Source organism: Sorangium sp. So ce131 (assembly GCF_051519095.1).
Taxonomy (GTDB): Bacteria; Myxococcota_A; Polyangia; order Polyangiales; family Polyangiaceae; genus Sorangium.
Map to the genome: position 1 here is coordinate 11,492,501 of NZ_CP150455.1, position 461,373 is coordinate 11,953,873.

Below are 461,373 nucleotides of genomic sequence, written 5' to 3' on the forward strand. Positions count from 1 at the left end.
CTCGCACGGATCGCCGCGGCCGCCCGCGCCGACGGCTCCGGCCGAGCCAACCGGGCGCGCGGCCCCCGGGGCCCCGCACGCCACCACTGACGAGAGCGGTCCGGGCGAGGCGCGCGCCACCACTGACGAGAGCGGTCCGGGCGAGGCGCACACCGCCGCTGGCGAGAGCGGTCCGGGCGAGGCGCACACCGCCGCTGGCGAGAGCGGTCCGGGCGAGGCGCGCGCCGGCGCGGACGCCGCGGCGGCGCCGGCGCCCGAGCGCTCGCAGGCGGCCGCCTGCGCCGGCGACGCGGACTGCGGCTACGATCCAGCGAACGAGCGCTGCGGGTCCGATCCCCGGCTCAACCGCCAGCCGCCGCTCACCGACCAGGGGATCGTCTGCTACTGCGAGGCCGGCGCGTGCGCGCTGCTCCGCGTCGTGCCCGTGCCCTGCGAGGGGGACCATTCCTGCGCGGTCGCGCACGAGCCGCGCCCGCACCCCGTGCGCGCCACCCGGGAGCGCCCCCACGAGAAGGGGCGCCCGTGCCGCGACTTCACGCTGTCGACCACGTGCGAGAGGACCAACATCTGCACCCTGCGCCGCCACGTGTGCCCGGCGCGGTGAGCTCGGACGCGCGGCGGGCTCAGCTGAGCGCCAGCATGCGATCGATCGGCACACGCGCGCGCTCGCGCAGCTCGGTCGGCATCTCGAGGCGCGGGGCGAGATCGCGCAGCGCGAGATAGACCTTCTCCAGCGTGTTCAGCCGCATGAAGGGGCACTCATTGCAGGCGCAGTTGCCCTCGGGCGGACCCTCGATGAACTCCTTCTCGGGCGACGCCTTGCGCATCTGGTGCACGATGCCGCTCTCCGTCGCGACGATGTACTTCTTGGCGTCGTCCGCGATCGTGTACTTGAGCAGCGCGGTCGTCGACCCGATGAACGCGGCCATCCTCAGGATCGGCTCCTCGCACTCCGGGTGCGCGATGAGCTTCGCGTCGGGGTGGCGCTCGCGCAGGGCCACGATCTTGCGCAGGCTGAAGGTCTCGTGCACGACGCAGCTGCCCTGCCACAGGCGCATGGGGCGACCCGTCCTCTCCACGAGCCAGCGGCCGAGGTTCCGGTCGGGCGCGAAGAGGATCTCCTGCCCTTCGGGGATCGCGCGGACGATCTTCTCCGCGTTCGACGACGTGCAGATGTAGTCGCTCTCCGCCTTCACCTCGGCGGAGCAGTTGATGTAGGAGATCGCGACCGCGCCGGGGTGCCGGGCGCGCCAGGCGCGGAAGCGATCGACAGGGCAGCCGTCGGCGAGCGAGCAGCCGGCCTCCAGGTCAGGCACGACGACGATGCGGTCGGGGTTCAGGATCTTCGCGGTCTCGGCCATGAAGTGCACGCCGGCGAACAGGATGACGTCCGCGGTCGTCTTCTTGGCCTGCTGCGCGAGCTGGAGCGAATCGCCAAGGAAATCCGCGAGGTCCTGGATCTCGCCGTCCTGGTAGTAGTGGGCCAGGAGGACAGCGTTCCTCTCGCGCTTCAGGCGGTGGATCTCGTCGTGGAGATCCAGGCGCGGATCGATGGCGGCAGGCTGGGGCGCGGCGCTCGTCATGGGCCCTAAGGTAGGCACCGCGACCCGGGCTGGCCAGGGCCAAGGCCCGCGCCGCGCTCGGCAGCGCTCCCCGCGCCCCGCCGCGTCCAGCGTTGACAACGGCCGGCGCGGGTCCACGATCGTCGCTCGCGGCGGGCCTGGGGAGGCGCCCTCGTCATGGACGGCCACGCATGTCTCTCCTGATCCCCCTCGCCCTGGTCGCCGTCGCGGTCCCGCTGCTCCTGGCCCTCCTCAGGGCGAACGAGCTGTTTTTCCTCCGCGTCGAGGGGCGCCACGTCCGGGTGCTCCGGGGTCGGCTGCCCCAGCGGCTGCTCGACGACATCGTCGATGTGCTCCGCGCCGCGCCCGTCGGCCGCGGGGCGGTGCGGGTGGTGGTCGAGGACCGGCGGCCCCGCGTCTACATGGAGGGGGACATCACCCCGGAGCAGGCCCAGCAGCTCAGGAACACCGTCTCGATGTGGCCGGTTGCGAAGATCCGCGCGGCGCCGAGGCGCCGCCGCGGCGCATGACCTCGCCGCGCCCATAACGCTATCCTAACGAGTCATCCCGCATGGCCGACGAAAAGCCCAGAGACAAACCGCCGACCTCGAAGCTCGGGCGCCTCGCGCGCCTCGCCGGCCTCGCCCCGCGCACGATCCCGTTCGCGATCGAGGGCGCAAAGCGCGCCTTCGGCGGCGCGCGGTCCGAGGAGGACGAGGCCGAGGCGCGGCGGAGGATGGCCCAGGAAGTGAAGAAGACCGCCGAGGCGATGCTGAAGACGCTCGGCGAGATGAAGGGCCTGCCGCTCAAATTCGGGCAGATGGCGAGCTACATCGACGGGCTCGCGCCGCCCGGGTACGAGGAGAAGTTCCAGTCCGCGCTGAAGAGGCTGCTCGACAAGGCGCCGCCCCTGTCGCCGGAGGCCGCGGAGCAGATGGTGACGCAGGAGCTCGGCGCCCCGCCCTACGAGGTGTTCACGGCCTGGGAGCGCGAGCCGTTCGCCGCGGCGAGCATCGGGCAGGTGCACCGGGCCGCGACCAAGGCGGGCGAGCGCGTCGCCGTCAAGGTCCAGTACCCCGGCATGGACAAGGCCATCGAGAACGACCTGAAGAGCATCTCGATGCTCGAGACGATGATGGCGCCCATCGCCAAGAAGCTGAACGCGCGGCAGACGGTCGACGAGCTCCGCAACGTGTTCCTGTCCGAGCTCGACTACGCGCGCGAGGCGGAGATGGCCGACCTGTTCCGCCGCATGAACGCCGGGGACGAGGGCGTGTACGTCCCCCGCGTCCACCACAGCCTGACGACGAGGCGGGTCATCACGCTCGAGTTCGTCGACGGCATGAGCTACGCCGAGTTCTGCGAGCGCGGCAGCCAGGAGGCCAAGAACCGCGCGGGCCTCGCCATCTGGCGCTTCACGTTCCGCTCGATGCTCCGGTACGGCTGGCTCTACGCCGATCCGCACCCGGGCAACTACCGCTTCCACGAGGACGGGCGGGTCGCGATCCTCGACTTCGGCTGCGTGAAGCAGCTCCCGCCCGACCTCGTGGACGGCATGAAACGGTACATGCGCGCGGCCATGGACGCAGACTGGAAGGAGTTCGACCGGGCGTGCGTGGAGGTGCTCGGCTACGACCCGCGCGACGAGAGCTGGGATCTCTATCGGAGCTACACGATGGAGCTCATGGTCCCTCTGTGTGCGCACGGGACATGGAAGTGCTCCCCGGAGAAGGCCCGAGAGACTGTGGCATACCTGACGCGCGGCATCCGCGGGCTCGCCTTCAAGGAAGGCGAGAAGATGCCCACCATCCCCCACGTGCCGAAGATGCCGCAGGACTTCACGTTCGTGAATCGGCTGCAGTGGGGGCTCGCGTCCGTGCTGGCGGGGCTCCGGACCGAGGCGGCGTTCCGGCAGACCATCGAGCCCTGGGTGCGCGACGGGGTGCACCCGATCCCGGAGTGAGTCCGCGGCCGGCAGGCTCGGCGGCGCCAGCGGCGGCGATGTCGCCGCCGCGGCGGCTCTCACCTTGACCTCGATCCCGCTCGCGGTGACATTCGATCAGGGCATGGACGACGAGAGGGCGGCCTGCGAAAGGCGCGTAGGGACGACCCTGCGGGGCAAGTGGACGATCGATCGCCTCCTCGGGATCGGCGGGATGGCCGCCGTCTATGCCGCGACCCACAAGATCGGGCGGCGCGAGGCGATCAAGATCCTCCACCCCGAGGTGGCGCGCTCGAAGGATCTGCGCGCCCGGTTCGAGCGGGAGGCGCAGGCCGTCAATCGCTTCCGGCACCCCGGCGTGGTCGAGATCCGCGACATCGACACGACCGACGACGGCGCGCCCTTCCTCGTGATGGAGCTCCTCGAGGGCGAGTCGCTCGCCGACCGCCTCCAGCGGCTCGGCAACGTCGAGACGGGCGAGGTGCTGCGGCTCATGGACGAGCTGCTCGACGTGCTCGGGGCGGCGCACGACCAGGGGATCATCCACCGCGACATCAAGCTCGACAACCTCTTCGTCGAGAACGGCGGGCGCCTCAAGGTGCTCGACTTCGGCATCGCCCGCATGCGCGACGGCGTGAAGACCGCGATGCGGACCCGGACGGGCGCGACGCTCGGGACCGTGTCGTACATGGCGCCGGAGCAGGTGCGGGGCATCTCGGTCGACCACAGGGCCGACCTCTTCGCCGTCGGAGCGACGATGTTCCGGCTCATCGCGAAGCGGCGCATCCACGAGGCGCGCACCGAGTCCGAGCTGCTCGTCAAGATGGCGACCATGGCCGCGCCGCCGCTCGCGAGCGTCGCGCCGGAGACGCCGCAGGGGCTGTGCCTGCTCGTGGACCGGGCGCTCGCGTTCGATCGCGAGCGGCGCTACCCGGACGCCCGCACGATGCAGGCCGACATGCGCGCCCTCCAGCGCGGGGAGGCGCCGCCGTTCGCCTCGGCGCGCTTCGCCGCGGGCGATCTGCCGTGGGCGGGCGCGCCGCAGGTGCCGCCGATGCTCGCGGCGGCATCCGCCGCGGCCGCGCCGGCGGAGCCTCCGCCGCGGCCGCCGGCGCCCTCGGGCTCGAGGCCGAACGAGCTGGGCCCGCCGCCCGGGGCCGGGTCGGAGCCCAACCTGGGCAGCAGCGGAACGCAGGCATGGGATGCCCCCACGATGGCGGCGCCAGGGCCCACGAACGCGAGCGTCATGGACCCAGCCCAGGCGCCGGGGAGCCCCCCGGGCATGGCGCACGCGGGCTCCGGAGCGCCGAACGGCCCGCCGTCGGCCTTGTACAACACGGGAGCGAGCCACGCCGGACCAGCGCGCGGCGCGCCCGCCGCGCTGCACAACACGGGGGCGCCCTACGGCGCGCCCGCTTCGCTGCACAACACCGGGGCGCCCTACGGCGCGCCCGCTTCGCTGCACAACACCGGCGCCTCTCACGGCGCGCCTGCCGCCCTGCACAACACCGGCGCCTCCCCGCAGAATGCCGCGGCGCCCTACGGCGCGCCCGCCTCGCTGCACAACACCGGGGCGCCCTACGGCGCGCCCGCCTCGCTGCACAACACCGGCGCCTCCTTGCACAACACCGGCGCGTCCTACGGCGCGCCCGCCTCGCTGCACAACACCGGCGCCTCCTTGCACAACACCGGCGCGTCCTACGGCGCGCCCGCCTCGCTGCACAACACCGGCGCGTCCTACGGCGCGCCCGCTGCTCTGCACAACACCGGCGCCTCGCTGCACAACACCGGCGCCTCTCACGGCGCGCCCGTCTCGAGGCACAGCGCGAGCATGCCCCAGAGCGCGCCCGCCTCGCTGCACAACACGGGCGCCTCTCACGGCGCTCCCGCCTCGATGCACAGCGCGAGCATGCCCTACGGCGAGCAGCCCGCGGCCAGCTGGGCTCCGCGCCGCGCCCAGGACAAGCGGCCGCAGAAGCTCGTGATCCTCCTCGCGATCGGCAGCGTGGCGCTCGTGATCGCGAGCGCGATCGCGGCGTGGATGGCGCTCCGCGACGAGCCCCAGAGCGACGCGCTCCGCGGCGATCTGCTGCCCGCGCAGAGCGCAAGCGCGAAGCCCGTCCAGATCGCCCCGTCGGACAGCAACAAGGAGCCGCCGCGAGAGGAGGCGCAAGAGAAGCCCGAGGCGATCGACCCGAACGCGCGGGACGAGCTGGCGCCCAAGGCGGGCAGCCCACCGCCCGCCAAGACCTACATCATCGAGTGGTCCCCGAGCCCACCCAAGAAAAAACCACGACGCGACGACTGAAGCCCCAATCGCCGAACATGGAACTTCGCCCTCTCCTGGTCACGAGGACAAGCCTGCGCGCTGGATCCAGGCTCGTCGGGCCTGCGCTCGCGCTCGCGCTCTCGGGAGCGTGCTCGGACCCGGCGCCGCCCGGCCCTGGACCTGGTACCGGCGGCACCGGAAGCGGCAGCGGAGGCGCGCCGTACTGCAGCGCCGGGGACGAGAAACCCTGTTATCCGGGGCCGGAAGGCACCGAGGGCGTCGGCGAGTGCGCGGCGGGCGTGCAGCGGTGCCAGCCTGACGGACAGAGCTTCGGCGAGTGCGAAGGCGCCGTCGTCCCCCGGGCCGAGGACTGCAGCACCACCGTGGACGACGACTGCGACGGCGAGACGAACGAGGCCGACGCAGGGTGCGTCTGCACCCCGGGGCAGCTCGAGGCCTGCTACAGCGGCCCCGACGACACGAGGGGCGTCGGGCTCTGCGCGGCAGGGCTGCGCGCGTGCGACATCTCGGGGAAGTCCTGGGAGGCGTGCGACGGCCAGGTGACCCCGGCGGCGGAGACGTGCGGCGACGACACCGACGAGGACTGCGACGGCTTCGCGTGCAGCGCGACGCTCTGGGCCGAGCTCTTCGGGGACGCGAACACCCAGAGCGCGACGAGCGCCGGCGTGGACGCGCAGGGGAACCTGTACATCGGCGGCACCTTCTCGGGGACGATCGAGCTCGGCGGCGAGACCCTGGTGAGCATCGGCACCGCGGACGTGTACGTCGCGAGCTTCGACCCGTCCGGCGCCCACCGCTGGAGCGCGAGGTTCGGCGGCAGCGGCGCCGAGACGCTCAACAGCCTCGCCGTGACGCCGGAGGGCGGCGTCGTGCTCGGCGGGACGTTCTACGGCTCCTTCATGTTCGGCGACAAGGCGCTGAGCAGCGTCAACGCGCTCGACAGCTTCGTGGCCACGCTGGACCAGGACGGGACCCCCGGCTGGGCGCACGCCATCGGAGACACCGCGGACCAGACGCTGCGATCCATCGCGGTGGACGCGGCGGGGAACATCGTGATCGCGGGCTACTTCAGCGGGGCGCTGTTCTGCTCGGCGCCGCCGGCCCCGGTCTGCCCGACGAGCGCCGGGGGCACGGACATCTTCGTGCGCAAATACGATCCGCGCGGCGCCGTCCTGTGGACCAGGATCTACGGGGACAACACGAACCAGTTCGCCACCGGCGTCGCCGTGGACGCCGAGGGCAACGTGCTCCTCACCGGCAGGTACAACGGCACCCTGAGCCTCGGATCCCGGCAGGTGAGGAACAGCGGGCTCGGACCGAACCTGTTCATCGCGAAGCTCGACAGCGGCGGGAACAGCGTCTGGCTCTCGGATTACGGGGACACGTCGTCGCAGCAAGGCACCGGGATCGCCGCCGCCCCCTCAGGGGCGGTGGTCGTGACCGGGACGTACACGGGCTCGCTCAACTTCGGCCCCGCAGGCACGCTCCCGGCCAACGACGTGCAGACGGCGTTCGTGGTGTCGCTCGCCTCCGACGGCACGCCCGTGTGGGCGCGGTGGTTCGCCGGCGACGGGGCGCAGGAGAGCGCGTCGATCGCCGTGGACGCGGAGGACAACGTGGTGGTGACCGGCTCGGCCCAGGGCGTGGTCGATCTCGGCAGCGGGCCGATGCCGAGCGGCGGCGGCTTCGACGCGTTCATCACGAAGCTCGACCCGGAGGGCGAGCCGCTCTGGGCGAAGGTGCTCGGCGCCGCCGGCAACCAGAAATCGAACGCGGCGGCGATCTCGCCCGAGACCGGGATCATCCTGCTCTGCGGTACGGCCGAGGGGACGATCGATTTCGGCCTCGGCGAGCGCCAGGCGAGCGGCACCGACGCGTTCGCCGCGATCCTGGCGCCGTAACCGGCGCCGGGCGCGGTCGAGCCTCCTTCAGGAGGCGCCGCGAGCGCCCGCCGGAACGAGCTCGACGCGGCCGAGCTCCTCGTTGGTCGCCGCGATGGCGACGCGGATCGACTCGCCGACGCCATAGCGGCGATTCGCGCCGATCAGCGCCTGGACGGCGGCGTCGGGCCGGTAAGGGCCGTCCGGCAGCGCCTCCAGCGCGATCGTGCCGGTCGCGCCGGACTCGACCATCTGGACCACGAGGCCGAACGGCTTGATCGCCACGATGTTGCCGTCGATCTCCTCGCCGATGCGGGAGGCGAACAGGCGCGCCACGAGCATGCGGTGGCGCTCCGTCTCGGCCTTGGCGGCGCTGCGCGCGCGGGCGTTCAGGTGGTGGGCGAGCGACGCGAGCGCCTCGACGTCGGCGTGCTGCTCGCGCCGGCCCTGAAGGTAACGCTTCACGACGCGGTGCACGGCGAGATCGGCGTAGCGGCGGATCGGGGAGGTGAAATGCAGGTAGAGCGGGGCGCCGAGGCCGAAGTGCAGGTCCGGCTCGGCCGTGTAGCGGGCCGGGCCGAGCGCCTTGCCGAGCACGGTGCGGATGGCCGGCGCGATCCCCGAGCCGCGAAACTGCGCCTCGAACGCGGCGAGGCCGCGGGGGCTCAGGCGCGGGCCGAAGCCGGCCTCGACGCCGAAGTTGTGCGCGAAGCGCTCGAGCGCCCGGACGCGCTCCTCGGTCGGCTCGTCGTGGACGCGGAAGACGCAGGGGAGCCCGCGCGCCACGAGCCAGCTGGCCACGGCCTCGTTCGCGGCCACCATCAGCCGCTCGATGAGGCGGTGCGCGCCCGTGTCCGCGCGCGGCGAGACGGCGGTCGGCTCGCGCGTCTCGGCGTCCAGCGTGACGTAGGCCTCATCGCGGTCGAGCTCGACGCCGCCGCGCGCCGCGCGGACCGTCGACAGCCGCGCGGCCGCGGTGCGGAGCCAGCGCACGACCGGCGCCGCCGCCTCGGGGACGCCGGCGGAGCGGCCCGTGGTCAGGTACTCCTCGACGGCGTCGTACGAGAGGCGGGCGTGCGAGCGGATCACGCTCTCGTGGAGGTCGATCGAGGTGACGCCGCCCTCGGCGTCGATGCGCAGCTCGACCGTGACCGCGAGCCGATCGACCCCGGGGAGGAGGCTCGCCGCCTCGCTGGAGATGGCGTCGGGGAGCATCGGGATGACGCGGCCCGCCAGGTAGACGCTCGTGCCGCGGGCGCGGGCCTCGAGGTCGAGCGGCGAGCCCTCGGGGACGAACGCGTCGACGTCGGCGATCGAGACGAGCACGCGGAGCGCGCCGTCAGGGCCGGCGGGGATCACGGAGACGGCGTCGTCGATGTCCGTGGTGACGGGCGCGTCGATGGTGACCGTGGTGAGCTCGCGCAGGTCGCGGCGGCCGCGCGAGAGCTCGCGCTCGATCGGCGCCGCCGCGGCGGCGCGGGCCGCCTCGACGACCTCGGCCGGGAAGACCGCGTGCACGCCGTTGCGGGCGAGGCAGCGCTCGATGCCGAGGTCGGCGCCCGGCGCGACGACGCGCGCCGGGACGACCGCCGCGCCGTCGATGAAGGCGACGACCGCCGTGCCCTCGGCGAGGTCGTCGGCGCTGCCCGGCTTGAACGGCCAGTCCGTGTTCGAGACGAGGCGATCGACCCGGAGGTGCGGCCGCTTCGCGTGCGACACGACGGTGCCGAAGAGCTCGGTGCGATCGCGGTGGACCAGGGCGAGCTGCGACGCGCTGTAGCGGCCCGGCTCCGCCTCCGCGACCACGGCGTCCACGACGTCGCCGTCGAGGAACGGGTTCAGGTCGGGCGGCGTGATGAAGGCGGTCGCCGGGCCGATCGGCGCCCCGCCCGGCTTGCCGGGCGCGCCGCCCCGCTCCGGCGAGGCCTCGATGTTCAGGAAGCCGAACCCCCGCGGGTTGACCGAGATACGTCCACGAACCAGTGCGTGCATGGCCGCGGACGGTACGCCAGGTCCGGGCAGTGTCGACCCCCGTGTTGCCTGAAAGATGCCGGCAACGCTGGACGCAAAATTCCGTGACACGGTAAATATCGGAAGTCGCTCGACATCACACCTCGCGCCCGCGCCGCGCCCACTCGCCGGGACGCTCAAGGCTCATCGCGACGTGATGAGGAAAGGCAAGGCGATGTCACCAAAGGTCGCCGCGACGGGCGCAATGCCCTCGTCTGCCAGGGCAGCAAAGGTATGCGCGCCGACGGATCGACCGCTCCGGATCGGCTTATACTCGGCGCATCGTGGAAGAATCAGAGGACATCATCGAGCTCGCGCGTGTGATGCCTCGGGACCGCTTCGTACGCAGGGTGACGAACCTGCTCCTCGTCGTGTCCGAGGCCGGACCGGACAGCCAGCCTTTCGCCTTCCGGACGGTCGCCGCCTCGCCGGCGGCGCACCGGAAGCCGCCGCCCCCGCCCGGGCCGGCGAGCGACGTGTTCGAGATCGTCAAGGCGAAGGGCAATCCGTATCCCGATCAGATCTCGGTCGGCCGCACGCGCAACTGCGATGTGGTGCTGCGCCATCCGTCGGTGTCGAAGCTGCACGCGCATTTCCGGCAGGACGCGCAGCAGCGGCTCGTGCTCATCGACAACGGCTCACAGAACGGCACCCGCGTGAATGGCAAGCTGCTCTCCGAGAACGAGCCGCAGGAGGTCGCGGTGGGCGACGTGCTCCAGTTCGGCCGCCTGACGACCTCGCTGCTCGACGCGTCCCGCCTCTTCGACCTCGTGCGCGAGCAGGCGCGGCTCGCCCGCGATATGGCGAGCCGCTGAGCTCCGCGCACGCGGCGGCGGTCAGCGCCCGCGGCCGCGGTCAGCGCCCGCGGCGGCGGTCAGAACCGGTATCCCACGGCGACGTTCGGAAAGAACATCGTGAACGTGCCGTGGGCCATCTCCTCGAACACCACCTTCTTGCCCGGCGCGCAGTGGACCGTGGGGCTCGACGCGTCGCACTCGGCGCCCACCACGTAGGTGTCGCCCGTCTCGTGCGGCGGGCCGTCGACGAGGAAGAAGCCGACGCCGAGGCCCGCGCTGACGCTGATCCGATCGAGGTGGAGCCGCAGCCTGAGCTCCGGCATCGCGAACGGGGCCGCGGAGCGGACAGGGACGCCGCCGCGTTGCACGGCGACGGCGACCGTGGCGCGCTCGTCCGCGGCGGTGCCGGACACCGCGTCGCTGGTCTCGGCGAGCACCACGCCGAGCCCGAGCGCGGCGCCGACGTCGAGCCACGGGGCGAGCCCATAACGATAGCTGCCGCCGACCATGACGGTCACGCCGGCCATGTGGATGTCGTCGTGGATCGCGTACCGGATCGGCAGCTTGGCCTCGCTCCCGCGCGGGTACACGAAGGTCGTCTCCACGGCGCGGTCCAGCGCGGTCCGGAGGAACACGTACCCCGCGGTGAGCTCGATGGCGGCGCCGACCGGGAACTCGTAGCTGCCGCGCAGGCCCGCGAGCAGGCCCGCGGGGCGCGAGGCGCCGGAGCAGCGGAAACGGTCGCAGCTCTGCTCGGCGCCGCTGTGGAGCGACGTGGCGAAGGCGTAGCCGAACGCCCCCTCCAGCCGGAAGACACCGACCTTGCGCCCCCAGCGCGGGTGGCTCTCGTCGAGGGCGAGCGGCACGACGATATCGCCGGTCGTCGCCCTGTCGACGGTCGAGCGGATCGTGCGCGCGAAATAGCCCGGCTCGTGCGCCTCGAAGGTGTGGCGGCCGAGCGGCAGCGCGCCCCGCCATTGCCCCTTGCCGACCGGGACGCCGTTGATCGTCAGATCCGCGCTCAGCGGCTGCGCGACGACGCGGAGCTCCTGCCCGAGCGGGCCGGCCTCGACCGTGGCGACGGCGATCTGCCCCGCGATGACGTTCGCCTCGCGCGGCGCGGAGCCGAGATCGCCCCTGCGCACCGAGTAGAAATGCGGGCCGGGCGCGAGTGATCCCTCCCACGGCAGCTGCCCGATCAGCGCGCCGTCGACGTAGAGATCGGCCCCGACGAGGCGGTCGTCCTCGATCTTCAGCCTGCCCGTGTTGGCGAGCGGCTCGAGCTTCGCGTCGACCGGGGTGGTCTCGGCGATCCTGACGGCGAAGATCCGCTCGAACGTGCGCCAGCCGTCCTTGACCACGCGGAGCGTGTGATCCCCGGGCAAGAGCCGGATCGGGCCGGCGAGGGGGAGCCGGCCGCGCGGCCTGCCGTCGACGAGGACCAGGCCGTCGACGTTCGAGGAGACGAGCACGTTGCCGATCCGCGACCGCAGCCCGGCGATCGCGGACGCGACGCCCCGGCGCTCCACGTCGCCGAGCTCCGCGCGGAACTCGGTGAGCAGCGCCTCGTAGAGCTCGAGCGCCTCGTCGTAACGCCCGAGCTGATCGAGGCAGAACGCGGCGTTGAGGGTGTTGGGGACCGACGCGACGAGCTGGCGCGATCTCACGTAGAGCTCGAGCGCGCGCTGGCAGTCGCCGATCTTGCGGAGCTCGTTCCCCTTCTGGAAGAGCTCCTTGGCCCGAGCGAGCGCCTCGTCGGCCGAGGCGGGCGGCGCGGTCGGATCGGACGGCGCGGGCGGCGCCGCGGGCGCCGGCGGCTCGGAGGGCGCCGGCGCCACGGCAGGCGGCGCGGCCGGGGCGCCGGCGGCAGGCGGCGCGGTCGGGGCGCCGGCGGCAGGCGGGGCGCGCACCGGGGCCTGCGCGCGGGCCGTCGACGCGCGCGACGCGAGCGCCGCGATGACGAGCCACGCCGCGGACGAGAGGCGCGGGGCGCGCGGACGGAGGATCACCACCGATCGACCGGCATCACCGCGGGCGGGGCCGGCGTCGCCGCCCCGGCGGCAGAGGGTGTGGACGCGCCGTCCGCGGGCGACGCGGCGGACGGCGCGCGGCGCGGCTTTGCGCGGCGAGGGCCCGGCTCCGGGGCCGAGCTCGCGGCGGGGGCCGACCCCGCGGCGAGGGCCGAGCTCGCGGCGGGGGCCGTCGCGCTCGGCGGGAGCTCCAGGCGGTCGGGGTGGACCTTGCCGTCGCTCAGCATGTACACCGTCGCCTTCGCGGTCGCGCCGCCGCGGCTCACCTCGATCTCGAACATGTCGCCGGCCCTGCCCGTCAGCTCGATCCGACCGTCGCTCACGTCGCGCGCCGCGCCGTCGACGCGCGCCGTCGCGTCCTTCGGGAGCGACAAGGTCGCCGTGAACGGCGCGGGCGTCGCGGCCGGCGCGGGCGCGACGGGCGCGGCCGCCGCGACGGCCGAGGCCGGCGCGCCGACGCCGTCGTCGGTCGTGGCGCGCAGGGCGAGGCCGCCGCCGATCGCGGCGAGCACGACGGCCGCGGCACCGACGAAGCGCCGCCGCGCAGCGCCCGCGTGCGGCTGCGCCGCCGTGAACGAGCTGCCGCCGATCGAGCGCTCCTCCCCCTCGACGGAGCGGGCGAGCTTCACCTCGCGGCGCAGCGCCGCGACCGGCCTGGCGCCGGCGCGGCGCTCGGGGTCGACGCCGCGGAGCTGAGCCAGCGTGACGATCTCGGCGCCGTCGGCGTGCGGCTCGAGCGCGGCGCTCAGCTCCTCCATGCTCTGCCACCGCTCGGCCGGGTCCTTGTGGAGGCCGCGGTGCACGACGGCGGCGAGGGCCGGGTCGATCCAGGGCGCCGCCTCGGCGAGCGGCGGCACGCGCTCGGTGCAGATCGAGAGCAGGAGCTCGGCGAGGGAGGCGTCAGGATCCCAGGGGCAGCTCCCGCAGAGCGCCTGGTAGAGCGAGATGCAGAGGCTCCACACGTCCGAGCGGCGATCGACGTCCTTCGCCATCTTCGCCTGCTCGGGGGACATGTAGATCGGCGATCCGAGCACGCCGCCGGCGCGCGTGAGCTCGTGCGAGACGCCCTCCCCCGTGCGCTTCGCGATGCCGAAATCGCAGACCTTGAGCACGATCCTGCGATCGCTGGAGGCGGGCGGGCGGATCGAGCCGGACGCGCGCTGCGCCGACGGCGGCGGCACGATCGAGCCCGAGATGCGCTGCCCGGACGGCGGCGGCACGATCGAACCCGAGGCGCGCTGCCCGGACGACGGCGGCGCCACCGAGCCCGACGCGCGCTGCCCGGACGGCGGCGGCGCCGCCGAGGCCGACGCGCGCGGGATCACGGCCTCGGAGGGCGCGTGGAGGAAGAGGTTCGCCGGCTTGATGTCCCGGTGCACGATGCCCTCGGCGTGGGCCGCCGCGAGCCCGCGCGCGGCCTGGAGGAACACGCGCACGACGGGCGCCGGCTCCAGCGGGCCGCGCATCCGGAGGAGCTTCGCGAGATCGAGGCCGTGGAGGAGCTCCATGATGATGAACGGCGTCGCGAGCGTGAGATCCGTCCCGAGCTCGAACGTCTTCACGACGTGCGGGCTCTGGATCGCGGTCACGGCGCGCGCCTCGCGGATGAAGCGGCGCACGGCGTGGTCGTCCTGCCCGACGGCGCTCCGGAAGATGACCTTGGCCGCCACGCGCCGGCCGTCGGGCGACTCCGCCTCGTAGACGGCGCCCATGCCGCCGCGCCCGATCAGGCGGCGCACCGCGTACCGGCCGCCGAGCTCGCGGCCGACGAGCGGATCGGTCTCGGCGTCGGCGCGCTCGGCGATCGCCTCGCGCAGCTCGGGATCGAGCGGCCTCAGCATGTCGTCCGCGATCGGCTCCTCGCCGCCGCCGACGGCGCGCAGCGCCTCGGCGAACGCCTCGATCGACGGGTAGCGCCGGTCCACGTCGCTGTGCAGCGCGAGCGAGAGCGCGGTCGCGAGCCGCGCCTCGATCCACGGGGCGCGGTCCTGGATCGACGGGAGCTGCGCCAGCGACGCGAGCTGCGCGTCCGCGGCCGTGTCGGCGGGGCCGAGCTCGGCGGTGTCCGGCGTGACGTCGAGCTCGGCCCAGGGCGAGGCGCCGCACAGCATCTCGTAGAGCGTCGCGGCAAGGCCGAACACGTCGCCGCGGACGTCCGCCGGGCGGTCGCGCGGCCCCGACGCCTCGCGGTGATGGCCGCTGCTCCTCGCCTTGCCCGGGCTGGAGGCCGCCGTGTCATACCCCTTCGAGAGCCCGAATCCGAAGACGCGGACCCGGATCTCGCCGTGGGGCAAGCGCTCCAGGAAGAGGCGCGGGGGCCGGACGTCGCGGTAAACGAGGCCCGCCGCGTGCACCGCCGAGAGCCCCGCGGCCGCCTGGAGCGCGATGCGCACGGCGACGTCGGGCGAGAGCGGCCCCGTCTCGGCCAGCAGGGCGGCGACGTCGGTGCCCTCGAGCAGCGGCATCACGAGGTAGGCGAGATCGCGCTCGAGATCGTGACCGGCGTCGATGATCGGGACGACATGATCGTTGTCGATCTTCGACGTGACGCTCGCCTCGCGGCTGAGCCGCGACAGCGTGTCCTCGGTGACGACCTCGGGCCTGAGCACCTTCAGCGCGACGCGGCGGCCGGACGGGCTCCGGGCCTCGAACACGACGCCGTGCCCCTGCGCGGAGAGGACACGGACGATCCGATATCCACCGGTCAGCGCGCCCCCCACGAGCGCCGTCGGATCCGCCAGAGGTGCTGTCCGCCCCATGACCACAAGCATACGACGGCCCAGCGCGCCCCACAAAGCATGAGGTATCACGGGACATCGGAGGCGCGCCGCGTCGCCGCGCCGCGCCGCCGTTGATGACGACGACGACGACGACGACGACGGCGACGCACCGCCGCCGCCGACGCCACGCGCGGCGAGCGCGCGCCCCGGCCTTGATGGCCCGGAGAGGAGCCGCTCGCCGGGGAGGCGGCCGGCGTGGCGGATGTGCGAGGAAGCGCACGATCGCGCGCCGGGTCGGTCGAGCGGGACGCGCGGCGGTCGCGAGGCGGCTCGCCGACTGCAATGTGGGCGCCACAACCGCAGATAGCGCGGTATTCAGACCCTCGGATACGCGGTAAGCGCGCCGAATCATGGAAGAATCGTCTTGCCGGCAGGCGCATTACGACATTAGATTGCCGTCATTCAATTCGCCGCCGCTCGGCAAGCGCCTGAGCAGGACTGGTTGATCTCACAGCGTACAGCGATGTGCGCCTCCCCCGCCGGGGGAGCCTGGAGGCACCATGAGCCTGCGATCCATCGGGCGTTCGCTCGCCGCGCTGGCGGCGTTCTTCGTTCTCATGCTCCTGCTCGCGCGCCCGGCGCGCGCCAGGGTCACCCCCCTTGATCGCGCGCTCGCGGCGACGCTCGACCGACACGGCTTCACCGGAGAGATCGAGTCGACCCTGGAGTCGCGTCTCGGGCGGAACATCGACCGCAAGCTCGCGAAGCTCGGGCGAGACCTGTTCTTCGACAGCATCCTCGGCCTGAACGACGACAACTCGTGCGCGGGCTGCCACGCGCCGGCCGCGGGCTTCGCCGACACGCAATCTATCGCGATCGGGATCGAGAACAACGGCGTCGTCGGGCCGGGCCGCAGCGGCCCGCGCAACCAGCGGCGCGCGCCCACGGTCATCAACACGGCCTTCTATCCGACGCTGATGTGGAACTCGCGGTTCTTCGCCGTGTCCGGCGACCCGTTCGACAACAGCCTGGGATTCTCGTTCACCTCGCCGGAGGGGATGTCGCTGTCGTCCCTGCCGCACCTGCTCGACGCGCAGGCGTTCATCCCGCCGACCGAGATCACGGAGATGACCGGATACGAGGGGCCGCCGTCGCACGATCTGGTGCGCGAGGAGGTGGCGGAGCGCGTGAATGGCGCGGAGGAGTACCGCCGCCGCTTCGGCAAGAGCTTCAGGCAGGTGAAGCGGGGGGGCGACGTCACCTACGAGATGATCGCGGCCGCGATCGCCGAGTTCGAGATGTCGCTCACGTTGGCCGACGCGCCCATCGACAGGTTCGCCCGCGGCAAGCGTAACGCGATGACGGAGGAGCAGAAGCGCGGCGCGCTGCTCTTCTTCGGCGAGGCCCGCTGCGTCCGCTGCCACGCGGTGTCGGGGGAGTCGAACGAGATGTTCAGCGATTTCAAGCAGCACGCCATCGGCGTCCCGCAGATCGCCCCGACCGACGATCCGGCGCTCTCGAACGTCGTGTTCGACGGGCCGGGGGCCAACGAGGACTTCGGGCTGGAGCAGGTCACGGGCAACCCGGCGGATCGTTACAAGTTCAGGACGTCGCCGCTGCGCAATGTCGCCCTTCAGCCCACGTTCTTCCACAATGGCTCGTTCACGTCGCTGGAGGGCGCCATCCGCCACCACCTCGACGTCGTCGCGTCGGCCACGGAGTACACGACGGACCATCTCGCGCCGGACCTGCAGGGCGAGACGGGCCCGCTCGCCCCGGTCCTCGCCGCGGTCGACCCGATCCTCGCGGCGCCGATCGAGCTCACGGAGTGCGAGATCGGGTGGCTGGTCGCCTTCGTCGGCGAGGCGCTGCTCGATCCACGCGCGAACGCGAAGGACCTCGCGCGGCTCATTCCCGACGAGCTGCCGAGCGGGCGCGAGATCCACGACTTCGAGTAATCCGACGTTACCGACGTCGCCGACGTCGCCGACGTCGCCGACGTGCCGACGTCGCCGACGTCGAACACGACGGCTGCACGGCGCGCGCGGGGCCGTGCAGCCGCGGGATCCTCCCCTCAGCGGGCGCCCAGGCAGCTCTCCAGCGTCTCCAGCTGGATGCTGCACTCTTCCTCGTACTGCGCGGGGTCGCAGGTGTCCTCGGCGTGGTTGCGGCACTCGAGGTACGACTCCCGCGCGTCGTGGCAGCCAGCCTCCTCGGCGGTCTCTGTGTCCTCGTCACACGCCGCCAGGCAGCTGTCCTCGTCCAGGGTGCTGCCCGGGCACTCCGCGGTCCGCTCGCAGAGCTCGGGACACCCCTCCTCGCCGTGGCCGCTGCTGCAGCCCGCAGCGACGAGGGCGATCGCGGCGAGCGCGAGGCGCGCCGCCATCGTGAATGCTCTTGGGAATGCTCTCATTGCGCCAGGGTATCATGAGCGCAACGCGGACCGATCGAGCGCGCGTCGCGCGGCCGCCGGGCGCGGGCGGTCAGCCCGGGCGACGGGCGCGCCGCCCGGAAGGCGCGTGGATCAGGGCAGGAGCCGGGAGACGAAGCTCCATTTCGTCGAGCGGCCGGACTTCATGGCGAGGATCGTGGTCACGCCGATCACGCCCGCCGTGAGGGCGATGTTGAGCGGCCCCATGACGTTGAGGATCCGCTGCATCGCCACGGCCTTCTCGGGCGTACGCGGCGACGGCATATCGCCGTCCTGGACGGGCACGGCGCGGCCGGGCGCCTGCGCGCTCATCTCCCTTCCGCTCAGCATGTTGACGAGGCTCGTCGCGAGCGTCGCGCCGAGCAGGACGTCCTTCACCCGCACGAGCGAGCGGGTCTCCGCGTCGATCGACCGGCCCGAGATCACCGCCCGGCCGAGGAACCAGGTGAACGCGGCGGTGCCGAGCGAGATCGCGTTGACGACATTGTACCGCTGCCAGGCGTCGGCGAGCACCTTGCCCCGCTCGGCCTCGGAATGGATATCCCTGACCGCCCGGTGCAATGCCAGCCTCCCGAAGAGAGGGCCGCCGAACCCCGCGGCCAAACCGAGCTCATGCAGTACCCATGCAGATGTCGAGAGTGTAGCCATATCGTTCCACCTCGTCGCGACGCCCCAAGCAAGATCGTGCCCAGGGGCGGGCCGCGCCCCGTGATCCAGGCCGTCGCAGGCGCGCCGGCTCAGCGGGGGGCAGCGGGATCCCGGGTGAGAAGCGGCGGCGTGGATCGACGCCCGGCACGACGCCTGCTCGCCGCCGGCCGAGGACGGCGCGCCCCGGAGCAGCGAGGGAACAGCGCGAGGCCGCGGTGTGCTCCTGGGATCATTGGCCACCGTGCGGGGCAACTTGCCTCATCCGCCGGCGCGCCGGCCGCGCGGATGGCGCGGTCTGCCCGGGCTTCTCCGTGCGCCGCGACGGCCCGCGCCGTGCTTGCGGCGCCGGCGAGGGGGCGTATCCCCGAGGACGCAAGGGAGAGAGCACCATGGACGAACAGAACGGCGCGGTGAGCACCTTCGATCCCACGAGTCCGCCGGGGGCCTCCGCCGAGGGGAGCTCGTCCCAGTCCCAGGGCGGCGCGGCGCGCGGCGAGGGGCGTGGCCCACACACGTTCGTGTCGGCGTCGGCGACCGAGGACGTGTACGGGAGCAGGCCGGCGGCGCTGGGGGAGATGACGGCGCTCGAGAAGCACTCGGCCTTCTTCGACAGGAACCACGACGGGATCATCACGCTGCGCGAGACCTACGAGGGGCTCCGCGCAATCGGGATCGGTCGGGCGCTCTCGGCGTGGTTCGCGCTCTTCATCAATGGGGTCCTCGGGACCACCACGTCGAGGTCGTTCATCCCCACCCTCTCGATCACCCTCAAGAACGTCCACAGGGGGAAACACGCGAGCGACACGGGGGTCTACGACAAGGACGGCAGGTTCAACCCCGAGAGGTTCGAGGAGCTGTTCTCGCGCTGGGACAAGGACCGCGACGGCGCCCTGAACGCGCGCGAGCTCGCGGCGCGCACCCTGGGGGATCGCGACATGCTCGACGTGTTCGGGTTCCTGGCGTCGGCAGGCGAGTGGACGGTCCTCTATGCGCTGGCCGGGCGCGGCGGGAAGCTGACGCGAGAGCAGCTACGCCGCATGTACGACGGCACGCTCTTCTACGAGCTCGAGCGAGAGGAGCAGGCGGCCAGAGGAGAGGCGCGCGCCGGGAAGGCCAGCGCTCCGGCCTGAAAGGTGGACACCCCACCTCACCCGGGCTTGACTTCCGGGCGTGTCACGCCAGAACGTGCGCTCCGTGACAGCGATCCTAGCCACGCTGAAAGCGCGCCTGTCGAGCGATCCCTGGTGCTACGCCGCGGCCTTCGTGTTCTGCGCAGGGGCGGCCTGGCTCTGCGTCCTGGATATCGTCCTCAAGCAGCCGGTCGCGGTCGATTTCAAGTCGTTCTACACCGCCGCGGTCGCGGCCAGTCGCGGACTGGACGTGTACGACGTCAAGGTCCTCGAGGGGATCGCCGCGGAGAAGCACCTTCCCCACAAGGTGACGTTCCCCTATCTCTATCCGCCGTTCTTCGCCTATGGCTTCTCGTGGTTCTCCCGGTTGCGCCCCGCGACCGCGCAGGGGATCTGGTCGAGCCTGGCCGTGGTCAGCTGCGGGGTTGCCGCGGTGTGCTCCATGGTGGCCGTCCGCAGCGCGTCGCGGGGCAGGGACGGCGCCGCCCGCGCGCCCGCGGTCACCTCGTCGCTGCTCGCCTACGTCGTCCTGCTCGCGTGGACGCTCAACCTGCGCAACAGCCTGGCGATGGGGCAGGTCAACCCCCTGGTCCTGATGTTCCTCTGCGCGGCGCTCGCGCTCTCCTTCTCGGGCAAGGACACGCTCGCGGGGCTCGCCCTCTCGGTCGCCGCGGGGATCAAGGTCACGCCCATCCTCCTCGCGGTGCCCTGGCTGCTCCAGCGGCGGCTCCGCGCGCTCGTGGGGCTCGCGGCCGGGTTCGCCGCCCTCTTTCTGGTCTCGCTGCCGCTCGGCGCCGCGCCGGCGTGGCTCGAGTTCCTGCGGCGGCTGCCGCGGATGTCGCACGGCGCGACGATCCCGGGCCTCTTCAACCCGGGCACGGTGCCGAACTTCTCGCTCGCGGGCTTCTACACGCGGCTCCTGGCGCCGGACACCGCCGCCGTGAAGGTCGCGTCGGTGGTCACCATCCTGCTGCTCCTCGGCGCCGCGCTCGCGCTGGGGCTGGGCGGCGGCGCCCCCTCCCCGTCGCGGTGGCCGCGGATGCTGCTGCCGCTGCTCGTCACGATGGTCGTGGCGAGCCCGTTCACCTACGTGCACCACGTGCTCTACCTCTTCCCGGCCGCGCTCTTCGCCTTGGATCGCGCGGCGAAGCAGGAGCGCCCGCTCGAGATGGGCGCGCTCCTGCTCCTGATCTCGCTGGCCGCCATCGATTTTCCGTATGTCTACGAGCGGTTCAAGGGGCATTTGTCGCCGCTCCTGGTCTCGGTGAACCTGTATGTGCTGCTCGCGATCTACGCGCTCGGCATGTACATGCTCTGGCGGGAGCGGCGGGCCGAGGCGGCCGCGCCCGCGGCGATCGCGTCGCCGGCGCCCGAGAGGGAGAGCGCCGTCGTCCCGGCGAGCGGGGCGACCGAGCCGTCGCATCAGGCCAGCGCGTGAGCCCCGCGGCGCAGGCGCGGTGAGGCCGGCGTGCGGCTCGTCCTCGACAGCTCCGTGCTCATCGCCTCGATGAAGCCCGCCGAGCCCGGGCACGCCGACGCACGCGCCTTCCTGGGCCGCGCGCGCGAGGCGACGGCCGCGGGCGCGGCGAGCCTGTTCGCGCCGCCCGAGCTGTGGCTGGAGGTGCACGTCGCCGAGCAGCGCCTCGCCGCCGCGCGCCCGGGCGCGCAGGGCGGGCGCGCGGCGGCGAGCGCGAGCCCGCTCCCGACCCTCGCCGTCGCGCTGGTCGCGCCCGCGGACGAGGGCGCGATCACGGAGTTCCTCGCCCTGCTGACGCGCCGGATGCGCGGGCGCAGGCCCTTCGCCAACGCCACCGATCTCGTCTACCTGTGGGCCGCCAGCTCCGCCGGCGCGACGGTGGTGACGCTCGATGAGGGCCTCCTCAAGTACCACGGCGTGGTCTGCGACGTGACGCGGCCGCAGCACGTCCGGTTCGTGTAGCGCGGCGCGCCGCGTCGAACCCCACGTCGAACCCCACGAGAAGACGTGTCGTCCCGGCGACGTGGAACCAGCGCTTCTTGACCGTCGTGGCGCACCGTCGTGGCGCAATGTTGCGCTCCACGTGGACGCGCTTGTCGCGCCCCGCGAGCGCGGCTATCCCTCAGCGTCGCAGCGGAGCGCGCGGAGCTCGCGAGCCCGGTCTGCGTGGCGAGGCGCATGCGCACGAGTTCGCTGTTCCACCCGGTGCCGGCGGTGAGCCTGGCCCTGCTCACCCTGCTGGCCGCGCCGCAGGCCCACGCGCGCCGCAGCGGCGTGGCGGCGGCGTGCATCGGCTGCCACACCGGCGGCGCGGCGCCCGGGATCACCATCGACGTGACCCCCAGAAACCCCGCGGCCGGGGAGACGGCGACTCTGCAGGTGACCATCGACGCCGTGAACGGCAGTGTCGGCGGGATCTACCTCACCGCCGATGGAGGTCAGCTCGCGGCGATCGACGGGCAGGGGACACACCTCGTCGACGGACGCCAGCTCCTGCACAGCGCGCCGAAGCGGGCGTCCGGCGGCGTCGTCCGCTTCGAGGCGCGGTGGACCGCGCCGGCGACGCCGGGCGGCGTCCTCATCGACGTGTGGGGCCTCTCGGGCAACGGCGACAACGGCTCACGCGGGGACGGCGCGGCGTCTGCCCAGCTCGCGTTCGCGTACGGGTGCGCCGGATCGACCTATTACTGGGACCGCGACGCCGACGGATACGGCGACCCCACCGCGACCAAGGTCGCTTGCGCTCCCCCGCCCGACTACACCAGCCAGGCCGGGGACTGCGACGACTACAGCGCCAGCGTCCACCCCGATCACGATGAGCTCTGCAATGGGCGCGACGACGACTGCGATGGCCAAGCCGACGAGGATCTCGAGGTCTCCACGCAGTTCGAGGACGCCGACGGCGACGGGCACGGGGACCTCTTCGGCGCGACGGTCACGGCGAAATGCCCGCCCGAAGGGTTCGCGCCGACCGCGGACGATTGCGATGATCGGTCGCCCGACATCAACCCGAGCGCGACCGAGACATGCAATCTCCTCGACGACGACTGCGACGGGTGGGTGGACGAGCGCGTGCGCGAGGTGTGCGGCGTCGGGATGTGCGCGCGGGAGGCCGACACGTGCGCCCCGGGCTCGTGCACGCCCGGCGAGCCCGCGCCGGAGGAGTGCAACGGCCTCGACGACGACTGCGACGGCGAGGTCGACGAGGGCACCGGCCCCTGCGACGCACCCGTCGTCGGCTGCGACGGGGTCGGCTGCGGCGGCGGGAGCGCGGCGGGCTCGGGGAGCTCGGGCGCCGGCGCGGGCCCGGGCGGCCCGGGGACGCCGGACGACGGCGGCGCGCCGGGCGGCGGGTGTGCGCTGAGCCCCGCGGGCGCGTCGCCCTGGCGGCTGCTCGCGCTGCTCTCGCCGCTCGCGCTCGTCGCCCTGCGGCGCCTCCGGCGGGCCGACCAGGTGCGGAGGCGCCGCCGCTGAGGCTAAAGTGCGGCGCATGATCTATCGCCGCTTCGGCCGAACCGAGCTCAAGATGCCCGTCCTCTCGTGCGGGGGCATGCGTTACCAGCAGTCCTGGAGCGACACGGACCGCGTCTCCGCCGAGAGCCAGCGCAACGTCGAGGCGTGCATCGCGCGCGCGATCGAGCTCGGGATCAACCACATCGAGACCGCGCGGGGGTACGGCACGAGCGAGGCGCAGCTCGGGCAGATCCTGCCGAAGCTGCCGCGCGATCGGATCATCGTCCAGACGAAGGTCAGCCCGGAGGCGGATCCGCGGCGGTTCGTCGAGACGTTCGAGCGGTCGATGGAGCGCCTCCGCCTCGATCACGTCGACCTGTTCGCGCTCCACGGCGTGAACAACGAGGAGATCCTCGAGTGGTCCCTGCGGCCGGGGGGCTGCCTCGAGGCCGCGCTCGAGCTCAAGAAGCAGGGGCGGGTGCGCTGGGTCGGGTTCTCGACGCACGCGCCGCTGCGCGTGATCCTGGCGATGGTGCAGGACGGCCGCTGCGACTACATGAACCTGCACTGGTACTACGTGAACCAGCTCGCCTGGCCGGCCATCCAGGCGGCCGCGGCGCAGGACATGGGGGTGTTCATCATCAGCCCCACCGACAAGGGCGGCAAGCTCTACGAGCCGAGCGACAAGCTGGTGCGCCTCTGCGCGCCGCTCTCGCCGATCGTGTTCAATGACCTGTTCTGCCTCGCGCGCCCGGAGGTCCACACGATCAGCGTCGGCGCGGCGCGCCCGTCGGATTTCGACGAGCACATGAAGGTCCTGCCGTACCTCGCCGACGCCGCCGAGGCCCAGGCGGCGCTCGAGCCCGTGGTGCGCCGGCTCGACGCGGAGCTCGAGCGCGCGCTCGGCCGCGAGTGGCTCGACACCTGGGAGGCCGGCCTGCCCGAGTGGGACGAGGTCCCCGGGGAGGTCAACATCCACGAGATCCTGCGGCTGTACAACTACGCGGTGGCGTTCGACATGAAGGCTTACGGCAAGATGCGGTACAACCTGCTCGGGGGCGGCGGCGGGCACTGGCACCCTGGCAACCGGGCCGAGCGCGTGGGAGAGCTCGACCTCTCCGGCGTCCTCGCGCGATCGCCGCACCGCGACCGCATCCCCGGGCTGCTCCGGGAAGCGCACGCGCTGCTCGCGGGCCAGGACGTGAGGCGCCTCGGCAAGCACTGAGCCCCGGCGAACACCGCGCCTCGACGTCGCGCCGCGGCGCAGGGCCGCGGCGGCGCGATCGCACCCGAGGAGCGCGGGGGCGGGCGCTCGCCGTGCGCCGTCTTCACCTTCCAGGGCCCCCGGCGAGGCGCTATGGACGGCCCTTCCCATGCCGAGCCCCTCACGCCTCGCCTCCGCGCACGTCGCCGCCTCGTACCCGCTCGCCCCGCTGACCTGGGAGGTCGGGTTCACGAGCGATCCCTCCGTGCCGCCCGCGGAGCTCGTCCCCGCCGTGGTCCCGGGGGCGGTGCAGCTCGACTGGGCCAGGGCCAAGGGGCTCCCCGACTACACGGTCGGCGACAACTTCCGGCAATTTCGCTTCGCCGAGGACGTCTACTGGGTCTACCGCGCGCGCCTCGATCTGCCGAAGGCCGGCCCGGGCGAGCGCGTGATCTTCTTTTGCGGCGGCGTCGACTACCGCTTCCGCGTCTACCTGAACGGCGAGCTCTGCCACGACCAGGAGGGCATGTTCACGCCGTTCGAGATCGATCTCACGGACCTCGCGAGGCCGGGCGACGAGCTCTCCATCGTGATCTTCCCCGCGCCCAAGGCCGCGAGGGCGCCGGAGGATCGGACGCAGGCGCGCCTCTCGAACAAGCCGCCCGTGAGCTACGGCTGGGACTGGCACCCTCGCCTGATCCCGTGCGGCATCTGGCAGGAGACCGGCATTCAGCTGCGCCCGGCGCGCCACTTCCGCGCGGTGGACTTCCGTTACCGCCTGTCCGACGACCTCACCACCGCCGATCTCGACGTGCGCATCGAGACCAGCGAGCCCGGCGCCGGAGGCGCCTCGTACCGGCTCCTCGACCCGGACGGGGACGAGGTCGTGTCGAGCGCGACGCCGGAGGCGCGGCTCGCCGGGGTCCGGCTCTGGTGGCCGAGCGGCGAGGGCGAGCCGGAGCTCTATACGCTCGAGGTCCTGCTGGACGGCGCGGTCGTGCACACACGGAAGGTGGGCTTTCGCCGGGTGCGGCTCGTGATGCACGAGGGCGCCTGGGACGAGCCGGCGCGGTTCCCGAAGAGCCGGAGCCGGCCGCCGGTGACGCTGGAGGTGAACGGCCGGACGATCTTCGCGCGCGGGTCCAACTGGGTCTGCCCGGAGATCTTCCCCGGGATCATCGACGAGGGCGTGTACCGGCCGCTGCTCGAGCTGGCGAAGGACGCCCATTTCAACCTGCTCCGCACCTGGGGCGGAGCGATCATCAACAAGGAAGTGTTCTACGAGATCTGCGACGAGCTCGGGCTGATGGTCTGGACCGAGTTCCACCTCGCGTGCAACCTGTACGAGGGCGAGCCGAGCTACCTGCGTGTCCTGGAGCAGGAGGCGGAGAGCACCATCCGGCGCGTCCGGCAGCACCCGTCGCTCGCGTTCTGGTGCGGGGGCAACGAGCTCTTCAACGTCTGGTCGGGCATGACCGATCAGTCGCTGCCGCTGCGCCTGCTCAACAAGCTGACGTACGAGCTCGATCGCGACACGCCGTTCCTCCCGACCGCGCCGGTCGACGGGATGGGGCACGGCGACTACCGCTTCCGCGACGAGCACGGCCGGGAGCCTCACCAGATCTTCGCGTCGGCGAGCAACACGGCCTACTCCGAGTTCGGCTGTCCCGGGCCCTCGGACGTCGCGTACCTGAAGACGTTCATCCCCGAGGCCGAGCTCTTCCCGCCGCGGCAGGGCACGGCCTGGCAAACGCACCACGGGTTCGGGGCCTGGAACATGGACCCCGGGAGCTGGCTCTGCGAGGCCACCATCACGTTTTACTTCGGCCCGGCGAGGTCGCTGGAGGAGCTCGTGGAGCGAGGGCAGCTCCTCCAGTGCGAAGGGTACAAGTTCATCTTCGAGGAGGCGCGCCGGCAGAAGCCGGTGTGCTCGATGGCGCTCAACTGGTGCTTCAACGAGCCCTGGCCGTCGGCCGCGAACAACAACCTCGTCAGCTGGCCGCACCGGCCGAAGCCCGCCTACCACGCGGTGAAGGCGGCGTGCCGGCCGGCGCTCGCCAGCGCGCGGGCGCCGAAGTTCGGCTGGAAGAGCGGGGAGGAGTTCCGCGCCGACCTCTTCGTCCTGAACGACTCGCCCGAGCGCGTCGCCGCGGGCACGGTCGAGGCCCGGCTCGAGCTCGCGGGCCGCTCCGTCGCGCTCGTGCGCTGGAGCTTCCCGGACATCGAGCCGCGGCGCAACGCGAAGGGGCCCACGCTCTCGTTCGTGCTCCCGCGGTTCGAGGGCAACACCTTCCGGCTCGAGCTCGGCGTGGCGGGCCGCGCCGAGCTCGACTCGAGCTACACGTTCGCCTACACGAGCGTCGCGGAGCGGCGCAAGCCGGCCCCGGGCGAGCGGTTCCTGAACGGGTGAGCCCGGCGCGCCGCGCCGGTCACGACGGCGTCTTGAGGCGCTTCGGCCAGAAGACGTGGAACGTGGCGCCGGCGCCGACCTCCGAGTCGAGCGAGACGCGGCCGCCGCGCGTCTCGACGATCTTCTTCACGACCGACAGGCCGATGCCGGTCCCCTCGACCTTGTCGCGCGCCTCCAGCGTCTGGAAGATGCCCCAGATGCGCTCCTGGAATTGCGGCGGGATCCCGGGGCCGTTGTCCTTCACGGTGAAATCGTAGAAATCGCCGGCGTCGGCGCACGCGACCTCGACGACGGCGTCCGCGCGCCGGGCGTGCTTCAGCGCGTTGCCCATGAGGTGCATGAACACCTGCTGCACCGGGACGCGCTCGGCGTGGAGCGTCGGCATGCCCTCGCCGATGACGATGCGCGCCTCGGCGGGGGGCCCGAGGAGCTCGGCGCACTCCGCGACGATCGCGCCGACGTCCACGAGCCCTACCTTGTCGCGGATGCGCCCGGCGCGCGAGTAGCTGAGGATGCCCTCGATGAGCGCCTCGAGGCGGTGCACGCGCCCGCGGAGCATGCGCATCTGCTGGCGCGCCTCGTCGCTCATCTTGTCGGCGAGCCCCTCCTCGATCCACTCCGACAGGCTCGCGATGCCCCGGAGCGGGGCCTTGAGATCGTGGGACGCGACGTAGGCGAACTGGTCGAGATCCTGGTTGGTGACCGCGAGCGCGTGGGCGAGCTGCTCGGCGCGCCGGCGCGCGCGCACCTGGTCGGTCACCTCGAACGCGAGCACGGCGACGCCCTCGACCTCGCCGGCGGCGTCGTAGATGGGCTGGTAGATGAAGTTGAAGAAGCACTCCTCGAGCGCGCCGCCGCGCTCGAGCGAGACGGCGAACTCGTTGCCGAAGAACGGCTCGCCGGTGGCGCAGACGCGATCGAGCAGCGGGACGACCGCGTCCGCCGCCTCGGGCAGGGCGAGGCGGAGGGGCTTGCCCACGACGTCGCGGCCGCCGATGAGCTCGACGTACCTGGGGTTCGCGAGCTCGTAGACGTGCTCGGGCCCGCGCAGGACGCAGATGCCCGCCGGAGCCTGCATGAACAACGTCGAGAGGCGCGAGCGCTGCCGCTCGGCCTCGGCGAGCGCCGCCTGCTCGCGGGCGAGGAGCTCGGCGCGCTCGTCCGCCCGGAGGCGCTCTTCCTGGTAGGCCTGGGCGTCGGAGATCGTCGTGGCGATCTGGCCGGCCGCGAGCTCGAAGAAGCTGCCGTAGTCGACGTCCAGCGCGCGCCGCGGGCTGACGCCGGCCACCAGGAAGCCCTGCACGGCGCTCTTCCCGGAGCGCGCGAGCGGGAGCACGAGCGCCTCGCGGCACGGCTCGGGCCAGAGGCCGCCGGGCAGCTCGCCGAACCGCTCGGCGGGGACGCCCACGCGCACGGTCCTCCGGGTCCGCGCGACCTCCGCGAGCGGCCACACGCGGCTTTCCTCTGTCATTTCCAAAGGTTCCGTGAGCGAGACGCGCTCGGGGCTCGCCCGGCCGCCGGGGGGCACGCCCTCGGCGGCGATGAGGCGCGCGGCCGCCCCGCCCGGCTCCACCAGGTACAGCAGCGCGAACGCCACGTCCGCGGCGCTCTCGGCGAGCGTGCGCAGCGAGCGCGCGCACGTCTCCTCCACGGGGACGGTCTCCGCCGCGGCCGGCTGCGCGCCGAGCGCGCGCAGCGCCCGGAGGCGGCGCTCGCTGAGGACACGCGCCGTGGTCTCGGCGCAGGCGCAGAAGATGCCGCCGATGGTGCCGTCCTCGATCAGGACGGGGGCATAGGAGAACGTGAAATAGGTCTCTTCCGGGTAGTCATTACGCGACAGGATCAACTGGAAGTCTTCCGACCACGTCGCCTGGCCGGTCGCGCGCACGCCGTCGAGCATCGGGCCGATCACGTGCCAGATCTCGGACCAGCACTCCCGGCCGGGCCGGCCCAGGAACTGCGGGTGTTTGTTCGCGCCGAGGATGGGGCGGTACGCGTCGTTATAGAAGCGCGCGTACTCGGGTCCCCACCAGATCTCGATGGGGTGCCGCGAAGCGAGGCAGATGCTGACCGCGGTGCGCAGGCTCTGTGGCCACCGCTCCACCGGTCCGACGGGCGTGGTCGACCAGTCGAGCTCGCGCATGAGGAGCGCCATCTCGCTGTCGCCGGCGAGGAACGGCGAGGCGGTGCGGCGGGCCGTGGGTTCCGGGGGGTCGCTCTCCTGCATGGCCCCTCGGTATACCTCGCCGCGCGACGACGTCACACTTCCTCACCTGCCGCCGCGGCCCGGGAGCGCCCGGGCAAACGCAGGGCCCGCCCGCGCGAGCGTCCGCGGCGCCGGGCCCGAAGGGGCGGAGATCAGCCGTGGTTCCCGAGCGAGGTTCGGCCGCTGCCCCACAGGGCCGCCAGGACGCCGAGGTGCGCCGCCGGGTAGAGGACGGGCATGACCCGCAGGAGCAGCGGCGCATCGACGAGGAGCGGGAGCTCCACGCAGCCCCAGGCGGTCACGAGCAACCCCGAGATCGTCAGCACGCCGCGCGTCCACGGCTCGCCGCGCCGCAGCCCGCGACCGGCGAGCACATCGAGCGCGCCGGCGGTCCAGTGGATGAGGCTGATGAAGGCGAGGTAGGCGGCCCGGTCGCCGCCCGGGATGCCCTTCGCCGCAAAGGCGCGCAGGACGCCGGCGGAGTGCGCGGTGCCGCCCAGGAGGAGCACGACGCCGAGCGCGACGGTCAAGGACGCCAGCGCGGGACGCGAAGCCATGCCGCCGAGCATACCCGAGGTTCGGCGGCGGTGGAGGGGCGAAGCACCGGGGCGCACGTGCGCGCAGGTGCGACGCATGGGACAAGACAGCCATTCTTCGAATCAGAACGAGCTTCCGCGAATTCGCAGCATCCATGAACGCGCCGTTCCTCCGCCGAGCGGCGGGGAGAGGTTCATCGGCGGCGAACGCGGAGCGTCACCTGGACGGCGTGCCGCCCTGCACCTCTGCCCGGAGCTCTGCCCGCCGCTTCGCCAGCCACACCCGCGCCTCCGCCTTGCCGTCGACGAAGTGGAGCGGGATGTCCGCCCTGGTGACCAACGCATACGCGCGGATCACGAGCGTGCTGAGGAGCCTCGCCGCGAAGCTCGAGCGGTAATACACGACGCCCCGGATCGGCACCCGGCGCGCGTTGCGGGACACCAGCGTCCTGGCTTCCGCGGCCATCGCGCCCAGCTGGGACACGTCACCGGTCACGAACACATAACGCCGCCCTGAGCACCATGGCTCGATGAACTCGAAGATCCGCAGGACCTGCTCCGGCGCGACGTCGCCTCGCAGGATCAGCTCCAGCGTATCGTCGTCCTCACCGACGCGCACCGTGTGCTCCCCGATCTTCGTCTCGTGCTCGGCCATGCGACACTTCACCTCGGGTCCGCCCGTGCGCCGGAGCGTAGCCAGGCACTTTGAACCCAAATCAGCGTGGCTTCAAGAGGAGGAGCGGGCAGCGTCCGGGGAGCGCGGCGGCGACGCCGGCAGCGTCACCCTCGTCACCCCTCGTCGAACGCGTGCCGCCCGAGCGCCGCGTCGAGCCGCACGACCGACCGGGCGTGGGCGCGGCGCTCGCCCGCGAACAGCCCGGGATGCACGCAGGCCGCGAGGATCTCGAGCGACTCGACGATGCGCGGGCCGGGGCGGTTGAAGAACGCGTTGCCGTCGGCGAGGAACACGCGGCCCTGCGCCGCGGCGCGGTAGCTCGACCACGGCAGGACGCGGGGCAGGAGATCGATCTCGGCGAGGGTGCGCTCGAGGGGGAAGCCGCACGGCTTGATCAGCACCACGTCGGGATCGAGCGCGGCGAGGTCGTCCGGCGAGAGCGTGGGCGCGTGATCGCCGGGGCGCGTCACGAGCGGCTCGCCGCCCGCGAGGGCGATGAGCTCCGGCATCCACACGCCGCCGATCATCACGGGATCGAGCCACTCGACCGCGAGCACCCGCGGCCTGTCCGGCGCGGCGGCCGCGCGCGCCGCGACGGCGGCGGCGCGCGCGCGCAGCCGCTCGGCCAGCGCGTCGCCCTCGGCCGGGCGGCCGATCCCCTCGGCGACGCGGCGAACATCCGCCCAGATATCGTCGAGCCGTACCGGCCGCAGGTTGACGAGGCGCACGTCGCGCCGCGCGAGCCGGGCGACCGCCGCGCGGACGTCATCGAGCGAGACGGCGCAGACGTCGCAGAGGTCCTGCGTCACGATGACGTCCGGCCGCGCCTCCCGGAGCGCGTCCAGATCGATGTCATAGACCGCGAGCGCGTCCCGGAGGACGTCGCGCACCGCGGCGTCGATCTCCCGGCTGGAGCGCGCCGGCCGGAGCCGCGGGCGGGTGAGCACAGGGACGCCCGAGAGGCCTTCGGGGAAGTCGCATTCATGGGAGATGCCGACGAGGTCGCCGCGAGCGCCCAGCGCGCAGACGATCTCGGTCGCGGACGGCAGCAGGGAGGCGATGCGCATGAGGGGATTCTATGCCTCGGCGCCGCGCCCGGTGCCGGCTCCGGCGCCGGGCTCGTCGGCGCCGGCCGCCCGGCGGACGACGTCGTCCACACGGCGCCAGGACCCGTGGCCCTCAAACGGATGTGCTAGAGAACCTTCGGTCGGCGAGACGCCACGCCCCGGAGGAGCAGCGTGCCGGAAGGCGCGAGTGGATCGCGGGAAGCGGGAAAGGCCCCGCCGGAGCAACGACGGCAGGGCGAGAGGGCACAATCGCCCTCGAATCGACGAGAGGCCGCCATGAGATTGCAAGGCAAGATCGCGCTGGTCACAGGAAGCAGCCGGGGTATCGGCCGCAGCATCGCCGTTCGTTTCGCCCGCGAGGGCGCCGACGTGGCGATCACCTACCACAAGAGCAAAGAAGGCGCCGAGGAGGCCCTCGCCGAGGTCGAGGCGACCGGACGGCGAGGTCATCTGTTCGCCGTCGACGTCGCCTCCGTCCAGAGCGTGCAGCGCTTGGTCCAGGATGTGGTCGCACACTTCGGCCGGCTCGACGTGCTGGTCAACAACGCCGGGATGGAGAAGCGGGCGCCGTTCTGGGAGGTGACCGAGGAGGACTATGATCACGTCCTGAACACCAACCTGAAAGCGGTCTTCTTCGGGAGCCAGGCCATGGTCCGGCACCTGCGGGAGACCAAGCGCCCAGGCAAGATCATCAACATCAGCTCCGTGCACGAGGACCTGCCGTTCCCCAACTTCGCCGCGTACTGCGCCAGCAAGGGCGGCCTGCGCATGCTCACGCGCACGCTCGCGGTGGAGCTGCGCGGCACCGGGATCACCGTCAACGCGGTCGCGCCGGGCGCGATCGAGACGGAGATCAACGCCGATCTGCTCAAGGACCGCGACAAGCTGAGCGCGCTGCTCCGCCAGATCCCGCTCGGCCGCCTCGGCCAGCCGGACGACGTCGCCGGGCTCGCCGTGTTCCTCGCCTCGGCCGAGGCCGACTACGTGACTGGCTCGACCTACTTCGTCGACGGCGGGCTGACCTGGGACTACGACGAGCAGTAGGCGCCGGCCGCACCGCGCCTGACACCGCGGCGCAGCGGCCGCCGGCGCGCGCCGCCGCCGCTTGGAGCGCTGCGGGGCCAGGGGCGGCGCTGTGCGCGGCGGCGAGACCGCCTGTCACGCCCAGGCGCGGTGAGCTAGGATCGCGCCATGTCGCAGTACAGGGACGAGCTCGAGGCCGCCCGACGCCGGCTCGACACGCTGGAAGCCAAGGTCCGGGAGCGCGACGCCGCGCTGGAGGTGCGCGAGCTCGAGCTCGCCGAGCGCGAGGCGGAGATCGCGATGCTCCGCCGGTCCGCGGGAGAGGGGTCGCCACCCCTGCTCGCGCCGCTCTCGCGCGGCCGCCTGCTCGGCATCTTCGGTCTGGGCGCGATCGCCTCGTGCCTGTCGATCGGCGTCGCGGTCCTGCTCGTGAACGGGCCGTGCCGCTACGAGGGCGAGCTCCTCGTGGAGCCAGCCGCGCTGCCCGAGCCGCCCGCGCAGGTACAGGCCGACGAGCCCGAGGCCCTGGCGCCGGCGCTGCTCGGGGCGGCCGAGGAGAACGCGCGGAGCACGGATGTCCAGATCATCAAGCAGGGGATAACGCAGGCCAAGCGCAAGGTGCGCGCCTGCTACCAGCAAGAGCTCGCGAGTCGGCCCGACTCGGCAGGGAGCATCCAGGTCACGCTGGAGATCGACCAGGCAGGCGCGGTGAGCGACATCACCCTGTCCGAGTCGACGGTCCGGAGCCCGGCGTTCGATGCGTGCCTCACCAGGGTGTACCGAGAGCTGAAGTTCGCTGGCCTGGAGCAGGGCGCGACGACCGTGAGCACCTCGTTCACGTTCGTTCCCGCCGCGCCGGCTCGGGGCGACACGGGTTTCTGATCCGCGCCGTCATTTTTGCGCTGCGCGGCCGGGTGATGGTGGCACGATGCGCCCATGGCTGAACTCAAGACCTACACGGGTGGCTGTCACTGCGGGAAGGTTCGCTACGAGGTCAAGGCGGACCTGAGCGCCCCGGTCGGGGCGTGCAACTGCTCGATCTGCTCGAAGACGGGCTCGCTCCTGGCCTTCGCGCCGGCCGACCAGTTCACGCTCCTGTCGGGCGGAGATGTCCTCACCGACTACCAGTTCAACAAGAAGGTCATCCACCACAACTTCTGCTCGGTCTGCGGCATCCGCTCGTTCGCCCGCGGTACGGGGCCCGACGGGCGCGAGATGTGCGCGATCAACGTCCGCTGCCTGGACGACGTCGACGTGGGCGCGCTGAAGATCACGCAGTTCGACGGCAAGAGCCTGTGACCACGCGGGAGGGGAGAGACGCCGTCGCGCCGCGCTCCGGAGGAGCGGCGGCGCCGGGCGGCGTCGCTCCGGGCCCCGGCGCCGCCGCCGCGCCGGGCGGCGCCGATTCGCCCGGCATGGTGCCGAACCCGACCCTGAGCCGCTCGGCGCGCGCCGGGCGCAGGACCGAGGACGAGCAGCTCCTGAGCCGGCCGGAGCTCGTGCAGCCCGCCGCCGCCGACTTCACGCAGACCGATCCGTGGCGGGTACTCCGGATCACGGGCGAGTTCGTGGCCGGCTTCGACGCGCTCGCCCATGTGGGCGCCGCGGTGGCCATCTTCGGCTCGGCACGGACGCGGCGAGAGGACCCGGATTACGCCGCGTGCGTCGAGCTCGCGCGGCGGCTCGGAGAACACGGCTTCGCCGTCATCAGCGGCGGGGGCCCCGGCATCATGGAGGCGGCGAATCGCGGGGCGGTCGAGGCGCAGGCCGTCTCGGTGGGCTGCAATATCGAGCTGCCGCACGAGCAGCAGGTGAACCCCTACGTGCAGATCCCGGTCAACTTCCGTTACTTCTTCGTGCGGAAGACGATGTTCATGAAGTACGCCGAGGGGTTCGTCATCTTCCCGGGCGGCTTCGGCACCCTCGACGAGATGTTCGAGGCGCTGACGCTCGTCCAGACCGGCAAGGTGCAGAACTTCCCCATTGTCCTGTTCAATCGGAGGTTCTGGTCGGGCCTGATCGAGTGGTTCAAGCAGACGATGCTGGCGGAGGGCAAGATAGCGCCGAAGGACATGGAGCTCATGCTCGTCACCGACTCCATCGAAGAGGCCTGCGAGGCGATCGTCCGCTGTTATGAGCGCCGGTGCTGGGAGGCCAAGCAGCGCGCGGCGGCGGATCCGATGACGGGCGGCCCGCCCGGGAGGGTCGCGCGGCCGGAGCACGCCGGGGAGCATACCGACGCGGCGCCGGAGCAGTGAGCGGAGCGAGGGGAGCGCGCGGCCGCGATGCCGCCCTCGCTGCACCGCGGCGGTCGGGCGCGAGTCGCTCCGCTCGATGCCCGACTTACTGGGCAGCGCGCGCCTGGGCTGCCGTCGCCGCTCCGGCGCCCTCGGAGGGCGCGAGCGGCACCTTGAGGTAGACGCGATCGACGTCGATGACCACGCCGATCGACTCGATCGCGAGCTTCGCGCCCGGGCCCAGGATCGAGAGCAGCCACTTGCCGTCCGGCTGCCGCTGGAAATGCTCGATGCGCACCGCCTTCTGGGAGACGAGCACATAGTCGGTGATAGAGCGGACGCTCTGGTACTGTGCGAACTTGTCGCCGCGATCGTAGGCCTCCGACGTATCCGAGAGCACCTCGACGATCACGTTCGGATTGAGGAGCGTGTCGACCTCGGCGTCCTCGAACACGGGTTCACCACAGACGACAGAAGCGTCGGGATACACGTAGCGCCCCGTGGACGTGATTTTGACGCGCATGTCGGACGTGTGGACCTCGCAGGGCCGCTCGAGCACCGCATTGCCGAGCTCGCGCTGCAAGTTCGCGGCGAGCAGGCTATGCGCCCGGGAGCAGCCCGACATCGCGAAGATCTCGCCATTTGCGTACTCGTGCTTCTGCTCGGAGGCCCGCTCGAACGCGAGGTACTCCTCGGGCGAGAGTCCGGTACGCGCCGCAGGCTGTCCCATCGCGGACAGCTTAGGGCATCCGCCCGCCGGGCGCGAGGCGTCCGCCCCGAGACGACGCGGCGCTCCACCGCCGCGGCTCCTCACCACGCCGGCCTTATTCCGCCGGCTCCTCTTCCCCCAGCCGGTCGAGCTCGCCCCAGAGCTCGTCCAGATCGAGCGTCAGCCCTTCACACCCCGGCACCACCTCGAGGCGCCCGCCTGCGGTGCCCTGCGCCCAGACGTAGCGCCCGTCCGGGCCGAGCTCGTAGATCTCCAGCATCCTCGTCGCCGGATCGAGCAGCCAGTACCAGCGCACGCCGAACGCCGCGTACTCGCGCAGCTTCTCGATGCGATCGCGGTGCACGTCGCGCGGCCGCGGCGAGACGACCTCGATCATCCCATCCGGCGGGCGCCGCATGGGCCCGCGTCGCGGCGGGGGCTTCTGTCCCGGCAGGAGCATGGAGAGGTCCGGCTTGCGCCCGTTGCCCTTGCGGACGAGGTACTTCAGCTCCGAGCCAGCCACGAAGGCGCCGCGAGCCGCCGCCCACGCGCCGAGCAGCCGGATCAGCCAGATCACGGCGGTCTCGTGGATCCAGTCCGCCACCTCTTCCTCCACGAGCACGCCGTCGACGAGCTCGCCCGGCTCGTCCTCGGGCAGGTCGAGCCACGCCTCGTCGCTGAGGCGGCCTGGGCTGTACTGAACGGCGGTGGCGGCAGCCATCACGGATTCCCATCGTAGCACGATCGCCTCCGGCACAGCGGCAACGGCGCTCGCCTCCCCCGCCCTCGCCTCCCCCGCCTCGCTCCCGTGCCTCCCCCTCCCCCGGCTCACCCCTGCGCCGGCGCGGCCCCCTCCGGCGGCGCCGCGGCCTCCGCCTTCTTCTTCTTACGCCGGCTCTCCATCCACGCCTTGCGCGCCTCGAGCCACTTCGCGAGGTCCTTCGCCAGCCACCCGCCCTTCTGCCGCCCCACGATCTCGCGCAGCAAGAGCGCGGCCTGCCCGTGGCCGATCCGCATGGCGAACAGGTCGTCCATCACGATCTTCGCCCACCGCGTCCGGCGCACCGAGTCCATGTGGTCCACGAACTGCTCGACCCGCAGCAGCACCTTCGTCCCGAGCCCCGTCTTGCCGGTCACCACGAGCGCCGCCGTCTTCTCCTTGTCCAGCGCCTCGAGCCTGCGGATCGCCCCCTCCATCAGGTTCGCGTGCTCGGCCCACTCCGCGCCGCCCTGCTCCTTGGCCGCGCGCACCGCCGCGAGCGCCTCGCGCAGATCGATCAGGCCGAAGTCCGAGTACGACAGGAAGAACGTCAGCACCTCGCGCCGCGCCGACGCGTTGCTCTGCATCCGCTGGATCGCCGTCCTCACCCGGTCCATCGAGAGCCACCGGTACACGAAGTCGAGGCCCGTCCCCTTGATGTTCTGCGAGCCCATCAGCCGCGCGTCGAAGCCCGGCGGCACCTCGCGCGTGATGAAGTCGATCACCTTGTCGCCCTTCGCGTCGGCGTTCCACAGGACCGCGATGCGCTCCAGGAACAGCTCGCGGAACGCCGCCCGGAACGCCTGGTTCGCGTCGGCGTCCGCGCCCCGCGACAGCGCCGCCTCCACCTCGGCCCGCGCCTTGTCGCGCCGCGCGAGCCGCCGCGCGAGCCGCGCCGCGTGGTGCACGATGTCCGGGCGGATGTCGTCCTCCCCCGCCGGCGGCGCGTGCGGCTCCAGCGCCTTCTTCACCGCCGCCTCGATCGCCTCGTGCTCGCCCTTCTTCCCCGCCACGTCGGGGCTCGCCACGATCGCCGCCGCCGCCGCCTCGTCGATCGCCGGCAGCGCCCGCAGCATCCGCGTGAGATCATCCTCGAACGCGCCCGGCCGCGCCGGGACGCCCACCTTCTTCATCTGCTCGTCGAAGCGCTCGAGCGCGCGCTCCTTGCCGCCCTCGCCCGTGATCGTCATGTCGCGCAGCCGCGCGTCGAGCCCCTCGGTGATGAACTGCATCATCCCGCCGAGGTTCGAGTTGATCAGCACCACGTGATCGACCCCGATGTCCTCGACAACGATCTGCGCGAACACGCGCGACCGCGCGACCCGGTCCGCCCGGTTGTTCACCACCATCACCGACGCCTTGCCCGGCGTCGCGTCGATGTCGTGTTTGTCGAACGCGAGCCGCGTCCAGTTCGACATGAACCCGGCGCGCTCGTTCGCGCTCATCCCGTTCGAGAACGTCAGCTTCCTGCCCCGGTAGCTCACCGTCGGGTACGTCTTCAGCACCCCGAGGTCGAGGATCACGTGGTCGGCGATCTCGACCAGCGCGAACTCGCGATCCACCCCGAAGTGCTCCGCCAGCGCCAGCACCAGCGCCACGTTGCGCGGGTGCTCCTGGTACGGCAGCCGGTCGAGCAGGTCGACCGGGAGCAGATCCGCGTCGATCGGCGGGATCGCGACGAGGTTCGTCCCCCGCCGCTGCGCCGCGTCCTTGAGCAGCGGGAGCATCTGCTCCTCCGTCGTGAACGACAGGCCGTCCGTCGGCATGAAGCGCGCGATGACGCGCGCGACGTCCTCGCCCCCGGGGCCCTGGATGTCCTCGTGATCCGGGTAGGCGTTCGTCAGCGTCGTGATCTCGTCGCGCATCCACTCCGAGCAGAGCGTGTCGACGAAGAGCGGCTGGAGCGCCATGCACTCCCACAGGAACACCTGCGCGCGGAGGTTCCTCCCGGCGGTCAGGATGTTCCGCTGCTCCCAGATCGTCGCCTTGTCGTACGGGCGGTAGATGAAGATCTCCTGCGCCGGCAGGTCGCGCATCGCGTGGATGAACATCGCCTCGCAGCCGGTCGTCTTCACGACGACGTCGTACCGGAGCGCGTGGAAGAGCGCGGCCTTGAGCCGCTCGGAGCCGCTCTTGCCCCGCGTGCCCCAGCCGCCGATCGTGAGCGGGATGCCCCGCCGCGCGCGCTCGATCTGCGTCATGATCCACGCGGCCCGCAGGATCATGTACGCGAGCACGATCCACGCGACCCACGCGAGCTGCGTCGGGACGTTGCCCGCCGGCGACACGAGGTACGAGAAGAAGCCGTCGATCCAGACCGGCAACGACGGGGACGTGAGCCACGAGTCCCGGCCCATCTGCCAGATCGACGGCAGCGCGACCGCGAGGTACTTGCTCGGCAGGTGCGGCTCGATGGCGTAGGGGCGGCCGTCGACCTCGCCGCCCGTGTCGCCGAGCGCGACCGAGAAGCCGAGCTCGCCGACGAGCTGCGAGAAGCGCTTCTGCTCGGCGGGCTCCTGCGCGACGAGCGCGCGCATGCGGGCCTGCGCGTACCGGTCGTAGCGCAGCGTGATCAGGGCGCGGGCGCGCAGGCGGCGCGACAGCTTGGCCGGCGCGCGCACCGTGATCGCGCCGCGCGCCGTGATCAGGCGGAGCTCGCGCTGGACGAGGCCGGCCGCGGCGAGCAGGTCGTCGATGCGCGGGACGAACGACCCCCAGCCGCCGACCGGCGGGTAGACGTGGCGCTCGCCGGGGACGCGCGTCGGCGTGACCTCGGCCATGCCGACGGGCGGCGCCACGATCTCGCCCGCGAACTGGCGGCCGGCCGTGTGGATCCAGCCCTTGCGCTTGTCGGGCATCGGCGTGCGCATCTCGTGCACGAGGCGCCAGAGGCGGAAGCCGCGCGGCTCGCCCCGCGTGAGCAGGTACCGGCCCGGCCCCCGGCGCCGGAGCGAGTAGGTCATGTCGCCGCGCGCCGCGACCGCGAGCGCGCGCTCGATGTCGCGGGGCTCGGCGTCGCGCGGGAGCTCGACCGGCGCGCTCTCGCCCTCGAGCAGCTCCGAGGCCGCGGCGACGATCGTCTGGCGGATGGACTCGGCCACGGGGCGGCTCTCGACCTCGAGCAGCCGGAGCGCCGCGGCCGCCTCCTCGCACAGGTCCGGCGCGATCGCCGGGCGGCTCGCGAACTCGGTGAGCAGGTCGACGAACGTCGCGGCCGGCAGCGGGGCGTACGGCCCGGCGCAGAGGGTGCGGACCGCCTCGAGGGCCGCGCGGGACGCGAGCGGCGGGCCAGGGTTCGAGAGGGCCGCGCGCACGGCGCGCTCGGCGAACGGCGCGGCCTCCGCGTGGTCCGTCGCGTGGCGGGCGAGCTCCCGCATGGCGTAGCCGCGGACGCGCGGCGACCCGTCGCCCTCGGCGATCTCGCGCAGCGCCGTGAGGGCGCCCTCGCCGCCGAGCGCGACGAGCTGGCGCACGAGCTCCTGCCGGACGTGCTCGCTCGGGTCGTCGCGGGCGAGCAGCGCGATCGAGAGCGGGTCGGCGCCCGCGGGCGCGGCCGCGGGCTGGGCGCGCGCCGCGCCGCCGGCGGGCTCGGCGCTGAGCCGCGGGGCCGAGTCGGGCGCGTGCTCCTCCGCCGGCGGCGGCTCGGCGTGCCCGGGCCGCTCGGCGCGCGCGGCGCCCGCGCCCGCGATCGGGACCACCGGCGCGGCGGGGCGGGCCGCGGCGCCGAGGAGGCGCAGGGCGTTGCGCCGGAGGATAGGGCCGTCCTTGTCGTCGGGGTTGCGCGTGCGGATGCGGTCGGCGAGCAGCGAGAACGCCTCGTCCGGGAAGAGCAGGACGCCGATCTCGAGGGCGGCGATCTGCACCCAGCGGGACGCGCCCACGCCGCGCGACCACGCGAGCGCGGCGCGCGCCGCGTCGAGGCCGAGGTGGCCGAGCCGCTCGCGCGCCGGGATGCGGTGCAGGAGGGCGACGGCGGCGAGCAGGGCGGCGCGGCGGACGGGCGCGGGGCGGCTCGGCTCGGCGTGCGCCATGGCGAGCCGGAGGACGCCGCCGTCGCGGGCGACGTGCAGGGCGTCGATCGGGTCGTCGAGGCGCCGGGCGAGGTCGGTGAGCGCGTGGTAGGCGATCTCGATCTCGTCGAGGCGGTCGGCGATCGCGGTGGCGAAGCGCTCCTGGGCCGCCTCGAGGTCGAGGTTGCGCCCGAGCGCGGACATGTCGCCGGCCTGCTCGAGGCGCGCCGCGAGCCAGCCGAAGAGGGGCGGGCCGCCGGCCTTCTTGCCGCGCTCCCGCGCCCAGATGCGGAGCTGCCGGGCGAGGAGCTCGCGCCGCTCGGCCGGGGTGGCGGCCGACTGGTAGGCGATCACGAGCGCGGACTCGGCGCCGCGCAGCCGATCGACCTCGGCGACCGCGCCGTCGGCGCACCGCGCGAGCGCGGCGAGCAGCGCGGGCCTCGGGTGCTCCTCGTCGCCCAGGTCGGCCATGACGCGCGCGATGACCGCGTCGAGCGCGCGCGGCCTGAGGCGCGCCTCGATCGGCGGGAGGCTGTCCTCGATCTCCTCGGCGAGGGGCCGCGGCGCGGCGGTCCAGCCGTCGGCCAGCGACGGCAGCGACGGGCGCGCGCTCACGGCGCCCCCCCGCGCGCGGGATCGTCGGGTGAGGAACGGCGTTGCGGCGGGAAGCGAAGGGCACCGTACGGCGAGACCATCGGCGGACGAGCAGCGTACACCGGGACACCGGCGCGCGCGTGGATCGCGCCGGCGGCGCGCGCCGGCTCCGGGCGCCCGCTCGGCTTGCCCGCTCGGTCTGGCCGCTCGGTGCGCCGTCCAAGACCGCGGCGCGAGACGCCTCGCCCGGACCATCGAGAGCACATTTGTACCCCGGGCAACAATGTAGGGGACCTGTTACCCTTGCGGCCTATGTCCTCAGTCACACGACGAAGACGGTTGGCCGGGGTGGCTGCCGGCGGCGCCGTCGCGCTCTGCTGTATTGCGTGCCCGGGAACCCCCGAGCCGGCCGACGAAGCCGCCGGCGGCGGTGGCGCGGCCTCGTCGACCCAGGCCGCGAGTTCGTCGACCCAGGCCGCGAGCTCGTCGACCCAGGCCGCGAGCTCGTCCGGCGCGGGCAGCGGCGGCGCCGGCCCGGGCAGCAGCTGCGCCGATCCCCTCCCGCTGGAGCTCGGCCAGGTGACCGAAGGCCGCCTCGCCGTCGAGGGGCAGCAGGACCATTACCGCTTTCACGGGCGCAAGGGTCAGGTCCTCCAGGTCGACATCGACGCCATGAGCTTCGCGGCGGTTCCGTTCAACCCTCGGTACATCGACTCGGTCGTGACGCTGTTCCACGGAGACGGCTCCCAGCTGGCGCAGAACAACAACGACATTACCGATGAGCTCGCCTCCGACAGTCGCCTTCACACCATCCTCCCCGCAGACGGCGAGTATTGCCTCCGCGTCGCCGACTGCTCCACGCTCATCGAGCGCCCGAACGACAACTGCGCGACCGGAGAGAAGCTCTTCACCCGGTACGAGGTCCGGGTCGACGAGCTTCACGACGAGCCGGGCGACAGCAACACGATCGATCTGGGGGACAACGATGGATCCAGCTCGGCCACGCCGGTGACCTACGTCCTCGAGGATGGATTTTACCGGATGTCGAACCTGTGGGGCACGTTCCAGGATCCGGAGGACGTCGACGTCTTCAGCGTCACCGTCCCCCTCGAGTTCGTCCCGCGGCGCGCGGACGCGCGTGCCGCGGCCTTTTTCTACGTCACGCCGAGCGGCCCGGAAGGCAATGGCTCGACGGCGCCGACGGGCAGGATCTCCCTCGTGGATCCGGGCGCGCCGGAGGTGAGCTTCGCCGAGATCGAGGGTGCGAACAGCACGCTGCTCTTCGTCCCGATCGAGCCCGGCAAGGAGTACTGGCTCGTGGTGAGGCGCGCGGGCGACACGGCTGGCGCGAACGACTTCTACTTTCTTCACCACGCTCTCGGCTGGGGCAACTCGCTCGAGGCGGAGCGAGGCTCCGGCGAGAACGATACCCTGGATATCGCCGCGCCGATCACGGTGGAGCCGTACAGCGAGCAATCGTCGGCCGCGCCGGGGGGCGTGGCCGGGATCGAGGGCGACCTCGTCTCGGCCCCCGAGGACGTCGACCATTTCGTCATGGATGTGCCCGCCGGCCTGCCGTGGGTGAGCGTCCGTTGTGATGCCCAGCATTACGGGTCCGGCCTCCGGGGCTTCCAGGTGTCGCTCCTGAACGAGGGGGGCGCCCCCCTCACGCCGCTCTCCGTCGGCCAGGAGGAGGCGCATGAGCCGACACGTATCCGAAGGTCCCACACCGTCGGCGCCCGCCGGATCGTCCTCAAGGTGGAGGCCGCGTCGCAGGATGTCGGCGTGGCAAGCTCCTTTTATCGCTGCAACGTTTATTTTTATCCCCGCGCTGCGTCCTGAATTCGTCCGTCCTGAAGATACCTGGGCCTGCCCTGACGTCCCCTGGCGTGCGCCCTGACAACTCTCTCGGGGCTGCTATTCTGCGGCGCATGAAGGTGGCCATGGAGGGAAAACTCTTGTCGGGGATCGGCGCAGGAGGAGCCATCGCGCTCCTCCTCGCTGCGTGCGCGAGCGGCGGCCCGTCGCTCCCCGGCCTTGGCGGCGACGGTTATGGTGGGGGCGCGGACGCCGCCACGTCGAGCCAGGCCACGAGCTCGTCGGCCGAGACGAGCTCGTCGAGCACGAGCGGCGGCTCCACGCCGGAACGCAGCTGCGCCAACGCGCTACGTCTCCCGCTCGATGCGCTCGGTGCTCGAACGAAGGGAGCGACTCTCGAGCTGAATGGGGAGGAGGACTACTACCTTTTCCGCGGCCGCAAGGGCCAGGCAGTCTACCTCGACATCAACACCGTGGGCTCCGGCGGCCGCCGGGACGAGCACATCGACACCGTCATGACGCTGTTCTCCGCGGACGGCACCCAGATCGCGGAGAACAACGACAGCATCGAGTTCTTCGATCTCGAGAGCACCCTGTTCACGATCCTGCCCGAGACCGGCGAATATTGCATCCGCATCGCCGATTGCTTCGCCTTCTACGAGCGTCCCGAGAATCACTGCAGCGGGCTGCCAGGCAGGAGCGTCACCGGGTATGACCTCACGCTCGTCGCGCTCGTCGACGGACCCGGCGACCACGAGACCCGCGACCACGAGAGCAGCGACGAGTCCAGCTCGGCCACGCCGATCGGGTACCTCAAGGCCGACGAAAAATACTCGCTCTCCGCCATCTGGGGCACGTTCCGCGACCCGGAGGACGTCGACGTCTTCAGCTTCACGGTCCCCGAAGATTTCGAGAAAGACATCCCGGGGACCCGGATGAGCGCGGATTTCTACATCATGCCGAGCGGTCCGCAGGGCAGCGGCTCGACGGCGCCGACGGGCAAGGTCTCCATCGTCGATCCGGACGCGCCGGACGTGCCGCTCGCCGAGGTCGACGCCGCGAGCAGCACGCACCTCGCGGCCCCGATCGAGCTCGGGAAGAAATACTGGCTCTTCGTCAGGCGCGAGAGCGGGGCTGTCGGCGAGAACGATTTCTACATGATCACCCATTACGCCAGCGCGGGCCCGCTGCTCGAGCTGGAGCAAGGCGCCGGGGAGAACAACACCGTCGGCACCGCGCAGCCGCTCGCGCTGGGCTCGGTCTCGCCGGAGTCGCCCATCCGCAACATCGCTCGCGTCGAGGGGGACCTCGTCGGCCCCCCCGAGGAGGTCGACATCTTCCGCGTGGACGTGCCCCCCGGCATGGGGTGGGTGAGCGCGATGTGCGAGGTCCGGCACCTGGGCTCCGGCCTCCGCGGCTTCGAGATGTCGCTCCTCACGGAGGGCGGCGGCCTGCTCGCGCCCCTGGCCACCAGCATGGAGGAGCCGCACGAGCCGACGCGGATCCGGGAGACGCAGCTCCAGGGCGCCCGCAGCGTCCTCCTCAAGGTGCAGGCCGAATCGCAGGACCCCGCCGTGAAGAGCTCCTATTACCACTGCTCGGTCAATTTCTATCAGTAACCCGCCGGGCGCCGTCAGGGCGTGCCTTCCGCGAACGTGTCGCAGTTCTCGACGCGCCCGCCCTGCATCCCGCGCTTGAACCACGCGACCCGCTGCGCGGACGAGCCGTGCGTCCACGTCTCCGGGTTCACCCTGCCGGTGGCGCTCTTCTGGAGCCGGTCGTCGCCGATGGCGGACGCGGCCTGGAGGGCCTCCTCGGCGTCGCCCGTCTCGAGCAGGTCGCGCTTCGCCGTCGAGTGGGCCCACACGCCCGCGAGGCAGTCCGCCTGGAGCTCCATGCGCACGGAGAGCGCGTTCCGGTCGCCGGGGCTCGCCTGCTGCTGCTGGCGCACGCGCCGCTCGATCCCGAGCACGTTCTGCACGTGGTGGCCGATCTCGTGGGCGAGCACGTACGCCTGGGCGAAGTCGCCCGGCGCGCCGAAGCGGGCCTTGAGCTCGCGGTAGAAGCCGAGGTCGATGTACGCCTTCTGGTCTGCCGGGCAGTAGAAGGGGCCCATGGCCGACTCGCCGAAGCCGCAGCCCGAGCGCACGGAGTCGGTGAACAGCACGAGCTTCGCGTCCGGGTACGTCTGCCCCATGCGGCGGAACTCCTGCGTCCACACCCCCTGGATGTCCTCGATGAGGAAGTGCATGAAGTCGACGAGCCGCTCCTCCTCGGGCGAGCTCGCGCGCTCCGCCTGGGCTCCCGGCAGCGAGACGCCTTGACCGGCGCCCACCTGGCTGAGGAAGTCCTTCCCGAACACGAGCGAGAGCGCGAGGAGGAGCAACGTCCCGCCGACGCCCATCTTGGCGCCGCCGGAGATGCCGCGGCGATCTTCGACGTTCGAGCTGCGTGTGCCTGATGTCCAGCGCATAGCAGAGGGACGTATAGCGTAGAATGTGTATCAGGTGCTACCTGAGCTTTTGGTCGGGGCGCGGTGCATGGGGCCCGCGTCGGGCCTCGCGATCTCGGTCCTTTTGGGGTGGAGGGGGGTCGAGGAGCCGCGGGGAATGGCGCGGCTCCAGCGCGGGCGGCTCGGCGGTGGTGGCCGGGAAGACGGCGCGGACCGGGCTGTCGATCCTGGGATGAGGGTCGCGGCAGGGAGTCGGAGGTGGTGGTGTTGCGATCGCTCCGGCGCGCGGCGCGCGCCGCGCGGGCGCTGGGATAGCGGGCGAGGCCGAGCGCTGCGGCCGCCCTCGCTCCCTTGCGTCTTCCGGGGGCCCGGTGGGATCATGCGCGCCATGACAACCAGAGCTCATCTTGTCCCCATGATCGCGCTCGCGGCGCTGGCCCTCGCCGCGGGTTGCCAGGAGGCTCCGAGCGCGTCCGGCGGGTCCGCCGAAAAGCCGGCCGCGACGGGCTCGCCGGGGGCCGAGCAGGCCGCGGCGCTCAAGCCCGGCGACGCCGCGCCCGACATCACCTTCACGCTGCACGACGGCAAGGAGGTGAAGCTATCGAGCCTGAAGGGCAAGCAGGTGCTCGTCTACTTCTATCCCAAGGACGATACGCCGGGCTGTACGATCCAGGCGAAGGGGCTGCGCGACGGGTGGGCGGATCTCCAGGCTGCCGGGGTCGAGGCCTACGGGGTGTCGAGGCAGGACGCGCAGAGTCATCAGGCATTCATCGAGAAATACGAGCTTCCGTTTCCGCTGGTCGTGGACCAGGACGGGGCGGTCGCGAGGGCGTTCCGCGTGCCGCTGCGCAGCGATCTCGCAGCGCGGCAGTCGTTCCTCATCGGGAAGGATGGGACGATCAAGCAGGTGTGGCTGGAGGTGGATCCCAAGGAGCATGCGGCGGCGATCCTGGCGGCCGCGAAGAGCTGAGGAGAACGCGGGTGGATGGGTGATGGATCGCCGCATCGAGCGGCGACCGGGCGCCGTCTCCACGGATCCATCTTTTCGTCTCACGTCTTTCGTCTCACGTCTTTCGTCTCACGTCTTTCGTCTCACGTCTTTCGTCTCACGTCTTTCGTCTCTCGTGCTCGTCTCTCGTGATCGTGATCGTGATCGTGATCGTGATCGTGATCGTGCACGAGTATCATCAGCAATCCGGAGGGTCTGCCAGCGCATCTCGCGGGCATTATCTACTCGGATGCTGGCGCACGTAGACGCGCAAGAAAAATATCGATCACGATCACGATCACGATCACGAGAGACGAGCACGAGAGACGAAAGACGAAAGACGGGAGACGGGAGACGAAAGACGGGAGACGAAAGACGGAAGCCGCGGAACGGGAGGCGAGAGGCGGAAGCCGCGGAACGGGAGGCGGAAGCCGCGGAACGGGAGGCGGAAGCCGCGGAACGGGAGGCGGGAGGCGGAAGCCGCGGAACGGGAGGCGGAAGCCGCGGAACGGGAGGCCGGGAGGGCGAAGAGGAGCCCTCCCCTCGCCTCACGGAGAGACGTTCGTCGTGTACGACGCGTTGCGCAGGAGCTTCCGCTGACCGAGCGGAGTCGCAAACCCGTTCTGCGGATAGAACGTCGACGAGACGCCCCCGCAGCTCGGATCACTCCCCGCCCACCGCTCCGGACAATGCGCCATGATGTAATCGTAATCCGGGTTGCTGCCGCCGGGCCCCCGCCAGCGCGTGTGCTTGACGCACGCCGCCCCGTCCACCGTCCACTCCGCCTCGAGGCTCATGCCCGTCCCCTCGGTCTTGCTCTGGATGTCAAGCGCATCCCAGAGGTCGATCGCCGTCCCGGTCTTCGTGTGCGCCACGCCGTCGCCGCAGTAATCCGCGCGCACCAGGCGAACGCACGCCCTGTGGAAGTAGGACAGATCCCTGCTCTCGCACCGGTTCCCCTTGCACTCCTCCCCGGGCTGCCAATCCCGGTACCCCCACTCCGCGCACTTCCCGATCGCCGCGCCCTGGCAGCCGAACGTGAAGCTGTCGCCGTCGTCCGAGTAGTCCCCGGTCGCCGGGTCCCAAACCCCCTTCACCGGGATCGCGTCGAGGCCCTCGCCGCAGATGTTCGCCCAGAGGCCTCCACCCCTGTCGTACTTCACCGTGTAATACGTGATCCCATTGCGCTCCGCGACGTTCGTGATGCGAAGGGCCACCGTCGTCAGGTCCTCCAACACCGCGTCGAGCTCCGCGCCGATGAAATCACCGCCGCTCACCAGGTGGCCGTCGCTCGCGCGCGTGCCCTGCAGGAGCGTCGCGCTCAGCGTGACGCCGTTGTAGCGGATCCCGTTGTAGCGGATGCCGTTCAGCTGGATGCCGTTCAGCTGGGTGCCGTTCAGCTGGGTGCCGTTCAGGTTGATGCTGTTCAGCCCCCTCAGGGCAGCCAGGCTCTCGCTGATCTCCACCTCGCCCTCGACGCCCTCGACACCCTCGAGCTCCGCGACGCACCCGACGGACAGCGAGACGAGCCCGATCGAAAGCCCCGACAGAACACCTCGTCCGAACATACATCGCCTCCCGGCGCTCAACGCCCAACGCACGACACACTACGCCCTGCGTCGACAGTCCTTCTCTGGCCATCAGGCTCCGAGTCGCGCGAGAGGAACACCGCCCGGCGACGACGTCCGGAGACGCCGCGCCGCCGCGGGAATCGTCACAGGTCACGGCGGCGGAAAGGAGGCACAGATTCGAAGCCCGATCACCGGATCAAGAGAGGTGCCGTCGATAACGGTCCGATTGTCGCTGCGGACCGTGGTTTGATCATAAATGTAAGCGCCTCCTCGCAAAAGAACTTTGTCGACCTCGATCGACGAAATCGCCCACTCGAGGACGTTCCCCGCCATGTCGTCGACCCCGAAGGGACTACGTGAGGCAGGGTGCGAGCCCACCTCATCCGGACCCATGGTGGAGCTCTCTTTCCCATACGTCTCATCGAAGTTGGCGTCGTCGGGGGACAGCCGGTTCCCGTGCGGGAAGATGCGGCCATCGGCGCCGCGCGCGGCGCGCTCCCACTCCAGATCCGTGCAGAGCCGTGCCCCGCGGACACGACCCGTCGCGTCAAGCCAGGCAGCGTACTCGGCGGCCTGCGCGAAAGAGACGCCGGAGACCGGGAAACGAAGCCAGTCCTGGCGCGCCCGCGACGGACGCGCGGCGTAGACGATCGGCTCGCCAGCCCGCGCGGTGTAGGACTGCACCCTGGGCTGGAGCGTCAACTGCCAGACTCCGCCGGGGAGCATACGAAGGAGGAGCGCGCCCTCCATCGCGCCTTTGCCCACCTGGATCGAAGGGCGGGCGCGCGACGTCTCCGGGAGCGCCGCGAGGTAGTCGAGCCACTCCGCGAACGTCGTCTCGTGCCGCGCGATGAGGTAGGCGCCGGTGCTGGTCTCGTGCATCGGGACCGTCGAGAGGAAGGCCCGCCGGATCATGTCGTCGTCGGCGGCGCCGAACAGGAAGCGACCCGGCGGGACGTAGATGAACCCGGGGGGGACGTCGTGGGCGCGCGGGAGCGGGATGGAGAGGCGCTGGGGGACGCCGCGGCGGACCAGGAACGGATAACGGACGATGGCGTGATTCCGCGCCTCGCAGGTGAGGAGGTAGGAGCCCTGCTCGAGCGCGAGGCGCGCGAGCGGCGTCGAGCGGAGGACCCGCTTGTCCCCGAGCTCCCGGCGCCCCTCCGCGTCCTCCGTGTACCGCTCCAGGGTGAGCTCCGCGCCGGGAGGGTCGGTCTCGATGAGCACCTCGGCGGGCGCGCTCCACCGCCGCCGGCGCTCCCCGCCGGGATCGTACGTCGTCATGCGCTGGAGCAGCTCGTCGCGCAGCGAGGCGTAGCCGTCCCGGTCCGCGGCGAGCGCGCGCTCGTAAAGGACGTCGCCGAGCCGCTCGCGCACGTCGTGCCGCGCGCCGTCGAGCGTGAGCGCCGCCTCGAGCCGCTGGCTCGCCCGGAGCGCGTGCCGCTCCGCCTCCGCGGCGCGGGCGCGCGCGCGCTGCCAGAGCGCCTCGCCCTCGTCGCGCTGCCGCCGCGCGAACGCCGCGAACGCCTGCTCCCGGAGCGCGTCGGCCAGGGCGCCCGCGCGCCTCGCCTCGGCGTAGGCCGCGGCCGCCTCCCCCGCCTGCGCGTCCGCCCGCGCGGCGAGCTCGCGCGCGGCGCGGAGCTCCAGCGCGGCGAGCTCGCGCGCGGCGCGGAGCTCCAGCGCGCCGTAGAGCAGCGCGCCGGCCAGCGGGACGCCCACCGCGAGCGCCCAGCGCGTCGCGCGCAGCCGGAGCACCGCCCGCCGCGACGCCCGCAGGAACGCCGCCTCGCGCGGCGGCAGGTCGTGCGGCTCGAGGCCCTTCGCCTCGCGCACCTGGCGCGCGCTCCAGAGCGCGTCGCGGCTCCGGCCGAGCCGCTCCCACTCGGCGGCGGAGGCCTCGAGGCGCTGGCGCGCCGCGCGCTCGTGGCGCTGCTCCTCGATCCAGCGGCGCAGCGTGCCCCAGCCGTGGATCAGCGCCTCGTGGGCGATCTCGTAGACCGTGCCCTGCTCGCCCTCGCGCGCGAACAGGAGGCGGCCCTGCACGAGCGCCTCGAGCGCCGCGCGCGCGGCGTCGTCGCCGGCGAGCTCGGCCTCGGCGCGCCGCGCCCGGGTGTTCTGCGGGGTGATGAGCGCGCTGAGCAGCCGCCGGGCCGCCGCGTGCACGGCGGGCGGCATGCGGGCGAGCACGCGGTCGGCGTGGCGGGCGAGCGCGCCCTCCACGCCGCCGATCTGCGCGAGATCGGCGCTGCTGAGCGGCGCGTCGGGCGCGGCGCGGGCGTCCCACAGCTCGGCGAGCGCGAACTGGAGCAGCGGCAGGCCGCCCTCGGCGCGCGCGGTCGACGCGACCAGCGCGTCGACCACCGCGTCGGACTCGAACGCGACGCCCTTCGCGCGCGCCGGGCCGACGATGGCCTCGCGGAGCTTCTCGGCCGACATCGGGCGGAGCAGGTAGAGCGCGCGCTCGATCTCGTCGCCGAGGCCGGAGGCGCCGGCGACGCGGGCGAGGAAGTCGCCGCGCACCGTGGCGAGCAGGCGCAGCGAGGGCGAGCGCGCCGCGAAGGCGCCGAGGACCTCGCCGACGAGCGCCGCCTCGGCCGGGCTGCTCAGGGTCGCGAGCTCCTCCATCTGGTCGATGAACAGCACGAGGCCCCCGTGATCGCCGAGGCGCGCGCGCAGGTCGCGCGCGATCGAGCCGGGCGAGGACCGCATCACCTCGAGGAGGCGCTCGGCGGGGGCGCCGAGCGCGGGCTCGAGCGCGGCGGCGAGCGCGGCGAGAGGGTGCCGGCCGGGCACCATCATCGCCGCCTGGAAGGCGCGGCCGTCGCCGAGCGCGCCCTCCAGCACGAGCGACAGCACGCCGGCCCGGCAGAGCGAGGACTTGCCCGAGCCCGAGTCGCCGGCCACGACGATCATCGGCTCGGAGCGGAGCCGGTCGAGGATCGTCCCCGTCTCGGAGCTGCGCCCGTAGAACACCGCGCGGTGCTCGAGGTCGAAGGCGAGCAGCCCGCGGTACGGGTTGCCCTCGGGGGCGGCCTCGTCGCGCCGGCCGCGCGCGAGCAGCTGCTCCAGCGCGTCGCGGAGCTCGTCGCCCGAGGCGAAGCGGGCTCCAGGGTCGACCGCGAGGCACCGGTCGATGACCTCCGCGAGCTGGGGGTCGACGCCCGAGGCGACGACGGCGAGGGGCAGGGGCGTGGCGCTCGCGGCGACGCGCGCGAGCTCCTGCAGCGGCACGCCGTCGTGCGGCGGGGCGCCCGCGCAGAGCTCGAAGAGCAGCGCGCCGAGCGAGTACACGTCGGAGCGGCGCGTGGCCAGCTCGCCGCGCCACAGCTCGGGCGCGAGGTAGTGGGGCGTGCCGCCGCCGACGCTCGTCCGCGCGTCGAGCAGCGCCGCCGCCATCTCGGCCGCGGCGTCGATCTCGGCGCCGAGCGGCTCGGGCCGCGCCGCCGGATCGAGCAGCTTGGCGAGCCCGAAATCGAGCAGCTTCGCCTCGCCCTCGTCCGTGAGCACCGCGTTGGCCGGCTTGATGTCGAGGTGCAGCACGCCCCGCCGGTGGGCCGCGGCGAGGCCGCGCGCGAGCCCCGCGCCGAGCTCGAGCACCCGCTGCCAGGGCATCGGCACGTCGACGCGGTCGAGGCTCTCGCCGCGCAGGAACTCCGAGACGATGAACAGCTGACCGCGGAGCTCGCCCACGCGGTAGATGCTGACGACGTTCGGGTGCTGGATGCGCGCGGCCGCGCGCGCCTCGGCGAGCAGCCGCGCGCGCAAGGCCGCGTCCACCTCCTGCGCCCGGATGAACTTCACCGCGACCATGCGGTCGAGCAGCGTGTCGTGCGCGAGGTAGACGTCGCCCATGCCGCCGCTGCCGAGCGGCTTGATGAGCCGGTACTCGTCGATGCGGCCCGGCGGGGTGAGGCTCGACGGCGGCGCGAGGCTCGACGGCGGGGCGAGGCTCAACGGCGGGGTGAGGCTCACCGGCGGGGTGAGGCTCGACGGCGGGGTGAGGCTCGACGGCGGGGTGAGGCTCACCGGCGGGGTGAGGCTCACCGGCGGGGTGAGGCTCGACGGCGGCGCGAGGCTCGATGGCGCTGTGCCGTCGGCCGACCGCGGCTGCGTCTCCGCGTCGCCGCGGCGCGGGGCGGGCTGCGAGAAGGTCGGGGTTGTCTTCTCTTTCACGGGAGCGCGCCTCCCCCGGCACCCTCAGCGACGACCGGGTGATCCTCTGTCCATCCGCTCCTCAGCGGGGTCGGTCCTGGGCCCTGCTCCCCGGATCGCGCCGGTGGAAGAACGCGATCACCTCCGCGAGCTCGTCGCGCGCGGCCACGAGCAGCACCGTCGCGCCGCCCGCGACGATCGACGAGCCGCGCGGCCCCTCGATGCGGCCGTCGGCCCGGTACAGCCCGGCGAAGACGCACGACGCGGGGAAGCCGGCGCTGCCGGCGATGACGCTCACGGAGCGGCCCGCGACCGCCGAGTCGGCCGGGATGTCGATCTCGAACGCGACCGACTCGCCGGCGCCGAGCACCATCGCGTGCCGGACCCCCGGGTGCTCGATGGCGGTCGCCATCGCGCCGATGAAGACGTCGATCTCCGAGAGGATCCGGTGGACGCCCGCGCGGACGTAGACGCCGCGGTAGTCGGGGTCGCGCATGCGCACCATGACGCGCTTGGCGCCCGCGGCCTGGGCGAGCAGCGCGACGGCGAGGTTGTCGGCGTCGCGCCGGAGCATGGCCACGACGACGTCGGCGCGCGCGACCTCCGCCTCCTTGAGGAGCCCGGCGTCGGTCGCGTCCCCCACGAGCGAGACGAGGCCGTGGCGCTCGAAGGCGCTGTTCGCGATCGACTCGTCGCGATCGACGATGGTCACGTCGTGGCCCATCTTCGCGAGGTGGACGGCGACGCTCAGCCCTGCGCGCCCGGCGCCCGCGATCAGCACGCGCATGTCAGCTGCCTCCTCCGTGATCGTGCGTGGTCGGGAGCTCCACCATGGCCCGGTCGAGCTCGTTCGCGTGGGCGTTCGCGGTGTCGGCGGCGATGAGCCCCCGCCTGGCCGCGTCGAGCACCGCCGCCTTCTGCGCCGTGAGCAGGGCGAGGTCGGTGAGGTGGTCCCGGACGGCCTCGCCCTGGGGCGTCTGGAGCGCGGCCTCCGCCCCGATCACCCGGCGCTGGAACGCGGCGCGGCGCTCGGCGTGCTCCTTGCGGGACACGAGGCCCGCCGCGAGCAGCTCGTCGAGCTCGGCCTGGCCGCGCCGCGCGGCGATGAGCGTGGCCTTGGCCGCGTCGAGCACGCTGTCGGACGTCGTCATCGCGACCCGCAGGAACCTGAGGATCCGCGCGAAGGGCAGCGCCTGCGCCGCGAGCGTGACGAACGTCACGCCGAAGACGATCGTGACCAGGCGGTCCCGGTAGGGCATGTCGCTCGGCAGGCTGAGGACGGCCGCCATCGAGAGCGCGCCCTTGATGTTGCCGAGCAGCATCACGTGCTGCCAGCGGAGCGGCACGACCTCGCCCGTGAGGGCCCGCAGCACGCCGAAGCAGCCGTAGACGGCGACCGCCCTGCCCGCGTGCAGCGCGATGAGGGCGAGGCCGATGGAGGCCGCCTCGCGGAGGAGCATCTCCGCCTGGATCTGCATGCCGACGAGCAGGAAGAGGAGCACGTTGAGGGCGAAGCCGCTCGTCTCCCAGAAGCCCTGGAGGGCGAGCACGCGCGAGGGCTCGAGGAGGCGGCGCGCGGCCTTGCCGACGATCACGCCGAGGACCACGACCGCGATGACGGGCGAGGCGTGGAGCCGCTCGGCGAGCAGGGCCGTGGCGAAGACGAGCACGATGGAGGCGAGGATGGCGGTCAGGTGATCCGGCGTGCGGCGGAGCAGGGCCGTCCCGACGGCGCCGAACGCCCCGCCGACGGCGGCGCCGCCGATCATGGCGACCACGAGCTCGCGGAGCGTCTCGTCGGCGTGGAAGGCGCCGCTCGAGACGACGCGCGAGGCGAGCACCACGAGGACGAGCGCCGTGCCGTCGTTGAAGAGGCTCTCGCCTTCCATGATCGCCGCGAGCCGGTGCGGGACGCGGACGCTCCGGAAGGCGAGCAGCACGCTCACGGTGTCGGTGATGGAGAGCAGCGCGCCGAGGAGGAGCGCCACCGCGAACGGCAGGGCGAGCACGAGGGTCGCCACCGCGGCGGTGCCGAGCAGCGAGATCATCACGCCCGGCACGGCGAGCGCGAGGATGGGCCGGCTCGCGCTGCGGAGGCTGTCGGCGTCGGCGAACAGGGCGCCCTCGAAGACGAGCACCGGGAGGAACGCGATGAGGATGACCTCCGGATCCATCGGGGTGTTCGGGAGCACGTCGACGACGACGAGCAAGAGCCCCACGATCACGAGCGCGACGTTGTACGGGATCCCCACGCGCTTCGCGCCGATCGCGACGGCGGAGCCGACGGCGAGGACGAGGAGCAGGCTCTCGAGCCGCTCTCTCATGGGGCGCCTCGCGGCGGCGTGCATGGCGCGCCTCGCGGCGGCGCGAGGACGACAGCAAGGGGCCCGCGCGGCGGGCGCGTCGCGATGAGCACGGGGTCCTCGAGAGAGCGCACCGTAGATCTGCGCTACATGATCGCCTCCGGAATCGCAAGACGCGTGAGGCGCGCGAGGCGCCGGCAGACGGCCGACCGGCGCGCGCGCGGGGCGCGCCTCTGCCCGCTCTGCCCTGGTGGAAGAGGGGAGTGGGGCCGCGCGAGCCCCATCGAGGCGAGTCAGGGAGGGAATCCCGACGATCTGCCCGTCTCCCCGCCCTCACGGAGAGCCTGGTTGAGCAAGAGCAGCGCTCCTGGGAGACGCCATGTCGCGAGGTGACATGGCGAGACCCGGGCGACTCAATGGTTGTCCTCGACGCCTGTTATTGCGCGAGCGGGCCGCCTGTCGCCGCGCGGCGCCTCGCCCCGGGGCGCTCCGGCGCGCCCGGCCGGCGCCTCAGCTCCACGTCTCCGAGCGCCGCGGGTTGCGGGTCTCGATGGCCTCCGCGTGCCCCCGGAGCCCGCGCGCGGCGGGAAGGTTGCCGTGCGACTCGAACACGTCGGCGAGGGCGAGCCCGAGGATGACGATCTGCTGCGGCTTCTCGAGCGCGCCCACGGCCGGGGCCATGGCCCCGAGCAGCTCGAACGCGCGCCGCCACGACTGCGCGGCGGCGTCCGGCATGTCGGCGTTGAGCGCCGCGTGCCCGGCGCAGCGGTGCATGTCCGCCGCGAACTCGCGGCTCCCGCGGCGGTCGGCGAGCTCCCCGGCGCGGGAGTACGCCTCCGCGGCGTCCTGGAACCGGCGGTGCTTGCTGTGGAGGCTGCCGAGCGAGGCGTAGGCCTCGGGGATGATCGCGAGCAGCCCGCGCCGCTCGGCCTCCTTCAGCGCGGCGACGAACACCCGGTGCCCCTCCTCGACCGTGCCCGCGGCGATCAGCGAGCGCGCGCGCTGCATGGCGACGTGGACGGCCTCCTCGCCGAGCCCGCGGCCCGAGAGCAGCCCCTCGGCCTGCTGCTGGAGCTGCGCCGCCTCGGCGTGCCTTCCGGCCTGGAAGCACCTGTCGGCCTCGTGGAGGAGGCGCCGCGCGGGCAGCAGGTCGGGGGCGCGCAGGGGCGAGCCGGGCGCGATGCGCGCCTCCAGGTCGGCGGGGAGCCGCCGCCCGCGGGCCGAGAGATCGGTGAGCAGCCGCTCGATGTCGGCGATGGCGGCGCTGTCGGCCTCCGGCCAGACGACGCGCGACGTGCCCTCGCCGACGCGCGCGAGGAGATCGCCGACGCTCGAGTGCACCGGGTCCACGACGACCCAGCGCACGGGCGAGAGCTCGGGGCGCTGCGCGAGGGAGAGCAGGTCGCGGGCGTAGGCGGGAGGGTCGTCGATGTGCTGCGGCGAGAGCACGAGGACGGCGCTCGCGTCCGGGCCGCAGGCGGCGAGGTGGTCGGAGAGCACGGCCGCGAACGCGCTCAGCGGCTCGCCCGGAGGGCCGGCCAGGGGGGTCTGCCCGGGGGGGTCCGCGGCCCCCGGCGGCGCGCCGAGCTCGCGCGCGAGCGAGCGCGCGCGGGCGGCCCAGCCCCGGCTGGGCCCGTAGGTCGGGTCGGCCAGCACCCACACCGGCCGGGGCGACGGGCCTGCTTCGCCGAGGGCCCGCAGCAGCGCGAGGGTGTGCCCGTGGACGTGCGCCGGGATGATGACGTGCAGCAGGCGGGCCCGCTCACCGGTGAAGATGGCGCTGAGCGCGCTGGCGATGTCGTTGATCATGGGCGCTTTCCGGGTCGATTCTTGCTCCGATCGGCACGGGGGCCAAGCGAATGCGCCGCGCCGCTGCGCGGGGCGCCGCGCGGCCGCCCAGGCGGTGGGCGCCGCGCGTGCGCCGGCGGGCGAGCGGCCGTTGCGCGTCGCAGGACGCCACGGTCGAGGCGTTCTGTCTCACCAGCGCTCTGGGCCGGTGTGGGGCCCGGCCGCGGCGGGGGGCGCGCGGGCTCAGGGCCTCGATTGGCCCGCGGGTTGCTCTTCAGGATCCGCTCAAGCGAAGCGTTGTAAAGACCCTTGAAGAGCCGCCGGAAGCGCCCTGGAAGCGGACGAGCGCTGGGCGCAGGCGACGGTGGAGGAGATCGGACCGTGAAAACAGTGTATCTGTCGCTGCTCCTGACCACGATGGCGTTCGGCTGTGGGGGCAGCAAGCCCGAGCCGCAAGGCCCGGCCGAGAAGGCGGGCGAGGCCGTCGACGACGCGGCGAGCGACGTCAAGGACGAAACGAAGGACGCAGCGGAGTCGACGGGCGACGCCGCCGAGAAGGCCGGAGACAAGATCGAGGAGAAGACCGACTAGCAAGTCGTCTCCTGGTCGGACGGACGCGCCGGGGGCTCGTGGTGCCTGCTCGCGGACAGAGCGGCAGGCGAGCTCCCGGCGAGCCCCTGAAGGAAGAGAGCGAAGCCCGGCGGGAGCTCGGGCGGTTCGGGCCGAGAGGGAAAGCGGGCACGGGCAATCCCGGCGAGAGTCCGCTTTCCCCCTCGGCCCGAGCCGCCAAGGAGTCCCGCGACGCGCTTGCGCTCAGGTCTCCGCGGGCGGCGCGGTGATGCGAAGGACCCCGGGCCGTGCTGCGGAGGCGCGGCGAGCATGTCGAGGAGGATGGATCATGAAAGCTACGTCATTGCTTGAGAAGCAGCATCGGAAGGTGGAGTCGATCTTCAAGCAGCTGGAGAGCGGCCGATCGGAGCCGGGGCCCCTCCTGGCCGAGCTCGCCAACGAGCTCGTCGCGCACATGGCGATCGAGCAGGAGAGCTTCTATCCCGCGGTGCGGCAGATCAAGGAGGACCTGATCCTCGAGAGCTACGAGGAGCACGCGATCGCCGAGCTCGCGCTGAAGCGGCTGCTCTCGACCGATCCGGAGGACGTCTCGTTCAAGGCGCGCGTGACGACGCTGAAGGAGCTGATCAAGCACCACGTCGAGGAGGAGGAAGAGGAGCTCTTCCCGAAGGTGGAGGAGGCCGTCGAGGCGAAGCAGCTCGAGGAGCTGGGCAAGGCGCTGAAGGCGGAGTTCGAGCAGCGTCTGGCCGAGGGCTATGAGGCGCTCCTCCCGGCGGGCTACAAGAAGACGTCGGCGGACAAGGCGAGCCACGCGAAGCACGCGAACGGGGCCAACCCGGGCTGAGCTGCGCTGACCCGGGCTGGACCGCCGGCGGCGGAGGGGTCAGGGAGCGGGAATTCGAGCCACAGGGGCGCAGGGAGCACGGCGGAAGAGGACAAACGCGCTGTGCTCCCTGTGCCCCTGTGGCTTTCTTTTTCTCGGACGTGAGGGTATCCGGCGCGCGCCCGGGGAGCGTCGGCCGGGGTCGCGAGCGCGGGAGTTCATCGGTCGATCATGGAAGAAGTCATTGGCTGGGCCAGCTCCATCATCCTCGTCCTGACGGTCGCCAAGCAGGTCTACAAGCAGTGGAAGAGCAAGAGCAGCCAGGGCGTCTCCAAGTGGCTCTTCCTCGGCCAGATGGCCGCGTCGTCCGGGTTCGTCGTCTACAGCTGGATGGTCGAGAACTGGGTCTTCGTGGTCACGAACTCGCTCATGCTCGCGAACGGCCTCGCCGGCTACGCGCTGGTGCAGCTCCAGCGGCGGCGCGGGGCGGCGCAGCCGGAGGAGGAGCGGGAGAAGCCGCGGCGGAGCTTCAGGCTCCACGGCACGCTCGGGCGCAAGGGCGCGGCGCTGGGTCGAGCCCGCGCGGCGCGTCCCGTCGCCGCCGCGCGCAGGGCGCGGATGGGCGCGGGGCTGGGCGGGAAGCGGCGGGATCCGCGGGCGCTGGCCACGTAAGAGCGGGGGATCACTCGAGTTCCGCCTGTCAGGAGTCTTGGCAGGGTTCACGGCGAGAGAAGAGAGAATTAAACGCAAAGGCGCAAAGGCGCAAAATACAGAGATATAAAGATACAAATATAATTCTGGTTTGCGCCTTTGCGCCTTTGCGCCTTTGCGTTTAATTCTCTCGGGCTCCCTGGTCAGACTTGTGACGCTCGGAACTCGGCTCCTCCCACGTCACGGCTCCTGCCACGACGGCTCGACCGCCGGCCGCTCCCGCTCGATGCGGCCGCTCCCCTCCTCCAGCCGGTCGCGGAACGGCGTCGCCGCTGGCGGGAAGTCGCGGAGCCCGCGGCCTGCGGCGAGGTCCCAGCGGGCGAAGAGCAGCGCCGAGAGGCGCGGCGATGTCTGCGCCGGGCTCGGCACGTCGAACAGGAACGTCCCCTCCGCGCCGATCGAGGCGCGGTGTCCGCGCGAGAGCCAGCTCCAGAACGTGAGCCCCGCGGTGAACGCGTCGCGCAGGAACGCGGCGTCGCGGGTCTCGTTGACGGGCCGGTAGCTCGCGAGCCAGCCGAGCTGGATCCACGGCGACAGCCCGCGGCCCGGCAAGAGGTCGAGGTCGAGCGTCGCGTCGATGCGGTCGAGCGTCGAGGGCACCGGGCTCAGCCGCAGCGACGCGCCCGCCGAGACGAGCGCGTCGACGAACGGACGGTGCCGGAGCCGCGCGCCGAGCGAGGCCTGCGTCCGGTGCTCGGCCGCGTACGGCGTGAAGACGTCCTTGTCCGCGCCGGAGACGCCCCGCAGCGAGTCGTCCACCGCGAGCAGCGTGAAGGCCGCCCAGGGCGAGAGCGTGAGCTCGCCGAGCGGGATGGACCAGAACGCGCTCGCGCTCGCGCGGCCGCCCGCGGCGGTGCCCCCGTCCGTCGGCTGGACGACGAGGCGACCGCTCAGCGCGGCGCCGGGGAGCCAGCCGCTGGAGCTCAGGTCGAAGCGCGCCTCGGCGCCGAAGCTCTCCGGCCCGTCGCGCAGCCGCCCGAAGCCCGCGGCCGCGATCCAGGCGCGCTGCGGGGCGAGCTCGCGGTGCACGTCGACCCCGAGCTCGAGGAAGCGGAGCGGCAGGCGGAGATCCTCCTCGGTCAGCTCGCTGTCGACGAAGCGCAGGTACGCGCCGAGCGAGAGCGGGCCGGGGTCCGGGTCCTCGCCCACCGGGGGCGCGGGCTTCCGCACCTCGTCGGCCGGCGCGGACGGCGGCAGGGGCGGCGGCGCCGGCGCCGGCTCGCGCGGGCGAGGCGCGCCGCGCGCGACGGCGAGCTCCACGCGCAGCAGCGCCCTGCCCGCCGGCGAGGCGATGCGCAGCACGTGCGGCCCCTCGGGGAGGACGGCCACGCGGGCCTCGACCTCGTCGCCGAGCCAGAAGAACGGCTCGCGCGTGACGCCGAGGCGGCGCGCGGCGCGGTCCTCGGTGGCGTCGAGCGCGATCATCCCCTCCTGCACCACCGCGGCGCCGGCCGACCCGGGCGCGGCGCCGGCCGACCCGGGCGCGGCGTCGGCCGACCCGGGCGCGGCGCCGAGCGGCGCCACCGAGAAGCGCAGCACGCCGGAGCTCGCCGCGGAGACGACCTCCGGACGGCACGCCGGATCGCCGTCGTTCGCGGCGTCGGCGCGCCCGCGCGGCGAGGCCGCGCACTCGTAGGCGGCGCGGGCGCGGATGCGCACCACCGTCGGGCCGGCGAAGGCGAGCTCCAGGGGGCGGGCGGGGTCGATGTCCTGCCAGGTCGAGAGGACGCGGCCGGAGAAGGGCTGCGCGGCGCCGGCCGCGGTCGCGCGGATCCAGCCGAGGGCGCTCCGGTCCGCCGGGGGCCGCGCCTCGATGCGGTGGCTGCCCTTCGGCACCTGCACGACGCACCGGCCGGTCATGGGCGCGGCCGCGGCGGAGCACGCGACCGGCGCGCCGTCGAGCGCGACGTTGAACGCGCAGGGGGTCTCCTCGCGGTCGAGCGCGCGGCAGACGCCGTCGAGCACGATCGCGCCCGGCTCGGCGCGGTCGAGCCGGAACTCGGCGCGCGCGCCGTCGGTGATCAGCAGCGCCGGCTCCGGCGCGTCGACGAGCGCGCGGCGCACGCGCACGCGGAGCGGCAGGTCGCGCTCGGCCCGGGCGCGGATCTCGAGCGAGGCGGTGCCGGCCGTCGCGTCGGCGCGCGGCGGCGCGTCCCAGCCGGTCACCGGGGCGAGCCGCGCCAGCGCGGCCGGCGGACGCTGCGCCGGGCCCGCGAGCCCCGCCTCGCGGGCGGCCTCCTGCTCGGCGAGCTCGGCGAGCGCGAGGGCGCGCAAGGTGAGCCGCCGGTCGGGCGTCGCGGCCCCGGCGGCGACGTCGGTGGAGAGGTTCGCGGCGCGGGCGAGCGCCGCGGCGGAGCGGTGGGTGAGGCCGATCCGGGTGAAGGCGTCGGCGGCGATCCGCGCCTCTCCGGCCTGCTCGGCGAGCAGGCCGAGCAGCAGCGCGTCCGCGCCCGCGCTGCCGCCCGCGGGGCCGGCGAGCAGGGCGACGCCGCGCGCTGTGCCCGCGGGGCCGGCGAGCCGCACGGCGCCGCGGGCGGCGGCGAGCGGCGCGACGTCCGCGGGCAGCGGCAGCGGCGGCACGCGCGCGGGCAGGCCGAGCGGCACGGCGGGCGGGCTGCCCGGCGGCAGGGAGAACACGGTCACGGGCGGCGCGCCGGCGCTCGCGGCGCCGGGGAGCTGCCCGGCGCCCAGGGCGTCGTCGTCGGCGGCGCGGTCGAGCGCGGCGAGCGCCGGGAAGCCGAGGGCGTCGAGCGCGGCGGCCCGCTCGGCGTGGAGCGCCGCGCGGGCCGTGGGAGGAGCGGCGCGGAGGGCGCGCGTGGCGCTCCGGATCTGCTCGAGCGTGCCGTCGACGGGCGCGCTCGCGGGCGGGCGCGCCGGCGTGACGACGCGCGGCGGGGCGGGCGCGGTCGGGTGCAGGCGCACGGCGGCGCGGAGCAGCGTGGGGCCGGCGGTCTCGACCTGCAGCGCACCTGCGCCGGCGGGCACGGGGATCTCGATCGTCCCCGTCGCGCCCGCGCGCACCCACGCCTCGTGGACGAAGGCGCCGGCGCGCACGCGGAGGACGCGCCCGCCGCCGCCTGCGCTCGCCGCGTCGCGCGGCGCGCTGCCCGGCCCGCGGGGAGCGCCGGCAGCGCTCGCCGCGCCCGCCGGCGTGCCGGTGGTCTCGGGCGCGCCCGCCGGCGTGCCGGTGGCTTCTGGCGTCTTCGCCGCCGTGCCGGTGGCCTCCGGCGCGCCCGCCGCCGCGCTCGGGTCGGCGGGCGGCGCGACCACGACGCGCGCCACCGTGGCGCGCTCCGGGTCGGGCAACACGAAGGTCGCGGCGCCGTCGATCCAGGCCCATTGCGTGATCTCGCGCAGCGACGCGCAGGGCGCGCGGCCGCTGCGCGGGATGCGCGCGAGCACCGGCGGCGCGCCGGCGGGCCGCTCGAACATGCGCGCGCCGGGCGCCACGGCGACCACCGAGGTGAGCCCAGCGCCGCCGTGCACCGCGGCCGGCGTGCCGTCGATGAGCACCGACGACTCGGGGACCACCTCGCTCGAGGCGCTCCGGAGGAGCACCCGCGCGTGCGCGCCGGGCGGCGCCTCGACGGTGAGCGCTGCGCGCGGGGCGTCGAGGAGCGTCCAGCGCAGCCCGGACTCGGCGTCGATCTCGCAGAGCGCGCCCGCGGCCGCGCGCTCCGGTGCGGCGCCGGCTGCGGGCGGCGGGGGCGGCGGCGCGTCGCGGGGCGGCGCGATCGAGCTCCATACGGTTGCGCCTTCGGGAGGCTCGAGCGCGTCCCAGGGCGCCTCGCGCGCCCAGGCCATCCGCGCGAGGGGCGCCGCGCTCTCGACGTCGCCGTGGCCGAGCGCGTACCGCTCCGCGAGCGGCGCCCCCGCCGGCCGGCGGCCGTCGCGCGGCGGCGAGAGGGCCGCGCCGAGCGCCGAAACCGCCGCGGCGTCGTCCGGATGTGCGCCAGGGCCGCCCGGGGCTGCGGCTGCGCCGTGCGGGCCTGCGGCTGCGCCGCGGGCGGCTGCGCCGTGCGGGCCTGCGGCTGCGCCGTGCGGGCCTGCGGCTGCGCCGCCCGGGGCTGCGGCTGCGCCGTGCGGGCCTGCGGCTGCGCCGTGCGGGCCTGCGGCTGCGCCGCCCGGGGCTGCGGTCTCCGCCGGCGTCGACCAGGGCGCGCCCGCGGCGCCCGGATCGGCGTGCGCCGCCGCGAGCCGCGACAGGGCGGCGCGCTGGAGCGGCGCGGCGCTCGCTCCTGCGCCGCCCTGCGCCGCCGTGTAGGCCTGCGCGGCGCGCGCGAACGCCGCGCCGGGAGACGGCGCCCACCGCACCGCTTCCGAGAGGACGAGCGCCCGGATCGGGGGCGGCACGCCCGGCCGCGCCGCGAGGTCGAGCGCCGCCTTCGCCGCGTCGGGGGCGGCGGCCCGATCGGCGGCGGCGAGGAGGCGCGGCGCCTCGGCGAGCGCCTCCGCGCGACCGCCGGCGGGGGCGCGCTGCGCCGCGCGGTCGAGCAGCGCGGCGCGGTCGCGCTGCGGCGCCAGGAGCTCGGCCACGCCGGCGCGCTGCCGGAAGCCGCCGGCGGCGACGGCGAGCTCCCCCTCGACGACCTCGACGGTGGCCGCGCGCGCGTCGACGGGCAGCGGCACCCGGATCCACCGCGGCTCTCTCCAGCGCGCGGCGTCCGCGAGCCGCGGCCCGGTGCGGAAGGCGAGCTCCCGGACCACGGCGCCTCCGGCGCGGACCACGACGCGCGTCGCCCCGTACGCCCTCGGCCGGAGCGCGACGCGCAGCACGTCGGCGCCCGGCGCGCGGAGCTCGATCCGCGCGCCGGCCGCGAGCGAGCGCCAGGGCGTGGCGCGCTCGAGGGCCGGGAGGTCGGTGCGATCGTGGCCTCCGTGCACCTCGACGTGCCGCGCGACGAAGTACGGCTCGACGAGGGGCCGGAGGAGCAGCGACTCCTCGAGGTAACGCGCGGTGAGCCACGCGGCCGCGGCGGAGCCGAGGCTCGCGGCGGCCGGTGTGGACGATGTGGACGGCGCGGAGGGTACCGCCGCGGCCGCCGCGCCCGCCGCGCCCGCGGCGCCCGGCGGCGACAGCGCCGCCCGCGCGGCGTCGACCCAGCGGAGCAGCGCGCCGGCCTCGCCCGGCGCCGTGGCGGGCGCGGGCGCGCGGCCGGCGAGCCAGGCGGCGACGTCCTCGTCGAGGCGGTACCACGCGAGCGGCCAGCTCTCCCGCGCGGCGACCCGCACGGCGACCTCCGTGGTCGGCGCGCCCCGCGGCACGGCCGCGCGCACGGCGGCGAAGCGCGCGCTCGACCAGGCCGGCACGGCGAAGTCGCGGGCGCCCGCTTGGAGGGGCGGCAGCGGCATCCAGGTGATCACGTCGGGCGTGTCCCCGACGCCCGACCCGAGGCCGATGCCCGCGATCGCGCCGCGCACTTCCAGCCGGTCGCCCGGCTCCACCGGCACGAGCAGCAGCTCCTCCGGGCCGAGCGCGACGGCCTCCGTCGGGTCGACCGCGGCGGGCGGGCGCGGCGCCGCGGGCGCAGCGGAGGCGCCCGGCGCGGGTCCGCTGCGCCACGCGACGACCCGCGCGCTGTCGGGCGCGACCCAGGCGAGCGGCTCCGCGGCGGCGGCCTCCCGCCCTCCCGGGGCGACCCCGAGCGCGATCGCCAGCGCCGCGCCGAGCAGCGCGCGGCGGGCAGCGGGCGCGAAGGCGTCGAGATCCACCGCGATTATCCTTGCCCCATGCCGACCGTGCGCCCCGCGCGCCGTGGGTTCTCCGGCTATCCGATTTCCGGTCGCGAGCGCAAGCGGCGCGGTCGGCGCGGGAGGTGCGACGGCCCGCCCCCCGGGGGTGGCCGGGGCCGGGCCGCAGGGGGGCACACGCTCCGAGAAAACCGAACGACTACATCAACTTACAGCCATGACCTGGAGCGCCCCGCGCCGCCGTATTCCCCTGCTGCTTCCCGGGGGAAGGCTCCCCGGCGGCGCGGTCGAGCTCGCAGCGTGTTCATCGAGCTCGCAGCGCGTTCAGCAGCGCTACAGGAGCGTCCAGCGCCGCTCGCGCTTCAGCCGGTCGAGCAGCGCCGCGAGCTCGGGCTCGTCCAGCTCGGCGAGCGCCGCGTCGTCCTCGCGCGGAACGGCGATCCCGAGCACCTCGCACACGTCCCGCACCGCCCGCCGCAGGCCCTCGCTGCGGCCGGCGCGGAGGCCTGCGTTGCGGAGGGACTCGAGGCTCGCGTGGCCCTCGCGCTGGAGCAGGTTGGCGAGGAGCGCCCGCTGCGCCGCGGTCCGGTCGTAGAGCGCCTCGACCTGCACCGGGTTCAGCAGCACGCCGGGCGCGCGCAGCAGCTCTCCCGGGAACAGCCGCCGCGGCACCTCGCCGGGCGTGTGCACCTCGACGTGCCGGGGCGGTTCGAGGCGCACCACCCAGATCCAGCGTGTGCCTGCGCCCAAGAGGTCCGCGATCTTCTGTGCAAGGCGCGCCTCGTCCCTGCCGAGGTCGGCGTACTCGACGGCGAGCGCCGGCGCGCCCGGCGCCCAGCCCAGGGTGTCGGGCACGTTGCCCACCGCGACGTCGGGCGCGCAGAGCAGCTCGGGCGCGGGGCTGTATCCGGCGTGCACGCCGGCCTCCGAGACGGCGGGATCCCAGGCGACGACGGTGCCGCCGAGCAGCGTCGGGCCGGAGCAACGCCCGCTGCTGGGCAGGCAGAAGTTCGGATGCCCGTGCGAGAGCTCGTACGGGTCGCCGGGCCGGATCCCGTCCGCGCGGAAGGGTCCGCGCTGGTCGGGGGGCCTGGCGACGGCGATGGCCGGCGCCGCGGCGGCCGGGGGCGGCGAGGGCGCCGGGAACGGCGCGGGGGTGGGATCGGGATGGGAGGGCGGCTCCGCGGGGTCGGCGGGCGAAGAGAGGAGCTCGGGGGGATGAATGGGATACTTGGGTCGCATGCCGTGGATTCCGGGCGTGCGGGAGGACTGGTCACGGTCTGTGCGGCGTACGGCCGCAGAGGGCCGCCGCGCAGCAGAAAGGGCGCCCTCGACGGTCCGACCGCCCTGCTGGACCTGGAACGATCTCGGCAGACCGGTCCGACCGCCCCTCGGACCTCGAAACAACGGCCCAGGAACCGGTCCGACCGCCCCTCGGACCTCGAAACAACGGCCCAGGAACCGGTCCGACCGCCCTCGGGCGGTCGAAACAGGCGCCGATGACCGGTCCGACCGCCCTCGGGCGGTCGAAACAGGCGCCGATGACCGGTCCGACCGCCCTCGGGCGGTCGAAACAGGCGCCGATGACCGGTCCGAGCGGCCCTCCGGCATCGAAACCAGGCGCCGCAGACCGGTCCGACCGCCTCAGGACACTGAAAACAAGCTCCAGGGACCGGTCCGACCGCCCTCAGGGCACCGGAAGTGTTCCCGAGCTACCGGTCCGACGTCCACCCGCTGCGGATGAGGCAGCAGCTCAAGCCTTGTCCGTGCACATGCCGCTGCCCCAGGCTGCTGCTGCTGTTGCCGTTCGGTGAGCCAGCTCGGAAAGCTGTCGAGCAGCCGCCGTGAACTCAGCGCTGCGTCGTCGGCCGGCGAGGTCGGCCGCCGGAGCTGTCCGATGCGCGGGCAGGAGTGCTAGGTGCAGCCAGGGACGCACGGGTTCAGCGATGTTCGCAAAGACATCTCCATGCTTCCCTTGAAAGTGGAGCAAGGGAAGGGTTGCCCGAACTGGGTAGTGGATTTCTGGCGCTCCGCATTACCCACGGACGCATACACGATCAACCAGCTCACACGGCAAGAGCCGAAGCTCTTTCTGAAAGACGCCCTGAAAGGCATCCAGCGCAACGCCGCGGTGACCGAGCTCATCTGCACCTTCGATTACCTGCGCGGCAGCGAGGATCCTCGCGATCGCCGTGACGGCGAGGTCCTCTACGAGACCATACGCCGCATCGTCGAGCTGAGCGTGCTCGACGGGGAGCTGAGCCATGTGGACCGGCGCGCTTTCATGCCGATGGTGCGGCAGAGCGGGCAGCTCGTCCCGCTCTCCAACCTGAGCAGCGGAAACGCGTACCTCATCCAGCACATGATCGGCCTGCTCGGCAAGATGTACGCCGTGCACGTCCTGCGCGAGACGGACGCATCCGATCTGTGCAAGACGCCCGGGCTGCTCCTCATCGACGAGGCCGAGAACCACCTGCATCCTCGCTGGCAGAAGCGCTTCTTGCGCGACGTGCTCAGCCTGTTCCCGAACCTCCAGATCATCGCCACGACGCACTCGCCTTTCATCGTCGGTTCGGTCCCCCGCGCGCGTGTGTTCGTCTGCCGGTACGATCGAGGGCGGAAGACCTGCGTGGTCGACGACGCCACGGATCTGTACGCGAACAACCCGGTGGAGGAGATCTTGCTCTCCCCCGCGTTCGACGGCACGCAGCCGTTCGGCGAGGAGATCACGCGCCTGCTCGAGGAACGCAAGGCTGCCTTCGAATCCGGGGACACGGCGCGGCGCAAGGAGATCGAGAAGCAGCTCAAGGAGAAGAACCCCGAGTACTTCTCGTACATCGACGTCGAAGAGCGGCTTCAGGCGCTCCAGGGAGCGGGTGCGTGATCCCGATCAAACGACTGCCGGAACCCGATGTGCTTGCGAGGAACAAAGACCGCTGGCGCGCCGCGTTCCTGGAGCAGCGCGCGAAGGACCCAAAGAAGCGGCCGGGCTCCAGGCAGTACGCGCACCCGGAGGTCGTCTCCGCCCTGGAGGCCATCCTCGACCCGCTACCGCGCCCCGCAGCCTCTTGGCCGAAGCTGCCCGGCCCTCGGGCAGCGCGGGCTGCGGGCTATCGCTCCCGATATCGTGCCGGGCTGCGTCCACACACATCGAGGAGCCGCGCGCCTCCAGCGCCGCCTCCCGCTCGCTACCGGATCCCCAGCGCCTGCTTCAACGAGGGCAGGAACCGGCGGCTCACCGAGACGCTCTGTCCATCGGACAGCTGCAGGACGGCGCCGCCGGGCTCCGGCTCGAGCGCCCGGATCGCGTCCACGCGGACGAGCTCGGAGCGATGCACGCGGAGGAAGCCGAGCCCCGACAGGCGCTCCTCCAGCGCGTTCAGGCTCTCGCGCACGAGGTGCTCCTCGCCGTCGAGCGCGAACGTCGTGTACTTGTCCTCGGCGTGGAAGCGGGTGATCCGGCGTGGATCGAAGAAGCGGATCCTCCCGGCGTCGTGGACGCAGAGCAGCGGCGGCGCGCCGCCGGCCTCTCGACCGGCGACGACGTGCGGTCGCGCGCGCGGAGCGCCGCCGTCGTCTTCGGTCGGGCCCGCGCCCGCGCGCTCGCGCGCGAGCAGGCGGTGCGCGACCTTGTCGAGGGCCCGCGCGAGGCGCTCTTGCGCCACGGGCTTCAGCAGGTAGTCGACCGCGTCCGCGTCGAAGGCCAGCGCGGCGTGCTGCGCGTGCGCCGTCGTGAAGACCACGAGCGGCGCGTCGGCGACGTCGACCGCATCCGCCACGCCGAAGCCATCCATGCCCGGCATCTCCACGTCGAGCAGCAGCAGATCGGGGCGCAGCGCCCGCATCCGCTCGAGCGCCTCGATCCCCGTGGCCGCCTCCGCCACGACCTCGACGTTCCCGACGCGGCCGAGCATGCGGATGAGCCGCGCCCGCGCGAGCGCCTCGTCGTCGACCACGATGACGCGCAGGGGGCGCAGCGCGGTCATGACGGCCGCACCACGGGCAGCCGGAGCTGCGCGACGAACCCGCCTCCGGGGGCAGCCTCCGCGACGAGCCTGCCGTCCCCTCCGTAGAGCAGGCGCAGCCGCTCGCGCAGATCGGCGAGGCTCGTGCCGGTACCAGGCCGGATCGCGGGCGTCGGGCCGGGGCCGTCGTCGAGGACGGACAGCAGCAGATCGCCGCCGGCGAGCTCGGCGCGCACGGTCACCGATCCGCCGCGCACCCGGCCGCCGATCCCGTGCTTGACGGCGTTCTCCACGAGCGGTTGAAGCAGCATCGGCGGCACCTCGATGGCCCGCAGCGATGGATCGAGGTCGACGCAGAACCGCAATCGCTCGCGAAACCGGATCGTCTCGATGCCGAGGTAATCCTTCGCGCACGCGATCTCGTCGCCGAGGGGGACCGCGTGCCGCGTCGAGGACTCGAGCGCGTAGCGGAACAGCGCGGCCAGCCGCCCGAGCATCTCCTCCGCGAGCTCGGGATCGGTGGGGATGAGGCTCATGACGCTGTTCAGGCTGTTGTAAAGAAAATGAGGGTTGGTCCGCGCCTGCAGGAGGCGCAGGCGGGCGTCCTGCGCCGCGAGGCGCTCCTCGTGGGCGAGGTCCCGCTCCTTCCGGATGCGCGCCAGGAGGCGATCGTAGGTGGCGAAGCCGCCGAGCCACAGATAACTGAGCAGGATGCCCTGGATGGCGAGGCGGAAAGGCACGCCGCCCACGTCGCAGTGAATGGCGTTCAAGAGAGGCACGCTCAGGAGCGTGCAGGGGATGACCACCGCGGGGACCGTCGCCACGTAGAGGAAGCGTCGGAGGGGCCGGGCGAGCCGGTCGAGCGGGAGCCGCGCGAGGCCGAGGTTGTAGGTCGCGGCCAGCGCCACCGTGATCACGTTGGTGTAGAGCGCGGTCCCGGCCAGCTTGCGCAGCACGGTCGCGACATCGAAGGTCGGATCGTCCCAGCGCGCGAGGTCGGGGCGCAAGAGCAGGAGGATCCCGGCCGGCGCCGCCGCTCCGAACCACAAGGCCGACCATGGGATGAGCACGGGGCACGGCCGGGAGGGTTCGCTGCTGGGGGAGAGCACGGCGCGAACAGGCTAGCACGCCGCCGCGCGCGGACGCGGCGCGCGGCGCGCGGCGCGATGAGCGGTCGCAGGCGCGGCGCGGGCGGCGGCGCGGCGCGACGAGCGGTCGCCCGCGCCGCATGAACGGCGGCGCGGCGCGATGAACGGTCGCAGGCGCGGCGCGGGCGGCTTTTGCCCGCCGCCGGGGGAGCCAGGAGGCCGGCGGCTCGCCTGCCGTCTCCGTTCATCGCCCATCGCCGCGCGGCCGTCGGCGGGCGCGGGCTGCGCCGCGGCGGCGAACGCACGATGGGTCGCACGTGCCGCGCCGCCTGGTGCGAGAGAGAGAGAGGAGACGTGGTCATGAGACATCGACGACACCGATGGTTCCTCGCCGCGCTGATCGCGGCGGCCTTCGGGCTGCTCTTCGGCATCGGCGCGCGCTTCCCCGACGCCTCGGAGGCCCTCGCGTCACGGGCCATGGGGCCCCTTTCGCGCTTCGCGCTGCCGAGCGAGGCGCAAACGAGCTTCGAGGGCCGCGTGGTCGAGCGGCTGAACGCGGGGGCCTACACGTACCTCCAGATCGAGAGGCCCGGCGGGGCGCGCTCCTGGGCCGTCACCCTGGCGTCCTCGAAGGGCGCGCGCGCCTCCGCGGACAGGGTGCGCGTCACCGCGATGGGGTTCGCGGATCACTTCGACTCGAAGAGGCTCGGCCGATCGTTCGACGACCTGTATTTCGCGGTCGTGCGACCGCTGTGATGTCACCTGAGGTTCCAGGAACAGAGGAGCTTTACGATGAAAAATGCGCTGTTGTTTCGGGGTGTCGCGTCGGTGTTCATCTGCGTCGCCGGAGCGGCCTCTCTCGGCTGCTCGAGCGGCGGAGCGGAGGATCCGCCGGCCGACGGATCGAGCTCGCCGCTCAGCGGTTGCGAGAAAGGCAAGATCGAGTCGGATTTCTTCGAGGCCCTCGAGCCGTCGGGGCCCGGCGTCGACCCCCAGACGAAGCAGGTCCGCGCCGGCAGCTACGTCATCGCGTCGACCTACCTCGCGCTGAAGCCCGAGCTGGATCACGGAGCGGCGATGGAGGTCTCGGGGCCCGTGATCGAGGCGGTCATGACGGCCAAGGGCACGGTGGCGATGATGGCCGGCCGGTCCACGGCCTGCTCGACGCTGCGCACGCTCAGCGTGTGGGAGAGCGAAGAAGACATGCTCGCCTTCGTCATGGGCCCCGCTCACGTGGAGGCCATGAGCCACACATCCGAGCTCAGCCGCGGCACGAGCAACACGATCTCGTGGGAGGGGAACGAGGAGGACGTGGCCTGGGAGGAGGCCGCGCGGCAGCTGGCGAGCGAGAACGCAAGCGACTACTGACGAGGGGAGCCGCCTCGGGCCATGTCAAGGCGCCAAGGACGCCAAGGACGCCAAGGACGCCAAGAAGAAGACAGTATCTTGGCGTCCTTGGCGCCTCGGCGGTTCTGAATTCTGCTCGCTTCAGGCGGATTCAAGCCGGCGCCGCTCGAACCCGCCCGGCGCCGGTCCGCTACTCGTCGCGCGCGCAGCGGATGCCATAGAAGGAGTTGGCGTTCTCCGGCGGCTCGCCGAGACGGTACGCCGGGCTGAGCGGCACCTCATCGTGGGAAAAGGCGCCGCCGCGGGCCTCCCTGCCGAAGCCTCCGTCGCTCAGCTGCGCGCAGTTGATGCAGCGCGCGTTCGGATCCAGCTCCGCGTGGTAGTCGAGGACCCACTCGAACAAGCTGCCCGCCAGATCGGCCTGCCCCCATTCCCCGTCGCCCGCCGGGGACTTCGACCCGACGTGCGGGACCGGGCACACCGTCTGTTCGGTCGGGCAACCGTACACGGCCAGCGCGTCGCTCGGGGCGTCCCCTCCCCACGGGTACGCGAGGTGCTGGTTGCCGCCGACGGCGGCGTAGGTCCACTCCGCCTCCGTGGGCAGCCGGCCCTCGTCCCAGGCGCAGAAGGCGAACGCGACATACCAGCTCACGCAGTTGATCGGCGCCTCCTCGTTGCCCGTGGGCTCGTCGGTCCACGTGCGAAAGTTGGCGTCGCATTGCAGCACGGCCCGCAGCTCGTCCTGTCCCGCGGGCAAGCGCGAATCCCACGCCGGGTCCCAGCCGCTGCCCTCGATGAGCGGGTGCGCGCCGGCGCCTGCGGCCGGCCGCGTCGCCGGATATCCCTCGACGAACCGCCGGAACCGGCCCACCGTCACCTCGAAACGATCGAGGTGGAAGTCGGCCACCGTGGCCGGATACACGGCGTCGGGGATGCGGTCGTCCGTGCGGTTGAACTGGCCGCCCTTCACCTCGCCCGCGGCGCAGCAGCTCTCGTCGGCCTCCGGGCCGCAGGCGGGCGCGACCTGCTCGCAGCGCGGCAGCACGAAGACGTTCGGCTCCACGTCGGGGATACACGCGCCCCCGGCGGCCTGCGAGAGCGCGACCGCGGCGAGGGAACCGAGGAGACAGCTCCGCGTTCGATGACCTGTGCGCATCAGAAGCTCCCGACGAGGGTGGCGCCGGCGCCCGAGGGCGCGATCCAGGGGAGCGCGACGGCCGACGGCGCGGGCGCAGGATCCTGCTCCCTGCCCGACCGCGCGATCCCGACCACCGCCGCCCCGATCGCGACGAGGCCGGCGCCGCCGAGGCCGACGAAGAGGGCGAAATCGCGGTTCTTCCGCGCGTTGTCGGCCGCGACGTCATAGCCGGGTTCGCAGTAGGTCCCGCCCCGGACCTCGCGGCAGTTCTCCCGCAGCGCGCCGATCGCGGACAGGTCGTCGATCAGGAACCCGATCGACGCGCCGCTGAGGGCGATGCCCGCCGCGCCCGAGATCCAGGCCCAGGTCGGGACGCCCCCGCCCGTCGCGCCCTGCACCTTCGCCTCGGCCTTGTCGGGGCTGCCCGCGGCGACGGGGCGCAGCGTGAGCTCGACCGTGACCGTCTCGCCCTCCGCGAGCGCAACCGAGCGGGTCTCCGCCTGGTGTCCGGGGGCGCTCGCGCGGATCTCGTGCGCGCCCGGGTCCGCCGGCAGCGGCTCGCCCAGCGCGGCCGCCGGGAGCATCGCGCCGTCGCGCTGCACCTCGAGGCCGGCGGGGGCGCCGCTCACCACGACGCGGAGCTTCGGCAGGCGCGGCTCGAGCGCGGCGATCCCCTTCTGCGCGAGCTCCTCGAGGCCCCGCCGCCGCTGCTCCCCCGCCGTCTCGCGGTTCAGCGTGAGGGCCCGGTGGTAGTCCTGCCAGGCCGTCGCGAGCTTGCCTGCGCGCTCGTGGCACCGGGCAATGTTGAGCATGGTGCTCGCAGAGGGGTTCAGCGCGAGGCTCGCCTCGAACTTCGGGCACCCCGCCGCGTCATCGCCCTTCTCGACCAGCACGCGCGCGGCCTTGAAGAGCGCCTCTGCGGCCACGGGATCACGCGCGGGCTGAGCGCCGGCGGGCTGCTGCGCGTGCGCCGCCGAGCCGACGAGCCCGAGCGCCGCGGCGCACGTGAACCTGATGAGAAAACGTACGCCCGGCGCGAGGCCGCGACTGCGGCGGGTGTCACATGTGGTTGAGCAGATCATCGCTGTTGTTTGCAGGGGGGCGCCCTTCGGGCTTCCCTGGAGATCGCGGCTTGGTCGGCGCCGCCGGGCCGCCCGACGCGCTCGGCGCCGCCGGGGACGCGGACGCGCTCCCGGGCACAGCGCCCGCCGACGCGCTCGCGGCAGGCGCCTCAGGGGGCGCTGGAGCGGCGTTGCGGTCCGCCGCTGGGTCCGCGGGGACCGCTCGTGCGGACGCGACGCCCGGCGCCTCTCCAGCGACGCTCGCCGCCGGCGCTGCGGGTGCGGCCTCGTCCGGGGCGCTCGCGGGCGCGAAGCGCCAGAGCAGGAGCCCACCGATGGCCAGCGCCGCGGCGCCAATCGCCGCCCCGGCCGCGAGCCCCGCGCGCCCTCGCCCCCTCGGCGGCCGCAGGTCGGGCTGCGTCTGCGACGAGGGCGAGAGCGTGCCTGAGCCGGGCGGGTGCAGCGGGCCCAGGGCGAGCACCGTCGCCTGCGCGGCGGGCATCGTCGGCTGTACGGCCGGCGCCTGCGCCTGCGCGACCGGCGCCTGCGCCTGCGCGACCGGCGCCTGCGCCTGCGCGACCGGAGACGGCACGTGTGCACTCGGCGCCTGTACGGCCGGCGCCTGCGCCTGCGCGACCGGCGCCTGCGCCTGCGCGGCCGGAGCCGACGCCTGTACAGCCGGCGCCTGCACGCCCGGAGACGGCGCCTGCACGCCCGGCGCCACCCCCTGCCCGCCTCCCGAAGGCGCCCGCGCGTTGGCCGTCGATGCCAGCGCCGCGGCCATCCCCAGCGCCGCGGCGGCCGCCTCCTGCGCGTCGGGCGCCGACAGGGAGCGGGCAGGCCCGCGCGCACCGGGCAGCCCCGCGAAGGCCTCGACGAGCTCGGTCGCGCTCTGGAACCGCTGCGCTGGGTCGCGCATGAGCGCCCGCTGGAAGAAGGCGTCGACCTCGGGGCCGAGGCCGGGCAAGAGCTGCGAGGCGAGCGGGATCGGCGCCGTGCAGATCTCGACGAGCACGTCGCCGAGCTCCCCGCTCGGGAACGGGAGCTGGCCGGTGACACACTGGTAAGCAATCACGCCGAGCGACCAGAGATCCGAGCGGTGATCGACCCGGCTGCTGCTCCGCACCTGCTCCGGGCTCATGTAGCTCGGCGACCCGAGCAGCGCGCCCGGACGTGTCGCCTGGACGCTCATGACCGGACCCACGGCCTTCGCGATCCCGAAATCGACGACCTTGGCGATCTGCTCGCCGTCCTGGAGGGCGAGGAAGATGTTGCCGGGCTTGAGATCGCGGTGGACGAGGCCGAGCTCGTGCGCCCGGCGCAGCGCCCTGCCGACCTGCTCGACGATGTTCAGCGTGGCCAGCAGCGTGAGGCGCCCTTCGCGCGCGAGGCGCGCCGAGAGGTCCTCGCCCTCGAGGAGCTCCATCACGATGTAGGGCGCGTCGCCCTCGATCCCGTAATCGTAGATGTGCACCGCGTGCGCGCTCTTGAGCATCGCCGCGGCCCGCGCCTCGCGCTCGAAGCGCGCGCGCAGCTCGGCGGAGGCGGCGTACTCCGGCGCCATGAGCTTGATCGCGATATCCACATCGAGCTGCAGGTGCCGTCCGACCCACACGGTCCCCATGGCGCCCCGCGCCAGCTCGCGCTCGACGCGGTAACGGCCTGCAATGACGATGCCTGGCGCGATCCCGGACACCCGGCGATCATAGTGGAGGCGCCGCGCGCGGTCCACCCGCGTGCGGCCGCTCGATCAGGGGACACGCGGGCGGCGCGGCGAGGCGCTCTCCGTGGCAACACGATGGCAGCGCACGACGCCCAGCGCGCGCGCCGCGTGCGTGTTCCTCGCGCCGCGCGTGTTCCTCGCGCCGCGTGCGTGTTCCTCGCGCCGCGCGTGCTCCTCGCGCCGCGCGACGCCCTTCGCCCCTCAGCGATACGGCGCGCCCCCCGCGGCGACGTGCACCTTGAGCACGCTCTCCTCCGCGGGCACGCCGAGGCGGAGCGGAAAACCGTAGTGGCCTGTTCCGCGGTGAACGTACAGCCGATCGCGGCCGCGGGCCCACAGGCCGTGATCAGGCATCTTCACGAAGAGCCGGAGGATCGTCCACGGGAGGCCGAGGCTGACGAGCCCGATCTGCCCGCCGTGGGTGTGGCCCGAGAGCACGAGATCGCCCTCTCCTTCGCCGAGATCGCGGAACGCGCCCGGGTTGTGCAGCAGGACGAGCCGCAGCGCGCCCGGGACGCGCGGGTGCCGCGCGCAGACGGCGTCCATCCGCGCCTTCCGGTCGCGATAATGGTAGTCCATGCCGACGATCTGGACCGGGCCCGCGCCGGTCTCGACGAGCGCCGCGTCGTCGACCAGCAGGCGCGCGCCGACCCGGGCGAGCGCGGTCGCGACGTGGGCCGGCGACTCGTGATCATGGTTGCCGGGACAGGCGAACACGCGGCCCTCCAGGGCGCGGAGCGGGGACAACGCCTCGGCCAGGTGATCCGCCGTGTCCTGCGACTCCATGGTGAGGAAGTCGCCGGTGAGCACGACGAGATCGGGATCGCGCTCGACCGCGCGCGCGCAGATGCCGCGCAGCCGCGCGACGGGCATGAACGGGCCGATGTGCGGATCGGTGATCTGGACAATGCGGAGCGGGCGAGGGCCTGCCCCCTCCCCCGGGCCGCGCCGGCGCGCGCCGTGGCGGACGAGCCCCTCCACCGGGGCGCGGTCGACGAGGATATCGACCTCCTCGCGGCGCAAGGTCAGCGACTGGAAGATCCCGACGGCCGCGAGCGCGAAGGGGACCCAGAGGCCGTACGGCGTCGCCCCGAGCCCGGCCGCGATGGCCCAGGGAAGCGAGAGGAACGTCGCCGCCACGAAGTAGGACGCCGGGAGGCTCACCAGCGCCCGGTAGGCCAGGGGGCGCATGCGCGGCCGCGACAGCATGAAAAAGTGCAAGGCCGCCGCGCCCTGGAGGTACACGAAGGCCGGCGCGAACGGCGCGACGTGGCCGACGAGCGCGCACGCGATCAGCGTGTGCAGGCCGAGGAGCACGCCGATGAACTTCGCGTACAGCGGGCCGCGACGGGCCCGCGCCGCGGCGACGACGGCGATCCAGCCGAGCGCGGAGGCCGCCCGGAACACGAAGGTGAAGGTGAACCAATGAGACTCCAAGGTGCTCCTAGATAGAACGTCGAGCCCGAGCTGCGCGCTGCGCTCGAGCGGCCGCGATGCCCTCTGCTTCCTGCCATGGGCCACGGGAGCCTGCCAGCCGGTGCGATCGCCGCGCCCCGCCCCGCATCGCGCCCCGGGGGGCTCGGCCGACGGACCGAGCGCCGCGCGCGGAGCCGCCCCGCGGCGGTCGCGCCGTACCCGAGGGCTGGGCGGGTCCCACGGCCGCCGCGCCCCGACCTCGTCGCCGAGGCGCGGACGTTCGCCGCGTGGCTCGAGCGCGAGAGCCCGTGGGTCGCGCCAGGCTCGGAGTCGGAGTCGCTGGATCCGCGAAGGACGTCTTCAGCTCGCGCCGAGCCGGCGCCCTCTGCGCTGACCAGGTGCCCCCTTCACCACGCCTCCGGCGGTTTTGCGTAGGTCGCATCACCAGCGACGTGGTAGGGAGCGTCTCACCATCGTAACGATGGCAATCTGGAGGAGGGAACATCATGGCGACAGGCCGGATGAGATCGTGGTTCGGTTTCACGGTGGCGGCGTGGCTCGCGGGAGCCTGCGGCGGCGCGAGGGCGGTCGACGCACCTCCTGCGGCAGAGCCGCCGGCAGCGACGGCGGGAGCTCCCGCGACGGACACGCAGCCCGCGGCCTCGGCCGCCAAACCCGAGCCCACAGGTGGTGAAGCGATGAACACAAAGCCCGCTCCCGTCTCCAAGGCGCCGTTCGGCAACGCCGATGGCAAAGAGGTCGTCCTCTACACGCTCACGAACGCGAACGGCCTGGTCGCGAAGGTGATGACCTACGGCGCGACGGTGACCGAGCTCCACGTCCCCGACAAGGCCGGAAAGACCGCCGACGTCGTCCTCGGCTACGACAACCTCGACGGGTACCTGAAGAACAGCCCGTACTTCGGGTCGACGGTCGGCCGCGTGGCCAACCGCATCAAGAACGCGCAGTTCCAGCTCGAGGGCAAGACCTACAAGCTCACCGCGAACAACGGCGCCCACGCCTTGCACGGCGGCAAGAAGGGCTGGGACAAGGTCGTCTGGGACGCGGAGGCGAGCGAGACGCCGGACGGCCCGTCCATCAAGCTCACGTACGTCTCGAAGGACGGGGAAGAGGGATACCCCGGCACGGTCACCGCGACCACGACCTACACGCTCACCAACAAGAACGAGCTCAAGGTCGAGATGTCGGCCACGACCGACAAGACCACGATCGTCAACATGGCCCACCACAGCTACTGGAACCTGGCGGGACAGGGCTCGGGCTCCGTCGCCGAGCAGGAGCTGACGTTGCACGCCGACAGCTACACCCCGTCGGACGCCACCCTCGTCCCCTCGGGCCAGGTCAAGCCGGTGAAGGGGACACCGCTCGACTTCACCGCGGCCAAGCCGATCGGCAAGGACCTGAAGGCCGTGGGCGGCAAGCCGGTCGGATACGATCACAACTTGGTCGTCAACGGCGACCCGCACAAGCTGCGTGAGGTGGCTCGCGCGAAGGATCCGAAGACCGGCCGGGTGCTGACGGTCGAGGCCGATCAGCCCGGGGTCCAGTTCTATACCGGGAATTTCCTCGACGGGTCGATCAAGGGCAAGGGCGGCGCCGTCTACGACCAGTATGGCGGCTTCTGCCTCGAGCCGCAGAAGTTCCCGAACTCGATCAACGTCCCGGCCTGGAAGGATGAGGTCATCCTGAAGCCCGGCCAGCGCTACACGCAGACGGTCGTCTACCGGTTCACGACCGAGTAGGCTGGCCGGTCCGGTCGAGGACGGCCGCGCGGTCAGCCCTCGGGGCGGGGAGGCACGAGCTCGGGCGCCGGGATCCCGAGGGCAGGCTTGTTGATCCTCAGGCTCAGATCGGGCCGGCGCTCCCGCTCGAAAGGCGGCAGCGCCTCGGCCTTGCCGCTCGCGGCAGAGCGCAGGATGGCCTCCATCACCCGGACGTCCGCGAGCCCCTCGACGCCGGACGGCACTGGCTCGGTGTCCTCCAGGATGCAGCGCGAGAAGTAGACGAGCGCGGCCGCGAACTGGTCGCGCTTCTCGAAGGTCTGCTCCGTCGTCTTGCCGCCGATCGTGAGCCGGTGCTTGAGCGGACCCGGGAAAAAGTAGGCGTCTTCGACGCGGAGATCGCCCTTGGTGCCCGTGACGTGGTACCAGCCCCCGGGCGCCAGCCCCTGGCTCGCGGTGAACTGGGCGACGGCGCCGCTCGGAAAACGCAGGGTGGCCGAGGTGGACTCGTCGACGCCCTGGGCGCGCTTGTCATCGGACTGCTGGCAGGTGCCGAACACCTCGATCGGCTCCTCCCGGAAGAGGTAGCGGGCGGCGTTGACGCAGTAGATGCCGAGATCGAAGAGCGCCCCTCCGCCGAGCTCCCTCTTCGTGCGGATGTCGCCGGGGCGCACCGTGTGCGAGAAAGACGAGGTGAAGGCCCGGGCCTGGCCGAGCGCGCCAGAGCGGACGATCTCGACGGCGCTGAGGTTCGCCTCCTCCAGGTGGAGCCGATAGGCGGTCATCAGCTTCACGCCGGCGCGCCGGGTGGCCTGGATCATCGCCGCGCAGTCCTCCTCCGTCATGGCGAGCGGCTTCTCGCAGAGCACGTGCACGCCCGCGCGCGCGGCGCGCTCGGTGAACTCGCGGTGCATGGTGTTGGGCAGGGCGATGTACACGGCGTCGACCCGCGCGCGCTCCAGGATGGCCTCGAGATCGCCGTAGCCGCCTCGCTCCGCGACGCCGTAGCGCTCGCCGAGCACCTGGAGCTTCTCGCGGCTGCCGGAGACGAGGGCGACGAGCTCCGAGTTCTCGGCGGCGTTCGCGAACGCCGGCAGGACCGCGACCTGCGCGATGTTGCCGAGGCCGATGACGGCGTAGCGGATCTTCTTGCTCTCGTTTTCTGTTGCCCTGTCCATACACCTCCGCGCGCAGGTCCCCCGCGCGCGAGGAATGTCTCAAGAGGCGGAGCCGCGCGTCAACCGGCAGCTCGCCGCCGCGCCGGGTGAGGCGGCGCCATCGTACATCCCACGACGAGGCGGCCGTCTCCGGTCCGCCTCCTCGCGTCGCGCTCACCGCCGCCATTCCAGAGTCTCCGGATCCGCGTGGCCAGGATGGACTTGCGCGCGAAGTTCGGCACGGCCGGGGGAATGAGCGCGACACCGGACCGGGAGCCGGGCACCGGGAAGAGCTCCGGCCCGCCGAGGGCGTAACTCGGTGACGCAGGGGAGTGTTGTCGCTAGACTGACAGAGCCCGCGAGCGAGCAGGAGGACGTATCATGCAGGCCGCGAAGATCGCCATCGTCATCCCCGCAGATCACCGCGTCGAGCTACAGCTCCCTGCCGATCTTCCAGAAGGTCCGGCAGAGGTGATCGTCCTCATCACCTCCCAGCCGAAGGCCGCGCCGCCCGACAGACGCGCGGCGCTTGGCATGGACCGCGGCAAGGTCCAGATCGCCGATGACTTCGACGCGCCGCTACCGGAGGACCTGCAGCGGGCGTTCGACGGTGAGACATGAAGCTGCTCCTCGATACTCACTGCTGGCTCTGGCTCGTCGCCGAGCCCGAGAGGATCCGGAGCGACGTGGTGGAGACGCTCGTCGCGGAGGACAACGACGTCTACGTCTCCGCAGCGACGGCGTGGGAGATTGTTATCAAACATGCGCTCGGAAAGCTCTCGCTCCCCACGCCGCCGGCCGAGTACATCCCTCCACGCATGGCTGCCCTCGGCCACCTCTCTCTGCCCATCGAGCAACGACACGCCCTCCAGGTCGCCGTGCTTCCCCTGCATCACAGGGATCCCTTTGACAGAATCCTGATCGCGCAGGCGCAGGTCGAGGACATCCACCTGGTCACCGCCGATCGGCTCATGGCGGCATACGATTGCCGCGTGATCTGGGCAGACACATAAGGGGCGATCGCCGACGTAGGTCGGCATCGCGCGGGTCGGGTGGAAGGACCAACCGCGGCGTCGGGAGCCAAGACCGCCGCCCAGCCGGCGCCGAAGCTCGTGCGTCCCGCCGGGTTGCGCCCCGCCTCGCAGCTGCTACCATCGGCCTCGGGTGCGCAGGGGCGCCCATCCCGCCGAGAAGAAGCTTTCACCCTGCACGCACGACGAACGCTGGTGTCTCATTGCGATTTCCTCCGGCCGAGGGGAGCGGGTACGGCCACGACGAGGGGAGCGCCATGAACGGACCCTGTTCGTGAACTGAAGATCCGCGCCGACATCCTCCACGCACGGCGTGCAGGCCGCCGACGTGGCCGCCCTCGGGCGGCTGCGGGCGCTCTCCCTGCCACGCAGGGCCGGGGCTCGCCGTCAGGGAGGTTCGCCGTGCGCGCGCTGCAATCGCGCCGCACGTCACGCCGCTGGACATCGCGTTGTGTCCCGCGGTGAAGGAGCCATTGCGCGCGGCCTCCGGCTCGCCCGCCAGCCCGGGCGATCGCGTTCTCCTCGCCTGCGCAGTCGATGGCTCCGGACTCAACGTCAACGCTTGAACCCAGAGGTTGCCTCCATGACCACCACGACATCCGCGGCATCGCCCGAGCCGCTCCCGTTCCATCTGACCGGCAACTTCGCCCCGGTGCTCGACGAGCTCATCGTGCACGACCTCGACGTGACGGGGACGCTGCCGCCGGAGCTGACAGGCACTTACGTGCGCAATGGGCCCAATCCAAGGAACGGCCCGACGCCCACCTGGTTCCTCGGCCACGGTATGTTGCACGGCGTCCGCCTCGAGCGCGGTCGGGCCCGCTGGTACAGAAACCGCTGGGTCGACGCGCCGACGTCGTCGAACACCAACATCGTTCGCCACGCCGGCAAGATGCTGGCCCTGGTCGAGACGGCCCTCCCCGTCGCCGTCAGCGACGAGCTGGAGACCCTCGGCGCGTTCGATTTCGCGGGCGGCTTGACCCGCGGCATGACCGCGCATCCGAAGATCTGCCCTTCGACCGGAGAGCTGCTCTTCTTCGCCTACAGCCTGCAGCCGCCGTTCGTCACGTACTACCGCGCCGACGCGTCCGGCGCGCTGGTCCAGTCGGAGCCGATCCAGGTGGGGAGCCCCACCTACATGCACGACTTCGCGATCACGAAGCGTTACGCCCTCTTGCTCGACCTCCCCGTGTTGTTCAACGGCTGGCGTACTCCCGTGCCGATCCAGTGGAGCGACGACTACGGCGCGCGCATCGGCGTCTTGCCGCGCGACGGCCGGGGCGACGAGGTGCGCTGGTTCCCCATCGCGCCCTGCTCCATCGTCCACACCGCCAACGCGTACGAAGAAGGCGGGACGATCGTGCTCGACGTCGTGCGCGCTCCCCATCTGGACGGGCCCTCCCAGCTGTTCCGCTACACGCTGGATCTCGAGCGGGGCGTCGTCCATGAAGCCCCGCTCGACGCGCGGCACGTCGAGTTCCCCCGCATCGACGCCCGCCGCACGGGCTCGGCGCACCGGTACGTGTACGCCCTCGAGTTCTGCGACATCGTGAACGGCATCCCGACCGACTGCGTGCTCCGCAAGTACGACGTCACGACCGGCCGTTGTACGGTCCACGATTTCGGTCCAGGCCGCGTCAGCGGGGAGTGCATCTTCGTCCCCAGGACGCCGAGCTCCGACGAGGACGATGGCTATGCCATCTGTTATGTCTACGACCGCAACCGGAACACGAGCGACCTCGTCGTGCTCGACGCCGCCGATTTCGCGGCCCCTGCGCTCGCCACCGTCGCGCTGCCCAGGCGCATTCCGTACGGGATCCACGGAAACTGGTTCCCGGATCCCGGCTGAGCCAGCCCTGAAGCAGGCCCTCGTTCGGGCGCGCTCCCGCCCCGGATCGCGCTTCAGGCCAGCGCCGCCCCCGCGTCGGGGAGCCATTCGCCGTGGAGCCCCAGCGGGACGTGGCACGGGAGGCGCACGCGCGCGACGGGCGGCGACGCGAACCTCGACGCGTCCAGGATGACGAGCTCGGCCGCGGAGCCGTCGCGGCGGTGGACGAACAGGATCACCCACGCGTCGTCCTCGGCGGCGCTCCCCGGCCGCGCGGCGACGACACACTCCCCGGGCATCACCCCGTCGCCGAACTCGTGGACGACCGCGGCGCCGGTCTCGAGATCGTGCTGGCGCGCGACCGTGCGCGTGAAGCCGCCGTCGGGGCCGAAGTCGCAGAGCTCGATCGTGTACGCGCGGCGATGGCGGGCGCCGACGACCGCCGGGTGCACCCGCGGGAAGTCGAGGAACCTCGGATCCAGCTCCGCCTCCGAGGCGCGGCCGGCGCGGAGGTCGAACGTGAACCGGTGGAGCGCGTGCGGCATCATGATCCGCGGCGCGCGCACCGCGTCGAGCACGATCGCGTCGCCCTCCTCGAAGGCGTTGACCGTGTGGCTGATCGTGCACGGCGCGACGTCGAACCACCGCAGGTCCTCGTTGCCGCCGTCGCGGGGCAACACGCCGATGCGCGCAGGGAAATCGTCGACCCACCGGATCGGCACCGGAGATCCCACGTCGCCGAGGAGCACCGGCAGCACGCAGAAGACGACGTACCGCTCCGTGATCGCGAAATCGTGCATGAACGTCACCGCCGGGACGTCGAGCGCGGCGCGGTGGACCACGCGGCCGGAGGCGTCTGCGCGGTAGTACGTGAGGTGCGGGCGCGAGGGCCGCTGGGAAAAGAAGAGGAGCTCGCCGGTGCGCGGGCAGATCTTCGGGTGAGCCGTCATCGAGCTGCCGAGCGCCCCGCCGAACGTGTACGGCCCGACGGTCTCGAGCTCCGCGGTCACCTCGACCGGCAGCCACGTCTCCACGAGCGCCAGGATCCGCCCGGCGTGCCGGACCACGTGCGTGTTCGGCGCGAAATCGCCGGCGATCCAGCGGTTCCGGTACCAGCGCGCCCGGCCCCCCTCCAGGCGCACGCCGTGCAGCATCCCCTCCCCGGCGAACCACGCCGGCGACCGGCCGGTCCGGGGGTTCGGCCCGTTGCGCACGTACGTGCCGCAAAGATCGGCCGGAATCTCGCCGATCACGTCGAGCTCGTGGTCGGTCCGCTCCTCGCGCACGGGAGCGAAGGCGCCGGCCAGGTGGAACGGTAACGTGTCCCTGACTGAGTCCGCGTTCGGCATGTATGCACTGTATACTCGAGGAATGAGATGTCCAGCCCGAAGAAGAAACGCCGCGGCACCTACCATCATGGCGACCTCCGGCAGGCGCTCGTCGACGCAGCGCTGCGCGCGCTGGAGGACCAGCGGGTGGAGGACCTGTCCCTGCGCGCGCTCGGCCGCGAGCTCGGCGTCAGCCCCCGCGCGCCGTACCGCCACTTCGAGACGAAGGAGGAGCTGCTCGCGGCCGTCGCGGTCGAAGGCTTCCGCGCCTTCGGGGCGCTCATGACGCAGCGGGTGGCCGCCGCCGGCGCGGACCCGATCGCGCGGCTCCGCGCGGTCGCGGAGGCGTACGTCCTCTTCGCGGTCGAGCGCCCCGCCGCGTTCCGCGTGATGTATGCGCCCTACGCCACGGTGAACGAGAGCGCGCCGGACCTCCTGCGGGCGCGCGCCGAGGGGCATCAGGTGACGATGGACGCCCTCGCAGAGGGGCAAGCCGCGGGGCTGCTCCGCGAGGGCGATCCGATGCAGCTCGCCCTCGTGCTCTGGTCGAGCATGCATGGCCTCGCCGTGCTCCTGACGCAGGGGCAGCTCGGGCGGTTCGACCGGCCAGTCGAGGCGGCGAAGCTCGCGTGGCTCGTCAGCGGGCTGGTCATGGAGGGGCTGCTGCCGCGTCCGGATCGTCGGCCGTGCGCGGAGACGAGAAGCAGCTGATCGCTGGACCTCCCGAACCGGAGCATGGTGCATTGAAGACGTCAGGCAGCACGCCCCCTCACCCACGGATGCCCCATGTACTCGTCTGCCGCCGATCTCTACGACCTCCTGCACACCGGCAACAAGGACTATAAAGACTATGCGGCCGAGGCCGCGTCGCTCTCGGCCGTGATCCGGCGTGTCCACCCGGGGGCGCAGGCGCTGCTCGACGTCGCCTGCGGCACGGCCGAACATGCCCGGCTGCTCGCGCAGGAGCACGGCTTCCGGGTGGACGGCGTGGACATCAACCCCACCTTCGTGCGGATCGCCCGCGCGAAGCTGCCCCACGGCTCCGTCGTCGAGGCCGACATGACCTCCTTCGAGCTGCCGGGTCGTTACGACGTGATCCTCTGCCTCTTCAGCTCCATCGGCTACGCGCGCACGCTGGAGAACGTCCAGCGCACGCTCGCGCGCTTCCGCGCCCACCTCGCCGAGGGCGGGCTCGTGCTGGTCGAGCCGTGGTTCACCCCAGGCGCCCTCGAGCCCGGGCGCGTCTTCGTGAAGACCGTGGAGGCTCCGGGGGTGACCGTCTGCCGGATGAGCTGCTCCGAGATCGAGGGGCGCCTCTCGCGCCTGCATTTCGAGTACCTGATCGGCCGCGCGGGGCGCATCGAGCGCGCGAGCGAGATCCACGAGCTCGGCCTGTTCACCACCGAGGAGATGCTCGACTGCTTCCGTCAGGCGCGGCTCGAGGCCACGTACGAGCCCAAGGGACCTTACGGCCGCGGGCTCTTCCTCGCGCGCGCCGCGGCCTGACGGACGGCCGCTGTCGGCGACAGGGGCTTTACCGCGCGCAGGCCTTGTGGTGCAGTGCCGTCGTGACCGCACCGAGCAAACCCAAGGCGCCCGAGGGCGATCTCGCCACCTTCGAGCGCGAGCGCTTCACGCACGACGGGGACACGCGCGATGTGTACCGCAAGGGAAAAGGCCCCGCGGTGCTCGTGCTGACCGAGATGCCGGGCATCTCACCCCAGGTGCTCGGGTTCGCCGACCGGGTCGCCGCGCTCGGCTGCACGGCCGTGCTTCCGAACCTCTTCGGGACCGCCGGCCGCGACCCCTTCGAATCGAAGGTCTCGGGCGCGCTCTACGGCCTCTCGTCGATGGTGCAGGCCTGCATCAGCAAGGAGTTCACCGTGTTCGCGACGGGGCGCTCCTCGCCGGTCGTCGACTGGCTCCGGGCCCTCGCGGCGTCGGAGCACCAGCGCTGCGGCGGGCCGGGCGTGGGCGTCGTGGGGATGTGCTTCACCGGCGGGTTCGCGCTCGCGATGGCGGCGGACGCCCGGGTGCTGGCGCCCGTCATGTCGCAGCCGTCGCTCCCGATCCCGCTCACGGCGAGCCGGCGGCGCACCATCGACTGCGATCCTGCGACCCTCGACGCGGTGGCGCAGCGCTGCGACCGAGAGGGCCTCCGGGTGATCGGGCTTCGTTTCAACGGCGATCCCCTCGTGCCGGCGGAGCGGTTCCAGTTCCTTCGCGAGCGCCTCGGGGAGGGGTTCGTCGCCGTGGAGCTGGAGCAGGCCGACGGGCACCCCGAGGGGCCTCTCAAGAAGCACCACTCGGTGCTGACCGGCGCGTTGATCGACGCGCCGGGCGAGCCGACGCGCGCCGCGCTCGACCGGGTCCTCGAGCTCTTTCACGACAAGCTGCTCGCCGCATAACACGACGTCTGGCAGCCCGCGCCCTGCCCCATTCCCGTCGCCGCACCGCCACGGGCGTCTTCGGGCGCCGCCGCGGGCGCGTTCGGGCGTCGCGATGGCCGCGAGCGCCCGGACGGTCCGTGCGCGCTGACGCCACGTGAGAGCGGCGTATCAGCCCGGGCTCGGGATCTCGGGCACCTCGCCGCCGCCGCCCTCGCCCTCGTCGCCGCCGTCGTCGCCGTCTTCGTCGCCGCCGTCGCCGCCGTCTTCGTCGCCGCCGTCTTCGTCCCCATCTTCGCACTCATGGCCGTCGCCCTGGTCCGGCCTGCCGCCGCCATGGCTGCCCGAGCCACCGTGGTGGTTGTCCTCGTCGTCCTCATCGGCGGTGCCGTCGTCGTCGTCGTCCGCGTCCTCGTAATCGGAGCTTCCATCGTGGTCCCAATCGACCTGCTCGAGCGGGTTGTGCTCGCACTCCCCCTCGGACGCGTCGACGTCACCGAGATCGACGTCGTCCTCTTCCTCCGATTCCTCCGATTCCTCCGACTCGTGTCCCGTGTTGCGGCCGCGCGTGCGCTCGGGGCGACCGGCGAGCGGAAACAGCGAGGTGACCTCACCGCCGGCAGAGGAGGCGAATCGCAGGGTCGCCCCCTCCTGGTCCCCATCCACGAACCCAAGGACATACCGCGCCTTCTTGGGAAGTGTGAGCCGGAAGTTGCCCTCCGCGTCGACCGGCGCGGAGTAGGTCTTCGCCCCCTCCACGCCGGCCTGGTCCACCACCGCGACGACCGAGGTCGCCGCGCCGGACTTCAGGTGACCGCGGACGCTGCGAACCGCCAGCTGGCCCTCACCGGTGCCCTCCGTGGGAGCGCTGACGGTGCAGGCGATTCCGCTGAGCGCCGTCATGCCGATGAACAGGACTCCGAACAGAGTCGAATGCCTCATGATATACCTTCTCTCTTTAAGGATGCGTGGTGCTGCATTTCCGCTGTTCAAGACAGCTCGTGAGATAGAGAGCCGGGAGCGTCCGCCGTCGGCTCAAGAAAATGAACGGCCCCGCAGAGGCCCTGTAAGGTCCGCCCGACCGGCCTGGCACACCGCCGCGCGGGCGCCGCGCCTGGTCGCCGGCCTAGAGCCGCCGCCGCGCCCTGCCCGGAAAAAACCTGAGCCGACGAGCTCGCGTCGGGGCTCTCATGCCTCAGGTGCCCTCGCTCCCGATCGCCACGCCGGTGAAACCGCCGTCCCCGCAGCCCGCGCCGGGGCGCAACGTCGTCTCGTTGCAGCCGCAGTCCGAGCGATCCGATGACGAGCTCGTCCAGGCGATCGCGGCCGGCGAGCCCTGGGCGGCCGCGATGCTCCTCGACCGGTACGGACCGCTCGTGGAGCGGCTCATCCGGCGCGTCCTGGGCCACGACCCCGAGCTCGAGGACCTGGTCCACGACGCGTTCGCGACCATCCTCACGTCCATCCACCAGGTCCGCGACGGCCAGGCGGTGAAAGGGTGGCTCTCGTCCGTGGCCGTCCACACGGCGCACCGCGCCATCCGCCGCCGCCGCCTCTCGCGATGGCTCTTCTTCTGGCAACGCGACGAGGAGCTGCCGGAGCCCTCGTCCGTGCCGGCGCACGGGCCCCGGGAGGCGCTCCGGCGCGTCTATGCCACGCTCGACGAGCTCTCGGCGGAGGACCAGATCGCCTTCACGCTCCGTTTCATCGAGGAGATGCCGCTCGAGGACGTGGCGAGCGCCTGCGGCGTGTCGCTCGCGACCATCAAGCGGCGCCTCGCCCGCGCCGAGCAGCGGTTCACCGCCCTGGCGAAGCGCGATCCGGTGTTGCGCGGGTGGATGGAGGAAGGGGACCGATGGACCACAAACCAATGAGATCGCGCGCAGATCTCCTGAGCGAGGTCCGCGCCGCTTCCGACGCCGGGGCCTTGCCCGCCGAGCGCCTCCACGCAACGCGCCGGCGCGCGCTCGTGACGTGGAAGTCCGCGCGGGGGCGCCGCCCCGCGCGCCGCCTCGTGGCGGTGTTCGCGACGGCGGCGGCCCTGCTCGCGGGCGGGCTCTTGCTGCTGCCGCAGCGGCCGGCGCTCACGTATGTCGTCGGGCCCGGCGCGGAGGCTGGCCAGCTCGGCGCGTGGATCGCCGTGGACCGCGAGGCGACCCCGCTCACGTTCTCGGAGGGCACCGTCGTGACGCTGGCATCGGGATCCCGCGCGCGGGTGACGCAGGCCGACGCGGAGGGCGCCTCGCTGCTGCTGGAGCGCGGCGCCTTGCGCGCCCGCGTCGTCCACGCGAGCCCATCCACGCGGTGGAGCGTCCAGGCCGGCCCGTTCAAGGTCGCCGTGGTCGGGACCGAGTTCGACCTCGCCTGGGACCCGGACCGGGATCGGCTGGACGTCGCGCTGCATGAGGGCCGGGTCGTGGTGAGCGGCCCCCTGCTCGACGACGGGCGCACGCTGGTTCCGGGAGAGCGGCTGCACGTGAGCGTCTCCGAGAACCGGAGCGAGCTCTCCAAGGGCGTGCCCGCGGAAACCTCGCCTTCGGCCGCCGCGACCGCGACCCCCGCGGCCTCGCCGGCCGCGCAGGGGCCGTCCCCGGCGGCAGGCACGGCCGGCCAGGACACCGCGGCCGGACCGGGCGTCGCGGCGCAGCAGCCTGCGCCGCTTGCAGCCCCGCCTGCGCCCGAGCGCCAGCGCGGGGCCGCGGCGGAGCCCGGATGGCGCGCGCTCGCGGCGCAGGGCCGGTACCGCGAGGCGATGGCCGCCGTGGAACGCGAGGGGTTCGAGCGCGTCCTCGCCAGCGCGCGCGCGTCCGATCTGCTCGAGCTCGCGGACGCCGCGCGCCACTCGGGCGAGTTCCAGCGCGCCCGCGAGGCGCTGCTGCGGGCGCGGCGCCTCGGGGCGCGCGGGCGGTCCGCCTTCGTGCTCGGCAAGCTGGCCGCGGATCACCTGGGCGCGCCGGGGGACGCGATCACCTGGCTCCAGACCTACCTCGACGAGGAGCCGGGCGGCGGCCTCGCAGAGCAGGCGCTCGGCCGGCTCATCGAGCTGCGCCAGCGCCGCGGGGACGCCGCGGGCGCCCGCGCCGCCGCGGCGCTCTACCTGCAGCGTCACCCGGGCGGCGCGTACACGTCGCTCGCGCAGGCCGCGGCTGCCCCTTGACGGCCCGGGCGCTCGCGGCCGCGGCGGCGCTCGCGCTCGCGCTCGGCGCAGGCCCGAGCCAGGCCGAGCCGGTGCGCGTGCTGCTGATCCTGCCGGGCGCGGCCGATCCGGTCGCCGCGAGCCTGCTCGACGAGCTCGTCGCGCTCGGGATCATCGTGGAGGTCGAGGTCAGCACGCAGGGAGATCTCCCCGCGCTCGCGCGCGCGCGCTCGGCCCGCGCTGCGCTCCGCGTCGATCGCGCGCGGCGCGCGGTCGAGATCTGGGACGCCGGGTCCGCGAGCGTGATCCGGGTCGCGGCGCGACCGGAGGAGCGGGGCGGAGAGGCGGCGGGGCTCGCGCTCCGCGCGGTCGAGCTCCTGCGTGGACGTCTGATCGATGTGCCGTCGCCTTCCGGGGCGGCGCCCGCGGCGGCCGCGCCTTCCGGGGCGGCGCCCGCGGCGGCCGCGCCTTCCGGGGCCGCGCCCGCGGCGGCCGCACCTTCCGGGGCCGCGCCTGCGTCAGCCGCGCCTTCCGGGGCCGCGCCTGCTCCGGCGCCGCCGACCCCGCCGAAAGCGCTCGCGCCCGAGGCCTCCCGAGCGGCCGGCGCTTCCCGGACGGGAGGCGCCGACGCCGCGCCTGGGCGGCGCGCGTCGATCGGGCTGCATGCGGGTCCGAGCATCATGCTCCATCCGGGCAGCGCGATCTCCCCCGAAGGGGCCGCCGCAGCCGGCGCCCGCTGGAGGTTCACCGACCGGCTCGACGCCGAGGTCATCGCGGTCATCCCCATCGTGCCTGCGACCATCGACGCCCAGATCGGGCGCGCGCGGATCTCGACCGCCATGGTCGGCGTCGGCGCGTCGATAGGCCTGATCGATCCGCAGCTGCCGATCGCCATGCGGGCAGGCGCCGGCGCCGGCGCCGGATTCCTGAATTATTACGGACAGTCGTGGACCGGCGACGCCCGAGGGCGCGATGGCACCGCCGCGTACGTGCTGCCGTTCGCCCGCTGGGACATCGGGTGGCAGGTCCATCCCATCCTGACCCTGCGCGCCGAAGCGCTTTCGGGGATCGCCGCCCCCCGCCCGGTGATCCGGCTGCTGGGCCGCTCGGACGTGCCCTTCGGCCGACCGCTGCTCGCCTTCAACCTGGTGCTGGAGGCCGGGCTCCGGTGACGGGACACGCGAGCGGCACCCTTCCCGGGCGGACGGCAGCGCGTGCCCGCAAGGCGTCCTGTCGCAAGAACCTGAGCCTTTTTCCCGCGCTCCGGTCTCTTCTGGGATCAGCCGTCATGACGTCCCGCACCGCGCCACGACACCTCGCCGCGCTCGCCTGGCTGCCCGTAGTCACCCAGCTGGCCGGCCTCGGGTGCGGCGACACCCTCATCGACGTGCTCGTGCCTGCCGATGCCGGCCCCGACCGCGGATCAGGCCGCCCGGGCGGCTGCGACGACGAGTGTGACGACGGCGACGAGTGCCACGACAGCGCGTGCGGCTGCGTCCCGCCGGAGGTCTCGTGCGGCGAGTCGTGCGTCGACCTGCGCTCCGACGACGAGCACTGCGGCGACTGCGACGTGCGTTGTCGCGACCACACGTGGTGCGTCGACGGCACGTGCCAATAAGGGGCCTGCTCGCCACCTCCTTGCCTGCCGGTGCGGGCGCGGGGGGTCTTCGGCGAGCTGCGCCCCCTCGGGTCACTCCTCGGGCTTCTGCCCGCGGCCGGTCTTCGCCTGCAGCTCGTCGATGCGCTTCGACGCCTCGGCCTTGGTCAGGTTCTCCTCGAACGGCACGCCCGCCTCCTGGGAGAGCGTCTGGAGATACGAGGCCTGCGCGCCGGTCATCGGCTCGTCCCCCGTCTTCCACTGCTCGGGGTCCTTGCGCGTGTTCTCGACGCCGGAAGCGTCCTTCGCGCCGCCGGAGACGCCCGTGGCGCGCCGCAGCTCGTCGATCTTCTCGGACGCCTCCGCCTTGGTCAGGTCGTCGGGGACCTCTTCGCCCTGCTGCTCCGCGAGCGTGTGCAGGTACGAGGCCTGCGCGCCGGTCATCGGCTCGTCGCCCGTCTTCCAGTCCCGCGGATCCTTCTGGGCGTTCGACGGCCGCTGCTCGCCCGTTCGACCCGCGCCGCTGGGCCCGGCAGCCTGCTGGTCTTGCTTCGCGCTCCCTTGCTTCGCGCTCATATACCGCTTCCTAATTCCGGGAGACCCCATGGCAAGCCCGCGGGGACGCCGCCATCGGGGCCCACAGGCTGTTCCTCACGCGTGGCGAGCAGCACGAGGCCAGGAAGCCAAGGGAAGCGTACATTGTGGCATGACGTGAGCACAAGAAAGGTTCGACGAGGTCAGCGGCGAGCTGCCGCGCTCGCCTCGGAGGCTGAAGCGTCATTGAGGCGCAGCGCGAGGAGCCCTTCGGTCGCGATGCCTCCGGCTCGGACGGCGCTCTCGACGGTCTTGCTCTGAATCTCCCTCGCAGATCGCGCTGGAGGCCGGAAGGAGCCCCCGGCCCACGGAGCCTTTCCGCTGCTCGAAACCGGAACGTAACAGTTCGGAGCGCGCGCGATCGTGAACGGACAGGGACAGCCAAGCGACACCGGAGCAGGACGAGGCCGCGGCGGTCGCTCCCATCGGGTGGCGGGACGCGGGTCCCTCTGTTATGCCACTCCGGCCACAACCAAAGGAGCGTCGCCCGTGAGCATCCACAAGCGTCACAACATCCACGTCCTCGGTCGAGGCGACGTCGATATGATCTTCGCGCACGGCTTCGGGTGCGATCAGAACATGTGGCGGGAGCTCACCGGCGCGTTCGAGGATCGTTACCGCATCATCCTCTACGACCTCGCCGGCCTCGGCGGTTCGGAACTGTCCGCGTACGACCGCGAGAAATACGGCACGCTCGAGGGGCACGCGCGCGACCTGCTCGAGATCCTGGAGGAGGTCGCGACCGGGCCGGCGGTGTTCGTCGGACACTCGGTCGGCACGATGATCGGGCTGCTCGCCGGGATCGCGGCGCCGGAGCGCTTCCGTGAGCATGTCATGATCGGACCATCGCCCTGCTACATCAACGACGGCGATTACGTCGGCGGGTTCACGCGCGCCGACGTCGAGTCGCTCCTCGAGGCGCTCGACAGCAACTATCTCGGATGGGCGAGCGCGATGGCGCCCACCATCATGGGCGCGCCGGATCGACCCGAGCTCGGCGAGGAGCTGACCAGCAGGTTCTGCAGGAACGATCCGGATGTCGCCAAGCACTTCGCGCGCGTGACCTTCCTCACGGACTCCCGGGCCGAGCTTCCCAAGCACACCGCGCGCTCGCTCATCTTGCAGTGCTCGGACGACGTGATCGCTCCGCGCCCGGTGGGGGTTTACCTGCACAGGTCACTGCCGAACAGCACGCTACGCGTCATCGACAACCTCGGACACTGCCCTCACCTCAGCGCGCCCGAGGCGGTCGTGGACGCGATGCGAGATTTCCTACAGGCGTGAGCCGGACCGGGAGCGCAGCGCATCGACAGGTGCGCGGCATTGAAAACGAGCAGATCTCGAACTGTTAAGGCGCCAAGGACGCCAAGGACGCCAAGGACGCCAAGGACGCCAAGGACGCCAAGGACGCCAAGGACGCCAAGGACGCCAAGGACGCCAAGGACGCCAAGGACGCCAAGGACGCCAAGATATCAGATTTTATTTCTTGGCGCTCTTGGCGCCCTTGGCGTTCCATCTCTCTCTCGCTCAACGTGCCCGGCGTTCTAGCCGGCGCTGGCCCGCCGCACACCACGTATCGGCACTTCTCGATTCGTGACGGCCCACGATCGTCCTGACGACCATTCCTATTGATGCCGTCGACCTCAATTTGTCACGCCGCGCCTCACGGGTCGTCCTCCACCCACAGCCTCGGCCCGTCGTCGCGCCGCGGCCCCTCCTGCCCGACCAGCACCGCGCCCACCCAGACATCCCTCGCCGTCTCCCCCACGTCGCCCGCCTGCGGCCCGAGCAGCGACAGCCTCACCACGCGCTCGCCCGGCGCGAGATCGTCGCCCAGCCGGATCACCCCGCGGCCCACGCCGTCCGCGCCCCGCCTGTCCGTCGCCGCCTCCCACAACGTCGCGCGCGTGAGATCCCCGCCCCGGCCCGCGAGCACGCCCTCCGGGATCGTCACCCGCCGGAAGAACGCCGCCTCCCGCGACGCGGGCCGCGCGCCCTCGATGCGGTACCGGATCCGGTAGTCCGCGTTCTCCCCGGGCGTCACCACGAACAGCACGAGGTGCAACGTCTCGCCCGGCGCCTGCTTGAACCGGTACGTCATCGGCCGGCCGCGCGTCAGCTCGAACACGTCGCGCCGTCGCACGATCGCCCCGCCGTTCGCCGGCGGCGCGTCCGTGTACGCGACCCCGCCCTCGCCGAGCCCCTCCACCTCCACCTCGCGCGCGCCCGGCGGCGCCTCCACGCGCAGCGTGCCCGACAGCGCCACGATCGGCTCGCTCGCAGCCACCTCGCCGTCCACGCGCACCGCCACCTCCTTGCCGAGCTCGCCGCGCGCCGCCCGGTAGATCACCGACAGCTGCCCCGCCCGCGCCCCCTGGCCGTCGACACGCACGTCCTTCGCGACCAGGAGCGGCGTCCACGCGTCGCCCGGCGACGGCTCCCCGGCCGACTGCCACGCCGGCATGAGCAGCCGACGGCGCACCGGCGCGTGCTCCGGCATCAGGATCCGCTCGGGCCGATCCGCGTCGGACTTCGCCCCCTCCCCCGAGCGCTCGATCCGCACCTGCTCACGCAGGTCCGAGAAGCGCTCGTTCCGCTCGAGCTCGTCCAGGTTGGCCGCGCGCACGTCGGTCCACGTGCTCACGTCGAACGGCGCGTAACGCCACGTCTCGTCCTCGCGCAGCGGCACCCGGTACGGCAGCCGGTAGAGCGTCTCGTTCACGCCCGGCTCGATCGTGCGCAGCCGCATGCGCGTCCGCACGTCCCCGGTGATCTCGACGCGCTCCACGCCCGCGGGCGGGCGCAGGAGCGCGAGCCGCGGCTCGGACGCGTCGAACCCGTCGTTCCACCACTCGAAGCGCGAGCGCGGGAGCGTCACCTTGAGCTCGGCCCGCTCCGCCGGCCCCGGGCCCCACCGCGCCACCACCGTCGCCTCGCCCTGCTCCGCGCCGCCGCTCGTCTCGATCTCCGTCCGGATCAGGAGCCCGAGGATCTCCTGCCCGGGCGCCATCCGCGCAATGACCGGCTCGGTCGGGTTCAGCGCGAGGTAACGCACGATGCGCACGTCCGGCGGCGTCTGGAGCCGCGCCGGCGCGGCCGGCTCCAGCGCCGCTCCGGCGGCGGCCGGCTCCTCCGCGCCCGCCGCCGCCGGCTCCTCCGCGCCGGCGGCCGCCGGCCCCGCGCCGGGCGCGCCCGCGCCGCCGGGCGGGGGCATCGCCGGGTGCACGATCTCGCCGATCTGCTGCGTCACCTGCGCCTCCGGGGCCGCGAACCGCACGCCGAAATCCGGCCCGACCCCGTCGATCACCGCCGTCCGGATGTCCTCGCGCGAGAGCTGCACGGTCGCCCGGCCGTGCGCGTCGAGCGTCACGCTCGCCGGCGCGCTCGCGCCGTCCGCGACCCGCACCGTGCGGCCCGGCGGGCCCTCGATGTCGAGCGACACCGGGCCGCGGAAGTTCAGCGCGGCCGCGTGGCGCTCGCCGATCGTGAACTCGGACGCGCCGCGGCCCTCGGCGCGCGGGAACGGCATCCGGAACCGCCGCAGGAGGAGCCGCGACATCTCGTAGTCGATGCCCTCGCGGCCCGAGGCCTCGAGCCGCCGCGCCCAGCCCCGGAGCAGCGTCTTCCTCGCCGGCTCCGGCAGATCCGCGAAGCCGAGCGCCGACACCCGGCGGCCCATGTTCCGCCGCTCCTCGGCGTCGAGGCTCTGCTCGAACAGCGCGCGCGACGCCTCGCCGCGCTGGTACCGCCCCTCCAGCCGCGACAGGATCGTGAGGTCCGCCGACGCGCGCGCGCCGTCGCTCCCCACCGCGGGCTTCGCCCGCAGCCGCACCTGCCCGCCGTGCGGGAGCACGTCGTGCGTGATGAGCAACGTCGAGCGCGGATCCGTCACCGCGCCCCCGCCGCGGTCGAGCCGCGCCGCGTACTCGCCCTCGCCGAGCGGCCGATCCGGATCGCAGCTGACCCGGCTCTCCAGGTCGATCTCGTGCCGCGCGACCTCCTTGCCCCGCTCGTCCACGAACGCCGCGATGAAGCCGTACGGGTAACGCCTCGACGAGTCGCAGGCGTCGGCCTTCACGCCCGCCCAGGTCGTCACCTCCACGGCGTCGATCTCGGCCGGCACCTTGATCACGAGGTCGCGATCCAGGTCGATGTGGTAGGCGAGGATCTCGTCCTCGGCCGGCAGCGCGCTGCCGAGCGGCGGCGCGCCCGGCAGCGTCGCGAGCGCGAGCGCCGTCACCCCGAGCACCGCCATCACGATCAGCCACCGAGGGTTGACCGCCCGTCGCGGCGCGCCCCCGCGCGCCGGCGCCGGCCGCGCCGGCCGCGCCGGCGACCCCGGCCGCGCCGGCGATCCCGGCCGCACGGGTCGCGGCGGCGCGGGCGCCTCGCGGTCGGTCGGCGCGCGTCGCTTCACCGGCGCCGTCACGAGGCCGCCCCCAGCCGGCCCGCGCCGGCAGCCGCGCTCGCGATCGCCGGCGCCCTCACGGGGCCGCCTCCTGCGGGGCCGCGCCGGGCTCCGCGCTTCCCGACGCTGGCGCGCTCGACGCTGGCGCGCTCGACGACGGCGTGCCCCACGACGGCGTGCCCCACGACGGCGCGCCCCACGACGGCGCGCCCCACGACGGCGCACCCCACGACGGCGCGCCCGACGCTGACGCGCCCGATGACGGCGTCGCGGACGCCGGCGTCGCGGCGTCGGCCGGGGTCGCCGGGACCGCCGGGACCGCCGGGGCCGCCGGGGCCGCCGGGGCCGCCCCGCCCGCCTCGACCCGCAGCGCGCTCGTGCCGACCGTGACCGCGCGCCGGAGCCGCGCCCGTCCAGGCACCGCGTCGCCGGGCACCGCGACCAGCGCGCCGTCGATCGGCAGGATCTGCGCCTCCCCCGGCCGCGCCGCGATCACCCACGGCCGCCCCGTCACCACGTCGCGCCCGAGCTCGATATGGCACCGCGCCCCGCCGAGCACCGCATCCGGCGCCACCCCCGGTCCCGCCTTCGCCCCCGGCCCTGCCGCCTTCGCCCCCGGCCCTGCCGCCTTCGCCCCCGCCGCCGTCGTCCCCGGCCCCGCCGCCGCCTCAGGTCCCCCCGCCGCCGCCACGAAATGCGCTCTCAGGTAGTACGGATTCCGCTCGGTGGCATAACGTCGGAAATTTTCCATCGCAGCAGACAGGTTGCAGCCCTCCGGCACGCCCCGCGTCGGGCAGTCGTCGCCGACGCCGCTCGCGCCCGCCGCGCCGACCGCGCACGACGCGAGCTCCAGCGCGCGCTCGGCCACGTCGCGCGGCGCGGGCGTCACGCCGAGCCGCGTGAGGCGCGCCTCGAGGCGCGTCTCCCCTTGCCCGGGCACCGCGAAGCGCCGGAGCTCGAAGAAGCGACGGACCGCGCTGCCCAGGTACACGATCGCGAACCGCCCCTCGGCGAACCGCTTCGCGTAGCCCATGGCCACGTCGGTCGCGCCGCTGAACGGCACCTGCTCGCGCGTGCCGTCGAAGATCCCGACGCGCAGCTCGAGGTCGTCGAGCGTCTCGAGCAGCGGCCCCGCGAACGTCGGCACGTGCTCCGGCCGGACGACCTCGTACCCGAACGAGATCACCGCGTCCCGCTCGAAGGTCCGGTCCGCCTCGATCGCCTGGACCGACAGCGCGTTGCCGCCCCCGCCCACCCAGACCTCGTGCGCGCGCTGGAAGAAGCTGCGCGCCCCCTCGGCGCGCCGCACGTCGGCCGCGCCCGTCGGCTCCGCGGTCGGCACCGCGCCCGCGAGCAGCAGCGACTGCGCCGAGAGCGCGTCGGCGAGCGCGAGCCCCGCGCCGAACGCCCCGATCTGCCAGCGCGGCGCCGGCACCTCCACGAGCATCGCGCCGGTGAGCGGCGACCGCACGTCCTCCGGCGAGGGCGCCATCGGCAGGATCCCGCCGATCGTCGCCGCCGGGCCCGCGCGGCGCTCGGGCCTCGGCGGCGGCGCGGGCGCGGGCGGGTGCGAAAGCACGAACCAACCCGGGTTGCCGCGCCGCTCCGGGCCGCCCTCCTCGGGCCCCGGCTCCGCGATGCCCCACGCCGCCGGCGCGCCCTCGCCGCCGCCGACGTGCACCTCGCGGAAGCCGAGGCGCCCGAGCACCGCCCGCTCCCACGCGCTCGGCCGCGCCGCGCCGGCGCCGCCGTCCGGCCGCGTCCCGGCCGCGATCATCCGGGGCACCACGACGCCGTCGAACAGCCGCAGCTCCTCGATCGACGGCGGCCGGAAGCGGCCGGGCTGCACCTCGGTCAGCGACACCATCCGCTTCGAGAGCTCCTCCTCGAGCGTCCCGCCCCAGCGCACGATCTCCGGCGCGCCGAGCAGGCGCGCGCCGACCGCCTCCGCCACGGCGGCCGGCACCCGCAGGCGCGGCGCGTCCGCGAGGCGCGCGGCCTGCTCGGCCGCGGGGCGGAACGAGAGCTGCGCCTCGGCGCCGAGCCCCTCGCCGATCGGCACCACCGGCAGCCCCGCCGGCGAGCCGACCACGCTGAGCTCAGGGCGATCGCCGCTCCCCGGCTCGACGATCAGCACCGCGGGGTTCGAGAGCGCCTCGACCATCGCGCCCGCGAACGCCTCGTCGTGGCGGCGGATCGCGCCGTGGCGCGACAGCAGCACCACCCCCGCCGCGTCGAGGATCTCCGCCACGCGCAGCGCCACCGCGGGCAGCGCGGAGCCGACCTCGGGGGGCGCCGCCAGGACCACCCACTCGAGCGCGGGCGACGGCGCCCCGCCGGCCCCCGCGCGCCGCCGGATCGCCGCGCGCGGCGCGCTCGGCGCGTCGTCGGGGGAGTCGAGCTGCGCGCTCACCACGTACCAGGGCCGGTCCCCGTCGCCCTCCCGCGCCACCGCGAGCCGCGCGCGCGCCGCCACGCGGAGCGACTCGTCCGCCGGCCGGCCGTCCTGCAGCACGTCGTGCGCGATCCGGTAGGCGACCCGCCGCGCCTCGATGTCGGCGGCGACCGCGGCCGCCCGCGGGCGCGGGCCGGGGCGCGGCACCGTGTCCGCGAGCACGAGCGAGAGCGCCGCGCTCTCGATCCGCGGCGGCGGCTTCACCTCGGCCGCGGGCAGGGGCGGCGCCCCGCCCCAGCCGAGCGCGACGAGCGCGTAGCCGACCGCGTTGCCGGCCAGGAACGCCGTGAACGACACCTGGATCGTCGGCATGATCACGATGCCGACGTGCTCCTTGTTCCACATCTTCACGGCGAGCAGGCTCGGGAGCAGGTAGCCGAAGCCGAAGTAGTCGACCATCTGCAGGCCCGGCGCGTACCGGGCCATGGTGAAGCCGATCGCCATCTTCAGGAGGAAGCCGAGGACGTAGACGAAGATCATGCGCCTCGGCCCCACGAGCAGCATCCGGGAGAAGGGGCGGACCGAGGTGATCCAGCGCGACAGGTAGAAGACGACGAGCGCCTCGATCGTGGTCGTGAGCAGCTTCGTCGGCTCGTACCAGGCCACGGCGAGCAGGCCGGGCACGAGGATGCCGTTGTAGTCCCAGCCGTACCGGACGTTGTTGCGCGCGCCGAGCAGCGCGCCGATGACCAGGATGATGTGGGCCTTGGGCAGCTCGAGGAACTCGAGCGACAGGGCCTCGTTGAGGACCTGGAAGCGCGAGACCGAGAGGTTCGTCGTGCGGAGCAGGAGGCCGAGCACGAGCGCCGTCAGCGTGGTGACGACCGCGAGCCGCGGCGCCGCGCGCACGAGGCCGCTGTTCCAGAAGGCGTTCGCGATGAGCGGCACGAGGACGAGCCCGATGCTGTAGAGCTCGCGCGAGTGCGCGAAGTCGTAGCGCGCCGAGAGCTCGGGCACGATGAAGCCCTCGACGAAGAGCCGCATGATCACCGCGCCGACGATGAACAGGTAGAACCGCTCGCGCCCGAACGCCGTGGACCAGGCGCCCGTCCAGGTGATCCAGCGGCCGATCAGCGCGACGAACAGGTACGTCGCGATCGACTCCGCGATGATGAACACCGCGGTGACCGGCGCCGCGTAGAACACCGTCGCGAGGTAGCCGGGCACGACGAGGCCCGCGTACGTCCAGCCGAGCGTCTCGGTGAAGAACGTGCCGAAGACGAGCCCGAGCAGGACGGCGGTGTGGAGGCTCCGATCGAGCCCGTTCGGCGGGAAGAGCGGCAGGTGGGCGAGCATGCGGCGGGGCGGCGGGGCGGCGGCGGCCGGCGGGTCAGGCGGGCGCGCGCGCGGCGCGCCGCGCGGACCGCTGCGGCCAGCGGGCCGCGACGCTACGGCAGCGTGGTGGCCAGGCCGAGCGCGCTCGGCGCGCCCCAGCCCGTCGGGTAGTCCCAGCCCGGGCCCGCGGCAAAGAACTCCGTCGAGCCGTCCACGATGTCGCGGAACGTCGCCTGCACCTCGGGCTCCGTGTAGAGGGTCGCGTTGAGGAACCCGACGCTGGGCAGGCCCTGCTCGGCGCGGTAGCTGTTCACGACCGCGACGACCGCGGCGAACGTGGGCGAGGAGAACGACGTCCCGCCGTACCGCCGCCACTCGCCGAGGTAGTAGACCCAGTAGGGCCTCGACTCCGACGCGGCGTGCATCGCGACGTCCGCGACCGCGCGCTTGCCGTCGGATCCCTCCACGACCCCGACCTGCCAGGACGGGATCGGGAACGAGAGCGTCGGGCCGGAGCCGGAGCGGGACCACGCGCGCTCGTCCTCGACCTCGCCGCCGCGCGTGAGCCAGAGCTCCGTGCCGCCGACGCCGGTCACGTAGGGGCTCGACGACGGCGTGTCGGTCTGCGCCGAGTCGCCGGTCGCCGCGACCACCGTGATCCCGAGCGCCGCGGCCATGCGCGCGGCGTCGTGGAACTGGTGCCGCACGGCCGGCGGCTCGGAGTCCTCGCGGTGGGCGAACGAGTCGGTGATGACCGAGACCTCGCCGAGGGCGATCGCCTCGTTGAACGCGTAGACCATCGACGTGTTGCGCGCGTCCGGCCCCTCGTAGACCACGAGCTCCGCGGCCGGCGCGAGCCCCCCGGACCACGCGATGTCGAGGGTCGACTCCAGGTAGCGCGTCGCGACGGGCTCCATGGTCTCGACGACCCGCGGGTCCGCCCGGTTCACGCCGAGCGCCTGCCAGAACGACTGCAGATCCTTGTACTTGAAGGTGGCGCCGACCACGACCCCGAGCTTGACGTTCTGCCCCCTGAACCCGAGCTCGTAGAGGTCGTCGAGATCGTAGGCGCCCGCGATCTGCGACAGGCTCATGCCCTGCTCGATGTTGTCCGGCGGGTCCGGCTCGATCTGCCCGGCCTCGGCCAGGAGCGGGTCGGTGCTCGCCGGCAGGTCCGCGGTGATGATGCCGGTGATGCGATCGGAGACCCACTTGGGCACGGTGAACCGGGCGAGGGTGCCGTACACGTCGAACGGCGGATTCCCCGCCTGCGGGTTCTTCCGCTCCAGGACCCTGAGCTCGGTGTCGAAGGTCTCGTTGAACTGGGCCACGGTGCCGGTGAACTGGATCAGGAGCCGGTTCGTGGCCGTGAAGTTCACCTTCATCCCCTGCTCCTCGAGCCAGAGCTTCACGAGGTGCACGTCGAGCTCCCGCGGCGCGAACTCTTCGATCCACGCCTCGCTCGTGAGGTACTGGCGGAACCGCGGGCTCGACGGCGTGTAGAGGTCCGCGATCAGCTGCTCGAGGCGGTCGCCGTTCCGGATGGGGAAGCCGATGAGCGCGCGGAACTCCGCGTCGGCCGCGGCGGCGCCCTTGTCGGTGTAGACGTTCGGCAGCGGGCTCGGGATGCCGTCGGTCGCCCGGGTGGGCTCGCGCTCCTCCTCGGTGAAGTCGGGCAGCTCGTCGGGCAGCACCTCGCCGCCTTCGCCGCCCGCGCCGCCGATGCCGCCTTCGCCGCCCGCGCCGCCTTCACCTCCGCGCCCGCCTTCGCCCGCGCCGCCGCCGCCGTCGCCGCCTCCGCCGCCGGCGCCCCCGCCGCCGCCGGACGGATCGGCGATCTGCACGCCCGACCCGCAGCTGCAGCTCGACGACGAGAGGGCCACGCTGTTCGCCAGGACCAGCAGACCGAGGATGCGACCGAAGCGGAGATCTCGTGGAGTGCGCGGCATACGCTCTCGCGATTGAATCCGCTTCCTCCAGGCCGATCCAGCGCAATCGACAGGGTTTGCCGACGTCGCATGACACACACGCCGCCCGCAACACACGGCGCCTCGGAGGCGAGTGCGGTGCACCACATCGCACCTCGCCTCGAACAAAATTTAGAGCTGCGCCCCTGTTCCGCCGGCGCGGATCGCGCGCGCGGCGAGGCGCGTCCGTCGCGTGACGCGGCGAGGCGCATCCGTCGGGTCACGCGGCGAGGCGCAGGTGCGGGGGCGCCCGGCGAACGGCCGAGGCGAGGGGGCGCGCGGGCGGCGGCGGGAGGCCTCGGGGGATCGATGTATTTGGCGTCGCGGGCGCGCGTAGACAATTGTATCGGCACCACCTCCGGTGCGACGCTCGCGCTGACTGGGCGTCCCGTCCCCCAGGTGCGCTGCGTTCTTCAGCGATTATGGCGAAGCCTCACCGTCCGCGGATCCCCAAGCCCTTCCGCACGCCACGACCGATGTCGTCCCAGGGCGACGCGGCGCGGCTCGTCTGGCTCCGGCCCGACGTGCTCTCGATCGCGGCGGGGGCGCTGATCGCCGCCGTCGCGCCGCTCGAGCGGTTCGACTGGGTGGCGCGGGGCCTCACCGCCTCCTCGCTCGCGGACGAGGCGCCCTCCGCGCAGGTGCTGCTCGTGACCGCCGCGCCCGAGGACCTGCGCGACGGCCTGTGCGAGCGCTCGCTGCGCGGCCTGCTCGATGGCGGCCGCGCGCGCGGCGCGCTGCTGGTCCCTCCGGCGGACGGGTTCTGCGGCGACGTCGGGCGGTCCGCCGGCGCCCCCGCCGCGAGCGCCGCGGCGCCGGTCGTGCGGCTGCCGACCGGGCTGCTCCGGCTCAGCGCGGGCGAGGTGGTCGGCTTCGCGTCGCCCGCCGCCGAGGAGCGCGCAGCGGAGCTCGGCGCGCTCGGCGTGACGGCGGCGCCGTGGGTCATCAAGAAGGCGCCGCAGAGCGTCCCCGCGGTCAGCCTGCGCGCGCTCGCCGAGCACCAGGTGCCGGCGAGCGCGCTCGAGGGCCGCGTCGCCGTCGTCGCGGTGGGCGCGGGCGGCGTCCCGCCCCAGGCGATCGCGACGTCGGCGCTGCCGCCGGCCAAGGGCGTGGCTGCGGTGCTCGGCGGGCTGCTCGAGGGCGGCCGGCGCGCCGAGGCGCCGATCTGGGCGGCGGCCGCGTGTGTGCTGGCCGCGGGCGGGTTCGTGTGGCTCGCGCGCCGCCGCTACGGGAGCCTGGTCGCGACGAGCGCGCTGCTGCTCGCCGCGTTCGCCCTCGCGGCGGTCCAGAGCCTTCTCGCCGCGCGCGTCGAGGCGAGCCTCTTGCCGCTGCCGAGCGCGCTGGCGGGCCTCGCGGTCGCGTTCGCGGGCATCATGATCGCGCGCGGGCTGGGCACGAAGCGCGCGGTGGATCGCGCGGCGGAGCTCATCCAGCGCGCCGCGCTGTTCCGGATGCAGGGGGTCCACACGCTGCCGGACGAGGAGTTCTGGCCGCGCGTCGCGCGCCTCGCGGAGCAGGCGCACCCGGCCGATCTCGTGCTCGTCGCGGAGCTGCCGCCGGGCAGCTGGCACCTCAAGTTCTGGAACGACGTGCAGGACGGCGAGAGCCTGGTGGCCGAGCGGCGCCACGACGTGCGGCGCCCGCCGTACAGCAGCGAGCAGGGCGTGCCGGCGATCCGCCTGGCGCGCCGCTTCCTGACCAAGCAGGAGATGCCGGCGGTGGTGGTCCCGCTGATCGCGTTCGGCGAGATCGAGGGCTACGTGTTCTTCTGCGGCCCGGTCGCGGAGTCGACGTTCTCGCGGGAGCCGGAGCGGGCCGAGCACGTGGGCCGCGAGCTCGCGCTGCTCCTGCGCCGCAAGCGCCTCGCGCGCACCGCGGAGGCGGGCGCGGGCGGGCCGTGGGAGGAGGGGGATCCGGGCGGCGGCCACGAGCCGACGGATCACCTCGTCGAGGGGGCGCGCGTCGCGCTCGACGACCTGCAGGTGTTCGGGTCGATGCTGCGCAACGCGCCGGTCGGCCTGCTCTACGCGGACGCGTTCGGCGACGTGCGCTTCCTCGCGCCGGCGTTCGCGAAGTGGCTGAAGGCGCGCGAGGTCGCGGTCCCGGCCGAGAGCGCGAGCGCGGCGCTGCCGCCGGGGTCGCTCACGCTCGGCGACGTCATCGGCGCCACGGCCGCGGGCAGCGCCGCGGTGACGCTGTCGAGCGTGATGGCGAGCGACGAGGGCATCGAGCTGAGCGTCACCTCGCCCGAGCCGGCGGTGCTCTCGGTGCGCCCGCTGCGGCGCGAGTCGGACGGCTCGTCGTGGATCGCGGGGTATGTTGCGGCGCTGATCCCGGTGAAGCAGGCGTCGCCCGTGTCGGGCAACGTGCGGCCGCTCGCGGCGCGCGACGCGACCGATCCGCTGTGCGCGTTCCAGCTGGGCGATCTGGTGGCCGACGCGGTCGCGAGCGCGGCGCGTGCGACGGGGCGCGCGGTGCGGCTCGAGCCGATCCGCGGTGCGACGCACGCGCTCGGCCACCGCGGCGAGCTCACGCAGGTGCTCGAGGCGTTCCTCACCGACGTGGCGAGCCGCGGGCTGCCGGGGCATGGGCCGGTGGTCTCGGTCCGCGAGGCGCCGCAGGGCGTGCAGCTGTCGATCCTCGACGTGGGCTTCGGGCTCGGGCTGCCCGAGTCGGCGCTCCAGCGCGTGTTGACCGCGCCGGGGGCGGCGCCCGCGGGGCTGGAGCCGCTCGGGCGGCTCATCCTGGCCGTGGAGGACAGCCACGGGCACGCGGAGCTCAAGACGAACGACGGGTGGGGGATCACGCTGACGGTGACGCTGCTCAGGGCGCACCCGCGCGTCGGCGCGACGACGCACGAGAGCGGCAAGCCGGCGGCGCAGCAGAACGTCATCGCGATCGGGCGGGCGGGGCCGAAGTAGCGCCGAGCGTAGCGCGCGGGTAGGTTCGATCTCCTCCGGACGTTGTGTCGAGCCCTCGTTCCAGGGTCATGCAGCGGAGATAGCCGGATAGAGGATCCGAAGGTCCGTCTGCCCGACGAGCAGCCGTTCTCCCGTGCGGTGCTCTGGGCGCCCGCGATGAGGCAAGGACACTATTATGCTCGCGTTACCCAGACCACGAAACCGAGCGTCCAGGATACTTCAGCTGCTCTAGCTGCGAACCAGATCAGCCCACGAAGCTGGAGCCACCCTCGCGTCGAGGTCACGCTGAGCAGGGACATGACATTGCTCGGAGACCAGAGCACGTTGATGCCTGCGATGATCGCAGCCACACTCCCAAGCACTACGCGGTGATTTCCAGATCGATACACCTCGAGCGCAGCGTCGAGGTATCGTGGCGCGTCCGCCAGGGGGTCAAGCGCGCCCAGCAGGTACGAGCGCGCGCCTGACGAGGATGTGACGACGGCATTGCCGGGCCCGAGAAGCAATGCGGCAGCTGCGAAGGGGACGCCTGCGGAGAGCAGGGCGAGGCCGGCTGATACACCGAAGGACGCGTCCTCGAGATATCGAACCGTCACGTCTCGCGAGCCCGAAGGGGGCGTTGCTCCAGCCCCAGCGAGCGGCCTCGGCCTGTGTACCAATGGATTGAACCAAGCACCGATCGGGATGGCACGCAAGGAGAATGCCCCGACCCTGAGGATGGCTGCGCCATACCCGATGGCGTACTCTGTCACCGGGATCCTCAGCGCCCTCATCCAGAGCGCTGCGAGGCCGAGGTACGCCAGATCGATCATCAGCGACACCGACAGGAACAATCCGCCTACTGCCAACCGTTCGACCACGCTCTCTCCGTACCGTCGAGGTTGAGCGCATCTGGGCTTGTGCCCGCGCCGCATCCACCCAGCGTCGCAATCATCTGCGACGCAAGGCATGGCGGCGGGTCCCAGCATATAGGCCGCGCTCCACCGGCCCAGCGGCTGATGCAGGAGGCCGCGTAAACCATCGAAATTAGATGATTTTCAACAGGATTGGTGCTCCAGGGCCGAACTTTTGGGCTATTGGCAACGATCCTCATCCTCCGCCCTTCGACAGAGCGCCGACCTCAGGCAACTCTGCGTGCACTCACACCACGGGGTTGCGGCGTTGGGACATCTTGGCGGCGGCGGCGGCGGCGGCGGTGGTGGTGGCGGCGGCGGTGGTGGTGGTGGTGGCGGCGGCGGTGGTGGTGGCGGCGGCGGCGGTGACGCGCAATTGCCGAGGTCTTTCTGTTTCGAGCACCACGCGGTGTTCGTTGTGCAGGTTTGAGTGCATGAACAGTACACCTCTCCGTCAGCGCATGGCCTAGCCCCGCAGCCGTACGTCTGCGCCAGTGCGCGTATTTGAGTAGACATCCAGTCGCGAGGGTCAGCGGATACAGTTGCGCGCGCGAAGATGTCATCGCCCGTGATGCAAGAGTAGCCAGAGTTTACAGCGACAATCTCCCCATTGCTGAAGACAGGACCCCCACTGTCACCTGGGCACAGGATATCGGTCTTCCCGAGATTCCCATTTACCACCATCTTGAACCCGCCGCCCGTACCGACACCGCCGGGGCAGGTGGCCGCCCTGGATGTGCAACCGAAACCGAAGACGTCAATCGGTGCTTCCGCGGAAGGGTAGACGCTGGCGAGCGTCTCCGGCACGATCGTGTCATTGCAAGCAGTTGCCTCGAGAACCAGCAGGGCGAGGTCGGTGTCACCGGTTTCGCCATCGTCTCGCATGCTTCGAGTCGCGATCACCGTTCTGTTAGCAATAAAAGCGCCTGTGTTCGACTGAAACGTGAGCGTCGCTGTCCCGGGCCCAAGGCAGTGCGCCGCGGTTATGGCGATACGCCGTCCGATGAGCGTTGCTGTACAGGACCATCTGTCCGTTCCGTCGATACGACGATAGAGCGCCACAGCCGGACGATCATTGGTCGCGCTTCCGCCCACCAGCGGATACGTGCGGACCGGAGGGCCGTTGAACGCCTGCGGCGAGCGCTGGGGCTCGGCGCACGCAAGGAGCGCCAGTGCACAAAACATCGGATGAATCGGTACGGACGGTCTCGTCATGGCGCCGGGGAGATTACCATTGAACGGCGGCCATGTAAATGGATCGGCGCTTGCCCCACGGGCGGTGACGGATTGCCCGGCGGCGCGGAGGACGGGCGCGACGGCGAGCCGACCCCGACGCCGAACCCCAGCAACTACGGACGGCGAGGACGCGGGGACGTGGCCGACGCTGCTGCGGACGCCCCCGCGCGTCGGCGCGGCCACGCACGAGAGCTGCAAGCCTGCGGCGCAGCAGAACGTCATCGCGATCAGTCGAATCTCAAGGGTTCATCGGATAGGCTCTCGCGCCTCGCGCCATCGGAGGGGGATTCCGTCAATGCCCACCTTCAGAGCCAAGATCCCTCCCACGATGGCGCAAGTGGTGTCACGATCACCGAGCGCCCTCACCGTCTGCCAAAGCGCCTCTTCGAACACGTCCGAGTAATAGGCTGCCATCCACAGGCAGAACGGCACGGTGTCCGGCGCGGTGACACCCGAGCCATTGCCGAGCGTCTTTGCAGCTTCGATGGTCGCGGTGCCCGACGGCAACGCGAGCGCCTCGCCGATCGCGTCCCGCGTGTACCCGGACGGCACCGCATCTCGAATCTCTTCCATCCAGCCTGCGCCGAGCGGACCGCGTTCAGCGCGTCGATGCCAGGCGAGAGCCGCCGCGACCGCGACCGCGATGGCACCGGCGATGCCTTCGGGGTGCGCATGGGTCACCTCGGCGCTGAGCCGGGCTTGCTCAGCCACCTCCTGCAAGGACGATTCGGCAAAGAACGCCCCGAGGGGAGCGACGCGCATCGCGGCCCCGTTCCCGAACGAGCCCATCCCGCGGAAGCCTGAGCGAGAAGCAGACCTCCAGCTTCGGCCCTCCAGGATCCCGCTCAGGATCTCGTACGCGCCTTTCCCGTACCCTCGACGTGGGTCCATCCGCTCGGCGAAGCGCATGGCGAGGTCGTCCTGATCGATCGCGCCGCGCTCTTCGAGGAGTTCCACGATCGACAGCGCCATCTCGGTGTCGTCCGTGTACCGCCAGGGAGCGGGAGGCATCACACGGCCGACGATCCGCGGCATCACGTCCTCGGCTTCGCCGAAGAACTGCTCCCCGAACGTGTCGCCCACGGACAGACCTTCCAGGGAGAGTCGCGCGCGCTCCCTGCCGGTCACATCGCCTCCGTCAAAGAATCCGCCTGCCGAACGAGTGCAAGGAGTAGCCGTTCTGCTTCTGTTCCCGCGCTGCATCCGCCCAGCGGCTTGGCGGTGTGCTGCGGCCGGGCAGCCTCGCCTCGCTCGGCACCCCGGACCGTCAGGACCGCTGCGTGGCTGGGCCGCTTGGGGACCAGCGTCATGTGATCCACCCCCCTTGCGCACGAAGAGCGTCCTCTCCGCAGCGCGGGCAGCAGCTCACCTCGGAGGGGATCTCGCTGACGAGCGTCCCCCGCGCCGCGCACCGATAGCAGGACTGAGCCTCGAGATCGAACTCACCGAACTCCCCCCGCCGCTCGCCCTCGATCGGACAGACCTGCCAGGCCGGCTCTCCACCGCCCTCCGGGCTCACCCAGACCCCGAGCTCGTCTCTCTGTTTCGGGATCGGCGGCGGAGCCGGCTCCGGAGGCCTCATGCGCACGTCGACCTGACCGCCGGCGGACTCGAACCTGGCCCGGATCTCGTTTGCCTCGGTGAGGTCGACGTCCTCCACCAGCGACGTGGGCACTTGCGCTGCGCGCAGCATGGCGTCGTGCAGGCCGCCCCCGGTAGTCTCCCGAATGGCGGCGAGGACCCGCGCTCGGTGCTGGCCAACGTTGACCAGCGAGACGTCGCAGCGCGGGCCGGTCCTCGCCAGATCCCCTATCGAAGCGCGGAGAGCGATCCTGACCTGATGGCTGGTGCCGCATCGTGTGCACACGAGGAGCTTTGTCGCAAAGTAGCCGTCGTCAAAGCGATGGTGATGGAACCACCCCAGGTCGGCCTCGAAGCGGCAATTCGTGCAACGATAAGTGACCGGCATGACTCCTCCAAGAGCACGCGAGCGCAGGCTCTGCGACCGCGCCGGACGTTCGCTCACCCGCGGGCGACGGAGGGGCGCCGTCTGGCGCCGCGGAGCTGGCCTTCGGGAGCAGCCGTGGGTTGGGCATCGGCGCGCGCACGCTGCCGAAGGTAGAGATCGCGGTTGGCTTTTATTGTTTCACGCAAGTCTTGAAGCGACAGCGGTTCACCTTTCCGCCGGTGGACAATGCTGTGACAGTTCGAGCAAAGGACGACAAGATCGGTCGCTGGATCGACCCGTGACGACCCACCAAGCGCGCTCACCGGCCTTGTATGATGAACCTCAATAAATCCGCTTCCGATCGCGCCATACTGCGCAGCAAAATCGAACCCACAGGCCATGCATTTGGCCCCGTGGATCCGTATCGCGGCAGACCGCAACGTCTTATCGCGCTCGTATGAGGTGCCCCACCGTTGCGTTTCGGCTCCTTCAGAGCCGATTGTCTCTCCAGTTAAGGCCGCCTCGTCTGAGGTGAGTTGGCCTTCGGCGATCGAGACGAGAAGCGGCAGCGCCGCTCTCTTGATGTGCTGAAAGCTTCGCTGAGCAGCCGCAGCAGACGCCAGCTCGGACAGACGCCTGCGACCGGCTTCGGTGATGGCCCAGTTGTTCCACCTGGACGTCAGGTAGCCGTCGCGAGCAAGACCGAGTCGGGTGTAGGCGAGCGAATTTCTCCAGGTCAGCTCATCACGCGACGTGCGCTTCAACAAGTCATGCTCCGAGAACTGCATCAGGTCACCCTCGGCGATTGCATCAAGGACATCCTTTTTCGTCCCGCTGCCGCCGAGCTTGGCGACGGCCGCCAATACAAGAAGGCGCTTCTCCTCGTCAGACGTCATGACGCGTCTCCCTGGCGATGCCAGACGCCACGATCCGTTGCGGCGCAAGGCCCAGCGGCGGGTTCCCTCATGTAGGCCGCTGGCCCTCGAGGCCCATCTCCCCCCCGGTTCATCGTGGATAGGCAGCGTAGCGGACGGTTAAGCCTCCTTGTCAAGCACGCCGGGTGTTCCCGCGCGCAGTGCCAAGGACCACTCAGGGGCATTTGTCCTACCCTGACCTTCGGAGGTCCCGCGCCGACTCCAGGACGCCCCTCCGGGGCCCGAAGCCCCCGCTGGAGGCCTCCCCGTCCGCCCATCGTCCCAATCCTCGAACGGCGCGCGCCCTGCCCGCCTCGACGTCGATGTGGTACAGCGCCGCGCGCTCCCATGAAGGCCGCCGATCCGATCCTCGCGTTGCGCCGCCGGCTCGGCCCCATCGAGGTTCTCGCGCTCGAGGCGCCGTCGATGGTCGAGGCGCACCGCGCCCTCGGCGCGCTCCTGAAGAAGCCCGCGCTCTCCGCGATCAAGCAGCGGATCGCCCGCGTCGCCCCCGCCGCCCTGGAGCGGCAGCTCAGCAGCATCCGCGACGGCCGCGTGTTCCTCGAGCGGCGCGCCGCGCGCGCAACGACGCCGGCGGCCGTGCGGGCGGGCATCCTCGAGTACCTCGAGTGCCTCGCCGCGTGGGGCCAGGCGATCGGGCTCGAGCGGCGCGCAAAGCCCCTCGTTGCCGATGGCCAGCCGGTGTCGGCCGATGAGCTCGCCCTCTGGGCGCAGGACGACAACACGGGCTGTCAGACAGGGATGTTGCGGCGCACGGACGGCTCGGTCCTCCTCTGGCACACCGAGGAGGACACGATCGGCTATTTCGACAAACCCCGGATCGCCTCGTTCGCGCTCACCGGCGCCGCGCCGCTCTTCGCGTTCCTCTACCCCTACCTCATCCCGGGGCCCGCGTTCGGCTTCAGCGCGCGGCAGGTCCACGCCGTCGACTCCCTGCACGTGCAGCGGGCGAACACGCCGGCGGGCGCGCTCACCAGCGCCGCCTCCTGGCTCGTCTGGCGGCTCGACGGCGCCGTGGACACCCGCGCGATCACCCGCGCGCTGTCGCCGTTCGTGGACGGCTGCGCCATCAACGTGGCGCGCGCGTCCGGGCGCGACGTCGCAGCGGAGAACGTCGAGTTCGGCGGCCGGCGCTCGCTGCGCCGGCGGCTCCACGCGCGGGCCGGCTCGCTCGTCTTCCAGGCCAACGCGGTCTCGCGGCCCCAAAGCCTGCTCGCGACCGAGGAGGCCCTGCGCGCCCGCGAGCGCGCCCCCTACGAGCGCCGGACCGCGCGCACAATCCAGGCGATCGCCCGCCTCCGCGCCGACCATGACGACCCCGGCCCGCAGGATGTCCTCCGGCTCATGTCCAGCCGCCAAGGCGGCACTTACGCCTACGCGAACCGCGACGTGATGGCCCATTGCGTGGCGCACATCGGCGCGACAGGCATCGAGCTCTACGCGCAATCCGGCCCGGCCCACCCCACCGACGTGTACACCCCCCAGTGGCGGTGGTCATGAGCGGCACCCCGCTGCGCATCGCGATGTTCCCGCGCGGCATCGACGGCCTCTTCCTGCCGCGGGTGCGCAGCGTCGAGCTGCTCGCGCTCGTCGCGCGCGACACCCCCGAGGAGGCTTGGGCCCGGCGGGTCCTCGGGGACGAGCGCGTCCTGCCTTATCACCTCTCCAGGAGCGATCTCGGCGTCTACCCCGCGACCGAGGATCTCCTGACGCACTCGGACATTCACGAGGTGATGGCGAGCAGCGGGACGACAGGGCTCTTCCTGAGCTCGTCCTGCACCCGCGGCACACGCGCATGGGCGACGCGCCACGGCGTCCGCCTGATCGCCACCGAGTACACGCACCAGCGGCGGTTCGAGGACAAGCTCTGGTTCGACCGCTTCCTCGTGCGCCACGGGCTCCCGCGGCCCGCGGGCGGCCCCGTCACGTTCGGCAGCGCCGAGCGCTGGCCCGTCGAAGGCCCGGCGGTCGTGCAGGAGCCCTCGTCCCTGGGCGGCGAGGGAACCTACTTCGTGCGCGGCCCCGAGGACCTCGACGCCCTCGCGCGCCGCGGCGCGCTGACGCGAGGGAGCCGGTACCTCGTGCGCGAGCTCGTCGACGGCAGCCCGTACGGGATCACCGTGTTCGTCACCCCGGCGGTCGTGGCGCTCTCCACCGTGCGGCTGCAATGTTACTACCCGAACGAGAGCGCCGGCAGCGCGCACGACCACCACCACGTCTTCGCCGGCGTCCAGTGGATCCCGACGCCGGATCTCCCGGAGGCGCTGCGGCGGCAGCTCGACGCGATCTTCCTGAAGCTCGGCGATCTGCTCCACGCGCGCCGCTTCTTCGGCTTCGCCAACGTCGATTTCATGGTGGATACCCGCGGCCGGGTGCTCCTGCTCGAGTGCAATCCGCGCATGTCGGCGGCCACGCCGCAGCTCCTCGCCCGGCCGGAGCTCCTGTCCGGCGTCCCCGCGGGCGCGCTGTTCCTCGAGGCCTTCCTGGGCGAGCGCACGCCCGCGCCGCCGCGGGGGCCCGCGCGCTCGCCGCTGCCGGAGGCCTCGTACCGCGGCGCGACGCTCGACGTCGTGAGCGCGCCGGCGGACGGCGGACGGACGGCAGGCGACGGTCACACGCCGGCGGGCCACGGTCACACGCCGGCGGACGACGCCCGCGCGGCGGTCGTCCGCCGCGGCTTCGAGACCGGCCTGTACGCGCTCGACGACCGCGGCGTCCGCCACCTCGGGCCGGATGTCCGCCGGCTGTCGGGCGACCGCGAGCTCGCCCTCTTCTCCTACGCCCGCCCCGGCCAGCCGTGCCCGCCCGAGACCACCCTCGCCAGCGCCGTCTCGAACCTGCCGCTCTACGGCCCGCGCGGCGAGCTCTTGGCGCCCGCCCGGAAGCTGCTTGAATACTTCGACTACACCGATGATCGTCAAGGACCTCGCCGCGAAGAGACGCCGAGTTGAGCAGCTGCTCGACGACGACCACACCTACCCTGTCGGCGATCTCTCGAGCGTCGCCGCGAAGATCCTCGAGAAGCGCGCCACGATCCTCGACGCGGCGGCGAAGCACCGGACTCCGCTCTACCTGTTCGACGGCCGCGGCTTCGCCGAGGCGCTCGCCGCGTTCTCGCGCGCCTTCGACGCGCACGTGCGCGGGCACCGGCCGTTCTACGCGGTCAAATCGAACCACCACCCCTATGTCGTGGAGGGCGCGGTCCGCGCCGGCTACGGGCTCGACGTCTCCAGCGGGCGCGAGCTCCGGCAGGCCCTCCAGCACGACGGCTGCTCGATCCTGTTCAGCGGTCCGGCCAAGACCGAGGAGGACCTGGAGCTCGCCGTCGCCCACGCGGACCGGACGATCGTCCACCTCGACAGCTTCCGCGAGCTCGAGCGCCTCGGCCGGGTGACGTCGCGGCTCGGCCGGCCGATCCGGGCCGGCGTCCGCGTCTCGACCGCGCACCACGGCGCCTGGTCCAAGTTCGGTATCCCGCTCGGCGAGCTCGCGCGCTGCGTCCGGGAGGCGCAGCGACACCCGCTCGTCGACCTCCAGGGGGTCCAGCTCCACCTGAGCTGGAACCGCGACGCGAGCCCGTACCGGCTCATCATCGAGGACCTGGGGCGCTGCCTCGCGCGCGATCTGACCGCCGCGGAGCGCGCGCGCCTCCGGTTCATCGACGTCGGCGGCGGCTACCGGCCCCACCGGCTGGAGGGCTACTACCCCACGGACCACCCGCTCGGCCAGGTGATCAGCGCGGCCGACGCGCACTTCGGCGAAGACACCGAGTTCGTCCACCCTTATTACATCAAGGGCTCGATTCCCATCGACGAGTACGCGCGGGAGATCGGGGCCGCGATCGACAACCACCTCAGGCCGATCGTCGACTGCGTTTATTACACCGAGCCGGGCAGGATCGTCTCGACGTACGCCATGCACATCGCGCTCACCGTCGTGGACAAGAAGCGCGACGATTTGGTGATCGTCGACGGCGGCATCAACATGGTCGGCTGGGAGAAGTACCTCCAGATCTACTGCCCGGTCGTCAACGTCACGCGCCCGGCGGATCGCGAGATCCCGGTGCGCATCGGCGGCTCGCTCTGCGACTGCGAGGACGTGTGGGGGCTGCGCTGTTATGCCGAGGCGATCGAGGAGGGCGACGTGCTGGTCGTCCCCTTCCAGGGCGCGTACACGTTCAGCGTCGCGCAGGAGTTCATCCGGCCGATCCCCGCGGTGTGCAGGCTCGACGAGCCCGGCGAGATGCCTCGGTAGGCCCCGCGCTCGCCGCAGAGGTGGTCACTTCAGGGGGAACCAGACGGACTCGTAATGGACGGTGACCTCCTCGCCTTGCGCGATGTCGCGCACGGCGACGACCTCCAGCTCCCTCGACCCGACGTGCCTGACGAGTCGCGCGTTCGGGTCGGACGTGTGGTTGTACAACATGCCGAAGCCGGTCGCGATCGCGACCGCGTCCTCGCCCCAGAGGAAATAGTACTCGTGGAGCGACGTCTTCTCGAGCAGCTCCCACTGGGGGTCCGGGAGCACGATCACCGGCGTGCGCTCGACCGTCTCGCCCTGCGCGATGGGGGCGCGCGCGAAGACGCCGAGGCCTCTCCCCTCGCTTGAACCGATGCTGAGCTTCGTCATGACGCGGCCTTAATCGAGGGCGTGCAAGGGGGCCAGCCGGCCGATCCAGGTCGTCGCCTCGTCCACGGCCATGCTGGCGAGCGCCGGGTCGAGCCGCACGCCCGCGCGCGCGAGGGTGCCGAGGTCGTGCAGCCGCGCGAGCGCGGCGTGGGCCTCGACGGGCAGTTCGCCGGCGGGCACGAGGTCGCGGTACACCACCGCGACCAGGGCGGCGTGCGACTCGGGCGCCGGCCCCTCCAGCATGCCCGCGATCGCCTCGGCGAGCGCCTCGTAGGCCGCACGCGCCGCGTCCGCGGCGAACCCGGCGTCCAGCACCACCCGCGCCAGCCGCAGCCGGTCCTCCGCCGCCCGCTGCGCGGCCTTCGCCCGGGAGACCTCCGCCGCCGGGCGCGCCCGCACCCCCGTATCGAGCGCGACCGGCTCCGCCGCACGGGCGAGCCGCGCCGCCGGAGCGGCGGCCTCCACCGCCGCGTCGTTCGCAGGAGCGGCCGCGTCGCTCGCGGGGACGACCGCGGCCACCGCCGCGTCGTTCGCAGGAGCGGCCTCGCTCGCCAGCCACCCGGGCAGCGGCGCCGGCGCGCCGTGCGCCCTGGCGACGCCGCCCTCCGCGCGCACGGCGGCGCTCCCCTCTCCTGTCGTGCTCCCGTCCACCATCACGCTTCCGTCCACGATTGCACTCCCGTCACCTGCCGCGTTTCCATCTACCACCGCGCCGGCGTCTGCCGCCATCCCTCCCGCCATCGCCGCGCCTGTCCCTGCCGCTCCCCCGCCCGCCTCCGCGAGGACCTCGCGCATGTCGCGCAGGAACATCGAAAAAGTCGGCGCCGAGAGATCTTCCACCGCGGCGTCGGCCCGGAGCGCCGCCGCCCGGAGCGCCCGCTTACCGGCCAGCGCGCCCTCGATGCCCCGCTCGATGCCCGCCTCGGCGCAGAGGTAGATCACGCTCACGCTGCGCGCCTGGCCCAGCCGGTGCGCGCGCCCGGTGCGCTGGTCGAGCCGCGCCGGGTTCCACGGCAGGTCGAGGTGCACCACGTAGCTCGCCGCCTGCAGGTTGAGCCCCACGCCGCCGGCGTCCGTGCTGAGCAGCACCCGCGCGGCCTCGTCCTCGCGGAACCGCGAGAGGAGCGCCGGGCGCTGCTCGGTGGGCACGCCGCCGTGCAGCACGAGGTGGCCGACGCCGATCCGGTCGAGCCGCTCCGCGGCGAGCTCCAGCATGCCGACCCACTCCGAGAACACGAGGACCTTGCTGCTGGGCTGCGCCGCGATCTCCGCGACGAGCGCCTCGAGCTCGTCGAGCTTCGGCGACGCCTTCCTCCCCCGCTTCGGATCACACAGCTCCAGCGCGTTGCACGCCTGCCGCGCCTTGAGGAGCAGCATCATGAGCCGGTCCATCTCCTCCTTCGTGAGCCCCCGGCGCTCCGCGGTCGCCAAGAGCCGCGCCGCCTGCTCGCGGTACTCCGCGTCGAGCTCCCGCTGCTCCCGGCTGAGCGGCGTGTACCGCGTCTGCTCGAGCAGCGGCGGCAGATCGCGCAGCACCTCGGAGCGCTCGCGCCGGAGCACCACCCCCCGGATGCGCTCCCGCAGCGCCCCGAGGTTCCTGTAGCCCACGACCTTGCCCCGCTCGTCCTGGCGGTGGAACTCGACGTTGAACCGCCAGAGCGGCCCGAGCAGCGCCGGGTCCACGAGCTGGAGGAGCGCGTACAGATCGTCGAGGCGGTTCTCGACGGGCGTCCCCGTGAGGACGAACAGGAACCGCGACGGCAGCGCGCGCAGGGTCGCGGCCGTCTTCGTGCGGAAGTTCTTCGCCCGCTGCGCCTCGTCGAGCACCAGCACGTCCGCCTCGAGCGCCTGCAGCCGCGACAGGTCGCGCCACGTGAGCTCGTAGCTCAGCACCGTGTACGCGGCCCCGAGCGCGAGCGCCTCCGAGCGCTGCGGCGGCGACCCGCCGAGCACCGCCGCGCGCTCGCCCGTCCACCGCGCGATCTCCTGCGCCCACTGGTGCTTGAGCGACGCCGCCGTGACGACGAGGACGCGCCGCGCCTCGCCGCGGCGGCGGAGCAGCTCGCACGCCGCGATCGCCTGGAGGGTCTTGCCGAGCCCCATGTCGTCGGCGAGCAGCGCCCGCCCGCTCCGGAAGAGGTGGAGCACGCCCTCCCGCTGGTACGGGAAGAGCGGCAGCCCGAGGTCCTCCACCCCGCGCGCGCCGCGGCCCGGCTGCGCCTCGACGCGGCGCTGGCGGCGCGTGTGCCACGCCGCCCCCGCGAGCCGCTCCGCCGCCGGCGCGGCCGCGTGCACGACGCGGGCAGCGAGGGCCGGCGCTCCCTCCGTGCCCGCCGTGCCCGTCGTGCCCGCCGAGAGCGCCTTGAGCAGCCCGCCCGGCTGCACGAGCCGCGCGCGCTCCGCGCGGAGCGCCCCGGGCCACGCCCCGACCCCGACGAGCCGCAGCCCGTCCTGCGCGTCGACCGAGATCGTCGGCCGCGCCGGCAGGTCGATCCGCGCGAGCGCGCGTCGCCACGACGGGCGCTCCGCGACCGCGCGGCGCACCGCCTCGAGGTGCTTGCACGTGCCGAGCTGATTCGTGAGGAAGTCCGGGCAGGTGCAGGTGTCGAACCGCGCGCTGCTGTCGACGAGATCGACCACGTACCGGCCGCCGCTGCCGCTCGTCACCGCATAGTCGCCGTCGATGCGCGCCCCGAGCGGCGCCACCGTGAACGGCTCCGTGTGCGCGCGGCAGACGCGGACCTCGAGCTCAAACCGGCGGACCACGTCGAGGCTCGAGTAATCGTCGCATTGTGGGGTATCCCAGCGGGTCGGCCGGAGCGAGACGGGGCGCACGCGCGCCGCTCTGCCGCAATCAGGTGGGGGTCGCAATGACCGGATACGTGCGGAACACACGCTCCCTCCTGCGGATACCCTTCCGTTTCGGTCAACCAAATTCTCGCCAATTCGCGGGCTGGATCGCGCGGCGCCGCGCAGGCACGGGGGCGTCCGCTTCAGCACCCCACGACGCGGATCGTCTTCCCCGCGTGGTCGACCTCGCGCACGAAGAGCTTCTCCTGCCAGGTCAGCTCCTTGCGCAGGTCGAACAGCACGAGCCACCCCTCCCCGAGGCCCGCGCGGTCGAGGTAGCCCGCGAGCTGGTCCAGCGCCTCGGCTTCGGTCTCCGTGTCCCGCCGGATCTTGAGCTCGATCGCGTGCCGCTCCCCCTTCCAGAACACCATGAGGTCGAGCGCCCCGCGGCCGAGGCCGTACTCGCGCTCGATCCGCCCCCCGCCGTTGATGACCCGCTGCAGGAACGCCATGAGCAGGAGGTGCGGACCGGCCTCCCGGTAGGAGAAGCCCTCGACGGCCAGAGAGCCGTCCTTGCGCCAGAACACCTGCCAGTCCGCCATCAGCTTGCCCATGTCGAGCGAGCCGTCCTTGCGGACGTACCACGCTGGCTGGTTCGCGATGGTCACCTGCTGGCTGAATGTGAGCGCCCGCGGAATCACCTCTCGATAGATCGGATTGGCGATCTCCACCGCACCGCCGCGCAGCCGCACGAGGCCGAGGCCGAGCACATAGGCGAGATCGTCGTCCAGCAGATCCCCCTGAGGGACCTCTCCCTTGAGCATGGGCTCGAGGATCCGCCGCACCCGGGGCTCGCGCAGCCGCGCCACCAGGGAGTCGATATGTGAGCGGCGCTCCAGGATGAGCGTCTCCTTGGCCGCGTCCACGTGGCCCAGGGTGATCGGCACGCTCCGATCCTCCACGTCCCAGCCCACGATCTGGTCCGCGAGCGCGTTCGTCAGCCACGGGTGCCCTTGCCCGAGCTCCGCGATGCGCGCCGCCGCCTCGGGCTCGAACCGCTGCCCCGTCGCCGCCGTGTGCTGCTCGAGCAGCTCCTCGACCTCAGCCGCCGTGAACGGCCCCAGCGTCATGGCGCCCGCGGTGATGTTGAACGGCGAGGTGGTCCCGAGCCACGACACGGCCGTCGGGTCCTCCGCGCCGATCGCGTAGTCGCGCACCTGCCGCTGTCCTACCAGCGCCACGCTCGCCGGGAACGGCACCTGGCTTCGCTCGATGTACCCCTGCCGGAGCTGGGTCAGGAACGACACCATCGCCTCGCCCACCAGGCTGTCGGCCTCGTCGAACAGGACCACCAGCGGCCGGGGCTCCAGCCCGGCCAGCCGCGTCAGGTACACGAGCAACGCGCTGTCGGGCAGCCGCAGCATCGCCTCGATCTCGTCCGCCCCGGGCCGCGCGAGCCCCGGGTGCCGGACCGCGAGCGCGCGGTCGAGGCTTGCCAGGACGGCCGTCATGGCGCGCGGCACCTCCGGCTTCTCCCGCGCCGTCTCCAGGTCGATCCACAGGGCGCGGTGCTCTCCCGCGGCCCCGAGGTGGCGCTCCAGCCACATCAGGCACGTCGTCTTGCCCGTCTGCCGGCCGGCGTGCAGCGTGAAGAACCTCCGCTGCTCGATCAGCCGCAGCACGCGGCCGAGCCGGCGCTCCGGCGGCAGCATGTAGTGCTCCCCAGGGATGCACGGGCCCGCGATGTTGAACGAGGGTCTCACGCCGAAGCACCTAGGCGCGCTGGCCGCCTGCCCGGCGGCTCCCGCCGCCCTCAGGACCCGATCCGGATCTTCTTCTTCAGCGCGGCGAGCTCGTCGTCGACCGCCGACCCGCCGGGCCGATCGTCGCTGCCCGCCCCGCGGCCGTGCTCGAGGCGCGCGAACTTCGCCTCGAGCTCCGCCGCCGACAGTCCGCCGCCCGAGATCGCCTCCTCCACCTCGCGCGACGCCGCGACCTGGGCCGCCTGCCCCTCGACCGCCTCCTCCATCCGCCGGAACTCCGCGAACGCGCTGGAGCCGCCCCGCGCCCCGAGCCCCTCGGCGCCGCCGCCCGCGCGCTGCTGCTGGATCTGCGCCGCGAGCGTGCCCTTGCGCGCCTGGAACTCCTCCTGCTTCGCCTCCATCCGCTCGAGCTCCGTCTTCATCGAGAGGACGGCCGATCGCTGCTCCGCCCGCATCGCCTCGGCCCGGTCGCGCTCGCCGACGACGCGCTTCTTCTGGACCAGCGCCTCGCGCGCGAGCGTCTCGTCACCCGCCTTCAGCGCGAGCTCCGCGCGCTTCTCCCACTTGTCCGCCTCGGCGTCGAGCTCGTCGACCTTCTTGCGCAGCACCTTCTCGGCCGCTACCGCGTCGACCAGCTCCTTCCGGGCCGCGCGGATCTGATCCTTCATCTCCTCGACGATGAGATCCAACGACTTTTTCGGATCTTCCGCCTTGTCGAGGAGCGCGTTGACGTTGCTCGAGATGACCTTCCCCATGCGGTCGAAGATGCCCATGCCGTTAGCGTGCACCGCCCCGCCGCGCCTGTAAAGCGCCGGGCCCGCCGGGGCGCCGGCGGGCCCGGCGCCGCCGCCCGCGGCCCGCCGCGAGGCGCCCGCGGCCACGCCAGCGCCCGCGGCCGCAGGGAGAACAGCTCCCCTCAGGGCGGCGGCGGGTAATCCGGGCCGAAGCTCGACTCCACCGACGTCCGCGTCGTGAGCAGCGGGGTCTTCATCACCTCGTCCTCGTAGAGCGGCCTCACGACGCAGGTGTCCTCGCCGCACTCGCCCCCATCGATGAACGCGACGTCGGCCACGAGCCAGTACCGGGTGCTCGATTCGCTCGACGCGAACGTGACGGGCGCCTCCGGATCGTGGAACCCCGTCGGGCCGAGATCCGCCCCGAGGGCGCCGTGGCAGAAGATCTTGACCCGCGGGTGCACCGGGTAACGCTCGCCGTGGGCCGAGTAGTAATGGACCCCGATCCGCGTCCATTGCCCGACCGGCGGGAAATCGATGTTGATGTTCTCCGGCGCGCAGAACTCATCCCTGTTCGGATCCGTGACGCCGGGGTCGCACGTGATGTTGTCGATGTCGAGCCGCGGGTTGTGGCAGCCCTGGTCGAGCTCGCGCCACGCCCGCCCGGCGCCGCGAGGCGCGAAGTAGCAGGTGTTCCTCGCCTCCACCGGATCCTTGTGCCATCTCACCGGGTCCGGGGGCGCCGCGGTGTCGCTGAACCAGTAGAGCGACGAGCCCCCCTCCATGTGGTCGACCGTACAGTTGTTGTACCCGCAATCGGCCGCAGATCCGCTGACCCGCCACGGCTGCGCGTCGCCCGGCTGGTGCACGTGCAGGTCGAGATCCACCCCGCGGCCGCCGAGGTCGTGCTCCCACTCGAGCTCGACCCGCAGGCCGGGCGCGCCGACGTAGAGCGCGTACTCGCACGACGCCGCCGCGCCGTCCGCGCGCCGCTTCGTGTACGTCACCTTGTACTCGCCCGACTGGAGCGGCTTGTAATCGTCCGCCGGATCCACCCCGGTCGCCGCGGGGCACGGATCGATGCCTGTCGGGCAAACGACCGTCCAGGACTCCGAGCCCGGCACGGCGTCCGCGCTGAACGTGCCAGTCCCCTCCTTCAGGTTCACGTCGGCGAACGGCGGCGCCTGCATTGCGTGGCAGCCCTGCGGGCTCTCGCTGAAGCAGCCCTCGGTCGCGTGGCGGCCGCCGACGCACGGCCCCCACGCGCCGATCTCGTCGCACAGCGCGGTGCCCGGAAAACACCCCTCCGCCGTGCGGTACGAGGGATCCCCCATGAAACACGCGTGCGCCTGCCCCGGGATGCAGGCGCACGTCTCGTCGACCTGACCGTCGCAGTCGTCGTCGGCCCCGAGGTGCGCCTGATCGCAGAGCTCCTCCGAACCGCACTCCGTGCCGCACGGGTTCACCGCGGCGTCGACCGCGGCGGATCCGGCGTCCTCGCCGGAGGAGAGCAGCCCGCCGAAGCCCTCGTCCGTCGGCGCGGCCCCGCCGCCGCCGCCGCCCGCGCCGCCGAGGCCTCCGGCGCCCCCGGACGCCCCGCCCCCGCCGGCCGCGTCGCGCGGCCCCCCGGCATGACAGCCGACCGCGACGAGAGCACCTGAGGTCGCCGCCCCCACGAGGGCGAGCAGCGCAGCGGAGACGCGGACGCGAACACGACGCATGAGACCTCCAGTCGCCAGCGCGCGGTGAAGCAGCATGGGCCCAGAGGAACACCCAGCCAGACACCCGCGGAATGCGGCGAGGCGCCTGTTCTAGCAGACGCGCAGCGACGCAAAACGCGCTCGTGATGGAGAGCTCGCGCGCCCGTGAGAACGGATGTCGCGCCGCTCCGCGAACGACGTTATTCGATGTCCAGGGACAGAGAGGGTCAGTCCGTCGCGCGCGGCCCCCGCGCGGGCCCTTCCGCGAGCGCCGCCTGCGCGGCCGCGAGGCGGGCCACCGGGACGCGGAACGGCGAGCAGGAGACGTAATCGAGCCCGGCCCGCTCGAAGAACGCGATCGAGCCCGGATCGCCGCCGTGCTCGCCGCAGACCCCGAGCTTCAGCCCGGGCCGCGCCGCGCGCCCCCGGTCCCGCCCCATCTCCACGAGCGCCCCGACGCCGGGCACGTCGAGCGACTGGAACGGATCCTTCGCGAACACGCCGGCCTCGACGTACGCGCCGAGGAACCGGCCCGCGTCGTCGCGCGAGATGCCGAGCGCCGTCTGCGTGAGATCGTTCGTACCGAAGCTGAAGAACTCGGCCTCTTCCGAGAGCTCGCCCGCCACGATCGCCGCGCGCGGCAGCTCGATCATCGTCCCGAACCGGAACTCGACCCGACGCCCCTTCTCGGCGAACACCCGCTCCGCCACCGCGGAGACGAGCCCCCGCGCGATGGCGAGCTCGCGCCGCGTCATGCTGAGCGGGATCATGATCTCGGGCTCGACCTCGATGCCCGCCGCCGCCACGTCACACGCCGCCTCGAAGATGGCGCGCGCCTGCATCTCGTAGATCTCCGGGGAGGTGATCGCCAGCCGACAGCCCCGGTGGCCGAGCATCGGGTTGTACTCGGCGAGCTCCTCGTTCCTGCGCTCGATCTCCCGCCGGCTGACGCCCATCACCTTCGCGAGCTGCTCGAGCTGCGCCGGCTCCTCGGGCAGGAACTCGTGCAGCGGCGGATCGAGCAGCCGGATCGTCACGGGCAGGCCGGCCATCTCCCGGAAAACACCCACGAAATCGTCGCGCTGGAACGGGAGCAGCTTCGCGAGGGCGCGCCGCCGCCCCTCGTCGTCGCGGGCGAGGATCATCTCGCGCATCGCCCCGATGCGCTCCTCGTCGAAGAACATGTGCTCGGTGCGGCAGAGCCCGATGCCCTCCGCGCCGAAGTTGCGCGCCGTCCTCGCGTCGTGCGGCGTGTCGGCGTTCGCCCTCACCCGGAGGCGCCGGACCGCGTCGGCCCACGCCATGAGCTCGCCGAAGGCGCCGCTCAGCGCCGCCGGGACGGTCGGCACCGCCCCGAGGTAGACCGCGCCGGCGCCGCCGTCGAGCGTGATCAGGTCGCCGGCCTTCACCGCGATCGTCCCGGTGGCGTGGCCGTGATCGTCGTAGAGCGTCACCGCCATCTGGTCGCGGCTCACGCTGATCGCCGAGCAGCCCGCGACGCAGCTCTTGCCCATCCCCCGCGCCACCACGGCCGCGTGGCTGGTCATTCCGCCGCGGGCCGTCAGGACGCCGCGCGCCGCCTTCATGCCGTGGATGTCCTCCGGCGACGTCTCGGCGCGCACCAGGATCACCGCCTTGCCCTGGCCCGCGCGCCGCTCCGCCTCGTCGGCGGTGAACACCACCTGCCCCGTCACCGCCCCGGGGCTCGCCGGCAGGCCCCGCGCGAGCAGCCGCTTCGGCGCGCTCGGGTCGAGGCTCGGGTGGAGCAGCTGATCGATCGCGCCCGGATCCACCCGCGAGATCGCCTCGCGCTGGCTGATCAGGCCCTCTTTGGCCATCTCGACCGCGATGCGCACCGCCGCCGCGCCCGTGCGCTTGCCGGTGCGACACTGGAGCAAATACAGCGTGTTCTCCTGGATCGTGAACTCGAGATCCTGCATGTCGCGGAAGTGCCGCTCGAGCGTCTGCTGCACCTCGACGAGCTCCGCGTAAGCGCCCGGCATCCGCGCCTCGAGCGAGCTCGCGTCGTCCACGTCGGTTGCGCCGGTCCTCGACAGCGGGTGCGGCGTGCGCACCCCGGCCACCACGTCCTCGCCCTGCGCGTTCGGCAGCCACTCGCCGAAGAAGCGCCTCTCCCCCGTCGAGGGGTCACGCGTGAACGCCACGCCCGTGCCCGAGTCGTCGCCCAGGTTGCCGAACACCATCGCTTGCACGTTGCACGCCGTCCCCCAGGCCTCCGGGATATCGTGCATCCGCCGGTACACCTTCGCGCGCTGGTTATGCCAGCTATCGAATACGGCCCGGATCGCGCCCCAGAGCTGGGCGCGCGGATCCTCCGGGAACGGCTGCCCCGTCGCCTCGACGACGATCTCCTTCTGCCGCTTCACCAGGGCCGCGAGCGACTCCGCGTCGAGCATCGCGTCGGGCACCTTGCGCTCGAGCTCCGCGGAGTTCAGGCGCGTCGTGTCGACGCCGAGCCGCGCCGCGGCCTGCGCGCGCGCGCGGCCGAGCGCCTCGTCGAGCCGCGCCCGCGGCACGCCGAGCACGATGTCCGCATAGGCCAGGATGAACCGGCGATACGCGTCCAGCGCGAACCGCTCGCTCCCCGTGCGCCGCGCGAGCCCCCGCGCGATCTCGTCGTTCAGGCCGAGGTTCAGGATCGTATCCATCATCCCCGGCATCGACGCGCGCGCGCCCGAGCGCACCGACACGAGCAGCGGCGCGTCCGGGCTCCCGAGCTTCAGCTCGAGCAGCGACTCCAGCCGGCGGATCCCCGCCTCGATCTCCTCCTCGACGCCGGCGGGCAGCGCCTTGCGCGCGGCGTAATAGGCGTTGCACACCTCGGTCGTGATCGTGAAGCCCGGCGGGACCGGAATGCCGAGCCGCGTCATCTCCGCGAGCCCTGCCCCCTTGCCCCCCAGCAGATCTTTCTGCTGTGCATCCCCGTCCGCCTGCCCCGCCCCGAAGAAATAAACTGCTTTCGCCATGGCGGGCGAACGCTAGATCGTCCAGGGAGACAGGTCGAGGACCGTCGCCGGGAGCGCCGCGGACGGTTGTTGAGGTTCCGCGGCGACGGACGTGCTCGGCGGATCGGCACAAAGTACCGGCCCGTGGCCGCGAACGAGCTATGAAGCGGCGCATGAAACGTTGCGCCGCTCTCCTTGTTGTGATGCTCGCCGTCCCGCTCGCCGCGTGCGACCAGAAGCCAAGCCCGCAGCCGGTCGCCGAGTCCCCGCCGCCCACGGCCAGCGCGCCGGCCGAGCCCACCGCCGCGCCCACGCCCGCCGAGCCCGCGCCGCCCGCCGAGCCTGCCGGCTTGCCCGCGCCGCCGGACGTGGCCGCGCCGCCCGCCGACGCGCAGAAGACCACCTCGGGGCTCGCGTTCAAGGTGCTCACGCCCGGCAAGGACAAGGCGCACCCCGGCCCGGACGACAAGGTGACGGTCCACTACACGGGGTGGACGACGGACGGGAAGATGTTCGACAGCTCCATCGTGCGCAACGAGCCGGCCACCTTCCCGGTCGGGGGTGTTATCAAGGGGTGGACGGAAGCGCTCCAGCTCATGAGCAAGGGCGAGAAGCGCCGCCTCTGGATCCCCGGGGACCTCGCCTACGGCGACCGGCCCACGCGCCCCGGCGCCCCGGCCGGCATGCTCGTGTTCGACGTCGAGCTGCTCGATTTCGCGCCCGCCCCGAAGCCCCCGCCCGTGCCGAAGGACGTGAAGGCGGCGCCGAAGACCGCGAAGAAGACCACGTCCGGGCTCGCCTACCAGGTCCTCCAGAAGGGCACGGGCACCGAGCACCCCAAGCCGACGAGCCGCGTCACCGTGCACTACACGGGCTGGACGACCGACGGGAAGATGTTCGACAGCTCCATCGTGCGCGACGAGCCGGCCACCTTCCCGCTGGGCGGCGTGATCAAGGGGTGGACCGAGGGCGTACAGCTGATGGTGAAAGGCGAGAAGGCGCGATTCTGGATCCCCGCCGAGCTCGCGTACGGCGAAAAGCCGACACGCCCCGGCGCCCCCGCCGGCCTCCTCGTGTTCGACATCGAGCTCATCGACTTTCGTTGATGGGCCTTCCGGCGCTGGACATCCGGCCGCCCGCCTGGCTACATGGAGGACCGCGAGCGGCCAGGCATGCTGACATCCATTCGACTCAGGAACTTCAAGAGCTTCGCCGATGAAACGGTGGAGCTGTCCCCCCTCACGCTGCTGATCGGGGCCAACGGCTCCGGGAAGAGCAATCTCCTCGACGCCCTGCGCTTCCTGCAGGGCGTCGGGCTGGATCTCCCGATCTGCGACATCTTCCGCGGCCGCGTCGACGGGCGGCGCGAGGTCTGGCCGGGCCTGCGCGGCGGCACGCAGGGGGCCACGCACCGGGGCGCGAAGTCCTTCACCATCGAGAGCCGATGGGCGCTCGGGAAGGACGAGCTCACACACAAGATCACGTGTCAGGTCGAGCCCGACGTGATCGTGGAGCACGAGTCGCTGGAGGCAAAGGTGGCAGGCGCGCCGCTCTTCGACACGCCCACCTCCGCGCTGAAGGGGCTCGAGGGGTTCGCCTCGGGCGGCGTGATGAAGGCGTCGTCGAAGAAGATCCGCAGCATGAGGGCGGCGTCTCCGGACAAGAACCCCGCGCGGCGCAGCCTGCTCGGGCAGATCGAGCACCACCGCGGGCGCGCCGACGACGTGAGCCTCGCGGACGTGATCGCGCTCTGCAACGCGCTCCAGGTCGCGATGCGGAGCACGCTGTCGCTCGACATCGATCCTTCGCGGATGAGGGGTTACGTGCCGCACGAGATCGACAGCCTCGGCGCCGGCGGGCAGAACCTCTCCGCCGTGCTCCGCCGGCTCTGCGAGGAGGCCGATCACAAACACGACGTGCTCGGCTGGATACGGGAGATCGTCGCGCCCGAGATCAACGACATCGAGTTCGCAGAGACGGGCCTCGGCGACGTGATGATGGTGCTCGTCGAGAAGGGCGGCCACCGCGTCCCCGCGCCGTGCCTCCCGGACGGCGCGCTGCGCGCGCTCGGCAAGATCGCCGGCGTGCTCACCGCGCCCGAGGGCTCGCTCCTGCTCCTCGAGGACCCCGACGCGGGCCTGCACCCCGAGCGCGCCGGCCTGCTCGCGCAGACGCTGGAGGGGGCGGCGCGGCCGCCGATCTGCCAGATCGTGGCGACGACGCACTCGCCGTCGCTGCTCAGGGCGGTGTCGAAGCAGACCCTCAGCCGCGCGGTCGTATTTCAGCGCGACCCCGAGACCTCGGCGACGGTGACGCGCCGGCTCTCGGCGCTCCCGCGTTTCGAGGACATGTCAGAGCGCGATCCGGGAGAGCTCCTCTCCTCGCGGGCGCTCGCCGGATAACGCAGGCGGACGCCGCGCAACGGCGCTGTTCTCCATTGCAGCGCCACCATTTCATTCCAGCGTTATCATTGCTTCGCGGCTCGAGGATCCACCGCCCTCACGAATTGCGTTGTGCCGTCGCACAGCGCCTCCTAGTGTGCCCGCCACAGTCGCTCACGCGGCGGGCGCCGCGTGACCCAACAGCGGAGAGGTCCTTTGGTCTACCTTCAAGCTCCACGGCGATGGATTCTGTGTCTTGCTCTCGGCCTCTCGGCGGCGGCCGCCTGCTCCGATGACGACCCCGGCGACACCGGCGGCGCCGGCACCGGCACCGGCACGGGGACCGGCACCGGCACCGGCTCCACGACCACGAGCAGCGGCACCGTCACCCCGGGCGAGGGCGGCGGCGGCGCTGCCCCCGGCGAGGGCGGCGGCGGCGCTGCCCCCGGCGAGGGCGGCGGCGGCGCTGCCCCGGGCGAGGGCGGCGGCGGCAGCGCCCCCAGCGATCCCGCCTGCGGGCCGGACACCGCGTCGTTCGCCGACGTGCAGCCCATCCTGGCGCGGTCCTGCGCCACGCAGAACTGCCACGGCGGCTCTATGCCGCCGGCCGCGCAGCTCGACCTCCGCCCGGCCGCGGGCGCCGGCGATCTCGTCGATCAGGGAAGCAGCACCTGCCGCGAGCGGGTGCTCGTCGTGCCGGGCATGCCGAGCGAGAGCTACCTCATCAACAAGCTGCTGGGCGAGGACATCTGCGCCAACACCGGCAGGATGCCCCCGAGCGGCCCGCTGCCCGAGGCCGACATCAAGAAGTTCAACGACTGGATCTGCGCCGGCGCCCCCGCGAACTGAGCCCTGCCGCGCCGGGGCCGCGCCGCCCCCCGGCTCGCGTCAATAGACTTTGCAGCGCGCCCCGCCGGGCGCGCGTGCATAGGGCACCTTCGACGACTTCCCCTTCACGTAGATCGCCCCGCCCTGGGCCGGCCTCGGGATGACCGCGCCGGTCGCGAGCGGCCGCCCCGGCGGCAGGTCCTCGACCTCGATCACGATGTCGTTCCCCTCCTGATCGACCGCCGAGATCGACGGTCGCCGATCCGCCTCGTCCGCTGCGCCGCCCGGGCAGGGCACCCCGCGCGCGCTCAGGGCGATCGCGAGCGTGCCGCCCCCGACCTCCGGAGCGCCGGCCGCCCACTGGAACCTGGGATCGCGCGCCTCGCCCACCTCCACGGCGAGGCAGCTGCAGCGCTCCTTCGGCGAGGCAGCGCGCGCGAGCCCGAGGTCGTGCCGCACCCCGACCCAGGAGCGCACCTGCTCCTGGGGCACGGCGGGCGCGCCGCTGAACTCGTCGGGCGTCGAGACCGGCCTGCGCGCCGCCTTCGGCTGCGCGCCATCCTGCTCGCGCTTCTCCTGCACGGCGGGATCCACGGTGCCGCCCTCCCAGAACTCGGCCGCGCCCGCGTGCTGGTTGCCGCCGCAGGCGAGGAGGGCGACGCCGGAGAGGAGCGCAGCGAGACGTGCGATGAGGCCTGAACGGAGCATACGGTGCGATCTTCGCACCGGCGCCGGCAGCGGCCAAGGTTTGTGCTGAGAGGAGGGGAATCGCCCGCCGCGCGAGCCGGGACCCGGCCCGCGCGCGGCGGCGCTACACGCGCGGCGTCAGGCGCCACGCGCGCGGCGTCAGGCGCCACGCGCGCGGCGTACACGACGCCAGGCGCGCAGCGCCAGCAGCCTTCACTTCGCCTTGATCTCGGTGAGGACGAGCAGGTAGTCCGGCGAGTTGTTCGGCGACAGCTTCGCGTACGGGTTCTCCTTGCTGGGCCACCCGACGAAGCGCTTCGTGCTGTACTCGCCCCAGGACGGGTTCTTGAACAGCGGGATCACCGGCACCTTCTCGACGAAGATCATCTGGAGCTCGTCGATGATGCGCTTCTGCTCCGCCGGATCCGTCGCGGCCTGGAACTGCTTGAACAGCGGCTCGGCCTCCTTGGCCGCGAAGCGGTGCCAGTTGCGCGCGGTGATCTCGCCGACCGGCTTCACGAACTCCGGGGCCATGAGATCGCGGTAGAAGTTGAACGGCGTGGGCTCGGTGTTCGTCCAGCCCATCGACATGTCGAACGTGCCCTTCTGGAGCGCCTCGAAGAACGCGCTGAAGTCGTACGTCTTCAGCGTGGCCTCGATGCCGACGGCCTTCAGGTTCTGCGTGGTGATCTGGACCGCGCGCACCCAGTCGGACCAGCCGGTCACGACGTTGATGTCGAACTTCAGCGGCTTGCCGTCCTTCGCCCGGATGCCGTCCGAGCCCTTGGCGTAGCCGGCCTCGTCGAGCAGCGCGTTCGCCTTGGCCACGTCGAAGGTGGTCCAGTCGCCCGCCGCCACCGCCTTCTCGTTGCGCCAGCGCGAGTACGCGTCGTCGAGCCCGGTCGCGTCCGCGCCGACCGTGTAGCCGTTGACCGCGATCTTGGCGATCTGGGCCCGGTCGATGGCCATGCTGATGGCCTTGCGCACCTTGATGTCGTCGAACGGCTTCTTCGTGGCGTTCGGGTAGAGCGTCACGGTGCCGCCGACGAGCGGGAACCAGTAGTGGTTGTTCTGCGAGTCCTTGGAGACGTAGGTCTTGTCGATGTCGGGGACGAAGTTGCCGGCCCAGTCGACCTCGCCGTTGATGAGCGCCAGGTTCGCCTGGTCGTTGCCCGGGTACGCCGGGAAGCGAAGCCCGTCGACCCCCGGCTTGCCCTTCTGCCAGTAGTTCGGGTTCTTGTGGAGCTCGTACACCTGGTTCTGGAAGACCTTCACCTCGGTGAAGGGCCCCGTCGCGACCGGGTTCTCGTTCGTGAACGTGACCGGGTCGGCGACGTCCTTCCACTTGTGCTCCGGCACGATCGGCTGGTGACCGATGTAATGGAGCCCGGGGACGTACGCCTCCTTGAGGGTGAACTCGACGGTGGTGTCGTTCTTGGCCTCGACCGAGTCGAGGAACTTCCACACGCCCGTGAGGTCGGTCGCCGGGAACTTCTTGAGGAGCCCGAACGTGAACGCGACGTCCTTCGCCGAGAAGGGCTGTCCGTCAGACCACTTGACCTCGGTGCGGGTCGTGAAGGTGAGCTTCTTGTTCCCCTCGCCCCACTCGTACTTCGTCGCGAGCCAGGGCACGAACTCGCCCTTCATCGTGTTGTACACGATCATCGGCTCGTAGATGCCCGCGAGGGTGGGGAAGCGGACGCTCCCCTCGGCGAGCAGCGGGTTGAAGTTCCGCACCCAGGACGCCTGCTGCTCCCGGGAGATCGTGACCAGCTTCGCGCCGCCCGCCTTCGCGCCGCCCTGCGGCGTCGCCCCGGCGCCCGCGCCCGGCGCGGCCGAGCCCGCCGGCGCGTCCTTGCTGGGGCTCTCGGACCCTTTGTTGTCACACGCCGCCGTGGCGCCGACGGACAGCAGGAGCGCCGACAGGGCAAAAAAGCGGCGCGACATGGATCGACTCTTCATAAGCTTGCTCCCTCGCGGCGACCTCGGTCGCCCGCGACGATCCTCTCACTCGACCGACAGCACGCAGCGCCGCAGCGCAGCGACAACAGCAGACCGTACGGCGGCGCCACGGTTGAGCCGCGACTGCGGCATCCTGACGCCGGCGCACTCTACCGGCCGAGGTAGAGAAGTGTCAACCTGACGAATTGAGGGGGTTCCCGGTCCCGCCGTACGCTCCGCGACCTGAGCGGATGCGCACGAAGCAGCGGGTGTCCCCCCCCGGGGGGGGCCACCGGGAGCTCAGAATTCTGCCGGATCGCTGTAAGTTCCCATGACGTCGCGCAGCACGTCGCAGATCTCCTGCTCGGTCGCGTACGCGCTGGCCGCCGCGATGATGGGGGGCATGAGGTTCGTCCTCGGGCTGCGCGCGGCCTCGCGCACCTCGGCGAGCGCGCCCCGCACCCGGTCCTGGTCCCGCCCGGCCTTGACCCTGGCGAGGTTCTCGCATTGCACCCGCTGCACCTCCTCGTCGATGCGCAGGAGGGGGATCGTCTTCTCGCCCGCCGCCGCGTACCGGTTCACGCCCACCATGATCCGCTCGTTCGACTCCAGCTCTCGCTGGAAGCGGTAGGCCGAGGCCGCGATCTCGCGCTGCGGATACCCCTTCTCGATGGCGGCCACCATGCCGCCCATGTCGTCGATCCGCCGGATGTACTCGAGCGCCTCCTGCTCGAGGCGGTCCGTCAGCCACTCCACGTAATAGCTCCCGCCGAGCGGATCGACGGTGTTCGCGGCCCCGCTCTCGTGGGCGATGATCTGCTGCGTCCGGAGGGCGATGGTCACGCTTTCCTCGGTGGGGAGCGCGTACGTCTCGTCGAGCGAGTTCGTGTGGAGCGACTGGGTGCCGCCGAGCACGGCGGCGAGGGCCTGGAGCGACACGCGCACCACGTTGTTGTAGGGCTGCTGCGCCGTCAGGGAGACGCCGGCCGTCTGCGCGTGCGTCCGGAGCTTCATGCTCTCGGCCTTCTTCGCCCCGTAGCGCTCCTTGAGCAGCCGCGCCCACATGCGGCGGGCGGCGCGGAGCTTCGCGATCTCCTCGAAGAAATCGTTGTGCACGTCGAAGAAGAACGAGAGGCGCGGCGCGAAGCTGTCGACGTCGAGGCCGCGCTCCACGCAGCTCTCGACGTAGGCGAGCCCGTCGGCCAGCGTGAACGCGAGCTCCTGGGCGGCGGTCGAGCCCGCCTCCCGGATGTGGTAGCCGCTGATCGACACCGAGTTCCACCGCGGCACCTCGCGCGCGCAGAACTCGATCATGTCCGTCACGACGCGCATCGCCGGGCGCGGCGGGACGAGCCACGCGTGCTGGGCGATGAACTCCTTCAGGCAGTCGTTCTGCACCGTCCCGCCGATCCGCTTGCGCGGGATCCCGCGCTTGTCGGCGAGCGCGATGTAGAACGCGAGCAGCACCACGGCAGGGCCGTTGATGGTCATCGACGTCGTCACCTGGTCGAGCGGGATGCCGTCGAAGAGCACCTCCATGTCACGGAGCGTGTCGACCGCGACACCGCACATCCCCACCTCGCCGAGCGACCGCGGAGAGTCGGAGTCGTAGCCCATGAGCGTCGGGAAATCGAAGGCGGTCGACAGCCCCGTCTGCCCCTCGGCGAGCAGGTACTTGAACCGCGCGTTCGTCTGCTCCGGCGTGCCGAAGCCCGCGAACATGCGCATCGTCCAGAGCTTGCCGCGGTACATCGTCGGCTGGACGCCCCGCGTGAACGGGAACTCCCCGGGCAACCCGAGCGCCGCCGCGTAGTCGCGCGGCGCGTCGGCCGGAGTCGCGAGGTCGGGCACCTCGACGCCGCTCCAGGTCGTGAAGCGCTCGCTGCGCGGCGGGAAGCGGGCCGACGCCTCGGCGACCGGGCCGGAGCGCCACGCGGCCACCGCGCGCCGGAGCGCGGCGAGGCCGCCCTCGTCGAGCCCGAGCCCCTCGCCGCCGCCGCCGCTGGAGTACTGGAGCGCGCCCCCGTCGCGCTCGTCGTCGTGCGCCGGCGGCCGGTGCGCGCGCCCCGCGTCGATCTCCGGAGGATGGGTGAGCTCGTCGTGCGCCATGGGGCGGATTTTAGCGCGGCGCGCGCGCCGTGGCCCTCTTCAGCGCGCGCCCTGCGCCGAGATCGCCGCCGGGCGCGCGGCGCGTCACGGGCAGCTCGCGGCGAAGGTGTCGGAGGCGACCGGCGTCGCCCCGTCCTCCAGCGAGTCCTCGATCGCGCCCGTGACGCGGATCCCCTCCGCCGCGCAGAGCGCCGCCGCGACGCCCTCCGGGAGCAGCCCGCCGCCTTCGCTCGAGTCGAAGGTGAACGCCACGCGGACGTCGCTGCCCGGAGCGACCTCGACGGGCAGCGGGGTCGTGGTCTCGGCGGCGAGCGGCGCGACGATCGAGGTCTCCTGGTCGGCGCTCGCGATCTCGAAGGTCCGCACCGCGACCCGGCTGGGCCCGCTGGCCCGCGCGCCCAGGTGGAGCTCGAGCGTGAAGCTCACCGCGAGCTGCGCGCCGAGGGCGCTCGTGGCGACCGTCGCCGCCGGCGAGGTGATCGAGGGATCGACGAACACGGCGGCGTCGGTGTCGATGCAGCCGGCGGCGGCCGCGGCGAGCGCCGCCGCGGCGAGGAGGTGCGCGGCACGGGCCTTCATGGAGCCACTCTCTCCCGGGCCGACCTGCGCTGTCCAGATCCGAGCGCCGCGCGCGGTCGCCCGGCACACAGCGCACCGCGCGAGCTCGTCCGAGCCGCGCGGCGCGCGCTCCGCTCAGGGCGGCGGCGGGACGACGCCCTTCGAGCGGGCCAGGGCGCAGCCGAGCTCCACGTTGGTCGGGCCCTTGTCGGTCCGGACGACCTTGAACTCGACGCGCCGGTTCTTCTCCCACGCGGCCGCGTTGTGCGCCGGGTCGAGCGGGCAGTACTCGCCGTAGCCCATCGCGCGCACCGCGCCCTTGTTGACGCCGCGCTGCACGAGCGCCGCGACGACCGCGTCCGCGCGGGACTGCGTCAGCTTGAGGTTGTACGCGTCGGCCGAGCGCTCGTCCGCGTGCCCCTGCACCTCGATCATCGTGAACTCCGGGTGGTGCTTGAGCGTCTCCGCCACCGCCTGCACGATCCCGAACGACTCCGGGAGGATCTCGGCGCTGCCGGTCGCGAACTGGATCTTCTCGAGGATGACGATGTTGTTCTCCTCGATCACGACGTTGCCCTTGTCCGGGCACCCGTCCTCGTCCTCGAGGCCATTGAACGTCTCCGGATCGTTCGGGCACTTGTCGGTCACGTCCGGGATGCCGTCCCGATCGTTGTCCGGATCCGGGCAGCCGTCCGCGTCCTCGAAATCGTCCTTGTCCTCCGGGTCGTTCGGGCACTGGTCGGACTTGTCCGGGATGCCGTCCTTGTCGTTGTCGGGATCGGGGCAGCCGTCCTTGTCCTGGAAGCCGTCGCGGTCCTCCGGATCGTCCGGGCACTTGTCGCGCGAGTCCAGGATGCCGTCGCCGTCGCGGTCGCCGTCGCTCCCCTCCGGGCAGCCGTCGTCGTCCTCGTCGCCGTCCTTGTCCTCGGGGTTGTTCACGCAGTGATCGTCGACGTCGAGGATGCCGTCCTCGTCGTTGTCGGGATCGGGGCAGCCGTACTTGCCGGGGGGCGAGTCCGCCTTCGTGTCCTGGAAGCCGTCGAAGTCCTCCGGCTCGTCGGGGCAGTCGTCCTGATCGTCCTTGATGCCGTCGCCGTCGCGGTCGCCGATCGACGGCTCGAAGACGAACCCGAGCGTCGCGCGCTGCTCCGCGACCTGGAACCCGGGCGTGTACCCGACCCCGGCGCCCAGCATGAGGAAGCTGTTGCGCTCGATGAAGAGCTTGATGCCGCCGAGCGCCTCCGCCGACAGCTTCTGCTTGCTGCTCTCGCCGCCGCCGACCTGCTGCGTCAGGTACGTCTCGGCCACGAGGTCGAGCGGGGTGAGGACGCGGTAGCTCAGCCCGAACCCGCCGGTGAGCAGGTCGGAGTACGCGAAATCGCCGTTCTTGAGCTGGAACTCCGAGGCGTCGGACTTCAGGCCGAACGCGGGGTTCTTCCCGGTGTGGCCGCGGTAGCCGACGTTGAGCGCGACCCGGAACGGGTTCGTCACGCCGAGCCGCTTCTCCAGCACGAGCTGCGGCCAGTAGAAGAAGCCCGGGTCCGACGCGAAGTCCTCGGCCCCGGCCACGCCGACGCCGCCCTGCGCGATGACCGCGAGCCCGATCACGTCCTGATCGGGGCGGAGCAGGCGCAGCTTCACGTGGACCGCGAGGTTGCCGAGCGCCTGGGCGTCGAGCGAGTCGTCGTCGTAGTTGGCGCCGGGCCCCGGGCCGATGTCGTTCACGCGCTTCGCGCCGTTGAGCACCACCGGCGCCGAGAGCCCGACCACCAGGCGGTTGGCGATGCCGTAATCGAACTGGAACGTCCCCTGGAACGCGTGATTGAGCATCACCTTCGTCTCCGAGGGGTTGTCGTTCAGGGGCAGCAGGTTGTGCCCGTAATCGAGCACGAGCCCGAGGCTGATGTCGCCCGCGCCGAGGATGTCCGCGCCGTTGACCGAGAAGAGCCCTTTGGAGTCGACCGCCGGCCGGAACAGGTGCATGTCCATGCCGTCGCCGTTCGCGCCGTCGCCCGCGCGCGTCTCGGCCGCGACGGCGTCGCCCGCGGGGGCGGCCGCGGCCGCGGCGCCGAGCAGCGCGGAGATCAGCCCGACGCCGAGGCGGGAGGCCCAGCCGGGGCGGCCGCGGCCGGGCGGCGCGCGGTCGTCGCGCGCGGCGGGAGCGCCCGTGGGTGGGGCGGCGAAGAGCGATGGGAAGCGAGGCGTCATGGGAAGGTCCTCGGGTTCGTGAGGGTCGCAATCGGGTGGGCGCGACCTGGTTCGCGGGCTGAGCGCCACGTACCACCGCGCGAATTCCGGTGTCAAACAGACGACGCGGCCCGCGCTCCGGTGGCGCGCCGTGCCGAGGATTACCTGCCGTCGCCCCGCGCGGCCGCGGGATCCGGCGGCGGCCGCGCCGGACGCCGGCGCCGGCCGCGGCCAGAGTTGTCCTGGCGATCGGAGACGGGTATTCCCTTTGGCTTGCTGCGACGCGTGCTCGGCGCGCCGGGAGGGAGGCCACCGTCGCCCGCAGCGCATTCGACCGAGGGGAACGATGCTGCAATCGAGGTGGAATAAACCGCTCGCGGCGCTCGCGCTGATGGCGCTGCCGGCGTGCGGAGGTGGCGGATCGAGCGAGGGCGGCGGCGGCGGCGCCGGCGGGCTTGACGGCTCGGGCGGCGCCACGTCGACCTCGAGCACCTCCGCCGCCGGCTCGAGCGCGACGGCGAGCACGGGCGGCTCTGGCGGGGGCGACGGCGGCAACGGCGCCGGCGGCCAGGGCGGCGACGGCGGCACCGGCGGCCAGGGCGGCGACGGCGGCCAGGGCGGCGACGGCGGCGCCGGCGGCCAGGGCGGCGGCCCCATGCCCGCCGTGTGCGGCAACGGCGAGGTGGAGCCCGCGGAGACGTGCGACGACGGCGGCGTCGTCGCGGGGGACGGATGCAGCGCCGCGTGCGCGATCGAGCCCGGCTACATCTGCGCCCGCGCCCCGAGCATCTGCTCCACGATCTGCGGCGACGGGCTCCTGCGCGGCGCCGAGTCCTGCGACGACGGCAACACGGCCGACGCCGACGGCTGCAGCGCGGTCTGCGTGCTCGAGGCGGGCTACGAGTGCGCCGGCGAGCCCAGCGCCTGCGGCCCGCTCTGCGGCGACGGCCTGCTCCTCGGCACCGAGCGCTGCGACGACGGCAACACGGCCGACGCCGACGGCTGCAGCGCGGATTGCGAGGCCGAGTACGGCTACGCGTGCACCGGCGAGCCGAGCGCCTGCGAGACGGTGTGCGGCGACGCCATCCCCGCCGGGCTGGAGCGCTGCGACGACGGCGGCGTCGTCGCGGGGGACGGCTGCAGCGCCGCGTGCGCGGTCGAGGACGGCTTCCTCTGCGCCGGCGAGCCCAGCGCCTGCGCGCCTGTCTGCGGCGACGGCCTGCTGCGCGCCGCCGAGCGCTGCGACGACGGCAACACCGAGGGCGGCGACGGCTGCAGCAGCGCCTGCGCGCGCGAGCCCACGGCGGAGGTGGAGCCGAACGACGCGCCGGGCGACGCCGACTCGAGCCCCGTCGCGCTCCGCGGCGACGACCTGATCGGCGGCGCGATCTCCGCCGCAGGCGATCTCGACCTCTTCCGGCTGGAGCTCACCGCGGCCTCGGTCGTGCGGCTCGAGACGTTCGACGCCTCGGCCGAGAGCTGCGAGGAGATCGACACGACCCTGCGGCTCCTCGACGGGGCCGGAGACCCGATCCACGTCAGCGACCAGCTCGGCGACCTCGGCGGGATCGGCGAGTGCGCCGCGCTCGTGGTCGCCCTGCCCGCCGGCACCTACTACGTCGGCGTCGAGGACGCGGCCGGCGACGCCGCGATCGAAGCCTACACCCTGGAGGTCCACGTCCAAGCCGACGCGGGCAGCGAGGCGGAGCCGAACGACGAGCGCGCGACCGCGACGCCGCTCCCCGGGAGCGACGTCGTCGTCGCCGGCGCGCACCGGTCCGGCGGGGACGTCGACGTCTACGCGATCGAGGTCCCGCCCTGGGGCGCGTCGCTGCGCGCGGAGATCATCGAGGCTGGCGCCGAGGCGTGCGAGTCGGGCCGGCTCGACAGCGTGCTCTCGCTGCTCGACGGGCGCGGCGTGGCCCTGGCGACGGACGACGACGGCGGCCGCGGCGCCTGCTCGCTGCTGGACGGCACCGGGCGGTCGCCGGTCAGCCCCGCCGACATGGGCGCGCGTGATCTCGCCGGCGGCACGTACTACCTGGAGGTGCGCGCCCCGGACCCGAGCGCCGAGGCGGCGCGGTTCGACTACCGGCTGGTCGTCACGCTCCGGTAGTCACCTGGTCACTCGCGGCGCGGCTACGGCGTGCGCGTCTTCAGGCTGTCGATCGCGTGCACGGGCGCCTGGTCGCCGGCCATGAGGTGCGCGATGGCGCTGTAGACCAGCCGCTGGCTCTCCAGCATGCTCTTGCCGGCGAACACCGGCGCCGTCACGACGAGGTTGAAGTGGCCTCCCCCGCCGGTCACCTCGGCGGTGGAGCCCTCGATCTTCTCTTCGATGGCCCGCTTCAGGGCGTCGGGGATCGAGCCCTGGAAGGTCGTGAGGTGGGTTCCCATGACCGCTCTATAGGCCATCGACCCGCCGCGGGGAAGCCGGAGCGCGGCGCCGCGGCGGGCCGCGCCCCGGCCGGGATCAGGCGCTGGCGCGCGCGCCGGCCAGCTCGATCAGGCCGGCGGCGCCCATGCCGCCGCCGATGCACATCGTGACCACGGCGTACCGGCCGCCGCGGCGGCGCAGCTCGTGGAGCGCCGTCGCGGTGAGCTTCGCGCCGGTGCACCCGAGCGGGTGGCCGAGCGCGATCGCGCCGCCGTTCACGTTGAGCTTCTCCTCGGGGATCTCGAGCGCCCGCTGCACGTAGACGGCCTGCGACGCGAACGCCTCGTTCACCTCGAACAGGTCGATGTCGGCCATCGACAGCCCCGTCCTCGCGAGCAGCTTCCGCACCGCCGGCACCGGGCCGATCCCCATGATGGCGGGGTCGACGCCGATGGTCACGAAGGCGCGGAAGTAGCCGAGCGGCTTCACGCCGAGCGCGTCCGCCTTCGCCTTGCTCATCACGAGCGCGGCGGCGGCGCCGTCCGACAGCGGCGAGCTGTTGCCCGGCGTCACGCTCCCCTTCGCCGCGAACGAGGGCTTCAGCCCGGCGAGCGCCTCCGCCGTCGTCTCCTTGCGGATCAGCTCGTCGGTGCGGAAGTCGAAGGTCGCGCGCTTGCCGTTCTCGTAACGCACCCCCTTCACGGTGACGATCTCGTCCTCGAACTTCCCCGCCGCGCGCGCCGCCGCCGCCTTCTGGTGGCTCTTCAGCGCGAACGCGTCCTGATCGGCGCGGCTCACCTGGAACCGGTTCGCCACGTTCTCCGCCGTGATGCCCATCGGCGTGTACACCGTCGGACAGCGCTCCATCGCCTCCGGCGACGCGCTCAGCTTGTTGCCGGTCATCGGCACCATCGACATCGACTCGACCCCGCCGGCGACGGCGATGTCGACCGACCCCATCGCGATGCTGCCCGCCGCGAGCGCGATCGCCTGGAGCCCGCTCGAGCAGAACCGGTTGATGGTGATCGCGGAGCTCTCCTGCGGCATGCCGCCGAGCAGCGACACCACGCGGGCGACGTTGAGCCCCTGCTCCCCCTCCGGCATCGCGCACCCGAGGACGAGGTCCTCCACGTCCTCCGGCTTCACCTGGGGGACGCGCTTGAACAGCGCGGCGATCACCTCGCCGGCGAGCTCGTCAGGGCGCTTCTGCGCGAGCGAGCCTTTGTGGGCCCGGCCAACGGCCGAGCGGACGGCCTCTGCAATTACGACGTCGACCATGGCGTTCACCTAGTTCCGAAGGGGCTTGTTGTTCATCAGCATGTACTGCATTCGCTCGGCGCTCTTGGGCTCCCCGCACAGGCTGACGAACGCCTCCCGCTCGAGCTCGAGGATCTCGTCCTCGGTCACCTCGCGCGCCGCGCCGCCCGCGCCGCCGCAGAGCACCTCGGCGAGCTTGCGCGCGATCTTCGCGTCGTGCTCGCTGGCGTGGCCGCCGGCGACGAGCGTGTCGATCATCATCTGGAGCGTCGCGATCCCGCTCTCGCCCGGGAGCCTGTACGCGCGCGGCACCGGCCGGTGGTACCCGGCCTCGGCGAGGCCCACGGCGCGCGCCTTCACCTCGTACAGCTGGCGCGCCCGGTCGAACGACACGCCGTCGGTCCTCCGGAAGAAGCCGAGCGCCTTCGCCTCGTCCGCGCTGGTCGCGACCTTCGCGAGGGCGATGTTCTTGAAGACCTGCGTCACGATGTCGTAGTTGTTCACCGTCACGCCCTCCGGGATCGCCTCGAACGCCCGCCAGAGCATGTTGAGCGTCCCCGCCCCGCCCGGGATGAGGCCGACGCCGACCTCGACGAGCCCGGCGTACGTCTCCGCCGAGGCCTGCACCGCGTCGCAGGCGAAGCAGAGCTCGAGCCCGCCGCCCAGGGTCATCCCGTAGGGCGCGGCCACGACGGGCACGGTCGCGTACTTCAGCCGCTGGGTCGCGTCCTGGTACGCCTTCACCATCTTCCGGATCGCGTCCCAGTCCTTGTTGCCCGCGGCCATCACCACGAGGAACAGGTTGGCGCCGACGCAGAAGTGCTCGCCCTGGTTGAAGACCACGAGGGCGCGGAAGTCCTGCTCGGCCTTCTCGGCGGCGAGCGAGAGCATCCCGATCGAGTCGGGGTCGAGGCTGTTCGCCTTGGTCTTGAAGGTGACGCCGAGCACGCCGTCGCCGAGGTCCCACGCCTCCGCCCCGTCGTTGGCGAGCACGGGCTTCACGCCGCCCGCGGCCGCGCGCGCGCCCGCGAGCGTCACGTTCCGCGGATCGACGTTCCGGGCGACGTACTCGCCCTTCTGCAGGTCGAACACCGCGCCGTCGGCCCGGTAGAACGACGTCGCGCCGCTCTGCTTCATGCGGAGGATCGACTCGGGCAGCTTGATGCCGTCCTTCTGCATGCGCTCGACGGTCTCGGCGAAGCCGAGCGCGTCCCAGGTCTGGAACGGCCCGAGCTCCCAGTTGTACCCCCAGCGCATGGCGTCATCGATGGACACGATGCTGTCGGCGATCTCGCCGACCCGCCGCGCCGTGTACGCGAGCGAGCGGGAGAGCACCTTCCACGCGAACGCCCCTGCCTTGCCGGGATCCCCGGCGAGCTTCTTCACGCGCGCGGCCGGGTCCTCGATCTTCTCGCAGGACTTCGTGGCCTTCTTGATCGCCTCGTCGCCGCCGTGCGGCCGGTACTCGAGCTTCGCGGGGTCGAGCGTCTCGAGCCCCTCCTTGGCCTTGCGGTAGAAGCCGCCCTTCGTCTTGTCGCCGAGCAGCTTCGCCTCGATCATGCTGCGGATGTACGCGGGCAGCTTGAAGACGTCGCGGTCCTCGTCGCGCTCGAGCGCCGCGTAACAGTTGTCGGCGACGTGGGCGAAGGTGTCGAGCCCGACGAGATCGCCGGTCCGGAAGCTCGCGCTCTTCGGGTGCGCCATGGCGACGCCGGTGATGGCGTCGACGTCCTCGGGCGCGAGCCCCTCCTCGAGCATGAGGTGGATGGCGGTGAGCATCGCGTGGGTGCCGATGCGGTTGCCGACGAAGTTCGGGGTGTCCTTGCCGAAGACGATGCCCTTGCCGAGCACGTCCTCGCCGAACCGCCGGACGCGCTCGATGACGGCCGGATCGGTGCTCGGCCCGGCGACGAGCTCGAGCAGCTTCATGTACCGGACCGGGTTGAAGAAGTGCATGACGAGGAATCGCTTGCGGAAGTCCTCGGAGCGCCCCTGCATCATCTCCTCGATGCGCAGCCCGGAGGTGTTGGACGCCGCGATCGCGTCCGGCCGCATGACCTTCTCCAGCCGCGCGAACAGGTCGCGCTTCGGCTCGATCTTCTCGATGATCGCCTCGATGACGAGGTCGCATTGGGCGAGCTCGCCGAGGTGGTCTTCCGTGTTCCCGGTGCGCACGAGGCGGGCGTGGGACGGGTGGAAGAAGGCGGCGGGCCTCGCCTTGAGCGCCTTCTCGAGCCCGCCCGCCGCGAACCGGCTCCGGGCGGCCGGGTCCTTCCGTTCAGCCTCGCTGAGGTTCGGGGGCACGATATCGAGGAGCAAGACCTCGACGCCGGCGTTCGCGAAGTGGGCGGCGATGCCGCTGCCCATGACGCCCGCGCCGATGACGCCCGCGCGGCGGATTGGTTTCGTCATGCAGAATCCTCCGAGATGGATAGGGGCGCAAACCATTGGCGCAAAGGGCGCCGAGCGCAAGCGTATCCGGGGTGGACGGCCGGGAGGTGAGCGAGCGAGTGTGCGCTTCGTTAAGGCCGCGGGCGAGAGATTGTGGGGTGCGAAACGACATGTCCCGAACGTCCGCCTACGGCGCCCGGGACATCCGGCTCAGCGCCGCGGGCGCGGCGTCCGGCTCAGTGCCACGCGGCGGCCGACTGCACGGGTTTTCCGGTGCGGTCGTGCTCGGCGAGGAGGCGCCTCGTCATGTCGACGCACTCGACGCAGGAGGCGAAGGTCGACTTGTGCTGGCACGAGATCCACGTCGCCGTCCCCTGGGCGCCGAACTGGACCGCATCGAGGTGCTTGCCGCAGGCGACGCAGTGGATGTGCTGGTGCTGGTGGCCGCCGGCCGCCGCCGCGGGGCGCGGCGGCGCGAGCGCCTTCCTCTCGCGCTTGGTCAGTCGCTTTTCTCGTTTCATGATCACCTCGGTCGTGTGGGGGCGCCGTGCAACGTCGTGCCTGGCCCTGCGCAACCTACCATGCGGCGTTCCGCGAGGGCGCGGGCGGGCTGCGCGGAGGAGCAGCGGCGCGGCGGGCTCGGCGAGCTCGGGCCTCGCCGCCCTGCCGGCGGACGCGCCGGCGGGGTGCCCGGCTTGACTTTCCAGGGGCGCTGTGCACCGCGCCTGCCGCGCGCGGCAGGCGCGGCGTGTCCTGGGCGGCGCCGAGGCGCCCGCGCGCCCCGACCTCGCGGAGAACGGCGCCGAGCGCGGCGGCGGGCTCCGCGGGGCGCCCGCGAAAGAGGCGCGGGACGTGCGAGCGAGAGGTCGCGGCGCTCACATCCAGCGCTCTCCCCATCACCTCGTTCGATGCTCGTGAATCGCGTCTCCCGTCTTCGCATGACGGGTACACGTGCGTGCAGGGCTTGATGGAGAGCGATGAGGGAAGCGCGGAGACGACGTGAAGGGTGCGAGGGCCAGGCCGTGAGTGATTACTGACGGTCTCTTCAGCTCACGTGAGCTCTCCGGACCTTGAGATTGCGCGCCCCGGGCGACGAGTGGGATGGGAACACACCGGCCCTCCCGCGAAATGATTGTACAAGGATGTAGACACCCGCACTATCGAGGGCCGTAGACGTCCGCGACGTGAGACAGAGTCGTGTCCAAGACGCCTCATCCCGCGAAATTCACCGCAGGCGGAGGCAGCCCCGCGCCCCCGCGCGGACATCGCTGAATGCATTTATGACCACACGCGAAGAGGTCCTCCATGGTCGTCAGGGATTCTTCGATTTTCGTACTCCAGAGCACCTGCTATGCGTTCTTACAGGGGGACGGCGACGCGCTGTGTCGCGTCGAGTCGACAAATTCATCATGCCCTGTTCTCTCCGCCGCGAAGAGCCGCAGCGGGCTGGCGCGCCCGCGGTGCTGCGTTGTCCGGGGTGCGGACGCCGCATCACGGGGTATTGCCCGCTGCACGGCAATCTCAGCTTCCCTGGAGGGGGGCCCGACACGTCGAAGGTGACGGGCGTCGCCGCCCCGCGCATCGGCGGCTACCGGGTGCGGCGGCTCGTCGCGCGCGGCGGCTTCGGCATCGTGTTCGAGGCCGGGCGCGAGCGCGACGGAGCGCGGGTCGCGATCAAGGTCCCCCGCGACGACCGGGACGACGCGCCCGCCTACCTGGAGCACGAGATCGCGGCGCTCGCGCGCGTCGCGGGGCCGCACGTGCCCGCCGTCCTCGAGCACGGGTGCACCCCCGACGGCGCGCCGTACCTGGTGATGCAGTACATCGACGCGCCTCCCCTGGCCGATCGCCTCGTCGACCTGCCGGAGCCGGTGCCGGTCAGCGAGGCCGTCGCGCTCGCGGAGGCGATCCTGCGCGCGCTCGCGGCGGTCCACGCGCGCGGCTGCCTGCACCGCGACCTCAAGCCGGAGAACATCCTCATCGACGGCGCGCTGCACGTCACCTTGATCGACTTCGGCCTCACGGTCCCGCTCGGCCCCGAGGGCGCCTCGACGCAGGACAGCTCGACGGAGGGCGTCGGCATGGGCACCGCCGAGTACATGGCCCCGGAGCTCTGGGAGGGCCTCCTCGACGTCGATCGCCGCGCCGATCTCTACGCGGTGGGCGCGATCCTCTTCGAGATGCTCGCGGGCTGCCCGCCTTTCTGGGGCCCGCGCCCCTTGGTGCGGGAGGGGCACCTGAGCCGCCGCCCGCCGCACATCGGCGCGCCGGGCCGCGGGCCGAGCGTCCTCTCGGCGGTGGAGGACGTGGTGGCCCGCTGCCTCGCGAAGGACCGCCGCGAGCGCTTCGACACGGCCGACGATCTCCGCGCCGCGCTCGACGCTGCGCTGCGCGAGGCGCCGACCTTGCGGTGCACACGCCCGGGCCCGCCCGCGGCGATGCTGGATGTGCCTCTGGGGACGCCGGGCCCGCCTGCCGCGGCGCCGGAGCCGCCCGCGGCCGCGCCGGACGGCGAGCTGCGCGGCGACCGTGTCACCGTGGGGCTGCTCTTCTTCGACACCGCGCTCGACGTGGCGGCGCTCCAGGCGCGCCTGAAGGCGCTCGGCGGGCAGCTTGGCCGGGCCTCGACCGGCCGGTGCGCCGCCGTCTTCGCGGCCGACGTCTCGGAGAACCCCGCGCGCCACGCCCGCCGCGCCGCCGAGGAGCTCGTGCGGCTCGGCGTCTGCGAGCGCGCGCGCGTCGATCTCGCGCCCGTCCTGGTGCAGACCAAACGCGACGGCACGCGGCGCTTCCTCAGCCCGCTCTTCACGCGCGCCGAGCGCTTCCCGGCCGCGGGCGATCCGGTCGGCGTGGTGATCGCCCCCGCCGCGGCCGCCGTGCTCCACGATCCCCCGGACACGGCCCGGTCCGGCGCCCTGCCGCTCGCGTCCGGCGCTCCGCCCGCCGCGCGCCACGACGCGCCGGCCCCGCTCGCGTCGTCGCTCCCGCCCAGCGCCCCGACGCTCTCGTCCGGCGCCCTGCCGCTCCCGCCCAGCGCCCCGCCGCTCCCGCCCAGCGCCCCGCCGCTCTCGTCGGGCGCCCTCGCCCTGCCGCTCTCGCCCGGCGCCCTGCCGCTCTCGTCCAGCGCCCCGCCGCTCTCGTCCGGCGCCCTGCCGTTCTCGCCCGGCGCCCTGCCGCTCTCGTCCGGCACCGCGCCCGCCGCGCACCACGACGCGCCGGACGTGCTCGACCCCGACACGTGGCCCCTCGTCGGCCGCGACGAGGTGCTCGCGGCCCTCGCCGAGAGCGCGCTCGCCGCCGCGGCCGAGGGCGTGCCCACGGTGGTCAGCGTCATCGCCGAGCCCGGCATGGGCAAGAGCCACCTCGCCCGCGCGCTCCTGGAGCGGCTCGCCGCGGCGGCCCCCGGCGCCCGCGTGCTCTCGCTGCGCGCCCGCGAGCCGGCGCTCGGCGACGCCGATCACGCGCTCGCGGAGCTGCTCGAGCGCGTGCTCGACCTGCCGCCCGCGCCGCCGCGCGAGGGCGTCGCGACGATGCTGCGCGACCGGCTCGCGCCGGCGAGCACCGACCTCGTGCCCGCCGTGGCCCTCACGCTCGGCTGGATACCGCGCGGCGCCGAGGGCGCGCCGCTCCGGGCCGCGCTGCGCAGGCTCGACGCGGCCCCGGGCGCGCTGCGCTCGGCGCTGATGGTCGCCGCCGGCGGCGGCGTCCGCCGCGCCGCCGCGCGCAGCCCGCTGTTCATCGTCGTCGACGACGCCCAGTTCGCCGACAACGCGCTGCTCTCCGCGCTCGAGTACGCCGCGCTCGCAGGGCCGCGCCTGCCGCTCTGGATCTGCGCGCTCGGCCGGCCCGAGCTCGAGCAGGAGCGCCGCGCGTGGGGCGACGGCGCCGCCCGCCGCGAGCGCCGCCGCCTCGGCCCGCTCGACGAGGCGAGCGCGGCGGCCCTCTGCCGCCGGCTGCTCCATCCGATCGAGGGCGCGCCCGAGTCCGCCGTGCAGCAGCTCGTGGCGCGCGCGGAGGCGATCCCGCTCCTGCTCGTCGAGCTCCTGCGCGGCCTCCGGCGCGAGGGCATCGTGCGCAAGAGCCCGAAGGGCGAGGCGTGGTACCTCGCCACCGACGAGATCGAGCGGCTCCCCGATCTGCCGCTCATCGAGTGGCTCGCGCGCCGCGAGCTCGAGGCCCTCTCGCCCGCGCTGCGCAGCCACGCCCGCCTCATCGCGCTCCTCGGCGACCAGGTGACCCTCGACGAGATCAAGGGCCTGCTCGACCTCCTCGCGCAGGAGGGCGCCGACGCGGAGTTCCCGCTCGACGCCAGGGTCGGCACCGCGCGCCTGCTCGCCGCGCGCGTCGTCGTGGACCACGGCGCCGGGCGGGTCGGCTTCCGCCACGCGCTCGTGCGCGAGTCGGTGGCGCGGGCCGTGCCGGAGGCGCAGCGGCGGCGCATCCACCGCGCCGCCGCCGCGTACTACGCAGCGGGCCCGGCGGGGCTCGGCGAGGAGCGGCGGATCGCGCAGCTCGCCCGCCACGCGGGCGCGGCCGGCCTCGCCGGCCTCGCGGCGCGCTCGTTCTTCGATCTCGCCGAGCGCGCCCGCGCGCGCCACGCCTACACCGACGCGGAGCGCCTCTACAGCCGCGCCCTGGAGCAGTCCGCGGGCGAGCCGGGCGAGCCGGGCGAGCCGGGCGAAACGTCGATCGACCGCCGCGCCACGTACCGCGGGCGCGGCCTGATGCGTTACCGCATCGGCCGCTACCACGACGCGCTCACGGACTTCTCGTGCGCGAGGGAGCTCGCCGCGCACGCGGGCGACGTCGCGGAGTGGATCGAGCTCCTCCTCGACGAGGCCACCGCGCTCGACTGGATGGACGACTTCGAGGCGTCGCAGGCGCGGGTCGAGCTGGCGCGGGTGGAGGAGGCGCGCTCGCTCCCGCCCGAGGCGCGATCGCCGCTCCTCGAGGCGCGCCTCCTCCTGGCGTGCGGCCGGTCCGCCTTCCGCTTCAGCCGCAACGGCGAGGCGGCCGCGCTGCTCGAGCGCTCCGCCGCCATCGCGGCGCACCTCGGCGACGACGGCTACGAGACGCTGGTCATCGCCCTGACGCTGCTCGGCTTCATCCTCGCGGGGCTCGGCCGCCCTGGCGACGCGCGCGCCGCGCTCGACCGGGCGATCGATCTGGCCGAGGCGCGCGGCGACCAGCTCCAGCTCGGCGCCGCGCTCAACGTCCGCGCGCTCTCGGCCGCCAACTGCGGCGACGAGGCTTCGTTCGTCGCCGACATGGAGCGCTCGCTCGCGGTGGCGCGCGAGCTCGGGCAGCGCTCGCTCGAGCTGATGGGCGAGTACAACCTCGGCGAGTACCTGCTCCTGCTCGACAACGCGCCGGCGGCGGAGCCCCACGTCCTGCGGGCGCTCGCGCTCGATCGCGCGATCTCGGGCGATCCGGGGCGCGCCGTGGTGGCGCTGCTCGAGGCGCGGCTCCGTTTTCACCGCGGCGAGGAGGAGGCGGCGCGCGCCGCGGTGGCGCGCATCCGCGCCCGCCAGGCGGAGGCGCGCGCCCGCGGCGAGGCCGGCGCGCTCCTCGCGCCGTCCGAGGACGTGCTCTGCTCTGCCGTGGAGCTCGCCGCGGCGGGCGCCGAGGACGCCGCGTGGGAGGCGCTCGAGGCGCGCGCCGCGCGCTTCTCCCTGGGCCATGAGCGGATCGAGGTGGTCGAGGCGCGCGGCATCGCAGCCGCGCGCCGCGGCCGCCGGGAGGAGGCGCTGCGCCAGATCGAGCGCGCGCTGGAGCTCTCGTCCCGCGTCCCGAGCGCCATCCGCCGCCGGCTAGCCAGGCGGCGCGCCGATCTCGAGGAGGGGAATCACGACGTGCCTCGGGCGCGCCCCGATCACGAACATTGATGGCGGATCAAGGCACGATGAAATCGTGTTCGCCATGACAGGAATCGTTTTACGACGGAAGCTGCTGTTGCGGACGCCGGATGGCGAGGTGTAATGGTCATCATGGGGAGGGATTCCATGATGAGCTTCAAGCACAGACTCGTGCCCATTCCAGTCGCGACGTTGCTCCTCGCGGCCTGTGTCGCGGAGACGGATATTGGTGAGCCCCTCGGCGCGGATGTGAGCGCGCTGGCGATGAGCAACGCGCTGATACCGAACGCCCTGATACCGAATGCCCTGATACCGAATGCCCTGATACCGAACGCCCTGATACCGAACGCCCTGATACCGAACGCGCTGGATCCCGCCTCGATCGCGGCGCTCCAGGATCCTGGGCAGCGGGGTGAGCTGTCGCGGCAGTTCCTGAGGTACGTGGTGAGCTGTGCGCTCGACGCCACGCAGGCGTTCAGCTTCTCGTGGACGGACGCCGGCGGCGTCGTGCACAACGAGACCTACAGCGGCGCCCTCGGCATCGCGCCGTCGTGGGCGACGCAGCCTCTCACGGACCTCATGAGCCAGCGGCTCGTCTCGGGCTGCCTCGCCGCCCGCACGAACTACTTCGGGACGAGCGTGACCATCTCGATGCGCTCGCTCCAGAGCCCGGTGAGGAAGCTGGTTGCCCCGGGCGAGATTGCGGCATACCCGAACATCGAGGGTGCCTTCTGGGGCAACCTGTTCACCGCGACCCCGTCGGTCCGCGCGTGTTATCACGCCGCCGGCGTGGCGACGGCGCGCGCCGCCCTGCGGGACTGCGCCGCGGGGCACCTCGACGGCGCGGGCAGTGTCGTCTCCTGCGGCCCCATCGTCCTCGCCGGCGCGTGTGACCCGCTGTGTCCCAACATCGATCCGTCGGGGGGCTACTACATCACATGCAGCGATCCGCCCGGCAGCAACGGCGCGACGACGTATGTGATCACCACCGCCCTCCCCTGATCCACACGCGTGCTGGAGCTCTCCTCCCGTCTCCAGCGCCATACGCCTCCGGCCCGCCAGGCGGCGCGCCGATCTCGAGAAGGGGAATCATTACGCATCCCGGGCGCGCCCTGATCACGAACATGGATGGCAAATCGTAGGATGACGGGATCGTATCCGCCATGACAGAGCTCGTATTTCGGCGGAATCTGCTGTTGCGGGCGTCGGACGACGGAGTGTATTGGTCATCATGGGAGGGATTCCATGATGAGCTTCAAACGTAGACTCGTGCCCATTCCGGTGGCGACGTTGTCCCTCGCGGCCTGTGTCGCGGAGACGGATATCGGTGAGCCCCTCGGCGCCGAGGTGAGCGCGCTGGTGACAGACAATGCGCTGATCCCCAACGCGCTGATCCCGAACGCGCTGATCCCCAACGCGCTGATCCCGAACGCGCTGATCCCCAACGCGCTCACCTCCGCTGCGCTGGATCCCGCCTCGCTCGAGGCCCTCCGGGATCCTGGCCAGCGGGGCGAGCTGTCGCGGAAGTTCCTGAAATACGTGGTGAGCTGCGCGCTCGACGCCACGCAGGCGTTCAGCTTCTCGTGGACGGACGCCGGCGGCGTCGTGCGCCACGAGGTCTACGCGGGCGTCCTCGGCATCGAGCCGTCGTGGGCGGCGCAGCCTCTCGGCGACGTCACGAAGCAGCGGCTCGTCTCGGGCTGCATCGCCGGTCGCGCCAACTACTTCGGGGTGAACGTGGTCATCTCGATGCGATCGCCGCAGAACCCGCTGAGGAGGCTGGTGCCCGAGGCCGAGGTGGCGGCATACCCGAACATCGAGGGCGCCTTCTGGGGCAACCTGTTCACCGCGACCCCGTCGATCCGCGCGTGTTATCACGCCGCCGGCGCGACGACATCGCGCGCCGCCCGGCGGGAGTGCGCCACGGGGCACCTCGACGACGCGGGGGGCGTCGTCCCCTGCGGCCCGATCGTCCTCGCCGGCGCGTGCGACGTCCCGTGTCCGAACATCGACAGATCGGGTCGTTACTACACGGGATGCAGCGATCCGTCGGTCCGCGGCGGCGTGATGCAGGAGGTGATCACGACGGCCCTGCCCTGACCGGATGTGCGGATCGGCGGCACCGACCGAAGGGACACGCTCGACCTCCGGGTCGTCGTCGAAAACCAGCTTTTCATGATCCGGGCGGTATCCGTCCTCGGCGCACGAGTCATCGCCTCAGGGAACCCCGAGGCTCCGGGGAGCCGAGATGTCGAGAGAGCAAAAAACCGGCGGCTCCAGGGCCGCGAGCGCTCAACAATCCTCTTCCAATGGCTGAAACTCCTATTGTAGCTTCCGCTCTCATTGCCGCCGTCCGGCTTTGCCGGTCGGCAGGGAGGAATCAGCATGGAGTATTCGAATGAAGTCCTCGAGGCCACGCCGGAGCGCGCCACGAAGTTCCTGACGGGAATGGGCGCGGTCGCCGCGATTCGCACGGCGATGGCCGACGCGGGGATGACCGACGACGATATCCTGGAGGGCCGCACGCTCCTCCTCGACGTCCTCGCCGCTCCCCGGAAGACCAGCGCACCGCCTGATACCGACGATGCCAGGGCGCAGCGCGCCGCGACCACGGAGCTCGACCAGTGGGACGAGCCCAACTTCGCCCGTTACGGCGCCGCGCTCCGCCGGCGTCATCCCGACGTGTACGTTTATGTCTTCAAGGACCTCGCGCCCTCCACCGGCACCGCGGCCGTACAGGGAGTCGCCACCTTCCTCACGCGGCTCGACGCTCTCGAGAATGGCACGGACTCGGATCGCGCCGGTGCGAAGCAGAGCGACAAGAAGGCGGTCGCGTTCCTCGCGACCCGCGGCCTCGACAAGGCCGAGCGCAAGCGCCTCAAGGGGCTCGTCGACGTGGCGCTCGGCCCGACATCTCCGCTGCCCCCACAGGCCGAGATCCCGGAGACCACGCGCCGGCATGAGGCGCTCTCCAGGCTGCGCGGCTGGTTCGACGAATGGTCGACCACGGCCCGCGCCGTCATCAAGAAGCGGGGCTACCTGATTCGCCTCGGCCTCGCGAGCCGCAAGGCGCCCCAGCGCAAGGCTCCCGCCGCACCGACCGAGCCCGTCGAGCCGGCCGACGAAGCCGACGCGACCGACCTGTAGTAATCCCCAATACCAACGACGGCGTCCGGTGCACGTCGGAGACCTTCCGATGCGCACCGGAAGCTTCCGTCGCGGAAACGAAGCCCTCCGGCGCGCTCGGGAGCACGAGGTTTCGCGTACTTAGCCTGCTCGGCCTTGCCCGAGGCGCCGTCGGTCGCGCGCCGGGAGACCAATTTCCCGGCAAATTCGCGTCCCGCGTCGCGACGGAAGCTTCCGGTGCGCGTCGGAAGCCTTCCTTCCGGCGACGGAAGCTCCGGGCGCACGTCGGAGACCTTCGTGCCGGCGACGGAAGCTCCAGGCGCGCGTCGAACGCCTTCTGCCCGCCGCCCTCAGCGCCCCGCCGCCCTCAGCGCCCCGCCGACTCGAACCGCGGCGCCGCCTCGAACGTGTCCGCCAGCGTCCGCCGGTACTCGTCGGCGATCTGCACGAGCCCGTCGATGAGCACCGCCGCGTCGTGATCCGAGAAGCCCTCCAGCGACGCCACGCACGACACCGACACCTCGTCGCCCGCGACCGACACGCGGAACTCCCCCGTCGTCTGGTCGTTCATCGTGAGCAGGAACCGGTAGAACGGCTCGTGGTGCGCCGCCGGCAGGCCCACCACGGGCGCCCGCAGGATCAGGAGCCGGCCCGCCTCGTCGATCTCGATGTCCACGTGCGTCGACGTCTCCGCCGACGGGAACGGCCGCTGCGCGATGCGCCACGCCCGCGGGCCGACGCGCGCCCGGTTCGCGACGATCCCGAGCGCCGACAGGGCCTGCCGGATCACCCGCTCGACGCCCGCGCGCGCGGGCGACGGCGCGAACGCGTGCGGCAGGAGCCGGCCGCAGCCGAGGCAGCGATCCTCCTCGATGTCGAACGGCTCCTCGCACGCGGGACACCGGTACACCGGCGCCCGGTCCCGGAGCTCGAGCAGCGGCCGGTCCAGCGGCGCGAGAAGCGGCTGGAGCGAGCCCGCCGGGAGCACGACGCTGTGGCCGGGCAGCTCCCCCAGAGCGCCCACGGGCGCCGCGACCAGCCCGAGCACGCGCCCGTCCGCGTCGAGCACCGGCGCGCCGAGCGGCGCCGCGAGATCGAGCTCGAACGCGGGCAAGAGGCCGTCGACCTTGCGCTGCACCTGGCAGACCCGGGCCACGGCGAGGCGCAGGCTCTGCCCGGGGAGGCAGCTCAGCACCGCGACGCGATCGCCGAGCCGCGGCTCGGCCGGCGCGCGCACGGCGAGCGACGCGACGCCGGGCGGCTCCCCCGGCGCGACGAGCGCCACGTCCCGCGCCACGTCCGCGGCGACCACCCGCCCAGGGAGGCTCCGCCCGTCGTCGAAGAGCAGCGCGACCTCCGTCGGGTAGCCGAGCCCGCGCCGGCTCGCCGCCACGACGCCGTTGCCGAGCGCCACCCAGCCCGTCGTCGACAGCGCGCCCGCGCGGATCGCCACGATCGAGCGCCGGGCGCGCGCGACGCGCTCGTGGAGCAGCGCCAGATCGCCGTCGCCGTGCGCCGCGAGCTGCCCCGTCATTGGGCGACGATCCTCGAGAGCGCCGTCATCAGGAGATCGATCGTGCCCGGCTTGGCGCCGTCGCGCTGCGCGTACGCGACGATGTCGCGCAGCCGCTGCTCCGTCTTGGCGGGCAGCTTCGTGCGCACGAGCAGCTCCGACAGGGCGCCGATCGCGAGGAAGTGGCGGAGCATCGGATCGGCCGGCGCGCGCTCGATCTCGCGCAGGTAGCGGCCGAGGTGCTCGCGCGCGAGCGCCGCCGTCGTGAGCGGGTCGATGTGCAGCGGCTTCTCCTCGGGCACCTGGCCGCGCGCGGCGATGAGGCGCTCCATCGCCACGAACGCCGGCTCCGCCACGCCCGCGGTGTTCGCGCGGCGCGCGCCGCCCTCCGCCTGGACGAGCTCCCGGGTCGCCGCCGCCGTGCAGCGGTAGAGGTGCGCCACCGCGTCCGGCAGCGCGTCGCCGTAGTCGAGGATCGCCCGGAACACCGTGCACCGGATGAGCAGCACCATGACGCCCGGCCGCTCCTGGAAGCTCAGCGCGTTGCCGAGCAGCTGCGCGTCGCGGAGCAGCTGGCAGAACCGATCCGCCGTCGTGTTCGGCGACTCGGGGCGGGACGGCAGACCCCGGCGCGAGGGAGGCTCGATCTCGACCTCCGGCAGCGCGGGCGGGCGCACCGACACCGGCGTCACCGCGGCCATGGCCATGTTCGACGCCGAGCGGCGGAAAGGGACGGTGCGCGCGCTCCGGCGATCGCTGGCCTGCGCCGTGGCGTCCGCGGCCGGCTCGGGCGAGGGCGGCGCGGCGTTCGACGTGGCAGGCGCCGCGGACGCCGCGGACGCCGGCGCCGGCTTCGCGGCGCCGCCCTCGGACGGCGGGTGCCCCACGCCGCCGAGCGACTTCGGCGCGGCGCCCCCGTCCTGCGCCGGCGGGAGGATGGCGCCCCGGGGCGGCGCGCCGCCGTTCCGGCTCGACGTGATCGGCGCGGGCACCGACGCCAGCGAGGGGGACAGGATGTCGGGGATCGCGTCCACGTCGCGGCTGGGGCGCGCGACCGACTCCGGCAAGCGCGGCAAGGGGGGCGCGGCCCACGCCGAGGGCTCGCCCGAGAGCGGCTCGTGCGGCGTCCGCACCACCGAGACCGGCGGCGGCGCCGCGGCGGCCCGCACCGACGGCGCGCTCGCCGAGCGGCCCGGCCCCGGCGGGAACGAGAAGCTCTTGAGCGGCCGCGCGCGGCCCGCCGACGCCCACGTCAGGCTCGCCCGCTGCTCCTCGGAGAACGGCGGGCGCGCGTCGAACCAGGCCGCCATCGTCGCCCCGAGCCGCGCCGCCGCCTCGCCGCTCTCGCGCAGCGCGCGCCGCAGCGACTCCGGCGTGAACGAGGCGACCCGGCCGACGCGGCGCAGCAGCACGAGATCGTCCCGGATGCAGAGCCGGAACGGCTCGGGGCCGCCGGACAGCTCCAGCGCCGTCCGGAGCAGCGGCATCCGGTGCCGCTCCGCGACGCGCGCGATCGGCGCGTCGATCGACATCCGCTCGTTCGCCGCGTCGAGCGCGACGAAGAGCGTCGCCTCCGCGAGCGGGACGATCCACCCCACGCCGTCCTGCAGCGTCGTGGTCTGGACGTTCGTCCCCGCCTCCGCCGAGGCGCAGTGGGCCACGAAGCGCACCGGATCACGCGTGCGCCACGCCTCGACCGAGCCCACGTCCCGGTCCACGTCCGCCGAGGGCGGCTTGCGGGCGACCGCCGGCGACCGGTCGACCCCGCACGCCTCGCACCGCGGACCGCGCAGCGGAAAGCCGCACGCGGCGCAGAAATCAGAGGCCGGGCTCGAGGGGACCGCCACGCCGACAGCATACCTCAGCGCACGGCCGAGGTGGCACCGGGGTTTGCGCTCGCGAGCCCTCGGCCGGCGACGCGCGACACGCGACGCCGGCCCCGCGCTTTTTTACAGGGCCGACGCGCTGGGCGTCATGAACAGAGCCGACGCGCCGGGCGTCTTCTACAGAGCCGACGCGCAAGGCGTCTTCTACAGAGCCGACGCAAGGCGTCTTCTACAGAGCCGACGCGCAAGGCGTCTTCTACAGAGCCGACGCGCAAGGCGTCTTCTACAGAGCCGACGCGCAAGGCGTCGGGGGCGGGGGACGTCGCCTCACAGGAACGGGTTCAGGTGGAGCGCGACCTTCGCCTGGCGGAGGTTGTACTGGACCCTGCGGACGAAGTGGATCATCAGGTACGCCCACACCGCGAAGGTCACCACGCTGATGACGAGCTGGACCGTCGGGCTGACGTCCACGCCGACGACCATCCAGAGCGCCGTCAGCAGGAAGGCCCCGAACGAGAGCGGGACGAACCACTTCCAGCAGAGGTTCATCATCTGGTCGATCCGAACGCGCGGCAGCGTCCAGCGGATCCAGATGACCACGAAGACGAGCAGCCAGCTCTTCAGCAGGAAGAGGAGCACGCCGAGCAGCTGGAGCGCGAAGCTCGCCTCCTGCTGCGCCGGCGACACGCCGGGGATCTGCCAGCCGCCGAGGAAGAGCGCGCTCGCGATGCCGCACATCACGAAGACGTTCGCCCACTCGGCGAAGAAGAAGAACAGGTACCGCATCCCCGAGTACTCGGTCGAGTAGCCGGCGACGAGCTCGCTCTCCGCCTCGGGCAGGTCGAACGGCGCGCGGTTGCCCTCCGCGAGCGCCGTCGTGAAGTACAGGAAGAACAGCGCGAACGTGATCGGGTTGCGGAAGACGAACCAGTACCAGGGCCAGCCGCCCACCTCGAGGAGCGACGCCCCGCTGCCGCCCTGCGCGCCGATGATGTCCTGGAGCCGCAGCGAGCCCGTCATCATCACGACGCACACGATCGCGACCGCGCCGGGGATCTCGTAGCTGATGATCTGCGCCGCCGAGCGGACCCCGCCGAGGAGCGACCACTTGTTGTTCGAGGCCCAGCCGCCCGTCATGAGGCCGATCGTGACCAGCGAGGTCACGGCGATGACGAAGAGGATGCCGATGTCGAGGTCGGCCGCGATGAGGTACTGGCCGAACGGCATCACCACGAACGTGGCCGAGACGCCGACGAAGACGAGGTAGGGCGCGAGCCGGAAGAGCGTCCGGTCGCTCTCGGCCGGGATCACGTCCTCCTTCAGGATCGACTTGATCCCGTCGGCGATCCACACGAGGAAGCCCTGCGGCCCGGCGCGGTTCGGGCCGATGCGCGACTGCATCCGCGCCGAGACGCGGCGCTCGACCCAGGTGATGATCCCCGCGGTCGGCGCCATGAAGAGCAGGATGATCGCCGCGGCGACGCCGAGGAGGATCCCGGCGCCGAGCAGATCGGTCGGGGCGCTCGCGCGGAACCCCTCGGTCGAGATCTGGAGCTCGACCGGCGCCCCGCCCCGCCGGACGCCCACGGACGCGAGCCGCTCATGGCCGCTCGGGATCACGTCGCCCTTCGAGAGCACCTTCACGCCCTCGAAGCTCGTGATGACGTCGCCGGGGAGGAGCTGCGCCCGCTCCGCCGGGCTCGCGGGGCGCACGCGCGAGACGACGAGCCCGCCGGAGGGCGGCGCGTCCGCCGCGACCTCGACGCCGAGGGACTCGAGCGCGCGCGCGCCCTCCTTCTCGCGCGCCTCGATGACGGCGCGGCGCGGGGTCGGCGGGATGAAGTCGATCGTGACGCCCCGCACCGTGCCGGCCACGGGCAGCGCCCCCTCCAGGGTCGCCGGGATCTCGACGACGACGTCCCCCTGGAAGGTCGTGTGCACCGCGTCGTCCCCGCGGCCGGCGAAGCGCGCCTCGAGCCCCTCGGAGAAGGTCAGCGAGACCTTGTTGCTGCTGACCTGCGCGCCCTCGATCTCGATGCTCTGCTGCGTCAGGGGCGCCTGGCCGGGGCGCCGCAGCGTCCCGCGGAACGTGACGGTCGCCTCCTTCGCCTCCGTCGTGGGCAGGTTGGTCCCGAGGATCTCGATGCGGTCGCCGAGGTCGACCTCGCGCGGGACGACGTCGACGACGTTGAGGAGCTCGGGCGCCGTCCTGCTCCGGCCGCAGCCGGCCACGGCGAGCAGCGCCGCCAGGGCGAGGAGGCACGAGAGGACGCGGCGAGGGGGCGCGCTAGAGGCTCCAGGGCGTGGCGATCCGCGCATGGGGCCGCTTATAGATCGCGCCGCTCAGGGGGTCGAGATTGCGGCGGGAGGCGCCCCGGCCCGGCCGGGGGCGGGCCGGCCGCGCCGCGGACCGGGAGGAAGTACCGGCTGCCGTCGAGCTCGTTGACGCCGACGTAGAGCTCCGCGTCGAACGCGTCCTTCAGCCGGCGGTAGGTCATCACCTCCTCGATGGTGCCGTGGGCGACGAGCCGCCCGGCCTTGAGCAGCGCCACGCGGTCGGCGTACTGGGCGGCCGCGTTGAGGTCGTGCAGCACCGCCACGCAGGCGAGGCGCCGCTCGGCCACCTCCCGGCGCACGACCTCGTGCACCTCGATCGCGTGGCGGATGTCGAGGTGGGCCCCGGGCTCGTCGAGGATCAGCACCCGCGCCTCCTGCGCGAGCGCGCGGGCGATGGCGACCCGCTTCTGCTCGCCCCCGGAGAGCTCGGCCACCGGCCGCCCCGCGAGCTCGCCGAGGTCGCACGCGCCGAGCGCGCGGGCGACGGCCTCCTCGTCGCGGCCGGAGGCCCGCATCCAGGCGCCCTGGTGCGGCGCGCGGCCCATCATCACGACCTCGCGCACCGTGAACCCGGGCGCCGAGGGGATCCCCTGCGGCACGACCGCCACGCACCGGGCGATCGCCCGCCGGTCCATGCCGGCGAGCGGCCTCCCCAGGAGCCTCGCCTCCCCCCGCTCCGGGCGCAGGGCCCCCGCGAGCACCCGGACCAGCGTCGATTTTCCGGCGCCGTTCGGCCCGAGCACCGCGCACAGCTCGCCCGCGCGCACATCGAAGCAGATCCCCTCCAGCGCCAGCCTCCCGGCGGGATACCGTGCGGTCACGTCACGCAGCTCGATCGCCGGCTCCTCCACGCGGCCCCTCTTTGTTGAGTGATTATCGAGTGATCTTCCCTTGCGCGAGGAATCCGTCGGTGGTCCAATCGACTCGAGGCGTAGAGGAGATGGAAACGGCGAAGGAGACCCTGGGAAGCGGCGAGGTACCGCGTCGCGTTATTAAGCGCTACTCCAATCGGAAGCTCTACGACACGAAGGACAGCCGCTACGTCACCCTGCAGCAGATCGGGGAGATGGTGCGGGCCGGCGAAGAGGTCCAGATCATCGACAACGCGACCAAGGAGGACAAAACCGAGGTCACGCTGGCGTTGATCATCTCGGAGGACCTCAAGTCGCAGCCGCGCTCGGTCCCCCTCGGCACGCTGCGGGACCTGATCCAGGAGCGGGGCGAGCGGCTGCTGTCGCAGCTGCGCGAGGGCCCCATCGGCCGGCTCATCCCCGGCGCGACCCCTGGAGAGGGCGGGGCGGCGGTGCCTGGCGCGGCGCAGCCCGCCGCGCCCGAGGCCCCGGCCGCGGCGTCGCCGTCGCAGCCGCCCGGCGTGACGGACGCGGACCGGTCGAGCCACGCGAAGGGGCGCCTGAGCGGGATCGTCGAGAGCTCGAAGCAGACGCTCGATCAGTGGCAGCAGGCCGTCGACGAGCGGATCCTCTCCATCCTGCCGGGCCTCGGGCTGGTCCGCGATCTCCAGTCCGATGTCAAGCGTCTGTCGCAGCGCATTGACGAGCTGGAGGCGAGGCTCCAGGGTCTCTCGGGTGAACAGGGCGAGCCCGCCGCTCCCCCCAACGGAACCTCCGCTGCGGACGAACCCGCAGGTCAGGGGGAGAGTGGCGGGAGCCGGCTGGAATAGCCCCGGGTGCTCCCCTGTTCCCCAGGTCGAGCCCATGCCGTTCTTCTTCAGCAAGAAACCTGCGTCCGTAGCGCAGGACTATTCGTTAGCCGCAACGGACAGCGGTCGCGCTGACGCCTTCGAGGTCGAGCTGCTCGGCCATCTGGACACGCTTTACGGCGTGAGCTGCCGGATGACGAAGAGCTCGACCGAGGCCGAGGACCTGGTCCAGGACACCATCGTGAAGGCGATGCGCGCCCGGGATCAGTTCGAGCCCGGCACGAACCTCAAAGCGTGGCTGCTCCGGATCTTGACGAACACGTTCATCAACCGGTACCGCCGCGGGGGGCTGGAGCGCGGCATCTTCGACGGGCCCGACGCCGAGCCGCTCACCGACGGCTGGGTCGGGGCGACGACGATGCGGGCGATGCGCGACCCGGAGACCCAGGCGCTCACGCCCCTCGTGGAGGCGGAGGTGCAGCGCGCCCTCGACGAGCTGCCCGAGGAGTTTCGCCTGGCGGTGGTGCTGTCGGACATCGAGGAGCTCTCCTACAAGGAGATCGCCGAGGCGATGGGGTGCCCGATCGGCACGGTGATGTCGCGGCTCCACCGGGGCCGCAAGCTCCTCCAGAAGACGCTGCGCGAGCACGCGGTCCTGATGGGCATCGTCAGCGACGACGCGCCGAAGGAGGCGCCCGCCGACCTCGACGCGTATCGCAAGCGAAAGCGGGGTGTCGCATGAGCGCCGCGAAGTCGATCGAGAGCTGCGCGCGGTTCGACTACGCGCTGTCGGCCTACGTCGACGGCGAGCTGGATCCGGACCACGCGGTCGACCTCGAGTCCCACCTGGTCCAGTGCCCTCCGTGCTTCGAGCAGGTGAAGATGTTGCGCTCGCTGCGGGCGAGCCTGAAGCGGGCGAAGCCCGCGGGCTGTCCGGACGTGCTCAGGGCGCGCATCGCCGCGGCGGTCGCGCACGAGCAAGCGCGCGGCGCGGCCCGCGCGGCGGCGCAGGCGGAGCCGAAGCCGCGCCTCATCCACAAGGGGTACGCTGCCGCGCTCGCCGCGGCAGCGGGCGTCGTCTTCGTGGTGGGCGTGGCGCGGCAGAAGCCCGCCGTCGTGGCCGCGCCGCAGGAGGTCGCGAAGGCGCAGGTCGGGGGCGCGGGCAACGAGAGCGTGGAGGTCCTGCTCGACGATCTCGTCACGCAGCACGCGCAGCCGCTCCCGCCCGAGACGACCAACCCGGAGGACCTCCCGCGCTTCGATCCGTTCGTCGGCGTGCCGGTCCGGCGGCCGCAGTTCCAGTCGCTGCCCGTGAACTTCATGGGCGCCCGCGTGCACACGATGCGCGACCGGCGCGCGGCGCTGCTCCAGTACGTCGTGCGGGGCAACCACCGCGTCACGGTCTACCTCTTCAACTCGCGCGCGGTCCCGGTGCAGAAGGCGCAGCCGATCCTCCAGCCGCGCGTGGTGCGCGAGCGCCCCGTGTACGTCGGCAAGATCAACGGCTACTCCGTGGTCGCCGCCGAGGACAGCGGCGTCGGCTACGCGCTCGCCTCGGACCTCGGCGACGACCTGAGCACGCAGCTCGTCCTCGCCGCGATGCAGTGAGCACGCCGGCGCCCGCCCGGGCGGGCGCCGCCTCCTCCGCCTCGGTCACTCTCCCCACCCTCACCTCCCCCTCCACCCTCACCCCCGAGAGCCGCATGCGTTTCGTCTTCCTCATGGATCCGCTGAGCCGCGTGACGCACGACAAGGACACGTCGTTCGCCTTCATCCGGGCGGCGCAGGCGCGCGGGCATGAGAGCTACCACTGCCTGCCGCGCGATCTCTCGATCGAGGGCGGCGAGGCGTACGCGTCGGCGCGCCCGGTGGTCATCACCGACGCGCCGCCGTACATCGCGCTGGATCTCGCGGAGGGGCCGCGCCGGCTCCGCCTCGCGGACGTCGACGCGATCTTCATCCGCAAGGACCCGCCGTTCGATCGCAGCTACCTGTACGCGACGCTGCTGCTGGAGCGCGCGCGGCGGTGCCCGCTCATCGTGAACGATCCGCGGGGGCTGCGCGACGCGAACGAGAAGCTCTACGCGCAGAACTTCCCCGAGTGGACGCCGCGGACGCTGGTCACCGCCGACCGCGAGCAGATCCACGCGTTCGTGCGCGCGCTCGGCGGCCAGGCGGTGATCAAGCCGCTCGACGGCGCCGGCGGGCTCGGCGTGCTGCAGATCAACGAGCGCGACAAGAACGCGCGCGCCATCGCGGACATGATGACGAACGAGGGGCACCGCCTGGCGATGGTCCAGGAGTACCTCCCGGCCGTCGTCGAGGGCGACAAGCGCATCCTGCTGCTCGACGGCGAGCCGCTCGGCGCGATCCTCCGGGTGCCGCGCGACGACGACCACCGCTCGAACATCCACGTCGGGGGGCGCGTGGTCGCGACCGAGCTGACGCCGCGCGAGCTCGAGCTCATCCGGGCGCTCGCGCCGCGCCTGCGCGCCGACGGCCTCTACTTCGTGGGGCTCGACGTCATCGGCGAGCGGCTCACCGAGGTGAACGTCACGAGCCCCACGGGCATCCAGGAGCTCGGGCGCTTCACCGGCACGGACCCCGCGGCGCGGGTGATCGCGTGGGCCGAGGAGCGGGCGCGCGGCCGGTCTGTGAACGCCTGACCCCGCGCCTGACCCCGCCGCGCCGCCCGCGGCGCCAGGAAGTTGGCCCGACGGCCCGGGGTCTGCGAAGGCTCCCTCATGGGCGAGTCAATCGAGCGGTGTGCGGTGTGTGAGGACTGCGAGCCGGGCGAGGGCGGGGCGCCGGGGGATCCTCGCGCGCGCTCGCGCATGGCCCGCGTGGTCATCCAGGGGCGCGCGCTGAGCCTGTGCCGGACGCACGCGGCGACCGTGGCCGTCGAGATGCCGGCCACGTTCGAGGAGATGCGCGCCCTGTTCGTGGGGCTCAAGCGGGGCGGGCAGCCGGCGCCGGGCGAGCCCGCCGTCGAGCGCCGCTCCCCCATCGCGCGCCGCAGCCCCGAGGATCGCCGCGTCTTCCCCCCGCGGCCGGAAGGCCGGCGGATCGGCGGTGGACGCCGCGCCACCGATCCGCGGGAGTGAACGCGGCCGTGGGCTCCGCTCGGCGCGTCGTCCTCGGGCTGGGATCGAACCTCGGCGATCGCTTCGGGACCCTCCGCGCCGCCGTCGAGGCGCTCGGCGCCGATCCCGATCTCGAGGTGCTCCGCGAGTCGCCGCGGTACGAGTCGCCGCCCGCAGGCGGTCCGCCGCAGGGCGACTATGTCAACGCCGCGGTGCTGCTCGCCACGTCGTTGCCCGCGCGGGAGATCCTCGCGCGCACCCTGGCCGTCGAGCGCTCGCTCGGGCGCACGCGCCCCGACGCCGTGCGCTGGGGGCCGCGGACGATCGACATCGACGTGCTCTGGATCGAGGGGGAGCCCGTGGCGGAGCCGGACCTCGAGGTGCCGCACCCGCGGCTCTGCGAGCGCGCGTTCGCGCTCAGGCCGCTGCTCGACGTCGCGCCGGACGCGTGTGACCCGCGCACGGCCCAGCCGTACGCCGCGCTGCCCGCGGCGAGCGCGCCGATCCGCCGGCTCGGCGAGGCCTGACGGCCGGCGGCCCCGCGCTCGCTGCGCGCGCGGCTCATCCTCCCGGTCGGGGCGCGCCGGCGGCGGCGCGGCGCCTCAGGCCGAAGGCGCCGCCCGCGTACGAGGCCGCGCCGCCGATCGCGACCAGCACCACGAGCAGGAACGCCGACCCGAGCGCGCCCGTCAGGGCGCCCTGGGCGAGGGCGAACGCCCAGGCGGTCGCCGCGACGGCGGCCCCGCTCGCCGCGGCCTCGCGGCGCCCCGCGCGCCCGCCGAACCGCCCCACGAGGTAGCCCCCGGCGAGGCCGGCGATCGCGAACGCGAGCACGTTGATGAGCCCCAGCGTCACGAGCCGCGCCGAGGGCGGCGTCGCGGCGTCGCCGGTCGGCTCGAGCGCCCGGAGCAGCAGCGTGTTCGCGAGCCCGGCGAGCGGCAGCCACACGAGGAAGATCGCCGCCGCCCCGAGCGCGATCCACTGCCACGGCGGGCGGTCCTCGCCTTCGTCCTCGCCGCTGCTCTGCAGCACGGGGAGCCTGCGCTTCTCCGGTCCTGCCGCCCCACCCCGCGGGGGCGGCGCCGCGCCGTGCGCTCCGCTCTCCGGTCCTGCGGCCCCACCCCGCGGGGGCGGCGCCGCGCCATGCGCTCCGCTCTCCGGTCCTGCCGCCCCACCCCGCGGGGGCGGCGCCGCGCCGTGCGCTCCGCCGACCAGAGGGAGGCGTCGCTTCGGCCCGTCGACCATGACGTCAGCTCGGCTTCGGGGTCCGTGGATCCGCGGCGGCGGGCGCCTTGCGCCAGAGCTTCCGCGCCTCGTCCTGCATGCGGACGAGCCGCCGCTGCTCCTGGATCAGGCCACCGTAGGCGCGGGGGACGCGCGGGTCCTTCGCGAACGCGTACAGGACCTGGAGCGCCGCCTCGGCGTCGTCGGTCGCGCGGTGCGCCTTCTCCAGCGTGATCCCGAGCCGCGCGGCCATGTCGCCGAGGGCACGGCTCTCCTCGTTCCGGTAGAGCTCGCGGGCGAACGTGAGCGGATCGATCCAGTCGACCTCCCGCCGCATCGCGGGCGGCGGCTCCGGCGGGCGCATGCCCACGCGCTCGAGCTCCGCGAGGAGGAACGAGCGATCGAAGGCAGCGTTGTACGCCGCGGGGATCGCCCCCCGGAAGCAGGCGAGGATCTCCTCCGCGACCTCGGCGAACGACGGCTTGCCCTCGACGTCCGCGTCCTTGATCCCGTGGATGGCGGTGCTCTCCGCGGGGATCGGCCGCCCGGGATGGATGAGCCAGTTGTAGCGGGTCACGATCTCCCCGGCGCGGCCGATCACGATGCCGAGCTCGATGATGCGGTCCCCCGCGGGGTCACGCCCCGTCGTCTCGACGTCGATGAAGGCGATGGGCTGGTCGATCCACGCGCTGCCCGCGTCGATCTCGGAGGCGACGCCGACGGCGCGCACCTTGAGGAGGTGCGCGATGCCTGGGTAGTGCCGGCCCGTCGGGAAACAGCCGCACGGGTCGGCGACCTTCACGGTGTCCTCGGCTGGGCGGGCTGCGCGGGGCCGCCCGAGGACGCGGTGCGCGCCGAGCCAGCGGCGGGCGCGGTGCGCGCCGAGCCGGCGGCGGGCGCGCCGCTGCCGGAGCCCGCCGGGGCCGCGCCGGCGGCGGGCGCGACGCTGCCGGAGCCCGCGGGGGCCGCGCCGGCGGCCGCGGGCGTGTCGGTCGCGCCCGGCGGGGACGCCGGCTTCGGCGGCGCGGGCCGCGGCGTGTGGCCGAGGAGCTCCAGATCGAGCTTCAACCACGCCTCGAGATCCGCGCCCGGGTTCGTGAGCAGCTGCAGGTCGACCTCGCGGCCGTTGATGTAGATGAGGGGCGTCCCCTCGAGCCCGACCTCGTCGGCCTGCTTCTTGTCCTTGTCGATGCGCGCCTTGGTGTCGGGCGAGACCAGGTCGGCGCGGAACTTCACCATGTCGAGCTTGAGGCGCTGCGCGTAGCGCTCGAAGTCGGCCTGCTCGAGCTTGTCCTGGTTCTCGAACAGGAGGTGGTGCATCTCCCAGAACTTGCCCTGGTTCATGGCGGCGACCGCCGCGCGCGCGGCGGGCTCGCCGTGGGCGTGCCCCGAGAGCGGGTAGAACTTGAAGACCATCCGCACCTGCCCGTCGAAGCGCTTCACGAGGTCCTCGAGCAGCGGCGACATCAGCCGGCAGAACGGACACTCGAAGTCGGCCCACTCGACGATCGTGACCGGCGCGTCGGGCGGCCCCATCTCGGGCGAGCCTTCGGTGACGAGCGTCTTCACCTTGCCGGGGTCGAACCGCATGCGGAACGCGTCCTCGCGCTCCTTCTTCGACCGGCCGTCCTTCACCTGCTGGAGCAGGAGCTGCGCGGCCGGGAGGCACGCCTTGCAGGGGCGCTGCTCCTTCACGCACTGCGCGATGCTCACCGGGGTGTCCGGGCAGGGCGAGAGCAGCTCGGAGACTTGGGCGGCCCACTCTCGACGCTCGCGGGGCGTGAGCGAGGAGGTGTCCACGCCGGCAAGCGAGACCGAGACTTCCGGGCTCGGGGCAGGTTTGGGGTCGCTCGGACCCGAATTCCCAGGACAGCCCGTGACGCTGATCGAGAGCAGCGCGAGGAGCAGCGGCATCCAGCGCAGGAACGACATCGCGGCGCGGAGCTTAGTCGGACCCTTTGCGAGATGCTAGCGCGGGTGTAGCGTCATGCGGTGCGGAGCGTCCTCTACCGCTTTCCGGATCTGCAGCAGTTCGAGCAGATCGTCTGCGATCCAGGGGGCGGTGACCCCGAGCTCGGCCTGCCCGCGGGGGAGGTCGTCGCGGATGGCGAGTGGGTGCTCGCCATCTTCGAGCTGGGCGAGAACCGGCGCGCCACGTCGGCCGCGGCGTGCGCGTCCGTCTCGCCGGAGGGCGCGCGGCTCACGTTCGAGCCCCGCGACTGGCGCCGGCTCGCCCACTTCGCGCAGACCGAGGCGACCCGCCCCGGGTCCATGCCCGACACCGACGCGGCCGCGCTCGCCAGCGCGGCGGCGGCCGGCGCCGCGGCCCGGCCCGCCGCGCCGGCGCACGCCCAGGCCGCCGGCCCGGCGGACCGGCTCGCCACGCGCCCGGCGCCGCCTCGGCTGAAGGGCAAAGGCTCCCGGGTCCTCGTGGTCGACGACGACCCGGACATCCGCGACATGGTGTCGACGATGCTCGAGGCGGTCGAGCTCGTCGTCGTGTCCGCGGCCAGCGCGGAAGAGGCGCTGGAGCACGTCCGCGGCGCGCCCTTCGAGCTCGTGGTGCTCGACTGGAACCTGCCGCGGATGACCGGCATCGATCTCTGCCGGACGCTGCGGCAGGAGCCGGGGCTCAGCGAGCTGCCGGTCCTCTTCCTCACGGCGAACGCCTCGCCGCAGGACATGGCCCACGCCTTCGCCAGCGGCGCGGACGATTACCTGGTGAAGCCGTTCCGCGCCCCCGAGCTCGGCGCGCGCGTCTTCAGCCTGCTCCGCCGCGCCCGGCGCGGCGCCCGCTGAAACGGCCCGCGCCGCGCCGGCCTTCACGTCGGGCTACCGAGCGGAACCCGGCGCGCCCGCGCCGTGAACGGGCGGGCTCCGGTGCGCGAAGGCCTCCGTCACGGCGGCGCCCTCGAGCTCGATCAGCGTGATCTCGGACGGCGCGCCGACGCGCATCGGCGGCCCCCAGTAGCCGGTGCCGCGGCTCACGTAGATCTGCGTCTCGCCGTGCGACGACAGCCCGGCCACGTACGGCTGATCCAGCCGCACGAACAGACCCCAGGGGAAGATCTGGCCGCCGTGGGTGTGCCCGCTCAGCTGCAGGCCGACGCCCATCTCCGCCGCCTTCACGATCTGCTTGGGCTGGTGCGCGAGCAGCACGAGCTCGCGGGACGGGTCCCGCCCGGCGAGCGCGCGCGCGAGGTCGGGGCCGTGGCCGCGGCCCATGCCGCTGGCGCTCCAGTCGTCCACGCCGGCCAGGTCGAAGCTGTGATCGCCGTCGCCGATCGAGACGCGCTCGTTGCGCAGCACCTTCACGCCGAGCCGGCCGAGCTCCTCGATCCAGGCGTCGACGCCGGAGTAGTACTCGTGATTGCCCGTCACGAAGTAGACCCCGTGCGTCGCGCGCAGGTCGGCGAGCGGGGCCGTGTGCTCCCGGAGCTCCTCCACGGACCCGTCCACGAGGTCTCCGGTGATGGCCACGAGATCCGGCTTGAGGGCGTTCACGCGCGCGACGACGCGCTCCAGCCACGCTCGACCGATCGTCGGTCCGATGTGAAGGTCGGTCAGCTGGACCACGCGAAAGCCGGACATCGCCCTGGGGAGGCGGCGGAGGCGGACGCGCAGGGGGCGGACGGCGACGTCGCCGAGGGCGCTCGCGGCGCCGGCGAGGCCGAGGCCCACGGCGAGCGCGCCGGCGACGCCCGCGATCGTGCGCGACAGGAAGGTGCGGCGATCGCCGTCGAACGGCCGGTGCAGGAGCGCCGTGACGCCGTGGGCGCCGAGGCGGACGAGCTCGGAGGTGAGCAGCAGGAAGAAGAGCAGGACGGCGAGCCCGACCCACGTGTAGACGACGCCCGCGACGACGCCGCCGAGCTGCCGCGGCAGCGAGCGGGTGAGGAACAGGCCGAGCGGCACCAGCGACGCGAGCACCACCAGGGCCACCGTGCCGGCGCGGTGCCATGACGGGCCGAGCTCGGTCGCGCGGATCAGGCGGTGCCAGAGGTAGTAGTGAACGCCGGCCACGATGGCGCTGAAGATGCCGATAAAGAGGACGAACGAGAGGAGCGGACGCTGCACGACCCCAGCATGACCACGGCAGCGCGCGCCCGCCGCCTGGATCCACGCGGCGGCGAGGCGACGACCCATTTTTTTACGGGGCGGCGTCGGCCAGCGAGGCCGCGCGAGGCCGCCGTGAAGCGGCGCAGAAGCGGCGCAGATCCGGCCAACCCCTGGCCGGGCTTCTGGCGGGCAGAGATGGCGGGCGCCTACCGCGCGCCGCCGACGCAGACCCCGAACCCGGGGGGATAGACCGCGCTGCCGCCCTGGCACTTCGCGCCGACGCCGCAGTCGGACGTCCCGCCGTCGATGCGGCAGAGCTGCTTGCACGAGTCGGTCAGCCTCGAGCACACGAACCCGGGCGCGCAGGGACACGGCTCGTCCGCTCGCCCGGGGCCGGGCTCCACGCAGCTCGTGGTCCCGTCGTCGCGCACGATCGTGCAGGTGAGGCCGGCCGCGCAGGTGCTGTCGTTCAGGAGCTCGCAGTTCTCCGCGGGGACGCAGACCGGGATCCGGGGCGCGTCCGGCCCCTCGTCGGCCGACTCGGCCATCCGCTGCGCGTCGCAGTACGTTCCAGGCGCGCAGCTCTCGGTGTTGCTGCAGCAGTACTCCCGGCACACGCCGCCCCGCCCGCCCACCACCGCGCAGCCGAGGCCGGGCTTGCAGTCGGCGCCGGTCTGACAGGGGTCGCCGGCGCCGAAGTGGCCCGCCGGCAGGCAGCTCGGCTCGACGCCGCTGCCCGTCAGCGTGAGCTGGCAGTGCGCCGTCGGCGCGGAGGAGGCCCCTGATCCCGTACCGCCGCTCGACTCGCACTCGCCCGGGTCCCCCCCCGGGGTGCACTCGCCCGAACCGCAGAGGTGAGCGAAGCGCGTCGAGGGATCTTTCTCGTTATCGGCGCCCGCCGGGATGTTGATGTCCCCCTCCACCACGCCGCCGCCGCCGCCCGCGCCGCTCGAGAACGAGCTGTAGTCGCCGGTTCCAGCGGACCCCCATCCGCCGTCCCCCCACACTGCGCTCTCATCGCTGTAGGCGGCGTCGTCCTCGCTCCCGCACGCGGTGAGCACGACGAACAACACCGCCGCGAGCCCAGGGACCAGCAGGAGGTAACGGGCGCTCATTCCAGATCCACCAGAAAAGCCCAAGCGGGGTGAACTGATCATGTCCCTCGCCGACATTCATAGAACATGCCGGGCCAGTGTGCCCTCGCCAGATCCCGGAGACGGCGCGGGCAGAGCGCAAGGCGACGCGTTGCACCACCGTCCGCGGGCGCAGGAGCGGCGCGCCCGCCCCGGCTTCTGGCGCAGGCATGACGCCGGTGTCGCGCCGAGCTCGGCTCGCCCGCGCCTGCCGGCGGCGCGGAAGGCTCGCGCCTACCGCGCCTCGATGTCGCGGGTGACCACGTTGCCAGCGCTGTCATAGGCGCGCACCGCGAGCAGGTGCGAGCCGGGGGGCACGATGGCGCCGAGGTCCGCGCTGAACGGCTCCGCCGGCTCATCGAAGATGCCGTCGGTCGGAAAGATCGGCCGCCACTCCTCGAGGCCGGCGATCGAGACCTCGACGCGCGCGATCGGGCCGAGCCCGTCCGCGACCTCGCCCGTGAGCCGGCGTCCCTGCAGCGCGAGCGCCCGGAACACCGGCGGCGTGTTGTCGACGAGCACGGTGCCCGACTCGAGGCTGTGGCGCTGCGTGCGCTCGGGCGGGTTCGCCAGCTCGTCGCTCGCCTCGACGAGGATGCGGTACTCGCCCTCGGGCAGGGCCGTCGTGTCCCACGTGTACTCGGGGCGCGTCACCTTCTCGCCCGGCTTCAGCATGCTGCGCCACGTGGCCTGGCCCTCCATGCGGTAGGAGAGGCGGTAGCGGAGGTCGTCCTGGTCCGGGTTGTCGACCTTCCACGTCACCTGGAGCGCGCTCACCGGCTTCGGCGCCTCCCCGCCGGACGGCGGGAGGTTCGAGCGAGGCGGCTTCGTCTGCCCCTTCGGGACGGCGTCGATCGAGGTGACCACGGCGCGCGCGTTGTCGGTCACGAACGAGAGCTTCACCTCGCGGAGCACGGCGCCGGGATCACGGCTCCAGCGCGCGCGGATCTGCACGAAACGCGCGGGCGGGCTCTTGGCGTCGCCCGGCGCGGCGAGCGCGGGGGACCACGGGCTCCAGGTGCTGTCCGGCGCGTCGGTGTTCCCGCTCCGGGTCTCGAGCTCGAGCGCGCCGTCCGAGCGCCACGTCAGGCGCCCGAACGTGGCCCGCAGCCCGGCGTCGAGCACCTTGCTGGTCCACACCGCGGCGGCGCCGCCGACGCCCTTCACCTCGTGGAACACCGCGGGATCGGTGGTGGCGACGAACCTGCGGGCGCCCGCCATCACGAACGCGCCGACCTGGCGCTCGTCGGTGTCGGCGACGAGCCGCGCCACGTGGTTGTCGCTCACCGTGTAGAGCTGGCCCTCGGCGCCGGTGCCGACGTAGGGCATCAGGTCGTCGCCGAGGCCGAGCGAGACGTAGTGGGTGTCGTCGTCGCTCATCATCTTCTCCGCGACGCCGCTCCGGTCGAAGCGCACGAGCGTGCCCTTGCCGGGCTTCGGCGCGCGCGCGGGCTGCGGCGCGGGGGGCCCGCTCCGGTTGCGCCGCGGGGGCGCGAACGCCTCGGCGTACTTGTTGGCGATCGCGTAGACCGCGCCGCCCTTCGCGCCCGGCGCGACGGCGATGGCCTTCACGTCGTCCGCGTCGAAGTCGTGGAGCACGGTCGCGCGGCCGGGGCCCGTGAGCTTGTAGAGCAGCGCCTTGCCGTTCGAGCCGGCGTAGACGACGCCGTCGTCGCCGACCGCGACGCACATGAGGTGGGGCTCGTCGCTGTCGAAGTACACCTGGGCCTTGCCCGCGCCGTCGACGCGGAACAGCTTCCCCTCGGAGCCGGTCGCCGCGTAGAGCGCCTTGGCCCGGGGGTCGTAGGCGAGGCCCCAGACGTCCTCCGTCTGCGGGAGCTCGGCGAAGAGCTTCGCCGGGCCGCCGTTGCCGGCGCCGCGCGGCAGGCGGAAGAGCTTGCCCTCGGGGAACGTCCCCGCGATGACGTCGCCGTCGAACGCGACCGCGAGCGCGCTGACCGCCATCTGCCCCGTCGTGGCCGCGAGCGCCACCCGGCCGCCGGAGACGCTGTAGATCTTCCCCTCGTTGCCCGTGCCGAGCAGCACCGTGCCGTCCGGCAGCACGACGGAGCTCCAGATGGACGTCGCCTCGGGCAACGGCGTCGCGCCGAGCGTGAGCCCGGCGCGCACGTTGCCGTTCGAGTCGACGCTGACCCCGGTGAGGTCCCCGCCCTTGAGGTCCTCGAGCGACTCGAGCTCGAAGCTGCGCGTGCCCACCGCGTGGGCCGGGGACGCCGCGAGCCACGCGGCGGCCGCGGCGGCGGCGAGGAGCCGGCGCGCGGAGGGCGCGGCGACGGGGCGGGGCGAGGAGGGGCGAGGCGACGAGGGAGGAAGAGAGGAGCGCTGGGTGCTCATGGATCGCGGGCGACGGACCTGTGCGGGGTGGCGGCGGGGAGGGAGGAGGGGCTCAGCGGAGGAGCTCAGCGGAGGATAGGACGGACCGTGACGCTGACGGTGTCTTTCCCGACGAGGAAGCGCTTGAGGGAGACCGGGACCTGCACCTGCGCGCCGAACGTCTCGGGCGCGTCGGACGTGGAGCTCGGGCGCAGCGTGTCCATCGCGCCGGGCGGGAGCCGCGAGGCGACCTGGCCGCGGTAGGCGGCGCCGTTCTCCCGGAGCCGGAAGGTCGCGACGACGCTCTCCGCGTCGTAGGTCTGGTGCGGCAGCATCGCCACGAGCTCGGCGACGTTGTTCGGCGTCGCCATCGGGCGCTCCACCTCGTACCCGGGCGCGAGCTCGATGTCGACCTGGCCGCCGGCGAGCTCGCGCGGCACCGGCACCTCGATGACGCGCGACTCGATCGCGCCGTGGTGGGGCTGGAGGTCCAGGCGGATGCGCGCGGGGGCGCCCGCGTCGATCTCCGGCTCGAGCACCTTCGCGCCGCGCAGCAGGACGACCTCGCGGTCGAAGGTCACCTTCACCCGGGTGTCGACGCGCTCGATCGAGACGTCCTCCCAGGGGTTGTTGAGCAGGGCGCCCATCGCCCGGACGAGCCGGCTGCGGACGAAATCGTCCGAGCTGAGCGGGGTGCCGTTCCCGGCGCCGAAGTCGACGAGGGAGACGGTGCCGTAGCGGCCGATCTTCAGCTGGCTCGTCGCCCGCCAGGTCATGTCGCGCCGCTCGGCCGTCGTCGCCTCGACGGCGTTGCCGACCGCCATCGCGACGAAGGCGGGCGCCATGAACTGATCGTGCGCGACGTCCACGTTCCACGTGGGGTGCGGCGCGCCCTCGACGCCCTCGATCTGGATGCGCATCGGGAAGATCGGCGCCTTCGCCGCGCTGTCGACCACGATCGCGGCCTGCCGATCGTTGACGAGCGTGCCGACCGACCGCACCGCCTCGCCGATCTTGAAGCTCCGGTTCTGGCTCGCGAGGATCCAGTGCACCCGGGCGATGGCGGTGGGGAGGTTGGTCACGCCGCCGTTCATCATCGGGTGCCCGAACGCGACCAGCTTGTCGCCCGACACGCGCGTGACCGTGCCGATGCCCATCGCGGAGATGTCGCCGCGCACGAGCTCGACGCCGATCGCCCCGCCGTCGACGTACCGGGTCGGCGCGCTCGGCTCGGGGTTGGCCGACGAGCCGCCGCCCGCCTGCAGCGGGTCGAGCCCCATGGGGCCGAGCAGGTCGCTCGCGATGCGCAGCGACGTGCCCCCGAGCCCGCCGAGCATCACCGGCGTCGACGCACGCGCGAGGCTCGTCGACTCGGGCGGGGCGATCGTCGGCGCGACGCGCGCGGCGATCTGCCCCGCGTGGCCGGCGAGGTCGTAGGCGTCGACGGCCCCCACGAAGCCGCGGCCGCTGCGCAGCCGGGCCGGCGCGGCGGCGGCGTGCGGCGCCGCGCCGCCGTGGACGGCGCTCACCGGCGCGGGCAGCGGGCCGCCGCCCTTCGGGGCGATCCCCCGCGGGAGCGGGCGCGCGAGCTCGTCGAGCATCGACTTGATCGGGGTGACCCCGGCGATCGCCTCCGCGCCGAAGAGCCAGCCGTAGGCGTAGGCGCCGATCATCTTGCCGTTCACATAGATCGGGCTGCCGCTCATCCCCGCCACCGTGCGGGCGACCTCGAGCCGCGGGTGCTGGGTCTTGATGAGGATGAGGTCCTGGTTCGGGCGGAAATTGCGGAGCGTCGAGATGACCTCGACGTCGAACTTCTCGGGCGTGGTGCCGGAGAAGACGGTGAGGCCGTATCCCTTCATTCCCGGCTTCACCTCGGAGATCGGCAGGGTGTCGGGCGGCGCGGAGATCGCCTGAGCCGCGCCGACGCCGACCGCGGCGCTGCACACGGCGCCGGCGAGCAGGCTCAGGGGGATGAGGCGGCCCTCGCGGTCCACGAGGGCGCGGGCGGCGCCCGCGACCGCTGTGCCGCAGCGGATCGCGAGCGGGACGGCGCGCGCGGCGAGGTGGGCGCCCGGACGAAGAGACGGCGTGTTGCGCAAAGGCACGGACCAAGCTTAGCCCGGATTTTGTAGCGGGACAGAGCCGGGCTCGGCGCCGGAGATCGGAGAGCGCGGAGGGCCGGTCGCCCGCGCTTCCCCGGAGCGCTGATTTCCAGGGGCGGGGCGCTGCGGTGACGCTAGGCTTCGCCCCGTGCCCGTGAAGGATATCGCGGTGACCGCGACGCTCGTCCTGGCGTTCGCCACCTGGGTAACCGTCCACGTCGCGCTCGCGGCGCGGCTCATCCTCCGGAGCGGCCCCCGCTGGCGCGGCGTCGTCGCGCTGGTGGTGCCGCCGCTCGCGCCCATCTACGGCTTCCGGCAAGGATGGCCGCGCCTGAGCACGCTGTGGGTCGTATGTCTGATCCTGTACGTGATCGCGCTCCTCGTCGCGCAGGTTTGATGGACGCCGTGGTCGCGCGCGCGGGGGCTTCCATGACGGAGCGGCGACGTCCGGGCGCGGCGCCCGCCCTGGTCGTCGGCACGATGAACTTCGGCGGCCGCACGCCGCCCGAGGAGGCCGAGCGCATCGTCCACCGCGCCCTCGAGCGGGGGATCACCGCGTTCGACACGGCCAACCTGTACCAGGACGGCGCGTCCGAGCGGATCCTCGGCCGGGCGCTCCGGGGCCGGCGGGCCGAGGTGCAGATCGCGACCAAGGTCGGGCTGCGCCGCGTCCGGCGAAAGGCCGAGGGCCTCGGGCGCGAGCAGGTGATCCGCGCCGTCGACGAGAGCCTCCAGCGCCTCGGCGCCGACCACGTCGACGTCTGTTATCTCCACGCGCCGGATCCGGAGACGCCCGTCGAGGAGACGCTCTCGGCGATCGACGCCCTGCTCGAGCAGGGCAAGATCCTGCACTACGGGGTCAGCAACCACGCGTCCTGGCAGATCCTCGAGATGATCGTGCGCCGCGACGCCGAGGGCAAGGCGCGGCCCGCGGTGTCGCAGGTGCTCTACAACGCGCTGATCCGCCAGCTCGACGTCGAGTATGCCGCCTTCGCGCGGCGGTACGCGCTGGCCACCGCGGTGTACAACCCGCTCGCCGGCGGGCTCCTCGCGGGGCGGCACGCGGGGCCGGAGGCGACGCAGGCGGGCTCGCGCTTCGAGGACAACCGCCTGTACCAGCGCCGGTACTGGAGCGCGCGCATGTTCGAGCTCGCGGCCAGCTACGCGGCCGTGGCGGCGGACGAGGGGAGGAGCCTGCTGTCGCTGGCCTACGCCTGGCTCGCGGGGCGCGACGTCGTCGACTCCATCCTGATCGGCCCGGCGCAGGCGGAGCACCTCGACGCCGCCGCCGACGCCGTGGCCCGCCCGCTCTCGCCCGAGGCGGCGCGGCGCATGGACGTGCTCCACCGCGACCACCTCGGGACGGATGCGAGCTACGCGCGATGAGCGCGAGCGCGATGACGGACTTCCTGCTGCCCGAGGCGCGGACGCTCGATCTCGCGGGCGCGCTGGCCGACTACGCCGCCCGCGGGTACGCCCGGCTCGGGCGCGTCCTCGGCGACGCCGGGATCGAGGCGCTCCGCGCCCGCTCCGACGACCTGATGCTCGGGCGCGTGACGTACCCCGGGCTCTTCTTCCAGCACGACGCCGGCTCGGGCCGATACGAGGATCTGCCGTACGGCAAGGGCTACCAGGGGCCGAGCACGTCGTACCGGAAGCTCGAGAAGCTCGAGAAAGACCCGCTGTTCCTCGCCTGGATCGAGAACCCGCTCTTCGAGCGGATCGCGCGGTCGCTGATCGAGGGGGAGATCGCCATCTACCGGGCCGTGCTCTTCAACAAGGCCGCCTCCGGCGGGACGCCGCTGCCGTGGCACCAGGACGGGGGCAGCTACTGGGGCCTCGATCGCGACCCCGAGCTGCAGATCTGGACCGCGCTCGACGACGCCCCCGCCGACGGCGGCTGCGTGGAGGTGCTGGAGGGCAGCCACAAGGGCGGCCTCGCGACGCCGCTCGGCGGGCTGATCCCGGCCGCGCACGTGCGCGCCGCCGGCGCGGACGCCCGCAAGGTCGCGCTGCCGGCGCGCGCCGGCGAGGCCCTGATGATCCACAACCACCTCTGGCACTGCTCCGCCGTGAACCGGAGCGGCCACCCGCGGCGGGCCTTCACCGTCTGCTACATGAGCCGCGCGACGCGCTGCCTCAGGAAGAAGCGAGCGCCGCGCGCGTTCACCCCCGTGTTCTGAACCCGCGGCGCGCGGCGCGCGGCGCAGGCGCGCCGGCGCCCGGGCGGCGTCATCGACGATCCGCGCCGGCGATGCGTAAGGAGCGACCCCGGCGGGCGCGGCAACCTGCCGCGCCCCGCGGCGACCTGCCGCGCCCGCAGGCTTCCGTCATCCCCCGCGGCAATCTGCCGCGGTCACGCGGCATTTTGCCGTCTTGTCGCACCTGGCCAGCACGCCATAACTGCGCCCGCGCGTCTCTCTGACGCCATACAACCCTATGGCTCGGTTCCTGTTCCCACGATGGGCCAACAAAGTGGTTCCGCTCGGGCTCCTCTTCGGAGTTCTGCCCCTCGGAGCCGCTGTGATCGGCGGATTCTGGTACTACGGTACCAACAAACATGTAGAGGTCGGTTATCAGCCGGATCAGCCGGTCGACTACTCGCACAAGCTGCACGCTGGCGACCTAGGCATCGACTGCAGGTACTGCCACAACACCGTGGAAGTATCCGGCTTCGCCGCGGTCCCCCCCACCGAGACGTGCATGAACTGCCACGCCAAGGTGCGGAGGGACAGCGAGAAGCTCCTGCTCGTCCAGGAGAGCTGGGCCACCGACGAGCCCATCCCCTGGGTTCGCGTCCACAACCTGCCTGATTACGTCTACTTCGATCACTCGGCCCACCTCGCGGCCGGGGTCGGGTGCGTGAGCTGCCACGGGCGCATCGACCAGATGCACAAGGTGCGGCAGGTCCAGCCGCTCTCGATGGGCTGGTGTCTGGAGTGCCATCGCAACCCAGGCCCCAACCTCCGCGATCCCGCCGACGTCACCAAGATGGACATGGCGCCCTCGACCGCCGTCATGGCGACCGCAGGGATCCCCGCGAACCCCGAACCCTATGACGACCGCGTGCCCGCGGTCACGACCTCCGGGCGTCAGGTGCAGGCGCCGCTCCACTGCTCGGGGTGCCACCGATGAGCAAACGAATTCCCCTCCCCCTCGCCCAGGACGTCTCTGGAAAAACGTACTGGCGCAGCTTGAACGAGCTCGCGGGCTCGCCTGACTTCATCGACGCGCTCGGGCGCGAGTTCCCGCCGGGCGCCATCGAGCCGCCGCCGGAGGGCGGCGTCGGGCGGCGCACGTTCCTCTCGCTGATGGGCGCGTCGCTCGCCCTCGGCGGCCTCGTGGGCTGCCGCCGGCCGGAGGAGAAGATCCTCCCGTACGCGCGCGCGCCCGAGGAGGTCATCCCCGGCCAGCCGCTCTTCTACGCGACGGCGCTGTCCATGATGGGCACCGCCTTCGGCGTCCTCGTCGAGAGCCACGAGGGGCGGCCCACCAAGATCGAGGGCAACCCGCGGCACCCGGAGAGCCTCGGGGCGACCACCCTCTACACGCAGGCCGCGGTCCTCGACCTCTACGACCCCGACCGCAGCACCTCGCCGCGGGAGGGCGCGACCCTCAAGTCCTGGGACGACGCGGCGACGTTCCTGAAAGCCGAGGGCGACAAGCTGCGCGCCCGCGGCGGCAAGGGGCTCACGATCCTGACCGAGGCGCACCGCTCGCCCACCCTGGCGACGCGCCTCGCCGACCTGCGCAAGACGCTGCCCGAGGCGCGCGTCGTCCGGTACGAGCCCTTCTCGCGCGACGCGGCGCGGGAGGGCGCGCGGCTCGCGTTCGGCAGGCCGCTCGAGACGGCGCTCGACCTGACCAAGGCGCGCGTCATCGTCGCCCTCGACGCCGACCTGCTCGCCACCGACGGCAGCCCGATCAAGCAGGCGCGCGCGTTCGCCGCCGGCCGCGCGGTCGACAAGGACGCCGCGGCGATGAACCGCCTCTACGCCGTCGAGAGCACCTTCACGGTGACCGGCGCGTCGGCGGACCACCGGCTCCGGATCCAGAGCCGCAAGATCGCCGCCTTCACCTTCGCGCTCGCGGGCGAGCTCGGGAAGCGCGGCGTCGCGCTCGATCCGGAGCTGCTCAAGACGATCGAGGGCAAGGCCGGCGGGCTCGACGCGAAGGCCACGCGCTACGCCGCCGCCATCGCCGCCGACCTCGCGGCGAACCGCGGCCAGGGCGCGGTCGTCGCCGGGCGCTCGCAGCCGAAGGAGGTCCACGCCCTCGCGCACCTCATCAACCTCGCCCTCGACAACACCGGCAAGGCGATCCGGCTCGTGGCGCCGTTCGACGAGTCGCGCGAGGGGCCCGAGGCGATCGTGGAGCTCGCGCGCTCCATCGAGCGCGGCGAGGTCGAGACGCTGCTCATCCTGGGCGGCAACCCGGCCTTCGACGCGCCCGCCGACGCGCGCTTCGTCGACGCGCTCGCCAAGGTCCCCGTCAGCGTGCACCTCTCGTCGCACGTCGACGAGACAAGCGAGCGCTCGAAGTGGCACCTGAACCGCGCGCACCCGCTGGAGTCGTGGGGCGACGTCCGGGCGGAGGACGGGACGGCCAGCGTCGTGCAGCCGCTCATCGCGCCGCTCTTCGCCGGCAGGACCGACGCCGAGGTGGTCGAGCTGCTGCTCGGCGGCTCGCGGACGGCCTACGACCTCGTGAAGGCGACCTGGCTGACCGCCGAGGGCGCGGCGCGCACCGATCAGGACCTGCGCCGCGCGCTGCACGACGGCCTGCTCGCGGGGACCCAGCTCACCGACGAGGTGGTCACCGCCGCGCCGCAGGCCGCCGTCGAGGCGCTGCGGGCGTTCGCGCCCGCCGTGGCCGAGGGGCTGGAGGTCGTCTTCCGGCCCGACGTGCACGCGTGGGACGGGCGGTTCGCGAACAACGGGTGGCTCCAGGAGCTGCCCCACCCGATGCACAAGCTCACCTGGGGCAACGGCGCGGAGATCTCGCCGGCGACGGCGGCGCGGCTCAACCTGAAGGACGGCGACGTCGTGACGCTGTCGGGCGCCGGCGCCCAGGTCCGCATCCCCGTCGTCGTGGCGCCGGGGCAGGCGGACGACTCGGTGACGATCGGCGTCGGCCAGGGCCGGCGCGCGCAGCTCCGGGTCGGGCGCGGCGTCGGCGTCGACGTGGTCCCGCTCCGGAAGAGCGACGCCTTCGAGGTCGCCGGCGGCTTCTCGGTCGAGAAGACGGGCGAGGCGGCGACGCTCGCGCGCACGCAGGAGCACTTCGTCATGGAGGGCCGCCCGCTCGCGCGCGAGGGGACGCTCGCCGAGCTCCAGAAGGACCCGGAGTTCGCCCGGAAGCAGGTCGCGGTGCCGTCGCTCTTCAGCCTGTTCAAGGAGCCGGACCGCCGGCGCGGCCACGCCTGGGGCATGAGCATCGATCTCAACGCCTGCATCGGCTGCAACGCGTGCGTGATCGCCTGCCAGGCCGAGAACAACATCCCGGTCGTGGGCGCCGAGGGCGTGCTCCAGACGCGCGAGATGCACTGGCTCCGCGTCGACCGCTACTTCCAGGGCGACGACCCGAACGAGCCGGAGAGCATCCACCAGCCGCTCCCCTGCCAGCACTGCGAGAACGCGCCGTGCGAGCAGGTGTGCCCGGTCGCCGCCACGACCCACAGCCCCGAGGGGCTGAACGACATGGCGTACAACCGGTGCGTCGGCACGAAGTACTGCGCCAACAACTGCCCGTACAAGGTCCGCCGCTTCAACTTCTTCGAATACGGCAGGCCGGACTCGGAGCAGCGGAAGATGCAGTTCAACCCCAACGTCACCGTCCGGTCGCGGGGCGTCATGGAGAAGTGCACGTTCTGCGTGCAGCGGATCAACCACGCCAAGATCGAGGCCAAGCGAGAGGGGCGTGAGCACATCAAGGACGGCGAGGTCGTGACCGCGTGCCAGGGCGCCTGCCCGACGCGGGCCATCATCTTCGGCGACCTCAACGACCAGTCGAGCCAGGTGTCCGTGACGTCCGCGAGCCCGCGCGGCTACCGCATGCTCGAGGAGATCAACACCAAGCCGCGGGTCACCTACCTCGCCAAGATCCGCAACAAGAACCCGGAGCTCGCCGACGTATGAGCGCCACAGCACCCCTCCAGGTCAGCCACTCCCCGGTCCCGGACCGAGCCGCCCTCTTGGATGAGGCGCCGCTCGTGCAGCAGAAGGACGACTTCCGCTCGATCACCGACAAGGTCGCCGGAATCGTCCTCAACAAGCGGCCCTCCGGCTGGCTCATCCTGCTGTCCCTCGCCATCAGCCTGCTGCTCCTCCTCGGCGGCTCGCTCGTCCACCTGGTGGCGACCGGCATCGGCATCTGGGGCCTGAACACCACGGTCAACTGGGCGTGGGACATCACCGGCTTCGTGTTCTGGGTCGGTATCGGCCACGCCGGCACGCTGATCAGCGCCATCCTCTTCCTGTTCCGCCAGAAGTGGAGGACGAGCATCAACCGCGCGGCGGAGGCGATGACGATCTTCGCCGTCGCGTGCGCCGCCATCTACCCGGTGGCCCACCTCGGCCGGATCTGGTTCGCCTACTGGCTGTTCCCGCTCCCGAACCAGATGAGCATCTGGCCGAACTTCAAGAGCCCCCTGCTCTGGGACGTCTTCGCGGTCTCGACGTACGCGACGGTCTCGGCCCTGTTCTGGTTCGTCGGGCTCATCCCCGACGTCGCCACGCTCCGCGACCGGGCCACGACCCGGACGAAGCAGATCGTCTTCGGGATCCTCTGCCTCGGGTGGCGCGGCTCGCACCGCAACTGGCTCCACTACGAGAAGGCCTACCTCATCTTCGCGGGGCTCTCGACGCCGCTCGTGCTCAGCGTGCACACGATCGTCTCCTTCGACTTCGCCGTGTCGGTCGTCCCCGGCTGGCACACGACGATCTTCCCGCCGTACTTCGTCGCGGGCGCCATCTTCAGCGGGTTCGCGATGGTCGTCACGCTGATGGTGTTCGCGCGCAAGGCGTTCGGCCTCGAGGGGCTCATCACGATGCGGCACCTCGAGAACATGAACAAGGTGATCGTCGCGACGGGCACCATGGTCGGTTACGCGTACGGCATGGAGCTCTTCATCGCCTGGTACAGCGGCAACGGCTACGAGCGGTTCGCGTTCGCGAACCGCATCATGGGCCCCTACGCCTGGGCGTACTGGACCATGGTGAGCTGCAACGTGATCTTCCCCCAGCTGTTCTGGTTCAAGAAGATCCGCACCAGCATCCCCGCGATGTTCATCATCTCGATCCTGGTCAACATCGGCATGTGGTTCGAGCGCTTCGTCATCATCGTGACGAGCCTCCACCGGGACTTCCTCCCGTCGAGCTGGACCTACTTCCGCCCGACCTTCTGGGACATGTCGACGTTCTTCGGCTCGTTCGGCCTGTTCTTCACCCTGTTCCTGCTGTTCGTCCGCTATCTCCCGATGGTCGCGATCAGCGAGGTGAAGGGGGTCACGCCGGGCGCCGATCCGCACGGCTCGCACAGCAACGACGAGGCGCACCATGCAGCGTGACAGCGACGCTCCGAGCGAGAAGCGCTCCGAGGAGCCCGCCTCCACCCGGGAGGCGGACGAGCAGAACGAGAAGGACCCCGAGCGCGGCTACCACAACGACTTCACGCCGCAGGGCCACGTGCCCGAGGATGAGGCCGAGTACGCGAAGCACGACCGGGCGGAGGAAGCGGCGCACGGCGGCAAGGCCGCGCTCGCGATCGAGCGCAAGATCGAGCGCAAGATCGAGATCGCGCAGCAGGAGGAGAACAGCGGCGGGGGCGGCGGGGGCACCACGTTCGCGATCATGGGCTACTTCACGACCCCGGCGGACATCTACCACGCGTGCGAGGCGCTCCGGGACGCCGGGTACAGCCACTTCGACGCGCACACGCCGTTCCCCGTGCACGGGCTGGAGAAGGCGATGGGGCTCAAGCCGTCTCGCCTGCCCTGGTTCGTGCTCGCCGGCGGGCTCACGGGGCTCGCCAGCGCCATCGCGCTCGCCTGGTACACGCAGGCCTACGACTACCCGCTCATCATCAGCGGCAAGCAGCCCTTCTCGTACCAGGCGTACATCCCCGTGTTCTTCGAGCTCACCGTCCTCTTCGCGGCGCTCACGTGCTTCTTCGGGCTCTTCGCGATCTCGCGCCTGCCCTCGTTCTTCCACCCGACCATGACGCACCCCAATTTCCCGCGCGCGACCGACGACGCCTTCTTCGTCAGCGTCGAGGCGAGCGACCCGAAGTTCGACGCGACCGAGACGCGCAACCTCCTCCAGCGCGTAGGGGCGCAGGGCATCAGGGAGGTCTACTCGTGAAACGTTGGTGTATTCCCCTCCTCGTCGCCCTGGCGGGCTGCCGGGGACAGGCGAGCAGCGATCCGCCGATCCACCTCTTCGGGGACATGGACTGGCAGCCCAAGTTCCAGCCCGAGGAGGGCACCTCGCTGTTCCCGGACGGGCGCGCGATGCGGCCGCTCGTGCAGGGCACGGTGGCCCAGGGCTCGCTCGACGAGAGCGAGGCCTTCCGCACGGGCAAGGACGGCGAGGCGTTCGTGGCCATGGCGCCGATCACCGTCGACGAGGCGGTGATCCGGCGGGGCCGGGATCGCTTCAACATCTACTGCACGCCGTGCCATGACCACAGCGGGAGCGGGCAGGGCATGGTGGTGAAGCGCGGGTATCCGCCGCCGATCGACCTCGCGTCCGACCGGGCGCGCGGCCTGCCCGACGGCGAGATCTTCAACGTGATCACGAACGGCGTGCGCAACATGCCTTCTTATCGGAAGCAGATCCCGGTCCGTGACCGGTGGGCGATCGTCACGTGGGTGCGCGTGCTCCAGCGCAGCCAGCACGCGCGGATCGACGACGTGCCGGAGGGACAGCGGGGCAACATCGTGAAGGAGAGCGGAACTCCATGAAGTCCCACGGAAATGCGCTCGCCGAGGACGCGAAGGTCCTCGACAAGGCGGTCGCGCGGCGGCTCGTCTCGCGGGGCATGACGCTCGCCATCGCCGGCGTCGTGCTCTCGGCGGTCGCGGCGATCGTCGACAGGAAGCGCTTCGCGTTCTCGTACCTCACCGGCTTCACCTGGATCGCGACGATCGCGCTCGGCGCGCTGTTCTTCGTGCTCATCCAGCACCTCACGCGCGCCCGCTGGTCCGCGGCCGCGCGGCGCCACATGGAGTGGATGAGCGGCATCCTGCCCGCGTGCGCCGTGCTGTTCCTCCCGGTCGCGGTGCTCGCGCACGACATCTACCACCACTGGATGGGCCCCGAGGCCGCGCACGACGAGATCCTCCGCCAGAAGGCGGCGTACCTCAACCCGACCTTCTTCTACATCCGCGCCGCGGTGTACCTCGCTGCGTGGGCGGGCCTGTCGCTGTGGTTCATCAGGACCTCCCGCGCGCAGGACGAGAGCGCCGACGTGCGGCCCACGGCGAAGATGCGGGCGTCGAGCGCCCCGGCCATCATCGTCTTCGGCCTCACCATCTCGTTCGCGGCCTTCGACTGGCTGATGAGCATCGACCCGCACTGGTACTCGACCATCTTCGGGGTCTACGTGTTCTCCGGGGCGGTCACGAGCTCGCTCTCGGCGCTCGCGCTGATCACGATCGCGCTCCACAAGGCGGGGCTGCTCCGCAACGTGAGCAACATCGAGCGCCAGCACGACATCGGGAAGCTCCTCTTCGGCTTCACCATCTTCTGGGCGTACATCGCGTTCTCGCAATACCTGCTGATCTGGTACGCCAACATCCCGGAGGAGACGATCTTCTTCCGTCACCGCTGGGAGGGGTCGTGGAAGGCCGTGAGCCTGGTCCTCCTGTTCGGGCACTTCATCGTGCCCTTCCTCACCCTCCTGTCGCGGCACGCGAAGCGGAGCCCGGTCGTGCTCGGCGCGGCGTCGGTGCTCCTCCTCGTGATGCACTACGTCGACCTCTACTGGCTCATCATGCCGAACCTCGACCACCACGGCGCGCACCTCAGCTGGATCGACCTGGCCGGCTTGCTCGGCCCCCTGGGTGTGGGAGCCTGGGTCGTGTCGATGCAGGCGGCGAAGAGCCCGCTCTATCCGCTGAACGACCCCCACCTCGCCGACGCGGCTCGGATCGACAACCCGTGAAGGAGCCGGCCATGAGCAAAGCGACCGACAAAGCAGCGACCGCAGTGGCCAAGGCCGTGTACCCCTTGACGGGGAACCCCGCGGCGGGGAACGCCGGGGCGGGGCACGTCGAGGGCGCCCACGGCGAGCACATCGAGGGTGAGCACGCCGAGCCGGATCGCCCCAACAACGCGCGCCTCTTCGCGATCGTCGTGGCCACGCTGATCACCCTCGTGGTGACCGTGATCTTCGTGAACGAGATCTTCAAGGCGACGATGGAGCGGGAGATCTCGAGCAAGGTGCTCGAGCCGCCGAACAGCACCCTCCGCGGCCTGCGGGCCATGGAGCAGGAGCGGCTCACCCGGTACCAGTGGGCGAGCGAGAAGGACGGCGTCGTCCGCATCCCGGTCGATCAGGCCGTCGCGCTCACCCTCAAGGACTACCAGGAGAAGCGCATCGGCCTGCCCTTGCCCGGCGCGGCGCCGAACCCGGCGAAGCCCGAGGACAGCAACACGAAGCCCGACGAGGCGGCGACGCCGAACGCCGAGAGCGGCGCGCCCTCGCAGGGCGACGGCGCGAACAAGCCCGCCGATGCCACCAAGCCCGGCGACGCCAAGCCCGCCGACGCCACCAAGCCCGGCGATGCCAAGCCTGCCGACGCCACCAAGCCCGGCGACGCCAAGCCCGCCGACGCCACCAAGCCCGAGGGCGCCAAGCCCCAGACGGACAAGCCTGTCAAGCCCGAAGGCGCGGCGCCCAAGCCCGCCAGCCCAGCACCCGCAGCACCCACGCAGTGATGTCCCGCCCGCTGTTCGCCCTGCTCGCCTTGTGCGCGCTCCTGGTCGTCCCCCCGACCCGGAGCGCGCGCGCAGCCGACACCACCATCCCGCCTGAGCTCGCCGGAATCGACATCGTGGAGCGGCCGGGAGCCCAGCTCCCGCGCGCGTTACAGCTCCGGGACCAGTCTGGGCAGACGGTCGAGCTCGGGCGGTACGCGGCGGGCGACAAACCCCTCGTCCTCGTGCTGGGGTATTTCGAGTGCCCCATGTTGTGCTCGCTGGTCCTGAACGGCGTGCTGCAGGCCATGAAGGAGAGCGAGTGGACCGCGGGCAAGGAGTACCGCGCCCTCGTCGTGAGCTTCGACCCCCGCGATACGCCCGAAGCTGCGCGCAAGAAGCGAGCGAACTATATTGAGGCCTACGGGAGGCCCGTCACCGGCGACGGCTTCGACTTCCTCGTCGGAGACGAGGCGTCGGTGCGCGCGCTCGCCGACACCGTGGGCTTCGGCTACCGATGGGACGACACGACGAACCAGTACGCCCACGCGGCGGGCGCCTTCATCTTCACGCCGGACGGGCGCCTCTCGCGCACGCTCTACGGCATCTCGTTTCCCCAGAAGAACTTCGGCCTCGCGCTGCGCGAAGCAGGCGGAGGGCAGGTCGGGAGCGCCTGGGATCGGGTGCTCCTGTTCTGTTTCCATTACGATCCCAACGCTCGGGGGTACGTCCTCGCGACGAAGCGGCTGATGATGGCGGCGGGCGCCGTCACCGTCGCGCTGCTCGCCCTCTGGCTCATCCGCTTCTGGCGGGTGGAACGCTCCCGTTCTCGCCTGCAGGCGCGAACCAACGAGGCTTCCTAGAATACAAGGTGGCGGAGCCACAACTATGGTGATGAACAACCCGATCGAACTCGGCTCCTTCTGGTTGCCCCGACAGGGCTCGACGCTCGCGGAGCACATCGACGCCGGCTGGGCTGCGGCCTACTGGGTCTCCGTCCTCTTCTTCATCCTGGTCGTCGGGGCGGTCGTGTGGTTCGCCCTCAAGTACCGGCGGCGCACCGAGAACGATAAGACGAGCCCCATCGACCACAGCACGACGGTCGAGGTCGTCTGGACGCTGATCCCGCTCGCCATCGTGATCGCGCTCTTCTTCGTGGGCATGCGCGGCTACGTGCACGCCTCGGTGGCGCCGGCCGAGGCCTACGAGATCAACGCCACGGGCGAGATGTACATCTGGACGTTCACCTACCCCGACGGGACGACGACGGTGAACGAGCTCGCCGTGCCGCGCGGGCGCCCGGTGCGCATGATCCTGAGCTCGAAGGACATCCTCCACAGCTTCTACATCCCGGAGTTCCGGGTGAAGCAGGACGTGGTCCCGGGCTCGTACACGTCGGTCTGGTTCGAGGCGACGGACGTGCGCGAGACGGTGCTCCTCTGCACGGAGTACTGCGGCTCGGGCCACTCCGACATGCTGGCCACCGTCAAGGTGCTGGAGGCGTCGGACTTCGAGAAGTGGCTCGAGGGGAGCAACAACAGCGACCTCCCGCCCGAGGAGCTCGGCAAGGCGCTCTTCGTGAAGCGGGCCTGCGCCACCTGTCACTCGCTCGACGGCACGCGCATCCAGGGCCCGACGCTGAAGGGCCTGTTCGGCCGCGAGGAGGAGCTCGCGGACGGGTCGAAGGTCACGGCGGACGAGAACTACTTCCGCGAGAGCTTGTTCAACCCGCAGGGCCAGATCGTGCGCGGGTACCCGCCGGTCATGCCTTCTTTCAAGGGGCTCCTGAAGGACAGAGAAGTGGATGCGCTCATCGCTTACCTGAAGACGGTGAAGTGAGCGCCGGGGAGAAGCAGTCATGTCGCAGAGCGTAACCACCCTTGACGTCAACACGGCGCCCCACGGCGGCCACGGAGCCGATTACATCCGGGCCAAGAGCGGGGTCATGTCGTGGCTCACCACGGTCGATCACAAGCGGATCGGCCTGATGTACCTCGCCAGCACGTTCATCGCGTTCCTGATGGGCGGGGTCTTCGCGCTCATCCTCCGGCTCGAGCTCCTGACGCCGAAGGCCACGATCATGAGCGCGAACACCTACAACCAGATGTTCACGCTGCACGGCGCGGTGATGACGTTCCTGTTCATCATCCCGAGCATCCCCGGCGCCCTCGGCAACTTCCTCCTGCCGATCATGATCGGCGCGAAGGACGTCGCCTTCCCCAAGCTGAACCTCCTCAGCCTGTACCTCTACTGGATCGGCGCCCTCTTCACGCTCTCCTCGCTCCTCACGGGCGGCATCGACACCGGCTGGACGTTCTACGTGCCGTACTCGAGCACGGTGACCACGACGTCGGTCCTCAGCGTCACGTTCGGCGTCTTCATCCTCGGCTTCTCGAGCGTGCTCACGGGCCTGAACTTCATCGTCACGATGCACAAGCTCCGGGCGCCCGGGATGGGCTGGTACAAGATGCCGCTCATGCTCTGGGCGATCTACGCGACCAGCATCGTCCAGATCCTCGCGACGCCGGTCCTCGGCATCACGCTCCTCCTGCTCATGGCGGAGCGCGCGTTCCGCATCGGCATCTTCGACCCGGCGCTCGGCGGCGACCCGGTGCTCTACCAGCACTTCTTCTGGTTCTACAGCCACCCGGCCGTGTACATCATGATCCTGCCGGGCATGGGCATCATCAGCGAGCTCATCGCCGTCCACGCGCGGCGCAGGGTCTTCGGCTACAAGGCGATCGCCTTCTCCAGCGTCGCCATCGCCCTGGTCGGCTTCCTCGTGTGGGGCCACCACATGTTCACCTCCGGCCAGAGCGAGCTCGCCGCGATCATCTTCTCGTTCCTGACCTTCCTCGTCGCCATCCCCAGCGGGGTGAAGATCTTCAACTGGACCGCCACGCTGTGGCGCGGCTCGATCAGCTTCAACGCCCCGATGCTGTACGCGCTGTCGTTCCTCGTCCTCTTCTCGATCGGCGGCCTCACCGGCGTCTTCCTCGGGATGCTCAGCGTCGACCTGCACCTGCACGACACGTACTTCGTGGTCGCGCACTTCCACTACGTGATGGTGGGCGGCACCGTCATCGCCTACTTCGGCGGGCTCCACCACTGGTGGCCCAAGATCACGGGGAAGATGTACTCCGAGCGGCTCGCCGCCATCGCCTGCGTGCTCGTCTTCATCGGGTTCAACGTCACGTTCTTCTCGCAGTTCGTCCTGGGCAGCCGCGGGATGCCGCGCCGCTACTACAACTACCTCGACCAGTTCCAGCCGCTGCACGCCTTCTCGACCGTGGGCTCGTGGATCCTGGGCGCCGGCGTCCTGGTGATGCTCATCTGCTTCATCAAGTCGCTGCGCTCCGGCGCGCCGGCCCCGGCGAACCCCTGGGGCGGGCTCAGCCTGGAGTGGACCACCGTCTCCCCGCCCATCACCGAGAACTTCGTCCGCACCCCGGTCGTGACCAAGGGCGCATACGACTTCAATACGGAGAACGCATGAGCGCGCACGCCGAGGCCGCCGAGCGGCCGAAAGGGGCAGGGCAGGTCCTGTCCCCCGACTTCCATGTCGCCCACCATTTCGACTCCGCGGACACGCAGTTCGACGCGGGCAGGATGGGCGTATGGCTCTTCCTGGTCACCGAGATCCTCCTGTTCGGGGGGCTCTTCTGCGCGTTCGCGATCTTCCGGACCTGGTTCTTCGACTCCTTCGTGGAAGCCCACCACCACCTCGACAAGGTGATGGGCGGCATCAACACGGTGGTGCTCATCTGCTCCAGCCTGACGATGGCGCTCGCCGTCCGGTCGGCGCAGAAGAGCGACCGGAAGAACACGACGCGGCTGCTCGCGGTGACGCTGCTCTGCGCCGGGGTCTTCCTCGTCATCAAGTACTTCGAGTACGCGCACAAGTTCCACGACGGCCTCCTGCCCGGGCAGTACTTCACCGCGCAGGGGTTCACGACGGCCCACGCCGGGACCTTCTTCGCCATCTACTTCATGATGACCGGCATCCACGGCCTGCACGTCGTCATCGGGATGGGGCTCATCACGTGGATCCTGATCCGCAACCAGCGGGGGGAGTTCTCGAGCCGTTACTATTCGCCGGTCGAAGGGGTGGGGCTGTACTGGCACCTCGTCGACCTCATCTGGATCTATCTCTTCCCCCTCCTCTACCTGGTGGGCTGAGGCTCAGAGGACAGCATGTCGACACACGCAGAAGCAGCTGAGGGGCACGGACATGGCCACGGGCACGGCACGGACCACGTGCCGCACGTCCTGCCGCTCAAGGTCTACATCGCGACGTGGCTCGCGTTGCTCGTGCTCACGGTCGTCACCGTGGGGGCGAGCTACGTCGATCTCGGCGCGGCCAACCTCGCCCTCGCGTTGCTCATCGCGACCGCGAAGGCGGGCGTCGTTGCCCTCATCTTCATGCACCTCAAGTGGGACCACAAGTTCCACACCCTGATCTTCCTGTCGTCCGTCATCTTCCTCGCGGTCTTCATCAGCTTCACGATGTTCGACACGAACAACCGCGGGCGGGCCGAGGAGATCGAGGCCGCGCGGCCCGCGGACATCAAGGCGCCGTTCGACGGGAAACGCGCGGCCGACGACTGGCGCGTGAAGCGGCCGCACAGGGACAAGGCGGCTCCGCCGGCCCCGAAGCCCCAGCACACCGAGTAGCGGCAGGGGCCGGGCGTCCTCGGAATCCCGGCTCACGTAAGCCAGCACACATATCCCAAGTTACCGAAATCGCCCGGGTTTTTCGCGGCGCCTCCGCCGCGGGGGCCCGGGCGCACCTCGAGCGTGCCCGCAGCATGCGTGCGCGGTACAAGGGAGGGGATGCAGGGCGGCGTCGGCAGGTTGCTCCGGACTTGAATCCGGGGCACCTCGACGGCGCCCTGGAAAGCCCTCCCTGTCCGCGCGCGGATGCAATCCTCCTCCCAGCCATGGTCGCTTGACGTGGGCCCCGACCCCGCCAAGAGCAGCTCGCCGCCCCCGGCGCGGCGCCGGCTCGCGGTGCTTCTGTCCGGGCCGAAACCCCCGTCCTGGGAGACGGCCGATCGGTGGCTGATCCAGCTGCGGTGGGTCGCGATCGCCGGGATGATCGCGACGACGGTCGCGAGCAGGAAGCTCGTGCCGGAGCTCCGGCTCGGGCCGCTCGTCCTCGGCATCGCTGCGATCACGGCGGCGAACCTCGCCTGGATCTTCCGGCTGTTCCGCGCGCGCCGGCTCGCGGGGGGCGAGGGCGCGGCGCGCGAGCCCGCGCGGGACCTCGCGCGCGCCCAGCTCGTGGGGGACGTGATCGCGAACGCCTGGATGCTCTGGTTCTCGGGCGGGCTGGAGAACCCGTTCGCCGTCTTCCTCACGTTCCACATCGCCCTCTCCGGCCTGCTCTGCCCGCGCCGCACGACGGTGCTCGTCGGCCTGCTGACGCTGACCGCGATCGGCGTGCTCACACACGCGGCGCCGCTGCCGCTCGGCTCCGCGTCGCTCGGCAGCGACCGCATCCGGCAGCTCGGCGACCTCGTCTCGCTCACGTCGCTGACGCTGTTCCTCGGCTTCTTCGTCGTGGTCTACGCGCACCGGCTCGAGGAGCTCCGGCAGCAGAGCCAGCGGAACGAGCGGCTGGCGATGCTCGGGCGCATGGTCGGCGGCATGTCGCACGAGCTGAGCACGCCGCTCGCGACGATCCTGCTCGCGAGCAAGGACCTCGTCGACGTGGCGCGGGAGACGGGCTCCGAGGACGCGGCGCGTCTGGCCGAGACCGTGGCCGGCGAGGCGCGGCGGGCGAGCGACATCATCAGCCTGATGCGCGGGCAGATCCGGCTCGACCAGCGCCTGGAGCCGCTGGAGCTCTCGCGGTTCGTGCGCGATCTCGCGAAGGTGGAGCTCGCGCGGCTCGGCTACCGGGGCGAGCTCGCCTTCGACACGCCGCGGCCCGTGCACGCGAGCGTGCTCCGGCCGGCGCTCTGCCAGGTGCTCGTCAACCTGCTCGCCAACGCCGCGGAGGCGACGGCCGACGCGGCCGAGCAGCGGATCGAGGTGAGCGTGGTCGAGCGCGGCGACGTGTGCGAGATCGCGGTCTCGGACAGCGGTCCGGGGCTCACCCCCGAGATCGCCGGGCGGCTCGGGGAGCCGTTCCAGACGACGAAGATGTCCCAGGGCGGGATGGGGCTCGGGCTCTACATCAGCTCGATGATGGCCTCCCGCATGAACGCCGTGCTGCGCATGGAGAGCGTCGAGACCGGCGGCGCCAAGGCGACGCTCTGCCTGCGCCTCGACTCGGCCGCGGGCCCCACGGACGCGGATCTCCGCCCGGCGCTCGGCCGCGCCGGGGCGGCGTGAGGTGAAGATGACGCGAAGGATCGAGACCGCGCTCCTCGTGGACGACGACGACGCGTTCCGCACGACGCTGCAGGGCGCGCTGCGCCGCCGCGGCGTCGTGGCGCGGACGGCGGCGACGATCGACGAGGGCCTGGTCGCGCTCGAGTACGAGCCGGTGGACCTCGTGGTCATCGACTACCGGATGCCGCGCGGGGACGGGCTGAGCGCGCTCGCCCAGTACCGCAGGCTGCAGCCGGACGCGGCGATCGTGATGCTGACCGGGTTCGGGGACATCCCGCTCGCGGTGGCGGCGATGCGCGAGGGCGCCGACACGCTGCTCAGCAAGCCCGTGGACGCCGACCGGCTGCTGCGCGAGGCCGCGGGCCTCCGGGAGCGCCAGCGGCCCCCGCCGTCGTCCGCGCCGACGCCGCCGCCGGGCAGCCTGAAGCTCGACGAGCTCGAGCGCGAGGCGATCCGCGCCGCGCTCCGCGAGTCGGGCGGCGTGGTGGCCACCGCGGCGAAGCTGCTCGGGATCGACCGGCGGACGCTGCAGCGGAAGCTGAAGAAGCTGGGGAGCTAGCGCGGTGTGGGGAGCCGGCCGCGCGTCAGCGCGCCAGCGCGTCGAGCGCGCCGAGGACGTCCTTCACGACGTCCTCGGTCTCCTCCACGCCCACCGAGAGGCGGATCAGCGCGGGGGAGATGCCGATGGCGGCGAGCTGCTCGTCGTCGAGCTCGTGGAAGCTCATGATGCACGGCTGCTCGATGAGCGTCTCCACGCCGCCGAAGCTCGGCGCGATCGCGGCGATGCGGGTGCCGTCGACGACGCGCGACGCCGCCGCGCGCCCGCCGCGCACGAGGAAGCTCACGACGCCGCCGAACCCGCGCATCTGCGCGGCCGCGACCTTGTGATCCGGGTGCGACGGGAGCCCCGGATAGAACACCCTCTCCACCATGGGGTGCGCCTCGAGCGCGCGGGCGATCGCGAGCCCCGTCGCGTTCTGCCGCTCGACCCGGAGCGCGAGCGTCTTCATGCCGCGGCCGATCAGCGCGGCGGCGTGCGGGTCGATGATGCCGCCGAGCACGCTCCGCAGGTCCCGGACCAGCGAGATCAGCGCGCTCGACCCGGAGACGGCGCCGCCGAGGACGTCGTTGTGGCCGGACAGGTACTTGCTGGCGCTGTGGATGACGAGGTCGATGCCCTGGCCGATCGGGTCCGAGTTGTAGGGCGTGGCGAACGTCGCGTCGACGACCGTCTTCACCCGCGCCTTCTTGCAGATGTCGGCGAAGCGCGAGAGGTCGATGCAGTGCAGGTACGGGTTCGTCGGCGACTCGCTCAGCGCGAAGCGGGTGCGCGGCCGGAACGCGGCCTCCAGCTGATCGAAGGCGCCGGGGTCGATCAGCGTGTGCTCGACGCCGAGCCGCGAGAGCACGTTGATCACGAACTGCCGCGTGCGGCGGTAGACGTCGCGGAAGAGGATCACGTGATCGCCCGCCTTGAGCAGGGCGAACGCCGTGGTGGTCACCGCCGCCATGCCGCTCGCGAAGAGCACGGCGTCCTCGGCGCGGTCGAGCGCGGCGATGCGCCGCTCGACCTCGCGCACCGTGGGGTTGCCGTAACGGCCGTACTCCTGCCGCTCCGGATCGACGTCGCCGCCGGAGAAGTAACGCTCGAGGTCTGCCGTGTCAGCGAACGTGTACGTCGCGGTCTGCGCGATCGCGGGCGCGAGGGTGTGGGACGGGCGCGCACGGGGCACCCCCGCGTGCACGGCGTCGGTCGAGTTGGGCAGGTCGGTCTTCATGGGTTCCGGCAGCCAGGTGTGCCATACACCGGCGCGCGAATTGTCGCACTTGACGCGTCGGAAATATAGGGAATAGCATCAGTCATGTTGCAACAGGTCGAGCGCCTTGCGGCGGCCATCGACGAACACGCCGAGAACGTCGCCAAATTCAAACGTGGTGAGCTGACCCCTGACCAGTTCCGCCCGCTGCGGCTGGCCATGGGGGTTTATGCGCAGCTCGCTCACGTGAAGCACATGCAGCGCATCAAGATCCCTGGCGGACAGCTGACGGCAGCGCAGCTCGAAGCCCTCGCGGAAGTGACCGAGAGGTGGGGTCGCGGGCTGGCGCATGTCACAACCCGCCAGGACATCCAGCTCCACTACCTGGAAATCGAGGAGACGATCGACCTGCAGCGCGAGCTGGTGCGCGCAGGCGTCACGACGGTCGGCGCGTGCGCCGACACGCTCCGCAACATCACCGCCTCGCACCTCGCGGGCGTGGTCGAGGACGAGGTGTTCGACGTGACGCCCTACGCGCACGCGATCACCGAGCACTTCCTCTTCCACGAGCACAACCGCCGGCTGCCGAGGAAGTTCAAGGTGGGCCTGTCGGGCAGCGCGCGCGACCACGCGCAGATCATGATCAACGACGTCGGTCTCCTGGCCAAGGTCGGCGATCAGGGCAAGGGCTTCACCGTCTACGTGGCGGGCGGGCTCGGCTCGACGCCGGAGATCGCGCATCTCTGGCGGGAGTTCATCCCGGAGGCCGACGTGCTGCCGGCGTGTGAGGCCGTGGTGAGCGTGTTCCACCGGGACGGCGAGCGGAAGAACCGGAAGAAGGCGCGGCTCAAGTTCCTGCTGCGCAAGATCGGCGAGGCCGAGTTCCTGCGCCGGCTCGACGAGGAGTTCGACCGCATCAAGGCGGCGCGGGGCGACGCGCTCGCGGGCGAGCTGGCGCGCCACGTGGCCGGGTACCGGGAGAGCGATCCGCCCCCGCTCGCGCCGCTGCGCGAGACGCTCGGGGACGGCGCGTTCGCGCGCTGGAAGCGGACCAACACGATCCCGCAGACGCAGGCGGGCTACCGCGTGGCCACGGTGAAGCTGCCGCTCGGCGACATCACCAGCGAGCAGCTGAAGAGCCTCGCGGACCTCGCCCGGCGCTTCGGCAACGGCGAGGTGCGGGCGACGAACACGCAGAACTTCGTGCTGCGCTGGGTGCCGGAGGGGCGGCTGCTCGAGCTGCACCGCGAGCTGTCCCGCATCGGCCTGGCCGAGGCGGACGCGGGGCACATCACCGACGTGGTGACCTGCCCCGGCGGCGACTACTGCACGCTCGCGATCACGAAGAGCATGGAGGTCGGGGCGCGCATCCGGGAGCACCTCGTGCCGAACGGCAGCCGGCAGGAGGCGGACGACTTCGTGGCCGCCCTCGGCGACTTCGACATCAAGATCTCGGGCTGCCCGAACTCGTGCGGCCAGCACCACGTGGCGGACATCGGGATGACGGGCCTGATGGTGAAGGGCAAGGACGGCGTCGAGCGCCCGCACTACTCGCTGCGGGTGGGCGGCTGCTGCGGCCCGAGCGCGCGCATCGGCGAGCGCCTCGACGGCCGCATCCCCGAGGAGGAGACGCCCAAGGTGGTCGCGGCGATCGCGCGGTACTACGTGAGCTCGCGCGCCGAGGGCGAGAGCTTCCGCGACTTCGTGGCCCGCAAGGGCGCCCCGGAGATCACCCGCGTCGGCTTCGCCGCGGCCGAGGGCGCCGCCATCTGAGCGACCGCTGCGTCCCGCGCCGGCGGCCCGGTCAGGACCGGCGGCGCGGGATGAGCGGCGGATCCCCGGCGAAGGGGTTCATCGCCAGCGCGGCCAGCACGCTCGCCGCGCCCGCCTTGACCTTCTCCATGCCCGGCGCGACGGGCGCGAGCTCCTCGCGCTCCTCCAGGAGCTCGGGCGGGATCTCGAGCACGAACCGGCTCGGCGTGCGCGGCACCATCTTGCCGCGCGAGCCCCGGTGCTTGGCCCGCGTGAGGTAGAGCCGGTCGCGGGCGCGCGTGACCGCGACGTAGAAGAGCCGCCGCTCCTCCTCGATGCTGTGGCCCGCCGCGTCCCCCTCGGCGGAGATCGGGGCGGCGTCCGTGGCGCGCTCGTCGAGGCTGCGCTGGTGGGGCATGAGCCCCTCCTCGAGGCCGATCACGAACACGAAGGGGAACTCGAGGCCCTTCGCGCCGTGCATCGTGGTGAGCGTCACCCGGTCGGTGGCCTCCTCCTCCTCGGACTCCTGGCGCAGGGCGAGCAGCCGCAGGAACTCGCCGAAGCTCTCGCGGTCCCCCTTCCCCCGCTCGTCGCGGCGCGCGAAGACGTTGAGCAGCCCCTCGAGGTTGCCCCAGCGGCGCGCCGCGGCGTTGTTCGTGGACGAGCCGGCCATGATGTCCTCCTTGAAGCCGGCGTCGGCGAGCAGCGCGCGGGAGACCTCCGCGGAGGCCTCGCCGCGCTCGAACCGCGCGCGCGTGCCCTCGATGATCCGCACGAGCTGGCGGCAGCCCTCGATCGCGGTGGCGCCGAGCTCGTGCACGGCGTGCGGCCGCGACACCGCCGTCCAGAGCGAGGTGTCGTGCGCGGTCGCGTGGGCGCTGAGCTTGGAGATCGCGACCTCGCCGATGCCGCGCGCCGGGTAGTTCAGGATGCGCCGCAGCGACATCTCGTCGTTCGGGTTCAGCGAGACGCGCAGGTACGCGATGAGGTCCTTCACCTCCTTGCGCTCGAAGAACTGCGTGCCGCCGATCATGCGGATCGGGATCTGCCGCTCCTTGAGGGCCGTCTCGATCGCGGCCGCCTGGAGGTTCGAGCGGTACAGCACGGCGATGTCCTTCGGCCGCGCGCCCTCGCGCTCGAGCAGGCGCTGCGACTCGGTCGCCACGAAGCTCGCCTCGACGTCGGGGTCGACGCAGATGATCGACCGCACCTTGTCGCCCTCCACGCGGGTGGCGATGAGGGTCTTGCCGTGGCGCCGCGCGGTCGACTTGGCGAGCACGGCGTTCGCGACGTCGAGGATGGGCTTGCGGGAGCGGTAGTTGTGCTCGAGCTTGACGACCTTCGCGCCGCCGAAATGCTCCTCGAAATCGAGGATGTTGCGCACGTCGGCGCCGCGCCAGGCGTAGATCGACTGGTCGTCGTCGCCGACGACGACCACGTTGCGGTGCTCGCCGGCGAGCAGGCGCAGGAGCTCCAGCTGGGCGCGGTTCGTGTCCTGGTACTCGTCGACGATGACGAAGCGGTAGCGCATCCGCCAGCGCTCGAGGACGTCGGGGCGGGTCTGCCAGAGGCGCACCACCTCGCAGATGAGATCGTCGAAGTCGAACGCCTGGAAGCCGCGCAGCGCGGCCATGTAGCGCGGGTAGACGAGCATCGAGATCTCGTCGTAGTCGTCGATGCCCTTGCCCTGCCGCTGCGCCTCGGCCCACGACTCGGGGTCGAGGAAGGCGTTCTTGGCGTTCGAGATGCGCGAGAGGATGGCGCCGACGTCGTAGCTCTTGCCGGCGCGGAGCTCGCGGAGGATCTCGCGGATGACCCCCATCGCGTCGGCCTGGTCGAAGATGGCGAAGGTGCTGCCGCGCAGGCCGAGGGCGCGGGTCTCGGCGCCGAGCACGTCGAGGCCGAAGCGGTGGAAGGTGCAGACCTTCAGCTCCTTCGCGACCTTGGAGCCGATGAGCTTGCCGACGCGCTCGTGCATCTCGGCCGCGGCCTTGTTGGTGAAGGTCATGGCCAGGACCGAGCGCGCGGGGATGCCGCGGTCGAGCAGGCGGGCGATGCGCGCGGTGACCACGCGCGTCTTGCCGGATCCTGCGCCGGCGAGCACCAGCATTGGCCCGAGCTCGTGCTCGACGGCCGCACGTTGAGACGGGTTCAAGAGGCTAGACACTGCGCCGAGGCGTAGCCCGGCGGGCGACGGAGCGGGAGCTTGATTTTCCGGACGGCGCCGCGCTGGCCCGGGCGGCCGCGGGAAAGGCCGCGGCTCAGCGGCCGGGGGGCGTGGCGAACTGCCCGGGGAACGGGTTCGCGTCCTCGCGGCGGCGGACCTCCGCCGGCGTCCAGGGCGTCGCGCCGCGCTCGTGGAAGAGCGCCACGCCGATCACGCCGACGTTCCTCGTGTCGCCGTGCTTCTGGTTCGCGTAGGAGCCGCGGACGGAGCCGAAGCGGAACGCGGCGACCGTGTCCAGGCTCTGGCGGAAGCCGTCGATCTCGAGCTCACCGTCGGGGTCGATCAGGTATCCGCGCTTGCTGAACGCGGCGGGCTGGCCGTCGAGCACGTCGAGGCCGTCGACCGAGACGACGCACTCGATGCGGATCGGCGTGAGGTTGCGCAGGACGATGCTGTAACGCTGGCCGGCCTCGCCGACGACGTGGCTCTTCTCGCCGGCCACGAAGCCGCTGAGGAAGCCGCCGCTCTCGCCGCGCAGGCCGACGGCGACGGCGCCGCCGGCGAGCGTGAAGGCCTGCGGCGACGTGCGGCGGAAGCCGGAGGCGGCCGCCATGGCGCGGGCGCCCTCGGCGTCGTTGTAGAACAGGCTCGCGACCGCGAACGGCCGCTCGACGTCGGCCCGGAGGAACGGCGTGGTGGAGATGCGGGACACGCGCGTCTCGCCCCACTCGGTGCCGAGGCCAGGGCGATCGATCGGCTCCGGCGCGATCTGGCTGCTCGGCGCCCTGCGCGCGGCGCCCTCGGCGCGCTCGGCGCTCGGCGCGGGGACAGAGGAATCGCCGAACGCGCCGGGCGGCGGGCTCGGGGAGGCCGGGGCGAAGGCGCCGGGGGAAGCACCGGACGTGTCGGTCGAGGCGGTCGTGCCGAGCTCGAACGCCGCGCCGCGCGGCGCGGCCGCCGGCGCGGCGGAATACGCGTCATGAGCGCCGCTCGGGACGGCGTCGCCGTGGGCCGCCGAGGCGGGATCCGCCGCCGGGTACGCGCCGCCCCTGCCGCCGCAGCCGGCCGCGCTCGCGAGGAGCGACATCGCCAAACAAGCCCGCCCGATGCTCCGCATCCGTTCCATGGTGCCTCCACTCCGCGATTGCGCGGTGTCGACAGGAGAACGGGCTCGACGAGGTCACCTTACAGGCGAGCGCACGGGCGCCGCGGCGGGCGGCGGCTGCGGCGGCGCGAGCTCGGCGCGCGTGGTCCAGCGCGGCGAGAGCGCGAGCCCGAGCGCGGCGAGCGCGAGGGAGAGGGCGAGCGCGAGGGAGAGGGCGAGCGCGACCCCCCAGCGCGCGGGGGCGCGCGGCGCCGCGCCGGGGCGGCGGTGCATCGGGCAAACGCGCGGCGCCTTATGCGATCGCGGCCGCGGGCGGCGCGAGAGGCGCGCGGCGCCGCGCGGACCGCCGACGGGCGACGCGGGCGCGGGCGACGCGGGCGCGGGCGACGCGGGCGGACGGCGGCGCGGCGCCGCGGCGGATGCCTCGCCGCCCGCGCCGGCGGATGCCTCGCCGCCCGCGCCGGCGGACGCCTCGCCGCCCGCGCCGGCGGACGCCGCGGCCGCGTCGCTCGTCGTCGGGGTGAGCTCCCTCGCGGGCGCCGCGGGCGCGCCGCCGCCTCGCGCGCCGTCGAGCAGCCGGCGCACGGCGGCCTCCATGTCGGCGGCCGTCTGGAAGCGGTGCTCCGGCGCCTTCGCGATCGCGCGCAGGATCAGCCGCTCGAGCGCGGGCGGGATCGGCTGCGGCGCGAGGCGCGACGGCGGGGGCGGCTCGCGCTCGCAGTGGGCGAAGCGGAGCGCGTCGCGCTTGCCGCGCAGCTCGTCGAAGGGGCCGCGCCCGGCGACGAGCTCGTAGAGGACGAGGCCCATCGCGTAGATGTCGGCGCGCGGGTCGATCGGCAGGGCCGCGCACTGCTCGGGCGACATCGTCCTCGGGGTGCCGACGACCGCGTCCGGGGCGGTCAGCGAGGCGCCGGCGTGGAGGAGCTTCGCGACGCCGAAATCGAGGACCTTGAGCGTGCCGTCGTCGCACAGGAACAGGTTCTCGAGCTTGAGGTCGCGGTGGACGATGCCCTCCGCGTGCGCGAGCGACAGCGCGGAGAGGGCCTGCTGGACCAGGCCGAGCGCGGTCGGGATCGCGACCACGCCGAGGCGCGCGAGCTCGGCCCTGAGGTCGCGCCCCTCGAGGAGCTCCATGGCGAAGTAGGCGCGGCCCTCGGCCGTGGCGCCGAGGTCGAACACCTCGGGGAGGCTCCGGTGGCGCAGGCGGGCGATCGCGCGCGCCTCGTCGCGGAGGCGCGCCGCGAGGTCGCGGCGGCCGGCGTGGCTCCGGTGCAGCACCTTCACCGCGAACCGCCGGCCGAGCTCGCGGTGCTCGACCTCGTACACCTCGCCCATGCCGCCCTGGCCGAGGAGGCGCACCACGACGTACGGCGTGCCCGGGAGCGGCGCGCCCTCATCGAGCGCGCGCAGCGGCCGCGCGCGCGGGCCGGCGAGCGGCTCCGCCGCGCGGAGCAGGCCCGCGCCGGGAGCCGCCCGGGCGGCGAGCGAGGCGCCGCGCGCGTAGAGCAACGTGTCCGCCGTGGAGAGCGCCGCCGCGGCGGCGCTCATCGCGCACCTCCGGCCGCGAGCCGCGCCCGCGCGCTGCGCTCGCCGCCTTGCGGGGCGGCGCCCTCTCCGCCGCCGCGGGACGGCGCCTCCCCTCCCCCGTCTTCCTGCACCTCCGCGAGCGCGGCGGCCATGGCGTCCGCCGTTTGCCAGCGGAGCCCCGGCGCCTTCTCGAGGGCGCGCGCGACCGCGTGATCGAGCGCCGGAGGCACCCAGAGCAGCGAGCGTAGGCGCGGCGCCGGCGTGTTCAGGTGCGCCCGCATCACCGCCATCGAGTCCACCACATGGAACGGCCCTCGCCCGGTGATCGCCTCGAACAGCAGGAGGCCCACGGCGTACACGTCGGTGCGCGCGTCGATCTCCCCGCCGAGGATCTGCTCCGGCGACAGGTAACGGGGCGTGCCGAGGACATGCGAGCCCGTCGACGGCTCGAGGCCGTCGCAGCTCACCTTCGCGATGCCGAAGTCGATCAGCACGGCGCTCTCCGCGCCCTCCGCGCCCTGCGCGCCGCCGCGCGCCTGCGCGAGGAAGACGTTCGCCGGCTTGACGTCGCGGTGCACGATGCCGGCGCGGTGCGCCGCCGAGAGCCCGCCGAGCACCTGGATGGCGATGCGCACCGCGGCGGCCGTCGGGAGCGGGCCGCGCGCGTCGAGCCGCTCGCGCAGGGTCTCGCCGAAGAGCCGCGGCATGACGAGGAACGGCCGGCCGTCGCTCGTCACGCCGACCTCCTCGACCTTGACGACGTGCGGGTGGCTCAGCGCCGAGAGCGCGCGGCCCTCCTGGACGAGGCGCGCCCCGACCTCGCTCGATCCGTCATGCATCGCGCGGAGCAGCTTGAGCGCCCGCAGCTCGCCGCGGCGCCCGGTCGCCTCGAAGACCTCGGAGCACGAGCCTGCCCCGATCCTCCTGAGGAGGCGGTAAGAAGTCCCCGGGAGCGGCTGTCCGTCTTTCGTCAACACCATGGTCCGTCGACCTCCCTTGCGGGGGCGCGCGGCGGAGCGCCGGCGCCTTCGTTCGGGAAGGGGGTCGTCGCTCTCGCGGCGAGAGTTGCGCGCACAAAGCGCTTAATTCGTCGGTGTCGCGCAATCAACGGATGTGCAGTGTCGCGCGCTGCGCGCCGTTCAGTGCTGTACAGCGGAGCGGCTGACCGCGCGGCCTGCGCTCAGTGGTACAGGAACCACCGAACGCCGGGCTTGATCTCCATGTGGTAATGGTCGGCGTGCGCCGCATTGAAATTGGGCGTGAGAACGTATGTAAAAATCCCGAGGTCGGCCGCCTCGCACACGATGGACCGGAGCTCGCGCGCTTCGGGGAGCTCGGGCTGGGGGGCGCCTTCGCCGCACGTCTTGTCCCCGATGCGGCCGTGGAAGTGGCGCGCGACGCTGATCCAGGTGCCGTCGCGCTTCTTCAGCGCGCCGACGTCGATGGCGAGGCCGGCGGGGTGGCGCGTGCCGGGCGGCGCCCACGCGCCGCGCGGCTTCTGGACTGCGTCGCTGCGCGGCGTGACGTCGCTGCGCGGCGCGACGTCGCTGCGCTGTGAGACGTCGCTGCGCTGCGCGACGTCGCCGCGGCGGCTGGCGGGAGAAGCCGCCGACCGCCCCGAGGTGGTCGTCCGGCGCGCAACGCGGCGGGCGCCGGCCTTGCCGGCCGTCTTCGCCGGCCCGCGGCGCGCCGCGGTCATCTTCGGCCGGTGATCTGGCGCCTTGGAGGCGGCGCTTCGAAGAGGCGTCAAGGCGCCCTTCTCCTTCGCGACGGGCTCCGCGACGCCCTTGTCCTTCGCGACGGGCTCCGCGGCGCTCTTCTCCTTCGCAACGGGCTCCGCGGCGCTCTTCTCCTTCGCGACCGCTTCCGCAGCGCCCTTCTTCGTTGGAGCCGCCCCCGCAGCCCTCTTATCCCCAGGGCTCGCCGCAGCGCCTTTCTCTTTGGCGCCGGTTTCCGTCGCGTCCTTCTTGGCGCCGGCTTCCGCGGCGCCCTTCTTGGCGCCGGCTTCCGCGGCGCCCTTCTTGGCGCCGGCTTCCGCGGCGCCCTTCTTGGCGCCGGCTTCCGTCGCCTCCCTCTTGGCGCCGGCTTCCGTGGCGCCCTTCTCCTTCAGGCGCCGCGGTCGCTCCTCGGAGCCCTTCGACGTGAGGTCGAGCGCCCCCTTCTCGCCGATCGCGACGGCCGGCGCGGGCTTCGCCGTCTCCTCGCCGCCGGTGCCGTCCGAGGGCTTCTCCGCGTCCGAGAGCTTCGCCGCGTCCGAGAGCTTCGCCGCGTCCGAGAGCTTCGCCGCGTCCGAGGGCTTCGCCGCGTCCGAGGGTTTCGCCGCGGCGACGGCGTGCCCGTGATCGCCGTCGTCGCCAGCGCCGCCGCGGCCCGGCATCGGCACGTTCGGCCGGTACATCGTGTAATGGACGACCTCGTCGATATCGTGTCGCGCCAGCACGGCCGCGAAATCGTCGAGCGCGAGCGCGAGCCGCGCGTCCAGGATCTCGAACATGCTCGTCACGCGCTGCTCGGGCGGGAGCACCGAGTGGAAGTACACCCCGTTCAGCCGACCGGTGAGCCGGATCGGCGCGCGCACCCCGGGCGCGTGGGCGACCTCGAGGTACAGGATCTTCCGGCGATCCAGCTCGGCCATGACCTCCTCGTCCGTCATGTTGGCGTAGCGGTACGCCGGGGAGGCCTCGGCGACGCTCGCTTCTGGCGTGGTGAGGAAAGGCGATGCGGCCGTCGCGGGCGCCGGACAGAACGTCGCGACCGACGTGAGCAGCGCGCAGGCCAGCGGCTTCAGCAGACTGCGAAGACGAGAAAACGCCACAGCGGCCGCACTCTAACGTGACCGGCCCGGAAGGCTAAAATTCGGGCGGTGGCTGGACCGGTGAGCAGCGCAGGCCTCCCGGCGCCGCGGCGCTGACCGTCGCGGACCGGCGCGCGCGCGGCTACGCTGGGCGCGAGCGGCCGCGGGCGCTCGCCGTGGTGCGCGCCGCGGCCCGCGCGCACGCCCCTCCGCGACAAGGACGCCTTGCAACCGCCGACCCCCATCGAACCGAGCCGCGACGTGCCCCCCCGAGCCAGCGACGCGACGGCCGACGCCGGCGCGCCCCCCGGCGAGCGCCCGCGGCCGCCCAAGCCGACGGCCACGCGCGCGCTGCTCGCCGCGGCGATCACGACCGCCGCGGTGACGGCGGTCTCCTACGCCGCGCCGAGCACTTACGCCGGCACGCTGGTCGGCCTCACCTTCCTCGCGGCGACGTACCTGCTCGTGCTGCGGTACGACGAGGCGACGATCCGCGCCTACGGGCTGTCGCTCGGCGGGCTGCTCGAGCCGGTGCCGCTGTCGGCCAGGCGGCTCGCCCGCGCCGCCCTCCACGCCGTCGCCTGGGCGGCGCTGGCCGCGGCGGTCACCTTCCCGCCCTTCTGGCTGGGCTACCGGCTGTACTGGGGCGCGGACGCGCCGTTCGTGCCGCGCCTGCCCCCCGAGCCCGCCGACGAGATCGCCGCGCAGCTCCTCGTGGTCGCGCTGCCGGAGGAGGCGTTCTTCCGCGGCTACCTCCAGAGCGCCCTCGACCGCGTCTTCCCGCGGCGCCTCCGCGTCCTCGGCGCCGCGCTCGGCCGGGGGTGGCTCCTCGCGTCGGCGATCTTCGCGATCGGCCACGTGCTCACGATCCGCCACCCCGCGCGGCTCGCCGTCTTCTTCCCGGCGCTCCTCTTCGGGTGGCTGCGGGCGCGCACCGGCGGAATCGGGGCGCCGCTCCTGTTCCATGCGGCCTGCAACCTCTTCTCCCTGACGCTCGCCCGCGGCTACGGTCTGTCGCCGTGAGCTCCCACGTCGACGACGCGGCGCGCGGCGCGGCGCCGGCGCGGCGCCGGCGCGCGGCGCTGTTCGACATGGACCGCACGCTGCTCCGCAAGGAGACGGCGAGCCTCTACGTGAAGTACCAGCGCGAGATCGGCGAGGCGACGACGCGCGATCTCCTGCAGGCCCTCTACTGGGTCGGGCAGTACACGCTCGGCATCCTCGACGCCGAGAAGGTCTCCGCGCGGGTGCTGCTCGCGCTGCGGGGCATGCCCGAGACCGTGCTCGCGGCCCGCTGCGACGACTGGTTCCGGCGCTGCGTCGAGCCGCACATCACCGACGCCGGGCGCTCGGCCGTGAAGCGGCACCGGGCGGCCGGGGACCTCTGCGCCATCGTGACCGGCGCGTCCCTCTACGTCTCGCGCCCGCTGGCCAGGCGGCTCGGGATCGAGCACGTCGTCTCGACCGTGCTCGAGGTCGACGAGCACGGGCGCTTCACCGGCCGCGCGGAGCCGCCGCTCTGCCTCGGCGAGGGCAAGCTCACGCGCGCGCGGGCGCTGGCCGACGCGCAGGGGTTCCGGCTCGAGGACGCGACGTTCTACACGGACAGCATCAGCGACCTGCCGCTGCTCGAGCTCGTGGCGGAGCCGGTCGCCGTGAACCCCGACCCCAGGCTCCGCCGCGTCGCCGAGCGGCGGGGGTACCGCATCGAGCGCTGGTGAGCTCCGCCCGCGGCGCGAGGGCGCCCCGGGGCCGCGGCGCTTACAGGATGCTCTTGCGGGGCGGGACGCTCCCGCTCGGCGGGGCGCTCCCGCTCGGCGGGACGCTCGCGCCGGGCGGCAGGCTGGCGGGCGGGAGGCTCGCGCCGGGGAGGCTCGCGCGCGGGATGCTCGCGCGGGTGTTGATCGCCCAGAGCACGATGGCGGCCAGGACCGGGCCGATGAAGATGCCGGCGGCGCCGAAGAACTCGAGCCCGCCGAAGATGCTGAGCAGGGCGATGAGCGGGTGCATCCCGCCGTGCGAGCTCTGGACCCACGGCCGGATCACGTTGTCCGAGAGCCCGATCACGACCGCCGCGGCGCACATGCCGATGCCCCCGCCGATGCGGCCCATCAAGAACAGGTAGACGGCCGCGCCCAGCGTCACCGGCGTGGTGCCGATCATCGGGACCAGCGAGAGCAGCGTGGCCAGGAGGCCGAAGAGCAGCGCGCCGGGCACCTTGCAGAGGAAGAGCGCGATGGTGGTCAACGTCCCCTGGACGGCGGACGTCGCGAGCAGGCCGAGGACGGCGCCGTTCACCGTCTCCTGGATCGAGGCGAAGAGGACGTCGGTCTCCTCGTGCCGGAACGGCGACTGGGTGAGCAGCCAGCGCAGCAGCTGGCCGCCGTCGCGGAGCAGGTAGTAGAGCGCCACGATGAACAGGAAGGCGTCGACGATCGTCTGGGGCACCGCCGCGACCATGCCGCCCGCGAAGCCCGCGATGGAGCTGCCCACCCGCTGGAACAGGTTGCTGACGTAATTGCGGACGTCGTCGCCGGACAAGCCGGCCCTGTTGAGGAGCCCCGAGAGCCGCCCGTCGTTCAGCATGCCCTGGACGCGCTCGATCGTGTTGGACCAGTCCCGGGAGAAGAAGCGGCTGATCGAGGCCGAGGCCTCGATGATGATGATCGCGAGCGGGATGCACACGAGGACGATCACGCTCGCCGTGAAGATCGAGGGGGCGAACTTGCGGAAGCGGCCGAGCCGAGGCGCGAGGCGCCGCTGGAGCGGGGAGACGAGGAGCGCGACCAGCCCGCCGAGCAGGACCGGGACGAGCAGCCCCTTCACCATCCAGAAGAACAGCGCGATGAGCCCCGCCCGGAGCGCAAACGACAGCCATCGATCGGACTGTGTGGTGTTGTTCATTGCCGTACGCGCCTGCCTCCGCGGCACGCTCGGCGGCCGCTCGGCGCCAAGGTAGGGTGCGCGTCCGGCATACACCAGGAATTTTCGCGTGGCACGAGCCGAGCGCGCGCCCGGCGCTCACCTGGCGCTGCGATTCCAGGATAAGGTCCAGGTTGGCAGACGACCGCGGACGCACGCGTCCGGCGCGTCCGGCGCGTCCGGCGCGTCCGGCGCGTCCGGCGCGTCCGCTGGAGGAAACACGGATGAGTACGAGCGGTGGCGGGGTCCCGCCAGGGGGCGGAAGCTGGGGGAACGGGGGCGGAAACGGGGGCTGGGGATCGGGCCCGCCGGGCGGCCAGGGCGCGCCGCCCGGCGGCGCTCCCTTCGGAGGCGGCTACCCGCCCGGAGGCTCCTACCCGCCGCCGGGCGGGGGGTATCCGCCGCCAGGAGCCGGCTGGGGCGCGCCGCCCGGCCCGCCGGGCGGGCCGCCCGGCGGCGGCTGGGGTCCACCCCCGCCGGGGTTCGGCGGCGGACCGATGATGGGGCCTCCCCCCGACGGGATGGCGGTCTGGTCCGACAAGGACCAGGCGACGACCTTCCTGCTCGCCGCCTTCCTCGGCATCTTCGGCGCCGACCGCTTCTATCTCGGCCAGACCGGCCTGGGCCTGCTGAAGCTGCTCACGTGCGGCGGGTTCGGCTTCTGGAGCCTCATCGATCTCATCCTGATCGGCACCGGATCCATGCGGGACGCGCAGGGGCTCGTGCTCCGGCGGGACGCGCCCGTCGGATACCCGACGAAGAGCCAGTCCACGCTCTTCCTGCTCTCGTATTTCCTGGGCACGCTGGGGGCCGACCGCTTCTATCTCGGCCAGACCGGGCTCGGGCTCGCGAAGCTCTTCACGTGCGGCGGGCTCGGCATCTGGTCGCTGATCGACATGCTCATGATCGGCATGGGCCGGTTCCGCGACGCGGAGGGCAACTCCCTGCGGTTCGACCGCTGAGCCCCGACGGCGCGCGCCGCGCGCCGCGCCGGGCGGAGCTGCCGGCCAAGCGGGCCGGCGCCAGTGTACCCAAAAAGGAAGAATTCTGCCGGTCGCTGCCCGACTCGGACACGATGGGAAGAGTCATCACCGACAAGGACGCTCTCGCAAGAAAGGAGCAATCCGAATACAAGTTCTTCATTGCGGGACACGACGAGGATACCGCGCCCGGATTGGCAAACTTGGCGTCGCAGATCATCGCGCACCTTTACTTTGACGACCCGACAAACACCGTTAATCCGTGATTGGGAGATGAGCGCTTCAGCAACTCGCCGCCGCGGTAGGCTTGACGTCGGCGTTCGCTGAACCGCGCCGGTGCGTGCATGCGAAGCTCTCCCGCGACGCCGAGCGCGCCGGGGACGTCCGCTACTCGAGCGCGAGCATCCGCACGGTGCGCGGCGTGAGCCGCACCTCCAGCGCGCCCCGCCGCGCCTCGAAGCGCGTGTCGTCCAGCAGGTCGGTCGCGCGCGCCGCCCTCACGGTGACGCGCGCCACCACGTCCCCGTCCCCCGGGTTCAGCAGGAAGAGCACGCGCGGCGCGCCGGACGCGTCCTCGTGCAGCGTCGCGAACACGCCGTCCGGATCACACGCGAAGGCCGGCAGGCCGAGCGCGTCGATCGCGCGCGACACCGCGGCGTCCGCGGCGGCCGGGTCGTCCTGGAGCAGCGCCGGCAGCTGCTGGTCGGGGGCGCGGAGCCGGCTCAGATCGTAGGGCGCGGCGAGCGGGCGGAAGGCGCCGTCGAAGGTGGGCTCGCGCGGGCCGATCGTGATCAACGTGCCGCGCGCCGCCGCCGCCTCGAGCCGCTCGAACAGCGCCGGGCTCAGGCCGCCCGAGGTGGCGCAGATGATCCAGCGCGCCCCCTCGAGCGAGACGTCGCAATCCTCGCCGCCCACGTGGGCGTAGGGCACGCCGCGCGCGTCGAGCGCCTCCTCGAACGCGCGCACGAAGGTGTCGGGCTCCACCGCGAGCGGGTAGCCGAGCCCGAGATCGTCCTCGAAGCAGCGGTCGCGCGCGCCGAGGTTCATGACCGCGAAGGCCGCCCCGGTGACCGGGCCGAACGCGTGCATCACCCGGGCGAGCCGGCGCTCGGTGCGCGGCGTGACGATGCGCACCGGGACGGCGCGGCGCAGCGTGTGGAGCTGCGTCGCCTCGAGCGCCGCGGAGAGCTTCCGCCAGAAGGCGGCGAACGGGCGCGGGCGGCCGCGCGGATCGATCGGCGCGCCGATCCAGCGATCGCGCTCGACCGCCATGTAGATGTTGTAGCCGCGCAACCCGTACGCGAGCGCCGCCATCACCACGAACGCGCTGTCGCGCTCCTCGAGCGCCGGGAAGAACGGCGGGAAGCCGGCGCCCATCTCGCACGCGAACGGCGGCAGACCGAGCGCGTCGCAGCGCACCGCGAGCTCGGTCGTGCGGCGCGCGATGATCTCGCGGCTGCTCGGGCTCGCGATGCTGTAGTAGTCGAGGCCGACGAGGTCGACGACGCGCGAGATGCGGGCCGCGTTGAGCGGCGTCGCCTCCTGCCCCATCGGGAAATTGTGCATCGTGGGCAGCCCGTCGATGCCAGCGTCGGAGAGCGCCTTCGCGAAGCGGCCCATGGCGACCTCGAGCAGGTGCTCGTGGAACTCGCTCCAGTCGAGGTGGCGCGCGAGCTCGGCCGGCGTCTCGGCGTCGAACGCGCCGGGCGGCTCGATCGTCGCGAACCGCAGGTCGCCCTCCGCGGAGGCCGCGCGCTCGCGGCTCACCGCGCGCAGGAGCGCCGCGGCGGGGTCCTCGCCCGCGGCCGCGGCGTCGTCCGGCGGAGGCTCGGCCTTCTTCGCGTACGCGCGCTGGAGCGCCTCGATCGTCCGGTATTTCTCGCGCAGGAAGTCGCGGTAGAGGGCGATCGCGTCGGGGTGGTAGTCCTGGTCGTACGCCCCGTCGCGGAAGTAGAGCGCGCCCTCGTTGTCGACCTGGAGGAGCACGACCGGGCCGTCCGGGTAGAGGTGCGGCCTCAGCACCGGGGCGAGCGCGTGGAAGTAACGCGCGACCTCGTCGTGGAACGCGTTGCTCGCGTAGCTCGGCACCGGGAAGCCGTAGGGCAGCATCGGGAGCACGACCGGGTTGTTGCGCGACGAGCGGGCCTGGCAGCTCGGATCCCAGATGATGCGCTCGGGGATGCCGAAGCAGGTGAGCTCCGCGTTGATGTGCGGGCCGGGACGGACGATGACGTAGAACCCGAGCGCGTGCGCGAGGCGGAGGAAGGCGCCGACGTCGCGGCGGGCGTCGGTCTCGCCGAAATCGAACTGGCCCGGGCCCGTCTCGTGAACGGCCCAGGGCACGTAGATGTCGATCAGGTGAAGGCCGAGCGCGCGTGTGGCCTCGAGGCAGGCGCGCCAGTCCGTCGGATCGAGCCGCCAGTAATGCAGGCTGCCGGCGTAGAGCGGCACCAGCTTGCCGCCGATGTCCAGGCCACCCGGGACGAGGCGAACCCCCCGGCTAGAGCGTTCCACTGGGGATCTCGCGTCCTGCGTCCTGCCCACGCCGGCGCACCCTAGCAAGGATCGCAGGCAGTGCCTACGCCGCGCAGCCGCCGGACGCGCGTCGGACGCGCCGGCTTGGTCGCGCTTCCCCGCGCCGGTCAGCGCGTGTTCAGCGCGCGCCTCCGCGCGTTCAGCGTGTGTTCAGCGCGCGTCGTGTGTCCGCACGCCCTCACCGCACCATGCTCAGCGAGCGGGCGACGAGATCGTAGACCGGCCCCCAGGAGACGCCGAGCAGCACGGTCGGAACCGCGAGCGCCCACGTCGCGGCGCCGAGCAGCGGTCGCACGGCCACGGGATCGGCGGCCGCGTCCTTCTCCAGGTACATCGCGCGGAGGACGCGCGCGTAATAGAAGAGAGAGATCACGCTGTTCACCACGCCGGCGACCGCGAGGATCCAGCTCCACGTGCCCCCGGCGGTGATCAGCGCCGAGAAGAGATAGAACTTGCCGACGAACCCGGCCGTCGGGGGCAGGCCGGTGAGCGAGATCAGGAACACGGCCATCGCCGCCGCGACGAGCGGCGCGCGGCGGCCGAGCCCCCGGAAGGCGGAGAGCGTCTCGTCGCCGCCGCGCCGCTCGGCCACCGCCATCACCACGAGGAACGCGCCGAGGTTCATGAAGCAGTAGGCGACGAGGTAAAACACGATCGCCGCGACGCCGGCGTCGCTGAACACGGAGAAGCCGAGCAAGAGGTAGCCGGCGTGCGCGATGCTCGAGTAGGCGAGCATGCGCTTCACGTTCTCCTGCCCGAGCGCCGAGAGGTTGCCGACGGCCATCGTCGCCATCGCGAGGCAGCCCGCGAGCACCGGCCACGGCGTCTCGACGCCGGGCGGCGCGCCCTCGATCCCGCGCGCCCCGAGCGCGTCCGAGAAGAAGCGGACCAGCACCGCGAAGCCGGCCGCCTTCGGCCCGACCGACAGGAGCGCGGTCACCGGGGTGGGCGCGCCCTCGTACACGTCCGGCGTCCACATGTGGAACGGGGCGGCGCTGATCTTGTAGCCGAAGCCCGCGAGCACGCAGGCCGTGCCCACGAAGACGACCTCGGGCACCCTGCCCTCCTGCGCCGTGAGCGCGGCGATGCGGGCCGCGCACTCGCCGAGGTGCATCGACGCGGTGGCGCCGAAGAGGAAGCTCATCCCGTAGAGCATGATCCCCGACGCCACGCCGCCGAAGATCACGTACTTGAGCGCCGCCTCGCTCGACTTCGCGTCGCTCACCTTGAAGCCCGCCAGCACGAAGCTGATGACGCTGACGAGCTCGAGCGACAGGTAGATGGTCAGGAGGTGGCGGCTCGCCGCCATGAGGTTCATGCCCAGGGAGAGCACGAGCAGCAGCGTGAAGAACTCGCCCGGCTCGCGCCGCAGCTCCGGCTCGATCCCCGGCGCCCTCGAGGGCACCGAGAAGAGGACGATGATCGCGGTGACGACCGCGAGCAGCACGCGGAACAGGTTCGAGAAGCGATCGAACGCGAGCAGGCCGTGGAAGAGGTTGAACGGCCCCGCGTCGCTCGCCAAGAAGTACGCCCCGAGCCCGCCCGAGCAGCCGAGCGCCGCGAGGCTGATGGCCACGAGGCCGGGCACCTTGAGGCGCTCCGGCGACGCGAGGTCCCACACGACGAGCAGGAGGGCGGCGGCGACGAGCGCGAGCTCCGGCGCGAGGTACGAGAGGCTCGCGAGGTTGTCGAAGGTGCGGGTTTCCACGGCTTATCTGGAGCTTGCGAGGACGCCGCGGCCGGCCGCGGCGCCGTCCGCGGCGGCGACCTGAGACGGCCCCGGCCTGTCGACGAGGCGGTGCACCTCGAGCGCCCCGCGGTCGATGAGGCCGAGGAGCGGGCGCGGCCAGAAGCCGAGGAGGAGGATCAGCGCCGCGAGCGGGGCGATGGACGCGAGCTCCCGCCGGCTGATCTCCGGGAACTTCCCGCCGAACGGCTCGAGGTATTTGCTCTGGCGCCACGACTCGCGGAACTTGCCGAGGAACATCCGCTGGAGCGCCCAGAGGTGGTAGGCCGCGGTGAGGATCACGCCGATGGCGGCGAGGATCGTGAGGGCGCGGTAGCGCGGGAAGGCGCCGATGAACGTCATCGCCTCGCCCCAGAAGCCGGACAGGCCGGGCAGGCCGAGCGACGCCATGAACGCGAAGCCCACGAACGCCGTGTAGAGCGGCATCTCCGAGGCGAGCCCGCCGAACTTGTCGATGTCGCGGGTGTGCACGCGGTCGTACACGACGCCGACCAGGGTGAAGAGCATCCCGGTGATCAGGCCGTGGTTGAACATCTGGACGAGGCAGGCCTGGATGCCCTGCGGCGTCATCGCGCCGAGCGCGAGCAGGGTGAAGCCCATGTGGCTCACCGAGGAGTAGGCCACGAGCTTCTTCAGGTCGCTCTGCGCCATCGCGCAGAAGGCGCCGTAGAGGATGTTCACCACCCCGAACGCCGCCATCGCCGGCGCGGCCCACCGCGTCGCCTCCGGCAGCAGGGTGAAGTTGATGCGGAGGATGCCGTAGGTGCCCATCTTGAGGAGCACCCCCGCGAGGATCACGCTGATCGCCGTGGGCGCCTCCACGTGGGCGTCCGGCAGCCAGGTGTGGAACGGGAACATCGGGATCTTGATGGCGAACGCCACGAAGAGCCAGATCCAGACCACCTTCACCGCGGCGACGCCGAGGATCGTGAGCCCCTCTGCGGCCCACGCGACGCGCGAGAGCTCCGGGATCGAGAAGATGCGCGCGGTCGCCTGGCCGTCCACCAGGTAGGAGCCGCCCGCGTTCAGGTAGAACCAGATGAACGCGAGCAGCATGAAGACGCTGCCCGCCAGCGTGTAGAGGAAGAACTTGATCGCCGCGTACTCGCGCCGCGGCCCGCCCCAGATGCCGATGAGGAAGTACATCGGCAGGAGCATCACCTCCCAGAAGACGAAGAAGAGGAACAGGTCGAGGGCGATGAAGACCCCGTACATCCCCGTCACGAGGAGGTTGTACATGGCCAGGTAGCCCTTCAGCTGATCGTGGACGCTGTAGCTCGCGAGCGCGCCCACGAACGAGATGATCGCCGTCAGGAGGACCATCGAGATCGACACGCCGTCGACGCCGACGAAGTACTCGACGTGGAGCGAGCGGATCCAGACGCCGTGCTCGATGAACTGGTAGCCGTCGTTCCCGTCGATCGGGGTGAAGCGCCGGTCGAAGCCGGCGTAGAGCCACCCCGCCAGGACGAGGTTCACGCCCATGAGCACGACGGTGAGCAGCCGGAGCTTCCGGTCGTCCTGGTAGCGCAGGAGGTGCGCAAGGAAGACCGCGACCACCCCGAGCAGCGGCAGGAAGGTGAGGATCGAGAGGAGGTGGTCCCCGACGAAGCCAAGGCCGCGCCCGCGCTCGGCGTGGATGCCCATCGCCAGCGGCCGCGCCGTCTCCAGCGGGCCGGCCGCGCCGGCCGCCGCCGCGTCCGACTCGACGACGACGTGGCCGTAGAGCTCGCGCGCGCGCGCGGTTGCCGCCCGCCACCGGACCTCGACCTTGCGGCGCTCGCCGGGCGGGATGGTCGCCGCGGCGCCGCCGCCCTCGAGCGCCGCGCTGACGCCCGGCGGGACGCGCGGGTCGGCCTCCGACGTGCGCACGGCCACGCGCGTCACCTTCACGGGCGCGTCGCCGGTGTTCTCGATCGAGAACGAGCCCGCGTACTCGCCCGGCCCCGCCGCGGTGAGCTCGACGGGCGCGCCGGGCGCCTCGGCGCGCAGCGCGATCCGGCCGCGCGGCTCGAGCGTCCGGGCGTCGTCGGCCGTCTGCGCCGGCGCGGGTGAGGCCGCGCCGAGCACGACGGCGAGCGCGGCCAGCAAGCAGGTGAGGAGCTTCATCGAGGTGGACCTAGCCGGGATCGCGAGGGCGCGTCCAGGACCCAGGTTGGAGAGGTTCGACATCAGTACCCCGCGCAGAGGACCACGGCGCCGCTCACCAGAAGAAGAGGCGGAAGTAATGGACGATGCTGACCAGGGCGACGCCGCCCAGGAGGAAATAGAGGTAGCTCTGGATGCGCCCCGTCTGGAGCGAGCGGAGCCGCTCCCCCGCGCTCAGCGTGCCCTCGGCCACGAGGTTCACGACGCCGTCGACGAGGGTGCGATCGATGGCGCCCGTCACCCACGCCGCGGCCCGGGCGAGGACCGCGACGCCGTTGACGATGCCGTCGACGATCCACCGGTCGATGTCGGCGAAGAAGAGGCGCAGCGCCATCACCGCGCGCACCACCGTCGCGGCGTAGATCTCGTCGACGTAGTACCGGTTCGAGAGCAGCCGGTAGCCGGGGAGCCGCCGCTCGTCCTCCGCCCAGCTCGCGGCGCGCCGCGCGCCGTAGCGGGCGCGGGCGGCCGAGTAGGCGGCGAACGCGCCGGCGACCGAGAGCGCCATGAGCGCGAGCTCGAGCCCGAGCCCGTGGCGCTCGAACGAGACGTCGGCGCGGGCGAACACGGGCGCGAGCCACGCCTCGAGCAGCGGCTCGCCGTGCCCGCCGACGAAGTGGCTCGAGAAGCCGAGCGCGACGCCCGACACCGCCGAGAAGAACGCGAGGATCGCGAGCACCCCCGTGATGGCCGGCGGCGACTCGTGGACCTCCTTCGCGATCTCTTTGCGCGCGTGCGGCCCCTCGAACGTGAGGTAGTAGCTCCGCCACATGTAGAACGAGGTGCCGATCGCCGCCGCGAGGCCCATCAGGTAGACGAGCAGGCCCGGGATCGGGCCCGTGTTCCCGGTGCCGAACGCCTTCCAGAGGATCTCGTCCTTGGACCAGAAGCCGGCGAAGAACGGGATGGGCGCGGCGGTGATCGCGAGGCACGCCACCTGGTAGGTCCGCGCCGTGCGCGGCATGACGCGGCGGAGGCCGCCCATGTTGCGCATGTCCTGCGCCGCGGCCTCGCCGTGCTCCACGGCGTGCATGCCGTGGATGACCGAGCCGGCGCCGAGGAAGAGGCAGGCCTTGAAGAAGGCGTGGGTCAGGAGGTGGAACACGGCGGCCCAGTACGCCCCGACGCCGACCCCGATGAACATGAAGCCGAGCTGGCTCACCGTGCTGTAGGCGAGCACCTTCTTGAGGTCGTGCTGGAAGAAGCCGATCGTGGCCGCGAAGAGCGCGGTCGTGGCCCCGATCAGCGCGACGATCCCGCTGGCGGTCGGGCTCATCGCGAAGAGCGCGCTGAGCCGCGCGATCATGTAGACGCCGGCGGTGACCATGGTGGCGGCGTGGATCAACGCGGAGACCGGCGTCGGGCCCGCCATCGCGTCCGGCAGCCAGACGTGGAGCGGGATCTGCGCGCTCTTGCCGGCCGCGCCGACGAACAGGAAGAGGCACGCCAGCGTGACCAGCCCGGCGCCCCACACCGTCTTCGACGCGAGCGCGTCCCGGAGGAACGCCTTGCCGCTCGCGTCCTTGATCGCGAGCTGGTCGTGGATCTCGCGGAAGGTGACCGTCGAGCCCACGGTCGCCAGCACGACCTCCTTGCCCGGCTCCACCCGCACGCGGTCGATCGCGGCGACCTCGTTGCCGTCGCCCGCGATCACGGCGCCGTCGCCCGGGACGATCACGACCGAGTGCGCCCCGGCGTCGATCTCCTTGCGGACGAACGGCGCGACGCCGAACACCCTCGGGTTCGAGGCGAGCTGCGCGGCGTCGGCGACGCCGAGGTAAACACGCGCGCCGGGGTGGCCGGTGAACGTGAGGTACCCCTTCGCGCCGGCGGCGAGCGGCGCCGTCCTGCGCCCGGCGCCCTTGCCCGCGGCGCCGCCCTGCGCCCCGGCCGCGCCGCCCTGCGCCACAGCGGCGCCGCCCTCGGCCGCGCCGCCCTGCGGATCGGCCGCCACCGCGATGAAGCGCGCGCGGTAGTCGGACATGTACCGGCCGTCGTCGAGCCACCGGGCGCCGAGGCCCCAGAAGAGCAGCGCGACGCCGCACAGGAAGCCGAAGTCGCCGACGCGGTTCACGACGAAGGCCTTCATGCCGGCAGAGGCCTTCTCGTAGTCCCTGTACCAGAACCCGATGAGCAGATAGCTGCAGAGGCCGACTCCCTCCCAGCCAAAGAACATCACAACGAGGTTGTCCCCGAGGACGAGGAGCAACATGGCGAAGACGAAGAGGTTCAGGTACGTGAAGAATCGCCAGTACGCCGGCTCCGCCTCCATGTACGACGCGGCGTAGACGTGGATGAGCGTCCCGACGCCGGTGATGATCAGCGTCAGGAGGCCGCTCAGCGGATCCATCACGAACGCGAAGTTCACGTCGAGCGATCCGATGCGGACCATCTGCCAGGCGAAGCTGTAGAGAGCGCGCTCCCCCGGCTCGAGCGCGGCGAGCTGGAGGAAGCTCGCGAGCCCGAGCAGGAAGGCGACGAGCATCGCCCCGACGGCGACGAGCGTGACGCCGAAGCTCCCGATGTGGAGCCGCTGCGACAGCCCGCGGCCGAACGCGCTGCGCTGGAGCGCGCGGCCGAACAGCGCGTTCGCCGCCGCGCCGAGCAGCGGCACGAGCGGGATCCACCATAACGGCGTCAGCGACGTGTGGACGTGCGTGACCTGGCCGAAGTAGTCGGGCATCGTAGGGGCAGCCGGTGAGGTGTAATGTGGCTCACATCGGCTGCTTCTTAGCAAGCAGCCGCGTGCCACGAGGACAGCGCGACCGTCGGCTCTGTTGACTCCCCCGCGAAGCCGGAGGAGCCGCACGTTAATGGAGGGTCAGAGGGCGGGTCAATACCCCCATTGGCCCCGATCCGGCGCGCTTCGCGCTGTTTTTGCGCGATCCTCGCACCCGTGACGCCGTGCTTCAGCCGCCCTCGGGCGGCGCGTCGTCCTCGGAGGGCGTGTTGTCGTCGGCCGGCATGTTGTCCTCGGAGGGCGTGTTGTCCTCCGAGGGCGCGTCGCCGCCGGGCGGCGCCGCGCCCACGGTCGCGCGCCGGATCGCGAGCCACAGGTCGCGCCGGCCCTCTGCGGTGACCGACGAGAAGCCGACGACGCGGCGGAGGGCGCCCGCCGCCGTCCTCGGGGCCGCGGCGGCCACCTGGTCCAGCGCGCGCCGCAGGGACGAGCGCTGCACCTTGTCGATCTTCGTCGCCACGAGCAGCAGCTCCACGGGCCGCCGGGCGACGCCGCGCGCCGCCTCGACGAAGCGGATGAGCTCGAGGTCGTCCTCCTCGATCCCCCGCCGCGCGTCGACCAGGAGCAGCACCGCGGCGAGCGTGACCCGCCCGCGCAGGTACCCCTCGATCAGCGCCGCCCACGCCGCCTGCTCGGATTTCGAGCGCCGGGTGAAGCCGTACCCCGGCAGGTCCACGAGCTGGAACACGGCGCCGTCGCGCGCCCGCGCCTCGTAGAGGTTGATCTGCCGCGTCGACCCCGGGTTCGAGCTCGTCCGGACGAGCCCCTTGCGCTCGACGAGCGTGTTGATGAGGCTCGACTTGCCGACGTTCGAGCGGCCCGCGAACGCGACCTCGGCGCTGACCGGCGGGGGCAGCGACGCGAGCGAGCCCGCGCCGGCGACGAAGGACGAGTCGACGATCTGGAAGGGGTCGAGGCGTCGGTCGGCCTGCGCCGCGCGCGACGTGGGCGCCGGGCGCGGCGGAGCAGCTTGAGCCGGGCGGGCGCGGCGGGCGGTCACTTGGACCTGGGCGGCTGGAACTGCGGCTTGCACTCGTCGCACTGGCAGAGCGAGCGCAGGTAACGGAACGTGTAGATGCCCGAGTCGTGCCGGTCGCCCCACGTGAACTGGAGCGCGTAGTTGCCGACCTGCTCGATCTCGCGGAGATCCAGGTTCCCTCCGGGCACGAAGTTGATCGTGCCGCCGTGCCCCTGGCAGTGCGCGCACGGGCAGTACCCGCGCACGATCTCGTGCGGGAGCACGCCGCGGTGGCCGTCGGCCCAGTGAATCTCCATCACCCGCGCGCCGTGCGGCGCCTTGACCTGAGTGGGCGTGGTCCTCGGATCTTGCGCCATGGTGCCTCTTCCGGCCGACGGGCGTACCACGCCGATCCGGCGGTGCAAAGGGCAGCGGCGCGGCCCAGGCCGGCGGCGCGCCCGCAGGGCCGGCGTCCTCGCCGCCGTCATCCCGCCGCGACGGCGCGCGGCGCGACGGCGGCGAGCGTCGCCTCGACGCGCTCGAGGGTGCGCACGACCGCGGCGCCCTCGTCGAGCGGCGTCAGCGGCGGCGCGCGGTCCTCGACGCAGCGGAGGAAGTGCTCGATCTCGATCGAGAGCGGCTCGCGCCACGGCACCCGGAGCTCGCGCCCCGCCGGCGCGCGCGCGTCGCCGCCCGCCTCCTCGATCCCCGCGAGCCCCGCGCGGGCGGCCGCCGCGGCGCCGCGCCCGTCGAGCACCAGCAGCCGATCGGGCGCGCGCACGTCGTCGAAGAGCGCGACGCGTGCGGCGCCGGCGAGCCTCAGCCGCCGCTCCTTGGTCGGGCTCGACGAGCAGAGCTCGATCTGCGCGGCGAGGCCGCTCTCGAGGCGCGCCTCCAGCGTGACGTGCTCGCCGCCCTGCGAGGCGTGGGAGACGTGGGCCCGCGCCTCGGCGAGCGGGCTCGGATCGAGCGCCGAGAGGATCGAGAGATCGTGCGGGCCGAGGGTCCAGAGCGCCGACGAGGCCCCGCCGCCGCGGCCGCCCGTCGAGAGGCGGGCGGCGCTGAAGCTCACGAGATCGCCGAGGAGCCGCTCGCGCGCGAGCGCGATGAGGTGCACCACGGAGGGGTGGTAGCGGAGCAGGTGCCCGACCATGCCGACGCGGCCGAGCGCCGCCGCGCGCGCGGCGCAGCGGTCGGCGTGCGCCGAGCAGAGGGCGAGCGGCTTCTCCACGAAGACGTCCGCGCCGGCCTCGAGCGCGCGCAGCGCCAGCTCGGCGTGGCTCGCCGCCGGCGTCGCGATGAGCGCCGCGTCCACGCGCCCGGCGAGCGCCTCGTCGAGCGTGCGCACGAGCCGCGCCCGCGGCGCGAGCGCGCGCGCCCGCGCGAGGCGGCTGCGGTCGAGGTCGGCCACCGCCACGACCTGCGCGCGCGGGCTCTCCGACAGCACGCGCAGGAGCTTCTCCCCCCAGCGCCCGCAGCCCACCAGCGCGACGCGGACGCTCACGGCCCCCCCGGCGCCGCGGCGGACGCGCCCGGCGCGCGGGCGATCTCGCCGAGGATCTCCTCGCCCCCGCGGTTGCCCGGGTGGATCGAGGGGCCGTTGATGTCGACCAGGAAGTCGTAATGCGCCGGCGGCTCGCCCTCGATCGTCGCGCGCACGCGCACGTGCTGGAGGCAGCCCGACTCGGTGGCGGCCCCCCAGACGGCCGTTTTCCCCGGGTGCCGCGCCCCGATCACCTCCGGCACGCTCCGCCCGCCCTCGGGCCGGTACTGCTGCACGACCCCGAGCGCCGCCCTGCGATCCGACCCGTTGAACCTCGACCGAACCCAGAGGACCGCGCCGACGGCGACGGCGCTGACGCCCACGAGCACCAGCGTCCGCAGCGCCTTGCCATAGTCCATCCGCGAGCCGTATAGCCCCGGCGCCCGGGAAGAGCCAGCGGGAGCGCCCCCGCCCCGCCGCCCCAGCGCCCCCGCCCCGTCACCCAGCAGACGAGGGCCGTCAGAGCGATTCCCCCCCCGCCCCTGGCAAGACCGCCGCCGAGCTGCGGTCACCCGCACAGGAGACGGGCCCAGATCGGCGTTTTCGGCGCGCAAGCGCACTCCTGTGCGCTGAGCACCGAAAACGCCGAGGTGGGCCCGTATCCGAAGCGGGTGCCCGCAGCTCAGCCGACGAAGGAGCCGAGGCTACGGAACCGACGGTAGCGGTCGTCGACGAGCTCCTCCGGGCCGAGCGCGTCCATCGAGGTGAGCGTCGCCCAGAGCGCCTTGTCGAGCCGCACCGCGGCCTCGTCGTGGTCCTGGTGCGCGCCGCCGGTCGGCTCCTCGACGATCGCGTCGACGACCCCGAGCTGCAGGAGGTCCGGCGCGGTGATCTTGAGCCGCGCCGCCGCCTCGTCCGCGCGGGACCCGTCCTTCCAGAGGATGGCCGCGCAGCCCTCCGGTGAGATGACGGAGTAGCAGCTGAACTCGAGCACCAGCACCCGGTTGGCGACGCCGAGCGCCAGCGCGCCGCCCGAGCCCCCCTCCCCGATGACGGTCGCCACGATCGGCACGCCGACCCGCGCCATCGACGCGAGCGCGGCGCCGATCGCCTCGCTCTGGCCGCGCTCCTCGGCGCCGATGCCCGGGTACGCCCCCATCGTGTCGATGAACGTGAGGATCGGCAGCCCGAACCGGTCCGCCATCTCGTAGAGGCGGATCGCCTTCCGGTAGCCCTCGGGGTGCGGCATCCCGAAGTTGCGCTTCACGTTCTCCTTCGCGCCGCGCCCCTTCTGGTGGCCCACCACCACCACGCTCCGCCCGTGGTAGGTCGCGAGCCCGCCGACGATGGAGCAGTCGTCGGCGAAGCGCCGGTCGCCCTTCAGCTCGACCCAGTCGGTGAAGAGCCGCTTCACGTAGTCGAGCGTGTACGGCCGGTTCGCGTGGCGCGACAGCAGGACCTTCTGCATCGGCGTGAGGCCGGCGAAGATCTCGCGCGCCAGCCGGCCGGTGTTGTCCTCGAGCTGGGCGAGCTCCGGCTCGAAGCGCGGATCGGCGGCGGCGAGCGCGCGCAGCTCCCGCACCTTCTCGATCAGCTCTGCGACGGGTTTCTCAAAGGGTAGAATGGAAGCAGCCACGGCGCGGACCCTAACGCCGCCGCGCGCGGACGGCTACGCCGGTGTTTTGACGCACCGCACGCACTTCCGCGCGCGCTTCACGAGCCGCAGCGCGCCGGCGCGGGGCCGGGCGCCGCGGCGCTCGGCTCATTCAGGCCGGGCGTTCGTGGGCTCGGCGTGGAACGGGGCGTTCGCCGGGACCTGCGCCGCCGGCCGGCTCCGGAGCACGTTGAACACCCGGAGCGGCTTCTCCTTGCCCTTCACCCGCGCGGGCTGGAGCTCCTCGGTCTCGAACTTGCCCCCGAGCTGCGCGTACGTGGCCTCGCTGATCACGATCTGACCGGCGAGCGCGATCGAACAGAGCCGCGCCGACGTGTTCGCCACGTCGCCGATCACCGTGTAGCTGAGCGCCTTCGAGCTCCCGATGTACCCGGCGACGAGCGGCCCGGTGTGGATCCCGACGCCGACCGCGAGCGGGAGCTCCCCCATCAGGAGCCGCTCGCGGTTGAACTCGCCGAGCACCTCGCCCATCTTCAGCGCGCACTCCACGCTGCGGACCGCGTCGTCGCGGTGGGTGACCGGCGCGCCCCAGAGCGCCATGATCCCGTCGCCCATGAACTTGTCGAGCGTGCCCTCGAACTGGAAGATCGTGTCGACCATCCGCTCGAAGTACTTGTTCAGCATGTCGACGAGCTCTTCCGGCTTCTTGTCCTCGCTCATCCGGGTGAACCCGCGGATGTCGCTGTTGAAGACCGTGCACTCCTCGACGAGCTGACCGCCCTGCTTCACCTCGAGCTGGCCGCTCAGGACGCGCTCGGCGATGTTCGGCGAGAGCAGCCGGCGCAGCTGCTCGCGCGTCACGATCTCGTTCTCGATCTTCTTCCCGAGGATGTTGATCTCGATGAACATCGCCGCCTGGTAGGCGATCGCGGTCACGAGCTCGAGGTCCTTGGGCTGGAACTGCGCGAGCGTCTCCGAGTCGAGCCAGAGCACCCCGAGCACCTCGTTGTTGTGCTGCAGCGGGGCGACGAGCGGCGCGACGATGGCCGAGCTGATCCGGTTCAGGATCATGCTCTTGCCCTTCGACGCCGCGAAGTCCATCGCCGCGTCGTGGGTCAGCACCGCGGCGCGCTCCTGCACGACGTGGTTCAGGATCGTCGAGGACACGCTGATCGGCGCGGTCGTGCCGTCGCGCCGCTGCATCGCCTGCGGCGTGAGCTCGCCGCCGTCGTTGCGCAGGAAGATCACGCCGCGGTCGGCGCGGATGAACTTGAAGACGCTCGTCAGGATCTTCTCGAGCAGCTTCGTCGTGTCGCGCTCGGCGGCGATCTCGCGGGACAGCTCGTGCGACAGGCGCAGCCGCTCATAGTCGGCGCGCAGCTGGTTCATGTCGTTCGCGATGCGATCGAACGCCAGGAACCCCTTGTCGACCGCGGCGATCTGCGTCCCGATCTGCCGGGCCTGATCGTTCACGTCGATGCGCGTGCCCTGCGCGACGTACGAGCCGCCGTGCGCGCCCGGGCGCCCCGGCAGCGGCGCGGTCCCGCCCGGGCCGGCGGCGAGCGGCGGCGGCGGCACGACCGGCGGCGGCGGCTGCCGCGTCGGGCCCGCGGGCGGCGGCGCCGGCGTGCCCGGGAGCGGCCCAGGGTGCTGCGAGCGCGGGTACGGGGGCTGCTGCGGCGCCGGGTACCCGTGCACCACCGGCGCCTGCTGCGCGACAGGCGGGTTCACCATGGGGGGCCAGCCCGGGACCGGCGCCGGCACGGCCGCGGCGCCCGGATCGTCGAAGCGGCCGCGCGTGGATCCCAGCGCGATCTCGTCCCCGTGCCGCAGCGGCGCTTCGCCCCGGACACGCTCGCTGTTGATGAACGTGCCGTTCAGGCTCCCGAGATCGCGCAGGACGAAGTGGTCGCCCCGCTGCTCGATGATGCAGTGCTCCTTCGAGACGATCTTGTCGAGCAGCTGGATGGAGTTGTTCGGGTGGCGCCCCAGCGAGTTCACGGGCCGGAGCTCGATCGCCTGCTGGCCCTCGGCGGTCTGCAGGATGAGGCGGGCCATCGGTTCTGGGAGATTACCCAGCCCGGCACGGCCCGACAATCTTTCCGGCCGGGGTCATGGAGCGGCAGCGGTCCAGCGCGCTCGGCGCGGCGCCGCGCGCCCCACCGGCAGCTTCCTCCTTCTGCAGCAGGCGCACGGCCGGGCCGGTCTGCGCCCCGGCCGTCACCTCGGTCTATACTGAACATAATATCAGGCATCCGGATCCGGGCAGCCATGTGGGCGCGCTGCCTGGTTCGGCTTTGCGCGCCCGGGCCGCCGCGTTAGTCGGCCGCATGGACTCCGCGTACCTCCTCGCCATCGATCAGGGCACCACCGGCACAACAACCCTCCTCATGGACACGGCGGGCGCGACGCTGGGCCGCGCCACGCGCGAGTTCCGCCAGCATTTCCCGGAGCCCGGCCTCGTCGAGCACGACCCGGAGGAGATCTGGCAGAGCGTTCAGGACGCCGTGCGCGAGACCCTCAACGCGGCCTCGGTGGGCGGCGACGCGATCAAGGCGATCGGCATCACGAACCAGCGCGAGACGACGATCGTGTGGGAGCGCGCGACGGGCCGACCGATCCACCGGGCGATCGTGTGGCAGGACCGCCGGACCGCGGCGCGCTGCGCCGAGCTGCGCGCCGCGGGGCACGAGCAGGCGGTCGAGGAGACGACCGGGCTCGTGCTCGATCCGTACTTCAGCGGCACGAAGCTCGCGTGGATCCTCGACCACGTGCCGGGCGCGCGCGCGCGCGCCGAGCGCGGCGAGCTGTGCTTCGGCACGGTCGACAGCTTCCTCGTGTGGCGCCTCTCGGGCGACGCGGCCGGCGGCGCGCCGGTGCACGCGACCGACGTCACCAACGCGTCGCGCACGCTGCTCATGCGCCTCGGCACGCTCGGCTGGGACGACGCGATGCTCTCGCTGCTCCAGATCCCGCGCCCCGTCCTGCCGGAGATCGTCGCCTCCGCGGGCCGCATCGCGGCGACTCGCCGCTTCCCCCACCTGCCCGACGGCATCCCGATCGCCGGCATCGCGGGCGACCAGCAGGCCGCGCTCTTCGGCCAGGCCTGCTTCGCGACGGGCGACGCCAAGTGCACGTATGGCACCGGCGCGTTCGCGCTCGCCAACATCGGCGATCGCCCGATCCGGAGCCGCTACGGCCTGCTCACCTCCGTGGGCTGGCAGATCGGCTCGGAGGTGGTCTTTGTGCTCGAGGGGAGCGCCTTTATCGCGGGCGCAGCGGTGCAGTGGCTCCGGGACGGGCTCGGCCTGATCAAGAGCGCGGCGGAGATCGAGGCGCTCGCCCGCAGCGTGCCGTCGAGCGAGGGCGTCACGTTCGTCCCCGCGCTCTCCGGCCTCGGCGCGCCCTACTGGGACCCGGACGCGCGCGGGCTGATCTCGGGCGTCACCCGCGGCACGACCGCGGCGCACCTCGCCCGGGCGACGCTCGAGGGGATTGCGCTCTCGGTGACGGATCTCGTGGAGGCCATGGCCGACGACCTGGGCCACCCGCTGCGCCGCATGCGCGTGGACGGCGGCGCCGCGGCGAACGACCTGCTCATGCAGTTCCAGGCGGATGTGGCGAACGTCGCTATCGAGCGGCCCGCGGACCTGGAGACAACCGCCCGCGGCGCGGCAATGCTCGCCGGCGTCGGGGCCGGGCTGTTCCGTACGAAGGAGGAGTCGTCCCGCATGTCCCGTGTCGGGCAGACCTTCCAGGTCGCGATGAGCGACGCGGAGCGGTCCGCCCACCGGCGCCGCTGGGCGGACGCCGTCGCCCGGACGCGCTCGGAGCGCCGGTGAGAACGCGCTGATTCCTCTGAATTTCCAACGTGTTTTCCGCTTGAGCCGCGGTCTCCGGAAGGTCGCTCCGCGCGGCCGCCGGCCTGCCCGCGCGCGGGGCGGGCCGAGGGCTGCGCGGCGGCCGAACGGGCTTCCGGATCACGGAATCAACCCTAGGTTGCGAGAGTTAGGCCCAAAAGTCCCCAACCAGCGTAGAGTCCTATGACGACGGCGCAATTCCGTTCAAACTTGGTGCACTTGAACCGAGGCGTGCGGCCAGCCCACCGCCGCCTCGCTGCTTTCGATGGAGACGAGGAGGACATGCCGACTACCGAGAATGCTTCAGCCGGCGGGACGGCCGTTCGCGACATCCCGATCGACTGGGAGGCGCTGGAGGACGCCTTCGAGAACAACGCCCCAGAGGTGCACTCGTACCTGCACCTCGGCACGGGCGACGTGCTGCGTGTGGTAGATGGCGTGGCCGACCCGCAGATGCACGCCCGGATCGCGGCCGATGCCAACTACCTCCGGATCGATCCCGTGAGCTCGCGCGAGCAGTACCGGTGGATGGAGCGCTACATCCCTATGGTGGAAGACATGGAGCTCCAGGCGAAGCTCAGCCAGGCGATCGACGGCAAGGGCGCGTTCCGGCGCTTCAAAGACGTGTTGATGTCCTACGGGCCGGAGCGGGAGCGCTGGTTCGCCTTCCGGAGCGAGCGGCTGCGGATCTTCATGGAGGCGTGGCTGAGCGCGCACGCGCTGAACCCGGTCCCCCGGCCGCTGTGGGTGCCGGAGGTGCCGGCGCGCCCGGAGACGCCGGCGGCGGCGCCCGCCGTCGAGCCGCCGCCGCGCGAGCGCGAGCGCGAGGAGGTGCGGGAGCCTCGCCGCGGCAAGAGCGTGGAGAGCCTGCGCAAGAACCTCCGGGACATCGCCGAGGCGCTCGGCCCGCGGGATCTCGACACGCTGACGGCGTTCGCGGAGTTCCTGAAGACGCGGCGCGCGGCGCGCTCGTTCGCGAGCCACTACGCGGAGACGCCGGCGACGTCCGACGAGGAGGCGGGGCCAGCCTCGCAGGAGATCGCGAGCGAGTCGCGCAGCGACACGGCGTGACGGCGCGCCCCGCCGGCGCCGCGATCGCGGCGCCGGGGTGCGCTGGCCTTGGTTGAAGCGGAGGGGAGCGGCGGACCGGATCGCCGCGTCGGTCTAGAAGTACCAGTCGGTGCGCGCGCCGATGTAGTGGCCGACGTTCGAGCCGGAGCCGGTCCTCTGGAGGTACCCGGACAGCTGGGCGTTCTTCGCCACGTCGTTGTAGAAGGCCGCGGTGTAGATAAGCTTGAAGTGCGGCCGCGCGCCGGTGCTCAGCTCGCCGGTCGGCACGAGGGTCGGGACGACGGAGACCTTGACCGCGGTCGCCAGCTCGCCCTCGCCGGCCTTCAGGCCCTGGAACGAGGCCTCGACGACGGGGTGGAAGTTCTTGTGCGCGAAGATCGCCGCGTTCGCCTGGACCGAGAAGTCCATCGCGTTCTCGACGCTCGTGGGGACGGCGGCGCCCTCGGCCTCGTACGCGGCCTTCGCGTAGTGGAACGTGGCGAGGCCTTCCAGGGCGGCGACGTCGCCGATCCGGAAGCCGACGTGCTCGACGGCCTCGACGGCGAACGAGCCCGCGTAGGTGCCCTCGTCGTTCGGGGCGCCCCAGGTCGCGTACGTCTTCCCGCCGCCCATGGCGCCGTTGGCGATGCCGGTGCCGAAGCGCACGGCCGTGTCGCTCCAGTTGCCCTGGCCGAGCCCGAGGTGGAGCTTCGCGCCGATGACGCCGCCGATGTCGCCCGGAGCGCGCTCCTCGAGGTCCGGCCCCTGCTTCGCGGCCGGGAGGTGGTGGAACTCGCCGTGCACCTTGACGTGGTGCTTGGCCTCGCCCCCGAACTCGAACTTGTAGTTGCCCGCGAAGATCGTCCGGTTCCTCCGGACCTCGGCCGTGCCCGTGTCCGGGTTGGCCGGGTCGGCGGCGAAGACGTAGCCGGGGGCCGCCGTCTGCACGGCCCCGTCATACCTCGGCTTGCAGCACGTGTGCCCGATGATGGCGAGGTTCAGGTTCTCGTACTTGATGCCGCCGCCCTGGCCGCTGAGGTCGTCGAGGTAGAAGTAGTCGCCGATGGGCGCGTACTGCTCGCGGAAGAACCGCGCGCCGCCCCAGACGCTGAGGCCGGGGACGAGGAAGTTGCCGGCCTCGATGTAGGCCTGGTTGAACTCGACCTCGATGGTGTCGCCGCCGTTCGACGACGGCTGCATGAAGGAGCCGTGCGTCGGCCAGATGGCGAAGGTCATCTCGGACTTCACGAAGAAGTCGTTCGGCGTCGCGCCCTTCACCACGTGCGCGACGAACGACGGCTCGGAGTAGTCGCCCTCTTCGTAGCGGCCGCCGATGCCGAACCCGAGCAGGTTCATCGACGCCCCCTGGACGCTCTGCCCGTAGACCGACCACGCCATGCCGAGGCGGGAGTACCAGTGCCACTCGAAGTTCTCGCTTCCCACGGCGTGCGCGGACTTCGGCGCCGCCGTGAGGCAGAAGGCGGAGACGGATACCAGTCCGAGGGCTCGGACTGCGGCGCGCCGACCCGCGAGTCGCTTGCTGGGAACCGACGACCTGTCTCTCTTAAGTGATGTCATCGAACGACGCTCCTATCCAAATGTGCTGGAGTGCTTCTTTAGAGGTGGGGTGACTTGGCTAGAGGGCCGAGCGCGCTTTTACGGCAGCGGCAAAGAGAATCTAAGGACGGCTCTGTGGGGAAGAGCCTCCCGCCGCCACACACGCCCGGCTTGCGGGGGGCACAGTTAACAGGAACGTTCTGTTCATGTCAAAGGTCTCCGAAGCACCCACAGAAGATTGTTGCCTTCTGCGGTGCGTCATTGTTAAGTAGATGAAATTGCTCGCGATCGCCGCGAATTTTGGCATCAGTCTTCGCCTCCGGGCCAGGGGTGGCGCCCGTCTTGACGCGACGCGCCAAAACCAGCTCGTGCAGGTGAAGTGCTGCCACAAGAATCCGCATGCCCGCCGCGCATCGCCGAGAGTGGGGCGCGCGGCGCGGCGTGGCTGGGACTCGAGAGGTCCCCATCGCGCCTGGAACGGCGCGGCGCCTCGCGGGAATGCGCGCGCACTCGGCCGCGGAGGAAACCCAGCAGGCGCCGGGGCGAACTGTTTCGGGACCCCGAACTCTGTTTTTCAGTCCACGTCCGAGCACGGTATCGGCGCGGTGTCCGCCCTCGTCCAGGAGAGCGCATGGCGCGACCTCGCGCCTCGCGCGCACGAGCTCCATTGAAGCGCGCGGTCTCCCCAGCGCGCCGCGCCCCGGCGCGCCTCGCGGCTCCGCCGCCGGAGGTGGACGTTCGACGTGCTCCCGGCACGGTCTGCGCGACGACGCATCGCGTCACAACAGCGCAACGCTCGGCGCGGTATCTGAACGGGTGAATCTCGACTGCGCAGCAACGCAGGTGGACGCGTCTTGGTCCAGGAAACGCGTTACGCGGCTGCTCGGCGGCACACCGCATGTGCCTCGCCGCGGCGAGGCCGGGCGCCCGGGGAAAGGCACGCTCGCGGAGGTGCAAAGCACGTTGGTGCCGCGCCGTGACCGCCGGCGCCCTCGCTGGGCGCTCAGCAATCGTCGGCGACCGCGCCCACCACGCCGTCGAAGAACTCCACGACGCCGATGCTGTCGAGCATGCGGTTCCAGCCGGGCTCGTCGAGCGGATCCGGCAGCCCGTGGTTCGTCAAGAGGACGCCGAAGAGCTCACGCGCCGGGTCGATCCACACGAACGTGCCGGTCCCGCCCGCCTTGCCGAAGGATCCGGGCGACAGCCGCATTCCGCCGTGCGAGAAGCGCGGCGTCCACATCTCCCAGCCGAGCCCCTTCGGCGCGAGCAGCAGGTTGTTGAGGGGCGAGGTGTCCGTCGCCGCGGCGGAGATCTGAGGAGTCTGGTTCTGCACCATCTTGGAGACGGACCCGGGCGAGAGCACCCGCGCGCCGCCGTAGCTGCCCCGGTTCAGGATCATCTGGCAGAAGATCGCGATGTCCATGGCCGTCGAGAACACGCCGTCGCAGCCCGTGACGCCGCCGAGATCGAAGTCGTGCTCGTCCTGCACCTCGCCGCGCACGAGGCGGCCGCGGCGGCTCGAGTGGCCGGTCGCCGCGACGCGCGGCGCGAGCGACGCCGGCGGGGTGTACATCGTGTCGTGCATGCCGAGCGGCCCCCAGACGTGGGCTTGCGCGAAGCTGTGGAGGTCGGCGCCGGAGACGGCCTCGACGAGCCGGCCCAGCAGGCGGTAGGTGAGATCGCTGTAGAGCACGGAGGTGCCCGGCGTGTACTCGAGCGGCGTCTCGGCCATGAGCCGCCAAGCCTTGTCGGCGCTCGCGTCCTCGGGCGGCGGGTTGTCCACGGGGAGCCCCGCCGTGTACCGGAGCATGTCGAGGACGGTGACGCCGGCCTTCCCGTTCGCGGCGAAGTGCGGCAGGTAGGACGCGACCTTGTCCGAGAGCTCGAGCTTCCCCTGCTGCGCGAGCACCAGGACCGAGGCCGCGGTCGCCAGCACCTTCGTGATGGACAGGACATCGAACATCGTGTCGAGCGTGACCGGATCGGTGCAGCCGGCGACCTTGTTGCCGAACGCGCGGTGCCCCACGACGACGCCCCGCCGCGCGACGAGCGCGGTGGCGCCGGGGAAGAGGCCGTCGTTCACGCGGCGCTGCACGCGCGCGAAGACGTCCTCGACCCGCTCCGAGTACATGCCCACGACCTCGGGCAGGCCGGCGGCGAGCACGGCCTCTGTGGTCGCGCTGGCGGACGAGCTGCGCAGCGCCGCGGGCGCGACCGCGGTGAGCGTCACGGCGCCGCCGATTCCCCGCAATAGATGCCGTCGATTGAACGAACGTCCTTCAGTGTCCATGTGAATAACTCCTTGCGAGGTCTGTTCACGATGCCTGTCGTCGGTGCCGCCGCGGGACGAGCGCACTCTCTCGTACCCGTCTGCTCCGGGGCCGGAGCGGCGCGGCCGCTGCACGGAGGAGCTCGAGCGCTCCGGGCGCGGCCGGGCTTGTGGTTCGTGTCCTCTGCAGAGCGGGGTCGCGTCGAGACCTCGCCGCCCGCGCGCCGCCGATGGGCGCACACGGTCGCCGGCAGCGCGCTGAGCTGCTCCGCTCGGACCTCCTCGGGAGGGCTCCCTCGGATTACCGGCGATCCGGGATCATCCTGTGGCGAAGGCCGCGCGCGACGCCGCTGGCAGCCCGACGCGCCTGGGCCGCCGCGCGCCGGCCGGGCGCGCGCGCGCCTCCGAGCGGCCCACGAGGCAGCGCCCCGTGCTCTCTCCCCTTGCCGTTGAAACGCGTCCTCCAACGCCGAGCGCCGGCATGTGACCCCGGCGATCAACCCATCCGGATACGGCGCACTGGACCCCCCTCCCGCGCGACACCGCGGGAGCGCCCGCGCTCCAAGTCGCCTGGAATGAACACCAGGCAACGCTGCAGTATTGCGTAGTCGTCCTTCGATATCAAGAGTCAGAATGTGCCAGTCGTTTCATTCAGGTCAGGCTGGGCTGACCGAAGCGGCTGACCGAAGTGCCGGCGCCGCAGAGGGCGCCTTGGTGATGTGGCGGCGCAGCGTCGCGCGGCGCTCATGGCGTTTGCCCTGTCTTCCGGAGCTGGCGTCTCTCGGGCGCGCGCGCGCCGCTGCTCTCGGGCGCGCGCGCGCCGCTGCTCTCGGGCGCGCGCGCGCCGCTGCTCTCGGGCGCGCGCGCGCCGCTGCTCTCGGGCGCGCGCGTGTGCTCACTCCGCGGGCAGGATGGTCAGGGTCACCCGAGCGCGCGCGTTCTGGTAGTACGTGATGAGCGCCTGGGAGAGCCGCTGCCCCACGTACCAGCGCTTCAGCGCGGGGGCGACGTCCTCGTACCGCTGCCCCTTGAACGGCGTGGCGCCCGAGCGCAGGACGAGCCTGAGCTCGAAGTCGCTGGGCTCGAGCATCGGCGTGACCATGCGGTCGAGGTACAGGCTCGCGCGCGCCTGGCGGCGCAGGAGTGCGTCGAGCTCATCGGAGCTGATCCCCTCCGCGGCCGCCGCGGCGAGGAGGCGCGCGCGGCCGCGCGCGCGCTGCTCCAGCGAGATCCGGGCCGCCTCGGCCCGCTGCGCCACCTCGGTGGACGTGGGCGCGGGCGAGATCGGAAGGCTGGCGAGCAGCGTCTCGGCGATGTGATGGTCGAGCGCGGCGCGGATGTGCCGATCGCGGTAGAGCCCCGGCTCGGCGTCGGGATCCGCGAGCGCCTCGACGCGCGCCTCGAAGGCGAGCTCGCGCTCGAAGATGAACTGCGGGCGGCGCACGCCGCCCGTCTCCGGCGCGTGCCAGCGCACCACGACGCGATCGAGCCGCACCGGAGCCGACGGCGCGCTCGGCGGCGCGCCCGGCGCCTCCTGGCCGCGCGCGACGCCGGGCTCGCCCGCGAGGAGCGCGGACGCGAGCAGCGCGGTCGGCGTGACGAGGAGCCCGGAGCGGCGCACGGCGCCAGGCTAACGCAACGGCGCCGCGCGTCCCAGGCGCAACCTCGGCGCGCGGCCCGGCTCGCGTCCCCGCCGGCGCGCGGCTATACCGGGGGCATGTACAGGCGCTTCGCGCTCGAGGGCGACGTGCACGCCGCGCTCGACCTCGTGCCGCTGGCCGCGCGGCGCAAGCTGGATCTCGCCGGGCTCAAGCTCTCGCTCGCGGGGTGGCAGGCGCTGTCGCGCGCCGAGCGGCTCGCGCTGTGCCACCTGCCGGCCGATACGGACGAGGACGTCGCGGTGTACGCCGAGGTGCTCCGCGGCTTCGCGGACCGCGCCGGCGTCGCCCTCGCCCCGCTCGCCGACGCGCCCGCGCGCGGCGACTGGGCCGCGGAGGTGGTGGGCGCGCGGCTGCGCGACCGGCTCGGCCCGGACGGCACGCCCGACGACGGCGCGCTCGGCCGGCTGACCGACGAGGAGCGGTACGCGCTCTTCAAGCTCGCCGATCCGAGGCGCGGGCCCGAGAAGCTGCGCGCGCTGCTCCACGAGCTCGGGCTGTCCCGGGGCGCCGGCGGCGAGGCGCCGCCCGGCTGAGCGACGCGCCACGCGCGCCTGCGCTCACCACTTCAGGAGCACCCTCGGCGGGTTCACCTCGGCGGTCACCCGCGGGACGTCGACCAGCACGTCCAGGTACGTGCTGCCCGGCTGGCTCAGATCCAGGTTCGCCGCCTTGGGCTCGACGCGCGCCATGATCGCCTCCGGCACGACGGCGTTCACGTCCTCGGGCGTGCCGGTGATCCTCACCTGCACGAACTCCGGCTGGGTCGCGAGGCGCGGCATGCCGACGACCTCGACCTTGCGATCGAAGGTCCGCGTGGCGAGCTCGCGCCCGATCTCGAGCGTCGCCATCACGCTGTCGGCGTCGTACTCCACGAGGCTCGGAGGCCGGTCGAGGGCCAGGTTCCGCTGGTAGGTGCCCTCCGTGAGCCCGTTGATGTCGAACGGCGCGGTGCGCGCGAGCTGGATCGTCTCGACGATGGACTTCGGGCCGCGGGCTTTGACCGACGGCGGCTCGATCGAGACCATCCCCTTCACGAGGAACCCCTGCGCGGCGTCCCCGGTGCGCGGCACCTGCACCGGGATCGACCGATCGACGACGTCGTCCCAGCGCAGATCGATCATCGGCGGGTAGATCTGCTCGACCGTGAGCCCCGCGGGGACGTGGAAACTCTCGGCGTTGAGCTCGATGCGCGTCTTCGTGCCGTCCCGGAGGTCGAGCTGCAGCGTGCCGAGGTCGTCGGCGCGGAGGTCGTCGAGCTGGGTCCGGGAGCCCCGCACCGTCACCGAGACGACGTCCGGGATCTGCGTCATGAGCTGCCGGTTGCGCGACTCGGGCGGGATGACCGAGACGACGCGGAGCGAGAACGTGCGCTGCGCGTTCTCCGCCCCGTGGATGAAGGCGTAGAGGCACAGCGCGAAGGCCAGCGAGAGGAGCTTGAGGCCGAGGTTGTCGAGCAGCGCCGAGCGGAGCGCCTCGCGGAGGGCGGCGAGCGTCATGGTTCATCCCGCGGGGGCGTCCCCTCCGCGCTCCCCTTGGTGACGGCCGCGCTCGCGGCCTGGCCGGTCGGCACGAACGTGCGCTGCGACGGGACCGGGGAATCGGTCGCGGCCGCGGCGGAGAGGTCGACCACGGCGTGCCGGCTGGACGACGGGCGGTCGCCGTCCTGCGCGGGCGTCGGCGAGGGCACGGGCGCGCGGAGGTCGGCGCTGGACGCCGCCGGGGCGCGCGCCTCGGCGCCCGAGCGCATCGGCGTGGACGTCGACATCCTCCCCACCGGCCGCGCCTCGGCGTCGCCCGGCCCCTTCATCATCGAGGGCGTCTTCGCGATCGGCGCCGCGGGCTTGCCCTCGATCGGCGCGGGCTTGGCGGCGGCGGGCTTGGCCGGCTCGTGGCCCGGCCCGCCCGCGCCCACCGGCGCGGCGCGCGCCGGCGAGGACGGCGTCGGCGTCGGCGCCGGGAGGCTCGCGCGGCCGGCGGAGGCCACCTTCTTCGCGAAGCGCCGCCGCCGCGACGTCCGCCCGAACAGGCCGAGCAGCGCGTGTCGGAGCGACTGGCCGTCGAGGTTCGAGACGATGTTGCCGCTGAAGCAGAAGCTGATCGTGCCGCGCTCCTCGCTGACCACGACGACCACGGCGTCGGTCTCCTCGGTGATCCCGAGCGCGGCGCGGTGCCGGGAGCCGAGGCTCGCGTCGAGGATCTTCGTCTCCGGCATCGGGAAGAAGATGCCGGCGCGCGCGATCTTGAGGTCGCGGATGAGCACCGCGCCGTCGTGAAGTTTGTTCACCGACTCGGGCACGAACAGGGACACGAGCAGCTCCCGGGTCACGACCGAGTCGATGTGGATCCCGTCGCTCTTCACGAACTCGAGCACGTTCGCGTCCTGCTCGAAGGCGATGATCGCGCCCATGCGGTGGCGGGCGAGCTCGGTCGCGGCCGCGACCACCTCGTCGATGACGCGCGACTGCTGCTCGCGCCCCCTCGTGAACCAGTTGCTGCCGCCGACGCGGATGAGGGCGCGGCGGATGTCGTTCTGGAAGACGACGACGACGATGAGGATGATCGACGAGAGCAGCCACGAGAGCAGGTTCAGGAGCGTGGTCAGGCCGAAGACCTTCGCCCCGAGGTAGATGAGGAAGACGATGCCGAGGCCGAGGCCCATCTGCATCGCGCGGGTGCCGCGCAGGACGAGCAGCGAGCGGTAGACGACGTAGGCGACGATGAAGATGTCGAGCAGGTCCCTCAGGATCTGCGTCGCCGGCCGGGCCGAGAAGAGGCGGTAGAACCCCTCAGTCATCGCCGCGCGCCCCCTGGGCGTGGGGAGCGCCGGCGCGCCGCGGCCGGCCGTCGATGAACGGCGGCGACGGTGGCGGCGCCGGGCCGGCGCGCTCGATCGCGCGCATCACGTCGAGCGCCTGCCGCACGGCGCCCACGTCGTGGACGCGCACCGCCGCGGCGCCGCGCGCGACGCACGCGAGCGCGGCCGCGATCGTGCCGCCGAGGCGCGCCTCGGGCGGCGCGAGCTCCGGCGCGGCGCCCGCGTGCTCGCCCCGCGCCGAGGCCTCGGCGGCCGCGGCGCGCGCGAGGAACGACTTGCGGCTCGGGCCGACGAGCACCGGGAAGCCGAGGGCGCAGAGCTCGTCGAGCCGGGCGCAGAGCTCGAGCGACTGCCGCGCGTTCTTCGCGAAGCCGAGGCCCGGATCGAGGACGAGCTCGCCCCGCGGCAGGCCCGCGGCGAGCGCCCGCTCGGCGGCGGCCAACCACTCGCGCGCCACGTCGGCGACGACGTCGCCGTAGGCGTCGTCCGGGTACGCGGAGAAGCCGGCCATCGCCGACATCGGGCCGCGGCTGTGCATGAGCACGAGCGACGCCCCGCGGCGCGCGCACAGCGCGCCGAGCTCGGCCGCGCTGTCGAGCGAGATGGTGTTGACCACCGCCGCGCCGTCGTCGAGCGCGCGCGCCGCGACGGCCGGCGAGGTCGTGTCGATGGAGACGACGGCGCCCCGACGCGCGGCGTCGCGCACGCTGCCGCCGATGCGCGCGATCTGCTCGTCGTCCGGCACCGGCTGCGCGCCCGGCCGCGTCGATTCCGAGCCGATGTCGATCATGTCCGCCCCTTCGGAGAGCATCGCATCGATCTGCGCGAGCGCCGCGCCTTCCTCCGCGAAGCGACCGCCGTCGGAGAACGAGTCCGGCGTGCGGTTCAGGACCCCCATGATCACCACGCTCCTGCGGCGTTCAAGCAGCATCCGCAGCGGGGACATTTCCTGTGGGTAGCAACTTTTGCGCCGAACGGCAATTGTCTGCTCGAGCCGATGTTTTCATGGAGCATCTGGAGCATCGCGGGCGGCGGGTGGCCCCTGGCGCGCCGCTGACTCGGCCCCGCATCTTTGCTAGGGTCCCGCCTACACATTGACACCGGCGGCCGCCAGCGGCCGTCCGGTGACCGCGGGGCGACGCGCGAGCGCGCCCCGTCAACCATGGCAAGGTCGCATCGAGCGGACGAGACCGAGCGGTTCCATGCTGCGCACGCGTATCCGAGCAGGTCCCCTCGCCGGCTTCGTCTTGAGCCTCCTCTTCGCGGCGCTCTTCGCCGTGCTCAACGTGGGCGAGCTCTTCATCCCGGCGCTCACGCCGGAGATCGGCAAGCCCGCGCCGGTCACGCTGCGCGTCCCCTACGGGCCGCGGATCGAGCGCGACACGCACGACGGCGGCTTCACGCTGTCGTACGAGCACGGGCGCGTGATCGTGCCGCGCGGCACGGTCCTCTCGGAGCACAACGAGGAGCATGACGCCGCGATGGCGTACGAGACGGTGCGCCGCCAGCGGCGGCCCGGCCTCGGCGCGCGGCTCGCGAGCACGTACGTCATCCACCTCATCGTCTGCCTGATGCTGACGGTCTACCTGCGGCGCTTCGGGCAGAACCGGGTGCGGCTGCTCCGCACGCAGGTGGGCATGTTCGTGCTGATGGCGGCCTCGCTCGTCGTCGCGAAGCTCCTCTTGCTCTTCACGGCGCTGCCCGAGTTCTGGATGCCCGTCGCGGCGCTCCCGCTCTGGGTGGCGATCGCGTTCGATCGCCGGACGGCCTTCCTCGTCGAGGTGGGCGTCGCGTTCATCGCCGCGTCGCTGCTCCGCTTCGATGTCGTCCTCTTGTCCGTGCTGCTCGTGCGGGGCATCGCCGCGACGATGTTCTTCTTCAAGCGCAAGAGCTCGCGGCAGCTGCTCATCGCGGGGAGCCTCGCGGGCCTCGCCGGCGCCGTCGGGTTCATCGCGCTCACCGTGCTGTTCGAGGGCCGGTTCGACCTCGGCGCCGATCTGCGGCGCTGGCTCGGGTCCAACGTGCTCGCCTGCGTCGGCGGGGGGCTGCTCGTCGGCATGCTCGGGCGGAGCCTCAGGGAGCCGGCCGAGCGCGCGATGGGCCAGGTGCCCCGCGAGAAGCTGCTCGACCTCACCGACCTGGAGCAGCCGCTGCTCAAGAAGATGGCGGCCGAGGCGCCGGGCAGCTGGGAGCACGCGCGCGCGATGGCGAACCTCGCCGAGGCGTCCGCCGCGGCGATCGGCGCCGACGCGCTGCTGACGCGCGTGGGCGCCTACTACCACGACCTCGGCAAGACGGTGCAGCCCAAGTACTTCATCGAGAACCTCGCGCCGGGCGAGCGATCGCCGCACGAGGATCTCGAGCCGGAGGTGAGCGCCGACGCGATCATGGCGCACGTCGTGATGGGCACGAAGATCCTGCGCGAGGGCAACATCCCCGAGCCCGTGGTCGAGTTCGCGTACACCCACCACGGCACGCAGGTCGTCGAGTACTTCTGGCACAAGTGCGTCGAGCAGGGGAACCCGAAGGACCTGACGCAGGAGCACTTCCGCTACCCCGGCATGAAGCCGCAGACGAAGGAGACCGCGATCCTGATGCTGGTCGACTCCATCGAGGCGGCGTCGCGGACCATCTGGCCCCCCGAGCACAAGAAGTTCGAGGAGATGATCCAGCGGGTGATGTTCTCGAAGCTCGCGTCCGGGCAGCTCGATCAGTCGGGCCTGACGATCGAGGATCTGCGCATCATGACGACCCGGATGGCGTCGACGCTGGTCAACATGTACCACGGGCGCATCAAGTACCCGTGGCAGCGCGAGAACGAGCGCGCCGGCCACACGCCCGCGCCGCCGACGGGCACGCCGCACCCGGCGCGACCGGCCACGCCCACGCCCGTGCCGCCGTCCGGCGTGGCGGCGCAGGACGGGAGCGCCGCGGCGCCGGCGTCCTCGCGCGCCGCGGCGCCGGCCTCCTCGCGCGCCGCCGCCCCGGCGCCCTCACCCGCGCGCGGCGCGGCCGCGGAGCCGACCGCGGGCAACGGCGAGGCGCCCCCGCCCGCCGAGGACGGCAAGACCGAGGAGCCGGCAGGGTCGCCGAAGAGGGCGCACTGAGCCGATCGGGCGCGCCGCGCGCCCGTGGCGAGGCGCAGGAGCCTGCGCCCTGAACGAGGAAGGTCCGATGCCCCCGACGATCGAGCAGAGCTTCATGAAGGCCCTCTTCCACGGCATCATCGCCGAGGACATCATCTTCCCGTACCCGGAGATGCCCGCCGAGGACCGGGAGACGACGTCGATGATCCTGGAGAGCGTGCGGCGCTTCTTCTCGGCGAACGTCGACAGCGAGAAGATCGACCGCGAGCACGCGATCGACCCCCGGATCATCGACGAGATGAAGGGGCTCGGCCTGATGGGGCTGCAGATCCCGGCCGACCACGGCGGCAGCAACCTCAGCAACATGGCGTACGCGCGCGTGATGCAGGAGGTCGGCGGGCTCGACGCGTCGATCGCGGTCACGCTCGGCGCGCACCAGTCGATCGGCCTGAAGGCGATCATGCTCTTCGGGACGGAGGAGCAGAAGCAGCGGTATCTCCCGAAGCTCGCCTCGGGCGAGTGGATGGCGGCCTTCGCGCTGACGGAGCCGGGCGCGGGCTCCGACGCCGCGGCGATGAGGACGCGCGCCGAGGCGTCGGCCGATGGCTCGCACTACACGCTGAACGGGTCGAAGATCTGGATCACGAACGGCGGCTTCGCCGACGTGTTCACGGTGTTCGCCCGGACCTCGGCGCTCGAGGAGGGGAGGAAGCCGAAGCTCACGGCGTTCATCGTGGAGCGGGGCATGGGCGTGAAGAGCGGCCCGAACGAGCACAAGCTCGGGATCCGGGGCTCGTCGACGACGGAGCTCTTCTTCGACGACGTGCGGGTGCCGCGCGAGAACGTGCTCGGCGAGGTGGGCAAGGGCTTCAAGGTCGCCGTCGAGGTGCTCAACAACGGGCGCCTCGGCCTGTCGGCGGGGTGCCTGGGCGCGTGCAACACGCTCCTCCGGATGGCGCTCGAGCGCGTGCAGGAGCGGCGCGCGTTCGGCCGGAGCATCGGGGATTTCGGGCTCATCAAGGACAAGATCGCGACGATGCTCGCGCAGACGTACGCGCTCGAGTCCATCACGTACCTGACGGCGAGCCTCGTCGACGCCAAGGTCCCCGACTTCTCGCTCGAGAGCGCGATCTGCAAGGTCATGGGGAGCGAGACGCTCTGGTTCGTGGTCAACGAGACGCTCCAGATCGCGGCCGGCATCGGGTACATGCAGGACTACCCCTACGAGCGGCACCTGCGCGACGCGCGGATCAACATGATCTTCGAGGGGACGAACGAGATCCTCCGCTGCTTCATCGCGCTCTCCGGGATGAGCGGCCCGGGCAAGGCGCTCGCGGACGTGGCCAAGGCGATGCGCGAGCCGATCAAGGGCTTCGGGTTGCTCAGCGACTTCGCGATCCGCAAGGCGCGGACGGTGCTCGGGCGCGAGCGGATGGCGAGGGCGCACCCGCTGCTCAGCCGGGAGGCGGTGATCTTCGAGGAGTTCACCGCCGAGCTCGCCACCCACAGCGAGGACATGCTCCGGAAGCACGGGCGGGAGATCGCCGAGATGCAGTATGTGCAGCGGCGCATCGCCGAGATGGCCATCGACCTCTACTGCATGGCCGCCTGCATCGCGCGCACGACGCGCGCCATCGAGCGGCGCGGCGAGGAGGGGGCGCGGCGGGAGATCGACCTCACGACCGTGTTCACCGGCATGGCGCAGAAGCGGCTCCGGCAGCACGTGTCGGATTTCCAGAAGAACGACGACGAGCTGCGCAAGGCGATCGCGGTGCGCGCCTATGCGGATCGCGCCTACCCGTTCGACATCCTGTAATCCCAGCCCGCCTCACCTCCGCGGAGTCCCAGCTCGCCTCACCTCCGCGGACATCGCGCGCCATGTGGCTCATCACATGACGCACATCGCCTGACGATCACCGCTCCTCCTTGATTACCACCTTCGCCGCGGCGCACCCGCGTTGTATGCGCGGCGTGCGCGGAGCGAGCGCCGTGTGTGCGGCGAGAACCCGCACGTTTCGATAAGTTTTCCGCGCGCGGTAGGGACGGATTGCGGTATACACTATCTGGGAGTAGCATTGACGTCGGCCCTTCGACAGGAATCAGGTGATCACTTGTCCCAGTCCCGAGCATTGGGTGGCAGGTGCGGAGCCATGACGGAGACTGCTGAAGGTCGAACCGTCATGGACAAGTATCGCCTCGAGCGCCGGCTCGGCGGCGGCGGGATGGGCGATCTGTGGCTGGGCTTCGACGTCAAGCTCAGGCGGCGGGTGGTCATCAAGTTCATCCGGAGCTTCGCGGCGAGCGACCCTGCGCTGCTCGCGCGCTTCGAGCGCGAGGCCCGCGCGTCCGCCCGCGTCCGGAGCCCGTACGTCATCGAGACGTACGATTACGGGATCGATCGCGGCGCGGCCTTCATCGTGATGGAGTACCTCGAGGGCGAGGACCTGAATCGGCGCCTCGATCGCGAGCAGAAGCTCCCCCTCGGGCAGGCGACGGTCATGTTCACGCAGCTCGGCAAGGCCCTCGACGCGGTCCACGCCGCGGGGGTGGTCCACCGGGATCTGAAGCCGGGGAACGTCTTCCTCGCGTCCTCGGGCGGTGACGAGCTGGTGAAGGTGCTCGATTTCGGCGTCGCGAAGTCGTCCTGCTCGCGCGACAGGATCACGAAGACGGGCATGGTCCTCGGGACGCCGCGGTACATGAGCCCGGAGCAGGCCCTGGCGCCCAAGCAGGTCGATTACCGGACCGATCTCTGGTCGATGGCGGTGATCCTTTACCGCGCGATCACCGGCCAGTGCCCCTTCGCTGGCGCCAACGTCATCGAGCTGGTGAGGCACATCTGCCAGACCACGTTCCCGAAGGCGTCCGCGGTGGCGCCGGAGCTCCCGCCCGGGATCGACGCGTTCTTCACGAGGGCGTTCGAGTTCGATCCCGCGGCGCGGTTCCAGTCGGGCAGAGAGATGATGGAGGCGTTCGCCGCGCTGGTGCAGGCGCAGGCGCCGACCTCCACGCCGATGCCGCTCTCGCTGCGCGATCCGTACGGCGCGCCGCACTCCGAGAGGAGCGGCGTCGTGAGGGTGAGCGCGCCCGCGGCCCCGCCCCGCTACGCGATGGATCAGACGACGATGGCCGCCATGCTGGCGGCGCCGGCGAACGATCTCGGCGGCCCGGCCGGGCACGCCCCCGCGCCGGAGCCGGCCGAGGGCGACCGCACGAGCGAGATCGCGCTGGACAGCCGCGTCCTTCCGCCGGTCCGGGTCCCCTGGCTGGTCGCCCTCGCGCTGCTCCTCGCGGCCGTCTTCGTCGTCTGCCACAGCATGGTCCAGGGCACGTTCTGGTCGCCGGGCACGCAGGGGACCGCGGAGCGCGCGGCGCCGCTGGACACGTGAACGGGCGCGGCCCCGCGCGGCGCCTCGGCGATCACCGCGCCTCGGGCTTGGGCGCCTCGGCGATGCGGGGCAGCCACCTGAGCCTGGGCGCGCCCTCGTCGATCCAGCGGTCGCGCACACGGCGCGCGAGATCGGCGTGGTGGCTCGACTTCACGGCCAGGGCGGACACAAGGCACGTCCCTGGCCACGACTCGTAGGCCGCGATCGCGCCCACGTAATCGTCGCTCGCGAACACCGACTCGACGCTGCCGTCGACGACCTTGAACACGAGCGGCCGCACCTCGCCGTCGATCTCCTGCGTCGTCCGGATGATCTGCGCCTCTCCGATGCGCACGCCGTAACCGTCCGCGAGCGGCGCGTTCTTCGCCCAGAACTCGTCGAGGCAGCTGTCCGGATCGCTCGGCCCCGAGGTGGTCGTGTAGAGGACCGTCAGGGCGGCGTAATACTCCTTGCCGTACCGGTAGCTCGCGCGCGTCGGGTGCCGCCAGATCCGCATCCTCCGCCACTTCTTCTGGTCGGCGAGCGGCACCGCGAGGGTCTTGTAATGGTCCGACATCTGGCCCCACGGCTCGCTGAGCAGCCGCTCGAGCGCGGCCCGCTCCGGGTCGGCCGCGTCGCCTCCCGGGTTCTCCCGGGTGACGGAGGCCGGCGTCGGGGGGAGCCCCGGCGGCCGGGCCGGGGGGCTGCTGCTCGTGCAGGCGAGCCCTGCGGCGAGCGAGGCGAGGAGCGGGATCGCCGGCGCGGTCCCCCGGCGAATGGCAGAGAGCGCTGTCGGTGTGGGGCGGGGCATGGGCAACACGAGCGGTGGCGGGCGGGTCTCGTCGGCGGCAGCCCCGCGGGGGGATCCCGCGGCGCCGCTACAATCGGACCTCGCGCATCGCAATTTTATTCTTGTCGAAGACGCCCAGACCGAGCTCGCCCGCGATGCGGATGTACGACGGCTCCCGGCTCGCCTCCTTCAGCGTGGGCAGCCCGTTCTCCTTGCGCCACCCCTCGACCACGCCCCAGCCGATCACATCCATGGCGACCGGGTCGGTCGTGGCATAGACCGACTCGTGCAGGACACGCCGCTTCGGGTTCTTGTCGAGCGGGCCCTGGTCGTAGATGAGCTTGAAGCCGTCCGTGATGTGGAGGCGGACGCGGCTCTTCACGACGTCCTGCGCGTAGAGCTCGGCGATCTGCGGGCTCGCGGTGTGCTCGTGAAACGAGTGCGGGTTGATGGTCGTGCCGTGGGTGATGTTCTTGAGGCAGCCGGTGTAGCCGCAGATCGAGTGATCCTTGATCAGCGACACGTTGATCACCGCGGTCGCCTCGGTGAAGGGGCGGACGAACTTGGTGGGGATGCCGCAGACCGAGATGCTCGGCATCACCGCGTCCTTGTTCTCGTGCACGGCGGCGCGGATCCCGGCCGGGAAATCGGCGGCGGGCTTCGCGGTGCGGTCGGCGCAGCGGGTGCCGGCGAGGAAGGACGGGTACTGCTCGAAGATCATGATGTTCTCGGCGGGGACGCCGGCCGCGACCACGCCGCGCACGATCTCGAGGACGAGCTCCTTGTTGGTGGCCATGGTCGCGCCCTTCTGGCCGGCGATGCCGTTCGCCTTGATGGCCACGCGGTCGTCCTTGTGGACGAACCGCCCGAAGGCCGCGCCGAGATCGCCCTTGCCCGTGAGCTCCGCCATGGCCCGCTCGAGCATCCCCTTCGCCGCGGACGCGTCGGGCCAGAGGCCGTTCGGCTGCATCGAGTTCGACTTTGTGACCTTCACGACCTTTCCGGGGATGGACAGCGGCGTGAAGCCCGCGGGCGGCGTGGCGGCGAGGCTCGGGATCGCGTCGGCGAACGCGGCGTGGGGGCCGAGGAACGCGGCGCCGGCGGCGCCGGCGGCGAGCCCGCCCAGGAAGGCTCGGCGCGAGCGACCCGCGGGGCCGGGATCATCGAAGCGAGGGGGATCGTAGGGCATAAGACCTCGTGGTGAGCTCCTTGAGGGCGGAGGGAACGCCGCCGGGTCGCCGGGCGCCCGGAGCACGGATGGTAGCCGAGCTTCTGGCTCGAGACACGGCGACCTCTCGTCGAGCGGTCCCCCCCGGCGCCCCCGGGCCGGGCGGGCCGCCGGCGCCCGAGCAGTCCGCCGGCGCCCGAGCAGGCCGTCGATTCCGCCATGGCGGCGCCGCCTCCGGGGGCGCCGAGAGCCGGCGAATCAACGGCATTTTCCGGGCGATCCGCGCCGGCATACCGCTCGCTTGAGCGGCAGCGCCGAGGGGACGAGCGCCGGCGCGCGGGTGCGCTGCGGGCGGCGTCCTTCGCGCGAGGAGGAGGCGCGGCACGATGCAAGCGACATCGAAGCAGGAAGGTTCGTCAGACGAGCGGACTCATGAAACACACACGGCGGACGCGCGGCGTCCATGGCGGCAGCGGGCGCTCGCGGCGCTGCGGGAGTCGGCCTGGACCGCGCTCGGCGGCAAGGTCGCCGCGTACGTCGCAGGGTTCTTCGCGCTGGCGCTGGTGGGCTCGGGCCACGCGCTGAGCCTGCTCCCGGAGCGCCGGGGCGAAGCGGCCGCCGGGCTGGCGATGGTCGCCGGCAGCCCGCCGCCGCACGCCGCCGCGGATCCGGCGCCGCCGCCCACGGCCGGGCCACAGGAGGCCGAAGGCGCGGGTGCCACCCAAGGCGTAGGGGCCGCCCAAGGCGCGGAGGCCGCAGCGGCGGGGCCGCCGTCGCCCGCGGGCGGGGGCGACGCGGGCGCCCCGGCGAGCGGCGGCGTGACCGCGGACGGCAAGGTGGTGCTGAACCTCGCGACGGAGGCCGATCTGATGCGCCTACCCGGCGTGGGCCCGGCCAAGGCGGCGGCGATCCTGGCGCTCCGCGCCAAGATCAAGCGCTTCCGGAAGGTCGAGGACCTGCTCCGGGTCAAGGGGTTCGGCCGGCGATCGCTGAAGCGGCTGAGGCCGCTCGTGCTGGTCGATCCGCCGTGATGGCGCGCCCCGAGGCGCGTTGACGAGGCGCGTTGGAGGCGCGTTGACGAGAGGCGGTGCGCGCCGGAGCCCGGCGAAGCGGCGCTGCGGGCGGGAGCCCCGTGTCGATGATCGCGGGCTCGCGGCGCTCCTGCGCGGCGCTTTGCAGCGGCGCTGTCACCCGCGCGAGGGGCCATGTGCCGGGACAGCTCGTATCCGCCTCGTGGGGTGATCCGACGGCGCAGAGGGGCGCTTGACGGGCCGCGCAGAATGAATATTCGGAGTGGCGCGGGGGCGCGCTCGAGGAATACGCACGATGCTCTTCAGGAACACGGCCCTTGTTGCGCCCAGCAGCGATGACGCCCGCGACACGCTGCAGATCCTGTGGCCCACCGCGGCCGAGCCCGCCACGTTCGCGCCGCCCGTCGAGGTGACGGAGGACGAGCGCTCGATCACGATCCTGTTCGATCTGGCCGGACATGCGCCGGAGGCGATCGAGGTCGAGATGCGGAGCGGGACGGTGTTCGTCCTGGGGGGCCGGGCGCCCGCCGCCTCATCGCGGCTCCTGCGCGTGTTCGCGCTGGGCGCCAGGATCGACCCGTCGGCGGTCGAGGCGGAGGCGACGCCCGGGCGGCTCTCCGTCCGCATCGGGAAGGTCCCGCCCGGCTCGCGGGCGATCGTCCTCGTGAAGAAGTAGCCGACGCGGCCCGCGCCGGGCCTGCGGACTGCGCGCTCCGGCTCAGCGCAGCGCGCCACTGTAAAAGAGCTCGCCGAGGCCGATGGAGAACACAAAGCAGCCGTAAAGCGCGTGCTCGAGGCAGGACAGCGGCAGCGAGCGAGTCGTCGGAAGCTCGCGGGTGAGCGCGCCCGCCGGAGCCCCTTGCCCTCCGAGGGCGCTCGGGCACACTGCGCCGCGATGCACGTCCACTTCGTCGCCGTCGCGGGCACCGGCATGGGTGCGCTGGCGGGGCTCTTCAAGGCCGCGGGGCACGAGGTCTCCGGCTCCGACGTCTCCTTCTACCCGCCCATGGGACCGGCCCTCGAGCGGTGGGGCATCCGCCTCATGACCGGGTTCGATCCCGCGCACCTCGACCCGCGGCCCGACCTCGTCGTGATCGGCAACGTCTGTCGGCCGACGAACCCCGAGGCGCGCGCCGCCATCGACGGCGGCATGCGGGTGACCACGATGGCGCACGCGCTCGCCGATCACATGCTCGCCGGCCGCTCGCCGCTCGTCGTGGCCGGCACGCACGGCAAGACGACGACGAGCTCGATGTGCGCGTGGCTCCTGCACGAGGCCGGCAGGGACCCCGGCTTCCTCATCGGCGGCCTGCCGAAGAACTTCGACGCGAGCTTCCGGCTGCCGCAGCACGCCCCCTCGGCCGGCGAGCGCGGCGGCGGCCGCCGCGGGCTGCCGCTGCTCCAGGCGGACCCGCCCGAGGCGGGCGGCGCGCGACGCCGGACGCCGTTCGTCGTCGAGGGCGACGAGTACGACACCGCCTTCTTCGAGAAGACGCCGAAGTTCTGGCACTACCAGCCCGAGGTCGGCGTCGTGACCTCGATCGAGCACGACCACATCGACATCTACCCCGACGCGGACGCCTACGAGGCCGCGTTCCGCGGGTTCGTCGAGCGGATCCCGGAGACGGGGCTCGTCGTCGCGGCCGCGCACGATCCGCGGGTCGTCGACGTGGTGTCGCGGTCGGCGCGCGCGGAGGTCGCCTGGTTCGCGCTCGAGGGCGACGACACCCACGGCATGCCGCCGCACTGGCTCGCGGCGCCCGCGGAGGCGAGCGACAGCGGCCAGTCGTTCGACCTCTACGCGGGCGGCGTGATGGCCGGGCGCTTCGCCCTGCAGATGCCGGGGCACCACAACGTGCGCAACGCGGCCGCCGCGATCGCGGCCGCGGCGCAGGGCTTCGGCGTGCCGCTCTCGACCGCCACCGCGGCGCTCGCCCGCTTCGAGGGCGTGCGCCGCCGGCAGGACCTCCTGTTCGAGGCGCGCGGCGTGCGCGTCTACGACGACTTCGCCCACCACCCGACGGCCGTGGACGAGACGCTGCGGGCGCTCCGGTCCCGGCACCCGGACGGCGCGCTGTGGGCCGTGTTCGAGCCGCGCAGCGCGACCGCGTGCCGCGCCCTCCACCAGGAGCCGTACGCGCGCGCCTTCGGCGCGGCGGATCGCGTCGTGCTCGCGCCGCTCGGGCGGCCGGACATCGCCGCGGGCGAGCGGCTCGATCTCGACCGGCTGGTGCGCGACCTGGAGCGGGCGGACAAACGCGCGGAGGCGGCCGCGTCGGTGGACGTGATCGTCGCGACGCTCGCGCGCGAGGCGAAGGAGGGCGACACGATCGCGCTCCTGTCCAACGGGGCGTTCGGCGGCATCTACGAGAAGCTCCGCGACGCGCTCTCGACGAGGCCGCGATGAGCAGCCGCGGTCCGGCCGACCTCGCCGAGCTCTCCGGGATCGCGATCGCCGTGGCCGAGGAAGCGGCGGCGCTCGTGCTGGCCGGCTTCCGCGCGCGCCCGCGCGTGGAGGAGAAGGCGCCGCACGATCTCGTGACCGAGTTCGACCGCGCGAGCGAGGAGCTCCTCATCGCGCGGCTCGGCGAGCTCACGCCGGGCGTCCCCGTGGTCGGCGAGGAGGAGAGCGCGTCGCGGCCGACGTCCGCCCGCGAGGGGCTCGTCTGGTGCGTCGATCCGCTCGACGGCACCACGAACTTCGTCCACGGCCACCCGTTCTGGTGCGTGTCCGTCGGCCTGATGGAGGACGACACGCCCGTCGCCGGCGCCGTCGTCGCGCCCGCGCTCGGCCTGCGCTGGACCGGCCAGCGGCCGCGCGATGCGGCGCCGCCGGGGGCCGCCGGCGAGGCGCGCCGCAACGGCGAGCGCTGCGCGGTCAGCGCCACGACCTCGCTGCACCACGCGATGATCGCGACCGGCTTCCCGCCGGTGCGCGATCGGGCCCCGGACAACAACTTCGACGCGTTCATCACCGTCAAGCGCAAGGCGCAAGCCGTGCGGCGGTGCGGCAGCGCGGCGATCGACCTCTGCATGGTCGCCGACGGGACCTACGACGCCTACTGGGAGCGCCGGCTGCACGTCTGGGACGTCGCCGCCGGCAGCGCGATCGTGCGCGGCGCGGGCGGCGTGATCACCGCGCTCGAGGGGGGTCCACCGGACTACCACATAGGCCACATCGTGGCGTCGAACGGGCTCATCCACGCCTCCATCGTCGCGCTCTTCTCCGACCGAGCTTGATCGCCCGCGAGGTGGGCGCGCAACGGTGCGTGGGCGGTGCGTGGGCGGTGCGTGGGCGATGCGTGGGCGATGCGTGGGCGATGCGTGGACAGGCGCGTGGGCGGTGCGTGGACGGCGCGCAACGGCGCGCGGCGGCCACGCTGGCGCTGCCGGTCGCCCGGCGGCGTACCTGGACGGAGCGGCGGCGCCTCGCCGCCGCGCGAGCGCCCGCGAACTCGACGAGGAGCGGTTGACTGAGCCGCCGAGAGAACTATCCTTTGGTCGTTCCCTCTGCCGACTTTGTGAGGCGCTGGACGATTGAATCCCGAGTAAGCGAGAACCAGGGGGCCAACAACGATACCGTGGTGAGCTAGGCCCGGAACCATTCACCGGGAAGCCTGAAGCGGTACTTAGGCTCCCACCTAGCAGCTATGCTAGGGGTTCAAGTCCTTCGGCCCACGTCCTCGGCGGTACGGAACATCTCTCCTCTGCGGGCCGTTCATGCGGCCCGCAGTTCTTTTGTGCGCTCTGTCAACGATGCGCACGACGCCGCACCGCGGCGCCCGCGGATTGACGCGGGCGACATGCGGGCGTGCGGGGCGGCGCGGGGCGACGCGCCCGCGCGGCCGGTACCCCGCAGGCCGCGCCGACGCCCCGGCTTTTATTTCCGTTCTCATTCCCCTTCCGGTAGCTTCGGGCCTGCGATGGATACGAGATCCCCTCGGTCTGCAGGAGCGCAGCACGATGAGCAACGGCCGGACGCCGGCGCGACGCGGGTTGGTCCGTCAAGCTACCGCGCGGGCCGCTCGCGCGTGATCCGGCGGCTGGCCCTGACGCTCGCGATCGTCGCGGCGCCCGGGGTCGCCCTCGCCGCGGTGGCGGTCAAGGGCAAGGTCACCGGCGTGCCCAAGCTCCTGAACCCCGTCTGGAACGAGGCGAAGGACCCGAAGGCGAACCGGTACACGTTCCGCGAGCCGTCGCCGACCGTGCGCGCCGACGTCCGCGCGCTCGTCGGCTACGCCCCGAAGGAGGTGTGCGTCGCCGCGCTCGGCGAGAAAGGGGCGCCGCTCAAGACCCCGCTCCGCGTCGTCGTGGCGGGCGGCCGCACCTCGCCCGTGACGCTCGTCGTGGCCGAGGGCCAGCAGATCCAGTTCGAGAACCAGGATCCCTTCCCGCACAAGCTCTACGACACCGGCAACAAGGGGCTCCAGCCGGTCGAGACCGCCGCGGCCAAGACCCGCGCCTGGACGCCGCCGGGGCCGGGCAAATACGAGATCCGCGACCAGCTCGCCCCGAGCATCCGGTCGTGGATCGTCGTCGAGCCGAGGACCGTCGCCGTCGGCTACCCCGACCGGCAGGGCAACTTCACGCTCGAGGTCGAGGCCGGCAAGTACACGCTGCAGGGCTACTTCAACGGCGAGCCGGTCGGGAAGCCGCTCGAGGCGGTCGTGAAGGGGCCCGACGAGCAGTTCATCAAGGAGCCGGTCGTCGTGGGCGAGGCCGGCGGCCCGAGCCCGGAGGCTGGGAAGTAGGCCATGCTGCTCTCTCGCTTCTGGTACGGGGTGCTCGCGCTCGCGCTCGGCGCCGCGGTCTTCATCCTCTTCGTCGCCGCGCAGCTCTACAACCGCTCGAGCCACCGCGCGATGAGCGAGTCGCTCAGCGCCGACTCCAGCGCCGTCGAGTGGTACCTCAACGACGACGCGCGGAAGCGCTCCAGCGCGCTCATCCGCGTGGCGCTGAACCCGGCCCTGCGCGGGGCGCTCGCCAAGTCGTCGAACGAGGCCAAGCCGGGCGCGGAGCTGCGCGAGAAGGCGCGCGCCGCGCTGCGCAGCGCGACCGACGAGGTGCCGCCGGAGCTCAAGTTCGATCACGTGTGGGCCGTCGACGCGGCCGGCCGGGTGATCGCGTCGGTGGGCTTCGAGCACCGCGAGGACTGGGAGCTCGGCGGCTACCCGCTCGTCGCCGACGCGCTCCACGGCTGGATCCGCGACGACGCGTGGGTGTGGAAGGGCCGCATCCTGCGCGTCGTGGCGCGCCCCGTGGAGCAGGACGTCAACGGCGAGCCGGTCGGCGCCGTGATCGGCGCGAAGATCATCGACGACGGCTTCGCCCGCGCGGTCACGAAGCGCACCGGCGCCGCCGTCGGCTTCTACGCCGAGGGGTCGCGCGTCGCGTCCGGCGCGCCCGAGGGGTTCGACAAGGCGAACCTCGACCAGATCACGCAGGACCTGAAGCAGCTCGAGGACAACAAGGACTACGTCGAGAAGGGGCGGTCCGAGGTCCGCGTCATCGGCGAGCACCTCGGCGTGGTCTACGCGCGGCTGCCGGGCGAGGCGTGGGAGCTCGGCGCCGGCTACGCGGTCGGCCGCCTCGCGGACTCGGTCGACTCGCCGTTCAAGTTCCTCGACAAGGCGAGCAACGAGGACAAGAGCGGCGTGCCCACCGCGCTCATCCTGCTGCTCGCGGTCCTCGTCCCGGCCGCGGTCGGGCTCGGGCTCTCCGTGCTCGAGCACACGCGGCCGCTCCACGTCTTCCGGACCGAGGCGGCGCGCTTCGCCAAGGGCGAGGTCGACGTGCTGGCGCCGAGCCGGTTCCGCGGCGCCTACCGGAAGATCGCGGCCGACATCAACGACGGCGTCGAGAAGGTGGCCGTGAAGGGAGGGGCGCCCCGGAAGGCCGCCGACCTCGAGCAGGTGCTCGGCCCGATCCCGGCGCAGCCGGCGATGAGCGCGTTCTCGGTCCCGCTCGGCCCCCCCGGCGAGCCGCGCCCCGACTCGCGCCCGTCCTACCCGAAGCCCGTGCTGAGCCCGCGCAGCCCGACCCGGCGCCCGGGGTCCCACCCGCTCAGCGGTCCGCCCCCGGCGCGCGACTCCGTGGAGCCCGTCGAGGCGATCGAGGAGGTCTCGGACGCGGCGATCGCGATCTCCGCCAGCGGCCCCACGGGCGCTCCGGGGCGCCCGCCGCCGCGGCGCCCGCCGCCGCCGCCGCCGCCGAAGGCGCCGTCCGGCTCGAGCCCCTCCCTCGAGGCGCCGGCCGCCGCCGCAGCGGCCGCCGCGGCGCCCGCGCCCGACCCCGCCGCTGCGCCGGCCGCGCCGCAGGACGGCGCGCCGGACGCCGACGAGCTCACGGAGTGGAACGCCGTCTACGAGGAGTTCCTGTCGGTCAAGCAGCAGTGCGGCGAGCCCACGAACGCCCTCACCTTCGAGAAGTTCAAGGGGACCTTGCAGCGCAACAAGGACGCGCTCGTGGCTCGCCACAACTGCTCGCGGGTGCGCTTCACGGTCTATGTGAAGGACGGCAAGGCGGCGCTCAAGGCGTCGCCGGTGAAGTGAGCCGCCGGCACCGCCGCGGCCGCCGGCACCGCCGCGCGGCGGCGGCGGCGGCGAGATGAGCCGACGGGGATCTGCCGGCGCCGCGGGCGTCGCGCTGGCCGCGCTCGCGATCGCCGGGGCCGCGCGCGCGTCGTCGGGGCTCGACTCGCCCGAGATCGGCGTGCTCCAGCTCGGCCGCGGGGGCGCGTGGGTCGCGCGATCGGACGATCCGCTCGCGGCCTACTTCAACCCGGCCGGGCTCGCGGCGCAGCGGAGCAGCGCGCACGCGGGCGTCCACTTCATGCAGCTCGGGCAGTGCTTCACGCGCCTCGGCCCCGACGGCAGGCCTGTCCCGCCGAGCCTCACGGCGCCGATCCCGGCGCCCGGCAGCGAGGGCGGGCCCGATCCGGAGGTGTGCGCCGACGGCGGCGTCTTCCCGAACCCGCAGCTCGCCGCCGCGTTCCGCGTGAGCGACACGGTCGTCCTCGGGTTCGCGGCGCTCGGGCCGCACGGCGTCGGCGGGCGGGCGTGGCCCGAGTCGCTCCCGTACACGCACCCCACGTTCGGCGACCTGACGCAGCCCTCGCCGCAGCGCTACCTGCTCACGTCGCTCGACGCGCTGATCCTGCTGCCGACGCTCTCGGCCGGCGTCGCGCTCGCGGAGGGGCTCTCGGTGGGCGCCGGCTTCATCTGGGGCGCGGCGGCGATCGAGGTCGTCAACTTCAGCGAGGCGACCGTGTCGAAGGGGGGCGACGACTTCAACACGCACAACGACCTGCGCACGCGCGTGAAGGCGGCCGATCTCTTCATCCCGGGCTTCGTCCTCGGCGCGCGCTGGGCGGCGACGGACCACCTCGACGTGGGCGCGTGGTTCAAGTGGCAGGACGCCGTGCGCGCGAGGACCGATCTCACGATCGAGTCCCGCTACTGGACGACGGCCGGGGTCAAGAACGAGGACCCGTGCCGGGGCGAGCCGCCAGGCTGCAACGTCACCGACGAGGAGGGAGCGGGCGATCTGAGGCTCCCGATCCCGATGGAGGCGAAGCTCGGTCTCCGGTACCACAAGCCGCGCGGCGCCCCGCGCGCCGGGCGGGCCGCCGCCGCGCCCGGCGTCCGCGATCCGATGGCCGACGATCTCTTCGACGTGGAGCTCGACTTCACCTGGGCCAACAACAGCGCGGTCGACGCGATCGAGGTCCGGTTCCGCGAGGGGATCCCGGTGCAGGGCACCGTCGTGGGCTTCGTGCCCGTGAACGCCGACATCCCGCACCGCTGGAGGGACGTGATGGGCGTCCGGCTCGGCGGCGAGCTCGTCGTGCTCCGCAACCTCCTCGCGGTGCGGGCGGGTGGCTTCTTCGAGAACAAGGGGCAGGACGACGCCGATCTGAACCTCGACTTCCACCTCGGCTACCGGATCGGCGTCGGCGGCGGCGTGACCGCGCGCGTCGGCCCGCTCGATGTTTCTGCGGCGTTTCAGCACACGTGGTTCGGTGCGCTGGACAACGGGGGAAAGGGCAACCTCAAGGCCGTCGCCGGCGACGCGACGAGCGGCTACCGCAGCCTCCAGAGCGTCAACGGCGGCCGCTTCGAGAGCAGCCTGGACGAGTTCGGTCTGAGCGGAACGATACGCTTCTGAGCGCGCGGCCGCTCGGCGGGCCGGCCGCGCGAGGCGGCAGCGGGCTGCGCGCGCCCCGCGGCGCTGCCGCCGCGCAGCCCGCAGCCCGCAGCCCACGCGCCCCGCGACGCTTCCGCCGCGCGCCCGCGCGCCCCGCAGCGGGCCCTCGCGTCGGGCGTCGGGGCGGTCGACGCGGCAGGCGGTCGCGCCTATAAGATGCGTCCATCATGAGCGAAGCGAACGTCCGCAACCTGATCATCATCGGCTCCGGCCCTGCGGGGCTCACCGCCGCCATCTACGCGGCGCGCGCCAACCTGAAGCCGCTCCTCATCGAGGGCTTCAGCGCCGGCGGCCTGATCCCGGGGGGCCAGCTCATGTTCACCACGGACGTCGAGAACTACCCCGGCTTCCCCGAGAAGATCACCGGCCAGGAGCTGATGCAGCGCTTTCGCGACCAGGCCGCGCATCAGGGCACGGAGATCGTGACGGCGGACGTGACGAAGGTCGAGCTGACGGAGCGCCCGTTCAAGGTGTGGGTGGAGGACACGCTCTACCTCGCGAAGACGGTGGTGGTCGCGACGGGCGCGCGCGCCAACTACCTCGGCCTCGACAGCGAGGAGAAGCTCAAGAACAAGGGGGTCAGCGCCTGCGCGGTCTGCGACGGGGCGCTCTACCGCGGCCAGGACGTCGTGGTCATCGGCGGCGGCGACACGGCGATGGAGGAGGCGTCGTACCTCTCCGGGCTCTGCAGCAGCGTCACGCTGGTGCACCGCCGCGACGAGTTCCGGGCGTCGAAGGCGATGATCCAGCGCGTGCTCGAGAACCCGAAGATCAAGATCCTCTACAGCCACGTCGTGGAGGAGGTGCTCGACGTGAAGGCCGACATGGTGACGGGCGTCCGCGTGAAGAGCCTCAAGACGGGCGACAGCCACGTCGTGCCGGCGGCGGCGATGTTCGTCGCGATCGGGCACACGCCGATGACGGAGCTCTTCACCGGGCAGCTCGAGACCCACCCGAACGGCTACCTGAAGACGGTGCCGGGCTCGACGCGCACGAACATCCCCGGCGTCTTCGCGGCGGGCGACGTGCAGGACTGGAACTACCGCCAGGCCGTGACCGCCGCGGGCACGGGCTGCATGGCCGCGCTCGACGCGGAGCGCTGGCTCGCGCAGCAGGGCGGCCACTGAGGGGCGGCGGGCGACGATGGAAGCGCTGCGCGAAGAGCTCGCCGATCTGACGGCCTCGGTCCGCGCGTTCCTCGAGTGGCACGCGGCGACCGGGGCGGAAGGCCTGCCGGGCCACCCGTCGGCGCTCCACGAGGCGCTGGGGGCGTCCTCCCCGGAGGGCGCGCCGCCCGCCCCGCGGCGTCCGGAGCGAGGCTTCGCCGGCCCGGAAGCGCCGCCGCCGGCGCCGCGCGGCGGCAGCGCCGGGGCGGCCGGCGCCTTCGCGCCGCCCCAGGAGCAGCGCCCCGCCCACGCGGCCGGCGCCTTCGCACCGCCCCAGGAGCAGCGCCCCGCTCCCGCGGCCGGCGCCTTCGCACCGCCCCAGGAGCAGCGCCCCGCCCCCGCGGCCGGCGCCTTCGCGCCGCCCCAGGAGCAGCGCAGCGCAGCGGCGCAGGCCGTGCGAGCTCCGGCGCAGGCGCCGCGGGGTCCCGAGCTGTCCGCCCGGCCTGCCGTCGGCGCGACCTCGACGCCCCGCGCCGAGGGGGCCGCGCGTGTGGACGTGTCCGGGGCGGGCACGCCGGAGGAGCGCGTCGCGCGGCTCGTGCTCCTCGCGGAAGAGGTCAGCACCTGCCAGAAGTGCGCGCTCCACGAGGGCCGCACGCAGACGGTGTTCTCGCGCGGCAACCCGCTCTCCGAGGTCGTGTTCGTCGGCGAGGGGCCAGGGGCGGAAGAGGACCTGCAAGGGGAGCCGTTCGTCGGGCCGGCAGGGCAGCTGCTCGACCGGATGATCGCGGCGATGGGGTACCACCGCGACGAGGTCTACATCTGCAATATCGTGAAGTGCCGGCCGCCGAAGAACCGGAAGCCCGAGCCGGCCGAGATGGCGGCGTGCAGCCCCTACCTCGCCGCGCAGCTCACGCTGACCAAGCCGAAGGTGATCGTCGCGCTGGGCGCCACCGCGGTGCAGGGGCTGATCGGCACGACCGAGGGGATCACGAAGCTCCGCGGGACATGGAAGCTCTACAAGGGCTCGATCCCGATCATGCCCACGTTTCACCCGGCCTACCTGCTGCGCCAGCCGAGCGCCAAGCGAGAGGTCTGGAGCGACCTGAAAGAGGTGATGCGCCACCTCGGCAAGAGCGCGCCCGACAGGGGCTGACGTGGCCGCGTGCCCCTCCGGGCGCGGGAGCCTCGCCGAGGAGCAGGCGGCCGCGGCGGACCGCGCCGCGGCTGCGGCGCCCGGCAGAGCGCGGCGGACCGGGCCCTCGCGGATCTGGGCCGCGCGGGGCGCGCTCGGGCTCCTCGGCGCCCTGCCCTGGTGCATCCCCCTCGCGCGGAGCCGCCTGCCGCTCGGAGAGCTCGGCGCCGCGCTCGATCTCGCCTTCGCGCCGATGTGCCACCGCATGCCCGGGCGGTCCATCGCGCTCGAGGGCGTCATGATGCCGCTCTGCAGCCGCTGCGCTGGCATCTTCGCCGGCGTCGCGGCCGGCGCCGCGATCGCGCGGCCCCGCCTGGAGAGGGCGGCGTGGCGCCCGATCCTCATCGCGGCCGGCGCGCTGATGGCGATCGACGCGGCCACGCAGGATCTCGGTCTCCACCCGGTGTGGCATCCGACCCGCCTCGCCACCGGCGTGGTCTTCGGTTACGCCGCGGCGGCGGCGTTCCTCGCGCAGCTCGCGCGCCGCCCCGGCTGAGCCTACTTCCGGCCGCCCATGGCCCTGCACTCGTGGACGGGGCCCTTCTTGGCGTTGCGAACGCAGTCGCTGTACGCCGCGAGGCCGTCCTTCCACTTGCCCGTGTCCTGGAGCGCCGAGCCCAGGTAGAGGTACGGCAGCGCGTCGGTCGGATCGGCCGCGATCGCCGCGCGAGACGTCTCGATCGCGTCCTTGTACCGGCCGCGATTGAGAAAGCTCAGCGCCTCCTTCTTCAGCTTGCCCGCGTCCTCGGAATTGACCGCCGGCGCCTCGGCCTTTTCCGCTGCGGCCTTCTCTGCTGCGGCCTTCTCCGTTGCGGCCTGCTCCGCTGCGGCCTGCTCCGCTGCGGCCTCTTCCGCCGCGGCCTTCTCTGCTGCGGCCCTCTCCGCCTCGGCCTTCTCCGCCTCCGCAGTCGTCTTCGCCGCATCGGCAGCGGCCGCCACGTCCCTCGCAGCAGGCGCGGCCGGCGCGGGCGCAGGCTCGGCCGGGGCAGCCGCCTTCTCACGTCCGGGCGCAGGAGTCCCCGCCGCAAGCGCAAGCTTCGCCTCCATGTTCGCCGGCCTCGGGGCAGGCGCCGCCAGCGCGAGCGGCGCAGGCGAGGACGGCTTGGCCGAGAGCACCGACTTGGCGACCACCGCGATGGAGATCACCCCGGCGAGCCCCGCGACCGCCGCCACGATCCGGCGCAGGCGCGCCCGGCGGGCGAGGGTCTCAGGCGACAGCTGGTGCACGACCACGAGGGGCTCGTCAGGGTCGGCGGCAGCAGCGTCGGTGAGCGGCGGGAAGGACTCCTCGTCGCCCCGGAAGAACGCTGCCGTCGGCGAGGAAGGATCGATCAGATCGAGCGCGTCCGACTCGGGCGCCGGCTCGTCAGGCTCGGACGCGAGGGCAGCCGGCCGGCCCTCCACGCCGTCTTTTCTGGACGGGGTCTGTCGGTCGGAGACCAGCGTCTCATCCGTCACCGCAGCGTCGCTCGCGTTCACCGGAGCCGTCCGCAGCGCGGTCGGCGCCTTGGATGCCGGCGCCGCTGCGGCCGCTTTCACGGACGGCGGCGCAGCGGGTGCCTGGACGGCCGGCGACGCAGCGGACGCCGCCTCCGCTGTCGGCGCAACGGCCACCTGCACGACCCGCGACGCCGCGGGCGCCACCGGCGGCGCCGCGGACACTTCCGCCACCTGCGGCGCCGCGGGCGCTGCCTCCGCGACCGGCAACGTCACCGGCGCCTCCGCCTCGGCGCCGATCAGCGGCACGGCGGAGCGCTCCGCAGCCGCCTCGATCGCGACGTCCTGCTCGCTCTCGGGCTGCTCGGGAGCCTGGCTCACGCCCTCCGAGCTGACCGGCGCTGACGAGATGCGGGGCTGGGAGGCCCGGGGACGGAGAACGCGGCCCCTGTTGCTCGCGCGAACCGATGCAAGAAGTCGCTTCGACATGTACGAACCATCCTCCCGTGAACGTCACGCCCCCGATGGCGCAGGGGACCGGCGACTCGCCCTATTCATGATCCAGGCCGGCGCCGTCGGCGAGCACCGGAGCGCGCATTTCCGCTCGCCTCCGGGGCGATGTGGTGTGCCGGAACGTGCCGTGTCGCCCTGGCTGGCCATGCCGCACGCGCCATGAGAGCACGGAGTCGCGCCCTGCTGGAAACCGGCAGCACGCTCCCCACGGCGCCCCGGCCGTGCCGGACGCCCCCTCCGCCAGCTGCCGCCCCAGCGGGCGCGCGTGATCGAGGTGACAGACCCCCCGCCGCTGCGCACGTCAGCCTCCGCCGAGCTGCACGGGCCTCCCGGCCACCGGGGCAGAGCGGAGCAGGACGAGCGTATCGAGCTTCTTCTTCGCGTCCGAGGTGAGGAGGGTGCCCGCGAGGTTGTGCGCCATCTCCCAGGGCACCTCGTCGTCCGCCGAGAAGAAGGCCACCGTCGCGCTGCACGCGGCGATGTCCTTCGTGAGGATCTCGCCGGTGTGCGACAGGTCCGGGCCGGCGAGCCCCTTGCGCTGGCGCTTGCCCATGCCGCCGCCGAACGGCCAGACCGCCGTCGCGAGGTCCTTCAGCACCATCGCGCTGACGGCGCAGGCCGGGGGCTTCGAGACGCGCCCCTCCGGGACCACCGTGATCTCCTTCGGGAGGTCGTCGCGGCCGTCGGTCTTGATGGTCACCTTCGGCGCGCCGGCCGCGCCGAGCTCGGTCACGACGGCCGCCACCGCGCTCGGCTTCGCCTTCTTGTCGGCGAGCAGCGTGACGGGCTTGCCCTCGATCGGCAGCGCGCGGACCAGCTTCGCGAGCTTCTCGGGCCCCTCCTTCTGCGCCAGATCCACCCGCTGGCCGCCGAGGTAGGGGCCCATGTCGTCGACCAGGAGCTCGGGCATGCCCTTCGGCTTCGGCGGCTCGACGGGCTCCTGCACGACCGTGGCCGACGTGGCGGCCGCGCCCGGCTCGGGCGGCTTCGGCGCGTCCTCGCACGCCGCCGCGACCAGGATCAGGCAGGCGACGGCGGCAGACCGGGGCATCGCGCTGGACCGGGAAGCACAAGCTCGCATGGCGACGCAGTGTAACCAACCGGCCTGGCTCCGCGCACCTCCGCCGTGCGAGAGTTCGCGCGATGGCCTCCCCGCTCATCGCACGGCTCGCACAGCTCCGCCCGTCCGCCCGGCCCGCCGTCGAGGAAGAGCGGGGGCAGACCACGTTCGCGGAGCTCATGGATCGCGCCCTCCGCGTCCGCGGCGCGCTGCTCGCCGCGAGCGCGCGGTCCGGCGCAGGCGAGCGCGCGAATCCGGCCTCGCTCGAGGGGGAGCGGCTCCTCCTCCTCGTCTCGCCCGGGTCGGCGTGGGTCGCGGCCTTCCTCGGCGCCATCCTGGCCGGCGGGATCGCGATGCCGGTGTCGCCCCTGTACCCGCCGGCGGAGCTCACCTGGCTCGCGGGCGACGCCGGCGTGCGCCGGGTCATCGTCTCCGACGACCTCGCCGCCCTGGCCGCCCCGCTCGCGCAGGGCCGCGCCGTGCTGCGCGTGGAGGACCTCGAGCGCGCCGCCCCGGGGCCGGAGTCGGCGCTCTCCGACCTCGCCGCGGAGGATCCGGCGCTCCTCCTGTACACGAGCGGCACGACCGGCAAGCCGAAGGGGGCGCTCCTCACGCACCGGAACCTCGCCGTGCAGGCGGAGCTGCTGCGCGCGGCCTGGGGCTTCTCCGAACAGGACGTGCTGCTGCACGCGCTGCCGCTGCACCACATGCACGGGGTGTGCATCGCGCTCGCGACGTCGCTGCTCGCCGGCAGCGCGACGCGGATGCTCCCGCGCTTCGACGCCCAGCGCGTCGCCGCGGAGATCGCGCGCCGCTCCGCCACGGTGCTCATGGCGGTGCCGACCATGTACCAGCGGCTGCTCGAGCACGTGGACCGCGGCGGAGCGCCCGGCTTCGCCGCCGGGGCGCGGGCGCTCCGGCTGGCGACGAGCGGCTCCGCCGCGCTGCCGGTGACGCTCGCCGAGCGCTGGCGCGACCTCACCGGCGCGATCCCGCTCGAGCGCTTCGGGATGACCGAGATCGGCGTCGGGATGAGCAACCCGCTGGACGCGGGCGCGCGGCGCGCAGGCTGGGTCGGCCCGCCGCTCCCGACCGTCGAGGCCCGCATCACCGACGACGCGGGCGCGGCGTCGGGATGGGCGCCGGGCGGGGAGAGCGGCCAGCCCGGCGGCGCCGCGGTCGCGCGCGGCGAGCTCTGGATCCGAGGCCCGAGCGTCTTCAAGGGCTACCTCGGGCGCGAGGACGAGACGCGCGCCGCGTTCCAGGACGGCTGGTTCCGCACCGGCGACGTCGCGGAGCGCTCCGCCGACGGCTACTTCCGGCTGCTCGGGCGGACCTCGGTCGACATCCTCAAGAGCGGCGGATACAAGCTGTCCTCCCTCGAGATCGAGGAGACGCTGCGCGAGCACGGCGCGATCGCCGAGGTCGCGGTGGTCGGCGTCCCGGACGAGGCGTGGGGCGAGCGCGTCGTCGCGGTGGTCGTCGCCGCGCCGGGGCGCGAGGCGGAGTGCGCGACCGGGCCGCTCCGCGCCTGGGCCAAGGAGCGGCTCGCGCCCTACAAGGTCCCACGCGACGCGATCGTCGTGCAGGCGCTGCCGCGCAACGCGATGGGCAAGGTGGTCAAGCCAGAGCTCGTGAAGGCGATCGCGCAAGGGACGCTGGCCGGGCGCTCGTCCTAGACGTCGCTTGACCGACGCGCGCCGCTCCGGCCTACTCGCCGCAATGCAGCCCGCCTCCCCCATGGTCCCGGCCGCGTACGGCGGCCTCGCGGTGCAACCCTTCTCGCACCCCACCTACACGATCAAGCGGCCTTTCTGGTCGATCGGCCGCAAATTCTATGTCTATGCGCCCGACGGATCCCTCGTGTGCTTCGTCAAGCACCCGCTGCTCAAGCTCCGCCAGGAGTTCACCCTCTTCGGCGATGAGTCGGAGTCGCAACCGCTGCTCACGATCCGCTCGCGCCAGGTCATCGCCCTGAACCGGTGCCTCGACGTCCTCGACGCGCGCACCGGCGAGCGGGTCGGCACCCTCCGCTCGCGAGGCCTCAAGTCGATCGTCCGCGATACGTGGGACATCCTCGATCCCAACGATCAGCCGGTCGGGCTGATGCAGGAGGACGGCGCCGCGATGCTCCGCCGGCTGCTCCCGCTCCTCATCGGCAAGTGGCACGTCGAGCTGCACCAGCAGGAGGTCGCGAAGGTGACCCAGGTGTTCCGGTTCTTCATCAAGGAGTTCACCCTCGACCTGTCGATGAACCGGGGAAGGATCGACGCCCGCTTCGCCATCGCCTGCGCGCTGCTCGCGCTCATGGCGGAGACCGCGCGCGAGTCCGGCTGAACGGCGCCGGGCCGGCCGGGCGGTGCGCCGCCCGGCGCCGGGGCGGAACAGCGGCGCGCCGCCCGGCGCCGGGGCGGAACAGCGGCGCGCCGCGCGCCCGCTCGCCGAAACTTGGCCCATTTGCCCGAGCTCTGCGAGGGTGCCGCGCGATGCGCCTCGATCCTGTCTCCCGCCTCGACTCCGCCTCCGAGGAGGGCCGACCGCCGTCTCCCCCGATGCCCCTGTCCGGCATGGCCCGCTTCGCGCCGAGCGGGCGCAGCGCCGAAGCGGAGCGCGAGATCAGGGCGCGGCGCTTCCTCTGGGCGAGCGCCCCGGCGGCCCAGGAGGGGCAGCTCCGCGCGGTCGTCGACGAGGCCGTCGAGCTCGCGCTGGCCATGCGCGGCGCGCTGCCGCCGCGGGTCGAGACCGGCGCCGCGCTCGAGGCGGTGATCGCCGACCAGGTCTTCCGCGCGATGGCGCTCGGCGCCGCGGGGCTCGCCGTGGCCCTGCCGAGGCTCGCCGGCAGGGCGCGGGGCGCGCTCCACCCGGACGACAGCGCGACGCTCCTCGCCTGGCTGAACGCGGCGCGCGAGGCGCAGGTCGCCCTCCTCTTCGACGAGGCCGACCGGAGCGCGCAGGTGCTCGCGCCGGTGCCGCTCGCGGAGCTCGTCGAGCGGCGCGCGCCCGGGGAGCACAGCGCCGCCTTCCCGCGCGCGCAGGCGCACGGCTCGGCAGAGCGCGAGCCGGAGCGCGCCGCCAGCCCGGCGCGGCCGACACAGCCGAGCGCGGCCGCGCCGGCCTCGCAGGAGGCGCCCGCGGCCGACGCGAGGGGGTCCGCGCCGCCTGCACCGCCCGTGTCGGGCGTGTCGACCGCATCACCCACGTCGCCGATCTCGAGCGACGGGAGGCCGCGCGGCGTGCTGCCCCCCCGCTCCGCGAGGCTCCGCCGCCCGGAGGCGCCGGCCGGCGTGCCAAGCGCGGGGCGAGCCGCCGGCGCGCCGGCCCCGGGACCGGCCGCGCCGTCCGCGATGGCCGAGGCGTTCGAGGCCGCCGCGGCGAACGCAGAGGCGGCCGCGCTGCCCGAGGAGCGCGGCCCGGGCGCGACAGAGCGCGGCCCGGGCGCCACCCTCCGGCCGCCGCGCGCGCACGAGCCCGCGGCCGCCGCGGCGCCCGCCGAGGCAGCCCAGGCGGACGCCGAGGTGCTCCCGCCGACGCGGAGGGAGCGGAAGGCGCCGCGCAGCCGGATCCTCAGCGCGGCCGAGTGGCGCGCGCTCGCCGTCGAGCTCGACAACGCCCGCGGCCCGAAGCCCGTGAAGGTCATCGAGCAGCTGTTCGCGACCCACTACACGCCGCTGCTCGGCGCGACGCTCGCGGGCGAGGCCGACGCGGCCGTGCGCGGCGTCGTCGACAGCTGGAGGACCAGCTTCGAGCACAGCTACCGGGAAGCGTTCTCGGCGCTGCGCGTGACCGGCAAGCGGCCGCCCATGGTGTTCGACGCCCCGGAGATCGCCGGCCGCATCGCCCGGCTCAACGGGGCGCGCGGCGTGAAGCTGCTGCTCGTCGACGCGATGCGCTTCGACCTCGGCGAGCGGGTCGCCGCGCACCTCAAGGACGTCATGATGGACCGGGCCATCCTGGTGGAGCGGTCGCTGCTCTGGGCGGCGCTGCCGCCCACGACGACGGCGCAGATCGCGCTGCTCGCCCGCGGGCCGGACGGGCTCCGCGACGCGACGCCCGCGAGCGAGCCAGAGCCCGCCATCGCGCGCGGGCGCGCCGTGGCGACGCTGCGGCGCGAGCGGGTCGGGTCGCGCGAGCTGATGAAGCTCGACCTCGTCGAGGCGCGCCTGCGCGCCGCGGGCCCCCCGTTCGCGGAGCGCATCGAGGCGATCGCGGAGGAGGTCGCCGACGTGGTCGCGCGGTTCATGGACAGCCTGCCGCCGCGGACCCTGCTGCTCGTGTTCGGCGACCACGGCTTCCGCATGACGCCAATGGGCGACGGCAGCACGACCGGCCCGGCGTCGCAGGGCGGAGGCTCGCCGGAGGAGGTGCTCGTCCCGGCGCAAGCCTGGCTCGTCGGCGGCGTCCACTGAGCGGCGGTCGCCCGCTTCGGATACGGGCCCATCTCGACGTTTTCGGTGCTCAGCGCACAGGAGTGCGCTTGCGCGCCGAAAACGCCGATCTGGGCCCGTATCCTGTGCGGGTGACCGCCGCTCTGTGACGTATGTACAAGAGAGAGATGGGGTGAGAACTGGATCAGGCCGCGACGCGCTGGGCGCCGGGCGCGAGCAGCGCGTCCGTCAGGGGGACGTGCGGTACGGGGCCGTCGGGCCCTCGGACCGCGGGGGCCTCGGGCGGATGAGGCCCGCGAGGCGCGTCGCGACGAGCGAACCGGCGCCGATCAGGGCGACGACGGCGTGGAGCGCGTCGCCGACGTAGGGGATCGCGCCGAGGATCAGCAGGCCGAGGCAGCCGATCGCGAGGTGCACGTAGGGGTTCTTCGTGTAGTGGCCGAAGAGGCCCGCCCCGGCGGTCTCGAGCACGGCGCAGCCGCCCGCGACCACGGCGACGACGGCGAGCAGAAGGCCGATCACCGCGAACGGGACGCCGATCAACGTGACGCAGAGGGCGACGGCGAGCGCGACGGCGCCGAGCACGCCGACCACTCCGAGCGCGAACGACCGCATGGGGCGGGCGGCGACCTCGACCTTGAGCACCTCCATGCGCCGCGGCCAGAGCGCCAGCAGGATGGCGCCGAAGGCGAACAGGAGCGCCATGCGCGTCACGGCGCTGCCGGCCCTGCGCGCCAGCCCGGTCGCGCCCTTCGCGCCCGCCTCGCCGCCGGCCGGGCTCACCTCGTTGTTCACGTCGCCCTTGATGCGCGCACGCTCGCCCCGGTGGAGCGGGCCGCCGACGACGTCGACGTCGCCGTCGACGCGGGCCCCGTCCGCCACCGTGAGCGGCCCGCCCACCGTCGACACGTCGCCGCGCACCCGCGCGCCCTCGTGGATACGCGTGGAGCCGCCCATCACGTCGATGTCACCAGTCACCGTGCCCCACACGTCGAGCGAGCCGCCGACCACCGACACGTCATGGACGACCTCGCCCTTCTCGATCCGCAAACTGCCGCCGGTCACGAAGCGATCCCGGCCGCGCAAGGCAGGGGCGTCCTGCTCCGCGTTCTCGTCGTCCTCGTCGTCCACCTCCTCCGGCGCCTGCGGCGGCTGGGGCGCCTGCGGCATCGCGGGCACCTGCGGCATCGCGGGCACCTGCGGCAGCCCCGGAGGCTGCGGCAACCCCGGCGGCTGCGGCGGCTGCGGCGTCGCAGGCAGCCCCGGCGGCTGCGGCGGCTGCGGCGGCTGCGGTGCGGGGGGCGACCCGGCCGCGGGGCGCGGCGACCCGGCCGCCGGCGCGATCGCGATCAGATCGCCGTCGCGCGTTGCGACGTAGCTTCCGTCCGAGAGCAGGAGCTCGAGCACCTTGTCCGCCCGCTGGTCCTCGACGCGGAGATCGACCACGTCGCCGGGTGGGGCGTTGAGCACCAGGCTCCACCCGGCCTCCTCCGCGAGGCGCTTGAGCGCCACGTTTCGCGGCTCGCCGCTCACCTCGATGCTCACCTTCGGCTCGGCCGCCGGCCACGATCCCTTGCGGGTGACCTCGGCCATGGCCGCGCCGGTGGCCGACGCCCCGAGCGCCACGCCGAGGGAAGCGGCGCCGAGCCGCGAGGAGAAGAGACGGGTCGAGACGAAGCGCATCACATCCCTCCATCCAGCGAGAGCTGCCTGCCCCTCGCCACCGCGACACCCAGCCCCACCATCACGAAGAGCGCCGCCGAGATCCACGGCAGCGCCGCCAGCCACCCCGAAAGAGCCCCGCTCCCGGCGATGGCGCAGCCGGTCCGCACCACGACCGAGCAGGCATGCCAGAGCGCGGCCAGGCGCTCGTGCAGCCCGCCCGCCCCGGCCGCGAGCGACGGCGCGGCGCCGATCGCCGAGAGCGTCAGGGCCACGCCGATCGCGGGGAGCGGCAGGGCGCCGCGGGGCGCCGCGCTCTCCCGCGCGGCCGGCGCCGCCTGCTCGCGCAGCGCCTCCCCCGCGCGGAGCGACAGCAGCGCCGACCGGCCGAGCTCGGAGGAGCAGGTCAGGCACTGCCCGGCGTGCGCGAGCGCGCCCTCCGGCAGGAGGGCCACCTCGCCGTCGCCGAGCGCGGTGATCGCGACCTCCGTGAGGTGGCCGTCGGCTTGCCAAACGAGATCCAGCGAGAGCTTGTCGTCGTCGTGCATCGATCACTCTCCGAGCGCCTCGGCCAGGCAGCGCCTGCCCCGCGCGATCCACGTCGCCACCGTCCCGAGCGGGATGCCGAGCCGGCGGGATATCTCTTGGTAGTTGAGCCCTTCCACGTGGAACGCCAGGAGCGCGCGGCGCTGGGGCTCGGCCAGCTTCTGCAACGCGAGCTCGATCCGGCGGGCGCGCTCGATCTGAGAAGCGCGCTCCTCCGGCCCCGGCGCCGGGTCCTCGACCGCCTCGAGGAGCTCGCCCTGCGCCTCGGGGTCGTGCGACGGCTGCGCCTCGGCGCGCCGCGTGCGCCGGCGCCGGCGCAGCACGTCCAGCGCCACGTGGCGCGCGATCCCGAGCACCCACGGGCGCAGCGGCTCGCCGTCGCGGAGCCGGCTGCGCCCCTCGAGGGCCCGGGCGAGCGCCTCGTGGGTGCAGTCCTCGACGTCGGGGTGGTCGGCCCGCTCACCCAGCACGCAGGCGATCGCGGCGCGGACCACGGGCCGCAGGGCAGCGGTCTCGTCGAGCGACGTCCCCACCCCCACGAGCGACGCCGCGGGCAGCCCGTCGGACGCCGGGAGGGACGGCGGCGTGGTCGCTGGAATCATCGTGGACCTAGACACTTCGCGCGACCCCTCCCCGAAATTTCATGGGCTGGTCGAGAACGCTCCAGCAGCCGAGCTCGTGGAGAGCCACCGCCGGTGACGAGTCCCTACTTCCTGGACGGCGATCCTCCCCTCCTGGACGGCGATCCTCCCTTCCTGGACGGCGATCCTCCCTTCCTGGACGGCGATCCTCCCTTCCTGGACGGCGATCCTCCCTTCCTGGACGGCGATCCTCCCTTCCTGGACGGGAGCACGGCCCGGCGACCGGCGACGGAGCCGCTCAGGGCGCGAGGAACGCGGTGAGCTCGGGCAGGACCAGGGCCGGGTCCTCCAGGTGGGGCGCGTGCCCGAGCGGCAGGAGGCGCAGCGTGGACCGGGGGATCGCGGCGGCCGCGGCGATGCCGATCGGCGCCGGGAACACGTCGTCGCGCTCGCCCCAGAGGACGAGCGTCTCGGCGTCGATCTCGCCGAGCCGCGACAGGCGGTGGGGAACAGGGCCGAAGGCGGGGAACAGCGCGTTGAACGCGGCGACGGGCGCGACCCGGCCGTCCGGCACGGCGTAGAGCTCGTTGTGCAGGGCGGCGAGGCGCTCGCCGAGCGGGGTGGGCCGCGGGGGGTGGACGCGGCGGAAGAGCGCGGCGCCGAGCACCCGGACCAGCCGCTCCGGGGAGGCGCGGAAGTAGGCCCGGCTCGAGGCCGTCATGACGGGCCCGAGGCCCATCGCCCCGAGGAGCGCGAGCTTGCGCGGGCGCGCGCGCCTCCGCAGCGCGATCTCCGCAGCGACGAGCGCGCCGAGGGAGTGCCCGACGAGCGCGGCGCCGCCGAGGTCCATCTCGAGGAGGAGCTCCTCGACCGGCTCGACGAAGAAGCGGAGGCCGTCCTCGAAGCCGCCGCCCTCGAAGGGCGGCGAGGACGCGTGGCCGAAGCCGGGCAGATCGATGGCGACGACGCGGTGGCGCCGCGCGAGCTCGGGGAGCAGCGGGAACCACGTGGTCGCGGCGTTCCCGCGGCCGTGCAGGAGGACGACCGGCGAGCCGCTGCCGCCCTCCAGGCAGCGGAGCGTCGCGCTCAGCGCGGCGCGGCGGCGCACCGCGAACGGGGGCGAGCCCGCGGCGAGCTCCTCGAGGATCGCGCGCTCGGTCGGGCCCGGGCGGGACACGACGGCGTAGACGTTGGTCACAGGCGGCCTACGTAGCGCGATCGCTGGGGCGTGGGAATGCCGCAGCCTGCGGGGCGGCCGCGCCGCGGCGCCCCGCCGCGGTCACTTGCCGTGGCCGGGGCCGAGGACGAGCTGCATCTTGGCCACGGGATCAAACCCCTCCACGTGCGGCGGGTGGTGGCACTGCGAGACGCAGCTGTCGGGCGGAGGCGCCAGCGTGATCAGCCCCTTCTTCTCGGGATCCTTCGCGTGCAGCGAGCCCGGGCCGTGGCACTCCTCGCACTGCACGTTCTGCAGCGAGGCGTTGTGCGTCACCGTGGAGCCGCCCGGCTTGCCGTAGCCGGTCACGTGACAGCTCACGCAGTCCAGGTTGTACTCCTTGAAGTCCTCCTGCAGCGTCGCGTAGGCGTGCGCGTGCGCGGTCGCGTCGAAGACCTTGCGCTCCTCGTCGTGGCAGTTGGTGCACGCGTCGATGCCGATGTACCCGGCCTCGCCCTTCGCCGGCGGCGCGGGCACGCGGTCGGCGAAGGCCTCCTTGTTGTGGGCGTTGACGCGCTTGTAATAGGCCAGGAGCTGCCCGGCGACGTCCTTGTCGGCGCCGAGCTTCTCGCGCACCTCCACCGCGCTGTAGCGGAAGAAGCTGCCCGTCACCTTCGCCTCCGCGGCCTCGATCTTCGCCTTCTCGGCCCGGAGCTTCTCCAGGTCGGCCTTCCGGTCGGCGACGTCCTTCGCCGCGACCGTCTTGTCGCCCTCCCAGCTGTTGATGCGGATCTCGAGCTCCCGGATGCGCGCCGACAGGCTGATGAGCTCCTCGGCCTTCGCCACGCCGCCCGCGTCGGCGAACACGAGCTCGCCGTCGCCGCCGCCCCGAACGAAGAGATCCACGACCGCCGCGGCCTGGAGGTGGTTCGGCGTCTCCACGACCAGCGTCGACCCGATCAGCACCGGCGGCTTCGCGCCGTCGTTGACGTCGCCGCGCTCGCTCGGCTTGCCGAGCACGAGCACGTGCAGCTCCGGCACGTGGTCCGCGAGCCGCAGCGCCTCGCCCCGCGGCAAGGCCGCGAGCCCCACCAGCACCTTCGCGCCCTGCTTCTTCGCTTCGAGGACGCCCGCCTTCATCGCCTCGATCACCGGGCCGGGCTTGACGCCCGCCGGGTAGGCGCCGGCGCGGCCCTTCGGATCGCTCACGCCGATGAGGCCGACCTTCACGCCGGAGACCTCGCGCACGACGACGCCCTGCGCCCCCTCGATGTTGCCCGCGAGCGGCACCGCCCCGGCCTGCTCCGTGTACTTGCCGAGCGCCTCCGCGCCGAGCGCCCAGTCGTTCTCGCCGGGCGCCCACGCGGTGAGGCCGATCTCCCGCGCGGCCAGCGCCATCGCCTCGGCCTTCCAGGCGTCCTGGGAGGAGCGCTCCGGCTTCACCTCGGGCTCGGCGAAGAGCAGCGGCCCCGCGCCGACCACGAGGTGGTGCGGCGCCTCGTCGCGCTGGCCCTCGATGAAGGCGGCGAGGTGGTCGATGCCGCCGAGCTGGTCCTTCGTGCACCCGCACGGCTCCAGCGCGCCGGCCACGGTGCTGAGCACGTAGAGCCGCACGGTCGGCGTCTTCGCCTCCACGTCCGCGTCGGCGCTCACGGCGCCGGGCGCCGGCGGCTTGCACCCCTGGCAGGCCGCCACCCCGGCGGCCGCGGCGATCGCCAGGACCGGGATGAAGAACGCATATCCCCCACGCACCCCGCGAAGAAGCGAGCGCTTCATGCCCGCGCTATAGCACACGCGCCCGGGCGGACCGGCGGGGCCGCCGCCGGAGCGTCGAGACGGAGGCCTCCAGCTGAGCGCAGGGCGCGAGCGCAGGGCGCGGGAGCAAGGCGCGGGCGCCGGCGGCGGCGAACGTCAGAAGCTCGACGGCGCGAAGGGCAGGACCGTCTTCAGGTCGGCGTCGTTGAACCGGAGCTGCAGGCCGATGAAGTAATCCCGGCGATCGCTGTTCAGGATGTCGTCGATGCCGCCGAGCAGCCACAGCTTGCGGATGAACTCGTACGCGAGCGCGACCCGCCAGCGCGGCGACAGCTCCTCGCCGAAGCCGAACAGGTCCTGGCGCAGCTCGAACCGGTCGTCGAGCAGGTGGAGATCGAGGCCGAGGCCGCCCGTCGACTCCTTGATGCCGAACCGGCCGGTGAACGGGCCGAGCCGCTTCGCGAACTGGAACGAGAACCGGAACGCGTTCGTCGTGATCGTCCGGACCTCGCGGTAATGCGCGGGCTCGTTCGGGTTCGTCGTGTCGACGTCGATCTGCTGGAAGTCGGTCTTGCCGCGGGGGTCGTTGACCAGCTCGACGACGTAATACTTGTCCTCCGTCGGCTGGAGCCGGAGCTCGACGTAGCTCTTGATGGTGTTCGCCAGGAAGTTGTAGTCGGTCCGCAGGCCGACCACCGTCTGGAACCGGCTGAGCCCGCCGACGAGCTCCCCGACGTCCTCGACGACGGTCTCGACCTCGTTGATCAGCGTCTCGTCCTTGGTGATGCGGCCGAGCGTGCCCTCGCCGCGATCGACCCGCGCGGCGACGCTGTCCGCGTGCCGCATCGCCGACTCGAGGCTCTCGCTCGCGCGGCCGAGGCGCTCCGCGGCGCTGCGCAGCTCGCCCGGCCGCCCGTCCGCGCCGGGCACCTCGACCGCGGCCGTCATCGAGCGGACGTCCCGGCTCACCTGCTCGACGTTGCGCAGGATCTCCCGCAGCCGCGGCGCCGACTCGCCCGTGATCTGGTTGATGTTGTTGATCGTCTGCGTGACGCCCGCGCGGTTCTCGCGGACCGTGGCGTTCATCTGCTCGGTGACGTCGGCGAGGTTGTCGAGGATCTGCGCGAGCCGCTCCTGCCCGGTGTCGGAGCCGACGGTGTTCTTGAGCGTCTCCGTGACGGCCTTCACGTCCTTGAGGATCTCGGCGACCTGCCCCTGCATCGACTGGATCGTGGGCTCGTCGATCGTGTGGACGATCCTGCCCTCGTCGGGGATGCGCGTCTTGCCCTCGGTGCCGGGCGCGAGCACGATGAACGACTCGCCGATGAGGCTCGTCGCGCGCTTGCCGATGGCCGCGTCCTCGTAGAGCGGGACGTCCGGGCTCATCTTGATGTCGATGCGCGCCTCGCCGTTGTAGAGCGAGATCCTGTCGACGACGCCGACCTGGATGCCGGAGATCATCACCCGCGACTGCGGCGACACGCCGATCGCGTCCGGCAGCGTGGCCCAGACCCGGTAGCCGCTGCCGCCGCCCACGTCGCGCGAGACGAAGCGGTACCCGCCGTAGGCCGCGCCTGCGAGCACGATCGTCATCACGCCGACCTTCGCGGCCTTGGAGACCTCAGCCATCCTGCGCGACGGCCACGGTAGCACGAGCCGCCCGCGGCGCCGCGCGGCTTTCTCGGCGTCCACGCGAAGACCGCGGGACCGACCGCGATCCCACGCGACGACGGCGGGACGCCCGCGGCCCAACGCGAAGGCCCCGGGACGCCCGCGCAGGTAGACGGAGCGCGGCGCCGGGGGGGACGGGCGCGGGGCCGGGAAACCTGCTAGCCGAGGCGCATGCGCTCGTGGTGGGCCAAGGCCGGAGTTGGCGCGGCGCTTACCTTCGCCGGGGCGGCAGCGGCGGAGCCTCCGGCGCCCACCGCGGCGGCTCCGGCGCCCGCGGCGGCGGCTCCGGCGCCCGCGGCGGCGGCTCCGGCGCCCACCGCGGCGGCTCCGGCGCTCACGTGGGAGGCGACGACGCGCTCGCCGCAGCCGGCCGCGGGGCTCGCGCCGGAGCTCGCCGCGCTCGCGGCGCGCTGCGGGAGCGCGGACGCGGCGCTCGCGGCCGTCGCCCGGCGCAACGTCGAGCGGCAGCTCCAGGGGGGCGACATCATGCCCCCGGATGAGCTCGCGTTCGCGCTGCGCGCGGCGGGCGCCCCGCACGCGTGGCCGCGGGGCTGGTCCATCACCGGCCGGGGGCTCGGGTCGGCGGACCTCGAGTCGCGGATCGACGGGTGGCTCGCGGGCTGGACGACGCTCGGGGTGCGGCGGTGCGGCGTGGCGCAGGCCCGGAAGCCGGACGGGACGGTGATCGTGGCCGCGGTGGGCGTGGACGCGCTCGCGGATCTGTCGCCGCTGCCGACCACCGCGCGGGTGGGGCAGTGGGTGACGCTCGAAGGGACGATGCGGGTGCCCGCGACCGCGGCGAAGGTGGTGCTGCTCGGGCCGCGGGGCGCGCCCAAGACGGTGGTGAGCTCGCTGTCGGGCGGGCGGCTCAGGTCGAGCTTCGCGGTGGACCAGCCGGGGAGCTGGCTGGTGCAGGTGCTGGCGACGGTGTCGACCGGGCCGAGGCCCGTGCTGGAGGCGATGATCTTCGCGGGGAGCGCGCCGCCGCGCCGGTTCGTGCGCGCGACGGCGCCCGGCGAGGAGGCCGCGAAGGGGGCGCAGGACGACGAGGGCGCGATGCTGCGCATGATGAACGCCGCGCGGGCCTCGGAGAAGCTGCCGGCGCTCGCGCGCGACGCGGCGCTCACCGCGCTGGCGCGGGCGCACTCCGAGGAGATGCTCAAGGCGAAGCTCGTGGGCCACGACGTGGGCTCGGGCGATCCGGCGGTGCGCCTCCAGGCGGCCGGCTACAGGGCGTCGATCGCGGGCGAGAACGTGGCGAGCTCGAGCACGCCCGAGGGCGCGCACCGCGCGATCTGGGCGAGCCCGTCGCACCGCGGCAACCTGCTCGACCGGCGCTACTCGAGGACCGGCGTGGCGGTCGTGCGCGACGCGAGCGGCCGGGTGTGGGTGACGCAGCTCTTCGCGGGCTAGCGGCGGCGCGCCGCGCCCCGAGCAGCCGCCGCGCGCTCGCCCGAGCCGGTCGGTCTCCGCCAGCGCGTCCCGAGCCGACGAGCGCCCGGAGCCATCCTGACGGCGGCCGCACGCCCCACCCGACCTTCCGTGGGCTCGCCCGGGCGGCGGCGGTTCCGTGCGTGTATTCTTGCACCGATGGCTGCACGCCCGCTCTACGTCGGAATCGACCTCGGCACCACGAACTCGACCGCGGCCGCGTTCGACGGCGAGAAGGTCACCCTGGTCAGGAACTCCCAGGGCGCGACGCTCACCCCGAGCGTGGTGCGGATCGACGCGCGCGGGACGGTCACGGTCGGCGCGCGCGCGCGGCGGTTCCTCGAGAGCGACCCGCAGAACACCCGCGCGGAGTTCAAGCGGCTGATGGGGACGGCGCAGCCGCTCGCGTTCGCGGCGGCGAAGGCGACGAGGAAGCCCGAGGAGCTCGCGGCCGAGGTGCTGCGCTCGCTGCGCGCCGACGTCGCCGAGCACCTCGGGGTCCAGCCGGCCGCGGCGGTGATCTCGGTGCCGGCGCTCTTCGAGCTGCCGCAGAGCGCCGCGACGTCCGAGGCGGCGCGCCTCGCGGGGTTCGAGCGCGTCGAGCTGATCCAGGAGCCGGTGGCCTCGGCGCTCGCGGCCGGCTGGACGGCGGAGGAGCCCGCCGGCAGCTGGCTCGTGTACGACCTCGGCGGCGGGACCTTCGACGTCTCGCTGCTCGAGACGCGCGACGGGCTGCTCCGCGTGGTCGGGCACGACGGCGACAACTTCCTCGGCGGGCGCGACTTCGACTGGGCCGTGGTCGACTGGGCGCTCGCCGAGATCGCGCGCGCCCAGGGCGTCACCGTGAGCCGCGCCGATCCGCGGCACGCCGCCGCCCTCCGCAAGCTCAAGCTCGCGGTCGAGGAGATCAAGATCGAGCTCACCCGCGCCGAGGAGGCGGCGCTCGCCCTGCCCGCGGCGTTCGAGGTGGACGGCGCGCCCGTCGACGTCGACCTGATCCTGGAGAGGTCCACGCTCGACGCGCTCTGCGCGCCGCTCATCGACCGCTCGATCGAGGTCTGCAAGCGGCTGCTCGCGGCGCACGGCCTCGAGGCGTCGCAGCTCGCGCGCGTGGTGCTCGTGGGCGGGCCGACGGTGATGCCGGCGCTCCGGGCGCGCGTCCGGAGCGCGCTGGGCGCGCCGTTCGGCGAGGGGCTCGATCCGATGACGCTCGTCGCGCAGGGGGCGGCGATCTACGCGGCGACGGCCGGGCTCGACGCGCGGCCGTCGTCGTCCATGCCGCGCCCGGACGCGCAGGGCCGCCGCCTCTGGCTCCAGTACCCGGCGATGTCGTCGGACCTGACGCCCCACGTCGTGGGCCGCGTCGTCGAGGGGCCGGGGCCCGCGCCCGCGCGGATCCGCCTCGCGCGCGAGGGCGACGCCTGGACGAGCGCCGAGGCCGCGCTCGACGACGAGGGGGCGTTCGTGATCACCGTCGACCTCTTGCCGCGCCGCCCGAACGTGTTCCGCGTCGAGGCGACCTCGGCCGACGGCGCCAGGGTGCCGGTGCACCCGCAGGCGATCACCATCGTCCAGGGCCTCACGATCAGCGACCCGCCGCTGTCGCGCACCGTGGGGGTCGCGCTCGCGGACAACACCGTGCGCGTCTACTTCGAGCGGGGGGCGCCGCTGCCGGCGAAGCGGACGTTCGTGCACCACAGCGTGGAGAGCGTGCCGAAGGGGTCGAGCGCGTGCGCGCTGAAGATCCCCATCGTGCAGGGCGAGCTCGACGTCGCCCACCTCTGCCGCGTGGTCGGGACGCTGGAGATCGACGGGACCGGGCTCGCCGCGACCCTGCCCGCGGGCTCGCCGATCGAGCTCACGCTCGAGCTCGACCGGGGCGGGCACCTCTCGGCGCGCGCGCTCATCCCGTCGCAGGGGGTCGTGTTCGAGCGCGTCGCGCACCTGCTCGTCCCCGAGGCGGCGCCCGAGGTGCTCGACGCCTCGCTCGCGGCGATGCGCGCGCGGCTCGCCTCGGCGCGCGAGGGCGCGCTGCGCAGCGACGCGCCGCACGCGCTCGGCAAGGTCACCTACGTCGAGTGCGCGCTCGGCGAGGTGGAGCGCGACGTGGCGGCGGCGCGCGGCGGCGACGCCGACGCCGGGCAGAAGGCGCGGCGCGCGCTGCTCGAGCTCGACGTGATGCTCGAGCAGGCCGAGGCCGACAAGCGCTGGCCCGAGCTCGAGGCCGAGGCGCAGGCCGCCGTCGCGAACGCGTCGGTGTGGATCGCGCAGCTCGGGTCGGGCACCGAGAAGGCGCTCCTGGAGGAGGCGGCGCAGGGGGTGGCGCGCGCGCGGGCCGAGAAGAACCAGGTCGAGCTCCAGCGGCAGCTCCGCCTCGTGCGCAACCTGAGCAGCGCGGCGTTCCAGCGGCACCCGAAGGCGTGGGCCTGGATGTTCGAGGAGGCCGCGTCCGAGGCGCACCAGGCGTCGGATCTGGTCCGCGCCCAGAAGCTCGTGCGCGACGGGCGGAGCGCGGCGGAGCGCGGGGACGCGGCGGCGCTCAGGGCGATCACCGAGGAGCTCTGGCGCCTCCTGCCGGTCGACGCGCAGAAGCGCCGGCTCGGCCACGAGTCGGGGGTCCGGTGAAGGACGCCGCGCTCGGCCGCATCCGCGACAACCCGTTCTACGTGCTCGGCCTGCGCCCGAGCGCGAGCCGCGCGGAGATCGAGCGCGAGGGGCAGAAGCTGCTCGGGATGCTCGAGCTCGGGCTCGCGAGCGCCGCGACGTACCCGACGCCGGTCGGCCCCGGCGCCCGGACGGCCGACAAGGTGCGGCAAGCGATGGCGGCCCTCCGGGACCCGGAGCGGCGGCTCGCGCACGAGGTCTGGGCGCGGCTCGATCCGCGGCCTCCGCGCGATCCTCGCGACGACGAGCTCGACGACGAGCTCGGCGAGCTCCCGCCGCCGGAGCCGCCCGGGGAGGACCCGCGCGCGCCGTGGCCGGAGGCGCTGGCCGCCCTCGGCTGGAGGTCGCGATGAGCGTCGGCCTGCTGCTCGCCCTCGCGGTGGTCGCGCGGATCGTCATCGAGGTGATCGCGCGGAAGGTCTCGCCCAGCGCGTCGCCGCACCTCGAGGCGCCCGGGGCGAGCGCGCGGCGCGCCGCCGCGTGGTTCGGCCTCGTCGTGGTCGCGGTCCCGCTCGCGCTCGGCCTCGCCGCGGGGCAGCTCTGGTGCGCGCCGCTGCTCGCGCCGATCGCGGTCCTGCTCGCGCCCTGGCCCGCCGCGCGCCTCGCGCTGATCCCGCTCGGGCTTCCGCGCGCGGCCGCCTGGGTCGCCTCGCTCTCGGACTGGACGTGGCGCGCGGACCGGCGCGGCGGCGCGGCGCTCGCGGCCGCGTGGGCGCTCTGCCGCGCGCGGAGGCCGGACCCCGCGGCGGAGGCCTGGGTGAGCGACCTGGTCGAGGGCGCCGGCGCGCCGCGCGACGGCGCGGGCGCTCGCGACGGCGCAGGCGCTCGCGGCGGGGCGGCCGCCGAGCAGGACACGGCGCGCCGGCCGCCGCTCCGCGGCGCCGGCGTCGCTGCCGGCGCGATGCTCGCGGCCTACCGCGGCGACGTGGAGGGCGCGCGGGCGCTCTTCGCGAGCGTCGCCGCGATGGACGAGCGCGCCAGCCCCCGCGAGGCGCGCCGCGTCGCCGCGGGCTGGCTGGCCGCGGAGGCCGCCTCCCGCGGCGACTGGGCCGCCGTGCTCGAGCGCGCCCGCGAGGGCGGCGGCCGGGCGCTCGCGCTGCTCGGCGCGGTCGCCGCGCGCCTGCTCGGCGAGGCGCCCGCGCCGGGCGCGCTCGAGCTCTGGCTCCGCTGGCTCGCCGCGCCCCGCCGCCGCGCCACGCTCCCGCTCGTGCGCCGCGCCCTCGCCGCGCGCGCCGGCGCGCCGCGCCCGGAGCCGGAGGCGCCCGAGCCGTGCGCCGCGAAGGTCGCCGAGGGCGACCTGTGGAGCCAGGCGGTGCTGCTCCACGCGGCGCTGCTGCTCCGGGCGGGCGGCACGATCTCTGGCGACGACCTCCGGCGGCTCGGCGGCGCGTGGGACGCGGCGCTCGAGGACGAGCGCGCCCAGGCCGAGCTCCGCGAGCGGGCGCGGTCGCTCGGCGCCTCGGGCGCGCAGGCGGCGCTCGGGCCGCTCGCGCGCGCGGTCGAGGAGGACCTCGCGGCGGCGCTGCGCGCGGCGCGCGTGCCGCACGCGGAGTGGAACGACCTCGGCGCGACGATCGGCCGCACGCGCCGGCGGCTCCGGGACGAGCTCCTCTCCGAGGTGGAGCTCACGTGCGACGCCCTGCGCCGCCGGGTCGACGCGGCGCGCGCGCTCCCGCCGCTCGCGGAGTGGCGCGAGTGGACCTCGCTCCGCACGCAGTACGAGGGCGCGGCGGCGCTGGTCGGCCTGGAGTTCCGCCGCCTCGCGTTCCCCAAGGTCCACGCCGACATGTGCCACGCCGCCGTCTGGCTGTTCAACACGAGGAAGGAGCGGGCGATCGGCAACGCGATGTTCCGGTGGCTGCTCGCCGAGGCCGAGGCGCTCGACGACGCGCGCATCGCGGGGCTCCAGCGCAACAACGTCGCGTGCGGGGTGTGACGGGCGGGCCGAGCGGCTCCGGTCGCGCGGCGCTCCGGCGCGGCCGCGCGCCAGGGGCACCCCAAATCTCAATATTTACGTAGAGTTGGCGGATCCGCCGGCCTACTCGGTGCCGCGGCTGCCCGCGGGGGCTCCGCCGCGCGGCGCCGGCTCGCCCGGGCGCCTGAGCGTCACGAGGCGCTCTTCCTGGAGCGGCTCGGGCTGGATCGTGCAGTGATCCAGCGCGTGCCGCTCGCGCAGGCGGCGGCTCACGGCCGCGGCCACGTCCGTGCCGTGGTGCCCCTTGGCGAGCACCACGTGCACGGTGAGCACGTTGAACCCGTCCGAGATCGACCAGACGTGCAGGTCGTGGAAGTCGAGCACGCCGGGCACGCTCCGGATCGTGTGCTCGACGTCGGCGAGGTCGATCTCGATGGGGCTGCCCTCCATCAGCACGCGGGACGTGTCGCGCACGAGCCGCCAGCCGCCCCAGAGCACGAGCGCGCCGATGGCCGCGCTGATCACCGGGTCGGCCCGCGTCCAGCCGAAGACGAGGATGAGCACCCCCGCCGCCATGGCGCCGACCGAGCCGAGCGCGTCGGACAGCACGTGCGCCAGCGCCGCGCGCGTGTTGATGTTGTGCCCGCGCCCGCCGGACGAGAGCAGCAGCGCCGCGGCCACGTTGACGAGCAGCCCGAGCGCCGCGGTGAGCGTCAGCGCCTCGGCGTGCACCGCCTCCGGCGCGCGCCAGCGGCGGGCCGCCTCGATGAAGATCCAGATCGCCGTCAGCCCGAGCGCGATCCCGTTGGCGAACGCCGCGAGCACCTCCGCGCGCCGGAAGCCGTACGTCCGCGCGCGCGTCCGCGCCTGCACGGCGATGCGCTGCGCGAGGATCGCGAGCGCCAGCGCCGCGGCGTCCGCGAGCATGTGGCCCGCGTCGGCGAGGAGGGCGAGGCTCTTCGACCACCACCCGATCGCCGCCTCGACGAGCAGGAACGACGTCGTGAGCGCGAAGGCGGCGACGAGCCGGCGGAGCGGCGTGCCGCGGTGGTCGTGCGTGTGGCCGTGGGAGGCGCCGTTGTGGTCGTGGTCGTGGTCGTGGTCGTGCCCGTGGCCATGCTCGCGGCCGTGCTCGTGCCCGTGGCCATGCTCGCGGCCGTGCTCGTGCCCGTGGCCATGCTCGTGCCGGGCGCCGCCCCCGCGCGGGTGCTCATGAACGCGGCCCCCGCCGTCGCTGGGCGTCCCCAGCGCCGCGCCGGCGCGGCTCACACGCGCTCGAGGATGGTCGCCACGCCCATCCCTCCGCCGATGCACAGCGTGACCAGCGCGGTCGCCTTGTCAGCGCGCTCGAGCTCGTCGAGCGCCGTCCCGATCAGGCAGGCGCCGGTCGCGCCGAGCGGGTGGCCGAGCGCGATCGCGCCGCCGTTCACGTTGACGCGGTCGAGGTCGATGCCGAGCTTGCGCGCCGTCTGCAGCGGCACCGCCGCGAACGCCTCGTTGATCTCCCAGAGATCGATGTCGCGCGCCTGCATCCCCGCCTTCTTGAGGGCCCGCTCCGACGCGGGCGCCGGGGCGGTCAGCATGATCACCGGCTCCGCCCCCGCCGTCGCGACCGCGCGGATCTTCGCCCGCGGCGTGAGGCCGTGCGCCTTCACGTAGTCGCCCGACGCGAGCAGCACGACCGCGGCCCCGTCGACGATCCCGCTCGAATTGCCCGCCGTGTGCACGTGCTGGATCGACGGCACCTCCGGGTACCGCACGAGGGCCAGCGCGTCGACCGTCTCGCCGCGCGGGCCCATCGGCGTGGCGCCCAGGCCGGCGAACGCCGGCTCGAGCTTCGCGAGGGCCTCCATCGTCGCCCCGGCGCGCGGGTGCTCGTCCCGGTCGAGGAGCGGCTTGCCGTCGCGATCGACCACCGTGAACAGGCTCTTCGCGAACCGCCCCTCGCGCGCGGCCCGCTCGGCCTTGTGCTGGCTCTCCAGCGCGAACCGGTCCGCGTCCTCGCGCGAGATGCCCTCGATCGTCGCGATGAGGTCCGCCGAGATGCCCTGCGGGACCATCGCCAGCTTCTCGCGGAGCGCGAGGTTGTTGCCGTCGAGGGGCGCGCCGTCCGAGCCCATCGGCACGCGCGACATGCTCTCCACGCCGCCGCCGATCGCGAGCTCCTGCTGGCCCGACATGACCCCCATCGCGGCGAAGTTGACCGCCTGCGCGCCCGAGCCGCAGAAGCGGTTCACCGTCGCCCCGGTCACCACGTCCGGCCAGCCGGCCGCGAGGATGGCCGTGCGCGCGACGCACGCCCCTTGCTCGCCCGCCTGCGTCACGCAGCCGACGACGACATCCTCGACGTCGTCCTTGCGGATCCCGGTCTTCTCGGCGAGGCGGTTGAGCGTCTGCGCGAGCAGCTCCTGGGGATGTACGCCGGAGAGCGCGCCCTTGCCCGCCTTGCCACGCCCTCGCGGCGTGCGAACGGCATCCACGATGAAAACGTCTCGCATGGAGATCTCCGAGCCGGGGTACGGCCGGTCCTTAGCACACGGCCCGTTCCCGGTGCAGCCTGGTCGCGCCTGGTCTCGTGGACCGGAGGCGCGGCGGATCGGCTATGCTCGCCGCCGATGATGGACCGGTCCCAGCGGATGGTGTGGGTCGACTTGGAGATGACGGGGCTCGACGAGAGCTCGTGCGCGATCGTGGAGATCGCGACCATCGTGACGGAGCCCGACCTGACCGTGGTGGCCGAGGGGCCGTGCCTCGTCATCCACCAGCCCGAGGACGTGCTCGCGCGGATGAGCGACTTCGTGCGCGATCTGCACGCCCGGTCGGGGCTCCTCGAGCGCATCCGCGCCTCCACGCTCTCGGTCCGCGACGCGGAGTCCGAGACGCGTGCGTTCCTGGCGGCGCACTGCGACGAGGGCACGGCGGTCCTGTGCGGCAACTCCGTGTGGAAGGACCGCGCGTTCCTGCAGCGCTACATGCCGGAGCTGCTCTCGTTCCTGCATTACCGCATCGTGGACGTCTCGACCCTCAAGGAGCTCGTGCGCCGGTGGTACCCGGGGAGCTCCGCGCCGAGGAAACGCGAGATTCACCGGGCGCTCGACGATATCCGGGAGTCGATCGAGGAGCTCCGGTGGTACCGGGCGAACGTGTTCCGGCCGCTGCCGGTGCAGTAGACGCGCTGAGGGGGGCGGGTCGCGCCCCGGCCGCCGGGGTCACCCCGGAGGCGGCGGGGGGACCTCAACCTGGGTCGGGGTCAACGGGCTCAACCTGGGTCGGGGTCAACGGGCTCAACCTGGGTCGGCGGGCTCAACCTGGGTCGGCAACCTCAACCTGGGTCGGCAGGCTCAACCTGGGTCGGCAACATCAGGGTCGGCGGGCTCAACCTGGGTCGGCAACCTCAACCTGGGTCGGCAACCTCAACCCGGGTCGGGCGGGCTCAACCTCGGCAACCTCAACCTGGGTCAGCGGATCCGGGAGTGGACAACTCCAAGGGATTTCCGCCGACCTGAAGAAAATTCTCTCAGAGCCGAGAAAAAAAGATCCGTAAACGTAATGCTTGGCTAAGCTCGCCACGCGCCCGGACCTCCGGCACGAGGTCTGCGGTGCGGACATCCCGGCGGCCCCAATCCGCCGGGGTGTCGTTTGCCAAGCAGGGGCAACCCCCCCGAACCGCTGTCAGAAGAGCTGGTCGCCGTACCATCGCTGCCGCGCGCTTCCGTCCGCATGCGAAGCGCGGGGAGCGGCCAGCGAGGCGGGCGCAGAGCGATGCGCGGCGGCCTGCGATCGAATGACCGGCCCCTCGACGGCGCCATGCTGCACCGCCGCAGGAGCAGCGGGATCACATTGCACCGGCGGAACCAGCGCGATGTCCTGCGGCGTGTGGTTATTGTAATATTGACTACCAATCGCTGCCGCGGCCGGCACCTTGCGCTGGGCTACATACGAGCTCAGCGGGACGGCGACGGCGGCGCTCGCCAGGGCCACGGCCAGCAGCGCTCCGCCGGCTTGAAGGAAACGGCGGCGTCTGCCCGGGTCGGCGATCTCGATCACCGGGTGCCTGACGGCCTGCGGCGGGACGGTGCCGGTGGGCAACGTGTCGCGCGGCATCGACGCCGGCGCGTTCCGCTCGGTGTCCGGCGAGAGCTCGGGCGACGACGGCGCTCCCAAAGGCCCGCTCGGCGCGGACTCGGCGAGGAGAAGCGGCCGCACCGCGGACATGAACGCCTGGACCGTCTGGAAACGCGCGTCCGGATCCTTCGCGAGGGCCCGGGCGAGCGCCTCGTTCACCGCGGCCGGCACGCCCGGCAACGGAGGCAGCACCTCCTCCAGCGCACACACGTCGAGGTCGTCGCGCCCCTCGAACGGCGGCCGCCCCGAGAGGGCGCAGTACAGCAGCATCCCCATGCCGTAGACGTCCGTTCGATGATCGATGATGCGCGCGTCGAAGAGCTCCGGCGCCCGGTAACGCGCGGCGTCCGCCACGCCGTCCACCGGCGCCCCGAACAGCCGGTGGAGCCCGAACGCCCTGAGCAACACGGCTCCCTTGCCGGTGATCACCACCGTGTGCGGGCCGAGATCCCCGTGAGAGAGGCCCACCGCGTGCGCCGGGCCGAGGGCCCCCGCGACGTCCACCAGGAGATCGTAAGCCCAGGGGCGAAGGCGAGGCAGCAGATCCTCGATCGAGGGCTCGTCGCTGGCCCGGGCCGCGATCCAGCCGGCGCGACCCTCCATGCCTCCCCGGAACACAGGCACGATGTCGTGCAACACCGGAGTCAGCGAGAGCAGCCGCTTGAGCTCCTCACGGAAGGTGTCGGCGCCGACGACGAGATCCTCCTGGACATAAAGCGTCACCTCGCGGCCCTCCGCGTCCAGCGCGCGATAGGCCTCCGCCGGAGCGGGCGAGTCGAGGCTGGCGACGATGGTGTAGCCCGCGAACTCCTGGCCCAGGATCACCATGGGCCCCTCGCCGTGAGCGCCCCGCCGCGCGCAGCGGGCTCACCCCGCGAGCGCGGGAAGAAAGAGGAGCGAAGCGCGCGTGCGGTCCGCAATCCCCGCCGCAATCTTGGATCAACCCAGAATGGTCTGCTCACAGCGTCGGACCTCCGGCACGAGGTTCGAGTCGTTGACCCCGGAGACGGGCCGGGGAACATCGAGTCGTGGCAACGTTAACAGAGGTTCGATGCCCGCGGTAGCGTCACCGGCGCGGGCCGCGGCGCGCGGCGCGCGGCGTCGGCGAGGTAGCGTGATCACTTGCCGGATCGCCGGCTCGATGACGGAGGGACGCGGCCCGAGGCGGCGCGCTCGGGCGGGCGCGACTTGGGCGGAGCGGCGAGGCGCGAGCGCTCGGGATCTTCGCTGGCCAGGGCGAGCATTGCTTGTTTCCGCGTCGAATCGTCTGGCTCGATGAGCAAGAAGAGGATCGCGTGCTGGAGCGTCTCGTTCGCCTTGTCGAAGAGCTCTGCCACGACCGACGCGACCGGGCTGCGGCCGTCGCCCGGGAGCAGCAGGCGCGGGTCGCACTGGAGCCCCTGGGCGATCAGGCCGAGCGCGCCGAGGCCGAGATCCCGCTCGCCTCGCTCGACCTGCCGCAGGTACGTGGCCGAGAGCTGCGCCTTCTCCGCGAACTCCTGCATGCTGAGCCCGCGCAGCAACCGGAGGATGCGGATCGCCTGGCCGACCTCCTTGGGGAGCGTGTCGCGCATGACGCGAGCCTAGCAGGCAGAGCTCGCTCGAGCCGCCGCGATGGAGTCAGAGATACCCCTCCGCCTGGAGCGCGAACATGCGGGCATAACGCTGGCCATGGGCCACGAGCTCGCCGTGGGTGCCCTCCTCGACGATGCGCCCGCCGTCGAGGACGAGGATGCGATCGGCCATGCGCACGGTCGGGAAGCGGTGCGAGATGACGATCGTGGTCCGCCCCCTGGCGAGCGACCGGAACCGCTGAAAGACGGCGTGCTCGGCCTCGGCGTCGAGCGCCGCGGTCGGCTCGTCGAGCACGAGGATGTCGGCCTCTTCGCGCATGAACGCACGCGCGAGCGCGATCTTCTGCCACTGCCCGCCGCTCAGCTCGACGCCCTCCTTGAACCAGCGCCCGAGCTGCGCGTCGAGGCCCCCGGGCACCTCGGCGACCACCTCGTCCGCGCCGCCCTGGGCGATCGCGCGCGCGACGCGCGCCTCGTCCTCGAGGTGTTCGACGCTGCCGAGCCCGACGTTCTCGCGCAGCTTGAGCTGGTATCGATTGAAGTCCTGGAACACGACGCCGATCCGCCGGCGGAGCGCGTCGACATCCCACGCGCGGAGATCCTTGCCGTCGAGCAGGATGCGCCCCTCGGTGGGCTCGTAGAGCCGCGTGAGCAGCTTGATGAACGTCGTCTTGCCCGCGCCGTTGTGCCCGACCAGCGCCAGGCTCTCGCCGGCCGGGATGTGAAGGTCGATGCCCCGGAGCGCCCACCGCGATTGCCCCGCATAACGGAAGCCCACGCCCTCGAACCGCACGCCGCGCTCGGCGGGGCGGCCGTCGCCGCCGCCCGCGAGCGCCCGCGCCGCCTCGCCGGCGGGGAGCGCCGCGCCGTCGCCGCGCTCGGCAGGCGACCGCGCCGCCTCGCCGGCGGGGAGCGCCGCGCCGTCGCCGCGCTCGGCGGGCGACCGCGCCGCCTCGCCGGAGCTCGCCGGCGGCGGCGTCGCCGGCGCGCTCGTCGGGATGCTCAAGTACTGAAATAGATTCGACATGTAGAGGTTGTGCTCGTACATGCCGCCGACGCCGGCGAGGACGGCCTGGAACGCCTGCTGGCCTTGCCGGAAGGAAGCGACGTAGAGGACCATCTCGCCGAGCGAGAGGCGCCCCGCCGCCGCGCCGAGCGCCATGGCGCCATAACAGCCGTAGAACGCGGCCGTCCCGAGGAGCGAGAGGCCGAAGGCCCACCCGGCGCGGCGGACCGCGAGGGCGCTGTCCTCCCGGTAGAACGACGCGGCGAGCGCCTTGTACCGCTCGAGGAACATCGGGCCGAGCCCGAAGAGCTTCACCTCCTTGGCGTGGCCGTCGTTGGCGAGCACGTGCTCGAGGTAATTGAGCCGGCGCGCCTCGGGAGATCGCCAGTTCCGGAGGCGGAACGCCGCGCCGGAGAAGCGCGCCTCGGCCACGGTGGCGGGGATGGCCGCGAGCAGGAGCGCGAGCACCGCGATCCCGCTGAACCCCACGAGCAGCGCGGCGTAGCCGGCGAGCGTGATCAGGTTCTGCACGAGCGAGAAGCTCTCGGTCACGACGGAGGCAGGGCGCGACGACGCCTCGCGGCGCGCCCGGGTGAGCCGGTCGTAGAACTCGGGATCTTCGAAGTGGAGCAGATCGAGCGAGAGCGCCTTGCCGAGGATCAGCGCGTGGATGTCGATCGAGAGCCGCGCGCCGAGCAGCTGCCGCGTCAGCGAGAGCCCGCGCTGCACGAGCGAGAGCGCCGCCACGAGGCCGAGCTCCACGGAGACCCACACGAGCGCCGCGCGCCCGTCGCGCGCGACCACCACGTCCGTGATCGCCTTGCCGACGTACGCCACCCCGAGCGGCAGCACGGCCGCCGCCAGGGTGAGCAGGCCGAGCGCGAGGCTGGCCGCCTTCGACGAGCGCCAGACGAGCGCCAGCGTCCGCGGGGTGTAGGCGAAGCTGTCCCGCAAGCGGGAGAGGCCGAGCATGACGGCGGAGTCTAACCACGCCGCCGCCTCCTGCCCGCCGCGGCGCCCACCGGCTCGGCCGGCGCGGCGAGCGCGGGGTCGGCGGCGAGCGCTGGTGGGCGCCGAGCGCGGGGTGGGCGCCGAGCGCGAGGCGGGCGCCGAGCGCGGGGTAGGCGCCGAGCGCGGGATGGGCGGCGAGCGCGGGGTGGGCGGCGGCCGCTCGCGCGCTCGCGCCGACGCGCACACCGCCGCGGCCCCAGGAAGCGGGCGAGCGGGCGGCCCTTCTGGCGGGCGCACGCCGGCCGGGGTATCCCGGGAGCTCGGACAAGGAGGCACCGCATGTCGAACATGTCGAATTTGACCCTGGGTTATGGAGCGCTGCTCGTCGCGCTCGGCGTCGGCGGCTTCGTGGCGACGGGGGCGACGCACAAGACGGCGCTCATCCCCGCGGGCTTCGGGGCCGCCGCGATCGGGCTCGGGCTGCTCGCGAAGCAGGAGCGGTATCACATGCACGCCATGCACGCGTCCGCGCTGCTCGGCGTCGTCGGGTTCGCCGGCGCTGTCCCCGGCCTGCTCAAGCTGCCGACGCTGCTCTCCGGCGGCGACCTGGAGCGCCCGGCCGCCGTCATCGCTCAGTCCGTGATGGGCGTCCTCTCCGCGGGTTACGTGGCGCTCTGTGTTCGCTCGTTCATCGCGGCGCGCCGCGGCCCCGCCCGCCCCTGAGCGCGGCGCGCGCTCCGACAGGAGCGCCGCTCGCCGGGCGACCCGCCGGTCTTCAGGCCCCTCTTCCCCCGTCTTCCCCCTCTGCCCAAACAACGCCACGCCGAGCGGGGCTGTCGGCGCCGCGCTCCGCCGCGCCGCCGCGGCCTCCTATCGAATCCGTAGAGAACGGCGCGCCCGGCCCCGTGGAGCGCCCATCTCGCGTCCCGAGCTCCCGTGCCTCTCCCTCTCTCCGCCTCCGATCGAGGCCCCCGCGCCCTCGCCGGATCTCCCCATGTCGATTCTTTGACAAATCGAAACGAGTCAAGGGAATGCCACAAAATGCACGTGCAACAGGCCAGATCGACGCCCTTGGTGGCCAGGCTTGATGTAACGTCGTCGCCACCAGGCCATCAACGAGAAGAGTGAACACCATGCTTCGACGCATCATTGCATTGGGGCTGACCGCGCCTCTTTCTCTCTCCTGCGGAGATACCGGGGCTGTCCTGATGTGGAATTGCGACGAGTGCCCCGAGGGGTGGACCTGCACGGAGCACGCTTGCATCCCGCCGCATTGCAGCAACGGTGCGACCGATGACCTCGAGGGAGAGACCGACACCGACTGCGGCGGTTCCTGCGAGCCTTGCGGCCTCGGCGACGGCTGCGCGACGGGGCGCGACTGCGAGGAGGGCGTCTGCCGCCTGGGCGCCTGCCAGGCCCCGACGTGCGTGGACGGCGTGCAGAACGGGTATGAGACCGGCGTCGACTGCGGCACGCGCTCGTGCCCGCTCTGCCCCGCGGGGGACGGGTGCCTCGCCGGGGACAACTGCGCGTCCGGCGTGTGCAGGGAGCGTGTCTGCCAGGAGCCTTCGTGCGACGACGGGGTCCTGAACGGCGGCGAGCTCGCCGTCGACTGCGGAGGGGCGTGTGGGGACTGCCGGTGACGGGCTCGCGCGGTCGCTTGCACCTCGGAGCGGGAAGAACCCCTGTGCGACGGGGGAGAGACGCCTCGCTCAGCGAGCGTCGACGACGGGGGCGGTATCCAGGCTCACCGTGCCGCCGCTCGCGATCCAGCGGAAGCCGTCGATGAGCGCGGTGGAGTCGAAGCGATCGTCGCCGGTGTCGAAGAGGATGAACCGGAGCGTGATCTCCTCGCCGCCGCGGACCGGCGCCTGGGTCTTCAGCCAGCGGGTGGCGCCGTCGGTCAGCGGGCTGAACCCCGTCCCCGCGAGCTCGCCCGAGCCGCGCGGGCATCCGTCGCAGACATCGAAGAAGGCGATATTGACGCTGACCGGCCTGCCCGCGTCGTCGAACGAGAGATTCCCGTTGTACGACCCCGGCGGCGCCGGCGTGGCCAGCGCGACGAACTGGTCGTTGAAATCCTCGCAGACCCACTCCGGGTATTCGAAGGTGTAGAATTTGAAGAGGAACTCGTAGCCGGTCGCGTTCTTCGGCGCGCGCAGGACGACCTCGAGGCCGATGTCGTCGTGGATGAAGTCGGACGGGGGGCAGTCGGGGTTGTCCTGGGGGAACCCGGGCGGCGCGGCGCCGGGGCCGTAGCTCGAGCAGCTGTCGGAGGAACACGCGCTGGGCTGACCGGGCAGGCGGGCGCGCCCCGTCGAGAGCGCGAGCAGGCGCGCGCCGCGCTGCACGTGCACGTTGGGGCCGAACCCCTCCTGGAGGCCCACCGCGGCCGACGGCCGCGCGGGTGAGCCGTCACCTCGGACGTACCTCGCGGAGAGCACGCCCCACCGCGCGTCGTCGCGGGACGCGGCCGCGCAGAGGTCGATCGCCCTGGCGCCGCTCATCGGATCGAAGTCCGCGAGCGCCAGCCCCTCGTCGCACGGAGGGGCCACGTTGTCGATCGCGCCGTCGCAGTCCTCGTCCGCCGGCGCCGGGACCTCGCCGCTCGCGTCGGGCTCCGTGACCTCGACCTCGATCGCGCCGGGGTTCACGTTGGCGTCCGCGTCGTTGCAGTCGCCGCGCGCGGGCGTGAACCCGTCGCCGTCCTTGTCCGCGTTCGGATCCGGGGGCGGCTCGGCGGTGCCGCCCAGCGCCGGGTCGTCGGGCGCGCCGAGGCCGCCGGCGCCGTCCTCCTCGCCGCCGGCCGCGGGGGGCTCGGCGCGCGGTCCGCCCGCGCCTTCCTGCTCCTGCGCGGGCGAGCCGCCCACGGCCGAGCACCCGATCGCGACCGGGAGCGCCGCGAGCCCTGCGAGCGCCGCGAGCGCCGCGGCGCCGAGGCCGGAGAGGGAGCGCCGGCGATCCATCGCGCTACATCCGCTCCGGGGCGTCGATGCCGAGCAGGCCGAGGCCCTTCGCCAGCACCTGCGCCGTGAGGTTGCAGAGCGCGAGGCGCGAGCGGCGCAGCGCCTCGCCGTCGGCCTTGAGCACCGGACAGCGCTCGAAGAACGTCGTGAACGCCCCGGCGAGCTCGTAGAGGTAGACGCACAGGCGGTGGGGCTCGAGCGTGGCGGCCACGTCCTCGATCACGGCGCCGAACCGGAGCAGCTCGAGCGCGAGCGCCCGCTCGGCCGGATCGGTGAGGGTGATGCCGGCGCCGCGCTCCAGCGCGACGCCGCCCTTGCGGAAGATCGAGCGGATGCGGGCGTGCGCGTACATGAGGTAGGCCGCGGTGTTCCCCTCGAACGCCAGCATGCGGTCCCAGTCGAACACGTAGTCCTTGATCCGGTCGCTGGAGAGGTCGGCGTACTTCACCGCCCCGATGCCGATCGACCGCGCTACCGGGCCGGCGGTCTCGGCGTCGAGCTCCGGGTTCTTCTCCCGGACCACCTTCAGCGCGCGCTCGACGGCCTCGTCGAGCAGGTCCGAGAGCTTCACGGTGTCGCCGGAGCGCGTCTTGAACATCTTCTTGTCGGCGCCGAGCACCGAGCCGAAGGCCACGTGCTCGGCGCGCGCCGGCGGCTTCAGCCAGCCCGCCTCCCGCGCCGCCGCGAAGACCATCGCGAAGTGCTGGCTCTGCGGCGCGCCGACGACATAGATGATCCGCCGCGCGCCCACGGTCGACAGGCGGTGGCGGATCGCCGCGAGGTCGGTGGTCGCGTAGCCGTAGCCGCCGTCCTGCTTGCGCACGATGAGCGGCAGCGGCTCGCCGCCCTTACCCGTGAACCCGGCGGGGAAGACGCAGAGGGCGCCGTCGCTCTCGCGCGTGAGCCCCTTCTGGCCGAGCTCCGCGAGCACGTCCTGGAGCATCGGGTTGTAGGAGCTCTCCCCGGCGAAGTCGGCCTCGGTGAGCGTCACGCCGAGGCGGCGGTAGACCGACTCGAAGTAGCGCATCGACTCGCGCACGACCTGCCGCCAGAGCGCGAGCGTCGGCTCGTCGCCGCCCTGGAGCCGCACGACCCGCTGGCGCGAGCGCTCGGCGAACGCAGGGTCGCCGTCGAACTTGGCGCGCGCCTGCTTGTAGAAGGCGTCGAGATCGCCCACGGAGAGCGCCTCGGCCGCGGCGCCTTCGCCGAGGTCGAGCATGTGCTCGATGAGCATGCCGAACGGCGTGCCCCAGTCGCCGAGGTGGTTCTGGCGGATCACGCGGTGGCCGAGCGCATCGAGGACGCGCGCGAGGGCGTCGCCGATGATCGTGCTGCGCAGGTGCCCGACGTGCATCTCCTTCGCGGCGTTCGGGCCCGAGTAGTCCACGATCACCGTCTCCGGCTGCGCGGCGGGCGCGATCCCGAGCCGGCCGCCGCCCGCCGTGTCGGCGAGCTCGCGCGTGAGGTAGGCGTCCTCGAGCGTGAGGTTGATGAACCCGGGGCCGGCGATCTCCACCTTGCTGCAGAGCCCGGAGGCCGGCAGCGCCTTCACGATCGCCGCCGCGACGTCGCGCGGCGGCCTGCCCACGCGCTTGCCGAGCGCCATGGCGACGTTCGCCTGGTAGTCGGCGTGCGCGGAGCGGCGCAGCGCGGGATCGGTGGCGGCGTGCTCGGCGCCCAGGGCGGCGGTGATGGCCTCCTTGAAGGCGCGGGCGAGGGCGTGAACGGGATCGGCCATGGCGCATCCTTGGCCCGGGTGGGGCGGCGGTTCAACAGGGGAGGCCGGGGGGAGCGGCGGCGATGGCTGGCGGGCGGGCGGACGGCGCGGTGCGAGGGGGCGAGGAGGCGCGCGGCGGACCGCTGCGACGCCTGCGGCTCCGACTTGGCCCGGCACTCTCCGCTGCGAGTAGTCTGGCGCCCGTGGAGCTGCCCTTCGATCTGTGGCACCTCGCGTTCGTGAACCTGATTCAGCGACGCGCGCCGCCCAACTTCGAGGTGCAGTCGGAGGTGAGGCTGAGCATCGAGCCGCAGCGCGCGGACATCCTGCTGCTGCGCCGGATCGGCGTCGAGCGGCAGGATCACGAGGCACGCGTGCTCCGCATGCTGTGGCCGATGCTCGGAGCGGTGACGGTGCTGGAATACAAGAGCCCAGTCGACTCCGCGTTCCGTCCGGGGGACTTGCTGCGGCTGGTGGGCTACGGCGTGCTGTACCACACGGCACACCTCGACGAGCTGCCGGAGCGCGACGACCTGACGCTGGTGCTGGTGGTCGCGTCGGTCACGCCGACCTTGCGCCAAGAGATCGAGCGGATGGGCTGGAAGCTGACGCCGCTGGGCGGCGGGTATGGCCGGATCGAGGGGCTGATGTACACTGCGTACGTGGTCGTCACCGACGAGGTGACCGAGGCGGAGCGGGACGAGTACCTGCGGCTGTTCAGCCGCAGGCCGGCAGAGTCGGGCGAGGCCACCCGATGGCTCCAGCAGTGGATGAGGGACACGAAGATGAAGCAGCCGAACATGGAGGAGCTTCCGGGATACGAAGAGATGTTCCAGAAGCTCGTGGAGGCGATGCCCGTCGAGAAACGGCTGGCGGGGCTCGCCCCCGAGCAGCGGCTGGCGGGGCTCGCCCCCGAGCAGCGGCTGGCGGGGCTCGCCCCCGAGCAGGTGATCCTGGCGCTGCCCTTGGAGATGCTGCGGGTCCTCCCCGAGGAGTACCTCCGCTCGCTCCCCGCCGACGTGCAGGAGCAGGTCCGGAGGCGCCTCCAAGAAGGAGCCCATTGACGCCCCTGGTGGACCGGCGGCTGTTGCCGTGATCCACCCCGGCCCGCTCGCGAGCCAAGACCCGTGCCGTGGAATCGTGCGGTTGCGGCATGGCGAATCAACGGCTGCCGCTCAAAGGCTCAAAGCAGGCCGCACGCCATCTGCTCAGCATTCAGCTGCTCGCGAAGGCGATCGCTGAGACACCACACGGCCTTGTGATGGGTGCCCACGTGACCGGCCTCGCCCTCCGAGCGCCAGAACACCTCCGGGACCGCCCCTACGGCGCCGCCTCCGCCGCGACGCGCTTCCCGTCGCCCCGCACCTTCCGCGCCGCCCCCCGCCCTCCCGCCGCCTCCTCCCTCGCCCTCTCCGCCTCTCTCTGCCGCTGCATCTGCTCCATCTGCTTCGCCTGTTCCCGCTGCGCCTCGATGTCCTTGCGCGCCCGCTCCGCGGCGTCCCTGGCCAGCTTCTCGGCGGCGAGCGCCTTCTGGAGGTTCTCCTCCGTCTGGCGGATCTCCTGCAGCTGCTCGGTGATCACCCGGTTCTGGTTCTGCACCTTGATGATCCCCACGGTGGCCGCCACCACGAGGAACGACAGGGCCGCGATCGTCCCGTAGATGAGCGCGCGCTTCCGCCGGTGCACGGTGTCGGCGAGCCGCAGCACCGCGTCGAGGTACCGCTGCTCCCGCTCCATCACCTCGCCGTGGTAGCGCTCTCGGAAGCGGCGCGCGTCCTCCGCGATCTTGCCCCGCCAGAGCATGTCGTCCGCGCGGCCGCTCGACTCCCACTGCTTGGCCGCCGCGCGCAGCTTGTCGAGGTACGCGGCGTCCTCCTGGTTCTCGTCGAGCCAGCGGTGCAGCGTCGGCCAGCTGTCGATCAGCGACTCGTGCACGATCTCCACCGTGCTCCCGGCGCTGCCGCCGCCCGTCTCCATCGCGAGCAGCCGCGCGTCGGCGAGCAGGTGGATCACGCGCTCGATCTCCTCGGCGCCGCCGGGGAGCTCGCGGAGCTCGCTCAGGCTCGCGATCGCGCGGGTGCGCTCGGGCGTGACCAGGCGCTCGAAGATGGTGCGGGCCAGCTTCGCGTGGCGCGCGCTCATGCCGGCCAGCACCGTGTCGGCGTGGCTCGCGAGCGTGCCGGCCACGCCGCCGATGGCCTGGTAGCTCGCCCGCGTCAGCAGCCGGCGCTCGCGGTCGCGCGTGTCCCACAGCCGCGCCGCCGTGAACTGGAGCAGCGGCAGCGCCCCGCGGGTCGTCGCCAGCGTGTCGAGAATGCCCTCGACCATGCCCGGATCCTCGATCTCGTACCGCGCGGCCCGCACCGGCATGACCAGCGCCTCGCGCAGCCCCGCGCGCCCGATCGCCGGGAGGAACACGAGCCCGCGCGTCAGCGCCACCATGAAGTGCTGGTCCTCGGCCGCGCGCTCGAGGAAGTCCGAGCGCATCGCGAGGATCACCCGGAGCGGCGACGAGGCGTCGTCCGCGACGCCGGCGAGGCACGAGAGGAAGGCCCCGCGCTCTCCGGCGTCGCAGCCCTGCGTGTAGAGCTCCTCGAACTGATCGACGAACAGGAGGAGCCGGCGCCGCTCCCGGGCCGACCACGCGCGCAGCGCCGTGCCGAGGTAGCCCGGCTCGGCGCGCAGCCGCTCGTTCAGGGCGGCGCGCGCGGCCGCGCCGCCCTGCGGATCGAGCCCCCGCAGCTCGGGGAGCAGCGTCACGGACGGGTGGCTGAACAGATCGGCCACCGCGGCCATCGGCTCGCGCCCCGGCCGGATGATCAGCGCGTCCCAGCCCTCGCCGGAGCGCTTGAGCGCCGGGATCACCCCGGCCCGCACGAGCGAGGACTTCCCCGCGCCGGACGCCCCGACCACGGCGAGCAGCGGCTGGCTGCGGAGGCGCGACACCACGCCGGCGATCTCCTGGCCGCGGCCGAAGAAGCGATCCGCGTCGATCTCCTGGAACGACGACAGGCCGGCGAACGGGCTCTCGTCCGCGCCGAGGACGACCTCGTGGCGCCCGGGCAGGGCCCGCGTCAGCTCGGAGAGGAGCTCCTGCGCCGAGGCGAAGCGCTCCTCCTTGCGCTTGCGCAGGCAGCGATCGATGACCGCGCCGATCGCGCCGAGCTCCGGCCGGCCGTCGTCGACCCTGGGCATGGGCTCGTCGAGCTCGGCCACCCGCATGAGGTTCCCCATGTGCGGCGGGGCGAGCGGGTGCGCGCCGGTCACGAGCTCGTAGAGCAGGACGCCCACGGCCCAGAGATCGCTGCACGCGTCGATCCCCTCCCCCCGCCATTGCTCAGGGGACATGTAGGGCATCGTGCCCATGATCGCGCCCTCGCGGGTGAGCGCCGGCTCGCCGGCGAGGGGCGCGCGCGGGGCCGGGCGCGCGGGGCTCGCGTCGTCCTCGCGCAGCTTCGCGATGCCGAAGTCGAGCACCTTGATGGGGCCCGACGCGTCCAGCATGATGTTCTCGGGCTTGAGATCGCGGTGCACGATGCCGAACTTGTGGGCGCACGCCAGGGCGCGCACGACCGGCGCCATCATCTCGACCGCGAGGCTCGGCGGCACCGGCGCCGTCGAGATCTCCTCGCCGGCGTCCGCGGGCCGGCGCTGGTCCATCCACGCGCGCAGGCTCTGCCCCTCGATGTACTCGAGCACCATGTAGGGGTATCCGCCGTGCTCGCTCACCTCGTGCAGCGTCACGATGTTCTCGTGCTTGCAGCGCGCCGTGGCCCGGGCCTCGACCAGGAACCGCTGCACCCGCGCCTCGCTCAGCCGGCTGAGGAACTTGATCGCGACCAGCCGCCCGAGCCGCGTGTCGCGGGCGACCACCACCCTGCCCATGCCGCCCCGGCCGAGCTCGCGGATGACCTCGTAGTGGCCGACGAACTTGCCGATGGACGCGGGCGGGTCCTCCGCCTCCCGCCGTCGGGAGCGGGGCGAGGCATCGGCCCTCGTCTCGGCCTCCGTCCTCCCGGCCTCGCCGGCGACTTGCGCCGATCGCGCCGCCGGGGTCCCCTCCGGCGCCGCCTCGGCCGCGCCGGCGGTGAACGTGACGGTCGCCTCGCGCGCCGGGGCGTCGAGGCGCCGCAAAGGGGCCGCGCTCGATGGATCGGGCAACGTGTCGGGCCGGCCTGTCGTCGTCCCCATCGCGGCCAACTCCTCGTCCTGCGCGGCGGTCTTTTTCTCGCCCGCCGCGGCCATGCGAGCGGCGCTTCCAGCCCGCGTGCGCCCGCGAGGATAACGGTCCGGCGCGGTCCGCTACAATCCCCGGCCCTCCGGCGCCGCGCGGCGGCGATCCCCCTTTGACAAGGGGCGGCCTTCGCCGGACAGTTCACGCCTCCCGTGAGCGCCTCCCCGCCCCCTGCCCCCGGCGATCCGTCGCCCTCCGCGAGCAGCGCGCCGCCGGAGGATCCCGCGGCCGAGATGGTCGGGCGGGTCATCTCGGACCGGTACCGGATCGTCGAGCTCGTCGCCACGGGGGGCATGGGCGCGGTCTACAAGGCCGAGCACCTGCACCTGCGCAAGTGGCTGGCCGTCAAGCTGCTCCTGCCCGAGGCGAAGGGCTCGCCGGAGCTCACCGCGCGCTTCGAGCGGGAGGCGATCGCGGGCGCGCACATCCAGCACCCGAACATCGCCTCCGCGACCGATTTCGGGACGTTGCCCGACGGCTCCAGGTTCCTCGTGCTGGAGTACGTGCGGGGCACGACGCTCGACCGCATCATCAAGCAGGGCCCCGTGCCCGCCGCGCGCGCCGCAGAGATCGCGCGGCAGATCGCGGCGGCGCTCGCCGCGGCGCACGAGCACGGCGTCGTCCACCGCGATCTCAAGCCGCGCAACATCCTCATCGAGCACGGCACCGGCGCCGTGAAGGTCATCGATTTCGGGTTCGCGAAGGTGCCGCTGGAGCGCTTCTCCACGCCGGGCTCGGACAGCGCCGAGGAGCCGCCCGCGCCGGTGCGGATCACCCTGAGCGGCATGGTCTTCGGGACGCTCGCGTACCTGGCGCCCGAGGCGGCCCAGGGCATGGATCACGTCGACGCGCGCTCCGACCTCTACGCGCTCGGGCTGATCCTCTACGAGATGCTCGCCGGCAAGCACCCGTTCGACGCGATCGTGCCGATCGAGCTCTTCCGCGACCAGTGCACCGCGGCGCCGCCGCCGCTCCGGCTGCGCGCGCCGGGCGTCGACGTCCCCCGCGAGCTCGAGGCGGTCGTGATGTGCCTCTTGCGCAAGGATCCGGCGGCGCGTTACGCGAGCGCGCGCGCGCTGCTCGTCGCGCTCGACGCGGCGATGCCGAGGTCCGAGGCGCTCGGCCTGCTCCGCTGGAGCGACCCGCTCGTGTCGTCGCCGTCGTTCCACGATCCGCTGCGCGCGCTCCAGCCGGCCGCGCCGGCGGCGCCGGGCTCGCGGCCGGACGAGGCGGCGGCCGGCGCGGGCGCCTCGCCGCGCGCGTCCGCGGACGTGCGCGGCGGGGCGCCCGTGCTGGAGGCGGCGGGCGCCGCGCGCGAGGTACCGACCCGCGGCGGGCGGCCGCGGCGGCGCTGGCCCGGCTGGATCATGGGCGCGACCGCGGCGGGCGCCGCCGTCGTCGCGGGCGCGGTGTTCCTGCGCGGGCTGCCCGCGGGCGCGCCGGCGCCGGCGGCCGCCGGCGCGGAGCTCCGGGAGGCGGCCGCTGCGATGCAGACGCCGACGGCCGGGGCGCCGGGCGCCCTCGGGACGCCGCCGCCGGCGCCCGCCACTGCGCCGGCGGCGAGCGCGCCGGAGGTGCCGGCGACGCCGGCCTCCGGGTCGGCGCCGGCGCCGGGCGAGGCGCTCGCCGCGGCGGCTTCGGGCGAGCCGCTCGCCGGGGCAGCGCCGGGCGAGGCGCTCGCCGCGGCGGCGCCGGGTGAGCCGCTCGCCGCGGCGGCGTCGGGCGAGCCGCTCGCCGCGGCGGCGCCGGGCGAGGGCGTCGAGCTCCCGGCCGAGCGCGAGCGCCTCGTGGAGGCGGTGAAGGCGAAGCGGTGGGAGCAGGCGGAGCGCGCGCTCTTCGTGCTGCTCGAGAAGGATCGCGCGGCCTTCAAGGAGCGCGACGTGATGACCGCGGCCGCGGCCGTCGCGGTGAAGAGCTCGTACCGGCCCGACGGCCGCGCCGACGCGATCTTCGAGGCGCTGGAGCGCCGCCTCGGCGCCGAGGGCCTCGACGTCGCCTACGAGATCGTGAGCGGCTACGGCGGCACGCAGGGCGGCAAGCGCGCGGCGGAGCTGCTCCGCCGCCCCGAGGTGCTCGAGCGCGCGAGCGTGCCCCTGCGCATCGCCGTGGCGCTGCGCGAGGCCCCTTGCCGCCGCAAGGACAAGCTCTTCGAGCGGGCGGCGCTCGAGGGGGACGCGCGCGCCCTCGTGTTCCTGGAGATGCTCCGCTCGTCGCAGTGCCAGCCGCGCATCGGGCAATGCTGCTTCCATCACCACGCGGGCATCGACAGCGCGGTGCGCACGCTGCGCGATCGGCTGCGCAACTGATTCGTGGGCGTCCGCGCGTCCGCGCGGCCGCGCGGGCTCGCGCGCTCGAGCGGAGCGCGGGCCATCCCCGAGGCACGCCGGATCGGCTAGGCTCGCGCCGCGGTCCCGAGCGCCGGGAGGCCCCACCGCGCGGCCTGCCGGAGCGCGAAAGACGCCAGGAACGAAGGAAGAGGAATGAGCGACAAGACGAACGAGGAAGTGTACCGGGCCTATCTTCTGGGTTACGCGTGCAGCGGCGACGCCGCGAAGGTCGCGGTGCTCCAGGACGCGCGCCCGCTGAACGTGGCGGTGGCGGCGGCGCTCGCGCTGGCCGAGCGCGACCGGCAGACGGGCGAGCCGCCGGACACGTGGGACTCGCTGAGCGAGCGCCTGCTGGCGATGTTCGACGATTTCGATCCGAACGGGTACGACCTGGCGAGCGGGGACGAGAGCCTGCTCGACGAAGAAGAGGAAGACGGCGACGAGCCGATCGCCTCCTGAGCGGCCGGGCCGCGCCGCCGGGGCGCGGGGCCGCGCGGCGCTTCGCACGGAGCGGCCGCGCGCCTCGCGGTGGGGGCGGCGCCCCGGGGCAGGCGGCGCGGGCCGCGTTCGGCTGGATGAAGGTCAACGTGCGGGAGGGGGTCGGTCCGGAGAGCGGAGCGGGATCCTCCGACTCCGAGAGGCGGGTGAAGGGCTGCCCGGCGACGCCATGGCACAAATGGCACCTACGTAGTGGCGCAACACATATGTGCAGTGGCACAATGTGCAACAGCTAGGCGCTGTCTCACGTCCCTGAACGCCGCAGCCTTCGGGAAATTTCCATCGGCACAGGAGCTGCAACGGCAGGGGATCGAGGAGGTCTTATGCCTATGTTGCGCTTCACACTGCTCGCATCGTGTTCTCTCGCCATGGCCACCGCGCTCGTGCCCGGCGCCGCGGAGGCCTGCTCGGAGCCCGTCCCGGAGGTCTACTTCACCCTGGCGGAGCCGTTGCCGGCCGCGGGGAGCACCGGTGTGCCGGTGGACACGGCCATCGTGCTGCGTGGCACGAACTGGCTCAGCGACGGCCGCAACGCGCTCTCGCTCTTCCAGGTGCAAAACGTCGTCATGACCGACCCGAGCGGCGCGAAGGTGGCGCTGCGAGAGGCGATGTCCGACTGGAGCGCGGACTACGGGGCGAAGAGCTGGGTGCCCGTGGAGCCTCTCGCGCCGGACACCGAGTACAAGGTCGTGGCGGCCCTGGCGCCTCAGGAATTCGAGCGGCCGCCCACGGCCGAAGGCTCGGAGTCGGTCGAGTTCACGTTCACGACCGGCGACACGCGCCTCCCGGCGCTCGCCCTGACAGGCGACCTCGAGGTGACCCTGAGGACGGAGGAAGAGGCGGTGGTCGAGTGCGACCCGCTCGCGGGCGGCTGCGGCGGCAGCTGCCGCGAGGTCGGCACCCGGGAGCAGACCGTGGCTCGAGTGAAGCTGCCCGCCGCGCAAGGAGGCTTCGACCTGGATCGGTATCTCGGCACCGTCTTCCTCTCCGACGACACCCCCGTCGTCGACGACGGCCCGGGAGGATCGAATCTGGCCGACGGACACGACGCCTTCAATGTCGCGACCATCGACTTCCCTCCTGGCGAGCGGCCGGAGGTCGACGTGAGGGTCCCTCAGGGCACCGTGGCGTACAGCCCCTGCTTCTCGCTCAAGGTCTCGGATCCTCGCGGCGACAGCGTCTGGGGCACGCCGATCTGCCTCGACCCGATCCCCGCCCCCGCGGACGGCGACAGCAACGGCCCAGCCCCCGCGGACGGCGACAACAACGGCCCAGCCCCCGTGGACGACGACAACAACGGCCCAGCCCCCGCGGACGACGACGTCGCGACGGCGAGCTGCAGCGTCGGGCCCCCCGCAGGGGCCGCCGGAGGGGCCTTCGCCAGCCTGCTCGCCGCCGCGGCCGCCCTGGTCTGCGCTCGCCGGAGAAGGCCTAGCCGCCGAGGCGCCTGATCCGCCCCCTCACGCGCCGAGCGTCGCGCCGTTCGACGCGATGAGCTCCCGGTACCAGTGCGCCGAGTCCTTGAGCACCCGCTTGCCCGTCGGGTAATCGACGAACACCAGGCCGAACCGGTGCTTGTAGCCGTGCGCCCACTCGAAGTTATCCATGATCGACCAGTGGAAATACCCGTTCACCACCGCGCCCTCGGCCATCGCCCGGCGGAGCTCGCGCAGGTGGCGCGCCATGTAGTCGATGCGCTGGGGATCGTGCACCTTCCCGTCGAGCGAGATCCAGTCGCGGGTCGATAGCCCGTTCTCGGTGATCACGATGGGGCGCTTGTACCGCTCATAGAAGAACTTGGGCCCCCAGTAGAGGCACTCCGGCGTGACCGGCCACTCGAAGGCCGTGATCGGGAATCCCACCGGGTGCGGCACGACCTCGGCAGCGCCGTTCGCCCCGGCGCGCACCGGGACGCCCCAGTAGACGTTCACACCGCAGTAATCGACCGGCTGCGCGATGATCTCCAGATCTCCGCTCCGGATCTCCGGCAGCTCGTTGCCGAACAGGCGGAGCCCGTCCTCGGGGTACTTGCCGAGGAACACCGGATCCATCCACCACGTGTTCGTCCATGTGGTGCGCGCGGCCACCGCCCACGTGGCCGCCCGCGCGGCCTCGAGATCCTCCGGCGACGAGCTCGCGGGGATCTTCACCTGCGCGACCGGCGCGTAATACACATTGCACTTCCCCGGGCTGGCCGCGCGGATCGCCTGCACCGACTTACCGTGTGCGAGCAGGACATGGTGGCACCCCCGCAAGACCTCGGCGAAGCGCAGCCGGTCCCCGGGGGCGTGGCGGCCCTCGTAGTGGCCGGCGCCCATGAACACCTGCGGCTCGTTGAGCGTCATCCAGTCCTTGATCCGGTCGCCGAGCTTGCGGACAACGACGCTCGTGTACTCGGCGAACCAGTCGGCGCTGTCGCGGTTCAGCCACCCGCCCCGGTGGTAGAGCGCGAGCGGGAAGTCCCAGTGGAACAGCGTCGCGTGCGGCTCGACGCCCGCCGCGAGCAGCGCGTCGACGAGCCGGTCGTAGAACGCGAGCCCGCGCTCGTTGACCGCGCCCGTGCCGTCCGGCAGCACGCGAGGCCACGAGATGCTGAGGCGGTACGCGCGGAGCCCGATGTCGCGCATGAGGGCGACGTCCTCCTCGTACCGGTGGTAGTGGTCGCACGCGACATCGCCGTTCTGGCCGTTCCACACGGCGTCCGGCTTCTTGCAGAACATGTCCCACACGGACGGCCCCCTGCCGTCCTCGTGCGCGGCGCCCTCGATCTGGTACGACGCCGCGGCGGCGCCCCACCGGAACCCTTCCGGAAACCCCTTCTCGCCCTGCTCTTTCGCCATGGTGGCCGCCACCCTACCAAAAGCGGCGGCTCCCCGCACCGGAGCGTCAGTCCGCGGCGCGCGCCTCGTACCCGGCGTCGCGCACGGCCGCGAGCAGGGCCTCCACCGTCGCGCTCCCCTCGACGGCGGCCTCGCCGCGCTCGAGGCTCACCTCGCCCACCCGCGTGACGCCGGGGACCTTCGCGAGCGCCTTCGACACCGCCTGGACGCAGTGACCACACGTCATGCCTTCGATAACGAGCCTGGGCATGGCCCCGGTATGACCGCTCCGGGCCGCAGCGTCAACGACGCTTCCCGACACCCCGGCTCCACGCCGCCGCCGCGTCGGCCGCGTCCGCCGCGTCGCCGTCGCGTCCGCGGCGTCGGCCACATCCGCGCCGTCCGCCGCGTTGATCGCGCGTTGATCGCGCGTTGATCGCGCGTGTCTATCGCGGGCACGCCGGGCACGCCGGCCCGCCGCAGTCGACGCCGAGCTCGTCGCCGTTCCTCACGCCGTCGACACACGTCGGCGCGTCGCACACCCCGGCCCAGCAGACGCCGGACTCGCAGTCCACGCCCGCCGCGCAGCCCTCGCCGTCCGGGCACGGCGACCACGGGCCCCCGCAGTCCACGCCCGTCTCGAAGCCGTTCCGCGCGCCGTCGTACTCGGACGGGCTCTGGCACGTCCTCGGGCTCCCCGAGCACACGCCGGAGATGCAGTCCTGCGGGACGGCGCACAGCGCCCCGCTCTCGCACGGGCGCCGGCAGACGCCCCCGCAGTCGATGTCGGCTTCGTCCGCGTCCACCCGCGCGTTGATGCAGTGGCTGGGCGCGCAGAAGCCTCCGCCCTGCTGCCCGCCCACGGCCGGTACACAGATGCGGCGAGGCCCGCACTCGTCGTCCTCGACGATGCAGTCGAAGGTCTGCGCGTCGTAACAGACGACCTCGAGACCATAGAGGTCCTTGAGGCTGATCCCGTTGTCGAACGGCGCGTGGACAGGCTCGTTGCTCTCCGAGCAGAGATCGGAGGTGCACACGTTGCCGTCGTTGTAGAAGTCGGCCGGGTTCGCGATGGCCACCACCTTGCCTTCGTGGGTGCACTCCAGCTGCATGCAGTCCCCGCGCACCTGGGACGGCAGCGGCCCATCGTAGATCTCCACCCTGCACACCCGGTCCACGCACCGCCCCACGCCGCAGCGCGGATCCGGCGGGCCGGCGCACTTCGCGTCGTTGTCGCACGCCGTCCCGGCCGTGCCCGGCGCGCAGCTGAACCACCCCTCCTGACACTCGCTGCATGGGCGGCAGGCAAGAAAACAGTCGGGAGCCGTGTCGCCGGGCTCACAACACAGGGTGTGGCCCTCCTGGACGCATTGACATTTGTTCTCGGAGCACTCCGTGCCAGGCGCGTACTGGGTGTCGGACTCACAATCCGAGGTCGATTCGCAGCTCCCTCCGAGGTGGCTCGTCCGATCGCAGGAAAAAATCGCCACGGAGATGAGAATGATCGACCCGACAAGGGAATGCTTAAGAAGCCTGTACATGCGTCCAGTCCTCCGGCACGAGGCCATGGCGCCAACACCAGGGCGGCCCCAATCCGCCTCGGTGTCGCTCTCCAACGGGCGCAGATGCTACCCGCACCCAGCGTGCCTCTGCCAGTCTTGCCGACAGTTTCCGGCAATTTTTCTCAGGCAGGTTTTCTCGATCGGACAGCGCCGCACGTGCGCTTCGCGCGCCTCAGCACGGATTACGACCATGCGCGTCGTCCCGTTGCGGATTCACGTGCTCGGGGGCGGCTCACCGCTGCTGCGCGCTTGCGCCGCGCGCGCCGGGGTGATTGGCCGTCGCGCGTGATCGCGCGCGAGCACACGGCGCTCGTCGGCTCCGGCGGCGTGCACCTCGTCGAGGGCGCCGGGGCGACCCGCCGCCACGCGCTCCACCTCGTGAAGCTCGTCGTGCCGCTCGACGGCCCGCTCGAGGTCGACGCGCCCGACGGGCGGCGGTTCGAGGCGCGCGCCGGTGCTCACCGGCGCCGGGGTCGTCCAGGCCGTCGGCGCGCCGGGGCCGACCCTCGGGCTCACTCCGGCAGGCGCATCGAGATCATGGCGTCGATCGCGCTGCGCGAGAGCCTGCCCGGCAGATCGGGGAGCATCTCGGCGGCGGCGGAGGGGATCCTCTCGGGGTGGAAGACCGCGACCTGGATCGCTCGCTGCGCCTCGTCGAGCAGGATCATGAAGTAACGATCGCCGATGGGCCGACGCCACGTCGGGCACCCGTCCGAGCGCCCGCCGGCCTCGATGACGGGCCCCTTCTCGTAGGCCTCCTGCGCGCACGCGTCCACGACCTCCACGTCGTCGGCGAACGCCTCGCGGTCACAGCCGGCCCCGCAGACGCTGCCGCCGACGTGCCCTTCCTGGTACGAGCGGACACCGGTGCTCATGAACTCGCGGTTGCTGTGCTCGTTGTTGTCCATCACGACCTCGAACACGTTGATCTCGCCGCACCCGTCGCCGACCGTGCCCGTCTTCGAGTAGCAGTTGCAGAGCCCGTTCCACTTGCGGCCGCCGTCGCGGATCAGCTCGGACGCGACGAACGCGACCCACGGGCCGGGATGGCCCTGCCCGCCGCCGTCGCATCGCTCGACGTCCGCGTCGCCGAACGTCATCGACGCGAGGAAGACGACGAGCTTCGAGCCCGCCCAGCCGAGGTGCATGACGCCCGGATCGTCGGGGCAGTAGTAGTCCTTGCCGTCACCGCACGAAAAAGGCTTGTCCTGCATGAAATACGTGACGCAGTCCTTCTTCGTGAGGTCGCCCGTGAAGTCGGCGGACGTGGTTTGCCCCTCCGTGACGAGCAGGTTCGAGCCCACGCCGCTCCTCGCGTCCCACGACGAGACCATCTGCCAGGCGGCCGGGTCCCCGCCGGGCTGGTAGACGGCGAGCTGCTTCACGCGGATGGCCTTCATGATGAGGGTCATCTCCTCGTCGAACGGAGCGAGCTTGTCGCTCGTCGTGGGGTGCTCCGTCATGCAGCAGTGCCCGCCCCAGGTGTCGCTGCCGTCTTTGTAGTCGCACGCCGGATCCCCGGGCTCGCGGTCGATGCGGCGAGGCCACCAGCCGGGCGCGCCGATGTTCGTGAACGTCATCGTCCCGCCGCGCGTCGGCGTGCTCGGCTCGGCGACGTGAGGGCCGAGACCTCCGCCGGCGCCCGTCGCGCTGCTGGAAGGGCCGCCGCCGGCGCCCGCCGCGCTGCTGGACGGACCTCCGCCGGCGCCCGCCGCGCTCGTGGATGGACCGCCGCTCGCCTCGCCTGCTCCGCCGCCCTCTCGTCCGAGGTCGCCTCCGGCACCGCAGGCGCATGCGAGGAGGACGAGAGCAACCTGCACGAAAAACGAGGAGCGCTCCATGTCCGTGAGTGTTTCCGGAGCGCGCTGGTTTTGTGATGAAAAACGGCGGGATCGGCGCCGGTAGGTCATCGCAAGGCCCACATCGGCCCCGATCGGCCCCGGCTTGAGCAGGCCCGGCGCGGTCGAGTGATACCTGCGCCCGCGCGACGAGGCAGACGTCACTGGCAGGTGCTGGGCACGCTGCCCCAGTGGCTCCTCGCGACGACGAACCCGTCCGGGCCCGACGTCGAATGCGAGCCGCACAGGCCGTCGGCGTCGGAGATCACGGAGTCGATGCCAACGCCATACTCCCAGTACTTGACCTCGAGGCTCGCGTCGTGGGTCGTGCCGCTCCGCTCCGGGATGGAGGGGACGAGGATGCCGCTCGACTCGAAGAACTCGAAGCCCACGATGGAAATCGAGAGCGTCACGTTGCGCACCTGGCCGACGCAAGTCCTCCTGCACGTGGGGTAGCCGACCACGCTCTCTTGCGTGAAACCCGAAGGGCAGGCGGACGGATACGTGCAGTAGCCGTTGCAGGTGACGGGCAGGGGCCCCGGAAGGTCCACGCACTCGTAGGACCCGGTGCCCTGGATCGTCTTGCGCTGGGTCTCGAACCCCCCTGACGTCACCGAGGTCCGGCTGCCGAGCTCTCGGTACAGCCAGTAGTCGCTCTTGAACGATTCGTCCTTCGTGCAGAGGCCACCGCTGCAGTGCGCGGCCGCGGCCATCACCTCGGGCTCCTGGTCTTCCACGAGGAAGCTCTCCCCCGCGATCTCCACCGTACGGCCTTCGCCCCCCAGCTCGCCGATCAGCTGCGCCTTCGCCAGGGCAATCTCGTCGGGTGAGCCGATCGACACGCCGGCCACCTTGGTGATCCGGCCGCCTTCGTCCCGCTCGATCCTCGTGGTGCCCATGTCGAGCTCTTCGGCCCGCCTGGCGACCCATCCGAGGGCGTCGTGCTCGCTCGCAAAGCGCAGCCCGCCGGCGGCCGAGGGCGGGTCGAGGACAGGGTCGTCCTGTGCTTCGGTCGTCGCGGCGCTGCAGCCCATCATGAACACCGCGGCGAGCAGCGGCGCGGCTCCGTACGTTCGACGAGGCGTGTTGGCGAGGAGGCGATGCATGCTGTCGGTCATGGCACGATCCTTTGTGGCTCTGGGTGTCTGGAAAGACCCGTGGTGACGCTAGGCCCCCGGGCGTGACCCGGCGCAGGGTCGTGTGGGTTGAAGCGGCCTCGGACACCCCACAGGTCGTCGCGAGGCGTCGCCCGACGCCCGCTTTCCCCCACGACCGGCCTCTAATCACGCTCCGTGCCACACGTCGCGTCGAGCGCCCACGGCGTGTTTGGCTGCTCCGCGCGCGTGATGCCGAGCGGCGCGAGCCTGGCTGGCCCTGCCCACGTTGCGCAGGCGCTCGCGCAATTGGGGCGGCGCTCCGCGCAATGCGCAGCGCCTCGTGCGCCCCGGCGCCGGCCGCACCACGCCGCGTGGCGCGGCATCAACGCGAAAGGCGTGCTCTCCGCCGCACAGCCCAGGACCGCGCAGCCCAGATCGGACGAGGGATTACCCCCTCGCGTCCCAGATGACCTTGGTGTCGGTGAACTGCCGGAAGCGGCGGACCTTCCCGTCCTCGATATCGTAGACGTGCGCGGCGGCCGAGGAGAACGACTTGCCTGTCTTCCGGTGAACTCCCTCGTACCGCCCGAGCACGATCACGGAGCGCCCCGCGTCCAGGCACTCTTCCAGGGAGAACCGCCACGTCGACCACTCGTCGCCGAACGCCTCGAAGACGCCGGACACCACGGCATCGACGCCCCGGTGCGTCCTCCCGTTGGGAAACCCCTCGTTCTGGATCCACTCGAGGTCCGGCGCGCAGAGCGTCCGGAACGCCGCGTAGTCCTTCTCCTTGAAGGCTCGATAGAGCTGCTCGATCAGCGCGAGGTTGCTCATGGGGTGGCTCGCCGGTCGGGGCGCGGCGTCAGGGCGCGCTGTCCTGGAGCACGCTGTCGGGCACGAGGCGGAGCGAGCGGACCGAGCCCTCGCGCGCGAGCAGGACGGCGCCGAGCAGGCCGGCCTCGCTGCCGAGCGGGGACGCGACCACGGGCACGTCCCCGGCGCGGACGGCGTGGCGCGGGAGCGCCTCACGCACGCCGGCGATGAGGATGTCGGACGCCGCGAGCAGCTCGCCCCCGAGCACGATGAGCTGGGGGTTGAGCACGTTGAGCAGCACGGCGATGCCGCGCGCGAGCTGCGCGCCTGCATCAAGGAAAATCCCGCGGGCGCCCTCGTCGCCGGCCACGGCCGCGGCCGCCAGGGCGCCGACGTCGTGCGGCCGGGCGAGCGCGGCGAGCGCTTGCGAGCGGGCGGACGCGGCCTCGGCCGCCCGCCGCAGCGCCATCACCGAGGTGAACGTCTCCAGGCAGCCGCGGCGACCGCAGCCGCACGGGGGGCCGTCGTCGGCGACGCGGCAGTGGCCGATCTCGCCGCTGTACCCCTGCATCCCGAAGAACAGGCGGCCGTCGACGACGAGGCCCGCGCCGACGCCGAGCCCGACGTAGATCCACGCGTACGACGCCTGCCCGCGCGCCGCGCCGAGCTGCCCCTCCGCGACCGCGGCCGCCTGAGGCAGGTTGTACACAGGCACCTGCATCCGGAGCGCGCGGCTGAGCTCCGCGCGCAGCGGGAACCGCTCCCAGCCCAGGTTGGGCGCGAGAATGCAAACGCCGCTCGGCCGCTCGACCAGCCCCGGCACGATCGCGCAGGCGCCGCGCAGCCGCTTTCGCGGGATGCCGCTGAGCTGCAGCACCCGTGGCAAGAGCTCGGCGACGTCTCGGACGGTGCGCTGCGGATCGCGCTGGACGGCCGGCTGCTCCAGGCGCGCCCGGAGCCGCCCGCGCGCGTCCGCCACCGCCACGATCGTCTGCTCGACGCCGATCTCGATGCCGAGGAAGGCCGCGCTCTCGTCGTTGAACTCGAGGAGGCGCGCCGGGCGCCCGCCGCGCGACTCGGTCCCGACATCGCGGACGCTGCCGCTCTCGAGCAGCTCCTCGATGATCGCAGAGACCGTCGGCTTGGTGAGGCCGCTCATCCGCGCCAGGTTCGTGCGGGAAATCGGGCCGTGCTCCTGCACGAGGTCGAGGACGAGGGAGCGGTTCAGCTCCCGCGGGGTTCGGTTGTTTGCGGTCTTGTCGGAGGGACGGACCATTCGAGCAGACCCAGACTTAGCCGCGCTCGCGCGGCGAATGCAAGAGGCGTCTCCATGCCCGCTCACGAAAAACCCGCTCCTCGTCCGCGCTTCCCCGCGCCTCCCCCACGCCTACCCGCGCCTCCGCGCCTCCGCATGCTTCCCACCCTCGGCCTCCTCTCGCCTCCTCGCGTACGCCGCGGGCGTGCCGGACGCCTCCCGCCGCGCCGGAGCGCTCGAGGTCTCAGAGGAGCAGCAGACGCGTTGAACACGCGCGGCGGCGCCCCTCCAGGTCTTCCGCGTAGCAAAGTGCCTCGCAGCCAAGGGGGAGCGGTCGCAAACGGGCGCCGCGGTGTGGCGGAACGCCTCATGACACCGTGTGCGGCGTGAACAGGAGGTGCGCGCTTCCACGCGCCGCCCGCCCCGTCGGCCCGCCCCCGTCATGCCCGGTACGGAGGTGCCGCCGGCGATTCATGGCAGCCGCGGCTCTCCCGGAGACGTCATCGAGCGACCTCATCACTTCTCGCAGGGAACGCTGATTGCAGACGTTGTAGACGACAGACGATTGCAGGCTGACTGCAGAGCGACTGTCGACGGATGCTCACAGCAGGTACGACGGAGTCGTGATGAGCTGACGACGGATGACGAGATGGGCTGACGACGGATGAATCAAGCGTGCGATGATCGAGGCGCTGGAGTGCGGACATACCGACCCACTGCCGCCCCAGGTCGAGCGAGGGCTCGGCTCCATGGAGGGCACAGCGACATCGCGGAGAGACGCAGGGCGGAGACAGCCGCGCTAGGGGCGCCGCTCGCCGGGCTTGCTCCGGCGGTGATTGACGGATCCCTGACCGGGTCCTAGCGACCGCTTGCCGGAGGCAGGAGGCCGCGGGCGCTCGATCGCGTTGGCCGCTGGCCGCGCTGGCCTCGCCCTGCGCGCACACGAGCCGCATTTCCGAGGAGACGCCCAGCGCGCTGGGCTCGTCTCTTCATGAGGAGCGTTTACGATCATGAAGAGGGTGAATGTTCTGGGTGCCGTTCTCGCTGTAACCATCGTCGGCTGCACGGGATCACCCGACGACGCCGCGACAGCGGAGCTAGGGGAGACGGGGGCGACCGAGGGCGCGCTCAGGCTGAGCGACATCTCCGTGATACCCGCGTATTTCGACGGCGAGAACCACGTCAGGGTGACGCGCGGGACCCCGGTCTACGCGCACTTCACGAGCCGCGTGGGCAAGGCGATCACGCTCGAGCTCTCGCCCGGCGGCGGCCAGGCGGACGCCTCGCTCGCGTTCACGATCTACGAGGTCGCGAGCGACGGGCGGCTGAGCGTGCTCCAGCGCCGCGGGCGCTCGCAGGCGCTCACCGCGGCCACCTGGACGAGCCGGGGCACCGGCGCGTACGTCGTGCAGATCCTCTCGTCCCGGGGCGCCGCCGACGTGGCGCTCCGCCTGACCTGCGCCGGCGGCGCGTGCTCGCCGGCCGCGCAGCCCGGCGAGATGTGCGGCGGCATCGCGGGCGTCCGCTGCGCCGAGGGCCTGTATTGCGACTTTGCCCCCGAGGCGAACTGCGGCGCTTACGATCGGAGCGGGACGTGCGAGCGTTCGCCCGAGGCGTGCACCCAGATCTACGATCCGGTCTGCGGCTGCGACGGCCAGACGTACGGCAACACCTGCGTCGCGGCGATGGCCGGCGTGTCGGTCAAGAGCATGGGCGAGTGCGGCCTCACGGTCGTGGGTGTCGGCGAGAGCTGCGGCGGCTTCCGGCTCGGCGGGCCGCACGTCTGCGCGGACGGGCTCTACTGCAAGTACGAGCCGGACGACGTGTGCGGGCGCGCGGACGCGCCCGGCACCTGCGCGGAGAAGCCCGAGGCCTGCACCAAGGAGCTCGCGCCCGTGTGCGGCTGCGACGGGCAGACGTACTCGAACGCCTGCGTCGCGGCCGCGAGCGGCATCTCCGTCGACCAGCCGGGCGCCTGCGCGGATCTGCCGTAGCCCCGCGCGCCAGGGATCCCTGGCGGGACGATGCCGCGGGGGCGAACCGCCGCGAGCCGTCGGGTCCTCCGGGATTCTGATAGAGTAGCGGTCATGCGGCGCATGAGGTTCGAGATGGGGACCTCGGACCCGGACGACGTCATGACGCTGCTCTGGCTCGCCGATCACCCCGACGTCGAGCTGCTCGGCGTGCTCGTCACGCCCGGCTCGCAGACGGCCAGGGGGAACCAGAACAGGACGAGATGGACATCTATCAGCTCAAGACCTTCGTCGCTGTAGCTCGCGAAGGCAGCGTGACGCGCGCCTCGGCGCTGCTGCACCTGAGCCAGCCCGCGGTGAGCGCGCATATCAAGGCGATCGAGGACGCGCTTGGCCTTGCCGTGTTCGAACGCACGCCTCGGGGCATGAGCCTGACCAGCGACGGCGAGCGGCTCCTCGCCAAGGCGGAGCAAGCGCTTGCCGCTCACCAAGAGTTGATGGACGAGGCCACGCGCATGAAGGGTCATCTCGCTGGCAAGCTCCGCCTCGGCGCGGGTAGCAACTCGAACAATGAGGCAGTCGGGAGGCTCGTCGCGATCCTCTCGAAGCGCTGCCCTGAAGTAGAGGTGGCCCTCAAGCACGGCACTTCGCTGGACATGCTCGCTGGCATACGCAACGGCAGCCTGGACGCTGGCTTCTACAATGAATCCGGCGAGCCCGATCCGGAGCTGGCGACCATCGAGGTGTCTCGATTCGGAATTTACGTCGTAGCGCCTCCGGGGCTCGTCGCGGCCTCCGAACGACCGGATTGGAGATCGCTCGCGGACCTGCCGTGGATCTATCCCACATCCAGCGCCTGCTGCGGACGGGCCGCGGAGAGCCTGTTCAAGAGGAATCAAATCCGGCCCAAGCGAATCATCAGCGTCGATCGCAACGACGTCACGCGCACGCTGATCGCGGGTGGGACCGGGGTTGGCCTGCTGCACGACGACGCCGCAAGTGAGGCCCAGGCGCGGGGAGAGGTCGAGCTTCTCTTTCAATGCCAGACGTCGGTGCGAGTCCTGTTCGCGCATCTGGCGAGCCGCGCGCAGGACCCCTTGCTGACCGTCGCCGCGTCGATCGTTCGATCAGGGGAGAAATCGTAGCTGGGCTCGCTGCCGGGTCGCGTCACGACGCCTCCCCGGGGCGAGCAGGCCCGGGCGGGCGTGTCGCGAAGGTACGGCATCCAAACCCGACCGCGAGCGCGGCGACAATCAGGATCGCTCCGACCGCGAAGGTGACCCTCATCCCGGCGGCGGCGGCCTCGGGGCTGGCCTTCGTGATGTCGCTCGCCGCCGAGGCGAGCGCGAACACGGCGCCCATCGCGGATGCGCCGGTGATGAGGCCGAGGTTGCGCGCCAGATTGAGCATCCCGGAGACGAGCCCCCGCTGGTCCGGTTGGATGTTCGTCATGACCGCGGTGTTGTTCGCCGCCTGGAACAGGGCATAGCTGGCGGTGCTCACGACGGTCGGGACGACGTAGCCTAGGAGGCCGAGCCTCGCTGGTGTCATGGACAGGAGGAGCGAGCCGGCGGCTACGCCGACGAGACCGACGACGGTCACGCGCTGTGCGCCGACACGGTCCACGATACGTCCCGCCGGCATGCCCGTCAACGCAGCGACGAGCGGGCCAGCCGACATGACGGCTCCGACGAGCGCCGCGTCGAGCCCGAGCGCACGAGAGAGATAGAATGGACCGACGACCAGCGTCGCCATCATCACCGTCGAGACAAGCATGCTCATGGCGAGGCTCGCGCTCAGCTCCGCGCGGAGGAACATCGTGAGCCGGATCAGCGGCGCGGTCGCTCGGGCCTCGGCGAACACGAAGAGCCCCACGCCGACCGCGGCGGTCAGCAGCAGCACGATGTTGGCAGCGCCGAAGCGGCCACGCCCGATCGTCATGGCGAGCGCATAGGCAGCGAGCGTCAGAGCCAGCAGCAGCGTGCCGATCACGTCGAAGCGATCGCGCCGCCCCCGGCGGTCGAGGGGCAGGTGGCGATGCGCGAAGAGAAACGCGAGGACACCCAGCGGCACCTGGACGAAGAAGATCGCCCGCCACCCCGCTACGGAGATCAAGGCGCCGCCGAGTGAAGGGCCGAGCGCGGTGCCGATCGCGGACATCGCTCCAAGCATCCCCATGGCGCTGCCGGTCCTTGCCTTCGGGACCGTCTCGCCGACAAACGCCACAGCGAGGGACATCATCACGGCCGCGCCGACGCCCTGCGCCGCTCGGGCGGCGATCAGCAGCCACAGCGCAGACGCGGAGCCGCACAGGGCCGAGGCGGCTGTGAAGCAGGAGATCCCGACGAGCAGCAGCCGCCGACGTCCGGTCATGTCGCCCAGCCGTCCGACGGTGACGATCAGCGCGGTGATGGCGAGGAGGTACGCGAGGACGATCCACTGGACCTCCTGGAAAGAGGCGGAGAACTCGTTCGCCAGGGTCGGTAGGCCGACGTTGGCGATGCTCGTACCGAGCGAGGACAGCAACATGGACAGCGAGAGGCCAGCCAGCGCCCCTCGAACCGCGGCCGGGAGGACGGTGCTCAAGCTCCTGCTCTGCTCTTTGGATGCCATGATACGCTTCACTCTCGTGCGCCGGTGAAGATATGGACGTACACGTCCATCCGGACGGCGCCGTCCTGCCGATGGTGGGAGAAGCACGTCGTCAAGGGTCGGCGCGCTTCGTTGGGCGCTTCGTCACCCGCGTGGGAAGAAGTCTGCCTCCTCGGGCCGCCAGCGATCCAATCGCTTTTTCGTAGGTCGGCCCTCAAGAAAGCTGAGGTGGGCGCAGCACCACGAGCGTGGTGGACCCCGTACCTGCCCTTCCACCGCGCGGCGCGCAGCTCACGTCAAGTACTCGAATCCGTTAGGATTTCCGCGGAGCGGCCCCTTGACGTGAGCGAGCACCGCGCCCCCTCTTCGCAGGGTCCGAGCGGGGCTCGACCGCGATCCGCTTGGCCGGTCCGGGCGCGATCCGATCGGGCGGTCCGTGACATACAAAAGCCAACAGATCCAACGAGTTCACTCGGCTGTGCAATATTACCCACACCACGCTGAAAAATTCCGCCGGGAGCGCTCCGATGAGCGCGACCGACGCGGCGGGGCACACGGAAAATCAGCAGACACGCGATGCTCAAGCGAAACCGGTTGGACGGAACGACGTAGTACCCGCGCCACACATCGCCGACGCAGGCGACGAGCCCTCCCGGCACTGCCAGTTGTACCGCTGATTAAGGATAGCCATGGGCTCTCCTGCCCCGGAGGTGCTTGTCTAGATGCATAGATCGGCTCGGCGGCTTCGCTCGCGACGAAAGGATCCCAGATGATCAAGACCATGAAGCTCGGGATGTTTGTATGCGCTCTGCTCGGCGGCTTCGCGGCTACCGGATGCGTCGCCGATGGGGAAGACCCCGGAGCGCTCGCCGAGGCAGTCGAGGCGGCGACAATCGAGTCGGGCATCCCCGACACGACGGCTTTGGAGGCCGTCGGGCCGGATTATCACGGTTGCCCCGCAGGCAAATTCTGTCTCTGGGAGCACGCGAACTTCTAAGGCCGGATGGCGTATTCGCAGTATGCTCAGCCCGATCTTCACGAGATGAACAACCGAGCGTCGTCTCTCGTGAACCGGGTACCTGCAGAAATTTGCGTTTATGCGCGGACGAACTATGGCGGGAGCCGCGCCATAATTGTCGCGCGTGAGGCTGTCATCCCGAAGTTGAGCGCCGTCTTGAATGACGAGATCGAATCCTTCAAATCGTGCCGGTAATGTTCAATTTGTGCTTCCGGCGCATACGCCGATCCGGCTCGGTTGAAGCGCAGCTCGCGACTGTCGCGCGCCGGGGGCGGGGCTCGCCGGGGCGGAGCGGAGGCTCACGAGCTCGGCACGGGCGGCGCCGCCTTCAAGGACCGGCGGCGATCGCGCCACTCCAGCCACGCAGGGAGGACGATCACGCCGGCGACGAGACCCCCCCACCTCTCCTGAGACCGCGGCGAAGCGGGCTACCCTCGCGCCCGCCGCTCCCGGTTCCTCGCCACCCGCGCCGCCCGGCGCGCCATGAGCTCCGGCGACGGCCTGCGCCCCCGGTGCGGCACCTGCTCCGCGTGGTGCTCGTCGAATGCCCCGGGCTCGCTGCCGAGCTCGAACAGGGCCACCTCGCGCTGGCCGCGCTCGCCGAGCCGCAGCGGCATCACCGCCGCGCCGATGCCCGCCCCGACGTACACCGCGCCCTGGCCGGGCTCGCCCCGCCTGCGCGTGCCGTAGAGGCCGTGGATGTACCGGTGCCCCGCGATCTTGCCGATCGAGAGCTCGTTCAGGCGCGCCACCGTCACCTGGCCGGCGTGCGTGTGGCCCGAGAGCACGAGCGGGATGCCGTGGCGCCAGAGGCCGTCCGCCTCCTCGGCGATGTGCGAGAGGCCCAGCGTCGGCAGATCGCGCCGCATGCCCTTCACCGCCTTCTCACGCGACGCGTGGCCGGTGTACGCGTCGTCGAGCCCCACCACCTGGAGCCGCTCGTGGCCCAGCGTGATCACCGTGCTCGCGTTGCAGAGCACCGCGGCGCCGCCCCGACCGAGCGCGCGCTTCACCGCGTCGGCGCCGGACCAGTGATCGTGATTCCCCAGCACGGCAATCACCGGCGCCTGGAAGCCGCGCACCACCTCTTCGAGCTGATCGAGGTAGAGCTGGCTGTGACACACGAAATCTCCCGTGAGCACCACGAGGTCGGGCCGCTCTTGGTTCGCCAGCGCCACGGCCGCGCGCTGCACCTTCATCGAGGTCACCCGGCCGACGTGTTGATCCGTCAGGTGGGCAATGCGCAGCGACGACACCTGGTCGAGGTAAGCGGCCGGCCCCGCGAAGCGCCGGAGGCGAATCCCCATGGTCGCGTCCGCCGGCTCCGGATCCGGCGCCCCCTTCGCGGCGCCGGCGCCCCGCGTGAACAGCCCCCGCCAACGCGCCCTCGAAGTCACTGCGCCCGTCACAGGGTCCGAGTGTACGGGTGAGGCTGAATGGTCGCCACCCTTTCTTGCGTCGCAGACGCCTCGAGTCGGAGACGAACGCAGCAATTCAACGTGTGCGTCTGCGTGCTCCCGTGCGCGCCTCCGTGGGCATGTCGCCGCGCGGGCGGCGCTGCATTGTAAAACTCCGCGCTCGCGCGACGCACGTTGAGGAGTCCGGCTCACGGCGCCGGCATCGATCTCCGGGTCCGGCGGATCAGGTCGCGATCGATGGACTCCAGGGTGGGACAACCCGCGAGCGCCATGGCGGTCGACAGCTCGTCGCGCAGGGTCGCGAGCACCCGCGCGACCCCCTCGCCGCCGAGCGCGGCCAGCCCCCACAGGACCGGGCGCCCGACCAGCACCGCGCGGGCGCCGAGCGCGAGCGCCTTGAGCACGTCGGTGCCCCACCGGATCCCGCCGTCCATCAGCACCAGCCCGCGCCCGGCCACCGCGTCGGCGATCGCGGGGAGGACCTCGATCGTGGCGGGCGCGCCGTCGAGCTGCCGCGCGCCGTGGTTGGAGACGACGACGCCCGCCGCCCCGCAGCCGAGCGCGCGGAGCGCGTCGTCCGGGCGGACGATGCCTTTCAGCAAGATGGGCAGCCGCGTCAGCCCGCCGAGCCACTCGACGTCGCGCCACGTCAGCGAGGCGTCATGCCGCGAGGCGACGTAGGCCGCGAGCAGCGAGCCCTTGTCCGCCGCCGCGGCGTCGGCCGCGGCGTCGGCGAGGTTCGCCATCACGAGCCCCTCGGGCAGCGCAAAGCCGTTGCGCACGTCCGCTATCCGGCGGCCGAGGATCGGTGTGTCGACCGTCAGCATCAGCGCCTGGTAACCGGCGGACTCGGCCCGCTCGACGAGCGCGCGCGTGAGGCCGCGGTCCTTGTGCACGTAGAGCTGGAACCACTTCGGCCCCGGGGACGCCGCCGCGACGGCCTCCAGGCTCGTCGTCGAGAGCGTCGAGAGCGTGAAGATGGTCCCGAGCTCCGAGGCCGCGCGCGACGAGGCGATCTCGGCGCCCTCGTGCGCGAGGCCGTGATAGGCGGTCGGCGCCACGAGGATGGGGAAAGGCACGCTCGTCCCGAGCAGGGTCGCGCGCGTGTCCCGCTCGGCCACGTCGACGAGGACGCGGTAGTGGATCTCGAGCCGGCGGAAGGCCCTCCGGTTCTCCCGGAGCGTCCTGCCCTCGTCGGCGCCAGATCGGAAGTAGTCATAGGCCATCTTGGTGAGGCGCGCGCGCGCCGCGCGCTCGAAGTCGTCGACCGTGAGCAGCGACGGATGATCGGGTCGAGGGTCGTGCACGGAGCTCTCCTGGGAGCCCGCCGGCGGCCTGCCGAGGGCGGCGGCGATCCTACCAGAGCAGCGCGCCGGCGCCGTCCGCGCCGCCGGCGCCGGCGCCGATCGCGGCCCGACGCGCGCCGACGCGCGGCCGACGCGCGGCGCGATCGGGCATCGAGCGCTTTGGCGGCGGGCGCGCGCGTGGCAGAGTGGCCCCATGAGAGCCATCCTTCTTCGCGAGTTCGGCGGCGTCGAGCATTTCTACGAGGCGGAGCTGCCCGCCCCTCTCGTGCGGGCGGGCGATGTGCTCGTGCGCGTCCGCGCCGCGTCCTTCAACCCGGTCGACTACAAGCGCCGCGCGGGCCACTTCGGCGGGGCGCTGCCGCTCGTGCTCGGCCACGACGCCGCGGGCGTGGTCGAGGCGGTCGGCGAGGGCGTGGGCGGGCTGTCCCAGGGCGACGAGGTCTGCGCGTTCGTCGGCGATTCGCGCGGCCCGCAGGCGAACGGCGGGTACGCCGAGCTCGTGGCGGTGCCGGCCCAGCTCGTGGCGAAGAAGCCGGCCGGGCTCTCGTGGACCGAGGCGGCCGCGGTGCCGACGGCGGGGCTCTCCGCCTACGAGGCGATCGTCCGCCACGCGGCGCTCTCGCGCGGCCAGTCGGTGCTGATCACGGGCGCGAGCGGCGGCGTGGGGAGCTTCGCGGTCCCGCTCTGCCTCCGCCTCGGCGCCGCCTCGATCGTGGCCACGGCGGGCAGCGAGCGCAGCGCGGCGTACCTGGCCGAGCTCGGCGTCGCGAAGGAGAGCGTGATCTCGCACCGCGGCGCGACCCCGGCGGAGCTGGCCGAGCGAGCGATCGCGGCGAACGGCGGCCGCCGCTTCGACGTGGCGCTCGACCTCGTGGGCGGCGACATGAAGCGGCTCGCGTGCGAGGTGATCGGCTTCGGCGGCCGCGTGGTCACGCTCGTCGAGGAGCCGGAGGAGCGCGCGTTCCCGGTGTTCGACGCGCAGAAGAGCCCCCTGTTCGCGCGGTCGGCCAGCCTGCACTTCGAGCTGCTCGGGGCGCGCGCCGCCTCCGGCGGGCCGGCCGACTGGGAGATCTACCGCGAGGAGCTCTCGGCGCTGCTCGCGCTCATCGAGTCCGGCCAGGTCCGCTCGGCGCGCACCGAGGACCTCGGCGCGCTGAGCGTCGAGACGGTGCGCGAGGGCCACCGCCGGCTCGAGGCGGGCGGCGTGCAGGGCAAGCTCGCGATGACCGTGGGCTGAGCCGGCCCGGCAGGCGCGCCCGGCCGGATCGCGCAGCGCGCGCCGGGCGCGGCCGCGCGGTCACCCGGCGGCGCGGCCACGCGGCCGCGCGGCCGCCCTCCCCGGGCAGGGCGCCGCGGCGATCGTCACTGGCACGCGGCGAGCTGAGCGCCCGCGCTCTGCGCTCCGCCCTTCAGCTCCAGCCTCGCCTCCACGGTCGATCCGTTGATGTCGGTGGCGCGGACATGGTAGGGCGGCGCCCCCATGTTCCCGTCGCCGACGACCCAGTAGTTGTACGACTGCCGCGTCGCCGCCTGCCACGCGCCGTTGATCTCGACCTCGACCTTCTCGATCGGGTGGCTGTGCCCCTCGACGAGGATCTCGTTCCAGTAGCGGTTGTCCTCGTCCTTGAGGCGGAAGGAGACGTCCCCGGCCGAGGGGCACGGGATGTATTTCCAGGAGATCTTCCCCGCCGCGCCGCCGTGGGTCGTCCCCAGGTAGCCCTCGCGCTCCTCGCCGATCTGGAGGAAGGCGTTCTTGCTGAGATCGATGTGGCCCGCCGTGCACTTCGGGTTCGTGGCGATCGGACACTGGTCCACGACCATGGCTTGCACGCTGCGCCCGTCGTCCCGGGTGACCTCGACGCACGCGCCGCACATCGCCGCGCTGTCGTAATCGGCGGTGTTCATGGCGGCGAAGTACTGGCCGCCGCCGAAGGGGACGTGCGCCACGACATCGGGGTTCCGCCCCGTGATCTGGTAGCTGCAGTTCACCTCGGTCGACCCCATGTCCAGCGTATACCAGGTGATGGAGCCGTCCGTGTACCCCGACGGGTAACTGCAGCTCACCCCCGCGCCGCCGCCGCTCGTGGACGAGGTGGCGGTCGTCGTGCCGGGATTACCGCTGCTCGTGGACGCGCTCCCGCCGGTGCTCGTCGAGCTCCCCGGGCCGGCGCTCACGCTCGACGTCGGCGCCCCCGCGCCGGTGCCCCCGCCCGCGCCGTCCTGCCCTCCGCCGCCGGAAGACGCGCCCTCCGTGTCGCCAGGGCCGCCGTTGCCGTCGCCGCAGCCAGCGGCGCCGAGCGCGATCAGCGACAGCAGAATGCCCGCGGGCACGTAATTTCGTCTCATGTGGACTCCTTAAGATTTATGACAGGAATGGATTCACAGTTCCAGAGACACGGCTGTACGCCAACAGGGCGGTTCGCGCAACAGCCAGGAGGGGAGCTCGCCCGCCGGGACAATGGTCTTCGAGAGCGCGCGCAAGGCCCTGGACCGCGAGGGTCGCACACGGTGCGCGGCGCCGGCCTGCACACGGCGCGCGGCGCCGGCTCACCGGGCGGTCGGGGCAATTCGGCGGCTGCTCCGCGTCGACGGCCGCGGCCGCAGGCGGCGCGTACGCCGGGCAGAAGGCGTGTGGATCTCGGCGGTTGCGTGGCCGGGAGGTAGGGCCGTGCGGCCGGCGCTCTCACCGGAATCCCGGCGCGGGCGTCCTCGATGCGGCCTCGCTGGGTCGTTGCGACGAGACGCGGCGGTCGCGTAACCTGGACGCTCGCATCCGAAATTTTCACAGCGCAGTGGGAGATACCGCCATGATCCGCTCGTCATTCATCCTGATACCCCTCGCGGTCCTCGCCGCGGCTGCCTCGTGCAGCAGTGGAGACGACAAGCCACCTCCCAGGCCGGGAGTCCATATGACGACCAGCAGCGCCACGACGGGCGGCGGCGACGGCGGCACGGGCGGCGACGGTGGCCGCGGCGGCGGCGGCGGCGGAGCGGGCGGCGACGGCGGCATGAGCGGCAGCGGCGGCAGCGGCGGCAGCGGCGGCACGGGCGGCGGTGGCGGAGCAGGCGGCACGGGCGGCGGTGGTGGCAGCGGCGGAACTGGCGGCGACGGTGGCATGAGCGGCGGAGGCGGCAGCGGCGGAGCTGGCGGCGGCGGCGGAGCTGGCGGCGGCGGCGGAGCTGGCGGCGGCGCGCCGTTGCCGCCCTGCATGAACGGCGTGAAGGATGGCGAGGAGAGCGACATCGACTGCGGGGGCGCCTGCGTCCCCTGCCTCGCGGGCCAGGCGTGCGCGACGCCGGCGGACTGCTACTCGACGCGCTGTGTGGCGAACGCCTGCGCGGCGGCGAGCTGCACGAACCGGGTGAAGGACGGCAGCGAGACGGACGTCGACTGCGGCGGCGGTGTCACCTCGCCGCGAGGGGACAACCCGGTGTGCCCGGCGTGCGACGACCTCGAGCGGTGTGCGGTGGGCGCGGACTGCGAGTCGCTGAGCTGCGTGACCAACCGGTGCCTGCCGCCGAGCTGTAGCGACGGCGTGAAGAACGGCGAGGAGACCGACGTCGACTGCGGCGGGCTCTGCGCCGGCTGCAGGCCGGGGGCGGCGTGCTCCGGGTCGACCGACTGCCGCGAGCTCGTCTGCCTCGATGAGGTCTGCCTGCCGGCGACCTGCAGCGACGGCGTGAAGAACGGCCGTGAGACCGACGTCGACTGCGGCGGGACCGAGTGCGGCACCCGGTGCCCCCCGGGGCAGCGGTGCTCCGCCAACGCCGACTGCAAGACGGGGATCTGCGACACCACGAACCGCGTCTGCGCGTGCCCGGCGTCGATGGTGATCGCGCCCGTGACCGGCGGCGGGTCGTACTGCATCGACGCGTACGAGGTGACGAAGCAGGAGTATGACCGCTTCGTCACGGCGAACCCGGTGCTGGCGGGCCTGCCGCCTCGGTGCGCCGCGAACACGTACCCGCCGACGAGCGGCTGGCCGTACACCGAAGGCAGGGTCCCCGTCGCGTACGTCGACTGGTGCGACGCGTACACCTATTGCGCTTACGTGGGCAAGCACCTGTGCGGCAAGATCGGCGGCGGCACCAGCGCGACCTCCGCGTCGAGCGACCACCGGGAGAGCGAGTGGTACAACGCGTGCTCCGGCCAGGGGGTGAACGATTATCCGTACGGCGACGAGCACCTCCCGTCGAGGTGTCAGGACCTCACGACCGACGGGATCTCGCTGAAGCCTGGGCCGCCGTCCCCGTCGCCGCCCGTGCCCATGTGTGTAGGAGGGGTGTCGAGCCTCTACAACATGAGCGGCAACGTGGCCGAGTGGGAGAACTCCTGCAATCCGGACGGCACGTGCCTCGTCCGCGGCGGCTCGCTCATCTCGCTGAACCCGCCGGATCCGGAGGTGGATCCGGAGTGGGTGGCGTGGAGCGCGGAAGAGAAGAAGGCGAAGGTCGGCTGCGGCGCGCGCGAGGGCCGCGACGCGACCACGCACGATCCGAACATCGGCTTCCGCTGCTGCCTTTGAGCGCCGGCGGCGCGCCCCTGGTCGGACCGCCGGCCCGGCGGATCACGGCCGCGCGGCGCGCTGCTCGACGAAGGTGCCCGAGCCCGTCGTGTACGCGATCCACAGGGATCCGTCGCGATCGGCCTCGATCGCCACGTGCTTGAACGAGCCCGCCTGCGCGGCCTGGCAGCGCGGCAGGAACCGTCCTTCGCCGTCGAGCTGTCCGATCTCGAGCACGGGTCGCGCGCCGGGCTCGCGGGCGCTCGGCCGGACCCGGGCCACGTGGATCGGCGAGGTTCCCTGCGTGGCCGCGATCGGCGCCGGGCTGAGCCCGTTCGGGTAGAGCGACCAGACCGCGGGCATGTCGTCGCGGGGCGCGTCGTCGATGCGGATCGCCGCCATGCCGAACGCGGCGATGTCCTTCGACGCGGGGAGCAGGGCGAACGCCGGCCCGCCCGCGCCCACCGCGAGCGCGCCGCCCATGCGCGACTCGCCCGCGTCTCCGACGAAGATCACCGCGTCGGGCCCGAGCTCGAGCTTGCCCTCCGCCGTGAGCCCGAGCGTGCGGGCGTGGACCGGCGTCAGCGCCGAGCGCGCGTCGATGTACATCGCGAGGACCTTCCCTTTCCAGGGCGCGAGCGCGACGAACGTCGCGCCGCTGCCTTCCGCGGACAGCGGCACGGCCGCCCTGTCGTCGAGCACGGCGAACGCCTGGGTCACGGCGCCTTCGGTGGTGATCCGGTCCGAGAGGAAGGCGAGGAGCGTGCGCCCCCCCGGCAGCGGGATGGCGGAGATCCCGGTTCCGCGGCGTCCGGCGCCGACGAGCGCGGGGGATCCGCCGGACATCGCGGTCCTCCGGATCGTGCCGCCGTGGTCCATGCAGAAGGTGAACCCGGCCGCGATCGCGCATGCCGGCCAGGACGCGCGCGCTGCGGCTGCGTCGCCTGGCGCGGCCCCGGCGTCGGGCGCGGCCCCGGCGTCGGGCGCGGCCCCGGCGTCGGGCGCGGCCCCGGCGTCGGGCGCGGCCGCCTCGCGCGGCGCGCTCGCGCCGGGCAGCCCGCCGAACGCCGGCGCGACGTGGTGGGCCACGCCGTCGCGGTTGAAGATGATCCGGAAGTCCGCGCGCGCGGCCTCGTCGGGGGCCCACAGCAGCGCCGGCCCGCGGAGCGAGAGGGCGAGTGGTCCCCGCAGGAGCTTGCATCCCGCGTCCGGCGCGGCCGCCGCTGCGTCCGGTGCTGCTGCCGCGTCGGCCGCGTCCGGCGAGGCCGCCGCGTCCGCTGCGTCCGGCGAGGCCGCGGGGGGCGCGACCGGCGAGGCCGCGGCGCTCGCGGCCGGCGCGGCGGCGGTGGACGACGGCGCGGGAGCGCCCGCTTCGGAGGACGGCGCGGGCCCGGCGTCCGGCGCACCGGAGCCGCCACGGCATGCGGCGAGCGCTGCCAGCGCGATGACGTAGGCGCGGTGGAGCGGGCGGTTCACGAGGGTCGCCGGACTCCGAGCAGGGTCGGGATGTTCCCCTTCCGCATGGGAAAGGTATCGGCCCGCCCCTGTGGACAGTCAACCCGGAACATTCCCGAGATCGCCGCGCTGGGAGGCGTGCCCCCATCGCTCGACCGCGCCGGCACGGACGATTCGCCCCTGTAACGAGAGAAGGGAGACCAAGCGATCCTCGTGAGCTCTGAGGGGCTGGATCTGGTCGGGTAGGCCGGGTAGCTCCGTGACTCGCAAGTCTGGCCAGGGATCCCGAGAGAATTCAACGCAAAGGCGCAAAGGCGCAAACCAGAATTTTCTTTGTATTTTTGCGTCTTTGCGTCTTTGCGCCTTTGCGTTGAATTCTCTCTTCTCTCGCCGTGATCCCTGCCAACACTTCTGACAGGCGGAAGTAGTACTCGTGCAGCCACTTGCTGATGAGACGGAGCAGCACCCCGTGCTCGTGGCTCGCCCTTGAAGCAGTGGCGATACGCCCGACGCGATATCCGGCGTCTTCTGATCCGATGAAGGGCAAGCTCAACCACCCCATCGCAGCTCGACATGTGATCGTTCACATCGTCGACGCCAGGCAAAATCGGCTGCTGACCGGGGCGAACTCTTGACCGGAGCGCGCGCTCGAGTCGCCGCGCACGAGAGGCGGTACCCAGGGCGCCGGCCGCCTGCGGCATCGAGCGCCAGCCGTCCGTGCGCAGGTCGGCATCGAGCGCATCGGGCCGTCGATCACCGCGGTCCGGCGCCCGCCCCCGCCGGTGACGCGGCGCTCCGGAGGAGGCCGCCAGCGTTGTCCCCCTTCGGGCTCGAGGATCCTGCTCGGGCCGGTCGATTGGGTTTGACACCAGGAATGTGATCGTTCACATCTCGAAAGGGGTATACTTGTGCTTTGCCCTGGGTGGGTCGTCCTGCGTGCCTGTGCGCGGGCCATCCTCTCCTCTGATGGCGCCTCCGTCGAATCAGCACCAGGGGTGCGGGGCGCCGGCAATTCCGCTCGCGTGAGGATTCAACATGCGCCTGAATACAACGTGGTCCCGAGCAAGAAGAATGACCCTGTCGGCGATGGCGCTGGCCGTCGCCGCCGCGATCCCCTCCCCCGCTCGGGCGGACAACCCGATCGTGCAGACCTCCTACACGGCCGACCCCGCTCCCATGGTGCACGAAGGCAGGTTGTACCTCTACACGTCACACGACGAGGACGTGTCGGTGAACAACTTCTACACCATGAACGACTGGAGGTTGTACTCCACCACGGACATGGTCAACTGGACGGACCACGGCTCGCCCGCGAGCTACAGGACCTTCAGCTGGGGAACCGGCGATGCGTGGGCGCCGCAGGGTATCTTCAGGAACGGCAAGTACTACCTCTACGTGCCGCTGAACAACGCCACCGGCGCGAAGATCGGCGTGGGCGTATCGGACAATGTGGCAGGCCCATTCACGGACCCGATTGGAAGGGAGCTGGCCCAGAACGGATCCGGCAACATCGACCCGACGGTGTTCGTCGACGACGACGGACAGGCCTACATGTACTGGGGGAACGGCACCCTCCGGTACGTGAAGCTGAACTCGGACATGATCAGCACCTCGGGGAGCATCACCAACGTGTCGTTGAGCGGCTTCACCGAGGGGCCGTGGTTCTACAAGCGAGGGTCGCTGTACTACCTCGTCTACGCCGCCATCGCCGGGAGCGAGAAGATCAGCTACGCGACCAGCAACAGTCCGACCGGGCCCTGGACCGTCCGCGGCGACATCATGGGCGCTGGCCGCACCTTCACCAACCACGCCGGCATCGTCGACTACAAGGGACACTCGTATTTCTTCTATCACAACAGCGCATTGCCGGGCGGCGGTGACTTCAAGCGCTCGGTCTGCGTGGAGGAGTTCACCTACGGCGCAGACGGCAGCATTCCGGCGCTCACGATGACCACGCAGGGACCGGCCGCCGTCGCCACGCTGGATCCGTTCAAGCAAGTCGAGGCCGAGACCATCGCCTTCTCGTCCGGGCTCAAGACCGAGGTGTGCACCGACACCGGCGCCGGCATGAACGTCACGTCCATCAGCAATGGCGACTACATCAAGGTGAAGAACGTCGATTTCCTGGACGGCGTGACCTCCTTCGAGGCTCGGGTATCGTCCGCAGCCAGCAACGCGAAGATCGAGCTCCACCTCGACAGTCAAGACGGCACGCTGCTCGGGACGTGCGACGTCTCGGGCGCGTCGTCCTGGACCACCAAGACCTGCGCGGTCAGCGGGGGCAGCGGGAAACACGACTTGTTCCTGAAGTTCGTCGGTGGCAACGGCGACCTCTTCAAGTTCAACTGGTGGCGGTTTACCGGACCCACCATGCCGGGTGACGGGGGCGACGGAGGCGGCGGAGGCGGTGCCGGCGGCAGCGGCGGCGCCGGGGGCACGACCTCGGGCAGCGGCGGCAGCGTCGATCCCTCCGGGACGACAGGCAGCGGTGGCGACCCCGGCGCCGGTGGTAACGCGGACAGCACGCAAGCTGCCGGTGGCTCGGGTGGGAACGGCGCGGACGGCGCCGACCCGGGCGGCTCGTGCTCTTGCCGGACGGGCGCGAGCGCCGGGAACGGCGGACTCGCCGCCGCTCTCTGGCTGGTCGCCTCTGCGGTGGTTCTCCGGCGTCGGCGCCGGTAGGCGCTCGCGATCCGGTCGCTCGTCGCAGCGAACGGCCGGCATCATTAGCCTCTGCTCGACATCGGGCAGGTTCGACTCCCGGCACCTCCACAAGCCCAATGAGGTTGCCGACCGCGTCGGTGAGCGGACCCGGGTAGAGTCCCCCGGGTCCGATCGCGGACGACGGGATCGCGGTGGACACGACGGTCGACCCGACACGTCCGTGCGCAACGCCGATTGCTCCCCCGCTTTACGCGGCGCTCACTGCTCGAGCACCGTGATCGACCGATCCCAGTACGCCGCCACCGCCGCCCGCGCGCCGTCCTTCGAGACCGCCACCGCGCACGCCCCCTTGCCGGTGGGCAGCGACGCGACCACCCGCGGCGGATCCCCCGCGATCACCGCGACGCCGCTCCCGGACGGCGGCCACTCCGTGCCGCCGAGCGCCACGAACAGCATCTTCCGGTCGGGCGACGTCACGCCCGTCCGAGGAACCCCGCGCAGCGGCAGCGTGCTCGTCACCGCCATCGTCGAGAGATCGATCACGCTCGCCGTCCTCGTCTCCGCGTTCAGCGTGACGCCGTAACGGTCTCCGTGGAGCAGGAAGCCCGCCGTCGGCCCCACGCCCACCGGCGTCTTCTTCGTCTCCGTCACCCCGGCGACCCGCAGCAGGATCGCCGTGTTGGACAGCCGATCCGGGAAGAACACCGCGCCCCCGTCGAGGGAGATATCGCCCTTGCGCGGCTCGCGGCCGACCGGGATGCTCCGGCGCGTCGCGCCGAACGGCGACTCGCTCGGATCGAACAGGTCGATCCAGGCGCCCGCAGGCCGCCCGGCGTGCGTCAGCGCGCCGAGCGCCGCGAGGTACGGCCTCCCCTCGGCCTGCACCAGGAACAGCTGCCCCGTCGCGTGCGGGAGCGTGATGTTCGCGAGCCGCACGCCCGTCGGCAGCTCGAACTTCGTCACGCGCTTCGTGTCCGTCGTCGCCGCGACCACCGTCCGGCCGTCCGGCAGCGCCACGATGTCGCCAGGGCTCCGGCCGACGTCGAGCAGGACCGGATCGCGGTCCCACGCGGTCGTGTCCATCACGGGGATGCGCGCGGCGTCCTCGTGCCGCAGCACCGCGACGTAACGGTCGAACAGGAGCCGGATGTGGTCGCCCTGCGCCGGGACCGACGCCTTGTGGATCAGCTCGCCGCTCTGGAGCGTGTACTCGCGCAGCGAGGCGTCGTCGGCGCTCACGTAGATCGACGTGCCCTTCGGGTTGAACACCACGTCGAGCGGATGAACATCCCCGATCCGGACCTCGCGGGCGCGCCAGCGGCCCTTCGGCTCGGGCGGCGACGGCGCGGACTCCTCGGGGCTGTCCGGGCCGAAGGCCGCCGGGTCCGGCGCGCCGACCGCGGCGTCGGGCGACGCGGCGCCCTCCGGCGTGAGCGCGGTCAGCGGGGGCGCCTCGCCGACCGGCGACTTCAGGCTGGTCAACGTGGCGATGATCACGGCCGCGACGCCGCTCGCCACCGACACCGCCGCGCGCGCCAGGCGCGGCTCGCGGCCCGAGAGCGAGGCGGAGCTGCCGCGGGGGCGCTCGCCGATCCACGCCTTGCAGCTGCGGCACTTGCGCGCCCCCTCGACGATGCGGGCGCCGCAGCTCGGGCACGGGACGCGGCGCTCGTCGGTCACTGGAGCACCCACGCGAGCTTTCCGCGGTCGCCGAGCGCGAGCGCCGAGCCGCCGTCCGGGGCGAGCCGGAGCCGCGTCGGCTCGCCGCTCAGGGGGTGGACCTTCGCGGCGTAGGTCTTCAGGTCGACCAGCGCCACCGAGCCCGCCCCGTCGCCGCTCAGCGCGACGACCACCTGCGCCCCGTCCGGGGAGACGGCCAGGTCGACCGCGCGGCCGGGGAACGTGACCGCCCGGAGGAGCTCGCGCTTCGCCAGATCGAAGACCTGGATCGCGCGCCCCTCGTTGCAGCGCACGATCGCGCGCCGCTCGCTCCGGACGAGCTCGATCTGCTCGGGCTCGCGGCACGTCGTGATGCGCGCCTCCTGCCGCACCGCGCCCGAGGGGAGCCAGGTGAGCGGCACCAGGGTGTTCTCGGCGCGGAGGGCGACGAAGCCCACCGAGCCGTCGGGGCTCATGAGGGCGCTGGCCGGGTTGCCGACCATCGACGTGCGCACGCGGTCCTGCTCCGAGCCGAGCCGGCTCGGGTCGAACGGGTACGCGACACCCCCCGACGCCGGCTCGCGCTGGCCGTGCTGCGGGAGCTGGCCGGTCGTCGTGATCGCCCGGGTGCCGCTGTCGTCGACGGCCACGGGGCCGACGGCGTCGTCGCCGAACTGGATGCGCTCGATCTCGGCGTGGTACTCGGTCGCGAGGATCGCCACCGCGTGCGCCGACGGGAGCGACGCGAGCACGCGCCGGCCCGAGGCGCCGACCACCACGTCGCCCACGGCCTCGCCGAGCTCGATGGTCTTGAGCAGCCGGGTCGTGGCGGCGTCGATGACGTAGATGCGCGACGGCGAGGTCGCGTAGACGACGTCGCCCACGCGGTAGAGGCGGCGCACGTTGGGCGCCTCGGTGACGAGGCTCAGCGCCTCGCCGGTGCGGGCGCTGCGCACCTCCAGGCCGGAGAACAGCGCGACGACGAAGCGGTCGCGATCGAGCGGGAGCGCGTCGAACGTGTCCTTCGGGAGCGAGAACGGCCCGGCGACGGAGGGCGCGTCGACCAGGTGGCCGACGTCGTTCGGGCGCTGCCAGACGCAGCGGCCGACCTGGCACGCCTCGCCGCTCCAGCACGGCGTCCCGCAGACCGGGGCCGGCGGCGGCGTCGGCGACGCGGCCCGGGGCGCCGAGAACCGGTGGGGCGCGAGGTACCGCAGCGCCCCGCCCGTGCTGATCAGCGCCAGGATCGCGCCGATGGTGACGAGCGGGCGCCAGTGCAGGGCGAGCCAGCTCGCGCCCTGGGGGGCATCGGGGATCGAGGGCGCCCGGACCGGCTTGGCGGCCACGTCGGTCGGCTCGCCGCACTCGGGGCAAAGGACCACGCCGGCGGCGATGGGCTCGCGGCAGATGGGGCAGAACGCCTCAGCGGCGGGCGGGTGGCTCGACGGCGTTGTCTGCCAGCGGGCGGACGGCGGGCTCGCCTCGGTCGCATCGCGGGCTTCCTGCGCGTCGGCGGCGCTCGGGCCGCGCTCGATCTCGGTCCGCGTCTCGTGGTCCACACCCCACCTGCCTCGCTCCCGTGCGAGCGGCCCTCCGCGTACTCCGAGCGTGCCCGGATGTCGAGCCTCTCGTGCGCGCGGGCCGGACACAGCGGCACGGCCGCCACCGCGGATTCCGCCGCCGCGGAGTCCGCCGGCGGCGGCCCATCGCTGCTTCGCGCGGCGCGCAGAGCCTCAGGAGGGCTCGGCAGCGGGCGATCGCCACAGGCGCTCAGGCGAGGTGGGGAGTGTGTGTGCTCAGGAGTCGGCCGGCGGCCGCTGGATCGCCGAGGCGTCGGACTCGTCTGCTATCGACGGGCCGGTCTGCTTGCGCGCGGGGCGGTCCGCATAGGCCTCATCCTTCGGGTCCCCGTCCTCGTCGGGCGGCGCGGCCGGCGGATCGAGGCCGACGCCGTGCCCGACCTCCTCCGACGGCGTGCCTTGCACGGCGCTCCCGCCGGTGCCTGCCTGCTTCGAGTCGTCACGCTTCTGATCGCTCACTGTCGCTTCTCCTTCCGCGTCCGGTCGAGCGCCACGAGTCGTGGTGATGAGTCCCGAGGGCCGTGTGTGGCCCGAGGATCGGCTGGTCTCCTCCGCTCGCTGCGGCGGTCTGCCGGTCACGCGCGCTCACGCGGGCTCACGCGCGGTCGCGCGCGGTCACGTGTGGCTTCATGCCTTGCAGGCCGTGGGCCATCCCTCGCGGGCGCCGGCCCCCCGAGACGTGCTCCGCTGCGCACCACCGCCGCCGCCAACGGATTCCGCTCCTGGCCGCCAGCCGGCCTGGGAGCCGTCCGGCCTCACCTGCGTCGCGTGCGCGACCGCCCACGCGGCGAGCGCCGACAGGAGAAAATACCAGGCTCAGCGCATCCGCGGATGCCGCCCTGTGCACCGCCAGGATTGACGCGTCCGCCGCGCAGAACCTGTGAGATAACGCGCCACGTCAACCCACCTCATGGGAGCATTTATGCTACTTTGCCGCACGGCTTGGGGCGGCACCTTAGAGCGAGGTCTGTGATGAATAAGACGGTCGGTTGTGTGGCGGCGCTTGCAATGATGGGGACGCTGGTCGCGTGCGGGGGCGGCGGCGTCGAGAATCCGGGCGCGAGCTCCGGCGGGACGCAGCAGGGCGGGCCCGGCGCGACGAGCGGGGACTACGGCGGCGGCCAAGGCGGTGGCCAGTGGCTCGAGGATCCGGGCGTCGGGGGGGCCGGGGGCGGCGGGCCGGAGGGGCAGGAGGTCGGCGAGTCCTGCGACGGCAAGTTCACCGGCCGGGTCCGCGACTTCCACGACACGCACCCGGACATGGAGCCCGCCCACTCCGGCAAGTGCGATAACTGCGACGACCACGAGATCGTCAGCGACGACCTCGGACAGGACCTGAAGCCGATCTACATCGGAGGGGCCACCGGGACGCAGACCACGACCGGCAAGGAGGCTTTCGATCAGTGGTTCCGGGACGTCGAGGGCGTGAACTCGCCGATGAACGTCACGCTCCAGTTCGAGGACCCCGAGCGAGACGGCGTGTGGACGTACGACAACCAGCTGTTCTTCCCCGTCGATGATCAGCTGTTCGGGAACGAGGGGCGGGAACACAACTACCACTTCACGTTCGAGATGCACATGGGGTTCGAGTACCAGGGCGGCGAGGAGTTCACGTTCGCCGGCGACGATGACGTCTTCACGTACATCAATGGCAAGAAGGTCGTCGACCTCGGGGGCATCCACGCCGAGCAGACCAAGGTCGTGAGGCTCGACGAGCTGGGGCTCGAGCTCGGCAAGAAGTACCAGCTCGACTTCTTCTTCGCCGAGCGGCACGTGACCGACTCTCACTTCCGGATCGACACCACGATCAAGTTCATCAACTGCGGCCTCGAGGTCAAGTGACGGCCGCGGGCCGGGCTCACGGCTGACCGTCTGCCGTGAGCCCGGGCGCGCGCGCTGCCGTGCGCCCGGGTGCGCGCGCGGCGCGGGCTCGTCGGGGCTGTCCGGAGCGCGGCGGCGGCGCTCAGCCGGTCGGCGCGGGCGGCGCGGGGGCGGGCCTCGCGAGGCCGTAGGTGCCGGCGCCGCTCACCTGGATCCAGACACGCATCACCTGGATGGGGCGACCTGACTGCGCGACCGCGGCGGCGGCGTCGCTGAGGTCGCGCGCGCACGCGGCGTGCAGGTCGTCGGTCGTCTGATCGTCCTCCGCGGAGCGGCGGATCCAGACGGCGGACTGCGGCATCGGGGCGCCGTCGTGGCGGTCCTGCCAGCGGCGGGCGACGAGGTGCGCGCGGAGGAGCTTCCTCGACTCCGGGGGGGTGTCGGGGTGGAGATCGTAGACCATCGTCGCGATGAAGGACCTCATGCGGATGAACCTGCCGGAACTGGAGGAGGTCGTCCAGACAGGTCGCGGTGCCTACTTGCTGGCGTCGCTCATCTGCTCCGCCGCCGGCGGAGGGAGGTACGACGCGCGCCTCGTCCGGGCAGCTCTCTCGCCGCTTCTTGAGTGCGCGCACGACACCGGGCGCCCACGCGTCGGCCAGCAGCACATCCAGCCGTTCGCGGGGCCAGCCCGCCTGCAGCTTGTCGCGTCGATCAGCGGCATCACGTCCTCGAGCTTCTCGACGACGACGCTCGCGAGCAGCCTCAGCAACAGCGCTCTCGCTTGTAAGGGGAGCTCCTCGGTGGTGTGAGGCAGTAGGAGAAGGCTATCCAAACGCTTCGGATACGTCGTGTCCCCCGTCTGCGGACCGCCTCGGATCGACAGAACACGTCCCATGCGATCCGATCTCACTGCAAAAGCAACACCAGATTCACAACTTTGTCTATGAATCGAAGGGGGCGCCTTCACTCCGCAGCTCGCGGGTGTTGACATCAGCCATGTGAGCGTTCACATTAGGACCTGTCGGTATTCGCTTGCTTCGTTCTGGGGGGCGGTCATGCCCCGAGACCTTCGTTAGCCGATCGATCTCGGCATCGGTCCCGTTCGCTCGGTCGTCACGGACGCGGGTGGCGGTGAGCCCGCGGGCAGTGTGGTCGCGCCTCAGCAGCGCTGGGCGCGAGATCCCGTCTCCACGGAGATCCGCACGCCCGCGGTGCTTCACCGGGTCGCTCACGAGCATGACATGGCCAGTCGAACGAGGCGCGATGCCAACGAGACGATGTCGGGCGTTCGGAGCTTCCATGCCGGCGTTCACAACCTGCGGCATGCCCGCTTGAGCACAGGAGAACCTCATGAGAATGCGATTTGAACGATGGCCCCTGGTGGCGACGCTCGCGCTCGGCGCGTGCGCCCCCGCCGAGCAGCTCGACGAAGACCTCTACGAGTTCGACGAGGCAGCCGAAGGCATCGCCATCGACACCGCGGCGACCTACACGATCGTCGGCGTCCAGAGCGGGAAATGCGTCGAGGTGGCTGGAGGCAGCACCGCTGACGGAGCGGCCCTGCAGATCGCCAGCTGCAACGGCTCGACGCGGCAGCAGTTTCGCATGGAATCGGCGGGCGGCAGCTACTACCGCATCCGCAACGTGAACAGCAACCGCTGCATGGACGTCACGGGCGCCTCCACCAGCGACGGCGCCCGCATCCAGCAATACTCCTGCTGGAGCGGCGAGAACCAGCAGTGGTCGTTCGCCGACGTCGCCACCGGCGTCGTGCGCATCACCGGGCGCCAGAGCGGCAAGACCCTCGACGTATACAGCCGCGGCACCGCCGACGGCACCGCCCTGGTCCAATGGACGTCGAACGGCGGCACCAATCAACAATTCCGGATCACGCCCGTGACCTCGAGCGGAACGGGCGGCTCCGGCGGCTCCGGCGGCGCGGGCGGCTCCGGAGGCTCGGGCGGCTCGGGTGGCTCGGGAGGCAGCAGCGGGGGCCGCAAGTTCGTCGGCAACATCACCACCGGCGGGCAGGTGCGATCGGATCTGATCCGGTACTGGAACCAGATCACCCCGGAGAACGAGGGCAAGTGGGGCTCCGTCGAGCCCACGCGGGACGTCATGAACTGGTCCGGCATGGACCGAGTCCGGGACTACGCGCGCGCGAACGGCATCCCCTACAAGGGCCACACCCTGATCTGGGGCGCCCAGCAGCCGGGCTGGCTCGCCGGTCTGTCGCAGAGCGAGCAACGCGCGGAAGTCGAAGAGTGGATCCAAGCGTTCTGCAACCGCTACCCGGACGTCGCCATCATCGACGTCGTGAACGAGCCGCCCCCGCACACCACCCCGGTGTACATGAACGCCCTCGGCGGCGCGGGCGCGAGCGGCTACGACTGGATCGTGCAGGCGTTCCGATGGGCGCGGCAGTACTGCCCGAACGCCACCTTGCTGCTCAACGACTACAACAACATCGAGTACAGCAGCGACAACCAGAACACGATCAACATCGTCAACCGGATCCGGGCCGCGGGGGCTCCCATCGACGGCATCGGCGCGCAAGCCCACGCCGCGTTCTCGATGTCGACCAGCACGGTCAGGAACTTCCTCGACCGGCTCGCCGGCACCGGTCTACCGGTCTACATCACCGAGTACGACATCAACCTGGCGGACAACACGCAGCAGCTCAACGTGATGCAGAGCCAGTTCCCCATGTTCTACGAGCATCCGAGCGTGAGAGGCATCACGCTCTGGGGCTACATCAGCGGCCAGACGTGGGTGTCCAACTCGGGGCTCATGAGCAGCAGCGGCCAGATGCGCCCCGCCATGTCCTGGCTGATGGGCTACCTGGGACGCTGACGCCGAACGCGCCGGCGCGCGGATCCCCCGAGCGCCGCGCGCCCGGAGATCGCTGCGCAGGCTCGCCCGCCTGATCGCGGGCTCGACGGAGCCTGCCCGCAAGGCCAGGGCCTGCGCAGCCGATCGCGGGCGCCTTCGAATGTGTCTTGCCTGCCACTTTGCTTGCCGCCGAACAGAGGAGAGGATGATGATGAGAATCCGACTTGGATGGTGGTCGCTGGCCACGGTGTTCGCCGCCACGACCGCGTGCGGCTCCGCCGAGCAGCTCGACGAAGGGATCTACGAGTTCGACGAGGCAGCCGAAGGCATCGCCATCGACACCGCGGCGACCTACACGATCGTCGGCGTCCAGAGCGGGAAATGCGTCGAGGTGGCTGGAGGCAGCACCGCTGACGGAGCGGCCCTGCAGATCGCCAGCTGCAACGGCTCGACGCGGCAGCAGTTCCGCATCGAATCGACAGGCGGCAGCTACTACCGCATCCGCAACGTGAACAGCAACCGCTGCATGGACGTCACGGGCGCCTCCACCAGCGACGGCGCCCGCATCCAGCAATACTCCTGCTGGAGCGGCGAGAACCAGCAGTGGTCGTTCGCGGACGTCGCCAGCGGCGTCGTGCGCATCACCGGGCGCCAGAGCAGCAAGGCCCTCGACGTATACAACCGCGGCACCGCCGACGGCACCGCCCTGGTCCAGTGGACGTCGAACGGCGGCACCAATCAACAATTCCGGATCACGCCCGTGACCTCGAGCGGAACGGGCGGCTCCGGCGGCTCCGGCGGCTCCGGCGGCTCCGGCGGCGCGGGCGGCTCGGGCGGCTCGGGCGGCTCGGGCGGCTCCAGCGGCGAGGGTTGCGGCCTGCCCACCACCTTCCGCTGGCAGTCGAGCGGCGCCCTGGTGGGCCCGAAGTCCGACTCGACTCACAATATCGTGTCCATCAAAGATCCGACGGTCGCCTTCTTCAACAATCGCTGGCAGATCTACGCCACCACGGCGAACACGGCCGGTAACTGGCAGATGGCTCACCTGAGCTTCGCCGACTGGTCCCAGGCCTCGTCCGCGTCGCACTATTACATGGATCGCACGCCCGGCTTCAGCGGCTACCGGTGCGCGCCGCAGATGTTCTTCTTCAGGCCTCACAACAAGTGGTACCTCATCTATCAATCCCAGCCGCCGCAGTTCTCCACGACGGACGACCCGAGCCGCCCGGAGACCTGGACCAGGCCCCAGAACTTCTTCTCGTCGACGCCGGCCGGCATGCCGAGCCTGCCCATCGATTACTGGGTGATCTGCGACGACACCAACTGCTATCTCTTCTTCACCGGCGATGACGGTCGGATGTACCGCAGCCAGACCACCCGGACGAATTTCCCGAGCGGGTTCGGCCCCGTCTCGGTCGCCCTTCAGGACTCGAATCGTTACAACCTGTTCGAGGGGAGCTCCACGTACAAGATCAAAGGCATGAACAAGTACTTGACCATCCTCGAGGCCATCGGCCCGACGGGCGCCAGGTTCTATCGCTCGTTCACCGCGGATCGCCTCGACGGCGCGTGGACCCCGCTCGCGGATACCTGGAACACGCCGTTCGCAGGTCAAAACAACGTCACCTTCGCGTCGGGCGTGGCGGACTGGAGCGACGACGTCAGCCATGGCGAGCTGATCCGCGATGGCAACGACGAGACCGCGACGATCGACACCTGCAATCTGCAGTTCCTGTATCAAGGGCGCAATCCGAGCTCGGGCGGCGAATACTCGCAGCTCCCGTATCGCCTCGGCTTGCTGCGCGCCGTTCGCTAGTCCTCCGCGCCGCCCCCCGGCCGGCGACGTCCGCCGCGTGCCGGAGGTCCCTCCGGCCGTGGCAGCTGGTGCGGGGGGCGGGGCCCAGGACACTGGAGCAGCCGGCCGGTCGCCTCGTGGACCACGCCGGCCGCCTCCTTGCCGAAAGCGGCGGCACGGACCAGCGTGCCGGCGAGCGAGGCGACCACGGCCGCCCGAGGCGGCGGGTCGGCCACGGCGCCTGGCAGGGGGCGAATCGGGCTGGGTGGGGGCGGGAATCGTGAGAGAATGCGGCGGTGGGTGATCACGGGATCGAACATCGGCGCATCCTGCCCGTCGCGGAGCGGCTCCACGCGGAGCCGGGGTGCGCGGGACGGGGGGTGACCATCGCCTTCATCGACTCAGGGTTCTACGCCCACCCGGACCTCGTGACGCCGAGGAATCGTATTCTCGCCTACCATGATATCTTCGCGCCCGAAAACGGAGTCGCGGCGCTCGAGCGGGCGGACGTGTCGTCGTGGCACGGGATGATGACCTCGGTGGTCGCGGCGGGGAACGGGGCGCTGTCGGAAGGGCGCTTCCGCGGGCTGGCGTGGGAAGCGAACGTCGTGCTCGTCAAGGTGGGGTCGGCGCACCGCATCGTGCACGACGACATCCGCAAGGGGATCGCGTGGGTGATCGCGCACCGCGAGCAGTACGGGATACGCGTGCTCAACATCTCGTGCGGGGGGGATTACGAAGAGTCGTACCTCACCGGCAGCCTGTCGCGCGCGGCGGACGACGCGACGCGGGAAGGCATCGTGGTCGTCGCGGCCGCGGGGAACGCGGGGCACGAGGCGGCGCACAACGTCCTTCCGCCGGCCAGCGCGCCGAGCGTCATCGCCGTGGGCGGGCTCGACGACGGCGGCGCCGGGGAGCGCTCGTGGAACTACCACTCGTCGTACGGGCTCACCCTCGACGGGCTGCAGAAGCCGGAGATCATCGCGCCTGCCATCTGGCTGGCCGCGCCCATCCTGCCGGGGACGCCGACGGCGGCGCAGGCTCAGCTGCTCTCGCTGCTCGATCGGGCCAGGGACGAGGATCTGCCAGGGCTGCTCGTCCAGCACGCGGGGGTCGACCCGGACCTCGACGCCATCGCCGGCCGCGAGCCGTACCTCGTCCGGCAGCTCGCGGCCGCCAAGCTGCAGGACCAGAAGGTCATCTCGGGGCACTACAAACACGTGGACGGGACGAGCTTCGCCGCGCCGATCGTGAGCAGCGTGGTGGCGCAGATGCTGGAGGCGAACCCGCGCCTCTCACCGCAGCAGTGCCGGCGCATCCTCATGAAGACCGCGCGCGGGCTGCCAGGCATCGCGCTCGAGCGGCAAGGCTGGGGGGTCGTGCAGCCCCGCGCGGCCGTGGCCGCGGCGCGCGCCGCGTGAACGGCGCCCGGCAGGAGCGGGATCAGGGGTGAGGACGAGGCGCAGCGCAGGCGGGGACGCGGCGCAGGGCTCAGCGCGGCACGGGGGGCAGCGCCCGCCTCAGCGCAGCACGGGCAGCGCCCGCCTCAGCACGGGCAGCGCCCGCCTCAGCACGGGCAGCGCCCGCCTCAGCACGGGCAGCGCCCGCCTCAGCGCGGCACGGGCAGCGCCTTCTCGGCCCACTGCGGGATGTGGTTGCCCGTCGGATCGGTGATGTCGTCGTTCTGCTGGGGCATCCAGACCGGGGCGAAGCTCGGATCCCCCTGGATCTCCCCGCCCGGCGCGAGCGCCACGGCGGCGAACCAGAGCTGCGGCTTCGTCGAGCCGTCGCTCGACCCGGGCAGGCGCAGGCCGTAGGGGCGCCGCGACGAGAACGCGACCCAGTAGATGTTCTTGCCGCGGTACGTGTCATGGCCCGGGCCGAAGCGCGGCCACGAGTTCGCCCAGGTGTCGGCGCCGTTCGCCCGCGCGAGATCGACCGGCGCGCCGCCGCCCACCGGGACGATGCGCAGGCGCGCGGAGTTGTCGTCGTAGGTGTCGCACGGATCGACGCCGACAGAACCGCTGCCCTCGGGGCCGTCGCAGCTCGAGGTGTTGAACACCACCCAGGCGCCGTCGTCGGAGATGGCAGGGTAATAATGGCTCTTGCCCTGCTCGCGAGGGACAAGGGCCCTCGGCGCCTCGAACTCCGTCGATCCGTCCGAGCCCGCGATCAGGATCTGCGCGCCCCGGACCGTGTCGCCGTAGAGCTCGGGACCCGCCCCGTTCTCGTTGGGCCGCCAGGCGACGAAGGCGAGGTGCTTGCCGGTCGGCGACCAGAACGGCTGCGTCAGGCGCTCGGGCTCGTCGGGGAACAGGTCGCCGAGCGCCTCGAGCGTCTCGTCGGCGCGGCGGAGCGTGAGCACGCCGCGAAAGGCGTTGACCATGAGCTCGCCGTCCGGAGAAAACGCGGTCATCGTCGCGAACCCGTCGGGATCCTCGTTGCGGACCGCGATCATCTCCGCCGTCGCGACGTCCACCAGCGCGAACGAGGACGGGCCGCTGCCGCCGAAGGTGAGCGCCATCTTGTCGCCCGCCTGCGCGAGCGCATGGCAACCCATACACGGCTTCTCCTGCCCGTTGGCCAGCGGCGGCGACTGCTCGTTCGACCAGAACAGCTCGGGCGGGCTCGCCGCGTCGTCGAGGTCGTAACGGTAGATCGCGGCCGACTGGAGCGCAGTTCCGTTGGTGCGCCAGTAATACAGGCCGCCAGAGAGCGTCGCGCTGGCCCAGCGGACGTCGATGGCGTCGCTCTCGCCGAGCGCGCTCCCGTCCTCGGCGGCGAGGCGGACGCGCGTCTCCATCGTCTCGCCGTCGCTCGCGCTCACGAGCTGCGCGACCACCGCCGGGGAGAGGACCATCGCGCAGCCGTCGGTGCCCGGGATCGGCTCGCACGCGCCGACGACGCGGAAGTCGATGAAATCACCGGAGAATTCGACCCTGCCGACCGCCTGCGAGGCGCCGGCTTTGTTCACCTGGACCTCGACCGCGCCGATGTTCGCCGGGAAGAGCGCGCCGTCGAGCGGGTACGCGATCGAGGGGGCGCTCGACGCCTCGGGCGCGCCGTCGAGCGCGGCGGAGGCGCCGTCCGGGGCGCCGGGCAGCGCGAGCTCGCCGACGAGCTTCACGGTGACCTCGGCGGTCGCCGTGACCCCGCCGCTCGCGGCGATCACCCGGACGAGGCCGGGCGTGTCGGTCGAGAGGCGGCCGTCGCTGACGCTGGCCGAGAGGGCGTCGGCGTTCCACGCGACCCGGTCGGTGACGTCGCGCTCGGCGCCGTCCTCGAAGCGGCCGACGGCCTTGAGCTCCACGGCCGCGGAGCCGCCGAACTCCAGCTCGACCGAGGCGGCGGCCGGGTCGATGCGCAGCGAGACCAGCCCCTCCACCGCGCCGCTGCCCGCCGAGCCGCCGCCGCCCTGCGCGCCGCTGCCCGCGGCGCTCGTCCCGCCCCCCGACGAGCACGCCGCCATCGGCGCCGCGATCGCCGCCGCGAAGGCAAGGAGGAGCGTCCCTCGATGCACCTTGCGCGAGCTTGCCCTCGCGGAGAACACGCGTGGTCTCATGGTCTGACCTCCAGAATGAACGCCGGAGAGTCCAGGGTACCACGCCCGGCCGCCCGCGCTGAAGCGCGGGACAGGGCGGGCCCTGGTCTCTCCGCGTCTGCGGCGACCCACACGCGCTCACTCGGCACGTGGGCGCGGCGGAGGACGGGAGTAGAAAAGATCAGTGCTTTCGTATCTCCCCGCCTGCCCCGCTCGACCCCTCCTTCAGGGCGTGGCGCGCCCGGCGCCCCGGCCACGATCGCGTCCTGCATGCAGGAAACACCCGACAAGCCGGCGCCGACGCGCGCGAGGACGCGCCGGCGCGCAAGGACCCGCCGGCGCGCGAGGACGCCTGGGCTCGCGGTCTGCCGGCCAGAGGTGGAGCGCGGACGGTACGACGCGCGGCGCGCGTCGAGGGCCGTGCGACCGACCCGCTTGGTCCGTGATCCGGCAGGCCCGGCGATCCTGGGGGAATACCTTGCGCGCCTCGTCGCCGGCCGGTAGCTTCCGAAGCGCCTCAAGGCTCGTTCGTCCTCGACCTCCGATCCGGCCGCCTGCTGCAACGTGGTTGCCTCTTCCGAACGTGGGGTGACGGCCGGCATCGGGGAGCATAATTCGTGAGCGGCCCGCAGCGCGATCCGGGCCGCCCGCGAGGGAAGCGGAGATCGTGCACGGGATTGGCGGCAGACATGAGCAAGCGGCTTTATGTGGGGAACCTGGCGTTCCATTCGACGGAAGACAGCCTGCGCACTGCGTTCGAGGCGGCCGGGGTCGACGTTCTGTCGGTTCAGTTGATGACGGATCGCATGACGGGACAGTCGAGGGGCTTCGGCTTCGTCGAGGTGAGCGACGCCCAGGCGCAGGCGGCCATCACCGCGCTGCACGGCAAGGAGCTCGACGGCCGCGCGCTGACGGTCAATGAGGCGCGCGAGCGCACCGGCGGGCCCGGCGGCGGCGGCGGCGGCGGCGGCTTCCGTGGCGGTGGCGGCGGCGGCGGGCGCGGCGGCGGCGGCGGGCGTGGCGGTGGCCGCGGCGGCGGGCGCGGCGGCGGCGGCGACCGCTGGTGACAGCGGCAGCGAGCCGGGCCCCGCGGCGCCGTCGGCGCGGCGGCGGCCCGGTCTCGCGAGCCGGGGCGGGGCGGCGCAGGGGCCCGGCCATGCCTGGCCGGACCCCTGGCCGGACTGCCGACGGATCGAGCTAGCGGGCGCTGCCCTGGGCGGCGAAGCGGCGGAACGGCGCGCGGCCGGCGTAGATCTGGCCGTCGCCGAGCGCGTACGAGATGCGGAGCAGCTGGTTGTACTTCGCGACGCGATCCGAGCGGGACGCGGAGCCCGTCTTGATCTGGCCCGCGTTGGTCGCGACCGCGAGGTCGGCGATGAACGTGTCCTCGGTCTCGCCCGAGCGGTGCGAGATGATCGACCGGTAGCCGCCCTCGCCCGCCTGGCGGATGCACTCGAGGGTCTCGGTCACGGTGCCGATCTGGTTCAGCTTGATGAGGATGGCGTTGGCGAGCCCGTCCTCGATGCCCTTCGCGAGCCGCGCGGGGTTCGTGACGAAGAGGTCGTCGCCGACGAGCTGGACCTTCTTGCCGAGCCGCTCGGTGATCAGCCGCCAGCCCTTCTCGTCGTTCTCGGCGACGCCGTCCTCGATCGACACGATCGGGAACGCCTTCGCGAGCTCCTCGTAGATCGCGACGACCTCCTCGCGGGTCTTCTGCTGCTTGTCGAAGGTGTACCGCTCGGTCTTCGCGTCGTAGAACTCGCTGAGGGCGGAGTCGAGCGCGACGCCGACGTCCTCGCCGGGGCGGTAGCCGGCGGCCTCGATGGCGCGCACGACGTACTCGAGGGCCGCGCGGTTCGACGCGAGGCGCGGGGCGAAGCCGCCCTCGTCGCCGACGGCGGTGACCATGCCGTCCTTCTTGAGCAGGCCCTTCAGGGTGTGGAAGATCTCGGTGCCGGTGCGCAGCGCCTCGCCGAACGACTCGGCGCCGTAGGGCACGATCATGAACTCCTGGATCTCGAGGCCGTTGTCCGCGTGGACGCCGCCGTTCAGGATGTTCATGAGGGGCGTCGGCAGGACGCGCGCCGCGGCGCCGCCGAGGTAGCGCCAGAGCGGCAGGTCGACCGTGTCGGCGGCGGCGCGCGCGGCCGCCATCGAGACGGCGAGGATGGCGTTGGCGCCGAGCTTCGACTTGTTCGCGGAGCCGTCCGCCTTGATGAGCACCTGGTCGAGCTCGGCCTGGTCGAGCGCATCCATGCCGAGAATGGCCGGGCCGAGGACCGTCTCGATGTTCTTCACCGCGGTGAGCACGCCCTTGCCGAGGAAGCGCTTCTTGTCGCCGTCCCTGAGTTCGACGGCCTCGTGCTCGCCGGTCGACGCGCCGCTCGGCACGGCCGCGCGGCCGGAGCCGCTCACCGTGATGACCTCGGCTTCGACAGTGGGGTTGCCGCGCGAATCGATGACTTCGCGCGCGATGACGCTCTGGATCTCCGACATGACCTCTCCTCAAGGGGACCGCGACCGCGCGTCCCTGCCTGCTCTCGGAGGGGGCTCCGAGAAGCGGCGGGAGCATAGGGGCGCGCCCCCCCGTTGTCGACGCTCCGGTGCGCCCGCTGAGCGGGGTGAGCCGGGACGGAGCGGGCGCAACGGCGCCGTCGCGGAGGCGTCACCGCGACGGCGGCGCGGCTTGCTGAGGGGGCGCGCGCGTAGGCCGGTGCGCGGCCGACGCGCGTAGGCCGGTGCGCGCCCTGGAGGCGCGCGGCGCTCGACGCTCGGCGCGCGCCCGGCGTAAGCTCGCGACCGCGTGGAAACCTCCATCGGCGTCTTCGGTGAGGAGATGCTCCTCTGGCTCTGCATGCTCCGCCAATCCCCGCGGCGTCCGCCGGCCGATCACGTCCTGCGGCAGGCGAACCTGCTGCTCGAGGAGCTCAAGCAGTCGAAGCTCTCGCGGGAGCTGCCGATCGCCGCGGTGGACGACGGCATGTTCGCGATCGCGGCGCTCGCGGACGAGCTCGCGATGTCCCTTCCGGATCTCTGGCCGGTCTGGGCGCAGCGGCCGCTGCAGGCGACGCGGTGGATGACGAACAACGCCGGCGTGGAGTTCTTCGAGCGGCTGGAGCGCGTCCGGAAGGGCCCGCAGGTGGTGATGGCGACCTACGCCTGCGTGCTCGGGCTCGGCTTCCGGGGCCGTTACGGTCTGCCGGGGCAGAGCACCGACGAGCTCCTGCGGATCCGCCGCGAGCTCTCGCTGAAGCTCGGCGTGGATCCGGACCGCGACTGGAAGGGCGGCGTGCTCAGGCCCGTGCGGGTCGAGGGGGTCGCGGTCCAGCACCTGCCCAACCTGCCGCTCTGGCAGTCGGCGCTGGTCGGGCGGGTGGTCGCGGCGATCGTGGCGCTGGCTGGCGCGGGCGCGCTCGCGTGGACGATCGCGCAAAGGGTGCGATGAGCGGCTCCTTCGTCTACGAGCTGGCGAGCGTCCACGCGCTGATCGAGCAGGCGCACCCGGAGAGCTCGCAGGGCGTGCACGCCGTCCCCTGTTACCTCGTGCTGGGCGAGCCCGGCTCGGGCCGCTCGACGGTCATCCGCGCGATGAACCTCACCTGGCCGCCTGGCGGCGCGCCGCTCCAGATCGGCGTGCCCGGGGCGCGGTGCTCGTACTGGCTCGCGCAGGAGGCGCTCTTCATCGAGCCGGAGGCGTCGGTGGTCGGCCCGCGGCGGCAGCCCGGTGAGCTCGCGAGCCTGTGCGAGGAGCTGCTCCGGTCGAGGCCGCGCGAGCCGATCGACGGCATCCTGGTCGTGCTCAGCATCGCCGAGTTCATCGAGCTCGACGAGCGGGGGCTCGAGGAGTACGCGAACCGGATGCGCGCGTACCTGGTCGAGGTGAGCCGCGCGCTGCGCGCCGACGTGCCGGCGTACGTGGTGCTGTCGCGGTACGACACGCTCTGGGGCTTCGCCGAGGTGTTCCAGTGGACGGCGGAGCGCGGGCGGGAGGAGCCGTGGGGCTTCACGCTCCCGCTCGAGACGCCCGTGGACAAGGCGGCGGCGCGGATCCTGGAGGAGCTCGAGGGCCTGAACGCGCGGCTGGAGTCGTACTGCCTGGCCCGGGTGGGCTCGGAGGACCCGCCCGAGGCGCGGACGCGCGCCTTCCAGCACCTCGCGGAGGTGCGGGCGCTGATGCTGCGGCTGCGGCAGCTGTTCGGGGTGCTCGCGATGGAGAGCGCGTTCGAGCGGGCGCCGTGGCTGCGCGCGGTGGCGATCGGCAGCGCGCTCCCGGGCATGGGCGACCGGCTGCGCGCCGGCGTGACGCGGTTCATCAACATGGGCCTCGTCCAGCCGCCGCACGTCCCGGTCGCGCCGCGGCCGGGCGGGCTGCCGATCCACGCGACGATGCGCGCCGTCGTGCTGCCGGAGCGCGACATCGTGCCGCTCCGGCCGCGCTGGCGGGACGACAAGCTCACGCTGATCTGCGGCGTCGCCGGGCTGCTGCTGCTCGTGGCGGCGGGGGTGACGGAGGCGATCCTGCGGTACCTGGGGTGAGGGGCCGGCGGGGGTGAGGCGAGCGGCCGCCCGTGACGAGGACGGACGAGCTGTGGCGGTGGATGTCAGGCGGCGCGATCGGCGCGGGCGGAGGCTCGCCCGGACCTACGGCAGCCTGCTAAGTAAGCTCCATGATCCAGGCGATCCAGGTAGAAGGGTTCCGCGGGATCCGTCGGCTGGAGGTCGACGGGTTCGCGCGCGTGAACCTCATCATCGGGAAGAACGACTGCGGCAAGACGGCATTGCTGGAGTCGCTCGCCATCGCCGGAGACGCCGACGATGCGGCGCATGCGATATTGTGGCGCCAGCAGGAGCGGCTGCCGGACACACCTGTGCGGGACTACGACCGGTTCTGGCTTCCGTTATTCAGGAACCAGAATGCGGAACAAGGGTTCACGCTGACCGCGCGTCTCGCGGGCAGTCGAAGCACGACCGTCCAGCTGCACAAGGCAAAGGCCACGTCCGTGGTGATCGACGAAGACACAGACGAATCCGCGCCTGCGCGACCAAGGTGGTCAATCGACATGCGCGTGGTAAAAGACGGACACCGTCGAGACGAGAAGATCCATTCGGTGAGCTCCGGACTCAAGCTACCTGCGAGAATTGCAGATTTTGCTGCGACGTGGAGCCGTCCAGGAGCACATATCGGCGATCTTGAGATCCGTAATTTCTCGAGGTTGAAGCAAGCTGGTCATGAGGCCCAGCTCCTCGACCTACTGCGCGAGATCGACACAGAGGTGTCCGGAGTCGATCTCCTCGCGCCTTCGGGCACCCAAGCGGAGCTGTTCGTGCGTTTGGGGCGGGACGTTCCACTCCTTCCCATCGCGATGATGGGCGACGGATTCCGGCGCTGCTTCGAGATGGGGCTCACGGTTGCTGCGGATCAGGGGTGGGCGTACTTCATCGACGAGTTCGACAACGGGCTTCATCATTCCATCCTGGAGCCGGTATGGCGCTGGGTAGCGACGATCTCCAGGAAGCGCGACCTCCAGATCTTCGCCACGACCCACTCGGAGGAGTGCATCCAGGCGGCATGCCGAGCGTTCGCAGCGCTCGACGACGACGGCTTCCGGGTAATCAGGCTGGACCGACGTGGCGACCACACGGCCGCAACTGTGTACGACCGGACCCTCGTCGAGGCGGCTGGCCGCATGGACGTCGAGATCCGCGGATGAGCCGCCATGCCAATCAGCCCTTTCCGTCAGCGCCCTTCGGCTTGCTCCTTGTCGAAGGTGGAGATGAGCGCGCCGTCTGCGAAGCTGTAGCGGGCCGTTCGATCTGGACAGGGCTCACCTGCTGGCACGGCAGCGGACGCAATGATCTGCCTGCGCTGGCCGCGCTCGCTGCATCAGACCCGAATTTTCGCTTCGCCCGTTCCGTGGGCCTGGTCCTCGATGCGGAGGACAACGTCGCCGAGGCCCACACAATCGCGTCCAAGGCCTTCGCCGCGCTGGGCGAGAGCGGCCCCCCGAAGCACGGGCAGCTCTCGGGGAGCGCTCGTCCGGTCGGCGCATTCTTCGCGCCGGACGGCGTGTCTCCCGGCTGCATCGAGACGCTGTGTCGGCAGGCAGTCAGCAATACGAGCCTTTCCGCGTGTGTCGACGCGCTGGTCGTCTGTGCTGGATCGCCTCACGCGCTTCAGGCGCGAGCCGACAAGGGCTGGCTCCGCGCTTATCTGGGCATGTGCGCGGACCCCGGCCTCCGGTTTCACCAGGCGCTCTCGCAGGCGAGCGGCATCGATCCGGCTCACGCAGCGTTCGACCCACTACGACGCTTCTTGCAAGCCCTGTGATAGAGGAACGGTCGAGGCGCGCTCGCGACGCCCGCGCTTCCTGCCGAGTCCTCGACGCCCCGACGCCCGCTGCCTCGCGCGCGAGCCTCGGCCGCGTTCATGGCGCGGCGCGCCGTCTGCCGGCGCCGCCCCCCCTCCCGCGCACGACATCGTCGCCGCTCCGGCCGCGCTGGCGGGACGATCGCGCCCCGTCATTCCCGGTCGAATCGGATCGTTTGATCAAGCGGATCGATCCGTTTGATCAAAAGCTGCGTTGGTTTTCCCGACGAGGAGCCGTCTGGTCCCAGCTGGCGCGGCGAGCATCCAAGGAGGAGTGCTGTTCACGGCGCCAGCATTTACGGCGGTCGCACGCGAGGCTTCACGCCTCGGGTCACGCGCTCGGCCTGCGCCGAGGGGGCCAGGGCCTGGCTTGCCGCCCGGGTCGATGACGGTGGCGCGGAGGTTGCCATCCAGGAGCCGGACCGAGACGCCGACCGAAAGACCGCAGCTCGCCGCCAAGGACGCGGCGCGGCGTGGAGCCGCTCGCAGGCACAGGCGGGGCGGGTGTTCGCTGATCGGCAGACGACGTTGCTTTGCGGCCTCGCCTCACGCGCCTGCCCTCGAGGGCACAGCGAAGAGAACGGGGCCCTGCTCCCGGGGACGGTGCAAGGAGATCCATGAAGGGTTCAACCCACATCGTGATGTGTGTGCTGCTTTGTTCGTCTCTCGCGGCATGTACCAACGAGACCCGCGGCGGAGGACAAGGGGAGGACAGCGGGGGAGCGGGCGGGGAAGGGACCGCCAGCGGAGCGGGGGGCGTCGGCGGAGAGGCGGCCGCCGGCGGAGGGGGCGTCGGCGGAGAGGCGGCCGCCGGCGGAGGGGCCGCCGGCGGAGGGGCCGCCGGCGGAGGGGGCGCCACCGACTCGGAGCTCGCGATCTCCGCGGTGCCGGCGGCGCTCCGCTTCGTCGCGATGGCGCGCGGCGCGGCGCCGCCCGTGCAGACGGTGGAGGCCACCTTCAACGGCGCGCAGGTCAGCGTCGCGGAGGCGCCGCCGTGGCTCACGGTGACGCCGCCCTCCGACCCCGCCGTGAGCCCCGCGCGCTTCGGCGTCGCCGTCGCCGGCACGGAGTTCCCGGCGGGCACCGAGCTCTCGGGCGATGTGGTCTTCAGGACCTCGCGCCCCGGGAGCAGCCTCGAGAGGAGCTTCGGCGTTCATGTCGACTATGCCGTCGTCGAGCCGTTCGTGCTGCCGCACGTGCGGTTCGTCGCGCCGTACATCGGGACCGCGGGTCGGCCCGGCAGGCTGATCGCGCGCGGCGTGAACTTCAACGCGCCGGGGACCACGCTGACCGTGGTGCTGGGCACGACCGAGATAGGCCCGCTCGTCCCGGAGAGCGACACGCAGCTCACGTTCAACTATCCGGCCTTGCCGGAGGGCCGCTACCCGGTGAGCATCAAGAACCCTGCGGAGATCACGAGCACGGACGCCGAGCTCGTCGTGCTGGCGCCGACCGAGATGCGCTACCAGGCCCTCAGCGCGCCGAGCCCGCGGCGGCGCCTCGTCTACGATGCGGAGCGGCAGACGCTGTACGCCGTGAACCGCCTCGATCAGCAGATCGAGCGGTACCGGTTCGCCGAGGGCACCTGGACGGTCGAGGCGCCTTATACGCTGCCGGAGCTCACCGACCTCGATCTGGCAACGAACGGCCGCTCGCTGATCGCGACCACCAAGGACGCTGTCAACGACATCCCGCTCGGTGTCTCCCCCTTCCGGGCGACGGCGCGCGCCGGGCTCCCGGATCCGCACTGCGGAGCGTACCTGGACCAGGTGCACGCCTCCAACGACGGACATCTGCTCATCATGTCCCAGTACGCGATGTGCAGCGGCTTCTCGCCCGCGTACCTGTACGACATGCTCGCTAGCTCCCCGCGGACCAGCCTCTCCGGCGCGGGCTCGTTCTTCATGGGCCTGGCAGGCGCGAGCGCCGATGGCAGCAGGATCTACGTAGGCGGAAACGGGCTCTCTCCGCCGGAGAACGTCCAGATATTCAACTCGCTGACCAACACGTTCAGCTACGGCCCGCCCGCCCACAGCCTCGTCGCGGTGAGCGTCAGCGGGGACGCGTCGCGGGTGATCCTGCAGCGCTACATCGTGTACAGCCGGGCGCTGTCGCTCACCGGAAACCTGCCCGGCGGGGTCGCGCTGGCGTCGCGCGACTCGAGCAGGGCGTTCGCCTACAGGGACAACGGCGGCCGTCCGCGCCTCGTCGTCTACGACCTGAACGCCGAGGTGACAGGCGACGCGCAGTATCCAGAGCTCTCGACGATTGACCTGCCGGACTCGCCGATCAGCCCCGAAGGCAGGCGGGACGCGATCTCGATGGCCGCCACGCCCGACGACCGCGTGGTCTTCGTGTCGGGCGACCGCAAGCTCCTCGTCGTGCCGGTCGAGTAGCGTTGGGCGGCGGGACGCCGGCTCGGTCGCAACGGCATCAGGCGGTGCAAGGACACGCAGCGTTGCAGCTCCGCCCGGGACCCCGGGCGAAGCAGCCGGGGGAGCTGCAACGCCGGCCGGAACCTCGATCGAGACCGCAGGCCTGCACCGGCGGACACCTCCGCCCTGGATCCGTCCAGCTACGCAGGCAATGGCGTCGCAGGTCCGCCGTCGGTCACCGGCGCCGCCCCGCCGTTGATCCCGGGCGCCGCCCCGCCGCCGGTACCCGGCGTCACGTCCCCGCCCCCGGGCGCCGCCGGTTCCTTCTTCGTCCTCTTCCGGCCCTGGCCGGCCCGCCCGACGACGTAGAGTGACGGAAACCGCGCGTCGCGCTGGGGCTCGTACCGCAGGAACCGCAGCCCGAGCTCCTGGACCTCGACGTAGAGCGGCTTTGCGAGCGTCCACGCGCGCTGGAGCAGGTCGTACGCCTCGCGCGCCCCGGGGCTCAGCGCGGCGCCGAGCGCGGCGAGGATCTGGGACGCGAGCCTCCGGGCGTCAGGGAGATCGGCCGCACGGTAGTGGAGCGGATCCTTGGACACGATGTCGTGTTTGGCCTGGTAGATGTCGGCGTAGCCGAGCAGGTCGTAAGCGCTGTCGAGGTAGCCCGTGCCGGCGCTGAGACGTCGCAGGACGGGACCGAGCTCCGGATCGTCGGCGAAGAAGTGCTCGCAGACCTTCTGCAGACGGGCCTCGACCTCGGCCGACTCCTTGTCGAGGACGGCCGGAAGCTTGGCGCCGCCGCCGAACGCGCCTGCGGCGTCGGCCAGGCGGTAGGCGTGGAGCAGAGGGCTCTACAGCCGCCCTCGCGCGGCGCACGCGCCTATCGCGCCCCGTTCTCCGTGACCGCTCCCGGCGCCGCCCCCTCGCGTCCGCCGCCGATCTTGAGCTCGGTCTCCACCCACCGATCCAGCTCGCCCTGCAGGCTGAACAGCGCCAGATCGAACTCGCGCCCGTTCACGACGATGAACGGCGTCCCCGAGAGACCTGCCTTGTCGGCCTCGGCCTTGTCGCGCTCGATCACCTTCGCGGCCGCGTCGCCCTTCATGTCGGCGCGGAACCGGGCCAGGTCGAGCCCAATCTTCTGCGCGTAACCGAGGAGATCCGCCTCCTCGAGCCGGTCTTGGTTCTCGAACAGGAGGCGCTCCATCTGCCAGTAGCGGCCCTGGCCGTGGGCCGCGACGGCGGCGCGCGCCGCGGCCTCGGCGTGCGGGTGGGACCGCAGCGGATACACCTTGTGGACGAGCCGGACGTGCGGCGCGTGGCGCTCGAACACCTCGTCGACCAGCGGGACGGCGCGCTTGCACGAGGGGCACTCGAAGTCCGACCAGACGACGATCTGGACCGGCGCGCGCTCGGGGCCGCGAGCAGGGGAGTCCGCGACATCGATCTTCTTCACGTTCGGCCCGAACCTCACGCCGTACGCCGCCTGCGCCTCCGCCGCGCTCGCGCCGCCGCGGATCTTGTCGGCGACGAGCTGCGCGGCGGGCACGCAGGCCGCGCACGGGCGCGACTCGCGGACGCACTGCGCGATCGACACCGCCTGATCGGAGCACGGCGCGTAGAGCTGCGAGACGAGCTGCCACCACGTGTGGCGCTCGCGGCGGACGAGCTCGGACGTGTCGACGCCGGGCAGCTCCTCGGGCTCGCCGCCGGGCGCGTCGAGCGGCGCGGCGCCGGGCGGGCCGGGGAGCGGGACCGCGGTCGCGTCCGCGAACTGGGGGTCTTGCCGCTCGGCGCCCCCGCACGCGGAGAGGACGGCGAGCGCGGAGAGCGCGGCGAGCGCGAGGCGCCCGGCACCTGATTTCGGAGTGAACACGCGCAGATACTACACAAAAAAGGGCAAGCCGGCCGGCCGTCCCGCCCTCGCGGGCGCGGCGGCCGGCCGGCTCTCCCCGGCTCGGCTGTCTCAGCCGTCGGCGAGCGCGCGCTCGTGGATGCGCTCGGCGACCTCGCCGTCGGTCCCCTGATCCTCGATGTTGGTCGAGATGGTGCTCGCCGAGGAGAAACACGCGCTCGTGCAGAGCGAGCTGAGCGTGCTGACCTTCGCGGCGATCAGCTTGTTCGGGTTCTCCTGGATCTCGCGCACCGTGAGCTCGATGTCGCGAACGGCGTCGAGGATCTGCGCCTCCGTCCGGATCTCAGCAGCGGTGTCGTTGAGCTTCCTGTCTTCCTTCTTCATGGTCTGTCTCCTCGTGAGTGCGCCACATCGAGCGCGGACACGGCGTGTCCGCGCGCCATGAGCGGCCTTCGGGCGATGTAGAGCACGGGTGTGGCGAGCTCCGGCTACATCGCTCCATCGCGGCCCGTTCCGGGCTGCGCTGGCCCCCGCTGAACAGGACTACGCGGGGTGATCGCCGTCTCTTACATTCGATTTCACGAGCCGCTCGGCGCGCAGCGCGCCGCGCGCGCGCAGCCTCGGGCGGTCCTCCGGGGCGGCGTCGGCGGCGAGCCGGAGCCCCGCGCCGGCGAGCGCGCGCGCGGCCTCGCGATCGCCCTCGAGCGCGGCCGCGTCGGCGAGCAGGTACACCGCCTCGCAGCACTCCGCGAAGGCGGCCTGCGCGTGCTGCGGGGGGAGGCCGCGCGCCTCGGCGAGCAGCGCCTCGGCCTCGCGCCGGGCCTCGAGCGACGCCCCGCGCGCGATCGCGAGGTGAGCGCGCGCGCGCCGCTCGAGCAGCGAGCGCCGCGGCCTCTCCCCCGCGCGCTCGCCCGGCGTCGAGGCCGCGCGCTCGCGCGCGACGAGCGCCTCGGCGCGGGCGCGCTCGCCGAGGGCCGCGCACGCGGTCACCGCCTCCGCGGTCGCGAGCGCCGCGAGCGCGCGCTCGCCGCACCACCGCGCCCGCTCGGCCGCGACCTCGAGGTGCGCGATCGCGTCGGCCGGGCGGCCCGCGATCTCCAGCGTCGCCCCGAGGCGCGCCCGGACGAAGAGCGCGCGCGTGACGTCGCCCATGGCCTCGATGCCGGCGAGGCCGCGCTCCTGGAGTGCCGCCGCCTCGGCGGCGCGCTCCCGCTCGACGACGAGCGTCGCCGCCTCGGCAGGGCGCCCGCGCGCGAAGACGTGCGCCGCCTTCCAGAGGTGCGCGGTCGCGCGGCAGCCCTCCGGGACGTCGCGCCCCGCGAGGATCACGTCGAGCAGCGCCTCGTGGCGGCCCTCGGGGTCGAGCATCGAGCAGCCGAGCGCCGCGTCGAGGTGCAGCCAGAAGCGCTCGCCGGGATCCGGCGCGGCCTCCCTCTCGGCGTACGCCGCGAGCCCGAGCTCGCGCAGCGCCTCGGCCTGCCCCGCCTGGCGGAGGGCCGCCATGTGCACGCGGCGCGCCCTCCTCCGGACCGACGGCACATCCGCCGCGGTCCGCGCGATCCGGGCTGCCCGGAGCGCGAGCTCGGGGGCATGCGTCTGCAGCGCCGCCATGGCCAGGTGGAGCCACGCCTCGGCGCGCTCGGGCGCCTGCGGCTCGGGCGCGGCCGCGAGCGCCGCCGACAACGTCGCGACGCCCTCGTGGAGCGCCCCCGCGGCGCAGAGCGCCACGCCGGCCGCCTCGCCCTCGGCGCGGCGCGCCGGCGTCGGCGCGGACCGCGGCGAGGCGTCCGGCGCGGGCCGCGGCGAGGCGTCCGGCGCGGGCCGCGGCGAGGCGTCCGGCGCGACGGCCCGCGCAAGGGAGACCTCGCCCGCGCGCGACAGCCGCCGCTCGAGGCCGGCGTCGTCCCACGACGCCTCGGCGAACACGACCAGCACGACCCCCGCCGCGCCGAGCGCGCGCGCGAGGAAGCCGAGCACGAGGAGGTCGTCGTCCGTCGCGCGCTCGAGGCCGCGCAGGGCGAGCACCGAAGGCCGCCTCAGGAGCGGCGAGAGCTGCCCGAGCAGCGCGAACGCGACGGCGTTGCCGTCGGGCAGCATCGGCCCGCACGGATCCGCGTATGCGCGGCGCACGGGCTCGAGCCAGGACGCGCGCGGGCGCGCAGGATCGATCGCGCCCGCGCAGTCGAGCCAGAAGCCGAAGGGCTCGCCGGGGCGCGGCGCCGAGGGATCGACCCCCGGCGCCTCGATCCAATCGACGCCCGCCTCGCGCACGGCGTCGCGCCACGCGGCGGCGAGCGGCGCCGCGCCGCCCGGGGCGACCACGACGAGCGGCGCGCGGCGCCCGGTCGCCTCGAGGATCAGCGCCCAGGCCGCCGGCGGATCAAGGGAGCGCACGAGGCACCTCGCCGTCGCGCGCGCCCTCGCGCGCCCCCTCACGCGCGCCCTCGCGCGCCCCCTCGCGTGCCCCCTCGCGCTCGCCCTCGTGGCGGAGCGCCCGCGACACGAGCGCGGCCACGAAGGGCTCCTCGAGGATCCCCAGGCCGAGGCGGTTGTGGAACGTGTGGGCCAGGTTGAAGACCACCCGGACGAGCGGCGCCTCGAGCTCCCCCGCCCCCGCGAGCGCACGCAGCGCGGCCGCGCCGGCCGACGTCTCGGCCGACCACCGGCGCGCCTCGTCGCCCGCGAGCGATGCGAGCCCGGAGGGCGGGCCGTCCAGCAGGGTACGCACCGCCGAGGCCGCCACCGGGCTCGGCTCGAGCGGCGCGTGTTCTCCGATCCAGGAGCACGCGAACCGGTGCCAGTACGCGGCGTAGTCGCCGAGCCGGACGCGGAGCTCGACCCCCGAGTACCCGGCCCAGGCGAACAGCTCGCGGAGCGCCCACGCGGCCACGAGCGCGCGGCCAGCGGTCCCGCCCGGGGTGCGCGCGATCACGGCGCACGCGAGCCGGCTCGACGCGAAGAACAGCCGCTCGGCGATCTCCTGGCCCATGGCGCCGCCGTGTTTCTCGGTCTCCGGCTCGTAGGTGGCCCAGGCGAGGCGCGCCGCGGCCCCGACCCGGGCGAGCTCCGCCTCGAGCCGCGCGGCCACGGCCGGGACGCGCGCGTCGTCGGCGAGGCGCACGCGGTAACGCAGGTGGTTCCCCCCCTCGGCGTAACGCAGGAAGAAGAAGCGATCGACGGCGCCCTCCGCTATCAGGGCGCGCGCGGTGGGCTCGACGAGCTCGCGGACGAGCGCGTCGGTCGCGGCGCCTCCCGGGCCCGGGTCGTGGAAGATCTGCGCGTAGAGCCAGCGGTCACGGTGCACGGTCGGCCTCCCATCGGAGCTGGACGACGAGCTCCGCCACATGCGGGCGCCCGCCGATACGGAGCGGCGCGGCCTCGGGCTCCGGCAGGAGCTCGGTGATCACGAGCCAGCCCGGCGCCGCCGCGTCCTTGGGGCCGAGCAGGCGGTCGAGGCCCGCGAGCGTCGCGGGGCTACTCCAGTCGATCAGCATGCGGCTCGCCGCGAGCGCGGCGACCGCGCCGCCGCCGGAGGCGACGTGGCGCGCGAAGCCCCGCTCGGGCAGCCCGCGCGCGCGACGGAACGCGGCGACCCGCCGGAAAAACGAGCTGTATCGCTCACTTGCGGCCTTGCGCGGGATCTCCTCCGCCGGGACGGCCCACCGCGCCCGCTCCAGGACGAGGCGGCCGACCTCGAGCCGCGGGCGGTGGTCGCGGAGCCGGCGGCCGGCCGCGAGATCGCGCGCGTCGAGCAGGTTGTACAGGTCGGCGCGCTCGGCGACGGTCTCGTCGGCGATGCGCGGCGAGAGCGCGCGGAGCACGAAGAGCGGGTCGGGGAGGTTCGTGTCGCGCAGGAAGCCGAGGTGGATCGGCTCGATGTCGCAGCCGAGCGCGAGGGAGCACACGCGGAGCTCCGACGCCGCCGGGTCGTACCGGAGCGAGAGCTCGGAGAGGCGCACGGCAGGGCGATCCTCGGCGACGGCCTCGAACGGCAGCTCGATCGCCGCCGCGGTGAGCGGCGGGTGGAGCTGGAAGTTCAGGCCGAGCCCCGCGTCGATCTCGACCGGGCGCGGGCCGCCCTCCGCGGCGAGGCGCGCGCGCGCCTCCCTCGCGGCGGCGTCGCCCTCGGCGAGGAAGCGCGAGAGGTACTTGTAACGGCCGCTCTGGAGGCCGTTGAGGACGACCGCGACGTCCGGCGACCCGGGGCGCGCGGCGAGCTGCACGAAGGCCGACACGGCGAGCCGATCGCAGGTCGCGGGGAGCGCGCGCGCCTCGAAGAGCGCGGGATCGAGGGCGCAGCGGTCGCCCTCGGCCGACGCGACGGCGCGCCCGAGCGGCGCCGCCATCCACGCGATCGGGTCCTGGGAGAAGCGGAGCGCCCGCATGAGCGCGCCGTTCGTGACGACCGAGGTGATGAAGCGCGGGACGTCATTGCAGGTCCCCGCCGGACCGTAGGCGGAGAGGAACGCCTCGGTGAGCAGGCGGTGGGTCCTCCGCGACGCGCTGGCGCGGGCGAGCGCGAGCGCCGGCTCGAGGTCCGCGGCGAGATCGGCCGGCGGCGCGGGGAAGTCGCCCGGCGCGAGGCCGCGGACCGAGACGTCCTCGACGAGCGCGGCGCGCTGGCCGTGGGGGCCGAGCTCGCGCTCGATCGCGGCGAGCACCGCGGCGCGCTCCCTCGCGGGCGCGCCGCCGTAGCGGGCGAGGTGCCCGGCGAGCAGCGCGACCCGATCGGCGGCGGCCGCGTCGATCCCGCGCAGCGCGCGCGCGAGCGCCTCGAGGGCCGACGGGTCCGCGCCCGGCCGCGGCAGGACGCGCTCGAGCACGCCGAGCCGCACGAGCTCGGCAAGGACCCGGCGCGCCGCCGCGGGGTCGTGCCCCTCCGCGGCGAGCGCGGCCGCCGCCTCGACCTCGCTCCGGCCCGCGGCGAGCCGCAGCACGCGCTCCACGCCGGGCGTTAGGTCGAGCGAGGACAGGCCGAACCCGAGGCGCGGGGCGGCCCCCGGCGCGTCCGCCGCGACGCCGGCCTGCGCGAACACGAGCGCGGGCGGCGCGCCCTCGTCGCGGTAGCGGAGCGGGTTCAGGCGCAGCGGGAGCCGGGCCGCCGCCTCCGGCGAGAGCGTCCGGGTGAGCCACGCCTGGAGCGCGCCGGCGTGGATCTGCGGGCGGCTCTCGTACGTGAGCTCGCCCGGGCGCGCGCGCGCAAGGCCTCGATCGAGATCGAGATCGAGATCGAGGTCGCCGTCGTGCCAGTCGAGCAGCGCCGCCGCGGCGAAGGAGCTGAAGGGCGTCGTGCGCGTCGCCGCCCGGAACACGTAGCGCGCGAGCGCGGCCTCGCGGATCTGCTCCGCGGCCGTGGGCGGCTTGCCGGCGGGGCGCGCGAGCAGGTGCTCGGCGGCGCAGCGCAGATCGGGGCTCGAGAGGAGCATCCCGCGCGCGACCGCCTCGTCCGAGAGGCACCGGCGGAGCGCGGCCGACGCGGCCTGCCACCCGGCGGCGAACGCCTCCTCGAAGGCGCGGCTCGCCTCCGCGCGCGCGGTAGAGAGCCGCTCGACGCGCGCGAGCTCGCCCCGGAGCGCCTCGGAGGCGCCCTGCGCGACCGCGGCCGGCAGCGAGGCCGGCTTGCCGTTGAAGAGCCGCCGCTTGACGTCGAGCAGCGCGCGCCGGAGCTCCCGGTCCTCGCAGCCGCCGACCTCCGCGTGCGCCCGCTCCGCCGCGGCCCGCTGCGCGGCCTCGAGCTCCGCCTCGGCGCGCGCGAGCGCCTCGTCGGCCGCGGCCGCGCCCGCGAGCCGCAGCGCCGGCAGCACGTCCGCGCTGAGGCCGGCGACACGCGCCGTGCCCCAGCGCTCGAGCCGCCACCTGCGCCCTCGCGCCGCGCCCTCGCGCGGCCCGGCGGCCGCCATCGCGATCGCGGCGCTCATGGCTGCGCGCCTCCCGCGGCGTCGCGCTGCGCGCCGTCGGCGACGCCCCCGGCGGCGCCCTGCGCGCCGCCGACAACGTCGGCCGCGCGCCGCCGCGCGCCGCCGACGACGAACGAGAAGAAGCAGGTCCGCTCGACGCGGTCGAAGCCGAAGAGCTCGTCGGCCTTGGCGGGCGCGAACCCGCCGCTCGCCGAGTACGTGAGCCCGAGGTGCTCGGCCGCGACGTAGAGGCGGTCGGCCACCCACCCCGCGCTCATCGCGGCGGCGCGGTAGCCGCGGTCGCCGTACCGCCGGAGCCACGACGCGAGCGGGACGACGAGGAACAGGAGGGCGGCGGCGCCGCCGTGCTCCCACTGGAGCAGCACGTCGTCGCGCACGGCGTCGCGGTCGGCGGGGCCGAGCGCCTCCAGCGCGTGCACGTCAGGGCGGTAGCGGTACGCGCCGGGCGCGAGCCCCTCGACGTCGAAGACCACCGGGCACACCTGCGGGGCGAGCTTCGCGTCGGGGAAGAACGCGCCCGCGACGTCCCGCCCCGTGACCGAGAGCAGCGTCGCGAAGGGCGCGAGCGCGATGCCCTCCGGCGCGAGGCCGCCGCTCCGGCGGGCGCGGAGCAGCTCGGCCACGGTGCGGCCGTCGCCCGGCCGCGGCGAGGGCTCCGGGAGGGCGACGCGGGCGCGCGCGGGCGGCCACGGCGCCGCGTGTTCGGGCGCGAGCGGCGCGAGCGGCGCGCCGGCCGCGCGCGCCCGGGTCCCCTCGATCATGGCGGCGACGACCGACCAGGGTCGCTCCGTCGTCGCGAACAGCGAGTCGTCCACCGCTTGCACCTTGCTCACGTTGCCCCCTTTCCCGCGCGCGGCGCGCGCGGCGCTCCGGAGAGAAACACCGCCATCGCCGGGGCCATGTCCCGGCCGTTCACGCGCGCGAGCGAGGCGAGCTCGGCGTCGTCGAAGTCCCACGCGAAGCCCGCGGCGAGGCCGAGGTGGTCGGCCAGCATGCCGAGCCGGTGCGCCATGACGCCGGCGTCGAGCAGCGTGTAGACGTACCCGCGGCCGAAGTACTTCGCGCACACGCGCGCGACCGCGCTCACGATCACGACGACCGCGTCGGCGCGCTCCCAGCCGGAGCCCGCGCCGAAGCTCGCGGCGAGGGCCGCGTCCGGCGCCCCTTCGTGCAGGACCTCGAGGCAGTCGTCCGCCAGCACGTAGTGGTACACGCCGGGCCCGAGGCCCGGGACCGAGCGCGCCGCGAGGTACACCTCGGCCGAGCCGAGGTTGCCGCCCGAGGCGATCGCGCGGCGGTAATGGAACCCGCCGCCGGGGAGCGGGACGACGTCGCCGCCAGCGCTCCAGCGGAGGAGCGTGGCCACGCGATCGCGATCGAGCTCGGCCGGCTCCGCCTGGAAGGGACCCAGCACGGCGCGGGCCGGCGCGTCGAGGTGCCCGGCGGCCGGGCGCTCGGCGCGCGGCGCGCGGCCGTCGCGCTCGCCGCGCGCGCGGACGGGCACCTTGCGCGCCCACCGGCTCTCGCGCTGCGCCGAGCGCTGGAGCCGCCGCACCGAGGCGCTGAGGTGGTGCTGGTAGCCGGCCGGCTGCTTCATGTGCCACGGCTTGAGCGACACCACGTCGTGGAAGTAGAGCGCCCTGTTCTCGGCGTGCCCGTCGCGCATCTCCAGCGTGCGCGGCTCCGCCGGCGCGCCGCACACGGGGCACCCGGGCAGGCGGCCGATCGCCTGGTGCGCGCGCGTCTCGCCCGCCTCCGGGCTCCACACCTCGACGACCTCGAGCGGCATCGCGGGGGCGATGCCCGACAGGTGCGCGATCGCGCCCTGCACCGCCCGGCTCACGAGCGCGCGCGCCCAGAGGCGCCGCGCCGCGGGCGGGGCCGCGGGCGCGAGGTCGTCCTCCACCTGGAGGTGCACGCACCGCGGGCAGGCCGAGACGCGCGGGAGCGTCAGCGGGCCGACGCGGAAGGCGTCGAGATCCACGTACAGCACCGCGCACCCGCGCTCCGCGGCCACGGGGAAGAAGCGCTCCTGCGCCGCGCGGTCGCCGAGGAACAGGACGAGCGACGGCGGCGCCCCCGCGGCGAGCGCGCGCCACGCGTCGTCGCCGCCGGAGACGACCTCCGCCGCCACGCCGGACGAGAGCAGCAGCGCCCGCGCGACCTCGGCCTCGGCCGCGGGCCCGACCACGGCCACGCTCGCCTCGGCGAGCCGCCGCTGCGCCTCGTACCGGCTCTGGAACAGCCCGGTGACGCGCAGGTTGCGGCTGAAGAACGCCATCTGCGCGCCGAACCGCGCCTCCGCCTCCTCGGAGGCGTCGCCCTCGCCGCTGCCCTCCTCGAGCGCGCCGTGGAGCTGCAGCAGGTACAGGACGTCCTTCGCGCTCTGCACCGACGTGCCCGCCGCCGCCGCGAGCTCCGGGACGGTGCGCGTCCCGTCGAGCAGCGGCACGAACGCGCCGAACACCCACTCGAGCGAGCGCCCCTCGAGCAGCTGGGGCTGGCCGCCGAGCAGGCAGAGCCCCTCCCCTACCCGGACCCGGAGCAGATCCTCGACGAACCGGGGCCGCTCCGGGATGCGGAGCTCCCAGGTGTTCTCGGCGACCTTCGCGAGCTCTCGCGCGGTGTAACCGTCGTGTTCAGCGTGCTGCGTGCTCATCGGAGCTGTCCTTCCCGGCGGGCGTCAGGGGTGGGTTCCGGGGCGCGACGGGGCGGCGCCGGAAGTGGTCCTCGAGGGCGCGGAACGTCATGTCGGCCTGCTCCCCGGCGGCGCAGCGCGCGCACCGGCCGAGGCGCGCGAACTGCCGGGAGCGCAGGACATTGGAAAGAGCATTTCCGTCCCACCACTGGCCGAGCCGGCGGGCGCGCGGGCGGCGCTCCCCGGCGCGGAGCGACAGCGTCTCCGCCACGGCCATGGCGGCGATCTGCTCGTTCAGCGCGGCGAGCTCGCCGCGGAACCAGGAGCGCTCCCCCGGCTCGGAGGCGAGGCGGGTCACGGCGTCGTGCACCGCGACGTCCGGCGCGAGGGAGCGGACGCGCCGCGCCCAGCACGTGTAACACGGCGTGCGCCCGGGGATCACTGCGGGGCCGACCACGAGCTCGTGCGCGAGCGCGTAGGCCTGGATCCAGGGGACGCCGCGCTGCCAGCACGCGTCGTCGATCGCCTCGGCGACGCGGGGGTACGGCCGGTCCGCCGCGAGCAGCACCGCGGCCGCGCCGTCGACCGAGAAGGCGGGCGCGTCGACCGGGAGGACCAGCGCGGGCACGCCCTCCTCGGCGAGCAGCTGCTCGGCGCGTCGCCCGAGGTTTCCGCCGCGGAGCAGGAGGACGGGGGCGCCCTCAGGAGAACGGGATCGGATCATCGACGATTCCTCCTTCGCTGCGCGCGCCGTAGCCGAGCGACTCCGGGGCGCGGTAGAGGCGCGGGTGCGCGAGGTAACGGACGGCGTGGGAGAACGTGATCGGCATGAGCTCGGGCACGACGACCTTGACCACGACGATCCCGAAGTCGCGGATCTCGGGCTGGGTCACGTCGACCACGAGCACCTCCATGTCGAGGTCCGCGAGGCGGCGGACGATGGCGCGGAGCGCGTCGCCCCCGTCCGGGCAGAGCGGCGGCGGCGGCGCGCTCCGCGCCGGCGCTCCCTCGGTGGCGAACGCGAACCGCGCCGGCCCGTCCTCGCCCGCGTAGAGCAGGCCGAAATCCTCGGGCGGCCGCGCGGGCTCCTCGTCGAACGAGGCGCGCGAGACCGCCCGCCCCGCGTAGGCGAGGCCGACGCGCAGGCTGCCCGCCTCCTCGAGCACGCGCTGGGCGGCCGCCGCGGCGGTCGCGCGGCACGCGCCCATGGCGACCACGTGCGGCGCGCCGCGCTCCGTCGTCTGGACGACCCCCACCACCGGCACGCCCACGTCGGTCGTCCAGTCGAACAGGTGCGAGGTGATCCCGGCGCGCGCCGCGCGCTCGACGAGCTCCTCCACGCCGGGCCCGAGCGCCGCGGGGTCGGACAGGCGCGGCATCGGGAGCTGGTGGAGCCAGAACAGCGCGAGGCTGTCGCGCTCGATCACCTCGAAGAGCCCCGAGAGGATCGCGCTCTCGAGATCGCCCCCGGCGGCGAACCCCGTCGAGATCGGCAGGATCACGTGCTCGGACACCGGCAGCGGCAGCCCCATGTAGGCCGCGGTCAGCGGGATCCAGCGCGGCGCCGCGCGGGTCAGCGAGTAGCCGCGCACCCAGGCGAGCTTGTCGTCCTCGCCCGGCTCGCGCGGGAGGTCGAAGGGCCGCGCGCGCGCCTTCTCCCGCGCCGACGCCCGGGGCAGGCGCCCGAGATCGATCGCCTCGCCGCCGAGCTCCCGCCGCGACGCGAAGCGGACGCCCGCGGTCGGGTACATGACGGAGCAGTACCGCTCGATCGCCTCGCAGAGGGAGCGCACCTTCGCGGTGGTCTCGTCGAGCGCGGTGCCGTGCCCGACGAGCGGCTCCGAGAGCGACACCTGGAGCGGCTGCAGCGCCGCGTGCCGCGCGACCTCGGCCGAGAAGCCGAACATCTGCCCCTCGTACCCGGGGGGAAACGTGATGCGAGAGACCCTGGAGAGGACCCCGCTGCGTTCGTCGATGAGCGGCGTCAGCCGCTCGATCAGCGCTCTTCCGCTGTCCATGTCGCGCTCCGCGCGGCCCGCGAGGCTCGCCGGACCGGGAGGTCCGTCGCCCCGGGCGGGCCGGGTTGTTCGTGGACCCGTGCGCGCCTCCCCCGGGGCGCCGGAGCGCGCCGCGGTGGACGGCGTGCGTCCGGTCGCACTCCGGTCTTCGCCGGCGGCGGCGGGGATCTTACAGGCGCGCGATCGGTAAGATCCCCGCGGGATCCCGCGAACTCCGTCGTGCGAGCGGGGCGGCGACGCGGCGGACATGCCGCGCCGGGGGCCGCGCCGCGGCAGCGAGGATCAAGCCATGACGAACCACATCTTGCCGGGGGTGACCGACCCCGGCCCGAAGGCGTTCCGCGACGGGACGCACCGCTCCGTCGCGCCGGAGCAGACGATCGCGCGGGTCGCGCCGCACCTGCGCGAGATGGGGATCACGCGGGTCGCCAACGTGACGGGGCTCGACGTCATCGGGATCCCCGTGGTGATGGCGTGCCGGCCGAACGCGCGCTCGCTCGCGGTGACGCAGGGCAAGGGGCTCACGCTGGCCGCCGCGAAGGCGTCGGCGCTGATGGAGTCGATCGAGGCGTACCACGCCGAGCGCCTCCTCCGGCCGCTCCTGCTCGCGAGCGCGGCCGAGATGCGCCGGGCGCACCGGGTCGTCGACGTGGACCAGCTCGCGCGGACGCAGCCCTCGGTCGACGAGCACATGCCCTTCCTCTGGATCGAGGGGCACGACCTGCTCCAGGACGAGCCGGTCTGGGTGCCGTTCGAGGCCGTGCACATCGACTCGACGCTGCGCGGCCGCGTGAACGCCGGGGTGTTCTGCTGCTCGACGAACGGCCTCGCGTCGGGCAACCACCTCCTCGAGGCGCTCTGCCACGCGCTCACCGAGGTGGTCGAGCGCGACAGCACGACGCTCTTCGGCCTGCTCTCCGACGAGCGGCGGCGGCGCGCGCGCGTCGACCCGGGCACGGTGGACGACCCCGCGTGCCGAGAGGTGCTGGGCAAGTTCGCGGAGGCCGGCGTCGCCGTCGGGGTGTGGGAGACGACGACGGACGTCGGGATGCCGTCGTACCTCTGCCAGATCGTCGAGCGCGACGACGACCGGATGCGCTCGCTGCACGCGAGCGCGGGCATGGGCTGCCACGCGACGCGGGGCGTGGCGCTCCTGCGCGCCCTGACCGAGGCGGCGCAGACGCGGGTCACGGTGATCGCCGGCGCGCGCGACGACGTGCTCCGGCACGAGTACGACCGCCACCGCGCCCCCGACGCGATCCGCGACGCGCGGCGGACGATCGAGGAGGAGCGGCCGGAGCGCCCGTTCGGCGCGGCCGCCGAGCACCGCGGCGAGACGTTCGAGGACGACGCGCGCTGGATGCTGCGCCGCCTCCAGCGCGCCGGCGTCGAGCGCGTCGTGGCGCTCGATCTGACCGACGACCGCTTCGGGATCCCGGTCGTGAAGGTCGTCGTCCCCGGCCTCGAGGGGATCCACTCGTTCCCTGGATACGTGCACGGGGCGCGGGCGCGCGCCTCGATGGAGCAGCCGTCATGAGCCTCATCGTCTTCACCGGTCCGACGCTCTCGCCCGACGAGGCGCGGGAGATCTCGGGCGCCGTGGTCCTCCCGCCGGTCTCGCAGGGGGACGTGATCCGCGCCGCGGCCCAGCGGCCGACCGCGATCGGCATCATCGACGGGTACTTCGAGCGGATCCCGGCCGTCTGGCACAAGGAGATCCTCTGGGCGATGTCCGAGGGCATCCACGTCTTCGGCAGCGCCAGCATGGGCGCGCTGCGCGCCGCCGAGCTCGCCGACTTCGGGATGGAGGGCGTCGGCTGGATCTTCGAGGCGTTCCGGAGCGGCGCGATCGAGGACGACGACGAGGTCGCCGTGGCCCACGGCCCGGCCGAGGACGGCTACCGGGCCTGCTCCGAGGCGATGGTGAACATCCGCCGCACGCTGGACGCGGCCGTCGAGGAGGCGGTGCTCGACGCGGAGACGGCCGGCGCGCTGGTCCACATCGCGAAGGCCCTGCCCTACTTCGATCGGTGTTACCCGAGGGTGCTCGAGCTCGCCCGCGAGCAGGATCTCCCGGAGGCCGCGCTGCGCGCGCTGCGCGCGTGGCTGCCGCGCGGGAAGATCAACCAGAAGCGCCTCGACGCGCTCGCGATGCTGCGCGCGATGCGGCCCTTCGCCGCGCCGGACGCCCCGGAGAAGCGCGTCGACTACCACTTCGAGCGGACGGAGTGGTGGGAGCGCGCGGCCGCGAGCGCCGCGGCGGCCCGGGCGCCCTCGCCCGCCGCGCGGGCGGCGCGCGCGCCCGTCGAGGAGCAGGTCGACTTCGACGCGCTCCTCGAGGAGGTCCGCCTCGACGTGGGCCTGTATGCCCGCACCTTCGAGGGCGCGCTGCTCCGCGCGCTCGCCGTGAACGAGGCGAGCCGCGGCGGGCAGAAGGTCGGGGCCGAGGCGCTCGAGCGCGCGGCCGAGGCGTTCCGCCGGGAGCGCGGGCTGCTCCAGCCGGCCCAGCTCACCGCGTGGCGCGAGGAGCACCACCTGAGCCGCGAGGCGTTCACCCGGCTGATGGCGAGCGAGGCGACGCGCGACGGCGTGGCGCGCGCCCTGGCCGAGCCGGTCGAGCAGCGCATGGCCGACGAGCTGCGCGTGCGCGGCGAGTACCGCGCCGTCGTCGAGCGGGCGGCGCGCAAGGCGGCCGCGCTGAAGCGGAGCGGCCGGGAGAACCCGGCGCTCGGCGACTTCGGGATCACCGAGCACGATCTGTTCGCGTGGTATTTCTACGAGCGGTGCGGCGCGAGGCGCGTCGACGTGGACGAGCACATGCGGCGCGTGGGGTTCCGCGACGGCGACTCGTTCCGGCGCGCGCTCCTCCGCGAGTACGCGTTCGAGCGGCTCTCGCTGAGCGAGGCGGACGGCGCCGCCGCGCAGGGGGACGCCCGTGGATGAGCCGGTCGTGTTCCGCCGCGTGTCGAAGTCGTTCGGGCAGGCCCGCGGGGTCGAGGACGTGTCGTTCGCGCTGAGGCGCGGCGCGATCACCGCCCTGCTCGGCAGGAACGGCGCCGGGAAGACGACGACGCTGCGCCTGCTCACGGGGATGTTCGTGCCCGACGAGGGCGAGATCGCGCTCTTCGGGCGGCGGTCCCACGGCGTGTCCGCCCGCCCGGACATCGGGTACCTGCCGGAGGAGCGCGGCCTGTACCCGGCGATGCGCGTGCTCGATCAGCTGCTCTTCTTCGCGGACGCGCGCGGGATGCGCCGGGCCGCGGCGAAGGCGGCCGCGCTGCGCTGGCTCGATCGGCTCGAGCTCATGCAGTACGCCGGCGCGCGCCTCGACGCGCTGTCGAAGGGCAACCAGCAGAAGGTGCAGCTGATCACGGCGGTGCTGCACGATCCCGCGCTGGTGATCCTGGACGAGCCGCTCTCGGGGCTGGATCCGCTGGGCGTGGTCCTCGTCCGGGACATCGTCCGCGAGCTCCGGGCCGAGGGGCGGACGGTCGTGCTCTCGACGCACGCGACGGCGTTCGCCGAGCAGGTGGCCGACGACGTGGTGGTCATCGATCGCGGCCGCGTCGCCCTCGCGGGGCCGCTCGCGGCGCTGCAGCGGAGCGGCGGCGGCAGCCGGGTGAGCCTCTCGTTCGAGGGCGACGGGGCGGCGCTGTCGCGGCTGCCGGGCGTGCGGCGCCGGGAGGTCGACGGGGGGCGCGCGGAGCTCGAGCTCGAGGCCGGCGCGGATCCCCAGGCCGTGCTCGCGGCGCTCGTCCGCGCGGGGGTCCCCGTGTCGGCCTTCGCGGTGACCCGGGCCTCCCTCGAGAGCATCTTCATCGCGCGCGTCGGGGGAGAGCGCCGCGCGCAAAGGGCACACGCCGCCGCGGAGCATGCGTCATGAAGGCCTTCGCCATCTTCAAGCGAGAGTACCTGGAGGCGGCGCGCGGCCGGAGCTTCGCGCTGATCACCCTGCTCACGCCGCTGTTCGTCTGCGCCTTGCTGGCGCTCCCGCGCCTCGTGGCCGGCGCGTCGTCGGTCGCGCGCGTCGTGGTCGTCGACGGGACGGGCCGGCTCGGGCCGGCGCTCGACGACGAGATCGCCCGGGCGCGCCGGCTCGGGTCGGCGCGCGGCGCGGCGCCGGGGTTCTCGCCCCCCGCGCCGCGCCTCGAGATCGAGCGCGCCCCGGCGGCGCCGGATTTCGCGGCGGCGCTCGCGCGGGAGGTCGGCGCGCTCGCCGGGGGCGCGCGCGGGGCGGGCGCGCCCGCGGCGGTGCTGGCGCTGTCGCCGCGGGCCGGCGGCGAGGACCCCGAGGCGCGGCTCTACGTGCGGCGCGCGCCGGAGGCGGCGGTGACGGGCGCGATCGAGGAGGTGGTGGGCCGCGCGGTCGCGCGCCAGCGCGTCGGCGACCGGCTGGGCGCGGAGGGCGACGCGGCGGCCGGCGCGCTGCTGCGCGACGCGCAGGTCGAGACGGTGCGCGTGCGGCCCGCGGGGGGCGGGGGCGCGGAGCGGGACGTCGACGCGGTGCTCTGCTTTGCCGTGCTGCTCGCGGTGCTCGTCCCGATGGCGAACCACGGCGGCGAGGTGATGCGCAGCATCGTCCGCGAGAAGAACGAGCGGATCACCGAGGTGCTCATGTCCGTGGTGAGCCCGCTCGACCTCCTGGTCGGCAAGATCGCCGCGTTCGCGGCGCTCGGCCTCACGCAGGTCGCGGCGTGGGGGGTCATGTCCTGGGCCGTGACGCGGGTGCTGCCGGCGACCGAGGCCGCGCCGGCGGCGGGTCTGCCGGCGGGGGGCCTGGCGTACGCGGCGCTGTTCTTCCTGCTGGGGTACGCGATGTGCGTGTGCGTGTACGCCATGGCCGGCGTCGTCGCGCGGGACGTGCGCGAGGCGCAGCAGCTCGCGAGCCCGATGATGGTCGCGGTGATGATGCCGCTCGCGTTCGTGGTGCCGATCCACGCGAGCCCGGACGCGGGGATCGTGGTGGCGCTCTCGATGTTTCCTCCGACCGTCCCGACGGCGATGCTCGTGCGCGTGCTCGTGTCGGATCCGCCGGCGTGGCAGATCGCGGTCGCGATCGGGGCCACGCTCGCGGCGACGGCGGGGCTCTACGTGATGGCGGCGAAGCTCTTTCGGGTGGGGATCTGGTCGCGCGGAGCGCGGCCGAGCCTCAGGACCCTGGGCGCGTGGCTGAGGAGCGCGCGGGTATGAGCAGGCGGTGGGGGTGAGCGCGACCGCTCCGCAGCGGCGGCTGGGCCTGCGTCAGGCTCACGCGGAGCACCGCCCCGGCACGCGCGTGCCGAGATCAGCCACGGAGGGGCGGTGGACCGGGGATGAACAGCGGGACGAAGAGGGTCCGCAGCTGGCCGAGGAAATCACAGAGGCCACACAGCGCTCCACGCCGCTCCAGGAGCGCGAGGTCCTCGAGCGTGCGCTCGCACAGGGTGGGCAGCTCGCTCATCGCCGGGGGACGGGACTCATGCTCACCGACCAGGAGCACGCGAAGAACACGCTTCGCATCCGCAGGGCTGTCGTTGGGGCGCGCGGTCAACCGGTGAGGCTCCTCCGTCGGGTCGAACTTGAGCGCAGCGAGCAACTCCCTCAGCCGGCGGCGCTCCGCGTCACCCTGCGGCACAAAGCCCGCGACGAACCACGCCTCCGCGTCCTGATCCGGCATCGCAGCGATAATCCGGAGAGGATGAGGGAACTCCTCGCTCATGAAGGCGATCGCCTGCTTCAGACCGTCGAGGCGTTGCGGGTAGCCATCCGTGTCGCACACGACGATCACGGCGCTGGGCGGTGGCTCCTTCGAGCCGAACAGCACGAACAACCTTCGCCACAGCGAGGCCTCAGGCTGAAGCGGCCTCCCGTGCATGTGGCCGTTGAGGCGAACGGGGCGTCCTCCGATCTGCGGCATCCGGCCGAGCTCGTCGATGTCCTTGGAGGCCCGGCTCAGCGGGTAGTACGGCTCGGCCCCGGCGGCGCCCTCCAGCCCGCAGTAATGGCGGAGGTGGCGTAGCTGCGCCTCGTCGATCCACGTCGCGCCTCTCCGTCCGGCCTCGTCGAGCAGGACACGGTCGGCGAGGAACGTCGCGAGCGCGTGGTGCGCCGCATCTTCACAAGCCACCGCGATCCACAGGCCGTCAGCGCTCATCCGCGGCCCCCTCCAGCAGCCACTCCTCGCCCACCGATGCCCAGAACTCCCCGGTCCGCAGCATGTTGCGCCATCGATCCGCTTGCGGGTGCTCGTTCAGCGCGCGACACCGCGCGTGCCCCTCCCGGTCGAGCGCCATGACGCGGACCTCGTCGAGCTCGACATGATCGAGCAGGTAGGGCGAGTGGCTCGTACAGACCACCTGCACGTCAGACCGGGCGTCCAGGATGGATCGAATGCAGCGGACGAGCTCCGCCTGCGCCTCGGCGTGAAGGGCGCCGTCGATGTCGTCCATCAGGACCAGACGAGGACACTTGGGCAGACGGAGCACCGTCAGCAGCCCGAGCGCGAGCACCGTGCCTTCGCTGAGCAGATCGGCAGGGATGAGCCGACCGCCGCCCATATCGAGCGCGAACCGGACCCCAGGCACCTGCTCCTCGACAGGACGATTGACCACCTGATCGCCGATGACGATACGCTCTCGCGAGCGACGCGTGACCGGCACCGGGAGCGTGCGAACGCCGCGAACCTGAGGGACGACCTTCGCCAGATCCTCCGTGATGGCATCCAGGGTCTCGGGCTCGGCGCCCGCGAGGTAGCTCAATACGGAGGGGAGCCGCTCTCCATCGTGCTCGAGGCGAGGCTCCGAAGACGCCGCGACGGATGCGTGAGCCATCCGCTCCGCGTCGAGGTGCAGGTAAACCGTGGAAGCAAAGCGGCGGACGAGCGGCGCGTCGAGGAATTTGGTCGCTTCGCGGGCGTCGTCGGTCGGCAGCTCGATCGACCCGCTCGATGCCTCGTCCACCCCCGCCACGGTGACCGCGAACTGGCAGGGTGCATCCTCGTCTGCCGGCAGCCGCGCCTCGATCGTGAGCGTGGCGCCGTTCGTGTCGGACAACGCAAGGCGCATCGGACCACGCGCTCGCGCCGTGACGAGCCGCGTGGGACTACGGGACCCGCTGAAGAGCATGCCCAGCCTGACGCTGGCATTCTTCTCCTCGTCTTTTCGTCGCAAGCCGACCTGACTCGCGTAGTGCATCCCCTGCAGGACGCTGGTCTTCCCCGACCCGTTCTTTCCGACGATCACGGTGAACCGGGAGAGCGGAACCTCGACCGCCGCCAGCGCTTTGAAATTCTGGAACGACGCCTTGCGGATCATGGCGAACCATACGTTGGCTTCACACGGAGCCGCAAGGAACGGCGCGGGCTGCGATCGCCGCGTCGAGGCACGCCGCGCGCTCGAGCACGCCGTCGAGCGGGCACCCTCGCCCGTCTACCCCATCAGCACCGCCGCCACCCCTGGAGCCTCCCGCGCCGGGCACCCCATCCAGCTCGAGAGCCTCTCCGCCCGCTCGCCGCTCGCGAGCGCCTTGTGAACCCTCTCCGCAACATCCGCCCGGATCGCCCTCGTCCCGAACACCGGGTACCCGATCGCCGCGTAAGCCCGCGGATCCACCCCCCTCGCGACCGCCACCGACACCGCGCCCGGCGCCGGACACGCCGGCAGGCGCGCCGGCTCGAACCACGCCGCGCACAGCGCGAGCCGCCGCTCGATCGCGCGCCGCCGGAGCAGGTGCGCGACGTAGATCACCCGCTCCCCCACCTCGATGCCCCGCGCGCTCAAGAGCGCCCGATCCTCCGCCGCGAGCTCCGCGATCTGCTCCTCCGCGTCGCGCGCCGCCGCCGTCCCGAGCCCCTGCTCCAGCTGGTAGGCGATCCCCCGCGCCGCCGCCGGCAACGCGCGCACCTCGGGCGACCGCAACACGCCGAGCAGCTCCTCCACGAGATCGCGCGCGAACGCCACGAGCCGCCGGAGGACACGCGACCTCGCCCCCGGACCGAGATCCTCGAGCGGGGCGAGCCGCACGTCGGGCAAGAGCAGCGTCGGGCCGCGCGCGAGCTGCCCGAGCAGCACGTCGCCGTCGTAAATCCTCCCGGCCACGTCGATCGAGAAGCGCTCGTGCGGTGCCCCCACGATCGACTCCACCCAGCGGGCCCGATCGTCCTCCGGCGCCGGCGGCAGCGGCGCCGACGGCAAGAGCGCCCTCAGCGCCGCAATACGCGCGAACGGGTGCCCCGCCGCCACCTCGGCCGGCTCGCTCCCAGGCTCCGCCCGCCTCGGCGACCGCGGCGTCGCCCGCGCGCCCCGCGACGGGCCGCCCCGCTCGACGAAGCGCTGCACCAGGCGCTCGTGCAGCGCGTCGCTCAGGCGATCCTCGATCGCCCGCGTACGCTCCTGCCACGTCCCCGCGTCGCGCACCCAGCGCGCGTGGTTCGAGATGTACGTCCACGTCCGGATCGACGCGATCCGCGAGATCAACGTGTCGACGTCGCCGCCCACGTCGTCGATCTCGGCCACCCGGGCGGCCATCCAGCCCTCGTCGAGCACCTCCGCCGGGCCCGAGAGCTGCCCGTACACCTCGGCGAGCAGCGCGACGTGCGACTCGAACAGGAGCTTGCGGAAATCGGGGATGCGGCAGACCTCCCAGAGCAGCCCCACCGCCTCCGGGCCCCGCGCCCGCGCGCGGATCGCCGGATCCTCGGCGAGGCGCGCCAGGGCGGCCGTGTCCTCGGCGTCGTCGACGAGCTTCAGGGAGCGGAGGCGCGGGCGCTCCCGGAGCGACGCGAGCAGCGCGTCGATCGAGCTCCGATCGAGCTCACTGCTCCGCCACAGCAGCCGCCGCACGGCGGGGAAGCGGTGCATCTCGATCGCGGCCGCCACGCCGTCGGGGAGCGACAGCGGGGCCACGGTGCCGAAGGTGCCGTCGGCGAGGTGCCTGCCCGCGCGGCCGGCGATCTGCGCGAGCTCGGCGGGATCCAGGTCGCGCACCTCGCGGCCGTCGAACTTGCGCAGCGCCGCGAACGCCACGTGGCGCACGTCGAGGTTGAGCCCCATGCCGATCGCGTCGGTCGCGACGAGGTAGTCGACCTCGCCCGACTGGAAGAGCGCGACCTGCGCGTTGCGCGTGCGCGGCGAGAGCGCCCCGAGCACGACCGCGGCGCCCCCGCGCTGCGCGCGCAGCCGCTCGGCGATCTCGTAGACCTGCGGCGTGGAGAACGCGACCACGGCGCTGCGCGGCGGCAGGCGCGCGAGCTTGCCGGCGCCGGCGCTCGAGAGCCGCGACAGGCGCGGGTGCTGCACGATCTTCGCGGTCGGCACGAGCTCCGACATGAGCGGCCGCATCGTGTCGGCGCCGAGGAACCAGGTCTCGCGCCGCCCGCGCGCGAGCAGCAGCCGCTCGGTGAACACGTGGCCGCGCTGGTCGTGCGCGGCGAGCTGGATCTCGTCGATCGCGAGGAAGTCGACCGCGAGGTCGATCGGCATCGCCTCGACGGTGCACACCCAGTAGTCCGGCCGCCGCGGGACGCGCTTCTCCTCGCCGGTCACGAGCGCGACGCGCGCCTCGCCGACCCGGGTGGTCACGCGGTCGTAGACCTCGCGCGCGAGCAGCCGCAGCGGCAGGCCGATCATGCCCGAGTCGTGCGAGAGCATGCGCTCGATCGCGCGGTGGGTCTTGCCGGTGTTCGTCGGCCCCAGGACGGCGGTGATCGGAGAGGCGTCGACCATGCCGCGGGCAAGCTTAGTACCGGATCCCGCAAAGACTCCCGCCACAGCGGCGAAGCGCCGGCCCCGGCCTTCCGGCTGGACGGGCTCTTCCGCGCAGCGCGTGCGCCCCGGCGGCGAACGCGGCGCGGGAATAGGGGGAGGAGGAGATGCCACAGCGGGCCGCACGCGGGCCGATCCCGCCGCTGCTCCGCGCGGGCTCCGGCGCTCCCCGCGGAGGTCCCGCCGGCTGCTCCGCGCGGGCTCCGGCGCTCCTCCGAGCCGGTCCCGCCGCTGCGCCGCGCCCCGTTCCGCCGCCTCCTTGCGCCGTGCCATCGTCGCGTCACCGGGCCCGTGGCATGATGCCGGCGGATGCGTCTCGATGTGAGCACCGCGACAGAGGCCACCGCCTCTGCTAGACCACCGGGGCCTGAACCCAGGGATGCTGGAGCGCGGAGGGCTCGCGAGCATGCTGTCGCTTGAGGCCGGGACCGTCGTCGCTGGCAGGTATCGTCTGGAGCGGCCCCTGGCGAGCGGCGCGATGGGCTTCCTCTGGGTGGCCCGGCACCTCCAGCTCGAGGTCGAGGTCGCGATCAAGTTCATGATGCCGCAGCACGCGAGCTCCCAGATGGCGCGCGCGCGGTTCGAGCGGGAGGCGAAGGCCTCGGCCCAGCTCCGGATGCCCCACGTGGTCCAGGTCTACGACTACGGGCTCGAGGGCGACACGCCGTACCTCGCGATGGAGCTCCTCGACGGCGAGGATCTCGCGGCCCGCCTGCGGCGGCGCGGCCGCCTCTCGCCGGAGGAGACGCTGCGCGTCGTGGACCAGGTGTGCAAGGCGCTCCGCCGCGCGCACGAGGTGGGGCTCATCCACCGCGACCTCAAGCCCGCGAACATCTTCATCGCGTGCCAGGGCGAGGAGATCGTCAAGATCCTCGACTTCGGGGTCGCCAAGGCGACCGTCACGGCGCTGTCCGCCGACGCGACCAAGACGGGCACGCTCATCGGCTCGCCGCACTACATGAGCCCCGAGCAGGTGCGCCGGAGCAAGACCATCGATCCGCGCAGCGATCTCTGGTCGCTCGGCGTGATCGTGTTCCAGTGCCTCACGGGCCAGCTGCCCTTCCCCGGCGAGGAGCTCGGCGACGTGCTCGTCGAGATCTGCACGGGCGAGATCCCGGTCGCGTCGCGCCTCGCGCCGGATCTCTCGCCCGAGCTGGATCGCTTCCTGGAGCGCGCGCTCCGGCGCGATCCGGCGGAGCGGTTCCAGAGCGCGGGCGAGCTCGCCGAGGCGTTCGCCGCGGCGGTGAAGCGCGCGACCATGCCGTCCATCCCCGGCGCGATGGCCGCGGGCGGCACCGTGCTCGCCGGCCTGCCGGTCGCGGGCGGCACCGTGATCGCCGACCTGCCGGCCGCGGGCGGCACTCCCGCCATCCTCGGCAATCCCGCGGGCATCGGCGCGCCCGCGGCCGCGGGCGTACCGGCAGCGACGGGCACGCCCCTCGGCACCGGGACGATCGCTGCCGCCGGCACGCTGCCCCCGAGCAGCGACAACGCGAGCCCCCTGGGCAGCGCGGCGGCTGCCAGCAGCGCAACGGGCGCGGGCGCCGCAATGGGCGCGGGCGCCGCAATGGGCGCGGGCGCCGCAATGGGCGCGGGCAGCGCAATGGGCGCAGGCAGCGCAATGGGCGCGGGCGCCGCGATGGCCGCAGGCGGCACGCCGGGCGCTGGCGCCGCAGTGGGCGCAGGCGGCACGCTGGCCGCCACCGGGACGTTGCCTCCTCCGAGCGGAAGGTTGCCCTTCGGCAGCGGCGCCCAGCCTTCGAGCGGCACCCTGGAGGCCGTCGGAAGCGCCCTCTCCTCCCCTCACCCGGACCGCGGCACCAACCCGAGGGCGCTGCTCGCCGTGCTCGCCAGCATCGTCACGGTGGGCGCGGTCGCCGCCGCCGCCGTCTTCCTGCTCCGCTCGCCCACGCCGGACACGCCCGCCGCACCGGCGGCGGAGCCTGCCGCGCTCCCCGCAGAGCCTGCTGCGCTCCCTTCACCAGAACCTGCGGCGCCCGGCTCGCCGCCCCCTGACGCCCTGGAGCCCGACCCGACGTCGTCGAGCGCCAGCGCACCTCCTGAGCCGGCTGCGCCCTCCCCTCCGGGCAGCGCGCCCGCAGCCTCGGCGGCGCCTGCTCCACAGCCCACGAGCAGCCCTGGCCGAGCGACCGCGAGGCCGGCGCCGCCGCCAAGGCGACCCGCCCCCGCTGCGCCTCCCCGCAAGGGCGGCGCCGAGAGGGATCCCACCTTCGGGTTCTGAACGGAGCGCCGGCCGATGCGGCGGATCGCGCCGCGCCCGCGCTCAGGCCTTGGCGCTCGTGAGCCAGTGAGGGTTCTTGGTCGTGCCGTCGAAGCGCTCGGTGGTCTTGAACTGCTCGTACTTGCCTTTCGCGCCGAGCTCGGCGGTGCGCGAGAGGATCGCCGAGACGCGCTCGCTGCTGAGCGGCTGGAACGTGTAGGCCGCCTTGAGCGCCTGCTTGAGCGTGCCCATGCTGTCGCAGCCGGTGATCACCACCGACGTCTGCAAGCTCATCGGGTAATGCAGGCAGTCCATCGGCGTCACCGCGCCCGTCTTGATGATCTCCCCGCCGCCGAAGGGCTTCATGCCGAGCACCCCGATGCCCTGCCGCGTCAGCTCGGGCAGGACCAGCTTCTCGAAGCTGCGGTAATGGGGATCCATGACGTTGAGCGGCATCTGCACGGTGTCGAACGTGAACCCCTGCTGCTCGGCCATCTTCAGCGTGGCGAGGTGGATGTCCGGATCCTTGTGGCCGGTGAACCCGATGAACCGGATCTTGCCGGCCTTCTTCGCGGCCACGAGCGCCTCCATCGCGCCCCCGGGCCCGAAGATCTGCGCGGGCTCGTTCATCCGGATGATCTCGTGCATCTGCACGAGGTCGATCACGTCGGTGCGCAGCCGGCGGAGCGACTGCTCGAGCTGCGCCTCGGCGACCGCGCGGGTGCGGCCGTCGAGCTTCGTCATCAAGAAGGCCTTTTGCCGATACCCATCCTCCAGGGCCTTGCCCATCCGGACCTCGCTCTCGCCGTCGTGGTAATCCCAGCAGTTGTCGAGGAACGTGATCCCGTGATCGAGGGCGAAGCGGACGATCCGCGTGCTCTCCTGCTCGTCCTTGGGCACCGCCATGTGGAAGCCGCCGAGACCGACGAGGCTCACGTTGATCCCGGTCCTCCCGAGAGGCCTCGTGGGCATCACGCCGCCGGCCGGCAGCGCGATGTCGTCCTGCCCGGGCGCCTCGGGCGGAGGCCCCTTCGGCGGCTCCTGAGCGCCCCCGCTCGGCGGTGAGGCGCTTTGCCCCACCTGCTCGTTCCGCGCACACGCGCCGAGCGCGAGGCCTGCTCCCACCGTATGAAGGAATGTCCGCCGAGAAGGTCGGTTCGTCATGAGGGCCGTTCTCCTGAGGACGAAGCCGAAGCAGAGGATGTGCCACGCGACGCAGCGCGGCGCCGCGGCTCGCTGCGGAGGTGGCGCGGCGGCGGGCGCCGCATCCGCAGCGCCCGCGCAGGCCCTCGGCGGATCAGGCCTTGAGGTCGTCGAACTCGCCTGGCTGGCCGAACGAGCCGAAGTTCTCGACCGGGCCCCCGCCGTCCGCCGTGCAGCCGACCGCGTTCGCGAGCGTCGTCAGCAGCTTGTTGTGGGGAGCGTCCTTGTCGTTCACCGTGTCCGTCTCCCGCGTCACCTTGATGTACTGCCCCGTCTTCAGGTAACCGCCGCAGCTCCCCGCGATGAGATAGGGCAGATCGCGGAAGTCGTGCCACTTGCCGTTGGAGAGCTCGTTCATGAACACGACCGCGCTGTTGTCGAGAACGCTGCGGCCGCCCTCGTCGTAGCTGGCGAGCCGATCGAGGAGATAGACGTACTCGTTGACGAACCACCGGTCGATGTCGAAGAGCATCTGCTCGTAACCGGCCACCTCGCTCCCGGAGTCGTCGTCCTCGGTGTTGCCGTGGGAGAGCTTGTGGTGGTTGTACATGTGGGACATCCCATCCCACGTGAAGATGGGCCCGAATGCGCCCGAGCCCCATTGCAGCGTGGCCGCCCGCGTCGCGCCGGTCGCGATCGCCAGCGCGAGGATGTCCATCTGCATCCGGCCGATCTTCTTGAACTCGGCGTCGTACGACACCGTGTCCGGGTTGATGCCCTCGATCTCGGCCACGCGCTCCGGCGGGAGGACGATGCCCGCGTTGTCCATCTCCACCTCGAGGTCGCGCACCCGCTGGAAGTGCATGTCGAGCTTGTCGCGGTCGGACTTGCTGAGCCGCTTCGCGAGCAGGAGCTCGTACTCGGGCCCCACGAGGTCGAGCACGCTCTGGCGCCGCTTGGTGAGCCGCTCGAGCGCCTCCGTGTCGAGGCCGGTCACGCCGACCAGGGCCTGGTACGCGCGCCACGGGTTGTTCTCGCCGGTGACGGGCCGCTCGCTGGCGCTGTACGAGATGTGCCCGCGCACGTTGGGCACCTTCGCGCCGACCATGAGCGTCAGCGCGGGCTTGCCCTGCGGGTTCAGCTGGTTCGCGATGAACTGGTCGAGCGAGATCCCCGCGGGATACTGGCTGCCCTGGACGAGCGGCTGCGCCGTGAGCTTGCAGCCCATCCCCTTCGCGTGATCGTCGCCCGCGGTCTCGTCCCAGCCGAAGCCGCGCGGCACCATGTGGATGCCCCGCGGGATCAGCAGCTTGTCCTTGTACCCCGCGAGCGGCGCGATCGCGCGGTCCTGCGCGAACGACGCGTCCGTCAGCGCGCCGTACCGCGTCGCCGGGAAGAACCGGGCCATGTTCACGCCGTTGCACATGAAGAAGGCGATGAACCGCCGCGGCGCGTCCGCCGGACCGGCCTTGGCGTCGCGCGCCCGCAGCGACTCGAGGAAGGGCAGACCGAGCATCACCCCGCCCGCGCCCCGCAAGAACGTTCTGCGATTCATTGCTCCACCTCTTCCACGGCTCGATACCTGAACGTCTTCGTCTGCGTGAGCGCGACGAGCAGCTCTTTGATGGTGTACCCGGCCCCGGAGAGCTTCGCGTCGAGCTCTTCGAGGGTGCACGTGTCCTCGGGCGAGAGCTGCCGGGCGTTGCCGTAGCGGTACCAGTTCGACAGGTAACACCGCTCCGCGACGGGGCTCTCCGCGAGCTGCGCGATGAGGTCCAGCGCGCCGTCGAAGCGCAGCTCCTCGTCCCCGACGCGCAGCGCCCCGGCCGCGTCGATCACCTCGCCGTGCTCATCGGCGCGGTACCGCCCGACCGGGTCGAAGTGCTCGAACGCGAAGCCCGGGGGGTTGATCACGCCGTGGCACGTAGTGCACGTGTCCGGGGACGTGAGCGCCTCCACCTGATCGCGCGTCGTCTTGATCTCGCCCTGCCGGGGCGGCAGCTCTGTATTGATGTTCGGCGGCGGATCCGGGATCGTCGCGCAGAGGATCTGGCGCTGGATGAACACCCCGCGGTGGATCGGCGAGGTCTGGTCCGGGAACGCGTTCGCGCTCAGGAAACCGGCCTGCGTGAGCAGCCCTGCCCGGGTGGCCGGGTCGAGCGGCGTCTCCACGAGGTCGCTCGTGAAGTCGCCCTCGACGCCGTAGATCGGCGCGAGCTTGTCGTTCACGAAGCCGACGGGCTCGGTCATCAGCGCCGCGTAGTCGCCCTCCATCTCGAGGATGACGTGCCGGATGAACTGCTGCGTCTCGGCCTTCATCGCCGACCACACGGCGGCGTCGAAGCCCGGGTAGACCGAGGGATCCTTCGTGAGGTCCTCGTAGCGGCTCATCTGGAGCCACTGGCCGTGGAAGTCGTCGATGACACGCGCCGCCTTCGGGTCGTCGAGCATGCGCCGCGCCTCGGCCTCGACGCCCTCGGCGGTCGCCAGGGCGCCGCTCTCCGCCCGCGCGAGCAGCGCGTCGTCGGGCTGGCTGTTCCAGAGCAGGAACGAGAGCCGGGTCGCGACCTCGTAGCCGTCGAGCGGGATGATCTCCCCGTCGAGCTCCTCGCTGAGCTCGATGCGGTAGAGGAAGAACGGCGACTGGAGCATGCCCTCGATCACGTGCCGGACGCCCTGCTCGAACGGCGTGCCCGCCCCGTACAGGCCGTTGCCGCGGCGGAACGCGGCGACGTACGCCTCCTCCTGCGCCGCGGAGAGCGGCCTCCGGTAGACACGCTTGCCGAGCTCCCGGATGAGCTGCCGCGCGCACGCCTCGCCGTCGCCCTCCGGGGCGCAGGGCAGGATGTTGCCGAGCACGGCCTGATCCACGACGGCGTCGGCCGCGATGGTCTCCGCGGCGCTCCGGTAAGCGCCGGCGAGGAGGTCGTCGACGAGGAGCGCCTTCGCGTTGTTGTTGAACCCCTCGAAGGCCGGATCCTCGAGGAAGGCCGCCGAGGCCTTCATGTCCTTGTCGAAGAGGTCGCGGATCGCGTTGTCGTATTGGGCGTGTGTGAGCCGCGTGAGGCGCGGGGTCGGGCCGGGCGCGGCGGCGCCGGGCGCGCACTGGACCTGGGCGCCGGGGTCGTCGACGGGATCCGGCCCATCCGAATCCGAACGTCCTGTACTTCCCGAGCACGCGGCCGCGCCGGCGAGCGCGAGGGCCACGAGCAGGATCCTCGGGGTGCTTCGAATCACGGGCAGCTCCCTTCGCGAAGAGGTCAATCAAGAAAGAAGAGACAAGCGCTTCCTGGAGCAGGATACGGACGGAGCGAGCCCACCGTCAACGCGCGGCCTCCGCAGAGGCGCTGTTTTCCCGCCATGGACTTCGTCGGCGGCGCCGCTCCGCGCCCCGGTGACGCGCTGCGGCTGTGGCGGCGCCCAATGGACGTTCCGGGATGCCCTTTATCCACCTTGCCGCACTTCCCGCGCAGGCGAAACCGGGAGCGCGCGCACGGCGATTGACGCTGCAGCGCTCGGCGCGCCGGCGTCCGACCGCGGCGGACACCGGGCCCTCCGTCCGACAGAAGAAGTTAAACAAGCTAAGAACGATCGGAGGGCGGCCGGAGTGGGCGCGCCGCGCGGTCAAGATGTCACGGCGCGGCGCCCGCCTGCGGCTGGCACCGGCCCGCCGAGCACACCGCCCGCATCCCTTCGGGGTACTGGGGCGCGCAGGCAGGGCACGCGCCGAAGTCAGGGCTGCAGACCAGCGCCTCGAGGTCCACGCTCCGGTTGAGGGCGGCGATGCCTCGCCCGTCGCACCCCTCGCAGCAGCCGACGCCGTCGCGCAGGCGGCAATCGGCGTCCTCGGAGCATTCCGTCAGCGGCGACGTGCGCACGTCGAGGACCACGCAGCGCCCGCGCTCGCACGTCGCGGTGAAGTACTGGGCCGTGCGCTCGGCCTCGACGATCTCCGGGCAAGCCTCGCAGACGGCGTCCGAGTGCCCGATGGCGTCGTCGTATTGCTGTTTCATGGCCCGGTTGACCGCCGCGAACGATCGGGCCTCCACCGGATCGCAGGGGGAGCAGGTGTCCGTCGCCGCGAGCACGCAGTCGCTCGGCGCCTCGCAGGCATCCATGTCGGGGCTGCCGCCGTGGCAGGCCTCCTGGCATGCCTCGAGAGATTCGAAGTTGTTCGCGTTGCCCTCGCAGCCGCCATAGATGAACGGCATGCAGACGCCGGTGCTCGGGTCGTGCCAGTACCTCGGGAACGCCGCCTCGCAGGGCCCGACCACCTGCGGCAACGTGCACCGGGCCGGCAGCGCTCCGCCGCCTCCCGAGCCGCCGCCTCCCGCGCCGCTGCCTCCCGCGCCGCCGCCCGGGTCGCCGCCTGCGGAGCCGCCGTCGTTCACCGTCACGTAACAGCCCGCCGCGAGCGACAGCGCGGCGAGCAGGCCCAGGCCGGAGGCGGCGCGCCGGAGCACGCCGGCACGAGAGGTCGCGCTGGCGATCGTCACGGCGCCCCCCCGATCTGCGGCTGACACCGGCCCGCCGAGCACACCGCCCGCATCCCCTCGGGGTAATGGGGCGCGCAGGGAGGACAGGCGCCGAGGTCGGGGCTGCAGACGAGGCCCTCGATGTCGGCGCTCCGGTTGAGGGCCACGATCCCCCGCGCGTCGCACCCCTCGCAGCAGTCGACGCCGTCGCGCAGCGCGCAGTCCGCGTCGTCGGCGCACTCCGTCAGCGCCGACCTGCGCACGTCGACGACCGTGCAGCGGCCGCTCTCGCACGTGGCAGCGAAGTACTGAGAGGTCCGGTCGGACTCGTTCACCTCCGGACACGGCGCACACGCCACGACACCCCCGCAGCCGGTCTCTGTCCGATAGGCATCCAGCAACCCTCGATTGACCGCGCTGAAGCCCTCGTCGACCGGGTCGCAGGCCGCGCAGCAGGTCCGCGAGACAAGGACACAATCCCCCGGCGCCTCGCAGCGATCCAGGCCGGCAGGCGAGGTGGGACAGGCGGCCTGACATTCCTCGATGGTCTCGAAGCGGTTCTTGTTGCCGTCACAGCCGCCGTAGATGAACGGCCGGCACACGCCCGTCTCCGCGTCGTGGTAATACATCGGGAAATACGCGTCGCAGATGCCGGGGTCCGCCGGCAGCGTGCACCGACCGCCGGGCGTCACCACCCCACCTCCGCCGCCGGCCCCGCCCGCCCCGCCCACGCCGCCTTCGCCCCCGGTGCCCGGGAACGCCCCGCCCCCGCCGCCTTCGCCCCCGGTGCCCGGGAGCGACCCGCCGCCGCCCGGATCCCCTCCTCCCGAGCCTCCGTTGTTCACCGTCACACGACAGCCCGCCGCGACCAGGAGCGACGCAAACAAACCGAGACATCGAGAGAGCCGCTTGGACATTCCGTGAAGAATTGCAACCGGCATGCCCCGGGCGTACCAGGCAGCCAACCCTGTGAATCAAAAGGGAAACAATGCAGCAATCGACCTTTCTGTGCCAGAATGTGCGGCACACAATGGCCATGGCCGATCGGCTGCCTCGAGCGGCCGGGCGCGTTTCGACCGGGGGAGTTATCCCACCTTGCGCCGCCCGGTCAGGGCCGCTGGCCGGAGGGGCGAGCGCGCGTCACGCGGGGACGCCGAGCGGCGGGAGCTGCTCGCGGAAGAACGCGTTGTACTTGGGGTCGTTGTACCGCTCGTACTCGATCACGAACGGCGTGAGCTGGCTGATGCCCGCCTTGTGGTGGATGGTGAGGGCCATCGGCGTGACGTCGCGGTAGTTGCTGGTCGGCGGCAGGTCGTCGTTCGTCCTCCCGCCCGCGGAGAACAGGGTGAGCAGCCGGCAGTCGGGGTCGTCGTAGACGACGCGGAAGCCCTCGAGGATGCGCTCGTGGCCGCGGATCAGCGTGGTGCAGCCGAGCTTCTGCATGAAGCTCCGGAACTGCCGCTTGCCGAACGGGAACCGCGCGGTCGCCGCCTGGAGCTCGGGCGGGATGGCGTCGACCTCGCTCGGATCGCTCCAGAGCATCTGGAACCGCAGCTCGGGGTCGTTCAGGGACGAGATCGTCCTCCACTTCGCGGCCGTCGTCTCGTCGCGCGGGATGCCCGCGTGGACGAAGAGGATGCGGTCGAAGACCAGCATGTTCGGGAGCGCCTCGAACAGGCGCATGTACGCGGCGAACACCTCGTTCGGGGCGATCGCCGCGAGCGAGCTCATCGCCTCGGAGGGCCGCACCGGCGCGAGCACGCGGCCGTTGAGCTCGACGTAGTACTCGTGGTTGCCGCGCAGCACGTACACGCTGTCCGGCGCGGCGAGGAAGAGCTGCATCACCGTGCGCAGGACGCCGTTGTAGCTGAACCTGCCGCGATCGATGTAGTCGCCCAGGAACACCAGCATCATCCGCGGGTTGTGCGCGGGGTCGTCGCGGTAGGCCTGCAGCTTGGCGAAGAAGTCCGCCTGCATGAGCGCCGCCTTGAGGCACGAGTAACAGCCGTGCAGGTCGCCGACGACCAGGATCTCGTAGTCCTGCCCGGGGTCCGGCGCGGCGACGTAGACGTGGCCGTCGAGGAACGGCGCCTGCCCGGCGAAGCCCGTGAAATCGAGCGCGGCGTCGAGCCGCCCGGCGCCGCGCGCGCGCTGCTCCTCGAGCTTCTCCTCGAACCGCCGCATCAGGTCGAGATCGACCTTGGCCTGCTCCGCGAACGTGGCCGGATCGCTCGCGTAGTCCCACTCGAACGCCTTGAAGAAGGGGTGATCGATCTCGCGCGCCTTCTTGCGCGTGGCCGGATCGATCACCACCGCGCCCTGCTCGAGCGTCTCGATCTCCACGTCGTCGAGCTCGACCGGGGCCGAGGACAGGAGCGCGAAGAGGTCGTCGCGGAACCGCTGCTCGTTCGGGTGGACGACGCCGTCGGCGTACATGAGCCCGTCGACCGTCGCGAGCAGCGCCTCGCGGCTCTCGTCGTCGAAGCCGTCGAGCAGCTCGAAGCAGCGGAGCTTGATCCTCGCGAGCACGAAGGTCTTCGGGTCCTCGCCCTCGGCGACGCTCTCGGTGAAGAGGCCCTGGATCTGGTGGTCGATCTCGGAGAAGACCTCGTGGAAGTGGTTGATCCACCGCGCGATCACGTCCTGGTTGGCCGGGGCGTCGTCGCCGAGCGCCTCGCGCGCCCGCTGCTCGACGAGCTCCCGGATGTAGCCGCGGATGAAGGTCTTCTCGGTCTCGTCGAGGTCGCCGTCGATGTACCCGAACCCGGTGAGGTAGTAGATGATGGCGTGCATCTGCTGCTCAGCGATGCGTGGATCCGGGCTGAACGACATCATCAGGCAGCGCTCCTCTCGCGGTGGTCGCCCAGGGTAGCGCAAGACGCGCGCGCCGCGACGGCGGCCGCGCGCATCACGGCCGCGTCCGGACGCCCGCGCGTTCGCTCTCGACGAACGCGCGGATCCGGGCGCGGTCGGCCTCGGACAGCGGGTGTCCCGGCGGCGGCATGGTGCGCTCGTCGATGACGCGGCGCCCGATGGCGTCGCGGAGCGCCGTCCAGGCCGCGCGCGTCGAGAGGTCGACGCCGCCCTCGCCGCGCGGCCCGTGGCAGCGCGCGCACGCCCGGGCGAACACGGGCTCGAGGTCGTCCCACGCGGGCGCGCCGCCGGCGACGGCGCGGCGCGCGGCGTCGACGCCGGCGCCGCCCGCGGCGTCGGCGCCCTGCGCCGCGGCGAAGCGCCGGAGGGCGCCCGCGGCGAGCAGCCAGACGTCGCCGCTCGGCGAGCCGATCAGCCGGCCGTCGCGCGGCAGGCGCGCGCCGCGGGTCGCGCGCGCGCCGTCCTCGTCGAGCGCGCCGAGCTCGCCGCCGTCGGCGAACCACACCCGCTCCCCGGAGACGGCGAGCCCGTGGAGCGCGGCGCTCGCGCGGAGCCGGACGTGCAGCACGCCGGCGCCGTCCGCCTCGTAGAGCGCCGCCGGCGTCGCCGCGAGCAGCGCGCCCGCGCCCGTCACGGCGAGCAGCGGCGCGGCGCCGCCTGGGCCGGAAGGGCCGGCGGCGTCAGCGTGCAGCGAATAGCGCCGCACCACGCGCGTGGCCGCGTCGAGCGTGTGCAGGCCGTCGGCGACGAAGGCCACGCGCCCGCCGCCCGCCGCGAACGCCGCGAGCGGCCCCGTGGCGTACCGCGTCACCACGGCGCCGTCGGCCACCGCGATCTCGCCGTCCAGCGCGAAGGCCGCGCCGCCGCCGCCGAGGTCGCGCGCGGCGCGCAACGCGGCGCGCTCGAGGCCGTAGCGGTCGGAGACGGGCTCGAACGACCCCTGGCCGCGCAGCCGGAGCAGCTGCCCCTGGCTGTCGACGCCGACGATCCACGTGCCGGATCCGTCGGGCGCCGGGAGCGTCGCGGCGTCCACCCAGCGGCGGGGCGCGCGGTCCACCCTGGCGAGCGCGCCGTTCACGAAGATCGCCGCGGCGCCGTCGTGGAACAGCACTACGCGGTCCCCGGCGTCGGCGACCGCGCGGACCGGCCCGAGCTCGGCGCCCGCCGCCGGCCACGCGACGGGGCGCACGGCGAGCTGCCCGAGCGGCGCCGCGGCCTCGGCGGCGCAGCCGGCGGGCGCCAGCGCGAGCGCGGCGAGGCCGCCGGCGGGCGCCAGCGCGGCGAGCCAGCGCGCGGGCGTGAGCGCGAGCGCGGCGAGGCACGCCGCCCTGCGCAGGCGCATCAGGGGCTCCGGAGCAGCTCCGGCACGACCTCGCCGTCGCGCAGGTGGTCGCGCGGGGGGATGCCGAAGGCGAACAGGAAGGTGGCGAGCAGATCCGGCGGGGCGATCGGCCGCGGCCCGCCCTGGAACACCTTGGCCTGGGCCGGCAGGAGCTGCTCTGGGTCGGTCTTGCCGAAGACGAGGTTCCCGCGGAAGCGGGGCGAGATCACCAGGGCGGAGTTGTTGGGGTAATGGTCGCGGCCCATCGTGGTGTTGATCTGGGGCGTGCGGCAGAAGTCGCTGGTCACGAGGATGTGGGTGTGATCCGAGAGCTTCTTGCCCGCCCTGGTCGGGTGCGGCGCCTTGTCGAGCGAGCCGAGCAGCGCCGCGATGAGGTCGAAGAGGTCCTGCAGGGTGGCCGCGTGCAGACGGTGGTTGCTCGTGTGCGTGTCGAACCCGCTGCTCGAGAAGCTCACGCAGCGGACGACGTTCCGCTGCATCGCCTCCAGCGCGAACGCCGCGTTGACGGCGGGCGCCACGCCGAAGCGCGCCCGGTAGTTGAACTCCGGGTGCGCGCGGACGAGCTGGCCCCTGGAGAACACCTCCTGGAGCCCCGACTTGAGCATCTTGTTCAGGCCTTCGGCCTGGAGCGCGAAGCCGTTCAGGGCCTCGGTGTAGCTGGAGCGCCCGGCGAGCGTCCGCGCCTCCTCGGAGAGCAGCGCGGTGACGGCGGCGCGATCCTCGGGGGTGTCGTAGTGCGGCGAGCGGTAGAGCGAGCGGCTGATCGAGCCGATCTCGCCGACCATGAGCGGGGCGGCGCGGCGATCGAGGCGGTCGCCGACGACGGCCGAGGGGAACTGGACGGAGACGATGGGGAAGGTCTGGCCCGCGCCGAGCTCGCTCGCGCAGATCGCGTCGACGCTGGAGGACACGGCGCGCCCGCCGCTGAGGTGCCGCCCCGTGGTCGAGAAGGCCGCGCCGTCCGGGTGGCTCACGGTGTTCATCGCGAGCCCGTTGACGACGCAGAGCCGGTCGTAGAGGTCCGCGAGGCGGCCGATCCCGGGGCCGAACGCGATGTTCGACCCCTGCGGCCGCACGAGCGCGAAGGTCTTCGTGTCGCCGCTCGCGGGCGCGTCCACCCAGAGGCGGAGCCCGGCGGTGTCGGTGTTGTCGGTCGTCGCCGGGGCGACGAGCCCCGTGCGCTCGTTCCGCGGGTCGGCCCACAGCGTGACGTCCCAGCCGCCGGCCGCGTGGATGAAGACGAAGAAGTCGTCCTCCGCCTTGCCGCCCGCGGCGAGCGCCCGCGCCGGCAGGCCGAGGGCGCCCGAGAGGGCCGCGCCCGCCGCGGCCTTGAGCAGGGCGCGGCGCGGGAGGGCGTCGGGGGAAGAGCAGGGGTCGTGGCGGCGCATCGCGGGTCGCTCCTCAGGGCTCCGGGTCAAGCGTTGCACCTGGCGCCGCGCGCGCCCGCACTACTTTGCCGTCGAACGCCACGGCCAGCGCGTGCACCGGCGCCGCCCCGGCGGCGCGCAGCTCGACGGCGTAGCCGCGGGACGTGATCTGCGAGAGCCCCTCCTCGAGGGCCTCCTCAAGAGTCCGCTGTCCCGCCACCTTCAGCTCGAGGACCACCCCCGGCCTTCCCGGTCGAAGCGGCAGGATCAGCACGTCCGCGCGCCCCAGCCCTGACTCCCGGTTCGACCGCACGAGGTGCGATGGGGCGAGCGCCGAGAGCAGGCCCACCAGGAAGGCCTGGTAGACCCGCTCCGGCGTCGGCCCACCGAGATCGTGGTACGAGAGCATCTCGGTCACAAATGCTTGGAGCTCCCTGGCGAAGCCGCCGGCGTCCCCGGACAGCAGGCTCGCGATCAGCCGATCCAGACTCCCGCCCTGCCGTCGCAGCCGCGCGTCCAGCCAGCGCGAGAACGTCGCGGTATACACCTGCCGCACCTCCCGGTTGGGAATCGAGAGCAGGTACGGCGGCTCCTCGTCCTCGGGCCAACCCGGCGCCTCCTCGGCCTTGAGGTAGCCGGAGAACACGAGGAGCGACCAGAGCGCTGCGGGCCGCTCGCGCAGCTCCCAGAGCACGATGTTCTCATCGAGCCGCTGCTCGATCGCACCGCCCGAGAGCAGCGTCTCCATCTGTTGCTGCACGGCGAAGGCGTGGAGCTCGAGGAGCTCATGGATCAGCTCGTTCGTGCTCGTCGACACCCAGTACGGCCTGGCGCGGCGGTCCTCGCTGGCCAGATAGCTGACGACCGACCACGGGTTGTAGACGACCTCGCCCCCGAAGACGTACCCGTTGTACCAGGACCGCACCGTCGCGAGATCCGCGCGCCGCCCCGCTTGATCCAGCAGGGCCTCGACCTCCGGCTCGGTGAACCCGAAGGCCGTCCGGAATTCGCGGCGGAGCAGGCTGTAGACCGCGAGGTGATTCAGCCCGGAGAAGATGCTCTCCCGCGCGATGCGGAGCGTGCCCGTCAGGACGGCGCGCTGGAGGTGCGGATTGTCCTTGAGCCCGGCGCCCAGGAATCCCCGGGTGAAGTCCAGGACCTCGCGGAGATAGCCGCCGACGTAACCGGCGTGGAGGGGCTGATCGTACTCGTCGACGAGGATGATCACCCGCTCGCCGTGCCGGCGGCGCAGGTAGCTCGACAGGTCCAGGAGCGACCGCTCGTAGAGCGCGAGCTCGGCCGAGCCGTCGAGGATCGCCTGGTAATCTCGCATCTCCCACGCGCTCAGGGAGCCGCTCTCGAGCAGCTCGCTGTGCTCAAGGAAGAGCGCCTGGATCTTTCGGCGGATCCCGTCCAGCGCCTGCTCCCAAGAAGGAGCTTTGATCTCCTTGAATGTCAGATCGATGACCGGGTAGCGCTGAAAATGGGAGCGGTAGCTCTCGCCGGCCTTCCAGACGCGAAGCCCTTCGAATAGGCCGGAGAGGTCTTCTGCCTGCCGCTCGAAGAAGCAGCGCAGCATCGAGAGGTTGAGCGTCTTGCCATAACGCCGCGGCCGCGGCAGCAAGACCACCTGGGCGCCGGGTCGATCGAGGAGCTCACAGACGAGCGCGGTCTTGTCGACGTAGGCAAGGCCGAGCTCGCGGAGCTGACGGAAGTTGGAGATGCCGAGGGGGAGGGGCAGGCTCATGACGAGCGGCGCAGCGCCTCCGAAGAACCTACCCCCTGCCGTCCGGCGGCCGCAAGCTGACGCACACGCAAAACTGGCGGCGTAGGGCCGCAGGGAGCTCGTGCCGACGGCCGGTCGCTTCCGGGGCGCCCAAGGCGGCGCGCCGTCTGCGCCGCTCGCCAGGCGGGCGGAGCGGCGCCTCACCAGGTGCTCGTGCTCCTCAAGGGCGGGCGCCATCGCCGCCGCGGCCGTCCGCGCAGTCGATCAGCGTGAAGGAGCTGCCGGCGTGGCAGCCGCCGAAGCTGGTCATCCGGAGCCCGGTGAGCGACTCCACGGACCGGACCAGCGCCTGGGTGTCGCTGCCGCCGGGCGCCGCCGGCCATGCGTAGCCCGCGTCGAGCCACTCCGCCGGACTACGAGCCGGAGCTGAGCACGGTGCCGGTCCGGTGCTTGACGGGCTTGCCCGGAACGGATTTCATGTGGACGATGCCGCCGCGCGGGCGGCTGCACCTGGCCTATCGACGCATCGGAATGGAGTGAATGAAGCGAATCCACCTGTTCGAGCTGGAAGACTTCAGCTGGTTTCCAGACTGGCTGCGGGCCTGCATGACTCGCCTGATCCTGGTCATGCACAAGGCGCTGGGCACGAGCGGCGAGGTGGCGGAGCTCGTCGCCCGGGCGCTGAAGGAGTCGGGCGCGTCCAGCATCATCGACCTGTGCTCCGGGAGCGGGGGACCGATGCTCGACGTCCTCGAGACCCTGAACAAGAAGCCTGGCCTCGACGGCCTCAAGCTGACGCTCACGGATCTGTATCCCAACCTGGACGCGGCGAGGCGGATCAACGGCCAGGAAGGAAGCAACGTCTCGTACTGGACCGACCCGGTGGACGCCACGAGGATGGGCGGCGAGACGCCGGGCCTCAGGACGATGATCGGGAGCTTTCATCACATGAGGCCGGCCGACGCCAGGAAGATCCTGGAGTCGGCCGAGAAGAGCGGACAGCCCATCTGCATCTTCGAGATCAGCGACAACGCCCCTCCCGTCTTCCTCTGGTGGCTCGCGCTTCCGATCAACTTCGTGATGTGCCTGTTCATCACGCCCCTCGTGCGGCCCCTGACCTGGCGTCAGCTCGTCTTCACCTACCTCGTCCCGATCATCCCGCTGTGCTTCGCATGGGACGGAGCCGCCTCGAACGCGAGGACCTACACGCTCGGCGACCTGGATGAGCTGCTGGAAGGCCTCGGGCGCGACGGCTACCGGTGGGAGAAGGGATCGGTGGGCGGCAAGTTCAAGAAGCTCTACCTGCTCGGCATCCCGGCCCGAGGCGCCGGCGCCGGCGCCCCGGCTCCCGCCTGACACGGCGTCCCAGCGTGGGATCGCGCCGCCGACGGAGGACCGGGCTACCCGGCGCGCTCCCCGGGCGGCTCGGGCGGGCAGCTCCGCGTGCGCCTGGCTCGGCTCGGCGCCGGTGTGATAGCACCTTCGCATGACGCAGAATGCGAGCCCGCTCTCCATCCCTGTCGCGTGGGACAAGGTCGTCGACGATTACACGGCGGAGCTCGTCCCGTTCTTCGAGAGGTTCGCGGCCGAGGCGCTCCGGCTCGCGGGCGTGGGCGCGGGCGCCCGTGTGCTCGACGTGGCCGCCGGCCCCGGCACGTTGTCCCTGCTGGCCGCGAGGGAGGCGCGCGTGAGCGCCGTCGATTTCGCCCCGGCGATGGTCGAGCGGCTGCGCGAGCGCGCCGCGCGCGCGGGGCTCGCGGTCGACGCCCGCGTCGGCGACGGCATGGCGCTGCCCTTCGAGGACGGCTCGTTCGACGCCGCCTTCTCGATGTTCGGGCTGATCTTCTTCCCCGATCGCGGCCGCGGCTTCCGCGAGCTCTTCCGGATGCTGCGCCCCGGCGGCCGCGCCGTCGTCGGGAGCTGGGTGCCGATGGAGCGCATGCCGGTCCTCGCCGAGCTCTCCTCGTTCCTGCGCGCCGAGCTGCCCGACCTGCCCTTCGGCGACGGCAAGGCGCCGCTCGGCGACGCCGGCGAGTTCCGCGCCGAGATGGAGGCGGCGGGCTTCCGGGACGTGTCCGTGCGAGAGGTCGAGCTCGCCCAGGAGTCGCCGTCGACCGAGGAGCTCTGGCGCTCGATGTGCCGCAGCAACGCGGTGATCGTGCTGCTGCGGGGGAAGCTCGGCGAGGAGCGCTGGGGGGAGCTCGGCGCGGCGATCCTCGACAGGCTGCGGACGCGCTTCGGCGATGGGCCGCAGCGCATGTCGATGATCGCGAACCTGGGCGTCGGCGCGCGGTAGCCCTGGCCGTACGAGGCGCGACCGGGGCCGGGCGGCCGCAGCCGCGATCTCCCGGGCTCAAGCCCGGATCACCGTCTCTACCCGGCCGCCCGGCGTCCGCGCCGCCGGAGCCCCAGGGACGCCGCGAGCAGCGCTGTCATCACGAGGGCATTTCCGGACGGAGCGCGGCTCGCCAGGCGGCAGCCGCAACCGGCGTCGCTCGACGTACCGCCGGAGGAGCCCCCCGACGTCTGGGCGGGCGACACGGGGTCCGGGGGAGCCCCACCCGCACCAGGCGTGGGCCCTCCGCCGGAGCCGTCGCCACCGCCGGCGCCGCTCGTGCTGCTTGCAGCCGCGCCCCCCCCGCCGCCTCCCCCGCCCCCGAGGGGCGCGAATTGCCAGGAGTTCACGTTGAAGAGGTACGACTCGCCGCCCGTGAAGACCAGGTAGAGGTCGTGCACGCCGGTGGCGCCGTCGACCTCGCACGACGTCTCGCTCCACGCCTGCCAGCCCCCCGTCGCCTCGACCGCGCAGGTGCCCGCAAGCATGCCGTCGGGCGCGTCCAGACGCAGCTCGATGTTGCCTCCCTGCGCGGCGCTCGCGACGCGCGCACGGAAGCTCTCCGCCCCTTCGCCGAAGTCGACCCCGCGGAGACGCACCCAGTCGCCGTCGTTGATGTTGGCGAGGTTCATCCCGCCCTCCTCGCAGGGCTCGGTCTCGATGCCGCGCTGTGCGTTGAAGGTCTCGGCCTCGACGCGCACGTAGGGATCGAAGCGCCCGATCTGCTGGAGCCCGTCCTCCGTGTAGGTCACCGGCACGATCGAGCCGTCGGCCTCGTAGGTGAGCGACTCCAGCGCGAGGTTCCGGCGATAGTTGGTGGGCTCTCCGGCGTCGGTGGCGACGGAGCGATTGTGGTAGGCGTGGTACCAGGCGCCGCCGAACTCGAAGATCGCCGCGTGGTTGTTGTTGTTGTTCTTCGGCGGCTGGGGCCCCGCCGTGCCGCCGTACGTGAAGCCGGACGTGGGGCTCGAGCTCGTCAGGTAGTCGATCCGCATGTCGTTGTCGGGGTTTGTCGAGTACGACAGGTAATACACGCCATTGCGCTTGTGCATCCAGGCGGCCTCGAAGAAGTACGGGACCGTCAGCGCGATGGCCGAACCCGAGACGCTCACCATGTCTTCATTCAGCTTGATGACGCGCGCGTTCTGCTCGCCGTTGCCGCCGAAGTAGAGGTAAGCCTGGCCGTCGTCGTCGACGAAGACGCCCGGATCGAAGAGCCACATGTTGGGGCCGGAGGCGCCGGGGGTCCTCGAGGTCACGAGGGCGCTGCCCTTCGCGTCGGTGAACGGTCCCGTCGGGCTGTCGCTCGAGGCGACGCCGATGTCCGACCCGCCGTTGCCGAAGTACATGTAGATGGTGCCGTTGCGCTCCACCATCGCCGGGGCCCAGGAGAGGGCCGCCCAGGGGGCGGCGCGGGGCACGCGCAGCACTTCCCCGTGATCGGTCCAGTTCTTCAGGTCGCTGCTCGAGACGGCCACGATCGAGGCCATCTTGTAGCTGTCGTCCGAGCCGTCCTCCTTGACGCTGTCGTCGTCGTTCGAGCAGTAGAGATAGACCCGCCCGTCGTGCACCAGCGAGGCCGGGTCGGCGAGGTAGCGGTGCGAGGCGATCGGGTAATCGGCCAGCGCGGAAGGGCTCGCGAAGAGCCCGATCAAGACGAGCGCGCCCCCGCACCAGGACGGTTGCGCTGATTTTCTCGAGGAGAGCATGTCCACCTTACCGGTTAGGCGATGATCGGATCGACGAGCCCGCCTTCGAGGCTGCTGTCGCCGAAGTTGTCGAGCGGGCCTCCCTGGCCGTTGGTGCAGCCGACGGCGGCGCCGATCGTGTTGAGCAGCTTGTTGTTGGTGATCTTGACGTCGACGAACTGGCCAGTCTTCAGGTAGCCCGACGCGCCGCCGGCGTCACGCACCGTGTTCTCCCGCTGCGCGTGGCTCAGCCGCGGGAGCATGCTGCGCTCGGCGACCTGCGACGGCGCCGCCCCGCCCGGCAAACCGGTCGGAACGGGGCCGTCGCCCTCATCGCCCAGGGAGCCCGTGCCCCCCGCGAGCAGGAGCGCCGCGGCGCAGAGCCCCGCGCCGAGCGCCCGCCTGAAGCGCGGCAAACCGGTCGTCGAAAAAGACGGTCGGGCCATCATTGTCTCCTGACCAAGCTCTCGTGGTGAAGCAGCCCCCTCAGCACAATGCGCCGATGCAACGGCCATCCGCCGCATCTGTCCCCTTCACTCGGTCATCGAGCGCGGCGTCGGCTTGACCTGCGACGTTTGGTCCACGATCGTTCGACGGCGAACGATTCCAGCACCAGGTGAACGCGTGAGCTCGCGCCCGAGCGACACCGCGTGAGCCCGCGCGGTCTCGGGGGAGAACCAGACAAAAGGATACCTTACACGCCGATTGTGAACGCTCACATAAGCAGTGTCAATCTCAATCGACCGACCCGCCGGGGGCCTCGAGCCCGAGGCCAGCCCGAGGGAGGACAGGGGGCTCTGGAGCGCCGCGTCAGCCGCGGCGACCAGCAGGGTCGACGTCGCGCACGCCACGCCTCGCTGCCGCCTGCTCGTGGGTCAGCTCACGCGGGGCACCGCCGCCGGCCGCCGCTGCGCGCGGATGGAGCTCGCGTGGAGCTCGCGGAGAGCCGCGCGCCCGTTTTTGATTGACCTCGATCATGTGAACGCTCACAATCGACGCCCGGGTATTCTTCCGCCTTGCCCTGGACAGGCACCTCATGTGCCCCGGGCCCCTCGTCCTCATGTGCGATGCGCGTTCACCTTAACGGTCGGGCTCTGAGGAGCTCGCTGCCCTGATTGGGCATCCCTCTGGAGACCAGCATGATCACTCACTTCGATTTATCCCGCCGGCCCCCGATTCCGTGCCGTTCCCTCCTTCGTCTCTCTGCCCTCGGTTGTGTGGTCGCGGCGCTCGCCGGCTGCAGCGACGCGTCGGACGGCCAGCAGCCCGCTTCTGGAACGGGCGGCACGGAGAATCCGACGCCGGGCGCCAGCGGCACGACGGGCACAGGGGGAGCGGGCACAGGCGGGCCGGTCTCCGGCTCCGGCGCGAGCGGGGCAGGCGATACGGGCACGGGCGGCGACCCGACGGCGGGGAGCGGCGGCTCTCCGGCGGCCGGCGGTGGCGGCGCAGGCGGCACGGAGGTGACCTGCGACTTGCCCACCACGTTCCGGTGGAAGTCGGGGGGTCCGGTGATCAGCCCCAAGCCGCCTGCCGGGCGCACCTTCGCCTCCGTCAAGGACCCGACGATCGTGTTCCACGACGGCAAGTACCACGTCTTCGCCACCGTGTTCGACACCACGGGGGGCAACGGCTCGTGGCAGTCGGTGTACTTGAACTTCACGGACTTCGCTCAGGCGAACACCGCCGAGCAGCACTACATGGCGGGCTGGCCCACCGGCAGCACGGTCGCGCCCCAGGTCTTCTATTTCCGGCCGCACAACAAGTGGTACCTCATCTACCAGTGGAACGGCAGGTACTCGACCAACGACGACATCAACAACATGAACGGCTGGAGCCGGCCCCAGCCGCTGCTCCGGGGTGAGCCGGGCGCCATGGGGAGCACCCTCGGCGCGCTGGACTTCTGGGTCATCTGCGACGACGCCAACTGCCACCTCTTCTTCTCGCGGGACGACGGGAAGCTCTACCGCTCGAAGGTCAGCATCGACGACTTCCCGAACTTCGATGGCTACGAGGTCGTCATGACGGCTCCCAGCGCGGGGCTCCTGTTCGAGGCCAGCAACGTCTACAAGGTGGATGGATCGAACAAGTACCTGCTCCTGGTGGAGGCGTTCGACAACAGCCCGCGCTTCTTCAGGTCGTGGACCTCCGAGAGCCTCGACGGCCCCTGGGCTCCGCTGGCCGACACGAAGCAGAACCCCTTCGCCGGCCCCGCCAACGTGACGTTCGAGGGCACGGACTGGACCGACGACATCAGCCACGGCGAGATGGTCCGCTCCGGGATCGACGAGCGAATGACCATCAACCCGTGCAACATGCAGTTCCTCTACCAGGGGCGGGATCCGAACTCTCGGGAGGAGTACGGCCGCTTGCCCTACAGGCTCGGGCTGATCACGCTCGAGGATTGACCTCGCTCCCCTCCTCGGGCTGATCACGCTCGAGGATTGACCCCGCTCCCCTCCTCGGGCTGATCACGCTCGAGGATTGACCCCGCTCCCCTCCTCGACCTCTCTCACCGTTCGTCCGATCGACGCTCGTGCGGCGTTCTTCCCGAGCAATCGCCGGAGCACTTCTCCCGGCGCGCGCCGGATCGGTCGACGGCAGCTCCCCGAGGAGGTGGTCGACGCAGGTCCGGACGGCGGCCGTCAGGGCTCGATGCGCCCGGTAGAGGAGGCTGACGCCTCCGGCCTCGGCTTCATACCCCTCGAGGACGCGGACGAGGCGCTTCGCGGCGACGTCCCCGGCGCAGTACACCTCCGGGAGCATCGCGATGCCGACGCCCGCGAGCGTCGCGCGGTAGGCGGCGGAGGACTCGCTCACGTAGAAGCGAGGCTCGAAGGTGACGCGTCGGCTCCGGCGCCCGTGCCCGAGCGTCCACGTGGCCATTCCCTCCGTCACGTGCACCGCGATGCAATCGTGACGCGCGAGGTCCTCGACCCGGCGGGGGACGCCCCGCGCCTCGAGGTAACGCGGGCTCGCGTACAGCAGCTTCCGCGTCGCCCGCCAGAGCTCTCGGGCCACGAAATCGGCGGTGTCGTCCACGCGGCCCGGGACGATGGCGATGTCGAAGCTCCCGGCGAGGAGGTCGACCCGGCGCGAATCGATCTCGAGGTCGACCGACACGCGGGGATGCTTCGCGAGATAGGTGCAGACGGCGCTCGCCACCGCGGCGCCGAGCGCGATCGGCGCCACGATCCGCACGCGTCCGCGCGGCTCGCTCTGGAACTCGCGGACGTGATCCGCGCCCTGCGTGAGATCGTCGACCGCCCGTTCGGCGTGGCCGAAGTACGCGCGCCCGGCGTCGGTCAGCGTGAGCCGCCGCGTCGTTCGCTCGAGGAGCCGCACGCCGAGCGCGGACTCGAGCCGCGCGATCCGCCGGCTCACGGTGGAGACCGGCACGCCGCGCTCGCGGGCTGCGGCCGAGAAGCTGCACGTCCGGACGACGCGCACGAGGAGGGCGGCGTCGTTCAGGTCCAGATCGACTTTTGCGTCCATGGCAACAGTCCCTTCCCTCCAAGCACACTAATGCGCTCCGGCCGCCGGCGCTAGGTTCGATGGCGTGGCGAGCGCCATCGTCACCGGGCCACGCGGAGCATGGAAGGCCGCGTGATCCTCGTTATGACCGCGCAGGGTCGCTGCGCCGAATGCGGCAGGAGGTTGTCATGATCATCGTCACGGGAGCCAACGGTCAGCTCGGCCGAGCCGTCGTGGAGCGGCTCCTTCAGCGCGTGCCCGCCGCTCGGCTCGGCGTCAGCGTTCGCGAGCCGGAGCAGGCCAGCGCGCTCGCCGAGCGCGGCGTCCGCGTGCGCCGAGGGGCCTTCGAGGACGCCGCGAGCCTGCGCCGCGCGTTCGAGGGCGCCTCGCAGGTCCTCATCGTCTCCGTCAACAGCGCAGGCGAGGACGCGGTGCGCCAGCATGGAGCCGCGCTCGAAGCGGCCCGCGCGGCGGGCGCCCGCCGCGTCCTCTACACGAGCCACATGGGCGCGAGCCCGGCGTCCCCCTTCGCGCCCATGCGCGACCACGCGGCCACCGAGGCCTCGCTGCAAGCGTCGGGCGTCTCGTTCATCTCGCTCCGCAACGGGTTCTACGCGGCGTCCGGGTTCATGCTCCTCGAGCGAGCCCTCACGACGGGCAAGCTCGTCGCGCCGGAGGACGGCCCGGTCTCGTGGACCGAGCACGGCGACCTGGCCGACGCGGCGGCGATCGCGCTGACGGACGAGGGGCGCCTCGAAGGGCTCACGCCGCCGCTCACCGCCACCGCGGCCCTCGACCTGGCGGACATCGCCGCGATCGCGTCGGAGCTCGTCGGGCGCTCGATCACGCGGGTGACCGTCAGCGATCAAGCATTCAGAGCAGACCTTATGTCTCACGGCGTCCCCGAGCAACGGGCCGACCTGCTCCTCGGCCTGTTCGCGGCGAGCCGGAAGCGCGAGTTCGCCGCCGTGGACTCGACGCTGGAGCGCCTGCTCGGCCGAGCGCCGATGTCCATGCGTCACTACCTGGCGACGCGCCTGTCACGCTGAGACCTCGGGCGCTGCTCGCGCGTCATGAGCCCTGTCTACGGCATGTCGGCGAAGAAGTCGTACATGGCCTGGATGGCGAAGCACGGCACGCCATGGCTCGTGTTGTTGTACGCGGGATCGTCGTGGGAGCACCAGATCGTCGGCTCCGAACAGCCGCTGTAGGAGACGCAGCCGGGGTTCACCGCCCTGCCGCTGCTCTGGCAGCCCATGACCTCGGCGTACGGCGTCGAGCTCGTCTCGCACATGTTGGCGGCGCGGAACCTGGCGACGGTGCTCGCGCCGTCCCCCCCGCGAACGGTGTCGTTCTTGCCCTGAATGTACATCACGGGCGTGGGCACCTGCAGCGCGCCGTAATCGGAGGCCGCGACCGGCGCGACCGCCCTGAAGTTCAGGTGCTCGGCGTCGGGCTCGTGCGTCAAGATCTGCACGATCATCTGGGCGCCGGAGCTGTGGCCGGTGGCGAACACACGGTCCATGTCGATGCAGTAGTTCTCCATGAGGTCGTCGTAGATGCGAAGAACCTTGGCGATGTCGTCGCGGTAGTTCCAGCATCCGCCCGAGTCCGACGACCTCCCGACGGCGCGCACGTAGTCCGTCTCGAAGCCAGACCCCCGCGTGAGGTTGATGAACTGGTCAATCGGGTTGCCGCAGGCGTGGAAGCCCATCAAGAGGGGGAAAGGGGTGCTGCCGTCGTAGCTGCTCGGGAACGTGTAGATGTGATCGTTGTCGACCGTCACCGTTCCGTTCCCGGGCCGCCCCGACTTGCCGCAGCCAGGGCTCGGGTTGCCCACGGGCGATCCAGCGCCGCCGGTCCCCGCGCCGCCGGTCCCCGCGCCGCCGCCCCCGGTCGACGCCGCGCTCCCGGTCGATCCACCTGGCGCGCCACCCCCGCCGCTCGCAGGAGCGTCGGCCCCGCCCGTGGAGGACGCGCCGCCTCCCGCGCCCTGACCGGTCGTTTCATCTCCCGTGGGGGGCGAGCCCGTCTCGGACGAGCACGCGAGGACCATCAAGGCGACGGCGGGAAGAGCGGAACGAGCACCTGGTTTCGGCATCGTCTGGATCCTGGTTTATGGTGTTCTCTCGCGGATCACCCTTGGCAAACGCCAATCACCGTCGATCGGCAATCGCTTCCGCGACGACCAAACGAACGGAATGGGAGCCAACAAGGAGGGGAGGACGAAGGCCTCGGCGCGCAGGACGCCCCGCCAAGACCAAGGCAAAAGGATACCCCTGGCAAATGTGAGCGATCACATGGCCAGTGTCAAATCCAATCGACCGGATGCAGGTATCCTCGAACTCGGCGAGGACGAGGCTGGCGACGCCCCTTCGGAGCACCGCGTCAGGAGGTGCGGGCGCCGGGCCGCGGTCATCGCCGGCTCGCCCGGGCCGCAGTGAGGCACGCCCTGAGCCGCCAGTGGCACAATTGTAGCGCCGGCAGATCTGATTCTCGCCCGGGTCGACCAATCTACCGGTGTGGGCTTGACGCCTCGCATCGAGACATAGGCGGGTATGCCTATGCCTCGATCCGGAGGACTCGGGTATGAGGTCGTTGCAGTCGCCTGAATCGGGTGACGCGACGACGGACGGCGATCTTCGAAACTGAGAGGCGAGACGAACGGAAACGCTTCGAAAGTTCGGCGCGACCGCTCCAGGGGTCGGCGTGCTCGCGGCGCTGGCCTGCTCCAGCAAGGATGGGACGACCGAGGCGCCGCCCGGCAGCGGCAGCGCCGGAGGGCTCGCTGGGGAACGACACGCTCATTCTTGAACGGATGGATCCGACCATGAAGACCTGGAACCTGCCAGCGAAGCTCTTGACGATTGGAATCCTTGGCGTCTGCGCTGTGGGGTGCAGCGAGTCCGGCGAGGATAGCAGCGGCGCGACGACGACCAGCGGCTCTGGCGGCGCGGCGCCGGGCGATCCTGCTGGGACGACCGGCACCGGCGGCGACGCCAGCGTGAGCGGCACGGGTGGCGGAACCACCGGAGCCGGTGGACCTGCGGGCAACGGCGGCAACGGCGGCGGCGGCGGCGGCGACGTCGGCGGCGACCACGACGCGACGATCGTCCCCGATCCCTCGTGGACATGCGGCATGCCCGACGGCATCCCGCTCCCCACGCGCGGCGAGCTCGTCTTCCGGGCGACGCTCCAGCTCGGCGAGACCCACGACGTCGGTACCACCCAGTACGGGCGCCGCCGCCTCCTCGACGTGACGGGGGGCACGCTCACGGGCGACAACATCGAGGCCACGTTCCTCACGGGCGGCATGGACCTCGAGCTCACGCTGTCGAACGGATCCGTCGAGCTCGAGCAGATCAACATCCTGAGGGCGAGCGACGGCAGCGTCATCTACCTGCGGACCTGCGGCGTCGCGCCCGCCGGCGATGAGGTCGTCCGGATCGTCCTCGACTTCGAGGTCGCGAATTCGAGCTCGCTCGCCTGGCTCAATACGGGCAAGTTCGCGGGCACCCGCGTCGTCGACGCCGCGGCGGGCACGATCCAGCTCGACGTCTACGACATCGCCGAGGTGGCCGCCGGAGAGCCGAAGATAACGCTCAAGGATCCCGAGGGCGTCCCCAATCAATCGTGGGAGTGCTCGACGGAGACCGGGGCGAGGGGCGCGAGCGTGTTCACCGAGTCCGTCACGCTCGGCTCCTCCGTCTCCGTCGGCGCGAGCAAGCGCGGCACGCGCAACATCATCCCCATCACCGGGGGCACGGTCACCGGCGGAACGCTGCTCAGCGGCCTGTCGGGCTCGGTGCTTCCCGGAGGCGGGGACTACCAGCTCATCGGGGCGAGCACGATTCTGGACGCCAGGTACGCGCTGTCCTCGAACGACGGCGAGGTCATCGTGGTGAGGAACTGCGGACCGTTCGGCGCGCTCGTGCCGGTCTTCGAGACGCGCGCGGACGGCCCGTACTCGATCCTCAACACGAAGTCGTATGTGAGCTCCGACCCGGGGTCCGCGGCGGGCGGGGTGAGCCTCACCTTCTACGAACGCCGGTAGAACAGTAGGCCCGCAGCAGCACCGGTACCCGGCGCGGCGACATGCCGCGCCGCTGCCACGGGACGTGACGGGAGGGTACCCCGCTCCGCGGACCAGGTCCCCGGCGAGGGCAGCAAGGCTGCCGAGACGAGCGGCGGCGCATGCAGACGAACGGCTCGCAGATTACGGCTTGGTCACCTCGAAGGAAGCGACGTTCACCGAGCCGCCCAGAGACTGCGTGGCGTAGTTGAAGATGCCGAAGCGGTAACCGAGGAAGTACTGCCAGTCCTTGTTCATGTTGAGCGTGTTGCCCAGGCTGGTGAACCGGGCGCCGTCGGTGCTGTAGGAGAAGCGCGCTTGCGCGCCGCCCATGTCCGTGCGGACGTTGGCCTCCACGCGCAGCCAGATCTTGCCGCCGGACACGTCGGCCCCGGCCACCTCCGTGCCCCTGCTCGTCGTGGTCCAGGAGGTGTTCATGGTGACCCCGTTCGTCATCACGACGCGCGTCGCCCCGTTGGCCCTCTTGACCCCGATCCACGCAGACGCGTCGCGCAGGGCAGCGAGGCCGGCCACGTCGCCGTCCTGCATCCTGCTGTAGTCGAGCTCGATCGTGGCGATCGAGACGGGGCCCTCGATGCGGCGCGTCAGCGTGTTTCGCGCCGCATAGAGATCGTTCGTCACCGTCGCCGCTTGCAGGGTCAGCCCAGCCCCGGAGGACCATTTGGTGTTGTCGGGGTTGTGGTTCCACTCCCACTCGGGGCGCAGGGTCTCTTCCGCGAAGGTATCCTTGCTTGGAGGCGGCTTCACCCGGTTCGAGCCGCAAGGCAGGTTCGGGAAGGGGTATGTACCTCCCCATTTGCCGTCCACCAGGGTGACCGAGGGCCAGCCGTCGGTCCAGGTCACCGGGGCCATGACCGGGATGCGGCCGGCCGGGAACGAATCGTTGAACCCGATGTAATACCAATCGCCGTTCTGCGTCTGGACGATGCCGCCCTGATGCGGGCTCCCGCCGGAGCCCGCGGCGCCGGCGTAGGGCAACCTGACCGCGAAGGGCCGCAGCTCGTAGGGACCGAACGGCCCGTTTGTCGATCGGAGCACGTACTCACCGTTCGCGTACTGCGTGGTGAGGATGTAGTAGTCCCCGTCGATCTTGTAGAAGCGAGAGCCCTCCAGCGGTCCGGAGAGGTTGCCCGGCGTCTGGAACACGACCTGACTCTTGACCTGGCTGAAGCCGTCCGCGCTCAGCTGGGCGACGCTGATCGTGTTGTTCCCGTAGGCTACGTACATGGTGTCGTCGTCGTCGATCAACAACCCCATGTCGTAATAACAACCGCCCCTGTGCTTCTCCCAGGGCCCTTCGGGGGACTTGGACGTGAAGACCCAGCCGCCGCCCACGTTGTGCATGCAGCCCATCCAGTAGAAGGTCTCGTTGCTCTTCCGATACTGGAGCGTGGATGCCCAGATCCCGTTCACATAGGAGTTGTCCCCGCGCAGGTCGTACGAGGCGTCGAAGTCCAGCGCGGGAACGGAGTGCGAGACGTATTCCCAGTGGACCAGATCGTAGGAGCGGAGCACGGGCGCTCCAGGCGAATGGTGGAACGTGGACGCCGTGTAGTAGTAGGTGTCGCCGACGCGGATGACCTCCACGTCGGGGAGGTCTTCCCAGATGAGAGGATTGGAGTAGGTCTCAGGGCAGACCGCAGGGACCTCACCGCCGCCGCCCCCTCCGCCGCCGCTGGCGCCCTCGCCGCCGCCGCCCCCTACGCCGCCGCTGGTGCCCGCGCCGCCGCTGGTGCCCGCGCCGCCGCTTCCCGAGCTGCTGCTGGAGCTCGACGACGGAGCCCCCGTGCCAGAGGGCGACAGCCCCGGCTCCTCCTCGTCGCCGCAAGCCCCGAGCAACGCCGACAATACAAGACCAGTAACCAGGCTCGAACGAGCGTGATTCATGTTAAGCCCCTACTTCGTCAGTTGTTCCGACACGACGACCAGAGCGACGGCGAGCCCCCCTCCGTCGCCGGGCTTCGTCATATTCCAAGCCCTAGGGCCTATTGTGAACGTTCACATGGAGGTCGTCAATCGAAATGGCCGGCGCGCGGCGCGCCGCGATCCCGCCGCCGGGCGCGCGGCGGCGGCCGCCCGACGCTCGCGAAGGTCACCCGGCGGCCCGGCGTGAACCGGCGCGCGCTCCAGCGGCGGCTGGAGGAGGAGCAGCCGCAGCGGCCCCGGAATACCTGACAGAGGGTGTCAGGATTCCCGTGCGACCCTCGCGCGCCTCGACAGGAAGGAGCGGACGGAGCATGAGCAAAGCACTTCAGGGCAAGGTGGCGCTCGTCGCGGGCGCGACACGCGGCGCGGGCAGGGGGATCGCGGTCGAGCTGGGCGCGGCGGGCGCGACCGTGTACGTCACGGGCCGCACCACGCGCGCGCAGCGCTCGGAGATGGATCGACCCGAGACCATCGAGGAGACCGCCGAGCTGGTCGACCGGGCCGGGGGCAAGGGGATCGCGGTGCAGGTGGACCACCTGGAGCGCGAGCAGGTGCGGGAGCTCGTCTCGCGCATCGAACGGGAGCAGGGCCGGCTCGACGTGCTGGTCAACGACGTGTGGGGGGGCGAGCACCTGTTCGAGTGGAACACGCCGCTGTGGGAGCACTCGCTGGAGAGCGGAATGCGGCTGCTGCGGCTGGCCGTCGATACCCACATCCTCACGAGCCACCACGCGCTGCCGCTGCTCATCAAGAGGCCGGGCGGGTTGGTCGTCGAGATCACGGACGGCACGGCGGACTACAACGCAGGGCACTACCGCGTCTCCTTCTTCTACGATCTCGCGAAGGCCGCGGTCCTCCGCATGGCGTTCGCGCAGGCCGAGGAGCTGCGGGCCCACGGCTGCACCGCCGTGGCGCTGACGCCCGGCTGGCTGCGCTCGGAGATCATGCTGGGGCATTACGGCGTCACCGAGGAGCGCTGGCGCGACGCGCTCGCGAAGCAGCCCCACTTCGCGATCTCGGAGACCCCCGCTTACGTCGGCCGGGCGGTGGCGGCGCTCGCGGCGGATCCGGAGGTGGCCCGGTGGTCCGGGCAGTCGCTGTCGAGCGGCCAGCTGGCGCGCGTCTACGGCTTCACCGATCGGGACGGCAGCCAGCCGGACGCGTGGCGGTACCTCGTCGAGGTCCAGGACGCCGGCAAGCCCGCCGACGTCACCGGCTACCGCTAGCGCGGGGGTCGCGGCGCGAAGAGGATGTGCGAGACGTCGTGTCCCAGCCTGAGCCGCCCGAAGCTCTGGTAGGCGTCGTCGGATACGGCGATGTGCTGCGTGGCCCCGTAGATGTCGCGAAAGTATTGCTGCAGCGGGCACGACGCGTAGAGCACGCCCGCGCCGGCGGCCCGGTATGCGAACGTCGTGACCTCCGCGGCGACGTCGGTCGCGTACGCGCCCGCGAGCCGGATGGCCGAGTTGTCCTCGTTCGTGAGCGGCTCCCCCGCGTTGAACCGATCCCACGCCGAGCCGATGACCGAGAAGGCATAAGCGCGCGCGGCCGCGAGCTTGGCCTCGGCGCGACCCAAGTCCATCTGAAAGACCGGCGAGTCTGCCACCCTCGTCGACGTCCACAGGTTCACCCGCCGCGACGCCATCGGGAGGAGCTCGTCGAGCGCGCGCTGGGCCACGCCGAGCGCGAAACCCACGTGCGCCGGCATGACGGAAGGCAGCGTCGGCAGCGAGAAGACCAGGCCGCCGCGCTGCGCGGCGGCATTGGGGAACGGGAAGGTGAGCTCCTCGGCGACAAACGCATCTTCAACCCGGTAGTGGTCGCTTCCGGTTCCACGCATCCCGGCGGTGTCCCACGTGTCCTCGATGTGCACGCGCTCGCGCTCGATGAGGAAGGCGATCACCCCGGGCGCCGCGGCCGGCGGCTGCCCGTCCTCCGGCGCGAGGAGGGCCACCGAGATGACCCATCCGGCGTGCCGTATGGCGCTCCCGAAGGCCCAGCGCCCGCGGATCACGTAGCCGCCGGGGACCCGGCGCGCTGTGCCCATGGGCGACAGCGCGCCGGCGACGACCGGAAAGCCGTGTCGAAAGACGCGCTCGACGCCCGCGTCGGGCAGGTAAGCCCCCGCGCACGCAGCCGAGTACGCGTTGATGCTGAGCGACCACGCGGTCGACGTGTCGATGCGCGCGGCCGCCTCGGCGATCTCCACATGGGTGAGCGGGTCGATCTCACCGCCGCCGACCTCGCGGGGAGCGCACATCTTGAGAAGCCCGCTCGAGCGGAGCGCGTCGACGACCGGGAGCGCGAGCGTGCGGCCCCTCTCGGAGTCGCCGGCATGGCGTAGCGCGACCTCTTTGATGCGCTCCACCTGGGCGAGGAGGTCGGCGCGTTCAGGGGAGCGGTGAGCTGTGGACATGACGTGATCCTTTCTCGTGTGGGTGCCCTGCGGAGCCACCCGGCTGCGGAGCGCTGCCGGCCTCCGTCGTGCTCCCACCGGCGTGCATCCGGCGTTCGCTAGAGAGGTACTCCGCAGCCCGCAGCCGGTGACATGCTGCCTCGAAAAAGATCCGGCTACCGTGGTCCTGAAAAAGTGATAGCGCTCCGCCGCCATGATCGCCGCCCTCGACGTCAGCTACGGCTCCCGTGGTGCCGCCGCCGCTTGCGTGCTCTTCCGCGACTTCGCCGACCCCGCCGAGGAGACGTCTCTCATTGAAACCATCACCGAGGTCGCCCCTTACGAGCCAGGCGCCTTCTACCGCCGCGAGCTCCCCTGCTTGCTCGCGGTCCTCCGCCGCGTCACCGAGCCGCTCGCGGTCCTCGTCGTCGATGGGTACGTCTGGCTCTCGCACGACCAAAAACCCGGTCTCGGCGCGCACCTCTTCGAGGCGCTCGCGCGCGAGGTGACCGTCGTCGGCGTCTCCAAGACCAGCTTCGCCGGCTCGGACTTCGCGATCCCCGTGCTCCGCGGCGGCAGCCAGCGGCCGCTCTTCGTCACCGCCGCGGGCGTCGAGCCCGAGATCGCCGCGGGATGGGTCGCGCGAATGCACGGGGCTCACCGGATCCCGACGTTGCTCAAGCGCGTGGATCGGCTCTGCCGGGAGGCGGCCGGCTGAGCGCGGGGCAGGAAGGCGGCGCCTGCCGCCATCAGGACCAGAACGTCAATACAGGTGGAACTCCGGGTGCCTCACGAGCCCGTAACAGACCGCCGCCCACCCCGCCTCCTCCGGCGAGAACCGCGACTTCGGCGCCCCCTTCGTGCGGTGCCGCGCGACCGTCCCCTCGTAGAGCGCGAAGAACTTCCGCTCGCGGTCCGGCGGGGCGAGCCGCGCCGGGTAGCTCAGGAACGTCCGGTGCAGCACGTCGAAGCGCTGCGCGAACGCCGGCAGGTCGACGTGCTCCGCGGGGAGGTCGAACGCGAAGATCAGCCGTCGCTCGATCGGCACGGGCGCGCTCCCCTTCAGGTCGTGCTCCAGCGCGCGGTCGCACAGCGCGATCCCGAGCCGCTCGAATGCCGCCATCATGAGCGCGTTGGTCTGCGTGCCGCGCGGCAGATCCAGGCTGTAGTCGGGTAGCCCGAGCGCCACGAGGTAGTCCTCCCAGGTGTCGAAGAGCGCCGACTTGTCGCCGCCCCGGGCGCGGCGCTCGACCTCGGCGGGCGCGAGGCCGCCGAACAGCATCAGGTACGTCCGGAGGTAGGCCTCGGCCGGGACCAGCCGCAGGTCCTCCTTCGGGGTCCGGCTCTGGGCGACCCGCGCCGTCTCCCGGAGCGGCGGGGCGGGCTGCGGCGCGACCGCATCCTTCGGAGCACACGCGCCCGCGAGCGCCGCGAGGCCGGCGACCGCGAGCGCCCTCGCGCGGCCACGGCTCACCCGGTCGCGCATCACCCGGTCGCGCCTCACCGCGTGCCCCCGCCGCGCTCCGCCCCGCCGCGCTCCGCCCCGCCGCGCTCCGCCCCGCCGCGCTCCGCCCCGCCCCGCTCCAGCTCCGGGCGCACGTTGCTCACGCGCGCGTACGCCGGCGAGCGGACGATCGCCTCGACGAGCGCGCGCATCCGGTAGCCGCGCGACACGAACCGATCGCGCAACGACCGCAGCAGCGCCTCGTCCTCGTCGCGCAGCGGCCGGCCGAGGAACGCCTCGGTCACCCGCTCCACCGCGCACGTCGCGAACTCCGGCAACCGCACGAGGTCGGCCGCGGCGCCGGCCGGGCCACGTTCGCTGTGGTCCTCCGAGGCATACGCGCCCCGGAGCACGCCGCGCTCGCCGTTCGAGAAGGCAGGGTCATAGAAGAGGTGACACGCGCCGCTCGCCGTGCCGTCAGGCTTCAGCTTGCACACGGGGTTCTCGATCGGGAACTTCGCCGCGGGGAGGTAGGTCCACGTCGTCTCCTCCACGCGCGAGAAATACGCGGCGAGGGGCTCGAGCGTCGCGTGGCAGCTGGCGCAACCGGGCCTGACCATGAGATCGGGCTCGTTCGAGGGCGGGAGATCCGCGTGCTCGGCGGTGAAGCTCTTGCACAGGAACGCGCTGTAGAGCGCCGCCCCGCGCGCGCGGCGCGAGGTGTACTTCGTGAGGAACACCGGCATCGTGACGAGCCCCGCGGCGCGCGGCCCGCGATCGGGGATGAACGTCCAGTCGGAGACGTCGTGCGGGAAGACGACCGGCGGCACCGCGCTCGGCAGGAACAGGGGCTCCTCGTCCTCGCGCATCCCGAAGTACTTGTGCTGACCGCAGCACGCCGAGCGCGCGCTCGACAGGTAGAAATGGGCCAGGGGTCCGTTGATGAACGTGTACCGGCCGGTGAGCATCTCCCGGAAATCGCGGTCCGCCGCGAAGACGTGCCGCATGAAATGGATCACCTCCTGGGACCACCAGAACTTGTGCCAGCCGGAGCTCGTCTGCGGCGCGACCCGGATCGGGTCCTCGATGCCGAGCGGGACGTGCGCGGGCAGCGAGAAGGCGCGCGGATCCCGCGTCCAGTCGATGCCGGGCATGCAGTGGACGAGGCCGATGCCGCAGCCGCAGTCGACGCTCGTCATCGGCGCGAGCGCGCTCCGGCACGAGATCGGCTCGCCCCGGTGCGCCTTCGCGTACGGGTCGTCGGGCATCGGCGGGCGAGTGCGGCCCGGCGGGAGCGGAGCGCCCTTCTTCAAGGGCGGGATGTCGCTCGACCACAGGTGGCCGACGTCGGCGGTCTGCGCCTCTTCCTTGCAGACGCGGATCTCGGTGACGGGCGTCTTGCCGTCCGGCCCGAACAGGAGCTCCGGCAGCGGGACATAGGCGCTGTCAGGGTCCTTCCACCCCTCGCCGTAACGCTGCGTCGGAGAGACGGAGAGGTAGTCGCGGTAAAGCCAGAACGGGCGGACGAGCGTCGTCCGCTCGTCGAGCAGCTTCTGCGGGATGGGGATCGGCGTCCCCGTGGGGAGCGCGCCGTTCGCCACGGTCAGGCCACTCTCGGTGTGGCTGAAGCAGAAGTCGCCGTCGATCATCGGGTTCAGGCGGCGCTGGTTCTGGCGATAGTGGACGTAGAGCGGCTTGCCGTCCGGACCGAGCACCTGGATCTGGTGGAGGAGCGTCTCCCGCGGCGCGAAGGAGACCGCCGGGCCGAGCTCGAGCCGCAGGAGATCCATGTAGATGCGCGTGAGTCGCTCGACATACCCAGGGCCGTCGAGGCGCCGCGTGATCCAGGCGTCGAGATCGAAGCCGGGCGACTCGAGCTCGGCGAGCTCGGCGCGCGTGGGGAGCCGTCCGAGCAAGTCGAGGGAGAGCGCGCGGAAGTAGCGGTAGCGCTCCATCGGCAGGGGCGCCGCGGCCGGCGCCGCCGAGGGCGCCGGGGCCGCGCGCGCCGAGGGCGCCGGGGCCGGCGCCGCCGAGGGCGCCGGCGCGACCGCGGCGGCGACGGTCGCGGCGAGGAGCGCCGGCGCGGCCAGCACCGGCGCCACGCGCGCCGCCCTCACGGCGCCGCCTCCCCTGCCGCGCCCTGCGCCCCCGCCGCGTCCTGCGCCCCCGCCGCGTCCTGCGCCCCCGCCGCGCCCTGCGCCGCCGCCTCGCCGGGGAGCACCCCGGCCATCAACATCCCGAGCTCGGTCCGCGACACCGCGCCCGCGTCCCTCGTCGCCACGATACCGCCCCGGTACATCACCGCGATCCGGTCCGACAGCGCCAGGATCTCGTCGAGCTCCGCCGACACGAGCAGCACCGCCGCCCCCGCGTCGCGCGCCGCCACGATCTCGCGGTGGATGTGCTCGATCGACCCCACGTCCACGCCCCGGGTGGGCTGGCTCGCCACGAGCAGCTCCACCGGGCGGCTCAGCTCCCGGGCGAGGATCACCTTCTGCTGGTTGCCGCCCGACAGCGCCGACACCGGCGTCCCGGGGCCCGGCGCGCGAATGTCAAAGGCCTTTACCAAGCGCGCGGCGTTCTCGTCGCGGGCCTCGTCGCGGAGCACGCCGCGCGCGGCGAACGGCGGCCGGTCGTAGGTGCAGAGCACGAGGTTGTCGGCGATCGAGTACGAGAGCACGAGGCCGTGGCGCTGCCGGTCCTCGGGGACGTGCGACACGCCGCGCTCGATGAGCGCGCGCGGCAACGCGCCGGTGACGTCGCGGCCGCGGAGGAGCACGCGCCCGCCGCGGGGCGGCAAGAGGCCGGTGATCGCCTCGACGAGCTCGGTCTGGCCGTTGCCCTGCACCCCGGCGACGCCGAGGATCTCGCCCGCGCGCACCGAGAACGAGACCTCGCGGACCACGTCGGCGCCCCCGCCGTGGCCGCGCCGGCCGGCGACGCTGAGGCCCTGCACGTCGAGCACGACCGCCCGGGGGCTCGCCGGCGCCTTGTTCACCTGCAGCACGACCTCGCGGCCCACCATCATCGCCGCCAGGCCGCGCTCATCCGTCTCCGCCGGGGCCGCGGCGCCCACCACCTTCCCCGCCCGCATCACCGTCACCCGGTCCGCGACCGCGAGCACCTCCTTGAGCTTGTGCGTGATGAACAGGACCGAGACCTTCTGCGCCGTCAGCCCGCGGAGCACCCGGAAGAGCTCCTCGGCCTCCTGCGGCGTGAGCACCGCCGTCGGCTCGTCGAGGATCAAGATCTCCGCCTTGCGGTAGAGCGCCTTGATGATCTCCACCCGCTGCTGCACGCCGACCGGCAGATCCTCGACCCGGGCGTCGGGATCCACGTCGAGCCCGTACCGCCGCGAGAGCTCCCGCACCTCGGCGCTCGCCCTCCGGCGGTCGAGCAGGCCGCGGCGCACGTGCTCCGCGCCGAGCACGATGTTCTCGGCCACCGTGAACACCGGGATCAGCATGAAATGCTGGTGCACCATGCCGATCCCGAGCGCGATCGCGTCGCTCGGCGACCGCATCGCGACGGGCCGCCCGCCCCGGCGGATCTCCCCCTCGTCCGGGCGAACGAGCCCGTACAGGATGTTCATCAGGGTCGACTTGCCCGCGCCGTTCTCGCCGAGCAGGGCGTGGACCTCGCCCTCGTGCAGGTCGAGATCGACCTTGTCGTTCGCCACGACGCCGCCGAAACGCCGGGTGATCCCCCGGGCCTCGAGGACGGGCGTCACCGCCGGCCCTCCGGCTCGTACGGGACGCCGTCGGCCGCCGGCGGGGTGGTCTTGCCGATGACGCCGGTGAGGATGAGCAACGTGAGCAGGTAGGGGACCAGCCCGACCACCGACGATTGCTGCAGGAACCCCCACGACGGCGGGATCAGGTCGCGGAAGAGCTGGAGGTTGATCTGGAACGCCTGCGCCGCGCCGAACACGAGCGCGGCCGCCCACGAGCCCATCGGCGTCCAGTCGCCGAAGATCATCGCGGCGAGGGCGATGAAGCCGCGGCCGTTCGTCATCATCGGCTCGAACGACGGCACCGACTCCAGCGTGAAGTAGGCCCCGCCGAGGCCCGCGATGGCGCCGCCGATCACCACGTTGGCGTACCGCACGCGGGCCACGTCGATCCCCACCGTCGCGGCCGCGCGCGGGTGCTCGCCCACGGCCCGCGCGCGCAGGCCCCACCGCGTGCGGAACAGCACGAGGTGCGACAGCCCCACCAGCGCGATCGCCGCGAGCGCGATCGGCTGCTGCTCGAACACCGGGCCCACGACGGGGATGTCCGCGAGCAGCGGGAGGTGGATCCGCGGCAGGACGCCGGGCGCGTGGGGCACCTGGCCGCCGAACGCGCTGCCCGGCCCGAAGAACAGCTGCCGGTTGAAGAAGCCGGTCATGCCCACGGCCAGCAAGTTGACCACCGTCCCCGCGAGGATCTGGTCCACCGCGAAGGTCACCGCAAGCGCCGCCAGCAAGAGCGCGAGCGCAGCGCCCGTGGCGATCGCGACCACGACGCCGACGAGCAGGCTCGGCAGCGCCGGCGCGCCGAGCACCGAGCTCGCGTAGATCGACGCGAACCAGCCCGAGAACGCCGCCGAGAGCATCATGCCCTCGATGCCGAGGTTGACCACCCCGGCGCGCTCGCAGAAGACGCCCGAGAGCGCGCCGAGCGTGAGCGGCGTCGCCACGGCGAGCGTGGTCGCCGCCATGCTGGCCACGATCGTCAGCGGCGGCACGCGCGACGCGCCCACCAGCGCGACGACCGCGACGAGCACGCTCACGACCGCCGCGATGAAGCCGTATCGTCGAAATCCCATGGGTCGTCCTCGCGTCCTCGCGTCCTCGCGGAGCGCCTAGCCGCCCCAGCCGCGCGTGAGCACGAGCCGCTCGCGCTCGCCGCGGATCCGGTAGATGCGCCGGACGAGCGTGTCCGCCGCGACGAAGAGCAGGATCAGCGCCTGGATGACCGAGATCACGTCGATGGGGATCTGGGTCAGGTACTGCATGCGCGTCGCCCCGCTGCGCATGGCGCTGAACAGGAGCGCCGCGAGCACCGTCCCGCCCGGGTGCGCCTTGCCGAGCAGGGCGATCGCGATCGCGTCGAACCCGTAGCCCTGCGAGAACCCGAGCTCGTGCCGGTGGTGCAGCGCGCTCACCTCGATCGCCCCGGCGATCCCGGCGAGCGCGCCCGAGAGCGCCATCGTGAGGATCACGGTGCGGCCCACCCGGACGCCGGCGTACCGCGCCGCGTCCGGGTTCTGGCCCGAGGTGCGGATCTCGAAGCCGAACGCCGTGCGCCGCAGCACCCAGCCCACGAGCGCCGCCGCGAGCAGCGCGAGCGGGAAGCCCCAGTGCAGCCGGAAGCCCTCCGCGAGCGCGGGCAGGCGCGCGCTCTCGTCGATGAGCGGCGTGCGCGAGAGCACGTTGCCGGGGCTCGGGTCCTTCATCGGGCCGTTCAGCAGGAAGCTGACCGCGTTGAGCGCGACGTAGTTGAGCATGATGGTGCTGATCACCTCGTGTCCGCCGGAGCGCGCCTTGATCCACCCCGGCGCCGCGCCCCACAGCCCGCCCGCGAGCGCGCCGAAGAGGAGCGTCGCCGGGACGTGCACCAGGGCCGGCAGGCCGGCGCCGAGCAGCCGCGGCAGATAGTGGCCCGCCCACGCGGCGGCGAGCGCGCCGAGCGCGAGCTGCCCCTCGGCGCCGATGTTGAACAACCCGCCCCGGAACGCCAGGGCGACCGACAGGCCGGCGAGGATGTACGGCGTCGACCACACGAGCGTCTCGCTCACCGCCCGCGGCGACCCGAAGGCGCCGTCGAGCATGCCGGCGTAGGCCTCGAGCGGGTTGCCGCCCGAGAGGGCGATCAGGACGCCGCCCACGACCATCGCGGTGAACACCGAGAGGACCGGGAGGCGCAGCGCGTCGAGCAGCCGGGTCAGCTCCTCTCGCAGGCGCGCGACCCGGGATCCCGGCGCGCTCACTGGCCCGGCTTCGAGGGCGGCACGTTCGTCTTGAGGGTCCCGTCGAGCAGCGCTCTCCTGAGCTCCTCCATCTTCGCCTTCACCTCGGCCGGGACCTTGCTGTCGAGATCGTGATAGGGCGCATACCCCGATTTGCCCTGGAAGTTCCCGCTCGGCAGCTTGCCCTCCTTGGCCATCTTCATGAGGTCGAAGGCGCCGTCGGTGATGAGCTTCACGGCGCTGGAGAGGATGACCTTCTGGGCCTCGGGCACCGTGTAGTACTGGTCGGTGTCGACGCCGATGGCGTACGCGCTCTTCGTCGCCGCGCCGAGCAGCGCGCCGTTGCCCGTCTTGCCCCCGCCGCCGAAGACGATGTCGACGCCCTTGTCGATCATCGAGACGGCGGTCGTCTTGCCCCACTCCGGGTCGGTGAACGTCTTATCGAACCCGACGTCGTTGTGATAGACGACGCTGAGCTCGATGTCCGGCTTGACGTGGAGCGCGCCGGCGCGGAAGCCCTCGCCGAAGCGCCAGACCGGCGGGACGGCGTCGGTGGCGAGCACGGCGCCGATCTTGCCGCTCTTCGTCATCATCGCCGCGAGCGCGCCCACGAGGAAGCCGCCGTGGTCCTCCGGGAAGACGAGGCCCGCCACGTTCGGCTTCTCGGCGCCGGGCGCCTGGAACTGGTCGATGCCGATGAACTTCACGCCCGGGAACTGCGCCGCCGCGGCGTTCGTCGCCTCCGCGAGCCCGAAGCCGGACGTGACGACCACATCGTATTTCTCGTCGGCGAAGGTCGCGATGTTCTTGGGGTAGTCCTTCGGATCCGTCGTCTCGATGTACTGCGTCGTGGCGCCGAGCTCCTTCTTGGCCCGCTGGAGCGCCTCCCAGGCCGACTGGTTGAACGACTTGTCGTCGATCTTGCCCATGTCGGTCACGAGCCCGACGCAGAACACCTCGGGGCTCGCGCAGTCCGCCTTCTTGTTGCTGGTACACGCCGGGAGCGCGCTGGCCAGGGCCAGAAGGGCCGCGATCGCGCGGCGTCGCTTCTTCAACATGCCGGATCTCCTTGGGTTGTCCGCATTGGACACCGGGGCGCCCACCGAGGCAACCACCGGCGACGCCTCCACGCACTTTTGCCCACAACGGCGGCGGGCGGGCGGGGGCGCCGGCGGCGGCGCCCTCGACGAGGCCGCCATCGCAGCGCGCGAGGCGCGAGGCGCGAGGCGCGAGACGAGATCGCAACACGCAAGACGCCATCGCGTTACGCGAGACGCCAACGGGATACGCGAGACGCCAACGGGATACGCGAGACGCCGGCGCGACGCGCGAGACGCGCGAGACGCGCGAGACGCGGGCGGACCGCGACGGCGCGATCCGGGAAGCAAACTTTTTTACCCGAGCGTTGTCACAGTCGATCGGCAGCGCCCGACGAGCGATGGGGCGCGCCGGCGCAGCCTTCCCGAGGAGGTCTTTCATGAGAGGTCCTGCCGTACGACTCACGCTTTGTCTTGGGCTCATCGCGTCTGCCATCGTCCCGTCGGGCGACGCGGCGGCCTGCGGCATCGAGTTCATGCCCGCCGTCGATCACCGCGTGATGGGGGTCGCCCAGGCCGAGAAGGCCCTGCGCGACGGCCAGCTCGCCGCCGCCGCGGGGAGCGTGATCCGCATGTTCCCCGAGATCCGGCAGATCTCCTACGAGAAGGATCCGCTGCTGAACCGCGCGTTCCGCATCCTCGCCGTGGCCGCGACGCGGGCCGACGGCGCGCTGCGCGTGAGCGCGGAGGTGCCGCGGGAATTGCTCGGAGCGTGGGGCGGGACGTCGGCCGAGGACCGCAAGGCGAACGTCGACTGGTCGATCCGCGCGCTGCGCCGGCTTAACGAGCAGCGCAAGAACGATCCGGGGCTCCAGACCGACCTCGGCGAGGCGCTCGCCAGGGCGCCCGAGCACCGCGGCGAGGCGCTCAAGCTGCTCGGCGATCTCGCGGAGAAGGACCTGATCGCGAGCCCCGAGGCGTACGCCGCGCTGGCGCGGCTGCGCGCGCTCTCCGGCGACGGCGCGGGCCACGACGCCGCGGCCAGCCGCTGCGAGGTGATGGCGAAGAACCCGGCCTTCTGCCGGACGAGCCGCGCGGGCGGCCCGGAGAGCTGACGCGATGCGCGCCCGCGCGGTCTTCGACTCGCTCGCCTCGCTCGCCGCGCTGGTCGCGATCGCCGCGGGCGCCGCCGCGTGCACCGCCGAGGGCGCGCGAGGGCCCGAGCCCACGGCGACGGCGCCCGCGCCCGCGGAGGACGGCCCCGCGGCGGCGCCCGCGCCGGCCGCCGCGGCCGAGGCGCCCGCCGGCGATCCGGAGCACGGGCGGCGGCTCGTCGAGCAGTACCAGTGCAACCGCTGCCACGACGGCACCGGGCTCTCGGCGGCGCCGCGCGAGGCGCACTGCGTCCAGTGCCATCAGGACATCGCCGCGGGGCGCTTCCAGGCGCCGGCCGCGGCGATCCACCGGTGGAGCGAGAACCTGATCCAGCTGCGCGACGTCCCGTCGCTCGCGGCGATCGGCGACCGGCTCCGGCCCGGCTGGATCCGCGGGTTCCTGCTCGATCCGCGCGACCTCCGGCCGCGGCTGCACGCGACCATGCCGCGGCTCGCGCTCGCGCCCGAGCAGGCGAGCGACATCGCGGCGTACCTCGCCCAGGGCCGCCGCGAGCGGCCGCGCGCCTCGCTGGAGGGCGCGAGCGCGGCGCGGGGGCGCGCGCTCTACGAGGCCAAGGGGTGCGGCACCTGCCACGCGTTCACCGGGGTCGACGGGCTGACCGCGGTCGCGCCGCTGAAGCCGCTCGAGAAGGAGACGCGCGCCGCGCTCGCCCTGGCGCCGGACCTGCGGCACACGCGCGACCGGATCGAGCCCGGCGACCTCGTCGCGTGGCTGCTCGATCCGGCGGCGGTGAAGCCCGGCACGCCGATGCCCCAGGTGCCGATGTCGCCGGCCGAGGCGCGCGATCTCGCGGCGTTCGTCTCAACCGCGCCGCTCGCGCCGCGCGCCCCGGCGAGCGCGCCCGCGCGGCTGCCCGTGCTGACACGGCGGGTGACGTACGAGGAGGTGGATCGACGGGTGTTCCGCGTGACGTGCAGGCACTGCCACTCCGAGCCCGATTACACGCTCGGCGACGGCGGCCCCGGGAACACCGGGGGGTTCGGGTTCAGGCCGCGCGGGCTCAACCTCGCGACCTACGAGGGCATCGCCGCGGGGTACCTCGACGACCAGGGGGAGCGGCGGAGCGTCTTCGCCGCCGGGCCGGACGGCCGCCCGCGCCTGCTCGCCGCGCTGCTCGCGCGCCAGGCCGAGGAGGCGGGGCACGCCGATCCGGCGGTGCGCGGCATGCCGCTCGGCCTGACCTCGCTCGGGCCGGAGGAGATCCAGCTCGTCGAGAGCTGGATCGCGCAGGGGCGGCCTCAGTAACGCGGCGGCGACGCGCGCCCGGCGCACGCATCCGCGCGCTGACGCGGCCCGCGCCCGCCCGCGGGATCCCCTCGCCTCCGTGGTAGGCTCCGCGCCGCCGCGCGCGGCGTGACGCAGCGCGCGTTCCACCACGGAGGCCGGCGTCATGACAGGACTGCTTCTGGAAGAGGATTTCTCCGGACCGAGCGTCGATCCGCGGCTCGAGTGGCGCAACCCGCCGGCGCGCTGGGCGGCGGATCCGGCGCGCCGCGCGCTCGTGGTCGAGCCCGGGGCCAAGACCGATTACTGGCAACGGACACACTACGGCTTCCGGAACGACAACGGGCCATTCCTCTTCACCCGCGCGGCCGGGGACTTCGTGATGACCACCCGCGTGCGGTTCCGGCCCGCGCACCAGTACGACCAGGCAGGGCTCATGGTGCGGCTCTCGGCGTCGTGCTGGCTGAAGACGTCGGTCGAGTTCGAGCCGGAAGGCCCGAGCCGGCTCGGCACGGTGGTGACGAACGCGGGCTACAGCGACTGGTCGACCCAGCCGTTCCCCCGGGATCGCCGCGAGCTCTGGCTGCGGATCCGGCGGGAGAGCTCGGATTACCTCGTCGAGGGCTCGGATGATGGCCAGTCGTGGACGCAGCTCCGCATGGCCCACCTGCACGAGGACGACGGCGCGCGCGAGGTGGAGTGCGGCCTTTACGCGTGCAGCCCGATCGACGAAGGGTTCGTGGCGGAGTTCGAGCTCCTCCGGATCGCGCCGGGGCGCGCGGCGTAAACCTGCGCAAAGGTGCGCCGCATCTCCCCCTGGAATCAGCGCCAGATCGCGAGACATCTCACCCGTTCGCCGGCCACGTGTTGCCCGTGGCCCCGGTCCGCAGATAGGTTGCCCGGGGGCTCCACGCCACGAGGCAGCAGAGGGACTGGAACACGATGGGTCAGGGTGGTCAGGACAGCGGCGTCGTGGTGCCGGAGCAGTGGGGCGAGGTGCCCGAGGCCCCGGGGCAGCGCCTCAGCGTGCTGCCACGCTCGCGATCCTCGGTCCCTGCGGCGGCGAGCGCGGAGCCCCTCGGGGCGCCTCGGCCCCTCACCGTCGGCGTCATCACCCCGTTCCTCGACGGGTCGTTCTGGAACCCTGTCCTGAAAGGCATTCACCAGTCGGCGCAGGAGCGCGGGTATCGCACCCTGGTGCTGCGCGGCACGCCCGCCGAGCTCCGGGCGCCCTCGCTCGCCAGCCAGCAGGTGGACGGGTGGATCGTCCTCATCGAGGTGCACGGCATCGAGGCGCTCGCGCGCGCGCGGGTGCCGCTCGTCACGGTCGGCACCTCCGTCCCGGAGGCGGGTTGCCCGTCCGTGATCCCGGACAACCGCGGCGGCATGCGCAGCGCGGTGCTCCATCTGGTCGAGCATGGGCACCGGCGCATCGCGTTCGTCGGCTGGTTCGACGCCTACGACGTGCGCCAGCGCTTCGCGGCGTACCAGGAGGCGCTCGCCGAGGCGGGCATCCCCTTCGATCCCGATCTCGTGATCCAGAGCGACAACAACTGGTACACCGGCGGCCAGAACGCCGCGCCGGCGCTGATCGCGCGGCGGCACACGTGCACCGCGGCGGTCTTCGGCACCGACAAGAACGCGATCGGCATGCTGCCTTTGCTGAAGGCCGCGGGCGTGCGCATCCCGCAGGATCTCGCGATCGTCGGCTTCGACGACATCGTGGAGGCGCAGGGCTCGGACCCGCCGCTGACCACGGTGCGCCAGCGGTTCGAGATGATGGGGAGCGCGGCCTGCGACGTCATCGCGGCGATGCTCGCCGGCGAGGCCGTCCCGCCCGAGAGCGTGCACACCGCGAACCTGCTTGTCCAGCGGAGCTCGTGCGGGTGCAGCGTGGTCCAGAGCTTCCTCCAGCGGGAGGAGGCCGCGCGGGAGGGCGACGGAGGCGACGCCGAGGACGCCCTCGCCCGGCAGCTCGTCGAGCTGCTCCTCCTGCCCCGCTCGCTCCCGCCCGGCACGCCGCCGGCGGAGGTGTGGCCAGGGGTCGCGGTGGTGATCGACGGGTACCGCGCGGCGCTCCGGGGCGCCGAGCCGCCGCCGGCGGTCGAGCTCGAGCGCGCCTTCCGTGACGCGGTCGGCATCACCCCCGACGTGGGGACGTTGCTCGCGATCGTCCGCGTGCTCGCCAGGTCCCCCGAGCGGCGCCGCGCGCCCCCCGACGCGGCCGCCGGTGGGCGGCTCGAGGAGTTCCTGGAGCTGTCGCGCATCGCGATCGCGCGGGCCCGGCTCGACGCCGAGACACACCACGTCCACCAGCTCGGGGTCCTCGCGAGGACCAATTACGACGTGAGCTTCGCGCTGCTCGGCGGCACCCAGGAGGAGGCGCGCTCGCTCGGGTGGCTCGCGACGACCACGGCGACCTGGAGCTGCCTCGGGCTGTGGGAGGACCCGGAGACCCGCGCGCGCCTCGTCGTCGCCGGCGCCTACAGCCGCGACGGCAGCCCGACCCCCCCGATCGGCAGCCGCTGTCCGCAGGAGGCCTTCCCGCCCCGGGAGCTCTTGCCGCCCGCGGCCACGCGCGGCGAGCTCATGGTGTTCCTCCTGCCGATACGCTCCGCCCAGCGCGACTGGGGCGTCCTTGCGCTCGTCGGCCCGACCCTCGTCGCCATGGCCGGCGACGAGGCCACGTTCGCGATCTGGGGGACGCTCCTCGGCGCGGCCCTCGAGCGCGACGCGCTGCTCCAGTCGCTGTCGGAGCAGCACGCGAGCCTCGATCGAGCCTACCAGGTCGAGCGCAGGCTCTCCGAGACCGTGCGCGAGCTGGGCTGCCCGGTCATCCCGTTGCTGCCCGGCGTGCTGCTCGTGCCGATGATCGGGTGGATCGACGGCCGCCGCGCCCAGCAGGTGCTCGAGTACGTGACCGCGGGGGTGACCCGGCACGCGGCGCGCGTCGTGCTGCTCGACGTCACGGGCGTCCCGTCCGTGGACGCCCAGGTCGCTGACTCGCTGGGCCGGACCAGCCGCGCCGCCGCGCTGCTCGGCGCGCGGGTGTGCCTGGTCGGCGTGCGCCCCGAGATCGCGAGGAGCCTGGTCGGCGTCGACCTCGGCGAGCTGTCCACCTACGCGTCGCTCTCGGCCGCCATCCAGGAGCTCGCGCCCGCGGGCGCCCGCGCGCGGCGCGACGCGCGGTAAAGCCGCTTTACAAACACGGCGTCTCCGCGATCGTCAGTGCGGCTGGCGGAGCCGCCGCGAGGAGAGGAGCTCCATCCCGCCCGCGCGATCGGCGATGCGCTGCAGCGCGGCGAGCAGCGCGCCCGCCTGCTCCTCCCCGAGCAGCGTCCGCAGCCGCCGGTTCACCGCCGCGCGCGCCGCGCGCCCCGCCTCCACCGCGGCCCACCCGCGCTCGGTCAGCTCGACCAGCCGGTTGCGCTGGTCGTCCTCCGCGACGCGCCGGCGCACGTACCCGAGCTCCTCGAGCTCTGTCACCGCCTTGGAGGCGCCCTGCGCCGTGATCCCGAGCCGCGCGGCGAGCTCTCTCACCTTCACCGGGCCCGGGATCAGGTGCTGGAACACATATCCATGGCTCGGCCGGAGATCGCCGTACCCGGCCTTCCCCATGCGGCGCAGCACGTCCTCGCTGCTCGCCGAGGCGATGGCGGTGAACAGCAGCACGAGATCCTCCTCGAGGCGCGCGGGCTTCACGGCGCGAGCCTGTACTGCGCAACCAAGGTTGTGCAAATGGAGTTGACACGCCGGGCGGGCGCCCGTACTCATCAACCAAGGTTGCTCAACAGATGTTGCGCGATGGCGCGAGGGCGCGAGGGCTCCGCCGGCGCCGGCGCCGGCGCCGGCGCCCGCGCGCGCCGTCGAGGACCAGCCCGCCGGCGCAGAGGAAGGACGGGTGATGAACATCGCAATCCAGGGCGTCTGTGATCCTGCGTTCGCGCCGGTGCGCGACGCGTTCGCCGCGAATTTCGAGCGGTTCCCCGAGCTCGGGGCCGCCGTGTCCGCCGTCGCGCGCGGCCGCGTGGTCGTCGATCTCTGGGCCGGCTTCCGCGACGCGGCGCGGACGGCGCCGTGGGGCCGCGACACCCTCGTGAACGTCTACTCGGTGACGAAGGGTGCCGTCGCGCTGTGCGCCCACGCGCTCATCGAGCGGGGCGCGCTCGACCCCGACGCGCCGGTCGCCGCCGCTTGGCCCGAGTTCGCCGCGGCCGGCAAGGAGCGCGTGCGCGTGGGCCAGCTGCTCGACCACAGCGCCGGTCTGCCGGCGATCCGGGCGGAGCTCGGGCCCGGCGCGCTCTTCGACTGGCAGGCCATGACGGGCGCGCTCGCCGCGGAGGCGCCCTTCTGGGAGCCGGGCGCACGCCACGGCTACCACGCCATCACGTTCGGCTTCCTGGTCGGCGAGCTCATCCGCCGCGCGAGCGGCCGGAGCGTGGGCGCCTTCCTCCGGGAGGCCGTCGCGGCGCCGCTCGGCCTGGATTTCCACATCGGCATCGGGGAAGAGCACGACGCGCAGGTCGCCGAGGTGCAGCCCACGATCGTGAGCCCCGACGGCCTCGGCGGCGCCTTCGGCGCGAGCTTCCGCGACCCGACGTCGCTCACGTCGCTCGCCTTCACCAGGCCCCGGGACCTCGCGTCGCCCGACCTCGTGAACACCGTCCGCTTCCGGCGCGCGGAGATCCCCGCCGTGAACGGCCACGCGAACGCGCGCGCCCTCGCGCGGATGTACGGCGCGCTCGCGTCCGGCGGGGCGCTCGACGGCGAGCGCGTGCTCTCGCCCGAGGCGGTCGAGCGGGCGCTCACCGAGCGGTCGCGCGGCCTCGACGCCGTCCTGCTCGCCGAGAGCCGCTTCTCGCTCGGCTTCATGCTCCCGAGCGCCCTGCGCCCCTTCGGGCGGGGCGCGCGGACCTTCGGCCACCCCGGCGCGGGCGGCGCGCTCGGCTTCGCCGATCCCGACGCGGGGCTCGGCTTCGGCTACACGCCGAACCAGCCCATCGCGAGCGGCGCCGGCGGCGATCCGCGGTGGGTGCCGCTGCTCGACGCCGTGTACGCCTGCCTCTGACGCTCGCCGCCGCGCCGCGCCCCCGCGTCAGCCGCCGCGGCGCCCCCGCGTCAGCCGCCGCGGCGCCCCCGCGGCACCCCCGCGTCAGCCGCCGCCCCCGTCGGGCTCGCCGCAGGGGTCGTCCGACGAGCGGCACCGGATCACCATCCAGATCTCGTTGCCCTTCTCGTTGTGGCGCACCTCGTCCATGAAGGTGCGGATCAACATCAGGCCGCGGCCGCTCGGCTTGTCCAGGTTGGCGAGGTCGGTCGGGTCCGGCAGATCCCGGGGATCGAAGCCGGGCCCCTCGTCGCGCACCATGTAGGTCGCCTCGGTCCGCGTCTCCCGCGCCACGACGTACACGCGGCGGTCCCGGTACGGGCCCTCGTACCGGCGCCGCTCGACGAGCGCCGAGAAGGCCTTCGGGTTCTCGTCGAGCAGCGTCGAGCTGACCTCGAGGTTGCCGTGCACGATCGCGTTCACCAGCGCCTCGCGCAGCGCCACCGCCACCTGGATCCGGCCCGTCTCGTCGCACAGCCGCATCCGGCCCAGGCTCTGCTCGATGTGGCCCACCAGCGCAGGCACCTTCGCCACGTCGTTGTCGAGCTCGAAGTGCGACTCCGTCGCCGTCAGGCACGAGAGCAGCTGCTGCTCCCGCCGGTCGAGCCGCGCCACCGCGAGGACGTTCTCGACCGTGCTCACGAGCTCCGTCCCGAGGTTGCGCTTCGCGACGTAGCTCGCGGCGCCTCGCCGGAGCGCCTGCACCGCGATCTCCTCGCTCCCGTGCGCCGTCATCAGGATCACCGGCAGGTACGGGTGCTCCCGGCGGATCGCCTCGACCAGCTCCAGGCCGTCCATCTCCGCCATCTGGAGATCCGTCAGCACGATGTCCGGCGCCGACCGCGCGATCGACCGGAGCGCCTCGACACCGTTCTTGGCGTACGAGGGCTCCATGCCGCGATTCTTGAGCAGGCCCCCGCAGAGGATCCGGTCCATCGGCGAGTCGTCGACCACGAGCACCCTCACCATCACGTCACCTCGCTATTTCCCTCGCGCCGATCGAGCTCGAACGGCGCCGCGGGCTCCACCGACGTCCCCTCGCGCACGAACGCGACGAGCTCGGGGATCAGCCGGTCGATCTGCGCGCGCAGCGCGAACTGCGCCTCGGCCAGGCTGCCGAGCTGGTTCGCGCGCGCCATCTTCTCCAGCGTGAAGGCGGCGTCGAACGCGCTCCGCGCGCCGAAGCTGTCGACCCCGCCCTTCAGGCTGTGCGCGGCCCGCTGGAGCTTGCGCGCGTCCCCGGCGGTCACCGCCTCGTCGATCTCGGCCATCCAGCGGGGGCACTCTTCCAGGAACACCTCGGCGAGCTCGCGCAGGAGGTCGGCGTCGCCCCCCGTCCGCTCCAGCGCCCGGGTGCGATCGAACATCGGCCGGGCCGCCATGGAGGACGGCGAGCCGGTCATCCGCTCGTCGGACCGGGTGCTCGGCGGCCCGTTCTCGAACGCCGACGAGGGCACCGGCGTGAGCGACGTGGACGAGCCCGGCGCGCCGAGCGACAGGCGCGCCGGGTCCTCGATCTCCAGCGAGGAGGGCCCGGCGGCGAGCCGGTCGATCATGTCGTAGAGCTCGTCGACCTGCACCGGCTTCGAGACGTAGCCGTCGAAGCCGGCCCGGAGGCAGCGCTCGCGGTCGCCCTTCATCGCGTACGCGGTCACGACGATGAGCGGCATGTGCCCGCCCTCGCGCCGCTCGCGGGCGCGCACGGCCCGCGCGGCCTGGAGGCCGTCCATCTCCGGCATCTCGACGTCGAGCAGGGCCACGTCGTACTGGCCGGTCGCGATCTTCTCGACGGCGAGCCGGCCGTTCTCGACGATGTGCACGTGGTGGCCCTGCTGCTCCAGCCAGCGGCGCATCAGCTTCTGGTTGATCGCGTTGTCCTCCGCGACGAGCACGCGCAGGCCGCGGGCGCGCGGCCCGGGCACGGCGCGGCGCGCCTCGGCCGACCGGAGCGCGCTCCGCGTCGGGATGCCGAAGGCGTGGAGCACGGCGTCCTGGAGGTGCGACGGCTTCACGGGCTTCGTGACCATCGCGAGGACGCCGAGGTCGCGGCAGCGCGCGGCGTCGGCCTGCGCGGACGTCGAGCTGAGCATCATGATGGTGCGCCCCTTCAGGATCTCGCGCCGGCGGCAGTGCTCGACCACCGCGAAGCCGTCGACCTTGGGCATCCGGGCGTCGACGAGGACGAGGCCGAACGAGCTGCTCGCCGCGCCCGCGGCGTTGCCCCCCGGCTTGCCCCAGGGCAGCGCCCACATCCCCGAGTCCTCCGAGAGCGCCGCGACCGCCGCCGCGCCCGAGTCGACGAGGACCGGCTTCATCCCCCAGCCCTCGACGATCTCGCCGAGGATGCGCCGCGCGGTCGCGTTGTCGTCCGCGATGAGGACCCGCGTGCCGAGCAGCTCGTCCGGGAGGTCGGGCCGGCGCGACCGGGCGGCGCCGTCGAGGGCCCGGAGCTGGAGCGTGAAGTGGAAGGTGCTGCCCTTGCCGAGCTCGCTCTCGATCCAGATCTTGCCCCCCATCATCTCGACGAGCCGGGCGCAGATCGTCAGCCCGAGCCCCGTGCCGCCGTACTTGCGGGTCGTCGAGCCGTCCGCCTGCGCGAACGCGTCGAAGACGAGCCGCTGCTTCTCGGGGGCGATCCCGATGCCCGTGTCGATGACGCGCACGTGGAGCACCACGACGTCGCCGAGCGCCTCGCCCGAGTAGAGGCCGGGCGAGCTCACGCCCTCCGCGCCGCCCTCCTCCTCGGGCGTGAAGGGCACGCGCGAGTCGATCGAGGCGCGGACGAGGACCTCGCCGGCGTCGGTGAACTTCACCGCGTTACTGACGAGGTTCACGATCACCTGGCGCAGGCGCAGCGGATCGCCGACGAGCGCCTCCGGCACCTCGGGGCCGACCTGGAAGGCGAGCTCGAGCCGCTTCTCGTGGGCCCGGAGCGCGAGCGTCTTCACGGCGTCGCCGATGATCTCGTTCGGGTCGAAGGCGACGGGCTCGATCTCGAGCTTGCCCGCCTCGATCTTCGAGAAGTCGAGGACGTCGTTGATGATGGCGAGCAGCGCGTCGGCCGAGATCTTGACCATCTCGAGGTACTCGCGCTGCTCCGGGGTGAGCTCGGTCTGGAGCGCGAGCGACGTCATGCCGATGATGCCGTTCATCGGCGTGCGGATCTCGTGGCTCACGCTGGCGAGGAACTCGCTCTTCGCGCGGCTCGCCGCCTCGGCGGCCTCCTTGGCCTGCTGGAGCTCGGCCTCGACCGCCTGGCGCTGCATGAGCAGGGCGCGCAGGCTCGCGGAGTGCTCGCGCTCGTTCTCGAGCGAGGCCTCGCCCATGGCGTCGGCGCGCCGCTTCGCGATGCTCGCCATCACCGCCATGGCGGGCGTGGTGACCGCGAAGACGATGACCCGGAGCAGGTTGTCGGCGCTGTACGAGAACGGCATCCCGTCCTCGGAGAAGTAGATCGCGAAGTAGATGCAGGAGATGAGGGCGGTGATGATGCCGCCCCACAGGCCTCCGCTGAACGCCGCGAAGACGATGATCATCGAGAGGATCGCCGGCGGGTTCGGGATGCTCCAGTCGAGCGCGGCCTCGAGCGTGGCGACCGCGCCGATGACGAGCAGCGCGAGCACGGGGCCGAGCAGCGGGAGCCAGAGCTTCTCGGCGGACGCCCGGCTGAGGCGCCGCCCCGGCGCGGACTGGCCCGGCAGCAGGGTGCCGCGGAGGTCGCCGTCGCCGGTCAGCGACAGCCGCGTATCGCCGCTGCCCGTCAGCGACAGCCGCGGCTCGCCGCCGCCCGTCAGCGACAGCCGCGGCTCGCCGCCGCCCGTCAGCGACAGCCGCGGCTCGCCGCCCGTCAGCGACAGCCGCGGCTCGCCGCCGCCCGTCAGCGACAGCCGCGGCTCGCCCGCCGCGGGCCGGGCGTCTCCGGTCCGCGGGCGTCGGGGATCCGCGCTGGTGGCCCCCGCCGCGGCGGCGGGCGGGGGCTCCTCGGCCTTCGCCTTCGGCATGGCGTCCATGAGATAGCGGGGTCGCGATCGGGCGTCCATGGCCGCGAGACCCGAGTTGTGATGGGCGCCGCGGACACCAGGCCGGCGGCGGGGCTCCGGGCGGGCCGGCGCCGACGTCCGCGGCGCCCGCCGCCTCACGCCTCCCGGAGGCTCGTCCCGGAGTCCGCGTCGAACAGGTGCACGTTGCGGAGCGCGATCCTCACGGTGTCCCCCTTGGCGACGCGCGCCGCGGGGTCGAGGCGCGCCACGAACGGCGCCCCCGCGACGGTGCCGTGGGCGTACGACTCGGCCCCGAGCGCCTCGACGATCGACACCTGGAAGGGCGCGCCCTCCTGCCCGGAGGCGAGCTCCACCTCGTGCGGGCGCACGCCGACCGTCACCCGCCGCCCGGGCGCGAGCGCCCCCGGGAAGGCGGCCTGATCGAGCTCGACCGCGAGATCTCCCTGGACAGCGGCCCACCGCCCGCCCCGGCTCTCCAGGCGCGCCTCGAAGAAGTTCATGGCCGGGCTGCCGAGGAAGCTCGCCACGAACTGGGTCCGCGGCCGGGCGAACACCTCGAGCGGCGGCCCGGACTGCTCGACGACACCCTTGTTGAGGATGAAGATCACGTCCGCGAGCGTCATCGCCTCGACCTGATCGTGGGTGACGTAGACGCTGGTCGCGCCGAGCCGGTCGTGCAGCTTCCGGATGTCGACCCGCACCTGGGCGCGCAGGGCCGCGTCGAGGTTCGAGAGCGGCTCGTCGAAGAGGAAGAGCTGCGCCCGCCGCACGATGGCCCGGCCCATGGCGACGCGCTGCCGCTGGCCGCCGGACAGCGCCCGGGGGTACCGGTCGAGGAGCGGGCCGAGCCCGAGCATCTCCGACGCCTCCGCCACGCGCGACGCGATCTCTTCGGGCGGCGTCTTGCGCAGCTTCAGGCCGAACGCGAGGTTCTCGCGCACCGTGAGGTGCGGATACAGGGCGTAGGACTGGAACACCATCGCGATATCGCGATCGCGCGGCGACAGCCGCGTGACGTCGCGCCCCCCGAGCGCGATCGTGCCCTCGTCGGCCTCCTCGAGGCCCGCGAGCAGCCTGAGCAGCGTCGATTTGCCGCAGCCGCTCGGCCCGACGAGGACCGCGAACGAGCCGTCGGGCACGTCGACGGAGACCCCCCGCAGCACGTGGGTCTGGCCGAATCGCTTATTGAGCTCGCGCACGTTGACAGAGGCCATGTTGGAAACTCTCGTGTAGGATAAGTGCCTGTCGCTGTCGCCGGGAGCGACGCCTGGTGAGCCGCTCCGGTCAGCGCTTCCGACGCGTCGGGAAGATCCGTATTGAAGCCGGGGATGTGCCGAGCGGCGGAGCGCAAGCGCAAGCCCAAGCTAGCAGCGACGTGGTCGAAGGCGCGATCGCGCGGCCGCTCCTCCACGTTCATTGCCCCTCGCACGGCGCGAACGCTACACCAGCGGCCGCGGCCAGGTCCACGATTTCTGAATGCGCAAGCGGGTCTTCGAGGTGCGTCGCAATCGACGCACGCGCGCCGGCGCGCCGCATCGCCGCGCGCAGCGCCCATCACACATCGCGCCGCCGCATCGCCGCGCCCGCCGGCTCAGGCGTCAAGCCTGCACCCAAGGTCAGTGAGCTGAGGCCCATCCTGTCACCCTGCCACCACGCGCACCAACTCGCGACGATCCGACGCCGCGCGCGCGGCACCGCTCATGTTCCACCACGGACGCTAATGCCGCGGGATCCGCGACGTTGACGGTCTCCCCGCAGCATGGCACCGTCCTATTCGTGACGTTCTCGGCGCCTCCCGACCTCGATCAGGCGAAGGCCAGCGCCGGAGATCACAGGCGCCGCTTCCAGGCGGGCGGGACCATCGGCGACGGCGCCATCTATATCGAGCGTCCCGCGGACAGGGAGCTCTTCGATGCGCTGCGGCGCGGGGAGCTCTGCTATGTGCTGTCGACCCGGCAGATCGGCAAATCCAGCCTGCGACTCCGGGTCTCGCGGCAGCTCCGCGCCGAGCAGCTCGAGTGCGCGAGCGTGGATCTCGGCGCCCTCGGCGCCGACACCGCCACGCCGGTGAGCTTTTACCTCGGGATCGCCTCCGAGATCGCCGAGCAGCTCGGGCTCGAGCCGCCGGACGATTTCTGGGACGAGCACTGGCACCTCGGGCCGGTGCACTGCTGGCTCCGCTGGCTCGAGGACGTCGTGCTCGTGGACATCTCCGCCGCGATCGTCCTTTTTCTCGACGAGATCGACGCGACGTTGTCTCTGCCGTTCCCGCGGGACGACTTCTTCACGGCGATCCGGGCCTTCGTGAACCGGCGGGCGGAGCGGCCGGCGAACGCGCGGCTGACGTTCTGCCTGCTCGGGGCGGCGGCGCCGTGGGAGCTCGCGGCCGATCCGGCGCGCGCGCCGTTCAACATCGGCCGCTCGATCCGGCTCGACGACTTCACCTGCGCGGAGGTGAGGGGGTTCCGCGCCGGGCTCGACGGGCTCGTGGCCGACCCCGACGCGCTGCTCGACGCGATCTTCGCGTGGACGTCGGGGCACCCCCACATGACCCAGCGGCTCTGCGCGGACCTCACCGGAGAGCTCCAGGGGCTCGGCGTCGACGACGCCGTGGCGCGGCGCTTCCTCGACCAGGGCCGGACCGAGGACCCGAACCTCCGCTACGCGGAGCGGTGCCTGGACGCGCACGGCTCCCCCTACAGCTCCCGCGACGGCTCCCGCCGCAGCTCCTCCCACGGCCCCCACCGCCGGCCGACACACGCGGCGAAGCTCCTCGGGCTGTACAAGCGGCTGCTCGACGGCGAGCGGATCGCCGCCGACAGCGGGGACCCGGTCCAGCTCGCGCTGCGGCTGACGGGCCTCTCCGCCGAGCGGCCGCGGTCCGGGGGCCCGCCCTGCCTCGCCGTGCGCAACCGCATCTTCGGCCACGTCTTCGACCGCGCGTGGGTCCGGTCGCGCGAGGCGGAGCGCGCGATCACCGAGCCGCTCGTGCGCTGGATCGCGGGCGGGCGAGAGGACGATTTCCTCGTGGGCGGCGCGGCGCTGGCCGAGCTCACGTCATGGGCAGACGGGCGGGGGGACATCTCCACGGAGGAGCGGGCGTTCCTGTCCGCCTGCGTGGCCGCGGAGCGCCAGAAGCGGTCGATGAGGCGGCTCCTCAGCGTGCTCGCGGTCGCCGTCACGCTGCTCGGCGCGCTGACCCTCGTGCTCCTCTGGCAGATGGGCAAGGAGGAGCAGGCGCGGATCCGGGCGCAGCAGGAGGCGCGCGAGAAGGACGCCCGGCGGCTCGCGGCCCAGGCCGCCAAGGAGCTGGCCGAGGGCGGGCTGCAGCGCGCGCGCCTGCTCGCCGTGGAGGCCGGCCTCGCCGCCCGGGCGAGCGGCAGGCCGGCGGGGCCGGCGGTGGTGCAGGCGCTCGGCGATGCCGTCTGGGGGCCGGCCGTCGCCCAGGAGGTGCTCGTCGGCCCCGGCGGCGCGGTGCTCGACGCCGCCTTCAGCCCCGACGGCCGCTCCGTGGCCACCGTCTCCGCGGACGGCACCGCGCAGCTCTTCCACCCCGGCGGGCGCGAGGCGCCGCTCGTGCTGCGCGGCCACGGCCTCGGGGTGGTCGCGGTCACCTTCAACCGCGACGGCAGCCGGCTGGCGACCGCCTCGATGGACGGCACCGTGCGCCTGTGGCACGCCGACGGCCACGAGGACCGCGCGCTCGCCGCGCGCGGCGGGGCGCCGGCCAGCGTGGCGTTCAGCCCGGACGGCAGCCGCGTGGTCGCGGGCATGTCCGACGGGACGATCCACGTGTGGCGCGTCGACATCGTCGACGAGCCGCCGCTCGTCGTCCGGCTCGGCGAGCGGGTCATCCGGCGCGCGGTCTTCAACCACGACGGCAGCCGGATCCTCGCCACGGCCCTGAGCGGGACGGTCTACGTCGTCCGCGCCGACGGCCAGGGCGCCCCCACGCCGCTCGACGGGCTGGGCGAGGGGATCGAGGCCGCGGACTACGCCCCCCGCGACGACCGCATCGTGCTCGCGGCGGGCGACGGGACCGCGCGCATCCTCACCGCCGGCGCCGGTCCGCGCGAGCCGATCGTCCTGCGCGGGCACACGGGCCCCGTGCGCAGCGCGGCGTTCAGCGCCGACGGCGCCGAGGTGGTCACGGCCTCCGCGGACAACACCGCCATCATTTTCCGCGCCGATGGTAAGGGGATGCCGACCGTGCTCCGCGGCCACGAGGGCGCCGTGACCAGCGCCGCGTTCAGCCGCGACGGCAAGAGCGTCGTCACCGCGTCGGAGGACGGCACGGCGCGGGTGTGGCGCCTCGACGCGCCGGGCGAGCCGCTGCTCCTCCACGGCCACGCCGGGCCCCTGACCAGCGTCGTCGTCAGCCCGGACGGGGCACGGATCGCCACGACCGGGACCGACAAGACGGCCTGTGTCCACCGCGCCGACGGCTCGGGCGCGCCGCTGGTGCTCAAGGGGCACGAGGACCACGTGCTCAGCGCCGATTTCAGTCCGGACGGCGCCCGCCTGGTCACCGGCTCGGCGGACAGGACGGCGCGTGTGTGGCGGGTCGACGGCAAGGGACAGCCGATCGTGCTCGGCACCCATGACGACCGGGTGGTGGGCGTCGCTTTCAGCCCGGACGGCACCCGGATCGTCACCACCTCGTGGAACGGCATCCTGCGGGTCTTCGAGGACGGCAACACGGGCGACCCGATCCTGCTGCGGGACGAGCGCGCCGGGCTGCTCCGGGCTGCGTTCAGCCCCGACGGCAAGCACATCGTGGCGACCTCGGGGCCCAACGTGAAGGTGTGGCCCGCAGACGGCCGCGGCGCCCCTCGGGTCATCCCCTCGGGTTACGGCGACCGAGCGATCGCCGCCCTGGCGGTGAGCCCGGACGGGAACCACATCGCGATCGCGGCGCTCGACGACAACGTGCGGCTGCTCCGGACCGACGGCGAGGGCCAGCCGTTCGTCCTGAGCGGCCTCGGCACGACGGTCCGGACCGTCGCGTTCAGCAGCGACAGCGCCCGCGTGGTGGCGGTGTCGAGCGACGGCAGCGCGCGGGTGCTCCCCATCGACGGGCAGGGCGAGCCGCTCACCCTCCGCGCCCCCGGCGTCATGCTGACCGACGCCGTGTTCAGCCCCGACGCCACCCGCGTCGTGACCGCGACGAACGACGGCGCGGCGCGCGTCTTCTCGATCGCGGCCGACCCGCTGATGGCGCGCGCGTGCGCCTATGCCGGGCGCAACTTCACCCGCGAGGAGTGGGCGCAGCTCATGCCCGACGTCGGTTACCGCACCACCTGCCATGAATGGCAGGACGCCCCGGAGCTGGACGCCGGCGCCGCGCCCCGCCGCGACGTGCGCTGAGGCGCCGGGCTCCGCCGCGACGTGCGCTGAGGCGCCGGGCGCAGGTGCGACGCGCGACGCACGACGCGCGAACGCCGCGATCGTCGGTGGCCGCGATCGTCGGTGACTGTCCGTTATCGGCCGAGCGGGTCCGAGATCGTGAGTTGCCGGCCCCTCGCGGCCACCCCGCGGCGCGCCTCTCCTACCTTTATTCGGTGTGGGCGGACGAGCTTGTCATGGTTCGCGCCGGCGCGGGAACCATGTATGCTGGCTTGGCTTACTCACGATCTGCCCCGCACGATGCGGGCCTGATCCGACGCCCGGTCTATGGCCCCGCTCGACCAGCACGCCGAGGAGCAGAACCTCGTAGACACCGCCGCGGCGCGGATCGGGACGCCCCTGAACGCCACCTGGCGGCTCGACGATCTGCTCGGCGTCGGCGGGATGGGCGCGGTGTTCGCGGCGACCCACAAGAAGGGCTCGCGCGCCGCGATCAAGGTCCTCCACATCGAGTTCGCCCGCAACGCCGAGATGCGCGATCGCTTCCTGCGCGAGGGCAAGATCGCGAACCGGGTCGACCACCCCGCGCGGGTCGCGGTCGTCGAGGACGACCTCAGCGACCGCGGCGAGCCGTTCCTCGTGATGGAGCTGCTCGCCGGCACCACGCTCCAGCGGCTCGCGAGCGGCGCGGGCGGCACCCTGCCGCTCGAGCAGGTGCTGCCAGTCTTCGACGTCGTGCTCGACCTGCTCGAGAAGTGCCACTCCATCGGCATCGTCCACCGCGACATCAAGCCGGCGAACATCTTCGTCACGAGCGCCGGGAACGTGAAGGTCCTCGACTTCGGCATCGCCCGGATGCGCGATCCGGAGCGGCAGGCGACGCGGGCCGGGCTCACGTTCGGCACCCCCGCGTTCATGTCGCCCGAGCAGGCCATGGGGGTGTCCGGGATCGACGGCCGCTCCGACCTCTGGTCGGTCGGGGCGAGCCTGTTCACGCTGCTGTCGGGCAAGCGCCTGAACCGCGGGCGGAGCGAGTCCGAGTCGTACTTCCTCGCGGCGACGCAGGCCGCGCCGTCGATCGCGACCGAGGTGCCCGACCTGCCGGTCGAGATCGTGGCGTTCGTCGACAAGGCGCTCGCGTTCGAGCGCGGCAGCCGCTTCCAGAGCGCCGGCGCGATGCGCGCCGAGCTCCGCCGGCTGCTCGCGGCGCACGCCGCCGGCCAGCTGACGCCCTCGCGCGAGAAGAAGGCGCCGCGCGTGCTCGTCCGCGGCAACGACGCGATCGACGAGGAGCTCGAGCCGCCGTCGGCCGCCGCGGCCGAGCAGACCTGCCAGCGGCTCGTCGGCGTCTGGAAGCAGCTCGCGCTCGCGCTCGGCAACATCCGCCAGTACGGGTGGAGCCACCCGCACGTGAACAAGGGCATCCACTTCGCGTTCGACGAGATCACGCGCACGCTCTCGCAGAACCCCCTCGGCGTCCGCTGGGAGGTCACGCCGAGCGCGTTCACCTCCTTCGGCCAGCCGATCTGGCAGCCCGACCGGCCGCCGTTCGACCGCATCCCCTACCAGCTCTTCGCCGACGGCATCCGGAAGATCCAGATCAAGGCGGGCATCACCGAGGCCGAGCTCCGCGATTTCGCCGCCATCCTGCTCCGCGACCAGAGCTTCGGCGTCGGCGAGGACGACGACGCGGTGACGGCGCTCTGGGACCGCCGCTTCGAGCACATCGCGTACCTGGCGATCGACCAGTTCGCCGAGGGCGATCTCGAGCTCGCGGACTTCGAGGACCAGTGCCGCGAGATCGCGAGCGGGGCGCGCGCCCTCGCGCAGATCGAGAGCCTCTGGGACGAGAGCTCGCTCGCGGGCAGGGCGCTCCAGCGGAACGTCGAGGCCGCGCTCGCAGAGACGGGCGTGGCCGCCGCGGCGCTCGCGATCGACCCGCTGACCCGGAGCACGCTCGGCGCCCAGATCGCCCTGCCCGCGGAGCAGTGGGGCGAGCGGTACATGGATGTGTTCGTCGACGGCTACGTCGACGGCGTCCGGCACGGCGACCTCGATCGGCTGACCTCGTCGCTCACCTCGTGGACCGCCGACCAGATCGTGCTCCACAGCTACGAGCTCGCGTTCGAGATGCAGACGATGCTCCGGCGCGCGTTCTCCGCGCGGCTCGACGCGATCCACCGCGGGGCGTCGCGGGAGCTGCGCCAGAGCGGCGCCCTGCAGCAGCTCTCGCGGCGCGGGGTCGACCGGACGATCGCCCAGGCGATGTTCCCGGTCGAGGCGCTGAGGGCGATCCTCGAGGACCTCGCGAAGGCCCGCCCGGAGGAGCCGGCGGCCGCCGCCGGCCCGGCGCAGGGCGGTCCGGCGTGGAGCGCGGCGCAGGGCGACCCGACGCCGAGCGCCGGCCGCAGCCCGGCGCAGGGCGGCCCGGCGCGCCCCGTCACGCAGGGCAGCGCCGGCCGAGGCGCGGCGCTCGGCGTCGGGGGCCGGGACGCGGCGCACGGCGGCCGGGGCGCGGCGCACGGCGGCCGGGACGCGGCGCAGAGCGGCCGGGACGCGGCGCAAGGCGGCCCCCCGCGGAGCGTGGCGCCGCTCGACCCCGCGATCGTCGACGGGCTCGCCCAGGCGCTCGACGCCCTCGAGGACGGCTCGCTCTTCGCCGCCGCCTGCCAGTGCTACGGCGCGGTGCAGTCCGAGCGGCTGCGCGAGATCCTGCTCGTGTACATGCGGCGGTGGGCGCCCGGCCGGGAGGCGGAGCTCGGGAACCTGCTCGCGCGCGCGCCGGTCCCCCTCGCCGTGGCGATCGTGCAGCTGCTCGCGCAGCTCAAGACGCCCGCGGCGCTCTCGGCCCTGGAGGCCGGCTTCGCGAGCCCGCACGTCGAGGTGCGCATCAGCGCGCTCGCGGAGCTCCCGGACGCCGCGGCGCCCGACGGCGCGCCGGGCGCCGCGGCCGAGCGCGTGCGGGACGAGCTGCAGAAGCTGCTCGACGACCCGGCGCCCCCGGTGCGCCGCGAGGCCCTGCGCCTCATCGGCAAGCTCGGCGTGCTCGCCGCGGGCCCGACGCTCGTGCGGCGGATCCTCTCGACCGGGTTCCACGACCTCCCCGGGAGCGAGCGCCGGATGTGGCTCGAGACCGTCGCGCAGCTCAACCCCGCGCGGGCCGAGAAGCTCGCGATCGAGCTGCTCGAGAAGCGCCAGCTCATCCCGTCCGAGGCGATCGAGCAGACCCGCGAGCTCGCCGCGCTCTTCCTCTGCCAGGCGCGGAGCTACGAGGCGCTCCGCGCGGTGAAGGAGGCGACCAAGCCGCGCTGGTGGAACACCCCGCCGGTGCGCGACGCGGCCGCCCGCGCCGCGGTCGCGATCGCCGCGCGCCTCGTCGCGCCGACCCGGCCGAGCGATCGGCCGCCGTCGGCGTCGATGCCGTCGCCGCTGTCGGTGGACCCGAGCGGGCCGCCCTCGCGCGCGGCGCGCTCGTACTCGCCGCTCTCGGTGCGGCGCGTGAGCCCGAGCGCGCCGTTCGGGCTGCCGGAGCAGCTCGAGCCTTGGAGCACGCCGCGCCCGGGCCTCGTGGGCCCCGAGGCGGGCGACTCCGGGCGGCCCCCCTACCGGCCGCCCATGATGGCCTCGCCGCTGTCCGGCGCGCCCGGCGTTGCCGGCTCCGCGCCGCCCAACTCGGTGCCGTTCAGCCGGCGCTTCCCGCCGCCCTCCGCGGCGTCGTCGTCCAGCCCGACCGCCGCGCCGCCGCCGATGCCGCCGTCGCCGCCGTCGCCGCCGTCGCCGCCGTCGCCGCCGTCGATCGCGCGCCCCGGCGGGCCGCCGATGTCCCCTGCCCCGCCGTCGGGCGCCGGCGCCTCGCCCTACAGCGCCCGCCAGGGCCCCGGCTCGATCCCGATGAACCCGTCGGCGCGCCCGGTGCCGCAGATCCCGGTGCCGCAGATCCCGGTGATCGAGCCTCCGCCCAGCAGCGCGGCGCCGTCGACGAAGCCGGCGCCCCGGGGCGGGAGGAAGCCGTGAGCGAGGAGAAGGCGAACCTCTCCGAGAGCACCGGCGAGACCGCGATCTCGGGCGTGAAGGCCGACGGGCGCAGGCGCGCGGCGCTCGGCCTGGTCCAGATGATCTACCGGCTCGCGAAGGCGTGCCTCCTGCACAGCGACTCGAACCAGGCCGTGCTGTCGCTGGTGCCGTCCGCGATCGACGGCATCGCCCAGTTCTGCGAGCTCTCGGGGAGCGAGGCCGCGACGCTGGTGTTCGCGGGGAACACCCTGTTCATCAACGGCCAGATGCTCCGCGCCTCGCGCGAGACGTACGAGGTCGCCCTGGAGCTCGGTAGCTTCTTCGAGGCCTGCGACGTCTCCGAGCTCGTGCTCGAGAAGACGGTCCGCCGCGCCGAGCTCGCGGCCTTCGCCCGCATGCTCGCCGACGCGCAGCGCGACCGCAGCAGCGCCGCGCGCCTCGCGCAGTCGAACCTGCGCGGCATCCGGGTGCGCAAGCTCGCGAGCCCGTTCCCGGGCGGCTCCATCGAGGGCGACGGCACCCGCATCGGCCGCATCAGCCGGACGTACGCCGCGGCGATCCTGGTGATGCGGTCCTTCTATGCGGCCCTCAGGTCCGGGGAGCCCGCGATGCCGCAGCGGGTGAAGCGCGTCGCGCAGAAGCTCGTCGCCGCGGCCGAGGAGGACGCGCGCCTCCTGCTCTCGATCGCGGCGGGCAAGGTCCCGGATCCGGACGAGGCGGGCCAGAGCGTCTCGACCGCGATCGTGGCGCTGGGCATCGCCCGCCAGCTCACGACCGACCGGCGGATCCTCGGGAGCCTGGTCACGGCGGCGCTGCTCTACGACGTGAGCCGGCTGCGGCTCACGGGCGCCGTCCCGGGATCGCAGTCGAGCCTCGAGGATCCGACGGCGCGCGCGTTCGTGGACCGCGGCCTCAGCGACGAGGAGCGGGACCGGCTGCCCGCGAGCGCGGCCGTCATGCTGACGGCGCTCGGCAAGCTGCACGCGCCCTCGATCACGCGGACCGTGATCGCCTACGAGGCGCTCGCGCTGCGGCCGGGCGGCCGGCAGGGCCCGGTCTACGGCGGCCGGCGCAGCCCCACGGTGCTCGCGCGCATCCTCGCGGCGGCCCGCCAGTTCACCGAGCTCCGGGCGGGGCCGTTCCCGGTCCTCGACAGCGCCCTCGGCGGCGGGACCTCGCTCGACGCCGTGCTCCAGCGGATGCTGAGCGGCGCCGAGAGCGCGACCGACCGCGCGATCGGCAAGCTGCTCATCGGCGCCCTCGGCATCATCCCGACCGGGACGCTCGTCCAGCTGAGCACCGGCGAGCTCGGCGTCGTCCTGGCGACGCCGACGTCGCCCGCGCACTTCGCGCAGCCCCCGGTGCGCATCCTCTTCGACGAGCACGGCCTGCTCGTCGGCGCGCCGTTCGACGTCGACCTCTCGCTGCGGGCGCCGGGCGCGGAGCCGTGTTTCATCGTCCGGCCCGTCGAGGTGGAGCCCCACCACGAGCGCGCGATCCGCGCCGCCTTCGGCTTCCGCGCCGGGCGCGGCCCCGCGGGGACGGCCGGGGCAGACTCCCGCGTGACCGCCGCGCCGCCCCTGCTCGCCGAGGAGCGCAACCCGCCGACCGAGCCGGGCAACACGCTGTCGCCGCGCGGATCGCGCCCGAACCTCGAGGAGGCGGCGGCGCGCTCCGTCCAGTCGCGCAAGGAGGCCGCCTGGCTGGGCAGGCCGCTCGCGGGCTCGCCGCCGGCCGCGCCGCCGACCAGCGTGCAGCCCCGGTTGCCCGCGCCGTCGCAGGTCGAGCGCCCGGGGCCGGGGGAGCGGGGGCGCGACGACCGCGGTCGCAACGAGAACCTCATCTCGACGCAGCCGCCCCCCTCGGCGGCCTCGGCGCAGGCGCCCGCGGTGCCTCCTCCGCCGCGGCTGCCGCGCGACTCGCGGCCGTTCGGGTCGGTCCCGTCGTCGAGGTACGGCGCGATGATCCCCGCGCCGGCGCCGACGCGCCCGTCGCGGCAGGCCGAACCTTCCCGGCCGGACCACGGCGTGGGTCAGCTGCCCACGATCGGCCCGCCGGCCGCGATGCCGCCCGAGCAGGGCGCGGAGGCCCGGGTCAGCCCGTCGGTGCGCCGGCCGGATTCCCGAGCAGATCCGGACGATTGGAACTGGGACGACGAGCTGCCCACGATGGATCCGCCGCCGCCGACGTCGCCGAGCCCGTCCTTCCCGCCGGAGCCTGTGCCCACCGAGCGGAACGCGTACCGGTCGCACTCGACCGCCGGGGCGGGCCCGAGCCCGGACGAGGCGGACCTGACCTGGACCGACGATCTGCCGACGCTGGACCCGCCGCCGCCGCCGAGCGCGGAGGAGCGGGAGCGCGACCGCCTGCTCGCCGCCTACCTGGCCGAGCGCACGCCGTTCCCGCAGGCGGGGCTGCACGAGTGGAGCGAGGCGTCCGGCGAGCCGCCGGCGTCGGTCGAGCCCGACGTGACGTGGCGCAGCGGCCCGCCGCCGCAGCACGTGATCGAGTCGTGGTCGGCCCCGCCGAGCAGCTCGAGCTCGCTCGGGGCGTCGCGGCGCCCGCCGCGCGCGCCGATCCCCCGGGAGGAGCCGGAGGACGACGAGGGCGGCGCGCCGGCGCCGGACCGGAGGGACCGCTGATGGCCTGGGTCGCGGCGATCCTGCGATGCGCGGCGAGCGTCGCGCTGCTGTTCGCCGCGCCGGCGTGCGCCGACGACGGGGAGGATCCGCCGGAGGACATGTGCAAGCTCGGGTACCTGGGCGAGCCGGGCGCGGAGATCCAGATGGAGGTCGTCGCGCTCGACTCGAGCGAGGTCTCGCGCCCGGTGAGCGACGGCGACGTGGTGGACATCGTCATGCCGCCGCAGGGCGGGCGGGTGATCTTCCTCGGCGCCCGCGCGACGAACCTGAGCGCCTGCGGCGTCCAGCTCTCCGGCACGATCCGCGACACCGGGAGCGGGCGGATCATGTCCGAGTCGAGGACGGTCAACCTGAGGCCGACCGGCGACGGGTGGGGGGCGAGCGTCGACGCGGACATCTCGACGTTCGCGAACGTGGGCGTCTGTAACAACAACTGGTCGAGCCGCGACGTCTTCGACCAGGACTACGAGATCGAGGTGACGGTGAAGGACCGCGAGGGCCGGGTGGCGAAGCAGACCCGGCAGGTGCGGCCCGCGTGCAACGAGCCCGAGCTCGAGGTCGAGTGCCGCTGCATCTGCAAGCACGGGTACATCCTCGGCGAGCGGTGCGAGTAGGCGGCGCTGGCTGGGCGGGATACGGGAGAAGGATCTGCCGACGAGGCTCCTGGCCTGTTACACGTCGAGGTCCTTCCACTTCTTCGATCGCTGCGTGAAGAGCAGCATGCCCACGAGCGACACGACGCCGACGGCCGCGAACGCGTACCAGATCTCGTAGGGCTGGTAGGTGTCCCAGAGCAGGCGCGTGGCCTCGACCGCGTCGACGTTCAGCACCTCCTGGAGCTTCTTGAAGGCCTCCGGGCGCGACACCCCGAGGAATGACGAGAGCGACGCCACGTCGCCGTCCCAGGTCTTCCCCTTGGCATAGTCGGTCTTCTCGGCGAGGTAGCGGAGGGCCAGCGTCGCCTTCTCGCCCCGGGTGCCGTAGAGGACGCCGGCCATCTGCGCGCCGAGGGCCGGGCCGATCGCCGACGGGATGTTGATGTACCCGAGGTAGAGCGCCTTCTTCCCCTTGGGCGCGATGAGCGCGAAATACTCTACCTTCTTGGGCCCGGTCAGCATCTCTCCGATCGAGAAGAGGAGGATGCCGAGGAAGAGGACGTAGAGCGACGTCGTGGTGCCCGAGACGAGGACGCCGAAGGTGGCGACGAGGATGCCCAGCGTCATCGCCGGGAGGACCTTCATCCTCGCCACGAGGTAGGAGAAGGGCACGAGGAAGAGGACGATGCACACCGCGTTGATGTTGAGCACGTTCTCTTGCTTGAGCTGGACGCCGCGGGGGTCCTTGAAGTCGAGCCACGAGGTCGGGAGCCAGGGGTTGTTCTGCACGAACGAGGTGCTGCTGATCCAGTCCGTGTAGAAGTTCGGCATCAGGTCCCAGAGCTGGTACATCATCAGCCAGAAGCCCGAGAGCAGCAGGATGACGGTGATGAGCCGCGCGTCCCAGATGTTCTTGAGCGTTTCCCTGAAGACCTTCCACGCGTCGGAGGTCTTGTCGGCGCCGGAGTCGACCTCCTTGTAGGTGAGCAGCATGAGGAAGTTCAGGGAGATGATCGCGGCGCAGCCGTAGAACACCCACGGCCAGCCCTTGCCGTGGAGGTAGCCGGCGACCGGGGGGCCGATCGCCGCGCCCACGTTCACGAGCCAGTAGAAGAGCCCCCACCCGACGGACGAGTTGGACTTGCTCATCGACTGGGCGAGGGTCCCCTGGATCCCGGGCTTGAAGAGGGCGGTCCCTGTCGCCAGGACGACCACGCCGAGCAGGAAGCCGGAGAAGGTCCGCTGGGTGGCCATCAGGAGATAGCCGAAGATCTTCAGCCAGACCGTGATGAAGATGGTGCGTTTGTAGCCGTACCGGTCGGCGTATCCGCCCGTGATCATCGGGAGCAGCGACTGGATGAGGGCCCAGATCATGTAGATGGTGCCCTTTTGCTGCTGGCTGAAGTGGAGCCCTCCGGGCTCGTCCGCCTGCGCGATGTAGATCGGCATCACCACGCGCACGCCGTAGTAGGCGAGCCGTTCCCACATTTCCATGGTGCAGCCCATCCAGAAGGAGCGGGGAAGGCTCCGGATGGTCTGTCCGAATGTGAGCTTCGGAGGTTCCTCGACGGTCGGCTCGGTCACGGCTGCGTTCGACATTTCGCTAATTCCTCGTGCGCCCGTGCCCCCGGGCGGACCTTTCTACCACAACGTGGGCGGAGAACGCATCAGGATCCCGAGCAGCCAGGCTGTCCTGGGCGGTCTGGGGCAATTGAGGCGTCGTGGATAGGCCAATCCGGCTGGAAGGGGGTTATCTCGAACAGACGATGGATCACTCGTAATGAGCGCCAGTGCGTCGAGCGGCTCGGTGTCAGTCGTCTCGTCATTCCGTCGCTCGTCTCTCGTGTTTCGTCTCTCGTCTCTCGTCTCTCGTCTCTCGTCTCTCGTCTCTCGTGCACGTCTTCGTGATCGTGATCGTGATCGACTCTTCTTACTCGTGCTCAATCATTGCGTGCACGTGTACGACCATGTTGAGCACGAGGACGACTGCAAAGTTTCAGACGGGATGCGAAGAACGAAGGAGAGATGAAGAGACACGATCACGATCACGATCACGAAGACGTGCACGAGGGACGAAAGACGAAAGACGAAAGACGAAAGACGAAAGACGAAAGACGAAAGACGAAAGACGAAAGACGAAAGACGAAAGACGAAAGACGAGAGAGGGGGGCAGGTGAATGGCTCGCGGCTCCGCTCGACCCCAGCTCGCCCCCAAGCACCTCCAGAACCAAGCGCCGCCCCTCTCCCTCCTCCTTCCCACTCCGCAGCATCGCGGCGAGCGCCTTCATCTCCCCGCCGCGGCGCGCCTCATCACCCAGCTTCCCCCCCCTCCGCATCGCCCCCCGGCCCGTGCCCCGCCCAGCGGCGGCGTGCCTCCCCCGGGTCGCGCCCTCCCCCACCGCCTCCCCCGCGCCCAGCCTCAGCCCCCCGGCGACTCTTTGCCTCCCGCCGCCTCCTGGTGGTAGGGCAAACCCGTGATGCACGCGCGGCGGAGCGGCGATCGACCCGGCGGGACCACGCTGGAGCACGCGATCGCGCGCTTCCTCACCTACCTCACGGCCGAGCGCAGGGCCTCGCGCCACACCGTGGACGCGTACCGGCGCGACCTCGAGCAGCTCGCGCGGTTCGCCCGCGAGAAAGCCGACGCAACCGCCGCCCGCAAGGCCGCCCCGGCCCGCGGCGGCGCCCCCGCGGGCGGCGAGGCCCCGGCCGTCGAGGGCCTCGACGTGCTCCTCCTCCGCAGCTGGCTGGGCTCCCTCGCGCGCACCCACGCGCCCGCCTCGATCGCCCGCAAGGTCGGCGCCGCACGCGCCCTGCTCCGCTACCTGGAGCGCCGCGGCGAGGTCGACAAGAACGCCGCGGCCCAGCTCGCCCTCCCCAAGGTCCGGCGCCCCCTGCCGACCTTCCTCGACGTCGACGCCGCCGCCGAGGTCATGGAGATCCCCGGCGACGACTCCGCCGAGGCGCTGCGCGACCGCGCCGTCCTCGAGATCCTCTACGGCGCGGGCCTGCGCGTCTCCGAGCTCTGCGGGCTCGACCTCGACCACGTCGACCTGCGGCCGGCCGACCGCGCCTCCGTGCGCGTCGTCGGCAAGGGCAACAAGGAGCGCGTCGTCCCCCTCGGCTCCCACGCCGTGGACGCCATCGAGCGCTACCTCGCACGGCGCGACGAGCTCGCCGATCCGAAGACCGGCGGCCGCGATCCCCGCGCGCTCTTCCTGTCCCGCCGCGGCGCGCGCCTCGGCGTGCGCCGCGTCCAGGACCTCGTCCACCGCTACGGCGCGCTCGGCGCCGGCCGGGGCGATCTCCACCCGCACGCGCTCCGGCACACCTGCGCGACCCACCTGCTCGACGGCGGCGCCGACCTCAGGGCCATCCAGAAGCTGCTCGGGCACGCCTCGCTCGCGACCACGCAGCGCTACACCCACGTCTCGATCGACCACCTGCTCAAGGTCTACGACGCCGCCCACCCCATGGCGCGCAAGCGGAGCCCGGCGTGAACACGGCCCCGATCGCGCCGGGCGCCGCCGTCCCCACGCTCGCCCGCGCCTTCGCGGCGCGGCTCGCCCGGAGCGCGCTCGGGGCCAGCGCCTTCGGCGCCCTCGCCGCCTCCCTCGACGCCGGCTGGGCCGTCGCCGGCGCCGGCGAGGACCCCACCCTGAAGCTCGCGACCTACCTCGCCGACATCGGCGTGATCACGCCCGTCGCGCTCGCCGCCGGCCTGCTCGCCGGCGTCGCCGCGATCGCGGCCGATCCCTCGCGCCCCCCGTCGCCCGCCACGCTCGTCGCGTCGCTCCGGCTGCGCGCGATCGGCCGGCCCGCCGACATCGCGGCGTTCGTGCCGCTCGCCGTGCTCGCGGCGTTCCTCTGGATGACCCTGTGCGCGCACCTCGCCCGCGCGCTGCTCGGGCTCGAGGCCGCCCCGCTGCTCGTCGGCACCGCGATCGCCGCCGGCTCGCTCGGCCTCGGCCTGATCGCCGGCCTCGCCGTGCTCGCGCTCACGCCGCCCCTCCGGCGCGCCCTCGCCAACGCCAGCGACGGGCGCCCGGCCTGCGTCGACCCCGCGGTGACCGGCGGCGTCGCGCTCGGGGTCGCGGCGGCGCTGTTCGCGTTCGGCGTGGCCACCGGCGGCGTCTCCGGCGAGGGCGGCCTGTTCGGCATCTACGGCGTCTTCAAGCGCCCCGAGCTCGACCTGCGCGCGCCGGCGATCCTGCTCGTCGTCGCGCTCGCCGCCTTCCTCGCGCAGGCCGCCGCCCGGACCGTGCGCGCCCCGCTCGCGCTCGTCCTCGCCCTCCTGCCGCTCGGGCTCACCGCGCGCGCCGCCTCGTCGCTCGGCGCCGAGCCCGCGGTCGCCCAGGCGATCGAGCGCGGCGCGCCGCTCGGGAGCAAGGGCCTCGCGATCCTGCGCCGCGCCGCCGACCGGGACGGCGACCGCGCGGCCGCGCTCTTCGGCGGCGGCGACTGCGACGACCGGAACCCGCGCGTCCACCCGCTCGCCGAGGAGATCCTCGACAACGGCGTCGACGACGACTGCTCCGGCGGCGACCTCACCGCCGCGAAGCTCGCCGAGCTCACCCCCGCGCGCCCCGCCGCCCCCGCGCCGTCGCCCGAGGCCGCCGCGCGCGTCCCGGCCGACCTCAACGTCGTGCTGATCACGATCGACACGCTCCGCTGGGATCTCGGCTACGCGGGCAACCCGCGGCCCGTGTCGCCGAACCTCGACGCGCTCGCGGCCCGGTCGACGGTGTTCGAGCGCGCGTACGCGCTGGCGTCGTACACGGGCAAGAGCATCGGCCCGATGCTCATCGGCAAGTACGGGAGCGAGACCCACAGAAACTGGGGTCATTTCAACAAGTTCGGGGCGGAGGACACGTTCGTCGCGGAGCGCCTGAAGGGCGCGGGCGTGCGCGCGATGAGCGTGCACGGGCACCGCTACTTCGGCAGCTTCGGCGGGCTCGACCGCGGCTTCGACGTGGTCGACATGTCGGCCGCGCCGCCTGAGGGCGCGCCGTGGGACGTCGACAACAAGGCGACGAGCCCCGCGCTGACCGACGCCGCGCTGCGGCTGCTCGCGGCGCCCGAGAACACGGGCGGGCGGTTCTTCCTGTGGGTCCACTACCTCGATCCCCACGCCGACTACCTCCGGCACGACGACCCGCCGGGCTTCGGCACGGCGTCGCAGCGGGACCTCTACGACGGCGAGGTCGCCTTCACCGACAAACACATCGGCCGGCTGCTCGACGCGATCGCGGCGGCGCCGTTCGGCAAGCGCACGGCGATCGTGGTGACGAGCGACCACGGCGAGGCGTTCGGCGAGCACAAGATGTTCCGCCACGGCTTCGAGCTGTGGGAGGAGCTCGTGCGCGTGCCGCTCATCGTCCACGTCCCGGGCGCGCCCCCGTCGCGCGTGCAGGCGCGGCGGAGCCTCATCGACCTCGCGCCGACGCTGCTCGACCTGATGCGGGTCCCCGGCCCGGCCGAGGGCGCGCCCGCGGACGACTTCCTGTCCGGCGTGTCGCTCCTGCCCGACGTGCTGCTCGCGCCCGGCGAGCAGGCCGCCGCGCACGACGTGCTGATCGACATGCCGGCCGGGCCCTACAACGACGCGCGGCGGTCGTTCCTCCGCGGCGACCTGAAGCTGACGATCTCCGGGGGCGCCCGGTTCGAGCTCTACGACCTCGCGAACGACCCCGAGGAGCGGAAGAACCTCTGGGGGACGCCGGCGGCCAAGGAGACGGGGAAACAGGCGGAGATCGAGCTGCGCTACGCGGCGCAGCGGGCGCGCCTGCGCGAGGTGCAGGTGACCGGCGCGCGCAAGTAGCCGGCGCGCGCCGGGGTGAGCGGATCGTCGGGCATCCGCTCCAGCGTGACGCGCGCGAGACAGCACACTTGCGCCCGGGCGGCGCGCTTGCGTCCGCCTGGACCGGCCGTGCAGGATCCGCGGCAAGGAGGGCAGCCGCGATGTCGGGCACCCAGTTCATCCTCTTCTTGGTCACGTCGCTGGTCGTCATCGTGACGCCGGGTCAGGACATGATCCTCGTGATGTCGCGCTCCCTGGCGCGGGGCTCGTCGGCGGGGGTGGCGACCGCGGGCGGCATCAGCGCCGGCCTGCTGGGCCACACGGCGCTGGCCGCGCTGGGGCTCGGCTCGCTCCTCATGGCCTCAGCGACCCTGTTCGTCGTCCTCAAGCTCGTCGGCGCGGCCTACCTCGTCTACCTCGGGGTACGCCTCCTGCGCACGCGCGCTGCCGCGCTGGAGCTGTCGGAGGCGGGGACGGCGAGCCTGGCCAAGCTGTTCGCCGAGGGCGCGCTGTCCAACCTGTCCAACCCCAAGGTGACGATCTTCTACCTCGCCTTCCTGCCGCAGTTCGTCCCCGGCGACGCCCAGCACCCGACCTTGCTCATCGTCCTGCTCGGCGTGGCGTTCTCGCTGCTCACCTTCGCGGTGAAGGGGCTGGTCGGGTACTCCTCCGGCGCGCTGTCGGCGTGGCTGCGCGCGCGGCCCACGGCGCTGACGCGGGTCTACCGGATGAGCGGCGCGATCATGGTGGGGCTGGGCGTCAAGCTCGCCTTCGATCGGCGCCCGTGAGCGCCGCGCGCAGCGGCGCGCGGCCGGCAGCCGGGAGCAGCCGCCCGACGGAGAAGAGCGTCAGTCGTCGTGCGGGTCGCGAGGATCGTACTCGTTCTCCTCGACGTCGAGATCCAGCTCGTCCGCGATGTCCTCCCAGCCGAGGAGCTTGAACTGCGTCGAGCCGTCGTACTCGAAGCCGTCGATCGGATCCTCGGACGAGGGCCCGCTGGCCTGCCCGTTCTGGACGACGAAGAGCCCGTGCGGGAAGCCGCTGCCCGCAGGCACGTTCACGACGTCGTGACCATCGGTCTCGCCCGTGCCCTCGACGCGGAACGCCGCGAGGTGGTCCGTCGGGGACTCCCGATCGTACACGTGAAACGTGTTGTCGCCCTGGCTCGACACGAGCAGATATCCCTCCTCGTCGTCGCCGTAATAGATCGCCAGGCCCTCGACGTCCCGCTCCAGGTGCAGCCCTCCCGCCGAGGGGTTGCCGGGCGCCGCGATCGTCCCGGCGACCGGCGTCGCCGGCGCCGCGTCCTCGCAGGCGTACTCCCCGTCGTCCGGGACAGCCCACCACGGCTCGCCGAACGAGCGGGTCTTCTCGAACAGCCGGCTCGCCGGCACGTCGACGGTCGCCGGCAGCGCGTCGCTGAGCGGCACGCGCCAGACGCCGACCACCTCCTGCGCGGCGAAGAGCACGCCCTCCTGCTGGTCGACGACCAGGCCCTCGAACTGCGGATCGCTCTCGGGCTCCTCGCGGCAGGGCGTCCACTGGATCGACGGGCTCCCGGCGCCCGCCCCGGGGACGGTGAACACCGGGTTGAACCGGAGCTCGCGCACCCGGCTGTAGGAGACCTTGCCGCCGCCGGCGGCGTGCAGCTCGAGCTCCGCCACGACGCTGCGATTCCGCTGCGTCACGAAGGCGCGGTACCCGTCGTCGTCGTCCTCGGGGCGGTAGAGCGCGAGCCCGTAAGCGGTATTCTGGTCGTCCAGGTCGTTGTCGTGGACCCCGGGCGACTCGCTGGTCGGCTGGAGCGAGGACGGCTGAACGAGCTGGCTCGGGAAGACGCGCGGCGCGCTCGACGCCGTGATGTCGAGGAGGGGCCCGCTCGAGCTCTGCGGCTTGATGGCATAGATCCGGAGCCGATCGCAGCCCCGGTCGGTCACCACGGCGATGTCGACCGTCTCTTTTGAGCCATTCGCCTTGATCAGCTCGAAGCCGTACTGCACATCGACGTTGTTGAAGCGGCTGTAGGTCTCCCCCGAGTCGCTCTCGGGGCACGCGCCGGTCCCGCCCTCGGGCTTCGCGCCGGGCACGGGCGGGTCCTGCGCCGTGACCGCCGGCCTGTACGGGGGTAGGATGGTTTGCACGACGTTCCCTTCCAGGTCGTAGACTTGGAGCCCGGCGTCCTTCAGCACGCCGATGACCAGGCCTTCGCCGGAGGCGCTGGGGTTCACCCAGATCGCCGGGTCGTCCGCGTCGGGCGTCCGGGGCGCGTCGTCATAGCCGTGCAGCGCCGCCGTCTCGACGCGCGCGTCGATGACCGGCGGCGCGGACGTCGCGTGGTCCTGCGCGCCCACCTGCTCGCCGAGGTGCTGCGAGCACCCGAGGGTCAGCGGGAGCGCCGAGGCGGAGAGCACGGCGAATCGAGCGGATCTCATCAAGTCATGGCTCCTTTCGCGCAGCCACGCGCGTGGCGCGCCTGCTGGCGGCCGGCTGTTACCGTGCGCCCGAAGGCACCGCGCCACGGCCGCGTGGACTTTGGGTGTGCTTCGCGTGAAGGGCCGGAGTCGCCGGTCGCTCACTCGCCCGCTGGGCCGCCGGGCTCGTAGGGCTGCGACGGGCTGACCCCGCTGACGAAGAAGACGCCGTCGTAGGCGCGGAGCGGGCTCACCTTCTGGAAGCTGCCCTGCCAGCGGCTGTCGATGTCGTCCTCCAGCCACGCGCGCGCCTCGCCGGAGGCGGTGCGCAGGTCGATCAGCAGGGCGCCCGAGCCGCGCGCCTCCGCCGCCTCCGCCAGGGATTTCTCCAGGCACCGATCGCACCGGCTGGTCGGGATGAAGTCCGGCGGCCATTGCGCCGGCGGAAGCGGAGCTCCGGTCGGGCCGAGGAGCGTATCCATCGTCCCCGCGATGAGGACATAGTCGTCCCCGAAGCGCTCCGCGATGAACTCGCCCGCGCTCTTGGAGCCCACCTTCCCGAGGGCGACGTCGCCCACGTTGATGTCGACCTCGGCCTTCATCAGGTGGAAGTTGTGGGCGTAGACCATCGTCTTCCCGTGACGGGACTGCGCCCAGGCGAGGTTCTCGGCGAGCGCGAGCTCGCGCGTCTCCCTCGCTTTGAAGTACTCCTTGTAGGCCTCGACGTCGTCGAGCTCCATGAAGTGGCGCTCGTCGATCGTGAGCTCCGGCTGGCGGTCCTGGTAGATCACCTTGAGGACGTCGATGTTCTCGTCGAAGTAGACGATCGGCGGGTGCGCCTGCCTCGACCGGAGGTCCCGGATCATCTGGCTGGCGAGCAGGCCGGCGTGAGCGGCGAGCGCGTGCTCCTCGCTCGAGCTTGCGCTCGTGTACGCGGCCTCGTTCGCCGCGAGGCGCTCGTTCAGCCGGTCGATGCCTTGCTCCAGGGCCGCCTGCTCGTCCTCGCTGAGCTGCTCGAAGCTGATCGAGGTGAAGCCGTCCAGGAAGTTGCCCGGGATGTGATCCTCGCCGAGGCCCTCGTAGTACCGGCGGACCTCCTCGGTCACCGCGTTCGCCTTCTCGGCGAGCGCCAGGAGCTCGCTGAGCTCGGCCTCGGCGTAGGCGGGATCCACCGTCGCGAGGTACGGCGCCACGAGCCTCAACGCGATCACCGGGGCGTCTCCGTGCGCGGTCAGGTCCATGCCGTAGTAATGGACCTTCGCGCCGGGGTCTCGCTGGCTTGCGTTGTACGTCCTCATCCAGTCGAGCATGCCGCGAACCTCCTCGAACAGCCCGGATCCGTGGGTGAAGCCTCCGCTCATGGCGTCCTCGACGGTGACGTCCGGGTCTCCCTGGACGTACCTCTCGGCCAGCCGTCCCTCGACGGCCCCGGACTCCAGGACGATCGCGCGGAAGCCCTTCCTCTCGACCAGGTACTTGAGGAGCCTGATCCGCATCTGATTGAGCTGGTGCAGGACATGGGCGCTCTCCCCGAGCCCCACGACGTTCGCGGAGCCGAGGAGGTCGTCGAAGGCTTCCATGTCGGCGTCGTCCTCGACGGGGTCCGTGGTCGTGATGGGTCGGGCATCGCGGATCACCCAGGCCGTGCCTTCGGCAGGTGGGTCGAGCGGGTCGCCGGCGGGCGCCGGGGTGTGCCCGTTCGGGTCCGAAGAACACCCGGCCAGCGCGAGCGAACCGAGGAGCGCGGCGATCGCGCCGGTGCGTCGGAGGAAGGGGGTCCCCTTGCGGGTGCTGTCCCGGGGCGCGCGCCGCGAGGGGCCGGCGGCGGACGCGAAAGGAGATCCGGTCGCGTCCTCTCCAGGGGAGCGGACGACAGGAGAGCGGACGTGCGGATCGTGCGCCTCCTCGGCGTGGCGGCACTGGAACTCTGTGCAGTTACCGGCGCGGGGCGGCGATCCCGCGGGGGGCTGCTCGCGCCCCGTGGTGATGGCGAGCGGCATGAGAGGGAGGGCCGGGCGTGGGATGGCCGGCGACAGCGCGGTCTCGGATCGGGTGGTCATGGATTCGCTCCTTGCTGGGACACCCGGGATCTGGGCCTCCGCCATCGGGGGCGCGCCTGGCCCTTTGAGACCGGACCCGAATCTCTCGGGCCCTGCGTCCCGTCTCATGAGGTCGGACCCGGGACGTGCACCGCGGGATCGCCCACGCATGCGCGCGGCGCCGATCCGCCGGGCGCTCCGGGCGGTCCGGCGCGGCATGAGGCAGTTCCGCCGAGGTGCTAGGACCCCACCTCGATGAGGCTCTCGAGCTGGTTCGATGTGGTGTACTTGCTCGTGACAGCGCAGGGGGTGCTCACATGCCTCCTCCTGTGGGTGCGCCGGCAGAACCGGACGGCGAACCGCATCCTCGCCTTCCCCATCGCCGCCATCACGGTCTCGTGTGTGTACATGCTGTATGTGCGGTCGGGCGCTTTCCGGAGCGACCCGCGATGGCTGCTCTCCATCGACACGCTGCCCGCGCTTTATGGACCGCTCTTCTACCTCTATGCGCTCGCGCTCACCTCGCGGCCGAAGCGCTGGGAGGCTCAGTTCCTCCACCTTTTTCCATTCTTACTGTACACGCTCTACAACATTCCTCGGTTCCTCCTGCCGGGCGAGGAGAAGCTCGCGCTGGCGATGCGCGAGGGCGTTGGGGTGCTCGCCTGGGATCAGGCCCTCTGGCAGTGGGGGGTGGAGCTCCAGGGGCTGGTCTACCTGCTGGCGGCGCTCTGGACGGTGCGCCGCTACCGCGCCGCGGTCGCCGGGGAGTTCTCGAACACCGACCGGATCAACCTCCGCTGGTTGCAGTGGTTCCTGGGGTCGTTGCTGGTCCTCTGGATCGGGTCGATGTTCGCGCGGATCAGCCCCGTTCCCGTGCTGGGTTATCTGCACACCGCGCTGATGGTGCTCGTCTACGTCATCGCCCACCGGACGGCATCCGAGCCGCAGGTCGTCCCGGCGCCGGGGGACGGCCCCGAGGCGAGGGCGCCGGTCCCTGCGGCGAGGGCAGCGAACGCGAATGAGGCCTGGAGGGGCGAGGATCCGGCGCCCGCGGCAGCTCCGGGTCGCCCGCCCGAGCGGCCGCTCGCCGCGGCGGGCGCAGCGGGGGCAGCGGGGGCGGCGGACGCAGCGGGCGCCGCGGACGCGGAGGAGGCCGGGCCGGCTGCCGCGGGGAGCGCCGAGGTGCGGCCGGTGGCGGCCAAGTACCAGAAGACCCGGCTCAAGGAGAGCCAGGTGACGCAGATCGCGTCGCAGCTCACCGCCCTGTTCGAACGCGAGAGGCCATACCGGGACCCCGACCTCACGCTCTCCACGCTGGCGCAACGCCTCGGCGTGCCGTCACACCACCTGTCTCAGGTCCTGAACGACCGCTTTGGCAAGAGCTTCCACGACGTCGTGAACCTGGCCCGCGTCGAGGAGCTCAAGCGGCGGCTGATCGATCGAGACCTGTCGGCGGAGAAGATCCTCGCCCTGGGGCTGGATTGCGGCTTCAGCTCCAAATCCACGCTCAACGCCAACTTCAAGAAACACACGGGCCTCACCCCGACCCAGTTTCGCGATCAGGTCCTGAGGGACGGCGCGGCGCGCTGTGGATGACGGCCGTCGGATCGATGTCCGCGATGGTGCCCAGGGAGGCAGCGGCTCCGGGGCGGCAGAGCCGCGCCTGAGAGGCCGCTGCCGAAGCTCATGCGATGGGCAGCCGGCGCTGGTCGCGCATCGCTCAGGTCGGCGAGTCGAGCACGTCGGCGAGCGACGCGGCGATGACGGCGCGCTCAAGCCACCGTTCCAGCGTCTGCAGATCCTTCTCGGCGAGGATACGCTCCCGCGCGACGTCCGGCACGGCGATGCCGCGACCCCGGAGCACGGTCAGCAAGGCACGTGCCGCCTCTTCGGCCCGGCCCTCGTCGCGGCCTTCCCTGCGGCCCTCGTCGCGGCCTTCCCTGCGGCCCTCGTCGCGGCCCACCTTCCGCTCCTCGGAGCGAAGCTTCCGCTCGTAATCCTCGAACCACGCCCGGATCTCTGCGCTCACCTCGTCCTCCTCGTCGGTCTTCGGCTCCTGTCCTCCGAGCCGGAAGTGTACCAGCAGCGGCTGGGCGATGCTCTTCTCCCACGCATCGTCCGGTAGCGCCGCGAGATCCGCCAGCGCCTCGCGCAGCAGGCGGCCAGAGCCGAGCAACCGCAGCAGCAACGTCGCGCGCGTCCGGGGCAGCTCCGCCAGCACCACCACGCGCATCACCAGGCCCGGCACCGCGTGGTAGACGCCTGGCTGCACCGGCTCGCAGCGGTAGGCATCCAGCACCGTCTCTGGACGCCCCGTGCCGATGACGACCAGCGCCGGGAAGTCCACCGCCGGCTGCGGCGGCACGTCCGCGTCCTCGTCCAGCGCGGCCGAGCCGGCGGCGGAGCGGGCGCGGCGCTCGAGCTCGTGGTGCCACGTCAGCTGCTTGCGCAGGCACCGGCGGACCTGACGGAGGCTCGGCGTGCGGTGAAACGGCTCGAACAGGCTCGCTTCCGCCGCGAGCTCGCCGAGCAGGCCCATCCCGGCGCGCTCCGCCGCCCGCGCGGGATCAGGCACGCTGTAGACATCGATCTTCTGGGTCGCTGCCAGGACCTCTACCTCGGTCTCCGCCGCCGAAACGAGGCTCAGCCCGTCGCGCAGCAAGCTCTTGGAGAACTGGTCGGAGCGGTTGTGCATCGGAGTGGGGCTCTACTCCATCATGACAGCATGGGCCACCACAAATCGGCGCGCGGAGGGCGAATTGATAATCGGCAAAAAGCGTCACGATCGGCGCACCACAATCGTAATGCCGCATTGAGCAACAAGCACTTACGGGGAGGGGGAGCGAATCGTTTGGGAATCGTCCTGGGGCACGCGAGATTGCCGGGCGCCTGATGGGATGGACTGAGCGCTACCTGCGCCCGCGCTCGCCGAGGCGCCGTGACGCCGTGACGCCGGTCGGCTGCTCGTGCCGCGTGCCATGAAGGTGAGGCAGGCGTCCGTACGCCGCGCGTCGACCCGCGGAGCGCTCCTGGGCGTGCCAGGACGCCCCCGCATCACTCGGCGGAGCAGTCGGGCGCCGCGCTCGGGTCGGCCACCCACGCGGCGAGGCGCTCGGTCCCGGCATCGCCCCACGCGTCGTGGACGAGCTGGTTGAGCCGGCACCACTCATGACGTGTCTGCCGGATCGCGAGCGACTCCGCCGCGAGATGCTGCGCCGTGCGACCAGGTACCGTGCTCTTGTCCTTGTTGAGCTCGTCGTGGGTCATCGCGACCGGGGGCGGACAGTGGTTGCCTGGCTCGTAGTCGACCGTACCCGAGACAAGGCCATAGGCCGTCTTCCGCCGTTCGCGGACCGTCACGATCGCGTACTCCGGGTACGGGGCATCGGCGTCGCGGACCACGGCCAGGTGCCTCGGCTTTCCGCCCTGCACGACGATGAAGCCCGTCGACGGCACCACGGAGTACGGCCTGAGCGGAGGGAAGGCGGTGAGCGACTGGTCCACGAGGACGTCGCCGCCGAGCTCGACCCAGTTCGTGTGTGCGTAGAAGTCCTGCAACGCGTGGAGCGAATGCCCGAAGGCCACGATGGCCAGGGCATCTCCGTCCGGCAGCGGCACGCTCGGGCCGAGCGCGCGCACGGCCTCGGCTTGCTTCGCCGCGACGAAGGCGGCGCCACCGCTGAAGTTGCAGTCGTCGAAGTGGGCGGCGTTGCTCAACGCGAGCAGGGCGTCCGTGGACACATTGCCGGCCGTCAGCGCGGTGAGCACGGCAGGCTTCAAGAACGCCAGCGCGGTGCTGGTGATCTCTTCGTGGTTCGCCTCCCCCGGCGCCGTCGAGAACTCCTCGGCGCTCTCTTCGAGCGCCTCGGCTGTTCCGGCCTCGCCGGCGCAGCCGAGCGTCAGCGCGAGACCCATCACTCCCAATCCGAACACAGCGTGTCGATGCATGTTCTGCTCAATCATGCTCTGCTCAATTGCAAAGCACGATCCAGGCGGGCGAGCTGATCGTTAGTCAAAACACATTTCCGCGAAGAGCTCGAACTACTACGCTGAAGCCCGATGCAGACACCCTATCACCCGCCGTTCCCTTCCACGCGCGGGCTGCACGCGCGCCCCACTGCGGCATTTCGCCACGCGCTCCGCGCAGGAGGCGTGTTGAACGACGCACCTTCCCGGCAGTCTCGTCGACCCTCCGGCGCGATTGCGAGGGAGGCTCCCTCAGAGTGAGGCTCGGTGTCGGCGCGTACTCGCGCGCACCCGGGAGGTCGATGTCCGGGCCGGTGCTCCCCGGGAGATCAGCGGCGAGGCGCTCCTTCGCCACACATCGTCGCCTGGGGCCGCGTGCGCCGCGACGAGGCCGAGCGGCTCATCGCGCAGGAGGAGGTCGAGGAGCACGCAAAGTCCACTCCACCTCCCGCTTTCTGGTGGCTACTCGTCCGGGGCTACTAGCTCTCCTGCGGGAGCCGGGCCGGCAGGCGAACCGCCATGGCGGTTCGCCTGCTGATCCGGGTCGACTCGCGCGCGGCGCGCGCGGCGCGCACGGTCGGTGAGTGCTACACATCGCCCCGTGACCTCACCGCTGCTCTCTCCTTTCTCCTTCCCGAACGGCCTCACCGCCAAGAACCGAGTCTGGCTCGCGCCGCTCACGAACGGGCAAAGCCACGACGATGGCTCCCTCGGCGACGACGAGCTGCGCTGGCTCTCCTACCGCGCGCGCGGCGGCTTCGGCGTCGTCGAGACCTGCGCCGCCCACGTCGCCGAGGACGGGCAGGCCTGGAAGGGCGAGCTCGGCGTCTTCGCCGATCGCCTGCTGCCCGGCCTGCGCCGGCTCGCGACCGAGATCGCCGCGCCCGGCGCGCTGGGCCTCGTCCAGCTCTTTCACGGCGGCCTCCGGGCCAATCCCCAGGTCTCCGGCGTGCCCACGTGGAGCGCCAGCGCCGTCGCCGAGCCGGACCTCCCCGTCCCCCGCGCCGCCACCGAGCAAGACATCCTCCTCGTCATCGACCGCTTCCGCGACGCGGCGGCGCGGGCGTTCTCCGCCGGCTTCGCGGGCGTCGAGCTGCACGGCGCCCACGGCTACCTCCTCGGCCAGTTCCTGTCCGCCACCCAGAACCGCCGCACGGATCGCTGGGGCGGCGCGTGGGAGAACCGGGCTCGCCTGCTGCGCGAGACCCTCCGGGCGGTCCGCGCCGCGGTGCCCGCATCGTTCGTGGTCGGCGTGCGCCTGTCGCCCGAGGACTGGGGCCAGGCCAAGGGCCTCGACCTCGACGAGAACCTGACGCTCGCCCGCTGGCTGGCCGAGGACGGCGCCGACTTCCTCCACCTCTCGCTCTGGGACGCGAGCAAACCCTCGCAGAAACGCCCGGACAAGCACCCGCTGCCGCTGTTCCGCGAGGTCGTCGGCGCGAGCCTGCCGCTCGTGGTCGCCGGCGGCGTCTGGACGCGCGCCGAGGCCGAGGCGCTCCTCGACAAGGGCGCCACCGCGGTCGCGCTGGGGCGCGCCGCGATCGCCAACCCCGACTGGCCGCAGCGCATCGAAGGCGCCGCCTGGCAGCCGAGGCGGCCGCCGCTCACGCGCGCCGAGCTCTACGAGCGCGGCGTCTCCGAGACGTTCGCAGGGTACCTGCGGAGATGGAAAGGCTTCGTGGCGGACTGAGGACGCGCGCCTCGATAGCGCCGCAGGGCGGCGCTACGGCAGGCTGAAGGCGAACAGCGTATTGCCCGGCGTGCCGATGCCGAAGCTCTGGTAACCGCTCCCCCAGTACACCGCGCCGCGCGCCACCGCCGGCCCGGCGCTGACGGAGCCGTCGGCCGGATGGCTCCAGAGGACGGCGCCCGTCGCGGCGTTCAGCGCGTGCACGTCGCCGCTCATCGAGCCGGCGTAGACCACCCCGTTCGCGACCGTCAGCGGCGCCCTGGACTCCGCCCCCGGCGTGGGATCGGGCGTCTGCCACAGGATGTCGCCCGTGGCGGGGTCGAGCGCGCTCCACGAGCCCCACGTGATGACCTCCCCGGAGGGGTGCAGCGTGTAGGCGACCTGGCGGTTGTTGGCGATCGGCACGTAAATCCTGGTCTCGTCGACGGCGACTCCCCACATGATGCCGCCCAGCTCGCCGCCGGGGCCGACCAGGGTGCTCCACACCACGCTCCCGTCGTCCCGGTCGAGCGCCCAGTAAATACCGCTCTTCTGGCCCGCGCCGACGAGATCGCGGCGCTCCGTCCCGGCGCCGGCCGTGAACAGCGTGGAGCCCGTGCCGAAGTCGTAATCCTCGCCCCTCGGCGAAGGACACCAGTCGCCGCCGAAGTAACACGCTCCCGTCCAGGCATCGAAGCCCTGGAGCCGCCGCGCCCACTTCAGGGCGCCGGTATCGAGGTCGAGCGCGAGCATGGCGTCGATGTAGTCGTCCGGCGCGAGGCAGGCCTCGGCGGCGAGGGGGTCGTCGCCGGCAGCCTCCGCGCACGCGGCGACGGACGGGGGCACGGTGTAGTTGTTGCCGGTGGTCACGTAGAGCGCGCGGCGCGTGAGGTCGATGGCGGGCGCGCCACCCCAGACGGCGCCGCCGCTGTAGCCGGGGGGGACCATGTAGCGCTTCCAGAGCAGCTCTCCGGTCACGGCGTCGAGCGCGACCACGCTGCCGCGGAACGTGCAACACGGATACGCGTTGTCCGCCGCGAAGAGCTCCTCGCGGGAGGAGACGCCCACGTACACGCGGCCGCCGTGCACGACGGGAGACTGCGTGATGATCGCCGCGGGGTGCGGGTCGAGCTGCGTCTTCCACAGGAGATCGCCGGTGCGGCTGTCCACGGCGAGCATGTGCGCGCCGGCCTGGGTGCCGACGAAGAGCATGTGGCCGTGGAGCGCGGGGCTCGTGCGCGAGATGGCGTCGGCCGTGCCCGTGAGGCCGGCGATCGTGCGCGTCCAGATCGGGAGCCCGGTCTCCGCGTCGAGCTTGTACAGGTTGCCGCCCCCGTCCGGGAAGTAGATCGCGCTCCCGTCGACGGCCGGCGTCGCGGGGACGATGCCGGTCGTGGTGAAGGCCCACTTCACGGAGAGCGACGCGACGTTCGCTGGCCCGATGTCGTTCTCGCCGGCCGCGTGACGCGTGTTGGCGATGTCCTTGCCGAACAGGGTCCAGCGCCCGGCGCCCATGCCCGTGGCCGCGCGGCCCTGGACGACATAGAGCGTGGCGAGACATGCGGCGGCCACGATCGCGGGCCGCACCCAGAAGATGCGCTTCATGGTGATCCTCCTGGGGCGTCGAGACAGCGGCGACCGGCGGCCCGGACAGGTCAGCTCCGCCACCGCTGCAACACGAGGCCCCGAGCGTAGATCACGCGGAGCCAAGCAGCGCGTCAATCCGAATTTTTCAATCTCCTTGTATCCCGCAACAAGGCTGCACGATCCCGCCGCTGCGCGGCGTCGCGCGGCTTCAGCGCGCCTTCCGGAAGATGGCTCCTCTCAGGCGGCCCGCAGCGCGGCGATCACCGGCGCGGTGTCGGGCCGCATGCCGCGCCAGAGGAAGAAGCACTCGGCGCCCTGCTCGACCACCATGCCGAGGCCGTCGGCGGTCTGACCCACGCCGGCCGCCTGCGCAGCCCGCACGAAGGCGGTGGGCTCCTTCTTGTAGGCCATGTCGTAGGCCAGCGAGCCCTTGTCCCACACGCCGGCGGGCAGGGGCGGCACCTCGTTGGTCATCGACGAGGCGGAGCCGTTGATGATCACGTCGAAGCGCCCGGCGATGTCGGCGAAGCCGCCGCCGGCGAGCCTGACGGCGCCCGCCTGCGCGCCGAACTCGGCGGCGAGCTCCGCGGCCTTGCTGGCGGTGCGGTTGGCGATGAAGACCTCGGCCGGCTGCTCCTCGAAGAGCGGCAGCAGGGCGCCGCGCACCGCGCCCCCCGCGCCCAGCAGCAGCACGCGCGCGCCCTCGAGGCTGCGGCCGAGGTTGTGGGTGATGTCGCGCAGGATGCCGACGCCATCGGTGTTGTCGCCGAGGATGGAGCCGCCTTCGCGGAAGGTGAACATGTTGATCGCCCCGGCGGCGCGGCCGCGCGGCGTCAGCTCGTCGGCCATCGCAAAGGCCTCGAGCTTGAAGGGCATGGTGATGTTCATGCCCTTGCCGCCGCTCTCCTGGAACTCGCGCACGGCGGCGACGAAGCCATCCAGCGCGCCGAGGATCGCGCCATACACCATGTCCTGGTTGCGCTGCTTGGCGAAGGCGGTCTGCAGCGCCGGCGACTTGGCCTGGGCGATGGGGTTGCCGATGATGGCGTAGCGGTCCGTCATGAAAGCCTCCAGGAGCGCGCCCCGCCGGACGCGCGCGGCGCGGCGCGGCGTTGGTCGCGAATTCGCTCAGCAATGCACGGGCCATGCGCGAACGCGCCCGCATTCGCTGCAACTATACGATATAGTTCAGTATTTATACCCATAACGCACGGCGACGCCCCTGCGTCCAGCGGCGCGCCCGACGCCGTAACGCGCGGCTGTATACAGCGTCAACCCGAAGTTGACGCGGCGGGCGCTCGGCGGCGCGCGGGTGTGTTCGCCGGCTCAAGCCTCGTCGATGCGCCGCCGGGGGCGACGCCCCCCGGGCGCGAGGCGGGTGGAGGAGAGGATTTCGCGGTCGGACCGGCTTGCCCGGGCGCGCGCGACGTGCCTTGATCGAGCGCATGACGACGGGGTTCTTCGAGGCGCGCGGCCTGCGTTTTCGGCTCGATCGCGAGGGGGCCGAGGTGAGCGAGGGGCCGGCGCGCTCGGTCGAGGCCACGATCGCGCCCGACGAAGCGGGCCTCGACGGGGACGAGCCGCTGGCCGAGCTCCTGGGCCGCCGGCTGTCGGCGCTGCTCGGCGAGGCGGTGAGCGACGAGGAGGGGATCTTCGACCTGGCCGTCGAGCGCGACGGGGCCGTCATCGCGGCCGTACAGCTCTCGTGCGGCGAGGACGAGGAGGAGGAGCTCGAGCTCCTGGGCGAGCGGGCGCCCTCGCTGCCGGTGCGCGCGCTGGTCGAGGCGCTGGTCGACGCGCTGCGAGGCCCGGGCTGACGGCGCGGACTGCGATCCTGGGACACGGCGCAACGTCGTGGAGGCGGCGCTCGCCGCCGAGCGCTCCGACGTACATTCGGCCCTTGCGGCGGCGAGAGAGGCGAGGATCGACGTCGCCGCGGGACGTCAGCGGCGGCGGGGCGTGAACCGGACGACCAGCCCTTCAGGCTTCATCGTGAAGCCGAGCAGCTCCTTCACGGGCCGCCCCGGGTCGACCAGCGACACATCGAGATCGCGCGCCACCATGGCGCCCACCATCGCGCTCTCGACCAGCGACAGCGCGCGACCCGGGCAGACGCGCGGGCCGCTGCCGAACGCGAGCGCCGCGCGCGGGTCGTGCTTGCCGGCGTCCGCCGGCCGCGGGGTCAGCCACCGCTCGGGCAAGAACGATGTCGCGTCGTGGAAGCTCTCCTCCTTCAAACCGACCTGCCGTGTCAGCAGGATCATCCGCGCGCCCGCGCCGAGCTGCACCGGGCCGAGCGCCGTGTCCGCGCAGGCCTCGAGGAACAGGATCGGCGCGGCCGACTTCAGCCGCAGCGTCTCCTGCGCGACCGCCCCGATGTAGCGCAGCCGCTGCGCGAGCTCCGGGCTCTCCGGCAGGTCCGTGTCGCCGAGCTCGGCGTCGACCTCGGCCCGCATGCGCGCCTGCACGTCCGGGCGCAGCGCCATGAAGTGGAGCATCCACGCCATCGTGTCGGCCGTCGTGTCCTCCCCGGCGAGCATCAGCGTCAGCACGTTGCCGAGCACCTCCTGGTCCGACAGCCGCACCTTCGGGTCGTCCGCGTCGCGCGCCGCGAGCATCGCCTCCAGCAGCGAGCGGGGCGCCGCGGCCCGCGCCGGGTCCCGATCGAGCTCCGCGCGGGCCGTCTGGATGATGTCCAGCATCCGCCTGCGCACCTCCACGATCGCCTGGTCGAGGGCCCGGTCCGCGGGCAGCTTGACGTGCCGCCAGTAGGGGAAAGGCGCCATGAGGCGGCGGTTCAGCCCCGCGAAGACCGTGTCGAGCTGGTGCGACAGCGGGTCCGTGCCGCGCTCGATGAGGTTCATGTCCAGGCCGAACGCCACGGCGGAGGTCACATCCACCGTGTAACGGGCCAGGTCTTGCCGCGCGTCGACCGGCGCTCCCCGCGCGGCCGAGGCGCGCCAGCGCTCCCGGAGCCGGCGGGTGATCGTGGAGATCATGCCGTGGCTCTCGCGCAGCTGCCCGGCCGTGAACGCGCCCATCACGAGCCGCCGCTGCCGTGCCCATGAGTCCCCCTCGGCGGAGAAGACGCCGCCGAAGCCGAGCTCCTCGATGAGCTCCTGCAGCGGGCTCCAGCGACGGAACTCCTTCGGCCGCTCGCGGAGGAGGCGCTGGACGAGATCGATGCGGCTGACCACGAGGACGGGCGTGCGGCCGAGCCAGAATGTATAGAGATCGCCATACGTGCGGCTCCAGCCCTCGAGCGTGAGGTGGAGCTGGGTCGGCCGGATCTCGAGGAGGTTGCCGAGCAACGGCAGCCTCCGCGGCCCTGGCAGCGTCGAGAGGTGGCGCACGGCCCCCGCGGGGGCGACTTCTGCTCTAACGTTCTCCATGGTTTCCTCACCAGGGGCGAGCGCGCCGAGCGCCGGCGCCGCCGCGGATCGATGGGAAACGTAGCTCGACCTCGGACGCGGCGATCGACAGAAGAGCGTCTCGCAAGGCGATCGCGGCCAGGCGGAGCGCTCCGAAGGCCGCAGGTTGGGGCACCTCGACCCAGGCTGGGGTACCTCTCGGCGGCCGGGACGAGCCGCTCACGTGTGGACACACGACTTCCCGGAGCGCGAGGTCGCGTCGCTGGGGGAGCAGCTCGGTAAGAGCCGCCGGCATAAGGCGACCCGACCGAGGGGGGTCCCGCTGCCCGGAGGATGGCGGACCCGCACACGGAGCGGTCACCCCTCGCTGGTCTGGACGTTCACCGCCGATCCCAGCGTTGCGCGAGGATCACTTGCCGGGCAAGATGCACACGGCTTCGCATGGGACTCTTGAGCTTCTTTTCGACCGAGCCATCCATGGCGCGCCGCGTGGGCGCGCGACCGCTCCACACGATTCATGATTTCCCGGACGGCGCCGTCGGGCGCATCGTGGGCAAGGCCGGTTATCTCGGGGAGGAGAGGCAGATCGCGCCCCTCACCGGTCGTGCGTGCGCCGCCTGGTCCGCGCGTGTCATCGGGCCCGAACCCATACGCTGGGGGCCCCCCGCGCTCATCGAGGGACGTGGCGCGGCTCCCTTCATGGTCGACGACGAGACGGGGCGAGCCGTCGTCCACGCCGCCGACACCTCGCTGCTGCTCGAGTTCGACGTGACCGAGACGCTCGGCTTCTACAGACGACCCCCCGCGCGACTCCTGCGCTTTCTTCGCACCCACAGGAAAGAAGGCGAGAGGATCGCGCTCGATTGGCGGCTCAGCTGGCAGGAGGGCATCCTCGCCGAAGGGCAGCGCGTGGCCGTCGTCGGCCGCGGGCGCCGCGAGATCGATCCCGAGGCGGCCCAGGGCGGCTACCGCGATGTGGTTACACGTCTCGTGGTGGCGCGCGATCGGGACGACGAGGATCTGTTCGTCAGCACATTTGCGGGGTCGCTGGGTGGACGGGCCAGGACCGCGCAGAAGGCGCGATGAACACGGCCCCCGAGCGAGTCGTCACGTGCCGCAGAACGTGCGCTGCACGCGCTCGTCCAGCTGCGGCGGCTCGCTCAGGTGGGTGAACTCCGGCTGATCGTCGTACGGCCGCTCGAGCACCCGCACGAGCGTCTCGAAGGGCTCGAAGTCGTCGCGGAGGACTGCGGCCTGGATGAGCGCCTCGATCCGGTGGTTGCGCGGGATGAACGCGGGGTTCACGCGCCGCATCGCGGCCGCGCGCGCTTCGCCGTCGACGCGCGCGACGTCCTCCCGGGCGAGCCGCCGGCGCCACGCCTCGGCCCAGTCGCGGAACGCGCCGGGCTCCGCGAACAGGGAGGCCACCTGCGCGTCGGCGGCGGGGTCGGCCGCGGACGCGCACAGCCGGCGGAAGAAGACCGTGTAATCGACGCCGTTCGACGCGAGGCGCTCCAGCAGATCGGCGGCGAGCGCGAGATCGTCGTCCTCCTCGCGCACGAGGCCCATCTTCGCTCGCAGGACGCGCTCGTGCGCCTCCACGAACAGGCCGGTGAAGCTCTGCACGCGCTCGGTCGCCACGCGGACGGCCTCCTGCTCGTCGTCGGCCAGGAGCGGCAAGAGCGCCTCGGCGAGCCGCGCCATGTTCCACTGGGCGATGCGCGGCTGGTTCCCGAAGGCGTAACGACCGCCGTGATCGATCGAGCTGAACTTCTTCGCCGGGTCGTACTCGTCGAGGAACGCGCACGGACCGTAATCGATGGTCTCGCCGGAGATCGACGTGTTGTCGGTGTTCATCACGCCGTGCACGAAGCCGACGCCGAGCCAGCGCGCGATCAAGCTCGCCTGCGCCTCGATCACGCGATCGAGCAGCGCCAGCGCGTCGTTGCCGCTGCCCACCGCCTCGGGGTAGTGCCGGGAGAGCGCGTACGACGCGAGGGTGGCCAGCGCCTCTCGGTCCCCCCGCGCGGCGAAGAACTGGAACGTGCCCACGCGCAGGTGGCTCGCGGCCACGCGCGTGAGCACCGCGCCGGGGAGCACCTCCTCGCGATAGACAGGCTCGCCCGTGGTCACGGCGGCGAGCGCGCGCGTCGTCGGCACGCCGAGCGCCGCCATGGCCTCGCTCACGACGTACTCTCGCAGCACGGGCCCTACGGCGGCGCGCCCGTCCCCGCCGCGCGAGAACGGCGTCCGTCCCGCGCCCTTGAGCTGGATGTCGCGCCGCTTGCCGTCCTTGCCGACGACCTCGCCGAGCAGGATGGCCCGGCCGTCCCCGAGCTGCCCCACGAAGCTGCCGAACTGGTGCCCCGCGTACGCGAGCGCGATCGGCTCCGCGCCCTCGGGCAGCGTGTTGCCCGCGAGCACCTGCGCCCCTTCCGCCGAGGCGAGCTGATCCGCGTCGAGCCCGAGCACCTCCGCGAGCGCGCGGTTGACCTTCACGAGGCGCGGCTCGCGGACCTTGGCGGGGTGGACGCGCGCGTGGAAGCGGTCCGGGAGCCGGGCGTAGGTGTTGTCGAACGCGAACTTCATCGGCGAACCTCGTGGCGCGTGGGATGCGAGGGCGTCATCGGAGCCGTCGTTCTACATCAATCCGCGCGCTCGCGCCCGCGCCGCTCGGCGAGCGAGCGCCGCAGGCGAAGCGCGAGCGCCGCTGGCTGAGCCCGCCGGTGCTCCCCGATCATTCGTACCACGTCGGCACGATCGCCCGCACCTCGGGCAGCGCGGCGATGCGGCAGACCTTGTCCCACGCCGCGTCCTGGAGCGCGCCGTGCTGCGCGACGCACTCGGCCTCTCCTGTGGGGAACATGTACAGCGTCTCTGCCGGCACATCGCAGCTGGCGCGCCCTCTCGACGAGCCCGCCTGAACCGTGGGCGCGATGGCCCGCACGCGGGCGAGGAGCGCCTCGTCGCCCGTCGGCAGGCAAAACTCCACGGATCCATCGTTCATGCACCCCGTGTCCTTGGTGAAGGTCAGCTTCTCGGTCGGACACGACGCCGCAGACGGCAGAGGCCCCTCGGCGTCCCCCTCGGCCGGCGTGGACGGCGGCTCGGCCGGTGTGGACGTGCAGCTCGACAGGCATGCTACCAATACACTGGAGATGGCAACTCGTCGCATATAGCTCCTCCGGGAGCTCGAGGTTGCCACACCTCGGCGCGCGGCGCCGGCAGGGCGCTCTCGCCAGTCAGAGCTGGGCGATGCCGCCGTCGACCATCAGGTCGATGCCGCTCGAGTAGCTGCTCTCGCTGGAGGCCAGGAACAGCGCCGCCGACGCGACCTCTTCCGGCCGGCCGATACGGCCGAGCGGGATCGAGGCGCCATAGAGCTGACGCAGGCGATCGGCGTCTTCCTTGGAGCTCGCCTGGACGAGGGCCGGCGTGTCGATCGGGCCAGCGCTCAGGCTGTTGACGCGGATGCCCCGCCCCTTGAGCTCGGCGGTCCAGGTCCGCGCGAAGGAGCGAACGGCGGCCTTCGACGCGCTGTACACACTGTAGCCGGGGAACCCCTTGTAGCCCGCGGCCGAGGAGACGAGCACGACCGAGCCGCCGTCGGCCAGGAGCGGCAGCGCCTTCTGGACCGTGAAGAAGGTGCCGCGGACGTTGAGGTCGAAGATCCTGTCGAAATGCTCGGGCGTCGCCTCCACGAACGGCGCGCTCTCCACGAGGCCGGCGTTCGTGACGAGGACGTCGATCGCGCCCTTCTCCGACCTCACCGCGGCGAACAACCGATCGAGGTCGCCGGCGTCGGTGACGTCGCCTTGAACGGTCGTCACGTTCTCGCCGATCTGCGCCCTGGCTTTGTCGAGCTCACCCTGGCGCCGGCCGGTGATGAAGACGTACGCGCCTTCCTCGACGAAGCGCCGGGCGACCGCCAGCCCGATGCCGCTGCTGCCGCCCGTGATGACGGCGACCTTGCCATTCAATTTGGACATGAAGTGCTCTCCCGATCCTGTTGGTCTCTGGACCCGGCGGGTCCGATCCGATACGTCGTCCTGGAAGCGGCCCGCTGGACAGTGGAGCTCGCAGACTAGGATCTATCACGCGGCGGGATACGCCGGCGGCGATCCGTGCTAAGAATCGCTGAACAGGGAAGGAGCCAGCAAATCGCGATGGCCGGGGGAATCGAGGGCGAGCGGCTCCTGACGGACCACCCGATGGAGGATCCGTACCCGGGTTATCACCGCCTGCGGGCCGAAGCGCCGTTCTTCCGCGAGCCCAGGACGGGCGCGCTGCTCCTCACGCGGTATGCCGATGTGGCCGCGGCCCTGAAGCATCCTCTGCTCTCCTCGAGGGGCGTGATCGACGCCGTGGTCCGGGTTCCGGCGCCGCTCCGGCGGATCGCCCGCCCGGTGACGCGGGCGCTCTCCCGGCAGATGATCTTCTCGGATCCGCCCGATCACGCGCGGCTCCGCTCCCTCGCGAACCGCGCCTTCACGCCGCGCGCCGTCGAGCGGATGCGCGCCCGTATCCAGCGGATCGCCGAGGAGCTGCTCGACGCGATCGACGGCCCGGCGCCCGTCGATCTGATCGAGCGGTACGCGGCCCCGCTGCCGATCCGCGTCATCGCGGAGATGCTGGGAGTGCCGGTCGGGAGCCGGGATCGGATCAAGCTCTGGTCGGACGATCTCGCGGTTTTTGCCGGCGGAGGTACGGGTCCGCGGTGGAAAGACGTCCTCCGCGGCGCTCGCGGCGCCTTCTGCCTGCGCCGCTACCTCCGGGGCCTGATCCGAGAGCGCCGCGGCCGGCCGCAGGACGACCTGCTCGGGGCCCTGATCGCTGCCGAGGAGAAGGGCGACACCCTGACCGAGGAGGAGCTCTGGGCGAACGCCATGCTCCTCTTGTTTGCCGGCCACGAGACGACCACCGGCCTCATCGGCAATGGTCTGCTCGCGCTCTTGCGGGATCGGGATCAGCTCGACCTCCTCCGCCGCGAGCCTGCCTTGATGGAGGGCGGCGTCGAGGAGCTCCTGCGCTTCGACGGCCCGGTCCACCGGATCGGCCGCGTGGCGAAGGACGACCTGTCGATCGGCGGCTTCCATATCCCGGCCGGACAGCCGGTCATCCTGGGCCTGGCCGCCGCGAACCGGGATCCGGCGCAGTTCCCCGATCCAGACCGGCTCGACGTGCGCCGCGCCGACAGCCGCCACCTCGCGTTCGGCCACGGCATCCACTTCTGTCTGGGCGCGGCGCTCGCGCGCCTCGAAGGGCAGGTCGCGATCGGTGCGATCCTCCGCCGTTATCCGGACCTGCGCCTGACCGGAGAGCGCCTCGCGTGGCGCCGCAACTCCACGCTGAGGGGCCTGGAGGCGCTCCCCGTCCGCCTGCGCTGATTACGGCTTCACGTGGCCTCGAGCACCCTCGCCAGCTCCTCGTCCGACGCGAGGCGGACCCTCTCGCGCCACGGCACCCCATGCTCGTTGGCGGGATGGGCCTCGATCGAGGCCACGCCGTCCAGCCTCTGGGCCCGGATCACCACGACCCCCGGAGGCTGCTCGCGGGACAGGACATCACCGGCGAAGCGGGGGAGCAGCGACGTGAAGCGGTACTCTCGAAAGCCCCCTCCCGCGTCGGCGCTGGCGATGGCGCTCGTCAGCCAGCACCCGTTGGGGAGGCGGGCCTCCTCGATCGGCCACGACACCTCCGACACCCCGGAGAAGAGCAGCCATACGCGCCGCATCGGGGCCTCGGGAGCTCCGGACAGGGGAGCGTCCAGATCGAGCACCAGGCCCCACGGCACCACGTCCCATCGGATGGCGGCCACCCTGGCGTCCACGGTGACGGCGCTCAACGACTCTCCCTCCAATCGACACACAGGACTCGTCATAACGTGCTCTATCGCCCCTTCGGCGGCGCCGGGGGAGCCGCCCCCGACTGGATGTTCTGCACGTCCTCGGCCGACACGGGCCGGCCCGGCTTCTCGAGGCCGTTGACGAACCTCTGACCGGTCTTCGGGTTCACGTTTTCCTTCGGATCGTGCGTGTGGGACAGCCCGGCGCCGTGGTCCTCGCCCTGCAAGATGTCGGTTCGCCCGCCGCCCGGCTGCGAGTAGCTCCCGGGAGGTGTTGCGGTGGTGTCCACGAGCTGTCCGTCCGGCTGCCCGATGAAGCGTGGCACACCGCTGCTGTTTCCACCAGTGGCCGCCATCTGCATCGTCATCGCGCCCTGCATCACGGCGGCGCGGCCGCTCGCCATCATCACCACCCCGACCTGGACCCCCGCCACGGTCAGCGGGACCGCCGCTGGGGCCGCCGTGCCGCCCGAGCCGATGGTGGCCGCCGTGCCGCCGGCCGCCGAGCCGCCCGCGACCGCGCCTCCGACCGTCATCTGCACCACGCCGCCGGCCATCTGACCCGCGCCCATGCCGATCCGGAAGGACTCGCTGTCCTGCGGGGGCGGGAGGAAGCCGACGACGTTGCCGATCACGGGGGTCGCGCCGAGCGCGAATCCGTACGTGAAGCCGAGGATCGTGTCCCCTGCGCGCGCGAGGCCCGCGTCGATGTCCTCCGCGGTCGGCCACTTCCCGGTGGGATCGGTCAACACGAGCGGGTTGTTCCACGTGTACGTGTACAGCCCGAGGTTGATCGGCCGGTACGCCCCGCCGTTGATCTTGCCGGTCATGTACTCCGACAGCACCGGATCCGGGCTCAACCACACGCCGAGCCGCGGCTCGTAGCTGCGCGCGCCGTACTGGTAGAGCCCCGTGGACAGGTCGAGCTCCTTGCCGTTGAACAGGTACGGCTGCCGGTTCTGGAACCGCGAGTCCGTCTGATCGGCCCACAGCTCTCCGCTCGGCAGGTACTCCACGTGCTGGCTCAGCGCCTGATCCTGGTCGGTGATGTACTGCGTGCTGCCGAGGTGGTCCGGGTGGTAGTAGAGGACCGGCGGCTCCTGGAAGAAGTCCGCGTCGATCTTGCTCGCGATGCGCGTGTCGCCCGCGAAGATGTGCTTCGTCGGGTACTGCCCGTTGCGCAGCACGAGGTGCTGGTCGACGTACGCGGTCTCCTCCTGGCCAGCGACGAGGTGCAGGTGCACGCGCCGCTCGCCCGCGCCGTCGTAGAGCGCACGCGAGAGATCCTGGTTGTTCTCCCGCACGGAGACGAGCCGGCCGTCGTCGTCCCACGCCAGCGTACGGTGCGGGTTGTTCCGGTACTTCCACTCGATCTGGTTGCCGCTCGCGTCGTAGAACAGCTCCCGCAGGCGCGGCTGCGCCTCCGCCACGACGAACTCGTCGACCTCGCGCGGCGCGTGCGGCCGCGGGCTGAAGTAGCGGTACACGTTCCGGTACGTCTTCTCGCGGATCTCGTGGCCGAACTTCCACGGGTCCTGGCCCGCCGGCACGGGCGGGGGCTTCGGCTCGTACCGGTCGACCGCGAGGCCCTTCTCGGTCACGTTGCCGAGGACGTCGTACTTCATGCCCAGCGCGTACCGCTGCTGCTCGTTGCTCCGCTCCTGGTAGTCGCCCGACGCCGCCGTGAGCTGGTTCAGATCGTCGTAGTCGAACCGCTGGTGCGTGGTCGCGACGAGCACGCTGCCGCCCACGCTGGCGTCGAACGCCGCCAGGTTGTTCAGCTCCCGGATGTTGCCGACGAGATCGTACTGGTAACGCAGCCGCTGGAACGGCCTCGGCGGCCGGCCCATCATCCGCATCTGCTCGCTCTGGTGGTCCGCGTCGACCTCCTCCACCCGCCGCGTCGACTCGTCGTACCGGATGCGCGTCTCGACCCCGTTGCCCGTGACCACGCGCACCCGCTGACCGAACTCGTCGTACCCGATGTGCCGCAGGTACTCCGTCGTCTGCGGCTCGTTCGGGTGCTGCGGGTTGACGTGCTGGTTCTCTCCGACCGCCGAGATCAGCAGACCGCCGTGGTCGTAGCCATACCGCACGATCTCCTCCCCGGAGCCGGGGAAGATGATCTCCTGCATCCGGCCGAGCGCGTCGTACGCGTAGCGCATCGTGGCCTGGTAAGGCCCGAGGTGCGGCTCGCGCAGCCGCGGGAACTCCGAGGTGAGCTCGGCGGTGTTGCCGAACCGGTCGTAACGGTAGCTGCGCTTGCCCGCGGCGCTCGTCTCCTCGATGATTCGCCCCGCGCGGTTGCCCTGCTCGTCCCCCGCGTCGTCCGGCTCGCCATACGTGTAGAGCACGTCCTGCGTCACCGGATAGTCGATCCGCCGCAGCCGGTTATAGTCGTACTCGTACCGGATCAGCTGCCCGCGCGCCGCGAGCGTCGCCGTCTGCTTCACGCGCAAATTTCCAACCAGATCGTAGCGCCACTCGGTGCGCCCCGCGTCGGGGCTCACGAGCTCCACCATGCGGCCGGTGGTGTCGTACGTGGCCAGGGTGGCGTTGTTGCGCGCGTCCGTCACCCGGACGAGCTCGCCGAGGGGGTTGTGCTGGTAACGCGTCACGATCCGCGTCTCCACCCCGTTGATCCGGTTGAACTCCTCCACCGCGGCGACCCGCCCGCCGACGTCCCGGTACGTGTTCCGCACCTTGGCGTTCGCGTTGATCACCATCTCCTGGAAGAGCAGCTGTCCTTCGAGCTCCACGAGGGAGTGCTCGGTCGCGGTCCGCGCGAAGTCGTCGTCCGCGTTCGTGTCCGGCTTCGCGACCTCGCGCGTCCGCGACATCACGTCATACCGCGTGTGCGTCGGCCGCAGCATCTCCAGCGGCACGAACGTCGTGTCCGGCTCGGCGCTGAAGCCCGGCTGCCCTTGCTCCACCACGCGGCCGAGCGCGTCGAACGCGATGGCCCCGCTGACCGTCATCCCGAGCTCCGTGCCCGTGCCGGTGTCGCGCTCGTGGTCCTTCTTGGTCTGGAGCACGCGCCCCAGCCCGTCCGCGAACGCCACGGTCACGATCGGATCGCCGGGGTGGTCCACGTCCTTGTGGCTCGTCCTGGCCCACACCGGCAGCGCGGCGGTCTGATCGGGCTGGAGCGCGTACTCGAACCGGGCCGTCGGCTCGCCCGCCGCCGGAGGCTCGTCCGGGTTATAGATCGTGGCCGGCGCGCACCCGACCGGCAGATTGGCCTGCTCCGGGAGATCACTCGGCCCCCAGACCTCGATCAGCCGCCCGAAGTCGTCGACCCGGTGCACCATCGTGTGCCCGTTGACGTCCGTCTCCTGCGCCACCGTGCCATAGAGGAGGTTCGGCACGCTGTTCGAGTGGTACCCGAAGCTGTCGTGCACGCACGTGAGGTGGCTATGCGTCGCCTCGTCGTAGCTGTACGTCAGCGCGAAGCTGTTCGGATCCGTCGACGACTCGAGGTTGCCGAGGTCGTCGTAATCGTAATGCCAGGTGGCCTCGGCCCCCGCGTACGGCGTCCCGTCCGGTCGCTTGCCGCCGGAGACGACGTTGGTCACGGTCTCCAGCGCGCGAGTCCCCGGCCAGTACGTCGCGGTGCGCTTGCGCAGCAGGTGGTCCTCGGCGTCCTTCGTCTCGACGAGCTTCGGCTTCATGATGTGCGCCGCCTCGTCGTGCAGGTACTCGACGTGCTGGTACACGTCGTCCGCGTCCGTCGCCTCCTCGCCCTCGACGTGCAGGTCGGTCAGGTTGCCGAACGCGTCGAAGGTTCGCGTCTCGCTCGCGCGCTTGTGCGGCGCGGTCGGATCATCCGTCGTCCCCTCGTAGTACGCGGTCGCCCGGCTCGTCTCCTTGGGGAAGAACGACCCGAGCACCCCCGCCATCAGCTCCGCGGGCGGCTGGGCATAGAGGATCTCCTCGATGGTAAAGAGCAGCCCGTCGCCGTCGCGCAGGGTCGATCGCGCCCGCAGGCCGCGCCGGTAGAAGCTGTCGTTGAGGTACTCGACGTCCTTGATCGACATCGCGGGCACGTCGTCCCCCTCCCCCGCGCCGAGCGCCGTCGTCGTGAGCAGCCTGTAGCCGAGGCGCGTGCGCTCGTCCCGATCGTAGATCCCGTCGGCGTGCGTCTCGATGAGCGTCCTGTACGTGTGCACGCCGTGCACCCCCGGCGCGCCCTCGACGCCATCGTGCACCGTCACGTCGCTCAGCACCCACTGGCCGGAGGGCATGTCGACCTGCGGCGTCCTGTCCACCTCGTCGACCGCGCCCTCGCTCGGCACGACCAGGTTGCCGTCGCGCCGGTAGTCGAGCTCCACGCTCCCGCCGAGCGGCCGGTTCACCCGGCGCAGGAGGTTCGCCTTGCCGATGGTGTTGATGCGCGCGTACACCGTCGCGTCGCCGTCGCGCTTCAGCACGTGGTCGGCGAGGCCGTCGCCGTCGATGTCCTCGAACCCGAGGTGGGATGACCCGTTGCCCTCGGAGTAGAACACCGAGCCTCCGACGCAGATGAAATAGCAGACCTCGACCTTGAAGCTGCCCTCGTAGCTCTCGGACCGGCGGAACCCGATGGCGTCGCCGCCGCCCATGAACGTGTACTCCGGCGGGTCGATCGGGACGCTCCACGCGCCCGCGGGCCACTGCTCCTCCGCTGCGAAGGAGCTGCCGAGGTTGAGCTGCACCCGGAACGACGCCTCCTCGGGCGACTTCATCACCTTGTCCGGCAGCCCGTCGCCGTTCACGTCGACGAAATCGACGACCGTGCGCGCCGTCGTGTACGTGTAGCCGGCGCCGACGGAGGCCACGCTCACGTCCGCGCCGAGGCCGACGCTGTTCGCCCCCGTGTCCTCCAGCCGCACCGCGTCCACGCCGGCCGCGTCCGTGAACTCATCGAGGATGCCGCGGAGCTTGTTGCGCAGGTCCCCCGCGTCGAAATCGCTCCGCTCGAAGCGCTCCCGCTGCAGGGGGACGGGCGCGGTGAACCGGTGCCCGAGGTTGTACGCGACGGTCATCGACCCGCTCGCCGGGTCCTGCGCCACCTGGTCGACCAGGCCGTCGCCGTTGAAGTCGACCAGATCCACGTGTGTGGCGGACAGGCCGTAGCTGGTCCCCAGGCTGAACGACGTGCGGATGTACCCCTTGGAGGAGCCGTCGCTCCCGGTCTTGTTGATGGTCTGATCGTCCTCGTCCACGGTGACCGAGGCGCCCGCTTGCACCCGGATCGTGCGGTGCTCGGTGCGCCGGAGCGCCTCCGGCAGCGACCAGCTGTCGCGCCGCCCGAAGCCCGCGCCGGTGTTGAGCACCGCGCCCTCGCGCGTCACGCTGTCCGGGAACCTGTCGCCGTTAATGTCGATCAGGTCGAGATCCGAGGTGGTGCTGCCGAAGCTGTAGCTGCCCCCCAGCGGACCGAGGTTGGCGCTGACCTCGGCGTTCCACGTCTCCGCGCTGCGCAGCCGGCCGAGCGCCGCGCCGCCTCGCCCGATCTTGCCCACCACCGACGGCTTGACCGCGCTGCCGCCGAGGAAGGCCTCCGACGCGGCCGCGCCCCAGACCGGCGGCGCGTCGTCGTGCGGCAGCGGCACCGCGAGCGTGAAGCCGAGCTCCGGGGCGCGCGTCGGGAAGACGATGTCCGCCTCCGAGAACGCGCGATCGCCGTTGGCGAAGCCGACCGACCAGCCGTGGAATCCGCCGGCCAGAGGGTCCCGCGGGACGCCGTCGATCAGCGCCTCGGCCGCGGGATCCGGGACGAGGAAGCTCACCGGGACGCCCTCGCCGTCGATGCTCGCGACCAGCGAGGCGCCGAGGGGCACCTCCCTGGCGTGCAGCGAGACGTAGACCGGCTCGCCCGCCTCGACCTCCAGGTCGACGGCGAAGGGCACCGTGATCCCGCTGCTGCTCGGCGCGACGAAGGATTGCTTGTGGAACAGCCGGTGCACGCCCTGGACGAGCACGGTGATCGGCCGCTCGAGCGACACGTTGGTGCCCGGCACGAACACCGAGCCTTGGAGCCGCACCGTGCCGGAGCTCGGCGCGATCCAGGGCGTCCGGTGCGCCCCCGGCAGCCACCTCGTCACGGGCATCGCCACATAGGCATTCCGCTCGATCAGCGACAGCGGCAGCGGCGCGTCCCCGGGGCCGTCGTTGTCCAGCGTGCAGGCCGTGCGGCCGCCCGGCTGGACGCCACACGACACGGCCCCTTCCCGGGGAGCGCCGGTCGCGCGATCGACGCGGGTATACCGCTCGTAGCGGACAACAGGGCTCCAGGTCACGAGCGCCGGGTCGTCAGGCACGTCCGATCGGACGCGGATCCGGAGGCGATCCCCCGCCTTCACGGGGACCACGTCGGGCAGGAAGGCGGCGAGCGAGAGCCCGACACCCACGGTCGCCGCGTCCACGCGGTGCGGCGGCAGCACCGTCGTGGTCGCGCCGCCGCTCTCCTTCGTGATCTCGACCGAGAGGTCGTCGCTCGTGGTCGACTCTTTGATCAGATCGCCGGTGAGGCGCACGGTGCCGTCCGCGGGCGCCACCCACGGCACCTCCGGCCGCCCTGCGAGCCGGTGGTCCTGGCCGTAATCGAAGCGGTGGAGGGGCGCGCCGTCCGGCCCGATCCGATCGAGCAGCGCCGCGTCCACCTCGTAGGTGATCGACGGGCTCCACGCCAGGAGATCGGCCGCCGTGTCCACGGGGTTCTCCGGGTCGATCTGCGGCGCCGCGCTCACCCGCACGTAGATGCGGTCGCCGGCGGAGACGTGCGTCGTCAGGACGCCGCCGCCGCACTCGCCCGCGCCGATGGCGCAAGGAGACACGTCGTCCCCCGCGATCACGTCCTCGAACAGCGGTTCTCCCTCGCTGTTGCGCACGATCTCCACGCGCACGCCGTCGCCGCCGGCCTCCTGCTTCTGCAGCGCGCCGCCGATGCGGATGTCGCCCTCGAACGGCGCGATCCAGCGCAGCAGCGGGTCGGCAGGGTGGAAGTCCTTGCGCGCCGCCGCCGCGAAGTCGGGGCGCCCCGCGGGCACGCCGCTCGTGTCGAGCTGCCCCCACGGCGTCTTGGTCCCGAAGCGGCCGCGCCGGTCGTTCAAGGCGACCTCGACGGCCCCGAGCGCGCCGACCGAGACGAGATCGGGATAGCCGTCGCCGTTGATGTCCGAGACGACCTGCTCGTCCTCGGTCGAGCTCCGCGTGTAGGCCACCGAGCCGCCCACGACCGCGAGGTTCAACCCGGCTTGCACGTTCCACCCCGACCGATCCGTGTAGCCCAGGTTGTCCTCGAACAGCCCGGGGACGCCCGTCAGGGCGATATGGCCGTGGCGCGGCGCGCGCAGGAAGTTCAGGCCGGCCTCTCCGCCGTCGTACAGGAAGTCGGGCAGGCCGTCGCCGTTGAGGTCGAACACGCTCTTGCGCACCGACTCGCTCCCGGAGAAGCCGCCGCCGCCGACCGAGATCGAGAAGATCCCGATCCCCAGCCCGACCGACGCGCTGCCGCCCGCGGTCGTGTCCTCCGAGCGCGACAGGCCGTCCCGCGCCTTCGCCTGCCCCCACGCCTCGACCGCCTGCGCGAACGCCGCCATCTCTCCGGACTCGGTGCGCGGCGCGGTGAAGTAGTCGAACGTGTGGCGGTAAAGCTCCTTGCTCGACGACGTGCCGTCGGGGTTCGGGCTGTTCCGGCCCGAGACCGCGATCGACTGGAGCAGGAGCTTGCCGAACTCGCCTTCGGCGTACTCCAGCGCGTAGCGGCGGATCAACGTGGCGCCGAACCGCACGTCCACGCGCGCGAGCTGCTCGCTCGTCTGCTCAAGGAAGCCTGGCCTGCCGCTCAACGTGACGTCGGACCGTCCGGCCACGGACACGAAGTCCACGAAGTAAGCTGCGTTCACCCCCTGCGCCGCGTTGGCCGTGTACTCGATGCGCTCCGGGTGGACCTCGATGCGCGGCGGCGGGCCGTCGTCGACGTCCCGATCGTAGTGAATCAGCATCTGGTTGCCGAACGTGTCGCGGACCTCTTCCAGGTACCAGCGGAACACGTTGCGCGGCTGGTCCTCGGCCGGCTCCGGGTCATCGAGGCGCGCGCCCGCGCTGCGGCCGTAGACATGGACCGTGCCCTTCTTGTCCGTGACCTCCCAGAAGTAGCTGCTCGGCCCGGTGCCGCGGCGCAGGATGCGGTCGAACGGCCCCTCCACCCGCCGCCGGAACAGGCATGGATCGCCGCAGGCGCCGCCATTGGCCTGCACGAGCTCGCTCCCGTCGAGCAGGTAACGCGGCGTCTCGTCCGCGGCGTACGTGGGCACGCCGAAGCGCGTGTCGATCTCGATGCGGGGCAGCCTGAGGTCCCATCCGGCGCCGAGCCACCCGCCGCGGAGCTCGCTGTTGTACTCGATGGCGAGCTCGGGCTGGATGCCGTTGCGGCCCGGCGGGACCACGATGGGATGGCTGAGCTGCGCGGCGCCGCTCGACCTCGCCTCCGGAGGCTCGATGAACGTCACGCCGGCGGTCGGGCTCGGGAGCGCGAGCCCCTTGATGCTGTTGGGATCGAAGCTGCGCGTCCCCGGCGCGTCCGGCATCGCGAGCGTGGCATTCACGAAATCGGTGAAGTGATCGGTGAGGCTCGTCAGCTTACCGCCCTTCGCGACCATGGCCCCCTTCGCGGCCATGGCGCCCTTCGCGGCCATGGCGCCCTTCGCGGCCATGGCCCCCTTCGCAGCGCCCCCCGCGGTCGCGGGGTCATCGGCCTTCGCGACGGGTTCCCACTGGCCCAGCGCCTCGTCGAAGAAGAACCCCGTCACGTGCTGTGAGGTCATCCCGGGCGGGATCGCGCCCTCGTCGTACGGCAGCGTCAGCCGCACCGGCTTCTTGAACTTGAGGCCATGCGGCCCGAAGCGGTACGCCCGCCCCCCGGGCGTGACATTGACCATCGCGCGCCCCATGGGCCGCACCTCGGCCTGGTGGAGCGGGCGAATCGTGATCCGCACCGGCTCCTCCACGGCGCCTTTCGGGATCTCCAGCACGGCGCCCTCGAACGCGACCACCCGGGCCTCGTCGGGGCGCACGATCTCGCCGTGCGGCGCTCCCAGGTCCTCGATGGGCTCCGCCGCCGCGAGGTGCCCCGCCGAGAGCTGCCCGCCGTCGCTGGGCGCCCGCATCGGCATCGTGAAGAGCGCGGAACGGTCGCCCGGAGACTCGGGCGGTGAATTCGGCGTCTCGAGGGGCCCGGCGAGCGCGAGCCCGCCATGCCCGCGGCCGAGCAGCAACACCACACCACAAAAGACCACCAAACGAGCCAGCCAGTTCGCCCGTCGCATGAAAGACGCTCCCGATAAAGAAGGGCCGATGACGCGCGCAGGCTGCTCGACAGAAAGATGTAAGTCAACGCACCAGCGATTACATGCGGTTACACGCGATGACAGCTCGCGCCGGCAGACCGGCCGCTGGCAGCGCCCTCGCCGGTGGGCTCCTTCGCGTCGGAGACCGCGCCGTGCAGCCCCGCCCCGTTCTGCGGTAGCCTCGACCCGCCCCATGAGCGACCTCCGCCAGCCCGCCGAGACCAAGTACGACCACGAGCTCGCGGCCCTCGCCGCCGAGGACAAGGCGCCGAGGCCGCCCGGGTGGCGCCTCTCGCCGAGGGCCGTCGAGACCTACATCCTCGGCAGCGACAAGCCGGTCGGCGGCGTCGCGATCACGCCCAAGTACATCGGCGATCGCGCGCTCGTCCAGGTGGCCCTCGCCACGCTCGCCTCCGACCGCGCGCTCATGCTCGTGGGCGAGCCGGGCACCGCGAAGAGCTGGCTCTCCGAGCACCTCGCCGCCGCCATCAGCGGCACGAGCGCGCTCGTCGTCCAGGGGACCGCCGGCACCAGCGAGGAGCACGTCAAGTACGGGTGGAACTACGCCATGCTGCTCGCCGAGGGGCCGTCGCCGAAGGCGCTCGTGCCCTCGCCCATCCTCCGCGCGATGCGGGACGGGCGCTTCGCGCGCTTCGAGGAGATCACCCGCACCTCGTCGGAGATCCAGGACGCGCTCATCTCCATCCTGTCCGAGAAGCAGGTCGCGATCCCGGAGCTCGATCAGGTGGTGTCCGCGCAGCGCGGGTTCAACCTCATCGCCACCGCCAACACCCGCGACCGCGGCGTGAACGAGATGAGCGCCGCGCTCAAGCGCCGCTTCAACTTCATCACCGTCCCGGTCGTCGACGACCTGGAGCAGGAGATCCGCATCGTGCAGAAGCGCGAGGCCGAGCTCCGCGGCGATTACCAGGTCGGCGTCGAGCCGCCCGCCGAGCTCGCCAAGCTGCTCGTCACCCTGTTCCAGGAGCTCCGGGCCGGCATGACCAAGGACGGCAAGACCAAGGTGAAGACGCCCGGCTCGGTGCTGTCGACGGCGGAGGCGATCAGCGTGCTCTTCAACAGCGGCATCCTCGCGCAGCACTTCGGCACCGGGAAGGTGACCGCCGACGACCTCTCGCGCTCGCTGCTCGGCGCCGTGAGCAAGGAAGGGGGCGAGGACCTCAAGGCCGTCCGCGAGTACTGCGAGACCGTGGCCAAGGCGCGCCCGGGGCTCTGGAAGGAGTTCTACGCCGCCTCCAAGAAGCGGCTCGCGCCCTGAGGCAGCCCCGATGAACCTCGACCGGCTCGCCGCCGTCCATCTCTTCCCGGTGCGCCACCACTCGCCGCGCTCGAGCGCGGCGCTGCGCGCCTACCTCGACGAGGTGCGCCCCAAGGTGATCTTCGTCGAGGGCCCGAGCGACGCGACGCCGCTGCTCGAGGCGCTCGTCGACCCGAAGACCGTGCCCCCCGTCGCGATCCTCGGGTACCGGACCGACGGCACGCCCGCGTCGTCGCTGTGGCCGTTCGCCGCGTACTCGCCCGAGTATGTCGCGGTGAAGTGGGCGTTCGAGCACGGCGCGCGCGTGGAGCTCATCGACGTGCCCGTCGGCGTGGCGCTCGCGCCGTTCGAGGGCGCCCTGGTCGGCCACGACGACGCCGAGGATCCGGGCGGCCACGAGCGCGAGGGCGACGCGGGCCGGGGCGACGCGGGCCGGGGCGACGCGGGCCGGGGCGACGCGGGCCGAGGCGACGCGGACGGCGGGGACGAGGAGGATCGCGAGGGCGACGAAGACGAGGCCGGCGACGAGGAGGACGCGCCCGCGAGCGCCGAGGGCGAGCCGGAGAGCCTCTACGAGGCCTGCGCGCGGGCGCGGGGATTCCGCTCGTTCGAGGAGTTCTGGGAGGCCTCGTTCGAGGCGCCCCGCTACGACCCGCGGTCGTTCCGCGAGGCGCTGCTCGCGTACGCGGACCTCGCCCGCGCCGAGGGAGACCGGCTGGTGCACCGGGCGCGCGACGCATACATGGCGCGCTACCTGCTGGAGCGCATGGGGCCGGACCTCGCCCCGCACGAGGTGGCGGCGGTGCTGGGCGCGGCGCACGCGGCGGCGTTCGCCGCGCGCGACGTCGACCCCGCCCTGGAGGCGCGGCTGCCGGCCGCGGTGCCGTGCGCGGCGACGCTGGTCCCCTTCAGCTTCCCGCGCCTCTCCGAGCAGCTCGGCTACGGCGCGGGCAACCGGGCGCCGCAGTACTACCAGCGCGCCCACGACGCCGGCGGCGACTTCCGGCGCGCCACGCTCGAGGTGCTGATCGACTTCACCGAGCACCTCCGCCTCCGCGGGTTCATGGCCTCGCTCGCGGACACGATCGAGGCGTTCCGCCTCGCGGTCGCGCTCGCCGAGCACCGCGGCAAGGCGGAGCCCGGCCTCGACGAGGTGCGCGAGGCGACGATCGCGACGATGTGCCGTGGCGACGCGACGCACGTCGACGGCTTCCTCTGGCCGGCGGTGATCGGGCGCAACGTCGGTCGGGTCGGGGGCCGCATCGGGAAGAACTCGCTCCAGGAGGAGTTCTGGCGCGAGGTGCGCGAGCGCAGGCTGCCGGCCACGGACGCGCCCGAGTCGTTCCGGCTGTCCTTGACCAACGAGGTCGAGGTCGGCACGAGCGTGCTCCTGCACCGGCTCCGCATCGCGAAGATCCCCTACGCGGCGTACGCGGGCGCGCGGCGCGCGGGCGGCGCGAGCAGGCGGCGCGGGCCGGCGGCGCAGGGGGCGCCGCCGGACGAGATCCTGAGGGAGCTGCACGAGACGTGGGAGGCGCAGTGGACGCCGGCGACCGACGTGGCGCTGGTCGAGAAGATCGTGCTCGGCGACACGCTGGAGCAGGTGGCGACGCGGCTGCTCGAGGAGGATCTCGGGGCGTGCCACACGACGGGCGAGGCCGCCGACGTGCTGCTGAACGGGGTGCTCGCGTCGAGCGCGCGCGTCGTGGCCGCGGCGCTCCGGGCGTGCGACGAGCTCGCCGCGGGCGACACCGACCTGCCGTCGCTCGCGCGCGCGTGCCGCGCGTTCGCGGGGCTCGCGTCGTTCGGCTCGTCGCGGTCGCTGTCGTCGCTCGGCGACGGCGTGATCGCGCCGATGCTGGAGAAGACGTTCGCGCGCGCGGTCCTGCGCGTG

336 protein-coding genes and 3 pseudogenes (2 of these 339 only partly in view) are annotated in these 461,373 nt (G+C 72.6%); 160 read left to right on the forward strand and 179 right to left on the reverse strand.

Annotated features, from left to right (window positions below):
• Positions 1-604 carry the 3' portion of a hypothetical protein gene (locus WMF43_RS41725; RefSeq protein ID WP_437673469.1) on the forward strand. The gene continues 86 nt to the left of window position 1, outside the view, so only the last 604 of its 690 coding nucleotides appear in the window; the start codon falls outside the window, past its left edge; its stop codon occupies positions 602-604.
• A gap of 19 nt (positions 605-623) precedes the next feature.
• On the opposite strand, the gene nadA is transcribed toward WMF43_RS41725, so the two are convergent.
• The gene (gene nadA, locus WMF43_RS41730) at positions 624-1,583 is read right to left on the reverse strand and encodes a quinolinate synthase NadA (protein ID WP_437673471.1); all 960 of its coding nucleotides are present in this window, start codon (positions 1,581-1,583) and stop codon (positions 624-626) included.
• A 170-nt stretch (positions 1,584-1,753) separates the two neighbouring features.
• Here nadA and WMF43_RS41735 point away from each other — a divergent pair, with 170 nt between their 5' ends.
• From WMF43_RS41735 to WMF43_RS41750, 4 genes are all read left to right on the forward strand, one after another.
• On the forward strand, positions 1,754-2,092 hold the full coding sequence (locus WMF43_RS41735) for a DUF3634 family protein (RefSeq protein WP_437673473.1): 339 nt from the start codon (positions 1,754-1,756) through the stop codon (positions 2,090-2,092).
• Between the two features lie 41 nt (positions 2,093-2,133).
• Positions 2,134-3,525 (forward strand): ABC1 kinase family protein, encoded by a 1,392-nt coding sequence (locus tag WMF43_RS41740; protein WP_437673474.1) that lies wholly within the window; start codon positions 2,134-2,136, stop codon positions 3,523-3,525.
• A gap of 103 nt (positions 3,526-3,628) precedes the next feature.
• The gene (locus WMF43_RS41745; RefSeq protein ID WP_437673476.1) at positions 3,629-5,812 is read left to right on the forward strand and encodes a protein kinase domain-containing protein; all 2,184 of its coding nucleotides are present in this window, start codon (positions 3,629-3,631) and stop codon (positions 5,810-5,812) included.
• Between the two features lie 17 nt (positions 5,813-5,829).
• Complete coding sequence (locus WMF43_RS41750; RefSeq protein ID WP_437673478.1) at positions 5,830-7,695, forward strand: hypothetical protein; 1,866 nt, start codon at positions 5,830-5,832, stop codon at positions 7,693-7,695.
• A gap of 27 nt (positions 7,696-7,722) precedes the next feature.
• Here WMF43_RS41750 and WMF43_RS41755 read toward each other — a convergent pair whose 3' ends face one another.
• The gene (locus tag WMF43_RS41755; protein ID WP_437673480.1) at positions 7,723-9,666 is read right to left on the reverse strand and encodes a ribonuclease R family protein; all 1,944 of its coding nucleotides are present in this window, start codon (positions 9,664-9,666) and stop codon (positions 7,723-7,725) included.
• A gap of 302 nt (positions 9,667-9,968) precedes the next feature.
• Here WMF43_RS41755 and WMF43_RS41760 point away from each other — a divergent pair, with 302 nt between their 5' ends.
• The gene (locus tag WMF43_RS41760; RefSeq protein ID WP_437673482.1) at positions 9,969-10,499 is read left to right on the forward strand and encodes an FHA domain-containing protein; all 531 of its coding nucleotides are present in this window, start codon (positions 9,969-9,971) and stop codon (positions 10,497-10,499) included.
• Positions 10,500-10,558: 59 nt separating this feature from the next.
• On the opposite strand, the gene WMF43_RS41765 is transcribed toward WMF43_RS41760, so the two are convergent.
• Together WMF43_RS41765 and WMF43_RS41770 are read right to left on the reverse strand one after the other, a co-directional pair.
• Positions 10,559-12,490: a PEGA domain-containing protein gene (locus WMF43_RS41765; RefSeq protein ID WP_437673484.1), complete on the reverse strand. Its 1,932-nt coding sequence runs from the start codon at positions 12,488-12,490 to the stop codon at positions 10,559-10,561.
• Complete coding sequence (locus WMF43_RS41770; protein ID WP_437673486.1) at positions 12,487-15,270, reverse strand: serine/threonine-protein kinase; 2,784 nt, start codon at positions 15,268-15,270, stop codon at positions 12,487-12,489. Before WMF43_RS41770 ends, WMF43_RS41765 begins: the two co-directional genes overlap by 4 nt.
• Before the next feature lie 521 nt (positions 15,271-15,791).
• Here WMF43_RS41770 and WMF43_RS41775 point away from each other — a divergent pair.
• The gene (locus tag WMF43_RS41775; protein WP_437673488.1) at positions 15,792-17,189 is read left to right on the forward strand and encodes a cytochrome-c peroxidase; all 1,398 of its coding nucleotides are present in this window, start codon (positions 15,792-15,794) and stop codon (positions 17,187-17,189) included.
• 116 nt (positions 17,190-17,305) lie between these two features.
• Here WMF43_RS41775 and WMF43_RS41780 read toward each other — a convergent pair whose 3' ends face one another.
• Positions 17,306-17,617 (reverse strand): hypothetical protein, encoded by a 312-nt coding sequence (locus WMF43_RS41780; RefSeq protein WP_437673490.1) that lies wholly within the window; start codon positions 17,615-17,617, stop codon positions 17,306-17,308.
• A 138-nt stretch (positions 17,618-17,755) separates the two neighbouring features.
• The gene (locus WMF43_RS41785) at positions 17,756-18,265 is read right to left on the reverse strand and encodes a hypothetical protein (protein WP_437673492.1); all 510 of its coding nucleotides are present in this window, start codon (positions 18,263-18,265) and stop codon (positions 17,756-17,758) included.
• A gap of 434 nt (positions 18,266-18,699) precedes the next feature.
• Here WMF43_RS41785 and WMF43_RS41790 point away from each other — a divergent pair, with 434 nt between their 5' ends.
• The 6 genes from WMF43_RS41790 (at position 18,700) to WMF43_RS41815 (ending at position 26,484) form a co-directional block, all read left to right on the forward strand.
• Entirely contained in the window at positions 18,700-19,440 is a 741-nt protein-coding gene (locus tag WMF43_RS41790; protein WP_437673494.1) for a caleosin family protein, read from the forward strand.
• Positions 19,441-19,504: 64 nt separating this feature from the next.
• Positions 19,505-20,878, forward strand: a complete 1,374-nt coding sequence (locus WMF43_RS41795) for a glycosyltransferase family 87 protein (protein ID WP_437673496.1) — start codon at positions 19,505-19,507, stop codon at positions 20,876-20,878.
• A 30-nt stretch (positions 20,879-20,908) separates the two neighbouring features.
• A complete protein-coding gene (locus WMF43_RS41800) occupies positions 20,909-21,379 on the forward strand; it encodes a PIN domain-containing protein (protein ID WP_437673498.1) in 471 nt (156 codons plus the stop codon).
• A 216-nt stretch (positions 21,380-21,595) separates the two neighbouring features.
• Positions 21,596-22,891, forward strand: a complete 1,296-nt coding sequence (locus tag WMF43_RS41805; RefSeq protein ID WP_437673500.1) for a putative metal-binding motif-containing protein — start codon at positions 21,596-21,598, stop codon at positions 22,889-22,891.
• A 16-nt stretch (positions 22,892-22,907) separates the two neighbouring features.
• Positions 22,908-24,095 carry an aldo/keto reductase gene (locus WMF43_RS41810; protein WP_437673502.1) on the forward strand — a complete coding sequence of 396 codons (1,188 nt, stop codon included), beginning with the start codon at positions 22,908-22,910 and terminating at the stop codon, positions 24,093-24,095.
• Positions 24,096-24,243: 148 nt separating this feature from the next.
• Positions 24,244-26,484: a glycoside hydrolase family 2 protein gene (locus WMF43_RS41815; protein WP_437673504.1), complete on the forward strand. Its 2,241-nt coding sequence runs from the start codon at positions 24,244-24,246 to the stop codon at positions 26,482-26,484.
• 19 nt (positions 26,485-26,503) lie between these two features.
• On the opposite strand, the gene WMF43_RS41820 is transcribed toward WMF43_RS41815, so the two are convergent.
• The 4 genes from WMF43_RS41820 to WMF43_RS41835 all read right to left on the reverse strand — a co-directional run bounded on the left by WMF43_RS41820 (position 26,504) and on the right by WMF43_RS41835 (position 30,969).
• The gene (locus WMF43_RS41820; protein ID WP_437673506.1) at positions 26,504-28,711 is read right to left on the reverse strand and encodes a sensor histidine kinase; all 2,208 of its coding nucleotides are present in this window, start codon (positions 28,709-28,711) and stop codon (positions 26,504-26,506) included.
• Positions 28,712-28,842: 131 nt separating this feature from the next.
• Positions 28,843-29,247, reverse strand: a complete 405-nt coding sequence (locus WMF43_RS41825; protein ID WP_437673508.1) for a hypothetical protein — start codon at positions 29,245-29,247, stop codon at positions 28,843-28,845.
• Between the two features lie 196 nt (positions 29,248-29,443).
• Positions 29,444-29,881: a hypothetical protein gene (locus WMF43_RS41830; RefSeq protein ID WP_437673510.1), complete on the reverse strand. Its 438-nt coding sequence runs from the start codon at positions 29,879-29,881 to the stop codon at positions 29,444-29,446.
• 134 nt (positions 29,882-30,015) lie between these two features.
• Complete coding sequence (locus tag WMF43_RS41835; RefSeq protein WP_437673512.1) at positions 30,016-30,969, reverse strand: ABC transporter substrate-binding protein; 954 nt, start codon at positions 30,967-30,969, stop codon at positions 30,016-30,018.
• Positions 30,970-31,245: 276 nt separating this feature from the next.
• On the opposite strand from WMF43_RS41835, the gene WMF43_RS41840 reads away from it, so the two are divergent.
• The 4 genes from WMF43_RS41840 (at position 31,246) to WMF43_RS41855 (ending at position 34,250) form a co-directional block, all read left to right on the forward strand.
• On the forward strand, positions 31,246-32,013 hold the full coding sequence (locus tag WMF43_RS41840; protein ID WP_437673514.1) for an SDR family NAD(P)-dependent oxidoreductase: 768 nt from the start codon (positions 31,246-31,248) through the stop codon (positions 32,011-32,013).
• Between the two features lie 147 nt (positions 32,014-32,160).
• Positions 32,161-32,874 (forward strand): AgmX/PglI C-terminal domain-containing protein, encoded by a 714-nt coding sequence (locus WMF43_RS41845; RefSeq protein ID WP_437673516.1) that lies wholly within the window; start codon positions 32,161-32,163, stop codon positions 32,872-32,874.
• A 54-nt stretch (positions 32,875-32,928) separates the two neighbouring features.
• Complete coding sequence (locus WMF43_RS41850; protein ID WP_437673518.1) at positions 32,929-33,291, forward strand: GFA family protein; 363 nt, start codon at positions 32,929-32,931, stop codon at positions 33,289-33,291.
• Positions 33,288-34,250 (forward strand): TIGR00730 family Rossman fold protein, encoded by a 963-nt coding sequence (locus tag WMF43_RS41855; protein WP_437673519.1) that lies wholly within the window; start codon positions 33,288-33,290, stop codon positions 34,248-34,250. The genes WMF43_RS41850 and WMF43_RS41855 overlap by 4 nt, the downstream gene beginning before the upstream one ends.
• Before the next feature lie 85 nt (positions 34,251-34,335).
• On the opposite strand, the gene WMF43_RS41860 is transcribed toward WMF43_RS41855, so the two are convergent.
• From WMF43_RS41860 to WMF43_RS41870, 3 genes are all read right to left on the reverse strand, one after another.
• Entirely contained in the window at positions 34,336-34,959 is a 624-nt protein-coding gene (locus WMF43_RS41860) for a Uma2 family endonuclease (RefSeq protein WP_437673521.1), read from the reverse strand.
• 94 nt (positions 34,960-35,053) lie between these two features.
• Complete coding sequence (locus WMF43_RS41865) at positions 35,054-35,659, reverse strand: Uma2 family endonuclease (RefSeq protein ID WP_437673523.1); 606 nt, start codon at positions 35,657-35,659, stop codon at positions 35,054-35,056.
• Between the two features lie 107 nt (positions 35,660-35,766).
• Positions 35,767-40,323, reverse strand: coding sequence for a capsule biosynthesis protein CapB (locus WMF43_RS41870; RefSeq protein WP_437673525.1), 4,557 nt, complete (start codon positions 40,321-40,323; stop codon positions 35,767-35,769).
• Between the two features lie 318 nt (positions 40,324-40,641).
• Here WMF43_RS41870 and WMF43_RS41875 point away from each other — a divergent pair, with 318 nt between their 5' ends.
• Together WMF43_RS41875 and WMF43_RS41880 are read left to right on the forward strand one after the other, a co-directional pair.
• Positions 40,642-42,144, forward strand: coding sequence for a hypothetical protein (locus WMF43_RS41875; protein WP_437673527.1), 1,503 nt, complete (start codon positions 40,642-40,644; stop codon positions 42,142-42,144).
• A gap of 101 nt (positions 42,145-42,245) precedes the next feature.
• The gene (locus WMF43_RS41880; RefSeq protein ID WP_437673529.1) at positions 42,246-43,739 is read left to right on the forward strand and encodes a hypothetical protein; all 1,494 of its coding nucleotides are present in this window, start codon (positions 42,246-42,248) and stop codon (positions 43,737-43,739) included.
• 14 nt (positions 43,740-43,753) lie between these two features.
• Here the strand turns inward: WMF43_RS41880 and ypfJ are convergent, their stop codons facing one another.
• Entirely contained in the window at positions 43,754-44,593 is an 840-nt protein-coding gene (gene ypfJ, locus WMF43_RS41885) for a KPN_02809 family neutral zinc metallopeptidase (protein WP_437673531.1), read from the reverse strand.
• Between the two features lie 367 nt (positions 44,594-44,960).
• Here ypfJ and WMF43_RS41890 point away from each other — a divergent pair, with 367 nt between their 5' ends.
• On the forward strand, positions 44,961-45,542 hold the full coding sequence (locus tag WMF43_RS41890; protein ID WP_437673533.1) for a peroxiredoxin: 582 nt from the start codon (positions 44,961-44,963) through the stop codon (positions 45,540-45,542).
• A gap of 566 nt (positions 45,543-46,108) precedes the next feature.
• On the opposite strand, the gene WMF43_RS41895 is transcribed toward WMF43_RS41890, so the two are convergent.
• The 5 genes from WMF43_RS41895 to WMF43_RS41915 all read right to left on the reverse strand — a co-directional run bounded on the left by WMF43_RS41895 (position 46,109) and on the right by WMF43_RS41915 (position 55,395).
• Entirely contained in the window at positions 46,109-47,128 is a 1,020-nt protein-coding gene (locus tag WMF43_RS41895; RefSeq protein WP_437673534.1) for an ADYC domain-containing protein, read from the reverse strand.
• Positions 47,129-47,281: 153 nt separating this feature from the next.
• Positions 47,282-51,304 (reverse strand): nSTAND1 domain-containing NTPase, encoded by a 4,023-nt coding sequence (locus WMF43_RS41900; protein WP_437673536.1) that lies wholly within the window; start codon positions 51,302-51,304, stop codon positions 47,282-47,284.
• Between the two features lie 61 nt (positions 51,305-51,365).
• The gene (locus WMF43_RS41905; RefSeq protein WP_437673538.1) at positions 51,366-52,070 is read right to left on the reverse strand and encodes a potassium channel family protein; all 705 of its coding nucleotides are present in this window, start codon (positions 52,068-52,070) and stop codon (positions 51,366-51,368) included.
• A gap of 1 nt (position 52,071) precedes the next feature.
• On the reverse strand, positions 52,072-53,607 hold the full coding sequence (locus WMF43_RS41910) for a cation:proton antiporter (protein WP_437673540.1): 1,536 nt from the start codon (positions 53,605-53,607) through the stop codon (positions 52,072-52,074).
• Positions 53,608-54,096: 489 nt separating this feature from the next.
• Complete coding sequence (locus WMF43_RS41915) at positions 54,097-55,395, reverse strand: tetratricopeptide repeat protein (RefSeq protein WP_437673542.1); 1,299 nt, start codon at positions 55,393-55,395, stop codon at positions 54,097-54,099.
• Positions 55,396-55,755: 360 nt separating this feature from the next.
• On the opposite strand from WMF43_RS41915, the gene WMF43_RS41920 reads away from it, so the two are divergent.
• From WMF43_RS41920 to WMF43_RS41930, 3 genes and pseudogenes are all read left to right on the forward strand, one after another.
• Positions 55,756-55,965, forward strand: coding sequence for a hypothetical protein (locus tag WMF43_RS41920; RefSeq protein WP_437673544.1), 210 nt, complete (start codon positions 55,756-55,758; stop codon positions 55,963-55,965).
• A 307-nt stretch (positions 55,966-56,272) separates the two neighbouring features.
• Positions 56,273-56,788 carry a hemerythrin domain-containing protein gene (locus WMF43_RS41925; RefSeq protein WP_437673546.1) on the forward strand — a complete coding sequence of 172 codons (516 nt, stop codon included), beginning with the start codon at positions 56,273-56,275 and terminating at the stop codon, positions 56,786-56,788.
• 210 nt (positions 56,789-56,998) lie between these two features.
• A pseudogene (locus WMF43_RS41930) lies at positions 56,999-57,250 on the forward strand (SemiSWEET family transporter); the annotation flags it as partial.
• 408 nt (positions 57,251-57,658) lie between these two features.
• On the opposite strand, the gene WMF43_RS41935 reads toward WMF43_RS41930, so the two are convergent.
• Both WMF43_RS41935 and WMF43_RS41940 read right to left on the reverse strand, forming a co-directional pair.
• Positions 57,659-63,190, reverse strand: a complete 5,532-nt coding sequence (locus tag WMF43_RS41935) for a hypothetical protein (RefSeq protein ID WP_437673547.1) — start codon at positions 63,188-63,190, stop codon at positions 57,659-57,661.
• 312 nt (positions 63,191-63,502) lie between these two features.
• Positions 63,503-64,411 carry a hypothetical protein gene (locus WMF43_RS41940; RefSeq protein ID WP_437673549.1) on the reverse strand — a complete coding sequence of 303 codons (909 nt, stop codon included), beginning with the start codon at positions 64,409-64,411 and terminating at the stop codon, positions 63,503-63,505.
• 724 nt (positions 64,412-65,135) lie between these two features.
• On the opposite strand from WMF43_RS41940, the gene WMF43_RS41945 reads away from it, so the two are divergent.
• Positions 65,136-66,053, forward strand: a complete 918-nt coding sequence (locus WMF43_RS41945; protein WP_437673550.1) for an AAA family ATPase — start codon at positions 65,136-65,138, stop codon at positions 66,051-66,053.
• Between the two features lie 304 nt (positions 66,054-66,357).
• On the opposite strand, the gene WMF43_RS41950 is transcribed toward WMF43_RS41945, so the two are convergent.
• Together WMF43_RS41950 and WMF43_RS41955 are read right to left on the reverse strand one after the other, a co-directional pair.
• The gene (locus tag WMF43_RS41950; protein WP_437673551.1) at positions 66,358-67,155 is read right to left on the reverse strand and encodes a LytR/AlgR family response regulator transcription factor; all 798 of its coding nucleotides are present in this window, start codon (positions 67,153-67,155) and stop codon (positions 66,358-66,360) included.
• Positions 67,152-68,183, reverse strand: a complete 1,032-nt coding sequence (locus WMF43_RS41955; protein ID WP_437673553.1) for a sensor histidine kinase — start codon at positions 68,181-68,183, stop codon at positions 67,152-67,154. The genes WMF43_RS41950 and WMF43_RS41955 overlap by 4 nt, the downstream gene beginning before the upstream one ends.
• 399 nt (positions 68,184-68,582) lie before the next feature.
• Here WMF43_RS41955 and WMF43_RS41960 point away from each other — a divergent pair, with 399 nt between their 5' ends.
• Both WMF43_RS41960 and WMF43_RS41965 read left to right on the forward strand, forming a co-directional pair.
• Positions 68,583-68,978 (forward strand): hypothetical protein, encoded by a 396-nt coding sequence (locus tag WMF43_RS41960; RefSeq protein WP_437673555.1) that lies wholly within the window; start codon positions 68,583-68,585, stop codon positions 68,976-68,978.
• A gap of 36 nt (positions 68,979-69,014) precedes the next feature.
• Positions 69,015-69,590, forward strand: coding sequence for a hypothetical protein (locus WMF43_RS41965; RefSeq protein WP_437673557.1), 576 nt, complete (start codon positions 69,015-69,017; stop codon positions 69,588-69,590).
• A gap of 169 nt (positions 69,591-69,759) precedes the next feature.
• On the opposite strand, the gene WMF43_RS41970 is transcribed toward WMF43_RS41965, so the two are convergent.
• The 4 genes from WMF43_RS41970 to WMF43_RS41985 all read right to left on the reverse strand — a co-directional run bounded on the left by WMF43_RS41970 (position 69,760) and on the right by WMF43_RS41985 (position 74,928).
• The gene (locus WMF43_RS41970) at positions 69,760-70,725 is read right to left on the reverse strand and encodes a formylglycine-generating enzyme family protein (RefSeq protein ID WP_437673559.1); all 966 of its coding nucleotides are present in this window, start codon (positions 70,723-70,725) and stop codon (positions 69,760-69,762) included.
• Positions 70,725-71,789, reverse strand: a complete 1,065-nt coding sequence (locus tag WMF43_RS41975; protein ID WP_437673561.1) for a PEGA domain-containing protein — start codon at positions 71,787-71,789, stop codon at positions 70,725-70,727. The genes WMF43_RS41970 and WMF43_RS41975 overlap by 1 nt, the downstream gene beginning before the upstream one ends.
• Positions 71,767-73,464, reverse strand: a complete 1,698-nt coding sequence (locus WMF43_RS41980) for a serine/threonine-protein kinase (RefSeq protein ID WP_437673562.1) — start codon at positions 73,462-73,464, stop codon at positions 71,767-71,769. Before WMF43_RS41980 ends, WMF43_RS41975 begins: the two co-directional genes overlap by 23 nt.
• Positions 73,465-73,692: 228 nt before the next feature.
• Positions 73,693-74,928: a metallophosphoesterase gene (locus WMF43_RS41985; RefSeq protein ID WP_437673564.1), complete on the reverse strand. Its 1,236-nt coding sequence runs from the start codon at positions 74,926-74,928 to the stop codon at positions 73,693-73,695.
• A 677-nt stretch (positions 74,929-75,605) separates the two neighbouring features.
• Here WMF43_RS41985 and WMF43_RS41990 point away from each other — a divergent pair.
• Positions 75,606-76,670: an aldose epimerase family protein gene (locus WMF43_RS41990; RefSeq protein WP_437673566.1), complete on the forward strand. Its 1,065-nt coding sequence runs from the start codon at positions 75,606-75,608 to the stop codon at positions 76,668-76,670.
• A 32-nt stretch (positions 76,671-76,702) separates the two neighbouring features.
• Here WMF43_RS41990 and WMF43_RS41995 read toward each other — a convergent pair whose 3' ends face one another.
• Positions 76,703-77,827, reverse strand: a complete 1,125-nt coding sequence (locus tag WMF43_RS41995) for a Gfo/Idh/MocA family protein (protein ID WP_437673568.1) — start codon at positions 77,825-77,827, stop codon at positions 76,703-76,705.
• A gap of 360 nt (positions 77,828-78,187) precedes the next feature.
• Here WMF43_RS41995 and WMF43_RS42000 point away from each other — a divergent pair, with 360 nt between their 5' ends.
• The 3 genes from WMF43_RS42000 (at position 78,188) to WMF43_RS42010 (ending at position 80,686) form a co-directional block, all read left to right on the forward strand.
• Positions 78,188-78,427 carry a hypothetical protein gene (locus tag WMF43_RS42000; protein ID WP_437673569.1) on the forward strand — a complete coding sequence of 80 codons (240 nt, stop codon included), beginning with the start codon at positions 78,188-78,190 and terminating at the stop codon, positions 78,425-78,427.
• A complete protein-coding gene (locus WMF43_RS42005) occupies positions 78,424-78,819 on the forward strand; it encodes a type II toxin-antitoxin system VapC family toxin (RefSeq protein WP_437673571.1) in 396 nt (131 codons plus the stop codon). Before WMF43_RS42000 ends, WMF43_RS42005 begins: the two co-directional genes overlap by 4 nt.
• Before the next feature lie 601 nt (positions 78,820-79,420).
• Complete coding sequence (locus WMF43_RS42010) at positions 79,421-80,686, forward strand: carotenoid oxygenase family protein (protein WP_437673573.1); 1,266 nt, start codon at positions 79,421-79,423, stop codon at positions 80,684-80,686.
• Positions 80,687-80,739: 53 nt separating this feature from the next.
• Here the strand turns inward: WMF43_RS42010 and WMF43_RS42015 are convergent, their stop codons facing one another.
• A complete protein-coding gene (locus WMF43_RS42015; protein ID WP_437673575.1) occupies positions 80,740-82,014 on the reverse strand; it encodes a carotenoid oxygenase family protein in 1,275 nt (424 codons plus the stop codon).
• Between the two features lie 27 nt (positions 82,015-82,041).
• Between WMF43_RS42015 and WMF43_RS42020 the strand changes: the two genes are divergently transcribed.
• The 3 genes from WMF43_RS42020 to WMF43_RS42030 all read left to right on the forward strand — a co-directional run bounded on the left by WMF43_RS42020 (position 82,042) and on the right by WMF43_RS42030 (position 84,401).
• The gene (locus tag WMF43_RS42020; RefSeq protein WP_437673577.1) at positions 82,042-82,704 is read left to right on the forward strand and encodes a TetR/AcrR family transcriptional regulator; all 663 of its coding nucleotides are present in this window, start codon (positions 82,042-82,044) and stop codon (positions 82,702-82,704) included.
• 75 nt (positions 82,705-82,779) lie between these two features.
• A complete protein-coding gene (locus tag WMF43_RS42025) occupies positions 82,780-83,499 on the forward strand; it encodes a class I SAM-dependent methyltransferase (RefSeq protein WP_437673579.1) in 720 nt (239 codons plus the stop codon).
• 62 nt (positions 83,500-83,561) lie between these two features.
• Entirely contained in the window at positions 83,562-84,401 is an 840-nt protein-coding gene (locus tag WMF43_RS42030; RefSeq protein ID WP_437673581.1) for a dienelactone hydrolase family protein, read from the forward strand.
• A gap of 150 nt (positions 84,402-84,551) precedes the next feature.
• Here WMF43_RS42030 and WMF43_RS42035 read toward each other — a convergent pair whose 3' ends face one another.
• Positions 84,552-85,322, reverse strand: coding sequence for a hypothetical protein (locus WMF43_RS42035; protein ID WP_437673583.1), 771 nt, complete (start codon positions 85,320-85,322; stop codon positions 84,552-84,554).
• 248 nt (positions 85,323-85,570) lie between these two features.
• On the opposite strand from WMF43_RS42035, the gene WMF43_RS42040 reads away from it, so the two are divergent.
• From WMF43_RS42040 to WMF43_RS42055, 4 genes are all read left to right on the forward strand, one after another.
• On the forward strand, positions 85,571-86,254 hold the full coding sequence (locus WMF43_RS42040; RefSeq protein ID WP_437673585.1) for an RNA polymerase sigma factor: 684 nt from the start codon (positions 85,571-85,573) through the stop codon (positions 86,252-86,254).
• Complete coding sequence (locus WMF43_RS42045) at positions 86,251-87,537, forward strand: FecR domain-containing protein (protein WP_437673587.1); 1,287 nt, start codon at positions 86,251-86,253, stop codon at positions 87,535-87,537. Before WMF43_RS42040 ends, WMF43_RS42045 begins: the two co-directional genes overlap by 4 nt.
• Positions 87,534-88,688 (forward strand): hypothetical protein, encoded by a 1,155-nt coding sequence (locus tag WMF43_RS42050; protein WP_437673589.1) that lies wholly within the window; start codon positions 87,534-87,536, stop codon positions 88,686-88,688. The genes WMF43_RS42045 and WMF43_RS42050 overlap by 4 nt, the downstream gene beginning before the upstream one ends.
• Positions 88,689-88,804: 116 nt before the next feature.
• Complete coding sequence (locus tag WMF43_RS42055; protein WP_437673591.1) at positions 88,805-89,134, forward strand: hypothetical protein; 330 nt, start codon at positions 88,805-88,807, stop codon at positions 89,132-89,134.
• Between the two features lie 72 nt (positions 89,135-89,206).
• Here the strand turns inward: WMF43_RS42055 and WMF43_RS42060 are convergent, their stop codons facing one another.
• Together WMF43_RS42060 and WMF43_RS42065 are read right to left on the reverse strand one after the other, a co-directional pair.
• Positions 89,207-89,452 (reverse strand): DUF3072 domain-containing protein, encoded by a 246-nt coding sequence (locus WMF43_RS42060; protein WP_437684201.1) that lies wholly within the window; start codon positions 89,450-89,452, stop codon positions 89,207-89,209.
• A pseudogene (locus tag WMF43_RS42065) lies at positions 89,447-89,719 on the reverse strand (DUF3072 domain-containing protein); the annotation flags it as partial. The gene WMF43_RS42060 and the pseudogene WMF43_RS42065, both read right to left, overlap by 6 nt.
• Positions 89,720-90,196: 477 nt before the next feature.
• Between WMF43_RS42065 and WMF43_RS42070 the strand changes: the two are divergent.
• The gene (locus WMF43_RS42070; protein ID WP_437673593.1) at positions 90,197-90,991 is read left to right on the forward strand and encodes an alpha/beta fold hydrolase; all 795 of its coding nucleotides are present in this window, start codon (positions 90,197-90,199) and stop codon (positions 90,989-90,991) included.
• Between the two features lie 379 nt (positions 90,992-91,370).
• On the opposite strand, the gene WMF43_RS42075 is transcribed toward WMF43_RS42070, so the two are convergent.
• The 3 genes from WMF43_RS42075 to WMF43_RS42085 all read right to left on the reverse strand — a co-directional run bounded on the left by WMF43_RS42075 (position 91,371) and on the right by WMF43_RS42085 (position 99,794).
• Positions 91,371-94,124 (reverse strand): hypothetical protein, encoded by a 2,754-nt coding sequence (locus tag WMF43_RS42075; protein ID WP_437673595.1) that lies wholly within the window; start codon positions 94,122-94,124, stop codon positions 91,371-91,373.
• Between the two features lie 67 nt (positions 94,125-94,191).
• Positions 94,192-97,866, reverse strand: coding sequence for a poly-gamma-glutamate biosynthesis protein PgsC/CapC (locus WMF43_RS42080; protein WP_437673597.1), 3,675 nt, complete (start codon positions 97,864-97,866; stop codon positions 94,192-94,194).
• 92 nt (positions 97,867-97,958) lie between these two features.
• The gene (locus WMF43_RS42085) at positions 97,959-99,794 is read right to left on the reverse strand and encodes a S53 family peptidase (RefSeq protein WP_437673599.1); all 1,836 of its coding nucleotides are present in this window, start codon (positions 99,792-99,794) and stop codon (positions 97,959-97,961) included.
• Positions 99,795-100,288: 494 nt separating this feature from the next.
• Between WMF43_RS42085 and WMF43_RS42090 the strand changes: the two genes are divergently transcribed.
• Positions 100,289-102,733 (forward strand): hypothetical protein, encoded by a 2,445-nt coding sequence (locus WMF43_RS42090; protein WP_437673601.1) that lies wholly within the window; start codon positions 100,289-100,291, stop codon positions 102,731-102,733.
• Positions 102,734-102,906: 173 nt separating this feature from the next.
• Here WMF43_RS42090 and WMF43_RS42095 read toward each other — a convergent pair whose 3' ends face one another.
• The 6 genes and pseudogenes from WMF43_RS42095 to WMF43_RS42120 all read right to left on the reverse strand — a co-directional run bounded on the left by WMF43_RS42095 (position 102,907) and on the right by WMF43_RS42120 (position 107,706).
• Positions 102,907-103,593, reverse strand: a complete 687-nt coding sequence (locus tag WMF43_RS42095) for a hypothetical protein (RefSeq protein WP_437673603.1) — start codon at positions 103,591-103,593, stop codon at positions 102,907-102,909.
• A 280-nt stretch (positions 103,594-103,873) separates the two neighbouring features.
• The gene (locus WMF43_RS42100) at positions 103,874-104,062 is read right to left on the reverse strand and encodes a hypothetical protein (protein WP_437684274.1); all 189 of its coding nucleotides are present in this window, start codon (positions 104,060-104,062) and stop codon (positions 103,874-103,876) included.
• A 119-nt stretch (positions 104,063-104,181) separates the two neighbouring features.
• Positions 104,182-105,084: pseudogene (locus tag WMF43_RS42105) on the reverse strand (trypsin-like serine protease); the annotation flags it as partial.
• Positions 105,085-105,108: 24 nt separating this feature from the next.
• The gene (locus tag WMF43_RS42110; RefSeq protein WP_437673604.1) at positions 105,109-105,990 is read right to left on the reverse strand and encodes an ADP-ribosylglycohydrolase family protein; all 882 of its coding nucleotides are present in this window, start codon (positions 105,988-105,990) and stop codon (positions 105,109-105,111) included.
• Positions 105,991-106,168: 178 nt separating this feature from the next.
• Complete coding sequence (locus WMF43_RS42115) at positions 106,169-106,831, reverse strand: ribosomal protein L7/L12 (RefSeq protein ID WP_437673606.1); 663 nt, start codon at positions 106,829-106,831, stop codon at positions 106,169-106,171.
• Positions 106,832-106,884: 53 nt separating this feature from the next.
• On the reverse strand, positions 106,885-107,706 hold the full coding sequence (locus WMF43_RS42120) for an HNH endonuclease (protein ID WP_437673608.1): 822 nt from the start codon (positions 107,704-107,706) through the stop codon (positions 106,885-106,887).
• 366 nt (positions 107,707-108,072) lie between these two features.
• Here WMF43_RS42120 and WMF43_RS42125 point away from each other — a divergent pair, with 366 nt between their 5' ends.
• The 3 genes from WMF43_RS42125 to WMF43_RS42135 are packed head-to-tail and all read left to right on the forward strand — an operon-like array spanning position 108,073 to position 111,999.
• A complete protein-coding gene (locus tag WMF43_RS42125; protein WP_437673610.1) occupies positions 108,073-109,245 on the forward strand; it encodes a hypothetical protein in 1,173 nt (390 codons plus the stop codon).
• Positions 109,242-110,696 (forward strand): hypothetical protein, encoded by a 1,455-nt coding sequence (locus WMF43_RS42130; RefSeq protein ID WP_437673612.1) that lies wholly within the window; start codon positions 109,242-109,244, stop codon positions 110,694-110,696. The genes WMF43_RS42125 and WMF43_RS42130 overlap by 4 nt, the downstream gene beginning before the upstream one ends.
• The gene (locus WMF43_RS42135; protein WP_437673614.1) at positions 110,656-111,999 is read left to right on the forward strand and encodes a diaminopimelate decarboxylase family protein; all 1,344 of its coding nucleotides are present in this window, start codon (positions 110,656-110,658) and stop codon (positions 111,997-111,999) included. Before WMF43_RS42130 ends, WMF43_RS42135 begins: the two co-directional genes overlap by 41 nt.
• A 24-nt stretch (positions 112,000-112,023) precedes the next feature.
• On the opposite strand, the gene WMF43_RS42140 is transcribed toward WMF43_RS42135, so the two are convergent.
• The 6 genes from WMF43_RS42140 to ppdK all read right to left on the reverse strand — a co-directional run bounded on the left by WMF43_RS42140 (position 112,024) and on the right by ppdK (position 122,348).
• Positions 112,024-112,374, reverse strand: a complete 351-nt coding sequence (locus WMF43_RS42140) for an SET domain-containing protein (RefSeq protein WP_437673616.1) — start codon at positions 112,372-112,374, stop codon at positions 112,024-112,026.
• A gap of 9 nt (positions 112,375-112,383) precedes the next feature.
• Positions 112,384-115,209, reverse strand: coding sequence for a DEAD/DEAH box helicase (locus tag WMF43_RS42145; RefSeq protein ID WP_437673618.1), 2,826 nt, complete (start codon positions 115,207-115,209; stop codon positions 112,384-112,386).
• A 158-nt stretch (positions 115,210-115,367) separates the two neighbouring features.
• On the reverse strand, positions 115,368-116,927 hold the full coding sequence (locus tag WMF43_RS42150; RefSeq protein ID WP_437673620.1) for an ATP-binding protein: 1,560 nt from the start codon (positions 116,925-116,927) through the stop codon (positions 115,368-115,370).
• Positions 116,928-116,977: 50 nt separating this feature from the next.
• Positions 116,978-117,700: a PspA/IM30 family protein gene (locus WMF43_RS42155; protein WP_437673622.1), complete on the reverse strand. Its 723-nt coding sequence runs from the start codon at positions 117,698-117,700 to the stop codon at positions 116,978-116,980.
• A 143-nt stretch (positions 117,701-117,843) separates the two neighbouring features.
• Positions 117,844-119,382 (reverse strand): hypothetical protein, encoded by a 1,539-nt coding sequence (locus WMF43_RS42160; protein ID WP_437673623.1) that lies wholly within the window; start codon positions 119,380-119,382, stop codon positions 117,844-117,846.
• Positions 119,383-119,588: 206 nt separating this feature from the next.
• Complete coding sequence (gene ppdK / locus WMF43_RS42165; protein ID WP_437673624.1) at positions 119,589-122,348, reverse strand: pyruvate, phosphate dikinase; 2,760 nt, start codon at positions 122,346-122,348, stop codon at positions 119,589-119,591.
• A 152-nt stretch (positions 122,349-122,500) separates the two neighbouring features.
• Between ppdK and WMF43_RS42170 the strand changes: the two genes are divergently transcribed.
• The 3 genes from WMF43_RS42170 (at position 122,501) to WMF43_RS42180 (ending at position 125,557) form a co-directional block, all read left to right on the forward strand.
• Positions 122,501-123,433 carry an FKBP-type peptidyl-prolyl cis-trans isomerase gene (locus tag WMF43_RS42170; RefSeq protein WP_437673625.1) on the forward strand — a complete coding sequence of 311 codons (933 nt, stop codon included), beginning with the start codon at positions 122,501-122,503 and terminating at the stop codon, positions 123,431-123,433.
• A 66-nt stretch (positions 123,434-123,499) separates the two neighbouring features.
• A complete protein-coding gene (locus tag WMF43_RS42175; RefSeq protein WP_437673627.1) occupies positions 123,500-124,729 on the forward strand; it encodes an AAA family ATPase in 1,230 nt (409 codons plus the stop codon).
• Positions 124,730-124,924: 195 nt separating this feature from the next.
• Positions 124,925-125,557 (forward strand): hypothetical protein, encoded by a 633-nt coding sequence (locus tag WMF43_RS42180; RefSeq protein ID WP_437673629.1) that lies wholly within the window; start codon positions 124,925-124,927, stop codon positions 125,555-125,557.
• 39 nt (positions 125,558-125,596) lie between these two features.
• Here the strand turns inward: WMF43_RS42180 and WMF43_RS42185 are convergent, their stop codons facing one another.
• The 5 genes from WMF43_RS42185 to WMF43_RS42205 form a co-directional block, all read right to left on the reverse strand.
• Positions 125,597-126,244: a hypothetical protein gene (locus WMF43_RS42185; protein WP_437673631.1), complete on the reverse strand. Its 648-nt coding sequence runs from the start codon at positions 126,242-126,244 to the stop codon at positions 125,597-125,599.
• A gap of 192 nt (positions 126,245-126,436) precedes the next feature.
• Positions 126,437-128,170, reverse strand: a complete 1,734-nt coding sequence (locus tag WMF43_RS42190; RefSeq protein WP_437673633.1) for an ABC transporter substrate-binding protein — start codon at positions 128,168-128,170, stop codon at positions 126,437-126,439.
• Positions 128,171-128,464: 294 nt separating this feature from the next.
• Entirely contained in the window at positions 128,465-130,273 is a 1,809-nt protein-coding gene (locus WMF43_RS42195; protein ID WP_437673634.1) for an acyl-CoA mutase large subunit family protein, read from the reverse strand.
• Positions 130,274-130,357: 84 nt separating this feature from the next.
• Positions 130,358-130,852, reverse strand: a complete 495-nt coding sequence (locus WMF43_RS42200) for a hypothetical protein (RefSeq protein ID WP_437673636.1) — start codon at positions 130,850-130,852, stop codon at positions 130,358-130,360.
• Between the two features lie 114 nt (positions 130,853-130,966).
• A complete protein-coding gene (locus WMF43_RS42205; RefSeq protein ID WP_437673638.1) occupies positions 130,967-133,039 on the reverse strand; it encodes an OmpA family protein in 2,073 nt (690 codons plus the stop codon).
• Positions 133,040-133,364: 325 nt separating this feature from the next.
• Here WMF43_RS42205 and WMF43_RS42210 point away from each other — a divergent pair, with 325 nt between their 5' ends.
• Positions 133,365-135,134, forward strand: coding sequence for a DUF4215 domain-containing protein (locus tag WMF43_RS42210; RefSeq protein WP_437673640.1), 1,770 nt, complete (start codon positions 133,365-133,367; stop codon positions 135,132-135,134).
• Positions 135,135-135,157: 23 nt separating this feature from the next.
• On the opposite strand, the gene WMF43_RS42215 is transcribed toward WMF43_RS42210, so the two are convergent.
• The 4 genes from WMF43_RS42215 to WMF43_RS42230 all read right to left on the reverse strand — a co-directional run bounded on the left by WMF43_RS42215 (position 135,158) and on the right by WMF43_RS42230 (position 139,564).
• Entirely contained in the window at positions 135,158-135,415 is a 258-nt protein-coding gene (locus WMF43_RS42215) for a BolA/IbaG family iron-sulfur metabolism protein (RefSeq protein WP_437673641.1), read from the reverse strand.
• A gap of 76 nt (positions 135,416-135,491) precedes the next feature.
• The gene (locus tag WMF43_RS42220) at positions 135,492-136,673 is read right to left on the reverse strand and encodes a thiolase family protein (RefSeq protein WP_437673643.1); all 1,182 of its coding nucleotides are present in this window, start codon (positions 136,671-136,673) and stop codon (positions 135,492-135,494) included.
• Between the two features lie 9 nt (positions 136,674-136,682).
• On the reverse strand, positions 136,683-139,064 hold the full coding sequence (locus tag WMF43_RS42225) for a 3-hydroxyacyl-CoA dehydrogenase/enoyl-CoA hydratase family protein (protein ID WP_437673645.1): 2,382 nt from the start codon (positions 139,062-139,064) through the stop codon (positions 136,683-136,685).
• A gap of 215 nt (positions 139,065-139,279) precedes the next feature.
• A complete protein-coding gene (locus tag WMF43_RS42230; RefSeq protein ID WP_437673647.1) occupies positions 139,280-139,564 on the reverse strand; it encodes a hypothetical protein in 285 nt (94 codons plus the stop codon).
• A gap of 888 nt (positions 139,565-140,452) precedes the next feature.
• Between WMF43_RS42230 and WMF43_RS42235 the strand changes: the two genes are divergently transcribed.
• The 4 genes from WMF43_RS42235 to WMF43_RS42250 all read left to right on the forward strand — a co-directional run bounded on the left by WMF43_RS42235 (position 140,453) and on the right by WMF43_RS42250 (position 148,045).
• Complete coding sequence (locus tag WMF43_RS42235) at positions 140,453-144,928, forward strand: protein kinase domain-containing protein (protein WP_437673648.1); 4,476 nt, start codon at positions 140,453-140,455, stop codon at positions 144,926-144,928.
• Between the two features lie 141 nt (positions 144,929-145,069).
• The gene (locus tag WMF43_RS42240) at positions 145,070-145,900 is read left to right on the forward strand and encodes a hypothetical protein (protein ID WP_437673650.1); all 831 of its coding nucleotides are present in this window, start codon (positions 145,070-145,072) and stop codon (positions 145,898-145,900) included.
• 357 nt (positions 145,901-146,257) lie between these two features.
• Positions 146,258-146,998 (forward strand): hypothetical protein, encoded by a 741-nt coding sequence (locus tag WMF43_RS42245; RefSeq protein WP_437673652.1) that lies wholly within the window; start codon positions 146,258-146,260, stop codon positions 146,996-146,998.
• A gap of 285 nt (positions 146,999-147,283) precedes the next feature.
• On the forward strand, positions 147,284-148,045 hold the full coding sequence (locus tag WMF43_RS42250; protein WP_437673654.1) for a hypothetical protein: 762 nt from the start codon (positions 147,284-147,286) through the stop codon (positions 148,043-148,045).
• A gap of 346 nt (positions 148,046-148,391) precedes the next feature.
• Here the strand turns inward: WMF43_RS42250 and WMF43_RS42255 are convergent, their stop codons facing one another.
• From WMF43_RS42255 to WMF43_RS42270, 4 genes are all read right to left on the reverse strand, one after another.
• Positions 148,392-149,558: a trypsin-like peptidase domain-containing protein gene (locus WMF43_RS42255; RefSeq protein ID WP_437673655.1), complete on the reverse strand. Its 1,167-nt coding sequence runs from the start codon at positions 149,556-149,558 to the stop codon at positions 148,392-148,394.
• The gene (locus WMF43_RS42260; RefSeq protein ID WP_437673657.1) at positions 149,555-151,384 is read right to left on the reverse strand and encodes a hypothetical protein; all 1,830 of its coding nucleotides are present in this window, start codon (positions 151,382-151,384) and stop codon (positions 149,555-149,557) included. The genes WMF43_RS42255 and WMF43_RS42260 overlap by 4 nt, the downstream gene beginning before the upstream one ends.
• A 306-nt stretch (positions 151,385-151,690) precedes the next feature.
• Positions 151,691-153,682, reverse strand: coding sequence for an NADH-quinone oxidoreductase subunit NuoH (gene nuoH, locus WMF43_RS42265; protein ID WP_437673659.1), 1,992 nt, complete (start codon positions 153,680-153,682; stop codon positions 151,691-151,693).
• A gap of 8 nt (positions 153,683-153,690) precedes the next feature.
• On the reverse strand, positions 153,691-154,551 hold the full coding sequence (locus WMF43_RS42270) for an ABC transporter ATP-binding protein (RefSeq protein ID WP_437673661.1): 861 nt from the start codon (positions 154,549-154,551) through the stop codon (positions 153,691-153,693).
• Between the two features lie 89 nt (positions 154,552-154,640).
• Here WMF43_RS42270 and WMF43_RS42275 point away from each other — a divergent pair, with 89 nt between their 5' ends.
• The 6 genes from WMF43_RS42275 (at position 154,641) to folK (ending at position 158,970) form a co-directional block, all read left to right on the forward strand.
• A complete protein-coding gene (locus tag WMF43_RS42275; protein WP_437673663.1) occupies positions 154,641-155,381 on the forward strand; it encodes a polyhydroxyalkanoate synthesis regulator DNA-binding domain-containing protein in 741 nt (246 codons plus the stop codon).
• Positions 155,382-155,415: 34 nt separating this feature from the next.
• Positions 155,416-156,102: a sigma-70 family RNA polymerase sigma factor gene (locus tag WMF43_RS42280; RefSeq protein WP_437673665.1), complete on the forward strand. Its 687-nt coding sequence runs from the start codon at positions 155,416-155,418 to the stop codon at positions 156,100-156,102.
• On the forward strand, positions 156,099-156,968 hold the full coding sequence (locus WMF43_RS42285; protein WP_437673667.1) for an anti-sigma factor family protein: 870 nt from the start codon (positions 156,099-156,101) through the stop codon (positions 156,966-156,968). The genes WMF43_RS42280 and WMF43_RS42285 overlap by 4 nt, the downstream gene beginning before the upstream one ends.
• A gap of 95 nt (positions 156,969-157,063) precedes the next feature.
• Positions 157,064-158,026: a glutathione synthase gene (gene gshB / locus WMF43_RS42290; RefSeq protein ID WP_437673668.1), complete on the forward strand. Its 963-nt coding sequence runs from the start codon at positions 157,064-157,066 to the stop codon at positions 158,024-158,026.
• A gap of 78 nt (positions 158,027-158,104) precedes the next feature.
• Positions 158,105-158,464, forward strand: coding sequence for a hypothetical protein (locus WMF43_RS42295; protein ID WP_437673670.1), 360 nt, complete (start codon positions 158,105-158,107; stop codon positions 158,462-158,464).
• Positions 158,465-158,472: 8 nt separating this feature from the next.
• A complete protein-coding gene (gene folK / locus WMF43_RS42300; protein ID WP_437673672.1) occupies positions 158,473-158,970 on the forward strand; it encodes a 2-amino-4-hydroxy-6-hydroxymethyldihydropteridine diphosphokinase in 498 nt (165 codons plus the stop codon).
• A gap of 34 nt (positions 158,971-159,004) precedes the next feature.
• Here folK and WMF43_RS42305 read toward each other — a convergent pair whose 3' ends face one another.
• From WMF43_RS42305 to WMF43_RS42315, 3 genes are all read right to left on the reverse strand, one after another.
• Complete coding sequence (locus WMF43_RS42305; RefSeq protein WP_437673674.1) at positions 159,005-159,475, reverse strand: hypothetical protein; 471 nt, start codon at positions 159,473-159,475, stop codon at positions 159,005-159,007.
• Between the two features lie 217 nt (positions 159,476-159,692).
• The gene (locus tag WMF43_RS42310) at positions 159,693-160,469 is read right to left on the reverse strand and encodes a 3'-5' exonuclease (protein WP_437673675.1); all 777 of its coding nucleotides are present in this window, start codon (positions 160,467-160,469) and stop codon (positions 159,693-159,695) included.
• The gene (locus WMF43_RS42315; protein ID WP_437673677.1) at positions 160,466-161,599 is read right to left on the reverse strand and encodes a DsbA family protein; all 1,134 of its coding nucleotides are present in this window, start codon (positions 161,597-161,599) and stop codon (positions 160,466-160,468) included. The genes WMF43_RS42310 and WMF43_RS42315 overlap by 4 nt, the downstream gene beginning before the upstream one ends.
• A 60-nt stretch (positions 161,600-161,659) precedes the next feature.
• On the opposite strand from WMF43_RS42315, the gene WMF43_RS42320 reads away from it, so the two are divergent.
• Entirely contained in the window at positions 161,660-162,466 is an 807-nt protein-coding gene (locus tag WMF43_RS42320) for a response regulator transcription factor (protein WP_437673679.1), read from the forward strand.
• A 33-nt stretch (positions 162,467-162,499) separates the two neighbouring features.
• Here WMF43_RS42320 and WMF43_RS42325 read toward each other — a convergent pair whose 3' ends face one another.
• The 4 genes from WMF43_RS42325 to WMF43_RS42340 all read right to left on the reverse strand — a co-directional run bounded on the left by WMF43_RS42325 (position 162,500) and on the right by WMF43_RS42340 (position 169,301).
• On the reverse strand, positions 162,500-163,744 hold the full coding sequence (locus tag WMF43_RS42325; protein WP_437673681.1) for a metallophosphoesterase: 1,245 nt from the start codon (positions 163,742-163,744) through the stop codon (positions 162,500-162,502).
• A gap of 188 nt (positions 163,745-163,932) precedes the next feature.
• Positions 163,933-164,841 carry a hypothetical protein gene (locus WMF43_RS42330; RefSeq protein WP_437673683.1) on the reverse strand — a complete coding sequence of 303 codons (909 nt, stop codon included), beginning with the start codon at positions 164,839-164,841 and terminating at the stop codon, positions 163,933-163,935.
• A 252-nt stretch (positions 164,842-165,093) separates the two neighbouring features.
• Entirely contained in the window at positions 165,094-167,214 is a 2,121-nt protein-coding gene (locus WMF43_RS42335) for a hypothetical protein (RefSeq protein ID WP_437673685.1), read from the reverse strand.
• Between the two features lie 65 nt (positions 167,215-167,279).
• Positions 167,280-169,301, reverse strand: a complete 2,022-nt coding sequence (locus WMF43_RS42340) for a SpoIVB peptidase S55 domain-containing protein (protein WP_437673687.1) — start codon at positions 169,299-169,301, stop codon at positions 167,280-167,282.
• Positions 169,302-169,446: 145 nt separating this feature from the next.
• Between WMF43_RS42340 and WMF43_RS42345 the strand changes: the two genes are divergently transcribed.
• From WMF43_RS42345 to WMF43_RS42425, 17 genes are all read left to right on the forward strand, one after another.
• Entirely contained in the window at positions 169,447-169,695 is a 249-nt protein-coding gene (locus WMF43_RS42345) for a hypothetical protein (protein ID WP_437673689.1), read from the forward strand.
• 32 nt (positions 169,696-169,727) lie between these two features.
• Entirely contained in the window at positions 169,728-170,684 is a 957-nt protein-coding gene (locus WMF43_RS42350) for an aldo/keto reductase (protein WP_437673691.1), read from the forward strand.
• Positions 170,681-171,481: a phytanoyl-CoA dioxygenase family protein gene (locus WMF43_RS42355; RefSeq protein ID WP_437673692.1), complete on the forward strand. Its 801-nt coding sequence runs from the start codon at positions 170,681-170,683 to the stop codon at positions 171,479-171,481. The genes WMF43_RS42350 and WMF43_RS42355 overlap by 4 nt, the downstream gene beginning before the upstream one ends.
• Positions 171,482-171,737: 256 nt before the next feature.
• On the forward strand, positions 171,738-172,433 hold the full coding sequence (locus WMF43_RS42360; RefSeq protein WP_437673694.1) for a cytochrome c3 family protein: 696 nt from the start codon (positions 171,738-171,740) through the stop codon (positions 172,431-172,433).
• Positions 172,430-175,435, forward strand: coding sequence for a TAT-variant-translocated molybdopterin oxidoreductase (locus WMF43_RS42365; protein ID WP_437673696.1), 3,006 nt, complete (start codon positions 172,430-172,432; stop codon positions 175,433-175,435). The genes WMF43_RS42360 and WMF43_RS42365 overlap by 4 nt, the downstream gene beginning before the upstream one ends.
• Positions 175,432-176,865, forward strand: coding sequence for an NrfD/PsrC family molybdoenzyme membrane anchor subunit (gene nrfD / locus WMF43_RS42370; protein WP_437673698.1), 1,434 nt, complete (start codon positions 175,432-175,434; stop codon positions 176,863-176,865). The genes WMF43_RS42365 and nrfD overlap by 4 nt, the downstream gene beginning before the upstream one ends.
• Positions 176,855-177,658, forward strand: a complete 804-nt coding sequence (locus WMF43_RS42375) for a DUF3341 domain-containing protein (protein WP_437673700.1) — start codon at positions 176,855-176,857, stop codon at positions 177,656-177,658. The genes nrfD and WMF43_RS42375 overlap by 11 nt, the downstream gene beginning before the upstream one ends.
• Positions 177,655-178,260, forward strand: a complete 606-nt coding sequence (locus WMF43_RS42380) for a c-type cytochrome (protein ID WP_437673702.1) — start codon at positions 177,655-177,657, stop codon at positions 178,258-178,260. Before WMF43_RS42375 ends, WMF43_RS42380 begins: the two co-directional genes overlap by 4 nt.
• Entirely contained in the window at positions 178,257-179,462 is a 1,206-nt protein-coding gene (locus WMF43_RS42385) for a hypothetical protein (RefSeq protein ID WP_437673704.1), read from the forward strand. Before WMF43_RS42380 ends, WMF43_RS42385 begins: the two co-directional genes overlap by 4 nt.
• 11 nt (positions 179,463-179,473) lie before the next feature.
• Complete coding sequence (locus WMF43_RS42390; protein WP_437673706.1) at positions 179,474-180,238, forward strand: hypothetical protein; 765 nt, start codon at positions 179,474-179,476, stop codon at positions 180,236-180,238.
• On the forward strand, positions 180,238-181,080 hold the full coding sequence (locus WMF43_RS42395; RefSeq protein ID WP_437673708.1) for an SCO family protein: 843 nt from the start codon (positions 180,238-180,240) through the stop codon (positions 181,078-181,080). The genes WMF43_RS42390 and WMF43_RS42395 overlap by 1 nt, the downstream gene beginning before the upstream one ends.
• A 31-nt stretch (positions 181,081-181,111) precedes the next feature.
• Positions 181,112-182,056: a cytochrome c oxidase subunit II gene (coxB, locus tag WMF43_RS42400; protein WP_437673710.1), complete on the forward strand. Its 945-nt coding sequence runs from the start codon at positions 181,112-181,114 to the stop codon at positions 182,054-182,056.
• Positions 182,057-182,075: 19 nt separating this feature from the next.
• On the forward strand, positions 182,076-183,713 hold the full coding sequence (gene ctaD, locus WMF43_RS42405; protein WP_437673712.1) for a cytochrome c oxidase subunit I: 1,638 nt from the start codon (positions 182,076-182,078) through the stop codon (positions 183,711-183,713).
• Complete coding sequence (locus WMF43_RS42410; protein WP_437673714.1) at positions 183,710-184,396, forward strand: cytochrome c oxidase subunit 3 family protein; 687 nt, start codon at positions 183,710-183,712, stop codon at positions 184,394-184,396. Before ctaD ends, WMF43_RS42410 begins: the two co-directional genes overlap by 4 nt.
• Before the next feature lie 15 nt (positions 184,397-184,411).
• Positions 184,412-184,891, forward strand: a complete 480-nt coding sequence (locus WMF43_RS42415) for a cytochrome C oxidase subunit IV family protein (RefSeq protein WP_437673716.1) — start codon at positions 184,412-184,414, stop codon at positions 184,889-184,891.
• A 279-nt stretch (positions 184,892-185,170) separates the two neighbouring features.
• Complete coding sequence (locus WMF43_RS42420; RefSeq protein WP_437673717.1) at positions 185,171-186,556, forward strand: ATP-binding protein; 1,386 nt, start codon at positions 185,171-185,173, stop codon at positions 186,554-186,556.
• 7 nt (positions 186,557-186,563) lie between these two features.
• On the forward strand, positions 186,564-187,115 hold the full coding sequence (locus WMF43_RS42425; RefSeq protein ID WP_437673719.1) for a response regulator transcription factor: 552 nt from the start codon (positions 186,564-186,566) through the stop codon (positions 187,113-187,115).
• Between the two features lie 25 nt (positions 187,116-187,140).
• Here the strand turns inward: WMF43_RS42425 and WMF43_RS42430 are convergent, their stop codons facing one another.
• Positions 187,141-188,334: a trans-sulfuration enzyme family protein gene (locus WMF43_RS42430; protein ID WP_437673721.1), complete on the reverse strand. Its 1,194-nt coding sequence runs from the start codon at positions 188,332-188,334 to the stop codon at positions 187,141-187,143.
• Between the two features lie 84 nt (positions 188,335-188,418).
• Between WMF43_RS42430 and WMF43_RS42435 the strand changes: the two genes are divergently transcribed.
• Positions 188,419-190,086: a nitrite/sulfite reductase gene (locus tag WMF43_RS42435; protein WP_437673723.1), complete on the forward strand. Its 1,668-nt coding sequence runs from the start codon at positions 188,419-188,421 to the stop codon at positions 190,084-190,086.
• 31 nt (positions 190,087-190,117) lie between these two features.
• Here the strand turns inward: WMF43_RS42435 and WMF43_RS42440 are convergent, their stop codons facing one another.
• From WMF43_RS42440 to WMF43_RS42460, 5 genes are all read right to left on the reverse strand, one after another.
• A complete protein-coding gene (locus WMF43_RS42440) occupies positions 190,118-192,232 on the reverse strand; it encodes an ATP-dependent helicase (protein WP_437673725.1) in 2,115 nt (704 codons plus the stop codon).
• Positions 192,233-192,326: 94 nt separating this feature from the next.
• Positions 192,327-193,319: a hypothetical protein gene (locus tag WMF43_RS42445; RefSeq protein WP_437684203.1), complete on the reverse strand. Its 993-nt coding sequence runs from the start codon at positions 193,317-193,319 to the stop codon at positions 192,327-192,329.
• Positions 193,320-193,412: 93 nt separating this feature from the next.
• Positions 193,413-194,885 (reverse strand): serine/threonine-protein kinase, encoded by a 1,473-nt coding sequence (locus WMF43_RS42450; RefSeq protein ID WP_437673726.1) that lies wholly within the window; start codon positions 194,883-194,885, stop codon positions 193,413-193,415.
• A complete protein-coding gene (locus WMF43_RS42455; protein WP_437673728.1) occupies positions 194,882-195,844 on the reverse strand; it encodes a serine/threonine-protein kinase in 963 nt (320 codons plus the stop codon). Before WMF43_RS42455 ends, WMF43_RS42450 begins: the two co-directional genes overlap by 4 nt.
• Positions 195,845-196,044: 200 nt before the next feature.
• On the reverse strand, positions 196,045-197,679 hold the full coding sequence (locus tag WMF43_RS42460; RefSeq protein ID WP_437673730.1) for an extensin family protein: 1,635 nt from the start codon (positions 197,677-197,679) through the stop codon (positions 196,045-196,047).
• Between the two features lie 204 nt (positions 197,680-197,883).
• Between WMF43_RS42460 and mrtC the strand changes: the two genes are divergently transcribed.
• Positions 197,884-198,681: a myxosortase MrtC gene (gene mrtC, locus WMF43_RS42465; RefSeq protein WP_437673732.1), complete on the forward strand. Its 798-nt coding sequence runs from the start codon at positions 197,884-197,886 to the stop codon at positions 198,679-198,681.
• Positions 198,678-199,379 carry an HAD family hydrolase gene (locus tag WMF43_RS42470; protein ID WP_437673734.1) on the forward strand — a complete coding sequence of 234 codons (702 nt, stop codon included), beginning with the start codon at positions 198,678-198,680 and terminating at the stop codon, positions 199,377-199,379. The genes mrtC and WMF43_RS42470 overlap by 4 nt, the downstream gene beginning before the upstream one ends.
• Positions 199,380-199,419: 40 nt before the next feature.
• Here WMF43_RS42470 and WMF43_RS42475 read toward each other — a convergent pair whose 3' ends face one another.
• A complete protein-coding gene (locus tag WMF43_RS42475; protein WP_437673736.1) occupies positions 199,420-200,562 on the reverse strand; it encodes an AI-2E family transporter in 1,143 nt (380 codons plus the stop codon).
• 242 nt (positions 200,563-200,804) lie between these two features.
• Here WMF43_RS42475 and WMF43_RS42480 point away from each other — a divergent pair, with 242 nt between their 5' ends.
• The gene (locus WMF43_RS42480) at positions 200,805-201,542 is read left to right on the forward strand and encodes a TM2 domain-containing protein (protein ID WP_437673738.1); all 738 of its coding nucleotides are present in this window, start codon (positions 200,805-200,807) and stop codon (positions 201,540-201,542) included.
• A 405-nt stretch (positions 201,543-201,947) separates the two neighbouring features.
• Here the strand turns inward: WMF43_RS42480 and WMF43_RS42485 are convergent, their stop codons facing one another.
• The 10 genes from WMF43_RS42485 to WMF43_RS42530 form a co-directional block, all read right to left on the reverse strand.
• Positions 201,948-204,074, reverse strand: coding sequence for a beta-galactosidase (locus WMF43_RS42485; protein ID WP_437673739.1), 2,127 nt, complete (start codon positions 204,072-204,074; stop codon positions 201,948-201,950).
• Between the two features lie 199 nt (positions 204,075-204,273).
• A complete protein-coding gene (locus tag WMF43_RS42490) occupies positions 204,274-205,803 on the reverse strand; it encodes an NADH-quinone oxidoreductase subunit N (RefSeq protein ID WP_437673741.1) in 1,530 nt (509 codons plus the stop codon).
• A 3-nt stretch (positions 205,804-205,806) separates the two neighbouring features.
• The gene (locus tag WMF43_RS42495) at positions 205,807-208,014 is read right to left on the reverse strand and encodes a complex I subunit 4 family protein (RefSeq protein WP_437673743.1); all 2,208 of its coding nucleotides are present in this window, start codon (positions 208,012-208,014) and stop codon (positions 205,807-205,809) included.
• A 31-nt stretch (positions 208,015-208,045) separates the two neighbouring features.
• A complete protein-coding gene (locus WMF43_RS42500) occupies positions 208,046-210,673 on the reverse strand; it encodes an NADH-quinone oxidoreductase subunit L (RefSeq protein WP_437673745.1) in 2,628 nt (875 codons plus the stop codon).
• 226 nt (positions 210,674-210,899) lie between these two features.
• Entirely contained in the window at positions 210,900-211,730 is an 831-nt protein-coding gene (gene yihA / locus WMF43_RS42505) for a ribosome biogenesis GTP-binding protein YihA/YsxC (RefSeq protein WP_437673747.1), read from the reverse strand.
• Positions 211,727-212,065 carry a gamma-butyrobetaine hydroxylase-like domain-containing protein gene (locus WMF43_RS42510; RefSeq protein ID WP_437673749.1) on the reverse strand — a complete coding sequence of 113 codons (339 nt, stop codon included), beginning with the start codon at positions 212,063-212,065 and terminating at the stop codon, positions 211,727-211,729. The genes yihA and WMF43_RS42510 overlap by 4 nt, the downstream gene beginning before the upstream one ends.
• A 107-nt stretch (positions 212,066-212,172) precedes the next feature.
• Entirely contained in the window at positions 212,173-213,192 is a 1,020-nt protein-coding gene (locus tag WMF43_RS42515; protein WP_437673751.1) for a Gfo/Idh/MocA family protein, read from the reverse strand.
• The gene (locus tag WMF43_RS42520) at positions 213,189-213,590 is read right to left on the reverse strand and encodes a hypothetical protein (protein ID WP_437673752.1); all 402 of its coding nucleotides are present in this window, start codon (positions 213,588-213,590) and stop codon (positions 213,189-213,191) included. Before WMF43_RS42520 ends, WMF43_RS42515 begins: the two co-directional genes overlap by 4 nt.
• A gap of 263 nt (positions 213,591-213,853) precedes the next feature.
• On the reverse strand, positions 213,854-214,807 hold the full coding sequence (locus WMF43_RS42525; protein WP_437673754.1) for an acetyl-CoA carboxylase carboxyltransferase subunit alpha: 954 nt from the start codon (positions 214,805-214,807) through the stop codon (positions 213,854-213,856).
• A gap of 126 nt (positions 214,808-214,933) precedes the next feature.
• Entirely contained in the window at positions 214,934-216,844 is a 1,911-nt protein-coding gene (locus tag WMF43_RS42530) for an adenylate/guanylate cyclase domain-containing protein (RefSeq protein WP_437673756.1), read from the reverse strand.
• Positions 216,845-217,116: 272 nt separating this feature from the next.
• Here WMF43_RS42530 and glpK point away from each other — a divergent pair, with 272 nt between their 5' ends.
• Entirely contained in the window at positions 217,117-218,628 is a 1,512-nt protein-coding gene (glpK, locus tag WMF43_RS42535) for a glycerol kinase GlpK (protein ID WP_437673758.1), read from the forward strand.
• 300 nt (positions 218,629-218,928) lie between these two features.
• The gene (locus WMF43_RS42540; RefSeq protein WP_437673759.1) at positions 218,929-219,717 is read left to right on the forward strand and encodes a UPF0158 family protein; all 789 of its coding nucleotides are present in this window, start codon (positions 218,929-218,931) and stop codon (positions 219,715-219,717) included.
• A 93-nt stretch (positions 219,718-219,810) separates the two neighbouring features.
• On the opposite strand, the gene WMF43_RS42545 is transcribed toward WMF43_RS42540, so the two are convergent.
• The 3 genes from WMF43_RS42545 to WMF43_RS42555 all read right to left on the reverse strand — a co-directional run bounded on the left by WMF43_RS42545 (position 219,811) and on the right by WMF43_RS42555 (position 225,146).
• A complete protein-coding gene (locus tag WMF43_RS42545; protein ID WP_437673761.1) occupies positions 219,811-221,139 on the reverse strand; it encodes a carbohydrate porin in 1,329 nt (442 codons plus the stop codon).
• A 1,117-nt stretch (positions 221,140-222,256) separates the two neighbouring features.
• Positions 222,257-223,546 carry a serine hydrolase domain-containing protein gene (locus WMF43_RS42550; protein WP_437673763.1) on the reverse strand — a complete coding sequence of 430 codons (1,290 nt, stop codon included), beginning with the start codon at positions 223,544-223,546 and terminating at the stop codon, positions 222,257-222,259.
• An 874-nt stretch (positions 223,547-224,420) separates the two neighbouring features.
• Positions 224,421-225,146 (reverse strand): hypothetical protein, encoded by a 726-nt coding sequence (locus WMF43_RS42555; RefSeq protein WP_437673765.1) that lies wholly within the window; start codon positions 225,144-225,146, stop codon positions 224,421-224,423.
• Positions 225,147-225,242: 96 nt separating this feature from the next.
• On the opposite strand from WMF43_RS42555, the gene WMF43_RS42560 reads away from it, so the two are divergent.
• Entirely contained in the window at positions 225,243-225,719 is a 477-nt protein-coding gene (locus WMF43_RS42560) for a nitrate reductase associated protein (protein ID WP_437673767.1), read from the forward strand.
• Positions 225,720-225,743: 24 nt separating this feature from the next.
• Here the strand turns inward: WMF43_RS42560 and WMF43_RS42565 are convergent, their stop codons facing one another.
• The 3 genes from WMF43_RS42565 to folP are packed head-to-tail and all read right to left on the reverse strand — an operon-like array spanning position 225,744 to position 228,932.
• Complete coding sequence (locus WMF43_RS42565; RefSeq protein WP_437673769.1) at positions 225,744-226,682, reverse strand: CdaR family protein; 939 nt, start codon at positions 226,680-226,682, stop codon at positions 225,744-225,746.
• Entirely contained in the window at positions 226,679-227,980 is a 1,302-nt protein-coding gene (gene cdaA / locus WMF43_RS42570) for a diadenylate cyclase CdaA (RefSeq protein ID WP_437673771.1), read from the reverse strand. Before cdaA ends, WMF43_RS42565 begins: the two co-directional genes overlap by 4 nt.
• Positions 227,973-228,932, reverse strand: a complete 960-nt coding sequence (gene folP / locus WMF43_RS42575) for a dihydropteroate synthase (RefSeq protein ID WP_437673773.1) — start codon at positions 228,930-228,932, stop codon at positions 227,973-227,975. Before folP ends, cdaA begins: the two co-directional genes overlap by 8 nt.
• A gap of 271 nt (positions 228,933-229,203) precedes the next feature.
• Here folP and WMF43_RS42580 point away from each other — a divergent pair, with 271 nt between their 5' ends.
• From WMF43_RS42580 to WMF43_RS42590, 3 genes are all read left to right on the forward strand, one after another.
• Positions 229,204-231,108 carry an HDIG domain-containing metalloprotein gene (locus tag WMF43_RS42580; protein ID WP_437673775.1) on the forward strand — a complete coding sequence of 635 codons (1,905 nt, stop codon included), beginning with the start codon at positions 229,204-229,206 and terminating at the stop codon, positions 231,106-231,108.
• A gap of 67 nt (positions 231,109-231,175) precedes the next feature.
• Positions 231,176-232,903 (forward strand): acyl-CoA dehydrogenase family protein, encoded by a 1,728-nt coding sequence (locus WMF43_RS42585; RefSeq protein WP_437673777.1) that lies wholly within the window; start codon positions 231,176-231,178, stop codon positions 232,901-232,903.
• A 364-nt stretch (positions 232,904-233,267) separates the two neighbouring features.
• Positions 233,268-234,476, forward strand: coding sequence for a serine/threonine-protein kinase (locus WMF43_RS42590; RefSeq protein WP_437673779.1), 1,209 nt, complete (start codon positions 233,268-233,270; stop codon positions 234,474-234,476).
• A gap of 31 nt (positions 234,477-234,507) precedes the next feature.
• Here the strand turns inward: WMF43_RS42590 and WMF43_RS42595 are convergent, their stop codons facing one another.
• Complete coding sequence (locus WMF43_RS42595) at positions 234,508-235,266, reverse strand: hypothetical protein (protein ID WP_437673781.1); 759 nt, start codon at positions 235,264-235,266, stop codon at positions 234,508-234,510.
• A 67-nt stretch (positions 235,267-235,333) separates the two neighbouring features.
• On the reverse strand, positions 235,334-236,434 hold the full coding sequence (locus tag WMF43_RS42600) for a DUF362 domain-containing protein (RefSeq protein ID WP_437673782.1): 1,101 nt from the start codon (positions 236,432-236,434) through the stop codon (positions 235,334-235,336).
• 365 nt (positions 236,435-236,799) lie between these two features.
• Here WMF43_RS42600 and WMF43_RS42605 point away from each other — a divergent pair, with 365 nt between their 5' ends.
• The 10 genes from WMF43_RS42605 to WMF43_RS42650 all read left to right on the forward strand — a co-directional run bounded on the left by WMF43_RS42605 (position 236,800) and on the right by WMF43_RS42650 (position 248,446).
• Positions 236,800-237,444, forward strand: coding sequence for a ComEA family DNA-binding protein (locus tag WMF43_RS42605; RefSeq protein ID WP_437673784.1), 645 nt, complete (start codon positions 236,800-236,802; stop codon positions 237,442-237,444).
• A 295-nt stretch (positions 237,445-237,739) separates the two neighbouring features.
• Positions 237,740-238,120 (forward strand): Hsp20/alpha crystallin family protein, encoded by a 381-nt coding sequence (locus tag WMF43_RS42610; RefSeq protein WP_437673786.1) that lies wholly within the window; start codon positions 237,740-237,742, stop codon positions 238,118-238,120.
• A 219-nt stretch (positions 238,121-238,339) separates the two neighbouring features.
• Positions 238,340-239,851, forward strand: coding sequence for a UDP-N-acetylmuramate--L-alanine ligase (locus WMF43_RS42615; RefSeq protein ID WP_437673788.1), 1,512 nt, complete (start codon positions 238,340-238,342; stop codon positions 239,849-239,851).
• The gene (locus tag WMF43_RS42620) at positions 239,848-240,684 is read left to right on the forward strand and encodes an inositol monophosphatase family protein (RefSeq protein WP_437673790.1); all 837 of its coding nucleotides are present in this window, start codon (positions 239,848-239,850) and stop codon (positions 240,682-240,684) included. The genes WMF43_RS42615 and WMF43_RS42620 overlap by 4 nt, the downstream gene beginning before the upstream one ends.
• Positions 240,685-241,475: 791 nt before the next feature.
• Positions 241,476-242,195, forward strand: coding sequence for a hypothetical protein (locus WMF43_RS42625; protein WP_437673792.1), 720 nt, complete (start codon positions 241,476-241,478; stop codon positions 242,193-242,195).
• A gap of 3 nt (positions 242,196-242,198) precedes the next feature.
• Positions 242,199-243,995 carry an MXAN_5187 family protein gene (locus WMF43_RS42630; protein WP_437673794.1) on the forward strand — a complete coding sequence of 599 codons (1,797 nt, stop codon included), beginning with the start codon at positions 242,199-242,201 and terminating at the stop codon, positions 243,993-243,995.
• A gap of 55 nt (positions 243,996-244,050) precedes the next feature.
• The gene (locus WMF43_RS42635) at positions 244,051-245,610 is read left to right on the forward strand and encodes an OmpP1/FadL family transporter (RefSeq protein ID WP_437673796.1); all 1,560 of its coding nucleotides are present in this window, start codon (positions 244,051-244,053) and stop codon (positions 245,608-245,610) included.
• A 206-nt stretch (positions 245,611-245,816) separates the two neighbouring features.
• Entirely contained in the window at positions 245,817-246,776 is a 960-nt protein-coding gene (gene trxB, locus WMF43_RS42640; RefSeq protein ID WP_437673798.1) for a thioredoxin-disulfide reductase, read from the forward strand.
• Positions 246,777-246,792: 16 nt separating this feature from the next.
• On the forward strand, positions 246,793-247,911 hold the full coding sequence (locus WMF43_RS42645) for a uracil-DNA glycosylase (protein WP_437673800.1): 1,119 nt from the start codon (positions 246,793-246,795) through the stop codon (positions 247,909-247,911).
• A gap of 1 nt (position 247,912) precedes the next feature.
• Complete coding sequence (locus WMF43_RS42650; protein ID WP_437673802.1) at positions 247,913-248,446, forward strand: DUF2085 domain-containing protein; 534 nt, start codon at positions 247,913-247,915, stop codon at positions 248,444-248,446.
• Positions 248,447-248,448: 2 nt separating this feature from the next.
• On the opposite strand, the gene WMF43_RS42655 is transcribed toward WMF43_RS42650, so the two are convergent.
• Both WMF43_RS42655 and WMF43_RS42660 read right to left on the reverse strand, forming a co-directional pair.
• The gene (locus WMF43_RS42655) at positions 248,449-249,768 is read right to left on the reverse strand and encodes a hypothetical protein (RefSeq protein WP_437673804.1); all 1,320 of its coding nucleotides are present in this window, start codon (positions 249,766-249,768) and stop codon (positions 248,449-248,451) included.
• 433 nt (positions 249,769-250,201) lie between these two features.
• On the reverse strand, positions 250,202-250,951 hold the full coding sequence (locus WMF43_RS42660; protein WP_437673806.1) for an ExbD/TolR family protein: 750 nt from the start codon (positions 250,949-250,951) through the stop codon (positions 250,202-250,204).
• Positions 250,952-251,043: 92 nt separating this feature from the next.
• Here WMF43_RS42660 and WMF43_RS42665 point away from each other — a divergent pair, with 92 nt between their 5' ends.
• From WMF43_RS42665 to WMF43_RS42675, 3 genes are all read left to right on the forward strand, one after another.
• Positions 251,044-252,639, forward strand: coding sequence for an AMP-binding protein (locus WMF43_RS42665; RefSeq protein WP_437673808.1), 1,596 nt, complete (start codon positions 251,044-251,046; stop codon positions 252,637-252,639).
• A gap of 61 nt (positions 252,640-252,700) precedes the next feature.
• The gene (locus tag WMF43_RS42670; protein ID WP_437673810.1) at positions 252,701-253,297 is read left to right on the forward strand and encodes a hypothetical protein; all 597 of its coding nucleotides are present in this window, start codon (positions 252,701-252,703) and stop codon (positions 253,295-253,297) included.
• Positions 253,298-253,446: 149 nt separating this feature from the next.
• On the forward strand, positions 253,447-255,366 hold the full coding sequence (locus WMF43_RS42675) for a hypothetical protein (protein ID WP_437673812.1): 1,920 nt from the start codon (positions 253,447-253,449) through the stop codon (positions 255,364-255,366).
• A gap of 207 nt (positions 255,367-255,573) precedes the next feature.
• On the opposite strand, the gene WMF43_RS42680 is transcribed toward WMF43_RS42675, so the two are convergent.
• Genes WMF43_RS42680 through WMF43_RS42690 form a run of 3 tightly spaced genes read right to left on the reverse strand, consistent with a single transcriptional unit; the run spans position 255,574 to position 258,155 of the window.
• Positions 255,574-257,028, reverse strand: a complete 1,455-nt coding sequence (locus tag WMF43_RS42680) for a polymer-forming cytoskeletal protein (RefSeq protein WP_437673814.1) — start codon at positions 257,026-257,028, stop codon at positions 255,574-255,576.
• Positions 257,028-257,555, reverse strand: coding sequence for a hypothetical protein (locus WMF43_RS42685; RefSeq protein ID WP_437673815.1), 528 nt, complete (start codon positions 257,553-257,555; stop codon positions 257,028-257,030). Before WMF43_RS42685 ends, WMF43_RS42680 begins: the two co-directional genes overlap by 1 nt.
• 3 nt (positions 257,556-257,558) lie before the next feature.
• Positions 257,559-258,155: an RNA polymerase sigma factor gene (locus tag WMF43_RS42690; protein WP_437673817.1), complete on the reverse strand. Its 597-nt coding sequence runs from the start codon at positions 258,153-258,155 to the stop codon at positions 257,559-257,561.
• Positions 258,156-258,248: 93 nt separating this feature from the next.
• Here WMF43_RS42690 and WMF43_RS42695 point away from each other — a divergent pair, with 93 nt between their 5' ends.
• Entirely contained in the window at positions 258,249-258,455 is a 207-nt protein-coding gene (locus WMF43_RS42695) for a hypothetical protein (protein ID WP_437673819.1), read from the forward strand.
• Here the strand turns inward: WMF43_RS42695 and WMF43_RS42700 are convergent.
• The 3 genes from WMF43_RS42700 to WMF43_RS42710 form a co-directional block, all read right to left on the reverse strand.
• Complete coding sequence (locus WMF43_RS42700; protein WP_437673821.1) at positions 258,433-259,332, reverse strand: alpha/beta fold hydrolase; 900 nt, start codon at positions 259,330-259,332, stop codon at positions 258,433-258,435. The genes WMF43_RS42695 and WMF43_RS42700 overlap by 23 nt on opposite strands.
• An 81-nt stretch (positions 259,333-259,413) precedes the next feature.
• Positions 259,414-261,066: a multiheme c-type cytochrome gene (locus WMF43_RS42705; RefSeq protein WP_437673822.1), complete on the reverse strand. Its 1,653-nt coding sequence runs from the start codon at positions 261,064-261,066 to the stop codon at positions 259,414-259,416.
• A gap of 135 nt (positions 261,067-261,201) precedes the next feature.
• A complete protein-coding gene (locus WMF43_RS42710) occupies positions 261,202-262,674 on the reverse strand; it encodes an MlaD family protein (protein ID WP_437673824.1) in 1,473 nt (490 codons plus the stop codon).
• A gap of 213 nt (positions 262,675-262,887) precedes the next feature.
• Between WMF43_RS42710 and WMF43_RS42715 the strand changes: the two genes are divergently transcribed.
• The 4 genes from WMF43_RS42715 to WMF43_RS42730 all read left to right on the forward strand — a co-directional run bounded on the left by WMF43_RS42715 (position 262,888) and on the right by WMF43_RS42730 (position 268,747).
• Positions 262,888-264,129, forward strand: coding sequence for a CAP domain-containing protein (locus WMF43_RS42715; RefSeq protein WP_437673825.1), 1,242 nt, complete (start codon positions 262,888-262,890; stop codon positions 264,127-264,129).
• Positions 264,130-264,306: 177 nt separating this feature from the next.
• The gene (locus WMF43_RS42720; protein ID WP_437673827.1) at positions 264,307-266,772 is read left to right on the forward strand and encodes an Hsp70 family protein; all 2,466 of its coding nucleotides are present in this window, start codon (positions 264,307-264,309) and stop codon (positions 266,770-266,772) included.
• The gene (locus WMF43_RS42725) at positions 266,769-267,164 is read left to right on the forward strand and encodes a hypothetical protein (RefSeq protein ID WP_437673829.1); all 396 of its coding nucleotides are present in this window, start codon (positions 266,769-266,771) and stop codon (positions 267,162-267,164) included. The genes WMF43_RS42720 and WMF43_RS42725 overlap by 4 nt, the downstream gene beginning before the upstream one ends.
• The gene (locus tag WMF43_RS42730) at positions 267,161-268,747 is read left to right on the forward strand and encodes a hypothetical protein (RefSeq protein WP_437673831.1); all 1,587 of its coding nucleotides are present in this window, start codon (positions 267,161-267,163) and stop codon (positions 268,745-268,747) included. The genes WMF43_RS42725 and WMF43_RS42730 overlap by 4 nt, the downstream gene beginning before the upstream one ends.
• Positions 268,748-268,849: 102 nt before the next feature.
• Here WMF43_RS42730 and WMF43_RS42735 read toward each other — a convergent pair whose 3' ends face one another.
• Positions 268,850-269,995: a cation diffusion facilitator family transporter gene (locus tag WMF43_RS42735; RefSeq protein ID WP_437673833.1), complete on the reverse strand. Its 1,146-nt coding sequence runs from the start codon at positions 269,993-269,995 to the stop codon at positions 268,850-268,852.
• Complete coding sequence (locus WMF43_RS42740; RefSeq protein ID WP_437673835.1) at positions 269,992-271,224, reverse strand: acetyl-CoA C-acetyltransferase; 1,233 nt, start codon at positions 271,222-271,224, stop codon at positions 269,992-269,994. Before WMF43_RS42740 ends, WMF43_RS42735 begins: the two co-directional genes overlap by 4 nt.
• Before the next feature lie 117 nt (positions 271,225-271,341).
• Here WMF43_RS42740 and orn point away from each other — a divergent pair, with 117 nt between their 5' ends.
• Positions 271,342-271,896, forward strand: coding sequence for an oligoribonuclease (gene orn, locus WMF43_RS42745; RefSeq protein WP_437673837.1), 555 nt, complete (start codon positions 271,342-271,344; stop codon positions 271,894-271,896).
• A gap of 502 nt (positions 271,897-272,398) precedes the next feature.
• On the opposite strand, the gene WMF43_RS42750 is transcribed toward orn, so the two are convergent.
• The 3 genes from WMF43_RS42750 to WMF43_RS42760 form a co-directional block, all read right to left on the reverse strand.
• Positions 272,399-273,679: a serine/threonine protein kinase gene (locus WMF43_RS42750; RefSeq protein WP_437673839.1), complete on the reverse strand. Its 1,281-nt coding sequence runs from the start codon at positions 273,677-273,679 to the stop codon at positions 272,399-272,401.
• Positions 273,680-273,969: 290 nt separating this feature from the next.
• Positions 273,970-274,425, reverse strand: coding sequence for a helix-turn-helix domain-containing protein (locus WMF43_RS42755; RefSeq protein WP_437673841.1), 456 nt, complete (start codon positions 274,423-274,425; stop codon positions 273,970-273,972).
• 46 nt (positions 274,426-274,471) lie between these two features.
• On the reverse strand, positions 274,472-276,403 hold the full coding sequence (locus WMF43_RS42760) for an ABC transporter ATP-binding protein (RefSeq protein WP_437673843.1): 1,932 nt from the start codon (positions 276,401-276,403) through the stop codon (positions 274,472-274,474).
• 318 nt (positions 276,404-276,721) lie between these two features.
• Here WMF43_RS42760 and WMF43_RS42765 point away from each other — a divergent pair, with 318 nt between their 5' ends.
• On the forward strand, positions 276,722-277,105 hold the full coding sequence (locus WMF43_RS42765; protein ID WP_437673845.1) for a hypothetical protein: 384 nt from the start codon (positions 276,722-276,724) through the stop codon (positions 277,103-277,105).
• A gap of 485 nt (positions 277,106-277,590) precedes the next feature.
• Complete coding sequence (locus WMF43_RS42770; RefSeq protein ID WP_437673847.1) at positions 277,591-278,025, forward strand: hypothetical protein; 435 nt, start codon at positions 277,591-277,593, stop codon at positions 278,023-278,025.
• 69 nt (positions 278,026-278,094) lie between these two features.
• Here the strand turns inward: WMF43_RS42770 and WMF43_RS42775 are convergent, their stop codons facing one another.
• Positions 278,095-279,348, reverse strand: a complete 1,254-nt coding sequence (locus WMF43_RS42775) for a choice-of-anchor L domain-containing protein (RefSeq protein WP_437673849.1) — start codon at positions 279,346-279,348, stop codon at positions 278,095-278,097.
• A 4-nt stretch (positions 279,349-279,352) separates the two neighbouring features.
• Positions 279,353-281,086, reverse strand: coding sequence for an arginine--tRNA ligase (argS, locus tag WMF43_RS42780; RefSeq protein ID WP_437673851.1), 1,734 nt, complete (start codon positions 281,084-281,086; stop codon positions 279,353-279,355).
• A 182-nt stretch (positions 281,087-281,268) separates the two neighbouring features.
• Between argS and WMF43_RS42785 the strand changes: the two genes are divergently transcribed.
• Positions 281,269-282,129, forward strand: a complete 861-nt coding sequence (locus WMF43_RS42785) for a hypothetical protein (RefSeq protein ID WP_437673853.1) — start codon at positions 281,269-281,271, stop codon at positions 282,127-282,129.
• A 256-nt stretch (positions 282,130-282,385) separates the two neighbouring features.
• On the opposite strand, the gene WMF43_RS42790 is transcribed toward WMF43_RS42785, so the two are convergent.
• Positions 282,386-285,256: an nSTAND1 domain-containing NTPase gene (locus WMF43_RS42790; protein WP_437673855.1), complete on the reverse strand. Its 2,871-nt coding sequence runs from the start codon at positions 285,254-285,256 to the stop codon at positions 282,386-282,388.
• Between the two features lie 195 nt (positions 285,257-285,451).
• On the opposite strand from WMF43_RS42790, the gene WMF43_RS42795 reads away from it, so the two are divergent.
• From WMF43_RS42795 to WMF43_RS42805, 3 genes are all read left to right on the forward strand, one after another.
• Positions 285,452-287,605, forward strand: a complete 2,154-nt coding sequence (locus WMF43_RS42795) for a protein kinase domain-containing protein (RefSeq protein WP_437673857.1) — start codon at positions 285,452-285,454, stop codon at positions 287,603-287,605.
• Positions 287,606-287,779: 174 nt separating this feature from the next.
• A complete protein-coding gene (locus WMF43_RS42800) occupies positions 287,780-288,085 on the forward strand; it encodes a hypothetical protein (protein WP_437673859.1) in 306 nt (101 codons plus the stop codon).
• A gap of 368 nt (positions 288,086-288,453) precedes the next feature.
• Positions 288,454-289,575, forward strand: coding sequence for a hypothetical protein (locus tag WMF43_RS42805; RefSeq protein WP_437673861.1), 1,122 nt, complete (start codon positions 288,454-288,456; stop codon positions 289,573-289,575).
• Positions 289,576-289,584: 9 nt separating this feature from the next.
• On the opposite strand, the gene WMF43_RS42810 is transcribed toward WMF43_RS42805, so the two are convergent.
• The 8 genes from WMF43_RS42810 to WMF43_RS42845 all read right to left on the reverse strand — a co-directional run bounded on the left by WMF43_RS42810 (position 289,585) and on the right by WMF43_RS42845 (position 297,529).
• Positions 289,585-290,964 (reverse strand): GH1 family beta-glucosidase, encoded by a 1,380-nt coding sequence (locus WMF43_RS42810; RefSeq protein WP_437673863.1) that lies wholly within the window; start codon positions 290,962-290,964, stop codon positions 289,585-289,587.
• A gap of 46 nt (positions 290,965-291,010) precedes the next feature.
• A complete protein-coding gene (locus WMF43_RS42815; protein WP_437673865.1) occupies positions 291,011-291,214 on the reverse strand; it encodes a CopZ family metallochaperone in 204 nt (67 codons plus the stop codon).
• A gap of 175 nt (positions 291,215-291,389) precedes the next feature.
• Positions 291,390-292,103, reverse strand: a complete 714-nt coding sequence (locus WMF43_RS42820) for a hypothetical protein (RefSeq protein WP_437673867.1) — start codon at positions 292,101-292,103, stop codon at positions 291,390-291,392.
• A gap of 615 nt (positions 292,104-292,718) precedes the next feature.
• Positions 292,719-293,021 (reverse strand): hypothetical protein, encoded by a 303-nt coding sequence (locus WMF43_RS42825; protein ID WP_437673868.1) that lies wholly within the window; start codon positions 293,019-293,021, stop codon positions 292,719-292,721.
• Entirely contained in the window at positions 293,018-294,346 is a 1,329-nt protein-coding gene (locus WMF43_RS42830) for a DUF2403 domain-containing lipoprotein (protein WP_437673870.1), read from the reverse strand. Before WMF43_RS42830 ends, WMF43_RS42825 begins: the two co-directional genes overlap by 4 nt.
• A 158-nt stretch (positions 294,347-294,504) precedes the next feature.
• Positions 294,505-295,461 carry a hypothetical protein gene (locus WMF43_RS42835; protein WP_437673872.1) on the reverse strand — a complete coding sequence of 319 codons (957 nt, stop codon included), beginning with the start codon at positions 295,459-295,461 and terminating at the stop codon, positions 294,505-294,507.
• A 426-nt stretch (positions 295,462-295,887) separates the two neighbouring features.
• Positions 295,888-296,274 (reverse strand): nuclear transport factor 2 family protein, encoded by a 387-nt coding sequence (locus WMF43_RS42840; protein WP_437673874.1) that lies wholly within the window; start codon positions 296,272-296,274, stop codon positions 295,888-295,890.
• A gap of 28 nt (positions 296,275-296,302) precedes the next feature.
• Entirely contained in the window at positions 296,303-297,529 is a 1,227-nt protein-coding gene (locus tag WMF43_RS42845) for an ROK family protein (protein WP_437673876.1), read from the reverse strand.
• Between the two features lie 989 nt (positions 297,530-298,518).
• Between WMF43_RS42845 and WMF43_RS42850 the strand changes: the two genes are divergently transcribed.
• The 3 genes from WMF43_RS42850 to WMF43_RS42860 all read left to right on the forward strand — a co-directional run bounded on the left by WMF43_RS42850 (position 298,519) and on the right by WMF43_RS42860 (position 300,626).
• Positions 298,519-299,502, forward strand: coding sequence for a Kazal-type serine protease inhibitor family protein (locus tag WMF43_RS42850; RefSeq protein WP_437673878.1), 984 nt, complete (start codon positions 298,519-298,521; stop codon positions 299,500-299,502).
• A gap of 93 nt (positions 299,503-299,595) precedes the next feature.
• Positions 299,596-299,781: a hypothetical protein gene (locus WMF43_RS42855; RefSeq protein WP_437673880.1), complete on the forward strand. Its 186-nt coding sequence runs from the start codon at positions 299,596-299,598 to the stop codon at positions 299,779-299,781.
• A complete protein-coding gene (locus tag WMF43_RS42860; protein WP_437673882.1) occupies positions 299,745-300,626 on the forward strand; it encodes a LysR family transcriptional regulator in 882 nt (293 codons plus the stop codon). The genes WMF43_RS42855 and WMF43_RS42860 overlap by 37 nt, the downstream gene beginning before the upstream one ends.
• A 22-nt stretch (positions 300,627-300,648) precedes the next feature.
• Here the strand turns inward: WMF43_RS42860 and WMF43_RS42865 are convergent, their stop codons facing one another.
• On the reverse strand, positions 300,649-302,094 hold the full coding sequence (locus tag WMF43_RS42865; RefSeq protein ID WP_437673884.1) for an MFS transporter: 1,446 nt from the start codon (positions 302,092-302,094) through the stop codon (positions 300,649-300,651).
• Between the two features lie 748 nt (positions 302,095-302,842).
• On the opposite strand from WMF43_RS42865, the gene WMF43_RS42870 reads away from it, so the two are divergent.
• A complete protein-coding gene (locus tag WMF43_RS42870) occupies positions 302,843-303,070 on the forward strand; it encodes a hypothetical protein (protein WP_437673886.1) in 228 nt (75 codons plus the stop codon).
• 6 nt (positions 303,071-303,076) lie between these two features.
• Positions 303,077-303,286 (forward strand): peptidase inhibitor family I36 protein, encoded by a 210-nt coding sequence (locus WMF43_RS42875; RefSeq protein WP_437673888.1) that lies wholly within the window; start codon positions 303,077-303,079, stop codon positions 303,284-303,286.
• 233 nt (positions 303,287-303,519) lie between these two features.
• Here the strand turns inward: WMF43_RS42875 and WMF43_RS42880 are convergent, their stop codons facing one another.
• Positions 303,520-304,398 carry a metallophosphoesterase gene (locus WMF43_RS42880; RefSeq protein ID WP_437673890.1) on the reverse strand — a complete coding sequence of 293 codons (879 nt, stop codon included), beginning with the start codon at positions 304,396-304,398 and terminating at the stop codon, positions 303,520-303,522.
• Between the two features lie 299 nt (positions 304,399-304,697).
• Positions 304,698-305,816, reverse strand: coding sequence for an alpha-hydroxy acid oxidase (locus tag WMF43_RS42885; protein ID WP_437673892.1), 1,119 nt, complete (start codon positions 305,814-305,816; stop codon positions 304,698-304,700).
• Between the two features lie 193 nt (positions 305,817-306,009).
• Here WMF43_RS42885 and WMF43_RS42890 point away from each other — a divergent pair, with 193 nt between their 5' ends.
• Positions 306,010-307,053, forward strand: a complete 1,044-nt coding sequence (locus tag WMF43_RS42890; RefSeq protein WP_437673894.1) for a quinone oxidoreductase family protein — start codon at positions 306,010-306,012, stop codon at positions 307,051-307,053.
• A gap of 125 nt (positions 307,054-307,178) precedes the next feature.
• Here the strand turns inward: WMF43_RS42890 and WMF43_RS42895 are convergent, their stop codons facing one another.
• Entirely contained in the window at positions 307,179-308,162 is a 984-nt protein-coding gene (locus WMF43_RS42895; protein ID WP_437673896.1) for an expansin EXLX1 family cellulose-binding protein, read from the reverse strand.
• 563 nt (positions 308,163-308,725) lie between these two features.
• Here WMF43_RS42895 and WMF43_RS42900 point away from each other — a divergent pair.
• Entirely contained in the window at positions 308,726-310,342 is a 1,617-nt protein-coding gene (locus tag WMF43_RS42900) for a formylglycine-generating enzyme family protein (protein ID WP_437673898.1), read from the forward strand.
• A gap of 42 nt (positions 310,343-310,384) precedes the next feature.
• On the opposite strand, the gene WMF43_RS42905 is transcribed toward WMF43_RS42900, so the two are convergent.
• Positions 310,385-311,797, reverse strand: coding sequence for a hypothetical protein (locus tag WMF43_RS42905; protein ID WP_437673900.1), 1,413 nt, complete (start codon positions 311,795-311,797; stop codon positions 310,385-310,387).
• 274 nt (positions 311,798-312,071) lie between these two features.
• A complete protein-coding gene (locus WMF43_RS42910; RefSeq protein ID WP_437673902.1) occupies positions 312,072-312,329 on the reverse strand; it encodes a hypothetical protein in 258 nt (85 codons plus the stop codon).
• Between the two features lie 518 nt (positions 312,330-312,847).
• Between WMF43_RS42910 and WMF43_RS42915 the strand changes: the two genes are divergently transcribed.
• Positions 312,848-314,458 (forward strand): glycoside hydrolase family 43 protein, encoded by a 1,611-nt coding sequence (locus tag WMF43_RS42915; protein WP_437673904.1) that lies wholly within the window; start codon positions 312,848-312,850, stop codon positions 314,456-314,458.
• Between the two features lie 240 nt (positions 314,459-314,698).
• On the opposite strand, the gene WMF43_RS42920 is transcribed toward WMF43_RS42915, so the two are convergent.
• The 3 genes from WMF43_RS42920 to WMF43_RS42930 all read right to left on the reverse strand — a co-directional run bounded on the left by WMF43_RS42920 (position 314,699) and on the right by WMF43_RS42930 (position 318,138).
• Entirely contained in the window at positions 314,699-316,132 is a 1,434-nt protein-coding gene (locus WMF43_RS42920; RefSeq protein ID WP_437673906.1) for a hypothetical protein, read from the reverse strand.
• Positions 316,117-317,658 carry a YncE family protein gene (locus WMF43_RS42925; protein WP_437673908.1) on the reverse strand — a complete coding sequence of 514 codons (1,542 nt, stop codon included), beginning with the start codon at positions 317,656-317,658 and terminating at the stop codon, positions 316,117-316,119. The genes WMF43_RS42920 and WMF43_RS42925 overlap by 16 nt, the downstream gene beginning before the upstream one ends.
• A 237-nt stretch (positions 317,659-317,895) precedes the next feature.
• Positions 317,896-318,138 (reverse strand): hypothetical protein, encoded by a 243-nt coding sequence (locus tag WMF43_RS42930; RefSeq protein WP_437673910.1) that lies wholly within the window; start codon positions 318,136-318,138, stop codon positions 317,896-317,898.
• A 513-nt stretch (positions 318,139-318,651) separates the two neighbouring features.
• Here WMF43_RS42930 and WMF43_RS42935 point away from each other — a divergent pair.
• Positions 318,652-319,521, forward strand: a complete 870-nt coding sequence (locus tag WMF43_RS42935) for a fibro-slime domain-containing protein (RefSeq protein WP_437673912.1) — start codon at positions 318,652-318,654, stop codon at positions 319,519-319,521.
• 121 nt (positions 319,522-319,642) lie between these two features.
• On the opposite strand, the gene WMF43_RS42940 is transcribed toward WMF43_RS42935, so the two are convergent.
• The gene (locus WMF43_RS42940; RefSeq protein WP_437673914.1) at positions 319,643-319,984 is read right to left on the reverse strand and encodes a hypothetical protein; all 342 of its coding nucleotides are present in this window, start codon (positions 319,982-319,984) and stop codon (positions 319,643-319,645) included.
• On the opposite strand from WMF43_RS42940, the gene WMF43_RS42945 reads away from it, so the two are divergent.
• The 5 genes from WMF43_RS42945 to WMF43_RS42965 all read left to right on the forward strand — a co-directional run bounded on the left by WMF43_RS42945 (position 319,971) and on the right by WMF43_RS42965 (position 325,804).
• A complete protein-coding gene (locus WMF43_RS42945) occupies positions 319,971-320,312 on the forward strand; it encodes a hypothetical protein (protein ID WP_437673915.1) in 342 nt (113 codons plus the stop codon). The two genes, WMF43_RS42940 and WMF43_RS42945, sit on opposite strands and share 14 nt — an antisense overlap.
• A 541-nt stretch (positions 320,313-320,853) precedes the next feature.
• The gene (locus WMF43_RS42950; RefSeq protein WP_437673917.1) at positions 320,854-322,356 is read left to right on the forward strand and encodes an endo-1,4-beta-xylanase; all 1,503 of its coding nucleotides are present in this window, start codon (positions 320,854-320,856) and stop codon (positions 322,354-322,356) included.
• A gap of 184 nt (positions 322,357-322,540) precedes the next feature.
• A complete protein-coding gene (locus tag WMF43_RS42955; RefSeq protein ID WP_437673919.1) occupies positions 322,541-324,151 on the forward strand; it encodes a non-reducing end alpha-L-arabinofuranosidase family hydrolase in 1,611 nt (536 codons plus the stop codon).
• 275 nt (positions 324,152-324,426) lie between these two features.
• Positions 324,427-325,551 (forward strand): S8 family serine peptidase, encoded by a 1,125-nt coding sequence (locus tag WMF43_RS42960; protein ID WP_437673921.1) that lies wholly within the window; start codon positions 324,427-324,429, stop codon positions 325,549-325,551.
• Between the two features lie 28 nt (positions 325,552-325,579).
• Complete coding sequence (locus tag WMF43_RS42965; RefSeq protein WP_437673923.1) at positions 325,580-325,804, forward strand: hypothetical protein; 225 nt, start codon at positions 325,580-325,582, stop codon at positions 325,802-325,804.
• On the opposite strand, the gene WMF43_RS42970 is transcribed toward WMF43_RS42965, so the two are convergent.
• Positions 325,740-327,692, reverse strand: a complete 1,953-nt coding sequence (locus WMF43_RS42970) for a TolB family protein (RefSeq protein WP_437673925.1) — start codon at positions 327,690-327,692, stop codon at positions 325,740-325,742. The two genes, WMF43_RS42965 and WMF43_RS42970, sit on opposite strands and share 65 nt — an antisense overlap.
• A 668-nt stretch (positions 327,693-328,360) precedes the next feature.
• On the opposite strand from WMF43_RS42970, the gene WMF43_RS42975 reads away from it, so the two are divergent.
• Positions 328,361-328,738: an RNA recognition motif domain-containing protein gene (locus WMF43_RS42975; protein ID WP_437673927.1), complete on the forward strand. Its 378-nt coding sequence runs from the start codon at positions 328,361-328,363 to the stop codon at positions 328,736-328,738.
• A gap of 130 nt (positions 328,739-328,868) precedes the next feature.
• On the opposite strand, the gene eno is transcribed toward WMF43_RS42975, so the two are convergent.
• Complete coding sequence (gene eno / locus WMF43_RS42980; protein ID WP_437673929.1) at positions 328,869-330,167, reverse strand: phosphopyruvate hydratase; 1,299 nt, start codon at positions 330,165-330,167, stop codon at positions 328,869-328,871.
• A 307-nt stretch (positions 330,168-330,474) separates the two neighbouring features.
• On the opposite strand from eno, the gene WMF43_RS42985 reads away from it, so the two are divergent.
• The 5 genes from WMF43_RS42985 to WMF43_RS43005 all read left to right on the forward strand — a co-directional run bounded on the left by WMF43_RS42985 (position 330,475) and on the right by WMF43_RS43005 (position 336,434).
• Positions 330,475-331,116, forward strand: coding sequence for a DotU family type IV/VI secretion system protein (locus tag WMF43_RS42985; protein ID WP_437673931.1), 642 nt, complete (start codon positions 330,475-330,477; stop codon positions 331,114-331,116).
• On the forward strand, positions 331,113-332,207 hold the full coding sequence (locus WMF43_RS42990; protein WP_437673933.1) for a type VI secretion system protein: 1,095 nt from the start codon (positions 331,113-331,115) through the stop codon (positions 332,205-332,207). The genes WMF43_RS42985 and WMF43_RS42990 overlap by 4 nt, the downstream gene beginning before the upstream one ends.
• 131 nt (positions 332,208-332,338) lie before the next feature.
• Complete coding sequence (locus tag WMF43_RS42995) at positions 332,339-333,382, forward strand: AAA family ATPase (protein ID WP_437673935.1); 1,044 nt, start codon at positions 332,339-332,341, stop codon at positions 333,380-333,382.
• Complete coding sequence (locus WMF43_RS43000) at positions 333,379-333,999, forward strand: DUF3226 domain-containing protein (protein ID WP_437673937.1); 621 nt, start codon at positions 333,379-333,381, stop codon at positions 333,997-333,999. The genes WMF43_RS42995 and WMF43_RS43000 overlap by 4 nt, the downstream gene beginning before the upstream one ends.
• Before the next feature lie 656 nt (positions 334,000-334,655).
• Complete coding sequence (locus tag WMF43_RS43005; RefSeq protein ID WP_437673939.1) at positions 334,656-336,434, forward strand: hypothetical protein; 1,779 nt, start codon at positions 334,656-334,658, stop codon at positions 336,432-336,434.
• Positions 336,435-336,613: 179 nt separating this feature from the next.
• On the opposite strand, the gene WMF43_RS43010 is transcribed toward WMF43_RS43005, so the two are convergent.
• The 10 genes from WMF43_RS43010 to WMF43_RS43055 form a co-directional block, all read right to left on the reverse strand.
• The gene (locus tag WMF43_RS43010) at positions 336,614-337,012 is read right to left on the reverse strand and encodes a hypothetical protein (protein ID WP_437673941.1); all 399 of its coding nucleotides are present in this window, start codon (positions 337,010-337,012) and stop codon (positions 336,614-336,616) included.
• Positions 337,013-337,293: 281 nt separating this feature from the next.
• Positions 337,294-338,289, reverse strand: a complete 996-nt coding sequence (locus WMF43_RS43015; protein ID WP_437673943.1) for a DsbA family protein — start codon at positions 338,287-338,289, stop codon at positions 337,294-337,296.
• 90 nt (positions 338,290-338,379) lie between these two features.
• Complete coding sequence (locus WMF43_RS43020) at positions 338,380-338,652, reverse strand: hypothetical protein (protein ID WP_437673945.1); 273 nt, start codon at positions 338,650-338,652, stop codon at positions 338,380-338,382.
• A gap of 159 nt (positions 338,653-338,811) precedes the next feature.
• On the reverse strand, positions 338,812-340,662 hold the full coding sequence (locus tag WMF43_RS43025) for a hypothetical protein (RefSeq protein WP_437673947.1): 1,851 nt from the start codon (positions 340,660-340,662) through the stop codon (positions 338,812-338,814).
• Entirely contained in the window at positions 340,649-341,572 is a 924-nt protein-coding gene (locus WMF43_RS43030) for a thiopeptide-type bacteriocin biosynthesis protein (RefSeq protein ID WP_437673949.1), read from the reverse strand. The genes WMF43_RS43025 and WMF43_RS43030 overlap by 14 nt, the downstream gene beginning before the upstream one ends.
• Positions 341,562-344,186 (reverse strand): lantibiotic dehydratase, encoded by a 2,625-nt coding sequence (locus WMF43_RS43035; protein ID WP_437673951.1) that lies wholly within the window; start codon positions 344,184-344,186, stop codon positions 341,562-341,564. Before WMF43_RS43035 ends, WMF43_RS43030 begins: the two co-directional genes overlap by 11 nt.
• Positions 344,183-345,019, reverse strand: a complete 837-nt coding sequence (locus tag WMF43_RS43040; protein ID WP_437673953.1) for a nitroreductase family protein — start codon at positions 345,017-345,019, stop codon at positions 344,183-344,185. Before WMF43_RS43040 ends, WMF43_RS43035 begins: the two co-directional genes overlap by 4 nt.
• Positions 345,016-346,845, reverse strand: coding sequence for a SagB family peptide dehydrogenase (locus tag WMF43_RS43045; protein ID WP_437673955.1), 1,830 nt, complete (start codon positions 346,843-346,845; stop codon positions 345,016-345,018). Before WMF43_RS43045 ends, WMF43_RS43040 begins: the two co-directional genes overlap by 4 nt.
• The gene (locus WMF43_RS43050) at positions 346,826-347,548 is read right to left on the reverse strand and encodes a TOMM precursor leader peptide-binding protein (RefSeq protein WP_437673957.1); all 723 of its coding nucleotides are present in this window, start codon (positions 347,546-347,548) and stop codon (positions 346,826-346,828) included. The genes WMF43_RS43045 and WMF43_RS43050 overlap by 20 nt, the downstream gene beginning before the upstream one ends.
• The gene (locus tag WMF43_RS43055) at positions 347,526-348,842 is read right to left on the reverse strand and encodes a YcaO-like family protein (RefSeq protein ID WP_437673959.1); all 1,317 of its coding nucleotides are present in this window, start codon (positions 348,840-348,842) and stop codon (positions 347,526-347,528) included. Before WMF43_RS43055 ends, WMF43_RS43050 begins: the two co-directional genes overlap by 23 nt.
• 289 nt (positions 348,843-349,131) lie before the next feature.
• Between WMF43_RS43055 and WMF43_RS43060 the strand changes: the two genes are divergently transcribed.
• Genes WMF43_RS43060 through WMF43_RS43075 form a run of 4 tightly spaced genes read left to right on the forward strand, consistent with a single transcriptional unit; the run spans position 349,132 to position 354,032 of the window.
• Positions 349,132-350,379, forward strand: coding sequence for a YcaO-like family protein (locus WMF43_RS43060; RefSeq protein WP_437673961.1), 1,248 nt, complete (start codon positions 349,132-349,134; stop codon positions 350,377-350,379).
• Positions 350,376-351,785 (forward strand): TfuA-like protein, encoded by a 1,410-nt coding sequence (locus WMF43_RS43065; RefSeq protein ID WP_437673963.1) that lies wholly within the window; start codon positions 350,376-350,378, stop codon positions 351,783-351,785. The genes WMF43_RS43060 and WMF43_RS43065 overlap by 4 nt, the downstream gene beginning before the upstream one ends.
• Positions 351,778-352,725: an ABC transporter ATP-binding protein gene (locus WMF43_RS43070; protein WP_437673964.1), complete on the forward strand. Its 948-nt coding sequence runs from the start codon at positions 351,778-351,780 to the stop codon at positions 352,723-352,725. Before WMF43_RS43065 ends, WMF43_RS43070 begins: the two co-directional genes overlap by 8 nt.
• On the forward strand, positions 352,722-354,032 hold the full coding sequence (locus tag WMF43_RS43075) for an ABC transporter permease (protein ID WP_437673966.1): 1,311 nt from the start codon (positions 352,722-352,724) through the stop codon (positions 354,030-354,032). The genes WMF43_RS43070 and WMF43_RS43075 overlap by 4 nt, the downstream gene beginning before the upstream one ends.
• Before the next feature lie 94 nt (positions 354,033-354,126).
• On the opposite strand, the gene WMF43_RS43080 is transcribed toward WMF43_RS43075, so the two are convergent.
• The 3 genes from WMF43_RS43080 to WMF43_RS43090 form a co-directional block, all read right to left on the reverse strand.
• Positions 354,127-354,975: a hypothetical protein gene (locus WMF43_RS43080; protein ID WP_437673968.1), complete on the reverse strand. Its 849-nt coding sequence runs from the start codon at positions 354,973-354,975 to the stop codon at positions 354,127-354,129.
• On the reverse strand, positions 354,965-356,134 hold the full coding sequence (locus tag WMF43_RS43085; RefSeq protein WP_437673970.1) for an AAA family ATPase: 1,170 nt from the start codon (positions 356,132-356,134) through the stop codon (positions 354,965-354,967). The genes WMF43_RS43080 and WMF43_RS43085 overlap by 11 nt, the downstream gene beginning before the upstream one ends.
• 114 nt (positions 356,135-356,248) lie before the next feature.
• Positions 356,249-358,543, reverse strand: a complete 2,295-nt coding sequence (locus WMF43_RS43090) for a helicase-related protein (protein ID WP_437673972.1) — start codon at positions 358,541-358,543, stop codon at positions 356,249-356,251.
• A gap of 445 nt (positions 358,544-358,988) precedes the next feature.
• Here WMF43_RS43090 and WMF43_RS43095 point away from each other — a divergent pair, with 445 nt between their 5' ends.
• Positions 358,989-360,824, forward strand: a complete 1,836-nt coding sequence (locus tag WMF43_RS43095) for a serine/threonine-protein kinase (RefSeq protein ID WP_437673974.1) — start codon at positions 358,989-358,991, stop codon at positions 360,822-360,824.
• A gap of 42 nt (positions 360,825-360,866) precedes the next feature.
• Here WMF43_RS43095 and WMF43_RS43100 read toward each other — a convergent pair whose 3' ends face one another.
• From WMF43_RS43100 to WMF43_RS43140, 9 genes are all read right to left on the reverse strand, one after another.
• On the reverse strand, positions 360,867-361,967 hold the full coding sequence (locus tag WMF43_RS43100) for an aldo/keto reductase (RefSeq protein ID WP_437673975.1): 1,101 nt from the start codon (positions 361,965-361,967) through the stop codon (positions 360,867-360,869).
• Positions 361,968-362,100: 133 nt separating this feature from the next.
• Positions 362,101-363,501 carry a DUF1552 domain-containing protein gene (locus tag WMF43_RS43105; RefSeq protein ID WP_437673976.1) on the reverse strand — a complete coding sequence of 467 codons (1,401 nt, stop codon included), beginning with the start codon at positions 363,499-363,501 and terminating at the stop codon, positions 362,101-362,103.
• On the reverse strand, positions 363,498-365,183 hold the full coding sequence (locus WMF43_RS43110) for a DUF1592 domain-containing protein (protein ID WP_437673978.1): 1,686 nt from the start codon (positions 365,181-365,183) through the stop codon (positions 363,498-363,500). The genes WMF43_RS43105 and WMF43_RS43110 overlap by 4 nt, the downstream gene beginning before the upstream one ends.
• Before the next feature lie 395 nt (positions 365,184-365,578).
• Positions 365,579-366,442, reverse strand: a complete 864-nt coding sequence (locus tag WMF43_RS43115; protein ID WP_437673980.1) for a BPTI/Kunitz domain-containing protein — start codon at positions 366,440-366,442, stop codon at positions 365,579-365,581.
• Positions 366,439-367,272 carry a BPTI/Kunitz domain-containing protein gene (locus tag WMF43_RS43120; RefSeq protein WP_437673982.1) on the reverse strand — a complete coding sequence of 278 codons (834 nt, stop codon included), beginning with the start codon at positions 367,270-367,272 and terminating at the stop codon, positions 366,439-366,441. The genes WMF43_RS43115 and WMF43_RS43120 overlap by 4 nt, the downstream gene beginning before the upstream one ends.
• Positions 367,273-367,561: 289 nt before the next feature.
• Complete coding sequence (locus WMF43_RS43125; protein ID WP_437673984.1) at positions 367,562-369,256, reverse strand: metallophosphoesterase family protein; 1,695 nt, start codon at positions 369,254-369,256, stop codon at positions 367,562-367,564.
• A 73-nt stretch (positions 369,257-369,329) separates the two neighbouring features.
• Positions 369,330-370,637 (reverse strand): c-type cytochrome, encoded by a 1,308-nt coding sequence (locus tag WMF43_RS43130; RefSeq protein ID WP_437673985.1) that lies wholly within the window; start codon positions 370,635-370,637, stop codon positions 369,330-369,332.
• Positions 370,637-372,025 (reverse strand): DUF1501 domain-containing protein, encoded by a 1,389-nt coding sequence (locus WMF43_RS43135; protein ID WP_437673987.1) that lies wholly within the window; start codon positions 372,023-372,025, stop codon positions 370,637-370,639. The genes WMF43_RS43130 and WMF43_RS43135 overlap by 1 nt, the downstream gene beginning before the upstream one ends.
• Positions 372,026-372,038: 13 nt before the next feature.
• A complete protein-coding gene (locus WMF43_RS43140) occupies positions 372,039-373,751 on the reverse strand; it encodes an AAA family ATPase (RefSeq protein ID WP_437673988.1) in 1,713 nt (570 codons plus the stop codon).
• 519 nt (positions 373,752-374,270) lie between these two features.
• Between WMF43_RS43140 and WMF43_RS43145 the strand changes: the two genes are divergently transcribed.
• Both WMF43_RS43145 and WMF43_RS43150 read left to right on the forward strand, forming a co-directional pair.
• Complete coding sequence (locus tag WMF43_RS43145; RefSeq protein ID WP_437673990.1) at positions 374,271-375,086, forward strand: hypothetical protein; 816 nt, start codon at positions 374,271-374,273, stop codon at positions 375,084-375,086.
• A 130-nt stretch (positions 375,087-375,216) separates the two neighbouring features.
• Positions 375,217-376,026, forward strand: coding sequence for a class I SAM-dependent methyltransferase (locus WMF43_RS43150; RefSeq protein ID WP_437673992.1), 810 nt, complete (start codon positions 375,217-375,219; stop codon positions 376,024-376,026).
• Positions 376,027-376,103: 77 nt separating this feature from the next.
• Here the strand turns inward: WMF43_RS43150 and WMF43_RS43155 are convergent, their stop codons facing one another.
• Both WMF43_RS43155 and WMF43_RS43160 read right to left on the reverse strand, forming a co-directional pair.
• Positions 376,104-377,774, reverse strand: a complete 1,671-nt coding sequence (locus WMF43_RS43155; RefSeq protein WP_437673994.1) for a glycoside hydrolase family 43 protein — start codon at positions 377,772-377,774, stop codon at positions 376,104-376,106.
• A 14-nt stretch (positions 377,775-377,788) separates the two neighbouring features.
• Entirely contained in the window at positions 377,789-378,169 is a 381-nt protein-coding gene (locus tag WMF43_RS43160; protein WP_437673996.1) for a hypothetical protein, read from the reverse strand.
• Positions 378,170-378,970: 801 nt separating this feature from the next.
• Here WMF43_RS43160 and WMF43_RS43165 point away from each other — a divergent pair.
• Positions 378,971-380,161 carry a non-reducing end alpha-L-arabinofuranosidase family hydrolase gene (locus WMF43_RS43165; RefSeq protein ID WP_437673997.1) on the forward strand — a complete coding sequence of 397 codons (1,191 nt, stop codon included), beginning with the start codon at positions 378,971-378,973 and terminating at the stop codon, positions 380,159-380,161.
• On the opposite strand, the gene WMF43_RS43170 is transcribed toward WMF43_RS43165, so the two are convergent.
• On the reverse strand, positions 380,145-381,248 hold the full coding sequence (locus WMF43_RS43170; RefSeq protein WP_437673999.1) for a LysR family transcriptional regulator: 1,104 nt from the start codon (positions 381,246-381,248) through the stop codon (positions 380,145-380,147). The genes WMF43_RS43165 and WMF43_RS43170 overlap by 17 nt on opposite strands.
• A 167-nt stretch (positions 381,249-381,415) precedes the next feature.
• Here WMF43_RS43170 and WMF43_RS43175 point away from each other — a divergent pair, with 167 nt between their 5' ends.
• Complete coding sequence (locus tag WMF43_RS43175; protein ID WP_437674001.1) at positions 381,416-382,276, forward strand: NAD(P)H-binding protein; 861 nt, start codon at positions 381,416-381,418, stop codon at positions 382,274-382,276.
• Positions 382,277-382,311: 35 nt separating this feature from the next.
• Here the strand turns inward: WMF43_RS43175 and WMF43_RS43180 are convergent, their stop codons facing one another.
• Entirely contained in the window at positions 382,312-383,328 is a 1,017-nt protein-coding gene (locus tag WMF43_RS43180) for an alpha/beta hydrolase family esterase (RefSeq protein ID WP_437674003.1), read from the reverse strand.
• Positions 383,329-384,057: 729 nt separating this feature from the next.
• Here WMF43_RS43180 and WMF43_RS43185 point away from each other — a divergent pair.
• On the forward strand, positions 384,058-385,281 hold the full coding sequence (locus WMF43_RS43185; RefSeq protein ID WP_437674005.1) for a DUF3237 family protein: 1,224 nt from the start codon (positions 384,058-384,060) through the stop codon (positions 385,279-385,281).
• Positions 385,282-385,443: 162 nt separating this feature from the next.
• Here WMF43_RS43185 and WMF43_RS43190 read toward each other — a convergent pair whose 3' ends face one another.
• Entirely contained in the window at positions 385,444-387,207 is a 1,764-nt protein-coding gene (locus WMF43_RS43190) for a glycoside hydrolase family 43 protein (protein ID WP_437674007.1), read from the reverse strand.
• Between the two features lie 350 nt (positions 387,208-387,557).
• Between WMF43_RS43190 and WMF43_RS43195 the strand changes: the two genes are divergently transcribed.
• Positions 387,558-388,472, forward strand: a complete 915-nt coding sequence (locus WMF43_RS43195) for an SDR family oxidoreductase (RefSeq protein WP_437674008.1) — start codon at positions 387,558-387,560, stop codon at positions 388,470-388,472.
• Here WMF43_RS43195 and WMF43_RS43200 read toward each other — a convergent pair.
• A complete protein-coding gene (locus tag WMF43_RS43200) occupies positions 388,469-389,662 on the reverse strand; it encodes an acyl-CoA dehydrogenase family protein (protein ID WP_437674010.1) in 1,194 nt (397 codons plus the stop codon). The genes WMF43_RS43195 and WMF43_RS43200 overlap by 4 nt on opposite strands.
• A 193-nt stretch (positions 389,663-389,855) precedes the next feature.
• On the opposite strand from WMF43_RS43200, the gene WMF43_RS43205 reads away from it, so the two are divergent.
• Positions 389,856-390,359 (forward strand): endonuclease V, encoded by a 504-nt coding sequence (locus tag WMF43_RS43205; RefSeq protein WP_437674012.1) that lies wholly within the window; start codon positions 389,856-389,858, stop codon positions 390,357-390,359.
• Positions 390,360-390,404: 45 nt separating this feature from the next.
• On the opposite strand, the gene WMF43_RS43210 is transcribed toward WMF43_RS43205, so the two are convergent.
• The 6 genes from WMF43_RS43210 to WMF43_RS43235 are packed head-to-tail and all read right to left on the reverse strand — an operon-like array spanning position 390,405 to position 398,095.
• A complete protein-coding gene (locus WMF43_RS43210; RefSeq protein ID WP_437674013.1) occupies positions 390,405-391,115 on the reverse strand; it encodes a hypothetical protein in 711 nt (236 codons plus the stop codon).
• Between the two features lie 26 nt (positions 391,116-391,141).
• Positions 391,142-393,202 (reverse strand): DUF1585 domain-containing protein, encoded by a 2,061-nt coding sequence (locus WMF43_RS43215; RefSeq protein ID WP_437674015.1) that lies wholly within the window; start codon positions 393,200-393,202, stop codon positions 391,142-391,144.
• Positions 393,199-394,815, reverse strand: coding sequence for an ABC transporter ATP-binding protein (locus tag WMF43_RS43220; RefSeq protein WP_437674017.1), 1,617 nt, complete (start codon positions 394,813-394,815; stop codon positions 393,199-393,201). The genes WMF43_RS43215 and WMF43_RS43220 overlap by 4 nt, the downstream gene beginning before the upstream one ends.
• Complete coding sequence (locus tag WMF43_RS43225) at positions 394,812-395,894, reverse strand: ABC transporter permease (protein WP_437674019.1); 1,083 nt, start codon at positions 395,892-395,894, stop codon at positions 394,812-394,814. The genes WMF43_RS43220 and WMF43_RS43225 overlap by 4 nt, the downstream gene beginning before the upstream one ends.
• Before the next feature lie 36 nt (positions 395,895-395,930).
• The gene (locus tag WMF43_RS43230) at positions 395,931-397,058 is read right to left on the reverse strand and encodes an ABC transporter permease (protein ID WP_437674021.1); all 1,128 of its coding nucleotides are present in this window, start codon (positions 397,056-397,058) and stop codon (positions 395,931-395,933) included.
• A complete protein-coding gene (locus tag WMF43_RS43235) occupies positions 397,055-398,095 on the reverse strand; it encodes a BMP family lipoprotein (RefSeq protein ID WP_437674023.1) in 1,041 nt (346 codons plus the stop codon). Before WMF43_RS43235 ends, WMF43_RS43230 begins: the two co-directional genes overlap by 4 nt.
• A 419-nt stretch (positions 398,096-398,514) precedes the next feature.
• Between WMF43_RS43235 and WMF43_RS43240 the strand changes: the two genes are divergently transcribed.
• The 4 genes from WMF43_RS43240 to WMF43_RS43255 all read left to right on the forward strand — a co-directional run bounded on the left by WMF43_RS43240 (position 398,515) and on the right by WMF43_RS43255 (position 403,666).
• Positions 398,515-399,189, forward strand: a complete 675-nt coding sequence (locus WMF43_RS43240; protein ID WP_437674025.1) for a hypothetical protein — start codon at positions 398,515-398,517, stop codon at positions 399,187-399,189.
• Positions 399,190-399,193: 4 nt separating this feature from the next.
• Positions 399,194-400,495, forward strand: coding sequence for a c-type cytochrome (locus tag WMF43_RS43245; protein WP_437674026.1), 1,302 nt, complete (start codon positions 399,194-399,196; stop codon positions 400,493-400,495).
• A gap of 145 nt (positions 400,496-400,640) precedes the next feature.
• Positions 400,641-401,261 (forward strand): DUF1349 domain-containing protein, encoded by a 621-nt coding sequence (locus WMF43_RS43250; RefSeq protein WP_437674027.1) that lies wholly within the window; start codon positions 400,641-400,643, stop codon positions 401,259-401,261.
• Positions 401,262-401,416: 155 nt separating this feature from the next.
• On the forward strand, positions 401,417-403,666 hold the full coding sequence (locus WMF43_RS43255; RefSeq protein WP_437674029.1) for a substrate-binding domain-containing protein: 2,250 nt from the start codon (positions 401,417-401,419) through the stop codon (positions 403,664-403,666).
• Between the two features lie 33 nt (positions 403,667-403,699).
• Here the strand turns inward: WMF43_RS43255 and WMF43_RS43260 are convergent, their stop codons facing one another.
• Positions 403,700-404,176, reverse strand: a complete 477-nt coding sequence (locus tag WMF43_RS43260) for a MarR family winged helix-turn-helix transcriptional regulator (protein ID WP_437674031.1) — start codon at positions 404,174-404,176, stop codon at positions 403,700-403,702.
• 202 nt (positions 404,177-404,378) lie between these two features.
• Between WMF43_RS43260 and WMF43_RS43265 the strand changes: the two genes are divergently transcribed.
• The gene (locus WMF43_RS43265; RefSeq protein WP_437674033.1) at positions 404,379-405,542 is read left to right on the forward strand and encodes a serine hydrolase domain-containing protein; all 1,164 of its coding nucleotides are present in this window, start codon (positions 404,379-404,381) and stop codon (positions 405,540-405,542) included.
• Between the two features lie 84 nt (positions 405,543-405,626).
• On the opposite strand, the gene WMF43_RS43270 is transcribed toward WMF43_RS43265, so the two are convergent.
• The 3 genes from WMF43_RS43270 to WMF43_RS43280 form a co-directional block, all read right to left on the reverse strand.
• Positions 405,627-406,550 (reverse strand): response regulator, encoded by a 924-nt coding sequence (locus WMF43_RS43270; RefSeq protein ID WP_437674034.1) that lies wholly within the window; start codon positions 406,548-406,550, stop codon positions 405,627-405,629.
• Positions 406,550-409,582 carry a response regulator gene (locus tag WMF43_RS43275; RefSeq protein ID WP_437674036.1) on the reverse strand — a complete coding sequence of 1,011 codons (3,033 nt, stop codon included), beginning with the start codon at positions 409,580-409,582 and terminating at the stop codon, positions 406,550-406,552. The genes WMF43_RS43270 and WMF43_RS43275 overlap by 1 nt, the downstream gene beginning before the upstream one ends.
• 134 nt (positions 409,583-409,716) lie before the next feature.
• Positions 409,717-410,796 (reverse strand): ABC transporter ATP-binding protein, encoded by a 1,080-nt coding sequence (locus tag WMF43_RS43280; RefSeq protein WP_437674038.1) that lies wholly within the window; start codon positions 410,794-410,796, stop codon positions 409,717-409,719.
• A 562-nt stretch (positions 410,797-411,358) separates the two neighbouring features.
• On the opposite strand from WMF43_RS43280, the gene WMF43_RS43285 reads away from it, so the two are divergent.
• The 4 genes from WMF43_RS43285 (at position 411,359) to WMF43_RS43300 (ending at position 422,198) form a co-directional block, all read left to right on the forward strand.
• Positions 411,359-414,949 carry an AAA-like domain-containing protein gene (locus WMF43_RS43285; protein WP_437674040.1) on the forward strand — a complete coding sequence of 1,197 codons (3,591 nt, stop codon included), beginning with the start codon at positions 411,359-411,361 and terminating at the stop codon, positions 414,947-414,949.
• A 306-nt stretch (positions 414,950-415,255) separates the two neighbouring features.
• Positions 415,256-418,942 carry a protein kinase domain-containing protein gene (locus WMF43_RS43290; RefSeq protein ID WP_437674042.1) on the forward strand — a complete coding sequence of 1,229 codons (3,687 nt, stop codon included), beginning with the start codon at positions 415,256-415,258 and terminating at the stop codon, positions 418,940-418,942.
• Complete coding sequence (locus WMF43_RS43295) at positions 418,939-421,584, forward strand: hypothetical protein (RefSeq protein ID WP_437674044.1); 2,646 nt, start codon at positions 418,939-418,941, stop codon at positions 421,582-421,584. Before WMF43_RS43290 ends, WMF43_RS43295 begins: the two co-directional genes overlap by 4 nt.
• Positions 421,584-422,198 (forward strand): hypothetical protein, encoded by a 615-nt coding sequence (locus tag WMF43_RS43300; RefSeq protein ID WP_437674046.1) that lies wholly within the window; start codon positions 421,584-421,586, stop codon positions 422,196-422,198. Before WMF43_RS43295 ends, WMF43_RS43300 begins: the two co-directional genes overlap by 1 nt.
• A 57-nt stretch (positions 422,199-422,255) precedes the next feature.
• Here WMF43_RS43300 and WMF43_RS43305 read toward each other — a convergent pair whose 3' ends face one another.
• Positions 422,256-423,674, reverse strand: a complete 1,419-nt coding sequence (locus WMF43_RS43305) for an MFS transporter (protein ID WP_437674048.1) — start codon at positions 423,672-423,674, stop codon at positions 422,256-422,258.
• A gap of 983 nt (positions 423,675-424,657) precedes the next feature.
• Here WMF43_RS43305 and WMF43_RS43310 point away from each other — a divergent pair.
• The 3 genes from WMF43_RS43310 (at position 424,658) to WMF43_RS43320 (ending at position 428,768) form a co-directional block, all read left to right on the forward strand.
• The gene (locus WMF43_RS43310) at positions 424,658-425,680 is read left to right on the forward strand and encodes a tyrosine recombinase XerC (RefSeq protein ID WP_437684205.1); all 1,023 of its coding nucleotides are present in this window, start codon (positions 424,658-424,660) and stop codon (positions 425,678-425,680) included.
• Positions 425,677-428,001, forward strand: coding sequence for a sulfatase-like hydrolase/transferase (locus WMF43_RS43315; protein WP_437674050.1), 2,325 nt, complete (start codon positions 425,677-425,679; stop codon positions 427,999-428,001). Before WMF43_RS43310 ends, WMF43_RS43315 begins: the two co-directional genes overlap by 4 nt.
• Before the next feature lie 140 nt (positions 428,002-428,141).
• The gene (locus WMF43_RS43320; RefSeq protein WP_437674052.1) at positions 428,142-428,768 is read left to right on the forward strand and encodes a LysE family translocator; all 627 of its coding nucleotides are present in this window, start codon (positions 428,142-428,144) and stop codon (positions 428,766-428,768) included.
• Positions 428,769-428,828: 60 nt separating this feature from the next.
• On the opposite strand, the gene WMF43_RS43325 is transcribed toward WMF43_RS43320, so the two are convergent.
• Both WMF43_RS43325 and WMF43_RS43330 read right to left on the reverse strand, forming a co-directional pair.
• Entirely contained in the window at positions 428,829-430,412 is a 1,584-nt protein-coding gene (locus tag WMF43_RS43325) for a phytase (RefSeq protein WP_437674054.1), read from the reverse strand.
• Positions 430,413-430,552: 140 nt separating this feature from the next.
• The gene (locus tag WMF43_RS43330) at positions 430,553-432,451 is read right to left on the reverse strand and encodes an erythromycin esterase family protein (RefSeq protein WP_437674056.1); all 1,899 of its coding nucleotides are present in this window, start codon (positions 432,449-432,451) and stop codon (positions 430,553-430,555) included.
• Between the two features lie 234 nt (positions 432,452-432,685).
• Between WMF43_RS43330 and WMF43_RS43335 the strand changes: the two genes are divergently transcribed.
• On the forward strand, positions 432,686-434,026 hold the full coding sequence (locus tag WMF43_RS43335) for a helix-turn-helix domain-containing protein (protein WP_437674058.1): 1,341 nt from the start codon (positions 432,686-432,688) through the stop codon (positions 434,024-434,026).
• Between the two features lie 124 nt (positions 434,027-434,150).
• Here the strand turns inward: WMF43_RS43335 and WMF43_RS43340 are convergent, their stop codons facing one another.
• Both WMF43_RS43340 and WMF43_RS43345 read right to left on the reverse strand, forming a co-directional pair.
• On the reverse strand, positions 434,151-435,125 hold the full coding sequence (locus tag WMF43_RS43340) for a hypothetical protein (protein ID WP_437674060.1): 975 nt from the start codon (positions 435,123-435,125) through the stop codon (positions 434,151-434,153).
• A 359-nt stretch (positions 435,126-435,484) separates the two neighbouring features.
• Positions 435,485-436,345, reverse strand: coding sequence for a hypothetical protein (locus WMF43_RS43345; RefSeq protein WP_437674062.1), 861 nt, complete (start codon positions 436,343-436,345; stop codon positions 435,485-435,487).
• 652 nt (positions 436,346-436,997) lie between these two features.
• On the opposite strand from WMF43_RS43345, the gene WMF43_RS43350 reads away from it, so the two are divergent.
• Entirely contained in the window at positions 436,998-438,086 is a 1,089-nt protein-coding gene (locus tag WMF43_RS43350) for a HisA/HisF-related TIM barrel protein (RefSeq protein WP_437674063.1), read from the forward strand.
• A gap of 33 nt (positions 438,087-438,119) precedes the next feature.
• Here WMF43_RS43350 and WMF43_RS43355 read toward each other — a convergent pair whose 3' ends face one another.
• Together WMF43_RS43355 and aroE are read right to left on the reverse strand one after the other, a co-directional pair.
• Positions 438,120-439,670 (reverse strand): outer membrane protein assembly factor BamB family protein, encoded by a 1,551-nt coding sequence (locus tag WMF43_RS43355; protein ID WP_437674065.1) that lies wholly within the window; start codon positions 439,668-439,670, stop codon positions 438,120-438,122.
• A gap of 219 nt (positions 439,671-439,889) precedes the next feature.
• Positions 439,890-440,714, reverse strand: coding sequence for a shikimate dehydrogenase (gene aroE, locus WMF43_RS43360; protein ID WP_437674066.1), 825 nt, complete (start codon positions 440,712-440,714; stop codon positions 439,890-439,892).
• A 383-nt stretch (positions 440,715-441,097) separates the two neighbouring features.
• Here aroE and WMF43_RS43365 point away from each other — a divergent pair, with 383 nt between their 5' ends.
• The gene (locus WMF43_RS43365) at positions 441,098-441,469 is read left to right on the forward strand and encodes a hypothetical protein (RefSeq protein WP_437674068.1); all 372 of its coding nucleotides are present in this window, start codon (positions 441,098-441,100) and stop codon (positions 441,467-441,469) included.
• Positions 441,470-441,595: 126 nt separating this feature from the next.
• Here the strand turns inward: WMF43_RS43365 and WMF43_RS43370 are convergent, their stop codons facing one another.
• On the reverse strand, positions 441,596-443,044 hold the full coding sequence (locus tag WMF43_RS43370) for a cytochrome P450 (protein ID WP_437674070.1): 1,449 nt from the start codon (positions 443,042-443,044) through the stop codon (positions 441,596-441,598).
• 678 nt (positions 443,045-443,722) lie between these two features.
• On the opposite strand from WMF43_RS43370, the gene WMF43_RS43375 reads away from it, so the two are divergent.
• Entirely contained in the window at positions 443,723-444,109 is a 387-nt protein-coding gene (locus WMF43_RS43375) for a hypothetical protein (RefSeq protein WP_437674072.1), read from the forward strand.
• A 21-nt stretch (positions 444,110-444,130) separates the two neighbouring features.
• Here the strand turns inward: WMF43_RS43375 and WMF43_RS43380 are convergent, their stop codons facing one another.
• The 3 genes from WMF43_RS43380 to WMF43_RS43390 form a co-directional block, all read right to left on the reverse strand.
• Positions 444,131-445,612 carry a protein adenylyltransferase SelO gene (locus WMF43_RS43380; RefSeq protein ID WP_437674074.1) on the reverse strand — a complete coding sequence of 494 codons (1,482 nt, stop codon included), beginning with the start codon at positions 445,610-445,612 and terminating at the stop codon, positions 444,131-444,133.
• 148 nt (positions 445,613-445,760) lie between these two features.
• Complete coding sequence (locus tag WMF43_RS43385) at positions 445,761-446,030, reverse strand: hypothetical protein (RefSeq protein WP_437674076.1); 270 nt, start codon at positions 446,028-446,030, stop codon at positions 445,761-445,763.
• Between the two features lie 235 nt (positions 446,031-446,265).
• A complete protein-coding gene (locus tag WMF43_RS43390) occupies positions 446,266-447,012 on the reverse strand; it encodes an SDR family NAD(P)-dependent oxidoreductase (RefSeq protein ID WP_437674078.1) in 747 nt (248 codons plus the stop codon).
• Positions 447,013-447,189: 177 nt separating this feature from the next.
• On the opposite strand from WMF43_RS43390, the gene WMF43_RS43395 reads away from it, so the two are divergent.
• Positions 447,190-448,410 carry a cytochrome P450 gene (locus WMF43_RS43395; RefSeq protein WP_437674080.1) on the forward strand — a complete coding sequence of 407 codons (1,221 nt, stop codon included), beginning with the start codon at positions 447,190-447,192 and terminating at the stop codon, positions 448,408-448,410.
• Positions 448,411-448,418: 8 nt separating this feature from the next.
• Here WMF43_RS43395 and WMF43_RS43400 read toward each other — a convergent pair whose 3' ends face one another.
• Both WMF43_RS43400 and WMF43_RS43405 read right to left on the reverse strand, forming a co-directional pair.
• Positions 448,419-448,868, reverse strand: coding sequence for a hypothetical protein (locus WMF43_RS43400; RefSeq protein ID WP_437674082.1), 450 nt, complete (start codon positions 448,866-448,868; stop codon positions 448,419-448,421).
• Positions 448,869-448,912: 44 nt separating this feature from the next.
• Positions 448,913-458,179 (reverse strand): SpvB/TcaC N-terminal domain-containing protein, encoded by a 9,267-nt coding sequence (locus WMF43_RS43405; RefSeq protein ID WP_437674084.1) that lies wholly within the window; start codon positions 458,177-458,179, stop codon positions 448,913-448,915.
• A 214-nt stretch (positions 458,180-458,393) separates the two neighbouring features.
• Between WMF43_RS43405 and WMF43_RS43410 the strand changes: the two genes are divergently transcribed.
• Positions 458,394-459,479: an ATP-binding protein gene (locus tag WMF43_RS43410; protein WP_437674086.1), complete on the forward strand. Its 1,086-nt coding sequence runs from the start codon at positions 458,394-458,396 to the stop codon at positions 459,477-459,479.
• A gap of 10 nt (positions 459,480-459,489) precedes the next feature.
• Positions 459,490-461,373 carry the 5' portion of a DUF5682 family protein gene (locus WMF43_RS43415; RefSeq protein ID WP_437674087.1) on the forward strand. The gene runs 588 nt beyond the window's last position, so the window shows 1,884 of its 2,472 coding nt (coding positions 1-1,884); it begins with the start codon at positions 459,490-459,492; its stop codon lies beyond the right edge, outside the window.

Excerpts from the sequence above, each read along its gene's own strand:
- WMF43_RS42160 (WP_437673623.1), bottom strand. The coding sequence starts at position 119,382 with ATGCGTCGTGTTCGCGTCCGCGTCTCCGCTGCGCTGCTCGCCCTCGTG.
- WMF43_RS42215 (WP_437673641.1), bottom strand. The coding sequence starts at position 135,415 with ATGGGAACCCACCTCACGACCTTCCAGGGCTCGATCCCCGACGCCCTG.
- WMF43_RS41735 (WP_437673473.1), top strand. The coding sequence starts at position 1,754 with ATGTCTCTCCTGATCCCCCTCGCCCTGGTCGCCGTCGCGGTCCCGCTG.
- WMF43_RS42715 (WP_437673825.1), top strand. The coding sequence starts at position 262,888 with ATGCGCTCGTGGTGGGCCAAGGCCGGAGTTGGCGCGGCGCTTACCTTC.
- WMF43_RS42880 (WP_437673890.1), bottom strand. The coding sequence starts at position 304,398 with ATGGGGATTCGCCTCCGGCGCTTCGCGGGGCCGGCCGCTTACCTCGAC.
- WMF43_RS42355 (WP_437673692.1), top strand. The coding sequence starts at position 170,681 with ATGAGCGCGAGCGCGATGACGGACTTCCTGCTGCCCGAGGCGCGGACG.
- WMF43_RS41825 (WP_437673508.1), bottom strand. The coding sequence starts at position 29,247 with ATGGCTTCGCGTCCCGCGCTGGCGTCCTTGACCGTCGCGCTCGGCGTC.
- WMF43_RS43380 (WP_437674074.1), bottom strand. The coding sequence starts at position 445,612 with ATGAAGTTCGCGTTCGACAACACCTACGCCCGGCTCCCGGACCGCTTC.
- WMF43_RS42475 (WP_437673736.1), bottom strand. The coding sequence starts at position 200,562 with ATGAACAACACCACACAGTCCGATCGATGGCTGTCGTTTGCGCTCCGG.
- WMF43_RS43355 (WP_437674065.1), bottom strand. The coding sequence starts at position 439,670 with ATGAAGCGCATCTTCTGGGTGCGGCCCGCGATCGTGGCCGCCGCATGT.
- WMF43_RS42895 (WP_437673896.1), bottom strand. The coding sequence starts at position 308,162 with ATGAGACGAAATTACGTGCCCGCGGGCATTCTGCTGTCGCTGATCGCG.
- WMF43_RS42835 (WP_437673872.1), bottom strand. The coding sequence starts at position 295,461 with ATGACCGACAGCATGCATCGCCTCCTCGCCAACACGCCTCGTCGAACG.
- WMF43_RS42720 (WP_437673827.1), top strand. The coding sequence starts at position 264,307 with ATGGCTGCACGCCCGCTCTACGTCGGAATCGACCTCGGCACCACGAAC.
- WMF43_RS43370 (WP_437674070.1), bottom strand. The coding sequence starts at position 443,044 with ATGGAGAACGTTAGAGCAGAAGTCGCCCCCGCGGGGGCCGTGCGCCAC.
- WMF43_RS42605 (WP_437673784.1), top strand. The coding sequence starts at position 236,800 with ATGCAAGCGACATCGAAGCAGGAAGGTTCGTCAGACGAGCGGACTCAT.
- WMF43_RS41910 (WP_437673540.1), bottom strand. The coding sequence starts at position 53,607 with ATGAGAGAGCGGCTCGAGAGCCTGCTCCTCGTCCTCGCCGTCGGCTCC.
- WMF43_RS42055 (WP_437673591.1), top strand. The coding sequence starts at position 88,805 with ATGACGTCCCGCACCGCGCCACGACACCTCGCCGCGCTCGCCTGGCTG.
- WMF43_RS42175 (WP_437673627.1), top strand. The coding sequence starts at position 123,500 with ATGCTGACATCCATTCGACTCAGGAACTTCAAGAGCTTCGCCGATGAA.
- WMF43_RS42855 (WP_437673880.1), top strand. The coding sequence starts at position 299,596 with ATGCGGCGCATGAGGTTCGAGATGGGGACCTCGGACCCGGACGACGTC.
- WMF43_RS41745 (WP_437673476.1), top strand. The coding sequence starts at position 3,629 with ATGGACGACGAGAGGGCGGCCTGCGAAAGGCGCGTAGGGACGACCCTG.
- WMF43_RS43060 (WP_437673961.1), top strand. The coding sequence starts at position 349,132 with ATGACGAACCACATCTTGCCGGGGGTGACCGACCCCGGCCCGAAGGCG.
- WMF43_RS43245 (WP_437674026.1), top strand. The coding sequence starts at position 399,194 with ATGCGCGCCCGCGCGGTCTTCGACTCGCTCGCCTCGCTCGCCGCGCTG.
- WMF43_RS42730 (WP_437673831.1), top strand. The coding sequence starts at position 267,161 with ATGAGCGTCGGCCTGCTGCTCGCCCTCGCGGTGGTCGCGCGGATCGTC.
- WMF43_RS43185 (WP_437674005.1), top strand. The coding sequence starts at position 384,058 with ATGAAGACCTGGAACCTGCCAGCGAAGCTCTTGACGATTGGAATCCTT.
- WMF43_RS42660 (WP_437673806.1), bottom strand. The coding sequence starts at position 250,951 with ATGCCCCGGTCTGCCGCCGTCGCCTGCCTGATCCTGGTCGCGGCGGCG.
- WMF43_RS42315 (WP_437673677.1), bottom strand. The coding sequence starts at position 161,599 with ATGTCGTTCCTGCGCTGGATGCCGCTGCTCCTCGCGCTGCTCTCGATC.
- cdaA (WP_437673771.1), bottom strand. The coding sequence starts at position 227,980 with ATGACTGAGGGGTTCTACCGCCTCTTCTCGGCCCGGCCGGCGACGCAG.
- WMF43_RS42025 (WP_437673579.1), top strand. The coding sequence starts at position 82,780 with ATGTACTCGTCTGCCGCCGATCTCTACGACCTCCTGCACACCGGCAAC.
- WMF43_RS42205 (WP_437673638.1), bottom strand. The coding sequence starts at position 133,039 with ATGACGCCTCGCTTCCCATCGCTCTTCGCCGCCCCACCCACGGGCGCT.
- WMF43_RS42760 (WP_437673843.1), bottom strand. The coding sequence starts at position 276,403 with ATGCTCGGCCTCTCCCGCTTGCGGGACAGCTTCGCCTACACCCCGCGG.
- WMF43_RS42610 (WP_437673786.1), top strand. The coding sequence starts at position 237,740 with ATGCTCTTCAGGAACACGGCCCTTGTTGCGCCCAGCAGCGATGACGCC.
- folP (WP_437673773.1), bottom strand. The coding sequence starts at position 228,932 with ATGCTGCTTGAACGCCGCAGGAGCGTGGTGATCATGGGGGTCCTGAAC.
- WMF43_RS42595 (WP_437673781.1), bottom strand. The coding sequence starts at position 235,266 with ATGCCCCGCCCCACACCGACAGCGCTCTCTGCCATTCGCCGGGGGACC.
- WMF43_RS42520 (WP_437673752.1), bottom strand. The coding sequence starts at position 213,590 with ATGGACTATGGCAAGGCGCTGCGGACGCTGGTGCTCGTGGGCGTCAGC.
- WMF43_RS43195 (WP_437674008.1), top strand. The coding sequence starts at position 387,558 with ATGAGCAAAGCACTTCAGGGCAAGGTGGCGCTCGTCGCGGGCGCGACA.
- WMF43_RS43410 (WP_437674086.1), top strand. The coding sequence starts at position 458,394 with ATGAGCGACCTCCGCCAGCCCGCCGAGACCAAGTACGACCACGAGCTC.
- WMF43_RS41840 (WP_437673514.1), top strand. The coding sequence starts at position 31,246 with ATGAGATTGCAAGGCAAGATCGCGCTGGTCACAGGAAGCAGCCGGGGT.
- WMF43_RS42495 (WP_437673743.1), bottom strand. The coding sequence starts at position 208,014 with ATGTCGAACCTCTCCAACCTGGGTCCTGGACGCGCCCTCGCGATCCCG.
- WMF43_RS42790 (WP_437673855.1), bottom strand. The coding sequence starts at position 285,256 with ATGGGGACGACGACAGGCCGGCCCGACACGTTGCCCGATCCATCGAGC.
- nadA (WP_437673471.1), bottom strand. The coding sequence starts at position 1,583 with ATGACGAGCGCCGCGCCCCAGCCTGCCGCCATCGATCCGCGCCTGGAT.
- WMF43_RS42945 (WP_437673915.1), top strand. The coding sequence starts at position 319,971 with ATGAAGGACCTCATGCGGATGAACCTGCCGGAACTGGAGGAGGTCGTC.
- WMF43_RS42915 (WP_437673904.1), top strand. The coding sequence starts at position 312,848 with ATGACCCTGTCGGCGATGGCGCTGGCCGTCGCCGCCGCGATCCCCTCC.
- WMF43_RS42005 (WP_437673571.1), top strand. The coding sequence starts at position 78,424 with ATGAAGCTGCTCCTCGATACTCACTGCTGGCTCTGGCTCGTCGCCGAG.
- WMF43_RS42765 (WP_437673845.1), top strand. The coding sequence starts at position 276,722 with ATGTCGAACATGTCGAATTTGACCCTGGGTTATGGAGCGCTGCTCGTC.
- WMF43_RS41940 (WP_437673549.1), bottom strand. The coding sequence starts at position 64,411 with ATGCGACCCAAGTATCCCATTCATCCCCCCGAGCTCCTCTCTTCGCCC.
- WMF43_RS42350 (WP_437673691.1), top strand. The coding sequence starts at position 169,728 with ATGACGGAGCGGCGACGTCCGGGCGCGGCGCCCGCCCTGGTCGTCGGC.
- WMF43_RS41990 (WP_437673566.1), top strand. The coding sequence starts at position 75,606 with ATGAACACAAAGCCCGCTCCCGTCTCCAAGGCGCCGTTCGGCAACGCC.
- WMF43_RS42800 (WP_437673859.1), top strand. The coding sequence starts at position 287,780 with ATGAGCGACAAGACGAACGAGGAAGTGTACCGGGCCTATCTTCTGGGT.
- WMF43_RS43310 (WP_437684205.1), top strand. The coding sequence starts at position 424,658 with ATGCACGCGCGGCGGAGCGGCGATCGACCCGGCGGGACCACGCTGGAG.
- WMF43_RS43140 (WP_437673988.1), bottom strand. The coding sequence starts at position 373,751 with ATGAGCCTGCCCCTCCCCCTCGGCATCTCCAACTTCCGTCAGCTCCGC.
- WMF43_RS42540 (WP_437673759.1), top strand. The coding sequence starts at position 218,929 with ATGCCGACTACCGAGAATGCTTCAGCCGGCGGGACGGCCGTTCGCGAC.
- WMF43_RS42805 (WP_437673861.1), top strand. The coding sequence starts at position 288,454 with ATGTTGCGCTTCACACTGCTCGCATCGTGTTCTCTCGCCATGGCCACC.
- WMF43_RS42860 (WP_437673882.1), top strand. The coding sequence starts at position 299,745 with ATGGACATCTATCAGCTCAAGACCTTCGTCGCTGTAGCTCGCGAAGGC.
- nrfD (WP_437673698.1), top strand. The coding sequence starts at position 175,432 with ATGAGCGCCACAGCACCCCTCCAGGTCAGCCACTCCCCGGTCCCGGAC.
- WMF43_RS42275 (WP_437673663.1), top strand. The coding sequence starts at position 154,641 with ATGGAAACGGCGAAGGAGACCCTGGGAAGCGGCGAGGTACCGCGTCGC.
- WMF43_RS41755 (WP_437673480.1), bottom strand. The coding sequence starts at position 9,666 with ATGCACGCACTGGTTCGTGGACGTATCTCGGTCAACCCGCGGGGGTTC.
- WMF43_RS43095 (WP_437673974.1), top strand. The coding sequence starts at position 358,989 with ATGCTGTCGCTTGAGGCCGGGACCGTCGTCGCTGGCAGGTATCGTCTG.
- WMF43_RS42775 (WP_437673849.1), bottom strand. The coding sequence starts at position 279,348 with ATGGATCGCCGGCGCTCCCTCTCCGGCCTCGGCGCCGCGGCGCTCGCG.
- WMF43_RS41905 (WP_437673538.1), bottom strand. The coding sequence starts at position 52,070 with ATGCGCGTGCTGATCGCGGGCGCCGGGCGCGCAGGGCTGAGCGTCGCC.
- WMF43_RS42090 (WP_437673601.1), top strand. The coding sequence starts at position 100,289 with ATGTCGTCCCAGGGCGACGCGGCGCGGCTCGTCTGGCTCCGGCCCGAC.
- WMF43_RS42015 (WP_437673575.1), bottom strand. The coding sequence starts at position 82,014 with ATGCCGAACGCGGACTCAGTCAGGGACACGTTACCGTTCCACCTGGCC.
- WMF43_RS42530 (WP_437673756.1), bottom strand. The coding sequence starts at position 216,844 with ATGGCCCGCCTCATCCTGCAGACCGCCGAGGGCCAGCAGGCGATCGAG.
- WMF43_RS42970 (WP_437673925.1), bottom strand. The coding sequence starts at position 327,692 with ATGAGACCACGCGTGTTCTCCGCGAGGGCAAGCTCGCGCAAGGTGCAT.
- WMF43_RS42480 (WP_437673738.1), top strand. The coding sequence starts at position 200,805 with ATGAGTACGAGCGGTGGCGGGGTCCCGCCAGGGGGCGGAAGCTGGGGG.
- WMF43_RS42385 (WP_437673704.1), top strand. The coding sequence starts at position 178,257 with ATGAAGTCCCACGGAAATGCGCTCGCCGAGGACGCGAAGGTCCTCGAC.
- WMF43_RS43330 (WP_437674056.1), bottom strand. The coding sequence starts at position 432,451 with ATGACCACCCGATCCGAGACCGCGCTGTCGCCGGCCATCCCACGCCCG.
- WMF43_RS41915 (WP_437673542.1), bottom strand. The coding sequence starts at position 55,395 with ATGATCAACGACATCGCCAGCGCGCTCAGCGCCATCTTCACCGGTGAG.
- WMF43_RS42705 (WP_437673822.1), bottom strand. The coding sequence starts at position 261,066 with ATGAAGCGCTCGCTTCTTCGCGGGGTGCGTGGGGGATATGCGTTCTTC.
- WMF43_RS42675 (WP_437673812.1), top strand. The coding sequence starts at position 253,447 with ATGCGCCTCGATCCTGTCTCCCGCCTCGACTCCGCCTCCGAGGAGGGC.
- WMF43_RS43175 (WP_437674001.1), top strand. The coding sequence starts at position 381,416 with ATGATCATCGTCACGGGAGCCAACGGTCAGCTCGGCCGAGCCGTCGTG.
- eno (WP_437673929.1), bottom strand. The coding sequence starts at position 330,167 with ATGTCGGAGATCCAGAGCGTCATCGCGCGCGAAGTCATCGATTCGCGC.
- WMF43_RS43180 (WP_437674003.1), bottom strand. The coding sequence starts at position 383,328 with ATGCCGAAACCAGGTGCTCGTTCCGCTCTTCCCGCCGTCGCCTTGATG.
- WMF43_RS42940 (WP_437673914.1), bottom strand. The coding sequence starts at position 319,984 with ATGAGGTCCTTCATCGCGACGATGGTCTACGATCTCCACCCCGACACC.
- WMF43_RS42220 (WP_437673643.1), bottom strand. The coding sequence starts at position 136,673 with ATGGTCGACGTCGTAATTGCAGAGGCCGTCCGCTCGGCCGTTGGCCGG.
- WMF43_RS42750 (WP_437673839.1), bottom strand. The coding sequence starts at position 273,679 with ATGGTGATCCTGGGCCAGGAGTTCGCGGGCTACACCATCGTCGCCAGC.
- WMF43_RS42295 (WP_437673670.1), top strand. The coding sequence starts at position 158,105 with ATGGGCGAGTCAATCGAGCGGTGTGCGGTGTGTGAGGACTGCGAGCCG.
- WMF43_RS43365 (WP_437674068.1), top strand. The coding sequence starts at position 441,098 with ATGACGACGGGGTTCTTCGAGGCGCGCGGCCTGCGTTTTCGGCTCGAT.
- WMF43_RS41810 (WP_437673502.1), top strand. The coding sequence starts at position 22,908 with ATGATCTATCGCCGCTTCGGCCGAACCGAGCTCAAGATGCCCGTCCTC.
- WMF43_RS42100 (WP_437684274.1), bottom strand. The coding sequence starts at position 104,062 with ATGCACTCAAACCTGCACAACGAACACCGCGTGGTGCTCGAAACAGAA.
- WMF43_RS43000 (WP_437673937.1), top strand. The coding sequence starts at position 333,379 with ATGAGCCGCCATGCCAATCAGCCCTTTCCGTCAGCGCCCTTCGGCTTG.
- trxB (WP_437673798.1), top strand. The coding sequence starts at position 245,817 with ATGAGCGAAGCGAACGTCCGCAACCTGATCATCATCGGCTCCGGCCCT.
- WMF43_RS41865 (WP_437673523.1), bottom strand. The coding sequence starts at position 35,659 with ATGGCTGCCGCCACCGCCGTTCAGTACAGCCCAGGCCGCCTCAGCGAC.
- WMF43_RS42250 (WP_437673654.1), top strand. The coding sequence starts at position 147,284 with ATGGAGTATTCGAATGAAGTCCTCGAGGCCACGCCGGAGCGCGCCACG.
- WMF43_RS42615 (WP_437673788.1), top strand. The coding sequence starts at position 238,340 with ATGCACGTCCACTTCGTCGCCGTCGCGGGCACCGGCATGGGTGCGCTG.
- glpK (WP_437673758.1), top strand. The coding sequence starts at position 217,117 with ATGGACTCCGCGTACCTCCTCGCCATCGATCAGGGCACCACCGGCACA.
- WMF43_RS42225 (WP_437673645.1), bottom strand. The coding sequence starts at position 139,064 with ATGACGAAACCAATCCGCCGCGCGGGCGTCATCGGCGCGGGCGTCATG.
- WMF43_RS42285 (WP_437673667.1), top strand. The coding sequence starts at position 156,099 with ATGAGCGCCGCGAAGTCGATCGAGAGCTGCGCGCGGTTCGACTACGCG.
- WMF43_RS42670 (WP_437673810.1), top strand. The coding sequence starts at position 252,701 with ATGGTCCCGGCCGCGTACGGCGGCCTCGCGGTGCAACCCTTCTCGCAC.
- WMF43_RS43145 (WP_437673990.1), top strand. The coding sequence starts at position 374,271 with ATGAAGCGAATCCACCTGTTCGAGCTGGAAGACTTCAGCTGGTTTCCA.
- WMF43_RS41950 (WP_437673551.1), bottom strand. The coding sequence starts at position 67,155 with ATGACCGCGCTGCGCCCCCTGCGCGTCATCGTGGTCGACGACGAGGCG.
- WMF43_RS41750 (WP_437673478.1), top strand. The coding sequence starts at position 5,830 with ATGGAACTTCGCCCTCTCCTGGTCACGAGGACAAGCCTGCGCGCTGGA.
- WMF43_RS41775 (WP_437673488.1), top strand. The coding sequence starts at position 15,792 with ATGAGCCTGCGATCCATCGGGCGTTCGCTCGCCGCGCTGGCGGCGTTC.
- WMF43_RS42710 (WP_437673824.1), bottom strand. The coding sequence starts at position 262,674 with ATGGCTGAGGTCTCCAAGGCCGCGAAGGTCGGCGTGATGACGATCGTG.
- WMF43_RS41970 (WP_437673559.1), bottom strand. The coding sequence starts at position 70,725 with ATGCGCACAGGTCATCGAACGCGGAGCTGTCTCCTCGGTTCCCTCGCC.
- WMF43_RS43235 (WP_437674023.1), bottom strand. The coding sequence starts at position 398,095 with ATGTTGAAGAAGCGACGCCGCGCGATCGCGGCCCTTCTGGCCCTGGCC.
- WMF43_RS42010 (WP_437673573.1), top strand. The coding sequence starts at position 79,421 with ATGACCACCACGACATCCGCGGCATCGCCCGAGCCGCTCCCGTTCCAT.
- WMF43_RS41890 (WP_437673533.1), top strand. The coding sequence starts at position 44,961 with ATGACAACCAGAGCTCATCTTGTCCCCATGATCGCGCTCGCGGCGCTG.
- WMF43_RS42550 (WP_437673763.1), bottom strand. The coding sequence starts at position 223,546 with ATGGACACTGAAGGACGTTCGTTCAATCGACGGCATCTATTGCGGGGA.
- WMF43_RS42000 (WP_437673569.1), top strand. The coding sequence starts at position 78,188 with ATGCAGGCCGCGAAGATCGCCATCGTCATCCCCGCAGATCACCGCGTC.
- WMF43_RS43055 (WP_437673959.1), bottom strand. The coding sequence starts at position 348,842 with ATGGACAGCGGAAGAGCGCTGATCGAGCGGCTGACGCCGCTCATCGAC.
- WMF43_RS41895 (WP_437673534.1), bottom strand. The coding sequence starts at position 47,128 with ATGTTCGGACGAGGTGTTCTGTCGGGGCTTTCGATCGGGCTCGTCTCG.
- WMF43_RS42360 (WP_437673694.1), top strand. The coding sequence starts at position 171,738 with ATGGCTCGGTTCCTGTTCCCACGATGGGCCAACAAAGTGGTTCCGCTC.
- WMF43_RS43270 (WP_437674034.1), bottom strand. The coding sequence starts at position 406,550 with ATGGTGAGGGTGCTCGTGGTCGACGACTCGCCGATGGACCGGATCCTC.
- nuoH (WP_437673659.1), bottom strand. The coding sequence starts at position 153,682 with ATGCGCGGATCGCCACGCCCTGGAGCCTCTAGCGCGCCCCCTCGCCGC.
- WMF43_RS42560 (WP_437673767.1), top strand. The coding sequence starts at position 225,243 with ATGTACAGGCGCTTCGCGCTCGAGGGCGACGTGCACGCCGCGCTCGAC.
- ctaD (WP_437673712.1), top strand. The coding sequence starts at position 182,076 with ATGTCGCAGAGCGTAACCACCCTTGACGTCAACACGGCGCCCCACGGC.
- WMF43_RS43225 (WP_437674019.1), bottom strand. The coding sequence starts at position 395,894 with ATGGGATTTCGACGATACGGCTTCATCGCGGCGGTCGTGAGCGTGCTC.
- WMF43_RS41830 (WP_437673510.1), bottom strand. The coding sequence starts at position 29,881 with ATGGCCGAGCACGAGACGAAGATCGGGGAGCACACGGTGCGCGTCGGT.
- WMF43_RS43265 (WP_437674033.1), top strand. The coding sequence starts at position 404,379 with ATGAACATCGCAATCCAGGGCGTCTGTGATCCTGCGTTCGCGCCGGTG.
- WMF43_RS41975 (WP_437673561.1), bottom strand. The coding sequence starts at position 71,789 with ATGATCTGCTCAACCACATGTGACACCCGCCGCAGTCGCGGCCTCGCG.
- WMF43_RS42685 (WP_437673815.1), bottom strand. The coding sequence starts at position 257,555 with ATGCACGACGACGACAAGCTCTCGCTGGATCTCGTTTGGCAAGCCGAC.
- WMF43_RS42755 (WP_437673841.1), bottom strand. The coding sequence starts at position 274,425 with ATGCGCGACACGCTCCCCAAGGAGGTCGGCCAGGCGATCCGCATCCTC.
- WMF43_RS41790 (WP_437673494.1), top strand. The coding sequence starts at position 18,700 with ATGGACGAACAGAACGGCGCGGTGAGCACCTTCGATCCCACGAGTCCG.
- WMF43_RS42045 (WP_437673587.1), top strand. The coding sequence starts at position 86,251 with ATGAGATCGCGCGCAGATCTCCTGAGCGAGGTCCGCGCCGCTTCCGAC.
- WMF43_RS43255 (WP_437674029.1), top strand. The coding sequence starts at position 401,417 with ATGGGTCAGGGTGGTCAGGACAGCGGCGTCGTGGTGCCGGAGCAGTGG.
- WMF43_RS43335 (WP_437674058.1), top strand. The coding sequence starts at position 432,686 with ATGAGGCTCTCGAGCTGGTTCGATGTGGTGTACTTGCTCGTGACAGCG.
- WMF43_RS42900 (WP_437673898.1), top strand. The coding sequence starts at position 308,726 with ATGACGACCAGCAGCGCCACGACGGGCGGCGGCGACGGCGGCACGGGC.
- coxB (WP_437673710.1), top strand. The coding sequence starts at position 181,112 with ATGAACAACCCGATCGAACTCGGCTCCTTCTGGTTGCCCCGACAGGGC.
- WMF43_RS42020 (WP_437673577.1), top strand. The coding sequence starts at position 82,042 with ATGTCCAGCCCGAAGAAGAAACGCCGCGGCACCTACCATCATGGCGAC.
- WMF43_RS42035 (WP_437673583.1), bottom strand. The coding sequence starts at position 85,322 with ATGAGGCATTCGACTCTGTTCGGAGTCCTGTTCATCGGCATGACGGCG.
- WMF43_RS42870 (WP_437673886.1), top strand. The coding sequence starts at position 302,843 with ATGATCAAGACCATGAAGCTCGGGATGTTTGTATGCGCTCTGCTCGGC.
- WMF43_RS43390 (WP_437674078.1), bottom strand. The coding sequence starts at position 447,012 with ATGTCCAAATTGAATGGCAAGGTCGCCGTCATCACGGGCGGCAGCAGC.
- WMF43_RS42865 (WP_437673884.1), bottom strand. The coding sequence starts at position 302,094 with ATGGCATCCAAAGAGCAGAGCAGGAGCTTGAGCACCGTCCTCCCGGCC.
- WMF43_RS42645 (WP_437673800.1), top strand. The coding sequence starts at position 246,793 with ATGGAAGCGCTGCGCGAAGAGCTCGCCGATCTGACGGCCTCGGTCCGC.
- WMF43_RS43340 (WP_437674060.1), bottom strand. The coding sequence starts at position 435,125 with ATGCACAACCGCTCCGACCAGTTCTCCAAGAGCTTGCTGCGCGACGGG.
- WMF43_RS42170 (WP_437673625.1), top strand. The coding sequence starts at position 122,501 with ATGAAACGTTGCGCCGCTCTCCTTGTTGTGATGCTCGCCGTCCCGCTC.
- WMF43_RS42890 (WP_437673894.1), top strand. The coding sequence starts at position 306,010 with ATGAGAGCCATCCTTCTTCGCGAGTTCGGCGGCGTCGAGCATTTCTAC.
- WMF43_RS42665 (WP_437673808.1), top strand. The coding sequence starts at position 251,044 with ATGGCCTCCCCGCTCATCGCACGGCTCGCACAGCTCCGCCCGTCCGCC.
- WMF43_RS43080 (WP_437673968.1), bottom strand. The coding sequence starts at position 354,975 with ATGAGCGCTGACGGCCTGTGGATCGCGGTGGCTTGTGAAGATGCGGCG.
- WMF43_RS42200 (WP_437673636.1), bottom strand. The coding sequence starts at position 130,852 with ATGAAGGCCCGTGCCGCGCACCTCCTCGCCGCGGCGGCGCTCGCCGCG.
- WMF43_RS43075 (WP_437673966.1), top strand. The coding sequence starts at position 352,722 with ATGAAGGCCTTCGCCATCTTCAAGCGAGAGTACCTGGAGGCGGCGCGC.
- WMF43_RS42690 (WP_437673817.1), bottom strand. The coding sequence starts at position 258,155 with ATGATTCCAGCGACCACGCCGCCGTCCCTCCCGGCGTCCGACGGGCTG.
- WMF43_RS42630 (WP_437673794.1), top strand. The coding sequence starts at position 242,199 with ATGCTGCTCTCTCGCTTCTGGTACGGGGTGCTCGCGCTCGCGCTCGGC.
- WMF43_RS42455 (WP_437673728.1), bottom strand. The coding sequence starts at position 195,844 with ATGGTGTTGACGAAAGACGGACAGCCGCTCCCGGGGACTTCTTACCGC.
- orn (WP_437673837.1), top strand. The coding sequence starts at position 271,342 with ATGATGGACCGGTCCCAGCGGATGGTGTGGGTCGACTTGGAGATGACG.
- WMF43_RS41850 (WP_437673518.1), top strand. The coding sequence starts at position 32,929 with ATGGCTGAACTCAAGACCTACACGGGTGGCTGTCACTGCGGGAAGGTT.
- WMF43_RS43050 (WP_437673957.1), bottom strand. The coding sequence starts at position 347,548 with ATGATCCGATCCCGTTCTCCTGAGGGCGCCCCCGTCCTCCTGCTCCGC.
- WMF43_RS42935 (WP_437673912.1), top strand. The coding sequence starts at position 318,652 with ATGAATAAGACGGTCGGTTGTGTGGCGGCGCTTGCAATGATGGGGACG.
- WMF43_RS42335 (WP_437673685.1), bottom strand. The coding sequence starts at position 167,214 with ATGAGCACCCAGCGCTCCTCTCTTCCTCCCTCGTCGCCTCGCCCCTCC.
- WMF43_RS42850 (WP_437673878.1), top strand. The coding sequence starts at position 298,519 with ATGAAGAGGGTGAATGTTCTGGGTGCCGTTCTCGCTGTAACCATCGTC.
- WMF43_RS42510 (WP_437673749.1), bottom strand. The coding sequence starts at position 212,065 with ATGGCGCAAGATCCGAGGACCACGCCCACTCAGGTCAAGGCGCCGCAC.
- WMF43_RS42255 (WP_437673655.1), bottom strand. The coding sequence starts at position 149,558 with ATGACGGGGCAGCTCGCGGCGCACGGCGACGGCGATCTGGCGCTGCTC.
- WMF43_RS42840 (WP_437673874.1), bottom strand. The coding sequence starts at position 296,274 with ATGAGCAACCTCGCGCTGATCGAGCAGCTCTATCGAGCCTTCAAGGAG.
- WMF43_RS43065 (WP_437673963.1), top strand. The coding sequence starts at position 350,376 with ATGAGCCTCATCGTCTTCACCGGTCCGACGCTCTCGCCCGACGAGGCG.
- WMF43_RS43205 (WP_437674012.1), top strand. The coding sequence starts at position 389,856 with ATGATCGCCGCCCTCGACGTCAGCTACGGCTCCCGTGGTGCCGCCGCC.
- WMF43_RS42740 (WP_437673835.1), bottom strand. The coding sequence starts at position 271,224 with ATGCGAGACGTTTTCATCGTGGATGCCGTTCGCACGCCGCGAGGGCGT.
- WMF43_RS42365 (WP_437673696.1), top strand. The coding sequence starts at position 172,430 with ATGAGCAAACGAATTCCCCTCCCCCTCGCCCAGGACGTCTCTGGAAAA.
- WMF43_RS42600 (WP_437673782.1), bottom strand. The coding sequence starts at position 236,434 with ATGCCCTACGATCCCCCTCGCTTCGATGATCCCGGCCCCGCGGGTCGC.
- WMF43_RS42375 (WP_437673700.1), top strand. The coding sequence starts at position 176,855 with ATGCAGCGTGACAGCGACGCTCCGAGCGAGAAGCGCTCCGAGGAGCCC.
- WMF43_RS41995 (WP_437673568.1), bottom strand. The coding sequence starts at position 77,827 with ATGGACAGGGCAACAGAAAACGAGAGCAAGAAGATCCGCTACGCCGTC.
- WMF43_RS42210 (WP_437673640.1), top strand. The coding sequence starts at position 133,365 with ATGCTGCAATCGAGGTGGAATAAACCGCTCGCGGCGCTCGCGCTGATG.
- WMF43_RS43125 (WP_437673984.1), bottom strand. The coding sequence starts at position 369,256 with ATGATGTCGTTCAGCCCGGATCCACGCATCGCTGAGCAGCAGATGCAC.
- WMF43_RS41880 (WP_437673529.1), top strand. The coding sequence starts at position 42,246 with ATGGAGGGAAAACTCTTGTCGGGGATCGGCGCAGGAGGAGCCATCGCG.
- WMF43_RS42995 (WP_437673935.1), top strand. The coding sequence starts at position 332,339 with ATGATCCAGGCGATCCAGGTAGAAGGGTTCCGCGGGATCCGTCGGCTG.
- WMF43_RS42810 (WP_437673863.1), bottom strand. The coding sequence starts at position 290,964 with ATGGCGAAAGAGCAGGGCGAGAAGGGGTTTCCGGAAGGGTTCCGGTGG.
- WMF43_RS42190 (WP_437673633.1), bottom strand. The coding sequence starts at position 128,170 with ATGTCGCGCCGCTTTTTTGCCCTGTCGGCGCTCCTGCTGTCCGTCGGC.
- WMF43_RS43020 (WP_437673945.1), bottom strand. The coding sequence starts at position 338,652 with ATGAAGAAGGAAGACAGGAAGCTCAACGACACCGCTGCTGAGATCCGG.
- WMF43_RS42280 (WP_437673665.1), top strand. The coding sequence starts at position 155,416 with ATGCCGTTCTTCTTCAGCAAGAAACCTGCGTCCGTAGCGCAGGACTAT.
- WMF43_RS43100 (WP_437673975.1), bottom strand. The coding sequence starts at position 361,967 with ATGACGAACCGACCTTCTCGGCGGACATTCCTTCATACGGTGGGAGCA.
- gshB (WP_437673668.1), top strand. The coding sequence starts at position 157,064 with ATGCGTTTCGTCTTCCTCATGGATCCGCTGAGCCGCGTGACGCACGAC.
- WMF43_RS43135 (WP_437673987.1), bottom strand. The coding sequence starts at position 372,025 with ATGCGCCGCCACGACCCCTGCTCTTCCCCCGACGCCCTCCCGCGCCGC.
- WMF43_RS42430 (WP_437673721.1), bottom strand. The coding sequence starts at position 188,334 with ATGAAGACCGACCTGCCCAACTCGACCGACGCCGTGCACGCGGGGGTG.
- WMF43_RS41805 (WP_437673500.1), top strand. The coding sequence starts at position 21,596 with ATGCGCACGAGTTCGCTGTTCCACCCGGTGCCGGCGGTGAGCCTGGCC.
- WMF43_RS43150 (WP_437673992.1), top strand. The coding sequence starts at position 375,217 with ATGACGCAGAATGCGAGCCCGCTCTCCATCCCTGTCGCGTGGGACAAG.
- WMF43_RS42395 (WP_437673708.1), top strand. The coding sequence starts at position 180,238 with ATGTCCCGCCCGCTGTTCGCCCTGCTCGCCTTGTGCGCGCTCCTGGTC.
- WMF43_RS43250 (WP_437674027.1), top strand. The coding sequence starts at position 400,641 with ATGACAGGACTGCTTCTGGAAGAGGATTTCTCCGGACCGAGCGTCGAT.
- ppdK (WP_437673624.1), bottom strand. The coding sequence starts at position 122,348 with ATGGCGAAAGCAGTTTATTTCTTCGGGGCGGGGCAGGCGGACGGGGAT.
- WMF43_RS42955 (WP_437673919.1), top strand. The coding sequence starts at position 322,541 with ATGATGATGAGAATCCGACTTGGATGGTGGTCGCTGGCCACGGTGTTC.
- WMF43_RS42330 (WP_437673683.1), bottom strand. The coding sequence starts at position 164,841 with ATGAGCGCCCGTTACCTCCTGCTGGTCCCTGGGCTCGCGGCGGTGTTG.
- WMF43_RS43105 (WP_437673976.1), bottom strand. The coding sequence starts at position 363,501 with ATGAATCGCAGAACGTTCTTGCGGGGCGCGGGCGGGGTGATGCTCGGT.
- WMF43_RS41960 (WP_437673555.1), top strand. The coding sequence starts at position 68,583 with ATGAGACATCGACGACACCGATGGTTCCTCGCCGCGCTGATCGCGGCG.
- WMF43_RS43200 (WP_437674010.1), bottom strand. The coding sequence starts at position 389,662 with ATGTCCACAGCTCACCGCTCCCCTGAACGCGCCGACCTCCTCGCCCAG.
- WMF43_RS42845 (WP_437673876.1), bottom strand. The coding sequence starts at position 297,529 with ATGGTCCGTCCCTCCGACAAGACCGCAAACAACCGAACCCCGCGGGAG.
- WMF43_RS43155 (WP_437673994.1), bottom strand. The coding sequence starts at position 377,774 with ATGCTCTCCTCGAGAAAATCAGCGCAACCGTCCTGGTGCGGGGGCGCG.
- WMF43_RS43395 (WP_437674080.1), top strand. The coding sequence starts at position 447,190 with ATGGCCGGGGGAATCGAGGGCGAGCGGCTCCTGACGGACCACCCGATG.
- WMF43_RS42195 (WP_437673634.1), bottom strand. The coding sequence starts at position 130,273 with ATGGCGCACGACGAGCTCACCCATCCTCCGGAGATCGACGCGGGGCGC.
- WMF43_RS42390 (WP_437673706.1), top strand. The coding sequence starts at position 179,474 with ATGAGCAAAGCGACCGACAAAGCAGCGACCGCAGTGGCCAAGGCCGTG.
- WMF43_RS42500 (WP_437673745.1), bottom strand. The coding sequence starts at position 210,673 with ATGCCCGACTACTTCGGCCAGGTCACGCACGTCCACACGTCGCTGACG.
- WMF43_RS41860 (WP_437673521.1), bottom strand. The coding sequence starts at position 34,959 with ATGGGACAGCCTGCGGCGCGTACCGGACTCTCGCCCGAGGAGTACCTC.
- WMF43_RS42040 (WP_437673585.1), top strand. The coding sequence starts at position 85,571 with ATGCCTCAGGTGCCCTCGCTCCCGATCGCCACGCCGGTGAAACCGCCG.
- WMF43_RS42425 (WP_437673719.1), top strand. The coding sequence starts at position 186,564 with ATGACGCGAAGGATCGAGACCGCGCTCCTCGTGGACGACGACGACGCG.
- WMF43_RS42580 (WP_437673775.1), top strand. The coding sequence starts at position 229,204 with ATGCTGCGCACGCGTATCCGAGCAGGTCCCCTCGCCGGCTTCGTCTTG.
- WMF43_RS42235 (WP_437673648.1), top strand. The coding sequence starts at position 140,453 with ATGCCCTGTTCTCTCCGCCGCGAAGAGCCGCAGCGGGCTGGCGCGCCC.
- WMF43_RS41925 (WP_437673546.1), top strand. The coding sequence starts at position 56,273 with ATGAAAGCTACGTCATTGCTTGAGAAGCAGCATCGGAAGGTGGAGTCG.
- WMF43_RS41945 (WP_437673550.1), top strand. The coding sequence starts at position 65,136 with ATGCTTCCCTTGAAAGTGGAGCAAGGGAAGGGTTGCCCGAACTGGGTA.
- WMF43_RS42120 (WP_437673608.1), bottom strand. The coding sequence starts at position 107,706 with ATGACGTCTGACGAGGAGAAGCGCCTTCTTGTATTGGCGGCCGTCGCC.
- WMF43_RS42185 (WP_437673631.1), bottom strand. The coding sequence starts at position 126,244 with ATGCTCCGTTCAGGCCTCATCGCACGTCTCGCTGCGCTCCTCTCCGGC.
- WMF43_RS42975 (WP_437673927.1), top strand. The coding sequence starts at position 328,361 with ATGAGCAAGCGGCTTTATGTGGGGAACCTGGCGTTCCATTCGACGGAA.
- WMF43_RS42115 (WP_437673606.1), bottom strand. The coding sequence starts at position 106,831 with ATGCCGGTCACTTATCGTTGCACGAATTGCCGCTTCGAGGCCGACCTG.
- WMF43_RS42230 (WP_437673647.1), bottom strand. The coding sequence starts at position 139,564 with ATGAAACGAGAAAAGCGACTGACCAAGCGCGAGAGGAAGGCGCTCGCG.
- WMF43_RS43290 (WP_437674042.1), top strand. The coding sequence starts at position 415,256 with ATGGCCCCGCTCGACCAGCACGCCGAGGAGCAGAACCTCGTAGACACC.
- WMF43_RS43085 (WP_437673970.1), bottom strand. The coding sequence starts at position 356,134 with ATGATCCGCAAGGCGTCGTTCCAGAATTTCAAAGCGCTGGCGGCGGTC.
- WMF43_RS42410 (WP_437673714.1), top strand. The coding sequence starts at position 183,710 with ATGAGCGCGCACGCCGAGGCCGCCGAGCGGCCGAAAGGGGCAGGGCAG.
- WMF43_RS42635 (WP_437673796.1), top strand. The coding sequence starts at position 244,051 with ATGAGCCGACGGGGATCTGCCGGCGCCGCGGGCGTCGCGCTGGCCGCG.
- WMF43_RS41740 (WP_437673474.1), top strand. The coding sequence starts at position 2,134 with ATGGCCGACGAAAAGCCCAGAGACAAACCGCCGACCTCGAAGCTCGGG.
- WMF43_RS43130 (WP_437673985.1), bottom strand. The coding sequence starts at position 370,637 with ATGCGCCTGCGCAGGGCGGCGTGCCTCGCCGCGCTCGCGCTCACGCCC.
- WMF43_RS42770 (WP_437673847.1), top strand. The coding sequence starts at position 277,591 with ATGTGGAATTGCGACGAGTGCCCCGAGGGGTGGACCTGCACGGAGCAC.
- WMF43_RS42125 (WP_437673610.1), top strand. The coding sequence starts at position 108,073 with ATGAAGGCCGCCGATCCGATCCTCGCGTTGCGCCGCCGGCTCGGCCCC.
- WMF43_RS43300 (WP_437674046.1), top strand. The coding sequence starts at position 421,584 with ATGGCCTGGGTCGCGGCGATCCTGCGATGCGCGGCGAGCGTCGCGCTG.
- aroE (WP_437674066.1), bottom strand. The coding sequence starts at position 440,714 with ATGACGGACCGCTACGCCATCATCGGCAACCCCATCGCCCAGGCCAAG.
- WMF43_RS42680 (WP_437673814.1), bottom strand. The coding sequence starts at position 257,028 with ATGCGCTTCGTCTCGACCCGTCTCTTCTCCTCGCGGCTCGGCGCCGCT.
- WMF43_RS43170 (WP_437673999.1), bottom strand. The coding sequence starts at position 381,248 with ATGGACGCAAAAGTCGATCTGGACCTGAACGACGCCGCCCTCCTCGTG.
- WMF43_RS43345 (WP_437674062.1), bottom strand. The coding sequence starts at position 436,345 with ATGGGTCTCGCGCTGACGCTCGGCTGCGCCGGCGAGGCCGGAACAGCC.
- WMF43_RS42135 (WP_437673614.1), top strand. The coding sequence starts at position 110,656 with ATGATCGTCAAGGACCTCGCCGCGAAGAGACGCCGAGTTGAGCAGCTG.
- WMF43_RS42830 (WP_437673870.1), bottom strand. The coding sequence starts at position 294,346 with ATGGAGCGCTCCTCGTTTTTCGTGCAGGTTGCTCTCGTCCTCCTCGCA.
- WMF43_RS43385 (WP_437674076.1), bottom strand. The coding sequence starts at position 446,030 with ATGAACGATGGATCCGTGGAGTTTTGCCTGCCGACGGGCGACGAGGCG.
- WMF43_RS42815 (WP_437673865.1), bottom strand. The coding sequence starts at position 291,214 with ATGCCCAGGCTCGTTATCGAAGGCATGACGTGTGGTCACTGCGTCCAG.
- WMF43_RS43005 (WP_437673939.1), top strand. The coding sequence starts at position 334,656 with ATGAAGGGTTCAACCCACATCGTGATGTGTGTGCTGCTTTGTTCGTCT.
- ypfJ (WP_437673531.1), bottom strand. The coding sequence starts at position 44,593 with ATGCGCTGGACATCAGGCACACGCAGCTCGAACGTCGAAGATCGCCGC.
- WMF43_RS41845 (WP_437673516.1), top strand. The coding sequence starts at position 32,161 with ATGTCGCAGTACAGGGACGAGCTCGAGGCCGCCCGACGCCGGCTCGAC.
- WMF43_RS42450 (WP_437673726.1), bottom strand. The coding sequence starts at position 194,885 with ATGAGCGCCGCCGCGGCGGCGCTCTCCACGGCGGACACGTTGCTCTAC.
- WMF43_RS42130 (WP_437673612.1), top strand. The coding sequence starts at position 109,242 with ATGAGCGGCACCCCGCTGCGCATCGCGATGTTCCCGCGCGGCATCGAC.
- WMF43_RS43190 (WP_437674007.1), bottom strand. The coding sequence starts at position 387,207 with ATGAATCACGCTCGTTCGAGCCTGGTTACTGGTCTTGTATTGTCGGCG.
- WMF43_RS42565 (WP_437673769.1), bottom strand. The coding sequence starts at position 226,682 with ATGACGCTCGCCGCCCTCCGCGAGGCGCTCCGCTCGGCGCTGCTCGAC.
- WMF43_RS42085 (WP_437673599.1), bottom strand. The coding sequence starts at position 99,794 with ATGCCGCGCACTCCACGAGATCTCCGCTTCGGTCGCATCCTCGGTCTG.
- WMF43_RS43320 (WP_437674052.1), top strand. The coding sequence starts at position 428,142 with ATGTCGGGCACCCAGTTCATCCTCTTCTTGGTCACGTCGCTGGTCGTC.
- WMF43_RS42140 (WP_437673616.1), bottom strand. The coding sequence starts at position 112,374 with ATGACGAAGCTCAGCATCGGTTCAAGCGAGGGGAGAGGCCTCGGCGTC.
- WMF43_RS42950 (WP_437673917.1), top strand. The coding sequence starts at position 320,854 with ATGAGAATGCGATTTGAACGATGGCCCCTGGTGGCGACGCTCGCGCTC.
- WMF43_RS42435 (WP_437673723.1), top strand. The coding sequence starts at position 188,419 with ATGTTGCAACAGGTCGAGCGCCTTGCGGCGGCCATCGACGAACACGCC.
- WMF43_RS41835 (WP_437673512.1), bottom strand. The coding sequence starts at position 30,969 with ATGCGCATCGCCTCCCTGCTGCCGTCCGCGACCGAGATCGTCTGCGCG.
- WMF43_RS42875 (WP_437673888.1), top strand. The coding sequence starts at position 303,077 with ATGGCGTATTCGCAGTATGCTCAGCCCGATCTTCACGAGATGAACAAC.
- WMF43_RS43405 (WP_437674084.1), bottom strand. The coding sequence starts at position 458,179 with ATGCGACGGGCGAACTGGCTGGCTCGTTTGGTGGTCTTTTGTGGTGTG.
- WMF43_RS43090 (WP_437673972.1), bottom strand. The coding sequence starts at position 358,543 with ATGGTCGACGCCTCTCCGATCACCGCCGTCCTGGGGCCGACGAACACC.
- WMF43_RS43240 (WP_437674025.1), top strand. The coding sequence starts at position 398,515 with ATGAGAGGTCCTGCCGTACGACTCACGCTTTGTCTTGGGCTCATCGCG.
- WMF43_RS42080 (WP_437673597.1), bottom strand. The coding sequence starts at position 97,866 with ATGCTCGCCCACCTGCCGCTCTTCCCGCCGAACGGGCTCGATCGGAGC.
- WMF43_RS42415 (WP_437673716.1), top strand. The coding sequence starts at position 184,412 with ATGTCGACACACGCAGAAGCAGCTGAGGGGCACGGACATGGCCACGGG.
- WMF43_RS41965 (WP_437673557.1), top strand. The coding sequence starts at position 69,015 with ATGAAAAATGCGCTGTTGTTTCGGGGTGTCGCGTCGGTGTTCATCTGC.
- WMF43_RS41815 (WP_437673504.1), top strand. The coding sequence starts at position 24,244 with ATGCCGAGCCCCTCACGCCTCGCCTCCGCGCACGTCGCCGCCTCGTAC.
- WMF43_RS43280 (WP_437674038.1), bottom strand. The coding sequence starts at position 410,796 with ATGGCCTCTGTCAACGTGCGCGAGCTCAATAAGCGATTCGGCCAGACC.
- WMF43_RS41780 (WP_437673490.1), bottom strand. The coding sequence starts at position 17,617 with ATGGCGGCGCGCCTCGCGCTCGCCGCGATCGCCCTCGTCGCTGCGGGC.
- WMF43_RS42620 (WP_437673790.1), top strand. The coding sequence starts at position 239,848 with ATGAGCAGCCGCGGTCCGGCCGACCTCGCCGAGCTCTCCGGGATCGCG.
- WMF43_RS43275 (WP_437674036.1), bottom strand. The coding sequence starts at position 409,582 with ATGCCGAAGGCGAAGGCCGAGGAGCCCCCGCCCGCCGCCGCGGCGGGG.
- WMF43_RS41770 (WP_437673486.1), bottom strand. The coding sequence starts at position 15,270 with ATGGGGCGGACAGCACCTCTGGCGGATCCGACGGCGCTCGTGGGGGGC.
- WMF43_RS42990 (WP_437673933.1), top strand. The coding sequence starts at position 331,113 with ATGAGCGGCTCCTTCGTCTACGAGCTGGCGAGCGTCCACGCGCTGATC.
- WMF43_RS41820 (WP_437673506.1), bottom strand. The coding sequence starts at position 28,711 with ATGCAGGAGAGCGACCCCCCGGAACCCACGGCCCGCCGCACCGCCTCG.
- WMF43_RS43375 (WP_437674072.1), top strand. The coding sequence starts at position 443,723 with ATGGTCGACGACGAGACGGGGCGAGCCGTCGTCCACGCCGCCGACACC.
- argS (WP_437673851.1), bottom strand. The coding sequence starts at position 281,086 with ATGGCCGATCCCGTTCACGCCCTCGCCCGCGCCTTCAAGGAGGCCATC.
- WMF43_RS43045 (WP_437673955.1), bottom strand. The coding sequence starts at position 346,845 with ATGAGCACGCAGCACGCTGAACACGACGGTTACACCGCGCGAGAGCTC.
- WMF43_RS43305 (WP_437674048.1), bottom strand. The coding sequence starts at position 423,674 with ATGGAAATGTGGGAACGGCTCGCCTACTACGGCGTGCGCGTGGTGATG.
- WMF43_RS42445 (WP_437684203.1), bottom strand. The coding sequence starts at position 193,319 with ATGTCGCTCCTCGCGAGCGCGGCCGGCTGCGGCGGCAGGGGCGGCGCG.
- WMF43_RS42590 (WP_437673779.1), top strand. The coding sequence starts at position 233,268 with ATGGACAAGTATCGCCTCGAGCGCCGGCTCGGCGGCGGCGGGATGGGC.
- WMF43_RS42155 (WP_437673622.1), bottom strand. The coding sequence starts at position 117,700 with ATGGGCATCTTCGACCGCATGGGGAAGGTCATCTCGAGCAACGTCAAC.
- WMF43_RS43035 (WP_437673951.1), bottom strand. The coding sequence starts at position 344,186 with ATGAGCGCCGCGATCGCGATGGCGGCCGCCGGGCCGCGCGAGGGCGCG.
- WMF43_RS43325 (WP_437674054.1), bottom strand. The coding sequence starts at position 430,412 with ATGAGATCCGCTCGATTCGCCGTGCTCTCCGCCTCGGCGCTCCCGCTG.
- WMF43_RS42585 (WP_437673777.1), top strand. The coding sequence starts at position 231,176 with ATGCCCCCGACGATCGAGCAGAGCTTCATGAAGGCCCTCTTCCACGGC.